403 protein-coding genes, 2 pseudogenes and 2 riboswitches (2 of these 407 cut by a window edge) are annotated in these 461373 nt (G+C 60.6%); of the genes and pseudogenes, 316 read left to right on the top strand and 89 right to left on the bottom strand.

Going from position 1 to position 461373, the window contains the following annotated elements; all coding sequences use genetic code 11:
• From hslU to GE073_RS14000, 91 genes are all read left to right on the top strand, one after another.
• Nucleotides 1-516, top strand: partial view of an ATP-dependent protease ATPase subunit HslU gene (hslU, locus tag GE073_RS14450; RefSeq protein WP_153784741.1) — the 3' end only. The gene continues 864 nt to the left of window position 1, outside the view; only the last 516 of its 1380 coding nucleotides appear in the window; the start codon falls outside the window, past its left edge; it ends in the stop codon at nt 514-516.
• A 33-nt stretch (nt 517-549) separates the two neighbouring features.
• Nucleotides 550-1320, top strand: a complete 771-nt coding sequence (gene codY / locus GE073_RS14445) for a GTP-sensing pleiotropic transcriptional regulator CodY (protein ID WP_028597440.1) — start codon at nt 550-552, stop codon at nt 1318-1320.
• A gap of 262 nt (nt 1321-1582) precedes the next feature.
• Nucleotides 1583-1951: a flagellar basal body rod protein FlgB gene (gene flgB / locus GE073_RS14440; RefSeq protein WP_323744217.1), complete on the top strand. Its 369-nt coding sequence runs from the start codon at nt 1583-1585 to the stop codon at nt 1949-1951.
• A gap of 3 nt (nt 1952-1954) precedes the next feature.
• Complete coding sequence (gene flgC / locus GE073_RS14435) at nt 1955-2401, top strand: flagellar basal body rod protein FlgC (RefSeq protein ID WP_028597439.1); 447 nt, start codon at nt 1955-1957, stop codon at nt 2399-2401.
• A 36-nt stretch (nt 2402-2437) separates the two neighbouring features.
• Entirely contained in the window at nt 2438-2749 is a 312-nt protein-coding gene (fliE, locus tag GE073_RS14430; RefSeq protein ID WP_228551531.1) for a flagellar hook-basal body complex protein FliE, read from the top strand.
• A gap of 39 nt (nt 2750-2788) precedes the next feature.
• Nucleotides 2789-4354 carry a flagellar basal-body MS-ring/collar protein FliF gene (gene fliF, locus GE073_RS14425; protein WP_153783729.1) on the top strand — a complete coding sequence of 522 codons (1566 nt, stop codon included), beginning with the start codon at nt 2789-2791 and terminating at the stop codon, nt 4352-4354.
• A gap of 13 nt (nt 4355-4367) precedes the next feature.
• Complete coding sequence (gene fliG, locus GE073_RS14420; RefSeq protein WP_028597436.1) at nt 4368-5381, top strand: flagellar motor switch protein FliG; 1014 nt, start codon at nt 4368-4370, stop codon at nt 5379-5381.
• The gene (locus GE073_RS14415) at nt 5374-6216 is read left to right on the top strand and encodes a FliH/SctL family protein (protein WP_028597435.1); all 843 of its coding nucleotides are present in this window, start codon (nt 5374-5376) and stop codon (nt 6214-6216) included. Before fliG ends, GE073_RS14415 begins: the two co-directional genes overlap by 8 nt.
• The gene (gene fliI / locus GE073_RS14410; RefSeq protein ID WP_028597434.1) at nt 6213-7529 is read left to right on the top strand and encodes a flagellar protein export ATPase FliI; all 1317 of its coding nucleotides are present in this window, start codon (nt 6213-6215) and stop codon (nt 7527-7529) included. The genes GE073_RS14415 and fliI overlap by 4 nt, the downstream gene beginning before the upstream one ends.
• Before the next feature lie 15 nt (nt 7530-7544).
• Nucleotides 7545-7994 (top strand): flagellar export protein FliJ, encoded by a 450-nt coding sequence (gene fliJ, locus GE073_RS14405; RefSeq protein ID WP_101809238.1) that lies wholly within the window; start codon nt 7545-7547, stop codon nt 7992-7994.
• A gap of 66 nt (nt 7995-8060) precedes the next feature.
• On the top strand, nt 8061-8954 hold the full coding sequence (locus GE073_RS14400) for a MotE family protein (protein ID WP_028597432.1): 894 nt from the start codon (nt 8061-8063) through the stop codon (nt 8952-8954).
• 17 nt (nt 8955-8971) lie between these two features.
• Nucleotides 8972-10441, top strand: a complete 1470-nt coding sequence (locus tag GE073_RS14395) for a flagellar hook-length control protein FliK (RefSeq protein ID WP_028597431.1) — start codon at nt 8972-8974, stop codon at nt 10439-10441.
• 21 nt (nt 10442-10462) lie between these two features.
• Nucleotides 10463-10942: a flagellar hook capping FlgD N-terminal domain-containing protein gene (locus tag GE073_RS14390; protein ID WP_052332924.1), complete on the top strand. Its 480-nt coding sequence runs from the start codon at nt 10463-10465 to the stop codon at nt 10940-10942.
• A gap of 75 nt (nt 10943-11017) precedes the next feature.
• Nucleotides 11018-11833: a flagellar hook-basal body complex protein gene (locus GE073_RS14385; protein WP_028597430.1), complete on the top strand. Its 816-nt coding sequence runs from the start codon at nt 11018-11020 to the stop codon at nt 11831-11833.
• Between the two features lie 93 nt (nt 11834-11926).
• Nucleotides 11927-12145, top strand: coding sequence for a flagellar FlbD family protein (locus GE073_RS14380; RefSeq protein ID WP_028597429.1), 219 nt, complete (start codon nt 11927-11929; stop codon nt 12143-12145).
• Nucleotides 12146-12150: 5 nt separating this feature from the next.
• A complete protein-coding gene (locus tag GE073_RS14375) occupies nt 12151-12624 on the top strand; it encodes a flagellar basal body-associated FliL family protein (RefSeq protein WP_028597428.1) in 474 nt (157 codons plus the stop codon).
• A 30-nt stretch (nt 12625-12654) separates the two neighbouring features.
• On the top strand, nt 12655-13656 hold the full coding sequence (gene fliM / locus GE073_RS14370; protein ID WP_028597427.1) for a flagellar motor switch protein FliM: 1002 nt from the start codon (nt 12655-12657) through the stop codon (nt 13654-13656).
• Nucleotides 13646-14872 carry a flagellar motor switch phosphatase FliY gene (gene fliY, locus GE073_RS14365; protein ID WP_028597426.1) on the top strand — a complete coding sequence of 409 codons (1227 nt, stop codon included), beginning with the start codon at nt 13646-13648 and terminating at the stop codon, nt 14870-14872. Before fliM ends, fliY begins: the two co-directional genes overlap by 11 nt.
• 24 nt (nt 14873-14896) lie before the next feature.
• Nucleotides 14897-15259 (top strand): response regulator, encoded by a 363-nt coding sequence (locus GE073_RS14360; RefSeq protein ID WP_028597425.1) that lies wholly within the window; start codon nt 14897-14899, stop codon nt 15257-15259.
• A gap of 2 nt (nt 15260-15261) precedes the next feature.
• On the top strand, nt 15262-15894 hold the full coding sequence (locus tag GE073_RS14355; RefSeq protein ID WP_052332923.1) for a flagellar biosynthetic protein FliO: 633 nt from the start codon (nt 15262-15264) through the stop codon (nt 15892-15894).
• Nucleotides 15891-16643, top strand: a complete 753-nt coding sequence (gene fliP / locus GE073_RS14350; protein WP_028597423.1) for a flagellar type III secretion system pore protein FliP — start codon at nt 15891-15893, stop codon at nt 16641-16643. The genes GE073_RS14355 and fliP overlap by 4 nt, the downstream gene beginning before the upstream one ends.
• A gap of 22 nt (nt 16644-16665) precedes the next feature.
• A complete protein-coding gene (fliQ, locus tag GE073_RS14345) occupies nt 16666-16935 on the top strand; it encodes a flagellar biosynthesis protein FliQ (protein ID WP_028597422.1) in 270 nt (89 codons plus the stop codon).
• A 7-nt stretch (nt 16936-16942) separates the two neighbouring features.
• Nucleotides 16943-17731 (top strand): flagellar biosynthetic protein FliR, encoded by a 789-nt coding sequence (gene fliR, locus GE073_RS14340; RefSeq protein ID WP_028597421.1) that lies wholly within the window; start codon nt 16943-16945, stop codon nt 17729-17731.
• Nucleotides 17732-17751: 20 nt separating this feature from the next.
• Nucleotides 17752-18852: a flagellar biosynthesis protein FlhB gene (gene flhB / locus GE073_RS14335; RefSeq protein ID WP_028597420.1), complete on the top strand. Its 1101-nt coding sequence runs from the start codon at nt 17752-17754 to the stop codon at nt 18850-18852.
• A gap of 25 nt (nt 18853-18877) precedes the next feature.
• Nucleotides 18878-20911, top strand: coding sequence for a flagellar biosynthesis protein FlhA (gene flhA, locus GE073_RS14330; protein WP_028597419.1), 2034 nt, complete (start codon nt 18878-18880; stop codon nt 20909-20911).
• Complete coding sequence (gene flhF, locus GE073_RS14325) at nt 20908-22212, top strand: flagellar biosynthesis GTPase FlhF (RefSeq protein ID WP_153783728.1); 1305 nt, start codon at nt 20908-20910, stop codon at nt 22210-22212. Before flhA ends, flhF begins: the two co-directional genes overlap by 4 nt.
• Nucleotides 22205-23086 carry a MinD/ParA family protein gene (locus GE073_RS14320; protein WP_153783727.1) on the top strand — a complete coding sequence of 294 codons (882 nt, stop codon included), beginning with the start codon at nt 22205-22207 and terminating at the stop codon, nt 23084-23086. The genes flhF and GE073_RS14320 overlap by 8 nt, the downstream gene beginning before the upstream one ends.
• 25 nt (nt 23087-23111) lie before the next feature.
• On the top strand, nt 23112-24431 hold the full coding sequence (gene cheB, locus GE073_RS14315; protein WP_028597416.1) for a protein-glutamate methylesterase/protein-glutamine glutaminase: 1320 nt from the start codon (nt 23112-23114) through the stop codon (nt 24429-24431).
• A 36-nt stretch (nt 24432-24467) separates the two neighbouring features.
• Nucleotides 24468-26510, top strand: coding sequence for a chemotaxis protein CheA (locus tag GE073_RS14310; RefSeq protein WP_028597415.1), 2043 nt, complete (start codon nt 24468-24470; stop codon nt 26508-26510).
• Nucleotides 26511-26529: 19 nt separating this feature from the next.
• Nucleotides 26530-26991: a chemotaxis protein CheW gene (locus GE073_RS14305; RefSeq protein ID WP_028597414.1), complete on the top strand. Its 462-nt coding sequence runs from the start codon at nt 26530-26532 to the stop codon at nt 26989-26991.
• A 5-nt stretch (nt 26992-26996) separates the two neighbouring features.
• Nucleotides 26997-27617 (top strand): chemotaxis protein CheC, encoded by a 621-nt coding sequence (locus GE073_RS14300; RefSeq protein ID WP_028597413.1) that lies wholly within the window; start codon nt 26997-26999, stop codon nt 27615-27617.
• Nucleotides 27614-28108 (top strand): chemotaxis protein CheD, encoded by a 495-nt coding sequence (locus tag GE073_RS14295; RefSeq protein ID WP_028597412.1) that lies wholly within the window; start codon nt 27614-27616, stop codon nt 28106-28108. The genes GE073_RS14300 and GE073_RS14295 overlap by 4 nt, the downstream gene beginning before the upstream one ends.
• 5 nt (nt 28109-28113) lie before the next feature.
• Complete coding sequence (locus GE073_RS14290; protein ID WP_028597411.1) at nt 28114-28572, top strand: hypothetical protein; 459 nt, start codon at nt 28114-28116, stop codon at nt 28570-28572.
• A gap of 93 nt (nt 28573-28665) precedes the next feature.
• Nucleotides 28666-29454, top strand: a complete 789-nt coding sequence (locus GE073_RS14285) for a FliA/WhiG family RNA polymerase sigma factor (protein ID WP_028597410.1) — start codon at nt 28666-28668, stop codon at nt 29452-29454.
• A 15-nt stretch (nt 29455-29469) separates the two neighbouring features.
• Complete coding sequence (locus GE073_RS14280) at nt 29470-30873, top strand: flagellar assembly protein A (RefSeq protein ID WP_028597409.1); 1404 nt, start codon at nt 29470-29472, stop codon at nt 30871-30873.
• 60 nt (nt 30874-30933) lie between these two features.
• Entirely contained in the window at nt 30934-31254 is a 321-nt protein-coding gene (locus tag GE073_RS14275; RefSeq protein WP_028597408.1) for a hypothetical protein, read from the top strand.
• A 43-nt stretch (nt 31255-31297) separates the two neighbouring features.
• Complete coding sequence (locus GE073_RS14270; RefSeq protein ID WP_028597407.1) at nt 31298-31906, top strand: hypothetical protein; 609 nt, start codon at nt 31298-31300, stop codon at nt 31904-31906.
• The gene (locus tag GE073_RS14265; RefSeq protein WP_052332922.1) at nt 31893-32543 is read left to right on the top strand and encodes a hypothetical protein; all 651 of its coding nucleotides are present in this window, start codon (nt 31893-31895) and stop codon (nt 32541-32543) included. Before GE073_RS14270 ends, GE073_RS14265 begins: the two co-directional genes overlap by 14 nt.
• A gap of 206 nt (nt 32544-32749) precedes the next feature.
• Entirely contained in the window at nt 32750-33448 is a 699-nt protein-coding gene (gene rpsB, locus GE073_RS14260) for a 30S ribosomal protein S2 (protein WP_028597406.1), read from the top strand.
• Nucleotides 33449-33603: 155 nt separating this feature from the next.
• Complete coding sequence (tsf, locus tag GE073_RS14255) at nt 33604-34254, top strand: translation elongation factor Ts (protein ID WP_028597405.1); 651 nt, start codon at nt 33604-33606, stop codon at nt 34252-34254.
• Between the two features lie 188 nt (nt 34255-34442).
• Complete coding sequence (pyrH, locus tag GE073_RS14250; RefSeq protein ID WP_028597404.1) at nt 34443-35171, top strand: UMP kinase; 729 nt, start codon at nt 34443-34445, stop codon at nt 35169-35171.
• Nucleotide 35172: 1 nt separating this feature from the next.
• Nucleotides 35173-35727 carry a ribosome recycling factor gene (frr, locus tag GE073_RS14245; protein WP_028597403.1) on the top strand — a complete coding sequence of 185 codons (555 nt, stop codon included), beginning with the start codon at nt 35173-35175 and terminating at the stop codon, nt 35725-35727.
• A 45-nt stretch (nt 35728-35772) separates the two neighbouring features.
• On the top strand, nt 35773-36540 hold the full coding sequence (locus GE073_RS14240) for an undecaprenyl pyrophosphate synthase (protein WP_028597402.1): 768 nt from the start codon (nt 35773-35775) through the stop codon (nt 36538-36540).
• Between the two features lie 26 nt (nt 36541-36566).
• Entirely contained in the window at nt 36567-37361 is a 795-nt protein-coding gene (locus GE073_RS14235) for a phosphatidate cytidylyltransferase (RefSeq protein ID WP_028597401.1), read from the top strand.
• Between the two features lie 52 nt (nt 37362-37413).
• Nucleotides 37414-38553 (top strand): 1-deoxy-D-xylulose-5-phosphate reductoisomerase, encoded by a 1140-nt coding sequence (locus GE073_RS14230; RefSeq protein ID WP_028597400.1) that lies wholly within the window; start codon nt 37414-37416, stop codon nt 38551-38553.
• Nucleotides 38554-38631: 78 nt separating this feature from the next.
• Nucleotides 38632-39906 (top strand): RIP metalloprotease RseP, encoded by a 1275-nt coding sequence (rseP, locus tag GE073_RS14225; RefSeq protein ID WP_028597399.1) that lies wholly within the window; start codon nt 38632-38634, stop codon nt 39904-39906.
• Between the two features lie 21 nt (nt 39907-39927).
• On the top strand, nt 39928-41376 hold the full coding sequence (gene proS / locus GE073_RS14220; protein ID WP_028597398.1) for a proline--tRNA ligase: 1449 nt from the start codon (nt 39928-39930) through the stop codon (nt 41374-41376).
• A gap of 167 nt (nt 41377-41543) precedes the next feature.
• The gene (locus GE073_RS14215; protein WP_153783726.1) at nt 41544-45848 is read left to right on the top strand and encodes a PolC-type DNA polymerase III; all 4305 of its coding nucleotides are present in this window, start codon (nt 41544-41546) and stop codon (nt 45846-45848) included.
• Nucleotides 45849-46026: 178 nt separating this feature from the next.
• Nucleotides 46027-46488, top strand: coding sequence for a ribosome maturation factor RimP (gene rimP, locus GE073_RS14210; protein ID WP_101809228.1), 462 nt, complete (start codon nt 46027-46029; stop codon nt 46486-46488).
• Nucleotides 46489-46514: 26 nt separating this feature from the next.
• Nucleotides 46515-47612: a transcription termination factor NusA gene (gene nusA / locus GE073_RS14205; protein WP_101809227.1), complete on the top strand. Its 1098-nt coding sequence runs from the start codon at nt 46515-46517 to the stop codon at nt 47610-47612.
• A gap of 22 nt (nt 47613-47634) precedes the next feature.
• Nucleotides 47635-47952 (top strand): RNase P modulator RnpM, encoded by a 318-nt coding sequence (gene rnpM, locus GE073_RS14200; protein ID WP_028597394.1) that lies wholly within the window; start codon nt 47635-47637, stop codon nt 47950-47952.
• Complete coding sequence (locus tag GE073_RS14195; protein ID WP_373864109.1) at nt 47942-48268, top strand: L7Ae/L30e/S12e/Gadd45 family ribosomal protein; 327 nt, start codon at nt 47942-47944, stop codon at nt 48266-48268. The genes rnpM and GE073_RS14195 overlap by 11 nt, the downstream gene beginning before the upstream one ends.
• Nucleotides 48261-51080 carry a translation initiation factor IF-2 gene (gene infB, locus GE073_RS14190; RefSeq protein WP_153783725.1) on the top strand — a complete coding sequence of 940 codons (2820 nt, stop codon included), beginning with the start codon at nt 48261-48263 and terminating at the stop codon, nt 51078-51080. The genes GE073_RS14195 and infB overlap by 8 nt, the downstream gene beginning before the upstream one ends.
• A 16-nt stretch (nt 51081-51096) precedes the next feature.
• A complete protein-coding gene (rbfA, locus tag GE073_RS14185) occupies nt 51097-51453 on the top strand; it encodes a 30S ribosome-binding factor RbfA (protein WP_028597391.1) in 357 nt (118 codons plus the stop codon).
• A complete protein-coding gene (locus GE073_RS14180) occupies nt 51450-52433 on the top strand; it encodes a DHH family phosphoesterase (protein WP_084136535.1) in 984 nt (327 codons plus the stop codon). Before rbfA ends, GE073_RS14180 begins: the two co-directional genes overlap by 4 nt.
• Nucleotides 52430-53347 (top strand): tRNA pseudouridine(55) synthase TruB, encoded by a 918-nt coding sequence (gene truB / locus GE073_RS14175; RefSeq protein WP_153783724.1) that lies wholly within the window; start codon nt 52430-52432, stop codon nt 53345-53347. The genes GE073_RS14180 and truB overlap by 4 nt, the downstream gene beginning before the upstream one ends.
• Nucleotides 53348-53377: 30 nt before the next feature.
• Nucleotides 53378-54328 (top strand): bifunctional riboflavin kinase/FAD synthetase, encoded by a 951-nt coding sequence (locus tag GE073_RS14170; RefSeq protein ID WP_153783723.1) that lies wholly within the window; start codon nt 53378-53380, stop codon nt 54326-54328.
• Between the two features lie 166 nt (nt 54329-54494).
• Nucleotides 54495-54764 carry a 30S ribosomal protein S15 gene (rpsO, locus tag GE073_RS14165; RefSeq protein ID WP_028597387.1) on the top strand — a complete coding sequence of 90 codons (270 nt, stop codon included), beginning with the start codon at nt 54495-54497 and terminating at the stop codon, nt 54762-54764.
• Between the two features lie 196 nt (nt 54765-54960).
• Nucleotides 54961-57060 carry a polyribonucleotide nucleotidyltransferase gene (pnp, locus tag GE073_RS14160; protein ID WP_028597386.1) on the top strand — a complete coding sequence of 700 codons (2100 nt, stop codon included), beginning with the start codon at nt 54961-54963 and terminating at the stop codon, nt 57058-57060.
• A 176-nt stretch (nt 57061-57236) separates the two neighbouring features.
• Entirely contained in the window at nt 57237-58220 is a 984-nt protein-coding gene (locus GE073_RS14155) for a polysaccharide deacetylase family protein (RefSeq protein ID WP_153783722.1), read from the top strand.
• Between the two features lie 10 nt (nt 58221-58230).
• Nucleotides 58231-59526: a M16 family metallopeptidase gene (locus tag GE073_RS14150; protein WP_052332938.1), complete on the top strand. Its 1296-nt coding sequence runs from the start codon at nt 58231-58233 to the stop codon at nt 59524-59526.
• Nucleotides 59507-59950 carry a dUTP diphosphatase gene (gene dut, locus GE073_RS14145; RefSeq protein WP_028597384.1) on the top strand — a complete coding sequence of 148 codons (444 nt, stop codon included), beginning with the start codon at nt 59507-59509 and terminating at the stop codon, nt 59948-59950. Before GE073_RS14150 ends, dut begins: the two co-directional genes overlap by 20 nt.
• Nucleotides 59951-60207: 257 nt before the next feature.
• Nucleotides 60208-61107 (top strand): dipicolinate synthase subunit DpsA, encoded by a 900-nt coding sequence (gene dpsA / locus GE073_RS14140; RefSeq protein ID WP_028597383.1) that lies wholly within the window; start codon nt 60208-60210, stop codon nt 61105-61107.
• On the top strand, nt 61104-61691 hold the full coding sequence (locus GE073_RS14135; protein WP_028597382.1) for a dipicolinate synthase subunit B: 588 nt from the start codon (nt 61104-61106) through the stop codon (nt 61689-61691). Before dpsA ends, GE073_RS14135 begins: the two co-directional genes overlap by 4 nt.
• Before the next feature lie 159 nt (nt 61692-61850).
• Nucleotides 61851-63068 (top strand): aspartate kinase, encoded by a 1218-nt coding sequence (gene dapG, locus GE073_RS14130; RefSeq protein ID WP_028597381.1) that lies wholly within the window; start codon nt 61851-61853, stop codon nt 63066-63068.
• An 87-nt stretch (nt 63069-63155) separates the two neighbouring features.
• Nucleotides 63156-64028, top strand: a complete 873-nt coding sequence (dapA, locus tag GE073_RS14125) for a 4-hydroxy-tetrahydrodipicolinate synthase (protein ID WP_028597380.1) — start codon at nt 63156-63158, stop codon at nt 64026-64028.
• A gap of 438 nt (nt 64029-64466) precedes the next feature.
• Nucleotides 64467-66146 (top strand): ribonuclease J, encoded by a 1680-nt coding sequence (locus tag GE073_RS14120; RefSeq protein ID WP_028597379.1) that lies wholly within the window; start codon nt 64467-64469, stop codon nt 66144-66146.
• A 156-nt stretch (nt 66147-66302) separates the two neighbouring features.
• On the top strand, nt 66303-67073 hold the full coding sequence (locus tag GE073_RS14115; protein ID WP_084136546.1) for a ClpP family protease: 771 nt from the start codon (nt 66303-66305) through the stop codon (nt 67071-67073).
• Nucleotides 67070-67282 carry a YlzJ-like family protein gene (locus GE073_RS14110; RefSeq protein WP_153783721.1) on the top strand — a complete coding sequence of 71 codons (213 nt, stop codon included), beginning with the start codon at nt 67070-67072 and terminating at the stop codon, nt 67280-67282. Before GE073_RS14115 ends, GE073_RS14110 begins: the two co-directional genes overlap by 4 nt.
• Nucleotides 67283-67329: 47 nt before the next feature.
• Nucleotides 67330-69990, top strand: coding sequence for an FtsK/SpoIIIE family DNA translocase (locus tag GE073_RS14105; RefSeq protein ID WP_153783720.1), 2661 nt, complete (start codon nt 67330-67332; stop codon nt 69988-69990).
• A gap of 63 nt (nt 69991-70053) precedes the next feature.
• The gene (sleB, locus tag GE073_RS14100) at nt 70054-70866 is read left to right on the top strand and encodes a spore cortex-lytic enzyme (RefSeq protein ID WP_028597376.1); all 813 of its coding nucleotides are present in this window, start codon (nt 70054-70056) and stop codon (nt 70864-70866) included.
• 157 nt (nt 70867-71023) lie between these two features.
• Entirely contained in the window at nt 71024-72295 is a 1272-nt protein-coding gene (gene yfmF / locus GE073_RS14095) for an EF-P 5-aminopentanol modification-associated protein YfmF (RefSeq protein ID WP_101809224.1), read from the top strand.
• A gap of 5 nt (nt 72296-72300) precedes the next feature.
• A complete protein-coding gene (yfmH, locus tag GE073_RS14090) occupies nt 72301-73605 on the top strand; it encodes an EF-P 5-aminopentanol modification-associated protein YfmH (RefSeq protein WP_101809223.1) in 1305 nt (434 codons plus the stop codon).
• A 14-nt stretch (nt 73606-73619) separates the two neighbouring features.
• Complete coding sequence (gene ymfI, locus GE073_RS14085; protein ID WP_052332921.1) at nt 73620-74351, top strand: elongation factor P 5-aminopentanone reductase; 732 nt, start codon at nt 73620-73622, stop codon at nt 74349-74351.
• A 111-nt stretch (nt 74352-74462) separates the two neighbouring features.
• Nucleotides 74463-74714: a DUF3243 domain-containing protein gene (locus tag GE073_RS14080; protein ID WP_028597372.1), complete on the top strand. Its 252-nt coding sequence runs from the start codon at nt 74463-74465 to the stop codon at nt 74712-74714.
• Nucleotides 74715-74869: 155 nt separating this feature from the next.
• The gene (locus tag GE073_RS14075; RefSeq protein WP_028597371.1) at nt 74870-75634 is read left to right on the top strand and encodes a DUF3388 domain-containing protein; all 765 of its coding nucleotides are present in this window, start codon (nt 74870-74872) and stop codon (nt 75632-75634) included.
• 23 nt (nt 75635-75657) lie between these two features.
• On the top strand, nt 75658-76545 hold the full coding sequence (locus GE073_RS14070; protein WP_164820109.1) for a helix-turn-helix domain-containing protein: 888 nt from the start codon (nt 75658-75660) through the stop codon (nt 76543-76545).
• A gap of 183 nt (nt 76546-76728) precedes the next feature.
• Nucleotides 76729-77220, top strand: a complete 492-nt coding sequence (locus tag GE073_RS14065) for a YajQ family cyclic di-GMP-binding protein (RefSeq protein WP_028597370.1) — start codon at nt 76729-76731, stop codon at nt 77218-77220.
• Nucleotides 77221-77301: 81 nt separating this feature from the next.
• A complete protein-coding gene (gene pgsA, locus GE073_RS14060) occupies nt 77302-77877 on the top strand; it encodes a CDP-diacylglycerol--glycerol-3-phosphate 3-phosphatidyltransferase (RefSeq protein ID WP_028597369.1) in 576 nt (191 codons plus the stop codon).
• 79 nt (nt 77878-77956) lie between these two features.
• A complete protein-coding gene (locus tag GE073_RS14055; protein ID WP_153783719.1) occupies nt 77957-79204 on the top strand; it encodes a competence/damage-inducible protein A in 1248 nt (415 codons plus the stop codon).
• A gap of 238 nt (nt 79205-79442) precedes the next feature.
• Nucleotides 79443-80507 carry a recombinase RecA gene (recA, locus tag GE073_RS14050; protein ID WP_101809220.1) on the top strand — a complete coding sequence of 355 codons (1065 nt, stop codon included), beginning with the start codon at nt 79443-79445 and terminating at the stop codon, nt 80505-80507.
• Between the two features lie 101 nt (nt 80508-80608).
• A complete protein-coding gene (locus tag GE073_RS14045; protein ID WP_153783718.1) occupies nt 80609-81292 on the top strand; it encodes a regulatory protein RecX in 684 nt (227 codons plus the stop codon).
• Nucleotides 81293-81474: 182 nt separating this feature from the next.
• On the top strand, nt 81475-83016 hold the full coding sequence (gene rny, locus GE073_RS14040; protein ID WP_101809218.1) for a ribonuclease Y: 1542 nt from the start codon (nt 81475-81477) through the stop codon (nt 83014-83016).
• Between the two features lie 58 nt (nt 83017-83074).
• Nucleotides 83075-83869, top strand: coding sequence for a TIGR00282 family metallophosphoesterase (locus GE073_RS14035; protein ID WP_101809217.1), 795 nt, complete (start codon nt 83075-83077; stop codon nt 83867-83869).
• A 127-nt stretch (nt 83870-83996) separates the two neighbouring features.
• Nucleotides 83997-84257, top strand: a complete 261-nt coding sequence (locus GE073_RS14030) for a stage V sporulation protein S (RefSeq protein WP_028597363.1) — start codon at nt 83997-83999, stop codon at nt 84255-84257.
• A gap of 132 nt (nt 84258-84389) precedes the next feature.
• On the top strand, nt 84390-85367 hold the full coding sequence (locus GE073_RS14025; RefSeq protein WP_153783717.1) for a dipeptidase: 978 nt from the start codon (nt 84390-84392) through the stop codon (nt 85365-85367).
• Between the two features lie 153 nt (nt 85368-85520).
• Nucleotides 85521-87269, top strand: coding sequence for a 2-oxoacid:acceptor oxidoreductase subunit alpha (locus GE073_RS14020; protein ID WP_101809215.1), 1749 nt, complete (start codon nt 85521-85523; stop codon nt 87267-87269).
• Nucleotides 87256-88128 (top strand): 2-oxoacid:ferredoxin oxidoreductase subunit beta, encoded by an 873-nt coding sequence (locus GE073_RS14015; protein WP_101809214.1) that lies wholly within the window; start codon nt 87256-87258, stop codon nt 88126-88128. The genes GE073_RS14020 and GE073_RS14015 overlap by 14 nt, the downstream gene beginning before the upstream one ends.
• Nucleotides 88129-88313: 185 nt before the next feature.
• A complete protein-coding gene (pduL, locus tag GE073_RS14010; RefSeq protein ID WP_043110849.1) occupies nt 88314-88892 on the top strand; it encodes a phosphate propanoyltransferase in 579 nt (192 codons plus the stop codon).
• Between the two features lie 183 nt (nt 88893-89075).
• Nucleotides 89076-89561, top strand: coding sequence for a YlbF/YmcA family competence regulator (locus tag GE073_RS14005; RefSeq protein WP_153783716.1), 486 nt, complete (start codon nt 89076-89078; stop codon nt 89559-89561).
• Between the two features lie 16 nt (nt 89562-89577).
• Nucleotides 89578-90741 carry an iron-containing alcohol dehydrogenase gene (locus GE073_RS14000; protein ID WP_153783715.1) on the top strand — a complete coding sequence of 388 codons (1164 nt, stop codon included), beginning with the start codon at nt 89578-89580 and terminating at the stop codon, nt 90739-90741.
• A 70-nt stretch (nt 90742-90811) separates the two neighbouring features.
• Here GE073_RS14000 and GE073_RS13995 read toward each other — a convergent pair whose 3' ends face one another.
• The gene (locus GE073_RS13995) at nt 90812-91426 is read right to left on the bottom strand and encodes a biotin transporter BioY (protein ID WP_194843369.1); all 615 of its coding nucleotides are present in this window, start codon (nt 91424-91426) and stop codon (nt 90812-90814) included.
• Between the two features lie 170 nt (nt 91427-91596).
• Here GE073_RS13995 and GE073_RS13990 point away from each other — a divergent pair, with 170 nt between their 5' ends.
• The 11 genes from GE073_RS13990 to GE073_RS13945 all read left to right on the top strand — a co-directional run bounded on the left by GE073_RS13990 (nt 91597) and on the right by GE073_RS13945 (nt 104234).
• Nucleotides 91597-94248, top strand: a complete 2652-nt coding sequence (locus GE073_RS13990) for an ATP-binding cassette domain-containing protein (protein WP_153783713.1) — start codon at nt 91597-91599, stop codon at nt 94246-94248.
• 141 nt (nt 94249-94389) lie between these two features.
• Nucleotides 94390-95532, top strand: coding sequence for an MFS transporter (locus tag GE073_RS13985; protein WP_228551529.1), 1143 nt, complete (start codon nt 94390-94392; stop codon nt 95530-95532).
• On the top strand, nt 95469-95642 hold the full coding sequence (locus GE073_RS25470) for a hypothetical protein (RefSeq protein WP_228551527.1): 174 nt from the start codon (nt 95469-95471) through the stop codon (nt 95640-95642). Before GE073_RS13985 ends, GE073_RS25470 begins: the two co-directional genes overlap by 64 nt.
• Nucleotides 95643-95895: 253 nt before the next feature.
• The gene (locus tag GE073_RS13980) at nt 95896-96897 is read left to right on the top strand and encodes a DUF4184 family protein (RefSeq protein ID WP_153783712.1); all 1002 of its coding nucleotides are present in this window, start codon (nt 95896-95898) and stop codon (nt 96895-96897) included.
• A gap of 342 nt (nt 96898-97239) precedes the next feature.
• Nucleotides 97240-98703, top strand: coding sequence for a sensor histidine kinase (locus GE073_RS13975; RefSeq protein ID WP_028597351.1), 1464 nt, complete (start codon nt 97240-97242; stop codon nt 98701-98703).
• Nucleotides 98700-99389, top strand: a complete 690-nt coding sequence (locus GE073_RS13970; protein WP_028597350.1) for a response regulator transcription factor — start codon at nt 98700-98702, stop codon at nt 99387-99389. The genes GE073_RS13975 and GE073_RS13970 overlap by 4 nt, the downstream gene beginning before the upstream one ends.
• Before the next feature lie 81 nt (nt 99390-99470).
• Nucleotides 99471-102677: an efflux RND transporter permease subunit gene (locus GE073_RS13965; RefSeq protein WP_153783711.1), complete on the top strand. Its 3207-nt coding sequence runs from the start codon at nt 99471-99473 to the stop codon at nt 102675-102677.
• Between the two features lie 130 nt (nt 102678-102807).
• Nucleotides 102808-103188: a DUF3889 domain-containing protein gene (locus GE073_RS13960; RefSeq protein ID WP_043110847.1), complete on the top strand. Its 381-nt coding sequence runs from the start codon at nt 102808-102810 to the stop codon at nt 103186-103188.
• Nucleotides 103189-103228: 40 nt separating this feature from the next.
• Entirely contained in the window at nt 103229-103540 is a 312-nt protein-coding gene (locus GE073_RS13955; RefSeq protein WP_028597348.1) for a YbjQ family protein, read from the top strand.
• Entirely contained in the window at nt 103540-103926 is a 387-nt protein-coding gene (locus GE073_RS13950) for a DnaJ family domain-containing protein (RefSeq protein WP_028597347.1), read from the top strand. Before GE073_RS13955 ends, GE073_RS13950 begins: the two co-directional genes overlap by 1 nt.
• On the top strand, nt 103923-104234 hold the full coding sequence (locus GE073_RS13945) for a rhodanese-like domain-containing protein (RefSeq protein WP_174817712.1): 312 nt from the start codon (nt 103923-103925) through the stop codon (nt 104232-104234). The genes GE073_RS13950 and GE073_RS13945 overlap by 4 nt, the downstream gene beginning before the upstream one ends.
• 97 nt (nt 104235-104331) lie before the next feature.
• On the opposite strand, the gene GE073_RS13940 is transcribed toward GE073_RS13945, so the two are convergent.
• Nucleotides 104332-105906, bottom strand: coding sequence for a sensor domain-containing diguanylate cyclase (locus tag GE073_RS13940; protein ID WP_153783710.1), 1575 nt, complete (start codon nt 105904-105906; stop codon nt 104332-104334).
• Between the two features lie 231 nt (nt 105907-106137).
• On the opposite strand from GE073_RS13940, the gene GE073_RS13935 reads away from it, so the two are divergent.
• Nucleotides 106138-108366 carry a heavy metal translocating P-type ATPase gene (locus GE073_RS13935; protein ID WP_153783709.1) on the top strand — a complete coding sequence of 743 codons (2229 nt, stop codon included), beginning with the start codon at nt 106138-106140 and terminating at the stop codon, nt 108364-108366.
• 143 nt (nt 108367-108509) lie between these two features.
• Nucleotides 108510-109415: a glycoside hydrolase family protein gene (locus tag GE073_RS13930; RefSeq protein ID WP_153784740.1), complete on the top strand. Its 906-nt coding sequence runs from the start codon at nt 108510-108512 to the stop codon at nt 109413-109415.
• Between the two features lie 334 nt (nt 109416-109749).
• Here the strand turns inward: GE073_RS13930 and gluQRS are convergent, their stop codons facing one another.
• A complete protein-coding gene (gene gluQRS, locus GE073_RS13925) occupies nt 109750-110715 on the bottom strand; it encodes a tRNA glutamyl-Q(34) synthetase GluQRS (protein ID WP_153783708.1) in 966 nt (321 codons plus the stop codon).
• A gap of 128 nt (nt 110716-110843) precedes the next feature.
• Here gluQRS and GE073_RS13920 point away from each other — a divergent pair, with 128 nt between their 5' ends.
• The 5 genes from GE073_RS13920 to GE073_RS13900 all read left to right on the top strand — a co-directional run bounded on the left by GE073_RS13920 (nt 110844) and on the right by GE073_RS13900 (nt 116783).
• Entirely contained in the window at nt 110844-111866 is a 1023-nt protein-coding gene (locus tag GE073_RS13920; protein WP_153783707.1) for a hypothetical protein, read from the top strand.
• A gap of 66 nt (nt 111867-111932) precedes the next feature.
• A complete protein-coding gene (gene corA / locus GE073_RS13915; protein ID WP_028597342.1) occupies nt 111933-112883 on the top strand; it encodes a magnesium/cobalt transporter CorA in 951 nt (316 codons plus the stop codon).
• A gap of 35 nt (nt 112884-112918) precedes the next feature.
• Nucleotides 112919-115585, top strand: a complete 2667-nt coding sequence (gene hrpB, locus GE073_RS13910; RefSeq protein ID WP_028597341.1) for an ATP-dependent helicase HrpB — start codon at nt 112919-112921, stop codon at nt 115583-115585.
• Nucleotides 115586-115615: 30 nt separating this feature from the next.
• A complete protein-coding gene (locus tag GE073_RS13905) occupies nt 115616-115897 on the top strand; it encodes a DUF1294 domain-containing protein (RefSeq protein WP_052332916.1) in 282 nt (93 codons plus the stop codon).
• Between the two features lie 628 nt (nt 115898-116525).
• Nucleotides 116526-116783, top strand: a complete 258-nt coding sequence (locus GE073_RS13900) for a hypothetical protein (RefSeq protein ID WP_028597339.1) — start codon at nt 116526-116528, stop codon at nt 116781-116783.
• A gap of 285 nt (nt 116784-117068) precedes the next feature.
• Here GE073_RS13900 and GE073_RS13895 read toward each other — a convergent pair whose 3' ends face one another.
• Together GE073_RS13895 and GE073_RS13890 are read right to left on the bottom strand one after the other, a co-directional pair.
• Nucleotides 117069-119126, bottom strand: coding sequence for a sensor histidine kinase (locus GE073_RS13895; protein ID WP_153783706.1), 2058 nt, complete (start codon nt 119124-119126; stop codon nt 117069-117071).
• Nucleotides 119123-119878: a response regulator transcription factor gene (locus GE073_RS13890; protein ID WP_228551525.1), complete on the bottom strand. Its 756-nt coding sequence runs from the start codon at nt 119876-119878 to the stop codon at nt 119123-119125. The genes GE073_RS13895 and GE073_RS13890 overlap by 4 nt, the downstream gene beginning before the upstream one ends.
• A 152-nt stretch (nt 119879-120030) precedes the next feature.
• On the opposite strand from GE073_RS13890, the gene GE073_RS13885 reads away from it, so the two are divergent.
• The 10 genes from GE073_RS13885 (at nt 120031) to GE073_RS13840 (ending at nt 130823) form a co-directional block, all read left to right on the top strand.
• Complete coding sequence (locus tag GE073_RS13885; protein WP_153783705.1) at nt 120031-122103, top strand: HelD family protein; 2073 nt, start codon at nt 120031-120033, stop codon at nt 122101-122103.
• Between the two features lie 161 nt (nt 122104-122264).
• On the top strand, nt 122265-123119 hold the full coding sequence (locus tag GE073_RS13880) for an EcsC family protein (RefSeq protein WP_052332915.1): 855 nt from the start codon (nt 122265-122267) through the stop codon (nt 123117-123119).
• 4 nt (nt 123120-123123) lie between these two features.
• A complete protein-coding gene (locus GE073_RS13875) occupies nt 123124-124383 on the top strand; it encodes a nitric oxide synthase oxygenase (RefSeq protein ID WP_084136532.1) in 1260 nt (419 codons plus the stop codon).
• 232 nt (nt 124384-124615) lie between these two features.
• Complete coding sequence (gene mbhE / locus GE073_RS13870) at nt 124616-127468, top strand: hydrogen gas-evolving membrane-bound hydrogenase subunit E (RefSeq protein WP_028597334.1); 2853 nt, start codon at nt 124616-124618, stop codon at nt 127466-127468.
• Complete coding sequence (locus GE073_RS13865) at nt 127469-127807, top strand: Na(+)/H(+) antiporter subunit C (RefSeq protein WP_028597333.1); 339 nt, start codon at nt 127469-127471, stop codon at nt 127805-127807. It begins immediately after the preceding gene.
• The gene (locus GE073_RS13860) at nt 127800-129290 is read left to right on the top strand and encodes a Na+/H+ antiporter subunit D (RefSeq protein WP_028597332.1); all 1491 of its coding nucleotides are present in this window, start codon (nt 127800-127802) and stop codon (nt 129288-129290) included. The genes GE073_RS13865 and GE073_RS13860 overlap by 8 nt, the downstream gene beginning before the upstream one ends.
• Nucleotides 129291-129296: 6 nt before the next feature.
• Nucleotides 129297-129773, top strand: a complete 477-nt coding sequence (locus tag GE073_RS13855) for a Na+/H+ antiporter subunit E (RefSeq protein WP_028597331.1) — start codon at nt 129297-129299, stop codon at nt 129771-129773.
• Nucleotides 129773-130048 carry a Na(+)/H(+) antiporter subunit F1 gene (locus GE073_RS13850; protein ID WP_028597330.1) on the top strand — a complete coding sequence of 92 codons (276 nt, stop codon included), beginning with the start codon at nt 129773-129775 and terminating at the stop codon, nt 130046-130048. The genes GE073_RS13855 and GE073_RS13850 overlap by 1 nt, the downstream gene beginning before the upstream one ends.
• Nucleotides 130041-130433 carry a monovalent cation/H(+) antiporter subunit G gene (gene mnhG / locus GE073_RS13845; protein WP_028597329.1) on the top strand — a complete coding sequence of 131 codons (393 nt, stop codon included), beginning with the start codon at nt 130041-130043 and terminating at the stop codon, nt 130431-130433. Before GE073_RS13850 ends, mnhG begins: the two co-directional genes overlap by 8 nt.
• A gap of 150 nt (nt 130434-130583) precedes the next feature.
• A complete protein-coding gene (locus GE073_RS13840) occupies nt 130584-130823 on the top strand; it encodes a hypothetical protein (RefSeq protein ID WP_028597328.1) in 240 nt (79 codons plus the stop codon).
• Between the two features lie 109 nt (nt 130824-130932).
• Here GE073_RS13840 and GE073_RS13835 read toward each other — a convergent pair whose 3' ends face one another.
• Nucleotides 130933-132432, bottom strand: coding sequence for a phytoene desaturase family protein (locus GE073_RS13835; protein ID WP_153783704.1), 1500 nt, complete (start codon nt 132430-132432; stop codon nt 130933-130935).
• Nucleotides 132433-132606: 174 nt separating this feature from the next.
• Here GE073_RS13835 and GE073_RS13830 point away from each other — a divergent pair, with 174 nt between their 5' ends.
• The 8 genes from GE073_RS13830 to GE073_RS13800 all read left to right on the top strand — a co-directional run bounded on the left by GE073_RS13830 (nt 132607) and on the right by GE073_RS13800 (nt 140422).
• Nucleotides 132607-133803, top strand: coding sequence for a glycosyltransferase family 2 protein (locus GE073_RS13830; RefSeq protein WP_153783703.1), 1197 nt, complete (start codon nt 132607-132609; stop codon nt 133801-133803).
• Nucleotides 133793-134284, top strand: a complete 492-nt coding sequence (locus tag GE073_RS13825; RefSeq protein ID WP_153783702.1) for a glycosyl-4,4'-diaponeurosporenoate acyltransferase CrtO family protein — start codon at nt 133793-133795, stop codon at nt 134282-134284. Before GE073_RS13830 ends, GE073_RS13825 begins: the two co-directional genes overlap by 11 nt.
• A 55-nt stretch (nt 134285-134339) precedes the next feature.
• Nucleotides 134340-135467, top strand: coding sequence for a DUF3900 domain-containing protein (locus GE073_RS13820; protein ID WP_153783701.1), 1128 nt, complete (start codon nt 134340-134342; stop codon nt 135465-135467).
• Between the two features lie 73 nt (nt 135468-135540).
• On the top strand, nt 135541-136332 hold the full coding sequence (locus GE073_RS13815) for an undecaprenyl-diphosphate phosphatase (RefSeq protein ID WP_043110844.1): 792 nt from the start codon (nt 135541-135543) through the stop codon (nt 136330-136332).
• 129 nt (nt 136333-136461) lie between these two features.
• Nucleotides 136462-136596 (top strand): hypothetical protein, encoded by a 135-nt coding sequence (locus GE073_RS25820; protein ID WP_255309697.1) that lies wholly within the window; start codon nt 136462-136464, stop codon nt 136594-136596.
• A gap of 50 nt (nt 136597-136646) precedes the next feature.
• Nucleotides 136647-138098 (top strand): spore germination protein, encoded by a 1452-nt coding sequence (locus GE073_RS13810; protein WP_228551523.1) that lies wholly within the window; start codon nt 136647-136649, stop codon nt 138096-138098.
• Between the two features lie 19 nt (nt 138099-138117).
• The gene (locus GE073_RS13805) at nt 138118-139212 is read left to right on the top strand and encodes a GerAB/ArcD/ProY family transporter (RefSeq protein ID WP_028597323.1); all 1095 of its coding nucleotides are present in this window, start codon (nt 138118-138120) and stop codon (nt 139210-139212) included.
• Nucleotides 139199-140422 carry a Ger(x)C family spore germination protein gene (locus GE073_RS13800; RefSeq protein WP_164820142.1) on the top strand — a complete coding sequence of 408 codons (1224 nt, stop codon included), beginning with the start codon at nt 139199-139201 and terminating at the stop codon, nt 140420-140422. Before GE073_RS13805 ends, GE073_RS13800 begins: the two co-directional genes overlap by 14 nt.
• A gap of 60 nt (nt 140423-140482) precedes the next feature.
• Here the strand turns inward: GE073_RS13800 and GE073_RS13795 are convergent, their stop codons facing one another.
• From GE073_RS13795 to helD, 3 genes are all read right to left on the bottom strand, one after another.
• Complete coding sequence (locus tag GE073_RS13795) at nt 140483-140659, bottom strand: hypothetical protein (protein WP_153783699.1); 177 nt, start codon at nt 140657-140659, stop codon at nt 140483-140485.
• A gap of 157 nt (nt 140660-140816) precedes the next feature.
• On the bottom strand, nt 140817-142256 hold the full coding sequence (locus GE073_RS13790) for a hypothetical protein (protein ID WP_028597321.1): 1440 nt from the start codon (nt 142254-142256) through the stop codon (nt 140817-140819).
• A 62-nt stretch (nt 142257-142318) separates the two neighbouring features.
• A complete protein-coding gene (helD, locus tag GE073_RS13785; RefSeq protein WP_028597320.1) occupies nt 142319-144667 on the bottom strand; it encodes an RNA polymerase recycling motor HelD in 2349 nt (782 codons plus the stop codon).
• A 359-nt stretch (nt 144668-145026) separates the two neighbouring features.
• On the opposite strand from helD, the gene GE073_RS13780 reads away from it, so the two are divergent.
• Together GE073_RS13780 and GE073_RS13775 are read left to right on the top strand one after the other, a co-directional pair.
• Nucleotides 145027-145479 carry a hypothetical protein gene (locus tag GE073_RS13780; RefSeq protein ID WP_028597319.1) on the top strand — a complete coding sequence of 151 codons (453 nt, stop codon included), beginning with the start codon at nt 145027-145029 and terminating at the stop codon, nt 145477-145479.
• Nucleotides 145480-145745: 266 nt separating this feature from the next.
• Entirely contained in the window at nt 145746-146018 is a 273-nt protein-coding gene (locus GE073_RS13775; RefSeq protein ID WP_028597318.1) for a hypothetical protein, read from the top strand.
• On the opposite strand, the gene GE073_RS13770 is transcribed toward GE073_RS13775, so the two are convergent.
• A complete protein-coding gene (locus tag GE073_RS13770; protein WP_323744203.1) occupies nt 146019-146465 on the bottom strand; it encodes a GNAT family N-acetyltransferase in 447 nt (148 codons plus the stop codon).
• A 140-nt stretch (nt 146466-146605) separates the two neighbouring features.
• On the opposite strand from GE073_RS13770, the gene GE073_RS13765 reads away from it, so the two are divergent.
• The 21 genes from GE073_RS13765 (at nt 146606) to GE073_RS13665 (ending at nt 163760) form a co-directional block, all read left to right on the top strand.
• A complete protein-coding gene (locus GE073_RS13765; RefSeq protein ID WP_228551521.1) occupies nt 146606-147340 on the top strand; it encodes a metallophosphoesterase family protein in 735 nt (244 codons plus the stop codon).
• A 161-nt stretch (nt 147341-147501) separates the two neighbouring features.
• Nucleotides 147502-148080 carry a TraR/DksA C4-type zinc finger protein gene (locus tag GE073_RS13760; protein ID WP_101809183.1) on the top strand — a complete coding sequence of 193 codons (579 nt, stop codon included), beginning with the start codon at nt 147502-147504 and terminating at the stop codon, nt 148078-148080.
• 186 nt (nt 148081-148266) lie between these two features.
• On the top strand, nt 148267-149184 hold the full coding sequence (locus GE073_RS13755; RefSeq protein WP_101809182.1) for a hypothetical protein: 918 nt from the start codon (nt 148267-148269) through the stop codon (nt 149182-149184).
• A 176-nt stretch (nt 149185-149360) separates the two neighbouring features.
• Entirely contained in the window at nt 149361-150341 is a 981-nt protein-coding gene (locus GE073_RS13750) for a serine hydrolase domain-containing protein (protein ID WP_180968507.1), read from the top strand.
• Nucleotides 150342-150421: 80 nt separating this feature from the next.
• Entirely contained in the window at nt 150422-150748 is a 327-nt protein-coding gene (locus GE073_RS13745) for a hypothetical protein (protein ID WP_101809180.1), read from the top strand.
• A gap of 140 nt (nt 150749-150888) precedes the next feature.
• The gene (locus tag GE073_RS13740; protein WP_028597314.1) at nt 150889-151278 is read left to right on the top strand and encodes a hypothetical protein; all 390 of its coding nucleotides are present in this window, start codon (nt 150889-150891) and stop codon (nt 151276-151278) included.
• A gap of 91 nt (nt 151279-151369) precedes the next feature.
• Entirely contained in the window at nt 151370-151801 is a 432-nt protein-coding gene (locus GE073_RS13735; protein ID WP_101809179.1) for an organic hydroperoxide resistance protein, read from the top strand.
• A gap of 137 nt (nt 151802-151938) precedes the next feature.
• Complete coding sequence (locus tag GE073_RS13730) at nt 151939-152718, top strand: GNAT family N-acetyltransferase (RefSeq protein ID WP_101809178.1); 780 nt, start codon at nt 151939-151941, stop codon at nt 152716-152718.
• Nucleotides 152719-152794: 76 nt separating this feature from the next.
• Nucleotides 152795-153013: a cold-inducible protein YdjO-related protein gene (locus GE073_RS13725; protein WP_028597311.1), complete on the top strand. Its 219-nt coding sequence runs from the start codon at nt 152795-152797 to the stop codon at nt 153011-153013.
• 160 nt (nt 153014-153173) lie between these two features.
• Complete coding sequence (locus GE073_RS13720; RefSeq protein ID WP_101809176.1) at nt 153174-153563, top strand: metal-sensitive transcriptional regulator; 390 nt, start codon at nt 153174-153176, stop codon at nt 153561-153563.
• Between the two features lie 85 nt (nt 153564-153648).
• Nucleotides 153649-154116 (top strand): SACOL1771 family peroxiredoxin, encoded by a 468-nt coding sequence (locus GE073_RS13715; protein ID WP_153783697.1) that lies wholly within the window; start codon nt 153649-153651, stop codon nt 154114-154116.
• Nucleotides 154113-156161 (top strand): peptidoglycan D,D-transpeptidase FtsI family protein, encoded by a 2049-nt coding sequence (locus GE073_RS13710; protein WP_228551519.1) that lies wholly within the window; start codon nt 154113-154115, stop codon nt 156159-156161. Before GE073_RS13715 ends, GE073_RS13710 begins: the two co-directional genes overlap by 4 nt.
• Nucleotides 156161-156466, top strand: a complete 306-nt coding sequence (locus tag GE073_RS13705) for an HNH endonuclease (RefSeq protein ID WP_101809175.1) — start codon at nt 156161-156163, stop codon at nt 156464-156466. Before GE073_RS13710 ends, GE073_RS13705 begins: the two co-directional genes overlap by 1 nt.
• Before the next feature lie 171 nt (nt 156467-156637).
• Nucleotides 156638-156859, top strand: coding sequence for a hypothetical protein (locus GE073_RS13700; RefSeq protein WP_028597308.1), 222 nt, complete (start codon nt 156638-156640; stop codon nt 156857-156859).
• Nucleotides 156860-156880: 21 nt separating this feature from the next.
• Nucleotides 156881-157519, top strand: a complete 639-nt coding sequence (locus GE073_RS13695; protein ID WP_101809174.1) for a hypothetical protein — start codon at nt 156881-156883, stop codon at nt 157517-157519.
• Complete coding sequence (locus tag GE073_RS13690; RefSeq protein ID WP_101809173.1) at nt 157516-158718, top strand: glutathionylspermidine synthase family protein; 1203 nt, start codon at nt 157516-157518, stop codon at nt 158716-158718. The genes GE073_RS13695 and GE073_RS13690 overlap by 4 nt, the downstream gene beginning before the upstream one ends.
• Nucleotides 158715-159407: a hypothetical protein gene (locus tag GE073_RS13685; protein ID WP_028597305.1), complete on the top strand. Its 693-nt coding sequence runs from the start codon at nt 158715-158717 to the stop codon at nt 159405-159407. The genes GE073_RS13690 and GE073_RS13685 overlap by 4 nt, the downstream gene beginning before the upstream one ends.
• Entirely contained in the window at nt 159401-159790 is a 390-nt protein-coding gene (locus GE073_RS13680) for a DUF350 domain-containing protein (RefSeq protein ID WP_153784738.1), read from the top strand. Before GE073_RS13685 ends, GE073_RS13680 begins: the two co-directional genes overlap by 7 nt.
• 114 nt (nt 159791-159904) lie before the next feature.
• Nucleotides 159905-161794: an LTA synthase family protein gene (locus GE073_RS13675; protein ID WP_153783696.1), complete on the top strand. Its 1890-nt coding sequence runs from the start codon at nt 159905-159907 to the stop codon at nt 161792-161794.
• Between the two features lie 22 nt (nt 161795-161816).
• Nucleotides 161817-162887, top strand: coding sequence for a lactonase family protein (locus GE073_RS13670; protein ID WP_228551517.1), 1071 nt, complete (start codon nt 161817-161819; stop codon nt 162885-162887).
• 81 nt (nt 162888-162968) lie between these two features.
• Nucleotides 162969-163760 (top strand): SDR family oxidoreductase, encoded by a 792-nt coding sequence (locus GE073_RS13665; protein WP_101809169.1) that lies wholly within the window; start codon nt 162969-162971, stop codon nt 163758-163760.
• Nucleotides 163761-163869: 109 nt separating this feature from the next.
• Here GE073_RS13665 and GE073_RS13660 read toward each other — a convergent pair whose 3' ends face one another.
• Both GE073_RS13660 and GE073_RS13655 read right to left on the bottom strand, forming a co-directional pair.
• Complete coding sequence (locus GE073_RS13660) at nt 163870-164340, bottom strand: GNAT family N-acetyltransferase (protein ID WP_180968506.1); 471 nt, start codon at nt 164338-164340, stop codon at nt 163870-163872.
• A gap of 22 nt (nt 164341-164362) precedes the next feature.
• Nucleotides 164363-164953, bottom strand: a complete 591-nt coding sequence (locus GE073_RS13655; protein WP_153783695.1) for a CGNR zinc finger domain-containing protein — start codon at nt 164951-164953, stop codon at nt 164363-164365.
• 170 nt (nt 164954-165123) lie between these two features.
• Here GE073_RS13655 and GE073_RS13650 point away from each other — a divergent pair, with 170 nt between their 5' ends.
• Nucleotides 165124-165639, top strand: a complete 516-nt coding sequence (locus GE073_RS13650; RefSeq protein ID WP_101809166.1) for a DinB family protein — start codon at nt 165124-165126, stop codon at nt 165637-165639.
• A gap of 106 nt (nt 165640-165745) precedes the next feature.
• Here GE073_RS13650 and GE073_RS13645 read toward each other — a convergent pair whose 3' ends face one another.
• The gene (locus tag GE073_RS13645; protein WP_180968505.1) at nt 165746-167002 is read right to left on the bottom strand and encodes a DNA glycosylase AlkZ-like family protein; all 1257 of its coding nucleotides are present in this window, start codon (nt 167000-167002) and stop codon (nt 165746-165748) included.
• Between the two features lie 317 nt (nt 167003-167319).
• On the opposite strand from GE073_RS13645, the gene GE073_RS13640 reads away from it, so the two are divergent.
• The 8 genes from GE073_RS13640 (at nt 167320) to GE073_RS13605 (ending at nt 176037) form a co-directional block, all read left to right on the top strand.
• Nucleotides 167320-168108 carry an ABC transporter ATP-binding protein gene (locus tag GE073_RS13640; RefSeq protein WP_180968504.1) on the top strand — a complete coding sequence of 263 codons (789 nt, stop codon included), beginning with the start codon at nt 167320-167322 and terminating at the stop codon, nt 168106-168108.
• Entirely contained in the window at nt 168105-168917 is an 813-nt protein-coding gene (locus GE073_RS13635) for an ABC transporter permease (protein WP_101809164.1), read from the top strand. Before GE073_RS13640 ends, GE073_RS13635 begins: the two co-directional genes overlap by 4 nt.
• Nucleotides 168914-169852: an ABC transporter permease gene (locus GE073_RS13630; protein WP_101809163.1), complete on the top strand. Its 939-nt coding sequence runs from the start codon at nt 168914-168916 to the stop codon at nt 169850-169852. The genes GE073_RS13635 and GE073_RS13630 overlap by 4 nt, the downstream gene beginning before the upstream one ends.
• A gap of 73 nt (nt 169853-169925) precedes the next feature.
• Complete coding sequence (locus GE073_RS13625) at nt 169926-170984, top strand: ABC transporter substrate-binding protein (protein WP_228551514.1); 1059 nt, start codon at nt 169926-169928, stop codon at nt 170982-170984.
• Between the two features lie 61 nt (nt 170985-171045).
• The gene (locus GE073_RS13620) at nt 171046-171927 is read left to right on the top strand and encodes a nitrilase-related carbon-nitrogen hydrolase (RefSeq protein ID WP_101809162.1); all 882 of its coding nucleotides are present in this window, start codon (nt 171046-171048) and stop codon (nt 171925-171927) included.
• Between the two features lie 54 nt (nt 171928-171981).
• Entirely contained in the window at nt 171982-173463 is a 1482-nt protein-coding gene (gene mmsA / locus GE073_RS13615) for a CoA-acylating methylmalonate-semialdehyde dehydrogenase (protein ID WP_228551512.1), read from the top strand.
• A gap of 31 nt (nt 173464-173494) precedes the next feature.
• Nucleotides 173495-175084: an aminotransferase gene (locus GE073_RS13610; protein ID WP_255309700.1), complete on the top strand. Its 1590-nt coding sequence runs from the start codon at nt 173495-173497 to the stop codon at nt 175082-175084.
• Between the two features lie 416 nt (nt 175085-175500).
• A complete protein-coding gene (locus GE073_RS13605) occupies nt 175501-176037 on the top strand; it encodes a hypothetical protein (protein ID WP_101809160.1) in 537 nt (178 codons plus the stop codon).
• A 93-nt stretch (nt 176038-176130) separates the two neighbouring features.
• Here the strand turns inward: GE073_RS13605 and GE073_RS13600 are convergent, their stop codons facing one another.
• Nucleotides 176131-177492, bottom strand: coding sequence for a PucR family transcriptional regulator (locus GE073_RS13600; RefSeq protein WP_028597289.1), 1362 nt, complete (start codon nt 177490-177492; stop codon nt 176131-176133).
• 209 nt (nt 177493-177701) lie between these two features.
• Between GE073_RS13600 and GE073_RS13595 the strand changes: the two genes are divergently transcribed.
• The 11 genes from GE073_RS13595 to GE073_RS13545 all read left to right on the top strand — a co-directional run bounded on the left by GE073_RS13595 (nt 177702) and on the right by GE073_RS13545 (nt 189630).
• The gene (locus GE073_RS13595) at nt 177702-178997 is read left to right on the top strand and encodes a M20 family metallo-hydrolase (RefSeq protein ID WP_028597288.1); all 1296 of its coding nucleotides are present in this window, start codon (nt 177702-177704) and stop codon (nt 178995-178997) included.
• On the top strand, nt 178976-180415 hold the full coding sequence (locus GE073_RS13590; RefSeq protein ID WP_052332909.1) for an NAD(P)-dependent oxidoreductase: 1440 nt from the start codon (nt 178976-178978) through the stop codon (nt 180413-180415). Before GE073_RS13595 ends, GE073_RS13590 begins: the two co-directional genes overlap by 22 nt.
• Before the next feature lie 21 nt (nt 180416-180436).
• On the top strand, nt 180437-181732 hold the full coding sequence (gene preA / locus GE073_RS13585; RefSeq protein WP_028597287.1) for an NAD-dependent dihydropyrimidine dehydrogenase subunit PreA: 1296 nt from the start codon (nt 180437-180439) through the stop codon (nt 181730-181732).
• Complete coding sequence (gene hydA, locus GE073_RS13580) at nt 181729-183165, top strand: dihydropyrimidinase (protein WP_052332908.1); 1437 nt, start codon at nt 181729-181731, stop codon at nt 183163-183165. Before preA ends, hydA begins: the two co-directional genes overlap by 4 nt.
• Entirely contained in the window at nt 183162-183419 is a 258-nt protein-coding gene (locus GE073_RS13575; protein ID WP_028597286.1) for a hypothetical protein, read from the top strand. Before hydA ends, GE073_RS13575 begins: the two co-directional genes overlap by 4 nt.
• 208 nt (nt 183420-183627) lie before the next feature.
• Entirely contained in the window at nt 183628-184302 is a 675-nt protein-coding gene (gene deoC, locus GE073_RS13570; RefSeq protein ID WP_153783694.1) for a deoxyribose-phosphate aldolase, read from the top strand.
• Between the two features lie 131 nt (nt 184303-184433).
• On the top strand, nt 184434-185606 hold the full coding sequence (gene deoB / locus GE073_RS13565; protein ID WP_028597284.1) for a phosphopentomutase: 1173 nt from the start codon (nt 184434-184436) through the stop codon (nt 185604-185606).
• 64 nt (nt 185607-185670) lie between these two features.
• Entirely contained in the window at nt 185671-186378 is a 708-nt protein-coding gene (gene deoD, locus GE073_RS13560; RefSeq protein WP_028597283.1) for a purine-nucleoside phosphorylase, read from the top strand.
• Nucleotides 186379-186580: 202 nt separating this feature from the next.
• Nucleotides 186581-187882 (top strand): pyrimidine-nucleoside phosphorylase, encoded by a 1302-nt coding sequence (locus GE073_RS13555; protein ID WP_153783693.1) that lies wholly within the window; start codon nt 186581-186583, stop codon nt 187880-187882.
• Nucleotides 187883-187913: 31 nt separating this feature from the next.
• A complete protein-coding gene (locus GE073_RS13550) occupies nt 187914-188963 on the top strand; it encodes a M42 family metallopeptidase (RefSeq protein ID WP_153783692.1) in 1050 nt (349 codons plus the stop codon).
• A 61-nt stretch (nt 188964-189024) separates the two neighbouring features.
• The gene (locus tag GE073_RS13545) at nt 189025-189630 is read left to right on the top strand and encodes a thymidine kinase (protein WP_028597280.1); all 606 of its coding nucleotides are present in this window, start codon (nt 189025-189027) and stop codon (nt 189628-189630) included.
• Nucleotides 189631-189778: 148 nt separating this feature from the next.
• Here the strand turns inward: GE073_RS13545 and GE073_RS13540 are convergent, their stop codons facing one another.
• Entirely contained in the window at nt 189779-189916 is a 138-nt protein-coding gene (locus GE073_RS13540; RefSeq protein ID WP_153783691.1) for a hypothetical protein, read from the bottom strand.
• Nucleotides 189917-190073: 157 nt separating this feature from the next.
• Between GE073_RS13540 and GE073_RS13535 the strand changes: the two genes are divergently transcribed.
• Complete coding sequence (locus tag GE073_RS13535) at nt 190074-190334, top strand: HPr family phosphocarrier protein (protein ID WP_028597279.1); 261 nt, start codon at nt 190074-190076, stop codon at nt 190332-190334.
• Between the two features lie 21 nt (nt 190335-190355).
• Here GE073_RS13535 and GE073_RS13530 read toward each other — a convergent pair whose 3' ends face one another.
• Entirely contained in the window at nt 190356-191375 is a 1020-nt protein-coding gene (locus tag GE073_RS13530; protein ID WP_228551509.1) for a DMT family transporter, read from the bottom strand.
• 116 nt (nt 191376-191491) lie between these two features.
• Here GE073_RS13530 and GE073_RS13525 point away from each other — a divergent pair, with 116 nt between their 5' ends.
• Both GE073_RS13525 and GE073_RS13520 read left to right on the top strand, forming a co-directional pair.
• Nucleotides 191492-191821: an antibiotic biosynthesis monooxygenase gene (locus tag GE073_RS13525; protein WP_028597278.1), complete on the top strand. Its 330-nt coding sequence runs from the start codon at nt 191492-191494 to the stop codon at nt 191819-191821.
• 84 nt (nt 191822-191905) lie between these two features.
• Complete coding sequence (locus GE073_RS13520; protein WP_153783690.1) at nt 191906-192121, top strand: hypothetical protein; 216 nt, start codon at nt 191906-191908, stop codon at nt 192119-192121.
• Between the two features lie 12 nt (nt 192122-192133).
• Here GE073_RS13520 and GE073_RS13515 read toward each other — a convergent pair whose 3' ends face one another.
• Nucleotides 192134-192847 carry an HAD family hydrolase gene (locus tag GE073_RS13515; protein ID WP_052332907.1) on the bottom strand — a complete coding sequence of 238 codons (714 nt, stop codon included), beginning with the start codon at nt 192845-192847 and terminating at the stop codon, nt 192134-192136.
• A gap of 175 nt (nt 192848-193022) precedes the next feature.
• Between GE073_RS13515 and GE073_RS13510 the strand changes: the two genes are divergently transcribed.
• Both GE073_RS13510 and GE073_RS13505 read left to right on the top strand, forming a co-directional pair.
• Nucleotides 193023-193700, top strand: a complete 678-nt coding sequence (locus tag GE073_RS13510; protein WP_228551508.1) for a Na-translocating system protein MpsC family protein — start codon at nt 193023-193025, stop codon at nt 193698-193700.
• A 119-nt stretch (nt 193701-193819) separates the two neighbouring features.
• Nucleotides 193820-194920 (top strand): ATP-binding protein, encoded by a 1101-nt coding sequence (locus GE073_RS13505; RefSeq protein ID WP_101809156.1) that lies wholly within the window; start codon nt 193820-193822, stop codon nt 194918-194920.
• Between the two features lie 26 nt (nt 194921-194946).
• Here the strand turns inward: GE073_RS13505 and glsA are convergent, their stop codons facing one another.
• Nucleotides 194947-195888 (bottom strand): glutaminase A, encoded by a 942-nt coding sequence (gene glsA / locus GE073_RS13500; RefSeq protein ID WP_028597274.1) that lies wholly within the window; start codon nt 195886-195888, stop codon nt 194947-194949.
• Between the two features lie 139 nt (nt 195889-196027).
• Between glsA and GE073_RS13495 the strand changes: the two genes are divergently transcribed.
• Complete coding sequence (locus GE073_RS13495) at nt 196028-197368, top strand: PDZ domain-containing protein (RefSeq protein WP_164820165.1); 1341 nt, start codon at nt 196028-196030, stop codon at nt 197366-197368.
• A 97-nt stretch (nt 197369-197465) separates the two neighbouring features.
• On the opposite strand, the gene GE073_RS13490 is transcribed toward GE073_RS13495, so the two are convergent.
• From GE073_RS13490 to GE073_RS13475, 4 genes are read right to left on the bottom strand one after another with little or no spacing between them, the layout of a single operon-like run.
• On the bottom strand, nt 197466-198347 hold the full coding sequence (locus tag GE073_RS13490) for an SDR family oxidoreductase (RefSeq protein ID WP_153784736.1): 882 nt from the start codon (nt 198345-198347) through the stop codon (nt 197466-197468).
• Nucleotides 198348-198391: 44 nt separating this feature from the next.
• A complete protein-coding gene (locus GE073_RS13485) occupies nt 198392-199357 on the bottom strand; it encodes an electron transfer flavoprotein subunit alpha/FixB family protein (protein WP_153783689.1) in 966 nt (321 codons plus the stop codon).
• A 17-nt stretch (nt 199358-199374) separates the two neighbouring features.
• The gene (locus GE073_RS13480) at nt 199375-200136 is read right to left on the bottom strand and encodes an electron transfer flavoprotein subunit beta/FixA family protein (protein ID WP_153783688.1); all 762 of its coding nucleotides are present in this window, start codon (nt 200134-200136) and stop codon (nt 199375-199377) included.
• Nucleotides 200137-200187: 51 nt separating this feature from the next.
• Nucleotides 200188-200769 (bottom strand): fatty acid metabolism transcriptional regulator FadR, encoded by a 582-nt coding sequence (locus GE073_RS13475; RefSeq protein ID WP_153783687.1) that lies wholly within the window; start codon nt 200767-200769, stop codon nt 200188-200190.
• A 186-nt stretch (nt 200770-200955) separates the two neighbouring features.
• Between GE073_RS13475 and GE073_RS13470 the strand changes: the two genes are divergently transcribed.
• From GE073_RS13470 to GE073_RS13445, 6 genes are all read left to right on the top strand, one after another.
• The gene (locus GE073_RS13470; protein ID WP_194843367.1) at nt 200956-203223 is read left to right on the top strand and encodes a (Fe-S)-binding protein; all 2268 of its coding nucleotides are present in this window, start codon (nt 200956-200958) and stop codon (nt 203221-203223) included.
• A gap of 171 nt (nt 203224-203394) precedes the next feature.
• Entirely contained in the window at nt 203395-205794 is a 2400-nt protein-coding gene (locus GE073_RS13465; protein WP_153783686.1) for a 3-hydroxyacyl-CoA dehydrogenase/enoyl-CoA hydratase family protein, read from the top strand.
• A gap of 40 nt (nt 205795-205834) precedes the next feature.
• Nucleotides 205835-207019 (top strand): acetyl-CoA C-acyltransferase, encoded by a 1185-nt coding sequence (locus GE073_RS13460; RefSeq protein ID WP_153783685.1) that lies wholly within the window; start codon nt 205835-205837, stop codon nt 207017-207019.
• A gap of 54 nt (nt 207020-207073) precedes the next feature.
• Nucleotides 207074-208855 (top strand): acyl-CoA dehydrogenase family protein, encoded by a 1782-nt coding sequence (locus GE073_RS13455; RefSeq protein WP_153783684.1) that lies wholly within the window; start codon nt 207074-207076, stop codon nt 208853-208855.
• A 21-nt stretch (nt 208856-208876) separates the two neighbouring features.
• Nucleotides 208877-210565, top strand: a complete 1689-nt coding sequence (locus GE073_RS13450; protein ID WP_194843366.1) for a long-chain-fatty-acid--CoA ligase — start codon at nt 208877-208879, stop codon at nt 210563-210565.
• Complete coding sequence (locus GE073_RS13445; protein ID WP_043110835.1) at nt 210562-210999, top strand: PaaI family thioesterase; 438 nt, start codon at nt 210562-210564, stop codon at nt 210997-210999. Before GE073_RS13450 ends, GE073_RS13445 begins: the two co-directional genes overlap by 4 nt.
• A gap of 1100 nt (nt 211000-212099) precedes the next feature.
• Here the strand turns inward: GE073_RS13445 and GE073_RS25065 are convergent.
• Nucleotides 212100-212258 (bottom strand): hypothetical protein, encoded by a 159-nt coding sequence (locus tag GE073_RS25065; protein WP_164820151.1) that lies wholly within the window; start codon nt 212256-212258, stop codon nt 212100-212102.
• 53 nt (nt 212259-212311) lie between these two features.
• Between GE073_RS25065 and GE073_RS25060 the strand changes: the two genes are divergently transcribed.
• From GE073_RS25060 to GE073_RS13425, 4 genes are all read left to right on the top strand, one after another.
• Nucleotides 212312-212992 (top strand): NAD-dependent epimerase/dehydratase family protein, encoded by a 681-nt coding sequence (locus tag GE073_RS25060; RefSeq protein WP_194843365.1) that lies wholly within the window; start codon nt 212312-212314, stop codon nt 212990-212992.
• A gap of 199 nt (nt 212993-213191) precedes the next feature.
• Nucleotides 213192-215135 carry an ATP-dependent DNA helicase gene (locus GE073_RS13435; protein WP_228551506.1) on the top strand — a complete coding sequence of 648 codons (1944 nt, stop codon included), beginning with the start codon at nt 213192-213194 and terminating at the stop codon, nt 215133-215135.
• A complete protein-coding gene (locus tag GE073_RS13430; protein WP_043110834.1) occupies nt 215135-215449 on the top strand; it encodes a DUF6509 family protein in 315 nt (104 codons plus the stop codon). The genes GE073_RS13435 and GE073_RS13430 overlap by 1 nt, the downstream gene beginning before the upstream one ends.
• 20 nt (nt 215450-215469) lie before the next feature.
• Complete coding sequence (locus tag GE073_RS13425; RefSeq protein WP_028597260.1) at nt 215470-215778, top strand: MGMT family protein; 309 nt, start codon at nt 215470-215472, stop codon at nt 215776-215778.
• 114 nt (nt 215779-215892) lie between these two features.
• On the opposite strand, the gene GE073_RS13420 is transcribed toward GE073_RS13425, so the two are convergent.
• Nucleotides 215893-216849, bottom strand: coding sequence for a DMT family transporter (locus tag GE073_RS13420; RefSeq protein WP_416362104.1), 957 nt, complete (start codon nt 216847-216849; stop codon nt 215893-215895).
• A gap of 152 nt (nt 216850-217001) precedes the next feature.
• Nucleotides 217002-217156, bottom strand: a riboswitch (FMN riboswitch).
• A 132-nt stretch (nt 217157-217288) separates the two neighbouring features.
• On the opposite strand from GE073_RS13420, the gene GE073_RS13415 reads away from it, so the two are divergent.
• From GE073_RS13415 to GE073_RS13390, 6 genes are all read left to right on the top strand, one after another.
• Complete coding sequence (locus GE073_RS13415; RefSeq protein WP_028597258.1) at nt 217289-217675, top strand: hypothetical protein; 387 nt, start codon at nt 217289-217291, stop codon at nt 217673-217675.
• A gap of 154 nt (nt 217676-217829) precedes the next feature.
• Complete coding sequence (locus GE073_RS13410; protein WP_028597257.1) at nt 217830-218564, top strand: response regulator transcription factor; 735 nt, start codon at nt 217830-217832, stop codon at nt 218562-218564.
• A complete protein-coding gene (locus tag GE073_RS13405) occupies nt 218561-219757 on the top strand; it encodes a sensor histidine kinase (protein ID WP_084136507.1) in 1197 nt (398 codons plus the stop codon). The genes GE073_RS13410 and GE073_RS13405 overlap by 4 nt, the downstream gene beginning before the upstream one ends.
• A gap of 166 nt (nt 219758-219923) precedes the next feature.
• Complete coding sequence (locus GE073_RS13400) at nt 219924-220610, top strand: ABC transporter ATP-binding protein (protein WP_153783680.1); 687 nt, start codon at nt 219924-219926, stop codon at nt 220608-220610.
• The gene (locus GE073_RS13395) at nt 220604-223378 is read left to right on the top strand and encodes an FtsX-like permease family protein (protein WP_153783679.1); all 2775 of its coding nucleotides are present in this window, start codon (nt 220604-220606) and stop codon (nt 223376-223378) included. Before GE073_RS13400 ends, GE073_RS13395 begins: the two co-directional genes overlap by 7 nt.
• A gap of 156 nt (nt 223379-223534) precedes the next feature.
• Nucleotides 223535-223768: a hypothetical protein gene (locus GE073_RS13390; protein WP_028597253.1), complete on the top strand. Its 234-nt coding sequence runs from the start codon at nt 223535-223537 to the stop codon at nt 223766-223768.
• A gap of 110 nt (nt 223769-223878) precedes the next feature.
• On the opposite strand, the gene GE073_RS13385 is transcribed toward GE073_RS13390, so the two are convergent.
• Nucleotides 223879-224790 (bottom strand): DMT family transporter, encoded by a 912-nt coding sequence (locus GE073_RS13385; RefSeq protein WP_194843364.1) that lies wholly within the window; start codon nt 224788-224790, stop codon nt 223879-223881.
• A 135-nt stretch (nt 224791-224925) separates the two neighbouring features.
• On the opposite strand from GE073_RS13385, the gene GE073_RS13380 reads away from it, so the two are divergent.
• Nucleotides 224926-225804: a LysR family transcriptional regulator gene (locus tag GE073_RS13380; protein WP_153783677.1), complete on the top strand. Its 879-nt coding sequence runs from the start codon at nt 224926-224928 to the stop codon at nt 225802-225804.
• A gap of 96 nt (nt 225805-225900) precedes the next feature.
• Here the strand turns inward: GE073_RS13380 and GE073_RS13375 are convergent, their stop codons facing one another.
• Together GE073_RS13375 and GE073_RS13370 are read right to left on the bottom strand one after the other, a co-directional pair.
• Nucleotides 225901-227178, bottom strand: a complete 1278-nt coding sequence (locus tag GE073_RS13375) for an N-acetylmuramoyl-L-alanine amidase (RefSeq protein ID WP_153783676.1) — start codon at nt 227176-227178, stop codon at nt 225901-225903.
• A 156-nt stretch (nt 227179-227334) separates the two neighbouring features.
• On the bottom strand, nt 227335-227643 hold the full coding sequence (locus GE073_RS13370) for a hypothetical protein (RefSeq protein WP_028597250.1): 309 nt from the start codon (nt 227641-227643) through the stop codon (nt 227335-227337).
• An 18-nt stretch (nt 227644-227661) separates the two neighbouring features.
• Here GE073_RS13370 and GE073_RS13365 point away from each other — a divergent pair, with 18 nt between their 5' ends.
• Both GE073_RS13365 and GE073_RS13360 read left to right on the top strand, forming a co-directional pair.
• Nucleotides 227662-227925: a hypothetical protein gene (locus GE073_RS13365; protein WP_127464492.1), complete on the top strand. Its 264-nt coding sequence runs from the start codon at nt 227662-227664 to the stop codon at nt 227923-227925.
• 37 nt (nt 227926-227962) lie between these two features.
• Nucleotides 227963-228259 carry a hypothetical protein gene (locus GE073_RS13360; protein WP_043110832.1) on the top strand — a complete coding sequence of 99 codons (297 nt, stop codon included), beginning with the start codon at nt 227963-227965 and terminating at the stop codon, nt 228257-228259.
• Between the two features lie 118 nt (nt 228260-228377).
• Here the strand turns inward: GE073_RS13360 and GE073_RS13355 are convergent, their stop codons facing one another.
• Complete coding sequence (locus GE073_RS13355) at nt 228378-228740, bottom strand: DUF423 domain-containing protein (protein WP_028597249.1); 363 nt, start codon at nt 228738-228740, stop codon at nt 228378-228380.
• A gap of 125 nt (nt 228741-228865) precedes the next feature.
• Between GE073_RS13355 and GE073_RS13350 the strand changes: the two genes are divergently transcribed.
• The 3 genes from GE073_RS13350 to GE073_RS25460 all read left to right on the top strand — a co-directional run bounded on the left by GE073_RS13350 (nt 228866) and on the right by GE073_RS25460 (nt 230771).
• Nucleotides 228866-229414 carry a cysteine hydrolase family protein gene (locus GE073_RS13350; protein ID WP_028597248.1) on the top strand — a complete coding sequence of 183 codons (549 nt, stop codon included), beginning with the start codon at nt 228866-228868 and terminating at the stop codon, nt 229412-229414.
• Between the two features lie 62 nt (nt 229415-229476).
• Nucleotides 229477-230247 carry an MFS transporter gene (locus tag GE073_RS25465; protein ID WP_228551502.1) on the top strand — a complete coding sequence of 257 codons (771 nt, stop codon included), beginning with the start codon at nt 229477-229479 and terminating at the stop codon, nt 230245-230247.
• The gene (locus GE073_RS25460) at nt 230235-230771 is read left to right on the top strand and encodes an MFS transporter (RefSeq protein WP_267238411.1); all 537 of its coding nucleotides are present in this window, start codon (nt 230235-230237) and stop codon (nt 230769-230771) included. Before GE073_RS25465 ends, GE073_RS25460 begins: the two co-directional genes overlap by 13 nt.
• A 117-nt stretch (nt 230772-230888) precedes the next feature.
• Here GE073_RS25460 and GE073_RS13340 read toward each other — a convergent pair whose 3' ends face one another.
• Genes GE073_RS13340 through GE073_RS25455 form a run of 3 tightly spaced genes read right to left on the bottom strand, consistent with a single transcriptional unit; the run spans nt 230889 to nt 234818 of the window.
• Nucleotides 230889-232064, bottom strand: a complete 1176-nt coding sequence (locus GE073_RS13340; RefSeq protein WP_153783675.1) for a Ger(x)C family spore germination protein — start codon at nt 232062-232064, stop codon at nt 230889-230891.
• Nucleotides 232061-233500 carry a spore germination protein gene (locus GE073_RS13335; protein ID WP_228551868.1) on the bottom strand — a complete coding sequence of 480 codons (1440 nt, stop codon included), beginning with the start codon at nt 233498-233500 and terminating at the stop codon, nt 232061-232063. The genes GE073_RS13340 and GE073_RS13335 overlap by 4 nt, the downstream gene beginning before the upstream one ends.
• A 19-nt stretch (nt 233501-233519) precedes the next feature.
• Nucleotides 233520-234818, bottom strand: a complete 1299-nt coding sequence (locus GE073_RS25455) for a GerAB/ArcD/ProY family transporter (protein ID WP_228551500.1) — start codon at nt 234816-234818, stop codon at nt 233520-233522.
• Between the two features lie 161 nt (nt 234819-234979).
• Between GE073_RS25455 and rlmD the strand changes: the two genes are divergently transcribed.
• The 15 genes from rlmD (at nt 234980) to GE073_RS13255 (ending at nt 256601) form a co-directional block, all read left to right on the top strand.
• The gene (gene rlmD, locus GE073_RS13325) at nt 234980-236491 is read left to right on the top strand and encodes a 23S rRNA (uracil(1939)-C(5))-methyltransferase RlmD (protein WP_153783673.1); all 1512 of its coding nucleotides are present in this window, start codon (nt 234980-234982) and stop codon (nt 236489-236491) included.
• 44 nt (nt 236492-236535) lie between these two features.
• On the top strand, nt 236536-237693 hold the full coding sequence (locus GE073_RS13320) for a C40 family peptidase (RefSeq protein WP_228551498.1): 1158 nt from the start codon (nt 236536-236538) through the stop codon (nt 237691-237693).
• Between the two features lie 551 nt (nt 237694-238244).
• On the top strand, nt 238245-239711 hold the full coding sequence (gene aldA, locus GE073_RS13315) for an aldehyde dehydrogenase (RefSeq protein ID WP_153783672.1): 1467 nt from the start codon (nt 238245-238247) through the stop codon (nt 239709-239711).
• Nucleotides 239712-239904: 193 nt separating this feature from the next.
• Nucleotides 239905-243096 carry an S-layer homology domain-containing protein gene (locus GE073_RS13310; protein ID WP_153783671.1) on the top strand — a complete coding sequence of 1064 codons (3192 nt, stop codon included), beginning with the start codon at nt 239905-239907 and terminating at the stop codon, nt 243094-243096.
• 114 nt (nt 243097-243210) lie between these two features.
• Nucleotides 243211-245028 (top strand): cache domain-containing sensor histidine kinase, encoded by a 1818-nt coding sequence (locus GE073_RS13305; RefSeq protein ID WP_153783670.1) that lies wholly within the window; start codon nt 243211-243213, stop codon nt 245026-245028.
• Between the two features lie 5 nt (nt 245029-245033).
• Nucleotides 245034-246656 (top strand): response regulator, encoded by a 1623-nt coding sequence (locus GE073_RS13300; RefSeq protein WP_194843363.1) that lies wholly within the window; start codon nt 245034-245036, stop codon nt 246654-246656.
• A 17-nt stretch (nt 246657-246673) separates the two neighbouring features.
• Nucleotides 246674-248035 (top strand): extracellular solute-binding protein, encoded by a 1362-nt coding sequence (locus GE073_RS13295; RefSeq protein WP_153783668.1) that lies wholly within the window; start codon nt 246674-246676, stop codon nt 248033-248035.
• A gap of 177 nt (nt 248036-248212) precedes the next feature.
• Entirely contained in the window at nt 248213-249604 is a 1392-nt protein-coding gene (locus tag GE073_RS13290; protein WP_228551496.1) for an extracellular solute-binding protein, read from the top strand.
• Between the two features lie 63 nt (nt 249605-249667).
• Nucleotides 249668-250537 (top strand): carbohydrate ABC transporter permease, encoded by an 870-nt coding sequence (locus tag GE073_RS13285; RefSeq protein ID WP_153783666.1) that lies wholly within the window; start codon nt 249668-249670, stop codon nt 250535-250537.
• Nucleotides 250538-250541: 4 nt separating this feature from the next.
• Nucleotides 250542-251855, top strand: a complete 1314-nt coding sequence (locus GE073_RS13280; protein WP_153783665.1) for a carbohydrate ABC transporter permease — start codon at nt 250542-250544, stop codon at nt 251853-251855.
• A gap of 32 nt (nt 251856-251887) precedes the next feature.
• The gene (locus tag GE073_RS13275) at nt 251888-252664 is read left to right on the top strand and encodes an SDR family NAD(P)-dependent oxidoreductase (RefSeq protein ID WP_153783664.1); all 777 of its coding nucleotides are present in this window, start codon (nt 251888-251890) and stop codon (nt 252662-252664) included.
• Between the two features lie 167 nt (nt 252665-252831).
• The gene (locus GE073_RS13270; RefSeq protein ID WP_267238410.1) at nt 252832-253950 is read left to right on the top strand and encodes a mandelate racemase/muconate lactonizing enzyme family protein; all 1119 of its coding nucleotides are present in this window, start codon (nt 252832-252834) and stop codon (nt 253948-253950) included.
• 43 nt (nt 253951-253993) lie between these two features.
• On the top strand, nt 253994-254983 hold the full coding sequence (locus GE073_RS13265) for a 2-dehydro-3-deoxygalactonokinase (RefSeq protein WP_194843362.1): 990 nt from the start codon (nt 253994-253996) through the stop codon (nt 254981-254983).
• Complete coding sequence (locus tag GE073_RS13260) at nt 254977-255606, top strand: bifunctional 4-hydroxy-2-oxoglutarate aldolase/2-dehydro-3-deoxy-phosphogluconate aldolase (protein ID WP_153783661.1); 630 nt, start codon at nt 254977-254979, stop codon at nt 255604-255606. Before GE073_RS13265 ends, GE073_RS13260 begins: the two co-directional genes overlap by 7 nt.
• Nucleotides 255607-255704: 98 nt before the next feature.
• Complete coding sequence (locus tag GE073_RS13255) at nt 255705-256601, top strand: AraC family transcriptional regulator (protein WP_194843361.1); 897 nt, start codon at nt 255705-255707, stop codon at nt 256599-256601.
• A gap of 50 nt (nt 256602-256651) precedes the next feature.
• On the opposite strand, the gene GE073_RS13250 is transcribed toward GE073_RS13255, so the two are convergent.
• A complete protein-coding gene (locus tag GE073_RS13250; RefSeq protein ID WP_153783659.1) occupies nt 256652-258565 on the bottom strand; it encodes a glycoside hydrolase family 127 protein in 1914 nt (637 codons plus the stop codon).
• A gap of 109 nt (nt 258566-258674) precedes the next feature.
• Nucleotides 258675-260252 carry a sulfatase family protein gene (locus GE073_RS13245; RefSeq protein WP_153783658.1) on the bottom strand — a complete coding sequence of 526 codons (1578 nt, stop codon included), beginning with the start codon at nt 260250-260252 and terminating at the stop codon, nt 258675-258677.
• Between the two features lie 196 nt (nt 260253-260448).
• Between GE073_RS13245 and GE073_RS13240 the strand changes: the two genes are divergently transcribed.
• The 9 genes from GE073_RS13240 (at nt 260449) to GE073_RS13200 (ending at nt 278485) form a co-directional block, all read left to right on the top strand.
• Nucleotides 260449-261879, top strand: coding sequence for an aldehyde dehydrogenase family protein (locus tag GE073_RS13240; protein WP_153783657.1), 1431 nt, complete (start codon nt 260449-260451; stop codon nt 261877-261879).
• 1 nt (nt 261880) lies between these two features.
• A complete protein-coding gene (locus GE073_RS13235; protein WP_153783656.1) occupies nt 261881-263281 on the top strand; it encodes a sulfatase family protein in 1401 nt (466 codons plus the stop codon).
• Between the two features lie 167 nt (nt 263282-263448).
• On the top strand, nt 263449-265704 hold the full coding sequence (locus GE073_RS13230; protein ID WP_194843359.1) for a helix-turn-helix domain-containing protein: 2256 nt from the start codon (nt 263449-263451) through the stop codon (nt 265702-265704).
• A gap of 173 nt (nt 265705-265877) precedes the next feature.
• Nucleotides 265878-266771 carry an ABC transporter permease gene (locus GE073_RS13225; RefSeq protein WP_228551494.1) on the top strand — a complete coding sequence of 298 codons (894 nt, stop codon included), beginning with the start codon at nt 265878-265880 and terminating at the stop codon, nt 266769-266771.
• Nucleotides 266772-266786: 15 nt separating this feature from the next.
• Entirely contained in the window at nt 266787-267677 is an 891-nt protein-coding gene (locus tag GE073_RS13220) for a carbohydrate ABC transporter permease (RefSeq protein WP_153783653.1), read from the top strand.
• 49 nt (nt 267678-267726) lie between these two features.
• Entirely contained in the window at nt 267727-269061 is a 1335-nt protein-coding gene (locus tag GE073_RS13215) for an extracellular solute-binding protein (RefSeq protein ID WP_153783652.1), read from the top strand.
• Nucleotides 269055-269363: a hypothetical protein gene (locus tag GE073_RS13210; protein ID WP_153783651.1), complete on the top strand. Its 309-nt coding sequence runs from the start codon at nt 269055-269057 to the stop codon at nt 269361-269363. The genes GE073_RS13215 and GE073_RS13210 overlap by 7 nt, the downstream gene beginning before the upstream one ends.
• A gap of 93 nt (nt 269364-269456) precedes the next feature.
• A complete protein-coding gene (locus GE073_RS13205; RefSeq protein WP_153783650.1) occupies nt 269457-272474 on the top strand; it encodes a glycoside hydrolase family 2 TIM barrel-domain containing protein in 3018 nt (1005 codons plus the stop codon).
• A 74-nt stretch (nt 272475-272548) separates the two neighbouring features.
• A complete protein-coding gene (locus GE073_RS13200; protein WP_153783649.1) occupies nt 272549-278485 on the top strand; it encodes an S-layer homology domain-containing protein in 5937 nt (1978 codons plus the stop codon).
• Nucleotides 278486-278551: 66 nt separating this feature from the next.
• On the opposite strand, the gene GE073_RS13195 is transcribed toward GE073_RS13200, so the two are convergent.
• Together GE073_RS13195 and GE073_RS13190 are read right to left on the bottom strand one after the other, a co-directional pair.
• Nucleotides 278552-279325, bottom strand: a complete 774-nt coding sequence (locus GE073_RS13195; protein ID WP_153783648.1) for an IclR family transcriptional regulator — start codon at nt 279323-279325, stop codon at nt 278552-278554.
• A 398-nt stretch (nt 279326-279723) separates the two neighbouring features.
• The gene (locus tag GE073_RS13190) at nt 279724-280506 is read right to left on the bottom strand and encodes an AraC family transcriptional regulator (RefSeq protein ID WP_194843358.1); all 783 of its coding nucleotides are present in this window, start codon (nt 280504-280506) and stop codon (nt 279724-279726) included.
• Nucleotides 280507-280615: 109 nt separating this feature from the next.
• On the opposite strand from GE073_RS13190, the pseudogene GE073_RS13185 reads away from it, so the two are divergent.
• Together GE073_RS13185 and GE073_RS13180 are read left to right on the top strand one after the other, a co-directional pair.
• A pseudogene (locus GE073_RS13185) lies at nt 280616-282862 on the top strand (FAD-dependent oxidoreductase).
• A 33-nt stretch (nt 282863-282895) separates the two neighbouring features.
• Nucleotides 282896-283957: a glycoside hydrolase family 117 protein gene (locus GE073_RS13180; protein ID WP_153783646.1), complete on the top strand. Its 1062-nt coding sequence runs from the start codon at nt 282896-282898 to the stop codon at nt 283955-283957.
• 9 nt (nt 283958-283966) lie between these two features.
• Here GE073_RS13180 and GE073_RS13175 read toward each other — a convergent pair whose 3' ends face one another.
• On the bottom strand, nt 283967-284854 hold the full coding sequence (locus GE073_RS13175; protein WP_153783645.1) for a helix-turn-helix transcriptional regulator: 888 nt from the start codon (nt 284852-284854) through the stop codon (nt 283967-283969).
• 131 nt (nt 284855-284985) lie between these two features.
• On the opposite strand from GE073_RS13175, the gene GE073_RS13170 reads away from it, so the two are divergent.
• The 3 genes from GE073_RS13170 to GE073_RS13160 all read left to right on the top strand — a co-directional run bounded on the left by GE073_RS13170 (nt 284986) and on the right by GE073_RS13160 (nt 290010).
• Complete coding sequence (locus GE073_RS13170; RefSeq protein WP_153783644.1) at nt 284986-285816, top strand: phytanoyl-CoA dioxygenase family protein; 831 nt, start codon at nt 284986-284988, stop codon at nt 285814-285816.
• Nucleotides 285817-286308: 492 nt separating this feature from the next.
• Nucleotides 286309-288663: a beta-galactosidase gene (locus GE073_RS13165; RefSeq protein WP_153783643.1), complete on the top strand. Its 2355-nt coding sequence runs from the start codon at nt 286309-286311 to the stop codon at nt 288661-288663.
• Between the two features lie 249 nt (nt 288664-288912).
• Nucleotides 288913-290010 (top strand): glycoside hydrolase family 117 protein, encoded by a 1098-nt coding sequence (locus GE073_RS13160; RefSeq protein WP_153783642.1) that lies wholly within the window; start codon nt 288913-288915, stop codon nt 290008-290010.
• A gap of 367 nt (nt 290011-290377) precedes the next feature.
• On the opposite strand, the gene GE073_RS13155 is transcribed toward GE073_RS13160, so the two are convergent.
• On the bottom strand, nt 290378-291166 hold the full coding sequence (locus GE073_RS13155; RefSeq protein WP_228551866.1) for an IclR family transcriptional regulator: 789 nt from the start codon (nt 291164-291166) through the stop codon (nt 290378-290380).
• A 190-nt stretch (nt 291167-291356) separates the two neighbouring features.
• Here GE073_RS13155 and GE073_RS13150 point away from each other — a divergent pair, with 190 nt between their 5' ends.
• From GE073_RS13150 to GE073_RS13020, 27 genes are all read left to right on the top strand, one after another.
• Nucleotides 291357-292460, top strand: coding sequence for a mandelate racemase/muconate lactonizing enzyme family protein (locus GE073_RS13150; RefSeq protein ID WP_153783640.1), 1104 nt, complete (start codon nt 291357-291359; stop codon nt 292458-292460).
• Between the two features lie 23 nt (nt 292461-292483).
• Nucleotides 292484-293500, top strand: coding sequence for a zinc-dependent alcohol dehydrogenase (locus GE073_RS13145; RefSeq protein WP_153783639.1), 1017 nt, complete (start codon nt 292484-292486; stop codon nt 293498-293500).
• A 15-nt stretch (nt 293501-293515) separates the two neighbouring features.
• Entirely contained in the window at nt 293516-294283 is a 768-nt protein-coding gene (locus tag GE073_RS13140) for an SDR family oxidoreductase (RefSeq protein ID WP_153783638.1), read from the top strand.
• 24 nt (nt 294284-294307) lie between these two features.
• The gene (locus GE073_RS13135) at nt 294308-295114 is read left to right on the top strand and encodes an SDR family oxidoreductase (RefSeq protein ID WP_153783637.1); all 807 of its coding nucleotides are present in this window, start codon (nt 294308-294310) and stop codon (nt 295112-295114) included.
• A 15-nt stretch (nt 295115-295129) separates the two neighbouring features.
• The gene (locus GE073_RS13130; RefSeq protein ID WP_153783636.1) at nt 295130-295948 is read left to right on the top strand and encodes a sugar phosphate isomerase/epimerase family protein; all 819 of its coding nucleotides are present in this window, start codon (nt 295130-295132) and stop codon (nt 295946-295948) included.
• A gap of 96 nt (nt 295949-296044) precedes the next feature.
• Nucleotides 296045-299122 carry a glycoside hydrolase family 2 TIM barrel-domain containing protein gene (locus GE073_RS13125; protein ID WP_323744202.1) on the top strand — a complete coding sequence of 1026 codons (3078 nt, stop codon included), beginning with the start codon at nt 296045-296047 and terminating at the stop codon, nt 299120-299122.
• A 136-nt stretch (nt 299123-299258) separates the two neighbouring features.
• Nucleotides 299259-301619 carry a glycoside hydrolase family 2 protein gene (locus GE073_RS13120; RefSeq protein WP_153783634.1) on the top strand — a complete coding sequence of 787 codons (2361 nt, stop codon included), beginning with the start codon at nt 299259-299261 and terminating at the stop codon, nt 301617-301619.
• Nucleotides 301620-301673: 54 nt separating this feature from the next.
• A complete protein-coding gene (locus GE073_RS13115; RefSeq protein WP_153783633.1) occupies nt 301674-302771 on the top strand; it encodes a CaiB/BaiF CoA transferase family protein in 1098 nt (365 codons plus the stop codon).
• 42 nt (nt 302772-302813) lie between these two features.
• On the top strand, nt 302814-303947 hold the full coding sequence (locus GE073_RS13110) for a CaiB/BaiF CoA transferase family protein (protein WP_153783632.1): 1134 nt from the start codon (nt 302814-302816) through the stop codon (nt 303945-303947).
• The gene (locus GE073_RS13105) at nt 303898-305133 is read left to right on the top strand and encodes an ABC transporter substrate-binding protein (protein ID WP_228551490.1); all 1236 of its coding nucleotides are present in this window, start codon (nt 303898-303900) and stop codon (nt 305131-305133) included. Before GE073_RS13110 ends, GE073_RS13105 begins: the two co-directional genes overlap by 50 nt.
• 5 nt (nt 305134-305138) lie before the next feature.
• Nucleotides 305139-306314: a CaiB/BaiF CoA transferase family protein gene (locus GE073_RS13100; protein ID WP_153783631.1), complete on the top strand. Its 1176-nt coding sequence runs from the start codon at nt 305139-305141 to the stop codon at nt 306312-306314.
• A 4-nt stretch (nt 306315-306318) separates the two neighbouring features.
• Nucleotides 306319-307092: an enoyl-CoA hydratase/isomerase family protein gene (locus tag GE073_RS13095; protein WP_153783630.1), complete on the top strand. Its 774-nt coding sequence runs from the start codon at nt 306319-306321 to the stop codon at nt 307090-307092.
• A gap of 26 nt (nt 307093-307118) precedes the next feature.
• A complete protein-coding gene (aldA, locus tag GE073_RS13090) occupies nt 307119-308585 on the top strand; it encodes an aldehyde dehydrogenase (protein WP_153783629.1) in 1467 nt (488 codons plus the stop codon).
• 89 nt (nt 308586-308674) lie between these two features.
• A complete protein-coding gene (locus tag GE073_RS13085; RefSeq protein ID WP_153783628.1) occupies nt 308675-309574 on the top strand; it encodes an MBL fold metallo-hydrolase in 900 nt (299 codons plus the stop codon).
• A gap of 4 nt (nt 309575-309578) precedes the next feature.
• A complete protein-coding gene (locus tag GE073_RS13080) occupies nt 309579-312044 on the top strand; it encodes a glycoside hydrolase family 2 TIM barrel-domain containing protein (RefSeq protein WP_153783627.1) in 2466 nt (821 codons plus the stop codon).
• A gap of 146 nt (nt 312045-312190) precedes the next feature.
• Nucleotides 312191-313021, top strand: a complete 831-nt coding sequence (locus tag GE073_RS13075; protein WP_153783626.1) for a fumarylacetoacetate hydrolase family protein — start codon at nt 312191-312193, stop codon at nt 313019-313021.
• Between the two features lie 3 nt (nt 313022-313024).
• Nucleotides 313025-314077, top strand: a complete 1053-nt coding sequence (locus GE073_RS13070) for a zinc-dependent alcohol dehydrogenase (protein ID WP_153783625.1) — start codon at nt 313025-313027, stop codon at nt 314075-314077.
• Nucleotides 314074-315072, top strand: coding sequence for an aminoglycoside phosphotransferase family protein (locus GE073_RS13065; RefSeq protein ID WP_153783624.1), 999 nt, complete (start codon nt 314074-314076; stop codon nt 315070-315072). Before GE073_RS13070 ends, GE073_RS13065 begins: the two co-directional genes overlap by 4 nt.
• Nucleotides 315059-316366 carry a phosphopyruvate hydratase gene (eno, locus tag GE073_RS13060; protein WP_153783623.1) on the top strand — a complete coding sequence of 436 codons (1308 nt, stop codon included), beginning with the start codon at nt 315059-315061 and terminating at the stop codon, nt 316364-316366. Before GE073_RS13065 ends, eno begins: the two co-directional genes overlap by 14 nt.
• Entirely contained in the window at nt 316363-317511 is a 1149-nt protein-coding gene (dgoD, locus tag GE073_RS13055) for a galactonate dehydratase (RefSeq protein ID WP_153783622.1), read from the top strand. The genes eno and dgoD overlap by 4 nt, the downstream gene beginning before the upstream one ends.
• Complete coding sequence (locus GE073_RS13050; protein WP_323744216.1) at nt 317420-318550, top strand: zinc-dependent alcohol dehydrogenase; 1131 nt, start codon at nt 317420-317422, stop codon at nt 318548-318550. Before dgoD ends, GE073_RS13050 begins: the two co-directional genes overlap by 92 nt.
• Nucleotides 318551-318568: 18 nt before the next feature.
• Nucleotides 318569-320077 (top strand): sulfatase family protein, encoded by a 1509-nt coding sequence (locus tag GE073_RS13045; RefSeq protein WP_153783621.1) that lies wholly within the window; start codon nt 318569-318571, stop codon nt 320075-320077.
• A gap of 293 nt (nt 320078-320370) precedes the next feature.
• Nucleotides 320371-321309: an ABC transporter permease gene (locus GE073_RS13040; protein WP_306812850.1), complete on the top strand. Its 939-nt coding sequence runs from the start codon at nt 320371-320373 to the stop codon at nt 321307-321309.
• An 18-nt stretch (nt 321310-321327) separates the two neighbouring features.
• Complete coding sequence (locus GE073_RS13035) at nt 321328-322206, top strand: carbohydrate ABC transporter permease (RefSeq protein WP_153783619.1); 879 nt, start codon at nt 321328-321330, stop codon at nt 322204-322206.
• 105 nt (nt 322207-322311) lie between these two features.
• Nucleotides 322312-323982: an extracellular solute-binding protein gene (locus tag GE073_RS13030; protein ID WP_228551486.1), complete on the top strand. Its 1671-nt coding sequence runs from the start codon at nt 322312-322314 to the stop codon at nt 323980-323982.
• A 92-nt stretch (nt 323983-324074) separates the two neighbouring features.
• Entirely contained in the window at nt 324075-329600 is a 5526-nt protein-coding gene (locus GE073_RS13025) for an S-layer homology domain-containing protein (RefSeq protein ID WP_153783617.1), read from the top strand.
• A gap of 112 nt (nt 329601-329712) precedes the next feature.
• Nucleotides 329713-330684, top strand: a complete 972-nt coding sequence (locus tag GE073_RS13020) for an aldose 1-epimerase (RefSeq protein ID WP_153783616.1) — start codon at nt 329713-329715, stop codon at nt 330682-330684.
• Here the strand turns inward: GE073_RS13020 and GE073_RS13015 are convergent.
• Nucleotides 330681-331691, bottom strand: coding sequence for a LacI family DNA-binding transcriptional regulator (locus GE073_RS13015; RefSeq protein ID WP_153783615.1), 1011 nt, complete (start codon nt 331689-331691; stop codon nt 330681-330683). The genes GE073_RS13020 and GE073_RS13015 overlap by 4 nt on opposite strands.
• A gap of 226 nt (nt 331692-331917) precedes the next feature.
• On the opposite strand from GE073_RS13015, the gene GE073_RS13010 reads away from it, so the two are divergent.
• The 21 genes from GE073_RS13010 (at nt 331918) to GE073_RS12915 (ending at nt 358258) form a co-directional block, all read left to right on the top strand.
• Nucleotides 331918-332400, top strand: coding sequence for a hypothetical protein (locus GE073_RS13010; protein WP_153783614.1), 483 nt, complete (start codon nt 331918-331920; stop codon nt 332398-332400).
• Nucleotides 332381-333427, top strand: a complete 1047-nt coding sequence (locus GE073_RS13005) for a CehA/McbA family metallohydrolase (protein WP_153783613.1) — start codon at nt 332381-332383, stop codon at nt 333425-333427. The genes GE073_RS13010 and GE073_RS13005 overlap by 20 nt, the downstream gene beginning before the upstream one ends.
• Entirely contained in the window at nt 333409-334083 is a 675-nt protein-coding gene (locus GE073_RS13000) for a glycerophosphodiester phosphodiesterase (RefSeq protein ID WP_153783612.1), read from the top strand. The genes GE073_RS13005 and GE073_RS13000 overlap by 19 nt, the downstream gene beginning before the upstream one ends.
• Before the next feature lie 102 nt (nt 334084-334185).
• The gene (locus GE073_RS12995; RefSeq protein ID WP_228551484.1) at nt 334186-335058 is read left to right on the top strand and encodes a carbohydrate ABC transporter permease; all 873 of its coding nucleotides are present in this window, start codon (nt 334186-334188) and stop codon (nt 335056-335058) included.
• Between the two features lie 17 nt (nt 335059-335075).
• The gene (locus tag GE073_RS12990; protein ID WP_153783610.1) at nt 335076-335921 is read left to right on the top strand and encodes a carbohydrate ABC transporter permease; all 846 of its coding nucleotides are present in this window, start codon (nt 335076-335078) and stop codon (nt 335919-335921) included.
• A gap of 134 nt (nt 335922-336055) precedes the next feature.
• Nucleotides 336056-337471: an extracellular solute-binding protein gene (locus tag GE073_RS12985; protein WP_153783609.1), complete on the top strand. Its 1416-nt coding sequence runs from the start codon at nt 336056-336058 to the stop codon at nt 337469-337471.
• Between the two features lie 29 nt (nt 337472-337500).
• Entirely contained in the window at nt 337501-338406 is a 906-nt protein-coding gene (locus GE073_RS12980) for a phosphatidylinositol-specific phospholipase C (RefSeq protein WP_153783608.1), read from the top strand.
• A 247-nt stretch (nt 338407-338653) separates the two neighbouring features.
• A complete protein-coding gene (locus tag GE073_RS12975) occupies nt 338654-339871 on the top strand; it encodes a family 16 glycosylhydrolase (RefSeq protein ID WP_228551483.1) in 1218 nt (405 codons plus the stop codon).
• A 129-nt stretch (nt 339872-340000) separates the two neighbouring features.
• The gene (locus GE073_RS12970; protein ID WP_228551481.1) at nt 340001-343030 is read left to right on the top strand and encodes a sugar-binding protein; all 3030 of its coding nucleotides are present in this window, start codon (nt 340001-340003) and stop codon (nt 343028-343030) included.
• 140 nt (nt 343031-343170) lie between these two features.
• Nucleotides 343171-343608: an RbsD/FucU family protein gene (locus tag GE073_RS12965; RefSeq protein ID WP_153783605.1), complete on the top strand. Its 438-nt coding sequence runs from the start codon at nt 343171-343173 to the stop codon at nt 343606-343608.
• Complete coding sequence (locus GE073_RS12960; protein ID WP_228551864.1) at nt 343601-345019, top strand: sulfatase family protein; 1419 nt, start codon at nt 343601-343603, stop codon at nt 345017-345019. The genes GE073_RS12965 and GE073_RS12960 overlap by 8 nt, the downstream gene beginning before the upstream one ends.
• Nucleotides 345016-346488, top strand: a complete 1473-nt coding sequence (locus tag GE073_RS12955) for an alpha-L-fucosidase (RefSeq protein WP_153783603.1) — start codon at nt 345016-345018, stop codon at nt 346486-346488. Before GE073_RS12960 ends, GE073_RS12955 begins: the two co-directional genes overlap by 4 nt.
• A 34-nt stretch (nt 346489-346522) precedes the next feature.
• The gene (locus GE073_RS12950; RefSeq protein ID WP_153783602.1) at nt 346523-347983 is read left to right on the top strand and encodes a sulfatase-like hydrolase/transferase; all 1461 of its coding nucleotides are present in this window, start codon (nt 346523-346525) and stop codon (nt 347981-347983) included.
• A 26-nt stretch (nt 347984-348009) separates the two neighbouring features.
• The gene (locus tag GE073_RS12945) at nt 348010-348966 is read left to right on the top strand and encodes a glycoside hydrolase family protein (protein ID WP_153783601.1); all 957 of its coding nucleotides are present in this window, start codon (nt 348010-348012) and stop codon (nt 348964-348966) included.
• Between the two features lie 101 nt (nt 348967-349067).
• The gene (locus GE073_RS12940) at nt 349068-351266 is read left to right on the top strand and encodes a helix-turn-helix domain-containing protein (protein WP_153783600.1); all 2199 of its coding nucleotides are present in this window, start codon (nt 349068-349070) and stop codon (nt 351264-351266) included.
• Nucleotides 351267-351477: 211 nt separating this feature from the next.
• Nucleotides 351478-352440: an ABC transporter permease gene (locus tag GE073_RS12935; protein WP_153783599.1), complete on the top strand. Its 963-nt coding sequence runs from the start codon at nt 351478-351480 to the stop codon at nt 352438-352440.
• A gap of 11 nt (nt 352441-352451) precedes the next feature.
• Nucleotides 352452-353363, top strand: coding sequence for a carbohydrate ABC transporter permease (locus tag GE073_RS12930; protein WP_416362091.1), 912 nt, complete (start codon nt 352452-352454; stop codon nt 353361-353363).
• Between the two features lie 135 nt (nt 353364-353498).
• Nucleotides 353499-354359: an extracellular solute-binding protein gene (locus tag GE073_RS25450; protein ID WP_228551479.1), complete on the top strand. Its 861-nt coding sequence runs from the start codon at nt 353499-353501 to the stop codon at nt 354357-354359.
• Nucleotides 354356-355159: a type 2 periplasmic-binding domain-containing protein gene (locus tag GE073_RS25445; protein ID WP_228551477.1), complete on the top strand. Its 804-nt coding sequence runs from the start codon at nt 354356-354358 to the stop codon at nt 355157-355159. The genes GE073_RS25450 and GE073_RS25445 overlap by 4 nt, the downstream gene beginning before the upstream one ends.
• A 124-nt stretch (nt 355160-355283) precedes the next feature.
• A complete protein-coding gene (locus tag GE073_RS12920) occupies nt 355284-355904 on the top strand; it encodes a hypothetical protein (RefSeq protein ID WP_153783598.1) in 621 nt (206 codons plus the stop codon).
• Nucleotides 355905-355909: 5 nt separating this feature from the next.
• Complete coding sequence (locus GE073_RS12915) at nt 355910-358258, top strand: OmpL47-type beta-barrel domain-containing protein (RefSeq protein WP_153783597.1); 2349 nt, start codon at nt 355910-355912, stop codon at nt 358256-358258.
• 63 nt (nt 358259-358321) lie between these two features.
• Here GE073_RS12915 and GE073_RS12910 read toward each other — a convergent pair whose 3' ends face one another.
• A complete protein-coding gene (locus GE073_RS12910; RefSeq protein WP_153783596.1) occupies nt 358322-359197 on the bottom strand; it encodes a helix-turn-helix transcriptional regulator in 876 nt (291 codons plus the stop codon).
• A gap of 184 nt (nt 359198-359381) precedes the next feature.
• On the opposite strand from GE073_RS12910, the gene galA reads away from it, so the two are divergent.
• Nucleotides 359382-361880 (top strand): beta-galactosidase GalA, encoded by a 2499-nt coding sequence (gene galA, locus GE073_RS12905; protein WP_153783595.1) that lies wholly within the window; start codon nt 359382-359384, stop codon nt 361878-361880.
• Nucleotides 361881-361948: 68 nt separating this feature from the next.
• Nucleotides 361949-363460 (top strand): sulfatase family protein, encoded by a 1512-nt coding sequence (locus GE073_RS12900; RefSeq protein ID WP_153783594.1) that lies wholly within the window; start codon nt 361949-361951, stop codon nt 363458-363460.
• Between the two features lie 81 nt (nt 363461-363541).
• On the opposite strand, the gene GE073_RS25815 is transcribed toward GE073_RS12900, so the two are convergent.
• Nucleotides 363542-364306, bottom strand: a complete 765-nt coding sequence (locus tag GE073_RS25815; RefSeq protein WP_267238409.1) for an MFS transporter — start codon at nt 364304-364306, stop codon at nt 363542-363544.
• Nucleotides 364261-364734 carry an MFS transporter gene (locus GE073_RS25810; protein WP_323744201.1) on the bottom strand — a complete coding sequence of 158 codons (474 nt, stop codon included), beginning with the start codon at nt 364732-364734 and terminating at the stop codon, nt 364261-364263. The genes GE073_RS25815 and GE073_RS25810 overlap by 46 nt, the downstream gene beginning before the upstream one ends.
• A gap of 189 nt (nt 364735-364923) precedes the next feature.
• Between GE073_RS25810 and GE073_RS12890 the strand changes: the two genes are divergently transcribed.
• The gene (locus GE073_RS12890; protein WP_153783593.1) at nt 364924-367599 is read left to right on the top strand and encodes a hypothetical protein; all 2676 of its coding nucleotides are present in this window, start codon (nt 364924-364926) and stop codon (nt 367597-367599) included.
• 350 nt (nt 367600-367949) lie between these two features.
• On the opposite strand, the gene GE073_RS12885 is transcribed toward GE073_RS12890, so the two are convergent.
• The 3 genes from GE073_RS12885 to GE073_RS12875 form a co-directional block, all read right to left on the bottom strand.
• A complete protein-coding gene (locus GE073_RS12885; protein ID WP_267238427.1) occupies nt 367950-368474 on the bottom strand; it encodes an IS630 family transposase in 525 nt (174 codons plus the stop codon).
• Nucleotides 368474-368932, bottom strand: coding sequence for a helix-turn-helix domain-containing protein (locus tag GE073_RS12880; protein WP_228551475.1), 459 nt, complete (start codon nt 368930-368932; stop codon nt 368474-368476). Before GE073_RS12880 ends, GE073_RS12885 begins: the two co-directional genes overlap by 1 nt.
• A gap of 823 nt (nt 368933-369755) precedes the next feature.
• Nucleotides 369756-370085, bottom strand: coding sequence for a hypothetical protein (locus tag GE073_RS12875; RefSeq protein ID WP_153783590.1), 330 nt, complete (start codon nt 370083-370085; stop codon nt 369756-369758).
• A 927-nt stretch (nt 370086-371012) separates the two neighbouring features.
• Here GE073_RS12875 and GE073_RS12870 point away from each other — a divergent pair.
• From GE073_RS12870 to GE073_RS12810, 13 genes are all read left to right on the top strand, one after another.
• Complete coding sequence (locus GE073_RS12870) at nt 371013-372755, top strand: recombinase family protein (protein ID WP_153783589.1); 1743 nt, start codon at nt 371013-371015, stop codon at nt 372753-372755.
• A 268-nt stretch (nt 372756-373023) separates the two neighbouring features.
• On the top strand, nt 373024-373620 hold the full coding sequence (locus GE073_RS12865; protein WP_153783588.1) for a TetR/AcrR family transcriptional regulator: 597 nt from the start codon (nt 373024-373026) through the stop codon (nt 373618-373620).
• Between the two features lie 113 nt (nt 373621-373733).
• Nucleotides 373734-374183, top strand: a complete 450-nt coding sequence (locus GE073_RS12860) for a DoxX family protein (protein ID WP_028597245.1) — start codon at nt 373734-373736, stop codon at nt 374181-374183.
• 777 nt (nt 374184-374960) lie between these two features.
• A complete protein-coding gene (locus GE073_RS12855) occupies nt 374961-376118 on the top strand; it encodes a cobalamin-independent methionine synthase II family protein (RefSeq protein ID WP_028597244.1) in 1158 nt (385 codons plus the stop codon).
• Nucleotides 376119-376361: 243 nt separating this feature from the next.
• Entirely contained in the window at nt 376362-377081 is a 720-nt protein-coding gene (locus tag GE073_RS12850; RefSeq protein WP_028597243.1) for a YebC/PmpR family DNA-binding transcriptional regulator, read from the top strand.
• A 72-nt stretch (nt 377082-377153) separates the two neighbouring features.
• Nucleotides 377154-378074: a LysR family transcriptional regulator gene (locus tag GE073_RS12845; protein WP_153783587.1), complete on the top strand. Its 921-nt coding sequence runs from the start codon at nt 377154-377156 to the stop codon at nt 378072-378074.
• 114 nt (nt 378075-378188) lie between these two features.
• On the top strand, nt 378189-378620 hold the full coding sequence (locus GE073_RS12840; protein WP_153783586.1) for a rhodanese-like domain-containing protein: 432 nt from the start codon (nt 378189-378191) through the stop codon (nt 378618-378620).
• A gap of 1016 nt (nt 378621-379636) precedes the next feature.
• A complete protein-coding gene (locus GE073_RS12835; protein ID WP_052332900.1) occupies nt 379637-381526 on the top strand; it encodes an ABC transporter ATP-binding protein in 1890 nt (629 codons plus the stop codon).
• Nucleotides 381523-383265 carry an ABC transporter ATP-binding protein gene (locus GE073_RS12830; RefSeq protein ID WP_153783585.1) on the top strand — a complete coding sequence of 581 codons (1743 nt, stop codon included), beginning with the start codon at nt 381523-381525 and terminating at the stop codon, nt 383263-383265. Before GE073_RS12835 ends, GE073_RS12830 begins: the two co-directional genes overlap by 4 nt.
• Nucleotides 383266-383291: 26 nt before the next feature.
• Nucleotides 383292-383735, top strand: a complete 444-nt coding sequence (locus tag GE073_RS25805; RefSeq protein ID WP_101809148.1) for a zinc ribbon domain-containing protein — start codon at nt 383292-383294, stop codon at nt 383733-383735.
• A gap of 65 nt (nt 383736-383800) precedes the next feature.
• Nucleotides 383801-384253, top strand: coding sequence for a DMT family transporter (locus GE073_RS12820; RefSeq protein WP_228551470.1), 453 nt, complete (start codon nt 383801-383803; stop codon nt 384251-384253).
• Nucleotides 384254-384282: 29 nt separating this feature from the next.
• Nucleotides 384283-384999: a Crp/Fnr family transcriptional regulator gene (locus tag GE073_RS12815; RefSeq protein WP_164820153.1), complete on the top strand. Its 717-nt coding sequence runs from the start codon at nt 384283-384285 to the stop codon at nt 384997-384999.
• The gene (locus GE073_RS12810; protein ID WP_043110829.1) at nt 384996-385487 is read left to right on the top strand and encodes a DMT family transporter; all 492 of its coding nucleotides are present in this window, start codon (nt 384996-384998) and stop codon (nt 385485-385487) included. Before GE073_RS12815 ends, GE073_RS12810 begins: the two co-directional genes overlap by 4 nt.
• A 173-nt stretch (nt 385488-385660) precedes the next feature.
• On the opposite strand, the gene GE073_RS12805 is transcribed toward GE073_RS12810, so the two are convergent.
• On the bottom strand, nt 385661-386827 hold the full coding sequence (locus tag GE073_RS12805; protein WP_028597236.1) for an MFS transporter: 1167 nt from the start codon (nt 386825-386827) through the stop codon (nt 385661-385663).
• A 156-nt stretch (nt 386828-386983) separates the two neighbouring features.
• On the opposite strand from GE073_RS12805, the gene GE073_RS12800 reads away from it, so the two are divergent.
• From GE073_RS12800 to ndk, 4 genes are all read left to right on the top strand, one after another.
• Nucleotides 386984-387349: a GIY-YIG nuclease family protein gene (locus tag GE073_RS12800; RefSeq protein WP_028597235.1), complete on the top strand. Its 366-nt coding sequence runs from the start codon at nt 386984-386986 to the stop codon at nt 387347-387349.
• 58 nt (nt 387350-387407) lie between these two features.
• Entirely contained in the window at nt 387408-387581 is a 174-nt protein-coding gene (locus GE073_RS12795) for a DUF3934 family protein (RefSeq protein ID WP_084136501.1), read from the top strand.
• Nucleotides 387582-387913: 332 nt separating this feature from the next.
• On the top strand, nt 387914-391366 hold the full coding sequence (locus tag GE073_RS12790; RefSeq protein ID WP_153783584.1) for a CARDB domain-containing protein: 3453 nt from the start codon (nt 387914-387916) through the stop codon (nt 391364-391366).
• A gap of 121 nt (nt 391367-391487) precedes the next feature.
• Nucleotides 391488-391892: a nucleoside-diphosphate kinase gene (gene ndk, locus GE073_RS12785; protein WP_028597233.1), complete on the top strand. Its 405-nt coding sequence runs from the start codon at nt 391488-391490 to the stop codon at nt 391890-391892.
• Between the two features lie 135 nt (nt 391893-392027).
• On the opposite strand, the gene GE073_RS12780 is transcribed toward ndk, so the two are convergent.
• Nucleotides 392028-393086 (bottom strand): hemolysin family protein, encoded by a 1059-nt coding sequence (locus tag GE073_RS12780; protein WP_028597232.1) that lies wholly within the window; start codon nt 393084-393086, stop codon nt 392028-392030.
• 52 nt (nt 393087-393138) lie between these two features.
• Nucleotides 393139-394455, bottom strand: a complete 1317-nt coding sequence (locus GE073_RS12775) for a hemolysin family protein (RefSeq protein ID WP_153783583.1) — start codon at nt 394453-394455, stop codon at nt 393139-393141.
• 338 nt (nt 394456-394793) lie between these two features.
• Between GE073_RS12775 and GE073_RS12770 the strand changes: the two genes are divergently transcribed.
• From GE073_RS12770 to GE073_RS12725, 11 genes and pseudogenes are all read left to right on the top strand, one after another.
• Nucleotides 394794-395780: a cation diffusion facilitator family transporter gene (locus tag GE073_RS12770; protein WP_028597750.1), complete on the top strand. Its 987-nt coding sequence runs from the start codon at nt 394794-394796 to the stop codon at nt 395778-395780.
• 156 nt (nt 395781-395936) lie between these two features.
• On the top strand, nt 395937-397424 hold the full coding sequence (locus tag GE073_RS12765; protein WP_052332995.1) for an FTR1 family iron permease: 1488 nt from the start codon (nt 395937-395939) through the stop codon (nt 397422-397424).
• A 38-nt stretch (nt 397425-397462) separates the two neighbouring features.
• Complete coding sequence (efeO, locus tag GE073_RS12760; protein ID WP_052332994.1) at nt 397463-398614, top strand: iron uptake system protein EfeO; 1152 nt, start codon at nt 397463-397465, stop codon at nt 398612-398614.
• Complete coding sequence (gene efeB, locus GE073_RS12755) at nt 398611-399840, top strand: iron uptake transporter deferrochelatase/peroxidase subunit (protein ID WP_028597748.1); 1230 nt, start codon at nt 398611-398613, stop codon at nt 399838-399840. Before efeO ends, efeB begins: the two co-directional genes overlap by 4 nt.
• 144 nt (nt 399841-399984) lie before the next feature.
• Nucleotides 399985-401178, top strand: a complete 1194-nt coding sequence (locus tag GE073_RS12750) for an MFS transporter (protein WP_028597747.1) — start codon at nt 399985-399987, stop codon at nt 401176-401178.
• A gap of 339 nt (nt 401179-401517) precedes the next feature.
• Nucleotides 401518-402222 (top strand): PadR family transcriptional regulator, encoded by a 705-nt coding sequence (locus GE073_RS12745; protein ID WP_052332993.1) that lies wholly within the window; start codon nt 401518-401520, stop codon nt 402220-402222.
• Between the two features lie 196 nt (nt 402223-402418).
• A complete protein-coding gene (locus tag GE073_RS12740) occupies nt 402419-404677 on the top strand; it encodes an ATP-binding cassette domain-containing protein (protein WP_153783582.1) in 2259 nt (752 codons plus the stop codon).
• Between the two features lie 23 nt (nt 404678-404700).
• Nucleotides 404701-405072 carry an iron chaperone gene (locus GE073_RS12735; RefSeq protein ID WP_028597745.1) on the top strand — a complete coding sequence of 124 codons (372 nt, stop codon included), beginning with the start codon at nt 404701-404703 and terminating at the stop codon, nt 405070-405072.
• 132 nt (nt 405073-405204) lie between these two features.
• Nucleotides 405205-405321 (top strand): annotated as a pseudogene (locus tag GE073_RS12730) (SRPBCC domain-containing protein); the annotation flags it as partial.
• Between the two features lie 26 nt (nt 405322-405347).
• Nucleotides 405348-405482, top strand: a complete 135-nt coding sequence (locus GE073_RS25800; protein WP_255309706.1) for a hypothetical protein — start codon at nt 405348-405350, stop codon at nt 405480-405482.
• A 115-nt stretch (nt 405483-405597) separates the two neighbouring features.
• Complete coding sequence (locus tag GE073_RS12725; protein ID WP_028597744.1) at nt 405598-406680, top strand: glycoside hydrolase family 11 protein; 1083 nt, start codon at nt 405598-405600, stop codon at nt 406678-406680.
• 203 nt (nt 406681-406883) lie between these two features.
• Here GE073_RS12725 and GE073_RS12720 read toward each other — a convergent pair whose 3' ends face one another.
• Nucleotides 406884-407573, bottom strand: a complete 690-nt coding sequence (locus GE073_RS12720) for a Crp/Fnr family transcriptional regulator (protein WP_028597743.1) — start codon at nt 407571-407573, stop codon at nt 406884-406886.
• Nucleotides 407574-407656: 83 nt separating this feature from the next.
• Between GE073_RS12720 and GE073_RS12715 the strand changes: the two genes are divergently transcribed.
• On the top strand, nt 407657-408433 hold the full coding sequence (locus tag GE073_RS12715) for an HAD-IIB family hydrolase (RefSeq protein ID WP_153783581.1): 777 nt from the start codon (nt 407657-407659) through the stop codon (nt 408431-408433).
• A 152-nt stretch (nt 408434-408585) separates the two neighbouring features.
• Here the strand turns inward: GE073_RS12715 and GE073_RS12710 are convergent, their stop codons facing one another.
• The gene (locus GE073_RS12710; protein WP_153783580.1) at nt 408586-409632 is read right to left on the bottom strand and encodes an aromatic ring-hydroxylating oxygenase subunit alpha; all 1047 of its coding nucleotides are present in this window, start codon (nt 409630-409632) and stop codon (nt 408586-408588) included.
• A gap of 105 nt (nt 409633-409737) precedes the next feature.
• Nucleotides 409738-409839, bottom strand: a riboswitch (purine riboswitch).
• A 246-nt stretch (nt 409840-410085) separates the two neighbouring features.
• Between GE073_RS12710 and GE073_RS12705 the strand changes: the two genes are divergently transcribed.
• Nucleotides 410086-410625, top strand: coding sequence for a hypothetical protein (locus tag GE073_RS12705; RefSeq protein WP_228551469.1), 540 nt, complete (start codon nt 410086-410088; stop codon nt 410623-410625).
• 282 nt (nt 410626-410907) lie between these two features.
• On the opposite strand, the gene GE073_RS12700 is transcribed toward GE073_RS12705, so the two are convergent.
• From GE073_RS12700 to GE073_RS12620, 17 genes are all read right to left on the bottom strand, one after another.
• Nucleotides 410908-411336: an SRPBCC family protein gene (locus tag GE073_RS12700; protein WP_153783579.1), complete on the bottom strand. Its 429-nt coding sequence runs from the start codon at nt 411334-411336 to the stop codon at nt 410908-410910.
• Nucleotides 411337-411426: 90 nt separating this feature from the next.
• On the bottom strand, nt 411427-412197 hold the full coding sequence (locus GE073_RS12695) for an ABC transporter permease (RefSeq protein WP_028597738.1): 771 nt from the start codon (nt 412195-412197) through the stop codon (nt 411427-411429).
• 1 nt (nt 412198) lies between these two features.
• On the bottom strand, nt 412199-412957 hold the full coding sequence (locus GE073_RS12690; RefSeq protein WP_153783578.1) for an ABC transporter ATP-binding protein: 759 nt from the start codon (nt 412955-412957) through the stop codon (nt 412199-412201).
• Between the two features lie 15 nt (nt 412958-412972).
• On the bottom strand, nt 412973-413293 hold the full coding sequence (locus GE073_RS12685) for a DUF1048 domain-containing protein (protein WP_028597736.1): 321 nt from the start codon (nt 413291-413293) through the stop codon (nt 412973-412975).
• Complete coding sequence (locus GE073_RS12680; RefSeq protein ID WP_153783577.1) at nt 413294-413653, bottom strand: DUF1048 domain-containing protein; 360 nt, start codon at nt 413651-413653, stop codon at nt 413294-413296. It lies immediately after the preceding gene.
• A complete protein-coding gene (locus GE073_RS12675) occupies nt 413650-413958 on the bottom strand; it encodes a PadR family transcriptional regulator (protein WP_276203375.1) in 309 nt (102 codons plus the stop codon). The genes GE073_RS12680 and GE073_RS12675 overlap by 4 nt, the downstream gene beginning before the upstream one ends.
• Nucleotides 413959-414225: 267 nt before the next feature.
• On the bottom strand, nt 414226-414969 hold the full coding sequence (gene fabG / locus GE073_RS12670) for a 3-oxoacyl-ACP reductase FabG (protein WP_153783576.1): 744 nt from the start codon (nt 414967-414969) through the stop codon (nt 414226-414228).
• Nucleotides 414966-415868: an intracellular short-chain-length polyhydroxyalkanoate depolymerase gene (locus tag GE073_RS12665; protein ID WP_153783575.1), complete on the bottom strand. Its 903-nt coding sequence runs from the start codon at nt 415866-415868 to the stop codon at nt 414966-414968. The genes fabG and GE073_RS12665 overlap by 4 nt, the downstream gene beginning before the upstream one ends.
• A complete protein-coding gene (locus GE073_RS12660; protein ID WP_153783574.1) occupies nt 415853-416911 on the bottom strand; it encodes a 3-oxoacyl-ACP synthase in 1059 nt (352 codons plus the stop codon). Before GE073_RS12660 ends, GE073_RS12665 begins: the two co-directional genes overlap by 16 nt.
• The gene (locus tag GE073_RS12655; RefSeq protein WP_153783573.1) at nt 416908-417084 is read right to left on the bottom strand and encodes a hypothetical protein; all 177 of its coding nucleotides are present in this window, start codon (nt 417082-417084) and stop codon (nt 416908-416910) included. Before GE073_RS12655 ends, GE073_RS12660 begins: the two co-directional genes overlap by 4 nt.
• Nucleotides 417081-418097, bottom strand: coding sequence for a branched-chain amino acid ABC transporter permease (locus tag GE073_RS12650; protein ID WP_043110958.1), 1017 nt, complete (start codon nt 418095-418097; stop codon nt 417081-417083). Before GE073_RS12650 ends, GE073_RS12655 begins: the two co-directional genes overlap by 4 nt.
• Before the next feature lie 62 nt (nt 418098-418159).
• Nucleotides 418160-419029, bottom strand: a complete 870-nt coding sequence (locus GE073_RS12645; RefSeq protein WP_153783572.1) for a branched-chain amino acid ABC transporter permease — start codon at nt 419027-419029, stop codon at nt 418160-418162.
• 21 nt (nt 419030-419050) lie between these two features.
• Nucleotides 419051-419755 (bottom strand): ABC transporter ATP-binding protein, encoded by a 705-nt coding sequence (locus tag GE073_RS12640; protein ID WP_153783571.1) that lies wholly within the window; start codon nt 419753-419755, stop codon nt 419051-419053.
• Nucleotides 419736-420536, bottom strand: coding sequence for an ABC transporter ATP-binding protein (locus GE073_RS12635; RefSeq protein ID WP_153783570.1), 801 nt, complete (start codon nt 420534-420536; stop codon nt 419736-419738). Before GE073_RS12635 ends, GE073_RS12640 begins: the two co-directional genes overlap by 20 nt.
• A gap of 84 nt (nt 420537-420620) precedes the next feature.
• A complete protein-coding gene (locus tag GE073_RS12630) occupies nt 420621-421871 on the bottom strand; it encodes a substrate-binding domain-containing protein (protein ID WP_153784729.1) in 1251 nt (416 codons plus the stop codon).
• 89 nt (nt 421872-421960) lie between these two features.
• Nucleotides 421961-425278: a winged helix-turn-helix domain-containing protein gene (locus tag GE073_RS12625; protein ID WP_153783569.1), complete on the bottom strand. Its 3318-nt coding sequence runs from the start codon at nt 425276-425278 to the stop codon at nt 421961-421963.
• 126 nt (nt 425279-425404) lie between these two features.
• Nucleotides 425405-427051 (bottom strand): class I adenylate-forming enzyme family protein, encoded by a 1647-nt coding sequence (locus GE073_RS12620; protein ID WP_153783568.1) that lies wholly within the window; start codon nt 427049-427051, stop codon nt 425405-425407.
• Nucleotides 427052-427242: 191 nt separating this feature from the next.
• On the opposite strand from GE073_RS12620, the gene GE073_RS12615 reads away from it, so the two are divergent.
• Entirely contained in the window at nt 427243-428058 is an 816-nt protein-coding gene (locus GE073_RS12615; RefSeq protein ID WP_153783567.1) for a LysM peptidoglycan-binding domain-containing protein, read from the top strand.
• Between the two features lie 106 nt (nt 428059-428164).
• Here GE073_RS12615 and GE073_RS12610 read toward each other — a convergent pair whose 3' ends face one another.
• The 10 genes from GE073_RS12610 to GE073_RS12565 all read right to left on the bottom strand — a co-directional run bounded on the left by GE073_RS12610 (nt 428165) and on the right by GE073_RS12565 (nt 438477).
• Entirely contained in the window at nt 428165-429304 is a 1140-nt protein-coding gene (locus GE073_RS12610) for a toxic anion resistance protein (RefSeq protein ID WP_153783566.1), read from the bottom strand.
• Nucleotides 429305-429346: 42 nt separating this feature from the next.
• Nucleotides 429347-431032 (bottom strand): VWA domain-containing protein, encoded by a 1686-nt coding sequence (locus GE073_RS12605; RefSeq protein ID WP_028597721.1) that lies wholly within the window; start codon nt 431030-431032, stop codon nt 429347-429349.
• A gap of 12 nt (nt 431033-431044) precedes the next feature.
• Complete coding sequence (locus GE073_RS12600) at nt 431045-431773, bottom strand: hypothetical protein (protein WP_153783565.1); 729 nt, start codon at nt 431771-431773, stop codon at nt 431045-431047.
• 230 nt (nt 431774-432003) lie between these two features.
• Entirely contained in the window at nt 432004-432204 is a 201-nt protein-coding gene (locus GE073_RS12595) for a hypothetical protein (protein ID WP_043110956.1), read from the bottom strand.
• 273 nt (nt 432205-432477) lie between these two features.
• On the bottom strand, nt 432478-432660 hold the full coding sequence (locus GE073_RS12590) for a hypothetical protein (protein WP_028597719.1): 183 nt from the start codon (nt 432658-432660) through the stop codon (nt 432478-432480).
• An 18-nt stretch (nt 432661-432678) separates the two neighbouring features.
• Nucleotides 432679-434286: a malate synthase A gene (aceB, locus tag GE073_RS12585; RefSeq protein WP_153783564.1), complete on the bottom strand. Its 1608-nt coding sequence runs from the start codon at nt 434284-434286 to the stop codon at nt 432679-432681.
• Complete coding sequence (gene aceA / locus GE073_RS12580) at nt 434283-435599, bottom strand: isocitrate lyase (RefSeq protein WP_043110955.1); 1317 nt, start codon at nt 435597-435599, stop codon at nt 434283-434285. Before aceA ends, aceB begins: the two co-directional genes overlap by 4 nt.
• Complete coding sequence (locus GE073_RS12575; RefSeq protein WP_153783563.1) at nt 435596-435817, bottom strand: hypothetical protein; 222 nt, start codon at nt 435815-435817, stop codon at nt 435596-435598. The genes aceA and GE073_RS12575 overlap by 4 nt, the downstream gene beginning before the upstream one ends.
• A gap of 419 nt (nt 435818-436236) precedes the next feature.
• The gene (locus GE073_RS12570) at nt 436237-437565 is read right to left on the bottom strand and encodes a DRTGG domain-containing protein (protein ID WP_028597715.1); all 1329 of its coding nucleotides are present in this window, start codon (nt 437563-437565) and stop codon (nt 436237-436239) included.
• Between the two features lie 30 nt (nt 437566-437595).
• Nucleotides 437596-438477, bottom strand: coding sequence for a helix-turn-helix transcriptional regulator (locus GE073_RS12565; protein WP_028597714.1), 882 nt, complete (start codon nt 438475-438477; stop codon nt 437596-437598).
• A 189-nt stretch (nt 438478-438666) separates the two neighbouring features.
• On the opposite strand from GE073_RS12565, the gene GE073_RS12560 reads away from it, so the two are divergent.
• Nucleotides 438667-439734, top strand: a complete 1068-nt coding sequence (locus GE073_RS12560) for a Gfo/Idh/MocA family protein (RefSeq protein ID WP_028597713.1) — start codon at nt 438667-438669, stop codon at nt 439732-439734.
• Between the two features lie 225 nt (nt 439735-439959).
• Here GE073_RS12560 and GE073_RS12555 read toward each other — a convergent pair whose 3' ends face one another.
• On the bottom strand, nt 439960-440898 hold the full coding sequence (locus tag GE073_RS12555; protein WP_228551860.1) for a tyrosine-type recombinase/integrase: 939 nt from the start codon (nt 440896-440898) through the stop codon (nt 439960-439962).
• Nucleotides 440899-441010: 112 nt separating this feature from the next.
• Complete coding sequence (locus tag GE073_RS12550) at nt 441011-441433, bottom strand: ArsR/SmtB family transcription factor (RefSeq protein ID WP_084136675.1); 423 nt, start codon at nt 441431-441433, stop codon at nt 441011-441013.
• 182 nt (nt 441434-441615) lie between these two features.
• On the opposite strand from GE073_RS12550, the gene GE073_RS12545 reads away from it, so the two are divergent.
• The gene (locus tag GE073_RS12545; RefSeq protein ID WP_228551465.1) at nt 441616-444048 is read left to right on the top strand and encodes a heavy metal translocating P-type ATPase; all 2433 of its coding nucleotides are present in this window, start codon (nt 441616-441618) and stop codon (nt 444046-444048) included.
• A 107-nt stretch (nt 444049-444155) separates the two neighbouring features.
• Here the strand turns inward: GE073_RS12545 and GE073_RS12540 are convergent, their stop codons facing one another.
• The gene (locus tag GE073_RS12540; protein ID WP_043110953.1) at nt 444156-444668 is read right to left on the bottom strand and encodes a hypothetical protein; all 513 of its coding nucleotides are present in this window, start codon (nt 444666-444668) and stop codon (nt 444156-444158) included.
• A gap of 194 nt (nt 444669-444862) precedes the next feature.
• Here GE073_RS12540 and GE073_RS12535 point away from each other — a divergent pair, with 194 nt between their 5' ends.
• Both GE073_RS12535 and xerS read left to right on the top strand, forming a co-directional pair.
• Nucleotides 444863-446002 carry a metallophosphoesterase gene (locus GE073_RS12535; RefSeq protein WP_153783562.1) on the top strand — a complete coding sequence of 380 codons (1140 nt, stop codon included), beginning with the start codon at nt 444863-444865 and terminating at the stop codon, nt 446000-446002.
• A gap of 165 nt (nt 446003-446167) precedes the next feature.
• A complete protein-coding gene (xerS, locus tag GE073_RS12530; protein WP_153783561.1) occupies nt 446168-447256 on the top strand; it encodes a tyrosine recombinase XerS in 1089 nt (362 codons plus the stop codon).
• 107 nt (nt 447257-447363) lie between these two features.
• Here the strand turns inward: xerS and GE073_RS12525 are convergent, their stop codons facing one another.
• Nucleotides 447364-447885, bottom strand: coding sequence for a hypothetical protein (locus GE073_RS12525; protein WP_028597707.1), 522 nt, complete (start codon nt 447883-447885; stop codon nt 447364-447366).
• A gap of 167 nt (nt 447886-448052) precedes the next feature.
• Between GE073_RS12525 and GE073_RS12520 the strand changes: the two genes are divergently transcribed.
• On the top strand, nt 448053-449030 hold the full coding sequence (locus GE073_RS12520) for a YpdA family putative bacillithiol disulfide reductase (protein ID WP_153783560.1): 978 nt from the start codon (nt 448053-448055) through the stop codon (nt 449028-449030).
• A 159-nt stretch (nt 449031-449189) separates the two neighbouring features.
• Here the strand turns inward: GE073_RS12520 and GE073_RS12515 are convergent, their stop codons facing one another.
• From GE073_RS12515 to GE073_RS12495, 5 genes are all read right to left on the bottom strand, one after another.
• Nucleotides 449190-449843, bottom strand: coding sequence for an MOSC domain-containing protein (locus GE073_RS12515; protein WP_228551463.1), 654 nt, complete (start codon nt 449841-449843; stop codon nt 449190-449192).
• Nucleotides 449844-450016: 173 nt separating this feature from the next.
• Complete coding sequence (locus tag GE073_RS12510; protein WP_153783558.1) at nt 450017-451636, bottom strand: amino acid permease; 1620 nt, start codon at nt 451634-451636, stop codon at nt 450017-450019.
• A 22-nt stretch (nt 451637-451658) separates the two neighbouring features.
• A complete protein-coding gene (locus GE073_RS12505; protein ID WP_153783557.1) occupies nt 451659-452270 on the bottom strand; it encodes a DUF3298 and DUF4163 domain-containing protein in 612 nt (203 codons plus the stop codon).
• Nucleotides 452271-452346: 76 nt separating this feature from the next.
• Nucleotides 452347-453069: a phosphonate ABC transporter ATP-binding protein gene (locus GE073_RS12500; protein ID WP_028597702.1), complete on the bottom strand. Its 723-nt coding sequence runs from the start codon at nt 453067-453069 to the stop codon at nt 452347-452349.
• 127 nt (nt 453070-453196) lie between these two features.
• Complete coding sequence (locus GE073_RS12495) at nt 453197-453529, bottom strand: hypothetical protein (RefSeq protein WP_153783556.1); 333 nt, start codon at nt 453527-453529, stop codon at nt 453197-453199.
• Between the two features lie 44 nt (nt 453530-453573).
• On the opposite strand from GE073_RS12495, the gene GE073_RS12490 reads away from it, so the two are divergent.
• On the top strand, nt 453574-454326 hold the full coding sequence (locus GE073_RS12490; protein ID WP_028597700.1) for an HAD family hydrolase: 753 nt from the start codon (nt 453574-453576) through the stop codon (nt 454324-454326).
• Nucleotides 454327-454423: 97 nt separating this feature from the next.
• Here the strand turns inward: GE073_RS12490 and GE073_RS12485 are convergent, their stop codons facing one another.
• Nucleotides 454424-454618: a hypothetical protein gene (locus tag GE073_RS12485; RefSeq protein ID WP_028597699.1), complete on the bottom strand. Its 195-nt coding sequence runs from the start codon at nt 454616-454618 to the stop codon at nt 454424-454426.
• A gap of 204 nt (nt 454619-454822) precedes the next feature.
• On the opposite strand from GE073_RS12485, the gene GE073_RS12480 reads away from it, so the two are divergent.
• Nucleotides 454823-456649, top strand: coding sequence for an ABC transporter substrate-binding protein (locus GE073_RS12480; protein ID WP_052332988.1), 1827 nt, complete (start codon nt 454823-454825; stop codon nt 456647-456649).
• Here the strand turns inward: GE073_RS12480 and GE073_RS12475 are convergent.
• The 3 genes from GE073_RS12475 to GE073_RS12465 all read right to left on the bottom strand — a co-directional run.
• On the bottom strand, nt 456610-459066 hold the full coding sequence (locus GE073_RS12475) for a type IA DNA topoisomerase (protein ID WP_153784727.1): 2457 nt from the start codon (nt 459064-459066) through the stop codon (nt 456610-456612). The genes GE073_RS12480 and GE073_RS12475 overlap by 40 nt on opposite strands.
• Before the next feature lie 64 nt (nt 459067-459130).
• Nucleotides 459131-460294 (bottom strand): glucosaminidase domain-containing protein, encoded by a 1164-nt coding sequence (locus tag GE073_RS12470; RefSeq protein WP_153783555.1) that lies wholly within the window; start codon nt 460292-460294, stop codon nt 459131-459133.
• Between the two features lie 235 nt (nt 460295-460529).
• Nucleotides 460530-461373, bottom strand: the 3' portion of a protein-coding gene (locus GE073_RS12465) for an alpha/beta hydrolase (protein ID WP_228551461.1). It continues 251 nt past the right edge of the window; 844 of the gene's 1095 nt are visible here — the last part of the coding sequence; its start codon lies off the right edge, out of view — the gene reads right to left on this strand; it ends in the stop codon at nt 460530-460532.

Genomic DNA, 461373 nt, shown 5'->3' with positions numbered 1-461373 from the left:
TCGAGAGAAGGCGTGCAGCGGGACATCCTGCCGATCGTCGAGGGCTCGACGATCATGACCAAGTACGGCGCCGTCAAGACGGACTATATGCTGTTCATCGCGGCAGGAGCGTTCCATGTGTCCAAGCCGGCGGATCTCATCCCGGAGCTCCAAGGCCGCTTTCCGATCCGCGTGGAGCTGACCTCGCTCAGCCTCGAGGACTTCATCCAGATTCTCAAGGAGCCGAAAAACGCGCTGACGAAGCAATATGCGGCGCTGCTGTCGACGGAGGGCATCGAGATCACGTTCTCCGACGAGGCGATCGCGGAGCTGGCGTCCATCGCCGCGGAAGTGAACCGCAACACGGAGAACATCGGAGCTCGCCGTCTCCATACGATTCTGGAGAAGCTGCTGGAGGATCTGAGCTTCGAAGCGCCTGATTTGACGCTCGAGAGCTTGAACATCACGCCGGAGTACGTTAGGGAGAAGCTCGGCTCGATCGCCCAGAACCGCGATCTGAGCCAATATATTCTGTAGAGAAGCAGAGGGGTTCGGGGGGCAACCATACCAATGACTTTATTGACCAAGACAAGGACGCTCAATCGCCTGCTGCAGCGAGCGGCAGGCAAGGCGTTGAATTTCAGGGAAATGGCCGAGGTGCTCAGCACGGTCATCCAGGCGAACGTATTCGTCGTCAGCCGCAGAGGCAAGATTCTCGGCTGCGCGGCGGTCGACCGATTCGATCATGAGCAGTTCCGCAGCATGGCCGCCGACGAGCCGCGCTTTCCGGCGGACAGCAACAGCCGGTTTCTGGTCATGAGCGAGCCGGCGACCAATGTCGAGCCTGATCCCGGCATCGCGGCCGTCTTTCCGTTCATGGGCACGCAGGAGATCATGAGCGTCGTTCCGGTAACGGGCGGCGGGGACCGGCTGGGCACCGTCGTCCTGTCCCGGCCGAGCGGCGCGTTCGATGACGATGACCTTATCCTTGCCGAATACGGCTCGACGATCGTCGGGATGGAGATTTTGCGCGAACGCGCGGAAGAGCTCGCCCTCGAGGCGAGGAGCCGCGCCGTCGTCGCCGTGGCGATGGGCTCGCTGTCGTTCAGCGAGCTGGAGGCGGTCGAGCATATCTTCGACGAGCTCGAGGCGAAGGAAGGGCTGCTCGTCGCGTCGAAGATCGCGGACCGGGTCGGAATTACTAGGTCCGTTATCGTAAACGCGCTACGCAAACTTGAAAGTGCGGGAGTTATCGAAACGCGATCCTTAGGGATGAAAGGGACCTATATCCGCATCCTGAATCATCAACTTCTGGAAGAATTGAGCAAAATGAAGAACTGAATATGAGACTAAAGTCCCGGAAAGGCCCTATCTTCATATAAAGATAGGGCTTATTTCTCATTGTAATAAATATGGAAATTTAGGAAGATAAGCGTGTCGGCAAATCTCGACATTGAATTCTCATTTTTTTAATTTTCGATGTCGAAGAAAGAAGGATTGTCGAAAGAAATGTGGAATATCATGTTATAGATAACGTCGGGAAAGTGGTGAAGAGGCGTTGAATGTCTTGGGAGGCGCGGATTTCGGAAGACTCGTCGGCGCGATGAGGGCTGCTGAATCCAGACAGCAGATTATTTCAGACAACATCTCCAATGCGGAAACTCCGTTTTTCAAACGCTCGGAGCTCGTGTTCGAAGAGTTGCTGGCGGAGCAGCTTGGGACGTCAGGTAGTAGGACATTGGAACTAATAAGAACCAATGAAAGACATCTTCCAATAGGTCCAGGGACCTCAGTTCCAGCGCCAAAACTCGTGACGGACGAGACTTCCGTCATGAACAACAACGGCAGCAATGTCGATGTGGAGCGGGAAATGGCGCTGCTGGCCAAAAACCAGCTGAAATACAATTCCTATGTTCAGCAGATCAACCATGAAATTACGATGCTGCGGACTGCGATCGACGGGAGAGGGTAACGGATGAAGCTGAGCAACGGTTTCGATATCAGCGCTTCGGCGCTGACGGCCCAACGGCTGAGGATGGACGTCGTCTCGTCCAATATCGCCAACGCGGAGACGACGCGCGGTTCGTTTGTCGATGGGCAGTTCCAGCCCTACAAGCGGAAGATGGTCGTGCTGGAGCCGATGAAGGCGGGAAGCTTCGACTCGATGCTGCGGAGCGAGATGGGAGAGGCGAGCAAGGGCGTGAAGGCGACCCGGATCGTGGAGGACCAGTCTCCGGAAAAGCTCGTCTACAATCCAAACCACCCGGATGCGGACGCTAGCGGTTATGTAAGGATGCCGAACGTCGATGTGGCCAAAGAGATGGTCGACATGATCTCGGCTTCGCGAGCCTATGAAGCGAACGTGACGGCGCTGAACGCGACGAAGGCCATGTTCGTCAAGGCGCTTGAAATCGGCAAATAAGCCGTAGATAAAATCAATGGAACGTGGAGGAGATGAATGATGATTCAGCCGATCGCCCTCTCGCAGCTGCAGCAGCCGGCTTCGATCGCTCAAAAGGCCGCGCCTGCGGCCGGGAGCCCGAGCGAGCTCAGCGAAAGCTTCGCCAACGTGCTGAAAAACGCGATTGACAGCGCAAGCGCGCAGGAACAAGCCGTACATAAAGTAAACAACGAGTATTTGATCGGCCAGGCGGACATCTCGCAGGTCATGATCGTCTCGCAGCAAGCGCAGCTGACCCTGCAGCTCGTGACGCAGGTCCGGAACAAAGCGGTCGAGGCTTATCAGGACATCATGCGCATGCAAATCTAGGATCTTGCCTGAGGGAACAGCAATCTGCGGGGTGAAAACGTGAATGAAACGATAGCCCGATATAGCGCGTCGGTGAAAAATTATTGGGGCGCGATGGGGAAAAGGCAGAAAATCTGGCTGGGAGCCACGCTGGGCGTGCTGCTGCTCACCATCATCCTGCTGACGTCGATCTTGAGCAAGACGCAGTATGAAACGGTATTCAACGAGCTGGATACGACCGACGCTCAGGCCATCATCAACTATCTGGACAGCAGCAAGGTCGCCTACAAGCTCGAAAACGGCGGCAGCTCGATCGCGGTGCCAAGCAGCGAGGCGGACCGGATCCGCGTAGGAGCGGGGTCCCAAGGCCTCGTGCAGAACGGCTCGATCGGCTTCGAGGCGTTCAGCGCGAGCTCGTCGCAGTTCGGCATGACGGACAATGAATTCAACGTCCGCTACAAAAACGCGCTGAATGGAGAAATCCAGCAGCTGCTCAACGCCATGCAAGGCGTAGCCTCGACGAAGGTCGTCGTCAATCTGCCGAAGGAGAGCGTATTCGCCCAGACGCAAGAAGAGTCCGGCGCGAGCGCGTCCGTTGTGATGAAGTTCAAGCCGGGCTTCCGTCCGAGCCAGGACGAGATCGACGGCTACTTCAATCTGGTGAAGACCTCGGTGCCGAATCTGAGAGTGGAGGACATCACCATCACGAGCCCGCAAGGCGAGCTCAATCCTTCCGAGAAGGCGGGCGGCGCGCCAGGCAGCACGGGCAGCGCGGATTCGCTCTTCCAGATCAAGAAGAAATACGAGGCGGAGCTGAAGCGGAACATCGAGCAGTTCCTCGGGCCGATGCTAGGGAGCGAGAATCTCGTCGTCAGCGTCACCAGCAGCCTGAATTTCGATCAGACGAACCGGGTCGAGGATCTCGTCAGGCCGCTGGACGACAATGGAAACAACGGCATCATCATCAGCCAGCAGGAGTCGACCGAAAGCACCGAGGGGTCCTCGGGAGATCCGGGCGGCGTTGCGGGCACGGGCGAGACGGACGTGCCGAACTACTCTTCCTCCGCGACGGGGTCCAGCACTTCCGAAAAAAGCGACCGTACGACCAACTACGACGTGAACCGGATCAAAAATACGGTCGTCGGGGGGCCGTACGCGGTGAAGGACCTCAGCATCAGCGTAGGACTTCCTATCAATCTATTAAACCAGGAAACGCAAGATCAAATCACCCAATATCTGACTTCCTTCGTCCGGTCGCAACTGATCGATTCCGGCCAGGATGTAACCAATGACGAGCTGATCGCCAAAAAAGTTTCGGTCATCGGGCAGAACTTCGCCCAGGCGGCTTCGGCATCCGGCACGGCAGGGCTGTCCGGCATCTGGTGGGCGGCGATCGGAGTCGCGGCTGCGGCGCTCGTGGCGGGCATCATCTTCGCCATCCGCAGAAGACGGCAGAATGCGGTCGAAGAGACGATCGAAGAGCTGTCTCCGCGGGTCGAATATCCTTCCATCAATCTCGACAGCGTCAGCAACGACAGCCAGGTACGCAAAAATCTCGAAACTCTCGCCAAGCGCAAGCCGGATGAGTTCGTCAATCTGCTCCGCACCTGGCTTGTAGAAGAATAGGAGGGCTCTCGCCATGTCCAAAGCGATGCAAGCCCTGACAGGGCGACAGAAGGCAGCGATTCTCCTCATTACGCTCGGCCCGGAAGTATCCGCCCAGATCTTCAAAAACCTGAGGGAGGAAGAGATCGAGCAGCTGACGCTCGAGATCGCGAACGTCCGCAAGGTCGACAGCTCGGAGCGGGACCTGATCATGAGCGAGTTCTATCAGATCTGCCTGGCGCAGGAATACATCTCGCAAGGCGGCATCGCCTACGCGAAGGACATCCTCGAAAAAGCGCTCGGCGCGCAGAAGGCCCAGGAAGTGCTGAGCCGCCTGACGGCGACGCTGCAGGTGCGGCCGTTCGACTTCGCCCGCAAGGCGGAGCCGACGCAGATCCTCAACTTCATCCAAAACGAGAATCCGCAGACGATCGCGCTCGTGCTGTCCTATCTGCAGCCGGAGCAAGCGTCCCATATCCTTTCCTCGCTGCCCCAGGAGAAGCAGGCGGATGTCGCGCGCAGGGTGGCCCTTATGGACAGCACCTCCCCGGATGTCATCTCGCAGGTCGAGCGCGTGCTCGAGCAGAAGCTCTCGGCGACCGTCACCCAGGATTATACGAATGCAGGCGGCATCGATTCGATCGTCCAGATTTTGAACGGCGTCGACCGCGGCACCGAGCGGACGATCCTCGACTCGCTCGAGATTCAGGATCCGGAGCTTGCCGAAGAGATCAAGAAGCGGATGTTCGTCTTCGAAGACATCGTCAGCATCGACAACCGCTCGATCCAGCGCATCATCCGCGACATCGAGAACGCGGACCTGCAGCTGGCGCTCAAGGTCGCGAGCGAGGAGGTCAGGGAAGCGATCTTCCGCAACATGTCCAAACGGATGGCCGAGACGTTCAAGGAAGAGATGGAATTCATGGGGCCGGTGCGGCTGCGTGACGTGGAGGAAGCTCAGACCCGCATCGTAGCGACGATCCGCAGGCTCGAGGAAGCGGGAGACATCATCATCGCCCGCGGCGGAGGAGATGACATCATTGTCTAATCTCATCAAATCTTCCTATGTACGGCCCAAGAGCGGCTCTCAGCCGCTCGAACGCTTTTATGCCCGGGCCGGAGGCGGCATGCAGGCGCCGATCACGACGGGTGACGGCGAGGCGCTGCCGCCGCAGCCGACTCTCGACGAAGCGACGGACCGGCTGCGGCGGCAAGTGCTCGATGACGCTCGGAGCGTCGCGGACGACATGCTCGCCGATGCGGCTCGAAGATCGGACGAGATGCTCGAGCAGGCGCAGCGCGAGATGGACGAGTGGTGGCATGCGCGGCGCGCCGATGACGACCGCCTCGTCGAGGAGGTCCGGTCTGCGGCCTATGAAGCCGGATTCCAGTCCGGCCGCGACGATGCGGAGGCACGGCTCCGGGAAGAGTGGGAGCAGCGTATCCAGGAAGCGTCGGGCATCCTGGCCTCGTCCTACGCGATGCGGGAGCAGATCATCCAAGAAGCGGAGCCGTTCCTTATCGAGCTGAGCTGCGCGATCGCAGAAAAGCTCGTCGGCAGGCAGCTGACGCTGGAGCCAGACTGGGCGGCCGAGCTGGTCAAAAAGGCGCTGTCCCGGCGCAAGGAGCATGGCGTCATCGTGCTTTGCGTCGCGCCGGCGCAGCTGGCTGCTGTCCAGGCGGCGCGGGACGAGCTTGAGCTGTCGATCGACTCGCAGGCCGAGCTGCAGATTTTGCCGGACGCCACCGTGAAGGATCACGGCTGCGTCATCCGGTCCGCCTTCGGCAGCATCGATGCCCGGATCGATACGCAGCTCGCCGAGATCAAGCGCGAGCTCGTGCAGCTCGCGCAGCAGCGGGAAGGCCAGGAGGCGGCTTCATGAAAGAGCTCTCGGCTGCACGCTACATCGAGCATCTGGGCGGAATCGACCCGGTGCGCGTAAACGGAAAGGTGACGCAAGTCATCGGGCTGACGATCGAGAGCGAAGGACCGGACGCGAGCATCGGAGACGTCTGCCAGATCTATCCCGGCAAAGGCGCTCCTCCGCTGCTGGCCGAGGTTGTCGGCTTCCGCGACAACCGCCTCGTGCTCATGCCGCTCGGCGAGCTGAACGCGATCGGCCCCGGCTGCGACGTCGTCGGGACGGGCAAGCCGCTCACCGTGCAAGTCGGCTCGGAGCTGCTCGGCAAGGTGCTCGACGGCTTGGGGCGGCCGCTGGACGGCAGCTTCATCCCGAGCCGGATGGTGCGTTACCCGACGACAGCTCCTCCGAGCAATCCTCTGTTCCGTCCGCGCGTCACCGAACCGCTCGGCATCGGCATCCGGGCGATCGACGGACTGCTCACCGTCGGACAAGGCCAGCGGGTCGGCATCTTCGCCGGCTCCGGTGTCGGCAAGAGCACGCTGCTCGGCATGATCGCCCGCAATACGGCCGCCGACGTGAATGTCATCGCCCTCATCGGCGAGCGCGGACGCGAGGTGCTCGAGTTCATCGAGAAGGATCTCGGTCCGGAAGGACTGGCCCGCTCGGTCGTGATCGTCGCGACGTCGGATCAGCCGGCGCTCATCCGGATCAAAGGAGCGGTCATCGCAACGACGATCGCCGAATATTTCCGGGACCGGGGCTTGAACGTCATGCTCATGATGGATTCCGTGACGCGCTATGCGATGGCGCAGCGGGAAGTCGGCCTGGCTATCGGCGAGCCGCCGGCGACGCGAGGCTACACGCCTTCCGTCTTTGCCGGCCTGCCGAAGCTGCTGGAGCGAGCCGGCACAGGACCGAGCGGGTCGATCACCGCCTTCTACACGGTGCTCGTCGACGGGGACGACATGAACGAGCCGGTCGCGGATGCGGTTCGAGGCATTTTGGACGGGCATATCGTGTTGAGCCGGGACCTTGCCCATAAGGGACATTTTCCGGCGATCGACGTGCTGAGCTCGGTGAGCCGCGTCATGAACGAGATCGCGGATGAGGACCATCGGCAGGCGGCCACGGCGCTCAAGCGCTTGCTCGCCGTTTATAGGGATTCGGAGGACCTCATCCATATCGGGGCGTATCAAAGCGGCTCCAACGCCGATATCGACGAGGCGGTCGCGCAGATGGACTTCATCCAGAGCTTCACCCGGCAGCGGACGAGCGAAAAGGACGAGTTCCACGAAACCGTCCGGCAGCTGACCGATCACTTCAATAAGTAGGAGCTGAACGAACCTATGGCGTCATTCCGGTATGCCTATCAAAGCATCGTCAACCTCAAGCAAAGCGAGACGACTCAAGCCGAATGGGGGCTCAGCGCCGCTCTCGGCCTGCTGAAGGCGGAAGAAATGTCGCTGGAGGAGCTGAGAAGCGAGCGCAGGCGCTGGGAAGAGAAGCTGATCCGGCAGGGCGAGCGAGGCAGCACGCTGGACGAGCTTCAGCAGATCCAGCATTTCATCCGGCATCTGGACAAGACGATCTGCCTCAAGGAAAAAAAGGTCCAGGAGGCGGAGCAGGAAGTGAGTCAGTCCCGCTCGATCCTGTCGGAGCGGAAGGTTCAGGAGAAGATCTGGATGAAGTCCAAGGAAAAGGCCTGGCAGAAGTTCAGAAGCGCCCTGCTGGCCGGAGAGCAGGCCGAGCTGGACGAGATCGCGGTCCAGCGGCATGCCCGCATGGCTCAGTCCTGACAATCGCCAGGGCGCGCTCGGGCGCAGGAAGACGGGGAAGCGCAGCGCCCCCGGGGGGGATGACAAGTGGCAAAAGAAGAAATGGAAAAGCAAGGCTACAGCGGAATCGAACGAATGCTGTTTTTCGTGACGCCGCTGCTGTTCACGGTAGTGCTTGTAATGGTGCTGTTCGTCGTCTTCAACCCGTCGCTGAGGGAAAGGCTGATCGATGCCGGTAGAGGCGTGCCGGTCGTCGGAGCGTTGCTGCCCGGCGACGCCTCCGAGCCGGAAGGCTCTGCCGTGCTGAAGGAGCAGGACGACAAGAGGCTGGCGAGCCTGCAGGCGGAGCTGTCCGCGGCCAAGGCTAAGCTCGAAGCGGCGGATTCCGAAAAATCCGGGCTGGAAGCTCAGGTGAAGTCGCTGCAGGAGCAGATCGACGGCTTGATCAAAACGAGCGATGCGGAAAAGCTGAGCGCCGAGCAGTATCAAGGCAAGATTGCCGAGCTCGCCGGCATGTTCGCCTCGATGACGGCGAGCAAGGCGGCTCCGATTCTGGAGAACATGACGCTGGAGGAATCGATTCTCGTGCTCGGCTCGATGGACAGCCGGGCTCAGGGAGCGATCCTGGCCAAAATGGATCCGAAGCGGGCGGCTCAGACGGCGGCCCGCATGAAGGACAGCGAGCCGGTCAAGGATCAGCAGATCGCCGCGCTGCAATCGCGGCTGCGGCTCGAGGCGACCTCGACGGAGACGGCTTCGGCCATCCTGAACCAGGAGCAGCTCACCAAGACGTTCGAGAGCATGAACGCCGCCCAGGCTGCGCCGCTGCTGCTCCAGATGGCCGATATGAGCGCCAGCAAGGTGCTGCGCATCCTCAGCTCGGTAAGCGACGCGACCCGCTCCTCGCTCGTGGCGGAGATGTCCAAGACAGACAAAAAAATGACCTCCCAGCTGGTCTCCAAGCTGATGGCCGGGAAATGATCGAGGAGGGATAACGGATGGAAATGGCGATAACGCAATCGACAGTTCCGACTGCCGGCTCATCGCCGGTAGGAACGGCGGCAGCGAAGATCAGCGCAAGCTCGTCCGCCGGAACGGCGTTCCAGCAGCTGATCGGCTCGATGAACGCCGCTGGAGGATCGACCTCCGCAGCGGGACAAGCAGGCGCAGCCGGCTCGGCGGCAGCTTCTCCGCAAGGGGAAGCGGCAACGCTGCTGCAGGCGGCGATCGCGCAGCTGGCGGGCCTCGCTCCCGGCACGCCGGCAAGCGCGGCGGATGCGGTCTCCGGCGCAGAGAAGGAAGACGGAGCCGAAGCGGCGGAGGCCGAAAAGGCGGGTGCATCCGGCGAATCGGCGGAAGGAACGCTGCTCGGCCAGCTGGACGAGCTGCTCGACCTGCTGACGGATCTGCAGGACGCGGACGCCGCGCTGTCCGACGAGGCGATGGACGCAGCCGCTTCCGAGCTCGGAGCGCTGCTGGCGCTGCTCGGACTGCCGGCTCCGCAAGCTCAACCGGCCGCCGTCGGCGCAGATCAGGCCGCTTCGCCGGACTCGCTGCAAGGAGCGGCGGCAGGCAAGCCGCTCGTGCTGGAATCGCTGCTCGTCCTGCATCAAGCGCTGCAGGACGGCAAGCCGCTCAAGCTTGGCGCGTCCGACGCCTCCGCGCTCGTGAGCCGGCAGCTCGCCAAGCTCGGCGAGCTGCTCGCCGGCACGGAGCGCTCCACCGCCGGAGGCCGCGCAGGCGGTGCCGCGGACGGGCAGGCGGCGATCGCCGTCAAAGCGGCTCCCGCCGCCTTCTTGGAGCGGCTGAACGCCGCGTCCGCCCAAGTGAGGGCGGCTCTCGAGGCGAAGCCGTCCGCGGCTCGAGCGGCGGAAGCGGCACCGGCCGCGGCAATCGACGCGGCGCCGGGAGCGCTGCCGGGCTCCGCTTCGTCGGAGGCGGCACCGCAGCTGTCGGCACCGGCCGCTCCGGCTCCGCAGCCGGGAGCTGCGCAGACGGCCGCGCTGCCGGTCGTGGCGATGCGGCGCTTCGCCGAGGAGATGGCGGGCATCATGCTGCAAAAGCTCGATATCACGGCAAGCGGACAGTCGAGCGAAGCGCGGATTTTGCTCAACCCCGAGCATTTGGGCCAAGTCGACATCAAGCTTCATCTGCACAACGGCCAGCTGACCGCTCTCTTCCTCGCCGACTCGCCGGCGGCTCGCGAGGCGATCGAGAACCAGCTCGCCCAGCTCCGCCAGTCGCTGCAGCTCCAAGGAATCCAGGTCGATCGGATGGAGGTCGGAAGCGGCGAGCTGCAGACGAGCCTCTCCTTCGGCCAGCAGCAAGGCGGCGGCGGACGGGGACAGAGCTTCACCGGCGGCGGGCGCGCGACGGAGGAAGCGGCGGCGCTGCGCGAAGCCGACGCGGCCACGCAGACGGCGATCCGCGAGCTCGGATTCGGGCGCTCGGTCAATGAGACGGCTTAAGCCGAACGAAGGAGGGACGGCATGGCTCAAGTAAACGCGATCTATCCCTATATCAGCCAAAAGAATGCTTCCGCCTCGGCGACGAGCATGGACAACTCGACGATGGGCAAGGACGCCTTCCTGCAGCTGCTCGTCGCGCAGCTGAAATATCAGGATCCGCTCAAGCCGGCGGACAATACGACCTACATCGCCCAGCTCGCCCAGTTCTCGTCGGTCGAGCAGCTGTCCAACATCTCCGGCCAGCTCAACCTGCAGGGACAGAACCTCGGCCTGACGTCGGATCTCATCGGACGAACGGTCCAATGGGATGTCTATGACGCGGCCGGCAGGCTGACGACGGAGAGCGGCATCGTGGAGTCGATCATCTTGAAGGACGGCATGCAATATGTCATCTCCGCCGGCCAGAGCATTCCGCTGGACGCCGTCAAGCAGGTCGACGGCGGGGCGGCCGAGCCGGACGAATCCGGAACGGCTCCGGAGGCCGATACGGCCGACGCTTGATCGGACAGTCCAAAGGGAACATGCGGAACGAATGCAACGAGGTCCAGAACATCACCTATTCAGGAGGTTATTCAAATGCTTAGATCCATGTACTCCGGCGTATCCGGCATGCGCGGCTTCCAGACGAAGCTTGATGTCATCGGCAACAATATCGCCAACGTCAATACGGTCGGGTTCAAAGCCGGGCGCGTCATGTTCCAGGACATCCTCAGCCAGACCGTATCCGGGGCCAGCCAAGCGGAAGACGGCGTGCGCGGGGGCAAGAACGCGCAGCAGATCGGTCTCGGCGTCACGGTCGCTTCGGTCGACACGCTCCATACGGCGGGCAGCGCGATGACGACGAACGTTCCGACCGACCTGCGCATCGACGGCGACGGATTTTTCGCCGTTCGTCCGGCCGGCATGGAAGACGGCTTCTATCTGACGCGCGCGGGCAACTTCTCCGTCGACGCGGCGGGACAGCTCGTGACGGCGGACGGCGGGCTCGTGCTCAGCTCCGACGGCGAGCCGATCTCCCTGGCGGGAGTGAACGCGTATTCGATCGGCAAGAACGGCACGATCGTCGGCATCAACGCCGACGGCACGACCGGCGACGAGATCGCGACGATCGGCGTCGTGCAGGTGCAGAACCCGAACGGACTCGAGAAGATGGGCGCCAACCTGTACCGCTCCAGCGTGAACTCCAACGTCGAGGAGCTGGCGATCGGCGTGCCCGGCGACGCCGAGACCGGCACCGGCACGATCGTGGCCGGGCAGCTGGAGATGTCCAACGTGGACCTGACGAGCGAGTTTACGGAAATGATCGTCGCTCAGCGCGGCTTCCAGTCGAACTCCCGCATCATTACGACTTCCGATGAGATTCTGCAGGAGCTGGTCAATCTCAAGCGCTAACCGATGACGCTCCGGGCCTTGCTCCCGCGGCGCCGGCCTCTCCGCCGGCGCCGCAGTCGATGCCGCGGGGCCGCTCGTCGAGAAGGGAGTCCCATGGTCCAAGTAACGAGGCTGAACGGCAGCCGCCTCATGATCAACGCGCTGCTGATCGAGCTGATCGAAGAAACGCCGGATACGCTCCTTACGCTGACCACCGGCAAAAAAATGGTCATTCAGGAATCGGCCGAAGTGCTGACAGGCCGGATCGTCGAGTATCAACGGTCCATCGGCTTGCTGGCCGCTTCCGTGAAGGGCGCAGTGACGGAGGAATAACCGCGATGAAAAAAATGCTTCCCTGGTTGATCACGACCTTGCTGGCCATATCTTTGATCGCCGTCGTGGCCGTGTTCCTCTGGAATTCGGTCCTCGGCGACCCGAAGACGGCTGAAGGCGAGGGCAAGCCTGCCGTCGCAGCGGCGGCGAAGCCGATGTCCGCGGAAGAGCGGCTCGGCGTCACGCTCGAACTGAAGGACATCAAGCGGAACCTGAAGGACGAGGACAAGCTCGTCATCATCAGCTTCGCTTTCCAGCTGGACAAAAAAGCGGCGAAAGAGGAGCTCGACCAGATCAAGGACATCGCGGTCAAGCCGATCATCAACCGCATCCTCGCGGACACGGCGGCAGCCGACCTGCAAGGCTCCGCCGGACAAGATGCGCTCGAAGCGAAGCTGCTCAACGAAGTAAACAAGATTTTGCCGGAGGGTAAGCTGGTCAAGGTTTCGATAACCGACTATCTTCTCACGGATATTTGAGGCCGGAGCATCAGGCAAGGAGGTGAGAGAGTGGTAGATGTTCTGTCCCAAAATGAAATTGACGCGCTGCTGGCGGCTCTTTCATCCGGCGAGATGGATGCGGAAGAGCTCAAGAAGGAAGAGAGCCAGCGCAAGATCCGCTCGTACGACTTCAAGCGCGCGGTGCGGTTTTCCAAGGACCACATCCGCAGCCTGACGCGAATCCATGAAAACTTCGCGCGTTTCCTGACGACGTACTTCTCCGCGCAGCTACGCACGTTCGTGCAGATCAACGTCGTGCAGGTCGAGCAGCTGCCGTACGACGAGTTCATCCGGTCGATCCCGAAAATGACGATCCTGAACATATTCGAAGCGGAGCCTCTCGAGGGCCGGATGGTGCTCGAGGTCCATCCGAACGTCGCGTTCGCGATGGTGGACCGGCTGCTGGGCGGGGCCGGGACCGCTCCGTCCAAAATCGGAGCGCTCACCGAAATCGAGACGATGATCATGGAGAAAATTTTCAGCCGCGCGTTCGAAAGCCTCCAGGAGGCGTGGAAAACGGTCATCGATATTTCGCCTCGCCTGGACTCGCTCGAGACGAATCCGCAGTTCATGCAGATCGTCTCGCCCAACGAGACGATCGCTCTCATCTCGCTCAGCACGAAAATCGGCGATACGACCGGCATGATCAACCTGTGCATCCCGCATGTCGTCATCGAGCCGATCATGCCGAGACTGTCCGTGCACCACTGGTTCGTCTCGCAGAAGAAATCCAGAGCTCCGGAAGAAGTCGAAATGCTGGAGCAGAGGGTACATAAAGCAAAGCTTCCGATCATCGCGGAGCTGGGCGAGTCCTCGATCACGGTCAGCGAGTTCATGAGCCTGGCTGTCGGAGACGTGATCTCCCTCAACAAAACGGCCGGCGAAGGGCTGCATATCAAAGTTGGAGAGAAGCTGAAGTTCATCGGCAGCCCGGGGTCGGTCCGCGACCGGCTCGCGGTCCAGGTCGAGGAGATCGTACGTGAAGGAGCGGAAGAAGATTATGACGAGTAAGGATTACCTGTCCCAGGAAGAAATCGACGCGCTGCTCCGGCAGAGCTCCGGCGAAGCCGAAGCGGCGCCGTCCAGCGGCAGCGACCGGATCGAGGATTACCTGAGCGGCATCGAGCAGGACGCGCTCGGCGAGATCGGCAACATCACCTTCGGAAGCGCCGCTACGGCGCTGTCTACGCTGCTCGGCCGCAAGGTCGACATTACGACTCCGCAAGTCGCGCTGATCCGCCGCTCGGAGCTCGGCGACGCGTTTCCTAAGCCGCATGTCGCCGTGTCGGTCAGCTATGTGGAAGGCTTCGAGGGCATCAACTCCCTCGTCATCAAGACGAAGGACGCCGGCGTCATCGCCGATCTGATGCTCGGAGGCGAAGGCATCGTCGGGCAGCAGGAGCTGAACGACATCCACATCAGCGCCGTGCAGGAAGCGATGAACCAGATGATGGGCTCGTCCGCGACCTCGATGTCGACGATCTTCAACCGCATGGTGAACATCTCGCCGCCAGGCATCGACATCCTGGACGTGGAGCAGGGCGGGGGAATGCAGCAGCTGCCTCCGGACGACGTGTTCATCAAGATCAGCTTCCGCCTCATGATCGGCGATCTCATCGACTCGACGATCATGCAGCTGCTGCCGGTCAATTTCGCCAAGCAGATGGTCGACTCGCTGATGGGCGGATCCAGCTCTCAGGAAGCGGCGCCAGCCGCAGCGCCGGCTCCTGCGCCGGCCCCGACGCCAGCGCCTTCGCCGGCCGCGGAGCCGCAGCAGCAGGCTGCGCCAGCCGCGCCGCCACAGGCGGCGGTCCCGCAGCAGGCGTACTCGGCTCCGTACCCCGATCCGATGATGCCGGCCGCAGCGGCAGCTCCGCAGACGCTCGGCACGCCAGCCGGACGGAACGTGAGCGTGCAGCCGGTCCAGTTCGGCGGCTTCCAGCCTGGAGGCTTCGCCAATCCGGACGAGACGAACCTCGGCCTGCTGCTCGACATCCCGCTCAAGGTGACGGTCGAGCTCGGACGCACCCAAAAGCAGATCAAGGACATCCTTGAGCTGTCCCAAGGCTCGATCATCGAGCTGGACAAGCTCGCCGGCGAGCCGGTCGACATCCTGGTCAACAACAAGCTGATCGCAAAAGGCGAAGTCGTTGTCATCGACGAGAATTTCGGCGTCCGCGTGACGGATATCGTCAGCCAGTGGGACCGCATCGCGAAAATACAGTAACTTACATCCTGGGAGGAAATGACAATGGCAAACCGTATTCTTATCGTGGATGATGCAGCCTTCATGCGAATGATGATTCGCGATATCCTGACCAAAAACGGCTACGAGGTCGTAGGAGAGGCGCAGGACGGCTCGCAGGCGATCGAAAAGTACAAGGAGCTCAAGCCGGATCTCATCACGATGGACATCACGATGCCCGAGATGGACGGCATTGCCGCGCTTAAGGAAATCAAAAAGATGGATGCCAACGTCAAGGTCATCATGTGCTCGGCGATGGGCCAGCAGGCGATGGTCATCGATGCGATCCAGGCCGGCGCCAAAGACTTCATCGTGAAGCCTTTCCAAGCCGATCGGGTCATCGAGGCGATCAAGAAAACGCTGGGCTGATCGTGAGCGTCGGAATCATCGCTTTCCTGCAAACCGCTCCTGCTGCCGCCGGGGCGGCAAGCGCTTCGCCCGACCCGGGAAGCCTGCTATTCCCTTCTCCCGCCGCCGAGCTCGACGGCGCGCCTCAGTTCACGGCCGGAAGCATGACGGGCAGTTTGATCTGGATGATCGTCGCGCTGGCGCTCGTCATCGGCCTGATCATGCTGCTCATCCGTTTCCTGTCCAGACGCAATCAGCTCTGGAACGGCGCTCGCACGCTGCAGTCGCTCGGCGGTCTGACGCTCGCCCCGAACAAGTCGATGCAGCTGGTCGAGGCCGGGGGCAAGATCTACGTGCTCGGCGTCGGGGACGACGTAGCGGTTCTGGATGTCATTGCCGATCCGGAGCAGGTGGCGGAGCTGAAAGGGAAGCTCGTCGAGCAAGGAATGGGAAAAAGTCCGATCGGGGATTGGCTGAAGGCCGTGCAGGAGCGCAAGGCCGTCCGGAAGGACGGGCAAATGCCGGATCGGGCCGACGAGGCAAAACGGTTTGAACGGATGCTTCAACAAAAGCTGGAGCAGCAGTCCAAGAAGCAGGAGCAAATGGAGCGGCTGCTGCAGGAAACCACGGACAGGGAACGGTTGAGAGAAGAATGAAAAGGAAATGGATGCTGGCGCTGCCCGCCATGCTTGCCCTATCGGCCTCTGCGGCGGCGGCCGCTTATGCGGAGCCTTTGCCGGGCATCGATATCAGCATCGGCGGAGGGGAATCGGGAGGATCGAGCGCGATCTCGCTGCTGCTGATGATCACGGTGCTGACGCTGGCCCCGTCGTTCCTGATTCTGATGACGAGCTTCACGCGCATCGTCATCGTGCTCGGGTTCGTGCGTACCTCGCTCGGAACGCAGCAGATGCCGCCCAACCAGGTGCTGATCGGACTGGCGTTGTTCCTGACGCTGTTCATCATGTCGCCGACGCTGTCACAGGTGAACGAAACGGCGCTGCAGCCCTACCTGAAAGGCGAGCTGACGCAGACCGAAGCGCTGCAAGAGGCGTCGGTCCCGATGAAGAAGTTCATGTTCCAGCATACGAGAGAAAAGGATCTGCTGCTGTTCCTGGACTACTCCCAAGCGGAGAAGCCGGAAACGTACGAGGACATCCCGATCACGGTGCTTGTGCCGGCCTACGCCATCAGCGAGCTGAAGACGGCGTTCCAGATGGGCTTCATGATCTTCATCCCGTTTCTGATCATCGATATGGTCGTCTCCAGCACGCTGATGGCGATGGGCATGATGATGCTGCCTCCCGTCATGATCTCGCTTCCGTTCAAGATCCTCTTGTTCGTGCTCGTCGACGGCTGGTATCTGATCGTGAAGTCGCTGCTGCTCAGTTTCGGGACTTCATGAGTCCAGCGGGAGGGGATCAGGCATGAATTCGGACTTTATCATCGGCTTGGCCGGACAAGCCGTGCTCGTCGTCTTGAAGGCCAGCGCGCCGATGCTCATCCTCGGCCTCGTCGTCGGCCTCGTCATCAGCATCTTCCAGGCGACGACGCAGATCCAGGAGCAGACGCTGGCCTTCGTGCCGAAGATCGTGGCGGTGTTCGCAGCGCTGCTGCTGTTCGGACCTTGGATTCTCAGCACGCTGGTCGACTTCACGTACAATCTGCTGAACAACTTGCACCATTACATCGGGTAGGCGAGAGATGGACGCATTCATCCAGGGGTTTCCCGTCTTTCTGTTGATTTTTTGTCGAATCACTTCTTTTTTTGTCGTCGCACCCGTCTTCGCCTCCCGCACCGTGCCGGCGAGAATCAAGATCGGGCTCGGCGGCTTTGTCTCCTACCTGGTCTACCTGACGTACGGCACGGGACAGCAAGCGGTGCCGAATGCCGTCTACGTGCTGACCGTCCTGCAGGAAATTCTCGTCGGACTTCTGCTCGGCTTCATCGTCTACCTATTCTTCACGCTCGTCCAGACAGCGGGAGCGTTCATCGACCTGCAGGTCGGATTCGCGATGGCGAACGTCGTCGATCCGCTGACGGGCATCTCGGCTCCGATTACCGGCAACTTCAAGTACATGGTGCTGCTGCTGCTGTTCCTGACGATGAACGGCCATCTGCATTTGCTGCAGGCGCTGATGAACAGCTATCGCTGGATGCCGCTCGACCTGCATCTGTACGCGTTCATCGCGGACGGGACGATCAGCGAGTTTCTTATTAAAGGATTCTCCCAATCGTTCCTGCTGGCGCTGCAGATCGCCGCTCCGATCATCGTCGCGATGTTCCTGACCGACGTCGGGCTCGGATTTCTGGCAAAGACGGCTCCTCAGTACAATGTGTTCGTCATCGGAGCGCCGCTCAAGATCCTGCTCGGCGTGCTGCTGCTCGTGCTGCTCATGCCTTCGCTCGGCGTGCTGTTCGGCCACATCTTCTCCATCGTCTTCGATTTTCTCGGCGAGCTGTTCGGAGACATCCAGGGCGGAACGCCATGATCGCCGGAAGGAGGGAGCTTATGGACCGCAGGCTGCGCTTCCGGGTCGATCTCCAGCTGTTCAACGGGGAGAAGACGGAAGACGCCACGCCGAAGAAAAAGCAGGAGGCTCGGAACAAAGGGCAGGTAGCCAAGACGCAGGAGCTTGGCGGAGCCTTCATCATCCTGTTCGTTTTCGGAAGCTTCTATATGCTGGGCGGCTTCTATAAAGAAAGGATCTACCGGCTGTTCGGCAGCCTGTTCAACGACTGGCTGCAGATGACGCTGTCCGACGGCAACACGATGTCGCTGTTCTATGACGTCATGGTCCAGATCCTTATCCTGATCGCGCCGATCCTGCTGCTCGTGTTCATCGCCGGCCTGATCGTCAACTACGCGCAGATCGGATTCCTGTTCACGGGCGAGCCGCTCAAGCCGGACTTCAAGAAGCTCGATCCGATCAAAGGGCTCAAGAACATCTTCTCAGCCCGATCGCTGGTCGAGTTTCTCAAGAGCATCCTCAAGCTTACGGTCGTCGGCTTCCTCGTCTTCTCGGCGATCTGGGGAGAATGGGACCGGATCCTGCTGCTCGCGCATGTGCCGGTGGAGCAGATCTTCCGTTTCACCGCGGGGCTCGTGCTCAAGCTGGGCCTGCAGTTCGGCGCGCTGCTCATCGTCATCGGGGTGCTCGATTATTTTTATCAGCGCTACGAGCATGAGAAGAGCTTGCGGATGTCCAAGCAGGACATCAAGGACGAATATGTCAAGACGGAAGGCAATCCGCTCATCAAAGGCAAGATCAAGGAACGCCAGCGCCGGATGGCGCTGCAGCGGATGATGCAGGAAGTGCCGAAAGCCGATGTCGTCATCACCAACCCGACGCACTTCGCGATCGCGATCAAGTACGAGGGCGGGAAGATGGAGGCTCCGGTCATTCTCGCGAAGGGAATGGATTACGTCGCTCTGAGGATCAAGGAAATCGCCAAGGAGAACGGGGTCATGACCATGGAGAACCGGCCGCTGGCGAGAGCGCTGTACGACCGGGCCGAGATCGGGGATACGATCCCCGCGGACCTGTTCCAAGCGGTCGCCGAAGTTCTGGCCTATGTATACAAGCTGAAGGGCCGCAGCAAATCATCTTAACTTGAGTGAACCGGAGGCATTCGTCATGAAACTGAGGGACCTGGCAGTTTTGGTGGGGGTTATCGGCATCGTCATGATGATGGTCATCCCTGTGCCTACTTTCCTGATGGACGTCCTGCTCGTAATCAACATATCGGTCGCGCTCATCATTCTCTTAATAGCGATGAACACGAAAGAGGCGCTGGACTTCTCGATCTTTCCGGCGCTGCTGCTGATTACGACGCTGTTCAGGCTTGCCCTGAACGTATCGACCACGCGCAACATTCTCGTGCATGCCCATGCGGGCGAAGTGGTCATGACCTTCGGGAACTGGGTCGCCGGCGGTCAGGTCGCCATCGGCTTCGTCGTCTTCCTCATCCTCGTCGTCGTCCAGTTCATCGTCATCACGAAAGGCTCCGAACGCGTCGCCGAGGTCGCCGCAAGGTTCACTCTCGACGCGATGCCCGGCAAGCAGATGAGCATCGACGCCGATCTGAACGCCGGCCTGATCAACGAGCAGCAAGCGCGCGCGCGGCGCTCCAAGATCGAGCGGGAAGCGGACTTCTATGGATCGATGGACGGCGCGAGCAAGTTCGTCAAGGGCGATGCGATTGCCTCGATCATCATCCTCATCATCAACCTGCTCGGCGGCTTCATCATCGGCATGACCGTCAAGGGCATGGGCTTCGGCGAAGCGCTTCAGACCTATTCGATCCTGACGATCGGCGACGGTCTCGTCAGCCAGATCCCGGCGCTGCTCATCTCCACGGCCGCAGGCCTGATCGTGACGAGAGCGGCATCCGAGGGCAACCTGGCCCACGATCTCAGCTTGCAGATGATGCGCTATCCGCATCTGCTGTACGTCGTCGCCGGCACGATCGCGCTGCTCGGACTGTTTACGCCGATCGGCGTCGTCCGCACGTTCCCGATCGCCATCCTGATCGCCTTCCTCGGCTGGAAGATGCAGGGGGCGCAGAGCAAGCAGCTGCAGGAGCAGGAGCAGCTCGTCGAGGAGCAGCAGATCGAGGAGGTGCGGAGTCCGGAAAGCGTCGTCAGCCTGCTGCAGGTCGATCCGATCGAATTCGAGTTCGGCTACGGGCTCATCCCGCTCGCCGACACGCAGCAAGGCGGCGACCTGCTGGACCGGATCATCATGATCCGCAGGCAATGCGCGCTTGAGCTCGGGCTCGTCGTGCCGGTCATCCGGATCCGCGACAACATCCAGCTGCGCCCGAACGAATACGTCATCAAGCTCAAGGGCAATCAGGTCGCTCGCGGCGATCTGCTGCTGAACCACTATCTGGCGATGAGCCCGGGCTTCGAGGACGAGTCGATCATCGGCATCGAGACGACGGAGCCGGCGTTCGGACTTCCAGCGCTGTGGATCGACGAAGCGACGAAGGAGCGGGCGGAGATGTCCGGCTATACGGTTGTCGATCCGCCGTCGGTCGTCGCCACGCATCTGACCGAGATCATCAAGCGGCATGCGCATGAGCTACTCGGCAGGCAGGAGGCCAAGGCGCTCGTCGACAATGTGCGCGAGGCGTATCCGGCGCTCGTCGACGAGCTCATCCCGTCGATCATGACGGTCGGAGACGTCCAGAAGGTGCTGGCCAAGCTGCTGAAGGAAAAGATCTCGATCCGCGATCTGGTGACGATCTTCGAGACGCTGGCCGATCACGGCCTGTACACCAAGGACCCCGACATCCTGACCGAATACGCGAGACAGGCGCTTTCGCGCCAGATCACGCAGCAGTTCAGCGCGGGCGGCGGTTCGATGAAGGTCATCACGGTCAGCCCGGCGCTCGAGAAGCGCATCGCCGAATCGGTGCAGCAGACGGAGCAGGGCAGCTATCTGGCGATGGATCCGGTCGCTTCCCAGCAGATCTGCAGCCGCATCAGCGAGCAGGTTTCCCGCCAGATCCAGTCCGGCCATCAGCCGGTCGTGCTGGCGTCGCCTACGATCCGCATGTATTTGCGGCAATTGATCGAGCGGGTGATGGGCGACGTGCCGGTGCTGTCCTACAGCGAGCTTGAGCCGTCGGTTGAAGTCCAGAGCGTAGGGACGGTGAGCTTGTGAAGGTAAAGCGATATGTCGTCGCATCCGTGCCGGAGGCGCTGCCGCTCATCCGCGGCGATCTCGGCAGCGATGCGGTCATTCTCAGCACCAAGGAAATCAAGACCGGAGGCGTGCTCGGCCTGTTCGGCAAGCGCCGCATGGAAGTCATCGCGGCAGCGGAGACGAAGCCCGTTCCGAAGCCTGCTCCGGCGCGCCAGCCGGCGGCGAGGCCGGCTGCAGCCCTTGCGGCTTCGCCGAGCGGGCTGGGGATGGCGGAAGAAGCCCAGGCAGAGCCCGCGACAACGCTTGGACGTCCGGCGGAGCCTCCTGCGGAGAGCTGGCGTCGTCCGGAGCCGCCGCCGAAACCTCTGCCGGAGGCGCCATCGCCTCCGCCTCGGCGGGATCGGATGCCGACGGACGGCCGTCCGTCGGCGGACGCGTTGCAGGACGAGCTGCTGCAGGAGGTTCGCGGCCTCAAGACGTGGATCCGCCAGCTCGGCCTCCAGCAGGAAGCGGACGGCCGCAGCGAGCCGCTGCGCCAGCTCATGGAGCGGCTGGAGCGGCAGGAGGTCGCTGCCGAATGGCGCGACAGGCTTCTCGAGGAGCTGCTGACGGAGCCGGACTTCGAGTCGTTGTCCCTGCAGCCCGAGGCGCTGCGGGAAGCGGCTCGAGCCATAATCGAGCGATGGCTGTCGCCGTTCGAAGCGGGGGGCGACATCCTCGACCAGGCGAGGACGATCCATTTCGTCGGACCGACCGGCGTCGGCAAAACGACGACGATCGCCAAGCTGGCCGCATGCGAGACGCTGCAGCGCCAGCGGTCGGTCGGCCTGATCACGGCCGACACGTACCGGATCGCGGCGGTCGACCAGCTGCGCACGTACGCCGACATCCTCGGCGTTCCGCTCGAGGTCGTCTTTTCGCCGGCCGAGGCGGCGCGGGCGTTCCAGCAGCTGGCGGACAAGGATATCGTGCTGATGGACACGGCGGGACGCAATTACCGCAGCGAGCTGCAGATCAACGAGGTGAGCAGCATGCTGCGGACGGGATCGGCGAGCGAGACTTGCCTCGTGCTCAGCCTCACGGCAAGGACAGCGGATATGGAATCGGTGGCGCTTCCGTTCATCGAGCACGGCGTAACGAAAGCGATCTTCACGAAGCTTGACGAGACGCGAGTGTACGGAGCTTTGCTGAACCTGTCGCTGTCGCATCGGCTCCAGCCGCTCTACATCGCCTCGGGCCAGACGGTGCCGGACGATCTGGAGCGCTTCAGCAGCCGCCGCTACGCCGCCTTGCTGATCGGAGACGGGGCGGATGTCTGATCAGGCGCAGGCGCTTCGCGATCTGATCCGACGGCAGCACGCCTCCTCGGCGGCAGAGCCGCCGAGGTCGACGCGCATCTTGACGGTAGCAAGCGGGAAGGGAGGCGTCGGCAAGTCGAACTTCAGCCTGAACTTCGCGCTGTCGCTGCAGAAGCTCGGCCAAAAGGTGCTCGTGTTCGACGCCGACATCGGCATGGCCAATCTCGACGTGCTGATGGGGGTGTCGGCTCCGTATTCGCTCTATCATCTCTTCCGGGGCGAGCGGCCGATTCGGGACATCATCCAGCTCGGTCCGGGAGGGATCCACTTCATCGCCGGCGGCTCCGGATTCCGCGAGCTGCTCCATCTCAGCGAGGAGCAGCTGCAGCAGGCGGATCGGGAGATCGAGCGGCTGCAGGGAGAGTACGACTTCATCCTGTTCGATACCGGGGCGGGACTCAGCAAGGAAGCGGAGCGCTTCATCGGCGCCTCCCACGAGAGCATCGTCGTCACGACGCCGGAGCCGACCTCGATCACCGACGCCTATGCGCTCGTCAAGATGGTGTCGCATAGCCGGCCGGACGCAAGCTTCCGGCTGCTCGTGAACCGGGCGGCGGACGAACGGGAAGGACGCCATACCGCCGAAAAGATGGATCTCGCGGCGCAGCGCTTCCTGGACATCCGCCTTCCATTCTTAGGCAGCGTCGCGGATGATCCGCATGTCGGCAAGGCGGTCCGGCGGCAGACGCCGTTCACGCTCGCGTACCCGGACTGCAAGGCGTCGCGCGACGTGCTGGCGGCGGCCAGAGGCTACCTGGATCTTCCTCGCGGAGATGCCTCCCGCACAGTCAAAGGCTTCTTTCATCAATGGTTCAATCGCAAACGCAACCTTTGACTTCATGACAAGGAGAGATCGGCGGATGTCCCCATATCGAGTGCTCGTCGTAGACGATTCGGCCTTCATGAGAGCCGTCATCAAGGATCTGATCGAGGAGGATCCGGCGTTCGAGGTGGCGGGCATGGCCCGCAACGGCGTCGAAGCGATCGAGGCGGCTTCCCGCCTCGACCCGGATGCTATGACGCTGGACTTGGAAATGCCGGAGATGAACGGAATCGACGCGCTGGAGGCGATCATGGCCTCGAATCCGCTGCCGGTCATCATGTTCTCCGGAATCAGCGAGGAGCACACCTCGCTGACGATCGCCGCGCTGCAGCAAGGCGCGTTTGACTTCATCCGCAAGCCGGCGGCAAGCTCTCCGCCGGGCGAGATCTCAACGATCGGCCGGCTGCTGAGGGAAAAGCTCCACACGGCCGTCCTCATCCGCGAGCGGATCAGGCGTCAGCACGAAGAGGCGGCGCTGGCCGCAGAGCGGGCGAAGACGGCGAAGCCTCGCCAGCCGGATCGCCGCTCTTCGGTTCCGGCGGCCGGTGCCGGCAAAGGCGGAACGGAGCTGCCGGCCGCTGCGGCCAAGCCGGCAGGCCGAACGGCTGGATCGCCTTCGGCGGCGCCGAAGCTGCCGACCGCCAAGCCTGAAAAGCCGGCCGGATTACCTTCGGCTCGGCCGCGGCCGGAAGCGGGGGCCGAGCCGAAGGCTGGACGCCCCGCCGCTTCCAAGCCGCTCCGTCCCGCCGCCACGGCCGGAGCGGCGGCAGGCAGCCGCAATTTCGAGCATCTGATCGCCGTGGGCACGTCGACAGGCGGACCGCGCGCGCTGCAGGAGCTGATCGCCGGATTGCCGGAGGACTTGCCGGCTCCGGTGCTGATCGTGCAGCATATGCCGCCGCGCTTCACCGCCTCGCTCGCAAAGCGGCTCGACGGAGCCGGGCCGCTGACCGTACATGAAGCCGTGGACGGCCAGCCGGTCATGACGGGCCATGTGTATCTGGCTCCCGGAGGCAATCATATGCGTCTCGACCGGGATGAGCGAGGGTATTTCATCCGGCTGTCGCAGGACGAGCCGGTAAGCGGGCATCGCCCCTCGGTCGACGTGCTGTACCGCTCGCTCGTGCCGCATGGCGGCCTCAAGCGGCACGGCGTCATCCTGACCGGCATGGGGAGCGACGGGGCCAAGGGCATGCTGGAGCTGAAGGAAAGCGGGGCCGCCAGCACGATCGCCGAATCCGAGGAAAGCTGCGTCGTCTACGGCATGCCTCGCAGCTGCGTCGAGAATGGAAGCTGCGTCACGGTGCTTCCGCTCTCGTCGATCGCCAAGGAGCTTTCCGTCCGCTGCCTCGGCTAACCGAACGGTCAACTTACAGGAGGTGTGGACTCGATTATGGATATGAACGCTTATCTTTCCATGTTTATCGATGAATCCCAGGATCATCTGCAAGCCCTCAACGAGAATTTGCTGAAGCTCGAAGGCGATCCGAACGATCTGAGCATCGTCCAGGTCATTTTCCGATCGGCGCATACGCTCAAGGGGATGTCCGCCACGATGGGATTCGAGGATCTCGCCTCGCTCACCCACGAGATGGAAAACGTGCTCGATCTGGTCCGCAATGGAAAGCTGGCGATGGACGCGTTCATCTTCGACGTGCTGTTCAAGGGACTGGACGCGCTGGAGAGCATGGTCGCCGACATTACGGCCGGAGGCCAGGGCAAGGCGGACGTCGGAAGCATCGTCGGCGCGCTGAAGTCGATCGTCGACGGCAGCTACTTGACCCGGACCGAGACGGCGGCGGCCGCGGTCGCAGCGCCGGCCGGTCCTTCGGCGGCGATCGACGAATTCCAGCTGTCCGTGCTGAAGCAGTCGATGGACAGCGGCCTCAAGGCTCTGCGCATCGACGTCTCGCTCGAAGAGAGCTGCGTGCTCAAGGCGGCGAGAGCCTACATGGTGTTCAACCTGCTGGAGGAAAAAGGAGAAGTCGTCAAGTCGATTCCTTCCGTCACCGAGCTCGAGCAGGAGCAGTTCGACCGTTCGTTCACCGTCATCTTCGTCACGGAGCATGACGCCAAGGGACTGGAGGAAGCCGTCGGCGGCATCTCCGAGGTCGCGGCCGCTCGCGCCGAGGAGCTGGATGCCGGCACGCTCGAGCGCTTGGCGCGCCCGGAGCCTGCCGCCAAGCCGGCTGCCGGCGCAGCGGCGCCGAGCGCGCCTGCCGCCAAGCCGGCCGAGCCGTCCGCAGCCGGGGAAGCTCGCAAGCCGGCTGGCGGAGCTCCCGCCGCTTCCCGCACGATTCGCGTCGACATCGAGCGGCTGGACGCGCTGATGAACCTGTTCAGCGAGCTGCTCATCGACCGCTCGCGGCTCGAGCAGCTGTCGTCGGAGATCGGACGGGGAGAGCTGACGGAGACGGTCGAGCATCTGTCCCGCATCAGCGGAGACCTGCAGAACATCGTCCTCAAGCTGAGGATGGTGCCGGTGGATACCGTGTTCAACCGCTTCCCGCGGATGATCCGCGACCTCGCCCGCTCGCTCGACAAGAAGGTCGAGCTGATCGTGACCGGAGCGGACACCGAGCTCGACCGCACCGTCATCGACGAGATCGGCGACCCGCTCGTGCATCTGCTCCGCAACTCTCTCGATCACGGCCTCGAGACGACGGAAGGCCGCCTGCAGGCCGGCAAGCCGGAGACGGGCACGATCTGGCTGCGCGCCTATCATAGCGGCAACCATGTGTTCATCGAGGTGGAGGAGGACGGCCGCGGCATCAACTCGGACAAGGTGAAGGCCAAAGCGGTGGAGAACGGAGTGCTCTCGCCCGAGGAGGCCGCCAGGCTGACCGTCGACGAGATGAACAACCTCATCTTCGCGCCGGGCTTCAGCACGGCCGACCAGATTTCGGACATTTCAGGCCGCGGCGTCGGGCTCGACGTCGTCCGCTCGAAGATCCTTTCGCTCGGAGGCAACGTCTCCGTCGAGAGCAAGGCGGGCGTCGGCTCCAAATTCAGCATCCAGCTGCCGCTCACGCTGTCGATCATTACGGCGATGCTCGTCAAGCTCGGCTCCGAGAAGTACGCCGTGCCGCTCACGTCGATCGTCGAGACCGGCATCGTGAAGCGGGAAGCGATCCTGACCGTTCACGGCAATCGGATGCTCTCCTACCGCAATGCAGTCATTCCGGTCGTTTCCCTCAGCCGCGTGCTGGGCGCTCCCGACTATCGCGAGGATGACGAGGAGGAGAGCGAGTACATCGTCATCCGCAAAGGCGACAAGTGGGCCGCCGTCATCGTCGACGACTTCATCGGGCAGAGCGACATTGTGCTCAAGTCGATGGGAGCTTACCTTGGACAGACGCCTGCGGTATCCGGCGCGACGATATTGGGAGACGGCCAGGTTGCCCTGATCATCGACCCGAACGCGCTTTTCAAATAAGCGAAGGAGGATGGGAATTATGGCTGAAGACATCAAGGTGATCGTGTTTTCGCTCGGAGAAGAGGAGTACGGCATCGAGGTCGACAAGGTGAAGACGGTCGAGCGGCTCATGCCGATTACGCGCGTGCCGAAAACGCCGGCGTTCGTCAAGGGCGTCGTCAATCTGCGCGGCGTCGTCGTGCCGGTCATCGACCTGCGCGGCCGATTCGGACTGGCGGAGACGGAGCAGACGGAAGCGACCCGGATCATCGTCGTGAGCTCCGGCGAGATGGAGGTCGGCTTCATCGTCGACCGAGCGAACGATGTGACGGATATCAGCAGCGACCAGATCGAGCTGCCGCCGGAAGTCGTCGGCGGCATCCAGGCCAAGTATTTGCGCGGAGTCGCCAAGACCGACGGCGGACGGCTGCTCGTCATGCTCAACCTGTCCGAGGTGCTCAATAAATCGGAGCTTGTGCAGCTGGAACAGATGGAGGCTTGATCGGCGTGAGGTCATACGGCAAGCTTGCCGAATTCGAGCTCGACGTGCTGAAGGAAGTCGGCAATATCGGCTCCGGCCATGCGGCGACCGCGCTGTCCACGCTGCTGAATCGTCCGGTCGACATGGCGGTGCCCAAGGTGAGCCTCGTGCCGTTCGAGGAAGTCGCCGAACGCGCGGGCGGAGCCGAACAGCTTGTCGTGGCCGTGTTCCTGAGGGTGGACGGCGATGCTCCGGGCAATCTGTTCTACATCATGAACCCGGTCGCCGCCAAGCGCTTGCTGCGAAGGCTGGCGGCGATGGAAGTCGAGGAGGATCTGGAGTACTCGGAAATGGAGCTGTCCGCCTTGAGCGAGATCGGCAACATCCTGGCCGGCTCCTACTTGTCCTCTCTCGCCGATCTGACGCGCCTCGCCTTATCGCCGAGCGTGCCAGCCGTGGCCCTCGACATGGCTGGCGCCGTGCTCGCTTACGGGCTCATGCAATACGGAGAGATGGGCGATGCGGCGCTGCTGGTCGAGACGCGCTTCCAGGGCGACGGGGAGGAGATCGAGGGCCAGTTTTTCCTGATTCCGGACCCCGATTCGTTCCCGACGCTGTTCCGTTCGCTCGGAGTGGACGTGCCATGATCCAGCAGCCGATCGTCAAGGTCGCCATGGCCGATCTGGGCGTCGCTGTGCGCGGGGAATGCATCCGGACGACCGGTCTCGGCTCCTGCGTCGGACTGACGCTGTACGATGCCGTACGGAAGATCGGTGGCATGGCCCATGTCATGCTGCCGGACTCCTCCATCGCCCGCGAGTTTCCGTTCAATCGCGCCAAGTATGCCGACACGGCTGTTCCTCTGCTGATCGAGGAGCTGGAAAAGGCGGGGGCGAGAGTGGAGCGGATGAACGCAAAGATGGCGGGCGGAGCCCAGATGTTCGCCTCTCTCGCGCAGAGCGACTCGCTGCGCATCGGCCCGAGAAACGTGGAAAGCTGCGCGCTGCTGCTCTCGCGCATCGGCATTCCGGTCGTGGCCGAGGATACCGGCGGAAATTACGGACGCACCATCGAGCTGGATTCGGAAACGGGCATCCTTACGATCCGTTCCGCCCAGAATGGCACAAAGGAGCTGTAGCGAAGATGGTAGGTTCATGGCGCATCAACGGCTGGATCGCCGCAGGAGGCGCGCTGCTGACGCTTCTGCTCAATGCCGGCCGCAATCCTTGGGAAGTTGGCGGGACGCGCGCTCTCGCCGCGGCGGCGGCATTCTGGCTGCTCGCTTACGCGCTGCGGTTCCTGCTCACGTTCACGCTGCCGGACCCGGCGTCCGCTGCGGCCGCGGAAGCGGGGACGCCAGCGGCCGGGTCGGCGTTGGACCTCGAGGCTGCGGGCAGCGAGGATTTGGAAGAGCTGCTGCGCGAGGGGTGGAGGGCGCCTGAGGGAGAGCGGGCCCGCGAGGATCGCGGAGCGCCCGCCCCAGCCCGGGACGCGGCGGCCTTCCAGCCGCTGTCCCCTCCCCAGCTGCGCGCGACGCGGGAGGAGCCGAGCGAGCAGGAGCTGCTGCAGGCGGTGCGGCAGTGGAATTCGGAAGACAAATGAAGCTCGGCTGCAACCCGGGCCGACGAAGCCAGGCAAGGTCCGGTCGGACCGACGAGGAACTGGATGGCGAAAGCTTAAGGAGGCTTGAGGACGATGACTGAGCCCAAGGCGCCTCATTTATCCAACATGCCAATGTGGGAAAAGTGGAAAGAGGAGCAGGATCTGGACGCGAAAAAGGCGCTGATCGAGCAATATTTGCCGCTTGTGGACTATGTCACGAACCGGATGGCGATCGGCCTTCCCAAAAACGTATCGAAGGATGATTTGGCGAGCAACGGAGTCATGGGTCTCATCGACGCGATCGATAAATTCGATTACAAGCGCGGCCTGCAGTTCGAGACCTACGCATCCTGGAGAATTCGCGGAGCGATCATCGACGGCCTGCGGCAGGGAGACTGGGTGCCGAGATCGGTGCGCGAGAAAGCGAAGCGGATCGAGGAAGCCTACCAGCACTTGGAGCAGCAATACCTGCGTTCGGTGAGCGACTTCGAGATCAGCTCTTATTTGCAGGTGTCGGAAAAGGAATTCACGGTCATGCTGCAGGAAATCGCCGTCACGACCGTCTGCTCGCTCGAGGATCCGATCCGAGAGGAAGAGAGCGAGACTCGCATGTCGCTGCTCGTCGACGAAAAGGCCAAAAATCCGGACCATAAGGTCCATGAGTTCTACTTGAAGGAATCGCTGGTGAAAGGCATCGAGAAGCTGACGGAGAAGGAGCGGATCGTCGTCTCCCTCTTCTATTACGAAGAATTGTCGCTGAGCGAGATCGCCGAGGTCATGTCGCTCTCGCCCTCCCGAATCTCGCAGCTGCACTCCAAGGCGATCCTTCGGCTGAGAGGCGCGTTGTCCAAGCAAAAGGAACAATTGATGCAGAACTCCTAGAAGGAGGTCGGAACGATGAAGGAACAGCTAGGCTTGCAGCAGCGGCTAAGCGTAAACGTGGCTCCCGATCAGATGACGGCGCTGCTGCAGTTCATCCGCTGCGACGACGATTTTGCCTGCACGGCCGCCGAGCTCGAGCAATTCCTGAGGGCTAGCGGCATTACATATGGAATTCAGTACGATCTGCTCCATGCGATCTCGAACGATCCGGCCTCCTATTCCTTGCAGCAGACTCCGATCGCCCATGGCCTCCCGCCAAAAACGGGCAAGGACGGGAGGATCGCTTACGTCGTCGAGATGAATGCCGACCAGCGGCCGGAGGAGTCGGAGGACGGCAAGGTCGACTTCAAGGAAACGTCAAAGATTCTGAACGTCCAGAAAGGCCAGCTTATCGCCCGCAAGCTGCCCGCGACGGAAGGCGAACCGGGAAAAACGGTGACCGGAATCGCGGTCCCGGGCCGCAAAGGCAAGGAAGCGCGCCTGAAAGCGGGCAAAAACGTCGTCTGCAATGCCGATCGGACGCTGGTCTATGCGGCGATAGACGGCTTGTTTACGATTACCGGCGGCGACTCGATCAATGTGTTCCCCGTTTATGAGGTCAACGGAGACGTGGACTATCATACCGGCCATATCGATTTCGTCGGGACCGTCGTCGTGCGCGGCAATGTGCTGACAGGCTTCCGCGTGAGGGCGGCCGGAGACATCCGCGTCGTCGGCGGCGTCGAGGGGGCCGAGCTGGAGACGGACGGATCGATCGAGATCACCGGCGGCATCATGGGCGGCGGCAAAGGCTCGGTGAAGGCGGGACACTCGGTCCGCTGCTCGTTCATCCAGGACGGCACGGTATTCGCCGGCGAGGATGTGCTCGTCAGCCAGAGCATCATGCATTCGCAGGTGCGCGCCGGCCGGAACGTCGTCTGCGGCGGCGCCAAGGGGCTGCTCGTCGGCGGCGTCGTGCAGGCCGGCGAGACGGTGCAGGTGCGCACCGCGGGCAATACGATGTCGACGGCCACGTCGATCGAGGTCGGCGTCAAGCCCGAGCTGCGCGAGGAGCTGAAGGAGCTGCGCATCGCCGTAAGGTCGAAAAGCGAAGCGCTCGACAAGACGGAAAAGGCGCTGGCCATTCTCGATCAGATGGCGGCGGCTGGCACGATCGCTTCCGACAAGCTGGCCCTTCGGATCAAGCTGGCGGCGACGAAAAAGCAGGCGGTGCAGGAGATCGAGGAGGCCCGGGACCGGATCCTGGACATCGAGCGCTCGCTCGAGGATTCGAGCACGGCCAAGGTCGAGGTGCGGGGCACCGTATTCGGGGGAACGAAAATCGTCATCGGACGCTATACCCGGTTCATCAAGGAGCCGACGTCCCGCGTGCAGTTCCGCTTCATCGAAGGCGAGATCCACATGGGCCAGATCGTCTAGCGGCGCTGCCGAGCAAGCCTTTTGCGGCATGCGGAAGGCAGCTGCAAGGAGGAGGATGCGATGCCTTATCGACCGGTCGATCTGCAGGTGTCCGTGCCGAAGACCCAGGAAACCGGAATGCAGCAAAGCCAGCTGCAAAGCCGATTGGCCGCAGAGGCGCGGCAGCAGGCGGAGCAGGCGGCCAAAAAAACGGAGCAGGATCGAAGCCGCAGCACCGAGCTGGAAAGCCGGGCCGACGCCAAGATCGGCTACCGGCAAGAAGAAAGCGGGAGCGGCGGCGCGAAAGCCGGCGACAGGCGAGGCAAGGCGGAAAGCGGAGAGCTCCCGGAAGAGCGGACGGCGCATCCGTATAAAGGCCGCCGGATCGACATCCGCTTGTAAGCCGCTTGGGATCGCAGAGATTACAGGAGAAGGAGGACGGACGATGAACATGCAGCCCTGGCACTATATTGTCCTCGTCGGAGCGGTGGTGCTCGTCTGGTCCAATCTGCTGGCGCGGGGACGCGGCGCGAACAAGACGAAGAGCGAAGGCTCTTCGGACGCCGGACTTCAGCAAATGGAGCTCGCGCTGGAACAGTTCATGGAAAACATGGAGCAGAGCCAGCGGGATCTGACCGGCCTTGTGCTGTCGTCAAAAGAACAAGAGAAGGAAGAGGCGAGGCGGCGCGAGGAACGGATCGCCGAGCTCGAGGAGCGCTGCACGCGGCTGCAGCGCGAGATGGAGCTGCAGGCCGCGTCGGTGGCGGCGGCTTCCGCTGCCGGCGGACCCGCCGGGCAACGTCCCGCCGCTCCGGCTGCCGCTGCCTCGCAGCCGGCCGAAGCGCCGCAGGAAGGGCTTGCCGAGTCCGCCGCCTCGGCGCAGGCGCCAGCGTCCAAGTCGGGCATCAGGCAGCGGTTCAAGATGCTTTTCGACCTGCATGAGCAAGGCCTCTCCGTGGAGCAGATCGCCAAGCGGCTCGGCATGAACAAAGGCGAGGTGCTGCTCATCCAGCAGCTGGCCAAGCAGGAGGGGGCTCGCCATGAAGCCTCCTAACCGCATGTTCTGGACCGGCCTCGGCGTCGGCATCATGGCCGGCGCCCTGCTGCTGCAGCTGCTGCTGGCCGGCCAGGGCGGAGCCGCGCTGCCGGATCCGCCGGACGAGGCGGCGGTCTATACGGCGGAAGAAGCGGAGCTGCTCGTCCAGGCGGCCGTCGAGCGGACGAGAGCGGAGATGGCCGAAGCCGAGGAGGCGGAGGCGGGCGGCGACCCGAGTCCTAGAGCGCAGCCTGCGCCTTCCATCGAGCCTGCTGCCAGTCCGCAGCCTTCGGGCTCTCCGGCCGCTTCGCCGTCGGCGCGTCCGTCTCCAGCGGCGGCTCCCAAAGGCGGAACGAAATCGGAATCCGCCAAGCCGTCCGGCAAGCCGGCGGAGAGCCTCCCGGTCGTCGTCATCCGGATCGAGCCGGGGAGCAGCCTGACGGAGACCGCCTCTTTATTGAAGGAACGCAATCTCATCGCGAGCGAGAAAGGCTTTCTCGATTACATGGAGAAGCAGCGGCCGGTCCCGCTTGTCCGAGCCGGCTATTTCAAGATCGAGGGCAAGCCCGGCCTCGAGAAGCTGAAGAAGATTCTAGCCAGCCAGCCGATGGACCCGGCAGAGGGCAAGGCGTGGCTGGACAAGCAAAACCGATGAGGGGCCGCCCGTTCCAAGCGGATGGCGTCTCGTTTTTTTCGCTTGAGGGGACAGTTGCGCTGACAAGCCCGGTATGCTATAGTAATTGACGGTGTTAAAAACACACGCCGGTTAATTCTGTCAAGGGTGCTTCCGCGAGCGGAAGTCTTGCCGGAAGATGACATCGGCGGAGGACACAAATAAAAACCAACTAGGAGGTGTTGAAGATGGCAGTGATTTCCATGAAACAGCTGCTCGAGGCTGGTGTTCACTTCGGTCACCAAACTCGCCGCTGGAACCCTAAAATGGATCGCTATATCTTCACCGAACGTAACGGCATTTACATCATCGACCTGCAAAAGACGGTCAAAAAAGTAGAAGAGGCGTACAACTTCGTCCGCTCCATCGCGGAAGACGGCGGCTCCATCCTCTTCGTCGGCACGAAAAAGCAAGCTCAAGACTCCGTGAAGGAAGAAGCGGAGCGCTGCGGCAACTTCTACATCAACCAACGCTGGCTCGGCGGTACGCTGACCAACTTCTCCACGATCCAAAAGCGCATCGATCGTCTGCGCCAGCTGGAAAAATGGGAAGGGGACGGCACGTTCGATGTCCTGCCTAAAAAAGAAGTCATCATCCTCCGCAAGGAGAAGGATCGCCTCGAGAAATTCCTCGGCGGCATCAAAGGCATGCGCAAGCTGCCTAGCGCCCTCTTCATCATCGACCCGCGCAAAGAGCGCATCGCGGTCGCCGAAGCTCGCAAGCTGGGCATCCCGATCGTCGGCATCGTCGATACGAACTGCGATCCGGACGAGATCGATTATGTCATCCCGGGCAACGACGACGCGATCCGCGCCGTGAAGCTGCTGACGGGCAAGATGGCTGACGCCATCGTCGAAGCCAACCAAGGCGAGCAAACGACCGCCTAAGCTGGATTCGCCAGGAAATTCCTACAGCTGTGAACGATAAGGGTGGTCAGAAGGTGAAAGCCTCCTCGCCGCCCTTTTTTTGAGGGTGCATAGAGGAAACAATCCGCTCGAAGCGGACAACTTGGCCTGAATGAAGGCATCGGGAGGAAAATCAGATGGCAGTCAATGCGAGTGCAGTCAAGGAATTGCGTGAAAAAACGGGAGCAGGCATGCTCGATTGCAAAAAAGCGCTGGAAGAAGCGAACGGCGATCTGACGAAAGCAGCCGAGCTGCTTCGCGAGAAAGGCCTTGCCGCTGCGGCGAACAAAGCCGGCCGTGTCGCGACGGAAGGCGTCGTAGAATCCTACATCCACGCTGGCGGACGCATCGGCGTGCTCGTGGAGATCAACTGCGAGACCGACTTCGTCGCCAAGACGGACCAGTTCCGCGAGTTCTGCAAGGACATCGCGATGCAGATCGCAGCCGTAGGTCCGAAATATGTCCGCCGCGAGGAAGTGGCAGCGGAAGAGCTGGAAAAAGAGCGCGAGATCCTGAAGGCGCAAGCGCTCAACGAAGGCAAGCCGGCCCATATCGTCGAAAAGATGGTCGAAGGCCGCCTGAGCAAGTACTATGAAGAGTTCTGCCTGCTGGAGCAGCCGTTCATCAAGGATCCGGACAAGACGATCTCGACGCTGCTGAACGAAAAGATCAGCACGATCGGCGAGAACATCTCCATCCGTCGCTTCGCTCGCTTCGAGCTTGGCGAAGGCCTGGAGAAAAAAGTCGACAACTTCGTCGAAGAAGTCATGTCGCAAGCGAAGCTGTAAGCCGCGTTCCATTGCCAGACGCTGCCGGCCATCCGGTCGGCCGGCGTCTTTCTAACCGATACCGAACGCGAGGACAGGCGGGGCGGGGCTTCCGCCCCGCCTGTTTTTTTTAGGAAGCTTTCGTTCGACGCCGCATTGTTGAAACTTTTTAAGCACCGAAATCTGTCTTGAACATGGGGGTATTGACGTTGGAGAATCCCGTCTACAAACGCATCGTACTGAAGGTGAGCGGAGAATCGCTGTCCGGCCAGGCTGGCTACGGCATCGAGGCTGAAATCATCTCGTCCATTGCGCAGCAAATCAAGGAGGTCGTGGAGCTGGGCGTCGAAGTGGCCATCGTCGTAGGCGGAGGCAACATCTGGCGCGGCATCGCCGGCACGGCGAAAGGCATCGACCGGGCCACGGCCGACTACATGGGCATGCTCGCAACGGTCATGAACTCGCTCGCCCTTCAGGACGCTCTGGAATCGATCGACGTTCCGACGCGCGTTCAGACCTCCATCGCCATGCAGCAGATCGCCGAGCCTTATATCCGCCGCCGCGCGATCCGCCATCTGGAAAAGGGGCGGGTCGTCATTTTCGCAGCCGGAACCGGCAATCCCTTCTTCTCGACGGATACGACAGCCGCGCTTCGCGCAGCCGAGATCGAAGCCGAGGTCATCCTCATGGCCAAGAACAAGGTGGACGGCGTCTACTCCGCCGATCCGTTCAAGGACTCCACGGCCGAGAAGTTCGAAACGCTGACTTATCTGGACGTGCTCAACCGCAATTTGGGCGTCATGGACTCCACGTCCACCTCGCTCTGCATGGACAACAACATTCCGCTCGTCGTATTCGCGATTACGATCCCAGGCAATATTAAGCGGGTCGTGCTCGGAGAGAAGATCGGAACCATCGTGAAAGGAAGTGCCAACTGACATGCCGCAAACCATCAAATCCGATGCTGCCGAGCGCATGGAAAAAGCGATCGGAGCGCTTAAGCGCGATCTCGCGACGCTTCGCGCCGGCCGCGCGACTCCGGCTCTGCTCGACCGCATCTCGGTCGACTATTACGGCGCGCTGACGCCGCTCAACCAGCTGGCGAACATCAATACGCCGGACTCCCGCACGCTGTTCATCCAGCCATGGGACAAATCGTCGCTCGCGGATATCGAGCGCGCCATCATGAAGTCGGATCTCGGCCTGACGCCTTCGAACGATGGCGCCTCGATCCGCATCCAGGTGCCGATGCTGACCGAGGAGCGCCGTTCGGAGCTCGTCAAGATGACGAAAAAATTCGGCGAAGAGGCGAAGGTAGCGATCCGCAACATCCGCCGCGACGCCAACGAGTCCATTAAAAAGCTCGAGAAGACGGACATCTCCGAGGATGAGTCCAAGCGCCACCAGGACGACATCCAAAAGACGACCGACAAGTTCGTCGCCGAGGTCGACAAGGTGCTGTCCGCCAAAGAGAAGGAAATCATGGAAGTCTGATTGGGACTGGACAACGGGATTCAACGCCTGCGGGGAGGAAGGAAGATGATCGACAGACTGTGGTCAAAACGGGGCAAGGCATCTCCGCAGGAAGCGGAGCTTCCGTCCGGGGAAAATGTGCCGCAGCATGTCGCCATTATAATGGACGGCAACGGGCGATGGGCCCAGAATCGCGGCCTGCCGCGAATCGCCGGCCATCATACCGGAATGAAGGCGGTCAAGAAGGTTACGATGGCTGCCGACAGAGCCGGCGTGAAATATTTGACCTTGTACGCTTTTTCCACCGAGAACTGGAAGCGCCCCAAGCCGGAAGTCGATTTTCTGATGCGTCTTCCGCAGGAGTTTCTCGCTCTGGAGCTGGAAGAGCTGATCGAGAACAACGTGCAGGTGCGGATGATGGGCTACCGGGAGCATCTTCCGTCCTTTACGATCGAAGCCCTCGAGGAAGCGATCGAAAAGACGAAGGAGAACACCGGCCTCGTGCTCAACTTCGCGCTCAACTACGGCAGCAGGGCGGAGATGGCGGACGCCGTCCGCTCCATCGCCCGCGAAGCGGCCGAAGGCAAGCTTGATCCGGAGTCGATCGACGAGGCGCTGTTCGAAAGCCGGCTGCTCAGCAGCGACCTGCCGGATCCCGATCTGCTGATCCGCACGAGCGGCGAGCTGAGGCTGAGCAACTTTATGCTCTGGCAGCTGGCCTACAGCGAGCTGTACTTTACCGATGTCTACTGGCCTTCGTTCACGGAGGAGCAGTTCCAGGAAGCCATCATCGAATATCAGCGGCGGGGCAGACGGTTCGGAGGATTGTCCTAGCCCGCTTCCAAGCGAGGAAAATAGCGATGAAACAACGGATCCTAACCGGCCTCGGGGCAGGCGCTCTCTTCTTGCTGCTGCTCGTCATCGGCGGGACGCCATACGAGCTGCTGCTGCTGCTGCTCGCCCTGATCGGCTTTTTTGAATTCGCGCGCCTGAACGGCATTTCTCCTTTCCACCCGGCTGGGCTGCTCGGCTTCGCCGGGGTGCTTTTTTTTATGCTCCCATGGGAAGAGATGGGCCTCGACGTTCCGTCGGACAGCGCAGCGATATGGCTGCTGCTGCTTCTGCTCTTGTCGGTGACGGTCGTCACCAAAAACCGGATCGCGGTCGATGGAGCCGCGCTGCTGCTGCTGGGGGCCGTTTATGTCGGCTTCGGCTTCGCCGCCATGGGCGATGTCAGAGGCATCGAGCCGCATGGCCTGTACCTGAGCTTCCTTAGCTTCGCCGCCATCTGGGCTTCGGATATCGGAGCCTACTTCATCGGCAAGGCGATCGGCAAGCGCAAGCTGTGGCCGGCGATCAGCCCGAACAAGACGATCGAAGGCTCGCTCGGCGGCATCGCCTGCGCGATCGCCGCTGCGATCGCCTTCCAGCTCGCAGCTCCGGAGACGATCGGCTTTGGCCGCGCGGTCGCGATCGGCGCCGTCGCGGCGGTCGCCGGACAGTTCGGCGATCTGATCCAGTCGGCGTACAAGCGCCATCGCGGCGTCAAGGACAGCGGCAAGCTGCTGCCCGGCCACGGCGGAGTGCTCGACCGCTGCGACAGCTGGATCGTCGTTTTTCCGCTGCTCGTGCTGACGGGACTGCTCCCGCTCTAGGAACGGTCCCGCTCCGGGCCGGTACATACTGCAAGACAAGGAGTCGATCGCAGTGAAAAAAATTACGGTGCTCGGATCGACCGGCTCGATCGGCACGCAGACGCTGGACATTGTCGCGCACCATCCGGAGCGCTATGCGCTCGACGGCCTGGCGGCGGGAGCCAACTCCGCGCTGCTGATCGAGCAGGCGCTCCGCTTCCGGCCGAAGCGGGTCTGCCTGGCGACCGAGGAGGCGGCTCGCGCCGCGCGCGCGGCGCTGCCGCAGGAGATCGAGGTGCTGCAGGGCGAGCAGGGGCTGGTCGAGCTTGCCGGCGGCGGCGACGCCGATACGGTCGTCACCGCGCTCGTCGGCAGCCGCGGCCTGCCGGCGACGCTGGCCGCGATCGAAGCGGGCCGCGACATCGCGCTCGCCAACAAGGAGACGCTCGTGACGGCCGGCCATCTCGTCATGGAGGCGGCTCGGCGCAGGGGCGTTTCGATTTTGCCGGTGGACAGCGAGCATTCGGCGATCTTCCAGTGCCTGAACGGCGAGCGGCGCGAGGATGTGCGGGGCATCACGCTGACGGCTTCGGGCGGATCGTTCCGCGACCGAACGCGCGACCAGCTGCGCGGCGTCACCGTGCAGGAGGCGCTCAGCCACCCGAACTGGTCGATGGGAGCCAAGATCACGATCGACTCCGCGACGATGGTCAACAAGGGACTGGAGGTCATCGAAGCCCGCTGGCTGTTCGGCCTCGGCTATGACGACATCGGCGTGCTCATCCATCCCGAGAGCATCATCCACTCCTATGTGGAGTTCAACGACCGCAGCGTCATCGCGCAGCTCGGACTGCCGGACATGCGCGTGCCGATCCAGTACGCGCTGTCGCATCCCGAGCGGCATCCGTCGCCGACGGAACGGCTGAGCCTAGCCGAGCTGGGCAAGCTTACGTTCCGGGAGATGGACTTCGACCGCTACCGCTGCCTCGCGCTCGCCTACGAGTGCGGCCGCATCGGAGGGACGGCGACGACCGTCTTCAACGCGGCCAACGAGGTCGCGGTCGAGCGCTTTCTGCGCGGAGAGATCGAATTCCTCGCGATCGAGGCCATCCTGCAGCAAGCGATGGAGAAGCATGTTCCTGCATCCGATCCCGATCTCGGAACGATCGCCGAGGCGGACCAGTGGGCCCGCCGGCTGGCCGCCTCCCTCTAAGTCGGTTCTCTTGTGCCAGGCTGGAGAATAATGATAATCTAAGGTACAGGCCTAAAGCGACAGGAGGCACCGACATCGATGGGTACATTGCAGGTCATCTTCATGACCGTTCTCGTGTTTTTCGTCATTGTCACCATTCACGAATGGGGACATTATTTTTTTGCGAAGCGCGCCGGCATCCTCGTCCGCGAGTTCGCCATCGGCTTCGGCCCGAAGCTGTTCTCGATCAAGCGGGGCGAGACCCGCTTCACGCTTCGGCTCGTGCCGGCAGGCGGATTCGTCCGCATGGCGGGAGAGGATCCGGAGCTCGTCGAGATCCAGGCGGGCCAGACGATCGCGATCCGCGTCAAGAACGGCCAGGCGACGCGCCTCTACCTCGACAAGCTGGATGAGCGCAGCGGCGTCGTCCGCGGCGAGGTCGAGGCGATCGACCTGGAGCGCCGGCTGTTCGTGCAGCTGCTCGTCGAGGGCGACTCCGAGCGCTACGAGGTGCATCCCGAAGCGCTCATGATCGCCAAGGGCAGGGAGACGCAGATCGCTCCGCTGGACCGGCAGTTCGGCAGCAAGACGGTCGGCCAGCGGGCGCTCGCGATCGCCGCCGGACCGTTCATGAACTTCATCCTCGCGATCGTGCTGTTCGCCGCGTACATCCAGATGGCCGGCGTCGCCGTCGACAACCCGCGGCATCTGGTCATCAACAGCATCGTCGGCGGCATGCCGGCGGAGCAGGCCGGCCTGCACAAAGGCGACGTCATCCAGACGGTCGCCGGCGAGGACATCCAAGCGGACTACGACCGCATGATCCAGGTGATCGGCGAGTCGGCCGGCAAGCCGCTCGACATCGTCGTCGAGCGGGGCGGCGAGACGATGACGTTCACGATGACGCCCAAGCTCGACGCCGACACCAAGATGGGCAAGGTCGGCATCACGGCCGGCTATCCGCGCCGGGCGGCCACGTTCAGCGAGACGATCACCGGCACGTTCACGCTCATGAAGGACATGACGGTAAGCATCTTCCAGGGCTTCGGCAAGCTGATCACCGGCGACTTCAAGCTGGACGACCTCGGCGGTCCGGTGCGCACGGCCGAGGTGACGGGCCAGATCGCCCGCCAGGGCCTGACGCAGCTGACGAGCTGGGCGGCGCTGCTCAGTCTGTATCTTGGCATCTTCAACCTGCTGCCGATCCCGGCGCTTGACGGCAGCCGCCTCGTGTTCATCGGCATCGAGGCGCTGCGCGGACGGCCGATCGATCCGGCGCGGGAGAGCATGGTCCACGTCATCGGCTTCATGATGCTCATGCTGCTGATGCTGGCCGTGACCTACAACGATATATTGCGACTTGTCAAAGGGTAGAGGGGAGCTGGCGGTTCAGCCATGTCGAAGGAAAAGCAGTTCGTAACGGAAATAACGCCTCAAGCGGAGGATTTCTCCCGCTGGTATATCGACGTCATCAAAAAAGCCGAGCTCATGGATTACTCGCCGGTGCGCGGCTGCATCGTGTTCCGTCCCGAGGGCTATGAGATCTGGGAGCATATTAAGGAAGAGCTGGACCGCCGCTTCAAGGCGACCGGCCACCGCAACGCCTACTTCCCGCTGTTCATCCCCGAGAGCTTCTTCCAAAAGGAGAAAGAGCATGTCGAGGGCTTCAACCCCGAGCTGCCGTGGGTGACCGAGGCCGGTGGCGAGCCGCTTGAGGAGCGGCTGGCGATCCGTCCGACGTCCGAGACGATGATCGGCCATATGTACAGCAAATGGATCCAGTCGTACCGCGACCTGCCGGTGCTCATCAACCAGTGGGCGAACGTCGTCCGCTGGGAGAAGCGCACGCTGCCGTTTCTGCGCACGAGCGAGTTCCTCTGGCAGGAGGGCCATACGGCGCATGAGACCGAGACGGAGGCGCGCGAGGAGACGATGCGCATGCTCGAGGTGTACCGCAGCTTCGTCGAGGACTATCTCGCGATTCCGGTCATCAGCGGCGAGAAGACGCCGTCCGAGCGCTTCGCCGGCGCCGTCGACACCTATTCGATCGAAGCGATGATGAAGGACGGGCGCGCCGTGCAGGCGGGGACCTCGCATTATCTCGGCAGCAAGTTCGCGGTCGCGTTCGACATCAAGTACCTCGATCGCGAGAACCAGCTGCAGTTCGCGCATACGACGTCCTGGGGCGTCAGCACGCGCTTGATCGGCTCGCTCATCATGGTGCACGGCGACGACCGCGGCCTCGTGCTGCCGCCGAAGATCGCCCCGACGCAGGTCATCATGATTCCGATCGGACCGCCGAAAACCCGCGACGCGGTGCTCGCGCGGGTGGACGAGCTGTTCGGCCAGCTCAAGCAGGCCGGCGTGCGCGTGCGCGTCGACGACCGCTCGGACGTCAGCCCGGGCTGGAAGTTCAACGAGTACGAGATGCGCGGCGTGCCGATCCGTCTCGAGCTCGGCCCTCGCGACATGGACAACGGCGTCTGCGTGCTCGTCTCCCGCGTCAGCGGCGAAAAGCGTATCGTCAACCAGAGCGACCTGCTCGCCGAGATCGAGAGCATGCTGGAGCAGGTGCATCGCGAGATGTACGAGAAGGCGGCCGCTTTCCGCACGGAGAACACGTTCGCGGTCGATACGCTGGACGAGATGAAGGCGCTGTTCGAGCAGAAGCGCGGCTTCGTTACGGCCGGCTGGTGCGGCTCCGAGGCGTGCGAGAAGCAGGTCAAGGAAGAGACGGGCGCGACGAGCCGGAACATTCCGTTCGAGCCTTCCGAACGCAAGGCGTCCTGCCTGTGCTGCGGCGAGAAAGCCGCCCATACGGTCGTATTCGCCCGGGCGTACTGATATCCAGGCTTGTTCAAGGCCAAGTCCCGCCAGGGGCTTGGCTTTGTTTTTTTGGAGAGCGGCAGCCGCGGCGAGGGCGGCAACTTTCTATGTCTTTCTCCATTTTTCGACGGTATAATAGAGTCTGATTGCTGGAATCGGACGGTCTTCAAGCAGGGAGGGAACATATGAGCGAGGCAAAGCGACAGCGCTTCGAGCTGTTGATGAAGCAGGCGGAGCTGGCGCCGGACCTGATCGGAGCCCATTTTCAGGATGGCCATATCGAGAAGGTGCTGGTCAGCCCGAGCAACCGCGAGTGGACGTTCTGCATCGCCAAAAGTCTGCTCGTGAAACGGGACTATTACAAGGTGTTCTGCCAGACGATCAAGCAGAAGTTCAGCCATCTGGCGGACGTCACCTTTTGCTTTACTTATGATGAATCGATCTCCACGGACGAGCTGGCTCTGGAATATTGGCCGCTGTTCGTCGAGTGGGCGCAGCGGGAAATGGCGTCGGTCAACGGCTGGCTGGCCAAGGCCGCGCCTTCTGCCAGCGGCGGCGTGCTGCAGATCATGCTGATGGATCGGGCCGGTCTCGAGCTGGCGAAGCGCAAGAAGATCGACGAGGCGATCGTAGCCTTCTACGAAGAGCGCTTCCGCCGCACGCTGCGGGTGAAGCTCGCCGCAGGCGAAAGCTCGCGCGAGCTGTACGAGCAGTTCGAGAAGCGCGTCGTCCAGGAAAACAGCGAGCAGGTGCAGCAGATCATGACGAGCGTCGCCTCTGAGGCGGTGCCGGAGCCGGAGGACGGCGACGTCAAGCTCGCTATCGGCTACGACATCCGCGACGAGCCGGTGCCGATGATGAACATCGTCGAGGAAGAAAAGAAGATCGCCGTGCAAGGCACGGTGTTCGGGCTCGACGTCAAGGAGCTGCGCAACGGCAGCACGCTGTTCACGTTCAACGTCACCGACTTCACCGACTCGATGGCGATGAAGATGTTCGCCAAGACGAAGGAAGACGTCAAGGTGCTGTCCAAGCTGTCCAACGGCAAGTGGATCAAGGCTCGCGGCCGCGTCGAATACGACCGGTTCATGCAGGAGCCGGAGCTGGTCATGATGCCGAACGACCTGCACGAGGTGCTGCCGCCCAAGGAGCGGACCGATACGGCGGAGGTCAAGCGGGTCGAGTTCCATCTGCACACGACGATGAGCACGATGGACGCCGTCACGCCGGTCGACGCGTATATCAAGACTGCCGCCAAATGGGGCCACGGCGCGATCGCCGTCACCGACCACGGCAACGTGCAATGTTTTCCCGACGCGTTCAAGCACGGCAAGAAGAACGGCGTGAAGGTGCTGTTCGGCGTCGAGGCGAACGTCGTCAACGACGCCGTGCCGATGGTGCTGAATCCGCGCGAGGAATCGCTCAAGGATGCGACGTATGTCGTGTTCGACATCGAGACGACGGGACTTTCGATCACGGCCTGCAAAATCATCGAGCTCGCCGGCGTCAAATACAAGGACGGGCATGAGATCGGCCGCTTCGCCACGTTCATCGATCCGCACGAAAAGATTCCGTACCACATCCAGCAGCTGACGAACATTACGGACGACATGGTGCGCGGCGCGCCGGAGCTCGCTCCAAAGCTCAAGGAATTCGCCGAGTTCGTAGGCGACAGCGTGCTCGTCGCGCACAACGCCCGCTTCGACATGGGCTTCATCCAGGCGGCCTGCAAGGAGATCGGCATCCCGGAGCTGTCCAATCCGGTGCTCGATACGCTGGAGCTGGCGCGCTTCCTTCACCCGACGATGAAGAACCACCGGCTGAACACGCTGTCGGACAAATACAAGGTCTCGCTCGAAAGCCATCACCGCGCCGTCGACGACTCGGTGGCGCTCGCCGGCGTGCTGTACGGCCTGATCGGCGACGCGGCCGAGCGCAGCATTACGGGGCTGCATCAGCTCAACGATTATGTCGGCATGGACCTGTCCAACTCGCGGCCGTTCCACTGCAACATCTACGCGCTGAACGCGGTCGGCAAGAAGAACCTGTTCAAGCTGATCTCGCTCTCGCATACGAAGCATTTCAAGCGGGTCGCCTGCATTCCCAAGAGCAAGCTCAAGGAGATGCGGGAAGGGCTGCTCGTCATCTCCGGCTGCGAGAAGGGCGAGTTTTTCGAGGCTGTGCTCAACAAGACGGTCGAAGAAGCGGAAGATGTCGCCGAATTCTACGACGTGCTGGAAATCCAGCCGGTCGACTTCTACATGCATCTCGTCGACAAGGGACTCGTCGGCAGCCGCGCCGAGATCGAGGAGGCGATGCGCAAGATCTGCCGCATCGGCGACAAGCTCGGCAAGCCGGTCATCGCCACCGGCAACGTGCATTACCTGCATCCGCGCGACAAGATGTACCGCGAGATCACGATCATGGGCATTACCGGCTTCAGCCCGCTCAAGGACCAGCGCAAGCCGGACGCGCATTTCCGCACGACGGACGAGATGCTCCAGGAATTCCGCTTCCTCGGCGAAGAGCTCGCCTATCGCGTCGTCGTGACGAATACGGTGGAACTCGCCGAGCGCTTCGAGACGTACGAGATGTTCCCGGACAAGCTGTATACGCCGATCATCGAGGGGGCCGACGACGAGATCCGCGACACCTGCTACGCGACGGCTCGGCGCATGTACGGCGAGGAGCTGCCGCAGGTCGTCATCGACCGGCTGGAGAAGGAGCTCGTGCCGATCATCAAGTACGGCTTCTCGGCGAACTATCTCATCTCGGAGCGTCTCGTCAAGAAATCCAACGAGGACGGCTACCTGGTCGGATCCCGCGGCTCGGTCGGCAGCTCCGTCGTGGCGACCTTCCTCGGCATTTCCGAGGTCAATCCGCTGCCGCCGCACTATTTGTGCAAGACGGACGGCTGCTGCCACAGCGACTGGATTCTCGACGGCAGCGTCTCCTCGGGCTTCAACCTGCCGGACAAGGCCTGTCCCAAGTGCGGAGCGATGATGCGCGGCGAAGGCCAGGACATCCCGTTCGAGACGTTCCTCGGCTTCAAGGGCGACAAGGTTCCCGATATCGACCTCAACTTCTCGGGCGAATACCAGCCGATCGCCCATAACTATACGAAGGTGCTGTTCGGCGAGAAGGCGGTGTTCCGCGCGGGCACGATCGGCACGGTGGCGGAAAAGACGGCGTTCGGCTTCGCCAAGAAATATGAAGAAGAGAAGGGCCGCAAATGGCGGGGAGCGGAGCTCAGCCGCCTCGCATCGGGCTGCACCGGCGTCAAGCGGAGCACGGGCCAGCATCCCGGCGGCATCGTCGTCGTGCCCGACTACATCGAGGTCGAGGACATCACGCCGGTGCAGTATCCGGCCGACGATACGAGCGCGGAGTGGATGACGACCCACTTCGACTACCACGCCTTCGACGCCAACCTGCTCAAGCTCGACATTCTCGGCCACGACGATCCGACGATGATGCGCATGCTCCAGGATCTGACCGGCATCGACCCGACGACGATCCCGATGAACGATCCGAAGGTGATGAGCCTGTTCAACTCGACGACGGCGCTCGGCGTGACGCCGCAGCAGATCCGCTCGAGCGTCGCGACGTACGGCGTGCCGGAGATGGGCACGAAGTTCGTCCGCCAGATGCTCGAAGAGACGCAGCCGAGCTCGTTCGCCGACCTGCTGCAAATATCGGGGCTGTCGCACGGAACGGGCGTCTGGCTCGGCAACGCGCAGGAGCTCATCAAAAAAGGCACCTGCACGATCAAGACCGTCATCGGCTGCCGCGACGAGATCATGCTTTATCTGATCTACAAGGCCGGCATGGACGCGGGCCTCGCGTTCAAGATCACCGAGAGCGTGCGGAAGGGCAAGGGACTGACGCCGGAATGGATCGAGGAGATGAAGCGCTGCAAGGTTCCTCAGTGGTACATCGACTCCTGCCTCCGCATCGAGTACATGTTCCCGAAAGCCCATGCCGCCGCCTACGTCATCTCGGCCGTGCGCACCGCGTTCTTCAAGCTCTACCATCCGATCGCCTACTATGCGACCTACTTCACCGTGCGGGCGGAGGACTTCGACCTGGAGCTGCTCTGCCAAGGCTACGACGCGATTTTGAAGCGGCTCGTGGAAATCGAGCAGAAGGCCTTCGCCGCCTCGCCGAAGGAAAAGGCGTCGATCTCCATCCTGGAGATGGCGCTCGAAATGACGGCGCGCGGCTTCTCGTTCAAGCCGATCGACCTGTACCGCTCGGAGGCGACGCGCTGGACGATCGACGGCGACAGCCTCATTCCGCCGTTCGCGGCGATCGCCGGCATCGGCGAAAATGCCGCGCGCAACATCGCCGCCTCTCGCGACGGCGGAGAGTTCCTCTCGGTAGAAGACTTCCAACAGCGCTCCAAGGCGACCAAGACGATCGTCGAGGTGCTGGGCGGAATGGGCTGCTTCCGCGGCCTTCCGGAGTCCAACCAGCTGTCTCTCTTCTAGGGCTGGCGGCGGCTGCTCCAATCGCTTTAGAGGAAAACAATTCTTGTCAGTCATCAGGGGTTATGGTATAATTTTTTTGGTAATCATGAGGATAGATGTACTTTCTGAAGAGTGGGGAAACCCACTCTTCACGTTTTGTCCACTACTTTTTACGTTTGGATCAGGGGGTCTATCGGAGTTGAGCACATCCCGAATCAAGGCGGTCGTCGAAGAGATGATCACGCCCTTTCTTACCGAAAACGGCTTCGAGCTTGTCGACATTGACTATGTCAAGGAAGGCAGCCATTGGTTCCTCCGCGTATTCGTCGACAAGGACGGCGGAATCGACATCGACGAGTGCGGCCGAATCAGCGAATACCTGAGCGAGCGCCTGGACGAGAACGATCCCGTCACAGACGCTTATTTTCTGGAGGTCTCTTCTCCGGGAGCGGAGCGTCCGCTCAAGAAGCCTGAGGATGTCAGCAAGGCGGTCGGCAAGCAGGTGTGCGTCACGACGTACGAGCCGGTCGACGGATTGAAAGAATTCGAGGGTCCGCTGCTCGCCTTCGACGGAGAGACCGTCTCCGTCCAGGTCGGACGCAAGAGCTACTCGATTCCATATGCCAAGGTGGCCAGCGCCCGGCTGGCTATCGTTTTCTAATTCGCGAAAGGGGGATTGACAGTTTCATGAGTATGGATTTTATTGAAGCGCTGAACGAGATAGAGCGCGAGAAGGGAATCGCCAAGGACGTGCTTCTGGAAGCGATCGAAGCGGCGCTCATCTCCAGCTACAAGCGCAACTTCAACACCGCTCAGAACGTGCGCGTGGACATCAACCGCCATACCGGCGTGATCAAGGTCTATGCGCGCAAGAACGTCGTGGAAGAAGTGCTCGATCCGCGCCTGGAAATCAGCGTCGAGGCTTCGCGCGAGATCAATCCGCATTATCAGCTAGACGACGTGGCCGAGATCGAGGTTACGCCCCGCGACTTCGGACGGATCGCCGCCCAGACGGCCAAGCAGGTCGTCACGCAGCGCATCCGGGAAGCTGAGCGCGGCCTGATTTATAACGCTTATATCGATAAAGAAGAAGATATCGTCAACGGCATCGTGCAGCGCCAGGATACGCGCAACCTGTTCGTCGACCTCGGCAAGGTGGAGGCGGTGCTGCCGCTGACCGAGCTGATGCCGACCGACAAGTTCAAGCACGGCGATCGCGTCAAGTCGTTCATCACCAAGGTGGAGAATACGACGAAAGGGCCGCAGATCATCCTCTCGCGCACGCATCCGGGGCTGCTGAAGCGCCTGTTCGAGCTCGAGGTGCCGGAGATCTACGACGGCGTCGTCGAGATCCGCTCGGTCGCGCGCGAGGCCGGCTTCCGCTCCAAGATCGCGGTCCACTCCCGCAACGACGAGGTCGATCCCGTCGGCTCTTGCGTCGGCCAGAAGGGCATGCGCGTGCAGACGATCGTCTCCGAGCTCAAAGGGGAGAAGATCGACATCGTGCGCTGGTCGGACAGCGTCGAGGAGTACGTCGCCAACGCGCTCAGTCCATCAAAGGTGCTGGAGGTCATCGTCTTCGAGCAGGAGAAGATGGCCCGCGTCATCGTGCCGGACTACCAGCTGTCGCTGGCGATCGGCATCAAAGGCCAGAACGCGCGCCTCGCGGCGAAGCTGACCGGCTGGAAGATCGACATCAAGAGCGAGACGCAGGCGGAGCAGGAGTTCGGCCGCGAGCGGACCCAAGGCGCCGCGATGCACCAGGACTCCGTCACGATCGACTGAGCGGGAAGGAGGGAATTCGCCGATGAGACCGAGAAAGATCCCTCTGCGCCGATGCGTCGCAAGCCAGGAGATGCTTCCGAAAAAAGAGCTGATTCGGGTCGTCCGCACGCCGGATGGCCAGATCAGCATCGACCTGACCGGCAAGAAATCCGGCCGCGGCGCCTATTTGAAGGGCACGGCGGAGAACTTCCGCCTCGCCAAGAAGAGCAAGGCGCTCGACCGCGCGCTCAAGCAGGCGGTGCCGCCGGAAATCTATGACCAGCTGGAGCGCGAGTTCATCTCCGTCGAGGAGCAGTTCCTCGCCGCCAAGGCGCAGGAGGATGACGAGGATGGCGAATAAGGCTCTCTCCAGCCTGGGCATGGCGATGCGCGCCGGCAAAGTCGTGACCGGCGACGATACGGTGCTGCGGACCGTGCGCCAGGGAAAGGCGGCGCTCGTGCTTGTGGCTGCCGACGCTTCGGGCAACACCCGCAAGAAATACCGTGACAAATGCTCGTCCTACGGCGTATTTATGGCCGAAGCTTTTTCCCGCGAGACGCTCGGGCATGCCCTCGGCAAGGAAGAGAGGGTGGTCGTCGCCATAACGGATCGGGGATTTGCCGACATGATTCGGGGTCATTTGAGCCAGAATACGGAGGTGGAGAATATTGACTAAACCACAAGACGGTAAAGAAGGCAAAGAGAAGCTTCGCGTGTATGAATACGCGAAGTCCCTTAACATGAGCAGCAAGGAAATCATCACGATTCTTAAGCGGCTGGATACGCCGGTCAACAACCACATGAGCGTCATGGAGAGCGGCATGGTCAGCAAGGTGGAAGGATTCTTCCGCGACATCAAAGCGAACGCCGCGGCGAAGCGGGCGCAGGGCGGCCAGCAGGCCGGCACGTCCTCCGCCCGTCAGACCGAAAAGCGGCCGGAGCAACAAGGAGTGCATACTATTCCACGTCAAGAGCAAACCCAACAACCAAACCAACGGGATCGACAGGTGACTATGAATACGACATCGAACAACTCAAGCAGCAACGGCACTCAGCGTACTTCCCAAGGCGGAAGCCGCGGCGGACAAGGCGGCGGCCAAGGCCGTCCGGCAGGTCAAGGCGGCGGCCAAGGCCGTCCGCAAGGCCAAGGCGGCGGCCAAGGTCGTCCGGCAGGCCAAGGCGGCGGCCAAGGCCGTCCGGCAGGACAGGGCGGCGGTCAAGGACGCCCGGCAGGCCAAGGCGGCGGTCAAGGCCGTCCGGCAGGCCAAGGCGGCGGCTACGGCGGCAATCGTCCAGGCGGCCAAGGCGGCGGCCAAGGACGCCCGGCAGGTCAAGGCGGCGGCTACGGCGGCAATCGTCCAGGCGGCCAGGGCGGCGGCCCAGGCCGTCCGGCAGGTCAAGGCGGCGGCTACGGCGGCAGCCGGCCAGCCGGCCAAGCCGCAGGCGCAGGCACGGCTTCCCGCGGCGAGAGCCGCAGCACGGCTCCGGCTCCGCGTACGTTCGGCGACAACAAGCCGGCGGGCGGCGGCCAGCGCGACTTCAGCCGCAGCGGTACGGGCGGCGGCGCGGGACGCAGCGGCGGACCGGGCGGCCAAGGCGGCAACCGCCGCGGCGGCGGCAAGCCGGGCGGCCAAGGCGGCCGCTTCGACGATCGCGGCGGAAACTTCCGCAGCCGCGGCAAAAACGGCCGCGGCGGCAAGAGCAGCCAGCCGCAGCGGGACAAGATCGACAACACGCCGAAAAAGATCATCGTCCGCGGCAGCATGACCGTCGGCGAGCTCGCGAAGCTGCTCCACAAGGACGCTTCCGAGGTCATCAAGAAGCTGATCTTCCTCGGCGTCATGGCGACGATCAACCAGGAGCTCGACATCGAGACGATCCAGCTGGTCGCCTCCGAGTTCAAGGTCGAGGAAGTCGAAGTCAAGATTCCGGTCGAAGAGGACGATTTCGAGACGGTCGAGGAGAAGGACGAAGAGGAGAGCCTCGTGTCCCGCGCTCCGGTCGTCACGATCATGGGCCACGTCGACCACGGCAAGACGACGCTGCTTGACGCCATCCGCTCCACCAACGTGACGAGCGGCGAGGCCGGCGGCATCACCCAGCATATCGGCGCGTACCAGGTCGAGATCAACCAGAAGAAGATCACGTTCCTCGATACCCCGGGCCACGAAGCGTTCACGATGATGCGCGCGCGCGGCGCCGAGGTGACGGACATCACGATCATCGTGGTGGCGGCCGACGACGGCGTCATGCCGCAGACGGTCGAAGCGATCAACCACGCCAAGGCGGCCAAGGTGCCGATCATCGTGGCGGTCAACAAGATCGACAAGCCGGATGCCAACCCGGATACGATCAAGCAAGAGCTGACCAAATATGAGCTCGTGCCGGAAGAGTGGGGCGGCGATACGATCTTCGTGAACGTCTCCGCCAAGCAGCGCACCAACCTCGAGGAGCTGCTCGAAATGATCCTGCTCGTGGCCGAGGTCAACGACTATAAAGCGAATCCGAACAAGCGCGCTCGCGGCACCGTGCTCGAGGCCGAGCTCGACAAGGGCAAAGGTCCGGTCGCCCGCGTGCTCGTGCAGCACGGCACGCTCAAGATCGGCGATGCGTTCGTCGCCGGCAATACGTTCGGCCGCGTACGCGCGATGATCAACGACAAGGGACGCCGTCTCAAGGAAGCCGATCCGTCGACTCCAGTCGAGATCACAGGCTTGACGGAAGTGCCTCAAGCCGGCGATCCGTTCATGGTGTTCGAGGACGAGCGCAAAGCCCGCGCGATCTCCGAGCGCCGCTCGATCAAGCAGCGCCAGTCCGAGATGGGCGCGAACTCCCGCGTCACGCTGGACGATCTCTACAAGCACATCAAGGAAGGCGAGATCAAGGACCTCAACGTCATCATCAAGGCCGACGTGCAGGGCTCTCTCGAAGCGCTGCGCGGCTCCCTCGAGAAGATCGAGGTCGAAGGCGTGCGCGTCAAGTCGATCCACAACGGCGTAGGCGCCATCACCGAATCCGACATCGCGCTTGCTTCGGCTTCCAACGCGATCGTCATCGGCTTCAACGTCCGTCCGGAATCCCAGGCGGCGGTAGCGGCCGAGCAGGAGAAGGTCGACGTACGCCTGCACAACATCATCTACAACGTCATCGAGGAGATCGAGCAGGCGATGAAGGGCATGCTCGACCCGATCTTCAAGGAAGTCGTCACCGGCCATGCCGAAGTGCGCAACCTGTTCAAGGTCAGCAAGGTCGGCACGATCGCCGGCTGCATGATCACGGACGGCAAGATCTCGCGCTCGGCCGAAGCCCGCGTCATTCGCGGCGGCATCGTCGTGCATCAAGGCAAGATCGATACGCTCAAGCGCTTCAAGGATGACGTCAAGGAAGTGTCGCAAGGCTACGAGTGCGGCATCACGCTGGAGAAGTTCAACGACATCCAGGAAGGCGACATCATCGAAGGCTTCGTCCAGGAAAAGGTAGAACGCTAAGAAGAGGTGGTCCATCATGGCTAAAATCCGTGTCGGCCGCGTCGGGGAGCAGATCAAGAAGGAGCTCAGCCAGATCATCCAGACCGAGCTCAAAGATCCCCGCATCGGCTTCATTACGGTAACCGGAGTGGACGTCACGAACGATATGTCCCAGGCGCGCGTCTACTTGAGCGTGCTCGGGAACGACGATCAGAAGGAAGAGACGCTCAAGGCTCTGGCGCGGGGAACCGGCTTCATCCGCTCCGAGCTCGGCAAGCGGATCCGCCTTCGCCATACGCCGGAGCTGCTGTTCAAGTTCGACGGCAGCATCGAGTACGGCAGCCGGATCGAATCGCTTCTGACGAAGATCAACCGGGAGAACGGCGGCGAATGAGCGGCGGCATGCACCGCGACTTCGAAGCCGCAATGAGTTTTCTGAACGAGGGAGACGACTATTTAGTCGTCTCCCATGTTCAGCCTGACGGGGATGCGATCAGCTCGACGCTCGCCGCCGCCTGGCTGCTAGACCGGCTCGGCAAGCGCGTCGTGCTGGCGAACCAGGATCCGGTGCCGGATCGCCTTCGCTTTTTGAGCGGCAGCGAGCGGATCCTGAGCCTGGACTCGCTCGCTCCCGACCTCCGCTTCAAGCGGATCGTAGCGGTCGACTGCGCCGATTTCAAGCGGATCGGCCAGCTGTCCGAGCGGTTCGCGGAAGGCGCCGAGCTGCTCAATATCGACCATCATCCGACGAACGACGCCTACGGCGTCTGCAATCTGATCGTGCCGGAGGCGGCGGCGACGGCGCAGATCCTGTTCGAGCTGATCGCGGCATCCGGCCATGCGCTCGATGCGGCCGCGGCGGAGCTGCTGTACACGGGCTTGCTGACCGACACGGGCGGCTTCCGTTATTCCAACACCGATACCCGCGTCATGCAGACCGCTGCGCGGCTGCTTGAGGCGGGCGCGGACGGCTACCGCATCGCGGATCGGCTGCTGGAGACGATGACGCTGCCGCAGCTCAAGCTGCTGCGTCTGGGCCTCAACCGGATGGAGTTCCGGTTCGACGACCGGGTCTGCTCGATGCTCATCACGCCGGAGGACATGGCGGAGATCGGCGCCGCGCCCGAGGATCTCGAAGGGCTCGTGAACTACGCCCGCAACGTCGAAGGCGTGGAGGCAGGCGTCCTGTTGAAGGGCTTGCGCGACGGCAGCGTCAAGGCGAGCCTCCGCTCCGGCGGAACGCTCGACGTCGCCGCGATCGCCTCGGCGTTCGGCGGCGGCGGCCATATCCGCGCGGCCGGCTGCCGTCTCGAGGACGATGTCCAGATCGAGGCGCTTCTGTCCGCCATCGGGGAGGCGCTGGAGCCGAGATGAATGGAATCCTCCCGATCTGGAAGCCGGCCGGCTGGACGTCCCATGACGTCGTAGCCAAATGCCGCCGGCTGCTTCGCACGAAGCGAATCGGCCATGCCGGCACCCTCGATCCGATGGTGACCGGCGTGCTGCCGCTTTGCATCGGACCGGCGACGCGCTTCGTCGAGTACTTGCAGGAGCTGCCCAAGGAATACGAGGCGGTGCTGCAATTCGGCGTGGCGACCGATACGCAGGATCTGACCGGCGAGACGATCGCGCAGGTCGATTCGGTCGAAATCGGAGAGGAGCGTCTCCAGGAGACGCTCCTCTCGTTCGTCGGGGACATCTGGCAGCTGCCGCCCATGTACTCCGCCGTCAAGGTCGACGGCAAGCGGCTGTACGAGCTGGCCCGCGAGGGCAAGACGGTTGAGCGCAAGCCTCGCCAGGCGACGATCCACGAGCTGGAGCTGCTTGAGGCGGACCTGAGCCTCGACCATCCCCGCATCCGGTTCCGCGTGCTCTGCTCCAAAGGCACCTATATCCGCACGCTCTGCGTCGACATCGGCGAGAAGCTGGGCGTGCCCGCGGCGATGGCGGAGCTGACGCGGACCGAGTCCGCGGGCTTCCGCCGCGAGGACTGCGTCACGCTGGAGCAGCTGGAGGCGCTGCAGCGGGATGGAGCGGAAGGCAGTCCGCTGCTGGCGGCCGACCGCACGCTCTCGCATATCCCCGCCCTCACGGCGGCCACTCCCGCCGTGCGCCAGGCGCTGCAGGGCCGGCGGATTCCGCTCGACTGGCTGGACGGGACGGCTCCAGCCGGCGGCATGATCCGGCTCTACAGCCATAGCGGCCTGTTCGCCGGCCTGTTCGAAGCGGAGCCGGAGGACGGCATGCTGAAGGCGGTCAAGGTGTTCGCCCGTCCGGAAGAGGTCTGAACCTAAAGAGAAATGCAGGTGGGAGAGCAAATGGAGATCCATGTTGTAAGCTATCCGCTGGAGGGCTCGGTCCATGAGCCTTGCGCGCTGGCGATCGGCCATTTCGACGGCGTGCATCTCGGCCATCTCTCGGTCATCGAGCGGGCCGTAGCCCATGCTTCCGCCGCCGGCATCCGAGCGGCCGTCATGACGTTCGATCCCCATCCTCGCGAGGTGCTCGGGCGAGGCAGCGGCTATGCCGCCAGCCTGACGCCGCTGGAGGACAAGCTCGAGCTGTTCCGGCAGGCCGGCGTCGATGCGGCATACGTCATGCGCTTCGAGCCCGCCTTCGCCGAAATCAGTCCGCGCGTATTCGTCGACGAGGTGCTGCTGCGTCTCGGCGTCCGCCATGCGGTCGTCGGCTTCGACTTCCGCTTCGGCCATTTCGGCGAAGGCAGCGCGACCAGCCTCGGCGAGCTCGGAGCGGGCCGCTTCGGAGTCGAGATCATGCCGGCCTACAGCCGCGACGGGCAAAAGGTGAGCAGCACCTACGTGCGCGAAGCGCTGGAAAACGGGCAGGTCGAGCTGGCCGCCGAGCTGCTCGGCCGCCCGTACGCCGTGAGCGGCGTCGTCGTCCACGGAGACGCGAGGGGGCGCACGATCGGCTTTCCGACCGCGAATGTCCTGCAGGACGCCGCTTATGTCGTGCCGCGCCTCGGCGTCTACGCGGTCCGCGTCCATCTGCCGGAGCGGGACGGCCATCCGGCGGAAACGCTGCCCGCCGTGCTGAACCACGGCATGAAGCCGACCTTCAACAAGGAGAGCATCGTGCCTGTCCTCGAAGCCCATCTGCTGGACTTCGAGGGGGATCTGTACGGCCTGCGCGTGCGCATCGAGTTCCTTCATTTCCTGCGGCCCGAGCGCAAGTTCTCCTGCGTGGCGGAGCTCGTGGAGCAGCTGGGCAAGGACCGGGACCGGTCCGCCGAGCTGCTTCGGGGCTGACGGAGCATTCCGGTTTACTTTAGGCTCCGTTGATGCTATACTGTGTCATGTTGTCCAAGAGGCTTCCTCTGGATACGCTGGCCCCGGCTTGGCCGGCCGCTCTCACCGGCGGCGGCGAGGCTGACGGCGACTTAGGCAACGATAACGAATTTGGAGGTGAACATGGATGGCACTTACGCAAGAACGCAAGCAAGAGCTCATCGAAGAGCACAAGACGCATGCAACTGACACGGGTTCCCCCGAGGTTCAGGTCGCTATCCTGACTCAGAACATCGTCAACCTGACAGACCACCTGCGGACGCACAAGAAGGATCACCACTCGCGCCGCGGTCTTCTGAAAATGGTCGGTCAGCGCCGCAAGCTGCTGGCTTACCTGAAAAACAACGATGTACGCCGTTACAGCGCTCTGATCGAGAAGCTTGGCCTTCGCCGCTAGGAATGCCGCTGTAAAAGAAGCAACCTGGTTTGCAAGCTGTCCGGGATTCCGGACGAGGCGCAGCCGGGTTGCTTTTTATCATGAAGGAAACCTTACCTGCACCCATACATAATTCGTTCCCTGCCGCTCGCGCAGCTGGAGGGCAGAGGATTCGGAAGCTGCCTGTCGAATGGATTCAACAAATAGGAGGGATATTATGCACCAGGTTCAAATGACACTCGGCGGCCGCGAGCTCGTACTCGAGACCGGACGCCTGGCGAAGCAGGCCAACGCGGCGGTTACGGTGCGCTACGGCGATACCGTCATTCTCTGCACGGTGACCGCGTCCTCGGGTCCGAAGGATCTGGACTTCTTCCCGCTGACGGTCAACTACGAAGAGCGTCTTTATGCCGTCGGCAAAATCCCGGGCGGCTTCATCAAGCGCGAGGGACGCCCGAGCGAAAAGGCGATCCTGTCGAGCCGCCTGACGGACCGTCCGATCCGCCCGCTGTTCCCGGAAGGCTTCCGCAATGACGTGCAGGTGCTCAACCTCGTCATGAGCGTCGATCAGGACTGCCCGCCGGAAATCGCGGCGATGATCGGCACGGGCGCCGCGCTGAGCGTGTCCGACGTTCCGTTCAACGGCCCGATCGGCGGCGTCATCGTCGGCCGCGTGGACGGCGAGTTCGTCATCAACCCGACCGTCGAGCAGGAAGAGAAGAGCGACATCCATGTCGTCGTATCCGGAACCCGCGACGCGATCATGATGGTCGAGGCCGAGGCGAACGAGGTGTCCGAGGAAGTCATGCTCGAAGCGATCATGTTCGGCCATGACGAAATCAAGAAGATCTGCGCGACGATCGACGAGCTGACCGCTCTGAGCGGCAAGCCGAAGATGGACGTCGTGCTCCATGCCGTCGACGCCGAGACGAGCGCCGAGGTGCGCGGCTTCGCGTCCGCTCGCCTCGTGGAAGCGATCCGGATCGAGGAGAAGCATGCTCGCCAGGAAGCGATCGACGCCATCAACCGCGAGACGGTGGCGCATTTCGAGGAGCTGTACGCCGACCAGCCGGAGCGCATGGGCGACGTGAAGGAAACGCTGTACGACATCGTCAAGGAAGAAGTGCGCCGCCTGATCACGCATGACAAGATCCGTCCGGACGGACGCGGACTGGACGAGATCCGTCCGATCGAATGCGATGTCAACCTGCTGCCTCGCACGCACGGCACGGGCCTGTTCACGCGCGGCCAGACGCAAGCGCTCAGCATCTGCACCCTCGGCGCTCTCGGCGATGTGCAGATTCTCGACGGAATCAGCCCGGAAACGACCAAGCGGTTCATGCACCATTACAATTTCCCTCCGTTCAGCGTCGGCGAAGCCCGTCCGCTGCGCGCTCCGGGCCGCCGCGAGATCGGCCACGGCGCTCTAGGAGAGCGCGCGCTCTCCAAGGTGCTGCCGTCCGAAGCGGACTTCCCGTACACGATCCGCCTCGTCTCCGAGGTGCTGGAGTCCAACGGCTCCACGTCCCAGGCAAGCATCTGCGCCAGCTCGCTGGCGATGATGGATGCCGGCGTGCCGATCAAGGCTCCGGTAGCCGGCGTGGCGATGGGCCTCATCAAGGACGGAGACCATTTCTCCATCCTGTCGGACATCCAGGGGATGGAAGACCATCTCGGCGACATGGACTTTAAAGTAGCCGGCACGGCGGAAGGCGTCACCGCGATCCAGATGGACATCAAGATCGACGGCATCGACCGCAGCATCCTGACGCAGGCGCTCGAGCAGGCGCGCGTCGGCCGGATGCATATCCTCGGCAAGATGAACGAGGTCATGGACAAGCCGCGCGCGAGCCTGTCGCAGTACGCGCCGAAGATCATGACGCTCCGCATCAACCCGGACAAGATCCGCGACGTCATCGGCGCCGGCGGCAAGATCATCAACAAGATCATCGAAGAGACCGGCGTCAAGATCGACATCGAGCAGGACGGCATGGTGTACATCGCTTCGTCCAACGAAGAGATGAACAAGCGCGCGCGCTCGATCATCGAGGGCATCGTCAAGGAAGTCGTCGTCGGCGAGATCTACACCGGCACGGTCAAGCGCATCGAGAAGTTCGGCGCGTTCGTCGAGATCCTGCCGAACAAGGACGGCCTCGTCCACATCTCGCAGCTGTCGACCGAGCGCGTTGCGAAGACCGAGGACGCGGTCAGCATCGGCGACGTCATTACCGTCAAGGTGACCGAGATCGATGGGCAGGGACGCATCAATCTGTCCCGCAAAGCGGTCCTCACCGCTGAGACGCCAGCCGGCTCCTAGAGCCGCCGAGCAGCACGAACCAAGAATCAGAGCGTCGCCTCTGATTCTTTTTTATTGCCTTGGCGCCGCCGCGTCCCGCCGCCGAATCAGGACCTGTCCCGGAGAAATGGGCCAAGCCGCATAATCGACTTGATCTCCTCATACATTGGGGGGAGAACAGGTGGAGGGTGAGGCAGATGAATCTCCGTGCATGGTGCGCGTCGGCCGCATGCGGGGCCGTGCTGGTGCTCGCGGCTGCGGCCTGGAGCCCGGCCGGAACGTATGTCCGCTCGCTGGGAGACGGCGAGCTGCGCGCGGCGATGGCGGCGAAGGACGCGGACCGCTCGCTGCTGGATCAGATCCGGGAGGAGGCGGCGAGCCGCTACGTGCCGCCGGTCGACGCGTCGGTCGACCGCTGGTTCCGCGCCATTCCAGGCTACGAGGGCCGGGAGGTCGACGTGGAGGCTTCCTACCGGGCGACGCTGCAGCGGCCGGAGGATGGATTGACGTTCCGCTACAAGCCGGTCGCGCCGGCCAAAAGGCTGGCGGACTTTCCGCTGGAGCCGGTCTACAAGGGCAATCCGGCCAAGCCTGCCGCCTCGCTCATGATCAATGTGGCCTGGGGCAATGAATATTTGGAGCCGATGCTCGAGACGCTGCGGCGCAACGAGGTGAAGGCGACGTTTTTCCTGGACGGCAGCTGGCTGAAGCGATACCCGGAGCTGGCGCTCAAGATCAAGGAGGGCGGCCATGAGATCGGCAACCATGCCTACACCCATCCCGACATGAGCCGGCTCGGCCCGGCGCAGCAGCGCAGCCAGATCGAGCGCACGAGCTCGCTGATCGAGCAGACGCTCGGCGTGAAAAGCCTTTATTTCGCGCCTCCGTCAGGCAGCTTCAACGCGCTCACGGTGAAGGCTGCGCGGGAGCAGGGCATGACGACGGTGCTGTGGACGCTCGACACGGTCGATTGGATGAAGCCGCAGCCGCATGCGGTGCTCGCCAAAATATCCCGCGGCCTGAAGCCGGGCTCGCTGGTGCTGATGCATCCGACCTATGCGTCGAGCCGCGCGCTTCAGGGCATCATCGATTCGGCCAAGCAAAAAGGGCTGAGCCTCGTCCCGGTGAGCGAGACGCTTTCCGAGGAGCGGCTGGACGGCGCGGTTGAGAGCGGCCGCTGATTTTGATATGATGATAGTTAAACTTCGAGGAGGAGAACCGGTGAATCTATATCGACTAAGCAACGGGCTTCGCGTCGTCGCGGAACCGATCCCGACCTGCCGCTCCGTTTCCTTCGGGATTTGGGTGAAGACGGGCTCGCGCAGCGAAACCCCGGCCAACAACGGCATCTCCCATTTCATCGAGCACATGCTGTTCAAAGGCACCGATACGCGCAGCGCCAAGGACATCGCGGATCTGTTCGACGGCATCGGGGGCAACGTGAACGCATTCACAGCCAAAGAATATACATGCTACTTCGCGAAGGTGCTTGACCTGCATCTGCCGCTCGCGATCGATGCGCTGGCGGACATGTTCTTCAACTCCCGCTTCGACGAGGAGGAGCTGGCCAAGGAGAAAAACGTCATCCTCGAGGAAATCTCGATGTACGAGGATACGCCGGACGACAAGGTCCATGACGAGGCTTCGCGCGCGTCGTACGGGGACCATCCGCTCGCCTATTCGATCCTCGGCCTGGAGGAGCGGCTGGAGGCGATGGGACCGGACGACCTGCGCCGCTATATGCAGGATCAATATACGATCGAGAATACCGTCATCAGCGTGGCGGGCAACATTGAGGAGAAGGCGCTGCTCGCGCTGCTGGAGGAGAAATTCTCGGGCATGAGCGCGCGCGGCGCCGGCCGCAGCCTGACGCCTGCGGCGTTCAACGGGCAGTATCTGTTCCATCCGAAGCAGACGGAGCAGAACCATATCTGCCTCACGTTCCCCGGCTGCTCGATCGACGACGACAAGCTGTATGCGATGGTGCTCCTCAACAACGCCCTCGGCGGCGGGATGAGCTCGCGCCTGTTCCAGGAGATCCGCGAGAAGCGCGGCCTGGCCTACTCCGTCTACTCCTACCATACCTCCTATGCGGACTCCGGCCTGTTCACCGTCTATGCGGGCACGGCGCCCAAGCAGACGGCCGACGTGCTGGACCTGACGATGGAGCTGCTCGCCGACGTCTCCGCATCGGGCCTGAGCGAGGCGGAGCTGCGCCGGGGCAAGGAGCAGCTCAAGGGGAGCCTCATCCTCAGCCTGGAGAGCACGAGCAGCCGCATGAACCGCAACGGCAAAAACGAGCTCATGCTCGGCCGCCACTTCACGATGGACGAGATCATCGAGCGCATCGAGGCCGTGACGATGGGGGACATCCGTACCGTCACCGCGCGCATGCTGGAGAAGCCTTTCGCCGTCGCGATGGTCGGAACGGAAGAAGGGCCGGCCGCGGCTCTGAGGAGGGACCGCTTTGCATCAAGTCCAATTTAAGCGGCTTCCGGGCAACGAGGACGTGCCGCTTCCGGCGCGCATGTCCGCCGCTGCGGCGGGCTTCGACCTGCACGCCGCCGTCGCGGAGCCGGTCGTGCTCCAGCCGGGAGCGCGCATCCTCGTCCCGACGGGCTTCGCGATGGCGATGCCGCCGGAGCTCGAGGCGCAGATCCGCCCCCGCAGCGGGCTCGCCTACAAGCACGGCGTCACCTGCCTCAATTCGCCCGGCACGATCGACGCCGACTATCGCGGCGAGGTCAAGGTGCTGCTGATCAACCACGGCGAGGAGCCGTTCCTCATCGCGCGGGGCGAGCGGATCGCCCAGATGGTGTTCCAGTCCGTGCCTCCCGTGGCGATCGAGGAGGCGGACGAGCTTCCCGATACGGCTCGCGGAGCCGGAGGCTTCGGCCATACGGGCAAGTGAGCCGAGCGACGCCTCTTCCATAGCCTATAGCTTAGCCGCAGCCGCGGCCGTCCTTTTACGGGATGGCCGCGGCTGCGGCTTTTTCGGGCTCGGCTGCGGCGTGATCCGCGGCGGCCCGACAGTAACCCCCGCCCGCCCTGCGGCATAAACTGCCCTATACCAGGCAAAACGGCTGCAGGCTTCGGCGGGCGGTCGTTTGCGATGGAATCGTAAGGAAGCCGTACGACGCGATTATGGGGAGAGGATGTGACGCCAGCATGCTGACCGGCGTTCAGGTGCTGCTGATCGGCGGCGATGCAAGACAGCTTGAGGTCATCCGCAGGCTGTCCGAGCTGGATGCTTCGCTTACGGTGTCCGGATTCGACGGGCTTCGTACCCTTCCCGGAGACAGCTCGGACTCCGAGCTGCGGGAAGAGCTGTTTGACAAGACGGATGCGGTGATCCTGCCGGCAGTAGGCACCGACGACGCCGGCCTCATTCCGGCGGCCTTCAGCGACAGCGAGCTGCGGCTCACGGGCGCGATGCTCGCCCGGCTGCCGAAGCACGCCACGATCTATGCGGGCATGGCCAGACCGTATCTGAAGGAGCTGTGCCGCGAGCACGGCCTCGGCCTCGTCGAGCTGTTCGAGCGGGACGACGTCGCCATCCTGAATTCGATTCCGACGGCCGAAGGAGCCGTCAAGATGGCGATCGAGCATACGGACATCACGATCCACGGATCGACCTGCATGGTTCTCGGCCTCGGCCGCACCGGACTGACGCTCGTGCGCACGCTGCAGGGGCTGGGGGCGACCGTGCTGGCCGGCGTGAACCGTCCCGAGCCGTTCGCGAGGGCGGCGGAGATGGGCGCGAAGCCTTTCTACACGCGGGATCTGCAGGATCATGCGGGCAACATCGACTTGCTTTTTAACACAATTCCCACTATGATAGTCACAGCGCAAATGATAGCCAGAATGCCTTCCCGCGCGGTCATCATCGACCTGGCCTCCAAGCCGGGCGGCACTGATTTCCGCTTCGCGGAGAAGCGCGGCCTCAAGGCCATTCTGGCACCGGGACTGCCCGGCATCGTCGCCCCCGTGACCGCTGGTCGCATCATAGCGGATTGTGTCACTCAGCTGATTTTGGAAGAGATCAGCGCGCGGGGGAATGCACAATGAACTGGAACGGACTTACGGTCGGCTACGCGCTTTCGGGCTCCCACTGCACCTTCGCCGAAGTGATGCCGCAGATTCAGCGGTTCGTCGACGCAGGCGCGGACGTGGTGCCGATCGTCACGCAGAGCCTGATGACGACGGATACCCGGTTCGGCACGGCGGCGGAGTGGAGGCGGCAGCTGACGGAGATCACCGGCAACGAGATCATCTCGACCGTCGTGCAGGCGGAGCCGCTCGGCCCGTCCAAGCGGCTGGACGTCATGCTCATCGCGCCGTGCACCGGCAATACGACGAGCAAGCTCGCCAACGCGCTGACCGACGGAGCGGTGCTCATGGCGGCCAAGGCCCAGATGCGCAACGGCCGTCCGGTCGTGCTGGCCATCTCCACCAACGACGGGCTCGGCCTCAACATGGCCAACATCGCCAAGCTCATGGTCGCGAAGAACATCTACTTCGTGCCGTTCGGCCAGGACGATCCGGTGAACAAGCCGAACTCGCTCGTCGCCCGCATGGACCTGGTGATGGAGGCTTGCGAGCATGCCCTGCAGGGCAGGCAGATGCAGCCGGTCCTCGTCGAGAGGGCGTGAGCGGAGCGGCCTGACCGGCCGGATCCGCTGCAAGCACCAACGATAGACAGCCGGCAGCGAGCTTTACGCTGGCGGCTTTTTTTACAGGCGGGGGCCGCGGTCCTCGCCTTCAAGCGGGTTTGTTCTGCTTGCATCAAGGGCAGAGAAGGGATGACATCAATGGGGGTACGGGTATTGAAGTTCGGCGGGACGTCGGTGGCGACCCGCCAGACGAGGGAGCTTGTCGTGAACCATATCGAGCGGGAGCGCGCCGCCGGGCATAAGCTCGTCGTCGTCGTCTCGGCGATGGGGCGCACCGGCGATCCCTATGCGACGGATACGCTGCTGTCGCTCGCCAAGGAAGAGGGGGGCGAGCTCGGCGCGCGGGAGCGCGACCTGCTGATGGGCTGCGGCGAGATCATTTCGGCCGTCGTCCTTTGCAGCGCGCTGGCGGCCCGCTCGATTCCCGCCGTGGCGCTCACGGGCGGATGCGCCGGCATCCTGACCGGCAGCCAGTTCGGGGAAGCTCGCATCGAGGAGATCCGCACGGAGCGGATGCAGCGGCATATGGAGCAGGGCGAGGTCGTCGTCGTCACCGGCTTCCAGGGCCAGGACGCGCAGGGCGACCTGACGACGCTCGGACGGGGCGGCAGCGATACGTCCGCGACCGCGCTCGGCGCGGCGCTGCAGGCGGAGATGGTCGACATCTATACGGATGTCAACGGCATCCTGACAGCCGATCCGCGCATCGTCAAGGATGCGAAGCCGCTCACGGTCGTCGGCTACGCCGAAATCTGCAACATGGCCCGTCTCGGCGCCAAGGTGATCCATCCGCGCGCGGTCGAGATCGCCCAGCAGGCGCGCATTCCGCTGCGCGTCCGCTCGACCTTCTCCGAGGACGAGGGCACGCTGGTCACCGACCTGCCGACCGCGCTCAGCCTCGCGTCGCCGCTCAAGGACCGCCATGTGACGGGCATCGCCCATGTGCAGGGCGTGACGCAGATTTCCGTCCGCACCGTCGACGGCATCGCCGACACGCAGCTGCAGGTGTTCCAGTCGATGGCGAGGCATCATATCAGCGTCGACTTCATCAACGTCACGCCGGCCGGAGCGCTGTATACGGTCATGGACGACGACGCGCCCAAAGCGACGCGCGTGCTGCAGGAGCTCGGCTTCGAGCCGGAGACGGTGAGCGGCTGCGCCAAGGTGTCGGTCATCGGCGGCGGCATGCACCGCGTGCCCGGCGTCATGGCGAAGATCGTGGAGGCGCTTGCGGAGCAAAGCATACCGATTCTGCAGTCCGCCGACTCCAACACGACGATCTGGGTGCTCGTCCGCGAGGAGCATATGGGCAACGCCTTGCGGGCGCTGCACGCCAAGTTCGAGCTGCATCTTTGACAGCAATCATCGCCATCAGGCATACTTATCATTCATTGGGGCTGGGTGCGGGAGCGGGAAGCCGCCTATGCCGAGGAGGGTACCTTCATGGATTATGGCAGACTGATTACAGCAATGGCGACTCCGTTCACTCCGGAGGGCGCGGTCGATTGGGAGACGGCCGGCAAGCTCATCGACGAGCTGATCGACGTCCAAAAGAGCGACAGCATCGTCATCAGCGGCACGACGGGCGAATCGCCGACGCTGACCGACGAGGAGAAGCTCGAGCTGTTCCGCTTCGCCGTCGCCCGCAGCGCCGGGCGCGCGCGCATCATCGCAGGCACGGGCAGCAACGACACCGCCCATAGCATCCATCTTACGGCGGCGGCCGAACAGGCCGGCGTCGACGGAGCGCTGCTGGTCGTCCCTTATTACAACAAGCCGAGCCAGGAAGGCCTCTACCGCCACTTCAAGGCGATCGCCGAATCGACCTCGCTCCCGGTCATGCTGTACAACGTTCCCGGACGCACGATCGTCAGCATGAGTCCGGAGACGACGATCCGGCTCGCGCGCGACGTCGCCAACATCATCGCGACCAAGGAATGCCATTCGCTGGAGTATGTGGCCGCGATCATCAGCGGCGTCTCGGACAGCTTCCGCGTCTACACGGGCGACGACAGCGCGGCGTTGCCGGCGCTGGCGGTCGGCGCTCACGGCGTCGTGAGCGTAGCCTCGCATATCGCGGGCAGCCGGATGAAAGCGATGATCGACGCGTTCCTCGCCGGCCGCACGGCCGAAGCGGCCGAGCTGCACCGGAGCCTGCTTCCGCTGTATCAGGGCTTGTTCGCGGCTCCGAGCCCGACGCTGGTCAAAAAGGCGCTGGAGCTCAAAGGGCTGCCCGTCGGAGGCGTGCGCCTGCCATTGATTGAAGCGGACGAGGCCGAGACCGAGACGCTGAAGCGGCTGCTGGAGCGGTACTGAGCCCTTCGCTTTGCCAGCGGCACTGAATTTATTCCGGACTTATCCATCGCCAGCCCCGCCGGGGCTGGCTTTTTTGCGCGTTTCCGGACGGAATTCCGGCGCTTGGACGGAAGGGGTTGAGCTTCGGCTTGTGTTCCATCTTTTGCATCATGTATAATATTCCTAAATGACTGGTGCGGCAAAGTGAATATGGCTTCGACCCCATTCGCGCGGCGGATGGGTGGATCCGTGCATAACGTTGCATGTATTTGGTCGTACCCCGCATGGAAGCGGTTTTCCGGCCGCGGTTCGGCGCTTTGGGATCGACAGGAGCGGCACGAGCTCCGGCTTCCGTCTTCTTTGCGGAGACCGTCCTCGAGGGACGGCGAGCCGTTTCGCGGCTTACACGATTCGTTCGATCGTTAACTATTTCACATATATTAGGAGGTAAGATTTCCCTTGTCCAAAAAGAATCCCCAAGACAAGCTGCTCGTCTTCGCCCTAGGCGGCGTAGGCGAGATCGGCAAAAACATGTATGTCATCCAATACGGCAATGACATCGTCGTCGTCGACTCCGGCCTGAAGTTTCCCGAGGAGGACATGCTCGGCATCGACATCGTCATTCCTGACATCACGTACCTGACCGACAATCGCGACAAAGTGCGCGGCATCATCATCACCCACGGCCATGAGGACCATATCGGCGGCTTGCCGTACGTGCTGCGCCACCTGAACGTGCCGGTCTACGCGACCAAGCTGACGCTCGGCCTCATCGAGGGCAAGCTCAAGGAAGCCGGCCTGCTCGGCGAGACGAAGCGCATCCTCATCAACGCCGACTCCGTGCTAGAACTCGGCTCGATCACGGCGAGCTTTTTCAAGACGAACCACAGCATTCCGGACTCCGTCGGCGTCTGCCTCGACACGCCGGAGGGCACGATCGTCCATACCGGCGACTTCAAGTTCGACTTCACGCCGGTCAACGACCAGTACGCCGACCTGCAGCGCATCGCCGAGATCGGCAAGCGCGGCGTGCTGGCGCTGCTGTCGGACAGCACCAACGCGGAGCGTCCGGGCATGACTCCTTCGGAAAGCAACGTCGGCGTCGAGCTGACGGAGATCTTCCGCAAGTCGCAGCAGCGCGTCGTCGTCGCGACGTTCGCGTCCAACGTCCACCGCATCCAGCAGGTGTTCAACGCGGCGATGGCGACCAAGCGCAAAGTCGCGATCGTCGGCCGCAGCATGGTCAACGTCGTGACGATCGCCGGCGAGCTCGGCTATCTCAACATTCCTGAAGGCATGATCATCGAGCCGGAGGAAGTGAACAAGATGGCGGCCGACCGCGTCGTCGTCCTCTGCACGGGCAGCCAAGGCGAGCCGATGTCGGCGCTGACGCGCATGGCCCGCTCGACGCACCGCAAGATCGACATCCTGCCGGGCGACACCGTCATCATTGCGGCGACGCCGATCCCGGGCAACGAGCGCGACGTAGGCCGCACGGTGGACGAGCTGTTCCGCCTCGGCGCCAACGTCATCTACGGTCCGGGCTCCGTCTCCGGCGTCCACGTATCCGGCCACGGCAGCCAGGAAGAGCTCAAGCTGATGCTCAACCTCATCAAGCCGGAGTACTTCATGCCGATCCACGGCGAGTACCGCATGCTCCGCCAGCACGCCAAGCTGGGCGAGGCGGTCGGCGTCGATCCAGACAAGATCTTCATCTGCGACATCGGCGATACGGTCGAGTTCCAAGGCGGCGTCGGCCGCAAAGGCTCCAAGGTGCCTTCCGGCAACGTGCTCATCGACGGCCTCGGCGTCGGCGACGTCGGCAACATCGTCCTGCGCGACCGCAAGCTGCTGTCCCAGGACGGCATCCTCGTCGTCGTCGTCACGCTCAGCAAGCAGGACGGCACGATCAAGTCCGGTCCGGACATCATCTCCCGCGGCTTCGTGTACGTCCGCGAGTCGGAGGGCCTGCTCGACGAGGCCAACCGCATCGTCACGACGACGCTGCACAAGCTCATGAACGACAAGGTCAACGAGTGGGCTTCGCTCAAGACCAACGTCAAGGATGCGCTCGGCCGCTTCCTTTATGAGCAGACCCGCCGCCGCCCGATGATCCTGCCGATCATCATGGAAGTATAATTGAAATGCGATCCGCCTGCCTCCATTCCGGAGGCAGGCTTTTTCGTGCTCCCAAGGCCGCGTATGGGGCGATGCCTCCCGCCTCATACTAGACAGGCAATCCAAGGGAGAAAAAGGAGGAGATGACGCTTGAACGAGCAATCCACCGGCGCGCGCATGGAAGCGGAGCCTGCGGCGGCGATCGACAAGGCGAAGCTCGACGCGATCCAGCAGCTGGGGCAGATGGCGGTGCCGGCCGCGGACCCGTCCAATGTGTTCTGCATGTCGATCATTGGCCAGATCGAGGGCCATATGGTGCTGCCGCCGCAAAACAAAACGACGAAGTACGAGCATCTGATCCCGCAGCTCGTGGCGGCGGAGCAAAGCAGCAAGATCGAGGGCATCCTGATCGTGCTCAACACGGTCGGCGGCGACGTCGAGGCGGGCCTCGCGATCGCCGAGATGATCAGCTCGCTGAGCAAGCCTGCCGTTACGCTCGTGCTCGGCGGCGGCCATTCGATCGGCGTGCCGATCGCGGTGGCGGGCGACCGTTCGTTCATCGCCGAGTCGGCGACGATGACGATCCATCCGATCCGGATGAACGGCCTCGTCATCGGCGTGCCGCAAACGTTCGAATACTTGGAAAAAATGCAGGAGCGGGTCGTGCGCTTCGTCACGTCGCATTCGCGGGTGCAGGAGAAGACGTTCAAGGAGCTCATGTTCAAGATGGGCGAGCTGACGCGGGACATCGGCACGACCGTCATCGGCGAGGATGCCGTGCGGCATGGGCTGATCGACGAGGTCGGCGGACTCGGCAAGGCGCTCGCGGCGCTCAACGGGCTCATCCAGGAGCGCAGGCCGAAGGCAAGCGCGGCTGCGGCGCCGTTCGCGCCTGCCGCGCCGCTGACGGCTGCGGCGCCGGCAGCGGAAGGCGGACTGCCTCAATGACCCTCTACACGATCATGCCGCTGGAGCTCGTCCTGAACGGAGCGGATGCCGAGCGGGAGCCCTGGCTCGAGGCGCGCCTGGACGGCGTGCTGCTGCAGCTCGAGCCGCTCGAGCCGGGCTGGGGAAAGGTCGTCCGCATCGTCGACGGCCCGCTGGAATGCTACCTGGAGCCGAGGTTCCAGCCGGGCTCGGTGCTGCCCGTCCGATAGGAACATTCCACCACCTATGGTATAATACTGAACCAGAGGTGAGAGGATTGGCCAAGAAAAGGCGGCGCAAAAGACGCACGTTCGGAGAAAACTTAAAATACGAGGTTTACGGAATCTTGCTCATAACGGTGTCGGTAATCGCCTTGTCAGGCGAGGCTACGGTCGGCAGGTCGCTGACGAAGCTGTTCGCGCTCGTTTTGGGCAAGTTTCATTTTGCGCTTGCGCTCGTCGGCATCGCGGCCGGCCTATATGTCATGGTGACGAGGATGTGGCCGAAAGGGTGGACGTACCGCAGGACCGGCTTCCTGCTGCTGCTCATGGCGCTGACGCTCATGAGCTCGATCGGGGAGATCGACCGCAAGCTCGCGCCTGCGGACCTGGTCAGCGGCTCGGCCATCTTTGCCCAGCTTGGACAAGACATCCGCGACGGCCTGCTCACGGACGGCACCGAGGCCGATCCGGGAGGACCGATCGGAGCCTCGGTCAGCGGCGGCTATCTCGGAGCGCTCCAATACTCGCTGCTCTACACGCTGTTCGGCTACTTCGGCTCCAAGCTGCTGCTGATCGTCATGTTCGCCATCTCGGCGATGCTCATCACGGGCCGCTCGTACGTCGAGCTTGGACGGGTCGTGCGGGACCGGCTGGGCCGGCTGGCCAAGCTGCTGCAGGCCAAGGCCGCCGGCCGGCCGCGCAAGCCGAAGGCTCCGAAAAAGGCCGCCGGAACCGGCGCCGGGGCGGCAGCCGCGGCCTCCGCCGGGCCGGATCATCTGGGCTACGGGCTCAACGCCGACGGAGAGGACGACGACTTCGGCAGCACGGTCGCCGCGCCGGCGGCCAAGAGCCGCTCGCTCTTCTTTTCCTGGGGCAGCCGCAAGGACGAGGGCGAGCAGGAAGGTTCTGCCGGCGAAGCGGACAAGGAGTGGCTGATGGAGGAGTCCGCGCTGAGCCAGGCCAAGGCAGCCGTCAAGCCGTCCATCTCCTTGCGCGGGCGGCAAGCGGAGCCGCCTCGCGACGCCGCTCCATGGGAAGACGACGATGGAGACGACTGGGAGGACGCGCAGCCGTTTCCGGCCGCGCTGCCGCCTGCCGTCTCCGCCGTCCGTCCCGAATCGGAACCGCTGCCGGAGCCGGCAGCTGCCGATCGGTCGGCGGGCTTGCTGGACGATGCGGCCGACTTTCCGATTCCGCTGCCGGCGGTCCATCCGGCGGAGCAGTCGGAAGCGCTCGCCGGCCCGGAGGGCGACGGCGAGGGCGCTCCGGCCCAGGCGCGGACGGCCAAGCCATACCGCCTGCCGCCGCTGTCGCTGCTCGCCAAGCCCGCCTCGACCGGGCGGGCGGGGGACATGACCGACATCAACAACGACTCCCGCCGCAAGCTCGAGGCGACGCTCGAGAGCTTCGGCGTCCGCGCGAAGGTGCTTGATGTCGTGCCTGGACCGGCCGTGACCCGTTATGAGGTGCAGCCCGCGACCGGCGTCAAGGTCAGCCGCATCGTCGGCCTGACCGACGACATCGCGCTCGCGCTCGCGGCCAAGGATATCCGCATGGAGGCTCCGATCCCGGGCAAGTCGGCGATCGGCATCGAGGTGCCGAACGCCGAGGTGGCGGTCGTGACGATGCGCGAGGTGATGGAGACGCCGACCTTCGCCAGCGCCTCGTCCAAGCTGTCGATCGCGTTCGGGCGCGACATCGCCGGCCAGTCGATCGTCGGCAATCTCGCCAAGATGCCCCATCTGCTCGTCGCCGGAGCGACCGGCTCCGGCAAGTCGGTGTGCATCAACGGCATCATCACGAGCATTTTGTACAAGGCGGCTCCGGACGAGGTCAAGTTCATGATGATCGACCCGAAGATGGTCGAGCTCAACATGTACAACGGCATCCCGCATCTGCTCGCGCCGGTCGTCACCGATCCGCGGCGGGCGTCGCTCGCGCTCAAGAAGATCGTCGTCGAGATGGAAAAGCGCTACGAGCTGTTCTCCAAGTCCGGCACGCGCAACATCGAGGGCTACAACAGCCTGATGCAGGACAATCCGAACGCCGTGCTGCCGTACATCGTCGTCATCGTCGACGAGCTCGCCGATCTGATGATGGTCGCCGCCAAGGACGTCGAGGACAGCATCACGCGGCTCGCGCAGATGGCGCGGGCGGCCGGCATCCACCTGATCATCGCCACGCAGCGGCCTTCCGTCGACGTCATTACGGGCGTCATCAAGGCCAACATTCCGTCGCGGATCGCGTTCGGCGTCTCGTCCCAGGTCGATTCGCGGACGATCCTCGACATGGTCGGAGCGGAAAAGCTGCTCGGCCGCGGCGACATGCTGTTCCTGCCGGTCGGCATGTCCAAGCCGATCCGCGTCCAGGGAGCGTTCCTGTCGGACGGCGAGGTGGAGGCCGTCGTCGAGTACGCCCGCTTGCAGGCTGAAGCGGAGTACAAGGAGGACCTCGTGCCGGAGCTGGACGAGGCGGGGGAGAGCGGGGACGGCGAAGATCTGGACGAGCTGTTCGACCAGGCGATGCAAATCGTCGTCGAGGCGCAGCAGGCGTCCGTCTCGCTGCTGCAGCGCCGGATGCGCGTCGGCTATACGCGCGCGGCCCGGCTGATCGACCAGCTGGAGGCCAAGGGCATCGTCGGCGCTTACGAAGGCAGCAAGCCGCGCGAGGTCATGATGACGCTCGACCAGTTCCAGGCGAACCAGAAACATGCATAGAAGGGACTTGCCTTTCTCATACTAGGGACGGTTAAACATCCCGTAGCAGAAAGGCAGATCCCCATGAAAAAAATGCGTTTGATCGTCATGACGGTCGCAGCCACGCTGCTTTTGCTCAGCCTGTATACGCTTAAGGAAGGCTGGCCTCCGCGCGCGGCCGAGACATTCAGCAACGCGACGTTCCAGATGGGCGCGTCCGGCAAGGACGTCGTAGAGCTGCAGGGACGCCTGCGCTTCCTCGGCTACTACGAAGGCAAGATCGACGGGCAGTTCGGACCGAAGACGAAAAACTCGGTGACCTGGTTCCAATGGAAGTTCGGCATGAAGTCCGACGGCGTCGTCGGGCCGAAAACGAAGCTGAAGCTGTGGGAAGCGACCAAGAGCTGGAAGCCGACTGCAGCGGACCTTCCCGGCGGCGAAAGCGGCTCGAGCGGCGGCGGCAGCGGCGCCTCCGGAGGCGGCTCCGCCGGATCGGCCGGCGCTTCCAACAGCTCGATGGACAAGTCCAACAAGCTCGGGCTGTCCGCCAACGACATCAAGATCATGGCCAACGCCGTCTACGGCGAGGCGCGCGGCGAGCCGTACGAAGGCCAGGTCGCGGTCGCGGCGGTCATCCTGAACCGGCTGCGGTCGCCGGAGTTCCCGAACTCGATCACCGGCGTCATTTTCCAGAACCTCGCCTTCACCGCGGTCGCGGACGGCCAGATCTGGCTGACCCCGAACGAACGGGCGAAGCAGGCCGTTCAGGACGCGATCAACGGCTGGGATCCTTCGGACGGCTGCCTGTACTACTTCAATCCGGTCACGGCCACCTCCAAATGGATCTGGAGCCGTCCGCAGGTGAAGACGATCGGCAAGCATATTTTCTGCATGTAGCATCAGCCGGCTGCGCCGGCTCACGGGCAGCCGGGAGGGCATTCCTTCCGGTTGCCTTCTCTGTTTGCGGGCCAAGGCCGCCTTGGGATAGAATGGAAGGACAGCAAGCGGAAGTGCAAGTTCGACCAATAAGCGATGGCGGGAGGCGTTTCCATCCATGTCTTTTCAGCAAGCGACAACCGGCCGGATCCGGCTGCATGTGCTGCCGACGAAGCGGTTCAAGACTTTTGCAATCTCCCTGTTCGCAGGCATTCCTCTGCAGGAGGATACCGTCACCAAGACGGCGCTGACGCCCTTCGTGCTTCGCCGCGGCACGCAGAGCGCTCCGGAGACGATCGCGTTCCGCGAGCAGCTCGACGAGATGTACGGAGCCGGATTCGGCTTCGACGTCTACAAGCGCGGCAGCTCGCAGATCGTGCAATTCCGCATGGACGTCATCAACGATCGGTTCGTCCGCTCGGACAGCTCCCTGCTGGCGCGCTCGATGAAATTTCTCGGCGAGGCCGTGACCTCGCCGGCGCTGGAGGACGGAGCGTTCCGATCCAAATATGTCGACAGCGAGAAGCGCACCCTCGCGCGCAAGCTGGAGAGCATCATCAACGACAAGATCCGGTATGCGGGCGAGCGCTGCCTGGAAATCATGTGCGAAGGCGATCCGTACCGGCTGCACTCGCTCGGCCGGCTGCAGGATCTGCCCGGCATCGATCCGGCGAGCCTGCATGAGGCGTATGCCGCCTGGCTGGCCGGGGCGGTGCTCGACCTGTACGTCGTCGGCGATACGACGCTGGACGAGGTGCGCGAGCTGGCGGAGGCTTCGTTCCGCCTGCCGTCGACGGGTCCGTCGGAGTACGGGCCGCCGGACATCCGCCGGCGCAGCGGCGAGGTCAAGACGGTCGTCGAGAAGCTCGACGTCGCCCAGGGCAAGCTGAACCTCGGCCTCAGGACCGGCATCGCCTACGGCGACGACGCCTACGCGGCGGCGCTTCTGTACAACGGCATTCTCGGCGGATTCCCGCACTCCAAGCTGTTCATGAACGTGCGCGAGAAGGAGAGCCTCGCATACTATGCCTCCTCGCGCATGGACGGACACAAGGGGCTGCTGACGATCCAGTCCGGCATCGAGATCGCCAATTACGAAAAAGCGGTCGCCATCATCAAGGAGCAGCTTGAGAGCATGCGCCAAGGGCAGCTGTCGGAGCTGGAGCTCGGCCAGACCAAGGCGATGCTCGTCAACTCCTTGCGCGAGCTGCAGGATTCGGCTTACGAGATGATCGCCTTCGACTTCAACAGCGTCCTGTCCGGACGCCGGCGCACGGCGCAGGAGCTGCTCGATGCGGTGCAGGCGGTGACGCCGGAGCAGATCGTATCCGTAGCCGAGGGCGTCGAGCTGGATACGGTGTACTTTTTGCGCGACCGAAAGGAGGGCTAGCCGACATGCAGAAGCTACATTACCCCGGCGTCGAGGAGACGCTGTACTACGAGCAGCTGCCGAACGGGCTGAGCGTCTATCTGCTTCCGAAGGAAGGCTTCCAAAAGACGTACGCGACGTTCTCGACCCGCTACGGCTCCGTCGACAACCATTTCCGCAGCGGCAGCCAGCCGCTGACGCGCGTGCCGGACGGCATCGCCCATTTCCTGGAGCACAAGATGTTCGAGGAGCCGCAGGGCGACATCTTCGCCACCTTCGCTTCGCAGGGGGCTTCGGCCAACGCGTTCACGAGCTTCGACCGCACCGTCTACCTGTTCTCGGCGACGGAGCAGATCGAGGCCAACCTGACGACCCTCATCGACTTCGTACAGCATCCGTACTTCACGGATCAGAACGTCGACAAGGAAAAGGGCATCATCGCGCAGGAAATCAACATGTACAGCGACAATCCGGACTGGCGCGTGTACTACGGCCTGATCGAGGCGATGTACCAGAAGCATCCGGTGCACATCGACATCGCCGGCACCGTGGAGTCGATCTACCAGATCGACAAGGAGCTGCTTTACCTGTGCTATAACACGTTTTACCATCCGTCCAACATGCTGCTGTTTGTCGTCGGCGGCATTGATGCCGAGCGGATCATGGAGCTGATCCGGAGCAACCAGGCGGCCAAGTCCTTCGAGGACATCGGCGAGATCGAGCGCTTCTTCGATCCGGAGCCGCAGGGCGTGCGCGAGCCGCTGAAGTCGCTCTCGCTGCAGGTGTCGCTGCCCAAGTGCCTGTTCGGCTTCAAAGAAAAGACGAACGGCCTCGGCAGCGCCGAGCTGCTGCGCCGCGACGTGACGACGAAGCTGATGCTCGAGACGCTGCTCGGCTCGAGCTCGCCGCTGTACCAGAGCCTGTACGACGACAATCTCATCTCCGACTCGTTCGGTTATGAGTACAACTGCAGCACGGACTACGGCTTCAGCATCATCGGCGGCGATACGAACGATCCGGATCGGCTCGTCGAGCGGATCAAGGAGGCGATCGGCGAGGCGCTGCAGTCCGGGCTCGACGCCGCCGCGTTCGAGCGCACGAAGAAAAAGCGGATCGGCAGCTACCTGCGCATGCTCAATTCGCCGGAATCGATCGCCGGGGAATTCACCCGCTATAAATTCCGCGGCCAGGATCTGTTCGAGCTGCTGCCGGCTTACGAGAGCCTGACGCTCGAGCAGGCGAACGCGCGGCTGCGCGAGCATTTCGACTTCGGACAGCTCGCCGTCTCGCTCGTGCTGCCGACAGCCGAGCAGGAGGCGGAGCCGAGCTGAAGCCCTTGCATGAAATGAACGTGCTCGTCACCGGAGGCAGCCGCGGCATCGGCGCCGCGATCGCGCGGCGCTTCGCCCGCGAGGGCATGAATGTCGCGCTTCATTACCTTCACTCGCATGAGCAGGCCAACGAGACGGCGCGCGAATGCCTCGCGCTCGGAAGCGGACGCGTCATGACGGCTTCGGCCGACCTGCGTTCGCGGGAGAGCCTGGAGCGGATGCGCGAGAAGCTGGCCGGAGCGGATCTGCTGCCGGACATCCTCGTCAACAACGCCGGCATTTCCCATTACGGGCTGCTTTCCGATCTGACCGACGCCGAATGGGACGACGTCACCGCGGTCAATCTGCGGGGCGTCTTCCTCTGCACCCAGCTGTTCATGCCCGAGATGATCCGCGCCCGCTGGGGACGCATCATCAACATCTCGTCCGTATGGGGCGTCGCGGGAGCCTCGTGCGAGGTGCTTTATTCCGCCACCAAGGGCGGCGTCAACGCCTTCACCAAAGCGCTCGCCAAAGAGCTCGCCCCCTCGGGCGTGACGGTGAACGCCGTCGCTCCCGGCGCGATCGACACGGAAATGCTCGGCGGCTTCGATTCCCAGGAGCTGAAGCAGCTCGAGCAGGACATTCCCGCGGGGCGGCTCGGCCAGCCCGACGAGATCGCCTCGCTCGTCTATTTCCTGTCGCTGCCGGAGTCGTCCTACATCACCGGACAGGTGATCAGCCCGAACGGCGGCTGGATCACCTGAAGATTGAAACCTTTTGCCAGCCCTGATCGTCGTATAGCTGACCCGGCCGCCGCGCACACTAATGCCGTTGATGGTGCTATTCCTCAACGACTTTAAGGAGGCGAACCGAGCATGTCTACCGTACTTTCGAACTTCGATTCCTGGAAGGAATTTCTTGCAGAGCGACTGGAACAAGGCAAGAAGCTCGGCTTGAGCGAAGAGGCGATCGGCAACCTCGCTTACGAAATCGGCTCTTTCCTCGACGAGAAGGTCGACCCGAAAAACGAAGAGCAGCGCATGCTGAAGGAAATCTGGGATGTCGGCGACGAAAATGAGCGCAAGACGATCGCCCGGCTGATGGTGAAGCTGGTCGGACATCGCTAGTCATCGGCGTCACGGCAGAGAGCTCCCGGTCTAACGGGAGCTTTTCTGTCATGTAGAACGAGCGTGCTCATTGCGGAAACGTGGCGAATCCTGTAGAATGTAGGCTTATAATGAGGGCGGTTCGAAGCGCCTGCAACCTTGGGACGGTGTGATTGATGGAATCGAAACAGTGGTATATGGAATACAAAATACATAAGAATCGGCCAGGCCTGCTCGGCGACATCGCCTCGCTGCTGGGCATGCTCAACGTCAACATCATTACGATCAACGGGGTGGAGGACCGCACCCGCGGCATGCTGCTGCAGACCAACGACGACGAGAAGATTGAGATTCTCGGCAAGATGCTGCAGAAGGTCGAGAACATCACCGTCAACAAGCTCCGTCCGCCAAGCCTGGTCGACCGCCTGGCCGTGCGCCACGGACGCTATATCGAGCGCGACTCCGACGACCGCAAGACGTTCCGCTTCACGCGCGACGAGCTCGGCCTGCTCGTCGATTTTCTCGGCGAGATCTTCAAGCGCGACGGCAACCAGGTCATCGGGCTGCGCGGCATGCCGCGGGTCGGCAAGACGGAGTCGATCATCGCGGGCAGCGTCTGCTCGAACAAGCGCTGGACGTTCGTCAGCTCCACGCTGCTCCGGCAAACCGTGCGCAGCCAGCTTTCGAGCGAGGAGATGAACCCCGACAACATCTTCATCATCGACGGCATCGTCAGCACGATCCGCTCCAACGAGCGGCATCATTCGCTGCTGCAGGAAATCATGGAGATGCCGTCGACCAAAGTCATCGAGCATCCGGACATCTTCATCCGCGAATCCAATTTCGATTACAGCACTTTTACGACGATCATCGAGCTTCGCAACACCCCGGACGAGGAGATCTCCTACGACTCCTTCACGGTCAACTACAATGACTTCTAATCGGAAAGGAGGCTATGCCAGCCATGTCTGAACTGGGCCAAACCCTGCGGACCGCAAGGGAAGAATCCGGCTTGTCCCTCGACGAGCTGCAGGAGATGACCAAGATCCGCAAGCATTATTTGATCGCGATCGAGGAAGGCAACTACAGCGCGCTGCCCGGCAGCTTCTACGCCCGCGCGTTCGTCAAAAACTATGCCGAGGCGGTAGGGCTGAACGCGGAGGAAGTGCTCAGCTACTACAAGAACGAGCTGCCCTCCGCTCCGCAGACTTCCGCCGCCGAGCCGTCGGCTTCTCCTCAGCCGCCGCGCAAGGCGTCGACGTCGCGGACGATGTCGGAGCGCTTCGGCAAGCTCGGCTTTTCCGTGCTGATGTGGGCGTTCCTCGGGCTGATCGTGTTCCTGCTCTGGATGTTCGTCATTCGGGACGACGGCGCCAAGAGCGCCGACTCCACGGACCGGACGCCGATGACGACGGCGACTCCGGGACCGAACGACAGCCGGCCGACGGCGTCCCCGGGCAGCGGCGAGCTCGCATCCCCGAGCCCGACGGCTACGCCGACTCCGACGCCTCCGGCAGGCGCGGTCACGTTCGACCGCAAGTCGGGCGGAGTGGACTATTATCAAGTCACCGGCCAGCCGATGCTTCAGCTCAAGTTTTCCGGCGGAGCCTGGCTGGAGGTCCGCAAAGGCGGAAAATCCGGCGAGCGCCTCTACAACCAGAACGTTACGGCTGAAGACACGATCGAAATTCCGCTTGATGCGGTCATCTACGTGAACACGGGACGCGCGGACAACACCGAATTCTACATCGACGGCACGCTTCTCGAGGACGGCGACCGTCCCGGTCCGAAGCGCTTCCAGTTCGATCCGTCCTCGGGCGATGCGGCATCGCAGGACGAGGCGGGCGAGTAATTCGGCGCTTGAAGCGCGGCCGCCCGCTTGCCGCGAGGGTCGGCAGGCACGGGCGATAGAAGGTTGAAGGGCGCTTTCTTCCTGCGGGAAGAAGCGCCTTTCTGCGCCGCGGCGGCGCGTTATACTTTCGCTTTCGGATGATTTATAATAGAGGACGATGAAAACGCAAGGAGGACTGGACCCATGAGTTCGGAAAGTTCGTTCGATATCGTATCGAAGGTAGACCTGCAGGAGCTGAACAACGCCATCGTCCAGGCGGAAAAGGAAATCGAGAACCGCTTCGACTTCAAGGGGAGCAAGAGCAGCATCAAGCTGGAGAAGGAGGAGCTGGTCGTCGCTTCCGACGACGAGTACAAGCTGAAAAGCGTCATCGACATCCTCCAGACGAAAATGATCAAGCGCGGAGTGCCGATCAAGAACATGGACTTCGGCAAGATCGAGGCGGCCACGCTCGGCACGGTGCGCCAGCGGATCAAGCTCAAGCAAGGCATCGGCCAGGACGACGCCAAGAAGATCAACGTGCTCATCCGCGATTCCAAGCTGAAGGTGAAAAGCCAGATTCAAGGCGATCAATTGCGCGTGACGGGCAAGAGCCGGGACGATCTGCAAGCGGTCATCTCGCTGCTGCGCGGCGCCAACCTCGAGCTCGAGCTGCAGTTCACCAACTATCGCTGACGGCCGTCGATCCTCGTTTTGACAGGCCGCTTCCGCTTCGATTATACTTGTGAAGTTTGAAACGTCAGGGAGGGGAAGGGCTTGAACCTGGCCAACAAGATCACGCTCGCGCGCATCTTCTTAGTGCCTGTCATCCTGTTTTTTCTATTGATCCGGTTCGATCTGGGAACGGTCCGGTTCGAAGATTTCGAGCTTACATACACGCAAATCATCGCCGCCCTGATCTTCATCATCGCGGCGAGCACCGACGGGCTCGACGGCTATCTGGCCCGCAAGAACAAGATGGTCACCAATCTCGGCAAGCTGCTTGATCCGCTGGCGGACAAGCTGCTCGTCGCGGCCGTCCTCATCTCGCTCGTGCAGATGGACAAGCTTTCCGCGTTCATCGCCATCGTCATCATCAGCCGCGAGTTCGCCGTGACGGGCCTGCGCCAGGTCGCCCTGCTGGAGGGCGCCGTGCTTGCGGCAAGCACCTGGGGCAAGTGGAAGACCGGCATCCAGATCGCGATGATCATCGCGCTGCTGCTCAACAACTTCCCGTTCGCGCTGGTGGACATCCGCATGGATATCATCCTCAGCTGGGCGGCTGCGCTGATCACGATCTGGTCCGGCATCGACTACTTCGTCAAGAACCGCAACCTGATTCCCGTCGAGTAGCTTACAAGGTCTCTTTCCTTTTCGGGAAAGGGACCTTGTCCGTTACCGACAGCCCAATCCACGACAGGAGTGAAGCGCTGTGAAAGCCGAAATCATCGCTGTTGGAACGGAACTGCTGCTTGGACAGATCGTCAATACGAACGCACGCTATCTTTCCCAAGGACTCGCCGCCCTCGGCATCGACGTCTTTTTCCAGACGGTCGTCGGCGACAACGCCGCCCGCATCCGTCAGGCGATCGATACGGCACGCTCCCGCGCCGACCTGCTGCTGTTCACCGGCGGTCTCGGGCCGACGATGGACGACCTCACCAAGGACGTGCTCGGCGACTATCTCGGGCGCCGGCTCGTCGTCCATGAGCCGACGATGGAGGCGATGGAGCGGTTTTTCGCTTCCCGCGGAAGCCATATGGTCGAGAGCAACCGCCGGCAGGCCAACTGGATCGAGGGCAGCGTAGCGCTCGAGAACGACGCGGGGCTTGCCGTCGGCAACGCGCTGGAGCAGGACGGAACCCGCTATATCCTGCTGCCGGGTCCGCCCAAGGAAATGATGCCGATGTTCGAGGGGCCGGCGACGCGCTGGCTGCTGGCCGAGCTCGGAGCGGGGGCTCCGCTGCATTCGCGCATCCTGCGCTTCGCCGGCATCGGCGAGTCGCGGCTCGAGCATGAGCTGATCGACCTGATCGAGAGCCAGAGCGATCCGACGATCGCTCCGTATGCCAAGGAAGGCGAGGTGGCGATCCGCCTCTCCAGCAAGTCCGCGGACGAGGCGCAGGCGCTGGACCGCATCGAGCGGATGGCGCAGCAGATCCGCGAGCGCCTCGGCGCCCATATCTATGCCGAAGAGGACATCTCGCTCGAAGAGGCCGTGCTGCGGCGGCTGCGCACGAGGCGGATGCGGGTCAGCGTGGCCGAGAGCTGCACGGGCGGCCTGCTGGCCGAGCTCATCACCGGCATCCCCGGCAGCAGCGGCGAGTTCCTCGGCGGCATCGTCACCTATACGAATACGATGAAGCACAAGCTGCTCGGCATTCCGCTCGCCCAGCTGGAGGGGGCGGACGCGCCTGGCGCGGTGAGCGCCTCCACCGCGGCGCTAATGGCGCAGCGGGTGGCGGAGACGACCGGCAGCGACTGGGGCGTCTCGATTACCGGCGTCGCCGGGCCGGGCTCCTCCGAGGGCAAGCCGATCGGCCTCGTCTACATCGGCATCGCCCGCAAAGGCGGGGAGGCCGAGACGCATGAGCTGAACGCCGGCGGCAATCGCGACATGGTGCGCATCCGCGCCGCCAAGCACGCGCTGTACCGGCTCTGGCTGGCGCTCCAGGAATAGCCGCGGCGCGCTTGCGCTGGCCGGCTCGGATCGCGTACAATAAAGGCAGTTGACGGAAGAACCGCAGCGAGTCGGACCAGCTGCGGTTCTTTGTCTTTTTTCGGGGCTGCGGCGGGACTCGGGGAGGGACGGAGCGCGCTTCAAAAAAAGCGAATGTATGTTCGAAAAAAGTCTTGGCAAACGGCTTCAAGTAGACTAGAATAGAACTATAAATCGACGAACGAAGGATGTGGATCTCTTGTCAGATCGCCGCGCAGCTTTAGATATGGCGCTTCGCCAGATTGAGAAACAATTCGGAAAAGGCTCCATCATGAAATTAGGCGAGTCCGCCCAGCTGGCCGTTGAAACGGTCTCCAGCGGCGCCCTCGCATTGGATATCGCGCTCGGCATCGGGGGCTTCCCTCGCGGCCGCATCATCGAAGTCTACGGACCGGAGTCGTCCGGCAAGACGACCGTCGCCCTGCACGCGATCGCCGAAGTGCAGCGCACGGGCGGACAAGCCGCCTTCATCGACGCGGAGCATGCGCTGGATCCGCTCTACGCCAGCAAGCTCGGCGTCAACATCGACGAGCTGCTGCTGTCCCAGCCGGATACGGGCGAGCAGGCGCTGGAGATCGCCGAGGCGCTCGTGCGCAGCGGCGCCGTCGACATCATCGTCATCGACTCCGTCGCGGCGCTCGTGCCGAAGGCCGAGATCGAGGGCGAGATGGGCGACTCCCACGTCGGCCTCCAGGCGCGCCTCATGTCGCAGGCGCTGCGCAAGCTGTCCGGAGCGATCAGCAAGTCCAAGACGATCGCCATCTTCATCAACCAGCTCCGCGAGAAGGTCGGCGTCATGTTCGGCAACCCGGAGACGACTCCGGGGGGACGCGCCCTGAAGTTCTACAGCAGCGTGCGGCTGGACGTGCGCCGCATCGAGAGCATCAAGCAAGGCACCGACGTCGTGGGCAACCGGACCCGCATCAAGGTCGTCAAGAACAAGGTGGCGCCTCCGTTCCGCCAGGCCGAGCTGGACATCATGTACGGCGAAGGCATCTCGCGCGTCGGCAGCATCATCGACATCGGCGTGGAGATGGACATCGTGCAGAAGAGCGGCGCTTGGTTCAGCTTCAACGGCGACCGCCTCGGCCAAGGACGGGAGAACGCCAAGCAGTTCCTCAAGGACAACGAGCCGATCGCAAGCGTGATCGAAGGCAAGATCCGCGAGGCGCATAACCTCAATGCGGCTGCGGAGCGCGCCGCCGGCGCCGAAGTTTCGAAGGACGAGGCGGACGAGTTCGAGGAGCTGGAGCTCGACGTCTGATTGTTTACCGCTCTGCGAAGTAGCGGCATGACCAAGCATCCCTGATGGAGTCGGGGGTGCTTTTTTCTTCATTAGAATCGACGAGGAAGGGAGCGGCGAAGATGGAGGAGCAGGAAAAACGGATCACGCGCGTAGAGCAGGACGACAAGAAGCCGTCTCTCTACTGGATTTATCTCGAAGGCAGCGAGGAGCCGGAGCTGTCGGTGCATGAGGACATTCTCGTCAAGTACCGGCTGCTCAAAGACACGCTCATCGAGCCGAAGCTGATGGCGCGGATCGCGGAGGAGAACGCTCGCTACCGGGCGTATGCGGCGGCCGTCTTCTACGCCGGCTTCAAGATGCGGACGTCGAAGGAGATGTCCGCCTATCTCAAGCGCAAGGAATTCGAAGAAGAGGATATCCGCTATGCGATCGAGCGGCTGCAGCAGGAGCGGGTCGTCGACGACCGCGACTATGCCCGCATGTTCGCCTCCCAGCGTCTGCGGAGCAGCCAGAAGGGCAGCCGTCTCATCCGCATGGAGCTCGAGCAGCGCGGCATTCCAAAGGAGACGGCGGGACATGCGGTCGAAGCTCTCGACGACGAGGAAGAACGGCGCGCCGCGCTCAAGGCCGGAGAGAAGAAATGGCGGAGCCTAAAGGGAGAAGAGCGCGACAAACGGATGAAGCTGACCGGATTCCTGCTGCGGCGCGGATTCCCGAGCGATCTCGTGCGGGAGACGGTCCGGCAGATTCAGGACTCGGCCGAGGGCGAGGACGACGCCGACGGGGGCTGGCTTGACAATTGATTTTGCGGAAAGCTACAATAATAAAGCATCCATCTGGCATGGGATGCCTTTCCTTCCGTAAATGGGTTCAGGTTTTTTGTCTCCATTTCTACAGTCGTAAAGCACGGTATGGAACCGAATGGCAACAATTGAATATCATTCCCGGCTGATGCCTTGGTGAATGCAACGAGGAGGTGAACAAGATGAACCCCATTTGGTGGATCTTGATCGTTCTCGTTGTTGGCGCGATTACCTTTGGGATTGGTTACTTCGTCCGAAAGTCGTTTGCCGAGGCTAAGATTTCCAGCGCTGAGCAGGCCGCGCTCCAGATCGTCGAACAGGCGAAGAAGGAAGCGGATGCGTTGAAAAAGGAAACGGTGCTGGAAGCGAAAGACGAAATCCATAAACTCCGTTCGGAAGCGGACAAGGACATTCGGGAGAGACGCAATGAGAATCAGCGTCTTGAAAGGCGCTTGCTGCAAAAAGAGGAGTCTTTGGATAAGAAAATTGAGGCACTCGAACGCAAAGAAGAATTGGTAGCCAACAAGGAGAAACGAATCGAGGAAACGCAAGAGCAGATTGATTCCATCTACCGGCAGCAGCAGAGCGAGCTGGAGCGGATCTCCGGCTTGACTACGGAGGACGCGAAGACGATCATCTTCAACAACGTGGAGCAGGAAGTCCGCCACGAGACGGCGCAGATGATCAAGGAGCTGGAGCAGCAGGCGAAGGAAGAGGCGGACAAAAAAGCCCGCGACATCATTTCCCTGGCGATCCAGCGCTGCGCGGCCGATCATGTCGCGGAGACGACGGTATCCGTCGTGACGCTGCCGAACGAAGAGATGAAGGGCCGGATCATCGGCCGCGAGGGCCGCAACATCCGCGCGCTTGAGACGCTCACCGGCATCGATCTGATCATCGACGATACGCCGGAAGCGGTCATCTTGTCCGGATTCGATCCGATACGCCGGGAGATTGCCCGTACAGCGCTCGAGAAGCTCGTCGCCGACGGCAGGATCCATCCCGCCCGAATCGAGGAGATGGTCGAGAAATCCCGCCGCGAGGTGGACGAGCGGATTCGCGAGTATGGCGAGCAGGCGACTTTCGAGGTCGGCGTGCATGCGATCCATCCGGATCTGATCAAGATTCTCGGCCGCCTGAAGTATCGGACGAGCTATGGCCAGAACGTGCTGAAGCATTCGATGGAGGTCGCTTATCTGACCGGCCTGATGGCGGCCGAGCTGGGCGAGGACATCACCTTGGCCAAGCGCGCCGGATTGCTGCATGACATCGGCAAAGCGCTCGACCACGAGGTCGAAGGCTCCCATGTCGAGATCGGCGTCGAGCTGGCCCGCAAGTACAAGGAGCACCCGGTCGTCATCAACAGCATCGCGTCCCATCACGGCGATTGCGAGGCGACTTCGGTCATCGCGATGCTCGTCGGAGCCGCGGACGCGCTGTCGGCCGCCCGTCCGGGAGCCCGCCGCGAGACGCTCGAGACGTATATCAAGCGTCTGGAGAAGCTCGAGGCGATCTCCGAATCGTTCGACGGCGTCGAGAAATCGTACGCCATCCAGGCCGGACGCGAAGTTCGCGTCATGGTCCAGCCGGAGAAGATCGACGATACGGAAGCGTTCCGTCTGGCACGCGACATTACCAAAAAGATCGAGGGAGAACTGGATTATCCGGGCCATATCAAGGTCACGGTCATCCGCGAAACCCGTGCGGTCGAATACGCCAAGTAGGCGAACCAGACATCCCGCTCCTGCCGGAGCGGGATTTTGTCATGATAGGAGGCCATCCATGAAAGTTCTTTTTATCGGCGACATCGTCGGCAACGTCGGCCGTGCCGCGCTGCGCAAGGCGCTGCCGGCGCTCAGGGCGAAGCATAATCCGGATATCATCATCGTCAACGGCGAGAACGCCGCCGCCGGCCGCGGCATCACCGCCGCGATCGCCAAGGAGTTTTTCGACTGGGGCGTGAACGGCATCACGATGGGCAACCATACGTGGGACAACAAGGATCTGTTCGACTGGATCGACGACGAGCCGCGGCTCGTCCGTCCGGCGAATTTTTCGAGCGAATCGCCAGGCATCGGCTCCACGGTCATCAAGGCCGGCAGCAAAAAGCTCGGCATCCTCAATGTCCAAGGGCGCACGTTCCTGCCGCCGAACGACTGCCCGTTCAAGACGGCGGATGCGCATCTGGAGCGGCTGAAGCGCGAGACGAGCTGCGTGCTGGTCGACTTCCACGCCGAAGCGACATCGGAGAAAATCGCGATGGGCTGGTATTTGGACGGCCGGGCCTCGGTCGTGCTCGGCACCCACACGCATGTGCAGACGAACGATGACCGGATCCTTCCGCAAGGAACGGCGTTCTTGACCGATGTCGGCATGACCGGTCCGATGGACGGAATTCTCGGCATGGATCGCGACGCCGTGCTGCACAGGTTTCTGACCGGCCTGCCGTCGCGCTTTGTCGTAGCGGAAGGGGACTGGCATCTGCACGGGGTGCTGGCGGTGTTGGACGAAGCGACGGGACGGGCGCAGCGGCTCGAGAAGATCCGCCTTACGGAAACGTCGCTCGCGATGTTCTAGAGCTTGCCGCTTGACCTGACAACGCCTGGCAGCATGGATGCCGTTGCGGAAGAAGGAATTTTTTGTCCTCTCTCGAATAGGTTTAGGGATATAGGGATACGCCACTATTCCTGAGGAGGTACTTGACATGGACGTCTTAAAAGTATCCGCTAAGTCCAATCCAAATTCCGTAGCAGGGGCGCTGGCAGGAGTTCTCAGGGAGCGTGGTGCGGCCGAGCTGCAAGCAATCGGAGCCGGCGCCTTGAATCAAGCGGTCAAAGCCGTCGCGATCGCAAGGGGGTTCGTCGCTCCGAGCGGCGTAGACCTGATCTGCATCCCGGCCTTTACCGACATCGTCATCGACGGCGAGGACCGCACCGCGATCAAGCTGATCGTAGAGCCGCGCTGAGCCGAAGAGAAAAACATGCAACGGCCTGTTTACGGAGTAAGCAGGTTTTTTTGCGTTTTCCGGAGACGGAAGTGCATATCGTAGGAGAAGAGGCCGGCATCGGGCGGCCGCGAACGACAGGAGGCGGGGCAGATGAACGACAGATATCCAGGCGAGGAGCCTCGGATCGCGGATTTCCATTGCGACGTGCTGAGCAAGCTGCTGGCGGATCCGCGCCTTGATCCGATCGATTCCGCGAACAATCGCGGGCCGGTGACGCTCGACGCGACGCTCGACCGGCAGCGTGCGGGCGGCTATATGCTCCAGGCCTATGCGATCTATTTGACCGAGTCGAAGCCGAAAACGATGGATGCGGTGCTTCGTTCGGCCGATCTGTTCGAGCAGAAGATCGCCGCTCATCCCGGATATGCCAAGGTGCGCGTAAGGCGCGATCTGGAGCGGGCGCTGCAGGAGGGCAAAATCGCCGCCCTGCTGACGCTGGAGGGGGCGGATGCGCTGCAGGGAGACTGGGCGCTGCTGCGAACGGCATTCGCGCTCGGCGTGCGCGTGCTCGGCTTGACGTGGAATTACGCGAACTGGGCGGCGGACGGCGTGCTGGAGCCGAGGCAAGGCGGGCTGACCGCCAAAGGCCGGGAGCTGGTCGATGCGGCGCGCGATCTCGGGCTGCTGCTCGACGTCTCTCATCTGACCGATGCCGGCTTCTGGGAGCTGGTCGAGCGGACCGAGCGGCCGCTGATAGCTTCCCACTCCAACTCGCGCCGCATTTGCCCGCATCCGCGCAATCTGACCGACGACCAGCTGCGCGCGCTGATCGCCATGGACGGGCGGATCGGCTTGACGTACGTGCCCTACTTCATCACCGATCGCGGACAGGCCGCAGCGAGCGACCTGCTGCCGCATATCGAACATATCTGCTCCCTCGGAGGGGAAGACCAATTGATGCTGGGCTCGGACTTCGACGGCATCGAGCAGCATCCGGCCGGCCTGCGCCATGCCGGCGAGGCCGGCCAGCTGCGGCAGGAAGTCGAGCGGGCCTACGGCGCGGCGTTCGCGGAGAAGCTGCTTGGAGGAAACGCGATCCGCTTTTTGCGCCAAAACCTCCCGGAATAAAGGGATTATGGGCTTTATCAGGTTTCTTTATAGCTTTCATCGGAATGCTGAATGCGGCAAGTTCGGAGATTTCCTTGCAATTTTCAATAGCGAGGCATAAAATTTAGGAGGATTGAAAGCAGTTCTCACAGCAGATGAGGAGTTGGACTTATCGTGATTAGTCAGCTGTCTTGGAAGATCGGGGGCCAGCAGGGAGAAGGCGTCGAAAGCACGGACCGGATCTTCTCCACCGCCCTCAACCGTCTCGGGTACTATCTGTACGGATACCGCCATTTCTCTTCGAGGATCAAGGGCGGCCATACCAATAACAAGATTCGCATCAGCACGCAACCGATCCGAGCGATCTCGGACGATCTCGATATTCTTGTCGCATTCGATCAGGAGAGCATCGACCTGAACGCGCCGGAGCTTCGTCCCGGCGGAGTCGTCGTCGCCGACGCCAAGTTCAAGCCGCAGCTGCCGGAAGGCATCGACGCCCGCCTGTTCGCGGTGCCGATCACGGCGATCGCCGAGGAGCTCGGCACGTCCCTCATGAAGAACATGGTCGCTTCCGGCGCTTCCTGGGCGCTGCTCGGCCTGCCGCTCGAGGTGTTCAACCAGGCGGTCGAGGAGGAGTTCGGACGCAAAGGCCCGGCCATCGTCGAGAAAAACGTCGAGGCGGTCAAGCGCGGCGCCGAGTTCGTTCTCGAGCAGGCGGGAGGACCGCTGGAGGCATTCGCGCTGGAGCCTGCCGACGGCAAGCAGAAGCTGTTCATGATCGGCAACGAGGCGATCGGCCTCGGCACGGTCGCCGCAGGCTGCCGCCTCATGAGCGCGTATCCGATCACGCCGGCCTCCGAGATCATGGAGTACCTGATCAAGAAGCTGCCGAAGTTCGGCGGCACGGTCGTGCAGACCGAGGATGAGATCGCGGCCGTCACGATGGCGATCGGCGCGAACTACGCCGGCGTGCGGACGATGACCGCATCTGCCGGTCCCGGCCTGTCCCTCATGATGGAGGCGATCGGCCTCGCCGGCATGACCGAGCAGCCGCTCGTCATCGTCGACACGCAGCGCGGCGGTCCTTCGACCGGCTTGCCGACCAAGCAGGAGCAGTCCGATCTCAATGCGATGGTCTACGGCACGCACGGCGAGATTCCCAAGGTCGTCATCGCGCCGGCCAGCATCGAGGACTGCTTCTACGATACGGTCGAGGCGTTCAACATCGCCGAGGAGTATCAGGTGCCGGTCATCATCATGACCGACCTGCAGCTGTCGCTCGGCAAGCAGAGCTGCGAGCCGCTCGACTACGACCGCATTGAGATTCGCCGCGGCAAGCTGCAGCGCGAGCTGCCCGAGCTCGAGCCGAATGTGCTGTTCAAGCGCTACGAGCTGACCGAGGATGGCGTATCGCCGCGCTCGCTGCCGGGCGACAAGGGCGGCCTGCATCATGTGACGGGCGTCGAGCATGACGAGACCGGACGTCCGTCCGAGAATGCGCTCAACCGCAAGCGGATGATGGATAAGCGGCTCGGCAAGCTCGACCGCCTGCTCATTCCAGAAGCGATCCGCGTCGACGTGCCGCATGAGCGCCCGGACATCCTGATCATCGGCATGGGCTCCACCGGAGGCACGATCGAGGAAGCCCGCAGCCGCCTTGAGCAGGACGGAGCGGCGACCGGCCAGATTCAGGTCCGGCAGATCCATCCGTTCCCGGCCGAGCAGCTGACTCCTTATCTGGAGGCGGCAAGCACCGTCATCGTCCTGGAGAACAACGCGACCGCCCAGCTGGCGGCGCAGATCAAGCTGCATTGCGGACATGCGGACAAGATCCGCAGCCTGCTCAAATACGACGGCAATCCGTTCCTGCCGTCCGAGGTTTACCAAGCGTCGAAGGAGATGAGCCACGTTGGCCACATTTAAGGAATTCCGCAACAACGTCAAGCCGAACTGGTGCCCGGGCTGCGGAGACTTCTCCATCCAGGCCGCCATCCAGCGCGCCGCGGCGAACGTCGGCCTCGAGCCGGAGCAGCTCGCGGTCATCTCGGGCATCGGCTGCTCGGGCCGGATCTCCGGCTACATCAACGCCTACGGCCTGCACGGCATCCATGGCCGCGCGCTGCCGATCGCCCAAGGCGTCAAGCTGGCGAACCGCGAGCTGACCGTCATCGCCTCCGGCGGCGACGGCGACGGCTTCGCGATTGGCATGGGCCATACGGTGCATGCGATCCGCCGCAACGTCAACCTGACCTACATCGTCATGGACAACCAGATCTACGGCCTGACCAAAGGACAGACTTCCCCGCGCAGCGCGGAAGGCTTCAAGACGAAGTCGACGCCCGAGGGCTCGATCGAGTCGGTGCTCTCGCCGCTGGAGATCGCCTTGTCGGCGGGCGCGACGTTCGTGGCGCAGTCGTTCTCGAGCGACCTCAAGCAGCTGACCGCGCTGATCGAGGCCGGCATCAAGCATGAAGGCTTCTCGCTCATCAACGTCTTCAGCCCTTGCGTCACGTTCAACAAGGTCAACACGTACGACTGGTTCAAGGAAAACATCGTCAACCTCGACGGCGAGGCCGGCGAAGGCTACGATCCGTCGAACCGCCTGGCCGCGATGACGAAGATCATGGAGACGAACGGCCTCGTCACCGGCCTGATCTACCAGGACACGAAGCGCCGCTCTTACGAGAACCTCATCACCGGGTTCAAGCAAGAGGGACTCGCGAACCAGGACATCAAGATTTCCCGCGAGGACTTCGCGAAGTTGGCTGCGGACTTCGTGTAGAATAGGCGGAAGCTCTTATCGTTTTTCCATTAATCCAACAAAAAGCAACCCGTGCGAGGCGGGCTGCTTTTTGTTCGTTTGAGTTCAAGAATCGACGACGGCGCCGTTCGACACGGGCTGTCCCGAAAGTCTATAATGGAGCATGAGAGAGAAAGACGAGTGGAGAAAGGAAGAACATCATGACCATGACTGAAACCAAAACGGTACCTGTAGGCGTCTCCGCGCGCCATATCCATTTATCGCAAGCCCATGTCGAAGCGCTGTTCGGAGCGGGTTATGAGCTGACCGAGTTCAAGCCGCTGTCGCAGCCGGGGCAGTTCGCCGCCAACGAGACGGTCGCCGTCAAAGGGCCCAAAGGCGCTTTCCCGAAAGTGCGCATCCTCGGCCCGGCGCGCAAGGCGACCCAGCTCGAAATTTCCCGCACGGACGCGTTCGCGATCGGTGTGCCCGCGCCGGTGCGCGAATCCGGCAATATCGCCGGCTCGGCCGGCATCACGATCACCGGACCGGCCGGAGAGGTCACGATCGAGGAAGGCGTCATCGTAGCTGCGCGCCATATCCATTTCCATACGGATGACGCGGCGGCCTGGGGCATCGCGGACCAGCAGCTGCTGAAGGTGCGCGTCGGCGGCGAGCGCGGCCTCGTCTTCGAGAACGTCATCGCCCGCGTGTCGGACAGCTTCGCGCTGGACATGCACATCGATACCGACGAGGCCAACGCGGCCGGCGTCAAGAACGGCGACACGGCCGAGATCGTCGGCTGAGGAAGCGGCGCCTTCCACGCGGGAAGCCGGAGCCGCGCGCCATCTCCGGCCGATGCGACTGCCCGGACCGGGCAGTCGTTTTTATGTCCGCGGAGTGGTATAATGTGGACTTGGACAACCAGATCTAGCGGCCCAGGCGCCGCATGGCTCTACATACACGTCAGCAGACAGGAGCGATAGACAATGGCAGAACAGCATACATCGGCGCTCAAGCCGGGACAAGTGCATGACCACGGACCGAACTGCCCCGTCGAAGTGTACGATACGCGGGACCTTCTCGTGCGCGAGGACATCATGCAAAAGGCGCGCGAGCTCGCAGGACTGATCTTCTCCTCCGACGAGGTGCAGCAGTTCCGCAAGGCCGAGGATCAGATCAAGGGCAACGAGCGGGTGCAGAGCCTGATGGCCGGACTGAAAAAGAAGCAGAAGGAGCTTGTCGCCTTCGAGCAGACGTTCAAAAATCCGACGATGGTGCAGAAGATCGAGGGCGAGATGGACGCCCTCCAGAACGAGCTCGACGGCATCCCGATCGTCAGCCAGTTCCAGCAGAGCCAGGCGGACATCAACTACCTGCTGCAGATGGTCGTCTCAATCATTCAGGATACGGTGGCGGAGAAGATCACGCTCGACGGCGCCCGTCCGGAAGATCCCGAAAGCTGCGACGAATAAAAGGAGGCGGGAGCGCATGAGACCATTCGTATTCCACAACCCGACGAAGCTCATCTTCGGCGAAGGCCAGCTGCAGCAGCTGACCAAAGAAGCGGACAAGCTCGGGCGCAAGGTGCTGCTCGTCTACGGCGGCGGCAGCATCAAGCGCAGCGGCTTGTACGACCAGGTGCTTGGCGTGCTGGCTGATGCCGGCTGCAGCGTCGTCGAGCTCGCCGGCGTCGAGCCGAATCCGCGCCTGTCCACCGTCCACCGCGGAGCGGAGCTGTGCCGCGAGCACGGCGTCGACTGGGTGCTTGCCGTCGGCGGCGGCAGCACGCTCGACTGCGGCAAGGCGATCGCCGCGGCGGCGCGCTACGAGGGCAGCTTCTGGGACATCGTCAGCCGCAAGGCAGCCGTGCAGGAGGCGCTGCCGCTCGGCACGATCCTGACGCTGGCCGCGACCGGCAGCGAGATGAACAGCGGCTCGGTCATCACCAACGAGGAGACGCAGGAGAAGCACGGCTGGGGCAGCCCGCATGTGTTTCCGCGCTTCTCGATCCTCGACCCGGCGTTCACCGCGACCGCGCCCAAGGACCATACGGTGTACGGCATCGTCGACATGATGTCCCATGTGTTCGAGCAATACTTCCATCATGACGCGCTGACGCCGGTGCAGGACGGATTTTGCGAGTCGGTGCTGCGCGCCGTCGTCGACACCGCGCCGAAGCTGGTCGACGATCTCGCGAACCTGGAGCATCGCGGCACGATCCTCTACGCCGGCACGATGGCGCTGAACGGCGTGCTGGCGATGGGCACGCTCGGCGACTGGGCCAACCATGACATGGAGCATGCGCTGTCCGCCGTCTACGACATCCCGCATGGCGGCGGCCTGGCGATCCTGTTCCCGAACTGGATGACGTACGTGCTGGACGACAACGTCGGTCGCTTCAAGCAGTTCGCGGTCAACGTCTTCGACGTGGACACGGACGGACGCAGCGACCGCGAGATCGCGGAGGAAGGCATCCGCCGCCTGCGCGCGTTCTGGAGCTCGCTCGGAGCGCCGTCGCGGCTCGCCGACTACGGCATCGACGAGAGCCGGCTTGAAGAGATGGCCGGCAAGGCGGCCCCGGGCCGCAAGATCGGCAACTTCCGCAAGCTGGATGAGCAGGACGTTCGGAACATCTACCGCATGTCCCTTTGAGAGCATCGGCGGAAGCCAAAAACAGCCGCGCAGTCTGCGCGGCTGTTTTTTGTGCTGCGGCAGCAGGCGCTTAAGCGGCTGCAGTCGGGCGGTCGGGACGATCGGCTGCACGGAGCAGCCGCAGCGACGGCAGATAGGCGCTCAGCGCGACGGCGGCTCCGGCGGCAACGACGTTTTTGAGTAGGTCGGGCAGCAGGAACGGGTAGCAGCCGGCGGCCATCGCTTCGGCAAACGAGAGGCCGGTCGCCTGCATCAGCCAAGGGATGCCGACAACGTAGGCGAGCAGGGAGCCGAGCAGCTCGAGGACGGCGAACACGGCGAGGAACGTCAGCACGGGGCTGCGGCCGGAGAGGCGGACCAGCAGGCGCGGCACGATCAGGCCGATCAGCAGCGCGCATAGCGGAAACACCCACAGGAAGCCCGCCGTCGGTCCGACAAACAGCGAGAGCCCGCCTTGAAAACGGATGAGCGGCAAGCCGGTCGCGGCAAGTCCGTACACGAGCGCGATGCTGAGGAAGCTGTCTCTGGCGCCGAGGAACGAGCCGGCGATCGCGACGGCCATCGTCTGCAGCGTGAACGGAACCGGGGAGATGCCGATTTGGATCTGGACGGCGCTGAAGACGACGAAGAGCGCGGCGAACAGGGCGATGAATACGATGCGGCGAAGCGGAGATACAGTTGGCATTCGGAAATTCGCTCCTTTGAGGATATAACATTCGGATTGATAGGTTAACTTGAATCTGGTAGATTTGGTTAACAGAACGGATTGTAGCATAGCCGTTCCGGTTTGAGAAGCCGGTTCAGACGTTTTTTTGCGGATCGGGCGAAATAGGGGCAGAAGGAAGGTGCGGCTCGATGCGGAGCGCAAGCGAAAAAGGGGAACGGCTCGTCTGTTGGAACGGGCATGCCGTGCAGGCGGCCGCCGGGGGACAGCTGCGGACGATTATCGGATCGGCCAGCCTGGAGCTGCGGCAGGGAGACTGGCTTGCTCTATGCGGGAGCAACGGATCGGGAAAATCCACGCTGCTCCGCGAGCTGGCCGGCCTCGGGGCGCCGCCTGACGGAATCCGGCATCAGCGGACGGCTGCCTTTCCTTATGACGTTCGTCCGTTCGCCGTCGTGCTACAGCAGCCCGACGCGGCGCTTGTCGGCTCGACGGCGAGGGAGGATCTCATCCTCACGCTCGAATACGCCGGCATGGAGGGGAGCCGGATTCTCGACGCGGCCGAGGAGGCGCTGGAGCGCTTCGGCCTGACGGCGCTGGCGGATACGCCCGCAGAGAAGCTATCCGGCGGCCAGAAGCAGCTCGTCGCGATCGCCGGCGCGGTCGCGGCCGGCTCGCCGGCGCTGCTGTTCGACGAGGCGACGTCGATGCTGGACGCGGAATCGGCGCGGCTCGTCCTTCGTCAGGTGCGGCAGCTCCATCGGGCCGGGGCGACGGTCGTCTGGTGCACCCAGCGGCTGGAGGAGCTGGAGAGCGAGGATCGGGTGCTGGCGATGGCGGATGGCAGCATCGAATATTCCGGGTCTGCCGAGGCGTTTTTCAAACGGACGGGCGGAGAGGCTTCGGCCTGCGAACGAGTCGGATTGGCCGCTCCTTATCCCGTGCGCGCGGCATGGGCGCTGCAGGAGCGGGGCGTGCGCCTCGACCGGCTGCCGCTGCGGCTGGAGGAGCTGGCGCCGGCGTTCGAGGCGTCCGCGGATAGCCGCGCGGAAGCGGCGGCCGGCAGTCGGGGGAATGCCGCAGCGGAGGCGCTGCCCGCATCCGCCGGGATGCAGCGGCATGAGGCGGACGGCGCAGAGCGGGAAGGAGCTGACCCTTTGCGCTTCGCCGCAGAAGAGCTGATTGTGGAGGGGTTCCGTCCCGACGCGGCCGCTCCCGGAAAAGGGGAGCCGACGGAGCTGCGGCTGCCGCCGGGACGCATCCTGCTGCTCGCCGGCAGCAACGGCTCCGGCAAGTCGACGCTGCTGGAGTCGCTGGCCGGCTTGCGCGAGCCTTCGTCAGGGTCGATCCGGTACGGTTCCGAGCCGCTCTGGCTCGGCAAGAGGCCGAACCGGGCGGCGCTGCTCCAGCTCGGAGCGACGCTGCAGCAGTCGGAGACGCAATGGTTCGCGCGGACGGTTCGCGAGGAGCTGGACTACTCCGCGCGGCCGTTCCGTCTGCCGCCGTCACGGCGCGCCGCCGCCATCGCGGACTCGCTGCGGCGGGCCGGCTTGCCGGAACGTCTGCTGGAGCAGGATCCGCTGACGCTGAGCGGCGGGCAGCAGCGCCGTCTCGCTCTAGCCTGCGCGCTCGTCGGCGGGCCGGAATGGCTGCTGCTCGACGAGCCGGCGGCCGGACTTGACGCCGAAGGACTCGAACGGCTGACGGAGCTGCTGCAGCGGCACCGGGCGAGCGGAGGCTCGGCGATCGTGTCGGCGCATAGCCTCGCCGCGCTGCTGCCGATAGCCGACAGCGTCGCCGTCATGGAAGACGGCAGGCTCAAGGAGCTGCTGCCCGCGCCGGAATATGCTCGCCGGCTGGCGGAGCGCGGGGACCGCGCCGCTCCGCCGCCGCTGCTTGCGGCGGAGCGCTTCGGCGCGGCGGCGGACGGCAGGCTCTGGCTCGAGCCGGAGGAGCTGGCGGAGCGGCTGGCGGCGGACGGCCCGGTCCGGACGGAGCTTGCCGCCGCGCCCGGCATCGCCGCCGCGAGGACGACGGACGGCGTCCCGGCCGGACAACCGTCCGCGCCGCGCCGGTCCGGGCCTGCGCCTGTCGCCGCCTCCGCGGAGACGCTCCTGCCGGACAGCGGCCTGCCCGATCCTCGCGCGCTGATCGCGTCGTATCTGCTGGTCGGCGCCGGCATCATGGCGCAAGACCGCTGGCCCGGCCTGCTGCTCGCGCTGGCTGGGGCGGCGCTGCTGGCGATCCTCCAGCGCGAGCGCATCGGCCTTTATTTGCCGCTGGCGCGCGGTTATGCCGTCTTTGCGCTGACGCTGGCGGCCGTCGCGGGCATCCAGCTGTCGCCGCCAGCCTTCGAGGCCGCGGCCGCGGCGCAGACGCTGTTCAAGCTGTCTCGTCTGTTCGCCGTCCTGCTGCTCGGCCTGCCGCTGCTCTCGCTGCTGCCGCCTTTCCGGCTGCAGCGGGCGGCGGACCAGCTGCTGCGGCCGCTCGTCCGGTTCGGCGTGCCGGTATCGAGGCTGACGCTGTCCATCTCGCTGCTGTTCCGCTTCCTGCCGCTGCTCGCCGGCGAGTGGCGCCGCTACAGCCGCATCGCCGCCGCCCGAGGCAAGCTCGCCGCTCGTCCAGGCAAGGTCCCGGCGGCGATGCTTTCCCGCATCGTGCTGCCATTTCTGCTGTCGCTCATCCGGCTCGGCGACGCGGTGGCCGACGCGCTCGAGGCGCGAGGCTTCGGGCATGGCGCCGCAGTCAAGACGTCGGCGTTCCGGCTGCGGCTCAAGCGCCTGGACGCAGGGCTGCTGCTCGCCGCCTCGGCGGCCTGGTTGCTGCTGCTGGCGCTGCGCTAGCGGCGGAACGCGGCCAACGTCGCCAAATCACGGCGGCGCAGCAAAAAAAGATGTACACGCCGGTTCCGTTGGAAGATAATGTGGATGCGGCCGGGCGAGGCGACGTGAGCCAGTCCGGCGAGATCAACCGAAGAAGCGAAGGTGCATCAAGTGCAAGCAGAAGGACGGCCAGGAAGGGCCCGTCTGCTGAAATTCGGCATGGTCATGAGCCCGCGAGTCTGGCTCAACGCGAGGATCGACCTTGCGGCGACCTGCCTGTTCAGCTTGTTCAACGTCGTCATGAACCAGTTTTTCATCACCTTCGCGCTCAAGCAAGGGGCGAGCAACGCGGAGGCGGGCCTGCTCGCCGCCGCGCCGGCTGTCGGACTCATCTTCTCCCCGCTGTGGGCGGCGCTGATCGAGCGCAGCGGCAAGCCGAAGCCCTATGTCGTCCTGCCCAATCTGGTCGGACGGCTGCTCATCCTGCTCCCGGCCCTGTTTCCGGATCCGCAGGTGTACGTGGCGACGGCGTTCGCCTTCCAGCTGCTGATGGGTATCCAGGCGCCGGCCTACGCGGCCTTCCTGCCCAAGGTCTATCCGCCCGACCTGCGCGGACGCCTGATGGGCTACGTGCGGATGGCCTCCGGCGTGCTCATGATTCCGATGTCCTATCTGGTCGGCGTCTGGGCGGAGGCATCCGGCCCGTCGGGCCCGCTCGCGGCGGCATCGCTCATGGGCGTCGCCTCGATCCTGCTGTTCCAGAAGATGAAGCTGCGCAAGGAGCCGCCGCGGCGGACGGCGCCGCCGCGCTTCAGCCCCCGCTCCCAGTGGGAGCTCGTCAAAAGCAACCGTCCGCTTGCCGCGTTTCTCGGAGCGACGATGTTCGCCGGCTTCGGCAACATGCTCGCGTATCCGCTCTACCAGATTTTCCAGGTGTCCTACCTCGGCCTGTCCAACACCGAGATCGGCCTGACGCGCGTCGCCTACTTCACGGCGCTGCTGCTTACGTATCTGGTGGCGGGGCGCATGCTGGACCGCTTCGACATCCGCTATACGCTGCTCGCCGGCATCGGCGCCTATGCGGTCGTGCCGATGCTGTACGGCCTTTGGGGCACCTACGAGGCGGTCATGCTCGGCAACTTCATCCAGGGCATGGGCGAGGCGATTTGGGACATCGGCATCCTGGCGTTCATTTTCCGCCTCGCGCCTGGGCGCGAGGAGCCGTCTTCTCGATCCACCTCATGCTGTTCGGCATCCGAGGCACGGTCGGGCCGCTGCTCAGCACCGGCCTTTCCGGCCATCTGACGCTGAGCTGGATGCTGCTCTTCGCCTCGGCTTGCGGCTGGATCGGCACGCTGCTGTTCGCCGGAGGCATGCTGCGCCGTGGACGAGGCGAGCCGGAGAGCGCCGGCTGAATCCGTGATGAAAGCGGCCGGAGTCCGGGCATCGACGCCCAAGCTCCGGCCGCCGCTTTTTCATCCGGCAGCAGGCTGTCTGCCGCTTGCCCGGAGCGCATCCGGCGAAGCGGCGCGACGCGCCGGCCTCCCGCCGGTCTCCCATTCGGAAGAAGCTTTTTCCAGCCGCCGCTCGTCGTAGCAGAAAAGAGGCCGCCGGCATCCCGAGACAGCGAGGAGGGCGGCGCTCGATCCAGGGGGAAAGGAGGCCGCCATGCCGTTCACATTCTCGCATCCGCTGTTCGCCGTGCCGCTGCGCCGGCTCGCGCCGAGCCTCAGCCTGTCCGGCCTGCTGCTCGGCAGCATGACGCCGGACATGGAGTATTTCGTCGCCATGGAGCCGTTCCGCTCGATCGGCCACTCGTGGCAAGGCTTCCTGCTGCTCGGCGTGCCGCTCAGCATCGCCGCCGCTGCCGCCTGGCGCTTCGTGCTCGCGCCGCTGCTGCCGAGGCTGCTGCCGGCCGCGCTGCGGCTCGACCGCTACGCGGCCGACCGGCTCGCCGAACGGCGCGATCCGCTGCTGACGCCGCGCGCGGCCGGCTGGTTCCTGCTGTCGCTTTATATCGGCTTCCTCAGCCATCTGCTCGTCGACGGGATGACGCATACGCATGGCTGGTTCGTGCTGTGGCAGTCCGACCTGATGCACGCGCGTCATGCCGGGCTGCCGCTGTATCGCTGGCTCCAGTACCTGTTCTCGCTGCTCGGCCTGCTCGCCGGAGCGTGCTGGCTCGCGGCGGACTACGCGCGCTGGCGACGCGCCTCCCGCTCGGCGCGCCCGGCGCGTCCGGCTGTCCGGCCGCTCGCCAAGCTCGGCGGCTGGACGCTCGCCGGAACGTGCGGCTTGCTGCTGTTCGCGCCCAAGCTGCTGCTCGCCCCGTCGCCGGACAATCCCGTGCTCTGGCTGGTCGCCGCCTGCAGCTCGCTGCTGTTCGGACTGTTCGCCGCCGGGCTGCTGCTCCGTCCGGGCCGCATCCTGCGCAAGCTGGCCGGTGCCGCGCTCGTGCCGCTGCTCGCGGCGGGCTACAAGGCGGCGGCGATGGCGCGGGACATCGGCGGGCCGATGGCCGCATCCGACCTGCCGCTCTGGATCGGCTACGTGTGGCTGCTCTCGATCGCCTTCGTCGCGCTTTCCGCGGTGCCGTCCGGGCGCGCTGCCGCCGCCGGCGCGGGCGGTGCCCGTAGACGCTCGGAGAGCCGGTCCGGCCCCGCCGTTTGAAGGACCCTCCGAGGGTCCTTTTTTAGCGAAAAGGGACTTCTTCGGGGCGTCCCTCGGCGGCCGGGCGCGGGGCTCCCTAGCGCCAAATTCACCCGTGAGGGAGCCTTTTCGCGTCTGAGGGGCTCCCTAGCGCCAATCGTTATCGGCAGTTGGATCGGGACCGCGCGGTCAGGTCAGGGATGTTTTTGGCTCCGCAGCCGTCCAAGCCTGTTCCTCCGGCATCCATGATGAAACGGATGGAAATGGTTTATACTTTTGTAAGAATTGCGTCCGCAATCGTTTAGATCTGTCGGTTACACTGGATATGGCGCAGCAGGACCGAAAGCTTCAGGGGGTGATCCGTTGTCGATCCGCATCAGGCTGCTGCTGTCCTACATCGCGATGGCGGCCATTCCGGTCGTGCTGCTCGGCATTTTGATGATGTTCGTCATCTATCTGCTCGGCTACGAGGACATGCGCGACTTCTTCGAGAAGAACCGCGACAAGACGTACCGCCAGTCGGTGCAGCTCGGCGAGATGTGGTACGTGCTGAACCACGATGCGGACAAGCTGCTCGACGCGTCCTACGTCGCCGACATCGACGAGCGGCTCGAGACGGTCGGCAGCGGCTTCGTGCTGACGATTCCGGGCCGCGGACTGTACGTCTCGGGACTGGCGGAGGCGAGCAAGGATCCGCAAGCCTGGTTTTCGGACCGCAAGGGCCATTCCGTCGACATGACGGTCGGCGGCTTCTCGTTCAGCGTGTTCACAACCGATTTCCGCTTCGGCGACGGAACCGCCTCCGAGGCGGCGCTCATTTTCCGCAAGGACGACATCCCGGTCATCTGGCGGCCGGTGAGCGGCCTCGGCCTGCTGCTGCTCGTCGGGCTCGTCAGCGTGTTCATGACGGTCGTCGTCTCTCGCAGCATCGTGCGGCCGCTGTCGACGCTGCGGGACGCCGCGCTGTCGCTCAAGGAGGGCAACCTCGAGCCGGTGCCGCTGCCCCGCTCGCGCAACGAGCTCGGCGAGGTCGGGACGGCGTTCGAGGAGATGCGGCAGCGCCTCAAGGATACGATCCAGCAGATGCAGCAGTACGAGGAGAACCGCAAGATGCTGCTGTCGCACATCTCGCATGACCTCAAGACGCCGATCACCGCGATCAAAGGCTACATCGAGGGCATCATGGACGGCGTCGCCAACACCCCGGAGAAGCAGGAGAAGTACATCCGCACCGTCTACGCCAAGGCGGACGGGATGGACCGGCTGATCGACGAGCTGTTCCTCTATTCCAAGCTCGACCTGCACAAGGAAGAGTTCCACTTCGCGCGGATGGACCTGCGGGCATTCGTAGTCCACTATATGGAGGACCAGCACTTCGAGATGGAGAAGCGGGGCATCGCGCTGGCCGTGAAGGCCGGCGAGTCGCCGCTGCCTGTGCGGGCGGATGCGGAAAAGCTCAGCCGAGCGCTCGGCAACATGCTCGACAACAGCGCGAAGTACATGTCGATGCGAGGGCCGGATCGGAGCGATCCGCCTGCCGTATCGGCGACGCTGGAGGCGCGCGGCAGCTTCGCCCGCCTGACGGTCGAGGACAACGGGCCGGGCATCGAGGCTGCCGCGCTGCCGCATCTGTTCGACCGCTTCTATCGGGCCGAGCTGTCCCGCAGCTCGGAAACCGGCGGCAGCGGCCTCGGCCTCGCGATCGTCCGCCAGATTGTGGAGGAGCACGGCGGCAAGATCGAGGCGGCCAATCGTCCGCATGGCGGAGCGGCGTTCGTCATCGAGCTGCCGCTCGCCGCGGACCGGGAAAAGGAGGCTCAGCCGTGAAGAAGATCCTCATCATCGAAGACGAGAGCTCCATCGCGGAGCTTCAGCGCGATTATCTCGAAAGCTACGGGTTCGCCGTCAGCATCGAGCATCGGGGCGACAGCGGGCTGGAGCGGGCGCTCAACGAGCGGTTCGACCTCATCGTGCTGGATGTCATGCTGCCGATGCTCGACGGCTTCGAGATCTGCCGGCGGATCCGTCAGGACAAGGAGGTCCCGATCCTGATGATCACCGCCCGCAAGGAGGATATCGACAAGATCCGGGGCCTCGGGCTCGGCGCGGACGACTACATGACCAAGCCGTTCAGTCCGGGGGAGATGGTCGCGCGCGTGAAGGCGCACTTGAGCCGCTACGACCGTCTGACCGGACAGTCCGGCACCGTCCAGGAGCAGATCCGCGTGCGCGGGCTGCTCATCGACAAGGCGTCGCATCGCGTATTCGTCAACGGCGAGGAGAAGGGCCTCACGAACAAGGAGTTCGAGCTGATTCAGCTGCTCGCCTCCCATCCGGGCAAGGTATACAGCAAAGAGGAGCTGTTCGAGCGCATCTGGGGCTACGACTCGCTCGGCGACATCGCGACGGTGACGGTGCACATCCGCCGCCTGCGCGAGAAGCTGGAGGAGTCGCCGTCCGAGCCGAAGTATGTCGAGACCGTCTGGGGAGTCGGCTATCGGCTGCGCGGGTAGGGGGAGCATCGCGGCTGCGGCCGCGTTGACCATAGAGCAACGATATTTTTCGCTTGATAGAGAAAAGGAGTGGATGTCGGCTTGAAGAGCATCATCAATTTTTCCTTGAACAACAAGTTCGCGCTATGGATCATGACGATCATCGTCCTGTTCGGAGGCGTCTACGCCGGCACGAACATGAAGATGGAGACGCTGCCGGACATTACGGTGCCGATCGTCAGCGTGACGACCGTCTATCCGGGGGCTTCGCCCGAGGAGATCATGAACGAGGTCACCTTGCCGATCGAGCAGGCGACCCGCAATCTGGACGGCGTCAAGGACGTCATGTCCACCTCGATGGAAAACGCCTCGTCGATCATCATCGAGTACGACTACAGCAAGGATATGGACAAAGCCCAGGACGAGGTGCGCAAGGCGCTGGACGGGCTCGACTTCAAGGAGGGCATCCAGGATCCGGGCGTGTCGCGGATCAGCCTGAACGCCTTCCCGGTGCTGTCGCTCAGCATCTCCAGCGACTCGCAGGATCTGGTCGCGCTGACCAAGACGGTCGAGGACGAGATCCTGCCGGAGCTGAAGTCCGTGGAGGGCGTCGCGTCCGTGCAGATTTCCGGCCAGAACGTGACCGAGGCGGAGCTCAGCTATAAGGCCGAGGAGCTGGCCAAGTACGGCCTGACCCCGGAATCGGTGCAAAATGCGATCAAGGCGGCCGCCGTCAGCGTGCCGCTCGGCATCTTCCCGTTCGGCGACGCCGAGAAATCGGTCGTCGTCGACGGCCGCGTGCTGACCGAGCAGGATCTGCTGAACGTCGAGATCCCGCTGCTGCCGTCCGCCGCAGGCGGAGCCGGAGCTGCCGGCGCGGGTGCCGGCGCGGGCCAAGGCGGCGCAGCGCCAGGCGGTGCCGGCGCAGAGGCTGGCGCAGGCCAAGGCGGCGCAGCCGGAGCCGCTGGCGGAGCGGCGGCAGGCGGCGTCAAGCTGCCGACCGTCAAGCTGAGCCAGGTCGCCGACGTGACCGTGCTCGACAAGGCGGAATCCATTTCCCGCACGAACGGCAAGGACGCGATCGGCGTCTCGATCGTCAAGGCGGCCGACGCCAACACGGTCGACGTCTCCGACGCCGTATCGGAGCGCATGGCCGAGCTGGCCGGCAGCCATGAGGGGCTCAGCTCCACGGTGACGCTCGACCAGGGCAAGCCGATCAAGGAGTCCGTCGAGACGATGCTGTCCAAGGCGGTGCTCGGCGCGGCGTTCGCGGTGCTCATCATCCTCATCTTCCTGCGCGACCTGCGCTCGACGATCATCGCGGTCGTCTCGATCCCGCTGTCGCTGCTGATCGCGGTGCTCGTCCTGCAGGAGATGGACATCACGCTCAACATCATGACGCTCGGCGCGATGACCGTCGCGATCGGGCGGGTCGTCGACGACTCGATCGTCGTCATCGAGAACATCTACCGGCGCATGGCGATGTCCGGCGAGAAGCTGACGGGCAAATCGCTCATCCTCGAGTCGACGCGCGAGATGTTCGTGCCGATCCTCGCCTCGACCATCGTGACGATCGCGGTGTTCCTGCCGCTCGGCCTCGTCACAGGCCCGATCGGCGAGATCTTCCTGCCGTTCGCGCTGACGATCGTCTTCGCGCTGCTCGCCTCGCTGCTCGTCGCGATCACGATCGTGCCGATGCTCGCCCACATGATGTTCCGCAAGGGACTCAAGGGCACGAAGCACGAGGACAAGCCGAGCCGCTTGGCGAACAGCTACAAGCGCCTGCTCAACTGGACGCTCGACCACAAGGGCATCAGCTTCGGAGCGGCGACGCTGCTGCTCGTCGGTAGCCTGTTCCTGTTCCCGCTCATCGGCGTCAGCTTCATCCCGAATACGGGCGACAACTCCATGATCGTCACGTACAACCCGGCGCCGGGCGAGAAGCTGGAGGACGTGGAGAAATACGCGCTGGACGCGGAGAAAAAGCTGCTGGAGCGCGAAGGCGTGGAGATCGTGCAATACTCCATCGGCGGCGGCAACCCGCTGAATCCGGGCGCTTCCAAGCAGGCGCTGTTCAACCTCCGGTACAGCTCCGACTACAAGGAGTTCGACGCCGAGAAGGAGCGCGTCGTCGAGCTGCTGCAGGAAAGCGGCAGCAAGGGCGAATGGAAGCAGCAGGACTTCACTGGCGGCGGCCTCGGCGGCAGCAGCCTGACCGTCACCGCCTTCGGGCCGGACATGGCGGCGCTGGAGCCGGTCGTATCCGACCTCAAGCAGAAGCTGGACGGCATCGAGCATCTGACCAACCTCGATACGAGCCTGTCGGAGACATATGAGCAGTACCGCATCGTCGCCGATAAGAAAAAGCTCAGCGAGAACGCGCTCAGCGCCGGCCAGCTGGCGATGGCGCTCAGCCCGGTCCGCGAGCGTCCGCTCGTGACGACGATCGAGAAAGACGGCAGCAATCTGAACGTCTACCTCAAGACCGAGGAGCGGACGTACGCGGACAAGGCCGCGCTGGAGAACACGCCGATCGTCACGCCGCTCGGCGCGACGGTCAAGCTGTCCGACGTCGCGACGATCGAGGAAGGCACGTCGCCGAACACGATCACCCGCAAAGGCGACCGCGTCTACGCCGACGTGACGGCCGACGTGACGTCGAGCGACATCAGCAAGGCGTCGCGCGACGTGCAGGCGGTCATCGACGGCCTGCAGCTGCCGGCGAGCGTCGACGTCGAGATGGGCGGCGTGACCGAGGACATCAACGAATCGTTCCGCCAGCTCGGCCTGGCGATCCTCGTCGCGGTCGCGGTCGTCTACCTCGTGCTTGTCATCACGTTCGGCGGCGCGCTGACGCCGCTGACGATCCTGTTCTCGCTGCCGTTCACCGTCATCGGCGCGCTGGTCGGCCTGCTGATCGCCGGCGAGACGGTCAGCGTCACCGCGCTCATCGGCATGCTCATGCTGATCGGCATCGTCGTCACGAACGCGATCGTGCTCATCGACCGCGTCATCCACATGGAGCGTGACGGGCTGAGCGTGCGCGAGGCGCTGCTCGAGGCGGCAGGCACGCGCCTGCGTCCGATCCTGATGACCGCGCTCGCCACGGTCGGCGCGCTGCTGCCGCTGGCGTTCGGCTTCGAGTCGGGAGCGCTCATCTCCAAAGGACTCGGCGTGACCGTCATCGGCGGCCTCATCAGCTCGACGCTGCTGACGCTCATCATCGTGCCGGTCGTGTACGAGTTCCTGAACCGCCGCCGCGCCAAGCGGCAGCGCAATGGCGTCGCCGCCTCTCCGGCTGCGGAATGACGGCTCCCGCATCCCGCCCTCTTGGGCAGGATGCGCGGATCCGCCGCGACAGCGAGCATCCTGCCCTCATCGGGCAGGATGCTTTTTCTTTTCACGGGAAAAGCTAGGGAAAACGAAAGGAGGCGGGCGCATGAAAGCGATCCTGACAGGACTGGCGGTCGGAACGGGGCTGCTGGCCGCCGTTGCGGGCAGCGCCTGCGCGGCGGGGGCGTCAGCGGAGGGGCCGGCAGGGGGAGCGGTCCCGGCGCTTGTCGCAGCGGCGCCTTCGCATGCGGCTCCTGCCTACGCGAGATGGGGCAGGCTCGCGGTCGAGCAGACGATGAAGAAGTATGGAGCCGGCATCCGGGACTACCGCTACGAAGGAGCCTTTCCAGGCCAAAGCGGCTCGGTGGAGCATCGCTTCAAGCTCGTGCTCGAGCCGAAGTCCGGCGTGCCGGCGGCGGTCGTCTGCCGCGTGCGGGTTGAAGAGGGCCGGCTGCTGGAGGTAGAATGGACGGAGAGCGCTCCGTGAGGAGCGCCGGGTAGCCGATATCCAATGAGGAGGAAGCGATATGCTGATTACGACGACGCCGTCCGTAGAGGGCCGGCCGATCCGCGAGTATGTGGGCATCGTGAACGGAGAGGCGATCATGGGAGCGAACGTGGTGAGGGACTTCCTCGCTTCGATCACGGATGTGGTAGGCGGCCGCTCCGGCGCTTACGAGGGCAAGCTGAAGCAGGCGCGCGACATCGCCATCGAGGAGATGCGCCAGCAGGCGTCGAGCCTCGGCGCCAACGCGATCGTCGGCGTCGATCTCGACTACGAGGTCGTGCGCGACGGCATGCTGATGGTCACCTGCAGCGGCACGGCGGTCCGCCTCTGATGGACTTCCTCTACCGGATCGCCGAAGAGAAGATTCGCGAGGCGATGGAGAGAGGGGAATTCGAAGGGCTGGCAGGCAAAGGCAGGCCGCTCGAGCTCGACGATCTGGCGCATGTGCCTGAGGAGCTGCGAGCCGGCTACCGCATGCTCAAAAATGCGGGCATGGTGCCCGAGGAGGTGCAGCTCTCGCGCGACATCGCCAGCCTGAACGGCTTGCTGGCGCTATGCCGCGACGAGGAGGAGCGCCGCAGCCTCGGCCAGCAGCTGTCGCTCAAGCGGATGCGGCTGCAGGCGCTGTCCGGCTCCCGCGGCTGGGACCACTTGGCCGCGCATGCGGAGTATGGAGCTAAAATCAGGGAGAAGCTGGAAGGGGAATCGGAGCAGTGAGCAAGGTGCAGACGACAGAGGAGCTGCTGAAGCGGCTCGAGCAAGGCGAAGCGATCAATCTCGTGGACGTGCGCGAGGACGAGGAATGGGAGGACGGGCATATCGCCGAGGCGCGCCATGTCGCGCTTTCGCGCCTGCAGGAGAGCATGGACGAGCTCCGTCCCGAGGACGGCACGATCTGGCTCATCTGCCGCAGCGGCGCGCGCAGCGGACGCGCCTGCGACTATCTGAACGCGATCGGCTACGACGCGGTCAACGTCGAGGGCGGCATGCTGTCCTGGCCGGGGGAGATCGTGACCGGGCGCTAGGATGGGGATCGTTGAATTGAAAAAGGGACGCAGGCGGAATTTTCCGCCTGCGTCCCTTTACGTTTTTATGCCGCGCTGCGCGGCGGCTTCCATGGCTTCAAGCGAAGGAGGAACTTCCCGTGCCTTCGTCCAGCGTGACCCGGTTGCGTCCGGCATCCTTGGAGCGGTAAAGCGCCCGGTCGGCGCGCCCGATCAGCTCGGCGGCCTCGGCCGTCGCCCCGGAGCCTTCGCCGGAATCCGGCGATGCCGCTCCCGCAGCCGAGTCCCGGGCGGCGCCGGACTTGCCTGCGGCAGCGGCTCCGGCGGCGGACGCGGCGGCGGCTGGCCGCGTCTCTTCCCGAGGCTGGCCCGTCTCGATCGACGCGACGCCGATGCTGAGCGTCACGCTGGGGGCGACTCGCGACTGCTCATGGAGCATCGCGGCCTCCTCGATGGCCCGCCGGATCGCTTCGGCGGCCTGCACCGCGTCATGGCTGCCGGAGCCGGGCAGCAGCACGGCGAATTCCTCGCCGCCGTAACGGGCCGCGGAAGCCGGGCCCGGGGCGATCCGATCCTCGATGAGCCGCGCGGTCTGCTTGAGGATGCGGTCCCCTTGCTGATGGCCGTAATGGTCGTTGTACGCCTTGAAAAAGTCGATGTCCAGCAGCAGCAGGCTGAACGGGGCGCCGGTGCGGCGCGACTCGGTCAGGTGGCGGGCGAGCAGCTCGTCGAAGCGGCGGCGGTTGGCGATGCCGGTCAGGCCGTCGAGCTGCGACAGCCGGCTCAGCTCGTCGTTGAGCGCATGCAGCTCCTCCTGCGTCTGCAGCAGATCCTCCTGATGCCGGGCAAGCCGGACGTAGAGCCGGTTCACCTCATAGATGATCGCGCAGATGATGGCGAAGGCGGAGACGAGCGAGTTGACCCGCGCGAGATACCAGCCGAGCGAGTAGCGGGCGCCGGCGAATACCGTGAGCGTGATGTCGAGCATGAAGGCGAGCATCGCGACGGTCAGCCACAGGTTCAGCACGGTGCGGCCGCGCTGCAGCGTCCAGAGCAGGACGAGCGCGATGGCGCTGAACAGCCAGATGACCGGTCCGATCCCTTGGCTGAGCAGCGGCGTGAACCTGCTCTCGTCGAGCAGGATCGGCAGATGGTCATGGGCGAGCAGCGCGACGAGCGTCAGCGCCGTCACGAGCGCGATCGATGCCGCTCCTGCCAGCAGGGCGAGGGGCATGCTGCCCCTGCCTGGCGGGCGGCCGCGCTCGAAGCGGGCGACGGCCAGATAGGCGATGAGGCCGATCGGGAATCCGGCATGCCAGAGCGTCCAGAGCCAGACGGAAGTTTGCGGCCCGGCTCCGAACAGGCCATTCTCGCTGAAGACGCCGGGAAACGTCAGGATATGCGGCACGATGATGAGGCCGCTGTACAGATACGTCGCGGCGAGGACGAGCGTCGCCCGGCTGCCGGCGGCGCGGTACTGGCTGAACAGCAGATGCGCCGTCAGCAGGTCGGCGAAGATGAACCAGGCGATGAACGCCGGCAGGAAAGGCTGGATCGTGCCGATCGGATGCTGCCCGAAGGGCAGCGCGGCGATGGAGATGGCGGCGAGCAGCGCGGCAGAGACGGCTGCGGCTGTCCGCTGCTTGGCGCTGGAGGGGAGCTGCAGCAGCTGGGTCGTCATTCGGTCGGTCATGTAGAGGAAAGCTCCTTCTTGTTGTCCTAGTGGCGCTTGGCTGCGCCTTCTCCCCTATATCGGCAGGAAGGACGAAATGTTGCTCCTTCGGGAGAGGCCGCGGGCAACTTTTGCGCTGCATCCGCATAATTCGGCCCGATGGCGCCATAGAGTAGGGTAAGCGATTCTATGAATCTAGGGAAGGCTGCGAGAGTCTGAGGCCAGGCCGTGCGGCGAAGGGAGAGGCTGGAGATGGAAGGAAACAAGGGAACGGCTCTCGATCTGGGCATCCAGGGGATGAGCTGCTCGGCATGCGCGGTCCGCATCGAGAAATCGCTCGGCAAGCTCGGCGGCGTGCAGGAGGCTGCGGTCAGCTATGCCTCCCGCCGGGCCTGGATCCGCTATGCTCCGGACGAGCTCGAGGCGGAGGCGATCAAGGAGCGGATCCGCCGGCTCGGCTTCGGCGTCTCGGATCCGGGCGACCGGAGCGCCGAGTACGCCGCGATGCGGACGCTGCGCTTGCGGCTGCTCGTCTCGGCGCTGCTGACGCTGCCGCTGCTGTGGGCGATGGCCGGGCATTACGCGGCCCTTTCCTTCCTCCCGCTGCCGGATTTCATCCGCAGCGGCTGGGTGCAGCTCGGGCTGGCGACGGCGATCCAGTTCGGCGTCGGCCTGCCTTTCTACCAGAATGCCTGGAGCGCGCTGCGGGCCGGCAGCGCCAACATGGACGTGCTCGTCGCGCTCGGGACGTCCGCCGCCTATCTGTACAGCCACTATGTCGTGTTCGCCCATGCCTCCTCCTCGGGCGCGCATCCGGACGGCATGCTCCCGCTGTACTTCGATACCGGAGCGGTCGTCATCACGGCCGTGCTGCTCGGCAAGTACATGGAATCCCGCTCGGCGGCGCGGGCGCTGCGGGAGAGCGACGGCTACGCCAAGCTCAAGGCGGAGGAGATCACCGTGCTGCGGGCCGAGGAGGCGCGGCGGGTGCCGGCATCGAGCGTCCGCGACGGAGATATCGTGCTCGTCGCGCCGGGCGGCCTCGTGCCGGTGGACGGGCTGGTGACGGGAGGGCAGTCGGAGGTCGACGAATCGCTGCTGACGGGCGAAAGCCGCGCCGTCTCCAAGCGTCCCGGCAGCCGCGTCTGGGCGGGCACGACGAACCGCGGCGATACGCTGCGCATCCGCACCGAGACGACCGGCGAAGGCACGCTGCTGAGCCGGATCGACGCGCTGCTGCGCCAGGCGCAGGCGTCCAAGACCGGCATCCAGCGCAAGGTGGACCGCATATCCGCTCGGTTCGTGCCGCTCATGCTGCTCGCATCCGCCTTGACCTACGCCGCCTGGGCGCTCTGGCTCGCTCCGGGAGACGGCTCGCAGGCGGCGCTGAGCGCGCTGGCGGTGCTGCTCGTCGCCTGTCCGTGCGCGCTCGGGCTGGCGACGCCGATCTCGCTCGTCATCGCCTCCGGCAAGCTGGCGCGCCGCGGCGTCATCGTCAAGGAGGCTTCGGCGCTGGAAAGCTTGGCCAAGGTGGAGGTCGTGCTGCTGGACAAGACGGGCACGCTGACCGAAGGCAGGCCTTGCGTCGCCGGCATGCAGCCCGCGCCGGGCTGGAGCGCTGCCGCCGTGCTGAAGCTGGCCGCCGCCGCCGAAGCGGAGTCGCCGCATCCGTATGCGGCGGCCGTCCGCGAGGAGGCGAGGCGCCGCGGGCTCGTGCCGCCTGCCGCCGACAACCGGATCGAGTGGACGGGCTACGGCGTAGCCGCGGACTGCGTGGAGGGGCGGGTCGCCGTCGGCGGCAGGCAGCTGGCCCAGCAGGAGCGCTGGAGCGGCATGAAGCGGGCGGAGGACTTCGCGGCGATCCGCGAGGCGCAGGGCGAGACGGTGCTGTTCGTCGCGCTCGGCCGCGACTGCATCGGCGCGCTCGCGCTCGGCGACCGGCTCAAGCGGGAGTCGCCGGAGGCGGTGCAGGCGCTGCGGATGGCCGGGCTGGACGTCTGGCTGGCGACCGGCGACAGCGCCGGACCGGCAGCCGCCGCGGCGCGGGAGGCGGGCATCGTCCGCTGGAAGGCCGGCATGCTGCCGGAAGACAAGCTGCAGCAGATCCGCGCGCTGCAGCGCCAAGGGCGCGTCGTCGCGATGGCCGGCGACGGCTGGAACGACGCGCCGGCGCTCGCGGCGGCCGATGCCGGCTTCGCGATGGCCGGCGGCACCGACGCCGCGCTGGATGCCGGCCATGTCGCGCTGCTGCGGCCGAGCCTGACGGGCATCCACGGCGCGATCGCGGCGAGCCGGCTGACGATGCGCAACATCAAGCAGAATCTCGGCTTTGCTTTCCTCTACAATGTCGTCATGGTGCCCGTCGCCGCCTGCGGCCTGCTGGAGCCGTGGATGGCCGGAGCGGCGATGGCGCTCAGCTCGGTCACTGTCGTGGGCAACGCGCTGCGGCTGTCCGGACGCCTAGCGCGCGAGCTCCGCTAGGACGCGGGCCGCGCGCCAGGCTGCGGCAGAGGCTGCGGCAGGCAGGAATCCGCTTTCAACGTGCAGAAGGAGATAGCGGAGCAGCCGGCAAGCGGGCGAGGGCAAGCCCGCTTGCCGCAGCGAAGAGGAGGCGTTCGGAAGTGATGATGTTCACGGACCTGGACCGGGGCAGGCCTTTCGCCAAGGATCCTGCGGTCGTCAAGCATGGCGGAAGATATCTTCTCTACTACTCGATCGGGCCGCAAGCCGGCACGGACGATGCCGGAGCGTGGGGAATCGGCATCGCGGCCAGCGAGGATCGGGTCAGCTGGAGCAAGCTCGGCGAAGTGCCGCTGGAGCAGCAGTGCGAGCGGAACGGAATCTGCGCGCCCGGGGCGGTCGTGCTGGACGGGAGGATCCATCTGTTCTATCAGACGTACGGCAACGGGCCGCTCGACGCGATCTGCCACGCGGTGTCGGAGGACGGCATCCGCTTCGAGAAGAACGGCTCGAACCCGGTGTTCCGCCCGACAGGGCAGTGGAACAACGGCAGGGCGATCGACGCGGAGGCGATTCCGTTTCGGGGCAAGCTGCTGCTGTACTTCGCCACCCGCGATCCGCAAGGCAGGATCCAGCTGCAAGGAGTCGCCGCCGCGGAGCTGGATTCCGGATTCGGCCGGGAAGCCTGGACGCAGGCCTGCGACGCTCCGATCCTCCGGCCGGAGCTTCCCTGGGAGGAGGAATGCATCGAGGCGGCTGCGGTCTGCGAGCGCGACGGCAGGCTGTACATGTTCTACGGCGGCGCCTACAACAACCGCCCGCAGCAGATCGGCTGCGCGGTCAGCGACGACGGCATCTGCTGGACGCGGCTTTTCGACGAGCCGTTCCTGCCGAACGGGGAGCCCGGCAGCTGGAACTCGAGCGAGTCCGGACATCCGTTCCTGTTCACGGACGAAGACGGGCGGACGTACTTGTATGATCAGGGGAATGGCGACATGGGGCGCTCCTGGTGCTTGTCGATGACCGAGATCGGCTGGCGGGACGGACTGCCTTTCCTGATCTCGGGCTAGACGTGGCTCGGCTTGTACGGCGCGACTGCGGGCAGGTCGAGCGCGGCCAGAGGGGCCTAGATGGCGAAAACAGGCGTTTTGCGGGCGGCCGAGAGGGCCGCCGCCGCAAAACGCCTGTTAGGCTTGTCTAGGGTGTGGTTGCAAACCCGCCAAGGGGCATTATCACCGCCTTTTTGCCCCCTGCTTTGCCACGCAGGAACCAAAAATTCGGCCCTATCGGCTTCTTTCGGAGTAGTCAAACACGCTCTAGGCCAGCATCGAGAGAGGCGGCTGGTCCGCCTCAAGCGCTTCATGCGGCTCATACGCTTCATGCGCCCCAAGCTCCGCATGCGCCTCATTCGCCGAGCATGCCGCGCAGCTCCTCCTCGCGCACGACGACCGGCTCGAGCGGCAGAGGCCGCTCCCGCGCCGCCTCGATCAGCTCGCTCGGCATGACCGGCTCGGCCCGCTCGAGCAGGCCGCTCCAGCGGGCGAGCAGGCCGACGACGCGCTCGGGCCGCACGCCGGCCTCGCGCAGCGCCTGCAGCGAGATGCCGCCGTGGCGCTTGGCAAGCCGTTTGCCGTCCGGCCCCATGAGCAGCGGCACATGCGCGTAGCGCGGCGCCGCATGGCCGAGCGCCTCGAGCAGCAGCAGCTGGCGCGGCGTCGAGTCGAGCAGGTCGCTGCCGCGCAGCACATGGGTGACGCCCATGGCGGCATCGTCGACGGCGACCGCGAGCTGGTAGCTGAAGATGCCGTCCGCCCGCCGCACGACGAAGTCGCCTCCGGCTCCGGGCGCCGTCTCTTGCGGCCCGGCGCATTCGTCATCGAAGCGGACGATCCGCTCCGGCGGCACGGCGAACCGCAGCGACGGCTGCTTGCGCCGCGCGCGCACCTGCCGCTCCTCCTCGCTCAGGCAGCGGCAGGTGCCGGGATAGGCCGGCCCTTCCGAGGCCAGGCCATGGGGCGCGCTCGCGACGGCGGCCAGCTCGGCGCGGCTGCAATAGCACGGGTACAGCAGCCCCTGCGCGCGCAGCCGCTCCAGCGCTTCTTCGTAAAGAGGGAGCCGCTCGCTCTGCGTGTACGGTCCGCGCGGGCCGCCGCTGTCTGGCCCCTCGTCCCAGTCGAGTCCGAGCCAGCGCAGGTCGCGCAGCGCCGCCTCGGCGTAGTCGGGCCGCGAGCGCGGGCCGTCGATGTCCTCCATGCGGAGCAGGAACGCGCCGCCGAGGCGGCGGATCTGGAGCCAGGCGAGCAAGGCGGTGCGGGCGTTGCCGAGATGCATGAGCCCCGACGGAGTCGGAGCGAAGCGGCCGGCGGTCATCGGTTGTCCCTCCTCGCGGCGGAAGCCTGCGGCTCCCGCGAATTCAACTTCGGGCTTGGGCGCGCCCGGTCTGACTGGTATGATAGCATGAGAGATTGCGGGCTGCAATTCGAGAGGAGAGGACGACGATGGACGACAGGACGACAGATCGCGGCCATGGAGCCGCCGGGCCGGACGGGCCGGACGCGTCGGACGCGACGGTCGCGGAGCGCGTCCGCGAGCTTGGACGGCGGCTGGACGAGGCGCTGGAGGCGGAATCGGAGCAGCGCGTGCTGGAGCGCAGCCGCGAGCGGCTCGATCGCGAGATCTGGCAGCTGGAGCGGCGGCAGGCGGAGCGTCTGGTGCGGCACGGCAAGGAAGCGGCGGACGTCGAGCGCCTGTCGCAGCGCAGCTGGAGCTCGATCTGGCTGCGGCTCAGCGGAGGCTTGGAGGAGCAGCTGGAGCTGGAGCAGCTGGAAGCCGAGCGGGCGGCCGCCGAGGTCAAGGAGGGCGAGGCGGAGCTGCAGGAGCTGCGCGAGATGCTGGCGCGGACGAGCGTCCGGCTCGGAGAGCTCGCTCCTGCGGCGGGCGGCAGCGAGGCGATCCGCAGCGAGCGGGAGCGGCTCGTCTTGAGCGCGTTCCCCGCCGTCGCCGCCGGCGTGCGGGAAGTCGACGGCCAGCTCCGCGCCAGGCAGGCGCTGCTCGCGGAGCTGCGCGAGGCGATTCATGCGGCGGGCGCGCTCGTCTCGCAGCTGGAGCGCGCGGTGGACCGGCTGGAGTCGGCGGCCGCCTGGGGCACGTACGACATGCTCGGCGGCGGCGTGATCGCGACAGCGGCCAAGCATGGCCGGCTCGACGAGGCGCAGGAGGCGCTGGTCGGCGCGCGCTCGGCGGCGCGGCGGCTGCACAAGGAGCTGGCCGATGTCGGCGAGGCCGCCTCGTTCGACATCGCGATCAGCGACGGAGCCCGGCTCGGCGATTATTTGCTGGACGGGCTGTTCATGGACTGGCATGTCCAGGGCAAGATCAACGGCGCGAGGGATAGCAACGAACGCCTGCTGGGCGAGGCTCGCCAGCTTCGGCGGCGGCTGGAGACGGAAGCGGGCAAGGCCGAGCGGGAGCTGGCGGCGCTGCGCGCCCGCCGCGCGTCCCTGCTGGATTCGGCGGGATGACGGACCGGAGGCCGTCCTCCCCAAGCGATGATTTAGGAAGCGAATCAATAGAATGGAGCTGCGAGCATGCTGCGCATCATGGCGATGGATTCAACCGGCCGACTCCGCAAGGATGTCGGGCTGGACGAGCTTAAAACGATGGACCCGGTCTGGTACTGGGCCGATATCGGACAGCCGGAAGAGGCCGAGATCCGGCTGCTGGACGAGTATTTCCATTTTCACCCGCTGGCCATCGAGGACTGCCTGCATCTGCTGCAGCGGCCGAAGGTCGACCATTACGAGGACGTCCATTTCTTCGTCCTGCATGCGCTGGAGGCGGAGACGCTTCAGGTGCAGGAAGTGAACCTGTTCCTCGGCCCGAACTTCGCGGTGACGTTCCGCTTCGCCGCCTGCGCCGAGATCGACGCGGCCTGGCAGGCGGCGGCCGTGCATCCCAAGCATCCCCGCAGCGGCCATCTGGCCGTCGCGCACGCGGTCATGGACCGGCTCGTGGACCGGTATTTCCCGTCGATCTACGAGCTGGAGGACCAGCTGCTCGACGCCGATCCCGGCAGCCGCGGCTATTCCGACCGGACCGGCATCGACGGGGTGTTCGCGATCCGCAGCAAGCTGCTGCGCCTGCGCAAGACGATCGTGCCGATGCGCGACCTGCTGTACCGGATGACGACGATCGAGGCGATTCCCGGGCTGAAGGAGTTCCGGGCCTTTTTCCACGACATCTACGACCATCTGCTCAAGCAGGCGGAGACGCTGGAGGCGTGCCGGGACATGACCGCGGACATGCGGGACAGCTACATGAGCTACAGCTCCAACCGGATGAACGGCATCATGAAGACGCTCACCGTCATCACGACGATCTTCATGCCGCTGACGTTCCTCGCGGGCATCTACGGCATGAACTTCATCCATATGCCCGAGCTCGAGTGGCGCTACGGCTACTTCGGCGTGCTGGCGGGCATGGGGCTGATCGCGTCGGGCATGTTCGCCTGGTTCAAGCGCAAGGGGTGGTTCGACTGAGCGGAGCGGGCAAGCCTACGGAAAGAGGTGGGACGATGGAAGGATCAGGCAGGCTGCCGGTCGACGAGATCCTGCCGGGACTGCTGGACGCGCTGGAAACGCAGGGCCGTGCCGTGCTCGTCGCGCAGCCCGGCGCGGGCAAGACGACGCGCGTGCCGCTCGCGCTGCTCGGCGCGGGCTGGCTCGGCGGGCGCAAGGTGCTCATGCTCGAGCCGCGGCGGCTCGCCGCGCGCTCGGCGGCGGCGTACATGGCCCGGCAGCTCGGCGAGGAGCCGGGCGGCACGGTCGGCTACCGCGTGCGGCTCGACACCAAGGTCGGACCGCGCACGCGCGTCGAGGTCGTCACGGAGGGCATCCTGACGCGGCTGCTTCAGGAGGACCCGGCGCTGGAGGCGTACGGAGCGGTGCTGTTCGACGAATTCCACGAGCGGCATCTGCACAGCGACCTCGGCCTGGCGCTTTGCCTGCAGTCCGCGGCGCTGCTGCGCGAGGACCTGCGGCTCGTCGTCATGTCGGCGACGCTGGACGCCGGCCGCGTGGCGGAGCTGCTCGGCGGAGCGCCGGTGCTGGCGAGCGAGGGGCGCCAATATCCGGTGGAGACGCGCCATCGGCCTCGGCCCGCGGGCTCGCGGCTGGAGCAGGCGGCGGCCGCGGCGGCGCTCGAGGCTCTGCGCGAGCAGGAAGGCGACGTGCTCGTGTTTTTGCCGGGCATCGCGGATATCCGGCGGACGGAGTCCGAGCTGCGGCGGGTCGGACTGCCGGCTGGCGTCGACGCGCGCCAGCTGCACGGCGGCATGCCGCTGCAGGCGCAGGACGAGGCGGTCGCCGCCTGCGCGCCCGGCAGGCGCAAAATCGTGCTCGCGACGTCGATCGCGGAGTCGAGCCTGACGGTCGCCGGAGTGCGGGCCGTCGTTGACGCCGGGCTGATGCGGGTGCCGCGCTTCTCGCCGCGCACTGGCATGACGCGGCTCGAGACGGTGCCGGTGTCGCAGGCGTCCGCCGACCAGCGGCGCGGACGCGCGGGGCGCACCGCGCCGGGCCGCTGCTGGCGGCTGTGGAGCGAGGAGGCGCATCGGCTGCTGCCGGCCTACGGCACGCCGGAGCTGCTGGAGGCCGACCTCGCGCCACTTGCGCTGGAGCTGGCGGCTTGGGGCACGGCCGATCCGGCGGAGCTGGACTGGCTGGACGCGCCGCCGTCCGGCGCGTACGAGCAGGCCTGCTCGCTGCTGGAGCGGCTCGGCGCGCTCACGGCGGAGCGGCGCATTACGCCGCACGGCCGGCGCATGGCCGCGCTCGGCGGGCATCCGCGGCTCGCGCATATGGCGCTGGAGGCGGAGCGGCTCGGCTGGAGCGAGGCCGCCTGCGAGCTGGCGGCGCTGCTCGGCGAGCGCGATCTGCTGCGCGGCGAGCGCAGCGCCGACCTGCGGCTGCGCGTCGAAGCGCTGCGCGCCGCCGGCCGCGCCGGCGGGAGCGGCGGCGATCCGGCGCTGGCCGCCGCCGCTGCGCGCACCGCGGCGGAAGCGCGCCAGTGGCGCCGCTCGCTGGAGGCGATGCGCCGGGACGGCTCGGCGGCGGCGGAGCGGCGAGCGGCTGCTTCGGCGCCGGGCGCGGACAGGCGAAGGGCCGCTCCGGCGGCCGGAACGGAGCGGACGCCGGGCGGCGAAGCCGGGCGGACGGCAGGCGAGGCTTCGCCGCGCGGCAGCTCCGTGCCGTCTGCCGCGCGCGGGGCGGAGCAGCCGGACATCGGACTGCTGCTCGCGCTCGCCTATCCCGACCGGATCGCGCAGCGGCGCCCGGACGGACGCTATGTGCTGGCGATCGGCCGCGGAGCGGCGCTGGCGAATGTCCAGCCGATCTCCTCGTCCGCCTATCTCGTCGCCGCCGATCTCGACGATGCCGGAACGGAAAGCCGGATCGATCTGGCCGCTCCGGTCGAGCTCGCGGCGCTGGAGGCGCTGCTGCCGGAGCTGTTCGAGCCGGAGCAGACTGTCGAATGGGATGCCGCCGCGCAAGCGGTGCGCAGCCGCAGACGGACCCGGCTCGGCGCGATTGTCGTGCGCGAGGCGCAGCTGGACCGTCCGGATCCGGAGCGGGTGACGGCGGCGCTGCTTCAGGGCATCCGCAGCGAAGGCTTGCGGCTGCTGCCGTGGACGCGCCAGACGCGCCAGCTGCAAGCCCGCATGCAGCTCATGCATGCGGTGCGGCCCGACTGGCCGGACGCGTCCGACGAAGGGCTGCTCGCGACGCTGGAGGACTGGCTGGCGCCGCATGCGGCCGGCATCCGCAGCGCCTCCGGCTTGCAAAAGCTGCCGCTGGCCGAGGCGCTCGACTCGCGGCTCGGCTGGGAGCGGCGCAGGCAGCTCGACTCGTATGCGCCGACGCATTTGACGGTGCCGAGCGGCTCGCGCGTTCCGGTCGATTACAGCGATCCGCAGGCGCCTTTCCTCGCGGTGCGGCTGCAGGAGATGTTCGGGATGAAGGAGACGCCGCGCGTCGGCGGCGGCCGGCTCCCGGTCGTGCTGCATCTGCTGTCGCCGGCGCAGCGCCCGGTGCAGGTGACGCGCGACCTCGAGAGCTTCTGGAGCACGACGTACTTCGAGGTGCGCAAGGAGCTCAAGGTGCGCTATCCGAAGCATTACTGGCCGGAGAATCCGCTGGAAGCCCAGGCGACGAGCCGCGTGCGGCCGAGGAGCCCGGGCTGAGCGAGGGGCAGGAGAGAGGGGGATGGTCGGATGAATGGATGGCAAGGCGCGGTCCTGCTTTATGCGGCGGCCATGAGCGTCTACGCGTTCGCGCTGTTCGGCATCGACAAAAAGGCGGCGCGGAAGTCCCGGCGGCGCATACCGGAAAAAAGGCTGTTTGCCGCAGGCTTCCTCGGGGGCGGCATCGGGGCTTGGATCGGCATGTCCGCATGGCGGCACAAGACGAAGCATGCCTCCTTCCGCATCGGCGTGCCGCTGCTCGCCGTCTGGAGCGTTGCAGCGCTTGGCGCGCTGGCCTGGCTCGTCCGCTGATTGACGGTGCAGGAGCAAGAATGGCCTGTCTCGTTCGCAGCTTGACGGTGCAGGAGCAAGGTTGGACCGTTTCGTCCGCTCATTGACGATGCAGGAACAAGGTTGGCCTGTCTCATCCGCTGATTGACGATACAGGAACAAAAAAAGGCGAGCTGCCCCGTCGGGACGGCTCGCTTTTGTCGTTGCTAGAGATCATGCCTTTTTAGGCTTGCATTCTAGTCCGCTGCGTGAGGGCTGGCAAGGTCGACTCTCTGGTTGAGCCGATGCGCCGGAGCTGCGTTGCGCGGAAAAACCGAGTAACTGGAGTGCGGAGGAGGCAGACCGAGGGGAGTTGCGCGGAAAAACCGAGTAACTGGCGCACGGGGAAGGCAGATCGAGTGGAGCTGCGCGGAAAAACCGAGTAACTCGCGTTCGGAGGAGGCAGACCGAGGGGAGTTGCGCGACTAATCGGCTCCGCATTGCCTGTTGCCGGAAGTGGAAGGCAGCGGGAGCTTACGACCCAACCAGCCATGACGGTATATCCGGCAAGCGATGACCGGGTCATGAAGGAAATAGGCTCCCCGCCGCTGGGACGGCGCATGACGCTGTGAGATGCTGGAGAGGAACATGACCGCTAGGAGGTTCCTCCATGAATCAATGCGACAATCGGCGGCTGGCGCTCGACATTGCCTACGGCTTGGCCTGCGAAGGACGGGCGCTGCCGAACGGCTTGCCGAAGCGGCTGCTGGACCGGGCAGTCTGGCATGCCCGGGCAGCGAGCCATCCCGCCGGCAGGCTGCCGAAAGGCAAGCGGCTGCCTTGGCGCATGCTGTATTGGATCGCGCGGCTGGCCGGCACGGAACGCCGGCTGCGGCGCGCTTATTCCCGACCGGGTTTGCCAGACTAGACGTCCGCTGCGTCCCTAGCGCCGTGACCGCCCGTTTTGCGGAAACGGCCGATTGAGCTGCCTTGACCGCCTCATAGTCGGCTTATCAGGGGGCGCGGATTCGTCGCCTGCTTCGGCGGCGACGGCCGATTGAGCTGCCTTGACCGCCTCATAGTCGGCTTATTAGGCGGCGCGGATTCATCGCCTGCTTCGGCGGAAACGGCCGACTGAGCTGCCTTGACCGCCTCATAGTCGGCGTCTCAGGCATCGGTCTCCTTTGCCTGATGCTGCGGCGACGGCCGCCCCTCATCCCGCCTCGTCGGCGCCGCTGCCTGCTGCCGCTCCGCAGTCGAGCGGCAGGCGGAGCGACAGCGCCGCTTCGCCCGGCTGCGCCTCCAGCCGCAGCCGCCCGCCGAGGCGCTCCGCTTCTTCCCGCAGCCTCCGCAGTCCGAAGCCCTCCGCCGCTTCGGGCCGCGGAGGCTGTCCGTCGTTGCGCAGCTCGAACGAGAGCGTGCCGCCCTCCGCCGCGACGCGGCAGCGGAAGCGGCTCGCGGCGCCATGGCGCAGGCCGTTCGTCAGCCCCTCCCGAGCCGCTCGGACGAGCAGCGAGATCAGCTCCCGCGGCAGCGGGGGCAGCGGTCGCAGCTCCAGGCTGACGACGATGCCGGCATTCGCCTCGGCGTCGGCGAACAGCCGCTCGAGCGCCGGCGCGAGCCGCAGCTCCTCGTCCTCCTCGCGCATCGCGCGCACCGACGCGCGGATTTCGTCCAAGCCTTTGCGCACGAGCGATTGGGCAAGGCGGGCTTTGTCCAGCCCTTCGTTGCGCTGCCGCTCCAGCAGCAGGATGGACGCCTCAAGCTGGACGATAGAGGCGGTCAGCGTATGCCCGACATGATCATGCAGCTCCTGGGAGATGCGGGAGCGCTCTGCCAGGATGCCGTCCTTGATGCGGTCGCGCTCCAGCAGCTCCTCGTTCTGCTGCTCCAGCACCCGCTGATACTCGAGCCTCAGCCGCTTCTCGCGCAGCAGCAGGACGAGCCCGATGCAGCAGATGAGCACAAAGACGGCGATCAGCACGAGCTGGCGCAGCACGATCAGCGCGATATCGGAGAGGGAGTTCTCCAGCCAGACCGAGACCGACGGCATCGCGACCGCGAGCCGGTCGGCGGCGACGCTGAGCAGCAGTCCGACGAGCCCCGTCCGCAGCCAGGCGAGCTCGCCGCTCCTGAGGCCGAATTCCCGGCGCAGCGCATGCAGATACCACGGCGTGGACAGCAGGATGAAGGCGAACGTGGCCTCGGTCAGCGTCCGGTACAGGGCCGGACTCGTCAGCGACAGGACGGCGCTTGCGATCGCAAGCGCTCCGAACAGCATCGTCAGCTTGCGGAACCGGCTCCGTCCGGCTCCGGCCAGGTGGCCGAGCAAGCCTGCGATCGCGCAAGCCATGAGCGGATTGCTGATGCCGTTGAAGTACGAGAAGCGGCTCGTGGCGGCGAGCACATAGAAGAGCGACGAGCCGAAAAAGGCGGAATAGCCGGAGACGAACGTGATGGCGCCGAAATACAGGTAAAGCGGACTGCGGGAGACGAGCAGCCAGGCGATGCCGGAAAAGACGGCAAGCATCGCGTAGCAAGCCGCCATCGCGAAGCGGACGGAGTCCGCGCGCAGCGCGTAGTCGAGCAGCCGCTCCGCCGGCGCGGCGGCGATGCCGCCGAGGGCGAGCGAGCCGGGAGAGGCGGGCTCGATCTCGAGCTGGAGCAGCCGTCCTTGGGGGCGGAGCGGCAGCTCCGCCGCCCGCCAGCGGTCGGCGAGCGGCGCCTGCTCCGGCAGCGGGCCGTAGTCCGCCAGCGGCTGCCCGTCCAGCGTAACGCGGAACGCGCCCGGCTGGCGGAAAAAGAGGCGGTAGCTCCGCGGCTGGTCCAGCGCGTCCGGCAGCGTCCTCCGCACGATGAACCGCTCCGCCGCCTCGCCGGGCAGGCGCATGTCCGAGCCGCCGGAGGCGGCGTGGAGCTGCCCGGCGCCATCTCTGTCCGCCCCGCCGCTGCGGTCCTCGGCTCTTGTCGTTGTCGCCTCGCCTCGTGCCGCACCATCGCGATCACTCTCGCCGTCCGCCAAGCCCCGTGCCGCCAAGCCCCCTGCCGCCTGGATCTCGCCCTCGGCCAGCAGGCGCTCGGCCCGATCCAGCCGAATCCAGCGGCCGTCTGCGGCGAGCAGCTCCCAGCGCTCCGGCAAGCTGAGCGTGAACATCTCCGCCGGCCGCGCGACGCCCGGCTGCAGCGGCACCAAATAGAGCACGGCCGTAGCGGCCATCGCCGTCAGCAGCAGCGCCGAGGCGAGCCGCCTTGCCAGCCGGGACGCCTTCATTCGCGGCTCTCCGCGAGCCATTCGCCGAGCGCGATCGCGGCGACGGTGCGGTCGCGCGTGCCGAGCTTGGCGTACAGGCCGCTGACGTAATTTTTGACCGTGCCCTCGCTCATGAACAGGCGGGCGGCGATGTCCTTGTTGGCGCAGCCTGCGGCGAGCAGCGCGGCGACCTCGCGCTCCTTGGCCCCGAGCTGCAGCCGTCCGGCGCGGGCGCGGCTCGCGCCGATCAGCCCCTGGGCGGCCGCTCCGGCCGATTTCAGCCGGGCAGCCAGCCGTCCGGCGACGGAGGAGGGCAGCATGTAGGAGCCGTCCGCCGCTTGCCGGATCGCCTCGGCGAGCCGCTCGCCGGGGATGTCCTTGAGCAGGAAGCCGGCCGCTCCGGCGGCGAGCGCCTCGATGATGTAGTCGTCCTCCTCGAACGTCGTCAGCATGAGCACGACCGTGCCGGGCAGCGCTTGCTTGATGCGGCGCGCGGACTCGATGCCGTCCATGACCGGCATGCGGATGTCCATCAGCACGACCTGCGGCTTCAGCCGCACGGCCAGCTCCAGCGCCTCGGCGCCGTCCGCCGCCGCGCCCGTCACCGTCATGTCGTCCCGCAGCCCCAGAATCGTGCTCAGCCCGTCCCTCATCAGCTTCTGGTCGTCCGCCAGCAGCACCTCGATCATCGCTTCCGCCACCCCTTCGTCGCCTTCGTCGGCTTTTCCAGCCTCATCCATTCGAGTATACGAGCCGCGTTTCCGACCGGGCAAGCCTCCCCCTCCAAAAAGAGGACGCAGGAACCAGCCCGCCGTGACCAAGTCATGCCGCCGGATTCCCTTCATGCCGCTATTGCAGGCGCAAGCGGCGCTATGGTATAGTGTTCTTTCGCTTTTCATTGGAATCCCTTAGGAGGTAACTGACCATGAGCGCTCAAAGTGCCTATCAAGCGGAAGAAACGCGGCTCGCGGAAGCCGTGGAGGACATCAAGGGCCAGCTCGGAGGCATCGGCCCGCGCTATACCGGAGACGACTTCACCGAGCAGATGCTCGACCTGCAGCGCGAGGAGCGCCGCCAGCGGCTCGAGATCGCCCGCAAGGAAGCTTATTTCGGCCGGATCGACTTTCAAGAGGAAGGCAAGCCGGCGCCGCTGCCGCTGTACATCGGCAAGGCCGGCGTCGCCCGCGCAGGCTCGGACGAGCTGCTCGTCATCGATTGGCGGGCGCCCGTCGCGAGCCTGTTCTATTCCTTCAGCGGGGGCGAGGCTCCGGTAACCTACGACTCGCCGGACGGCGAGATCGGCGGCACGGTACATCTCAAGCGCAACCTGATGGTCCGGCAAAAGGAGCTGCTGCGGCTCGTCGACAGCTTCGTGCGCGGGCAGGAGGAGGACGCCGTCACCGACGAGTTCCTGCTGTACCGGCTCGGAGAGAGCAAGGACAACAAGCTGCGCGACATCGTCTCGACGATCCAGCAGGAGCAGGACAAGATCATCCGCGCGGACAAGAACCTGGCGCTGTTCATCCAGGGCGTGGCCGGCTCGGGAAAAACGACGGTCGCGCTGCACCGGCTCGCGTTCCTGCTCTACCAGTACGCCGGCCGCATCCGTTCGGAACGGATGATCATCTTCGCGCCGAACCGCATGTTCCTCGACTATATCAGCGGCGTGCTGCCGGAGCTCGGCGTCGGGGACATCGTGCAGACGACGTTCGCCGACTGGGCGATCGAGCTGCTGGAGCGCGAGGTGATGCTGCGCTCGCCGGTAGAGACGCTCGCCTATTGGTTCGAGCAGCCTCATGCGGAGGAGGAATACGCCGCCGCCTCCGGCCGGCTCAAGGGCAGCGCGGCGTTCAAGGAAGCGCTCGACGGCCGGCTCGCGGAGCTGGAGGCTTCGCTGCTGCCGGCCGAGCCGTTCGAGCCGCTGCCGGGCTTCAAGCTGACCGTCGCCAAGATGAAGGAATGGCATGAAACGGATTACGGCGAGGAGTCGATCATGCGCCGCAGGGAGCGGCTCGTCAGCCGCGTCAAGCGCTGGCTCGAGTCGGAGCTCAAGCAGCGGGGCGTCGCCGACAAAAAGCTGCGCTCGAAGGCGATGGCCAAGCTGAACGCCTTTTCCAAACGGATCCCCGCCTACAGCGCTCCGCAGCTGTACCGCAAGCTGCTGGAGGGCAAGAGCGGGGCGCAGCTGCTGCCCGCGCCGCTCGCCAAGGCGACGGCGGCCCGCCTCAAGCAAGGAGAAGCGGAGGCGGAGGACCTCGCTCCGCTCGTCTACCTGCATATCCGCCTGCACGGCCTCGGCCGGCCGTTCTACGACCATATCGTCATCGACGAGGCGCAGGACTACTCGCCGTTCCAGCTCGAGGCGCTCCGCCTCTGCCAGCAGCAGCCGTCGATGACGGTGCTCGGCGACCTGCAGCAGGGCATCCATGCCTATGCCGGCATCTCCGACTGGAGCGAGCTGAGCGGACGGTTCGACGAGGGCAGCGCCGGTTATTTCGAGCTGGACCGCAGCTACCGCTCGACGACGGAGATCATCGACTTCGCCAATCTGGTCCTCGCGGGCATGGGCAGCGCGGTCAAGCCGGCCGTGCCGGTGTTCCGCAGCGGCGATCCCGTCGTGCTGGAGCGCGTCTCCGCCGACGGCTGGGCGCCCAGGCTGGCCGCGGTTGTCGCGGACTGGCAGCGCGAAGGCCGCTTCCAGACGATCGCCGTCATCGGCCGCACCGAGCGCGAGTGCGCGGACATCCATGCGGCGCTGGAGTCGGCGGGCATCGAGGCGGCGCTCGTCCATGCTCGCCAGCCCGCTTACGGCGGCGGCCTGACGGTCGTGCCGGCCTATCTGTCCAAAGGGCTGGAATTCGACGCCGTGCTCGTCGCCGACGCGAGCGCCGAGGCTTACGGAGCGGCGGACGCCAAGCTGCTGTACGTCGCCTGCACGAGGGCGCTGCATCGGCTCGGACTGCTCCATCGCGGAGAGCCGGCCGTCCTGCTCGGCTGAAAAAGGGACAGAATCGGGCATACAGGGTAATACGCGGTAAAGCCGGCTCGTCCGGAACCGCGCCCGATGCGGCTGCGTATTGCACGGCAGCGCACGGACCGCGCGGCCATGGCGGAACAGCCGGGCCGGCGGCAGGCGATCCCGAAGGAGGAAGACGACGCATGGAGACAGATCGAGACACGAGCGAAGTACAGGAGGAGCGGCCGGCGGGCCGGATGGAGTCGCGAGAGCAGCTGCAGGCGGCGCTGGCGGAAATCGAGCGATGGGAAAAGGATCAGAAGAACCTGATGATCTGGGACCGGATGGCGCGGCTGCCGTTCAAGCTGCTCGACCGGCTGACGCCGAAAATCGTGCACGAGAAGCTCGGCCTGGCGCTCGACGAGCTGGGCGGCTACATCCAGAACGGCGGCAAGTATCTCGTCGCCGGACGGAAGGTCGGGGAGCTGCTGCGGTCCGCGGACCGCAGCCAGGGCGGAAGCGGCGACGGACCTTACCCGCTGGCCGCGATGAATGCGGCAGCGGCCCAGCTCGCCGAGGAACGCACGCGATTCGCGACCGCGCAGGGCGCGACGACCGGCTTCGGCGGCCTCTTCACGCTGGCGATCGACGTGCCTGCGGTGCTCGGCCTGTCGCTCAAGGCGATTCAGGAAATCGCGCTCAGCTACGGCTACGACCCGACGCTCAAGGAGGAGCGCGTCTTCACGGTCAAGGTCATGCAGTTCGCATCCTCGGATATTGTCGGGAAACGTGCTATTCTGGAAGAGATGATGCAGAGCGCCGCGGATGGAGGCAAGGCGGCCGGCGAGGCCGTCTCCCGCATCCAGGGCTGGCGCGAGGTGATCGCCGTCTACCGGGACAACTGGGGCTGGAAGAAGCTGCTCCAGGCCGTGCCGGTCGCCGGACTCGTGTTCGGGGCGTTCATCAATCGCGGCATGCTCCAGAACGTGACGGAATCCGCGATCATGCTCTATCGCAAGCGGCGCATTACCGAAAGGCTGGCAGAAAGCGGGGAATGACAGCATGAACGGCGGCAGCAGCCGAAGGGAGGAGCAGGCGGAAGCCTGGCTCCGCCAGTTCGGCATGGAGAACGGATGGGAAGAGGAGCGCCTGGCGGCGCGGATAGAAGCAGTCCGGGCGGCGATCGGCCGCGGAGAAGCATACGAGCCCTCGGCGGAAGAGCTCGTCTGGGGAGCGCGCGTCGCCTGGCGCAACAACAGCCGCTGCATCGGGCGCCTGTTCTGGCAGACGCTCGACGTGATCGACGCGCGCGGCGTACGGACCGAGGAAGAAGCGGCGGGGGCGCTGCTGCGGCATCTGGAGACGGCCGCGAACGGCGGGCGCATCCGCTCGGTCATGACGGTGTTCCCAAGCGCGGATTCCGGCGCGGACATCCGCGTCTGGAACCACCAGCTGCTTCGCTACGCCGGCTATCCCGCCGCCGGGCCGGGAGAGCAGCGCCGCGGCGATCCGGCATCGGATGCGTTCACGGCGCTTTGCCTGGAGCTCGGCTGGCGGGGGACGGGCGGCGACTTCGACCTGCTGCCGCTCGTCGTCAGCGCGGGCGGAGGCGAGCCGCGCTGGTTCCCGATCCCGGCGCATCTGACGCCGGAGGTGGCGATCGAGCATCCCGAGCATGAGGGCATCGGGCGGCTCGGCCTGCGCTGGTACGCCGTGCCGATCATTTCCGACATGGCGCTGGAGATCGGAGGGACCGTTTATCCGGCCGCTCCGTTCAACGGCTGGTACATGGAGACGGAGATCGGCGCGCGCAACTTCGGGGATCCGGGCCGCTATGACCGGATCGCCGCCGTCGCCGACGCGCTCGGACTCGACCGCAGCAGCAACACGACGCTCTGGAAGGACCGCGCGATCGTAGAGCTCAACATTGCCGTGCTGCATTCGTTCCGCAAGGCAGGCGTCAGCATCGTCGACCATCATACGGCTGCCGACCAGTTCGTCCGCTTCCAGCGGCAGGAGGCGGAGCGCGGCCGCGAGACGAGCGCCCGCTGGTCCTGGCTGATCCCGCCGCTGTCGCCTTCGCTGACGCCGGTCTGGCATGATGCCGGGATGCGCGAGCTGGAGCTGTCGCCGCGCCTGCTGCCGCAGGACAAGCCGGCCCGGCTGGAGCGGCTGGAGCGGCAATGCCGGAGCGGCTTCGGAGCCGCGGCCGCCTCCGGAGCGGCGGGCTGCCCGGCTGGAGCGGCGCATGCCGGCGCTTCCGCGGGAGCGGGCGCGGGCGTCTCCGGGGCCGCCCGCTGTCCGTTCGGGGCGAGCAGCTGAGCGGCCTCGCTCAAAAACGGTTGACACGCTGCGCTGGAATTCGATACAATATTCCTACTGCCTAACTTGTTTATACCGGAAAATACGATACGTTCTATCGGAGGAGCCTGCCACCAGCGGGCTCTTTTTGTCATTTTCCGGGTAAAGGGGGCTATCGGCCTGTTTTTTCGGGCGCATCAGGAAATACTGGAAGGAATGCCAAGCGTCATTCCGAACGTAAGGAGGCTCTATCTTGCCATTGCTTCATGTCCTTTTGCTTCTCCCTTTCCTGCTGGCGGCCGCGCTTCCTTGGCTGAGCCGGCTCGCGCCTAGGCTGCACGCGGGCTGGATCGCCCTCGCCGGCCCGCTTCTGCTGCTCGCGGGCTTCCTTCGGCTGCGGACCGCCGGGGATGGCGCGCCGCTTTCCGCCTCCATGCCGTGGATGCCGAGCCTCGGCGTCAATCTCGAGCTTCGGCTCGACGGCCTGGCGATGCTGTTCGCCTTGCTCATCAGCGGCATCGGAGCGCTTGTCGTGCTCTATTCGATCTTTTACCTGGACCGCCGCCGCGAGGCGGTCGGCCGCTTCTACGCCTGCCTGCTGCTGTTCATGGGAGCGATGCTCGGCGTCGTGCTGTCGGATCATCTGATCGTCCTCTACGGGTTCTGGGAGCTGACGAGCGTCAGCTCGTTCCTGCTCATCGCCTTCTGGCATCGACGGCAGGCTTCGCTGGACGGCGCGCTCAAATCGCTGCTCGTGACCGGCATGGGCGGACTCGCGATGCTGGCCGGCTTCCTGCTGCTCGGCATCGCCGGGGACAGCCTGCGCGTCTCGGAGCTGATCGGCTCGGCGGAGGCGCTCGCCGCCAGCCCGCTGCTCTTGCCGGCGATGGGGCTCATCCTGCTCGGCGTATTCACCAAGTCGGCCCAGTTCCCGTTCCACATCTGGCTGCCGGACGCGATGGAAGCGCCGACGCCGGTCAGCGCCTACCTGCACTCCGCGACGATGGTCAAGGCCGGCCTCTACCTGGCCGCGCGGCTGACGCCGCTGTTCGCCGGCCAGCAGCTCTGGTACGGCTCGCTCACGGCAGTCGGCCTCGCCACGCTCGTCTACGGCAGCTTCCGCGCGATCAAGCAGACCGACCTGAAGGCGCTGCTCGCCTATTCGACGATCAGCCAGCTCGGCCTCGTGACGGCGCTGATCGGGCTCGGCTCGGTCTATCCGGCCGGCTCGGCCTCGCCTTACGCCGCTTACGGAGCGGCCGCAGCCGCGGCCGGGCTGCTGCATCTGCTCAACCATGCGGCGTTCAAGGGCGCGCTGTTCATGACGGCGGGCATCGTCGACCACGAGACCGGCACGCGCGACCTGCGGCGGCTCGGCGGCTTGATCCGGTTCATGCCCGTCACGTTCGCGGTCTCGCTCGCGGCGTCGCTGTCGATGGCCGGCGTGCCGCCGCTGGGCGGCTTCCTCAGCAAGGAGCTGTTTTTCGGCTCGGCGCTGAACGCCTATCGGGCGGGCGAGGGGAGCCTGGCCGCGCTGCTCGTGCCGGCCGTCGCCTGGACGGCCAGCGCGTTCACCTTCGTCTACAGCGGCATCTTCGCCTGGCGCACGTTCGGCGGACCGGCGCGCGAGACGCGGGAGGCCGCCGTCCATGAGCCGTCCTGGGGCTTGCTGGCGCCGCCGCTCGTGCTCGCCGCCGCGGCGCTGCTGCTCGGCCTGGCTCCGGCGCTGGTGGCGCCGGGGCTGCTGCAGCCGGCGCTGCTGTCGATGCATCCCGCAGCGCCGGACGCTTACGGCGAGCTTGCCCTATGGCATGGCGTCACGCCGGAGCTGCTGCTGACGGCCGCCGTATTCGCCGTCGGCGGCCTGCTGCTGTACGCCGCGCCGCGCTGGGCGCCGCTGCACCGGACCATCCGGCTGCCCCTGAGCTGGAACGGCATGTACGAGCGCCTGCTGCGCGGACTCGACGCCGGCTCGGAAAAGCTGACAGCCGCATACATGGACGGAGGGATGCGCCGCAGCGCCGGCTACATCTTCGTCGTGCTGGCCGCGTTCCTGGCCATCGCGGCCGCCTTGGCCGGAGACATTTCGGTCGTCCTGTCCGGCATGGCGCCGGTGACGCTGTTCGAGGGCATCGCCGTGCTCGCGCTGATCGCGGCCACGCTCGCCGTTCCGTTCGCGCAGTCGCGGATGATGGCGATCATCCTGACCGGCACGGTCGGCTATATGGTCGTGCTGTTCTTCGTCCTGTTCCGCGCGCCGGACCTGGCGCTGACGCAGATGATCGTCGAGACGGTATCCGTCACGCTGTTCCTGCTCTGCTTCTATCATCTGCCGGCGCTCAAGCGGGAGCGCGTCGCCCGCCGGACGAAGCTGGCCAGCGGCCTGATCGCCGGCGCGGCCGGCCTCGCCATGACGCTGGTCGCGCTCGGCGCGCTCTCGGACCGGAAGTTCGGCTCGATCTCCGACTTTTATCTCCGCAACAGCTATGAGCTGGCCGGAGGCAAAAATGTCGTGAACGTCATTTTGGTCGACTTCCGCGGCTTCGATACGATGCTCGAAATCGTCGTGCTCGGCATCGCCTCCTACGCGATCTATGCGATCATCCGGCTCAAATGGCCGGGCGAGGCGGAGGAGGAGGGCAGCGGCTTGCGGGAAAGCGAGTTCCGCCTCGTCTACGAGGACGCGCGCAGCAACGACGTCATCCTGCAGACGCTGGCCAAGGTCATCCTGTTCCTCATCCTGACGTTCTCGCTCTACCTGCTGTTCGCCGGACACCATCAGCCGGGCGGCGGCTTCATCGGAGCGCTCATGACCGCCTCGGCGCTCGTGCTCATGAGCATCGCGTTCGGCGTGCGCACGATCCGCAAGGCGCTGCCGGTCGACTTCCGCATCGTCAGCGCCTGCGGCATCTCGCTCGCGCTGCTGACCGGCATCGGCTCGTTCGCCTTCGGCAAGCCGTTCCTGAGCCATGCGTTCGGCTACGCGCAGCTGCCGTTTTTCGGCCAGAACGAGCTGGCGACCGCCGTGCTGTTCGATCTGGGCGTCTACTTCACCGTCGTCGGCATCACGATGACGATCATTCTGGCGATCGGGAGGGACAAATAAATGGAGCTGCTGCTCGCGCTCGCCGTCGGCGCCCTGTTCGGCGTCGGCGTCTACATGATCCTGGCCCGCAGCCTGCTGCGCGTCATCCTCGGCCTGTCGCTGCTGACGCATAGCGTCCATCTGCTGCTGCTGACGATGTCCGGCCTCAAGCGCGGAGCGGCGCCGCTGCTCGGCGAGCATGCCGAGCGCTACGTCGACCCGCTGCCGCAGGCGCTCATCCTGACGTCGATCGTCATCAGCTTCGGCGTCACGTCGCTCTACTTCGTCCTCGCCTACAAGGCGTACAAATCCATCGGCACCGACGATACCGAGCAGCTCAGGAGGGAAGCGAATGACTAATCTTGTCGTGCTGCCGCTGCTGCTGCCGCTGTGCACGGCCGTGCTGCTGCTCTTCTTCAAGGAAAAGGTGATCCTGCAGCGCCTGATCAGCGCCGCCGGCATCGCCGTGACAGCGGCGGCCAGCGCGCTCTTGCTCGCGAGGGCGGGCTCGGACGGCATGCAGACGCTGGCGATGGGCGGCTGGGCCGCGCCGTTCGGCATCGTCTTCGCCGCCGATTTTTTTGCCGCGCTGCTCGTGACCGCCGCCAGCGTCACGACCGGCTTTTGCCTCGCCTATGCGATGGGGACGGTCGGACCGGAGCGGGAAAAGTTCTATTTCTACCCGTTCCTGAATTTCCTGCTCGCCGGGGTGAACGGCTCGTTCCTGACCGGCGACCTGTTCAACCTGTTCGTCTGCTTCGAGGTGATGCTCATCTCCTCGTACGCGCTGCTCGTGCTGGGCGGCACGAAGCGGCAGCTGAAGGCGACGCTCGGCTACATGCTCGTCAATATCGTCTCCTCGACGCTGTTCGTGGCCGGCGTCGCCTACCTGTACGGGATGATCGGCACGCTCAACATGGCGCAGCTGTCGGCCCGCATCGCCGAGGCCGGCTCCGGCGGCATGCTGGACGTCCTGTCGGTGTTCTTCCTGATCGTGTTCTCGCTCAAAGCCGGCCTGTTCCTGTTCTTCTGGCTGCCGGAGGCGTACGAGGCGCCGCCGGCGGCCGTTTCCGCGCTGTTCGCCGCGCTGCTCACCAAGGTCGGGCTGTACGCGCTCATCCGCACGTTCACGCTCATCTTCCCCGCCGGGCACGGATTCGCCGCGCAGGAGTGGATCGCCTGGATGGCCGGAGCGACGATGCTGCTCGGAGCGGCCGGAGCGCTCGCGAGCAAGGACGTCATGCGCATCCTGAACTACAACATCGTCATCAGCGTCGGCTTCCTCGCCTTCGGGCTGGCGGTCTCCGGCGAAAAATCGCTGCAGGGCGCCGTCTTTTACCTGATCCACGACATGGCCGTCAAGGCGCTGCTGTTCCTGCTCGCCGGGATGATGATCCGCGCGGCCGGCAGCGGCCGCCTGGACGAGATGGGGGGACTGATCGGGCGGCTGCCGCTCGTCGGCTGGATGTTCCTCGTCGCCTCGCTCGCTGCGGCCGGCATTCCGCCGCTCAGCGGCTTCGGCGGCAAGCTGCTGCTCGTGCAAGGCGGCTTGGAGGCCGGCTCGCATCTGCTCGCCGGCATCTCGCTGGCGACGAGCCTCGTCGTCCTGTATGCGCTCGTGCGGCTGTTCATGCGTGCTTTCTGGGGAGAAGCGCCGGCGTCGTTGCCGATTCCGGCGGAGGAGGCCCGCGTTTCGAGGGCTCATACCGCTTGCGCCGCGGCGCTCTGCCTGCTCGTCGTGCTCATGGGCCTTGGCTCGGAGTGGATGGTCCAGGCATCCGCGGAGGCGGCGCGCACGCTCGTCTCGCCGTCCGACTATATCGACGCCGTGTGGAAGGAGTGAGCCCGAATGGCTTCCCAGTTTCTCATCAACCTGCTGATCGCGTTCCTCTGGATGTTTCTCTATGACGATCTCAGCTTTACCCGCTTCGCGGCCGGCTTCGGGCTCGGGCTCTTGTTCATCGGCCTGCTCAACCGCTTCCTCAAGCGGGACTTCTACCTGCGCAAGGTGAAGGCCGTGCTCGTCCTGCTCCTCATCTTCATCCGCGAGCTGTTCCTGTCCAGCTTCACGGTCATCTATCAGATCCTGAAGCCGAAGCTGACGATCCGGCCCGGCATCGTGGCGATGGAGACGCGGCTCAAGAGCGACGGGGAGCTGACGCTGCTCGCCTGCCTCATCTGCCTCACGCCCGGCACGCTGACGCTCGACGTGGCGGACGACCATCGGACGCTGTACATCCACGCGATGGATATCGGCGACGCCGAGCAGCTGCGTCAGCAGATCCGCTCGACGTTCGAGCGGGCGATCATGGAGGTGACGCGCTGATGGTCGATCTGCTGCTGCAAGCGTCGCTTGTCCTGCTCATGCTTTCGATCGCGGGCTGCATGTACCGGCTGCTCAAAGGCCCTTCCGTATCCGACCGGATCGCCGCGCTCGATACGATCGGCATCCTGCTGCTGTCGATGATCGCCGTATTTGGCATGCTGCAGGGAACGACCGTCTACTTCGACATCATCCTCGTCATCGGCATCGTCAGCTTCATCGGCACGACCGCCTTCGCGCGCTATATCGAGAGAGGGGCGGTGATGGAGGATGAATGAGGCGCTCGCGATCGGCTCGGCCGTCATCGTCCTGTTCGGCTCCGTGCTCAGCCTGTTCAGCGCCTTCGGCCTGATCCGGCTGCCGGACGTCTACCTGCGCTCCCATGCGGCGACCAAAAGCGCTACGCTCGGCGTGCTGTTCATCCTGACCGGCGCTTTCCTTTATTACACGTTCGTCCACGACGTCGTCAGCGTCAAGCTGCTGCTCGGCATCGTCTTCGTCTTCCTGACCGGCCCGGTGGCCGGGCATCTCAATGCCCGCGCCGCTTACCGGACCGGCGTCCGCCTGTGGGAGCGGAGCACGCGCGACGATCTCAAGGAGGCGCTGCAGCAGGAACGGGCGCAGGCCAAGAAGCAAGCGGAAATACGGGATAAGCTGCGCTGAGCCGCTGCCCGCCGATCCGGAATTTCTCCTGGAAAATGGAAAAAAGAGAAGAAACCACTGTCCTTTCCAGAATATTGTGGTAAAATATGCCTATTCATGCAGAAAGCCTGAAGGTCTTATTTCTTTTCGGAATGGAGAAGCTGAATCGGCATGCTGGCCTTGTGCGGACGCGTTGGAATCTTATTGCTGCTGTATGTGCTGTTTTTTCTAGGGCCGTTCGGAATTTATTCGCTCGGCATGGCTCTATTCCTCGGCTTCGCCCGGCTGTCGCTGTCGCTGCTCGAAGAGCGGCCGCGATGGACGCTTCCGTATCGCCGCCGCAAAAGCCGGCGGAAGTCCGAGGCCGGCCGTCGCGAGACGGGCAAGCCGACTTCTTCGTTCAGGCGCTGAGTGGACGGACGTCAAAAAAAGGGCTTTCGCCGCGACCGTGGATCGGTCCGGCGAAAGCCCTTTTTCAAGCGGAATCGGTCACCCTCGGCACGCTCTAGCGTCGGCTGGACTACATCGCCTCGGAGGCGGACAGATCCTCGCGGATCAGGTCCGCCGTCAGCTGGCCGCTCAGCGTCACCATCGGCACGCCGCCGCCGGGATGCGTGGAGCCGCCGACGAAGTAGAGGCCGCCGAGCAGCGGGCTGCGGCTCGGAATCTTGAAGCCGCCGTTCAGCTTGCGGTCGGTGACGACGCCGTAGATGGAGCCGCCGTTCGCTCCGTACAGCTGCTGCAGATCGTCCGGAATGAACTGCTCCTCGTACTCGATATGCCCGCGGAGCCCGTCGGCGCCCATCCGCTCGAGCTTGTCCAGCACGAGCTCGCGGTAGCGGGAGCGATGGGCTTCCCAGCTCTCGCCCTCGCGCAGCGGCGGCACATGCGTCAGCACGAACCAGTTCTCGCAGCCTTCCGGCGCCTGCGACGGGTCGGTCTTGGACGAGATGCCGACGTAGACGGTCGGGTCGTCGGTCGGAATCTTGCCGACGAACATGTCGTGGAACTCGCGCTCCGGATCGCGGGAGAAGAAGAAGTTGTGATGCTTGAACGCCTCGTAGCTGCGGTTCACGCCGAGCAGCAGCACATGCCCGGATACGGCCGGCTCATACTTGGCGAGCTTCTCCGCCTGGCGATCGGCGCCCGGCACGTCCCGCAGCAGCGAGCGATGGGCCGGGATCGCCTCCAGGTTGCAGACGACGGCATCGGCGCGCAGCTCCTCGCCGCTCGCCAGACGCACGCCGACGGCCCGGCCGCCGGCTTCGAGGATGTCCGCCGCCTCGGCTCCCGTGCGCACCTGGGCGCCCAGCTCCTCGAGCAGCCGCAGCTCGGCGCGGGCGATCTCGTACATCCCGCCTTCGACGAAGTAGATGCCGAGCCCCATCTGCACGTACGTCAGCTGCGAGAGGACGGCCGGCGCGGCGTACGGGGAGGAGCCGACATACATCGTGAAGAAATTGAAGATCTGGCGCAGCTGCGGATGCTTCAGATGCTGGGCGGTCAGCTGCGCGGTCGTCTTCATCGGATCCATCGCGAGCAGCTCCTTGAGCGTATGCTGCTGGCGCAGGTCCGGCAGGCCGGACAGCGAGCGGCTGTAAAAGCTTTTCAGGCTCAGATCGTACTGCTTGCGGCTGTAGTCCAAATAGCCGAGGAAGCGCTCGCGGTCGTCCGGCGACAGCTCTCCGATCGCCTCCAGCATCTGCGGCAGGTCGCCGACGAGATCGAGCGTCGCGCCGTCCTCGTACAGGCCGCGCCACTGCGGCTCGACGCGCTTCAGCTTGACATAGTCATGCAGGTCGCGGCCGGCGGAGCGGAACAGCTGCTCCAGCGTCCAGGGCATCGTCAGAATCGACGGACCGGTGTCGAACCGGTAGCCTTTGCCGGAACGGATGTTCAGCTTGCCTCCGGCGCGCTCGTTCTTTTCGAGCACGGTGACCTGGTGGCCGTCCGCGCTCAGGCGGATCGCAGCCGACAGGCCGGCCAGGCCGCCTCCGACGACGATGATCGTTTTGCTCAACTCTAGTTCCTCCTCTAGTCCATGCGGTTTTGACGGGCGATGGATCGTCCATACTAGCTTAGGACCGGGCAAATCTCCCGATTTCCTCTTTTACCCATTGTGGGCGCTTTTCGCTCCGCGAATACGCGGCGGGGGCAAAAAATCAAGCATCGTACGAAACGGGGAGGGACTGGCATGGATGCAGGATGGTGGCTGACCTTGGGGCTGCTGGCGCTGGGCAGGCTGCTGCTGGCCGAGCGGCGGCTGACGGCGGCAAAGCTCGGGAGCGAGCTCGAGCCGGCGGCAGCGAATGAATCTTTCCGCGAGGCTGGCTCGTCTGCGGACAAGGAGGCAGCGCAGGCCGGGCGCTGGAGCGTCGTCATTCCGGCGCGCGACGAGGCTCGCAATCTCGAGGCGCTGCTGCCGCTGCTGCTCGGCCAGACGGTTCAAGCGGACATCGTCGTCGTCGACGACGGATCGACGGACGAAACCGCCGCCGCCGCGGCCAAGCATGCGGGCGTGCGCGTCGTTCCGGCCGGCAGCCTGCCTGCAGGCTGGCGGGGCAAAAACTGGGCGTGCAGCCGGGGCGCAGCCGCCTCCGCAAGCGGCCGGATCGTCTTTTTGGACGCGGACGCCCGTCCGGGGCCGGACTTTCTCGAGGCGCTGTCCGCCGCCTGCCCGGCCGGCACCGTCGTCACCGTGCAGCCCTGGCATCGCGCGGACAGCCTCCGCGAGCAGCTGTCGGCGATGCTGAATGCCGCTGTCATCGCCGGCTCGGGACGGTTCGCCGCCTGGCGGCGCGTCGGCGGCTCCCGGCCGGGCTCGTTCGGGCCTTGCCTCGCCTGCTGGCGCGACGATTACGAGGCGGCAGGCGGCCACGAGGCGGTCAAGGGGGAGATTCTCGACCACGACCGCCTGGCCGCCCGCTTCGCCGCCTGCAGCAGGCGGAGCTTGGCGCTGCTGGGCGGAGAGCGGCTGGCCTTCCGCATGTATGCGGGCGGCTGGAGCGAGATGACGGCGGGCTGGAGCAAAAGCATCGCGCTCGGAGCCGGCGGCACGCCGGCGGCGGCGCTGCTGCTCATGATCGGCTGGGTCAGCGGGCTGTCCGGCGCCGCCGCGGCATGGCTCGAGCAGCTGACCGCGGCAGCGGCGGCGCTCGCGCAGGGCGGCCTTCCAGCCGCCGGGGCGCTGTCCGCCGCCGCGCTGCTCTACGCGCTCGCCGTCCTCAGCGCGCGGCGGGCCTGGAAGCACGCGGGCTCTTTCGGCTGGCTGGCCGCTCTGCTGTACCCGCTGCCGCTGCTCTATTTTTTCGCCGTGTTCGCGCTGTCCTTCTATCGCGCCTTCGTTCGCCGCCGCGTGAGCTGGAAAGGGAGGGATCTCGATGTCGCATGAGCTCGGTCCGGCGGCCGTCATCCTGCTTGATGCCGCCGTCTGGCTGCTCCTGCATGGAGCCGCCGTCGCCGCCGCGATCCGCATTCCCTGGGAGCGCTTCGCCGCCGACGGGCCGGTGACCCGCCTGCGCGGCTTCGAGGCCGGCGGCCGCTGGTACGAGCGGCGGCTGCTCGTCCAGCGCTGGAAGGACCGGCTGCCGGATGGAGGCGGGTGGGTGAAGGCGGGCTTTCCGAAGCGGCGCCTGCGCTCGGGCAGCCGCGAGTATCTCGAGCGCTTCGCGGCGGAGACGCGTCGGGGAGAGCTGACCCACTGGGCGATGCTGCTGCCGCTGCCGCTTTTTGCGTTGTGGAATAACGCGATCGGCATGATTATCATGACGATATATGCGCTTATCGCGAACATTCCCTGCATTCTCGTCCAGCGCTACAATCGCGCGCCTGCTGAAAGTCATGTCGCGGCCAAGCCGAGTATGCTATTCTAGGAAAGTGATATCCGGCCATCTGGAAGAATAGGGTAGAGGGAGCTGTCTTGCGGGAATGGAATTTGACGTGCAGTACATAAGCTTTTTTGTCATCCAGACGGATGGGGAAGGAACGGATTCCGGCAAGCGGTTCCGTCACTTCCAGACGATGGACGGCGAGGACTACGAGGACAGCCCGCTCAAGGATTTCCTGAGCGGCGAGTTCGCGCGCATCGTGAAGCGCAAGGCGGAGCGGCATCCGCCCTCCGAGTCCGTCCCGACCAAGATCGGACGGTTCCGGGTCGAGCCCGGCTATGAGCTGGACAGCAATCCCGATTACAACCTGCTGCAGCGGCTTCGCACGGCCGATACGGCGGAGCGGTTCCACGGCATCGCGGACGAGCTGGTGCGGATCTACATGGACACCTCGGCGGTGCGGGGCGGAGCGCTCATCGCCGTGCAGGCGACGCTGAGCAAGCTGTTCGACACGCCGTTCCTGTTCGTGCTCAAGTGCGACTTCGAGTCCAAGATCGCCCGCATCGCCGACGAGCGCAGCCTCGTCGCGAACGTCGAGATGGCGATCAGCGCGCGCACGATCAAGTCGATCCAGTACCCGCACATGCCGGAGGAGGGCATGCTCGAGCCGTGGGAGGTCAAGATCCACCAGGCGTCGCATGCCCGCTACTTCGAGGACTTCCTCAAGTTCGTCAGCTACGAGCGTCCGCTGCCGGAGGTGATGGGCGAGCGGGTGCTGGACATGGTGCAGCAGTACATGGAGGACAAGTGGCGCGACGACGCGAGCCCGCTGCGCAAGGAAGAGGAGGAGGCCGTCGAGATCTGGGCCGCCTCCGAGAAGCGGGAGCTGCTCGAGCGCTGGACGCCGGAGCAGGTGTACGAGGCTTCCGCCCTGCTCGTCGAGCAGAAGGAGGATCTCGGGCTCAGCTTCAAGCTCGGCGGCGTGCAGGTCAAAGGCCTGCTCACCGACTTCGGCCGCTCGCTTCATTTCGCTTGCCACAACGGCAAATACGTCGCTGTCATCGAGGGCGACGCGTTCCAGTTCGAGCGGGGACTGTCGCCGGTCGAGCTGCTGCATCCGCCGGAGCTCGCGCAGGTGATGGAGGTCATCGGGACGTCCGAGCCGGAGGCCGAGGCGGCCGCCGCTTCGGATCTCGCGCCGGAGGATGATGGGGACGTGCCGTGGTAAGGCGTCCTTCCGACGTCTATTTCTCATGAACCGATAAAGTCGAAATCAGCATGCAGGGACAGGAGTGGAGCGAGTGGATTACATCAAGGCGGTCGTCCTCGGCATCATCGAGGGCTTGACGGAATTTTTGCCGGTCTCGTCGACCGGCCATATGATTTTGGCAGGCGATCTGATGAACTTTACGGGCGACAAGGCCGGCACGTTCGAGGTCGTCGTGCAGCTTGGCGCCGTGCTGGCCGTATTTGTCCTTTATTTCAAGCGGTTCATCAGCTTCCTGAAGTTCGACTTCTCCAAAGGCTCGGGCCTCAACGCGCTGCATATCGTGCTCGGCATGATTCCGGCCGGCGTCCTGGGCGTCGTGCTGCACGGCTTCATCAAGGAGCATCTGTTCGGACCGACGACGGTGCTGCTCGCGCTGATCGCGGGCGGCCTGCTCATGATCGCCGCCGAGCAGTATCAGAAGCGGCATGTGCCGTCGGCGGAGACGGTCGACGACATCACCTACAAGCAGGCGTTCGGCATCGGCGTCTTCCAGATCCTCGCGCTCTGGTCCGGCTTCTCGCGCTCGGGCTCGACGATTTCCGGCGGCATCTTCATGGGCACGAGCCAAAAGGCGGCGGCCGACTTCACGTTCATCCTGTCGGTGCCGATGATGTTCGGCGCGACAGGAGTCGACCTGTACAAGAGCCGCGACCTGCTCGTCCGGGAAGATTACGGCCTGCTGCTCGTCGGCCTCGTCGTATCGTTCATCGTCGGGCTGATCGCCGTCGTCACCTTCATCAACCTGATCAAAAAGCTCAAGCTCAGCTGGTTCGCGTACTACCGCTTCGTCTTGGCGGCCTTATTCTTCCTTTTTGTGATGTAGACTCAACATCCAGCGCTTACGGGTACAAGCCGGCGTCCATGCGGACGCCGGCTTTTTCATGTCTTGGGATAAGCTGGATGGAGCCCGCGCACATTAAGGCAGAGCAAACCGTCAAAGGAGAGTGTGCGAATGGAGGAGCTGTTGAAGCGGCTGCTGACCCCCTCGATGTGGGGATTCGCCGTCACGGCCGCCGTCGTGCCCTGGGCGCTGTCCGCGCTCGCCCGGAAGCTGGAGCCGGCGAGGAAGAAGGATTGGAAGCGGTGAGCGGGAGCGGCGTGGGGCGGGCGGAGAAAGCTTGGGATGGGGACGGCATCGTGGGCGAGCTCCGAGAGGAGCTGCTCGATCGGCTGGAGACCCGCGCCGACATGGCGCGGCGCGAGATCAGCTTCGGGCGGACGGCTCACGCGCTGATGCTTTATATACCGGGCATGGTCCAGGAGAGCAAGCTGGAGGCGATCCGGACGGAGATGGCCGCGTTCCCTGCGCCGGAACATCCGGAGGACGGAGAAGCGGCTGCGGAGCGGCTCAAGCTGCGACTGCAGGCCTCGGGAGCCGAGCGCTGGACGGGAGGGCTGGAGGAGCTGCTGAAGGAGGTCCAAGAAGGGAGCACGGCGCTGCTCGCGGAAGGATTGCCCGACGCGCTGCTGGTCGATACCCGGCATATCGAGGCGCGGAGCTTGGAAGAGCCGATCTCCGAGGCGGTGCTGCGCGGACCGCGGATCGGCTTTTGCGAGTCGCTCGAGAAAAATGCCGCGCTGCTCCGTTCGTACGGCTCCGTGCCCGATCTGGCGATGGAGCGCCTCGAAGTCGGCAGCGCCGTGCGCAAGCCGCTGCTCATCGTCTACATGCGGGACGTAGTCCAGGCCGGCCTGATCGAAGAGATGAAGCTGCGGATCCGCGGCTTGGAGGGGGACGACTTTCCGGAGTCCGGGTATATCGAGCAGATGATCGAGGACAACTCCTACAGCCCGTTCCAGCAACTGCAAAATACCGAGCGGCCGGACCGGGTGATGTCGGGCCTGCTGGAGGGGAGGGCGGCGATCCTGCTGGAGGGGACGCCGTTCGCCCTGATCGCGCCGTTCACGCTGCCGATGATCATCCAGTCGCCGGAGGATTATTACGAGCGCTGGCTGCCCGGCTCGCTGATCCGCATGCTGCGCTTCTTCTCCGCCCTGATCGCGATGTTCACCCCCGCTCTTTATATCGCCTTCACCTCGTTCCATCCGGGACTCATCCCGACCAAGCTGGCCCTGACCGTGGTCGGAGCCCGGCAGGGCGTGCCGTTCCCTTCGCTGATCGAAGCGCTGATCATGGAGGTGTCGCTGGAAATTCTGCGCGAGGCGGGGCTGCGACTGCCCAAGCCGATCGGACCGGCGATGGGCATCGTCGGGGGCCTCATCATCGGGGAGGCCGCCGTTCAAGCGGGCATCATCAGTCCGATCCTGGTCATCGTCGTGGCGATTACGGCCATCTCGTCGTTCGTGATTCCCGTCTACAGCGCCGGCATCTCCATCCGGATGCTGCGCTTCGGAGCGATGTTCAGCGCCGCCGTTTACGGCTTGTACGGAGTCGTGCTGTTTTTCCTGCTGCTGCTGTCCCATCTGTCCCGCCTCAAGAGCTTCGGCACGCCGTTCCTGCGTCCGCTCGGATCGTACCGCGCCCACGACTTCAAGGACATGCTCGTCCGCTTCCCGCTGCCTGCCATGCTGGAGCGGCGGCGGTTCCTGGCGGCGGACCGGCGCGACCCGGCCAAGCCGTCGGAATAAAAAAGAGAGGAGACGGCCTATGAACGCCGACAAGCTGACGAACACGCAGATCTCCATCCTCATCGTCAATTACATGCTGGCTACGGCCATACTCGTGCTCCCCCGCATGCTGGTGGACAAGGCGGGCACGCCGGACGTATGGCTCAGCCTTATGCTCGCGGGCGTCATTTCCGCCGCCGGGGGCTGGCTCGCCAGCCGGCTCAGCCTGAGCTTTCCCGGAGAGACCATTTTCCAATACGGTCGCAAGCTGATCGGCAAAGGGCTCGGAGCCGCTTTCGGAACGAGCCTCGTGCTTTATTTCCTCGTCATCTGCGGTCTGGAGGCGAGATCGCTGGAGGAAATCACGACGAAATACTTGCTGGAAGGAACGCCTTCCTGGGCCGTCACGCTGCCTTTCCTCTGGCTGGGGGCTTATCTCGTCCTCGGAGGCATCCAAGCGATCGTCCAGGCGAGCGACCTCATCTTTCCGCTGACCGGATTCATCCTGCTCGTCGTGCTGCTGCTCAGCCTGCGCGTCGTCGAGTTCAGCCATCTGCTCCCCGTGCTCGGCCAGGGCCTGCCGCCGGTGCTGCGGTCGATGAAGACAGCCGCATTCGCCTACAGCGGTCCGGAGCTCATGCTGCTGCTCGTCGCCTACATGAAGCGGCCCCGCTCGGCCGGCAAGGCGTATGCCGCGGCCATCGCCATCTGCATGGCGTTCTACGTCGTCACGACGGTCATCGTCATCGGAGCGTTCTCCATCGACGGAGTTACGCTGCGGACATGGCCGACGATCGATCTGATCCGCAGCTTCGAAATTCCGGGCCTGATCTTCGAGCGGTACGAATCGCTCATTCTGGCGATTTGGATCATGAAGTTCTTCTCGACCTTCGTGCTCGCGCTGTTCGCCTCGTCCCTCGGCATCTCGCAGCTGTTCCGCGTTCCGTTCCGCACGGCTGTTTTCGCGCAGCTTCCGTTCATCTATATCGTCCAGGAGCTCCCGAAGACGATCGAGGATGTCTTCCGCGTCTGGGACTATCTTTCGATGGCCGGAGCCGCGCTGTCCGTCGGCGTTCCGGCTCTGCTGCTCGTTCTGCAGCGATGGAAGAAGGGAGCCGCCCATGGCCGCGTCTAGCTTTCCACGGCGCATGCTGGCGGCGAGCCAGATCGCGCTGCTGCTGCTGACGGGCGGCTGCTGGAGCAACAAGGAGATCGAGACGCAGAGCCTGGAGATCGCCGTGGCGGTGGACGTGCCCGAGCCGGCGGCAAGCGAGAGGGAGCTCCAGCGCAAAAGCCCCGGCGTCGACCGCACGGACCGCATCACGTCGACGTACCAGCTCATCCTCCCGAGCTTGATCGGCGATATCGGCGGATCGACCAGCGACGAGACATCGTCCAGCCCGTTCAAAAACATGACGCAGACGGGCGACTCGCTGCTGGAGAACGTCAGGCAGCTGTCGCTGCGCACGAATGCGGCCCCGCTGGGCCATCATCTCAAGGTGATCGTCATCGGAGACCGCCTGGCAAGAAAGCATGACCTGATGACCTTCCTCGACTTCTTCTTCCGCGACAACGACATTCGGCTCAGTCCGCTCGTCCTAATCTGCAAAGGCAAGGCTTCCGATACGCTGGAGCCTTTGTACAAAGGCGATATTCCCGGATTCCAGATTCCCGAGACGGTGCGCAACCAATACCGCAACAACAAAATCCTCGAGCCGATCCGCATGTACAATCTGATGAGCCGGCTCCATGCCAAGACGAGCTTTCTGCTCCAAAATGTCGTCAAGACGAAGGAGGAGCTGGTCTACTCGGGCGCGGCGGTCATCCAGGGGACGAGCGGCAGGCTGATCGGCTTCCTTACGGAAAAGGACATGGAAACGGTGTTCTGGATCAAAGGCGGCGGACGCAAGGGAGGCTTGCTCAAGCTGGACGATCCGGAGCTGGGCGCTCCGCTGGATATGGAGATCAATTCTGTCCGCAGCCGGATCGTGCCTTCGATGGCCGACGGGCGATTCGCCTTCCGGATCGAGCTGGAGGCGGAAGGCGATCTGATGGAATCGTGGAGCTACAAGGATGCGGGCAGAGGCGGCGTGTCGGAAGCGTTTTATGCGGAGGTCGAAAAGAAGCTGGAACGGAAGCTGAAGGGCAATGCCGATCTTCTCATCCAAAAGCTGCAGAAGACGTACGGCGCCGATGCGATCGGACTGTACGAGTCGGTGCGGGTGCGGATGCCGAAGACGTGGAGCCGCATCCATGCCGACTGGGACCGCCATTTCGCGGAGGCGGACATCACCGTATCGGTCAGTATCGCCTTGAAAGGCCATGGCGCGACCGAGCTCACTTGAGGCAAAAAAAGCATCCGTTCCCGAAGGAACGGATGCTTTTTGACGTCCGTTGCCGGTGCTTCAGATCTTGGACGATCCGCTGCGGTCAGCCGGCTGCGCGGCCGGGCGCTGCACGGAGCCTTGGCGGCTCGAGGCGAAGTTCCGAACCGTCGAGATCAGCTTGTCCCGCGCGCTTTTGTTGCGCATGAGATACGTCACGCCTGCGCCGATCACCGTTCCGAGCACTTTTTTGTTCATCGTCGGGTCCTCCCTTGTCGTGTTCGTTCTGATTCCTTCTTACCCGTTTGGCCGCCGGAGAAACTTTAGCGGTGAACCGATTCCGCTCGCCAAAAAGACGAAGCAGCCGGGCGGCCGCTTCGTCTTTTTGGCTTTCGTATGGGGCTTTTGCATCGGCTCAAAGCAGAAATACGGCTACGACCGTCGTCACGACGAGTCCGATCGCGACCGGCTTCAGGTTGCGCCGGGCCAGCTCGAACGGGCTGACGCCGCAGATCGCCGCCGCCGGAATGAGCGCCCACGGGATGAGCGTGCCTCCGCCGACCCAGATGGCCGCGATCTGGCCGAGCGCCGTCAGCACGTCGGTGCCGTGGCCGAGCGCCGTGCCGAACAGGCTGGCGACCGAGCCGGCGAGCGAGATGCCGGAGAACCCGGAGCCGTCGAGTCCGGTGATGGCTCCGACGGCAGTGAGCGTGCCCGCCGCGAAGGCGCCGCTGACGGGCACCGAATGGGCCAGCAGCGCGCCCAGATCGTTGACGATGCCGTGCGAGCCGGCCGGAAGGGCGGACTCGCCGAACAAGGCCGGCAGCGCCGAGTCGCCGAGGTAGAAGAAGGCGGCGATCGGGATGACGGGGCCGAACACTTTGAAGCCGAACGTGAAGCCGTCCACCAGATAGGTCGTCGACTTCTCGAGGCCGCGTCCGCGATGGGCGAGCAGCGACAGGACGGCGACGATGAGGGCGGCAGTCCCGCCGATTAGCGCGGTGGCGTCTCCGCCTTGCAGGTTGAGCCGGAACAGGAGATAGACGTCGAGCGCGAACAGCAGCGGGATCGCGACCGCGGCCGCGCGCTTCGCGCCGAGCGGGAGCGGCATCGCCCTGTCGCCGTCGCCGCCGGAGCGGCCGCTCGCGCCGTCCTCCGCCGCTCCGAACAGCGTGCCGGACGACGGCTGCACGAGGCCGTCGCGCCAGGCGCCGGTCTTCATGTCGCGCCGCATGAACCAAAAGGCGGCGACCGTCGTCGTGAGGCCCATGACGATGACGAGCGGCACGCTCGCCGCCATCACTTGGGCGACGCCGATGCCGGCCGCGTCTGCGGTCAGCTTGGGGGCGCCCTGGATCACATAATCGCCGGAGAGGGCGATGCCGTGGCCGAACAGGTTCATCGCCATCGCCGCGCCGAGCGCCGGCAGGCCGACGCGGATCGCCACCGGCAGCAGCACGGCGCCGATCAGGGCGACGGCCGGAGACGGCCAGAAAAAGAAGCTGACCGTCATCATGATCAGGCCGATGCCCCAATACGCCATCGCCGGCGACCGCAGCAGGCGCGCGAACGGGGAGACCATGATTTCGTTGATGCCGGTGGCGACGAGCAGCCGGCTCATCGCCACGATGATCGAGATGATGAGGATCGTGCCCGACAGCTCCTTGATCGCGTAGATCAAGCTGTTGAACAGGCCGCCGACGGCGCCGCTCGCCGAGCCGGAGGCGAGCCAGCCGATCGCGCCGATGCCGAGCAGGCAGGCGATCGTCGTATCGCGGCGGAGGCTGAGCAGGACGATGATGGCGCCGACAAAAGCGAGGTAAAGCCAGTGGATGGAACCGGCGGTGACGTCCATAGGATCGGTCCTTTCACGGATAGGCTACAGCATCCTATGCCGGACCGGGACGTGACGTTCGCTTAGGAACGGGCGGGATTCGCCTCGCGATAAGAGCCGGGAGCGGCGTCGGCGAAAAACGGCGACGGCTCGCCCGGAGCATACATGCGCAGCACATGCATGGCGCGCGTGCAGGCGGTGTAGAACAGCTTGCGCAGGCGCTCCTCGCCATAGGCGTCCGCGCTGGCGTCGTAGAGCAGCACGGCGTCGAACTCGACGCCTTTGGCGAGATAGGCGGGGATGACGAGCAGGCCGGTCTCGAACTTGACCGTATCCTTCGTCACGAGCTTCAGCTTCTCGAGGCCGGGCATCCGCCGCAAGCGCTCCCAAGCGGTCCGCGATTCCGCTTCGGTCCGGCAGATGACCGCCGCCGTCGCCGCGGACGCCTCCAGCTCCAGCAGATCGGCGCCGAGCAGCCGGTCGCGCTCCTCGGGGCCGCCGGCGCGGACGAGCACGGGCAGCTCGCCCGGCCGGTCGAACGGCTCGATGCCGCTGCCGTCCGGCAGCAGCGAGCGGGTGAACTCGACGATCGGCCGGGTCGAGCGGTAGCTGCGGCGCAGCACGATCGTCTTCGTCTGCTCGGGGCCGTACAGCCGCTGCAGCCACGCGCTTGCCGCCAGCTCCGTGGAGTGGGCGAAGATCGCCTGGTTGAAGTCGCCGAGCGCCGTAATTTTCGCCATCGGGAACAGCCGCTTGAGGAAGTGGAACTGGAACGCCGAAAAATCCTGCGCCTCGTCGACGATGACGTAGCGGATCGCCGTGTTCATGCGGAAGCCCTGCACCAGCTCCGTCAAATACAGGAGCGGGGCGGCGTCCTCGTGCAGCAGGCGGCCTTCCTCCAGCGCCGAGAGCGTGCGGGAGCCGATCTCGCTCCAGCGCTCCTCCTCCGCGTCTGCGGCATGCTCGCCGCGGAACAGATCCTTATACAGGCCGGCGGCATCGACCCAGGCGAGGCTTTCCGCGAGGCGGCGCAGCGGACGGAACGTCCGGCGAGCGACCTCGGCCCGCAGCAGCCGCTCCTCGAGCACGCTCTCGTCCTCGTCCGCTCCGGCCCGCCGCTGGCGGCTCAGCGACTTGTGGATCTTTCGATACTGCTCGTTGTCGAGATACTCGATCTCTTCCCGCACCCAGTCGGCGTCGCGCTCCTCCGTCTCCAGCCGCTCCAGCTCCTCGAGCAGCCATTCCTTGAGCAGCTCGATCCGGTTGGGCAGGCGGATCGAGGCGTCCATGCCATAGAAGCGCTCCTCCAGCTGGCCGCGGGCGATGACGACCCGTCCGCGCAGGCGGAAGCCCTTGAAGCGCATGCCGGAGCGGAGCAGGCCGCTCGCGAACGCTTCGATCCGCTCCAGGAAGCGCACGGAGCTCTTGCTGCGGATGGCCGCGGCGCGCAGCCGGATCTCCTCGTCCGCCTCCGGCCCGGCCAGCACCGCTTCGAGCTGCTCGGCGGCGTCCTCCAGCCGCCAGCGCTTGCCGAGGCGCAGCTCGAGGTAGTCCTGGAACGTCGTCTGCTTGATGTTCTCCTCGCCGAGCTCCGGCAGGACGGACGAGATGTAGCTGCTGAACATCGGGTTGGGGGAAAAGAGCACCATCTGCTCGGCGGAGATGCGGGAGCGATGCTTGTAGAGCAGGTAGGCGACGCGCTGCAGCGCCGCCGACGTCTTGCCGCTGCCTGCCGCTCCCTGCACGATCAGAAGCCGCTCGCGGTCGTTGCGGATGATCGCGTTCTGATCCTGCTGGATCGTGCCGACGATCGCCTGCATCTGCGAGCTGGACGTGCGGCTCAGCACGTCCTGCAGCAGCTCGTCGCCGATCGTCATGCCCGTGTCGAACATCGAGCGGATGCGGCCCTCGCGGATGGAGAACTGGCGCTTGAGCGTCATCTCCCCGGTGATCTCTCCGCCCGGCGTCTCGTAACGGACCGCGCCGGGTCCGTAATCGTAGTAGAGGCTCGCGATCGGCGTCCTCCAGTCATAGACGAGGAACGTCTCTCCGTCATCCGCAAGGAAGGAAGCGACGCCGACGTAGACCGGCTCCGGCGTTCCGTCCGTCCCGTCCTCGACGAGGTCGATGCGGCCGAAATACGGCGCGGGGAGCAGACGGCGCATCTTTTGCAGCCCGCTGCGCAGCGCGCGATGGCTGCGCTCCCGCTCGGACAGCACCTCCGCTTGCTGCTTCATGCTGACCGCCGTCTCGATCCGGTCGTCGCTCTCGGCGAGGTTGACGGTGACATCGTCCCAGAACTCCGAGCGGATGCCGACGACTTGCGACTTCAGCTCCGAGACGAGCGGCTCGTCCCTTGCGATCCGCGCCTTCAGCTGGCTGCGGACGTCGTCGACCCGAGCCTGTTCCTTGTTCCATTGCTCTGCATCCATCGAGAGACACATCCTTTCCTTGGAATCGGCACGCCTCCGTTCTGAAAAGCAAGCTTGACAGGGAGGGTGGTTTCGATGTAATATAAGATAGAAATCTAATGTCAATTTTTATGTGGATGTTTTTGCGTGACTTAATTACTATACTACGGGAAGCGATCCCGTTTCAATCCTGCCCGCTCTGCGGTCAGGATTTTTTTGGCTGGCCTCCTAACAAAGCTTGTTCCCTGTCCGCCGCGGATTTCCTTCCTCGGAAACGGCGGCTCCGCAGGAATAATTCCGGTGTCGGCCCGATAGGATGGATCATCTTGCGCGCCTCTTCTTTAGCTGCGGCTGCGCCGGCGCGGGATGGAGGGAGCGCGATGATCCGATTCAACGCCGTCTGGGTCGCCGGACCGGGCATGCTCGACCGTTACATCCGCGAATGCACGCTGTCCGAGCGGCAGCGCGATCCGCTGTTTCCGCGCATGCGGCTGCTGCTGCGCAAGGTGCCGATTCCGTTCGAGGCGTTCGGCCAGCTGACGTTGAGCGAAAAGGAGCTTGAGTTCGAGGCGCTGCGCCCGACGTTCTCGAGCGTGGCGGTGTTCCAGTTCTACGGGCTCAATCGCTCGCTGACGTTCCGCTTCCGCTACTCGGAGCTGTACGTGTCGCCGCTGCCGCCGCTGCGGGATCAGCCGCTGCCGACCTGGGGGGACTGGGTCCGGCTGACGAGCCGCAGCTCCAGCGTCGAATACGTGCTCGCGGCTTCCAGCACGGGAGCGCGCCTCTATCCTTGGCTGGCCAGCCGGATCGCGCCCTTGCCGGGATCGCGCTGACGCGATTCAGTCGCTGCCTGCTCGTCCAGGCAGCGGATAACGTACCCTAAGCGGGCTTCGCCGTTGGCGAAAAGATTCCCTAGTCGGGCTTCGCCGCTGGCGAAAAGGCCCCCTAGTCGGGCTTCGCCGTTGGCGAAAAGGCCCCCTAGTCGGGCTTCGCCATTGGCGAAAAGGCCCCCCTAAGCGGGCTTCGCCATTGGCGAAGCTTTTTCCTTTGCCCGGAATCGAGTATGATAGGTCTATTCGAGCTTGGGAGGAAAATAGGCATGGAATGGAAGCTGATTCACGCGGAAATGACCCGCACGGACGAAGACGGATTCGTCGGCAAGGTGCAGTTCGAGGTGCCGGGCCACAAAAAGCCGTATGAGATCGCTCTGCAGAGCAAGAAGGGCAAGGACTGGGCGTACGGCCTGTTCTTCCTGAACGAGGCCGGTCCCGAGGAAGAGATCGAGCAAGTGGAGGAGGAGCTGGAGGAGGACGACGAGCTGTATGAAGCGCTCATCGAGGCCGCCCGCTCCACCTATGCCGCCGAGGGCTGATCAGCTCCAGCGGCGAGACATGCGCACATGGGGAATGCCCGCATCGAGGAAAATGTCCGGCGAGACCGGCTCGTAGCCGAGCTTGGCGTAAAAGCCCTCCGCCTGGCACTGCGCGTCGAGCACCGCTCCGGCATAACCTCGCTCGCGAGCGGCATCCTCCATCGCCCGCACGAGCGCGGCTCCCGTGCCGCGGCCGCGCCGGCCGGCGAGCACGGCGATGCGCTGCAGCTTGGCCATGCCGTCGTCGAATGGCTTGACTCTTCCGGTGCCGACCGCGGCTCCTTCCTCGTCGAGGAGCAGCAGATGCAGGCAGCTGTCCGGCGAGGCGTCGTAGAGGTCCCACTCTTCTTCGGGAGAGACGCCTTGCTCGACGACGAATACTTCCTTGCGGATGACGAGGCACTGGGCCAGCTGATCCGGCGTGTTCACTACGATGGCTTGCAGCAAGATCGATCCTTCCTTTCTGATAAGACGCTGGTGTAAGAAGCTGGTGGACTGGCATCGACTCGTATTCTAGCAATGATCGCAGGCGTTCGCAATGGAAACGGCTCTATCGAGAGATCGAGAGCGAAAAAGGAGAGAGGGCGATGGGCATGAAAAGGACGATCGCGATCAGCGATATCCACGGCTGTCCGGATGCGCTTCGCCGGCTGCTCGACAAGGTCGGCTACGTCCCTGCGGCCGATCGGCTGCTGCTCCTCGGCGATTATGTCGGGCGCGGACCCGACAGCAAGGGGGCGCTGGACGCCCTGATCCGGCTGAAGGCCGAGGGCGGGGCGAGCGTCGTGCTGCTCAAGGGCAACCACGACCATCGGTTTCTGGAGCTGATGAAGACCGGCCACCCGGGACTGGCGCGGAGCTTCCTCGAGCATGGAGGCAAGGCGGCTCTGTCGAGCTACGGGGGCTGGCCGGAGGATCGGAGCTGGCCGCAGGGCGAGCTGGAGGAAGCGCTGCGCCTCATCCGGCGCCGCCATCCCGAGCATGTGCGGCTGCTGCAGGGCATGGAGCTGTTCGCCGAGGACGAGCGGTTCATTTACGCGCATGCGGGCCTCGATCCCGTCTGGGGCAAGCGGTGGAAAAAGCAGCCCGCGCCGATGTTCTACACGATCCGCGAGCCGTTTCTGCGCCATCCGGTGGCCGCCGGCAAGACGGTCGTGTTCGGCCACACGCAGACGCGCAAGCTGCAGGACGGCTCCGGCGTCTGGAACGCCGGCGACAAGATCGGCATCGACGGCGGCTGCGCCTACGGGCATCAGCTGAACGCGCTGCTGATCGATCCGAGCGGAAGCTGGGAGGAAGCCAGCGTGCCGGCGAAGCCTTGATGCGATCCGCCCCGTCTTTGCCGCCTCGCGGCCAGGACGGGGCTTTTTTCGTGGCTGCCCAGCCCGCTCTCGGCTTCGAACCGGCGGCCAGGCTGCTTCATCGGCTCGCTTCCGAGGGTATAGGTATTCAATCCCGCATGAACGCAGAGGAGGAAGCCGATATGAACCATTTGAAGCCATCGCAGATCGAACAGCTGAAAGCCGCTCTCTTGGAGGAGAAAGCCGAGCTGGAAGCGCATTTTGAGCTGAACGCGGCCCATACGGAGGACGGCGGGCCGGCGACGATGCAGGAAGCCGACGGAGAGCTGTCGAGCTACGACAACCATCCCGCCGATGCGGCGACGACGACGTTCGAGCGCGAGCGCGACATGGCGCTGGACGAGAAGCTGGGCAAGAAGCTCGCTCAGGTGAACCGCGCGCTCAGCCAGATGGAGGACGGCACGTACGGCCTCGACGCCGAGTCCGGAGAGCCGATCCCGTTCGAGCGGCTTGAAGCGATTCCGTCGACTCGGCATACGGTGCAGAACGTGCCGGATCGCGACCCGGCGCCGGAGCGGCCGGTCGAGGAGCAGGTTATGACGCTGCCTCCGAAGGGCGCCGGCGAAGGCCGGCAGTCCCATGCCGGCCGGTTCGACGACGCGGGAGCGTGGCAGGCGGTCGAGGATTACGGCAACGCCTCCCGGACGGTCGATCCGCAGGCCGAGGCCGAGGCGGCGAACGAAATGGAGAAGCTGCGCTGAACGGCGAGGGAGGCAGAACCGGAAGCTCCGGTTCTGCCTCCTTTTTGCATCGGGTCGAATCGCCTTCGCCGCGCGGGACGGCGGCTATTCGATGAGAATCCTTAGAGCCGGATGAGAGAAGCTTAACGCTGCTCCCGGCTCGTTTCCGCTACACTGGGACGACGACTGGACAGGAGGAATGACATCATGATCACCAAACGCTGCCTCTTCTGCGACTCGCCCGTGCCCGTGAAGGCCGGCGCCGGGACGCTGGAGCGCTTCATCGGCTGCGACTGCGCGCCGGCGGCGGACTACGGCATCGCGGCGGAGCACTACGAGGCGCTCGGAGCGCTTTCCTATCCGCGCCAGCGCGAGCTGTTCCCGCTGGCTTCCGCTTACATTCGCGAGATGACCGGCCTCGGCCGGGACATCGTCGTCACGGCCGAGGAAGTGGAGGCGCTGCCGGCCTCGCCTCATGTGCCGCTGACGGTGGAGGCCAAGAGCGCCAAGCTGCTTGCCTATCTGCGCCGCCAGTGCGCCGGGCCGGGCGAGCCCGTCATCGTGCACCGGCTCGCGCGCAGCTACAACCTTACGTATTCGCAAAACCTGCAGGAGATGGTGTATGTCATCGAGAAGCTGCGCGACGAAGAGCTGCTCGAGCGGACCGGCTCGGTCTTCTCGCTGACGGCCAAAGGCTGGGAGCAGGCCGGGCTGGCGGCCGACGGCGGCATGCAGAAAATTTGCGTCGTCGCCGGCAGCGGCGATCCCGAGGCCGACGCCGAATGGACGGGCCATGTGCTGCCGCTGCTGCAGCAATGCGGCTATACGCCGCGGATGCTCGGCCGCGAAGGCGATGCCGAGGCCGAGCGGCCGCTCGAGCTGCTGGGGCGGGCCGATCTTGTCCTCGCCGAGCTGTCCGGCGACGCGGCATCGGCCAGCCTCGCCGGCGGCTACGCGCTTGGTGCGGGCATCCCGCTGCTCTGGACGTCCCGCCAAGGGGCCGCTGCGCCTCCGGCATGGGCCGGCGCGGCGCCGCTCCGCTGGCAGGACCCCGAGGAGCTGAGCGCGCTGCTGCTGCAGCGGCTGCGCTCCGAGGCGGCGCTGGCGGCCGCTGCGGGAGCTTGACGTCAGGCCGCTGCGCACGGCGCCGCTCCTTCGCTTGCCGTCGCGTCCGCTAGGGGCCGCGCCGATTTTTCCGCGGGACAAGCGCTTCGTTTCGGGGTAAGGTGGAGCAAGGATAAGGCCGCCAGCGGAGCGGCATGCTATCCGGACGATCCGCCAACTTCGGGAGGGAATGCGGCATGCAGACGACGGCAGGGACGAAGGAGGAGCTGCGGCTCGGGAAAGACGCGCTGGGGATGCTGGAGAAATGGAGCATCCAGGGCGTGCATGTGGAGCAGGCCGGGCGCGAGCGGCTGCACTGGAGCGCGACGGGCGACGATCGTCCGTCCGCCGTGCTGTCGTGCACGAAAAGCGTGCTGTCCGCGCTGATCGGCATCGCGATCGGACAAGGGCTGATCGGCGGCGCAGACGATCCGATCTGCGCTTATTTGGACGAATCGGATCCGCGACTGGCCGATGCGCTCCGGGACGATCCGCGCAAGCGCGGCATTACGATCGCGCAGCTGCTCACGATGACGAGCGGCCTCGACTGGCCGGATTTCGACAAGCCCTATCGGGAGCTGAAGCGCTCGGACGCTCCCGCCGCCTTCGTGCTCGGCCGGCCGCTCGCGCATGAGCCGGGAGCCGTCTTCGCCTACAATACGGGCGGCTCGCAGCTGCTCGCGATCGCGCTGGAGCGGGCGAGCGGCATGAGCGCGGCCAAGTTCGCGAGGAAGCATCTGTTCGGACCGCTCGGCATCGGGCCGGTCCGCTGGAGCCGCCTCGCCGGCGGGCAGGAAGGCGGCGCCGGGCTGTCGATCTCGATGCGGGACCTTGCGAAGCTCGGCAGGCTGTACGTGCAGGGCGGCCGCTGGGAGAGGACGCAGGTCGTGCCGGCGGAATGGGTGGAGGCATCGGCGAAGCCGCGCCACAAAGCCTTGCTTCATTACGAGCCGCAGGTGTACGGCTGCTACGGGTATCACTGGTGGGTGTCGCCGCAGGACAAGCAGCCGGGACCGGATTATTTCTTCGCGTTCGGCTATGGCGGGCAATACCTGTTTGTCGTGCCGCAGCTCGAGGCCGTCGCGGTCGTCCGCAAGAGCCTGGAAGGCCGCAACGAGGCGATCCGCTCGCGCCGTCTGTTCGAGACGCAGCTGCTGCCCGCGCTGCGGCAGGGATAGAGGGCGGCGGAATGGGGAATTGCTAACGGCAAGCCTGTCCGGCAGGGCAGGAAAGACCAAGGGCAGGAGGCTGGAACCCCATGAACCCGAACGAACAGCAGCCGCAAGGCGATACGAGCTTGAACTTGACGTACGAGCAGTTCCAGGAGCAGCAGCGGCAGCGCCGCGAGCAGGAAATGATCGAGGGCCGGATGGCGCTGCAGCGGGCCGGAGCGGACAGCAGCTCCGAAAAGGTGCGCGGCCTCGTCAATACGATGCAGGAGCTCGTGCAGGAGCTGAGCATGACCGAAAATCAAATCCAGGTGCAGGCGGACGCCCAGCTCCGTCAGCTGCGCAAGCTCAAGGAGCGCGCAAGCTCGATCGAGGCGGAGGTCCGCGCCTCGCTTGGCGGCTCGGCGCCTCACTGACTCGTTTATCCGAAGCCCCGTTGTCTCGAAGCCGCCGTGCCGGCTCCGGACAGCGGGGCTTTTGCATTTCGCAGGGCGGGATGGAGCGGCCGAACGCTTCTGTGCTATGCTGGATGGAACCGAAAGGAGGCCTGGCTTTCATGAATGCCGATTTCTTGCCGGTGCGCGACCTCGAGGGCCATCTGCTCTTGTCCGTCAAAAAGCCGGATTTCGGGCTTACCGTGTCGACCCGCGAGCTTGTCTACCACAAGCCGCATGTCAATTATTATCTCAAGCTGGACGATATGGTCAGCCTCATGCCGTTCGAGCTTCGCCAGACCAAGGAGATGAAAGCGGGACACAGCCGCGGCGGCACCGCCGAATACGCGGTCAGCGGAGCGGGCGCGTCGGCGTACCGCATCCATGTCAGCGCGGCCGTCATGCATAACCGCAGCGGCCGCTTCCAGATGGGAGCGATGCAGTTCATCCTGCCGATACCGCCGCGCATGCTGCAGCTGATCGGCGTCCACAGCGGGATGAGCCGGCTGTAGCGGCGGGATTCCTCCGGACGGTCGCGGTTGGACTTGCCCGCATTCGGGTAAGAGAGACAGACGACAGCAACCCGAAAGCGAGGAGATTCAAATGGAAGCATTGTACACGACGGAAGTACGCGCAAAAGGCGGCCGCGGAGGCAAGGTGAGCTCGACCGACGGCGTGCTGGAGCTGCCGCTCGCGATTCCGAAAGGTCTCGGCGGTCCCGGCGGAGAGGCGACGAATCCGGAGCAGCTGTTCGCCGCCGGTTATGCGGCTTGCTTCGAGGGCGCGCTGCAGCTCGCTGCCCGCCAGGGAGGCATCGACGCCAAGGAAGCGATCGTGACGGCTCAGGTGTCGATCTTCAAGGACGAGCCGAGCTTCAAGCTCGGCGCCAAGCTGCAGATCTACGTGCCGGATGCCGATCCCGCCCGAGTCCGCGAGCTGGCGGAGCAGGCGCATCGGTTCTGCCCTTACTCCAAGGCGACGCGCGGCAACATCGACGTGGAGCTGGAAGTGCTGCAAGCCGCGCCGTCCCTTTGAGCCGCAGCCTGCCCATCGAACGGTCAAGAGCCTTCCGCCTTCGGGCGGAGGGTTCTTTTTGGCCTTGTATTGAATAAAAATAAATTAAATAGTATATTTATGCTTATTGAAGCCAAGGCGACCGGGAGGAAAACGAAGTGAGAGCATATTACGAAATCGAGGAAGCGGCGCTGAACAGCTGGCCGGCGCTGCAGACGAGCAGCTGCGGAGGCTGGCTCGTCAAATCGAACCGAGGCTATACGAAGCGTTCGAACTCCGTCCAGCCGCTTGCCCATCTCGCAGGCGGCCAGGAGCTGCTGGACGCGAAGATCCGCCGCTGCGAGGCCATCTACCGGCAGACCGGCCAGCCGGCGATATTCAAGATCACGCCGTTCGCCGAGCCAGCGGAGCTCGACGCGGAGCTGGCGCGGCGCGGCTACCGCATCGCCGATCCGTCGATCGTCATGACGGCGGACATCGGCGAGCTGGAGCCGGAGTCGGCCGGCGCGGACGCGCTCGTCTCCGGCCATCCGACGGCCGCCTGGCTGCGGCTCATGCAGGAGTGGGGAGGCTGCGGGGAGGAGGCGCTGCGGCTGACGGAAATGATGTTCGAGGCGTCGACGCTGCCTTGCCAGTTCGCGCTACTGCATGCCGAGGGACGTCCCGTATCGCTCGGACTGGCCGTCCTCGACGGCCGGCTGCTCGGCTTCTACGACATTATGACGGCGCCGGAGTGCCGGGGCAGAGGCTACGGCCGGAGGCTGCTCCGCCATCTGCTGCATTGGGGCCGGGAGCAAGGCGCCGAGCAGGCGTACCTGCAGGTCGTCAGCGGCAACAAAGCCGCCGAAAGGCTGTACGCCGGACTCGGCTTCCGCGAGGCGTACCCCTATTGGTACCGAGTGCAGCAAGGCGAGCCTGTCAAGTCTTTACTTGGCTGAATCGAGGGTGATATAGTAGTCAGGCTGTCTTTTTCGCGGACAGGACTGAACCGACATCAGAAAGGACTGCTTCCCCTTGAGTACAACCGAAGAAACGAAGCCCGAGCTTATCCCGACGAAGATCTGGAAATGCCGCAACGCCGACTGCAAGGCGTGGGTGCGCGACGAGTTCGCCGCCGAATCCCAGCTCTGCCCGATGTGCAAAGGACCGATGCTGCGCAGCATCCGGCATCTGCCCGCCGTCGTGAACAAGATCAAGCGCCAGCCGAAGCCGAAAAACGAATACGGCCTCTGACCGATCGCGGGTCCCGTCCGGGACTCGCCTAGGCCGCTACCGCCGCTCCGCCGCCGCAGGCCGGAGCGGTTTTTGCTGCTTGCGGCGGCATGCCTTCGGCCTGGCGGTATGCTACAATAGAAGGCAGACCATAATCCGTTTCGACAAGGAGGGCGCTGGAGTGGACACCCGACCGAAGAGCACGCAGGAGCAGGCGCCCGAGCAGGCGCCAGAGCGGCATCCGGAGCATCCGGACCAGCCGGAGCATGGAGCCGGCTGCGGCTGCCCGGACCATCGCAAGAGCCATCATTCCGAAAAGACGAAAACCAGCCTCGTCAGCCGGCTGAACCGCATCGAGGGACAAGTGCGCGGCATCAAGGGCATGATCGAGAAGGATACGTACTGCGACGACGTGCTCAATCAGCTCAGCTCGATCCAATCGGCGCTGAACGGCGTCGGCAAGCTGCTGCTGGAGCATCACATGAAGTCCTGCGTCGCGGAGCGGCTGCAGGAGGGCGACAGCGCGGTCATCGACGAGCTGATGGTGACGATGAACAAGCTGATCCGCTGAACGTCCGGCTGGCTGGAGCGAACTTTTTCCGGCCTTCGCTCGTCTACAGCAGCAGGAAGGCATATCCAATAAAAGGAGCACGGAAATGGAACACAAGTTTGAGCTGGAGGCGGCATGGGCGGGCGGCCGAGACGGGTCGGGCACGATCGCGAGCGGCGCGCTGCAGACGGCGGTCTCCATCCCGGCCGGCATGGACGGGCCCGGCGTCGGCACGAATCCCGACGAGCTGCTGCTCGGCGCGGCGGCGTCCTGCTACGTCATCTCGCTGGCGGCGATGCTCGAGCGGTCCGGCATCGCAGCGGCGCGGCTGTCGCTGCGCTCGACGGCCTTCGTCGATACCGATGACGCCGGCCAGCCGACGTACCGCTCGATCGAGCATCGGCCGCTCATCGAGCTGGAGGCGGGAGCGGACGAGGCGGCGGCGGATCGCGCCCGCCGCATCGCCCTCAAGGCGGAGCTGTCGTGCATGATCACGCGCGCACTCGCCGGCAACGTGCGTGTGGAGGCGCGGCCTGAGGTGCGGCTGCTTGCGGACGGAGGTGGCGGCGCGTGAAAAAGCCGGGCACGCATCCGAAGGGCAACGGCAAGCCGCCGGAAATCATCGGCCGCGACGAGGAGAAGGATTATGTGGTGCGGCGGCAGTTCATGTTCCGCCTCAACCTGTTCTTTTTCGCGGCGTTCGTCATGTTCGGCATCCTCATCGTGCGGCTGGCGGTGCTGCAGTTCATCGACGGGCCGGAGCTGAAGCTGCTGCGCGAGGATCAAGGCACGCGCGACGTCTCGATTCCGCCGTTCCGCGGCAACATCCTCGACTCCGACAAGAAGCCGATCGCCTACTCGACGTCGACGCAGACGCTCACCTACACGCTGCAGGCGGAGAGGAACAAGCAGATCGCGATCGACATGAGCGTCAAGCTGTCCGAGGTGTTCAAGAAGTACAACGACGACCCCGACGCGCAGATGACGCCGGAGGAGATCCAGAAGAACATGGACCTGGACTTCCGTACGAACACGATCTCCGTGCCGCGGCGCATCCGCTCCGACCTGTCCAACCGCGAGATCGCCTACATCACGGAGAACAAGGAGCAGTTCGTCGGCGTCGACATCGTCGAGGAGAGCGTCCGCAACTACAGCGAGGACCGCGTCGCCGCCCAGCTGGTCGGCTACCTCAAGAAATACAAGTCGGCCGGCGACCTGACGAAGTACAAGGAGATCAAGGAGAAGAACGATCCCGCCAACAAGTACCTGCAGGAGGAGACGGTCGGCTTCGACGGCCTCGAGTACATGTACCAGGAGCAGCTGCGCGGCATCAACGGGCTCAAGACGTATCCCGTCGACCGCACGAACAAGGTGACGGGAGCTCCCGTCGTGCAGCCGCCGCAGCGCGGCAACGACCTCGTCCTCAGCATCAACCGCAAGGTGCAGCTGACGGCGCAGCAGGCGATCACCGACCAGCTCGACGTGCTGAAGCATGCGACGAGCAAGCCGCTCAACGCCGGCAACAACGCGCGCATGGGCTTCGCCGTGGCGATGGAGGTCGACACCGGCAAGGTCGTGGCGATGGCGAGCATGCCCGACTACGATACGAACATCTGGAAAGGCGGATCGGCTCCGCCGGACAAGTATGAGCCGATCAAGAACTTCATTACGAACGGCACGATCCGCACCGTTTTCCCGAACTACCAGGATCCCAAGGAGCAGGCGAAACATACGCCGTCGCTCGTGTATCTCGGCTCCACGCAAAAGCCGCTGTCGATCCTGATCGGGCTCAACGAGAAGCTGTTCACGGCACGCGAGAGCTACCATGATGTCGGTCGTTATGTTTTCGGCAGCAAAGGGAATGAAGTGACGATCAACAACGCCAGCAGCAAGCCGAATGGATACATCAACGCTAGTGAAGCCATCGCTAAATCTTCCAACGCCTTCATGTCCGCCATGGTCGGCGAGCGGCTGCTCAACAAGTACGGAGGCCGCAAGGCGGTCGAGGTATGGGACGACTATATGAAGCAGTTCGGTCTCGGCGTGCTGACCGGCAGCGGCCTGCCGTACGAGCAGCCCGGCGTCGAGGACTACTTCCACGAGGCGGAGACGGCGAGCAACCAGTCCGCGCTCGTCCGCGCCTCGTTCGGCCAGATGGGCAAGTACACGACGCTGCAGCTCGCGCAGTACGCCTCGATGCTGGCCAACAAGGGCAAGCGGATGAAGCCGCTGTTCGTCAGCGAAATCCTCGATCCGAAGGGCGAGGTCATCGAGAAGGTGCAGCCGGAGGTGTTGAACAAGGTCAGCTTCCCGGACGCCTACTGGAACACGATCTACTCCGGCATGAGCAAGGTTTCCGTCCAGGGCTTCGAGGGCGTCTCCTACTCGTTCCTGCGGAAGACGGGCACGTCGCAGCAGCAGGTCGCGCGTGGCAAGCAAGTCGAGAACTCCGTGTTCATCGCCTTCGCGCCGGCCGACAAGCCGAAGCTGGCGATCGCCATCGTCATCCCCGAGGGCGGCTACGGCGGCTACGGAGCCGCTCCGGTCGCGCGCAAGATCTTCGACGCGTATGACGAGGCGGTCGGACTGTACGGCACGCCCAAGGGCAGCAAGGACTGATGGAGCAGCGCCGCTCCGAGCTGCGCTGCGAGCTGTGCGGCCGCGTCGTGCCGGCATTGACCGAGCATCATCTGACGCCGCGCGAGCAGGGCGGAGCGCTGCTGGACAAGGCGCGGCTCTGCCCGGCCTGCCATCGCCAGATCCACGCCCTGTATACGAATCGCGACCTCGTGCAGCTCGGCCTCACGAGCGTCGCGGCGCTGCGGGCCGATCCGGCGATCTCCGCTTATGTCCGCTACATCCGCAAGCAGCCGCCCGGCGCGCTGCCGGCGCTGCGCAAGTCCGCGCGGGTCCGGCGCCGCTGAGACGGACGCGCCGGGACCTCCCTGGCGCTCACGGCTCTGCCCGTCCGACGGGCAGAGCCTTTTTTGCTTGCGGCAATTTTTTTCTTTAAAAGTAAACCTTTTTGCTTTAACCTGCGTATATACGTGGTGGCTTGGCTGGAATGCATATGAAATGGAAAAGGTGATGGGAAATTGGAAGGGTCGATGAAGGTCGTGCTGTACCAGAAGCTGCCCGGCGGCAGTCTTCGCAAGATCGACGAGCGCAGCTGGTCGGCCGAAATGCTCGCCGCGCTGCATCATATCAACTATTTGACCGTCGGCGGAGAAGAGTTCGAGACGGTCGAAGGCAGGCTCAACGTCGATGAAGGCGTGATGGAGCTGCTGCTGATCTCGATCCCGAGCGGCTCCCGCTAGAGCCGGAGAAAGGAGACATCCATGAGCGAATCTACAAAACGCAACGACCCCTCGTCCGCGCCGAGGCAGCCGAAGGTGATGGCGACGACGCTCGGCCTCGTCCTGCTCGCCGGAAGCGCGGGCACGGCCGTCTCGGCCGCGGCTCCGACGGCCAGTCCGGCTGCGGGCGGCGGCTCGCCGAAGCTCGTCGAGTGGTCGAGCGACGAAGTGAAGGCCTATTACGATCCCGCGCAGGATTGGAACCTGCCGGAGCTGCAGCCGGAGGAAGAAGACGCTTCGGGCGAGGCAGGCAGCGGCGCAGGCGGCTCGTCCGGCGGCGGAGGCGGCACGACGGTCATCCATACCGGAGGCGGCTTCGGCTGGGACGACATGCTGCTGTACCATCTGATCTTCAACCGCGGAGGCGGCTACTCCTCGAGCGGCTGGGGCGCTTCGCGTCCGGCGTATCATCCTTCGACCGGCCAGCTGTACAAGCGGCCGACGTATGACAGCACGCGATTCCAGAACAAGCCGACGGTCGGCTCGTCCGTCCGCCCGAAGACTTCGTCGGGCAGCGGCACGATTACGCGCCGCTCGACCTCCTCGTCGAAAGGGAGCATCGGCGGCAACTCAAGCGGGTATTCCTCCAGCTCAAGCAAGTCAAGCGGATTTTCCGGATGACGGCGCCTGCGCTGGAAGCGGTCCGCCGCGAGCGGCTCGACCGAGCCGAAGCCACGGCGCGCTTGGCGGAGCTCGGCTTCGGCTGGGCCGATCTCGAAGAGGAGGAATATTGGCTCGATGAAGTCGTCGCCATGGATGCGGACGTCTACGAGCGGCTGGAACGGGCGGCCTCGTCGCTGTGGGCGATTTTCGACCGCACGGTCCGCTATATGCACGGACGCCGCGAGCTGTACGCGCTGACCGGCATTCCGCCGATCCTCTGGAACATGCTGGACGGCCTGGAGCTGCCTCCGCCAGGACAGATCAGCCGGTACGCGCGCTTCGACTTCGCCGTGAGCCTGGACGGCGGCATCAAGCTGCTGGAGCTCAACGCGGATACGCCGACCGGATACGCCGAAGCGGCAGCCGCTACTCCATGGCTCTGCCGGCAGGCCGGCCTGCGCTCGCCCAACGAGGCGATGGCGGAGCGGCTGGCGGCGGCCTGGGGCGCGGAGCGCCCGGACGCCGTCGCCTGCGCCGCCTACGGCTCCCATGCGGAGGATACCGGCACGGTCGATCTGCTCGCCCGGCATAGCGGGCTCGAGCTGCGCAAGCTCGATCTGCTCGACCTGTCGGTCGACGACGGCGTCGTGCTGGACGGGGACGGAGCGCCGATCCGGCGCCTGTTCGCCCTTTACCCGAAGGAGTGGATGGCGCTCGACGACGGAGGAGAAGCGCTCGCTTATGCGATCGAGACCGGCCGGCTGACGCTGTTCAATGCCCCTCATGCGATCCTGCTGCAATCCAAAGGACTGCAGGCGCTCGTCTGGGGACTGTATGAGCTCGGCATGCTGTACACCGATCCGGAACGCGAGGCGATCGAGAGCTATTTGCTGCCGACGTACACGAAGCCGCTGTTCGACGGCAGCTACGTCTCGAAGTCGATGTTCGGCCGCGAGGGCGGCTCGGTCAAGCTGTACGGCGAAGGCGGCGGGCTGGAGCTCGAGGACAAGGACGGCTTCGATACGAGCGTCTTTTTCCCGACTGTGTACCAGCGCCGCGCCGATCTGCCGGAGCTTGAGCTTGGCGGCTCCAGCTACCGCGTGCTGACGGGGCTGTTCATGCTCGGAGGCGAGCCGTGCGGCCTGCTTGGACGCGCCGGCGGCCTGATCACCGGCAATACGAGCCATTTTGTACCGATAGGAGTGAAAGCGAAATGAACGTTCCCCATAACCGGGCGGGAGCCGTCCGGCGCGCGCGCGGCCGCATCGCCGGCGCGCTCGGCGCGGCGCTGCTCGCGCTGGCGCTGGCGGGCTGCTCGACCGGCTCGAGCAGCGTCTTCGACACGAGCGGAGGCAGCTCCTCCGGGGCGTCTGCAGCCGGCCAAAGCGCCGCCGCCGACACATCGGTCGTCCCTTGGGACTACCGGGTGGCGGAAGCCGAGGTCGGCGATCTGATCGGCGGAGACATGACGATCCTGCCGGATAATCAGCTGATGGCCAACGACAGCCAGTACGCGACCGGAGACAAGATCTTCACGCTGCAGTACATGACGGCCAACCTCAAGGAGAACAGCGAAGGCAAGGCGTCCGTCAGCCTGTCGGCATGGACGCCGATCAAGTCCTACCGCGCGAAGGCCGAAGCGGACGCCGATCTGGAGCGGCTCAAGCTGCGGCTCAAGACGAAGGTCGATCTGGTCGGCGTGTACAAGACCGAGCTGGACGGCAAGAGCCGGCAGTTCGCGGTGCTCGAGCTGCCTTCCGGCCAGGTCGTCAAGCAGCCGATCGACGAGGACCGCTACGCGTCGCTGAAGTCCGCCAAGCAGGCGGACGTCATTCTGGAAGAAATCCACGACTTCAGCGAGTATGATCTCGCATACAGCAAATTCAGGGGGTGGGCCGCATCATAGTCGTCAATCTGCTCGTCAGCATCGTCGTCATCATCGTTCTTCAGCTCGTCGGAATGCTCATCTTCAGCTGGATCACGCCCTACAAGGACCTCGAGGAGCTGAAGCGGGGGAACGTCGCCGCCGGACTCGCGATGGGCGGCAAGTTCCTCGGCACGGCGATCCTGCTCGGCGTCGCTTCCTACACGAACCATTCGATCTGGTACTTGATGCTCTGGTTCGCGGTCGGCTACGTCTGCCTCGTGCTCGCCTATCTCGTCTTCGAGCTGGCGACGCCGAGCTTCAAGGTGTCGGAGGAGCTCCAGAAAGGCAACGTGGCGGTCGGCATCCTGCTCGCCGCCGTTTATATCGGAACCGGCTTCGCGGTCAGCAGCCTCATCATCTGACGCGCTCCTTCCGTCAAGGGCCCGGCCCGCATTCCTCGCGAATGCGGGCTTCTTGCGCGTTGTGCTATACTGATTAAGATTTTGCAAAGCCGCTAGAGAAAGAAGGAATTCACGATGAAACGTCCCTTGTCCTTCGGGCAAAGGCAGGAAGGCAGGAGCCTGTTCGGCGGGCTGTACCTGCTGCTGCTGCTGAAGCTGCAATGGATGCGCATGGAGCTGTTCGGCGGCATCGAGCCGCTCGCGCTCGCGGCGGACGCGCTGTCGCTGCTGGCGCTGCTCGGCCTGCTCGAGCTGGCGACGCCGAGAAGGGGCAAAGGTCCGGCCTATTGGGCATTCAATCTGGTCTTCTCCGGGCTGCTGTTCGCGGTGACGCTTTATTTCAAAAACTTCGGCACGGTCGCGACGTACACGGCGCTCGGCAATCTGGGCCAGGTGCTGGGCGTGCGGGAGAGCGTAGAGGGCACGATCCGGCCGCTGGACTATGTCTACTTCGCCGATCTGGCCGTCATCGCGGCCGTATGGGCGCTGCGCCGCAGGAGAGGCAGCGCACCGCGAGGCAGGCGCAGCCTGTTCAAGCCGCTGGCGGCGGCGCTGTGCCTTGCCGGAGCGGCAGGCTCGCTGTGGTTCGTCCGCGAGGCGGAGGCGACCAAGAGCGAGCTGGCCCAGGCGGAGAGCGTCGGGCTGTTCAACTATCAGATCGTGAGCGCGCTCAAGTCCTACGAGGAGGAGAAGGAGATCGCCTCCGGCAACATCGCCGAGACGATCGAAGCGGCCAAGGCGCTGCAGGCCTCCTACCCGTATGGAGGCGCCGGCGGCAACGCCGGGGCAACGCCGCAAGCCTTCGGCGCGATGCGGGACATGAACCTGATCGTCGTCCAGCTGGAGGCGCTGCAGAACTTTCCGATCCGGCTGAAGCTCGGGGAGCAGGAAGTGACGCCGGTGCTGAACCGGCTGGCGGACGAGGGGTGGTACGCTCCGCATTTCTTCCAGCAGATCGGCCAGGGCAATACGTCCGACGCCGAATTCATCGCCAATACGTCGATCTATCCGACCGGCACGATCGCGATGAGCACGGGCTACGGCAACCGGAAGCTGCCGAGCCTGCCGAGGCTGCTGCAGGAGCGGGGCTACCGCGCGTATACGTTCCACATCAACAACGTCGGCTTTTGGGACCGCAATAAGCTGTATCCGGCGCTCGGCTTCGACAAGTATTACGACAAGCCCTATTTCCATAACGATCATTTCAACAGCTTCGGCGCTTCCGACGAGGAGCTGTACCGGACGGCGGTCGACGAGCTGGCGAAGACGGCGGCGCAAGGCGGCAAGTTCTACGCGCATCTGATCACGACGTCCAACCATTCTCCGTTCCGCATTCCGGAGGACAAGCAGACGCTGACGCTGCCGGACGGGCTGCGGGGGACGGTCGTCGGCGACTACCTGCAGTCGGTGCATTATACGGACTGGGCGGTCGGCCGCCTGATCGACGGGCTGAAGGAGAAGGGGCTGTGGGACCGGACGGCGCTCGTGCTGTACGGGGATCATTTCGGCCTGCAGCCGCAGGACGCGGACCCGGAGCTGATTCGCAAGCAGCTTGGCATCGACTACGACAAGCGGGTCAGCCGCCTCAACATTCCGCTCGTCATCCGCTATCCGGGCCAGCAGCCGCGGACGATCGAACGCACCGGCGGCCAGATGGACCTGCTGCCGACGATCGCCAATCTGCTCGGCATCCGTCCGGAGGATGGAGGCGTGCTGCCGTTCGGCCGCGATCTGCTCAATACGGAGCGGAACGTGATCGGCATGAGGTACTATTTGCCGACGGGCTCGTTCCTGAATGACGACATCCTGTTCGTGCCGGGCAAAGGCTTCGAGGACGGAGAAGCGATCCGGCTCGATACGCTGCAGCCGGTGGCGGACTTCTCCGCGTACCGGGACGACTACGAGTACATGCTCAAGCTGATGGCGCTGTCCGACCAATACGTGAAGCTGCTGCCGAAACGATGACCGATAAGGAGAGATGAAGCTCATGAACGAAAAAAAGACGTATCTGTTCGTCGGCTCGTACGCCAAGCCGGAAGGGCCTGGCGTCTATCTGTATCGCTGGAACGAGGAGGAGCTGGCGCTGGAGCCGCTCGCGGAGGCGGACGGCCTCCGCAATCCGACGTTCCTGAACGTCGACCCGGAAGGCGGCAAGCTGTACGCCATATCCGAGGGCGTGAACGAGGCGGGAGGCAAGAGCGGCACCGCCGTCTCCTACCGGTTCGACGCGGGAGAGGGGACGCTTGAGCGCATCGGCGAAGCGCCGACGACCGACGGGCCGACCTGCCATATCGAGCGCAGCTCCGACGGCCGGCGGCTGGTCGTCGTCAGCTATCACGGCGGCATGGCGGGCCTGATGGAGCTGGAGGAGGACGGAACGATCGGACGCCGCCTCGATCAGCCGCAGCATGAGGGCAGCAGCGTCGACCCGGAGCGCCAGGACCGCCCGCATCCGCACTCGACCCGCTTCAGCCCGGACGGCCGCTGGGCGTTCGTGCAGGATCTCGGCCTTGATCTCATCCGCACGTACCGGCTCGAGGACGATCGGATGGTTCCGGTCCGGGACAACCGGATCCATCCCGGAGCCGGTCCGCGCCATCTGGCCTTCCATCCGGAGGGCCGCTTCGCTTATGTCATCAACGAAGTCGATTCGACCGTCAGCGTGCTCGGCTACGAGCCGGAGACCGGCGAGCTCGCGGAGCTCGGCCATGTGCCGACGCTTCCGGACGGCTGGCAAGGGGACAATACCTGCGCCGAAGTCGCCGTCTCCGCGGACGGGCGGTTCGTCTACGGCTCCAACCGCGGCCATGACAGCCTTGTCGTGTTTGCCGCCCGCAACGGCGGCCGCATGCTGGAGCCGATCCAGCATATTTCCGTCGAGGGCCGGCATCCGCGCCATTTCGCGCTGCTCCCGGGCGGACGGTGGCTGCTGGCGGCCAACAAGGATACGGACGGCATCTCGATCTTCTCCGTCGATGCCGAGAGCGGCAAGCTGGCCTATACCGGCAAGAAGCATGCCGTTTCGCAGCCGGTCTGCATTCAGCCGTTTCAAGCTTGACGCCGCGCGATTAAGTATCCTTTATAAGCATCGGGGCCATGCTGGTTCCGGTGGGGATACTTTTTCGAAAGGGTGATTGCCATGCATGCAGACAAGCTTCTCGAAGGAAAGGTCGCCATCGTCACCGGCGGCGGCTCCGGCATCGGCCGGGCGTCCGCGCTGGATATGGCGCGCCGCGGCGCGAAGGTCGGCTTCCTCGACCGGACGCCGGAGGAGGCGGAGAAGGTCAAGGCGGAAATCGAGCGCGAGGGCGGGGAAGCCTGGGTCGCGGCGACGGATGTCAGCGACGCCAAGGCGGTCGAGCAGGGCATCAACGAGATCGTCGAGCGCTTCGGCCGGCTCGATATCGTCTTCGCCAATGCCGGCATCAACGGCGTCTGGACGACGCTGGAGGACATGGAGGTCGAGGACTGGGACCAGACGCTCGGCATCAACCTGCGCGGCACCTTTCTCACGCTCAAATATGCCGTTCCGCATCTCAAGAAGCAGGCCGGCGGCAGCATCATCATCACGAGCTCGATCAACGGCAACCGGATCTTCAACAACACGGGCGCGACCGCGTACAGCGCGTCCAAGGCCGGCCAAGTCGCGCTCATGAAGATGGCCGCGCTGGAGCTGGCTCCGCATCGGATCCGCGTCAACGCCGTCTGTCCGGGCGCGATCGAGACGAACATCGACGACAACACGGAACGGACGGAGGAAGCCGAGCAGGCCAAGATACCGGTCGAATATCCGGAGGGCTCGCATCCGCTGGCGGGCAAGCCCGGCAAGGCGGCCCAAGTCGCCGATCTCGTCACCTACCTAGCCTCCGATCTGGCCTCGCATGTGACGGGCACCGACATCTACATCGACGGAGCGGAATCGCTGCTGTAGCCGCTGCGCGCATCGACAACAAGCCGCCCCGCCATTCCACGGAATGGCGGGGCGGCTTGTTTGGCTAGGCGGTACTCGCGGGGGGATTCGTCGTCAGCCGCTGCAGCGTTCAGCCGGCGTCCGGCTCGCGGCGGAAACGGGCGATCCAGAGGCCGGGGGCCGGCTCGAAGCGTCCGTCGGGCCGGAAGCCGGAGGACAGATAAAGAGCGACGGCCGGGACGTTGGCCTCGCCCGTCGAGACGTGGATCGTCGCTCCGGCGTGCCGCGCGAGCGCCTCCTGCAGCAGGAAGCGGCCGATGCCGCGCCGGAAAAAGTCCGGATGCACGACGAGGCGCGATATCGTCCGGCTGCCGTCCTGCTCGGTCTCGACGGCGATGGCGCCGGCCAATCGGCCGTCGAGCGCGCAGCCGTAAAATTCGGCCGGACATTCGAGCAGCTCCTCATGGCTCTCGTCGATGCCGGGGATGGCGTCGAAGCCGATCCGTTTGGCTTCCTCCCGATACGCCTTGGTCTGCAGCTCTCGCAGCTCCTGCGAGGCGGCCGGATCGGTCACGTCGATCACATGCAGGGACAAATTCATGTTCATTCGATCTCCCATATTGTCAATTTTTCGGCTGCTGGCGCGCCCGCTCGCGAAAGCGGCGCACCTTGAGCAGATTGCCGCAGGCTTTGTCGTCGCAGTAGCGCTTCGAGCGGTTTTTCGTCTCGTCGTAATAGATCCACTTGCAGTCCGGATTGTCGCATACGCGCAGCCTCTCCGCTCCGCCGGCCGCGAGCATGTCGGCGTATGCCGCCGCCACGCGGCAGCGGACCGCCTGCCAGTCCGAAGCGAGCGGGCGGCGCTCCAGGCGGAAGCCGACCTCCCCGAGCGGCCGCTCGCTCGCTTCGAGCTCCAGCTCCAAGTGGAAAGGAGCTGCGCGCAGCGCCGCCTGGAGCGGCTCCAGCGCGGACGCTGCCAGCGGCAGCGACTCCCGACGGGCGTCTACGATCGCGAGGGTCAGGCGGCGCAGCTCGTCCCGCAGCCGCCGCAGCTCGGACAGCTCGGCCGGGGAAGGCTCGGGCGCCTGCGCATCGTCCGAACCGTGCTTAGCCCAGAATCGTTGCCTCCAAGCAGCGTGCTCGAGACGGTCCTCGCTGGCTCCGCTGCCTCTCCAGTCATGCCATAGGCTGTTCAAAAAATCTTCCCAGATCATGCGACTTCCTTTCCTGCTGCCAGTGGTAACGATCTAAAATGAAAAAGAAGGTTACAAATAGGTCGATCCCGGGTATAGTAAGAGCAGCAAAAGGTAACGAGTCAACTTCCATTTCATCGTTACCGTCTTCTTCGCCATTATAGCGTCGCCAAGGAAGGGAGACAAGAACCATGAGCTCGAACCGGGAAAAGACGAATCTGTTGGAAAAAGCCTGGGAGTTTGCTTACAGCAAGGAGGACTGGTCGCCGCCGCTGCAGACGGCGCTCGAAGGCGTGACGGAGGAGCAGGCGGATTGGCGTCCGCAAGGAGCCGCGGCCAACACGATCCGCGAGACGGTCCATCACCTGATTTTCTATAAGAAGGCTTTCCTGCGGGCTTGGCGCGGAGAGAGCGACACGGCCGCGGACGGCGTGACCAACACGGACACGTTCCATGCGGCGGGGATTGGCGCGGAGGAGGCGTCATGGGAGGAAACGCGGCGCAGGCTGGGGCAGGCGCATGCGGCCATCGGGGCGATCGTCCGCGAGTGGGAGGATGACAGCCTGTACGAGAAGCGGATCGGCAAGGGCTCGGAGGCAGGGACCTGGGTGAACAGCCTGGCGGTCCACGATGCCTACCATGCGGGACAGATCATCCTCGTGCGCAAGCTGCAGGGCTCATGGGCGCCGACGCGTTCGTTCAGTTAGGGAGAAGATACGCAAAAAAGAGCACGAAAAGAGGCAAGGCCGGAGTTTCCGGCTTCGCCTCTTTTGGCATGGGACGAGGAAGCGCGCGACAAGAGGGGGGATCGGCTTAAGCCCGGGCGCGGCGCGGCCGCGAGTTGGCGAGCCGCTCCAGGCGCGGCTCGGCGGAGGCGGCCTGCTCGGAAACGGCGAGCCGATCGCAGCCCAGGTAGGCGCGGAAGTCCGAGAAGGCGAGCGCCAGGCTGCGCTGGCTGTCGCGCGTCAGCCGCATGCCGGGCTCCGGCCACCATCCGAGCACAGCCCGTTCGCCGCCCGGCAGGCGGCCCGGCTCCATGCGGGCGACGAACGCCTCGCCCTGGAGCACCGGGAGCGTGTAATAGCCGAACTGGCGGATCGCGGCCGGCTTGTACACCTCCCAAATATAGGCGAAGTCGAACAGCTCGCGGATGAGGCGGCGGTCCCAAAGCACGTTGTCCAGAGGCGCGAGGAAGGAGGTGCGCGCCGGCTGCGAGGACCAGCGCTCGGCGGAGCCTGAATCGAGCCAGCGCTCCAGATCGTCCGTCCGCGCATAGTGGGGAGCGCTCAGTCCTTCCGTCTCCACCTCCACGAGCCGGCCTTGCTCCGCCAGCTCGCGGAAGAAACGCGTACGCTCGGCGGCCTTGAGAAAGTAGGTGCCGACCCAGGCGTCCGACATGCGCGGCGAGAGCAGGCCGACGCCTCCGACCCGCCTCAGCACCCGCCAGCGCGCGTAATCCTCGTCGGCGGGATGCGGGTCCGGGGCGTCCAGCAGCTCCTCGGGAAGAAGCTTCTCGGCCAGCTGGTAGACGCGCTGGTTGCGCTGCTTGCGGTCGATGACGAGCTCTCCCCATAAATACATGCTCTCCATCGTCGCCTTGGCCTGGCGGGCCGGAGACCAGGCCCAGTCGAGCTTGACGCCGCTCTCCAGCTCGCGCGAGAGCAGCGGTCCGCGAGCCTCCAGCGCCTCGCGCACGACGGGCACGAAAGCCGCGACCTCGGGAATGGAGCCGTAGCGGCTGCGGGCCCGCTCGCGCGTTCTCCGGAACGCCGGCCAGTCGGCTGTCGGATAGATGCTCATCACCTTGTCCATGCCGTCGACCAGCAGCCGGTCCGCGTACAGCAGCTCGTCGAGCTGCGACGGCTCGAAGCGCTCCACGCGGGCTTGCAGCACGAGCTCGGCATTGCGGCCGGCCGGATCGAGCGGATCGAACTGGATGCAGCCTGCCTGCCGGATGTAGTCCATGATGCCGGCCTTGCCGGCGTAGCGCCGCTCCGGTCCGAGGCCATGATAATCGAGCAGGAAGCGGCGGGCCTCCGTACGGGACAGCTTGAGCTTGCGATGGGCCATGCGGTCGACTCCTCCTCGAACGAATGTTCTATTCGTCCAGTATAGCGGATCCAGCGGGGCAAGGGAAGGGAGACGGCTCGGCGGCGAGCCGGAGCGCGCCGAATCCGGCAAGGCGAGCGAGCGCTCGACACGGAGCCTTCGCACGGCGCTTCCGTCGCGGCCAGGCTGCCGGCCCCGCGGAACGTTTCCTTCCATCCGTTGTCGACCGTTCAGACACTGTGTCAAAAGCGAATCGGCCGTTCTGTCTAATGAAAAGCGGACCGCCCCCGCTTACGATGGAACCATTCCGGCGAAAGCTTCACGGAAACGGAAGGGGGATGGGAGCTTTGGCGCAAAATGCTGCCCAGCAAGAAATCGTCGTCGACCGGGTCGGCATGGATTACGGCGGAGGCTCCGAGCCGGCGATCCGCGAGATCAGCCTCGGCATCCGCAAAGGCGAGTTCGTGAGCCTGCTCGGACCGTCCGGCTGCGGCAAGACGACGCTGCTGCGGATGATGGCGGACCTGCTGGAGCCGACGAGCGGCGGCGTCGGCATCGCCGGCGGCACGCCGCGGCAGGCGCGGCTGACCCGCAAGTTCGGCATCGTCTTCCAGACGCCGGCGCTGTACGAGTGGAGGACGGTGAGAGGGAATGTCGAGCTGCCGCTGGAGCTGGCCGGCATGCCGCGGGCGCGCCGCCGCGAGCGTGCCGAGGAGCTGCTGGAGCTGGTCGGGCTGGGAGCGTTCGCGGGCAAGCGTCCGCGCCAGCTGAGCGGCGGCATGCAGCAGCGCGTCTCGATCGCCCGGGCGCTGGCCGCGGATCCGCAAATTCTGCTCATGGACGAACCGTTCTCGGCGCTTGACGAGTTCACGCGCGAGCGGCTCGGCGAGGAGCTGCTCGGCCTGTGGAGCCGCACCGGCTGCACGGTCGTGTTCGTCACGCACAGCATCGCCGAGGCGGCGTTCCTGAGCGACCGGGTGTTCGTGCTGTCGGCGCGGCCGGGCCGTCTGTCCGCCGAGGTGGAGGTCGGCTTGCCGCGCCCGCGCGTCGGCTCGCTGCGCGCCGAGCCGGAGTTCCACCGGCTCACGTCGTCGATCCGCCAGCTGTTCGAGGAGGCGGAGCCGTGAGGGCGGGAGCGGCCGGAGGATGGAAGGACCTCGCGTTATGGGGAGCGGCGGCGCTGCTGCTGTGGGAGCTCGGCTCGTGGCTGCTGCTGGAGCGGCTGCAGGTGCCGCTCGCCCAGTCCAAGCTGCCCTATCCGCATCGGATCGCGGAGGCGCTGGCGAGAGACGGCGGCAAGCTGCTCGCCGAAGCGGCGGCGACGCTGGGCAGCGCCGCGAAAGGCTTTCTGGCGGGGGCGCTGGCCGGAGCGGCGCTCGCCCTGCTCATGGGAGCGTCGCGCACGGCCGAGCGGATCGCCGCTCCTTATGCGGTAGCGTCGCAGATGATCCCGATCCTCGGGCTGGCGCCGATCGTGTACGGCATCTTTCGGGATGAGGGCACGGCCCGGCTGCTGATCGCCGCCTACATCGCCTTTTTCCCGGTCGCGCTGCAAATGCTGCGCGGGCTGAAGTCGATCCGTCCCGAGGACCGCGAGCTGCAGCGCGTGCTGGCGGCCGGGCGCTGGTTCGCCTTTCGGACGCTGCTGCTGCCCGCCTCGCTGCCGGGGCTGTTCACGGGGCTGAAGACGGCGGCGCCGCTCGCCGTGACCGGCGCGATCCTCGTCGAGCTGATGGGCGCGCGGCATGGAATCGGCGTGCTCATGCTGCGGTATCTGTATTACGGTCCGTCGCATGCGTATCTGTTCTGGTGCACGGTGCTGCTCTCGGCCGCGCTCGGCCTGCTCGCCTACGGAGCGGTCGCGCTGCTGGAGCGGCTGCTGCTTCCGTGGCAGCGCAGCGGCCCGGCCGCCGCCGGAAAGGGGGCGGGCGCATGACGCCTGGAGCGGATATCGAGCCGAAGAGCGCGACCCGCAGCGGAGCGAGCGTGTCCGCGGCTGCGGCGGCGCTGGAGGCCGCGATCCCGGAGGCGCCGACGCCGTCCCGCCAGGCCCGGCCGCGAGCGAAAAGGCGGCTCGGCAGCCGGAGCGCCGCTTCCCGCCTGCCGGAGCTGCTGCTGCCGCTGGCGGCCGGGCTGGCCGTCCTCGCGCTGTGGCAGGCCGAGCTGTTCCACGCGCTGCTCGGCCTGCGCACGTACCAGCTGCCGCTGCCGTCGGCGATCGCGGCGGCGGCAGCCGCGAACGCGGAGCTGCTGCTCCGCTCCGCCGGCGTCACGCTGGCGGAAGCCTGGCTCGGGCTCGCCGCAGGCTCGCTGCTCGGCTGGCTGGCCGCAGCGGCGGCCGTCCTGCGGCCCGCGCTCGGCCGCGGCGCGCTGCTGCTCGCCGCCGCGCTCAGCGCGGTGCCGATCGTCGCGCTCGCGCCGCTGTTCAGCCTGTGGCTCGGCGACGGCATCGCCTCGCGGGCCGGCGTCGCCGCGGTCGCGAGCCTGGCGCCGATGGCGCTCGGCAGCTGGCGCGGGCTGACGTCGCCGAGCCCGGCGGAGCTTGACCTGATGCGCTCGCTCGGCGCTTCCAAGGCGGCGGAATTCCGCAAGCTGCGGCTGCCGTCGAGCCTGCCCTACACGCTGACCGCGCTCAAGATCAACGCGGCGGCGAGCTTGATCGCCGCGATCGTGAGCGAGTTCTTTTTCGCCTCACGGGGACTCGGCTACCTGCTGTCCAACTCGGTCAAGATCGCGCGCATGCCGCTCGGCTGGGCGTGCATCGCCGTCGCGGCGGCGGCCGGCATCGCCTCGTACGGGCTGCTGCAGCTGGCGGAGCGGCGGCTGCTGCACGGGCGGCCGGACGGCGCCGATTCCAAGCAAGCGCGCTAGCGACAGAGAGAACGGCCGTCCGCAGCCGGCAGCGGGCGGCACGCGCAGACCAATTCGGGGGGAGCGGATGAAGATGGGCATGACGAGGAGAGGCCGGCGCGGCGCGCTGGCCAAGGCGGGAGCGGCGCTGGCGATGGCTGCCGCGCTGGCGGCATGCGGCAACGGCCAGGAGACGCCGGCGGCGGGCGGAGCGGCGGACGGGGCGGCGGCCGTGAAGATCGGCCTGCAGCTGAAGTGGGTGCCGCAGGCGCAGTTTGCCGGTTACTACATGGCGCTCGAGAAGGGCTATTACAAGGAGGAAGGGCTGGACGTGGACATCCTGCCGGGCGGGCCGGACATCGTGCCGGAGCAGCAGGTGGCGAGCGGAGCGGCCGACATCGGCGTCGACTGGGTGGCGAGCCTGCTCGCCCATCAGGAGCAGGGACTGCCGCTCGTCGAGATCGCGCAGATCTATCAAAAAAGCGGGCTCGTGCTCGTGTCCAAAAAGAGCGCCGGCATCGCCGCCGCAGCCGACCTGAAGGGTAAGAAGGTCGGCAACTGGATGGGCGGCAACGAGTTCGAGCTGCTGGCGCTGTTCGACAAGCTCGGGCTCGATCCGGCCAAGGACGTGCAGTTCGCCAAGCAGGGCTTCACGATGGACCAGTTCCTCGCCGGCGAGCTCGATGCCGCCTCGGCGATGACGTACAACGAATATCAGGTCGTGCTGGAGCAGGGCATCCCCGAGTCGGAGCTGAACGTCATCGACATGAACGAAGAAGGCGTCGCCATGCTGGAGGACAATCTGTTCGCCAACGCCGATTGGCTGGCGGACAACAAGGAGGCGGCCGCCAAGTTCGTGCGCGCCTCGATCAAGGGCTGGCAGGAAGCGATCCAGCAGCCGGAGGCGGCCGTCGACGCCGTCATGAAGGCGGCCGAGGCGGACAGCACCTCGCGCGATCATCAGCTCAAGATGATGCAGGAGGTCGCCAAGCTGGTCGCTCCGGACGGCTTCGATCCGGCCGGCATCGGCAAGATCGACGAGGCGGCGTTCAAGCAGACGGCGGACATCGCGCTGCAGTTCGGCGTCATTTCCAAAGCGGCCGATCTCGGGGCGGCGTATACGACGGAGATTTACGACATGGCCGTGAAATGACGCCGGAGCGGGCCGGCCGCGAGCGGAGGACAGGCGGTAGATCAGAAAGGGGGAATGTGCAGTGGATACGGTAAGCATCGGACTTATCCAGGCAAGCCATGACCTGGACGGCGGCGAGGACGTCGCGGCGCACAAGCGGCACGGCCTCGAGAAGCAGGAGCGGCTCATCCGCGAGGCGGCATCGCGCGGAGCGAAGGTCATCGGGCTGCAGGAGCTGTTCGCCGGTCCTTATTTCTGCGCGGAGCAGTCGTCCCGGTGGTACGGGTTCGCCGAAGAAGTGCCGGATGGCCCGACCGTCTCGGCGATGCGGGAGCTGGCGCGGGAGCTGGAGGTCGTGCTGATCGTCCCGGTCTACGAGCGCGAAGGCGTCGCCTCGTACTACAACACGGCGGCGGTCATCGACGCGGACGGCGCCTATCTCGGCAAGTACCGCAAGCATCATATTCCGCATGTCGGCGCCGGCGGGGGAGCGCATGGCTTCTGGGAAAAGTTCTACTTCAAGCCGGGCAATCTCGGCTATCCGACATTCGATACCGCCTACGCCAAGGTCGGCGTGTACATCTGCTACGACCGCCACTTCCCGGAAGGGGCGCGCGCGCTCGGACTCGCCGGAGCGGAGATCGTGTTCAATCCGTCGGCGACGGTCGCGGGCACGTCGGAATATTTGTGGAAGCTGGAGCAGCCGGCGCATGCGGTCGCCAACGGCTATTACGTCGCCGCGATCAACCGCGTCGGCGTCGAGTCGCCGTGGCGGATGGGCGAGTTTTACGGCCAGTCCTACCTGGTCGATCCGCGCGGAGCGATCGTCGCCGAGGGCAGCCGCGACCGGGACGAGGCGATCGTCGGCGTGCTCGACCGGCGCGTCATCCGCGAGGCGCGCGAGGCGTGGCAGTTCTACCGCGACCGGAGGCCGGAGACGTACGGCGAGCTGTCGCGGCTCTAGCCCGGCGCCTGGCGGCGGGAGAGCTAGAGCGAGATGGGAGAAGGGAGTAGACGCATGGAGGATACGCTGGAAATGAAAGAAGCGCCCGCGCCGCGCCGGCTGGCGAACTGGATCGGCGGCCGCTGGGAGGAAGCGCCCGAGGGAGCTGCGCTCGCGCCGGTCGCCGATCCGGCGACGGGCGAGGTGCTGGCGCTCGTCCCGCTCGGCGGCGCGGCCGAGGTCGGGCGGGCCGTCGCGGCGGCGCAGGAGGCGTTCCGCGGCTGGAGCCGCACGCCCGTTCCGGCGCGGGCGAGGCTGCTGTTCCGCTATCAGGCGCTACTGTCAGAGCGGAGGGAGGAGCTGGCGGAGCTGCTGGCCGCCGAAAACGGCAAAAGCCGCGAGGAGGCGCTCGGCGAAGTGCAGCGCGGCATCGAATGCGTCGAGTTCGCGGCCGGAGCGCCGACGCTGCTCATGGGCAGCCAGCTGCCGGACATCGCCTCGGGCCTGGAGTCGGGGATGTACCGCTATCCGCTCGGCGTCGTCTGCGGCATTACGCCGTTCAACTTTCCGATGATGGTGCCGTGCTGGATGTTCCCGCTCGCGGTCGCCTGCGGCAACGCGTTCGTGCTCAAGCCGTCGGAGCGGACGCCGCTGCTCGCCTGCCGGCTCGCCGAGCTGTTCGCGGAGGCGGGCTTCCCGCCCGGGGTGCTCAGCATCGTGCACGGCGCGCGCGAGGCGGTCGACGCGCTGCTGGCGCACCCCGGCATCGCCGCCGTCAGCTTCGTCGGCTCGCAGCCGGCGGCCGCGGCCGTCTATCGGCGCGGCGCGGCGGAGGGCAAGCGGGTGCAGGCGCTGGCCGGCGCCAAAAACTTCAGCCTCGTGCTGGCGGACGCCGATCTGCCCGCCGCCGCCCGCCAGGTCGCCGCGGCCGCGTTCGGCTCCGCCGGCCAGCGCTGCATGGCCTGCGCCGTCGTCTGCGTCGAGCGCGGCGCGGCGCCGGAGTTTCTGCGGCTGCTGCTGGAGCAGGCGGATGCGATGCGTCCCGCAGAGGGAGGCGGCCCGGCCGGCATCGCCACGCCGATGATCCGCTGCGAGAGCCGCGACCGCGTGCTGGCGCTGCTGGAGCAGGCGCTGCGAGGCGGCGCGGAGCTGCTGCGCGACGGCCGGCTCGACCCGGCGCCGCCGGGCAGCGGCTCGTTCCTCGGCCCGACGATCGTCGTCAAGGTGCAGGAGGAGATGGCCGTCTGGCAGGAGGAGCTGTTCGCCCCCGTGCTGTGCGTGGCGGAGATCGGCGGGCTGGAGGAGGGCATCGAGCTCGCCAACCGCTCGCTGTTCGCCAACGGCGCTTGCCTCTATACGGACAGCGCCCGCGCCGTGCGCCGCTTTCGCGAGGAGATCGACGCGGGCATGCTCGGCATCAACATCGGCGTTCCGGCGCCGATGGCGTTTTTCCCGTTCAGCGGCTGGAAAGGCTCGTTCTACGGCGACCTGCATGCGAACGGGCGGGACGGAGTCGAGTTCTACACGCGAAAAAAGATGGTCACCGCCCGCTACTGACGGCGTGTGGCCGACAAGGAGCTGAAACGGCATGGTCCAGCAAGGCATCGGCTCATCGGATGCGGAGGGCGTTCCCGTCTCGGCCGGAACGGCCGGATTGGCAGGGGCGGCAGAAGGGCTGGCAGGAGATGCAGACGGGCTGGCAGGAGATGCAGACGGGCTGGCAGGAGCGGCAGACGGGGCGGCAGGAGCTGCAGACGGGCTGGCAGGAGCGGCAGCTGCTGCGGAGGCATTGGCAGAAACGGCAGAGGCTCCTGCAGAAGCAGCCCCAGCCCAAGCGGGGGCGCCGGCCGTGCAGCGGCGCGGACAGTTGTGGCATGGCATGCGCCCGTACCGGGCGGCCGACCGGCCGCTCGTCATCGTGGAAGGGCAGGGCTCCTGGGTGACCGCCGAGGACGGCCGACGCTACCTCGACGGCATGTCCGGCCTCTGGTGCGTCAACGCCGGTTATGGACGCAAGGAGCTCGCGGACGCGGCGGCGCGGCAGCTGGAGCGGCTTCCCTATTATCCGCTGACCCAGTCCCATCTGCCCGCGATCGAGCTGGCCGAGCAGCTCGGCGAGTGGCTGGAGGGCGATTACGTCGTCTTTTTCTCCAACAGCGGCTCCGAGGCGAACGAGGTCGCGTTCAAGATCGCCCGCCAATACCATCTGCAAAGCGGCAACCCGTTGCGGACGAAATTCGTCGCGCGCTACCGGGGCTATCACGGCAACTCGCTCGGCGCGCTTGCCGCGACCGGCCAGGCGATGCGCAAGCTCGGCTACGAGCCGCTCGCTCCGGGCTTCCTGCATGTGCGGCCGCCGGACAGCTACCGCAGGCCGGAGGGGATGACGGCCGAGGCGTTCCAGCTGCTGTGCGCGCGGGAGATCGAGGAGCGCATCGTCTGGGAAGGCGAGGAGACGGTCGCGGGCGTCATTCTCGAGCCCGTAATTACGGGCGGGGGGGTCATCGTGCCCGACCCGCTTTATATGCAGGAGGTGCGGCGCATCTGCACGGAGCGCGGCGTCCTGCTCATCGTCGACGAGGTGATCTGCGGCTTCGGCCGCTCCGGCCGCAAGTTCGGCCATCACAACTACGGCGTCTCGCCCGACATCGTGACGATGGCCAAAGGACTGACGAGCGGCTACCTGCCGCTCGCCGCGACGGCGGTGAAGCGCGAGCTGCACGAGGCGTTCCGGCGCACCGGCGCGCTGGCGCATCTGCGCCACATCAATACGTTCGGCGGCAATCCCGCCGCGTGCGCGCTGGCGCTCGCCAATCTGAAGCTGCTGGAGCGCGAGCGGCTGCCGCAGCGGGCGGCGGAGCTCGGCGCGAAGCTGCTCGGCGACTTGCGCGCGGAGCTCGCCTCGCATCCGCAGGTCGGCGACATCCGCGGCTTCGGGCTGATGGCCGGCATCGAGCTGGTGGCGGACCGGTCCAGCCGCGAGCCGCTCGGCGCGGCAGTGGTGCAGGCCGTGCTCGACCGCTGCCGGGAAGCGGGGCTCATCATCGGCAAAAACGGCGACACCGTCGCCGGCATGGCCAATGTGCTCACGATTGCGCCGCCGCTGTCGTCCACAGACGAGGACATGGCGTTTCTGCAGACGGCGCTGCTGGAGTCGCTGCTGCCGCTCGCTCGATAGGAGGAGGATTCGAGCCGGTGCGCCGGGTTTCCGCGAACCAAGGAACTCTCGATTCTCTGGTCGAGCTGATGCGCCGGGTTTCCGCGTGCGAAGGAACTCTCGACTCCCTGGTGGAGCCGATGCGCCGGGTTTCCGCGTGCGAAGGAACTCTCGACTCCCTGGTTGAGCTGATGCGCCGGGTTTCCGTGAACCAAGGAACTCTCGACTCCCTGGTGGAGCCGATGCGACGGGTTTCCGTAAACTAGGGAACTTTCGACTCCCTGGTGGGGCCGTCGGGCCGGGTTTCTGCGAACCAAGGAACTCTCGACTCCCTGGTCGAGCCGATGCGACGGGTTTCCGTAAACTAGGGAACTTTCGACTCCCTGGTGGGGCCGTCGGGCCGGGTTTCTGCGAACCAAGGAACTCTCGACTCCCTGGTGAAGCTGATTCGCCGTGTTTCCGCGAACCAAGGAACTCTCGACTCCCTGGTGGAGCCGATGCGCCGGGTTTCCGCGAACCAAGGAACTCTCGACTCCCTGGTAGAGCTGATGCGTCGGGTTTCCGTAAACCAGGGAACTTTCGACTCCCTGGTGGGGCCGTCGGGCCGGGTTTCTGCGAACCAAGGAACTCTCGACTCCCTGGTCGAGCTGATGCGCCGGGTTTCCGTGAACCAAGGAACTCTCGACTCCCTGGTGGAGCCAATGCAGCGTGTTTACGCGTGCGAAGGAACTATTGAATCCCTGGTGGAGCCGATGCGCCGGATTTACGCGGGCGAAGGAACTCTCGACTCCCTGGTGGGGCCGTCGGGCCGGGTTTCTGCGAACCAAGGAACTCTCGACTCCCTGGTGGAGCCGGTACGCCGGGTTTCCGCGAACCAAGGAACTATCGACTCCCTGGTGGAGCCGATGCGCCGGGTTTACGCGGGCGAAGGAACTCTCGACTCCCTGGTGGTGCCAGTCCGGACGAACCGATGACGCATCAAGCCATTTTCGACGGCTGCCCGCATCCGATCTGGCAGCGCCATCATAGCAAATCCGCATCCGCATCCGATGCGGCAGTCGCTCGCGCTAGCGGGCCGCGTCTCCGGCAAGCCCGCCGGGATGCAGCAGCCGGTAGGCGCGCAGGGCAAGCTCGGCGGCGAGCCGGCGCTCGGGATCGAGCCAGACGGGACCGATCAGCTCCTCGATCCGCTCGAGCCGATAGTACAGCGACTGGCGGGCGACATAGAGCCGCCTGGCCGCCTCCTGCTTGGAGCCGTCGGCGTCGAGGAACACCTGGAGCGTTCGCAGCAGCTCGCCACCGCGCAGCCGGTCCGCCTCGAGAAGAGGACCGAGATGCCGGGCGACGTACGCCTGCAGCCGCCTCCCGTCGTCGAGCGCGGGCAGCAGCTGCAGCACGCCGAGCTGCTCGTAGCAGAGCAGCTCTCCTGCGTCTTCGCACGCATACGGGCCAGCAGCTCCGCCCGCCGCTTCGCCCGCCGTCGCCCGACCGCCAGCAGCTCCGCCCGTCGCCGGACCGCCGCCTCCGGCGGAACGCGCCGCGGCTGGCTGCGGCTGCCGGAGCAGGCACAGCCGCAGCGCCTCCTCGGCCTCGCGGCGCGCTTCCTCCGCGCCGACCGCCCCGGCGAAGCGCGAGCTGGCGCCGGCGCAGCCGCCGGGCACGGCCGACAGCGCGGCGCGCAGCGTCCGCTCCAGCCGTTCGCCCGCGGCGGAGCGCGCCGACTGGCCGGCGACGGCGAGCAGCCGCGGGCCGCGCGCTTCCGCGAGGCAAACGAAGCCCGCGGCGCGCAGCCTGCGGCGCAGCTCATCGGCGGCTGCGGCGGCGGCCGGAGCGGAGTCCCATTCGGCCGCCGCCGCCCGCCACACCAGCCCTTCGAGCGGATGGGCGAGTCCGTCCGCGGAGCCGGCTTCCGGGCCGCGCAGGGCGCGTCGCAGCAGCGCCGCCTCGGGGTCGGCGCGGGCGGCGGGAGAGAGGGCCTGCCGGCGCTGGAGGATGAGCGAATGGAGCTCCTGGGTGATGTCGACATACCTTACGGTCCGCGGAAAGACGATGAGAGGCGTCGCCGCCTCCTCGGCGAGCTGCCGCCAGCCGCGCGGAAGCTCGCGCAGGCGGGAGCCGAGCTCGAGGCAGACGCAGCTGACGCCGCGCTCGAGCAGGCGGGTGAGGAACTGCGTCTGCCGCAGCTCGTCGGAGCCGAAGCCGAGACCGGTCGTCAGCACCATCTCGCCTCCATGCAGCAGCTCCGCCGCCTCCGCGGCCTCCAGCACATGCACCCAGCGGATGCGCCGTCCGAGTCCCGCGCGTCCGGCTTCAAGCCGCGCTCCGTCGAACGGCCGCGTCGACAGCGTCTCCCGGACGGTCACGCCCCGCTCGGGCTCGGCGCCGGCTTGCTCCTCGATCGACAGGCGAGTTGCTTCGCCATCCCTCATGGACTTATCCTCCCGTTCTTCGATGCCGGCCGCAGCCGCGATCAGGCGCGGCGATCCGCATCGTTCGTGTCTGTTAAGCTTACATCAAAAGAGCCGTTTCGAAAATAATGATTCAAAAAATTCAGAAAATTAAGTATGATACGTCATGTATCCTAACACGAGACCTCTCGCAAATCCCAGTTCAGTGAGTTCAAAAAAGGAGGAGAGCGATGATACGATCCTGCACGACATCGAACGAACGGGTCATGCGGCGGCTCGGCCAGCTGGCCGAGCTCGGACGCATCAGCGAGACCGGCGTCAGCCGGCTGGCGATGACGCCGCTCGACCGTCAGGCGGCCGACATGGCGAGAGGCTGGATGGAGGAAGCCGGCTTGAGCGTGCGAATGGACGCGGCGGGCAACCTGATCGGCCGGCTGGAGGCCGCGGACGGAGCGGCCGGGCCTGTGCTCATGCTCGGCTCCCATCTCGACACGCAGCCGTATGCGGGGACGTACGACGGCATCGTCGGCGTGCTTGGCGCGATCGAGGCGGCGCATGCGCTCGCCGCCCAAGGCTTCGCTCCCGCGCTCCCGATCGAGGTGGTCGCTTTTTCTGACGAGGAAGGCTGCCGGTTCGACAAAGGCATCTTCGGCTCGCGGGCCATGTCCGGCCGGCTGGAGCCGGGCGAGCTGGAGCGCGCCGACCTGGACGGCGTGACGCGCCGCGAGGCGCTGGCCGCCTTTGGCGGCGATCCGTCCCGGCTCGACGAGGCCCGTTATCCGGACGGCGCGATCGCCGCCTATCTGGAGCTGCATATCGAGCAGGGACCCGTGCTCGAGGCGGCGGGAGCGGCCGTCGGCCTCGTGACCGCGATCAGCGGTCCGCTCTGGCTGACGGTCGAGCTCGAAGGCTTCGCCGGCCATGCCGGCTCGGTGCCGATGGCGATGCGCCGCGACGCGCTCGCCGGCGCCGCGTCGATCATCAGCGGCTTCCAGCGGCTCGTGCGCGCCGAGGCGGGCACGCCCGCGGTCGGCACGGTCGGCACGCTGCAGCTGTTTCCCGCCTCGCGCAACATCATCCCCGAACGCGTCCGCTTCACCGTCGACCTGCGGGACATCGACATGGAGCGGCGCGGCCGGCTGGAGGCGGAGCTGCGCCGGCTGATCGCCGAGACGGCGGCCGACAACGGCCTCGCCTATGCGGTCAAGGTCGATACCGACAGTCCGCCGCGGGCATGCAGCCCCGAGCTGATGGCGGCGGTCCGCGCGGAGGCGTCCGACATGGGGCTGGAGCTGCCCGAGCTGATGAGCGGGCCGTTCCACGACGCGCTGGCGCTGTCCTACGTCTGCCCGTACGCCATGATCTTCGTCCGCTCGCGGGACGGCATCAGCCATAATCCGCGGGAATTCTCCTCCGCCGAGGATATCGGCCTGGGCGTGGAGCTGCTGTACCGTACGCTGAAAAGGCTGGCCTCGCCGAGCGGGTCGGAAAGGAGCGATGGATCATGGTCGATGACATCCGCCTGAGCGCGGCGTTCGGCGATCCGGCCGTGCCGGAGCCGTTCCGCGAGCTGGTGCCGCCGCTGACGCGAGCGGCCGCCGCCGAGGAGTCGAACCGCTGCCTCTACTGTTATGACGCGCCCTGCATCAAGGCCTGCCCGACGTCGATCGACATCCCGTCGTTCATCAAGCGGATCGCCACCGGCAATCCCGAAGGCGCGGCGCATGCGATCATGGACGCGAATCCGGTCGGCGCGAGCTGCGCGCGCGTCTGTCCGACGGAGCTGCTCTGCGAGGGCGCATGCGTGCTGAACGGCTCGTCCGCGCCGATCGCGATCGGCAGGCTGCAGCGCCATGCGACCGACTATGCGGCGAGCGCCGGGCTGCGGCTGTTCGCGCCCGGCGAGCCGGCCGGCGTGAGCGCGGGCGTCATCGGCAGCGGACCGGCCGGCCTTTCGGCGGCGCGGGAGCTGGCCCGCTTCGGCTTCGACGTCGACGTCTACGAGGCCCGCCAGGTGGCGGGCGGACTCGACAGCAGCGGCATCGTCAGCTTCCGCCTGCCGACGCATGTGCCCGACTGGGAGGTGCGGCAGGTCGAGGAGCTCGGCGTCCGCTTCCATACCGGCGTGCGAGTCGGCAGCTCGCTGAGCGTCGAGGAGCTGCGCGGCCGCCATGACGTGCTCGTGCTGGCGGCGGGCATGGGCTACGTGCCGCCGCTCGGGCTCGAGGGCGAGCGGCTGGAGGGCGTCTACGACGCGATCCGGCTCGTCGAGGCGACGAAGGCCGGACGCATGCCGTCCGCGCTCGCCGGCGCGCGGGTCGCGGTCATCGGCGCCGGAAATACGGCGATCGACGCGGCGACCTGCGCCGTGCGGCTCGGCGCGGCGGAGGTGAAGATCGTCTACCGCCGCACGGCGGCGGAAATGACCGCCTACCCGTTCGAATACGAGTTTGCCAAGCAGGAGGGCGTCGGCTTCGTCTGGCTGACCCAGCCGCTGCGCATCGTCGCCGGGCCGGACGGCAAGGCCGCCGGGCTCGAATGCATGCGGCTGCAGCCTGACGGACGCGTCGGGTCCGACGGCCGCCGGCTGACATCGCCCGTGCCGGATTCCGCCTTTTTGCTGGAGGCGGACGCCGTCGTGCTGGCGACGGGGCAGGAGCGCCTCGCGACGCTGGCCGAACAGCTCGGCATCGCGCATCGAGCAGGCGTGCCGGAGGCCGATCCGCGCACCGGCCTGACGTCCGATCCGCGCATTTATGCGGCCGGCGACATCCTGCACGGCACCGGAGCGGGCGAGGCGACGGTCGTCTCGGCGGCGGAGCAGGGCAAGCGGGCCGCCGCCGCGATCGCGGCCGCCTGGCTCGGGCCGGACTTCGCCTCGCGCCGCCGCGCTCCGGCTGTCGCCGTCCCTTCGCGCCATGCCGGGTCCGCCGGCCGAATCTAACCGAAAAGGAGGTCGACTACGATGGCCGATCTGTCCATCTCGCTGGCGGGCATACGCTCGCCCAATCCGTTCTGGCTCGCCTCCGCGCCGCCGACGAACACCGGCTACCAGGTGCAGCGGGCGTTCGAGGCCGGCTGGGGCGGAGCCGTCTGGAAGACGCTCGGCGAGCCGATCATCAATACGTCGTCGCGCTTCGCGGCCGTCCATTTCGGCGGCAAGCGCGTCGCCGGCTTCAACAACATCGAGCTCATCTCCGACCGGCCGCTGGAGGTGAACCTGCGGGAGATCCGCGAGACGAAGCGGCTGTTTCCCGACCGGGCGCTCGTCGCCTCGCTCATGGTCGAGCCGAAGCGGGAGAAGTGGCATGAGATCGTGAAGCGCGTCGAGGACGCCGGCGTCGACGGGCTGGAGCTGAACTTCGGCTGCCCGCACGGCATGGCCGAGCGCGGCATGGGCGCGGCTTCCGGCCAGCAGCCGGATCTCGTCGAGAAGCAGACGATGTGGGCCAAGGAGGCGGCGCGCACGCCGGTCATCGTCAAGCTGACGCCGAACATCACCGACATCACCGTCACCGCCCGCCACGCCGTGCTCGGAGGCGCGGACGCGGTCAGCCTCATCAATACGATCAACAGCCTCGCCGGCGTCGATCTGGAGACGTGGAACACGGTCCCCCATGTCGGCGGCAAAGGCGCGCACGGCGGCTACTGCGGTCCGGCGGTCAAGCCGATCGCCCTCAGCATGGTCGCCGAATGCGCGCGCGATCCGCTCGTAGGCGTGCCGATCTCGGGCATCGGCGGCATCTCGTCGTGGCAGGACGCGGCGGAGTTCCTGCTCATGGGCGCGGCGGGCGTGCAGGTGTGCACGGCGGCGATGCATCACGGCTTCCGCATCGTCGGCGAGATGGTCGACGGGCTGAGCCGCTATCTCGACCGCAAAGGACTGGCCTCCGTCGCCGAGCTGACCGGGCAGAGCGTGGCCCGCTACACGAACTGGGGCGACCTCGACCTGAACTACCGCGTCGTCGCGCGCATCCGCCAGGATACCTGCATCAACTGCAACAAATGCCATATCGCCTGCGAGGACACGTCGCATCAATGCATCGACATGCTGAACGGCGCCGGCGGCAAGCCGTACCTGCAGGTGCGCGAGGACGACTGCGTCGGCTGCAATCTGTGCTCGATCGTCTGCCCGGTGGACGGCGCGATCGAGATGGTCGAGCTGCCGCCGGCAGCGCCGTCATTGACGTGGAACGAGCGTCAGCGGGCGCTGGCGCGGCTGGACCGCGAATCCATACGAGCGGAGGCGGTGGAAGGATGAAAAAAGCACGGATCATACAAGGCGGCACGGTCGTGACGGCCGGCTCCGTCAGCGTCGCGGACATCCGCATCGAGGACGGCGTCATCGCGGCGATCGGCCGCTCGCTCGACGCGACGGGCGCCGAGACGGTCGACGCCGCCGGGCTGTACGTCTTTCCCGGCGGCATCGACCCGCATACGCATCTCGACATGCCGTTCGGCGGCACGGTGACGGCGGATGATTTCGAGAGCGGCACGATCGCCGCGGCGTTCGGCGGCACGACGACGATCCTCGACTTCTGCCTGACCGAGCGCGGACGGCCGCTCGGCGATGCGGTCGCCGCCTGGCATGCCAAGGCCGAGGGCAAGGCGGTCATCGACTACGGCTTCCATCTGATGGTCGCGGATGCCGGCGAGCAGGCTCTGGCAGAGCTGCCGGAGCTGATCGAGCGCGAGGGCATTACGTCGCTCAAGGTGTTCATGGCGTACAAAAACGTGTTCCAGGCGGACGACGGCACGCTGTACCGGACGCTGCAGCTCGCCCGCGAAGAAGGCGCGCTCGTCATGGTGCATGCCGAGAACGGCGACGTCATCGAGCGGCTCGTCAGCGAGGCGCTGGAGCGGGGCGACACCGAGCCGATCTGGCATGCGCTCACGCGTCCGCCGCAGCTCGAGGGCGAGGCGACCGGGCGGGCCGCCGAGCTCGCCGGCCTGGCCGGAGCGCCGCTTTATGTCGTGCATGTCACCTGCGCCGAAGCGGTCGAGCGCATCGCCGCCGCGCGGGCGCGCGGACTGCGCGTCTATGGCGAGACCTGCCCGCAGTACTTGACGCTCGACATCTCCGCGCTCGAGCGTCCGGATTTCGAGGGCGCCAAATACGTCTGGTCGCCGCCGCTGCGCGAGGCCTGGCATCAGACGGCGCTTTGGAACGCGTTGTCGTCCGGCACGCTGCAGGCGCTCGGCTCGGATCAGTGCTCCTTTCATTTCAAGGGGCAAAAGGAGCTCGGCCGCGGCGACTTCTCCAAAATTCCGAACGGCGGCCCGACGATCGAGGACCGCTTCAGCCTGCTGTTCTCCGAAGGCGTGGCCAAAGGCCGGATCGACCTGCAGCGGTTCGTCGAGCTGTCGGCGACGAACGCCGCCAAGCTGTTCGGGCTGTTCCCGCGCAAAGGCACGATCGCGGTCGGCAGCGACGCCGACCTCGTGCTGTTCGACCCGTCGGCGACGCGGACGCTGTCGGCGCGCGACCATCATCTGCGCGTCGACTACAGCGCGTTCGAGGGCATGGAGGTGCAGGGCGAGCCGGTGTCCGTGCTCGTGCGCGGCGAGTTCGTCGTGCGCGACAAGCAGTTCGTCGGGCAGGCGGGCAGCGGCCGTTACTTGAAGAGAAGCCGCTTCGGGCTCGGCGGGAGCCTGGCGCTGCCGGCGGTTCCGATCGGAGGAAGCCCGTCATGAGCGCGTATGAAGCCTATGCGGAGGAGAAGCAGCGGCTTGACGCGCTGGTCGAGGAGGGCCGGCTCATCGAGGAGATCCGGGAGGATCTGGACGGGGCGGTCATCCGCTTTTCGGCTGCGCCGGGAGCGGCGAGGGGGACGGGGGAGGACGCTGCGCTCGGGCTGCGCATCGGCACGGCCGACGCGCGCAAGCATGCGGCCGTGCTGCTGATCCGCCAGCTGGCGGTGGGAGAAGCGGGCGGCGAGGCGGATTGAGGATGGCGGGCGGTCGACCGGGCAACCGGACGGCCGCCCGTTTTTTTACGCAGCGGCAGCAGCGGGTCTGATTTCCCGGCGATTTGGGCAGGGATAGACGGAGAGCCCGTCGTGTCCCGACGGACTGAACATATGATTGAAGCGGCTTGTACATTTGTTCAGACCGATGCTATGATGGAGGCAGTTCAAGAATGGGGTGGATATGGACATGCAACAGGGACAACTCGCTGCAATGATCGACCATACGCTGCTGCGCGCGGATGCGACCGCGCCGGAGATCGGCAAGCTGATCGAGGAAGCTCGCCAATACGGCTTCGCCTCCGTCTGCGTCAATCCGACCTGGGTGCGGACGGCCGCCGAGGCGCTCGCGGGCACCGAAGTGAAGGTATGCACCGTCATCGGCTTCCCGCTCGGCGCGACGACGAGCGCCGTCAAGGCGTTCGAGGCGGCGGACGCGATCGCTTCCGGCGCCGGCGAGATCGATATGGTCATCAACATCGGCGCGCTCAAGGACGGCCGCGATGCCGACGTCGAGGCGGACATCCGCGCCGTCGTGGAGGCGGCCGCGGGCAAGGCGATCGTCAAGGTGATCATCGAGACCTGCCTGCTCAGCGACGAGGAGAAGGTGCGCGCTTGCGAATGCTCCGTGCGGGCTGGAGCCGACTTCGTCAAGACGTCGACCGGCTTCTCGACCGGCGGCGCGACGGCCGAGGACATCGCGCTCATGCGCCGTACGGTCGGCCCCGACATCGGGGTCAAGGCTTCGGGCGGCGTGCGCAGCCTGGAGGACATGGAGCGCATGGTGGCGGCCGGCGCGACGCGGATCGGCGCCAGCTCCGGCGTCAAGATCATGGAAGGCGGCCGTTCGGAAAGCACCTACTGACCGCTGGCCTTTGCAGCAGCCGGAAAACCTCGGTTTTTCGGCTGTTTGTCTTGGCATGGGCAAAGTTGCCCGCGCGGCGGCGGTTCCGCTATGATAGAGCAGCAGGAAGGACCAGGAAAGGACTTGATGTCATGTTCAAACGCATCCATATCATCGTGATGGATTCCGTCGGCATCGGCGAGGCGCATGACGCGGCCTCGTTCGGCGATGTCGGCGCCGATACGCTCGGCCATATCGCCGAGGCGCAGGGAGGACTGCGGATGCCCGTCATGGGCAGCCTCGGCCTCGCCAATATCCGCCCGTTCGCGGGCATCGAGCCGGCGGACGAGCCGCTCGCCTTTTATGGAAGGATGCAGGAGGCGTCGAGCGGCAAAGATACGATGACGGGCCACTGGGAAATGATGGGCCTGCGCATCGACACGCCGTTCCGCGTCTTCGAGCACGGGTTCCCGCAGGAGCTGATCGACCGCATCGAGGCCCATACGGGGCGCAAGGTGATCGGCAACAAGGCGGCCAGCGGCACCGAGATCATCGACGAGCTCGGCGAGGAGCATATGCGCACCGGAGCGCTGATCGTCTATACCTCCGCCGACTCCGTGCTGCAGATCGCCGCGCATGAGGAGATCGTGCCGCTGCCGGAGCTGTACGCGATCTGCGAGTTCTGCCGCGAGATCACGCTCGACGATCCGTACATGCTCGGACGGATCATCGCCCGCCCGTTCGTCGGCGGGCCGGGCACGTTCAAGCGGACGGCCGGACGCCATGACTACGCGCTCAAGCCGTTCCAGCCGACCGTCATGAACACGCTCCAGGAGGCCGGACGGGAAGTCGTGGCGATCGGCAAGATCTCCGACATTTTCGACGGCGAGGGCGTCACGCGCAGCATCCGCACCGCTTCCAACGACGAAGGCATGGAGCGGCTGACGGAAGTGTGCGCGGAGGATTTCTCCGGCATCAGCTTCCTCAATCTGGTCGACTTCGACGCGCTGTACGGCCATCGCCGCGACCCGGCGGGCTACGCGCAGGCGCTGGAGGCGTTCGACGCCCAGCTGCCGGCGGTGCTGGAGCGGCTGACCGCCGACGATCTGCTCATCGTGACGGCGGACCACGGCAACGATCCGACCTACACCGGCACCGACCATACGCGCGAGTACGTGCCGCTGCTCGTCTATTCGCCTCGCTTCGAGGCTGGACGCGAGCTTCCGCTGCGCCTCACGTTCGCCGATGTCGGCGCGACCGTGGCGGACAATTTCGGCGTCGCCGCGCCGGAGCACGGCACGAGCTTCCTCGGCGAGCTGCGCTGATCTCGGTCCGAATCCGACCCGTTCCTATTCACCTACATTCCCTCTACGAACAGGAGATGACTTCATGAGCGTCCATATCGGAGCCAAAGAAGGACAAGTCGCCGAGACGGTGCTGCTGCCGGGCGATCCGCTGCGCGCCAAATATATCGCCGAGACCTATCTCAGCGAGATCGAGCTGTACAATGAAGTGCGCGGCATGCTCGGCTATACGGGAACCTACAAAGGCAAGCGGATTTCCGTGCAGGGCTCGGGCATGGGCTTGCCGTCGATCAGCATCTACGCGAACGAGCTCATCCGCAGCTACGGCGTGCGCAACCTGATCCGCGTCGGCACCTGCGGCGCGATGCAGCGGGACGTGCGGGTGCGCGACGTCATCCTTGCCCAGGCGAGCTGCACCGATTCCAGCATGAACCGCAACCAGTTCCTCGGCTACGACTTCGCGCCGATCGCCAGCTTCGGCCTGCTGAAGTCCGCCTACGAGCATGCGACCGCGGCCGGCATGAACGTGCATGTCGGCAACGTCTACAGCACCGACGTGTTCTACAAGGAGGATACGACGGCCGTGCAGCGGCTCATGGACCACGGCGTGCTCGGCGTGGAGATGGAGACGACGGCGCTGTATACGATCGCGGCCCGCCACGGCGCGCAGGCGCTTACGGTGCTGACGGTGAGCGATCATCTGCTGACCGGCGAGGAGACGACCGCCGAGGAGCGCCAGTCGACGTTCAACGACATGATGGTGGCGGCGCTGGAGACGGCGGCGGGGCTCTAGAGCGCTTCTCGGCCCGGCAGGCGATTCGTTCTTTAATGACATGAATCGACAGCGGGGCTTGGCCGTTTTGTTTTATGGCATTAATGAAGACGGGCCTCCGCTTCAATCGTTGTGCAGACAAGGATTTCTGACTGAATCTCAGCTTATGATACGATATTTTACGGCATGAAATAGACATGAGGTTAAAGAAGGGGGAACGCCCATGAGAATGGTCGAGCTGATCGAGAAGAAAAGAGACGGCGGGGAGCTGACGACGGAGGAGATCCGCTTCATCGTCGAAGGCTATACGGACGGCCGCATTCCGGACTACCAGGTGAGCGCGTGGGCGATGGCGGTCTTTTTCCGCGACATGACCGACCGCGAGCGGGCCGATCTGACGATGGCGATGGTGGAGTCGGGCGAGACGATCGACCTGTCGGACATCGAAGGCGTCAAGGTGGACAAGCATTCGACCGGCGGAGTTGGCGATACGACGACGCTCGTGCTCGCTCCGCTCGTCGCCGCGGCGGGCGTGCCCGTAGCTAAAATGTCCGGACGCGGCCTCGGCCATACCGGCGGCACGATCGACAAGCTGGAGGCCATCCCCGGCTTCCATGTGGAGCTGACGCGCGAGGAGTTCGCCCGCCGCGTCAACGAGTCGTCGATCGCCGTCATCGGCCAGAGCGGCAACCTGACCCCCGCCGACAAAAAGCTGTACGCGCTGCGGGACGTCACCGCCACCGTCGAGTCGATCCCGCTCATCGCCAGCTCGATCATGAGCAAGAAGATCGCCGCCGGCGCCGACGCGATCGTGCTGGACGTGAAGACCGGCGCCGGCGCGTTCATGAAGGACGAGCAGGACGCCCGCCGCCTGGCCGCGGCGATGGTCGCCATCGGCAACCAGGTCGGCCGCAAGACGATGGCCGTCATCTCGGACATGAGCCAGCCGCTCGGGCTTGCGATCGGCAACGCGCTCGAGGTGAGGGAGGCGATCGACACGCTGCGCGGCGAAGGGCCGGACGACCTGCGGGAGCTCTGCCTCGCGCTCGGCAGCCAGATGGTCTATCTCGGCGGAGCCGCCCGCTCCATCGAGGAGGCGGAGGCGCTGCTCAAGGAGCTGCTCGCGAGCGGCAAGGCGCTGGACAAGTTCAAGGAATTCATCGCCAACCAGGGCGGAGACCCCGCCGTCGTCGACGATCCGGACCTGCTGCCGGCAGCGCCGTACCGGATCGAGCTGCCGGCTCGCGAGAGCGGCTTCGTCTCGGGCATGACGGCGGATGCGATCGGCACGGCGGCGATGATCCTCGGCGCCGGACGGGCGACCAAGGAGTCGGAGATCGACTTGTCGGTCGGCATCGTGCTGCGCAAGAAGGTCGGCGACGCCGTGCAGGCCGGCGAGTCGCTTGCCACGATCCATGCGGCGACGGAGCAGGTCGGCGACGTGCTGGAGCGCCTCTACGCGGCGATCGAGATCGCGCCGTCGGCGCAGGCGCCGGAGCTCGTCCGCGGCATCGTGACGGAATGATCGAATCGAGCACAGGGAGGAGCGGGCCGCGATGACAAGAACAATATGGAAGGACCGGCTGGACCGGGACTATATGCTGGGCCAGCTGAAGCTGCTGCTGGAGACGCCGAGCCCGAGCGGGTTCTGCGCCGCCATCATGGACAAGATCGAGGCCGAGGCGGGCCGTCTCGGATTCCCGTTCGAGCGCACGCCCAAGGGCAACGGCCTGATCGACCTCGGCGGCGAGGGCGGCGAGCCGCTGCTGCTGACGGCGCATGTCGACACGCTCGGGGCGATGGTGCGCTCGGTCAAGGGCGACGGCAAGCTGCGCATGACGCCGATCGGCGGCTACGACATGTCGACGGTGGAGGGCGAATACTGCCTCGTCCATACGCGCGACGGGCGCATCTATGAGGGCACCGTGCTGTCGACGATGCCTTCGGTCCACGTCTATCCGGATGCGCGCTCGCAAAAGCGGGACGAGGCGAGCATGGAGGTGCGGCTCGACGCCGACAGCGCGAGCCGCGCCGAGACGCTGGCGCTCGGCATCGCGCCGGGAGATTTCGTCTCCTGGGATCCGCGCGTACGGATGCTCGACAGCGGCTGGATCAAGTCGCGCCATCTCGACGACAAGGCGAGCGTCGCCGCGCTGCTGGCGCTCATGGAGGCGGTCCGCCGCGGCGGGCTGCAGCTGAAGCGTCCGGTCAAGCTGCTCGTCTCGACCTATGAAGAGGTCGGCCACGGCAGCTCCTGGGTGCCGGCCGACACGGTCGAGATGATCGCGGTCGACATGGGGGCGATGGGCGACGATCTGAGCGCGACCGAGAAGGATGTGTCGATTTGCGCCAAGGACTCGTCCGGCCCGTACGACTACGGGATGACGTCGCGGCTGATCGCCCTCGCCGGCGACCAGTCGATCCCGCATGCCGTCGACATCTATCCATTCTACGGCTCGGATGCGAGCGCTGCTCTGCGCGGAGGCGCGAACATCCGCGCCGCGCTCATCGGACCGGGCGTGCATGCCTCCCACGGCATGGAGCGCACCCATGCCGAAGCGGTGCTCGGAACGGCTGCGCTGCTGCTGGCATACATCATGGACTAGAGGAAGCGCCGTCCGCGCAGGCGGACGGCAGCTTTCGAAGCGGGAGCAGGAGGGAGCCGGATTGGCGCAGCTTTATTTCAAGTACGGCACGATGAACAGCGGGAAGTCGTTCGAGATCATCAAGGTCGCCCACAACTACGAGGAGCAGGGCAAGGCGGTGCTCATTTTCTCGCCGGCGATCGACACCCGCAGCGGCAAGGACGAGGTCGGCTCGCGGGTCGGCTTCAAGCGCAAGGCGATTCCCGTCGGCGCGGCTACGGATCTGTACGAGCAGGTCGCGGCGCATCAGCCGCCGGGAGCCGAGAAGCGGATCTACTGCGTGCTCGTGGACGAGGCGCAGTTTTTGAGCCGGACGCATATCGACCAGCTGACGCGCGTCGTCGACGAGCTGAACGTGCCCGTCATGGCGTTCGGCCTCAAAAACGATTTTCGCAACGAGCTGTTCGAGGGCAGCTATTATCTGCTCGCCCAGGCGGACAAGATCGAGGAGATCAAGACGATCTGCTGGTTCTGCGACCGCAAGGCGACGATGGTCATCCGCTATGTGGACGGCCGTCCGGCGAACGAAGGCGCGCAGATCCACATCGGCGGCAACGAGGACTACAAGCCGGTCTGCCGCAAATGCTACAAGGCCGCCTTCGCGCAGGAGGAAAAAGGCGGAGCCTGATCGTCCGCTCCCGCCGTATCGACGGCGACGCCGCTCCGGCCGGGATGCCGGCCGCCGTCGATGCGGCATGTCTTCGATCGGCATGAAAAAGCCTCCGCAAGCTGCCCTTAAGGGCGGTTTGCGGAGGCTTTTTCGCGCGTTCCGGATATCAGCGGCCCCGGTTTTTGCCGCGCTTGGCCTTGCGGCTCAGCCACAGCACCCAGATGCCGACGCCGGCGACGACGGCCGCAGCCAGCACATAGAACAGAATGGCGTACAGCCTGTCCTCGAATGGGGTCATCATCATGTCGCATCGCCTCCGTTCTTCTCTCTCATCTTTACCCGATGCGCGCCGCTTTAAGCCTCCATTCCGATCCGCATGGAGGAACCTTTGGCGGCAAGCCGAATATCAATACCAAGAAGAGGGAAGCAAGCCCATTATCGTCAAGGGAAGGTCAGAGAACATGAGAGTGCATGAATTCACCATCCAGGCCGATTTTGGCCGCGAGGACCTGACGCGCCTGTCGGCGGAGGCGGCGAGGTTCCAGTCCGACATCAAGCTGGAATTCGCGAACGGCGACAACATCAATATCGTCGATGTCAAAAGCCTGCTCGGCATGCTGCTGCTGCCGATCCGCAGCGGGACCGAGGTGCTGCTGCGCGTGCGCGGGAAGGACGAGGAAGAAGCGTTCGCCTTCATGCTGGACGCGCTCGAGAAGGAGTAGCCCGGCGCTGCCCGGGAGCCGTCAGGGCGCGGCCGAAGCGGCCGCCGAAGCAGCCGGAGCGGCTGGGGCCGCCGGAGACGCCGGGGCTGCCGCAGAGTCGTCTGCGTGCGGCTCCGTGCCGGCGGCTTCCTTGGGAGCGGCGGCCGGCAGCGGGCCGGAGCTCTCTCCGCGCAGGTAGATGACGAAGCCGGCCATCATGACGGCGCCTCCGATCAGCTGGCCGGCGGAGAGCGTCTCGCCGAACAGCAGCAGGGCGAGCAGGCTGGCGCCGATCGGCTCGGCGAGCACCGTCATCGAGACGGTCGTTGCCCGCAGATGCTGCAGCAGCCAGTTGAACAGCAGATGGCCGAATACGGTCGGGATGACCGCGAGCAGCAGGAACAGGACCCATTCGCGAGGCGGATAGGCGGTCATCGAGTAGCCCATGGCGCCGTTGTAGCCGGCGAACAGGACAGTCGTCACGCCGAACACGATCAGGCTGTAGACGAACGACGGCATCCGCTCGAGCAGCCGCTTGGCGAGGATCATATTGAAGGCGATCGCGACGGTCGACAGCAGCGACAGCGCGTCGCCGAAAAAGGCTTCGCGCGACAGGCCGAAGTCGCCGGAGCTGACGAGGACGGCGCCGCCGATCGAGACGGCCATGCCGGCGACGGCGAGCTTGCCGAGCCGGTCGCGAAGGAAGAAGAACGCGAGCGCAGCGACAAAAGCGGGCTCCAGCGTCAGCATGATCGTCGAGCTGGCGATCGACGTATAGGACAGGGACGCCATCCAGAGCAGGAAGTGCAGCGCCAGGAAAAAGCCGGCTCCGGCGAGCAGCGCCCAGTCCCGGACCGTCAGCCTGCGGATCGCGGGGAGCTGCTTCCAGGCGAAGGGAAGCATGAGCAGAAACGTAAGCAGCATGCGGTATTGGCCTTGCACGGATACCGGCGCTTCGGAAAAGCGCACGAGAATCGGCGCGAAGGAAATCGCGGCCATGCCGACGAGCAACGGGACGACAAGCGGGATTCGGATTCTAGTTGTAGGTGACATAAGCTTCATTGTACGGCGCGCCCCTTCCATGATCAAGATGCTGGACGCTCGTTTGACAGTGATAATGATTATCAATTAGACTGGAATCGAGCCGGAATTCATGGAATGGGAAAGAAGGAATGCAGATGCTGGTCATCCAACGCAGGATCAAGGTGAAGGAAGGACATGCCGCTCAGGTGGTCGAGCGGTTCAGCAAGCCGGGGCCGGTGCAGGAGTTCGACGGCTTCGTCGACATCCAGATTTTGCAGAAGGTCGTGCGCCGCGGCGAGGAGGAGGTCATCGTCCAGATCCGCTGGGAATCGGAGCAGGCGTGGAAAAACTGGGAGAAGAGCGACGTCCATATCCAGGGCCATCGCAACAGCCGCGGGCAGGAGAAGCCCGACTACGTGCTGGAGACCGAGGTTTCCCGCTACGAGCTCGCAGCGGTCAAGGAGCCGATCCGCAAGGGTACGTGATTTGTCACATTTATAGCCCGAAAGAGCCATCGCCGACCCTCCCCGATCCGTTACACTAGGAGCAGGAAGGAGTGGCTTTGAACGATGCACGCAGAATCCTCGACTCCGGTAGACTGGTTTTATTTGAGCTTATTCGCCGTCCTTATGATCGGCATGCTTGTTTTGTTCTGGTTCGGCTTCAAGAAGCTGGACGATTCCGACGACGAAGAGGAAGAGTTCGGCGATGGCCGGCATGCCGCGCCGTCGCCGTCGCCAGGCGAGAGCGGCGCTTCGCTGTTCGATGACAAAGACCGCTCCTAGGAGCGGTCTTTGTCATCGGGGCGGCAACGACTCGTCCGGGGCGGGCCGCCAGGAGGCGAGCCAGCCCTCGAGCTCGCCGATGACGTCGATGACGCCGTCGGGAAGGCTGATCCGGGACGGGCTGTACTGCCGCAGCGCCAGCCCTTGGCGGACCCAGACGGCCCTCATGCCGAGATGCTTGGCCGGCACGATATCGTTGTCGATGCGGTCTCCGACCATGAGCGAGCGCTCGGGCGGACAGCCGGTCGCCTGCAGCGCGTACTCGTAGAGCTTCGGGTCGGGCTTGGCCAGGCCCAGCTCGGCGGAGGCGAACACCTCGTCGATATGCTCCAGCAGGCCGTAGCTGCGCAGCCGGTCCGCCGTGCCGGCGCTCTGGTTGGCGATGATGCCGATTCGATAGTCGCGGCGCAGCCGCTTCAGGATGCCGAGCGCGTCCGGAAACGGCCGGTCGAGCTCCTTGCGGTACTTCATCTCGGACCAGATCGCGCGGCGCAGCTCGCCATCCGGGAACAGCTCCTGCAGGATGTCGGCCATCGGGAACGGCGAGAAGCGCCGATGCGCTTCCATCCACAGCTCGCGCACCTGCTCGCGCCGGACGGCGATGCCGCGGCGTCCAGCGGCGGCGATGAGCTGGCGGGTGATGTCCTCGATCGGCTCGGATTCGTCGACGAGCGTTTCGCCGACGTCGAAAAAGATCCATTTCAACGGATGGGTAGTGTTGTCCATAATTCGTATCCTATCATGCTCTGCCGATTGCGAACAAGCAGAAGCAAACAGATGACGGAAACATTTCGCGTATGCTATAATACGATTCGTTCCCGAATGATTCGGAACTTATTTTTGTGGTTAATAGGAGAGTCGGGGAAGAAGGATGAGTTCAGTCTTGGAGAACCGCATGGCTATGACTCAGCTTACGAGCCAGATGGGGAAGCTGCTCCGGGACCGCTTCGGCAAAGGGCCGGAGTCGATTTACGTTTCCGCCAACGAGGTATGTGTAAGCATGCATTTCCGCCAGTTCGTCAGCGTCGTGGAGAAAATAATGCTCCAGCAGAACAAGGACGAGGCCGTCAGGGATACGCGGCAGCTGGTGATGGACCTGATCGTGCCGGAGTTCAAGGCTTTGATCCTCCGTACGTTAGGTCTCGAGCTTCAGCACATTTATTACGACTGGAACCTGGACAACCACTCCGGCATCATGATCGGCCTCGTCGACAGCTCGCTGTTCGACCGCTATCAGGAATCGTACCGCGGCAAGGAGTACATCCACCGCCAAGTCGAGCGCATCTCGGCCGAAGCCGAGAAGATGCCCGATGCCATGCATTCGTTCTGGACCAACGCGCGCACGCTCGTCATCGTCCGCTCCGGCATCCTGATCAAGCTTGAGAAGGAGCTGCTGAGAGCCGGCTACGAGCCCGCCCTGAGGGTCGCCAAGCGAGCGCTTGAAAAATCGCTGCTGGTGACCGAGGTCGATATGATCGAGGCGCTCGGACGCACGTCCGACGGGATTTATCTGGATTGGAAGTTCGATCAGGACCAGAGCATCATCGTATTCACCTTTCCGTCCGAAACATCGACTTAATGAACAGATGGCCGTTGCCACGCTGAACATGAGCCGAGGAAACAGCCGTCCACCGTGACGGCTTGCTCCGAGGCTCTATTTGTTTTTTGGGAAAAGGAAAGGAGAGAAAGTAGGAGAGAATGATGGAGAGAAAAGGCCATATCGACGAAGCGAGCCTGCCTCGGGCAGAGGTCCGGCAGGCGCAGGACGAGCTGAATCTCGTGCTGCAGGAGCTGAGCGCAGCCGTGCAGGCGGACGCTTATTACATAGCCGACGAGACGGGAGAGGGCGACTGCGTCGTCGCGCTTCATCATGCCGGAGAGCCGGTGCTGCATCTGGGCATGGTGCTCCCCCTCGCGGAGGCGCCGGAGGAGGAGGATGTCGTGCTCCGCTTCCATCGCATTCAGGTCCGGATCGCCGAGGAGGCGGCAGACGTCAAGAAGCTCGGCATGCTGCGGAAGGAGCGTTCGTTCAGCGGAGAGGAGAAAGACCGCCTGCTCCGCGCCGCCGATTCGCGGGCGGTCCTCGCACCGGCCGCGGGCCGGCCGGTCGAGAGCGGTTCGTCTGGATTGCCGGACGGCGGCGCAGCCGCAGCAGGTCCGGCTTTGATCACGAAGGGGGAGCGGCTGCGCCAGCTCGCCTTTGACATGATGAACGGGCTGACCAACATCGACGGCATGGCGCAGCTGCTGGCGGATACGACGCTCGACCAGAGCCAGCTCGACATGCTCGACGAGCTGCGGATGAACGCGGAGCATCTCGCCTCGCTCGCCCAGACGCTGTTGAAGCATGCCGATCAGGAGGACAGCTGGGTGGGCTTCGACGAGCATCCGTTCTCGATCCTCGATCTATCCAAGGAGCTGACGGACAAGCACGGCGAGTCGGAATCTCCGAGCCGCCTGACCTGCTGGGTGTCGGCGGAGGTGCCCCATCAGGTGCATGGGCGCAAGGAGCAGCTGGCCGAGCTGCTCGATCTGCTGCTGCAGATCGCCCGGGAGGAGCCCGAGGTCGGAAGCACCCGGCTCAACATCCATGTCAACTCGGTCAATTCGCAGGACGGCCAGCTCGATCTGTTGATTCAGCTGCTGCTCGACCGGCAGGGAGGGAGCGGACCGGGCTCCGCCGCCTGGCGGAGCGAGGCGAAGCGGATCGTCGAGCTTAACGGCGGAGAGCTGTGGGAGCAAGAAGGCGACGCGGGCTGGGGCTTGCATATGACCTTCCAGGTGCGGCGCGCCGGCTAGCGCCGCGCCGAGACGAGCTTCGATAGTCAAAACAAGCTCCAGTCGAATTCCTTGGACAGCGTCTCGAGCAGATGCACGCCGGCGATGCTGTTGCCGTGCCGGTTCAGCGAAGGGCCGACGACGCCGATGCCCGCGCGGCCCGGCAGCAGGGCGAGGATGCCGCCGGATACGCCGGATTTGGCCGGCAGGCCGACGTCGATCGCGAACTCGCCCGAGCCGTTGTACATGCCGCAGGTGACCATGAACGTCTTGGCAATCTGCACGAAGCGGCGCGGAATGAGCCGCTCGCCGCTGACCGGATCGAGCCCGTCCAGCGACAGCACGAGCGCCATGCGGGCGAGCTGGCCGCAGTCGACGAGCAGCGAGCAATGCTTGAAGTACACCTCGAGCACATCCTCGACGGCGCTCTCGAGCACGCCGTTGTCCGTCAGGAAATACGCCATCGAGCGGTTGAGATGGCCGGAGCTGGATTCGGAGCGGTACGTCGCCTCGTCCAGCTCGAGCGGCCCGCCGCCGGCGAGTCGGCCGAGGAAAGCGGCGATCCGCTCCGACTTCTCCTCGTTTGACGAGCCGGCTATGAGCGAGCTGATGACGATCGCGCCGGCATTGATGAGCGGATTGAACGGGATGCCCGGCTGCACGAGCTCGAGCTTCAGCATGCTGTTGAAGCTGTCCCCGGTCGGCTCCATGCCGACCTTGCTGAAGACGCGCTCCTCGCCGTTGTCCATCAGCGCGAGCATGAGCGTGAACACCTTGGAGATGCTCTGCATCGTGAACCGCTGGCCGCAGTCACCTGCGGACAGCGACTTGCCGTCCGCGGCCAGGATGTGGAATCCGAGCGCCTCCGGATCGGCTTTGGACAGCTCGGGAATATAGGAGGCGACTTTGCCGAGCGGCGCGATGCCGCGGGCCTCTTCCATCCAGCGGGGAAGTCCGGCGTTGATGGCGTTCCAATTCAGTTCGTTCATGGCGGGCTCAACCTTTCTGTCGCAGCGCTTTGCTTCATTGTACCATGCGTCCCCCCGCAGTTTGAAATCGGCTCGGCGTCTCCTGTATGCTTAGGAAAGGAAAGAACAGGGAATGACGCGGAAACGGGGCGTGGTGGGCTTGAACAATCGTTGGTATGTCGCATCGTTCGCGGCGGCGCTGGCCGTCGCGGCATGCGGTCCGCTCGTCTGGCTGGCCGACCCGGTGCGCGCAGGCGGGCTGTACTGGATCGATCTGCTGGAGGCGCTGGCCCGCGCCTGCGCGCTGATCCCGCTCTGCTGGACGGTCGGAGCTTACCGGGCGTGGAGCCGGACCGGCCGCAGGCGGCTCGGCTGGCTGCGGCTGCCGATCGCGGCCGGCGGGCTGCTCGCCGCGTGCCTGCTGCTGGCGGCGCCGGAGCGGCTCGGCTTTCTCGCCTGGACCTGCGGCTTGACGGCCGCGCTCGTGCTGCTCGATGCGGCGCTCGAGGAGCGGAGCCGGCGCAGCGTTCCGTACGGCACGCTCGGCTTTGCCGCCGCCGTCCTGCTGCTCGGAGCGGCGCTGCTTTATCCGATGCCGTATTCGGCGATTACGCCGGGCTTCACCCTCAGCATGAGCCGTTACGCCCAGGTGGAGGGCGGGCATGCGGCAGGCTCGCTCGAAGGCGTGCTCGTCATCGAGCGGCCCGCGTTTCCGATCGACTGGCTCGCGGCCGCGCTGCTGCCGCAGATGAGGCTGGAGAAGCGCGATACGAGCATCCCGATCTCGGAAATCCAGCGCCAGGTCCATATCCAGCGGGCCGGCGCCAATGAGGTCGGCACCGCCGTCGCGCTCCAGAAGCTGGGCCTCGGCCAAGGCGTCCTGCCGCAGGGCGTGCAGGTGCTCGCCGTGCAGGAGGGCGGTCCGGCGGAGGGCTTGCTGCAGCCAGGAGACCTGCTGCTGTCGGTAGACGGCCGGCAGGCGCGCACGACCGGCGAGCTGGCGGAGCGGATGGCGGACGTCGCGCCGGGCGAGCCGGTCAAGATCGGCTATGAGCGCGGGAGCGCCAAAGCCGTCGCCGTCATCCGCTCCAAGGCGTTGGACGAAGACCCGCAGCGCGCCGTGCTCGGCATTCAGGTGCAGGACCGGACCAAGGCCGATCTGACGCGGCGGATGGATTACCGGAGTTATCTGCTCTATCAGGGCGGTCCCTCGCACGGGGCGATGCTCGCGCTGTCCGTCATCGACCAGCTGACGCCGGGAGGCGTCGCCGGAGGCAACCGCGTCGCCGGCACCGGCACGATCGACGCGGCGGGCCGGATCGGCCGCATCGGAGGCATCGAGCAGAAAGCCTATGCGGTGCAGCGCGCCGGCGCGGACGTGTTTTTCGTGCCGGCCGGTCAGGAGGAGGACGCCCGCAAAGGGGCGGATCGCCTCAACATCGTGCCGGTCGCCACGCTCGACGACATGCTGGCTTGGCTGAAGGCGCATCCGAAGCGTTGATTTCATGAGCGTTCAAAACAGAAAAAACGGGAAGAAGCGGAGCGATGATCGCTCCGCTTCTTCCCGTTTTCGATTCGATTGACGGCGAGGCCGCGCTCTATTTGCCGCCCTTGCGGCTCAGCTCCGCAAGCTGGTCCCACTGCGGCTCGGTGACGGCCAGCAGGCCGTTGAACTGCCCGGCTCCCTGCAGCCACTCGCCGCCGTCGATCGTCACGCACTCGCCGTTCAGATAGCCGGCATAGTCGGAGACGAGATAGGAGGCCAGATCGGCCAGCTCCTCCTTGCTGCCGACGCGCTTCAGCGGGATGCGGTCGATCATGCCCTGGGCTAGCTCCGGCGTCGGCAGCAGCCGCGACCAGGCGCCCTCGGTCGGAAAAGGGCCTGGCGCGATCGCCACATGGCGGATGCCGTAGCGCGCCCACTCGACGGCGAGCGAGCGCGTCATCGCCAGCACGCCGGCCTTGGCGGCGGCCGAGGGCACGACGTAGGCGGAGCCGGTCTCGGCATACGTCGTCACGATGTTCAGCACCGTCCCTGGCCGTCCGGCGGCGATCCAGCGCTTGCCGAACTCCAGCGTCGCGTAGAACGTTCCGTGCAGCACGATGTTCAGCACGGCGTCGACGGCGCGATGCGAGAGCCGCTCGGTCGGGCTGATGAAATTGCCGGCGGCGTTGTTGACGAGGACGTCGATGCCGCCGAAGCGGGCGTCCAGCGCGTCTGCGAGCCGGGCGACCGCCTCGGGATCGCGGACGTCGCAGGCGTGGACGAAGACGTCGCAGCCGGCCTGCGCGAGCGCCGCCTCGGCCTCGCGCAGCTTCTCCTCCCGCCGCCCGGCCAGCGCGACGCGCGCGCCGAGCCGGCCGAAGCCTTCGGCCATCGCCCGACCGAGGCCGGTCGCGCCGCCGGTGACGAGAATCGTCTTGCCCGTCAGCAGGTCGGCCCGGAACGGGCCGGGCGCCGCCGCCGCCGGGCTCGGCATGGACGGAGCGGCGGCGTCCGCTCCGAGGCGCGGATCCGCCTCCATCAGGCGAGCACCTTGCGGAATTCCTCCGTCAGCAGCGGCACGACGTCGAACAGGTCGCCGACGATGCCGTAATCGGCGACCTTGAAGATCGGCGCCTCGGGGTCCTTGTTGATCGCGATGATGACGCGCGACTGGCTCATGCCGGCCAGATGCTGGATCGCGCCGCTGATGCCGCAGGCGATGTACACCTCGGGCGTCACGACCTTGCCGGTCTGGCCGATCTGCAGCGCGTAGTCGCAGTAGCCGGCGTCGCAGGCGCCGCGGGAGGCGCCGACGGCGGCGCCGAGCACGTCGGCGAGCTCCTCGAGCGGCTTGAAGCCGTCCGCGCTTTTCACGCCGCGTCCGCCGGAGATGACGATTTTCGCTTCGGCGAGGTCGACCTTGCCGCCGGCCTTGCGCACGACGTCGCGGACGATCGAGCGCAGGTCGGCCGGAGCCGCGTAGTCGCGGTCGACGACTTCGCCCGGCGCGGCGGCCGGCTCGGCCGGCGGAATGTTGTTCGGCCGCACGGTGACGACGCCCGAGCCGGAGAGGAAGCGCTTCTCCTCGAACGCCTTGCCGGCGTAGACCGGGCGCTTGTAGAGCTCGCCCTCGCCGATCGAGATGACGTCGGAAATCTGCCCGGCGCCGAGCAGCGCGGCGAGCTGCGGCGCGAGATCGCGGCCTTCGGCGGTATGGCCGAGATAGACGCGCGCCGGCTGCAGCTCCTCGAGCAGCCCTTTGACCGCCTGGAGATAGGCCGGAGCGTTGTAGCTGGCCAGCTCGGGATGGTCGACCGCATGCACCTTGCCGCCGACATAGCCGGCGAGCTCGGCGGCGAGCGCGGTGATGCCGCTGCCGATGATGACGGCCTGGACGTCGGCTCCTTCCCCGCGAGCGATGCGCGCGGCTTGAAGCGCTTCCAGCGAGACTTGGCGGAGCTTGCCTCCGCGGACTTCGGCGATGACGAGTACAGGTTGGCTCATCGTAATTCCTCCTCGGGTCAGATGGCTTTCGCTTCGGTGCGGAGCAGCTCGACCAGGCGCGCGGCCTGCTCGGCCGGCGATCCCGGAATCAGCTGGCCGGCGCCGCGCTCCGGCGGCAGGGAAAGGGAGACGCGCTCGGTAAGCGCTTCCACGGCGCTCAGGCCGAGATCGTCGAGCGACAACGTCTGGAACGGCTTCTTTTTCGCCTTCATGATGTTCGGCAGGGAAGGGTAGCGCGGCTCGTTGAGCCCTTGCTGCGCGGTGAAGAGGGCGGGCAGCGTCACTTCGAGCGTCTCCGTGTCGCCCTCGGCGTCGCGCCTCGCGGTCGCCGTGGAGCCGTCGATCCGCAGCGAGGTGATGGAGGAGACATGGGGCAGGCCGAGCCGGCTCGCCAGCCGCACCGCGACCTGGCCGCCGCCGCTGTCGACGGAGAAGTTGCCGCCGAGCACGAGATCGACGGATTGGCCGGACAGATACTTCTCCAGCGCGGCCGCGGCCGCGCCTTCGTCGGCGCCGATGCGCCCGTCGGTCAGCAGCACGGCCTCGTCGGCGCCCATGGCGAGCGCCTGCCGCAGCGCCTCCGCCGCCCGCTCCGGACCGACGGAGACGACGGTCACCTTGCCGCCGTGCTGGTCGCGCTGCTGCAGCGCTTCCTCGACGGCGTACTCGTCGTACGGATTGATGACGAACTTGACGCCGTCGTCCGACACGCGGCCGTCCTCGATGACGATCTTCTCCTCGGTATCGAACGTTTGCTTCAGCAGGACATAGATATTCATGCGCTCAGCTCCTCCTTGGTAGGTCGCGAATGGAATGGATCATTGCGGCGGCTATTTGAGCCCGCGCAGGAAAAACTCGACGGTCTTGCCGACCTGGGCGGTCAGCGAGTATTTCATGCCCGAAATGAGCCAGGACGTGACGACCTCGTCCATCGCCCCGAACAGCAGCAGGCGGGTCAGCTTCAGGTCCAGGTCCGGACGGAATTCTCCCTCTCTCACCCCTTTATCCAGAATATGCTCGATCAGCTCGATATACGGCTTGACGGCCAGCCCGATCGCCTTGCGCAGCTCCAGCGAGCTTTGGCGCAGCTCGATCTGCGTGACGTACGCGAGGTTCACGTTGCTCTCGAGCTCGGAATAGTGGATCTCGCATACGGCGCGCAGCGCCTCCTCGGCCGACGACGTTTCCCGCACGCGGGCGTTGAACCGTTCGACAAGGCTTCCGAGCTTCTCCTGGAACAAAGAAATGAGGATATCCTCTTTCTTTTTGAAATAAAGATAAATCGTACCGTCGGCGACGCCGGCTTCCTTGGCGATCTTCGACACCTGGGAGCCGTGGTAGCCGTTCTCCGCGATCACTTTGAGCGCGGCTTCCAGGATCAATTCATATTTTTCCTGCTTCCTACTTGTCATGGGCTGCACCTCGGTGGTAGTATTTACGTATGGTGAATGAATACTCATTCATTTTCTTCATCTTAGGGGATATGACACGGATTGTCAACGAAACGCTCCGGGTTCCGCTAAGATTTTTTCGTCTCCTATATGTAAGCGCTTCATATGGGGATGCCTGGAAGCCGCCAAGAAGAAAGGATGACCACCATGATCGGAGCATGGATTCAATTCGCGCTGTTCCTCGCCGTCACCGGCTACGGCGTCTACCTGTTCTACCGGGCCGTATACCATCGCTATCTTTATTTGAAGCTCGGACGTCCGGCCAAGCTGCCGGAGCAGGCGCCGGGGAGGATGAAGGAGTTCCTCGCGCAGGTATTCGGCCAGACCAAGCTGCTCAAGGACGTGAAGAGCGGCATCATGCATATCGTCATCTTCTACGGGTTCGTCATCCTGCAGCTCGGGGCGCTGGACCTCATCGTCAAAGGGCTGACCGGAGGCGGCCATCTGCCGATCCCGGGCTACGACCTGTTCAGCCTCGTGCAGGAGATCACCGTCGCGCTCATCCTGATCGCGATGGGCTACGCGGCCTACCGCCGCTACGGGGAGAAGCTGGCCCGCCTGAAGCGGGGGCTCAAGCCAAGCATCGTCGTCTTCTTCATCTTCGGCCTCATGCTGTCGGTCGTCCTCTCGCTCGCCTTCGAGCGGATCTGGCTCGGCATGGAGCCGTCGGGCTACGCGCCGATCTCCTCGCTGCTCGCGGCGGCAATGGGAGGACTGTCCGAGACCGCGGCCCATGTCCTGTTCCTCGTCTCCTGGTGGGCGCATCTGGTCATCCTGCTGTCTTTCCTCGTCTATGTCCCGCAGTCGAAGCATTTCCACATCATCACCGCGCCGATCAACATCTACCTGCGCCGCCAGGAGCCGGCGGGGCGGCTCGCCAAGCTCGACCTCGAGGACGAGGAGGCGGAGTCGTTCGGCGTCGGCCGGATCGAGGACTTCACACAGAAGCAGATGCTCGACTTCTACGCCTGCGTCGAATGCGGCCGCTGCACGAACGTCTGCCCGGCGGCGAGCACCGGCAAGGCGCTCTCGCCGATGCATCTGATCGTCAAGCTGCGCGACCATCTGATCGACAAAGGCGCGGCCGTCACCGGACGCTCGCCGTGGGTGCCGGCATTCGCCTTCGGCGCGCCGGATCCGGGCAAAGCCCATCTGTTCGAGCCGCGCAGCCTCGACCACGGACCGTCGCTGCTCGACCTCGCCGGCGGCGCGGGCAAGCAGGAAGTGGCGGCGGCCGCGGAGGCGGCCGGTTCCGCAGGCGTGCCATGGGCCGATCCCGGCCGCTCGATCACCGACATCCGCCCGACGCTCGCCTGGCAGAAGGCCGGCTGGACGGTGCAGGAGCGCAGGCCCGAGGAGGTCCAGCTGATCGGCGACGTCATGACCGAGGACGAGATCTGGGCGTGCACGACCTGCCGCAACTGCGAGGACCAGTGTCCGGTCGGCAACGAGCATGTCGACAAGATTATCGACCTGCGCCGCCATCTCGTGCTCATGGAGGGCAGCATGCCGCATGAAGGGCAGCGAGCGATGCAGAACATCGAGCGCCAGGGCAACCCGTGGGGCATCAGCCGCAGCGACCGCGTCAAATGGACCGGCGACGTCGAGGGCGTATCCGTCCCGACGGTCAAGGAGAACCCCGACTTCGAGCTGCTGTTCTTCGTCGGCTCGATGGGCTCGTACGACCTGCGCAGCCGCAAGATCTCGCGCGCCGTCGCGAGGCTGCTCCGCGAGTCAGGCGTCAGCTTCGCCATCCTCGGCAACGAGGAGCGCAATTCCGGCGACACGCCGCGCCGCCTCGGCAACGAGATGCTGTTCCAGCAGCTGTGCCAGGAGAACATCGAGACATTCCGGCGCTACGGCGTCAAGCGGATCGTCACCGCCTGCCCGCATACGTTCAATACGCTCAAGAACGAATACCCGGACTTCGGCCTCGAAGGCGTCGAGGTGCTGCATCACACGCAACTGTTCGCCGAGCTGCTGAAGGACGGCCGGCTGACCCCCGTCCACGAGGTGCGGGAGCGCATCACCTACCATGATTCCTGCTATCTCGGCCGCTACAACAACGTGTACGACGAGCCGCGCGAGGTGCTGCGCGCGATTCCCGGCGTCGAGCTCGTCGAGATGGCGCGCAGCCGCGAGAACGGCATGTGCTGCGGCGCGGGCGGCGGCCTGATGTGGATGGAGGAGACGAGCGGCAAGCGCGTCAACCTCGCCCGCACGGAGCAGGCGCTCGAGGTCAATCCGACGCTCATCAGCAGCGCCTGCCCGTACTGCCTGACGATGCTGGAGGACGGCACCAAGCTCAAGGAGGTCGACGAGCAAGTCAAGGCGCGCGATATCGCCGAGATTCTCGAGTTGGCCGTCTTCGGACCGGCCGCCTCCGCCGGCCGCCCGGAAGGAGCGGCCAGCTGACATGAGCGTCCCTTCCCGAGCGGTCCGGATGGCCCGGGCGCCTTAGGGCGCGGCTGCGTCCGCGCCCTGAGCCCCGGTCCGAGGCAGCGGCATTTCCGACCGATCCGCCGAACCGCCGTCACTGATGCAGATCCAACCGTGTCCAACCATGTCCAAGGAGGCAACATTACGATGAGCATAACGATCCGCAAGGCAGCCGTCATCGGCTCCGGCATCATGGGCTCCGGCATCGCCGCCCATCTGGCCAACGTCGGCATCCCGACGCTGCTGCTCGACATCGTGCCGAAGCAGCTGACCGCAGAGGAAGAGAAGAAGGGCTGGACGCTGGACCATCCCGCCGTGCGCAATCGCCTGGCCGCAGGCGCCGTCGCCAAGCTCGCCAAGACGAACCCGGCTCCGCTCTACGACCCCGCATTCGCGGAGCGCATCACGCCCGGCAACCTGGAGGACCATCTGGACGGCCTCGCGGACGTCGACTGGATCATCGAAGTCATCGTCGAGAACCTCGACGCCAAGCGCAGCCTGCTGGAGCGCGTCGAGTCGGTCTGGAAGCCCGGCACGATCGTCAGCTCCAACACGTCGGGCATCTCCATCAACGCGATGGCCGAAGGCCGCAGCGAGGCGTTCCGCCGCAGCTTCATGGGCACGCATTTCTTCAATCCGCCGCGCTACATGAAGCTGCTCGAGATCATCCCGGCGGCCGGCACCGATCCGCAGCTCGTGCAGCAGATGAAGCAGTTCGGCGAGACGGTGCTCGGCAAAGGCGTCGTCATCGCCAAGGATACGCCGAACTTCATTGCAAATAGGATCGGCACGTACGGGCTGCTCGTCACGCTTCAGGAGATGGAGCGGGGCGGCTATACGGTCGAGGAGGTGGACGCCTCGACCGGCCCGGCGCTCGGACGGCCGAAGAGCGCGACGTTCCGCACGCTCGACCTCGTCGGCCTCGACACGTTCCTCCACGTCGCGGACAACGTCCGGCTGAACGTGGACAGCGAGAGCGAGCGCCAGGCGTTCACGCCGCCGGCGTCGCTTACGGGACTCGTCGAGCGCGGCTGGCTCGGCGAGAAGAGCGGCCAAGGCTTTTACAAGAAGGTCAAAGGCGCGGGCGGCAAAAGCGAGATCCTCTCGCTCGACCTGAGGACGATGGAGCATGGCCCGCAGAAAAAAGCGGCGTCCGGCTCGCTCGAGGCGGCGAAGCTCGCCAAGGGCGCGCGCGAGAAGACAAAAGCGCTGCTCGGCGCCGGCGACCGCTACTCCGAGCTTGCCTGGAACGTGCTCAAGCAGGTGCTCGTCTACGCCGCCGAAAAGGTCGGCGAGATCGCGGACTCGATCCAGGAGATCGACGAGGCGATGAAATGGGGCTTCAACTGGGAGCTCGGCCCGTTCGAGACGTGGGACGCGATCGGCCTCGCGCGCTCGGTGGAGCGTATGGAGAAGGAAGGCACGTCGGTGCCGGACTGGGTCAAGGAATGGATCGCCGCCGGCAACACGAGCTTCTACCGCAAGCAGGACGGCAAGCGCTTCTATGCGAGCCGCGGCGAGTTCCGCCAAGCGGAGCAGGCTCCGGAGCTCATCGACCTGCGCGCCCTCAAGGAGCAGGGCAAGGTGGTCCAGGGCAACAGCGGAGCCAGCCTGATCGACCTCGGCGACGGCGTCGCCTGCCTCGAGTTCCACTCTCCGAACAACGCGATCGGCGGGGACATCCTGACGATGATCCAGCAGAGCGTGCAGGAGGTGCGGCAGAACTGGACCGGGCTCGTCGTCGCCAATCAGGGCCGCAACTTCTGCGTCGGCGCGAACCTGATGCTGCTGCTGATGGAGGCGCAGGACGAGGAGTGGGATGAGGTCGACGACATCATCCATCTGTTCCAGCAGAGCATGCTCAAGCTCAAGCGCCTCGACAAGCCGGTCGTGGCGGCGCCGCATCGGATGACGCTCGGCGGCGGCGTCGAGGCGTGCATGCCGGCCGACCAGGTCGTGGCGGCCGCGGAGACGTATTACGGCCTCGTCGAGGTCGGCGTCGGCCTCATCCCGGCAGGCGGCGGCTGCAAGGAATTCGCGCTGCGCGTCAGCCAGCAGGCCGGCCATCCGGAGGCGGATCTGCTGCCGCAGCTCGGACGCGTGTTCGAGACGGTCGGGCAGGCCAAGGTGTCGTCGAGCGGCCATGACGCCAAGCGTCTGGGCTACCTGCGCGGCGTCGACCGGATCGTGCCGAACCAGGACCATCTGATCTACGAGGCCAAGCAGGCCGTGCTGCAGCTGGCGGCGGACGGCTACCGGCTGCCGGCCGAGGAGCGGATCCGCATCGCCGGCTCCGAGGGCAAGGCGGCGCTGCAGCTGGCGGCGATCGGCATGCACGAGGGCGGCTACATCAGCGACCACGACCTGCTCATCGCCAAGAAGCTCGCCCATGTGCTGGCGGGCGGCGATCTGCCGGCCGGCACGCTCGTGACCGAGCAATACATGCTCGACCTGGAGCGCGAGGCGTTCCTGAGCCTGACCGGCGAGCCGAAGACGCAGGCGCGCATGCAGCACATGCTGTCCAAGGGCCGTCCGCTGCGCAATTAGAGCAATCGAGGTTCCAAGCGAAGAGGAGCGTGAGCATACAATGAGAGAAGCGGTAATCGTATCGATGGCTAGAACGGCGGTCGGCAGGGGCAAGAAGGGCAGCCTGCGGCAGACGCGCGCCGACGATCTCGGACGCGTCGTGCTGGACGAGGTCGTCCGCCGGGCGCCGGGGCTGAAGAAGGAGGACGTCGAGGACATCATCATCGGCTGCGCGATGCCCGAGGGCGAGCAGGGGCTGAACTTCGCCCGCATCATGTCGCTGTACGCCGGCTTCCCGGTGACGGTGCCGGCGCTGACGATCAACCGGTTCTGCTCGTCGGGGCTGCAGTCGATCGCCTTCGCCGCGGAGCGCATCATGACCGGCGGCGCGGACGTGCTGATCGCCGGCGGCGTCGAAAGCATGAGCCATGTGCCGATGACGGGCTTCAAAATCTCGCCGAACCCGCGCATCGTCGACGAGATGCCGGAGGTGTACATCGGCATGGGCCATACGGCCGAGCGCGTCGCCGAGCGGTTCGGCGTCTCCCGCGAGGACCAGGACCGGTTCGCCACCCGCTCGCATGCCAAGGCGGCGGCCGCGATCGCGGCCGGCAAGTTCGACGGCGAGATCGTGCCGGTCGAAGCGGAGCTCAAGGAGCTCGGCGAGAGCGGCAAGGTGAAGACGGAACGCTTCACGTTCCGCACCGACGAGGGCGTGCGCGCGGAGACGACGGCCGAGACGCTGGCGAAGCTGCGCCCGGCGTTCAAGCTCGGCGGCTCGGTGACGGCGGGCAACTCGTCGCAGGTGAGCGACGGCGCGGCGGCGGTCGTCATTATGAGCCGCGAGAAGGCCGACGAGCTCGGACTGAAGCCGCTGGCGACGTTCCGCTCGTTCGCGCTGGCGGGCGTTGAGCCGGAGATCATGGGCGTCGGCCCGGTCGAGGCGATCCCCAAGGCACTGCGGCGCGCCGGCATCCGGCAGGAGCAGGTCGAGCTGTACGAGATCAACGAGGCGTTCGCCTCCCAATGCCTGCACATCATCCGCGAGCTCGGCCTCGACGAGGAAAAGGTCAACGTCAACGGCGGCGCGATCGCGCTCGGCCATCCGCTCGGCTGCACCGGCACGAAGCTCAGCGTCTCGCTGATCAGCGAGCTCCAGCGCCGAGGCGGCGGCTACGGCGTCGTCAGCATGTGCATCGGCGGCGGCATGGGAGCCGCCGGCGTGTTCGAGGTCCATCCAGCCTGAGCGCAGGAGGACGTCCGGTCCATTTGAACCTACCATCCAAAGGAGAGACGAACCATGACGACCAAAAGCAAGGTGCTCGGAGGCAGCTTCATCATCGACGATCTCGATTTCAACGCCATTGTCATTCCGGAGGAGCTGACCGAGGAGCAGCGCATGATCGCCGAGACGACCGAGGACTTCGTCACCGGCGAGATCGAGCCGGTCGACGAGAAGATCGAGAAGCTGAGCTATGAGCTGACGGTCGAGAAGCTGCGCAAGGCCGGCGAGCTCGGCCTGCTCGGCGCCGACGTGCCGGAGGCTTACGGCGGCCTCGGACTCGACAAGGTGAGCAGCACGCTCATCAGCGAGAAGATGACGAAGGCGAGCGCGTTCGCCTTGTCGGCCGGCGCGCATGTCGGCATCGGCACGCTGCCGATCGTCTATTTCGGCAACGAGGCGCAGAAGCAAAAGTACCTGCCGAAGCTGGCGAGCGCCGAGCTGATCGCGGCGTACTGCCTGACCGAGCCGTCCTCCGGCTCCGACGCGCTCGGCGCGAAGGCGACGGCGGTGCTGAGCGAGGACGGCAGCCACTACGTGCTGAACGGCACGAAGCAGTTCATCACGAACGCCGGCTTCGCCGACGTGTTCATCGTCTACGCCAAGGTGAACGGCACCGACTTCAGCACGTTCATCGTCGAGCGTACGATGGAGGGCGTGAGCATCGGGCCGGAGGAGAAGAAGATGGGCATCAAGGGCTCGTCCACCTGCCCGCTTATCCTCGAGGACGTCAAGGTGCCGGTCGAGAACCTGCTTTGGGAAGTCGGCAAAGGCCATCTGATCGCCTTCAACATCCTCAACATCGGCCGCTACAAGCTCGCCGTCGGCTGCGTCGGCTCGGCCAAGGACGCGATCGAGTATTCCGCCAAGTACGCCAATGAGCGCACGCAGTTCGGCCGTCCGATCAGCAGCTTCCCGCTCGTCGGCAAGAAGCTGGCCGAGATGAACATCCGCACCTACGTCATGGAAAGCATGGTGTACCGCACCGCCGGCCTGTTCGACGTCGGCCTCGCCGACGTGGACTACGCGGCGGCGGATGTCGGCTACCAGTCCGCCAAGGCGATCGCCGAGTACCAGCTCGAGTGCTCGATCAACAAGGTGTTCGCCTCCGAGGGGCTCGACTTCGTCGCCGACGAAGGCGTGCAGATCCACGGCGGCTACGGCTTCACGCAGGAGTACCGCATCGAGCGCATCTACCGCGACTCGCGCATCAACCGCATTTTCGAAGGCACGAACGAGATCAACCGCCTGCTCATCCCCGGCACGCTGATCAAGCGCGCGATGAAGGGCGAGCTGCCTCTGCTGCAAAAGGCGATGAAGCTGCAGAACGAGCTGATGGAGCTGCGCGCCTCGAGCCTGCAGTTCGAGCAGCCGCTGGAGCTGGAGGCGCATCTGCTCGCCAGCGCCAAGAAGATCTTCCTCATGGCCGGCGCGTCGGCCGTGCAGAAGTACCAGACGAAGCTCGAGCAGGAGCAGGAGGTGCTGAGCAACCTCGCGGACATCATGATCGGCGTGTTCGCGATGGAAAGCGCGCTGCTGCGGACGCAGAAGCGGATCTCGCTGCAGGGCGGGGCGAAGGCGCAGCTCGGCGTCGACATGACGAGCGTGTTCGTGCAGGAGGAGTTCAGCCGCATCGCCGAGCTGGCCAAGGAGACGCTGGCGGCGATGGAGACGGGCGACATGCTCAAGACGCAGCTGTCCGTGCTGAAGAAGCTGACGAAAAACGGCGCCCTCGATACGGTGAAGCTGAAGCGCCGCATCGCTTCCCGGGTCATCGAGGCCGAACGGTACGTGCCATAGGCACAGATGGGGGTGGACGGCATGGCGAACAGACCTTGGCTCAGTCACTACCCGCATGAAGTCCCGCCGACGTACGATTATCCCGACCAGAACCTGGCCGAGTTCCTCGTGCGCACGGCGGAGAGAAGTCCGAACCAGACAGCCCTCGAATTCATGGGCGCCCGCATGTCCTACGGCACGCTGCTCGACTCGTCGTACCGCTACGCCAACGCGATGATCAGCCTCGGCCTCCGCAAAGGAGACCGGGTCGCGGTCATGCTGCCCAACTGCCCGCAGGCGGTCATCGCCTATTACGGCACGCTGCTGGCCGGCGGCATCGTCGTCATGACGAACCCGCTCTACATGCCGCGCGAGCTGGAGCATCAGCTGCTCGACGCGGGAGCCCGCTTCATCGTCGCGCTCGACCTGCTCGTCGGGCGGGTGCGGCAGGCGACCCGCGAGCAGCCGCTGGAGCGGATCATCGTCGCTTCCGTCGCCGATTACTTGCCCTTTCCGAAAAACCTGCTCTACCCGATCAAGGCGAAAAAGGACGGCACGCCGCTGCCGAAGCTCGACTACGGCGACCGCCAGCTGCTGAATTTCGTCCAGCTGCTGCGCGAGTCGCTCTCCGATCCATGCCGCGTCCCGGTGGAGTCGCGGCATGATCTGGCGCTCATCCAGTACACCGGCGGCACGACCGGCTTCGCCAAAGGCGTCATGCTGACGCATCGCAACCTGATCGCCAACACGATCCAGAGCGAGCTGTGGAATTATCGCAACGAAGGGAGCAAGGAGCGGTATTTCGCCGCTCTGCCCTTTTTCCACGTCTTCGGCATGACGGTGCTGCTCAACCAGGGCATCCGGCTCGGCGCTACGCTGCATCTGATGCCGCGCTTCGAGATCAATGCCGTGCTCAAGGCGATCCACAAGCACAAGCCGACGGTATTCCCCGGCGCGCCGACGATGTATATCGCGATCATCAACCATCCCGACGTCGCCAAGTACGACCTCAGCTCGATCAACGTCTGCATCAGCGGCGCCGCCGCGCTGCCGCTCGAGGTGCAGGAGCGCTTCGAGCGGCTGACGGGCGGCAAGCTGATCGAGGGCTACGGCCTCACGGAGGCGTCGCCGGTGACGCATGCGAACAACATCTGGGAGCTGCGCAAGAGCGGCTCGATCGGCATCCCGCTTCCCGACACGGAGGCGCGCATCGTGCATCCGGAGACGGGCGAGGACGTGCGGCCGGGCGAGATCGGCGAGCTGATCGTGCGCGGGCCGCAGGTGATGTCCGGCTACTGGAAGCGGCCGGAGGAGACGGCGCAGACGCTCAAGGACGGCTGGCTGTACACCGGCGACCTCGGGCGCATGGACGACGACGGCTTTTTCTACATCCTCGACCGGCGCAAGGACCTCATCATCGCGGGCGGGTACAACATCTATCCGCGCGAGGTGGAGGAGGTGCTGTTCGAGCATCCGGACGTCGAGGAGGCGATCGTCGCCGGCGTCAACGATCCGTACCGGGGCGAGACGGTGAAGGCGTTCGTCGTGCTGCGCAGCGGCGCCGAGCCGGATGCGGCGGAGCTCAAGGCTTGGTGCAAGGAGCGGCTCGCCGCCTACAAGGTGCCCAAGGCGTACGAGTTCCGCGACAGCCTGCCCAAGACGCTCGTCGGCAAGGTGCTGCGCCGCAAGCTGCTGGACGAGGAGCTGCAGAAGCAGGAGGAGACGAAATGAACCTGAACTTGGAAGCGGATTCATCCGAAGAAGGCAAAAAGCTGCTGGAGCAGTGGTCCGCCGCCGCCGAACAGTCGTTCTGGGGCTTCCTCGGAGCGGAGATGAAGGTCATCCGCGAAGGCTACGCGGAGGTGTACCTCGACATCAAGCCGCATCATATGAACCTGATCGGCATCCTGCACGGCGGCGTGTACGCGACGCTGATCGACTCCGCGATGGGGCTCGTGGCGATGGCCGCCCATCCGGACCGGGCCGTCGTGACGACGAACCTGAACCTGAACTACGTCTCTCCGATCAAGGAGGGACGGCTCATCGTCAGCGCCGAGATCGTGCATCAGTCGCGCAAGATGGTGAGCACGCAATCCTACGCCCGCACCGAGTCGGGCGAGCTGTGCGCCTTCGGCACGGGCACTTTCCGCGTGCTCGGCTCGTAGGGGAGCAAGGGCGCAGCATCTGCATGCGGACGTCGCGGGTTCCCGCTATGTTCCGGATGCGCAGCTCTTGCGCGCTTCAAGCCGTTTCCCGGCAGGCTTTCGGGCTGCTTGGGAGACGGCTTTATTTTGTCTCCGGAACGATCCGGAAAAGCGAGCTGTGTCCGACAAGGAATTCGCTGCGCGAGCCGAGTCTTTCTCGGCGGTAAGCCGGATAAGCAGGCCATGTGCGACAAGGAACACGCTGCGCGAGCCGATCCTTTCTCGGCAGGAAGCTGGCAAGTCCGATGGGACAAGAAGGCCGCTGCGCAAGCCGAGCCTTTCTCCGATTCCACTGGAAGCCGGATGGCTTGATCCCCTGACCTCCTATTCGGAGGCCATCCGTCTTCCAAGAGGACCGCTGCCGCTTCTCCGAAAGGCATCGGCTCGCTCCGCGAGCAGCTCGGGTAGACAGGAGGCGAAACGGAGGGAGTTGCGCGGAAAAACCGAGTAACTCGGATAGGCAGGAGGCGAAACGGAGGGAGTTACGCGGAAAAACCGAGTAACTCCGGTATGTAGGAGTCGGAACGGAGGGAGTTACGCGGAAAAACCGAGTAACTCGGATAGGCAGGAGTCGGAACGGAGGGAGTTGCGCGGAAAAACCGAGTAACTCCGGTATGTAGGTGGCGGAACGGAGGGAGTTACGCGGAAAAACCGAGCAGCTCGGGTAGACAGGAGTCGGAACGGAGGGAGTTGCGCGTAAAAACCGAGCAGCTCGGATCTAAAAGGAAAGTAGGAGCTTGGTGTGGAGCTGCGTACCGTATGCGGGGCATGAGTAGAGCTTGGGGACCGGAGCGAAGCGGGGCGGGGAACTCGTGGAGAAGCGGCAGCGGTTCCCTTGGAGGCCGGATTCCACCCCTGCTGGGGAATGGGATCAAAGGAATCTGGGCTCCAGGGAGATCGGAACGAGTCCCCGCTCCGCGAAGCGGATACCGGTCACGATGCCCGCTCCGCGAAGCGGATACCGGTCACGATGCCCGCTCCGCGAAGCGGATACCGGTCACATTGCCCGCTCCGCGAAGCGGATACCGGTCACATTGCCCGCTCCGCGAAGCGGATGCCGGTCACGACGCTCGCTCCGCGAAGCGCGTGCCGGTCACGACGCCGGCTCCGCGAAGCGGATACCGGTCACGATGCTCCGCGAAGCGGATGCCGGTCACGACGCTCGCTCCGCGAAGCGATTTCCGGTTTCCGCTCCGCCGTCCGATCGGCCGTTTTGCCATGTTCTCTCCGGCATGGAATAATGAGGACAGATCGAAGAAGGAGGGGGATGCGGATGGCACGAACGGCCGTCATTGCCGGCGCGACCGGACTCGTAGGAGGAGAGCTGCTGCGGCTGCTGCTGGAGAGCGAAGCCTACACCGAAGTGATCGCGGCCGGCCGCCGAAGCACGGGGACAACGCATGCGAAGCTGCAGGGGGTCGTTTGGGAGCAGGATCGGCCGGAGGCGGCGCTGGAGGGCCGCCTGAAGGGAGCGGATCTGTTCATCGCAACCGGCACGACGATCCGCAAGGCCGGCAGCCAGGCGGCATTCCGGGAGGTCGACTACGAGCTGCCGCTGCGGCTCGCCCGCTCGACTGCCGCCGAAGGCGCCGCCTCGCTCGTCATCGTCTCGTCGATCGGCGCCTCCGCGTCGTCCCGCGCCTTTTACTTGCGGGTCAAAGGCGAGCTCGAGCAGGAGCTCGGCAAGCTCGGCCTGCGCAAGCTCGTGCTGCTGCGGCCGTCCCAAATCTTGGGCGCCCGCGCCGAGAAGCGCACGCTCGAAGCGGCGGCTGGAGCGGTCGGCAAGGCGTTCGGTCCGCTGATGAAAGGGCCGCTCGCCCGCTATCGGCCGGTCGAGGCCCGCGTCATCGCGGCCGCGATGCTGGCCGCCGCCCAGCATGCGCCGGAGGGCAAGACGGTGCTGGAGTCGGAGGCGCTCCCGGCCGAAGCGCGCAAGCTGCAGCAGCGGAGCTAGGTAGCGCACTCGAGAAAATGTGCTGCCGACGGGCAGCGGATCGGCGGCGGGTGGAGGCAAGCCCCTTTACACAGACTACCCGGCGGATTATGATGAAGGTTCGACATGGGCAGCGGAGCGCTGCGAGGCAGGGCAACCGAAACCGCCCGCAGCCGTCCGCTCTCCTGATCTTCAACCTGCAAGGGGAGGCTATGCCCGCTTGACCCAGACCCGCTATCCGTTCGTCTACGATCCTTCGCTGCCGTTCATCGGCCAGGCGAGCGACTGGATCGCCGACGTTTTCTACGACATTCTTCCCGAGGCCGGCTTCGAGGTGCGGGACGAGCAGATCTTCATGGCGTTCCAGCTCGAGCGCGCCTACCAGGAGCGCAAGACGCTGTTCGCGGAGGCCGGCGTCGGCACCGGCAAGACGCTCGTCTACCTGCTGTACGCCGCCGCCTACGCCCGCTATACGCAAAAGCCCGCCGTCATCGCCTGCGCCGACGAGTCGCTGATCGAGCAGCTGACGAAGCCGGAGGGCGACCTGGCCAAGATCGCCCGCCATCTCGGACTTGCCGTCGACGCCCGCGTGGCGAAGTCGCAAGGCCAATACCTGTGCCTGAACAAGCTTGACGCGGCCCGCGGCGGCGAAGGGGGCGAGCGGTTCGACGAGCTCCACCGCTCGCTGCCGGAGTTCGTGCATCGTCCCGCGACGATGCAGGCGTTCCACCCGTACGGCAGCCGCAAGGACTACCCCGAGCTCGACGACGCCGACTGGTCGCGCATCGGCTGGGACGTGTTCCAGGACTGCCTCATCTGCCCGCAGCGCCATCGCTGCGGCATGACGCTCTCGCGCGACCACTACCGCAAGGCGCCGGACGTGCTCATCTGCTCGCATGACTTCTATATGGAGCATGTGTGGACGGCAGAGGCGCGCAAGCGCGAAGGGCAGCTGCCGCTGCTTCCGGAGCATAGCTCGGTCGTCTTCGACGAGGGCCATCTGCTCGAGGCGGCCGCGCAGAACGCGCTCACCTACAAGCTGCAGCATGCGATGTTCGAGTCGATCGTCAGCCGGCTGCTGCAGAACGACATCCGCGAGTCGCTCGCCTACGGCATCGAGGACGCGATCGCGCGCAGCGAGTCGCTGTTCCGCCTGCTGCGGCGCGAGGCCAGGCCGGTGGCCGGCTCGGACCGGCTCGAGTTCCGCTGGACGCCGGAGCTGACGCGCGAGGTCCGCGCCTTCCGCTCGCAGCTGGAGGAGATCGAGGAGCAACTCGTGTTCGAAAGCGGACTGTTCACCCTTGACGCTTATCATCTGACGATCGTCGAGGAGCATCTGGACATGATCGGCACCGCGCTCGCGCTGTTCGACCGTCCGGACGGGCTGATCGCCTGGCTCGCCGACGAGGCGGACGGACTGTCGCTCGTGCTCATGCCGCGGCTCGTCAAGGAGGTGCTGGCGGAGCGCGTGTTCGCGCGTCCGATGCCGATCATCTTCTCGTCGGCGACGCTCTCGGCGGGCGGCTCGTTCCATTATGTGGCCGATTCGCTCGGCATCCGGGACTACCTGCAGTTCAGCACGCCGAGTCCGTATGACTACGCCGAGCAGATGCAGGTGCGGACGGTCCGCACGGACGGACCGGAGGCCAAGCGCGCTGCTGCTCTGAAGGCGCTTCGGCGCAGCGGCGGCCGCGCGCTGCTGCTGTTCCCGGACCGTCGGCAGCTGGCGGAGTTCCGCGACTGGGCGGCGTCGAGCGGGGAGCTGGACGGCTACCGGATGCTGTACGAGGGCGACGCGGAGATCAGCCATCTGATCGGCCGGTTCCAAAACGACGAGGAAAGCGTGCTTGCCGCCGCGACGCTTTGGGAAGGATTGGACATACCGGGTCCTTCGCTGTCGCTCGTCGTCGTCTGGGAGCTGCCGTGGCCGCCCGCCGATCCGGTCTACAACGCCCGGCGGTCGGAAGCGCAGGATGCTTTCGCCGAGGTGGAGAAGCCGTTCATGCAGCTGCGGCTGCGTCAAGGATTCGGGCGGCTCATCCGGACGCGCGAGGATCGCGGCGAGATCGTCGTGCTGTCGGACCGGCTGGACGAGCCGGCGGTGCGGCAGGCGGTGCTGGAGCTCGTGCCGGAGGGCACGCTTCAAGATGAGGAGGGAAGCTGATGGAGCTGGAGCTATTGGAAATTAGCGAATATACGGTCGAGAAGCTGAAGGATCCGTTCGGCATTCTGAGCGGCGACCGCTACGAGTTCACGCTGCTGATCGAGGTCGACGAGGAGGACGAGCTGTACCGCCCGGCGGGCCTGTACGTGCGCGTCGTCTACGCGCTCGCGTCTGGCGGGGAAGGCCGCGTCGTCTCGCATGAGATCCGCGAGCGCGGCACCGACCAGCTGCTGGACTTCGGGCTGGAGGAGGACGAGCTGGCGGAAGCGGCGGCGTTCTGCGCCGCCCATGCGGGCGAAGCCGACAACGTCTGAGCAAAGGGGAGGCGGATGACATGCAGCCATTCACGGCAAGCGTCGTCCAAGTCGTGAAAGCCATTCCCGAAGGACGGCTCATGACGTACGGCGCGGTGGCGGCGGCAGCCGGCCAGCCGCGCGCGGCGCGCCAAGTCGTGCGCGTGCTGCACAGCATGGGCGAGTCCCAAGGCTTGCCTTGGCATCGGGTCATGAACGCGGCGCGGCGCATCAGCCTGCCCGGCGACGGAGGCGAGCTGCAGCTGGCGCTGCTGGCGGCGGAGGGCACGGAGCCCGGACTGGACGGCTGCTTCGACGAAGCGCGGTTCATGCGTGCGGACGAAGCCTGAGCATCGACAGGATAGGACGTAAAAAGGGCGGCAGCCCGGATCCGCCTCAGAGGGGAGGATTCGGGCTGCCGCCCTTTTTGATCTGGCAGCGTTGCCGGGGGCTGAAGGCTGAAGTCAGCCCGCAGGAGCGGCGGGCTGAGCGGAGCGCGAGGCGCTGCGGCTCAGCAGCACGAGCACGGTCCAGATGACCACGAAGCCGGCGACTTGGCCGGCGGTGAGCGCCTGGTCGAAGACGAGCCAGTTGATGAGCACGCCGACGGCAGGGAACGCCAGCTCCGCGAGCGTGGCGAGCGAGGCTTTGGTGCCGGACAGCCCTTTGTAATAGAGCAGCATGCTCAGCAAGCCCGGGATGAACGCCTGGAACAGCAGGTTCACGAGCAGCAGCGCCGCCGCACCCCCTGCGCCGAGCGTCTGCCAGCCGTCGCCGGCGACGAGGACGAGCAGGCCGAGCAGCGGGATGGCGAGCAGGAAGCGCAGCGCCGTCACGAAGTGGAAGCCCATGCCCTTGGTGAGCAGGTACTTGCCCATGACGGTGGATCCGCCCCACAGCGCCGCCGCCCCGATGGAGAGCAGGCAGCCGAGGGTAGCGAGGTCATGCAGGCCGAGCGCCGGGGAGCCGAAGCCGAACGTCAGCAGGTAGGTGCCGGCCAGCGCCAGCAGCAGGAACCAGCCGAAGCGGCGCGGCAGCGCTTCGCGCAGCACGATCCGCGCGAGCAGGATCGCGAACAGCGGCTGCAGCTTCTGCAGCAGCAGGACGGCGTTGAAGTTGCCGTAGCTGAACGCCGCGGTGAACATGACGGTGGCGATTGCCGAGCCTCCCCAGGAGATGAACAGCATCGCGCCGACGATGCCGAGCGTGAGCTTGCCGGAGAGCTGATGACGGTAATGGATCAGGACCGGAACGGAATAGACGGCCAGCAGCAGATGCTCGAGAAAGACGATCTGCGCGGACGTGAAATGCTGGAGCAGCAGGATGCGGAACAGCGGATCGACTCCCCAGAGCGTCGCTCCGAGCGCGACATACCAGATGCCGCGCCCGCGGGAGAGCAGTCCGCCGCGGTCCGCCTGCAGCGGACTCGATGCGGCAGCGGTCGTACCCAATTCAAAAACCCCCATGAAACGGAATTTGAATTGAACCTCGTTAGAAGCAGCATGCCCCCGCCTGAAGGATCAGGACGGGGGCATGAAGAACCCGCCTGCCGCCAAAATGGCGCCAAGCAGGGTTTCACCTTCTCTCATCCGGACTATACCGTCGGCCTTGGACTCGCACCAAGTCAGTCCCGCCGCCCCATGAAGCGGCAGCGGGAGTCGCGGGCTTCGGCGCCAAGCTGGCGCCGTCACCGCCGGTAGGGAATTTCACCCTGCCCCGAAGGTTCAGATTCAGTTAGACCGAATTGTAGCACAATCCGGCAACGCTCGACAAGAAAAGTTCATGGTTCGCCGAAGCCAAAGAGCGGACGAGCGGGTATAATGGGAAAGGATAGGGAACATGCCAAGGAGGCTAATGACGTTGAAGAAATTCGGACTGATCCTATTGGCCGCGCTGCTGCTCGTCGCGGCGGGCTGCTCCTCGCGCAGCGGCGGCGTGGATGAATCCGCCGTGGAGACGCATATCGCGAGCGAGCCGGCGGCTGTCGCCGGCTCGCCGCTCCAGCTGACGGCGGAGATCGAGGGCATCGAGTCCCTCCTGCAGGAGGACGATCTCAAGATCGACTTCGACATCCGCGAGGAGACGGAGCAGGAGCTCCCGGTGCTGCTCACCTCGACGAAGAAGTCGGACAAGGAATATGAGGTGGAGCATACGTTTCCGGAGCCGGGCAAGTATGTGATCTACATCCACATCTATGCCGGAGACGACATCCACATCATCAAGCGCAACGAGTTCCAGGTCGGCTGACCGGCCGCTCGGAGCGCCGCCTGCGCGCTGCAGGCATGAAAAGCGATACGGGACGAAGCGGAGCAGTTCTCCGTTTCGTCCCGTATTTGCTTTGCAGCGGATGCAGGGATGGATATAATAGGAAACCGAGAGATCAAGCTGGAGCGGACGGGGGATGGACATGAAGGTCGTATGGATCGAGGATGAGCGGGAGCTGCTGGAGGAAGGAGCCCGCTTCCTGCGGCAGGAAGGCTGGGAGGTCGAGGGAGCGGCCTCGGCGGAGGAAGCGGAAGCGCTCATCGAGCGCGGCAGGCCGGACCTGCTGCTCGTCGATTGGATGCTCGAAGGCGGGCGGACGGGACTGGATCTGTGCCGGCTCAACGACCGCAGCTGGCAGCTGCCGCTGCTCATGGTGACGGCCAGAGGCGATGAGTTCGACCGCGTGCTTGCGCTGGAGCTCGGAGCGGACGATTTCATTCAGAAGCCGTTCAGCCTGCGCGAGCTGCATGCTCGCATGAAGGCGGTGCTGAGGCGCGCAGGCCGAACGGCGACGGCGTCCGGCGCGGACGTCCAGGAGCCAGGCGGCGAAGGAGAGGTGCTGGAGCGCGGCGAGCTGACGATTCGGCCGCTGTCGCATGAGGCGGAGCTCGAAGGCCGGGCGCTTGAGCTGACCCGGACCGAGTTCGCGCTGCTGCTGCGGCTCGCCTCGCGGCCGGGCCGGGTATTCACGAGGACGCATCTGCTGGAGGAGGCGCTCGGCGACGCGTTCGCCGGTTATGAGCGCACGATCGACAGCCATATCCGCAACCTGCGGCGCAAGCTCGGCGACGATCCGGCCGATCCGCGCTTCGTGCTGACCGTGTACGGGGTCGGCTACAAGTTCAATCCCGATGCGGGAGCCGGCCGATGATGGACGCGCAGCGGATTCAGCGGATCGCCGCCGCCGCGGCCTTGCCGATCGGCGGCGGGGCGGCCGCCGCGCTGCTCGCGGCGCTGCTGCCGGCCGGTCCCGTGGCGGGAGACTCGTCCTGGGCGGCGCTGGGGCGCTGCCTGCCGCCGGCTGCGCTTACGGCGCTGCTGATCGCCGCAGCCATGCGGCTGGAGCGTCGCCGCTGGCGGCGGCGCCTGGCGGCATGGAGCCGGGTCGCCGAGCGCTTGGCGGATGAGCCGGATCGGGATGGAGGCGACGCGGCGGCAGACAGAGGGCGAGCGCCAGCCGCGCGGACGGATGCTGAGACTGAGGCTGGGCAGGCGGCTGCGGCGCGCCTCCATGTCCCCCGCGAGGGCGCGGCGACCGAGGCTGCGCTGCCATCGGACGAGACAGGCGGGTCCGGCGAGCGGGCGGGGTCCGCGCGCGCGGACGCGGCCGAGGAGCGGCAGCTGGAGCAGGCGCTGGGGCGGGCCGACGCGCTCATCCGGCAGCTGCGCACGACGCGCCGGCTCATGGTCGCGGAGGTCGCGCATGAGCTGCGCACGCCGCTCTCCGTCATCCGCGCCTCGCTCGACAACGCCTTGTACGAGCAGCGCCCGCTGCCGCCCGAGCGGCTGGCTGCTCTGTCGGAGCAAGCCGCCGCGATGAGCCGGCTCGTGCAGGATCTGCAGGATCTGAGCCTGGCCGAGAGCGGCCGCCTGCAGCTGGAGAAGAATTGGTTCGAGCCGGCCGCCGTCGCGGCGGCGGCGATGGAGCTGCTGCAGCCGGATGCCGACGATCGGGGCATCGGGCTCGTCGCCGAGCTGGACGGCAAGCTGCTGCTGTACGGGGACGGGAAGCGGTTCTCGCAGCTGCTGCTCAACCTGCTCGGCAACGCGATCCGCCATGCCCGCAGCCGCGTGACGGTGAGCGCTTCGGCGAGCGGAGCGGAGCTTGTGCTGCGCGTGCGCGACGACGGCTGGGGCTTCGAGCCCGAAGAGGCGGGGCAGCTGTTCCACCGGTATTACCGCAAGCCGACCTATGCGGACGGAAGTCCGGCGCCGCGCGGCATCGGCCTCGGGCTGGCTGTCGTCAAGGGCATCGCCGAGGCGCATGACGGCTCGGTGCAGGTGGAGAGCCGCGTCGGCGGCGGCGCCGAATTCACGGTGCGCTTGCCGCTGTTCCGCGAATGAGCGTCGGATCGTTCGCGCCCGTCGTTCGCGCCCGCATTTCCGCGAATAGGCCGACAGTCCGTCCGCTCTGCACAGGTTCTGCACATCGTTTCGGCGAGGACTGCATCCCGGCCTGGTACGGTAGAGGCATCCCCGAAGCGCGGGGAGGAAAAGGAGATTGCAGCCGATGCTGAGAGCGACAGAACTGAATAAGACGTATGGAACGGGAGTCGAGGCGACAAAAGCGCTCCGCGAGGTCGGCCTGACGCTGGACAAGGGGGAGATGGCGGCGGTGACCGGGCCGTCCGGCTGCGGCAAGTCGACGCTGCTGCATGTGCTTGCCGGCCTGGAGCCGGTCGACGGCGGGGAGATCTGGATCGGAGACGAGGCGGTCCACCGGCGGCGCGAAAGCGAGCTGGCGGCGCTGCGGCTGAAGCGCATGGGCTTCGTGTTCCAAGCGTATCATCTCGTGCCGGTGCTGAGCGCGGAGGAGAACGTGCAGCTGCCGCTGCTCGCCGCCGGCATGTCGCGCCGCGAGGCGGAGCGGCAGGCGCTTGAGGCGCTCGACCTGGTCGGCCTCGCCGCCAAGCGCCGCGCTCGGCCGTCGGCTCTGTCCGGCGGCCAGAGCCAGCGCGTGGCGATCGCCCGCGCCGTCGCCGGGCGGCCGGACATCCTGTTCGCCGACGAGCCGACCGGCGCGCTCGATTCCGATGCCGCCGATCAGGTGATCGGTCTGCTGGAGCTGATGAACCGCCAGTACGGCATGACGCTGCTGCTCGTCACGCATGACGACCGGCTGGCGCAGCGGCTGCCGCGGCAGATCCGCATGTTCAACGGGCGGATCGTCGAGGACCGCGGAGGCTCGTCATGCTGACCCGCGGCATTTCGTGGGCGATGGGCTCGCGCTATTTGCGCCGGCAGGGGCGGCAGACGGCGCTCGCCGTGCTGGCCGGAGCGATCGGCGCGATGCTGCTGGCGATGTCGTTGTTTCATTACGGCTCTGTCCGCGAAAGCGGCGACCGCTGGCTGAGCCGCCACTTCGGGCCGATCGACTGGGAGCTCGTCCCTGCCGGCCAGGAGGCCGGCTTCACGGCGGAGAGGGCTCGGGAGGTCGCGGCGGAGGGCAACGGCGAAGGGCCGTTTCCGTACCGCTATCTTCCCGCCGCGTCGGCGACGGTGATGCTGTACGCTTCGCCGGAGCCCGACGCGGAGGCGGCCATGCTGCAGCAGGCGCTCGCGATCGGCTTCGAGGCGCCGGCGGCCGCTGCGTTCGAGCCGGGCTCGCGGCTGTGGGACGAGCCGCTGCGGCCGGGCGAGGCGCTGCTCGACGCGGATGCGGCGGAGACGCTCGGACTGCAGGCCGGCGACATCGTTTATGCCGGCGCTCCGGACGGCGCCCGCGTCGGCTTCAAGCTGCGCGATGCGCCGCCTCCGTCCGGCTTGTCCGGCTACCGGGGCGACGGGGCGCGGCATAACGCGACGCTCGCGCTCCATCCGGACGACGCGCGGCGGCTGGCCGCGCTGCCGGAGGGCAGCTGGTCGGCGATTCTCGCTTCGCGGATGAATCCGGCCGATTCGGTGCTCGGCATGAGCTTTTCGTCGAAGCAGGAGGGCTGGTACGAGACTCGCTTCGTCAAGCGGAAAGCGGAGGACATGACGCGCAGCAATCTCGTCATCCTGATCGGCGTCATCAGCCTGACGGCGATCTTCTCCAGCGCGTTCCTGCTGCGGCAGATCGTGCTCATGCTCGCCGACTCGCGGGCGGAGCTGTACGGCGTGCTGCGGGCGATCGGCCTCAGCCGCAAGCAGGCGCGCAGCCTGTTCCGGGCGGAGGCGCTGCTGCTCGGGCTGCTGTCCGGCCTGGCCGGCATCGCGGCGGGACTGGCCGGCGGCTGGGGGCTTGTGAAGGCGATCTACGGCTCGGAGCTCGGCCGCTCGGCCGAAGCGTCGGGCATCCCGATCGAGCCGCATCTGTCGCTGCCGGTGCTGCTGGCGGGAGGGGCGGCCGTGCTGCTGTATCAGCTGCTGCTCGTGCTGGCGGCGAGCCGGCTGGCCGGCACGGGCTCGATCGTCGGCGCGATGCGGGGCGAATCAAGGGAGGGCGCGTCTGCGAGCGGCAAGCGTCGCCGCTCCATCCGCTTGGCCGTCGCCGCCGCAGCGGCCTGCGCCGTCGCCGGGCTGCAGGCTTACCACACCTGGGGCTGGTCGCCGCAGGTTGCGGACGGCTCGGTCATGCTGCGGCTGGCGCTCGTCTGGCTCGCCTCCGCCGCCGCGCTGACGCTGCTGCTGCAACTGCTGCTGCAGGCGGCAGGCTCGCGGCTCGGAGCGCGCGCCGGAGCGGACGTGCTGCTCGCTCTGCGCTATGCGGCGCAGCGTCCGGGACGCACGTTCACCGTCATGCTGCTGTTCGCCGTCACGATGATGACGATCACCTTCACCTCGGGCATATCCAGCCTCATCCTCCCGAACTCGGATCCGGCGCGCGGTCCGCAGGCGCTGCTCGGCTACGGCGGCTTCGTCGCGTACGAGAGCGACAGCGAGAAGCAGGACATGCTGGAGCTGCTGAAGAGCGACGAGACGCTGCGTCAAGCGGTAGAGAGCTACGCGCATGTCCAGCCGACGATGGCTTCCATCTCGCTGTCGGACAGCTCCAGCAGGGGCGGGCAATCGTTCGTGCCGGTCACCCCCGAGCTCGTCCGGGGAGGCGGCTGGAAGCTGCTGGAGCGGTCCTCGGCCTTTGCGACCGATCAGGAAGCCTGGGACAAGGTGATGGAGGACAAGAGGTACATCGTCCTGCCGCGAAGCTACAAGGACTTCGGCGTCGAGCCGTCCGCGACCTTCTGGTCTCCGGAAAAGCTCTACCGCGTCGGCGACACGATCGAGCTCGGCTTTTTCAAGGCAGAAGTCAGGGCCGCCGGACAGCCGCCCGACCTGAAGCAGACGTTCACGATCGCCGGCTTCGCCGAGCCGAATTCCGCTTCCGGTGTCCATACGGAGTACGTCTACGATACGACCTACGTCCATCCCGATGTCTGGAAGCAGCTGCACGAGGGCTACCATCGCCCATGGGACAATCAGAAGTTCAAAGGGCTGATCCTGCTGCAGCTCGACGCGACCGATCTCAAGCAGGACGAGGAGGTCGTCTCCCGGCTCCTGTCCGCCGGCGCCTCGACGGCCGCCATTCCCTATCTGGACACGTGGAAGGAGCATGCTTCCTCGAAGCGGCTCGTGACCGGCTTCCTGGCCTTCACCGCGCTCTCGGCGGCGATCGGGCTGCTCGGCCTGGCCGTCCTGCAGCGGCGCTCGATGCTCGACCGCGAGCGCGAGCTCGCGATGCTCCGCTGCGCCGGCGTGCCGGCGCCGACGCTCCGGCGGGCGTTCATGCTGGAGGGGAGCCTGCTCGGCCTGCTTGGGCTCGCGGCGGGCTGGGCGGCCGGATGGAGCGGCGCGAGCGCGTTCGCCCGCGTCATCCAGACGGATTTGCGCCCGTGGGAGGAGCCGCTGCGGGTCGACTTCGACGGCTGGCTGCTCGGCGGCATCCTGCTGACGCTGTCCGCGCTTGCCGTGCTGCTGCAGGCCGGTTCCGTCCGCACGGCGCTGCGGAGCACGCCGGTCGAATCGCTGCGCAAGGCCGACGCGTAAGCGCGGCCTCGGTTTAAGAAAAACTTCAGAAAATGCTATGTTTTTGTTGCTTTCTGTCAGGTCAAAGCCCGTTATACTTAAAGTCGGACCTATTCCGGATACATTTCGCAGGTATAATCCGTCTTAGATAGAGAACGAGGCAAGGGAGAGAGCGGCATGAGGAAGCGATCCGAGGAGAGAATTCTGAGGCTGCGGCAGTCGGAGCAGGAATGCTATTCCGTCTGCTATTACCTGCTCGGCGACGAGCGGCTCGCCGTGCAGGCGGCCCAGCAGGCGCTGTGCGAGCTGTTCCGCAGCGAGGACGCCGCCTACGGACCGGAGCGGGTGCGCGCTGCCGCGATGCGTCAAGCGGTCAAGCTGGCGGCGCGGCGCTCGCCTGTGCTGCTATAGACAAAGAAGAAGACGAAAAAGAGCGGAACGGCAATCGTTCCGCTCTTTCCTATGCATCCGATGCGCTCGAGCCGGCGGCGCGAGGCAGGAAGCGGCCCAAGCTCCTCCGCTCAGGGCAGCATGCCGGGCCCAGGCTGCGGCTGCGCCTGCGGGCGGCTGCGGCGGCGCAGCGCTTGCAGCCAGCGGGCTCCGTACTCCGAGACGAGCACGCCGGTGAGGACGAGCGCCGCGCCCGCATAGCCTTGCGCAGAGAGCATTTCTCCCACGACGAGGAAGCCGAACATCGCCGCGAACACCGGCTCCATCGAGAAGATGAGTCCCGCTCGCGAGGCGGTCGTGAATTTCTGCGCGGCCGGCTGGGCGATGTAGCAGAAGGCGCTGCAGACGACCGCGAGCGCGAGGATCGCTCCCCAGCCTCCGCCGGTCGACGGAAGCGACAGCTGGCCCATGAAGCCGGCGAAGATCAGTCCGAACAGGCCGGCGAAGCCGAGCTGCAGGACGCCGAGATTGATCGTGTCGACTTCTTTAGCCGCTCGGGACGTCAGCAGCACGTACGTCGCGTTGATGAGGGCGGCGAGCATGCAGAGCAGGTCGCCGGGCTGCATCGACAGCGGCATTTTCAGCGTCATCAGGCCGATGCCGGCGATGGCGAAGCCGATGCCCGCCGTCAGCTGCGGCGTCAGCTTCTGGCGCAGGAACGTCGCGGACAGGAGCGGCACGAAGATGACCGTCAGGCTGAGCAGGAAGCTGGCGTTCGCCGTCGACGTCGACTTGAGCGCGAACGTGACCGTCACGGAAATGAGGAACAGCAGCGCGCCTTGCATCGCGGCGAGCGCGACGGTTCGGCGCGTCGCCTTCCTCAGCCGGGGATACAGGATCGCGCCGGCGATCAGGAAGCCGATCATGAAGCGCAGCCCGATCAGCATGAGCGGCTCGACCGCCTCCATCGCCGCCTTCAACAGCAAGTAAGCGGACCCCCAGCATAACGTGACGACAAGCAGCAGCCATTCCGATTTTTTCATCTTCGTTCCATTCTCCATTCTTTCTTGAAGCTTTCATCCGAGGTCAAGTATACTCAGGAAGGAAGCATAAGGGAATTGAATGTTTGTCATGGAGAATATGAGAAAAAGGAATGAATCCGGCGGGAGAGATCGAGCATGAGTTTGTTCAAATACGAGGTGCTGAGCGCGGTCGTCGAGCTCGGCAGCCTGACGCGCGCCGGCGAGACGCTCGGCCTCACGCAGTCGGGCGTCAGCCATGCGATCAGCAGCCTCGAAAAGGAATTCGGATTGGCGCTGCTGACGCGCAGCCGCTCCGGCATCCGGCTGACCGAGAGCGGCGAGCGGCTGCTCCGCCCGATGCGCGAGCTGCTGGCCGCCCAGGAGCAGCTGAAGCAGGAGATTGCCCTGATCAAAGGGCTGCAGGCCGGAACCGTCCGTCTCGGCACGTTCACGAGCGTGTCCGTGCACTGGCTGCCGGCGATGATCAAGGCGTTCGACCGCGACTATCCCGGCATCGAGCTCAAGCTGATCGAGGGCGACTATCGCGACATCGAGGAAGGCATCGCGGGCGGCAGCATGGATCTGGGCTTCCTGTCCCTGCCGTCGAGGGAGGGGCTCGACACGCTTCCGCTCAAGAAGGACCGGATGCTCTGCGTGCTTCCGCCCGACCACCCGCTCTGCGGAGAGCGGCGATTGTCCCTCAGCCAGCTGGAGGACGAGGTGTTCATCATTCCGAAGGAAGGCTCGGACTATGATGTCCGGCGCATCCTCGAGGAGTCGATCCGCCGTCCGCGCATCAAATACGAGACGCATGACGACTACGCCATCATCGCGATGGTCGAGCATGGGCTCGGCATCAGCATCTTGCCCGAGCTTGTCCTGCGCGGTCGCGACCACCGGGCGAGCATGGTCGAGCTTGAGGACGGGCGCTACCGCACGCTCGGCATCGCCGCCGCCTCGTTCAAGCTGCTGTCCCCTGCGGCCAAGCGGTTCATGGACTACATCCGCGAGTACGTCGGCAGTCTCGACGAGTAGAATGCGGAGCAACGAAAAAGGCAGCCCGCGAGCCGGCGCGATGGCCGGGAGGGCTGCCTTTTGCGGCTTGGAACGGTTCCTCCTCCGAAAGGAGGGTCATCCTTGAAGCTGCGCGTACATCCGCTGCAGGATGAGCGCTTCCGCCCACAGGGGCAGAGGGGTATCGGGCTGCTGCTTCCATACCGAATCGGTCAAGTATCCTTGCGTGTACAGCCATTCGATCGCCTGGATCTTGTAGTCCGGCGTGCTGGCCGGATAGTTCGGGGTCAATGCCATCGCTTTCGCCACTCCTTCCGCGATTGCCGCCGCCAGATTCTGGCGCACGGCCGAGTCCTTCAGCAAGCCTGCGTCGAGCGCGTTGTCGACGAACAGGTTCTCCAGCAGCACCGCCGGCATCGTCGTCTGCCGCAGCACGGCGAAGTTCGCCTCCTTCTTGCCGCGGTCCGCGACGCCGAGCGGAGCGAGCGCCTTCATGATCGCCGCATGGACCGCATCCTGGCGCACGCCCGACGGGCCGGAGCGCGTGCCGGGGTAGACATACGACTCGAAGCCTTCGCCGCCGGCCGCATTATGATGCAGGGAGACGAAATAATCCGCCTTCCAGCCGTTGGCTATCGTCGCCCGCTCTCCAAGCGGCACGAAAACGTCCGTGCTGCGCGTGAGCCGCACGTCGACGGCATAGCCGGCGCGCAGCAGCGCGGCGACCCGCAGCGTCAGGTCGAGCGCGCTGTCCTTCTCGACGATGCCGAAGCCTTGGGCGCCGGGATCGGTGCCGCCGTGGCCGGCGTCAAGCGCCACAATCGGCAGCGGCGCTTGCGGCGCTGCCGCGGCTGCGGCCGCCGTCATCGTGCCGTACAGCCGCATGATTTTCTGGCCGTACGTGTCGCCGGCCTCGAGCGCGGCCTGCAGCGAGGCGTACTTCGTCCGATCGTAGCCGGGCACGGCCCATTTTCCGGCGAGATCCTCCCAGTTGGGCGCGCTGCCGCGAGCGACGAGCGAGAAGCGCGGATCGACGACCCTCTCGCCGGCAGGCAGCGGCGCGGTCGAGGCGTAGGCGTACAGATGCTGGATCTGCGCCGTCACGCCCTCCGCGATCGTCGCGAAGCTGGCGCCGGCATTGCCGCCGCCGGTCGCGCCGATGCCGGCGAAGTTGTTCTGCTCGGGCCTTACGTCCCCGCCGAAGCGGAACCAGTTCGTCTCGTGGATCGACTGGCAGAGCGCGATGTCGCCGCGGATGCCGAGCCGGCTGCCGACGAGCCGGAACTGGCGGGCGATCTCCGCATTGAACGACGGATTGACCGTCCGCACGTAGGCGGCCATCGCGTCCGCGGATACGGCCGGCTGGCCGAGGATCGGGGTTTTTGCAATCGCCATCTATCTATCACTCCTTTGCGGAACAAGATAGAATAGACTATTCATCCAGTGGACAAGAGGGGTGGGCCGTCGAAGCGGAAGGGCGGATGCGCCGCGCGGGCGGAGGCGTAAAAAAACGCCCCTCGGAGCGAGGGGCGCAAGGCGTCGGAGCGGAGCCTATTCGATGCGGTCGTAGAACTTTTTCCATTCCTTGTCGCCGCGATGGACCAGATCGGCTACCGTGCGATCGATGACCGTATGGACGGCATTGCGGAAAAATTCCGTCTCGGCCCGGATCGCCGACTCGACCTCTCCTTTGGACTTCTCGCCGTTCGTGCTGCGGGCGCCGATTTCCAGGCGGTGCTTTTCCTCATGCTCATCCAGCAGGTCGAGCAGATGGTCGAAGGCGATCAGGACCGCCTCGCGCCCCTGAAGCTTGCCTTGCTCGCTCAGCTGCTGCTTGAACCGCTCCATCTCCTTGCGCATGGGAGGTCACTCCTCTTTTTGGAAAATGTTCTTGCTGGCCTTATCATCGCATATCCTTCCCGCGGTTCGCAAGGCTGGGCTCCGGCACGGCTGGCCGGAGAACGGAGCGGGCAAGAAGCTATTGAAGCCGTCGGTCCGGAAGGAGCCTTGCATGCCATGACAACCTCTGAAAAATCCGGCTCCGCCGGCGCTCGTCCCGTCATCGCGCTGACCGGCGCGAGCGGATCCATCGGCCGCCATCTGCGGGCACTTGCGCAAAACGGGGAAAAAGAGGCAGAATAAGGATGACAAGCTATGCTGCAAGGAAGGAGAGAGGCTCATGCTCGTGCCGGTGCTGATCATCGCAGCTGCCGCGGCCGTCTGCGCGCTCGTCGTTTGGCTGAACCGCCGCCAAGCCAGCTCGCGCCGCCACTCCAACGTCATCGCGCTGGATGCAGCGCGCAGGCGCAAGAGCAAACCCAATCCCGCCGCCGCCCGCGGCAAGGGACAGCCCTGCTCGCTCTGCCGGCAGCCGTCCGCGCGGCTCGCCTTTTACTCCGATGAGAACGGACAGGTCATCGGCGTCTGCAAAGCCTGCGAGCCGAAGCTGAAGTCTCGCCAGCTCGACCGCCTGTAGCGCCAGCTTCCGCCGGATCCGAGACGCATCCTGCGGATGAAAAGAAAAAGGGCTGTCCCTGCCGGCCGACGAATGTCGGCCGGGGACAGCCCTTTTTCTTGCGATCGGACTCGCTCCGCTATCCGATGTAGGCGATCGCCACGAGCGCCCAGCCGGCGAGAAAGGCCAGGCCGCCGAGCGGCGTGATCGCGCCGAGCTTCTTCACTCCGCTCAGGCTGAGCGCGTACAGGCTGCCGGAAAACAGCACGATGCCGGCGGCGAACAGCCACACCGCGGCATGCACCAGCGACGAGGAGGCCGCCTCAGGCGATGCGCCGACAGCGACGATGCCGACGCCGTGCAGCAGATGGTAGAGCACGCCGGTCTGATAGTTCTTGCCGGCATCGCCGGCCAGGCGGGCCTTCAGCGCATGCGCGCCGAACGCTCCGATCGCGACGCCGAGAAACAAAAATGCCGCTCCGAGCACAAAAGCGGTTGGCATGGGGACACGCTCCTTCCACTTTCGTATGCTAGCGGGCGAAGCCGCTTCCGTCAATCCCTCGGCCGATTTGCAGCGGCAGCCGCGATTCGGTAGGATGGGGAAAACGACAAGCGGAGGGATGGACGATGGCAAGAGCGCTCATCAACATCGACTACACGAACGATTTCATCGCGGAGGACGGAGCTTTGACCTGCGGCGAGCCGGGCCGGGCGATCGAGGACGAGGTCGTGCGGCTGACGCGGGAGTTCGCCGAGGCCGGGGAGTGGGTCGTTTTCGCCGTCGACGTGCATGAACCGGGGGATGCCTGGCATCCGGAAACGAAGCTGTTCCCGCCGCATAATCTGCGGGGGACGAAGGGAAGGGAGCTGTACGGCAAGCTGGGCGAGCTGTACGAGGAGATCCGCGGGCTGCCGAACGTGCTGTACCGGGACAAGACCCGCTACTCGGCGTTCGCCGGCACGGACCTGGACCTGCGACTGCGGGAGAGAGGCGTGCGGGAGCTGCATCTCGTCGGCGACTGCACGGACATCTGCATCCTGCACACGGCCGTCGACGCCTACAATCTCGGCTACCGGCTCGTCATCCACGAGCGGGCGGTCGCCAGCTTCAACGCGGTCGGCCACGAATGGGCGCTTCAGCATTTTCGCGGATGCCTGGGCGCGGACATCCGCTGAGCGGCCGATTCCTCCCGCTGTTCCCGTTGTAGGAAACCGCCTTTTGCGGTACGATGGAGGACATGTCTACCTTCATCCAAGAGTGGCGCGAGCAGCTGGGCGGCTACAGCCGCAACATCCGGCTGTTTTTCGTCTTCAACCTATTGTGGAACATCGGTCTCGGCATGTACAGCCTCATCTACAATCTCTATGTCAAAGCTCTCGGACATGCGCCGACGATGGTGGGAGACATCGTCGGGGCGACGGCTCTGGCCGCCGCGCTCATCCTCATCCCCGCCGGCCTCGCCAACGACCGGTTCGGCGCGAAGCGGATGATCGGCATCGGAGCGGCGGCCGTCATCGCGGTGCTCGCGGCCCGCGCCTTCGCGGCCGGCAGCGGCCAGCTGACCGCGCTTGCCTTCGCGGCCGGCATGGCGCAAGCGATCGTATCGGCCACGATCCTGCCGTTCATGGCCGACAACTCCTCGCCGCGGGAGCGCGTCCACTTGTTCAGCTTCAACATGGCGCTCGTCATGGCGGCGAATGTCGCCGGCAATCTCGGAGGCGGGCTGATCAGCGACGCGCTGCGAGCGATCGGAGGCTGGAGCGAGCTCGCCAGCCTGCGGGCGACGCTGCTGGTCGGCGTCGCGATCGCGGCGGCCGGGCTCGTCCCGATCCTGAAGTTCGGCGCCCCGGCCGGCGCGGCCGGGCGGCTGCCGCCGCCGCGAGCTCGCCGAAGCCAAGCTTCCGCGAGCGCTTCCGGCTGCATCGCTCGTCGTATGCGGCGATCGCGGCCTTTACGCTGCTCAGCCTGCTGTCCGCGATGGCGGGCGGCATGGTCGTGCCCTATTTGAATGTCTATTTCGAGGATAGGTTCCACGCTTCGCACTCGAGCATCGGCCTCGTCGTGGCGCTCGGCCAGGGAGCGACGGCGATCGCGTTCCTGCTCGGTCCGGCGATCGCCCGGAGGATGGGGGAGGTGAAGGCGGTCGTATGGCTGCAGCTCAGCTCGATTCCGTTCCTCGTGCTGACCGCCTACACGCATCAATTCTGGCTTGCGAGCTTCGGCTATCTGTTCCGGCAGGCGCTCATGAACGCGGCGAATCCGTTCTACAGCACGATCAAGATGAGGTACGTGCATCGGTCGCTGCGAGGATTGGCGGCGAGCTCGGGGGAGGCGATGTTCAATCTCGGCTGGTTCATCGCCGCGCCGATCAGCACCGGCCTCGTCGCGAGATACGGAGCGTACCATGGTTATGCGCGAGCGTTCACGGTGACCGCGATCATCTACACGCTGATCGCGCTGCTGTTCGGCTACTTTTTCGCCAAGCAGCGGTTCAAGCCGGTCGAGGAGGAAGAGCAGGCCCATCGCGGCTAGCAAGTGCCTGGCGCAGCAAGGCTGCGTCGGGTCGTTTTTCGCCCCATTAAATTGTACGAATAATTATGTAAACCTGATTCGTCGATTATAAACCAAAAACGGCAAAAAAGGGGCCCCTCAGGACCCGTCTTCATCGCCGTCTTGCTTGTCCGAATATACGCTGCCCTTGAACTTGCCGGTCGTCCGGATGTACACGTCCGCCTCGACCGAGGCGAGGGAGTCGCTTTCCAGGAAAAACGGACCTTGACGCATCAGCTGCCGGAATAGCTCCGGATGCTTGCGGTACAGCTCGAGCTGCAGCCGAAAGCAGTCCGTCTTTTCCGCCGTGGCGATCGCGAACGTATTCTGCACTTCCTTGCGGATCGCTAGTGCCGCTTCGTTCTGCAGCTCTTGGATCGTAGCCTTTTGGACCTGCTCCGAAATATAGCCGGTCGTCTTGATCTTGACGTCGTAGCGCGGCTTGCCTTGCTCGACTCGGATCTTGATCGAGAACCGGGGATGGCCGAGCATGAGCACGGCGGATGGCCGGCCATTTTTAAGCAGCTTGAGCGGAGTGAGGTCCAGCTTCTCGTCCCGCCAGCGTATGCCCTTGAGCGGCTCCATCGCCATATGGTTCTTGTACTTGTAGCCTTCGAAGAAAAACGCCCCTTTGATGATGAACATCGGCTTCTTCTTGTAGTCCTCGTGCCAGGTGTGGCGATAGATGCCGATCTCAGGCAGCATGCCGGCGCCGCCGGGCTCGTTCAGATACGCGAACGCTTTGTTCGCGTTCACGGGCAGGATGTACGCCTTCTGCGTATTCATCTGCACGGCGGTGAACATCATCGTATCCAGCGGCGAAAGGTTGAAGATCGACTTCTGCGTCAAAATGTCCTCCATTTTTTCCTTCGTTCCGTAGAACAGCACGGTATATCGGGCTTGCCTGTCCCTCAGCAGCGAGGAGGTGAGCCCGGACAGCCCGCGCTTCATGAAATTTTCCGTCACGATGACCGCCTTCACATGGCCCCAGAACAGCCGCGACTGGGAGGTGGCGTTCGTCTCGGCGATCGCTCCCGAGATCGTCTCTCCGTCGCCGCGCCCGATCCAGATCGGCACTTCTTTGCCGAGCGTGACCGTTTCGCTGCGCGCGATGTTGCTGAAGTTCAGCACCTGGACGTACGCGATATACTTGCCGTTTTTATAGTCCAGCCCGAGCGCGGTTGCATACGCCATCGACTGGATGTCCTTCGAGTTGCCGCAGCCCTGCACGGACAGCAGCAGCGCTGCCAAAATACCGAGAAGGAGCTTCCTCACGTCATGTCGCCTCCTTGATGGTCATCGTCCTGGCCAGCCTTGGCGATGCTGTCCGGCCGCTTGGTAATATAGGCGAACGGGAGCCGCAGGTACGACATGAGGGCATCCTTCGGCAGCAGCGGCGACAGCGGAGCGAGATAGCTCACGCCGAACGACTGCAGCCTCGCCATGTAGGCGACCATGAGCACGATGCCGAGGATGACCCCGTACATGCCGAAAAAGGAAGCGAGGAAAAAGAAGAACATCCGGAAGATGCTCACGACCGTGCTGAGCACCTGGTTGACCAGCGTCACGCCCGCTACGGCCGTAATCGCCCCGACGACGACGACCGACGGCGACACGAGGCCGGCCCGGATGGCGGCGTCGCCGATGATGAGGCCGCCGATCGAGGTGAGCGTCTGCCCGATCGCGCTCGGGAGCCGGACGCCCGCTTCCTTGAAGATTTCGAGCAGCAGCAGGAGCAGCAGCATCTCCATCTGCGCGGACAGCGGCAGCCCGAGCCGAGCGACCGAGATCGTGGCCATCAGGCGGAAAGGAATCTGATCCTGATGGAACGCCATGAGCGCGATCCAGATTCCGGGCAGGAAGATCGAAAGGAACATGCTCAAAATCCGGATGATTCTGGAGAACGATACATAAGAGAAGTTGAAGTGCACGTCTTCCGGCGACTTCAGGATGAACGACAGCGTCGCCGGGGCGATCAGCACCATCGGATTGCCGTCGACGATAATCGTGAAGCGCCCGTTGAGCAGGCTCGTGACGACAAAGTCGGGCCGGCCGGTGAAGTCGATCAGCGGCAGGATCTTGAACCGATTGTGCAGCAGCAGATCCTCCAGCTGATTGATCGAGTACAGGCCGTCGATGTCGATTTCCCGGAGCCGCTTGCGCACCTCCTCGAGCGGTTTTGGATCCGCGATATTGTGGATGTACAGCAGCGATATGCGCGTGCGGGTCCGCCTGCCGATCGTGAAGCCCTCCACATGCAGCGAGCTGGAGCGGATCCGCTTGCGGATCAGCGCGACGTTCGTGTCCAGATCCTCGATGAAGCAATCGCGCGGACCTTTGATCGAGATCTCGGTGCTGGATTCGTCCGGCGTCCTTCTCGGCGCGTTGCACAGATCGACGGACGCCAGCAAGCCTTCCCGGACGAACAGAAGCAGCAGCGCTCCGGAATAGACGGCCTCCTCGAGCTCGGTCCGTATCGGCGTCTTGACGAAGCCTTCGATCGTGAGAGCGTCCGACAGCCGGAGCAGCGGACGGGTCAGCGATTCGTCGCGGTCATAATGCGCGCTCAGCGATGGCAGGACATGCCGGTTGATCATCATCGTGTCGCAGAGGCCGACCGAAAAGACGAGCACGACTTCCTTGGCGTTGTCCCGTCCAAAAAAAGAGCTCTTGACGATCACGTCGGCCGAATGCTCGAAAACGCGCTTCAGCTCCTCTTTCGTCCAGCCTTTAGCCGGCGCCTCCTGCGCTTCCGCTTCCTCGCGCCGCTTTTGCCCTTGAGGCTTGCGGCTGTCCGGACGCTCGTCCGGATTCGGTTGCTTCGTGCCCGGAGGTCCGCTCTTCCGTTCCGGCGCCGACTGCTCCTTTGGCTTGCTCTCGTCCTTGTCCGCTTCCTTCTTCTTCCGGTTGTCCGTCTGATCCGTCTTGCGGTTGTCCTCCATCGGAATCCCTCCTTCGGTCCGGCTTGATGCACAGGGCGACGATGAACCAGACTAGCGATGCCGGCAGCAGCACGAGCGTGACTCCCGGCATGAAATAGGTGTACATGAACAGGTACATATCATACTCGTCCAATGGAACGAACGTGGCGGCGCCGTAAAATAGAAACACAGCCAGGATGAAGATGCGGCGGGCCTTCTCGTTTCTGCTGGCGAACGTCTCTGAGAGCACGAGCACCGGCAGCGCGATGCGAATCGACGCGCCGGACAGCCATTGGAAAATGGAAAAGAAGTCCAGATGCTCGATATACTGGCCGATGCGCAGCAGCCTCCACTGCTCGTAAGGGGAGGTGAGCTGGTTGGCCGCTTCCTCGGGACCGAACTCGGTGATCGCGCCGATGATCGGGCCGACCATGATGACGACGATGACGCAGGAGTAGATCAGCATATGCCACGCCTTCATTCGTCCGCGGATCCGGTGCTGGAGCAGCAGGATGTACATGAGCTCCGAATAAGCGGCGCCGGCGTAGGTCATGCCCCGAAAGACGGGATTCCAGCCATGCTCCAGAATGGGGAGCAGCAGCGACATGTCCTTGATCTCGCTGTTGCCGGAGGCGACGAGGAGGCCGAGTCCGACGACAATCGGCAGCAGGATGCCCGAGGCGACGGCTACGACGCGAAAGCCCCACCAGCAGAGCATGACGCAGATGAAGATGAGCAGCATCCCGAGCTGCAGCGGATTGCTGGCGGGCAAATAGTTCGTGATATGCCAGCTGACGGTCTGCATGACGCACTCCATCGCCTGCAGGAACATTACCAGCAGCACCGGAACGACGAGAATCCAGGAGAAGACCGGATGCATATGCTCGCCCAGCCATTCCCGCCAATGCTGCTGGCCGCTTTTTTTCATGATGTAGACGATCATCAGGCTCCAGGGCACGAAGAACACGCCCGCGGCGATCGCGGTGATCCAGGCATCGCGACCGGATGCATCCAGCAGCATCGGATTGATGATGACGTGGCAAGCCAGGCCGTCGGACAGCATGAGGACGAGAAAAACCTGGAAGACGTTCATCACTCTACCCTTCACGATCACACCCGCTTTCTTCCTGAATTTCGGGTATAGTATGGACGCCTCCAATTTTTTCTATTCGGCCGTCGGCAGGATGCCGCGCGGGGCGGGAGCGTCGGTCCGGCGGATGTATGCTATAATGCGGGAAGGAGAAAGAAGGCAGGAGCGAGGGAATCAGCATGAGAAATGAAACCGGCCGGCGCAGCGCCGGCAAGCCGAACCGAGAAGGCGGGCCAAGCCGCAAACCGGAATGGAGCAAAGGGGGCCGGCCTTCGGCGCCGCGCCCCGCGCACCCGGCCACGGCCGAGGACGTGCGCGCCGGAGACGGCATCGTCGTCACCGTCAAGCGGATCGGCATCAACGGCGAAGGCGTCGGATACTACAAGCGCAAAGCCGTCTTCATCGAGGGCGCGCTGCCGGGCGAGGTCGTCAAAGCGAAGGTGGCGAAGGTCGAGCCGGGCTATTTGCAGGCCGATCTCGTCGAGATCGAGAAGAAGTCGCCCGACAGGCAGGTTCCGCCATGCGCGGTCTACGACAGCTGCGGCGGCTGCCAGCTGCAGCATATGACCTATGAAGCGCAGCTGCGGGCCAAGGAGGAGCTCGTGCGGGAGTCGTTCCAGCGTTATGCCGGCATCGACCGCTTGCCGCTCCGTCCGATCCTCGGCATGGACGATCCCTGGGCGTACCGCAACAAGGCGCAGCTGCAGGCCGGACGCGGCGAGAGCGGGCTCGTCGCCGGGCTGTACTCGCTCGGCACGAGGCAGCTCGTCGACATCAGCGGCTGCGCCGTCCACGATCCGCGCCTGAACGAAGCGGTCGAGAAGACGAAGCGGATTCTCGAAGAGCTGGACATCCCCGTTTACGAGGAGAAGAAGCGCCAAGGCATCGTCAAGACGATTGCCGTGCGCGTCAGCCGCCGCACAGGCAAGCTGCAGCTGACGCTCGTCACCGCCGGCGACCGCTTCCCGGACAGCCGACGCTTCGTGCAGGCGGCGAGGCGCGAGCTGCCGCAGGTCGGCTCGATCTCGCACAACATCCACAAAGGCGGCAGTCCGCTCGTATTCGGAGAGAAGACGATCCATCTGTGGGGAGAGGACAAGCTGGAGGAAACGCTTGGCGAGCTGCGGTTCTCGCTTTCTCCGCGCGCATTTTTCCAGCTCAATCCGCAGCAGACGGTCAAGCTGTACGGAGCCGTCCAGGAAGCCGCCGCGCTCAGCGGCAGCGAGCTCGTCGTCGACGCATACTGCGGCACCGGCACGATCGGCCTCTGGCTCGCGGCCGGAGCGAGAGAGGTTCGCGGCATCGAGCTGCTGCCGGAGGCGGTGCTGGACGCGCGCGACAACGCGCGGACGAGCGGCATCGACAACGCCCGCTTTTATGAAGGCCGGGCGGAGGAGCTGCTGCCGGAGTGGGTGCGCCAAGGCGTGCGCCCGGACGTCGTCGTCGTCGATCCTCCGCGCACCGGCTGCGGCCGCGAGCTGCTGGACGCCGTGCTGGCCGCGCGGCCGACGCGGCTCGTCTATGTGAGCTGCAATCCGGCCACGCTCGCCAAGGACGCCAAGGTGCTGCTCGCCGGAGGCTACCGGCTGGAGTGGGCGCAGCCGGTGGACATGTTCCCGCAGACGAGCCAGGTCATGCTCGTAAGGAAGCAAAGCATGATGTTCAGCAGAAGCGAATGCTACAGACTGTAACCCAGGCTCGGCATTCGATTCATGCGGCACGAGCAGTCGCTCACATGAATCTTCGTTTGATGAAAATACTCGTTCGAGCCATAGCACTATTGGTGAAGGGAATGGCTGCTCTAATGGGAGTCAGCAGTAGCGTTATTATCCTGCTATGCATCATTATGATCATCGCGGCGCTTCTCTCCTCCCCGTTTGCCATATTCGTGGCAGATGAAAATACAGAACCCGGTACACAGAAGCTATCGTTGATTGTAGAGGAGTTGGATGAACAATTTAAGACTCGATTGGTGCAGGAACGTCAGGCGGCTGGAAATGTAGATCGCGTAGAAATGCATTACGTTGGCAGCGCGGACAACAGCCGTATCGACAACTGGCCGGAGGTATTGGCCGTTTTTTCGGTCAAAACGTCCATGTCCACGGTGGGCATCGACGTGGCAACGATGGATCGCAAGCGGGTAGAACTGTTGCAAACGGTTTATTGGGATATGAATCAGCTCGATTCGCATGTGGAGACGCTGGAGCTTACGGAAATGGTAGTCATTGAGCAGGAGGATGGAAGTACAGAGGAACAACAGGTGACACAATATGAACGTGTCTTGCGTCTATCGATTACAGCCCGAACGGCAGAGCAGCAAGCGGCTTTCTATGATTTTAATTCTGAGCAGACCGATATGATAAACGAATTGTTGTCAGCCGAATTTCGTCCCATGATGCTTGCGCTACTTGGCAAGGACGAGCATGTAGGCTTGTCATCCGGGGAGCTTGAGGCGGTCCGAACAGACTTACCAGCGGGGGTGCTTGGAAGCCAGGCTGTTGATATGGCGTTGACTCGGCTGGGTGATCCTTACAGTCAGCTAAAGGCAGGACAGGGCAACTTTACAGATTGCAGCTATCTCGTTCAGTGGGTGTATCAGCAATTGGAAGTCGGTTTGCCAAGAACGGCGGCAGAGCAGGCGCGTTTTATCGTAGAAATCGGACTGACACTAACTGCTGATGAACTAATGGCTGGCGACCTAATTTTCTGGAGCTACGAGCAAAATGGGCGATTTATGGATATAACGCATGTCGGCATTTATGCCGGTAACGGCATGGTCATTGACGCATCCTCCAGTCGCTTGCAGGTTGTATATCGGAAAGTATTCGACGCCGAACTTCAAGTGATGTATGGCAGGCCATATTTTCAGGGGGAGAAAACCGGAATTTATTAAACGAGGTTTTGTGAAGTGGCCTGTAAACGTATCACAGCCCTGCAGCCCTTCGGTCATTTTACAGATGATCTGTACGGTTTTCTCATAAAAAACATAATTTTTCGAACCGTTTTTTGACTCGTTTAATATGCCAGAATCCCATGTACCATAATGCTCCGAAAATGCAGGATTACGTGAGGCCACAAGTGGCAATCGGTAGAAACTATACAATAACTACAAAAGCACCATGCACAATCATTATGCGCATTCTAGAGTGATAAATCTCTACGATCGCTTGGCCGAATCAATTGGAGCAGGACCCGACTTACCTGGTGCCAAGTCCTCATTTATCGGATGAGTTTCCCTGGCTATCGACCCTCTCAGGTATCTCATCCACCAAACGCGAGACATCGATCGTGATCACATAATAAGGGTATATTCAGGCTGTATTGAGCGGAATAATGAAGCTTAAAAAAGCTAATATATTTATAGAGCCTCATTAATATATTCGTACTGCTTAAAAGAGGGAAGAGTTTAAAATGATGAAATCCTACAATTAAGAGGTGAAGGTTATGATGACGGGGACAAAAGGGAATACGACCTATTATCGACTTTATATAGACGGACAATGGATGGATTCGGCTTCCGGGCGCTTGACTGAGGTGCTGAATCCTGCCAATGAAGAAGTGATTGGACATGTAAGCGATGCGGATCCGGAGGATGTGCAGAAAGCGCTGCACTCCTCGGAGAAAGCTCAGCGCTCGTGGAAGCTTCTGCCCGCTGTTGAGCGGGCACGGTATTTGGTCAAGCTGGTGGACCGCATCCAAGAGGAGCGGGAGCATTTCGCCCGGCTGCTTGTGCTTGAGCAAGGCAAGACCTATCGCGAGGCGCTTGGCGAAGTCGACGATACGATGGCTTATTTCATGTACGCGGCGGAATCGGCTACCCGCTTGAAGGGCGATGTGCTGCCGGCTAACCGTCAGGGCGAGATGCTTATGATTCAGAAGGTGCCGTACGGCGTCACTGTAGGGCTGTGCGCCTGGAACTATCCCCTCGCGCTCATTGGCCGCAAGCTGGGCCCGGCGCTGGTGACAGGGAACACGATGATCATTAAGCCGCATGAGCTCACGCCGATTGCGTCTGCCGAGCTGTTCCGTCTCATTGATGAGGTTGGCTTCCCGCCTGGAGTGGCCAATCTCGTTACGGGCACAGGCGTGGAGGTCGGAGGGGCGCTGGTCAGCAGTCCCATTACGAAGCTGGTCACTGTTACGGGCAGCGTTAGAGCGGGACAGGCGATCTACAAGGCGGCGTCGGACAACATTACGGCGTTATCTCTGGAGCTGGGCGGCAAAGCGCCGTTTGTTGTGCTGGAGGACGCTGATGTGGATCAAGCGGTAGAAGCGGCTGTTGGCGCGCGCTTCGCGAACTGCGGGCAGGTGTGCATCTGCAATGAGATGGTGCTTGTGCATGAGAGCATTGCCGATGCATTTACGGAGAAGCTGCTGGAGCGAGTGAAGTCCATTAAGCTAGGCGATCCCTTCGACGAGTCGGTGACGATGGGGCCGAAGGCGAACGGGCGGGATCTGGAGAAGATTGATGCTATCGTGCAGGAGACGGTCCGACAAGGCGCTACTCTGGCTGCCGGCGGCAAACGTCCAACAGGAGACGGGTTCCAGAAGGGCTACTGGTACGAGCCGACGGTACTCACGAATGTTACGCCTGATATGGCTGCAGCACGAGAAGAGATCTTTGGACCGGTCCTGCCGATTGTTCGGATCGGAAGCTTCGAGGAAGCGGTGAGCATCATTAATGCCAGCGAGCTTGGCTTATCGGCTTATCTGTACACCAATGATTATCGCAAGCTGATGCAGGCAATCCAGGTGCTGGAGGTGGGAACGGTATTCCTGAACCAAGGCATGTCAGGCTGCATGCAGGGCCATCACAGCGGCCATAAGCTGAGCGGCATCGGCGGCGAGGATGGCGAATACGGTATTGAGGGCTATCTCCAAAAGCGTACTGTTTACTTGAATTATGCCTAATAGAGGTTAAGAAGCCATATAGGAGCAGCGGGGCTGAAAGGTTAAGCCCTCGCTGCTCTTTCTTGTACAGGCTGGGAGAACGCTTACGATTTTTATAGGATTGCCATGCAAATGCTTAAGATATTTATGCGATTGGCCCAGCATAGTTCGATAGAATGAAGGGGCAGATGAATCGGAAAGGGGTTAACAAGGAATGAAGCGACACAGTTTGATGATTCTGGTCTTCCTCCTCATGATGGGAGCGTTCTCATCGCAGGCGTATGGCATGTCCTCCAAGCACTGGGCGGATGGCACAATACAGGCTTGGGTGCAGGCGGGATATGTTGAGGCGGCATCAGAAGAGGTAAAAAATCCGAATCGCGCGCTCTCTCGCGAGGATGCGGCGAAGCTGATTGGGAGCTCCATCGGCTGGGAAGCCATGGATGCTTCGAGACAGTCGAATGCGGGAGCAGCGGCTTGGGCTGTTCAAGCGTCCCAAGGTAAGTCTATTGATCAGGCCAATAAAGGAGTTACTCGAGAGGAAGCTGTCATTGTCGCTTCTGCATTCATAAGCGATGATGCTGCAGGAAGCGTTGAGCTGGACCGGATTTTCCGGGATATTGCCGGTATGAGCGCTGAAGGGAAGGCGGCGCTTAAGACCGTATATGGTGCTGGAGTGTTCGTAGGCAACGGGAGCAAGCTGCGCCCTCAAGCGAAAATTACGTTCGCAGAGCTGGTGACAGCGCTTGACCGTGTCATCTCGCATCGATATGGATTCCCTTCTCTTGATTTCGAGAATGGTGCAATTCCAGACTTTGTAACGACAGGAGATTCCACGATTGAGGTTGTCCACAACGAGGCAACGGACTCCAAGGCGCTAAAGGTCGTGTACGCCGCTGCGGACTTCCCGACTGTCAAATTCACGGCGACTACGCCTTGGCAATTCGGCAGCGGCAAAGCATTGTCCTTCGAGGTCACGAATCCGACGGACAAGGACATTACCTTCTATCTGCGTATGGATGATGACAAAAGCGCGGACGGCGTGGCGCATTCCACTGTAAGCGCTGCCGTTGCGAAAGCAAACAGTACACAAAAATATTTTCTCAGCATGGGCTCGGAAGCGCTGGATCTCGGGATGCGGTTTCTGCCGCCCAATCCTGCCGGCAGCCAGCTTGGCTACGGCTGGGGAGAGAAGGGGCTGGACAGCAGCCATATCGTGGAATTCCAGCTGTGGCAAATGTATACGAAGCAGGAATCCACTCTCCTATTCGATAACATTGCCGTAATCGGCGATCCCAATACGGATCTCAGCTACATGGACGACCTGGTGGATGGCTATGGCCAATACAGGGGCTTGGACTGGGAGGGCAAGGTACATACCGATGGGGATTTCCTTGCTGACAAGAAGGAAGAGGCTGCTGCGCTCGCCAGCGCCAAGCCGTTGGAAACAAGCAAATATGGCGGTTGGCTGAACGGACCGAAGCTTGAAGCTACCGGGCACTTCCGTGTGGCGAAGCATGAAGGCAAGTGGACGCTGGTGGATCCCGAGGGCTACTTGTTCTTCTCCAATGGTCTTGATATCGTTCGACTGGATGATATGAATACCTGGATCTCAGGCCGGGAAAATATGTTCACGGAGCTCCCCTCCAAGGATGGAGAGCTGGGCGAGCATTACACTTATACATCCATAGTAGGGGCTCCTCCACTGGGGCAAACAGAGGGCTGGCTGTTCAACCATTACCAGGCCAATCTGGAGCGCAAATACGGACAGGACTACGTGAAGGCATGGAAGGACATCTCTGTGGATCGCTTCAAGAGCTGGGGCTTCAGCTCGCTCGGTAACTGGTCGGACCCGGCATTATTCTTCGGGAAGGGCGATGAGCATGGTATCGCTTATGTTGCCAATGGCTGGACGCATTGGGGACAGCATGCCACCATTCCAAGCGGAGGCGGCTGGGCGCCGGTAGCAGATCCATTCGATCCGGCGTTCAAGACAAGCGTGGACGACATGCTGGACGAACAAATATTGGCGTATGGCGTTGAAGATGACAAGTATATGATTGGGGTGTACATCGACAACGAGATCGCTTGGGGCAATCCCGCCAATACGGGAAGCAAGTACGCGCTGATCAGCAACATTATGGCCATGGACAGCTCAGCCAAGAGCAGCTATGCCAAACGCACAATGATTGCCCACCTGAAGTCTGTTTATCAAAACAAAATTGAAAGTCTGAACAGCCAATGGGGCACCAGCTTCGCCTCCTTTGACGCTCTTGGCAAGCCTTATCAGCCGGCAGAGCTGTCCGAGGGCATGCTGCCTGACTATTCGACCATGCTGAGTCTTCTGGCGGATGAGTACTTCCGCATTGTGGATAAAGCGGTGAGCGCGAAGCTTCCCGATACCCTTTATCTGGGCTCGAGATTTGCGGAGTGGGGCACAAGCGAAGAGGTGCAGAAGGCAGCGGCGAAGTATGTGGACGTCATCAGCTTCAATGTGTATAAAGAGGATGTGGAAGGCGAAAACTGGATGCATCTTGAGGAGCTCGATATGCCGGCGATTATCGGTGAATTTGCTTTCGCTTCGGATGACAGAGGCATGTTCGGAACGGGACCAAACGCGGATACGTCGGCTGTGGATCAAGAGAATCGCGGCGAGAAGTATGTTCATTATATGGAGACTGTACTGAACAATCCTTATTTTGTCGGTGCGCATTGGTTCCAATATGTGGATCAGCCGCTGCTTGGACGCGCATGGGACGGGGAAAATTACAACCTAGGTTTTGTGGATGTAGCCGATGTGCCTTACGAGGAAATGGTTAGCGCTGCAAAGGATGTGCATGCGAGAGCATATGACATCCGGTTTCTTGGCAAGGGCACGGGTACAGGAGGCGGCCAGCCAGGCAAGGAGTGGCTGATGTCCTTTGAGTCGAACGAGGATTTGTCCATCGTTACAGCCTACAAAACAGCTGTTGTTCAGTATGGAGCCGCTGGCGCAACGGATGGCAAACGGGCGATGAAGGTTAGCGTAGGTACGCTAGACGCGGATTACTCCGGAGTGGACATTAAGCCGGCAGCCCCATGGCAGCTGGGGAGCAAGCCGCTCGTGGTCGCCGATGTGACCAATCCCAATGCGCTGCCGATCCAGCTTCGCGCGAATGTAACGGATAAGAAGGGCGCGCTTCGTACGTATTATTTTGCCATTGGGGCCAAGGAATCCCGCACGATTTCGATAGCCCAGTTCAAGGCCTCCGACCCTGTATGGGGGGAGCAAGAGGGCTTCTGGGGAGCGGAAGCGACGGGGCTCGACGCTTCGGGAATCGCCTCCATTCAGCTGTATCTGTGGGAGGATGCGCCGGAGAGCGGAGATTCGTTTATGATCGATAACCTTCGCTTTTCACAGAAGTAGGCTGTCCCGCTGGTTTGAGCACTTTGTTTCCAATTGGAAACGGGTGCTCTTTTCCACTTTGTATCTCATCCCTTACAATAAGAGGACGTGATACCGGGAAGGAGAGGTGGAGCATTGCGGATCTTGTATGCTATAAGCCGATACATCGACAAGTCCCTGTATCGCAAAATATTATTGTCTTATTTGATTATTATCGCTTTAATCGTATTCGTGCTCCTGTTCGACTTCTATTTCCGAACGGCTAATGACTTGCGGGCACAGGCAGTAGATAGTCATCTTCGCCTGACGCAGCAATCCGCTTCCACGCTGAACGCAAATATGACGAACGTCAAAAGCTTTGCCTGGAACTACTTTGGAGACTTCGACTTTCATCAGTTTGTGCGCGGTATGGGCACGGATCCGGAGGGACAAAGCTCTTACCGCGGCAAAATATCCAATTTTGTATACAATCATCCCATTGTATCGAATGTGGTGATCTCGCAGCTTGACGGCTTTTCTATGCGGGTAGGCGGTCTGGTATCCACCCTGATTGCCCCCAGTGAAATGCAGCGCTTGACGGATGTCGCGATTGGAGCCAATGGCAAAGGCTTGTGGCTGCCTACGGACATGTACAATCCCAGCGCGTCAGGACAGCAGGTCGGTTACACGCTGTCGTACGTCCAAGCGATTCGACAAATTACCTTGACATCGCCCGGTCCCATTATTGGTGTGATGCATTTTACGCTGTCATCGGAATCGCTGGAGCAGTGGCTGGCGGAAAGCGAGGGGAGCCGAGAGGGCAGAACCTATCTGGTGGATAAGGAGCATGGCACCATCGTGTATTCCAGGCATGCCGCTGAGCGGGGCAAGCGCATCTTGACCGCTGAGGAGCTGCTGATGGTGGGCAGCCAGAGCAAAGGCCACTATTACCGTTCCAGCTTAGGAGAAAACCAATTGATCGCTTATGACAGTCTGGGTCATACGGGCTGGCTTGTCGTTACGGAGGTGCCTACTCGGGTGCTGACGGAGTCTGCCGACAATTTCACGAAGCGGACGATCTGGATTGGCGTGTTCACCCTGCTGTTCTCCATGCTGCTGGCGGGATTTATATCGTCCCGCACCATTACGCCGCTTAAGCTGCTCAGCAAAGGCATGAAAGCGATTGAGAAGGGCAATTATTCCGTCGTGCTTCCCGTGCGTACCGAGGATGAGATCGGGTATCTGAGCAAATCCTTCAATCGTATGACCAGGGAGATCAACCGTCTGATCAGCAAGGTATATGAATCGGAAATAGTGAAAAAAAATGCGGAAATCAAATCGCTGCAATCGCAGATTAATCCCCATTTCCTGTACAACACCTTAGGCATTATCGATAGTATCTCGTCGCTGCACGGGGACGAACGAGTATCTCTGATCAGCCGCTCGCTGGCCAAAATGTTCCGTTATAATATAAGCGGCAATGATGTGTCTAAGCTGGATGCGGAATTTCAGCAAATCAGGCTGTATTTGTCCATTCAAAAAATCCGGTTCGACAGCAGGCTGGACTATACCATTTATTTGGAGCCGGGTCTGGAGCGGGTGCCCATCCCGAAGCTTCTGTTCCAGCCGCTAGTGGAGAACAGCGTCAATCATGGGATCAGCCACAGCATCGATGGCGGGATCGTTCGTATTGAAGCGATTTCTCTGGGCCAGGACGAGCTGCAGGTGAAAATATGGAATAATGGATTGGTCATTGATGAGGAGCGTCAGCAGTGGCTGCGGGAGCTGCTGCAGCTGGAGGATGCTCCTGCAGGGCTTGAACAACAACAAGCTTCTATTGGCCTTCACAATGTGCAATCTCGCATCCGCATGTTATATGGTCCGGAATGCGGCATTACGTTCAGCAGCGACGAGCAATATGGGACAACCTTTTCCATTACGATCAAAACCTATTTGCCCGACCAGGAGGCTTAAACGATATGAGAATTATGGTGTTGGATGACGAGCCCATTATTCGACAAGGCATCATCCATAAGATTCGTCTGACCGCTTTGCCTGTAGAGGTCGTAGCGGAAGCGGGGGACGGGCTCAAGGGGCTGGAGCTGATGAAGACAGCCAAGCCGGACCTGATTGTAACGGATATTCATATGCCTGGCATGAACGGACTGACATTTATCCGACACGCGTTGGAGCTGGATGCCCGGGTTAAGCTGATCATTGTCACCGGCTATGATCAATTTGATTACGCCAGGCAAGCGATCAAATACGGAGTCAGCAATTATCTGGTGAAGCCGCTGGAGGACGATGAGCTGTATGCTACGTTGATGGAGCTGTTGGAGCGCAGAGAGGCGGAGCAGCAGACGGATCAGATGATTCAGGAGCTGAAGAGCGTGGCCGAAACAAGCCAGGAGGCTTCCCGTCAGCAGGCGCTAACCCAATTCCTGCAGGAAGAGGACTTTGCGGAGGCCAGCAGCGAGCTGGATGAGCTTGCGAAGCATGGAGCTGCCTTTACGGCCGTTGTCCTCCAATTGGAGCCGTTCAAGGTGCCTCATGGCTCCTTTGGTCCAGGTGAGGAGGAGCTGCTCTGGTTCGCAATCAAAAATATTGTAACGGAGCGCTTCCTGTCCAATGCTATCAGGGGCATCCTTGTGCATCATTCGCTGAGGCGCTTCGAGCTGGTGTACGTGCTTGGACTTCAGAAGGGGCAGGACAGCGCGGGAGTGACCTATACGCTGGAAGCGATTTCGTTCGGCATTCGGAAGTATCTGAAGCTGGGAGTCACGATAGGCGTAGGGCCTTATCAGCCACAAATGGCGAAGGTGCAGGAGAGCTACCGGGAAGCAAAGCAGATCGCCAGGAACGCGATCCTTCATGGAGGGAATCGGATCTATCAGGCCCAGGGCGCAGCGAATGGGGGCCAAGAGGCGCAACGGAAGTCCTTTATCGGCCAAGAGGATGTCAAGCTTCTGGAGGATTGGCTGGGCAAGTGGGAGAAGGACAAGGTTCACAAGTGGATCGAGCGGCGACTTGGCGCCATTGTGCAGGAGCCCGCCTCCAGCTATGTGATGGTGGAATGGTTCTGCGTGGATTTGTATCTATTCCTCAATAAATATTGGATCAACCATGCCACGGATTCGCAGTGGGCGATCGGCGAGCTGACAGATTTGCAGCGAGAGCTGCAGCAAGCAACAGCATGGCATGAGATCGTCGAGCAGATGAAGCGGCTCGTTACGAATATGATTGGCTTATTGTCCAAATCCAATAATATTGAAGGAAAAGAAATTATGGAGGCGGTTAGGCTCTACTTGGAGCGCCATTACGCAGAGCCTATCCAGTTGGCGATGATTGCGGAACGGTTCTTTATTCATCCCAATTACTTCTCCAAGCGCTTTAAGGAGAAATACGGGGAATCCTTTGTCGATTTCTTGAATGGGCTTCGGATGAAGGAGGCGGCTCGGCTGCTGGTGGAGACCGATATGAAGATACGCGATATCAGCGAGAGGGTCGGCTTCGACGATGCGGCTTATTTCGGAGGCGTATTTCGCAAGCGCTTTGGCGCAACGCCAGGCCAATATAGGGATAAGGGCGCTCCGCATGCGTAGAAAGGAGGGGGATAAAGATGGTTGCAGGTATTGTGACAAGAGCGACATTAGCGGCGGTCGCTGTCCTATGGTTCATACTGTCTCTGACCGCGTGCTCCGGGAATAACCATCTGAAGCTGGAAGACGGCTTGACGGACCCTGTTGTCGAAATTGTTGTCTGGGACAAGCCATTCGCGGGCTCGGCGGAGAAGCCATATTACGATCGGATGTTTCAGGAATTCGAGCAGACCTATCCCCATATCCGGGTCATTCATATGGAGGCGGCCTTCCAGAAGGAGCGCGAGCAGTTTATGACAGCAGTCGCGGGGGGCGAGCAGCCGGATTTGTATAATGCCGCGTTTCCCGATATGGAGTCGTACATCGATCAGGGCATACCTGCCGATATTACAGAGATGTGGGCACAATATCCGGACAACGCACACTATTCCTCCATTGCTATGGCAACAACGGAGAAGGATGGACGAATCTATGGCATTCCTAACTTCATGTATGTGACAGCCTTGGCGTATAACAAACGGATTTTTGAGGAGAATGGCATCAATCCGGAGGAAGCGTTCCTGAATTGGGACTCCTTCGCAGCGGCGGCGGAGCAAGTGACCGACCGCTCCAGCAACCAATATGGCTATACCATTCTGGGCACCGAGTGGGCGGATTGGTTCTATGAATATTATGTGTGGCAAGCCGGAGGCGATCTCACCAGCAAGAATCCTGATGGAACCGTGCAGCTGACCTTTAATTCCAATGCCGCGGTTCAGGCGCTGAGCTATTATCAAGATTTGAAGTTCCGCTATGGCGTGACGCAGCCCAACACGCTGCAAAGTCTAGATGACAACAAAAAAGACTTCTACTCTGGACGCGCCGCGACGATGATTGCGACCTCCAACTGGTTCGGGGAAATGCTGGAATCTGGGGTTGATATGGATGATATCGGAGTGACGACGTTTCCGAAGGGTCCCGCTGGCGTGTCACTTGCGCAGGTGGGCGGAGGTATCTGGATCTTGAACCCGAACGCGTCGGAAGAGAAGCAGCAGGCAGCCTTCACCTACGCGACCTTCATGACCTCCAAATACGCGTTGGAGGAGATGCTTCGATTCCAGAAGGAGCACGGTATGCTGCCCAATCTATTGTCAGTGCGGGAGGATGTTGATCCTATCTCTTACGCCGAAGGGATGCCGGAGGAGCTTTTCCGCAGTATTCAGCGGGCAGCCGAGGGGAGTCGGCTTGAATATTTCCTGAAGTCCCGTCTAAGCCCTTATGTCTCTGCTGCGGTTCAGGAGGTTCTGCTGAATGAAAACACAAAGCCATATGATGCCCTCACCCGAGCGCAGGAGAAAGCTCAGCGCGAGGTCATTGACGCTTATAATATGGAGTTCGACTAATCCAGGCGAGCGGACAGCCTTCCAAGGCTTCCGCTCGTTTCTGTATGTATGGTTAAGATTTTCGTATGAACCGCTTAATATATTCTTACAGCTCACGCCCCCATTCCTTCTACAATAAGAAGTGTAAAGCAAAGCAAAGCAAAGTTTAAGCACATCACTCGAATGGGGGAACTATCAGTGAAAAAGAAAGCAAAGCTAATGGCTGTTCTGGCCCTGACTCTTGTTGTATCGCTGTTCATGGCAGCATGCTCCGGCAACAACGGCGGCGGCAATAATGGAAGCGGCAACGGAGACGATGCCGCGTCAGCACCGCCTGCTACGGATGAACTGGTTGAGATTGTATCATGGGACATGCCGCAGGACGGCGACCCGGCTAAGCCATATTGGGAGCAGGTGTTCAAGGATTTCGCCGAGAAGTATCCCAATATCAAGGTTGAACACGTCATGCAGACGCTGACCAAAGAAAGAGAGCAGTTCATGACAGCCGTTGTAGGCGGCGAGCAGCCGGATCTGTACGCAAATGCGTTCCCGGATATGGAATCCTACATCGACCAAGGCATTGCGGCTGATATTACGGAGCTGTGGAACAACTACTCGGAGAAGGATATGTTCCTGCCATCCGCTACACAGGCAGCTACAAGAGACGGCAAAATTTACGGCATTCCGAACTTCATGTATGTAACGGGACTGGCTTACAACAAACAAATGTTTGCTGACGCGGGCCTGGATGAAAAAGAAGCCTTGAAGGACTGGGAGTCCTTTGGAGAAGCGGCGCAGAAGCTGACGGACGCCTCCAAAAATCAATATGGCTACGCTCTGCTGGGTATGGATTGGGCGGACTGGTTCTTCGAATATTATGTATGGCAAGCCGGCGGCGACCTGACCGAGCAGCAGGAAGATGGAAGCGCTAAGCTGACCTTCACATCTGAGCCTGCCGTAAAGGCGCTTCAATACTACCAAGATCTGAAATTCAAGTATAAAGCGACACAAAAAAATGTGGTACAAAGCCTGGATGAGAATACCAATGACTTCTATCAAGGACGCGCAGCTTCGATGATTGCGGCATCCAACTGGTTCGGCGGTATGGTATCCTCGGGCATGGATATTGAAAATATTGGCTTCTCCGCACTGCCTCCGGGCCCAGGCGGAACATCCCCAGCACAGGTAGGCGGCGCGGTGTGGATCTTTAATCCGAAGGCAACGCCAGAGAAGCAGCAAGCGGCGTTCACATACGCAACGTACCTGATGTCAAAGGAAGTACAGGATGGCCTGCTGCAATATCAAATGGATAACGGAATCTTCCCGAATCTACTGAATGTAAGATCTGATGTTGACGCATCCCAATTCGTAGAAGGTATGCCCCAAGAGCTGATTGAGAACGTGCAAGCGGCTGCCGGCGAAGGGCGTCTGGAATACTTCCTGAAAGCGCGTCTGAGCCCTTATGTGGTCAAAGCTGTTCAAGAGGTGCTCCTGGATGAGAAGGCGGATCCAATGGCGGTTATGCAGAAGGCGCAAGATCTGGCACAGCGTGAAGTCGTAGACAAATACAATCAAGAAGTTAAAAAATAATAGCCATTGGGATTCCCCCGGCCGGGGGAATCCCGATAGCCGTTCCTGGGGTGAGGGAGACATATGTTGCGTAAATTAAACATTCGCTGGGTGCCGGTTTTGTTTTTGTTGCCTTCTGTAATTTGTTATGTGATGTTTAAGTATTATCCATTAATGAATATGGCCTATATTAGTTTTTTTGACTATAGCATCGTTAATCCGCCTGGTAAATTCATCGGCTTCGCCAATTATACGGAATTTTTGAAATCAACTACGTTCTGGCAAGCGATTTCGAATACGTTTATATTCTTTGGTCTATATTTGGTCCTTACATTCTGGATTCCCATTGTTCAAGCTTTGTTCCTGTATGATATTCGACGGGGCAATGCTTTCTTCCGTTTCATGTATCAATTGCCAACCATCATGCCTCTTGTAGGCGGGGTGCTCGTATGGAAATGGATGTATAACCCGGATTTTGGCTTGCTGAACTACTGGCTTGGTTTTATAGGATTAGGTCCATACCTGTGGCTCAATGACGCCACGATGACGAAGCTTGCAATCGTTCTGCCTGCCGTATTCGCCGGCAACGGAATAGCACTGCTGTTGTATTATTCCGCACTGAAGTCCATACCAACGGAAATATTGGAGGCGGCGAAGATGGATGGAGCAGGTCCATGGAGAAGGATGTGGACGATGCTTCTGCCCAATATCAAATTTATTATTGTCATTCAATTTGTGGCTTTCATGTCAAGCGTCCTGCTTGCTTATGACCATATTTACATTATGACGCAAGGCGGACCAGCAGGCAGCACAACGGTCGTGTCCATGCTTGTTGTCAACTCAGCCTTCCAGCAATCTCGATTCGGCATATCCGGTGCGGTATCCGTATTTATGTTTATCGTCATTGCGTTACTGACCATCATTCAGAATAAAATTTCCGCAGAAAAGGATTGATCATATGGAACGCACTCGCATAAGGGAAAAAGGGGGAAGATCGCTAAAGATTACGGCCTATGTGGTGACAATATCGTTCGTAATCTTTGCGTTAATCCCTATTCTGTGGATGTTCGCCTCCTCGCTCAAGACGGAGAAGGATATTAACTCCTATCCACCCAAGTGGCTGCCGACGATTCCCCAATCCATTCAAGTGACAATTGATTACACAGGAATGGATGAGACTGATCCGGCATTCTACGAGAAGGACGCCATGAGAGCGATGTGGTATCCGTGGATGAAAAATATCCGCGAGAGCATTGGCGATGTGACTATCACAGGCGTGAAGGACGGTCGTAAGCTCTATACAGCAGAGACCGTCTCCTCTATGTTCTTTGTCGGACAGCCTAAGGTTGTGCCAACCACGATCTTCAATGACAAGATGATGGATAAGAAGCTGCCTATCATCCAGGAGAACAAGCTGTCCAAGTTCGAATGGGAGGGTGACAGCGGGAAGAGTATAGCGGTAACGCCGTCTATTGCGGAGTCCGATCTGTCCAGCCGCTTCTCTGCCTTCTATCAATCCAATGAATTAATAAAGGGTCAAGTTGTTGCCATTAGCGAACAATCCAACTGGGTTCGTGTATTCAGCAGCTATATGGCGCTCAACAAAATCGCGGAGGATACGGCCGGGGCGCTGGGCTTCGCCCAATATTTCTTGAACAGTGCTATTATTACAGTGGCGAGCGTCCTTGTGCAGATGGTGCTTGGCGGACTTGCGGGATATACGCTGGCGCATCTCATCGAGAGTAAGAAATGGAAGTTTTTCTGGATCATGTTTTTCCTGGCTACAATCATGATTCCTGATATTTCCTTATTGCTGCCGATGTATCTGCTCATGAAGGACTTGGGTCTCGTTAATTCCTTACTCGCCGTAATTTTGCCGCATACCGCCTGGGGGATTATCATCTTCCTATTCAAGGGCTTCTTCGACCAAGTGTCCAAGGAGCTGCTGCAGGCGGCCAGGGTTGATGGCGCTACCGAGCTTAGAACGTTCCTGCAGATCGTGACGCCGCTCTCTATTCCAATCTTTACTACTGTTGGCGTCATGACCTTCATTCCGGTATGGAATGAGTTTCTATGGCCGCTTGTCGTCAACAGCTCGCCGAAATATTGGACGTTTACCGTTGCGCTCAATGACCTGCAGAATCAGCCAAGCGTGCTGCAGAATATGCTGATGGCCAGCGCATTTGTATCCATGATCCCGCTGCTGCTGATCTTCCTCTTCTCACAGAAGTATATCGAGAAGGGTGTGGCATTCTCAGGTGTGAAGGGTTAAGCAGCTTCAGAACAAGGAGGCGAATTGCCGATATGATTGGGAAGGTTGCGATTGTGACGGGCGCAGCAGGAGGTATTGGCAGAGGCATCGTCGAAGTGCTGCTTCGCGAGGGCTGCCGCGTCGCTATGCTGGACTGGAACGAGGATGCCGGCCAAGCGGCCATGTCGGAGCTGACTGCCGCCGGCGGTGAAGCGCTGTTCATACGTACAGATGTAGCCAAGGAGGAGGAGCTGCAGGGGGCTGTGGAGCAGGCCGTCTCCCGATTCGGAGATGTGCACCTACTGGTTAATAATGTAGGGACTCATTATTACAGGCCGGTGGAGCAGATGCCATCGGAGGAATTGGACCGTGTGCTGCGTACGGACTTGAAGGGGCAGTTCCTCCTGATTCAACAGGTGCTGCCCCATATGAAGCGGAATCAGTCCGGCGCTATTATTAATATTGCCTCCGTACATGCCCATGTTACGCTTCCGGGCTTCAGCTCCTATGCAGCGATCAAGGGCGGAGTTACGGCGATGTCGAGAAGTCTTGCGCTGGAGCTGGCGCCCTTCGGCATCCGGATCAACTGTGTGCTGCCTGGTTTAACGCGGAACATAGGCATGGACCGCTACCTGAGCAGCATTGCCTCTGATGAACGCAAGACGAGAGAAGCCGAGCTGACCCGCAATATCCCATTGGGGAGAATGGCGGAGCCTGTCGAGATCGGCGAGCTGGTCGCTTTTCTTGCAAGCGACAAGGCAGCCTATATGACGGGCTCCTCGCTGGTGATCGACGGCGGGGTTTCGGTCCGGCTGCATAATGATTATTGACCGCGTGAACAAGACGCTTCAGCGCTGAAAGCTGGAGTGTCTTATTTTTCCATTCAAAGTTTATATATAAAATTATGTTTGACATAAAAAAAGAAGGGGGTATAATTGAAGTAATCGAACGCAAAGGGGAATGCGGGATGCGGATAACAAACATTCAAGTGCACGTCATGAAATCGCTGCTGGAGGAACCTTTTTATTTCTCTCAAGGCTGGGTGAAGCAGCGTTCTTCGGTGCTGGTGGAGATCGAGACGGATGCCGGTATTACAGGATGGGGAGAGTGCCTGTGCCATGGGCTCCAGCCGCCGGAGATTGCCGCCGCCTTTATTAGACACGCGTTTGCGCCACTTCTAATAGGAAGAGATCCTCATGACACGGATGTGCTCTGGGAGGAAATGTACAATCTGTCGCGTCCTTACGGCCAAGGCGGCGCGGCGGTGAATGCTATAAGCGGCATTGATATCGCATTGTGGGACATTAAGGGCAAAAGCTGCGGCCTTCCCGTCAGCAAGCTGCTCGGCGGCACGTTCCGCACGCAGGTTATGCCGTATGCGACCGGCTTTTACCGGACGGCGAAGGGCAGCTACCCCGCGGATGGCGTAGCAGAGGCGTTGCAGCATAAGGCGAATGGTCTTCGCGCCATGAAGCTTAAGATCGGCTTCGGCATAGACGAGGATCTGGCCTTGATCACCTCCGTCCGGGAAGCGGTGGGACCGGAAATGCGGCTCATGGCGGATGCCAATGGCGCCTATAACACGGGACTGGCAAGAAGGCTGCTGCTGGAGTCGGAGTCGTCTAAGCTGTATTTTATGGAAGAACTGCTGGCTCCTGAGGATATTGACGGCTACAAAGCGATCCGCCATCTTACAGGAACATTGATTGCCTCCGGTGAGAATCTGTTCGGCAAGATGGGCTACCGTCACTGGATTGCGCAAGGCGCGCTTGACATTGTGCAGCCGGACCTCTGCTCCTCGGGAGGCTTCACGGAATGCAAGAAGATTGCGACGCTCGCGCAAGCCTGGAATACGATGATGGTTCCGCATGTATGGGGCTCTGGAGTTGGCCTTGCCGCCTCCCTCCAATTCATTGCTTCATTGGCGCCGACCCCGCTGGGCCTCTTCCCTGAGGAGCCTATGCTGGAATACGACCAATCGTCCCATCCATTCCGCGCGGATCTGATTGGTCATGCCATTACGATGAAGGATGGTATGGTGGCGATTCCGGATGGACCTGGTATTGGTGTGGAGATTAATCGGGACATTATTGACAAATTTGCGGTGACTGCTTGAAGCGTGCTGCGAATGTATGCGGTTTACAGAGGGGGATCCTGGGATGAAAGTAATTGTTATTGACTGCGGTACAACCAATTGCAGGATGAGATTGCTTGATGACGACAGGCTCCTGGCAAGCGTCACAAAGCAAACAGGGGCGGGCGACGCAGCGCAATCTGGAAGCAACTCCGGATTAAAAAGGGCATTGAGGGACAGCTACGAAGAGCTTGCTGCCGCGGAACCAGATGCGATGAAGGAGGTCCGCGACATTGTCGCTTCCGGCATGATAACCTCCAGCGCGGGGTTGATGGAGATTGAACATCTTATGGGTCCGATCAATCTATCGGAACTGATCGGCTCGATCAGGCGGTATCCTATCCCGGAGTTATTCCCTCAGCCTGTTCTGTTTGTACCCGGAGTGAAATTCTTAGGAGCTGAGTCGGCGAATCACGATATGATACGAGGCGAGGAGACCGAGCTGTTTGGTTTTTTGGAGGTACTAACATCAGGGAATGAGGTTAATAAAGAACGATTGTTCATGCATTATGGCTCTCACCACAAATGGATCAGAACCAGAGAGCGCTCCATCATAAGCAGCAGCACGTCGATCTCAGGCGAACTGATGATGGCTGTCATGAACCATACGCTGCTAAGAGACAATACACTCCATCTAGAAGATGTGGTTCCGGATCCGGATTGGGTACGGAAAGGGGTAGAGGCGGTAAAGCAATATGGAGCGGGCCGCGCCCTTTTCCAAGTTCGAACGCTTAATGTGTTGGACAAGCAAGATAAACAAGCGTCAACAAGCTTTTTCCTCGGAGTCATTGCTGGCCAGGACTTAGCTATGCTGACGGAAGAGATGCTGTACGATGTCGAGGAAATCGTATTATATGGACGAAACTTGTTTCCTTCCATCGTTGTTCCTATTCTGAAGGACGTTTACCCGAGTATTGCCATTCGGGTTGTTCCGGAGGAAGAGTCTGGCTGGTTAAGCGTCTACGGAGCGGCGAGCCTATACAGACAATATAAAGAGGAGATGAAGGGATGTTAACCGTACAGCAGCAGATAGAGACAAGCAAGGTTGTGGCCATTCTGCGCAATGTCCCGCTGGTCAGATTGCCCAATGTGATGGAGGCGCTCTATGAGGGCGGAATTCGGGCAGCGGAAATTACGTTGAACTCGGAGGGGGCTCTGGAGGGGATTCGCTCTATGAGGGGCCAATACGAGGGGAAAATGTCGATTGGCGCCGGGACAGTTATTACCGCTCTGGACGTGGAACGCGCGACGGATGCAGGGGCCGAATTTCTAATCTCGCCCCACACGGATGAAAGAGTGATTGAGGCGGCGTTATCCCGCTCCAGCGTCCCAATCCCCGGAGCGCTTACGCCGACGGAGGTTGTGCGTGCTGTAACGGCGGGAGCGCCGTACGTGAAGCTGTTCCCTTGCACGACCTTTGGCCCGAGCTATGTGAAGGAGCTGTTAGCGCCCTTGAATCATGTCAAATTCATGGCGGTCGGCGGCATAACAGCCAAGCTGGCGGCGGCTTATATACAGGCTGGTGCGATTGCGGTCGGAGCCGGAAGCGGTCTGGTCTCCCATGCCGATGTTATGGCGCATAACTATGCCGCGATAACGTCCAATGCGCGTGAGCTTGTAAGGCATATTGAAGGCTGACCTGTATCAATGGTAGGATGAATAGATAAGCTTATGGAGGAATCGTTCCGGCGATTCCTCTTTTGGTTGGAATGGAACAAGAGGAGGCGTTGCTGATTATGCAGCATACCGTCAAATTCCGAACGGATCGTGTGCCCGCCGTGGACAATATTGGCTTGTTCAGGACAACCGCATTGTGGGCCCATATGGACCGCGTTCTGCCTCATGACGTGTTGATTGTTGTCAGGGAAGGACTTGTCCATATTATTGAAGATGGCACGGAATATCATATTTCGCCCGGCGAGGTTTTCCTGATGAAGCGGGGCGTGCGCCACTATGGCTTGCCGCAAACGCTGCCAGGCTCCGAATGGTATTGGATTACGTTCGGCGCTCCGGAGACGGAGGAGCATGATCACCAGATGGCAGAGACGGAGACAGAAGCAGAGGCAGAGATTGCGGATGCTAAGGGAATGAGCCTGCTGAGGGGCCAATTGCCCCAAACCATTGAGCTGAAACGTCTCAAGGTGAGCGACTTTCAGGGCATCTGCGTCAGAATGAATAAGCTCTTGCATCACTATGCGATGGGAACGGCTTACGACCGGCTGAAGCTTAATGTGGGTACTCTTGACTTGCTGCTGGATTTGCACCGGGATGTGACGGACTCCAGCGGGAAACGCCATAAGCTGTATGATGATGTGAAAGCCTTCGTTCAGCGGCATCTGCACGAGGATATTCGGTCGGAGCAGCTGGCAGAGTCCCTGCAGCTGAACTATTCCTATATGAGCAGAGTGTTCTCCAGAGAAGCGGGCATGTCGATCCGGCGCTTCATTATGGAGGCGAAGGTGAAGGAGGCGATCCGGCTGTTCAGTGAAAGCCGGCTTAATATTTCGCAGATCAGCGAGAAGCTGGGCTACAACAATCCGTATTATTTTACCCGAATATTCAAGCAGGTGACCGGCTACAGCCCTACGGATTATCTCAAGAAGGGGTATTATGACAAGGGCAGCTTTCAATAAATCGGGCCTTGAACGAGAGGACTCGCCCAAGGCCGGCAGGATCAAGCGTATTAGATCAGCGGCAGCCAGACGGACATATCGGTCTGACCACGATTGTTCCATGCGTAATAAGGCACAAGCCTTACATCGATTTCTGCCATGTCTAATGCTTCAAATGGCTTATAGAGGGTGTCGGAATGGTCCTCCTGCGGGATCTTCAGCGCCGTGCCATGCAAGGTTGTGACGCCGCCCAGCAGCTCATGATCGTAACGGGCCTCGAACCGCGTAGAGAGCGGAATTCGAATCTGATCAATGGCCATGCCTTCAGGGAGATCAATGCTCTCCAGACAGTAGACGAACGGACCGTACATGAAGGCAACCTGGCCGCGAGCCTCTTCGACCATTGGGTTGGCCGCAATACGTTTCACGCGCATAGGCAGCACCAGCTCGATCTGATCGTTGGCTTGCCATTTGCGCTTCAGCTCGAAGTAAGTGCCTGCCGCTGGTTGAGCCTGTTCTTCCCCGTTGATTCTGACCGTTGCGCCGTCAGCCCATTGCGGGATCCGAAGATGAATGGAGGTCTCCGCATTCAGCGAGCTGTTGATTGTCATCAATACCGTCTCTTCAGCAGGGAAGCTGGATTTCATCGTCAGGCTGAGCGTCTCGCCTGAGGACAGCACGGTATTCAATTCATTGCCGCTGTACAGATGAATATACAGGCCGTCACTGGATTGACCGTATGCCCATTGATTTAATCTTGCCAGAGTGCGAAGCACCTGAGGCGGGCAGCAGTAGCATGTATGCGTGAACCATCTCTCGGTTCTGAAATGCTGCGTTTGCGCCGAGTGGTGGTTGAAGAGCTTGCCGTTTCTGGTCTCCAGCGGATTGGTATAACAGAAGTGGTGGCCGTCCAGGGTCATGGAGCCCAGCAGGCTGTTGTACACAACCTTCTCGAACACGTCCATATACTTGGGATCCTGAGTCAGGCTGAACATGCGCATCGACCACATCGCATTGCCGATATTGGCGCAGGTCTCCGTGTAAGCGGAGCGGTTAGGCAGATGGTAGTCGGTGCCGAACGCTTCCCAGATCTTGTCGCCATTCGGGGACAAGCCGTTGTAGATGGAGCCGATGCCGCCCGTCAGGTACATTTTTTTGGTATACATATTGTCCCAAATTTTCTCCAGCGCATGCATCACAGTCTCTTCGCCCGTGTGGGAGTAGACGTCTGCAGCGCCAGCATACAGGTATACAGCCGTTACAGCATGTCCCGTTGCTTCCGTCTCTTCACGCAGCGGTGTACGGTCCTGGTTCTGATCCTCGCCTCCGTAGCCGGCGCCTCTCATCGTCATGAAGATATCGGCCAGCTTCAGGTAGGTCTCGTTGCCTGTGATGCGATGCAGATCAACAAGGCCCATAATATTGGAAGGGTTCCAGCCGTAATGGATGAGATGCTTCGGACAAGGATTGAAGGTTTCGTTCAGGTAATCGGCTGCTTTGATCGCAACCTCCAGGAAGTTGGTTTTGCCGGTTGCGGTGTGATGCACGCATGCCGCGGTTAACAGATGTCCGAAGTTATAGTCCTCATGATAGATGCGCTGACCCCAGCGCTTCTTGTGGCTAAGCTGAATGTTGGTGCTGATGTAGCCGTCTGGATCCTGCGCCTTGGCGATAAAGCCAATGTACTTGTCCATCTTCTGGTCAAGCGCAGCGTCCTTGTTGATGGCATACACATGCGCGCAAGCCTCCAGAAATTTATAGCAATCGCCGTCGGACCAGTCCTCTCCGTAATGGCGGTCCGTCTTGAGTCCAGCAGCTACCTCGAAGTTGGGCATATAGGTGCCGTTTTCTTTGACATGAATGGCCTTCTCCATAGAATCAATCATTTCTTCATGGCAGAGGTGGAAGCGATCCGCCCAGAAGCCTGTTGTCCACTTGGCGTCGGTCATATTTAATGGCTTTACTTTTCTCATATCCTGTTCCACGGTATACCCTCCAGTTAAGTCTGAATTGTCCTGCTGCCTTTATTTTAACGAGTTCCGGATATGGACAGCCATGCACTATACCATACAAAAGTAGTACCTTTTTTACCACTTACTGCTCCACATTAACCGGCTGCTGCCTCTTGCACTGGGTAAGCCCCTTCTGTCCTTGAATGGCATGGGCGACCTTCGTCCAATTATTGGTTTGGTCCAATATAAACTTATACACCGTGTTCATATTCGCCTGCTCCAGTCCCCGATAATCCGCGAGCGGCCCCAGGCCTTCCTTCCAGCTCCGCAGCTTGCTCAGCAGACCTTCCTTGATCTCAAGGTATGCGGGATCGTCGAACAGATTGTTCTGCTCATAGGGGTCCCGCTGCAGATCATACAACTCCCCTTCAACCAGCGGCTGGTCGAAGAAGGCGGAATACTTCAAATAATGATCGCCGTACAGCTTGTCGTGAATATTCTCCTGCTCGGGGTAATGCGTCAGCTTCCACCTCGCATCGCGTATCATAAGGGCAGGCTCGGTATGAATAGACCCGCAATAATAGAGGCTGTGCGCTTCCGTGCGATGAACCGCCTTCTCGCCCCGGCATACCGGCAGCAGGCTCATGCCTTGCACGCCTTCGGGAATTGGAATGTGTGCCGCATCCAGCACCGTTGGCATAACATCGATAATTTCGGCGAAGCTCTGATGGCGCATGCCGCCGTTGCGGCCGCCAGGCAGCTTCACCAGAAGCGGAATCCGGACCACCGGCTCATACATATGTCCCCATTTCTCAATAAAGCCATGCTCTCCCATCATGGCGCCATGATCCGAGGTAAAGATAATAAGCGAGTTGTCGTAAAGCTCCAGCTCCTTCAGCTTGGCAATCACCTTGCCGATCCGATCGTCGACATGAGTGACGAGGCCATAATAGCTGGACATGCTTTTGCGGTAATCCTCCGCATCCAGCTTGTCGAAGCCGCGAACCTTGTGGAAGTAGCGTTGGGTAATCGGTTTGTCCGCCAGCGTTCGGCCGGCATTGTCGGGCAGCGGCAGCTCCGCCGGATCGTACATATCCGCGTAAGGCTGAGTTGGCATATATGGCGTATGGGGATCCAGAAGAGATAAATAATGAAAGATAGGATGATCCGAATGAGGCACGTCCTGAATTCGATCGATGTAAGCCTCCGTTAGCCGGGAACAGGAGGTTTGATCGGGAGGAGTAGGGCTTTTCCCATGAATAACCAGAGGGATGTCGCCTTCATTTTTTTTGAAGGAGGACTTGCGGCGCATCTCGGGCTCCTTGATTCCAAGGAAGCTGGTATAGGGATCGGGGGAGCCGTTCATAAATTCATCGAAGCCGCATTGCTCCGGTGTCCGGTGTACATGCAGCTTGCCATACATCGTTGTTGTATAGCCGTGCTCGCGAAGCAGCTCGGGCAGCGGCTGCTCGTCTTCAACCATACGCATGGCATTGTCTAGGATGCCATGGCTAAGCGGATTGCGTCCGGTCATGAGACTGGCTCTGGCGGGCACGCACATCGGGCAGTTTGTATAGGCTTGCTCGAAGATGACGGAATCCTGCGCAAGCTCATCCAGGTGAGGGGTTCTCACGATTGAATTGCCCATAAATCCCAGGCTGTCAGCTCTAAGCTCGTCGCACATCAGAAAAAACACATGGGGACGATTGGCGGATGCCATTAGATATCACTCCTTGTAAGGTATTACTTGAAATATACTATATAATTTATATTTAATCAATTTGAATAAATATAAAATGAGCTCGTGAATTCGGCAATCCAATACCGTTCAAAAAACACATTGACATCTCCACGTGGCGTCGATATCATTTAAATATATATTATTATTTTATAAATGAAATGGAGCTGGAGATGACATGTACAAACATTATATAGACGGCAGCTTGGTTCAAGGTCTCGGGCTGACATTAGCTGTACACAATCCGGCAACTGAGCAAGAAGCGGGCAGGCTGATGAAAGCGACGGAGGAGCAGGCGCAAACGGCGCTGGAAGCGGCGCAGAAGGCTTTCCCTATATGGTCCGGCTATTCGCTGAAGCAGCGTGGAGAATGGATGGAGCGTCTGGCCCAAGCGATTGAAGCGCGGCGTGAGCAGATTCTGGAGGTGCTCATGAGCGAGACAGGCAAGCCGCTTCCTCAAGCTACTGAGGATATGGAAATGCTGCCCAGATGCCTGAGATATTATTATGAGGAAGCCAAGCGGCTGCATGGCCGTATAATCGAGGATGAGGACCAAGGCATCATGAGCCTGATGAAGAGGCAGCCTGTTGGCGTTGTGGTCGGGTATCTGGCCTGGAATTTCCCGCTGTTGAATCTGGGCTATAAGCTTGGACCGGTGCTTGCCTCGGGCTGTACCTGCGTTATCAAGCCGTCGCCATTGACGCCGCTGACCACGCTGCTGATCGGCGAGATCGCGGAGGAAATCGGATTCCCGGCGGGCGTCATTAACCTGATTACAGGCGATACGATCGAGCTGGCGTCGGTTATGAACACGAGCACCATTCCGCGTATGCTGACCTTGATCGGATCCACTTCCGCAGGCAAAGCGATAGTAGGCCAATCTGCGACCTCGATCAAACGCTTCTCCCTGGAGCTTGGCGGCAATGCCCCTGCCATTGTGCTGCCTGACGCCGATGTGGAGGCGGCTTGCGAGCAGTTGGTGAATCTGAAGTTCGGCAATGCAGGCCAGATCTGTGTATCGCCGAACCGCGTGTTCGTACACGAATCGTTATATGAGACCTTTGTAGCCAAGGCTGTCGAGAAGGCGAACCGGGTTACACTGGGCTGGGGCCGCGAGCCCCAGGCGGGGATGGGCCCCATGATCTCGGCGGGGCATCGCTCCAGAGTGCAGGAGCTCATCGCGAGCGCAGTTGCAGAAGGCGCGACAGTTGCGGCAGGCGGAGGCATTCCGAGCGGCATCGACAAGGGCTACTACCTGGAGCCGACCATCATAACGAATGTGACGCCGTCCATGCGGATTTGCAAGGAAGAAATATTTGGGCCAGTTATGCCTATTATGCCCTATTCGGACCGGGAGCAGGTTATTCAAGAGGCGAATAATACTGAATTTGGTCTTGCCTCTTATGTGTTCGGCACCGATATTAACGATATCCTTCATATTGCCGAATCGCTTGAGGTGGGCACGGTATGTGTCAATGGTCCCCATTATTCCGTGGAGCTTCCGCATGGCGGCGTGAAGGAAAGCGGCATTGGCAAGGACTGCTCCGTCTACAGTCTGGAAGAATATTATACGGTGAAGCGGATCACGATACGGAAGGGGAAGTCGTAAGATGGCCCATAAGAGCAAGCCAAACATTTTGTTTCTGATGACGGATCAGCAGAGGAACGATACGTTCTCCTGCATCAATCCGGAGGTGCTGACGCCTTACCTGGATGAGCTGATTGGAGACAGCGTCTTCTTTAGCAATGCCCGCTGCGCCAATCCATCCTGCGTGCCGTCCCGGGCTGCGATTATGACGGGCAAATTCCCGTCGGAGTGTGAATGCCCGACCTTTATTACGCAGCTTCCCGCTCATGAGACTACCTTTATGACTCGTCTGCAGGAAGCGGGCTACCATACGGCTGTTATTGGCAAGCAGCACTTTGCCGGCTCCTCCATCAAGCGGGGCTATGACGAAGAGATGATTATTGACGGCCATAGCGCCTTCTATCCGGATGATACGATTCAGCCCTACCTGGATTATCTGGCGGAGCATGGCGTCGATAGAAAAGCGGTTATGAGCAAGACGCTAATCAGCGGCGGCACATGGAATGTAGAGTCCCAATATCATCTGGATGATTATTTAGGCGAGCTTGGCAAAGCATGGATGGATAAGAAGGGACGTGCCGCCCAAGCGGACGATAAGCCGTGGTTCCTCACCCTGTCATTCTCCGGACCGCATCATCCCTATGACTGCGAAGGAACGGAATATGCGGAGCTGTATGATCACGATAAGCTGTCCGCTCCGGAGTCCACTTACGCCGATCTGGACGAGAAGCCTCCACATTTCAAGAAGATGGGCTCCTACGCCGATATTTATCTCAAAAATTTCTCGGAAGAAACGTTCAAGAAGACAAAACGCTCTTATTATGCTAATGTCAGCCTCATTGATCGGAAGATCGGCGACCTGATCCGAATCATGAAGGAGCACAATCTGTATGATAACACGCTAATCATCTACACCTCCGATCATGGCGACTTTATGGGCGACTTCGGCATGGTGGAGAAGATGCAATGTCTATCGGACAGCCTGATGCGCGTGCCTCTCTTTGTTAAGCCGCCCATTCAAGGCTTCCAAGGCTTCGAGGTGAAGGATGACGTGCTCAATATCGACATAGCGGCAACCTGTCTGGAGGCGGCCGGAGGGGAGGTCCCGAGCTCCCTGTCGAGTTATTCCTACACGGGATATTGGGATGAGGCAAGAGAGAAGAAGGTCCGCGAAGCCGTCTATATGGAGGCTGGCACGATCAAGGGCTGTATTCATCAGGGATTGAAGACGGTACATTACATGGACCGAAGCTACGGAGAGCTGTACGATCTGAACAATGACCCGCTGGAGCGGCGCAACCTGTGGAATGATCCCCGTTATATGGCGCAGAAGCTGGAAGGCTATCGTTTCATCGTCGATCATATGTACAGGGCGATTCCGAAGTCCGATGTGCCATGGAATGTGGGAACGCCGGACATTTAAAACCATGAACTTCATGAGCGTATTTACCGTATCCAGTGTGAGGATTCCCCGCACTGGATATCCTTATTTCTGAGGCCTGCTGTACGGATGCGATTTGTTTGTGTTAAGTTAATAGGATCGCGCTTTTTTCCATGATTCCATTCTCGAAGTAAAGGAGCAGCATGAGCATGAGAATGAAGCTGGGCAAGATGTCCTTGTTCTACAAATACCTGATTTCCTATGCGCTCTTGCTTATACTTCCGGTGCTGGTTACCGGCTTTTTTGTTTATCAATATTTTGTAGGAATGCTTCAGACGCAAGTGCTTCAGTCGAATCACGGAATGCTGGAGCAGGTTAGAGATACGATGGACACCCAGCTGTCCGAGATGAGGAATATCGCGATTCAGCTGTCGGCTAAACGGGAATTCGATCCGGAGCAGCTTGGCGAAGCTTATGCCGTCTACGAGGCGAAGGAGAAGATCAGTCTCTACGCGGAAGCCAATACGTTTTTCTCGGAGGTTGTATACAAAGCCCATGGGGTGCCGCTGCTGATTTCGTCGAAGAGCACGTATCTGCCCTCCGTGTTTCATCAGATGTATCTCAAGGAACAGATGGATTATGAGCAATTTGAAAAGCTGCTGGCGTTAGACGAGGTTCATGTCCAGGCGGCCGCCTCGCTGAAGAGTGAGCAGGACAGCTCCTGGGATCCTTATATCTCCTATTCCGTTCCCGTGCCGGAAATTGGCTCTCCCATTGATACGAAGGGAATGCTGATCTATCTCATCAAGGAAAATGAAATGAAACGCATGCTTCAGTCCTTTCTTCCTTATGTGCAAAGCAATGTCTATATCGTGGATCAGCAGGGAGAGCTGATTACGTCGTTGTCCGATAAGCTGAAGCTTCCGAAGGAGCTGCTGTATTCAGAAACAGAGCTTAGCGGAATCAGGCAGCTGGGCGGCGAGACTTATTATGTGTCCAGAATCACCTCCGCATCCAGCGACTGGACGTATATTACCGTGGTGTCGGAGACCCAGCTAATGAAGCCGGTTGATGAGCTGAAATATAAAGCAACCATTGTACTGGCTCTCATTCTTATTATTGGCTCCAGCATCATCTACATCAATATGCATGTGCATTATAATCCGCTGCGGAGGCTTATTCGCATTGTGGATGAGAAGCTGCAGCAGTCAGACGGCGGCTCACGGCAAGGACTGGACAAGCTGCAATCGGCATTCGATTATATGAGCACTCGGAGCATGACGCTGGAGAACCAGGTCGAGCTTAGCCGACCGGCGCGCAGACAGCAATTGCTTACCCAGCTGCTGCAAGGCGGGACGGGTGATGAGGAAGCGTTCCGCCAAGCCTGCGAGGAGCTGGGCATCAGGCTTCGCGGTCAATACAGGGTCGTATGTATGCAAGCGCATCCAAATGAAAGGCTCGATTCCGCTGACTCCGCGCCGGCGACTTCATGTCCATGGAGGCTGATGATTCCCGATGAGATTGACATGTATCAGGTGGAGACGATACAGCCGCATCGCTGGATCTGGATACAGGAGTGGCAGGAAGGGGAAGCTTGGTCCACATGGCATAAGGAGCTGGACGCGGCAACTGGCATACCATGGACGATCGGCGTGGGCGACAAATGCAATGAGCTCAGCGAGCTGCCCAAGTCCTATATCGGCGCGTTAACAGCGCTACAATTCCATCTTATAGCGGGAAGCGATCGCGTCATTCTGCCGGATCAGCTCTCTTCCGGTGACGACAAGTTTTTGGCTTATCCAGCGCGAGAGCTGGACATGCTCAGCTTCCATTTGAAGGAAGGCGATCTGGCGCAAACGAGACGGTATATGGAGAATACGCTGGAGCAGATACGGGCGAGGAGCCAGTCGCTGCTGACGGCCAAATACATTTATTTCGACATTGTCCATACGATTCTCAAAGCTGTGTCCAATGAAGCGCTTCATCGCGGCATTGCGATCTCTTATCCCGATATTATTGAGCTGACGCAGTGCACCTCCTATTCCCAGATGGATGCCATCGTGTGGAAGACGCTGGACGAAATTGCGCCGCTGCTGGAGAAGCAAGAGCAGCCAGGGGAGGATATGCTGCTTCAGCAAATTATCGAGCTGCTGCACGCCAAATATGCGGATTCGCAATTCAGCATTCAAGGCATGGCGGGCCACTTCTCGCAATCGCCCTCCTATCTCTCCCGATATTTTAAGGAGCAGACGGGTCGAACGGTGTCGGATTATTTGAATGGCATTCGTATTGATGAAGCAAAGCGCCTGCTCATCGAGACGGATCTAACGGTTACGGACATTGTTCAGCGAATTGGCTACAGTGATCCGTCGAGCTTTATTCGGAAGTTCAAATCCGAGCTTCAGCTCACTCCCGGCGAGTATAGAAAACGTATGCAGAAACCGCACGAAAGACCGCCGCAATAGGTGGAAAATGCTCAAAACCCTTGATGTATCAATGGTTTTGTGCGTTTTTTATTTTTCGCATATAGGTGAAAATCTCGCTGATTGTACTCTTCTGCCCTGCTTGTTACGATGAATGGGCACCTTGGTGAAAGCGCTTTACAACATCGGCATTTTTCGAAATTGGAGGGAATCATGTGTTGAACCGCTGGAAACGACATTACGAGTTATACTTGTTATTGCTTCCAACACTGCTTTATTTCGCCGTATTCGAATACGGACCAATCTACGGCTTGCAAATCGCCTTCAAGAACTTTGCTCCCTTCAAAGGAATTAGTGGAAGCCCATGGGTCGGATTCGACAACTTCCTTCGTTTCTTTGACAGCTATAAGTTCTGGGACGTGCTTGTGAATACGCTGACGATTAGCGTGTACGAGCTGCTGCTGTTCCCGATACCAGTCATACTGGCACTGCTTATTAATCAGCTGACAAGCAAGCGCTTCAAAAAGCTGGTTCAGACGGTAACGTATGCGCCTCATTTCATCTCAACCGTCGTTATCGTAGGTATGCTGAACCTGTTCCTGTCTCCGAGAAACGGAATCATTAACCAGCTTTTGGAGACGCTAGGGCTGGAGACGATCTTCTTCATGGCCAAGCCGGACTGGTTCGCTTCGATCTTCGTATGGTCGGGTGTGTGGCAGAATGCGGGCTGGGGAACGATTATTTATTTGGCCGCGCTTACCTCCATCAATCCGGAGCTGCATGAATCCGCGGTTGTGGATGGAGCCAGCAAAATCAAGCGAATCCTATACATTGATCTGCCAAGCATTATGCCTACGGTCATCGTGCTGCTCATTCTCAGTGTCGGCAACTTTATGTCCGTTGGCTTCGAGAAGGTGTATCTCATGCAGAATCCGCTTAACGTATCCTCGGCAGAGGTCATTCAGACATATGTGTACAAAACAGGATTAATAGGCGCGCAATACAGCTATTCCGCTGCAATCGGCATGTTTAACTCCATCGTTAACTGTCTATTGCTCCTGATGGTTAATTTCCTGGCGAAGCGCTTCGGCCAGAACAGCTTGTGGTAGAGAGGAGTCAACACGATGGAAACTTGGAGTCGCAGCAGAGGAGATAAGCTATTCGATTGGACGAACATTATGTTCTTCCTTCTTATTCTCGGGATCGTCATTTATCCGCTGTATTTCATTATTATCGCTTCGTTCAGCGATCCGGATCTGGTGAACGCAGGCAAGGTGCTGCTTATTCCCCAGGATATTTCGTGGATCGGCTATGAAAGAATTTTTGGAGACGCAGAAATTTGGAATGGCTATAAGAATTCCATTATGTATACGGTGCTCGGCACCATCTTTCGAGTGTCCCTAATTATTACAGGGGGATATGCCTTGTCCAGAAAGGATCTTCCTATGGCAGGCACGCTGATGCTGCTGATCCTGTTCACGATGTTTTTCCATGGCGGTCTCATTCCAACCTACCTCCTGGTGAAGGAGCTTGGAATGGTGGATACCATGTGGGCCATGATTGTACCCGGTGCGGTCAGCGTCTATCAGCTCATTATCGTAAGAAGCTTCTTCCAGTCCAACATTCCTCAGGAAATGCTGGAGGCGGCTATGATGGACGGCTGCGGCAACTTCAAGTTTTTCCTGCGTATGGTGCTGCCGCTGTCTCTGCCGATTATCGCGGTTATGGTGCTGTTTAATGCGGTAGCGATGTGGAACTCGTACTTCCAGGCGCTCATCTATCTGAATGACGCAAGCCTTCACCCGCTCCAAATCGTGCTTCGCAAAATATTGATTATTAGCGAGGCGCAGCTGGATCTCATCGATGCTTCAGGGGATGCAGCCGAGGAGCAGAAGGCATCCGAGCTTATCAAATATGGTATGGTGGTTGTCTCCAGTCTTCCCGTTCTTGTGCTGTATCCATTCCTGCAGCGCTATTTCGTCAAAGGTGTCATGATCGGCTCGGTGAAAGGCTAACTGAGCTTCATGAATAGATGCTTTACTACCATATAGGAGGTCAAAAAAAATGAGAAAAAAATGGTTCGTAACAGGTACGGCAATGCTCGTTACGATGACTATGCTTGCTGCAGGCTGCTCCAATGGCGGCAACAACGTAAATAATGGCGGCAATGAAGGGGCAAAGCCTCAGGAGAGCACTGCGCCAGTAGAGGAGAGCATCAAGTTCCCTCTTGAGAAGCCGATTGAGCTGAGCATCTTCGCAGCAACCGATCCACAGGTGAAGAAGGATTACAACGAAATGCAGATGTTCAAGCAGCTTCAAGAGCAGACGAATGTTAACGTGAAGTGGACTATGGTGAGCACAGAGCAGCTTGTGGAGAAAAAGAATATTACGATTGCGAGCGGCCAGCTTCCGGATGCGTTCTTCGGCAGAGGTGTGCTGAGGGATGAAGAGGTAATCAAGCTGAGCAGCCAAGGCGCGTTAATTCCGCTGGAGGAGCTGATCGAGGAGCATGCTCCAAATCTGAAGAAGGTATTCGAGCAGCGTCCGGAATTCAAGAAGCAGATTACTGCGCCGGACGGTCACATCTACTCCTTGCCTACAACGGTAGAGCGTGATTTCAATGGTATTCCTTCCGCCTTGTTCATTAACAAGAAATGGCTGGATGATCTGGGATTGGCTATCCCAACAACAGTTGACGAGTTCTACAATGCGCTGAAAGCGTTTAAGGAAAACGATCCGAATGGCAACAAGAAGGCCGATGAAATTCCATTCTCCTTCGTATTCGGCAATAACTCGCAGAATGGTCCTAACGCATTGGCAGGTGCCTTCGGCATCCCGAATGACGACAACCGCGATCATCTGTACATCGACAACGGTACGGTGAAATATGCACCAGAGCAGCCTGAATACGAGAACTACGTGCAATTCATGAGCAAGCTGTACAAGGAAGGCTTGATGGATCAAGAGGTGTTCACGCAAAACCTGAACGCTTACCAGACGAAGATTCGCAGTGAAGTGCCGCAGGTTGGCGCATTCTTCACCTATTCCCTTGGCTCCGTATTTGGTAATGTTCAAAATGATTATGTAGCGGTACCGCCTCTCAAAGGCGCTAATGGCGAGCAAGGGTGGCTGCGTATGCCTGTAGGCTTCAGCATCGGCTCCTTCGCGATTACAAACAGCAACAAAAACCCTGAAATTACAATGAAATGGATCGACAGCATCTATGAAGAGAAGCAAAGCTTCCAGTTCGAATCCGGTCCGTTCGGTCTGACCTCCAAGGAAAATGCTGACGGCACAATCGAGAAGCTGACACCTCCAGAGGGCGTGGCATTCGGAGCGTTCAAGCATTCCGAAGCACCTGGCAACGGCGCTGTGACGATTGTTCTTAAGATATGGTAGATCGTTATATCGATGCTCAAGCGGATGAGAAGCGCACTTATTACAATATGTACGATCCTTTTGCTCCAAAAGAAATTTTGCCATCCATGCTGATGACAACGGAGGACATCGAGACGCTGGCTCCGATCCAGCTTGACCTGGGTGGACCAAACGGCTTCTATTCTTCAAACTTCGCACAATTTGTAATGAACGGCTTCACGCATGCGGATTGGGAAAACTACGTGGCGCAGCTGAAGAAGATGAACATTGATACGTATGTGTCCATTTACCAAAAGTATTACGACGCTTACAAAGCGAAGTAAATAACGGTCAGTCAGCCATATGAACCTGGAGCTTGCTCTCCAGGTTCCCTTTATATCCTAAGTAAGCAAGTTTCATTTGAGGTGAAAAAAGCGATGCTGCACTTAACAAAATATTGGGACGATCTCCATGTCCTCCATGTCAACCGAGAGGAACCGCGCGCGCACTATATCCCCTATGCGGATGAACGGTCGGCGCAGTCAGCCAAGCGAGGCCAGTCGCCACTGTACCAAACGTTAAACGGGCAGTGGAAGTTCCGGTACTATAACAGCGTGCATGAAGTGAAGGATGCCTTCTATGAGGACGGGGTCGATGTCAGCGGCTGGGATGATCTGCTTGTGCCTTCCTGCTGGCAGTCTAACGGCTATGATCAGATGCACTATTCCAACGTCAATTATCCCTTCCCTTGTGATCCTCCATTCGTTCCCGATCGCAATCCGGCGGGCTTGTATATTCGGGACTTCCAGGTTCGGGAGGAATGGGTCGGCAAGCAGAAGCACGTTGTATTCGAGGGCGTCAATTCCTGCTTCTATCTGTGGGTGAATGGCTCTTTCGTCGGGTATAGCCAAGGAAGCCGCATGCCGGCAGAGTTCGACCTGACGCCTTATCTTCGGGACGGCAGCAATCGAATGTCCGTTATGGTGCTGAAGTGGTCGGATGGTTCGTACCTGGAGGATCAGGATGCCTGGCGGTATTCCGGCATATTCCGGGATGTCTACTTGCTGGCTCGCAGCGAAAGCAGAGTGCGTGATGTCTTCTATCGGGCGGACCTGTCGGAGGGGCTGGATCAGTCTGTTGTGCAATGCACAATCGACACGGTTGGCTCCGTAGACGTAACTATACAGCTCGTAGACGCCTCCGGGGTGAAGCAGGGGGAAGCATCGGGAACCATCGATGGCTCCGCCACGTTCAGCCTGACTGTGGAGCAGCCGGAGCTATGGCATGCGGAACGGCCCTATCTCTACAGCCTGTTCGTCACCGGCGGCGGCGAGGTGCTTCATTTCAAAGTGGGGATGAGGAAGGTTGAGGTTCGGGATGGCGTGTTCCTGATTAACGGGCAAGCGGTGAAGCTGAAGGGCGTTAACCGGCATGATTCGCATCCGGAGCTTGGCCAGACGATTCCACTTAAGCATATGATTCAGGATCTGCATCTCATGAAGCGACACAATGTGAACACAGTCAGAACCTCTCATTATCCCAATGACTCTCGCTTCCTGGATTTATGCGATGAGCTGGGCTTCTATGTAATCGACGAGGCGGATCTGGAGTGCCACGGCGTATTGCACGCGGGTGATTATCATATGCTGACGAAGGACCCGGCATGGGAGGCTGCTTTCATAGAGCGCGCCATTCGGATGGTGGAGCGTGACAAAAACCATGCATGTATCGTCATGTGGTCCATGGGCAATGAGTCCGGTTATGGCGTCAATCATATTGCCATGGCGAGATGGACCAAGGAGCGGGACTCGTCCAGAGTCATTCATTACGAAGGGGCTGCGCTTAAATATAACGGCCATCCCGATACCGATTGCCTGGATGTCAACAGCCGTATGTATGCGACGGTTCAGGAGCTGCTGGATTACGCGACGAATGAGAGTCTGAACAAGCCGCTGCTGCAGTGTGAATACAGCCATGCCATGGGCAATAGCTGCGGCGACCTGCAGGATTACTGGGATGTCATCTACAAGTATCCCAAGCTAATGGGCGGCTGCGTGTGGGAATGGTGCGATCACGGCATTAAAGCTGTATCGCCGGAGGGCGAAGCTTACTTCGCTTATGGCGGCGATTTCGGTGATAAGCCGAGTGACGGGAACTTCTGTATCGATGGACTGGTCAGCCCAGACCGAATTCCGCATACGAACCTGCTGGAGTTGAAGAAGGTTAATGCGCCAGTGCTGCTGGAGGCGGAGGAGCTGTCGAAGGGTCTGGTCCGTGTCACCAATCGCTACGATTTTATCGATTTATCGGATTGCGTAATGGCTTGGAAGGTAGAACGGGATGGCGAGACGATGGAGCAAGGCTTACTGCCTGTTCTCCATACCGCGCCGAAGCAGTCCGAGGTTATCGAGGTGCCTTATACAATACCGGCTGAAGGAGGACGCTGGTTCCTGCAAATAACGGTCATGCAGAGCCGCGATACGCGCTGGGCGGCTGCGGGGCATGAGCTGACCAGTGAGCAGTTCGAGCTGCCAGCTCCTCATTCCTCTATTGATCAAGAAACGACGATTGCCTGGAAGCCATCCTTGAAGGTGCGGACAGAAGGCTCGGAAGTAACGATCGAGGGCTTTGATTTCCTGCATGTATTCGATCTGCAGGCCGGCACCTTCACAAGGGTGACCAAGCATGGAGTACCGCTGCTGCAGGGTATGCCGAAATTCCACATCTGGCGGGCACCGGCAGATAATGACCGCAAGATTAAGGTGTTCTGGAGGCAGGAGGGCTACGATCGAATCGAAACGAAGGTGTACCGCTCTGAGATGACGCTGTCTGCCGCTGACAAAGTCAGGTTCGAGGTCGAATTCTCGCTGGGCGGCTACATTAAGCTGCCGATCCTGAGGGGCACATCGATATGGGAGATTGATGGCGAAGGCGTCATTACCGTTGCGGCCGAAATGAAGGTTCGTGAGGAGCTGCCGTATTTGCCGCGAATCGGTCTGCAGTGGATGATGCCGGGGGGCAATGAAGAGGTGGAGTACTTCGGCTATGGTCCTCATGAAAGCTATGTCGACAAGAGGAGAAGCGTACGCAAAGGGAAATATGCGCTGACTGTCGATGAGATGTATCAATCCTATGTCGTGCCGCAGGAGAACGGCTCTCGTTATGGAACAGAGTGGGCGACGGTAAGCAACGCGCTTGGCATGGGACTGAAGTTTACAAGCCCGGGAAGTTCATATTCCTTCCAGGCGCTGCATTATACACCGGAGGATCTGACCGAGGCGATGCATACGTATGAGCTGAAGCGTCGGAAGGAGACCATTGTTCACCTCGATCATCGGATGAACGGTATCGGCTCCAGCTCCTGCGGAACGGATCTGCTGGAGGCTTATCAGCTGAGCGACAAGGAATTTGCCTTCAAGCTGGAGATTGCTCCCGTTATGAAGGAAGACGAATAAGAGATAGAAGCGATGGCAGCCTGAGATCGCGCAAGCGTCGATATCGGCTGCCCATCGATTCAAGGAGGTCTATAATGAAGAAGACAATTGCTTTATGGTTATGTATCGTGATGATCAGCGCATTGGCAGTACCGCCAATTGCCGCTGCTTCGCCGCAGCTATCTACCGCACAGGAGCTGGCGGACTATTTGAAAACAAAGGGCGGAGATGCGTCAAAAATTATATTGGCAGACTCCAACACAACGGTTCAAGTCAGCACTCCCGTCACACTGAATGAGTCCTTTGCCATTCCGAGCGGCATCAAGCTGCAAGGCTTTGTTCAGATGAATATTCAAAGCGATATTCAGGTTTATGGCAAGCTTCAGGACAGTCGCGGGCTTGATTTCCGCAAAAACGGCATAGTGGGAACGGGTGCCGGCTCCTTCGTTCTGCATGCGGGAAGCAGCTATTACCAGCAAGGCGTAGAGGTGGTTGGCGCAAATGGACACTTTATGCTGGGTGCAAACGCCAGTGTGACGTTATCCGCCAGCAATCATTTTGAGATTACCTCCGGGACCGTAACGGTTGCGGCAGGCAAGACAGTAACGGCAGATATGGCCAAAACAATTATTGTCGCGGATGGCGCGACGCTGGTGGTCAACGGGACCATTGCGGATGGCATTCTGCAGATGACGCCTCCACCGGGCCAGGCCGACACGACGGCATTAGTCCAAGCCATCCATGAAGCCAATACGAACCGGGCATCCGTATCCATCAGCGTGGATGGAACCGATGTAACAGCGCCCGGCATATGGGTAAGCTCCACTGTAATGAGTCAATATGAAAGCGCTATTCTAGCTGCGGCCGCAGTAAGGGATCAATCTGGCGCGACCCAGCTGGAGGTAGATAACGCCGTTGCCCAGCTGGCAGCAGCTACAAGCAGCTTTAATGCCGCCAAGGCGCAGGGAACAGGCAATGGGGTCATTCGTATTGCGTCGGCATCTGAACTAGTGGCATTCCTGCAAACGCTAACAATTGACGATACCAAAGTAAAGCTGAATGGCAACACGGCCGAGCTGTATGAGCCAGTTGTGCTGGATAAGGCAATGTCCATTGCAAGCGGGGTGAAGCTTCAGCTTTTCACACATCCAACCGTCAGCACCACTCTGGACATCTATGGCATCGTGCAGGACAGCCGAGCTCCGGAATTACGTACAGGCGGTTTAATTGGAGCCGGCACAGGCAAAGTGAACTTCCACACAGGAAGCAGCTATTACCAGCAAGGAACAGAGGTAATTGGCGTTAACGGTATCTTCCGCTTGGGAGCCGACACGAGAGTGGCCGTTCGAGCGGATCAGCATCTGGATCTTGCAGCAGGCATGGTCACCTTGGCCAAGCCGGTGACAAGCCAGGTATTTAGCAAAATTACAGTATCGGACGAAGCAACCTTCAACTTCTCCATTGCCAATATCGGAGAGGGAGTCGCCTATTTCCCGGCGGGGCTTAACAAGGTGCAGCTGACAGAGGCGCTGGCCATCGCAGAGGCCCATCGCGACTTCACAAGCTCCAGCGTGGACGGGCAAGATGTGGGGTCCGACACCCAGTGGGTAACACCCGCTGTTAAGGACAGCTTTGTGGCTGCCATTCAAAGTGCAGCTGCCGTTCGTATGGATCCGGATGCTACGGAATCGGATTACGGCCAAGCTCGGGCGGAGCTGGAGGCTGCGACCACATCGTTTGTTGCGGCTAAGCAGCCAGGAGCGCTTTCTGTTGCGGAGATCACAACAGCGGGGCAGCTGCTCTCAGCCATCCAAGCCTTTCAGACCGGTGGGGAGGAGGTTGTCAGAGCGCTTAATAACGAGGTTGTGAACGGTGTCACCTACCAGGTCATCGAAGTGTTCAAGCCGGTGACCATCCCTAGCAATGTGACGGTGCCAGCGAACGTTCGTTTGAAGTATACAGCTCAGATGACGGTGCACGGTGTCATAACGGTGAAGGGACAACTGCAGGATTTCCGTGATGAAGGCTTTATTATCGGCAATGGCGCGGTAGGCGCCGGGGGTATTGGAGCCGTACAATTCATGCCGGGCAGCGCGTTATATATGAAAGGCAAAGGAGAGACGGTTGGTCCTACAGGGCTGCTGGCGCTGGATGCCGGATCGGTGCTGTCGCTGTATGCGAAGAACAGATTGGAGCTGTCCAAGGGCTCGGCCAAGGTGCTGAAGCCGCTTGTTGTCGCCCTGACCAATGATGCAGTTATTGCCGAGGGAACGACGCTTACCGTTATCGCTTCCATTCCAAAGGAAATTAACGTCGTGTCCTATGGCAAAATAATTGACGCCAGCATTCAGAATACGGAAGCCAAGCTGGGTATGATAGCTGTGGAAGCGGCTTCCTCTAACGAAGCTGTTGTGACGGCGGAATTGGTGGAGGGACGTGTCTATCTGACGCCAGGAGCCGCAGGCTCAGGACAGGCGAGAGTGACATTAACCTCGGAAGACGGCAAGGCAGCGTACATTGATGTCATCGCGGCAAGCGGAGCCATTATCGATAAGACGGTTATGAAGTATGGCGCGTTATCCCCGAGCGAGCTCAAGGCTCTTATTCGAGTTAGAACGAATGAGCTCGAAGAGCTGATTACGCTGGCAGAATCCAGAAGCCTGGATGCGGAGCGGGAGAAGGGAGCGCTATGGTTCGCGGGTGAATTCGACAAGTACGCGGATTGGGATGAGCAGAACATAGCTGTTAACAAAAAAATGTTCGCTGTCATTCCGACTTATAGCCCGGGAGGACGTTCTCCCGAGGAATTGGCCGTGGAGCTGCCTGAATTCGAAAGAGTCGAAATTATCGCTATGCTGGAGGCTGCCATTGCGGAATTAAACGCCGTACTGGACGGAACGGTAACCAGAAGACCGGTTCGCCTTGTAGACTGGGATGGCATAACGCTGCAGGGCAGCAACTTCTACAGCAACGGCAAGCCTGTGTTCCTGCATGATTATTTCTCCAAGCCGCTGGATGTTCCGAAGGACAATGCGACGCTCTATAATCATTATCTAGGCAGCATTGATCTGCCGCGCTCCATTAATCCAAGCTTTGTGACCGACAATTCAGGTACGCCGGCACCGGATAAATACGGAGATCTGCAGAATCGCCCAACAAGCAACATGGGCTACACCATTCTATGGCATGATCCAGCTCCGGCATGGGCAGTCAGTCAGAATGGGGATACGATGCGTGATGGCATAACAACCTTCACCAAATATGATATTAATCATCCCGCTATTCGTTCGATATGGGAGGATGTGCTGAGCCAGACCGGACCTATTACATCCGGCAAGCCCTATACGGAGCTTGGCTATCTCTTGGCGAATGAGCCGCATTGGTTCCTGGAGAAGGGTCACTGGGCTGTCGCGAAGAAGGCGAACGGACAGGAGGGCATATCAGATATTGCGCTTCAGCAGTTCGCCGAGTGGCTGCAGGATCGCCATGGATCGGTTGACGCGATGAACGCGCTGTGGAGCACCAGCTTCGCCAGCTTCGATGCAGCAGCAAGAGGCGTCATTCCAATGGACAAATCGTACAAGGGAACGCCGGTAGGGTATGATGTATCCCTCTTCAATATGGAGAGAGGCACGGAGTGGCTGACCTTCCTGCATGATCAGGTGAAAGCGAATGACCCTGATGCCAATACGCATATGAAGCTGATGCCCGACCTGTTTGCCGAAGGCAATCGCACGCATGGCATCAACTTCGAGGACTTGACGGAGATGGCGGAGATCATCGGCGACGATGCGAAGACGCGGAAGGTGAACTTCAAGGCAACCGGCTCCTCTGAGGATTGGACGGAGCATTATGCGTACTACTGGAAGGAGCTGGGGATGTCCTATGACTTCATGCATTCCGTCAGCCCGGAGAAGGCACATGTCAATTCCGAGGTGCATTTCCTCTCCACAGTAGCGTACAGAGACCTATACATGAAGCCTGAATATGTCCGCTCCACCTACTGGCTCGCAACTGTATTGGGCATGGATGCTGGCTTCACCTGGTTCTGGGGTCGAAATCCGGACGGCTCCATCGAGAACCGACTGATGAATACTACGGTGCAGGGCTTGCTGGAATCTTATCCGGGAACGGTTGCCCAGCAGCCGCGTGTTGCCAATGAGCTGAGCAAAACCATGATGGATCTGAATGCGTTCTCCGAGGAGATTGTACAATTCCAGACGCAAGAGAAGCCGATACGCATCTATTACTCCGAGACATCCGCGATTAATGACGAGCATTATGTGGATGATCAATTCGAGCTGTATGAGGCGTTGAACTTTGACGGCGTTCCGATTGGCTTTGCGACGGAAAGCATCATCAAGAAGCAGCCGCATTCCACTTGGGACGTCATTGTGGTACGAGAGACGCCGAGTGTGACAGACGACGAGTTTGATGCACTGCAGGATTATCTGACTGCGGGCGGTACAGTCATTATCGATGAAGAAAGCTTGGCATTCAATGAGTATAAGCAGCCGCGGACGGCTTCTCTCATGCCTGACAATGGCACATTGATCTCCATGCCTGGCGATCCGACGGCAATGGCCAGCGAGGCGCTGGACATTCTAGATGAGGCCAACAAGCTCTTTCCAGTGGAGCTGAAGGAATCCAACGGCCTTGCTCAGAAGGGCGCATTATGGCGCGTTGTCCCGGCATCCGACGATCGGTATGTTATGACCATTATTAATGTAGGGAAAAATACCGCCGATCTGGAGATCGCGATGGCGGATCAATCTTCCGTGACCATTACCGATATGATGACAGGGAAGGAGCTGGCCACAGCCTTCACTCTTCCATCGGAAGGCGTTCTGTTATTGGAGATTCAAGTGCATGAGAACGAGCAGCCAACTCCACCTGTTATTCCTGTGACTACAGCTCCACCCCTGTCGACACAAGACCCAAGGGCTGAAGTCATAAGCAATCCACGCGCAGATCATGGCGTGATCAAATGGAACGTGCCGGCGAACAAAAGCAAGGTGCTTCTGCCAGCTCAATCATTCGGCGTGCAAGGTCAGAACAAGCTGCAATTGCTCTCCGATCAGCTTGCGATTGACATTCCTGCTTCCGTATTGAAGGAGCTGACCTCAAGCCTGGGGCAAGCCTCTCTGGAAGGAGCTGTTGTATCAGTAGCCTTCGATACGCTGACTGAACCACAGTCGCAGTCCTTGGTGGCTGCGGCGATGCAGGCGGGCAAGGTTCAGCTCAAGGCGGCGACGTCTATGATCGACTTCACGTTAAGTGTTGTGGATCAGAGCGGCAAGGAGATGAAGCTGTCCAGCTTCAAGGAGCCTATCACGATTTCCTTGAAACTGAACGAAGGGGCGGAGCTCTCCCGGCTCGGCATGTACTTCATCAGGGAAGACGGCCAACTTGAGTATGTGGGAGGAGAAGTTCGCGACGGGATGCTGGTTGCTGAGGTACAGCATTTCAGCACTTATGCCGGTCTGCAATATAAGAAAACCTTCAAGGATGTGCCTGCGTCCTATTGGGCTGCGCCTGCCATTGAGATGCTGGCTGCCAGAGGGATTGTAACGGGTGTGACCGCTGATGAATTTAAGCCGAAGCAAAGCGTAACACGCGCCGAATTTGCTGCATTGCTTGTGCGAGCTCTGAGGCTAAGCGCCAGCGCCTCCGCTCCATTCTTGGACGTAGCGGAATCCGATTGGTATGCAGAGGCTGTAGCGGCTGCTTATGAGGCAGGGCTTGTTCAAGGTGCAGCAGCCAATCGGTTCTTGCCGCATGCTTCGATTACACGGCAAGAGATGGCGGTTATGCTCTATCGCGCCAAGGCCTATATCGACCGGATTCCGGCCCATGGGCAGGCCAAAACGGCGTCAGATCTGGACGAAGCAGCAGGATGGGCGCAAGAAGCGATTGCCGATATGCTGAAGCTTGGCTGGATGCAAGGACGCGGTGAAGACGTATTTGCTCCGCTGGGGATTACGAGACGGGAAGAGGCAGCACAGGTGCTTGCCGCCATTCTCGCGCCTTAGCGGCAGATGGATAAGAAGAAAGAAGGAAGCCCGGACGTCGATGTCCGGGCCTCCTTATATTCGATGTTATGGTTTCCTGTAGCCCAGCTGCTCGGAGATAGCTTGGGATTGCTCCAGAGCGAGCCCGATATAGCGGTCCATTGTCTTCTTCGACATACGGAAGATGGGACCAGAGACGCCAATGGCTCCTTCGATCTGCCTGGCCGCATTCATGATCGGCACGCCGATGCACCGAAGTCCCTCACAGGATTCCTCCATGTCGAGCGCGTAGCCTTGTGCGCGAATCTTCTCCGCTTCTTCTCTAAGCTTCACCGGATCGGCAATAGAGCCTGGAGTTGCAGGTTCGAGCTCATGATGGGCCAGATACAGCTCCAGCAGGTCCGGACTGTAGGCCAGCATCGCCTTGCCCATGGCGGAGGTATGGGAGGGATACTCCAGACCGACAGTCGAGAGGAACTTGATTGGCTCCAGACTCTCCAGCTGATCGACAACGAGCGTCCTGCCAAGTGAGCCCGGCTTCGTCAGCAAGGTCGTTTCCCTCGTGCCGTCCCTGAGGGCGTGCATGGAGGGCTCAGCGACCTCCTTCAGCGTAATGCGGTTGGCAATGGAGCTGCCAAGGTAATACAGCTTGCCGGTCAGCTGATAGGTGCTGTCGCTTTCTTTCTTCTGAATATACTTCTTCTCCTCAAGTTCCTTCAATATCCGGAAGACAGAGTTTGTCGTAATGGATAATGTATTGCTGATCTCGGTAACCGAGAACGGCTTGTTCTCTTTGGCCATAAGCTCCAGAATATCCAGCACCTTCTCGGCTGCTGGAGCTTTATATTTCTTGTTCGTCATGAGTGCGGATTGCCTCCATCATTAACCGATTCATACATAACTACATAGTATGTCACTTCATTTGAAGGTTCAAGGGGAAAATTGCTGAAGGGCTGGTTAATCGAAGCGAACAAACAGCAACAAGGCATCCAATTCATGATAAGGAATATAAGAACAAACTCCAATCGAACAGGAGCTGTGGATATGTCGGATATAACAAATGAGTTGGTGCAGATTCCTAAACGGTCCATTGAGCATAGTCATACCTGTGCAAGCATGACATGTCAAGCGACATGTCCGTTGGCTGAGCGTTGTCAAGGTCATCAATTGAAAAAGAGAGAGGAACCCCTCTTTATAGCATCCAGCCGGAAAGGCCTTCAATCATAAAGCGGCCAAGGTTCCATTCAAAAATCTGAATCTTATAATCGATGAGCTCTTCGGTATTCCGAGGGGCTCATCCCTATATGCAGGGAAAAAACTCGGCTGAAGTAGAAGCCATTGTCATACCCGCATTCCTGTGCGATATGATCCACGGTAAGGGGGCTCTCAATTAAAAGTCGCTTCCCGTGGTCAAGGCGAAGCTGGCGTACATATTCCGAGGCTGAGCAGCCGAATGCAGCCTTGAAGCGACGGGTAAACTGGACGGGACTTAGCCCTGATTCATCTGCAAGCTCTTTCATCGATACATTCTGGAAGGCCAACTCTTGAAGCTTGCGTCGCGCGCTGAGCATAAGTGAATCTCCTGCTCCCCAATAATCGGCCATTGGAAGCAACTGCTGCAGAACGTAACCGTCCCAAAGCTCTTGTATGAATCGATTGCGCCACAACATGGCCTGTTCGGGAGGAAGAGCGTAAAGCTGCTGCATGTATCGATAAGCAGAGGCAAGGCGTTCTTGGTCGGCGAAGGTCAGCTTGCCCAGCGGCAGGTTGGATGGAGGTGTTGACCATTCAAAGCCCAGATAAAAAAAGCTGAGCGGCTGCAAAACTTCACGCCGAAAAGGCGTTCCAGGCGGACAGACCACCCAATCACCGTCAACGGCTTCTCCCTCTTCCAAACTGCCTAATTCGTATCGAAAGCGGCCCTCTTGCACTGCAAAAGCGACCCAATGGAGGTAGATGTCTTCTTTGTACTGAAAGCTTTGTTTCTTATGCCAATAGTAATAGTGGTAGAGCTTGATTACACCATTCTGAAGCTCAGACATTAGATTCACACCTTTTGAAATAAAGTATATATTTATTGTTAATTTACTGCATTTATTAAGAGAAGTGAATAAGGTAAGATGAAATAAAAGTATATATGATGTGATTATGGTGAGATTGGAAACGGTGAAAACAGATATTACGGTCATCGGCGGCGGCTTGGCTGGTGTATGTGCCGCGGTTGCGGCAGCAAGACTTGGCCATACGGTTGCTCTGGTCAATAATCGCCCGGTCCTGGGCGGTAACTCCAGCAGTGAGGTCAGAGTATGGGTGTGCGGCGCAACCGGCCATGGGACCCATCGCTTTGCGAGAGAGACCGGCATTATGGGAGAGATGTTTGTTGAGAATCAATATATGAATCCGGAGGGCAATCCCTATTATTGGGACATGGTTGTGCATGAGACGGTGAAGAGGGAAGCCAATATTGGGCTGAATCTGAACACGGATGTCCATTAGGTGGAGGCTTTCGGAGATGCCGATAACCGTGTTATCCGCTCCGTTACGGGCTGGATGATGGGCTCGGAGAGGCGAATCCGCTTCGAAAGCAAGACGTATGTGGATTGTACGGGAGACGGTCTGGTCGGTTTTCTGGCTGGGGCCAAGTATAGGCTGGGCCGTGAAGCGCGAGCTGAATTTAATGAAGACTGGGCACCGGACACTCCGGATGATATTACACTGGGCAGCACGCTTCTATTCTACACAAAGGATGTCGGCAAGCCTGTCAAATACGTGAAGCCCAGCTTTGCGATCGATATCACGGAGACCTCTATTCCCATCCGCCGAGTCATCCGCAGCGGCGATAATGGATGCGCTTACTGGTGGATTGAATGGGGCGGCGAATTGGATACGGTTCATGACAATGAACGTATTCGCGATGAGCTGTGGGCTGTTATTTATGGTATCTGGGATTATATCAAAAACTCAGGAAGCTTCGACGCCGAAAGCATGACGCTGGAGTGGGTCGGCGCAGTTCCTGGCAAACGGGAATATCGGCGGTTTGTTGGTGATTATATATTGAATCAAAACGATATTTTGGCGCAGGAGCCGTTCGAGGATCGGGTGGCCTATGGAGGCTGGTCGATTGATCTGCATCCGCCGCAAGGCGTGTATTCGCAAGAGAGCGGCTCCAAGCATCTGCATGCAGACGGCAACTATCATATTCCGTTCCGCTCTCTCTATTCCATCAATGTAAGCAACATGCTGATGGCGGGACGGGACATTAGCGCCACGCATGTTGCGTTCGGAACAACTAGAGTGATGGCCACCTGTGCCGTTATTGGTGAAGCTGCCGGCACCGGCGCTGCGCTTTCTGTTCAATATGGCATCTCACCAAGGGAAGTGCATCAGCACCATCTGGAGGAGCTCCAGCAAACCCTGCTTCGTCAAGACGCCTCTGTCCTTGGCATTCGCAACGCCGACAGCAACGATCTGGCGAGAGTGGCTCATGTATCGGCATCCAGCTCGACAGCACGCCTTGCAGTTGAACATGCTTACAGGACGGAAGCGGCCGATACCGATTTGGGCATCTTGTTTCCTGTGGAGCCTTCCCTGAACGGACTGGAGCTGCTGCTCGATATCGAGAGCCCTGCGTCGGTTACGGTAGAGCTGTATGCAACCGGCAAGCCGCAAAATTATGTGCCTCAAGAGCTTATTGATTCCTGTACCGTTGAGACAGCTCCTGGGAAAAATCAATGGGTTCGGTTCCATCTGGAGTGGCAGCCTGATACGGCTCAAAATGCGTTTGTTGTTATCAAGGCAGCCAAGGGTGTGCTCCTGCATCGGTCCAGTCTGCCGCACACCGGTGTGCTTGGGTTCCGCAAGGGCAATCAGCCCATTGTTGATCCTAGGCTTGAGGATCAGCCGGATCAGCCCGTGCTGCAATGGAGAACGGAGAAGCTGGATCGCCATCCATTCTGCTTCCGTATGCACACGGCAACCGATGCGTACTCAGCATCTAAGGTGTTGAATGGGCTGGTAAGGCCTTATGGCGGTCCCAATCTATGGCGTTCGGAGCCGCTGGAGGGACGGGAGGCTTGGCTGGAGCTTAGCTGGGAGAGCGCCGTAGAAGTGGGAGAAGTGCACCTGACCTGGAATGATGATGTCAACGAGGACTTAATTAATCTGCATCATCATCGTACTCCGTTTGACGTGATTCCGGAGCTTGTGAAGGACTATCGTATTGAACTGCTGGGGGCTGACGGAGCTTGGAAGCTTGTGCATATGGAAAAGGGTAATCGCAAGCGCAAGAGGGTTCACCGCTTGCAGGCCGGCATGGCTGCAAAACGTATGCGAATTATAATGGAGTCTACAAACGGCTCCGCCTGTGCGGAATTGTTCGAGATTCGCGTGTACGAATAAAAATTCATTAAGCAGACAAGGAGTGTTAAGCACATGAGACAAGAAAGCTTGGCTATGCGCAGAGCAAGAGAACGCGAGTATGGGAAGGACAGCACCTGGTATTGCCAGTTCAAATATGCTTCTGTAACGGGGCTGGGCTATGAGGAAGGCATTCACCGGCGCGATCCCAGTAGTGTAATCAAGATCGGAGAGGTCTATTATGTCTGGTATACCAAATCCTCGGGTTCAAGCGTCGGCTATGATACTGGCGATTTGGATGCCAAGGTATGGCCATGGGATTGGTCCGAGATCTGGTATGCAACATCCAACGACGGGGTGAACTGGCATGAACAGGGTCTCGCAGTAGGTCGAGGAGAGCCCGGCGCTTATGATGATCGAAGCGTATTTACACCTGAGGTGCTGGCTCATAACGGCAAGTATTACCTTGTCTATCAGGTCGTGAAGCATCCCTATTTGAGACGTTCCAAGGAGTATATCGGATTTGCTCAATCGAGCTCTCCTGACGGTCCATGGATGAAGGCTGATGAGCCGATCCTGTCGCCTGCAAGCAATGGGGAGTGGTTCGGAGAGGTGGACAACCGCCACCTAGTCAAGCATAGAGGCGACTTCGACAGCCATAAGACCAATGATCCATGTCTCTTCTTCTATAAGGATCAATTCTGGCTTTATTATAAAGGTTATCCTATGGGTGAGCAGCTCACCTGCGCGGGCAGGGAAACCAAATGGGGAGTCGCTGTAGCTGACCGACCGGAGGGACCTTATACCAAATCGGTGTACAATCCGATAACGAACAGCGGGCATGAGACGTTGCTCTGGCCATACAAGGGGGGCATGGCGGCCTTGCTGACGACAGATGGACCGGAACGCAACACAATTCAATTCGCTCAGGACGGGCTGCAGTTCGAAATTCAAGCCTTTATTGAGCACCCTCCGGAAGCGGGAGGCCCGTTCCGTACGGAGCATTCTGATATTCATCCACTGGAAGGGCTGCGCTGGGGACTCAGTCATGAAATTAACAGCCCGTGGCATTATATTCAGAGGTTCGAGGTGGATGAAAGGACAAAACATTTGTGCAATAACAAATGTAATCACTAGATATTTACGCTACAGGAGCCTGCAAAACTTGCGATATTCGCCTGGCGGCATGCCCTCCCATTTGTGGAAAATTCGAACGAAATAATGAACATCCGTGTAGCCAATGGTATGGCCGATCCATTCGATCGTGTCGTTGGTGTCGCGGAGCAGTCGCTTCGCCTGGGCGTGACGGATCCCCTGGACAAATTTGTTAGGGCTGGTGCCCATGATTTTTTTGAACAGACGACCCATATAATCCACATTAATATTCAGCATGTCCGCCATTCTTTCATTGGACCAGAGCTCTCCAACGTTCTGCTCAATAGCAGCCGCCAGTTCAGCAATCGCCAGCTGCATACCGGCGCTGGCGCCTGCCCGTTGACGCTGATGAATAGCTCTCGACAAATGAGCGAACAGCTGCAGCAGCAGGCCCTGACAGCACATCATATAGCCTGCCGGTCGATGGGTGAATTCATGAATAACGGCTTCCAGCAGGCTGTACACCTCAGAGGTCGCATGCAGGCTGCCGGCGTTCATCCATTCCAGAAATTCCGGCGTCTGAGGCATGCTGCCAAAGTGATCACCGCCCTCGTGATGGTCGAGAGAGACAATAATGTCTTCGTCCTTCGCGATAAGGAGCTCATTGTAGAAGTCAAAGTGAACGCCCAGGAACAGCGCGTCTGGCTCCGACAGCACCTCAACACGATGCTTAAGCTTCGCGGGCAGCAGGAAAAATTGGCCAGGCTGAACGCGGAAGGGCGCCTCCGATTCAATCTGAACCTCCACCTCGCCATGCTCCAGCAGCAGAATTTCGAAATCTCGAATGCGCCGCTCAATTACCCGTTCCTTGGCCTGCCGATGCTGCTGCGCCCAATGGACAACCGGGTTCAATCGTCTGCTCTCCATTGTTGCTTGCACGTTGAATTCCTCCCTGTTTCATAAGTCGGTAAAGTCCAACTATTGACCTCAATCGTTCAAATACAAACAAGTATACCCATGATAACATAAGGGATATCAAGAGTCGAACAACAATATGAGGAGTGATTGGAATGTCGGATTTGAATAAGCTGCCAGAACTAACAAGCGATTATGAGCTCACCAAGGAGCAAATTCAAGAGTTCCAGGAAAAGGGGCATATTAAGCTGAATCAAGTCGCGTCCAGCGAAGAGGTGGGTGTATACCGTTCCATCATCGGCGAGAAAGTGAAAGAGCTGAATTATCATAATAAGCCGATTGAAGAGCGGGACACGTACGGCAAAGCCTTCATCCAGGTTTCGAACATTTGGGAGAAATCGGCGGAAATCCAACGCTTCGTATTTGCGCGTCGATTCGCCAAAATCGCTGCTGAGCTGCTGGGAGTAGACGGCGTTCGCATCTACCACGATCAAGCGCTGTTCAAGGAGCCGGGCGGCGGAATTACGCCATGGCATCAGGACCAAATCTACTGGCCTGTAGATACGGACAACTTCATCACGATGTGGATGCCGCTTGTTCCTGTTTCGGAGGAAGTAGGCTCGATGAACTTTGCGAACGGCTCCCACAAGTATGGCTATATTAGCAAGCTGGCAATCTCCGACGAATCCCAGAAAACGCTGAGCCAATATATTGAGGCCAAGGGCCTTGAGGTTGAAAACTACGGCGCGCTGGAAGCGGGCGACGCAACCTGGCATTATGGGTGGACGCTGCATAGCGCGCCGGGCAATCCGACAAACACGATGCGCGAGGTCATGACCGTTATCTATTACGCGGATGACGCGAAGGTTATTGAGCCCGACACGAACGCTCGCAAGACAGATCTGCAGAAATGGCTGCCTGGCCTGGCGCCTGGCGATCTTGCGGCAAGCAAGCTGAATCCGATTATTTATAAGAAAGAAATGTAAACACATGGCGCAATTTGTCGTCAACGATTCTATAACAACACTCGTATTTTGTCACTTACGGCGGAATGCGGGTGTTTTTTTCTATGATGAAGCGTAACAGCTGTTTCTCTGATCTTGCATGGTAGCCTCCGATGCAAATACGAAGGACAATGAAGCAAACTCAGCCTGAAGCCTCTGAGGACCGCCGCGCTCGGATTGAACACTTTTTTTGTTGACTTATGGAGTGAAAATGGATATGTTTATCTTATATAAAATACAATTTTAAATTTAAAAAAGGAGGGTTAGAATATGCAGTGGCTGCTAGTTATCGATGAGTGATCCTAATTTGTCACCTTCATGTATTTAGTGTGGCCATGAGTTTTTTACCCGACATCTGTAAGCGCTAACACATGTTTGGGCGAAGAGGGCAGCAATGTTTGGTTACCGCGATGAAATGTAAGCGTTCACAATTCAATGACTACAAGCATTTCATATTAAATTGGAGGTGTATTTATGGGAATGAAACAGAGGCTGGGCAGCTTGGTCCTATGTATCGCACTAGCGCTGAGCTTGGCAGCGGCAGACGGCTCTACGATTGTATCTGGTGCGGAGACTCCGAAGCAGGAAGCGACAAGAAAGCTAAGTGAGCTGAATGCGTTGATTACGCAAGCGAAAAGAAGCGGGCATGACACCACAAGAGAGGAAAGTGCGGCCTGGATGGCTCGCGAATTCCTCAAGTATGCAGACTGGGATGCGGCGAATGTAGCCAAAAACAAGGTGCAATTCGAGAGAGTCAGCATGTTCCAGGGCAATGCGCAACAGCTGGCGAACAATCTGCCCGACTTCGAGCGGAATGAAGTGATTAAGATGTTGGATAAGGCAAAGGCCGAGCTGACGCAAGTCATGAGCGGAGCCGTTACGCGACGTGCGGTTCCGAAGGTGAATTGGTCCAACATTACGGTTCAGAACGATCAGTTCATGTCCAATGGGAAGCCTGTCTTCCTGTACGATTATTTCTCTAAGCCGCTTCATATTTCAACATCTGATCCAACCCTGTACAATGATTATCTCGGCAAGCTGGATCACCCTAAGGCAATCAGCCCGATCTTCGCGCTGGACGAGGCGGGAACGATAGGCCAGACGAAGATGGTCGACCTGCAGAATCGTCCGACGAATACGGCAGGCTATACGATGCTGTGGCACGATCCGTTGCCGCAATGGGCGGTGACGAAGTACGGTCCTGAGATTCTGAAGGGTCAGAGCTTCTTCACCAAATACGATATTGATCACCCCCAAGTAAGAGAGATATGGAAGGACGTTTTCAAGGGGACGATTCCGACAACAGCTGGCCAGAATTATACAAGGCTCGGCTACATTCTTGCGAATGAGCCGCATTGGTTCACGGCCAAAGGGCACTGGGCTGCAATTGCGAACGTATCCACATACACGATGAGCAAGTTCAGAACGTGGCTCGAGACGAAGCACGGCACGATTGCCAAGCTGAATTCGCTTTGGGGAACCAGCTATACAAACTTCAGCCTAGTGAATCTGGCGATTCCGCTGGATTTGTCCTACAAGAACACGCCAATCTGGTACGACTGGTCGCGCTTCAATATGGATCGCGGAACCGAATGGCTGACCTTCCTTCATGACGAGGTTAAGAAATACGATCCGGCGGCGAGGACACAGCTCAAGCTTATGCCGGATCTGTTCGTGGAAGGTAACCGCGATCACGGCATTGACTTCGAAGCATTAACCGAGCTGACGGAGATGATTGGAGACGATGCGAAGATTCGCAAGCGGAATATGAACAGTGCCGGTCCAGAGAGCTGGGAGTCTAAGTATGCGTACTACTGGGAAGAGATGGCCATGTCGTATGATTTTATGGATTCCGTCAGTCCGAATAAGCCGCATTTTAACTCCGAGGTGCATTTGCTCTCCACCACTCAATACCGGGACCTGTATATGAAGCCGGAGTATGTTCGTTCGACGTACTGGCAGACGACGGTACATGGACTTAACGGTGGATTGACTTGGTTCTGGGGCCGCAATCCGGACGGATCGATCGAGGAGAGGCTTCAGAATGCATCCGGAGGTCTGGGAGAATCGTACGCTGCGTCAGTTGCCCAGCAGCCTCAAGTGGCTCAGGAGCTGACGAAGACGATGATGGATCTGAACGCCTTTTCGAACGAGATTGTCAAGTTTCAGAGAGAGCGTAAGCCGGTTCGATTGTTCTACTCTGAGGCGGCTGCTATTAACGATTCGAACTATATGAGTGATCTATTCGATATGTATGAATCCATGTACTTCAGCGGAGTTCCTCTAGGCTTCGCCACGAAGAACATTATTTTCAAACAGCCGAACTCGGATTGGGATGTCATTGTCGTCCGCAAGACAGAGGAAGTGACAGAGGCCGAATTTAACGCGCTGCAAATATATCTCAATAATGGCGGTATCGTCATCATCGATGACGTCAGCCTCAAGTTCAATGAGTACAAACAGCCTCGTGCCAAGACGCTCACCAAAGGGACGGGCAAGCTGATTAAGCTGATGGATAATTCGGTAACGAATATGTCCGCCACGGTGACGACCGAGCTGAAGGCTCGTAACCAAACGCCGCCAGTTAGCCTGTCTGAAAACAACGGGCTGCCATCCAAGGGCGCTTTCTGGCGCGTCGTGCCTAACGGCAACAATACGTACCTGATGACGATTGTAAATGTAGGAAAAACGAGCTCAAACATTAGTCTGAAGATGGCGAACAACCAAAGTGTGACGGTTAAAAATATGATGACCGGCCAGAGTATGGGCTCCAGCTTTAGCTTAGGCTCGGAGGGTGTTCTCCTGCTGGAGGTTAAGCCTAAGCCTTAGGACTGTATGGCTGAATTGCTTTAACCAACGATCACACAATAGTGAGATCGTTGGTTTTGCTGTTTAAAAAGCGGGATTGGATGTTTACCGGCTATTTGCTCTGTATTCCCAACTAGCTTGTTGACCAAAATACAAGAGAGGGTTATAATTCAAGTATCAATAAAAATGAAATGAATTCCGAATTTAAATGTAATTTATTAATTAAACGGTTTGTTGTCTTATATCATCCAGGAGGGAGAAGGTTTAAACATGAAAAAAGAAAGCGCTGCAACGATTCGAGGCAAACAATATACCAAAAATGCCGACTGGTTCTGTGAGTTTACGTATGAGCCGGTTGAAGGTCTGGGCTATGAAGAGGGCGTTCATCGCCGTGATCCCAGCAGTGTAATCAAGGTGGGAGAGCTATACTATGTATGGTATACGAAGTCCGTTGGCGAAGCGGTAGGGTTCAACACAGGCGACCCCGAAGCCAAGGTGTTCCCATGGGATCAATCCGAGGTGTGGTATGCCACCTCTCCGGATGCCAAGACCTGGACGGAGCAAGGGCTTGCTGTGGGCCGGGGCCCCAAGGGCTCTTACGATGACCGAAGCGTGTTCACCCCTGAGATTCTGCATCATGACGGCAAGTTTTATTTGGTGTATCAAGTGATTGAAGGCCAGTACCTGCTCCGAAAATATGAAAATATTGCCATGGCAATCGCTGAGTCGCCAGAGGGACCTTGGCGCAAGGTAGATGCGCCGATTCTTCGTCCTGCGATGAACGGCGAATGGTTCGGCGATGACGATAATCGCTTAACTGTGAAGCATAAGGGCGACTTCGACAGCCTGAAGGTTCATGATCCTGTTCTCTTCCATTATAATAACCAATTCTGGCTCTATTATAAGGGAGAACAGAAGGGCGAAGAGATGACCTTCGGCGGACGGACGACAAAGTGGGGCGTTGCGATCTCCGATCATCCGGAGGGTCCTTACGTGAAGTCGGAATACAATCCGGTGACCAACAGCGGTCACGAGACGCTGCTCTGGCACTATCGCGGCGGTATGGCCGGGCTTCTCTCGACAGACGGTCCGGAGAAGAACACGATTCAATATGCACATGACGGCATTAACTTCGAGATCGAGGCCGTTATTAAAAATCCGCCGGAGGCTGCTGGTCCATTCCGGACCGAGGATCCAGAGCGCAGCCCGCTAGAGGGTATTCGCTGGGGCTTGTGCCATAACGTCCATGCCAAGTGGAACCACATTCTGAAATTCAGAACAGTGGAGGATTACAAGCATCACTATGTCAATAAGGTGAATCCTGAGGTGCTCTGGTTAGGCAAAAAAGCGAATCAAAAGAAAGATTAAGAGGTATAAGCCGAGCTGTCTGCTATGGACGCTCGGCTTCTTGCCATTCATCTAGCCGTTCCTATTAACTGAGATCGATTCCATAGTGACGTACTGACGTACGCAGCAGGAAGGGCTGAGGAAGCTAGAACCACGCATTCGGATCTGCCAACTGGTTGAGAGGGAACGTTAGCTGCGAAACGTACAGTTATTTTTGACCAAACATGCCCAGACTAGGAGATTACCTGCAAAACCTACACTTAAAAGCTGTCCAAATGGGGAAATTCCTCAAAATCCTTGAAATTAAATGTAGGTTCTGCAGTTCGTAACCAGAAACATAGGGACGCTGCCCGCGGGCAGCGTCCCTTCATGACGATGTGAATGGAGCTTAGGAGAGGTAGACGGAGCGCATGGACGGTACGAAGCCCAAGCGCTTGGAGATGAGCGAGGATTTCTCCTTCACATGCGCCTCCAGCTCATCCTGCTTATCGAAGATGCGAGCGGTCGGTCCCGCTACGCTGATGGCTGCGATGACCTTGCCGGTGTAATTGAAGACAGGGCCGGCGATGGAGCTTAAGCCATCATCGTATTCCTCGCGATTGACGGCGATGCCTGTCTGTCTAATCTTGCTCAGCTCCTGCAGGAACTGCTGGTGGTCCGTAATCGTTGTTGGCGTATATTGCTGCAGCCCCTTCTCGCTCACGATCTTGTCGACAGCTTCAAGCGAGAAGTAAGCCATGATGGCTTTACCCAGACCGGTGCAGTGTACAGGGTTTCTGGAGCCGAGAATCGCATTCATGATAACGGAAGCGCTCCCGTCCACCTTATAGATGTAGATAACTTCCCCTTCATTATAAACCGCGAGGAAGGCCGTTTGGCCAGTCTGCGCTGCCAGATCCTGCAGATGGGGAATGGCGGCTTCCACCAGATCGATGTTATGGAGGCCCGCCATCCCAATCTCAATGGCCTTCAATCCTACAAAATATTTCTCCGTTGAGGGCTCCTGCATCACAAAGCCCGCCTTCATCAATGTTTCCAAAATGCGGTGTGTTGTGCTCTTGGGCAGCTGAGTCGCTTCCGACAATTCGCCAATCCCGGTCCCGCCCTTGTTCAAGGCGAGCTGCTCAAGCAGGAACAGTGCGCGCTCTAATGTGGAATTCGTTTTGTTCATTTCCATGCTCAAAGGAAGCACCTTCTTTCATTTCATCTCTATTCCGTTATTTTAAATAATGTTTTGATACGAGTCAATCTCAATTATAAATTGATATATTGTTCCGATTTTGTATTGACGAATCTACTTAAGTGTAATAACATTTCATTAATTGGAACGGTTGGGTTCCGATCACTGATAATAGAGGGTGAACATAATGGCAAATGGAAAACGAATTACTCATATTCAAACCGATTATTTTCTTGTGCCGCTCGCGGAGCAATTGGGAGATGCACGGCACGGCATTCATTCGCATTTCGAATTAATTACCGTCACGATTGGCCTGGAGAACGGCAGTGAAGGTGTCGGCTATACCTACACGGGCGGCGTAGGCGGAAGAGCGGTCTGTCAGATGATCGAGCATGATCTGAAGCCGTTCCTGCTGGGCAAGGACGCCAGTTGCATCGAGAAGCATTGGGAAGAGATGAATTGGAAGATTCATTATGTCGGGCGCGGCGGCATTGCGTCGTTCGCCATCTCGGCCATTGATATCGCCCTGTGGGATCTGCGCGGGAAGAGCTGTGACGAGCCGCTGTGGAAGCTGCTTGGCGGCCATGCCTCTTCAACGAAGGCTTACGCCGGAGCGATTGATCTCAATTTCACCAAGGAGAAGCTGTTAGCTAATATTCAAGGGTATATGGATAAAGGCTTCCAGGCCGTGAAGATCAAGCTGGGACAAGAGCGTCTGGCAGAGGACATCGAGCGTGTAGCAGCCGTTAGAGAGCTGATTGGACCGGACCGCACCTTTATGGTGGATGCCAATATGAAATGGTCGGTCGAGACCTCCATCAAGGCAGCAAAGCTGCTAGCCTCACATGATATCTTCTGGCTGGAGGAGCCGACCATTCCAGACGATTATGACGGCTACCGCCGGATTGGCGCAGAAGGCGGCTTGCCTATCGCGGCAGGCGAGAACTTCCATACCGTCTATGAATTCGTGAATATGATTACTCGCGGCAAGATTGATTTCCCGCAGCCGGACGCGTCCAATATTGGCGGCGTAACGGGCTGGCTGAAGATTGCGAATCTTGCTTACGCTTATAATCTGCCTGTGTGTACACATGGCATGCAGGAACTGCACGTCAGCTTGATGTCGGCGATGCCGAATGCGTCGTATCTGGAGGTGCACAGCTTCCCGATCGATCAATATACGAAGCGGCCACTTGTGATTCAGGATGGAAGAGCCGTCGCGCCGGATGTGCCAGGCACAGGTGTAGAGTTCCGGTGGGAGCTACTTCAGCCTTATAAGCAATTTTTCTAATCATCTAACAGGGAGTGGATAGCATGAAAGCGGCATTCTATGAGGGGAACAAAACCATTGTTGTAGGCACAGGCACTCGCAGAGAGCCAGGGCCTGCCGAGGTAGAGATCAAGGTCGCTTATGCAGGCATATGCGGAACGGACCTGCATATTTATCACGGCCATATGGACCATCGTGTGAAGCTGCCTCAAGTGATGGGGCACGAGATGTCGGGCGTCATCGAACGTGTTGGCGGCGAGGTTGCGGATTATAAGCCGGGCGATAAGGTTACGGTGAAGCCGCTGGGACCATGCGGGGAATGTCCGGCATGTCAGGATGGCTGCAGCCATATCTGCCATCGCTTGCAGTTCATGGGCATTGAGACGGACGGCGCGTTCCAAGCCTATTGGACCGTTCCTGCGAGCACGCTGCATAGGCTGCCAGATGAGCTCAGCCTGCAGCATGGTGCGATGATTGAGCCGCTGGCCGTAGCTTGTCATGACGTTCGACTGGGTCAAGTAGCGCCGGGCGAATATGCCGTTGTAATCGGCGGAGGACCCATCGGTACGTTGATAGCGCTTGTTGCCCGTGCTGCTGGAGCAAGGGTTGTTGTGGCGGAGATTAATCCCTATCGTCTCCAGCTGCTGGAGGAGCTTGGCTTCGAAACATGCAACTCCAAGGAGCGGGATTTGGCGGAGTATGTGCAGGAAGCAACTGGCGGCAAAGGCGCCGATGTCGTGTTCGAGGTGACCTCCTCCCTGGCTGGCGCTGAGGTCATGACCAAGCTGCCGAAGGTTAGAGGACGTATTGTCATTGTTGGCATATTCAGCAAGCCTGTCCCGGTAGATCTGCATCGCTTCTTCTGGAGAGAGCTTCAGTTGTTTGGCGCGCGCGTGTATGAGCATGAGGACTTCGAGCAAGCGATCCAGCTTGCAGCAAGCGGCGAGCTTGGGCTTGATCGTCTGATCAGCGAGGTCTATCCCATCGAGCAGATACAAGCGGGCTTCGAGCAGATGGAATCCGGCAGCGGCGTGATGAAGGTTCTTATTCAGTGCAATTAAGCGGGAGGTAGCGGGATGAATATCTTGGATTTATTTTCACTGCGGGGCAAAAAAGCATTGGTGACGGGCTGCAAGCGGGGCATCGGCAAATCTATGGCGATTGCGCTGGCGCAGGCTGGTGCGGATATTGTCGGCGTAAGCGCAACGCTGGAGCCAGGGAGCGAGGTAGAGCAGGAGGTGCGCCAGGCAGGGCGAAGCTTCACCGGTTATGCTTGCGACTTCAGCGACCGCAGCGCGTTGTACGCGTTCATCACCAAGCTGAAGGAAGAGCATGCTGATATTGATATCATGGTGAACAATGCCGGCACCATCATGCGCAAGCCGGCGGCGGAGCATCCCGATGATTATTGGGATCATGTCATGGAAGTGAATCTGAACTCCCAATTCATATTGGCGAGGGAGATCGGACAAGGCATGCTGGAGCGTGGAGCGGGCAAAATTATTTTTACCGCGTCACTGCTTACGTATCAGGGCGGCATTAACGTGCCTGGTTATGCGGCGAGCAAAGGCGGCATTGGACAGCTGACCAAGGCGCTGGCGAATGAATGGTCCTCGCGCGGCGTTCAGGTGAATGCGATTGCTCCCGGCTACATCGAGACGGATAATACGGAGCAGCTGAGAGGGGACCCTGTCCGTTATGAGGCCATACTGGGCCGGATACCTGCTGCTCGCTGGGGAAGACCGGAGGACCTGAACGGAGCTGTTATCTATCTGGCTTCCTCCGCATCCGATTATGTAACCGGCACGATTGTTACGGTGGACGGCGGATGGATGGGCAGATAGCTGTCTTATGAAAGTAGGGGACGAATGATGCGTGAGCTTAGGACCGTTGTCATTACGGGAGCTACTAGCGGCATAGGCCGCAACATGGCGCTTTATTTTGCTGATAAAGGGTATAAGGTAATTGGCACGGGCAGGGATACGGAGCGAATCACTGCCCTTCAGGAGGAGCTAGATGGCTTTCCTGCTCCCGGGAGGGTTTTCCAGGTGGATGTTCGCAGATATGAGGAGATGAAGGAGCTTGTTAGCCATCTGGAGTCTGAGCTTGGGACGATACATGTCTGGATTAATAACGCAGGTGTCAATCGTGCGATAGGTCCTACGTGGGAGGCTGACCCAGTCACCTGGGCGGACGATGTTGACATTAATCTTCTAGGAACCTTCTATGGCGTTCATGCTATTGTCCCTATGATGCTCAGACAGGGCTTCGGCCGGATCATCAACTTAATCGGCGGCGGAACCACTCATGCGATGAAGCACAGCAACGCCTATGGAACGGCCAAGACGGCGGTCGCCAGATTTACCGAGAATTTGGCTGAGGAGTTGGATGAGACTGGAGCCCCTATCAAGGTGTTCGCATTGAATCCAGGACTTAATGATTCAGAGATGACTAGAGCTCTTCGAGCAACGCCGGAAGGAAAACGATATTTTCCGGATATGGAAGAATGGATCCGCAGCGGCGCAGCGAATCCCCAGGAGGCTCCTGCTTGCGCTTACAAGCTGGCGGAGGGGCTGGCAGACCAATACCACGGCCGCATGGTTACGATATATGATTCTATAACGGAAGCGAGTTCCCTCGAGCCTGATCAATACAAGCTGCGAATGCAGCGCTGAGAAAAGGGGAAATCCATGAAACTACATCTATACAAAGCGCTCTGGGGGATGGAAGGCACTTATAGCGAGCAATTCAAGCGAGCAGCAGATGCGGGGTATACCGGCATTGAAGCGCCAATGCCTCTGCCCGAGCAGGAGGCGGCATTCCGTGAAGCGCTTCAGACCTATTCGCTTGCCTATATCGCCCAGATTTTCACTGGCGGTGAGGATCATATTGAATCTTTCAAGGAGCAGGTGGAGAGAGCGGCCGGCTTCGAGCCCCGGCTCATTGTGTCGCACAGCGCCCGGGATCGTATGAGTCATGATGAGCAGGATCGCTTCTTCGAGGCGGCGCTCCGAATAGAGGCGGACAACGGTATAACCGTTGCACACGAGACACATAGGCATCGTGCCATGTTCTCGCCGTGGACAACGGCAAGACTGCTGCATAAGTTCCCGGAATTGCGTATTACGGCGGACTTCAGCCATTGGACGAATGTATGTGAATCTCTTCTTCATGACATGGAGGAGGAGATTGAGCTTGCCATCGCACACACCTATCATATCCATGGCAGAATCGGCTTCTCCCAGGGCCCTCAGGTTCCGCATCCTGCAGCTCCGGAATGGAGCATGGAGCGGGAGCGCTTCGAGGGCTGGTGGAAGCGGATGTTCAGCCGCCGCCAGTCGCAGGGGGAAACTGTAAGCACGATGACACCGGAATTTGGACCAGTTCCCTATATGCCGACGCTTGCCTTTACGAAGCAGCCTGTTGCAGATCTATGGGATGTGAATGAATGGATCGCCAATCGGGTGAGATCCAGCTATCCAGACTGGATTGCTGCTAATAGCAATTGATGCCTTGCCCGGCTGAATAACACATAGAGCACTCGGGTTCCTTCGGAAACGGGTGCTCTTCGTCTCCCTTAAGGGAACAGCCTAACTATTATAGGAGTGATACCTTTGCTGGAAATCGATAAATATTGGGAAGATCCCCGTACGCTGCACATAAACCGCGAGAAGCCAAGAGCTTATTATATTCCGCATGCGGATGCCGAGGGAGCTGTCTCCCGCAAGAGAGGACGCTCTCCTTATTATCAGACCTTAAATGGTGCTTGGAAATTCCAATATCACGCCAGCGTGGAGGAGGTTCGCGACAGCTTCTATGAAGCGGATTATGATGCAGGAAGCTGGTCCTCCCTATTAGTACCCTCCTGCTGGCAGAATAACGGCTACGACGGCATGCATTATTCCAATCTGAACTACACCATTCCATGTGATCCTCCCTTTGTACCGGACGACAATCCCGCAGGGCTGTATATTCGGGAGTTCAACCTCTCGCCGGATTGGACGGAGAAGGACAAATATGTGGTGTTCGAGGGTGTGAATGCGTGCTTCTATCTATGGGTGAACGGAAGCTTCGTCGGCTATAGCCAAGGAAGCCGGGTGCCTGCCGAGTTCAATATCAGCAAGCACCTTGTCTCTGGCGTTAACCGGATGGCGGTTATGGTGCTGAAATTTTGTGACGGCACTTACCTTGAGGATCAGGATTTGTGGCGATATACGGGCATATTCCGGGATGTCTATATGCTGGCGAGGGATAAGGCGCATATTCGCGACGTGTTCGTGCGTACAACGCTGCTGAACAGCGACCGGGAGGCTCAGCTGAATATCGAGCTGGAGATGGCCGGCGGTGCCGTTGTACAAGCTGTTCTGCGAGATCCAAGCGGTATTGAAATAGCTGCGGCGCAAGGTGAAATAGGGCAAACGGGACAGCTTCTTATGGAGGTGCTGGACCCGCAGCTCTGGAGTGCGGAGCAGCCGGTGCTGTATGAGCTGCTGTTGTCCTCGGGTGAAGAGGTGCTGCGCTTCAGCGTTGGCTTCCGCCGTGTGGAGATTCAAGAGGGCGTGTTCCAGATCAATGGCGTTCCCGTGAAGCTGAAAGGCGTCAATCGTCACGATTCCCATCCAAGCCTTGGCCAGACCATTCCTCTGCAGCATATGATTCAGGATCTTCAGGTGATGAAGCGCCACAATATTAATACCATTCGGGCATCTCATTATCCCAATGATCCCCGATTTCTGGAGCTCTGCAATGAATACGGCTTCTATGTGGTGGACGAAGCGGACCTGGAGTGCCATGGGCTGGCTATCGCCGATAACTGGGACAATATGGCCAAAGGGCTTGGCATGCAATCCTATACGGACTTCCATGAGCTGTCCAACAATCCTGATTGGGAAGAGGCCTTCGTCGATCGGGCGGTTCGTATGGTGGAGCGCGATAAAAACAACCCTTGCGTGGTGATCTGGTCGATGGGCAACGAGTCCGGATACGGTCCTAATCATATTGCCATGGCGAAGTGGACGCGGGAGAGGGACAGCGCAAGGCCTGTTCATTATGAAGGAGCAGCCTCCCTGTACCTGGGTCATCCCGATACAAGCGCGTTGGACATGGAAAGCCGCATGTATGCATCTGTCCCGGAGATTGAGGCCTATGCCAAGGATGAGTCGAAGCTGAAGCCGCTGTTCCTGTGCGAATACAGCCACGCCATGGGCAATGGCCCCGGCGATCTGCTGGACTACTGGAATGTCATCTACGCCGAGCCGAAGCTGATGGGCGGCTGTGTGTGGGAATGGTGCGACCACGGCATTGAGAGGAAAACCGAGCATGGCGACACGTATTATGCGTACGGCGGCGACTTCGGCGAGAAGCCGCATGACGGCAATTTCTGCATTGATGGCCTGGTAGCTCCCGATCGTACGCCGCATACTGGCCTGCTGGAGCTGAAGCAGGTCATAGCGCCTGTTCGGATGGAGGCCGTTGAGCTGGAGAAGGGCCGGCTGCAGATTCACAATCTGTATGACTTCGTGGACCTCTCCCATCTGGTCTTCTATTGGAAGGTGGAGCGTGAGGGCGTACTCCTTCAGCAAGGCGAGCTTCGAGGCTTGCGAACGGCTCCGCACACCGGAGAGGTGGTGGAGCTGCCGCTGCAACCGAAGCTGTTCTCTCTGGGTACGGTTAGCTTGACCATATCCTGTTGCCTGGAGGAGGAGAACGTGTGGGCGGAGCGTGGGCATGAAATCATGTTCCACCAATTTGAGCTGACGACAAGTGATGGCAGCGGTGCTTCCAAGCGATTTGAAAACAAGGCCTCTCATACCTCCATCCAAGTGCTGAAGAAGGACCGTAAGCTCATTATTACTGGCTTTGACTTCAGCCATTCCTTCGATTTGCGGAAGGGTATGCCGGATCAGCTGACAAGGCACGGGGTGGCGCTGCTGGAGCAGCCTCTATCCTTCAATATGTGGCGAGCGCCTCTAGATAACGACAGACCGTTGGTCGCGAGATGGCAATATGAAGGTCTGGAGCATGCCGGCATGAAGGTGTATCGCTGTGATTGGGAGCAGCGCGCCGAGGGCGAGGTTGTCGTGACCGTTGAGTTTTCCTTGGGTCTCTACACGCGTAAGCCTATTGTGCGAGGGTCAGCCCAGTGGCTGTTCGATGCCCAAGGCGCGGTAACGGTGAAGGCAAGCGCAGAGGTGAAGAAGGAGATAGACTTCCTGCCTCGCTTCGGTTTACAGCTAAGAATGCCGGCAGCCATGAATACGGTGGAGTATGTCGGTTATGGACCGCATGAGAGCTATGTGGACAAGCGTCAGAGCGTACGCAAGGGCAGATATGTACAGCGCGTTGAGGAAACGGGCGAGTCTTATATTATGCCGCAGGAGAACGGCTCCAGATGGGGCACGGAATGGGCTGTCGTATCCAATGAGCTGGGCATGGGGCTGCTGCTGGACGGTACAGAACCCTTCTCGTTGAACGCTTCCCGTTATTTGCCTCAGGATCTGACGGCAGCCAAGCATACGTATGAGCTTCAGCAGAGGAAGGAGACAATCGTTCAGCTCGATTACAAGATGAGCGGGGTAGGCTCGCACTCCTGTGGTCCCAAGCTGATGGATAAGTACCAGCTGAAGGAGAAGCAATTCGAATTCCAATTCACCTTAAGACCTGTGTTTAAGGAAGATGAGTAAAAACGTATTGACGCCTAGCCTATCCAACTGTATAATCAACTCAAAACGGAACTATGTTCCGAAAATAATTAAATAATTAAAATTTTCGGTTTGTTGTTCTGTAATAAAAAGTGGACCTATAATGGGAGGTTATGGCATGTCACGTGTAGTGAAGGATTTAAGCGGCAAGCTCTGGCAGATGGAGAAGATGAGAGTAGGTGAAGGGGAACGGGAAGGGTTCCATATCCTTCCCGCAGAGCGGCAAGGTGTTATCTTCAGCTGGAATTATGCTTCTGTGCCAGGGGATGTATACACGGATTTGCAGCGCGCCGGTGAATTGGAGGATCCTTACTTCGGCCGCAATATGCATAAGGCCAAGTGGGTGCAGGAATATGAGTGGTGGTACATTCGCAGGTTCAACGTCTCGCAGGATATGAAGGGCAAGAAGGTGCATCTGGAATTTGAAGGCGTTGACTACAGCTGCACCGTATGGCTGAACGGCCAATTGCTGGGCAGTCATGAGGGCATGTTCTCTCCTTTCTCCTTCGAGGTCAGCCAGTACCTCAACTTTGATGAATGGGCTGGCGGCTCCAATCAGCTGGCGGTCAAGCTGGACCCGCCGCCGAAGAACTTCCGCAATGTCGGCGGCAAGAAGGTGAACTTCTCCGGCGATTATTTCACCGGCCTGGTGCCATTCGGCATCTGGCGTCCCGTACGACTCGTGGCTACAGATGATGTGCGTATTGTGAATTATCGCACCGAGTCCGAGCTTAAGGATGGGGGCGCTGCCGTTCATGTGGAGGTTGAGCTCGACAATATGGCTGCAGAGTCGGCAACCGTCGAGCTCCAGATCGCGTTGAAGGGCCATAATTTCGAATCCGAGACGATCACTCGTACGGTGGAGGCAGAGGTTCAAGCCGGCAGCCATACTGTGAAGGCAAGTGTAGACGTTGCGGACGCGAAGCTGTGGTGGCCTTGGGATATGGGCACTCCGAATTTGTACGATATGGCAATTACAGTCCGGAAGAACGGTTCGGAGCAGGATCGTGTTGAGGACAGGATAGGCATCCGTACGATTCAGATGGAGAAGAATCCAGGGTTCACCGAAGCGGAGTCGGAATATCCGTGGACCTTCGTTATTAACGGCAAGCGCCAATTCCTGCGCTCGGCATGCTGGGGCGGCCAGCCGTCCTTCCTGTATGGACGGAACAGCACGAAGAAATATGAACATCTGCTTCGTCTGGTGAAGGAGAGCAATATCAACAATCTGCGGATCTTCGGCTGGCATCCGCCGGAAATTCCGACCTTCTATAAGCTGTGCGATGAGCTGGGCATTACGGTGTGGACGAACTTCACGTTCTCAACACAAGCCTTCTCCAATGAGCCTGCATTTGTAGATTCGGTTGCGAAGGAATGTATTGAAATTGTGAAGCTTCGCCGCAATCACCCCTCCAATATTTATTGGATGGGCGGAGAAGAAGTGTTTTTTACAGATGCACATATTGAGAGCGGCAACAAGGAGCTCATGGAAGCGATTGGCGTTGCCATTGGGGCATACACCTCCGTTCCTTACGGGCTGGCATCGCCGCTTAGCAATGAGTTCGGCCAGAGCATGGGCTTCAAGCCCAAGGAGTCCCAGCACGCCAATGAACATTATTACGGCGGCGGCCGGAGCTTCATGGAGGAATATTACCCGGCTCTGGATTGCTCCATCATTCCGGAATTGACGGCGGCGTCGGCGCCATCTATCGAAAGCCTGAGGAAGTTCATTCCGGAGAACGAGCTTTGGCCGATTGGACCAAGCTGGGGCTACCACTGGGCCGATATCCACATTCTCCAAGGACTGAACATAGAGGTATTCGGCGATAAGAGAATGGATTCGCTGGAGCAATTCGTGGAATCGACTCAAATCGCCCACGGCACGATTCTGCAGTTTGCCCTTGAATTGTACCGCAGACGGAAGCCGCGTATGAGTGGTGTGTCACTCTGTCACTTCATTACGCACTGGCCTGACATCAAGTGGGGGCTAGTCGATTATTATGGTCAGAAAAAAATCAGCTTCGACTATGTCAAGAGGAGCTATCAGCCGCTTCTGCCAAGCTTGGCATTCGCGAAGAGAAGATGGAACCCGGGCGAGACGTTCCAAGGCGAGCTGTGGATTGTGAATGACTACCATGAGGCCTACGGGGACACCGAGCTGGAATGGACGCTGAGCAATCATAAAGGCGAGGTTGTACAAAGCGGCACGGTAGAGGCGCAGGTGGCTTCCAACAGCTCCTCCAAATTCAGCGACATCGTATGGAAGGTGGATGCTGACGCGGCAGGCGAGTTCTCGGTTGCACTGACGTTGAAGCAAGGCGGCAGCGTGCTGGCCAGCAATGCATACAAGCTGCTTATTGGCGATCAGGCCGAGGCGAAGCGCATATGTATCGAGCATCTGGACGAAAGCAACAAGCTGCGCGATGAATATGGCCACAGCTATTACCGCTACAACCCTGAGCTCTGGGAGCTGGAGTAGTATCGGCAAGCGGATGTTTCTTGGGAAGATTGTAACGGTTCAGGAGGGGAGGGCTTGCTTCCATTAGAGGGTTTGCTCGTTGTGGAATACAGCACGCAGCTTGCCGGTCCCTTCGCGGGGTTAAGACTGGCTGATCTTGGGGCGCGTGTCATCCGAATCGAGGGGACGGAGGATGAGCCGCTTCCGCTTGTCAGCTTGTACCGCAACAAGGAGAGATTACAGGTCTGCGCAGCCACTGAAGGGGAGCATGGGAAGCTTAGCAAGCTGATTGCGGAAGCTGATGTTCTCATCGAAGGTCCGCCTGCTAGCGGGTTGCAGACAACGCTGCTCCCTTATGAGACAACGCAAGCGCTGAATGCCAAGCTGATCCATGCCAGCATAACGGGTTATGGCCGGGAAGGAGCCTGGAGTGCGAAGCCCTATGACGACTTGTTCGTCCAGTCACTCACGGGCATGCCTTGGCTGAATGGGAATGCGGATGATCCCCCAATCCCATTCCCGCTGTCCACGGTGGAGATGTTCGCAAGCGCCAATCTCGTGCAAGGCATTCTGGCTGCTCTTGTGCACCGTTCCAAGTTGGGTGAGGGGATGCTTGTTGAGGTTAGTCTGCTGGAGGCGGCGATTGATTATCAATTCGAGGTGCTGACGACTCATCTTCATGATGGAGGACAGCTGCCGCAGCGAAGCTCGTTAAATAATGCCCATGCTTATCTGGCGGCTCCATATGGAATCTATGAGACGGCTAATGGGTATTTGGCTCTGGCTATGGGCTCTGTGCTGGAGCTGGGCGCGCTGCTGCAATGCGAAGCTTTGGCCCGCTATGAGGATCCTGCCAGCTGGTTCTTGAGGCGGGATGAAATTAAAGGGCTGCTCGCCGATCATCTCAGAACCAAAGCGGCTGCGGACTGGGCGGAGGACCTGGAAGCGGGCGGCTACTGGTGCGCCGTGGTTCAGACGGTTGACGAGCTGCTTCAGCACGAAGGCTTCCTAGCCTTGCGCAATATACAGCAGGTTCAAACGGAGGAGCTGGGCTTATTCCTTACGCCTTATTGTCCCATTCGGTTCGACAACAGCTATATGGGAAGTCGCCGTGGAGTTGGGCGGGCGGGCATGGACAACGCCAGGCTTGAGGCGGAATTTCAGCTGCTATAGCCGCAGCGGCTGCATATTAAGTTGAAGCGAGAGTGATCCATCATGATGCCGAGACCGCTGGAGGGCTTGCTTGTGCTTGACTTCAGTCAATTCCTGTCTGGTCCTTATGCAGGCTTGCGATTAGCGGATTTGGGCGCGCGAGTCATAAAGATTGAGCGGCTGGACGGCGGGGATTTGTGCAGAAGGCTGTATATTTCGAATTTGGAGCTGGATGGGGACAGCACGCTGTTTCACTCCATCAATCGGAATAAGGAAAGCTATGCTGTCGACTTGAAGTCCGAGACAGATCGCTGCAAGGTGCGGAAGCTGCTGAGCCATGCGGATATGATGGTTCAGAATTTTCGGCCGGGTGTCATCGAGAAGCTTGGTTTCGGCTATGAAGAGGTGAAAGCCATTAATCCGCGTCTCATCTACGGCTCTATTAGCGGTTATGGAGGGAACAGTCCACTCCGTGACAGACCTGGTCAGGATCTGCTAATCCAGGCGCTCACGGGTCTGCCCTGGCTGCACCGAGATAAGTCCAGACGGGGGCCTATCCCATTTGGTCTTGCTATTGCAGATATGATAACCGGAGCCCACCTTGTGCAAGGCATGCTGGCGGCTCTTGTGCGGCGCTCCATCCAGGGCGACGGCGCACTTGTAGAGGTCAATATGCTGGCATCCATCTTGGATGTCATGCAGGAGATCTGGGAGGAGAAATGGATGCCGGATCAAGGCTCCAGCTTACCTGCCGAAGGAGCAGAAGGATCGGCGTCCATTCGCTGGCTGAAGGGGCTGTATCCAACAGCTGGGGGCTATATTGCGCTAGGCGATATGCCTCTGCACACATTGGCCCAGGCGCTTGCCCCACACATCACCTTGGATGCCCTCGGCGAAGCTGAGGCTGCCCGCATGGAGGAGCTGCTGACAACACGTCCTGCTCATTATTGGAGCGAAGAACTGCAAAAGGCCGGCATCCCTTGCGAGGAGCTGCTGGACTGGAAGCAGCTTCTGCAGGAGGAAGCGTTCAGCGAGCTGTGTATGACGCAGGACATCTATCGAAGCAACGGGGCCCGCATGACGGCAATCTCCTGTCCCATCAGGCTGAACGGCCATCGGCTGCAGTCCTCTAGAGGAGCGCCGCGTATTGGAGAGCATAACGCCGTTGTTGAATCGGAATGGAACATTACACGTTGAAGAGATGGTGATGAAGTTGAAATTAAAAGGAATGACATGGTCTCATGAGCGTGGCTTGAACCCATTGGCAGCGGCCTCAGAGGCGTTCCGCAGGCTGGAGCCTAACGTCGAGATTGAATGGGACGCGCGTTCCCTGTCTGATTTCGAGCTGTACCCGCTGGAGCTGCTTGCAGATGCCTACGATCTCATTATGATTGATCACCCCCATATAGGAACAGCGGTTGCGAAGGGACTGCTGCTGCCCTTGAATGATCGGGTGGAGGAGGCTTTTCTGAAGGATCAGGAGCTTCATTCGACAGGATTAAGCTACGCCAGCTATACGTATGAAGGCAAGCAGTGGGCGCTGCCTGTGGATGCGGCGGCTCAAGTCAGCGCCTACAGACAGGATTTGCTGGATCAGGCTGGTCTATCGCCTGCCCGAAGCTGGAGCGACGTGCTCGCCATCGCCAAGAAGCTGCCCAAAGGGCAGTCAATCGGCCTCCCGCTTGTGCCAGTGCATGCGTATTCAACCTTCTTCACGTTATGCGCGCAGCTGGCGAACCGGGCCTATTGGAGTGAAGAACTTGATCTTCCTATGGAGGTAGGCGAGCAGGCGCTTGCGCTTATGGAAAGCCTGATGCCGTATGTACATTCGGAATCGGTGCATCAGGATCCCATCCATATGCTGAATCTTATGGGTGCCAGCAATGAAATAGCGTACATTCCGCTTATCTACGGGTATTCCAATTATGCGAGAGTCGGCTTTCGGCCGTACCTGGCTAGCTTCGGCAACATTCCGTCCGACAGCGGCGTGCCAAGCGGCAGCATGATTGGCGGTGTAGGGCTTGCGATTTCGTCGCAATGCCGGCATGCTGACATCGCTGCTCGGTTTGCCGTTATGGTCGCTTCACCAGAGTTCCAGCGCACCTCGTTTTTCCTGAATGACGGTCAGCCGGGCCATCGGGAGGCTTGGCTGGACCCCGAGGTGAATCGTCTCTCCGGCGGCTTCTTCAAGAACACGCTGGACACATTGACACATGGCTCCATGAGACCGCGTTTCCATGGCTATATCAGCTTCCAGGAGCAGGCTGGCAATCTGATTCGGTACCGCCTGATGAATCAGGCGCCGGAGCGGAGAACGGTTATTCAAACCTTAAACGAAATGCATATGCAGGTTAGACGAGAGCATCAGGAAACGGGGATGTGAGCAGAATGAAGCTGCTGGAGGATATTGTTGTACTGGATTTCAGCCAATATCTGGCAGGTCCTGTGTCCGCGCTTCGATTAGCCGATTTGGGGGCGCGAGTCATAAAGATCGAAAGGCCGAATGCAGGTGATGGAAGCCGCCAGCTGACATTGTCGAATCTAAGGGTAGATGGAGAGAGCACCGTATTCCAGTCTATGAATCGGAACAAGGAAAGCTACGCTGCCAACCTGAAGGACCCCTCTGATCTCGCAAAAGTAAAGCGATTGATTCAGCAGGCGGATGTCATCATAGAAAATTTTCGCCCCGGCGCTATGGAGAAGCTCGGTCTTGATTATGAATCCGTCAAGGCGCTGAATCCTGGCATGATATACGGCAGCATTACTGGCTATGGCGTGGAAGGCCCCTGGAAGAACAAGCCGGGTCAGGATTTGCTGGTCCAATCCATGTCCGGCTTAGCCTGGCTGAACGGCGACGGCGAGCAGCCGCCTGTTCCCTTCGGTCTGGCAACGATTGATCTGCATACCAGCTCCGTATTTGTTCAGGCCTTGCTGGGCTTGCTGTACAAGCGAGAGAAGACCGGTCAGGGCGGACTAGTGGAGATCAGCCTGATGGAGGCGGCTCTGGACTTCCAATTTGAAGTGCTGAGCGCTTATATGAACAAAGAGCCGAGAGAGCTGCCCAAGCGAAGCAGGTTCCGGAATGCGCATGCTTACCTTGGCGCGCCATATGGCATCTATGAAACAAAGGATGGCTATATCGCGCTGGCCATGGGCTCCATTCTGGCATTGGGCGGTCTTCTGCAGTGCGAGGAGCTGCTTGTCTATACGGAGCAGTCGGCTTGGTTCGATGAGCGGGACACCATTAAGGGAATATTGAATCGTCACCTGAAGACGAGGCCGACAAAGGAGTGGCTCGATCTTCTGGAGCCGGCCGACTATTGGTGCGCTGAGGTGTTCGATTGGGAGCAGTCTCTTCAGCATGAAGGCATCAAGGTGCTGGATATGTTCCAGGAGGTCGTAAGGCCAAGCGGCGCGGTGTTCAAGACGACGCGTTACCCGGCAAGGGTGAACGGACAGCTGCTCAAGCATGAGAAGGGAGCACCTCCAGTCGGTGAGCACACGATACGAATTAATAGGGACTTCGGTCTTGACGGTTCGGTGGACAACGATGGAGGGAGGTAAGGCGATGGACAACAACGATATTCGGTACGAGGTTGACAACTATATAGGGACGATCACGCTTGCCAGACCGGGCAAGCTGAATACCGTCACACGTGCGATGGGCGAGCGGCTCAGCGAGCTCTGTCAGGAGATCAACAGGGACAAGGGCGTTCGAGTCGTCGTCCTCACCGGCGAAGGCGAGAAGAGCTTCTCTGCCGGCAGCGACATTGAAGTGCTGGATGATTACGGAAGTCCATGGGATCTGCGTAATCGAGATGATTACTGTATGGCGATTCGCAGCATTCGCAAGCCAGTCATCGCTATGGTGAATGGGTATGCCATTGGCGGAGGATTGGAGCTTGCGCTGCAGGCCGATATTCGTATGGCGTCATCCAACGCCAGGTTCGGCGCAGCAGAAATTAAGCTGGGCTGGATCGGAGGCAGCGGAAGCACGCAGCTGCTTCCGAGAATGGTAGGAGCAGGCAAGGCTGCGGAGATGGTGTTGACGGGGAGGCTGCTGTCAGCGGAGGAGGCTTTGCGTTGCGGATTGGTTGAGCAGGTCGTGGAGCCTGGTGAGCTGAAGAAGCTGGTCTACGAGACGGCAAGCGCCATTGCGGCATATAGTCCAATCGCTGTCGAAAACGCGAAGCTTGCACTTCGAGCGGCCATGAATATGCCGCTTGACGCAGGCCTGCAATATGAGAACAGCCTGTTCTCCTTCTGCTTCACGACAGAGGACGCGCAGGAGGGCAAGGCAGCCTTCAAGGAGAAGAGAGCCCCGCAATTCAAGGGACAATAATAGAAGCGAAAGGGAGATGGATCACAATGATGAAGGGCAACCGCAATGGACAAGACTATTATCGGTTATATATAGACGGCCAATGGATGGAGGCATCTTCGGATCGGCTGATTGAGGTGCAGAACCCGGCGAATGAAGAGGTAATTGGACGGGTAAGCGATGCCTCTGCCGAGGATGTGCAGAAGGCGCTGGAATCGTCCGAGCGGGCGCAGCAGGCGTGGCAGGCGCTGCCTGCCGTGAAGCGCGCGTCTTATTTGGTCAAATTGGTGGAGAAGGTGAAGGAGAAGCGCGAGTTCCTAGCCAAGCTGCTGGTGATGGAGCAGGGCAAAACGTATCGTGAGGCGCTCGGAGAAGTGGAAGATACGATGGCTTATATGATGTTTGCCGTGGAATCCGCCAACAAAATTAAAGGCGATATTCTTCCTTCCAATAAGGAAGGCGAGATGCTGCAGATTCGCAAGGTGCCATATGGCGTCACTATTGGCTTATGCGCATGGAACTATCCGCTGGCCTTGATCGGCAGGAAGCTGGGACCGGCGCTTGTGACGGGCAATACGATGATCATTAAGCCGCATGAGCTTACGCCAATCGCTTCGGCCGAGTTTTTCAACCTGATTCATGAGGTTGGCTTCCCTCCTGGCGTTGCGAACTTCGTGACAGGCACAGGCGCGGAGGTGGGACAGCTTCTGGTGAGCAGCCCCATTACGAAGATGGTAACGGTAACCGGCAGCGTACGCGCGGGTCAGCAGATCTACAAGGCGGCTTCCGACAACATTATCGCATTGTCTCTGGAGCTGGGCGGCAAAGCCCCGTTCATCGTATTGGAGGATGCGGATATTGACCAAGCGGCGGCAGCGGCTGTCACAGCCCGATTCGCGAACTGCGGGCAGGTATGTGTGTGCAATGAGCTGGTGCTTGTTCACGAGAAGGTGGCGGAGGCCTTCACAGCGAAGCTTCTGGAGCATATGAAGGCTATTAAGGTGGGCGATCCTTTCGACAGCACTGTAACGATGGGGCCTAAGGCGAATGGCAATGATCTGCAAAAAATTGACGACATTGTTCAAGAAACGGTAGCCCAAGGCGCCAAGGTAGCCTTTGGAGGCAAGCGTCCTAGCGGCGGCATCTTCGATAAGGGCTATTGGTATGAGCCGACTGTCCTTGTTGATGTGAAGCCGGACATGGCCGCAGCGCAGAAGGAGATATTTGGTCCCGTGCTTCCGATTGTAACCATCAGCAGCTTTGAGGAGGCCATTAACATCGTCAATTCCAGTGAGCTGGGCTTGTCGGCTTACCTGTTCACCAGTGACATGAAGAAAATGATGCATGGTACAGATGTGCTTCAGGTGGGAACAGTCTTCGTCAATCAAGGTATGTCAGGCTGTATGCAGGGCTACCACAGCGGCCATAAGCTGAGCGGACTGGGCGGCGAGGATGGCGAATACGGACTGGAAGGCTATATGCAGAAGCGTGTAGTGTACTTGAATTATAAGTAAGGAGAGGGGCCTGCGGTTTACCGACCGCAGGCTGCTTCCCTATTTTGAGAGGTAGAATTTTTATTTTAAGAACAGGTGGTGGGGGATAAATGCAGCAAGGCTCGCAGGGCTCGCGCATACGAGCTAATGAGAGGCTGATTGACGAAATGAATGCAACAACTCCGCCTTATGGCACCCTTGCGATCTGGCTGCTGGGCCAGGAGAGCATTGTGGTGAAGGGGGATGGCATCCTTCTCTACTTCGATCCCTTCGTATCCGATGATGTGAGGAGCAAGCTGGGGCTCCAGCGATTGTATGAGCCGCCGCTTGTTCCAGCCGATATTACGAATGCTGCTGTCAGTCTCATTACGCATGATCATGAGGATCATCTGGATGCCGGCACGATGAAGGTTATCTGCCATAGCAGCCCGGACAGCCTTGTTGTCGCTCCCAAATATTGCGCCAGCACGATTATGGGGCTTGGCTTTGCGCCTCATCGTGTCTTCCATGCCCATACAGAGGAGCCCCTGTCGCTGCTAGGCGATCGGCTTCAAGTATGGTCGATACCGGCCATGCATGAGCAGTTTGAGGTTGACGCTGACGGGGAGCATCGGTATGTCGGCTACGTCATCCGACTGAATGGCGTGACCCTGTATCATGCGGGAGATACGCTGGTCTATGACGGATTGGCCGCACGGCTGCGGAGTGCGTGCATAGATGTAGCCTGTCTGCCTATTAATGGACGCGACTATTATCGCGCCAGCCGGAATATTGCCGGCAATATGAATTATCGGGAGGCAGCGGAGCTGTCTTGGGAGATTGGCGCGGATACCGTCATCCCTCTTCATTATGATACGTTCGATTGGAATACAGAGAAGCCGGGCTCGTTCGTGCAATATGTATACGAGCAGTATCCGGAGCAGAAGTGTCATCTGCTGGCGCGCGGGGAACGCTTCCTCTATGTGTCGAGCTCCGCATTCAAGAATGAGAATGAACCAAGGGAGAGATAGAGAGATGAGAGGAATTCCTTTTATACAGGACTGGAAGTTTATACTGGGCGAGCCGGAGTCTCCCCATTTGCTGGCAACGGATGATACCTCATGGCGCACACTGGATCTGCCCCATGATTGGAGCGTGGAGTTCCCGTTTGATCAGGAGAAGGGGGAAGCCTGCACCGGCTATCTGCCTGGCGGAATTGGCTGGTATCGCAAGCGCTTCACGTCCACGCCCGAGATGACCGGAAGCAAGGTCATCATCAACTTCGACGGCATTTATAATCGTGCAAGCATCTATTGCAACGGGCAGCTTGTACGGTTTCATCCCTACGGCTATTCGCCATGCCTGGTGGATATAACGGATTGCCTGCATGCTGAGGGCGAGGACAATCTCATTGCGGTGAAGGTTGATCATTCCCGCTACGCGGACAGCAGATGGTATACGGGCTCCGGCATTTATCGGAAGGCAGCCCTTCATATTATGCCTAAGCTTCATATCCCCGTGTGGGGCACCTATTACACGACGCCGGACGTCGATGATGCTTCTGCTGTTGTACGTGGGGTCATCACCTTGCGGAATGATGAAGCGGGCCCGCAGCAAGCGGAACTGATCTGCAGCCTTTTCGGACCGGATGGCCAGCTTGCAGCCAAGGAGAGAGTGAGCTGCTCTCTGGCAGGTAATCAATCAGAGGAGCTTCAGATGGAATGGAAGATTCCGAATCCGGAGCGATGGGAAATTCATGATGGCAAGCTGTACCGCGCAATTATTGAGGTAGTGGACGACGGACGGACCATCCAGACGGTAGAGGATCGTATAGGCATACGAGAGTTCCGATTCGATGTCGACAAGGGCTTCTATTTTAATGGAAGGATCACGTTAATTAAAGGGGTCAATCTGCACCATGATGGCGGGCTTGTTGGAGCGGCGGTGCCTCTGGATGTATGGAGACGCAGGCTGGAGACGCTGAAGGCATGCGGATGCAATGCCATCCGGACAGCCCATAACCCAGCCTCGGAGGACTTCCTGGATCTATGCGACGAGATGGGCTTCCTGGTGCAGGAGGAGTTCTTCGATGAATGGGATAATCCGAAGGACAAGCGCAGCAACGGCGGGGAGCAACGGGTGGATGATATAACCCGGGGGCATGCTGAATATTTCCGGGAGTATGCCAAGCAGGATCTGCAGGACACGGTGCTGCGGGACCGGAACCATCCTTGTATTTTCCAGTGGAGTATAGGCAATGAAATTGAATGGACGTATCCCAAATATAATGAGGCAACCGGCTACTTCGGCATGAATGCCTCCGGCAATTATTTCTGGACGCTGCCGCCGAACAGCAAGGATAAAATTCGCGAGATCATTCAGGGGCTGCCAAGAGACGCCTATGACATTGATAAGACAGCCCGGCTCTTGTCACGCTGGACCAAGGAGCTGGATACAACGAGACCCGTTACAGCCAATTGCATCCTGCCCAGCGCCAGCTACGAATCGGGCTATATCGACGAGCTGGATATTGCAGGGTACAGCTACCGCAGGGTGATTTATGATTACGGCCATCAGCATTATCCCGACAAGCCGATACTGGGAACGGAGAATGTAGCCCAGTGGCATGAATGGAAGGCCGTGCTGGAGAGAGAGCATATTCCTGGCATCTTCCTCTGGACTGGCATCGATCATATGGGTGAAGCCATACAGAAGCCATGGCCGCGGAAGGGCTCCAATCTGGGTCTGCTGGATTTCGCCGGGTTCCAGAAGCCTTCCTACCATATGTTCAAAAGCTTATGGAATGAAGAGGCGCATGTCCATCTCGTCACGCAGACTGTGGAGGAATCCTTGTATCGCCTGAATGAGGCCGGCGAGCTGGTGGAGAAGGTGCCTGGCGGCTGGCAGGAGAGAGTGTGGTTCTGGCATGATGTGAACTCTCATTGGAATTATAGGGATGGAGAGCTGGTTGTGGTCGAGGTATATTCCAATTGCGAAGAGGTTTCCTTATATTTGAACAACACCTTGGTTGCCGCCAAACGCCTGGAGCAGTTCGAGGACCATATCTACAAATGGGCAGTGCCTTATGCCGCAGGAGAGCTGAGGGCTGTCGGCAAGCGAGCCGGTGAATCAACCTCTGCCAGTATCCATACGGTAGGCCCCATTCATTCCATTCAGCTGCTTGGGGACAAGGACATCCTCCAGATTCATCCCGATCATGTCGTTCATGTTACTGTTCAGCTATTGGATGCGCAGGGGCATGCCATTACGAACCAAAATGTGGAGCTTGCCTTCGAGGTGGAGGGGGAATGCCGCATTCTTGGAGTAGACAATGGCAGCCCTGACAATGTGCAGCCTTACCAGAGCACAAGCCTTGTGACAGAGCTGGGCAGAGGACTGCTCCTTGTACAGGGCACCAAGCCAGGAGAGCTTGCGATTAAGGCGAAATGCGCTGCTATCCATGCCATATCCAATATATGTAAGGTGAAAGTCGTCGAATAGGCCCCTAATGGAATGAATAGAAACTTGTTTCAATAGAGATCGGAAAAGTCCAATAACATGACGAATTGGTTCATTTTATTGTGGAGTAAGCCGTGATACGATTCTAATATCAAGTGAAGTCGATATCCCATGAGGAGGCAACAAGGATGAAGCTGGTACACATTCAATTCGAGGGTAAGTTAACCTGCGCGATTGCAGGAGAGCAAGGGATTCTGCCGATTGAAGCGAGCCTGGAGGACGTGATTGCCGGAAGGGCTGATGCGGCGGAGCTTGCTGCAGCAAGCCGCGGTAAGTGGCTGTCGGAGCAGGAAGTAGTGTTCGCACCTTCCATACCGGCTGGCAAAAAAATCATTTGTGTTGGTCTTAATTACAAGAAGCATGCGGAGGAGGCGGGACTCCCCGTACCTGAGGTGCCTATTCTGTTCAACAAGTTTTCCAATGGACCTGTTGGACATGGGGCGGAAGTGGGCCTTCCCGCCCAAGCGTTCAAATATGATTACGAGGCTGAGCTCGGCATCGTAATCGGCAAGAATGCCAGAAACATCAAACAGGAAGAGGCGCTGGATGTCGTATTCGGCTATTGCAACGTCAATGACCTGTCTGCGCGTGATCTCCAGATGCGTACAAGCCAGTGGATGCTTGGCAAAATATTAGATGGCTTCTGTCCGGCTGGCCCTTATCTCGTCACGGCGGATGAAGTGGGCGATCCCAACGAGCTGGATATTAAGCTGTATCTGAACGGAGAGCTTCGCCAGAGCTCCAATACAAGAGACATGATTTTCACTGTTCCGGAAATCATTCAATACATTACGAAATATATGACGCTGGAGCCTGGCGACCTTATTCTGACCGGGACGCCTGAGGGCGTGGTGGCCGGTTATCCGGAGGATCAACAGGTATGGTTGAAGGACGGAGACGTCGTTACCGTTGAAATTCAGAAGCTTGGAGCTTTGACCAATGTCATGAAGGGATGCTGACCGATGAAAGCCTTGGTTATCCGCAGCCCGCATCATATGCAGCTGGAGGAGATGGAGGCCCAGCCGTTAGGGCCTCATGATGTTCGAGTTCGGTCCAAGGCTGTCGGCATCTGCGGGACGGATCTCGAAATCTATGAAGGACAGATTTCCTCCGATTTCGTGAAGTATCCCGTTGTGCCTGGACATGAATGGAGCGGAATGGTCGTAGAATGCGGCTCCGAGGTGACAAGCGTAAGACCGGGGGACAGAGTCATTGCCGAAGGCTTATTGTCATGCGGCAGCTGCGCCTACTGCAGAGAAGGCCGGACGAATCTCTGCCATCAATATGATCAGCTTGGCTTCACCCGCCCTGGCGGCGGGGCGGAGCTGGTCATTGTACCTGCAAGGGCCGTCCATCGCATTCCGAATGAGGTCTCCTATGAAGCAGCGGTCTTAATCGAACCGGCTGCGACGGTGCTTCGCGGCATTATGAAGACGCCGCTTCAACCAGGTGTGAAAGCGGTTATTATTGGTCCCGGTACGCTTGGCTTGTTGACTGTACAGCTGTTGAAGGCGTTCGGAGTGGATGCCATCTGTCTGATTGGACGGAGAAATGAGCAGCTGGAGCTGGGGAGAGCGATCGGCGCTTCCCATTTCGTCAATAGCCGCATCATGGACGTGCACGCCGCTATTCAAGTATGGACAGAAGGACAAGGCGCTGACCTCATTGTCGAGACATCTGGCAGTGAAGAGGCGGTCAGGCTCAGTATGGAGCTGGCGCGCAGCGGAGGCCATATTGTGCTGACTGGCATCGCTGGAACAGGCAAGAAGCTGGTCGTGGAGAGCGATTATATGATGCTGAGAGATTTGACTGTGCATGGCATATTCTCTTATACGACCAAGTCCTGGCATCAAGCGCTGAGACTGCTGGAAGCCCGCAAGCTGGAGCTGGAGGCGCTTATTACGCATCGCTTCTCTATCGACCAATACGAGGAGGCCTTTGAAGCGCTGCGGAACAAGACGAAGCCAACAGTCAAAATCGTCATGCTTCATGATGGAGAGGAGCTGTCACCATGATTCTGGGTACTGCAGACGAGGTGAGAGCTTACCTCTTGCATGCAGAGTGGCTGGCCGATGGCGAGCCGTGTGCCATTACCGAGCTGAGCGGAGGCGTAAGCTGCCAGGTATGGAAGATTGTAACGAGCAAAGGACGCTGGGTGTTAAAGCAAGCGCTTCCGCAGCTGAAGGTGAAGTCGGAATGGTTCTCCGATGTAGCTAGAATCGAGCGGGAGCAGGTGGCGATGCTTGCCCTATACCCGCTGCTGGATGCCGGACAAGTCCCGGCTATCGTCTATCAGGATGAGAATGCGTATTTATATATGATGGCCTGCGCGCCTGAAGGAGCGGTAACCTGGAAGTCACAGCTGCAGGAGGGACAATTCCACACCGCGACAGCGGAGGCTGTCGGAGGGATGCTGCGGAGACTGCATGTAGCCAGCCGAGCCCTTCCGGGCGAGAGTGTGGATTCACTCCGCGACCTGAAGTACTTCCAGGAGCTGCGCGTCGATCCGTTCCATAATGAATTGGCCAGGAAGTATCCTGAGCTGATTCTCCCTATTGAGGACTTGAAGCGAGAGGTGACGGAGGTCGGCCATTGCTTCGTGCACGGCGACTTCTCACCCAAAAACATTCTAGTTGCGGGCCATCATGAGGTCATTTTGCTGGATTATGAGGTCGGGCATTGGGGCAATTCGGTGTTCGATCTGGCCTTCTGCATCGGCCATCTCGTGCTGAAGGGAATAGCCTATGGACGCGAGGAGGCCGCGCAGCGCTGTATTGAAGCGTTCCTTAGAGGTTACGGCGCTGTCCCTCCAGGACTCATGAAGCATCTGGGCCTTATGCTGCTGGCTAGGATAGATGGCAAATCGCCAGTGGAATACATTACGGATGCCGCAATGAAGGAGCGTGTACGTCGGTTGGGCAAGCAATGGTTGTTAGGCGCGTGCAAGGAGCAGGCAAGAGAGGCAATTGCGGAAGGATTGGGAGTGAGGGGCGGCCATGGCCAAAATTAAACACGTAATTGGGAGAGAAATACTGGATTCACGGGGATACCCTACCGTAGAGGTGGATGTTGTCCTGGAGAGCGGACATCGCGGGCGTATGATGGTCCCGTCGGGCGCATCGACAGGCAAATTCGAAGCATGGGAGCTGCGGGACGGCGAGCCTACACGCTTCCAGGGCAAGGGTGTGCGGAAGGCCGTTGACCATATCAATCATGAGCTGTCTAAGGCTGTTGCAGGTGTCGAGGCGGGAGAACATCATACCCTGGATCAGCTTCTGATTGAGTTTGACGGCACGCCTAACAAGTCGAGAGTGGGGGCCAATGCGATTCTTGGCGTATCCTTTGCGGCGGCTCATGCCCAAGCGGCGGCGGAAGGCTTGCCCTTGTATCGCTATTTCGCCAATCGGTTTCTCGCTGAGGGAGATACGCCCGTTCTGCCGCTGCCTATGGTCAATATAATTAGCGGTGGTCTGCATGCCGGAGGCCATATAGATATTCAGGATTTCCTCATTATGCCGGTAGGCGCTGCCTCCTATCCGGAGGCGCTGGAGATGATTTCGTTGGTGTACTTCCGGACGCAGCGCTTATTGGCCGCCAAGGGCTATCAATCCCGTCTGCTCGCGGATGAGGGGGGCTTCGGTCCTGCTCTGGGCAGCCATGAAGAGGCGCTGGATATTTTGTGCGAGGCGATTGAGGCATGCGGCTACAAGCTTCGGGATGATATGGCGATCGCATTAGATGTCGCAGCCTCCCATTTCTACGATGAGGATAAGGGCATATATCGACTGGGCGCGGATCATCGGATGCTGCAGTCCGACGAAATGGCAGCCCTTCTGGAGACATGGGTAGACAGATACCCCATCGTCTCGATTGAGGATGGATTAGCCGAAGAGGACTGGAGCGGCTGGGTGAAGCTTACGGAACGTCTGGGTCATAAGGTCCAACTGGTGGGCGATGATCTGTTCACCACCAACCGGGAGCGCATTCAGAGAGGGCTTCTGGAGAAGGCGGGCAACGCTGTGCTTATCAAAATGAACCAAATCGGAACGTTAACGGAGACGGTAGAGGCGATCAGGCTGGCCAAGTCAGCGGGCATGTTGACCGTTATATCCGCCCGATCCGGCGAGACCGAGGATTATACGCTCGCGGATCTTGCAGTAGGCCTGAACGGCGGCCAGATTAAGATCGGCTCAGTAGCCGGCTCCTCTAGGCTCGCCAAATATAATCAACTGCTTCGTATACATGAGGATATCGGCAGTCATTATGCGGGAAGGGCCGCATTCCAAGGGAGGTTCGCACGATGAAGATAACGGATATAGAGCTGTTCCAGATTGAGCCCAGATGGCTGTTTGTGAAGATCAGCACGGATACAGGCTTTGAGGGCTGGGGGGAGCCTATTCTGGAGGGAAGGGCCTCCACCACCAAAGCGGCGGTGGAGGAGCTGAAGGATTATCTGATAGGGAAGGATCCGCTGAAGATCGAGGATCACTTCCAGGTGATGTACCGCGGCGGCTTCTACCGAGGCGGTCCCATCCTTATGAGCGCGATCTCCGGTATCGAGCAGGCTCTGTGGGATATCAAGGGCAAATACTACAACGCGCCGATCTACGATCTTCTTGGCGGCTCGGTACGCGACAAGATTAAGGTATACGCCTGGATTGGCGGAGACCGGCCAAGCGATGTGAGCAATCATGCCCTGATGCAGGTTGCTCTGGGCTTCAAGGCGCTGAAGATGAACGCCACGGAAGAGCTTCATTATATAGACGATTACCGGAAGATTGATCAGGCTGTAGAACGGATGCAAGCTGTGCGGTCTGCGGTCGGTCCGGATGTTGGCATTGCGGTTGACTTCCACGGCAGAGTGCATAAGACGATGGCCAAGATTCTTGTGAAAGAGCTGGAGCCGTTCAGACCGATGTTCATTGAGGAGCCTGTGCTGCCGGAGCATAACGAAGCGCTGAGAGACATTGCCAGAATGACGAATACGCCGATTGCGACGGGCGAGCGCATGTATACGCGCTGGGGCTTCAAGCAGCTGCTGCAGGAGGGTTATGTGGATATTATCCAGCCGGATCTCTCTCATGCCGGCGGTATTCTGGAGACAAAGAAGATCGCGGCTATGGCGGAAGCATACGATGTCAGTCTTGCGCCCCATTGCCCGCTTGGACCGATTGCTCTGGCCTCCTGCTTCCAGGTCGACAATTGCACGCCGAACTTCGTTATTCAGGAGCAAGGGTTAGGCATTCATTATAATCAAGGCAGCGATGTGCTCGGCTACCTGAAGGATCCCGATGTATTCCAATATGAAGCGGGTTATGTGCGTATGTCCGGCAAGCCGGGTCTCGGCATTGAAATCAATGAAGCAGCTGTCAGAGAAGCGGCCAAGAAGGGGCATAATTGGCATTCCCCTATCTGGCGCAATGAAGATGGCTCCTACGCGGAATGGTAGACAACAAGGACTGGAGGGGGAAACTATGGGGGGAACAATGCGTGCATTAGTGTACGAAGGTCCTCGTCAGCTGGAGCTTCGTACCATGGAGATTCCCCGGCCCGGGGAACAGGAGGTGCTTGTGCGTGTTCACTGGGCGGGCATATGCGGCTCAGAGCTAAGCGGCTATCTGGGACATAACTCGCTCCGCAAGCCTCCGCTTGTGATGGGGCATGAGTTTGCGGGAGTGATCCACCAGGTTGGCAGCCGAGTGGAGGGGCTTCAGTCCGGTGATCGGGTGACAGCCAATCCTCTGATCTCCTGCGGGAGCTGTATGGAGTGCCGCAGCGGGCGGGCGAACCTATGTCCGCAGCGCAGCCTTGTAGGAGCAGGCAGGCCTGGGGCGTTCGCGGAATATGCCGTTGTACCTGCCGGGAATATCCACCTGCTACCTGAAGCCGTGTCATTAGACGCTGCCGCGCTTGCGGAGCCGCTTGCCTGTGCGGTTCGTATTGCCCGCCTGGCCGCGCTTGAGCCATCGGACAGTCTGTTCATTGCCGGCGCTGGTCCTATTGGCCTGCTTGTGCTCCGGGCTGCGCAGAGGTATGGGGTGAAGCATACCGTGGTTATGGATGTGAATGCGGAGAGGCTTGGCATAGTCAGGGCAATGGGAGGACTTGCTGTCTCCTGTGAGGAGGAGCTGGCCCGAGTGACACCGGCGCGCGGCTTCGACAAGTGTGTGGATGCTGTCGGCATCGATGCCACCAGGCAGCAATGTATGGGTATTGCCAGACCGGGCGGCAGAGTGGTGTTCTCCGGCCTTCATGCGGCAGACAGCGCTCTGCCCGTCAATACCGCTATTCGCAACGAGCTCACGATGCTGGGCTCCTTCGGCTACAATCCAATCGACTTTCAAATTGCGCTCAAGTGGATTGAAGAGAGCGGCACAGGGCTGGAGACATGGACCGTGCATGAGCCGCTGGAGAACGGGAAAGCATGCTTCGACAAGCTGCTGAGCGGTCCAGGCGCCGTAGCCAAAATATTGTTAGAGCTAGGCTAACGGAAGGTGGGTCAATAGATGAAACCTAATTTTGTTGTATTTGTTGTGGATCAGATGCAAGCTCGCACGATGTCTCTGCATGGCCATCAGGACGTGCGGACGCCGAATTTAGATCAGCTGGGTCTAGAAGGGGTGTCCTTCACCAGAGCCTACTGCAACAATCCCGTATGTATGCCTTCGCGCGCGACCCTGTTGACGGGACTTACTCCCCGCCAGCATGGCTGCTTGACTAATGGCAACGCTGTCCCTGAAGGGCTGCCTACACTGCCGAGGGTGCTCGCCGAGGCCGGATATCGGACACATGCCGTAGGCAAGCTTCATCATCAGCCAATCGGCTCTGTCAGCATGGGCGAGGAGATGGCTTTCTCATGGGAGAGCAGAGCGCGTTGGGAGGCTGGAGAGATTACAGCACTGCCAAGCGATTATTACGGCTACCAGACGACGGAGCATGTTGGCGGGCATGTCGATTGCTTTGGCGATTATTTGACATGGCTGGAGCAGGAGCTGCCGGGAGGAAGGGAGCGATTGCTGCGGGCGGGAGCCTATGAGAAAAATAGCCTGTACGAGCAGCATTGGAAGATCGATCTGCCTGAAGAGCTGCATTACAACCGGTGGATCGCTCGCCGCTCAGCGGCTTTCCTGGAAGGGCTTGGGCAAGAGGAACCCTTCTATCTCTGGTGCTCCTTCCCAGATCCGCATCATCCCTTCGCAGCCTGCCGTCCTTATAGCGAGATGTATGATCCGCAGTCGCTGACGCTGCCGGAGGGGTGGAATGATGAAGCGGATTCTATAGATTGGCTGAAGGGTCTAAGAGCCGTTCATCCCGGGCACTCGCAGTTTGATGAAGCCACTCTGCGTGACATATTAGCGCAAACCTATGGCATGATCACACATGTGGACAGCTGTATAGGGGACGTGGTGGACAAGCTGAAGGAATGTGGACTCTATGAGAACACCATTCTTGTCTTCATGGCGGATCATGGAGAATATTTGGGCTCCCATCGGCTGCTGACCAAGGCAGAGTGGCCTTGGGAGGAGCTCCTGAATGTTCCCTATATCTGGAGAGCTCCCCGCGCTGCCGCGCAGGGCGTCTATCGTGAGCGCGTCGTCAGCCTGCTGGACTTCGTGCCGACGATTCTGGACTTTGCCGGTATAGATCAGGCTGTCATGGATACGCGCGGCATCTACAGCGCGCCGCCGCTAGGCTTGCCGGGCCGCAGTCTGCGCGCTGCCGTTGAAGAGGGCAAGGAGCTGCCTCCCCGTCCGGCGCTTGTGGAATACGATGAGGATTGGTATGCGCCCGAGACGACTCGAATGCGCACGCTTGTCGCGGAGCAATATAAGTTAACGGTGTTTATCAATTCCGATGAGGGGCTGCTGTTTGATCTGGCCGCAGATCCTCGCGAGCATAACAATTTATGGAATGATCATGCATATGCTCAGGTTCGTTACAAGCTGACAGAGCAGCTTCTGCGGGAGCTGATTCGAACCGATCGCTTCGATACGCTTCGGATAACGGGAGCGTAAGGAGCTGTCTTGGGCTGTCTGGAAGAGTGGTGTCTCCACTTTTTCTGGACAGCCTCTTTTTTGTTCCACTTTAAATAAGGTATTGACGGGAATTGCTGGCAGATCTATAATAAAAACGAAACGAGTTTCGATTAGTGGTTATTTATAAGTAATTTTGAATGATTGTTTCGAAAACTCTATTTTCTATATCGGTGTTGTAAACGTTTGCAAGAGAAGGGTGGGTATGGACTTATCGCAGGATAAATACAGAAAAAGGAGTGCTTGTTGTGGAAAATGTGAATGAAGTCCGGCAGCTGGACGTACCCGACATCAAGCGCGGGACGCCATTGAAGCAAAGGGCCTCAAGGCTGCTGAAGAGCTACCAGCTATATTTGTTTGTGCTTCCCGCTGTTTTGTATTACGTGCTCTTTCATTACGTGCCGTTATACGGCATTCAAATCGCCTTCAAGAACTTCCTGGCCTTCAAGGGCATTGCGGGCAGTCCATGGGTGGGTCTGGAGCATTTTGAACGTTTTTTCCGGTCCTTCGAATTTACCAAAATTATTCTGAACACGATCAAGCTTAGCGTCCTGCAGCTCGTTGTAGGCTTTCCGGCTCCGATCATACTCGCGCTGATGCTGAATCAGCTCATGCACAAGAGGTTCAAGAAGTTTGTGCAGACCGTCATTTATGCGCCTCACTTTATTTCAACGGTCGTAATTGCGGGCATGCTGTTTTTATTCCTGTCGCCGGATACGGGCATGGTCAATAAGCTCATCGGATTGTTTGGCGGCGAGCCGGTATTTTTTATGGGGGATCCCGACTGGTTCAGACCCGTATATGTGCTGTCGGAGATTTGGCAGAACACAGGTTGGGGCACCATCATATATTTGGCAGCGCTTACGACGATTAGTCCCGAGCTGCATGAATCGGCGGTTGTGGATGGCGCAAACAAATTTCAGCGGATTCTGCATATCGATATCCCCGGCATTATGCCAACGGCCGTTATTCTGCTTATTCTGAGCACGGGCAATATTATGAGTCTCGGCTTCGAGAAGGTCTACCTGCTGCAAACGCCGCTTAACCTGCCCTCATCGGAGATTATTTCCACCTATGTGTACAAGACGGGCTTGGTTGGCGCACAATACAGCTTCTCAACCGCTGTAGGATTGTTTAACTCTATTATCAATTTCATCATTCTCATCACAGTTAACCAAATTGCCAAAAAAGCTTCCAATACATCGTTATGGTAAGAAGCGGGGAGGTTCGATATGTTTAAACGCAGTCTAGCAGACATCTGGTTCGATCGCGTAAATATGCTGTTGATAGTGACCGGACTGGCCATCATTGTCTATCCCCTCTACTTCGTGGTGCTGGCCTCTGTGACAGACCCTGGGGCTGTTCAGACGACCCTGTTCTGGCCGGAGAAGTTCAGTCTGGAGGGTTACAAGAAGATACTGGACAGCGACAACCTGTGGGTGGGCTACAAAAACTCTTTTGTATACGCAATCTTAGGAACCATTATCAATTTATGTCTAACCCTTCCTGCAGCCTACGCCCTGTCGCGGAAGGATATGAAGGGCCGCAGTACGGTTATGCTCTTTATTACGTTCACGATGTTCTTCAGCGGTGGACTTATACCTACTTACTTGACGGTCAAGGAGCTTGGCCTGCTTGACTCGGTCTGGGCGATGGTCATACCCAATGCGGTTGGCGCATGGAATCTCATCATTGCTCGAACGTTCTTCCAGTCCACGATTCCGGATGAGCTACTGGAGGCGGCGAAGATAGACGGCTGCTCGGATGCCAAGTTTTTTTGGAAAATGGTGCTTCCCCTGTCTCAGGCGCTTATTGCGATGATGGTATTGTTCTACGGCGTTGCGCATTGGAATTCCTATTTCAACGCTTTGATCTACCTGCGGGACCAGGAGCTGTTCCCCCTGCAGCTCGTGCTTCGATCCATTCTGATAGAGAATCAGATTAGCAACGACATGATGACGGACCTGTCCTCCATGGGGGACCAGCTCCGAGCGGCGGAGCTGATCAAATACGGCATGATTATTATTGCGGCGCTCCCGCTGCTCATTCTGTATCCTTTCTTGCAGAACTATTTTGTCAAAGGCGTCATGATCGGAAGCATCAAGGGGTAATGGATGCGGCCGTCATTACGGAAGGGTGGTGCATGCCGGGCATCCTTGTTGATTTGCTGCAGCTCATGTAAGCGCATACGAATACAAAATTAGGAGGTCATCGATTTGAACAATCGGAGAAAAAAACTGTTGGTATCCTTTCTTTCAGTCATTATGAGCTTTTCCGTTCTAAGCGCTTGCGCAGGCAACAACTCTGGCAATGAGGAGCCGTCCAAGGAGCCGAATCCAACGGAGGCGTCGCAGACGCCTGAAGCAACGGATGGAGGAGCCGAGCAAGGTGTATTCCCGTTAGCGGAGAAGGTGACGCTCAAGATGGTAACCTGTAAGCATCCGAACAACGGACCCTTCGAGGAAATGGATTTCTTCAAGCAATATGAAGAGAAAACCAATGTGCAGATTGAATGGACAGATATTGAATTTGCGCAATGCGAGGAGCAGCGTAATCTGATTCTGGCCAGCGGCGAGCTGCCGGATGCCTTCTATGGCACACTTGCGCTTACAGGCAATGACGTCATTAACTATGGCGGCCAAGGCATGCTTGTCCCCCTGGAGCAATACATCACGAAGGAAACGATGCCGAATCTGACGGCGTTGATTGAACAGAATCCGAAGTACAAGGCAATGCTGACAGCGCCGGATGGCCATATCTATTCGCTGCCAAGCATCCGCGAGCTGATGCTGTGGCTCTCTCCCGACATGATGTACCTGAACAAGGAATGGCTGGACAAGCTGGGACTTGCTGTTCCAACTACAACGGATGAGCTGCGGACCGTTCTGGAAGCTTTTAAGACGAAGGATCCTAACGGCAATGGCAAAAATGACGAAATTCCGTTCTCCTTCCTGTGGGACTTCGCGAACTATAACGTAATGGGCATCGGCTCATTGTTCGGCACCTTCGGAAGAGCGGATTCCGCCAACCATATTTTCGTTGAGGACGGCAAGGTGGTATTCTCCGCCAAGGAGCCGGAGTATAAGGAAGCGATTCAATATTACCACTCCTACTTCAAGGATGGGCTGTTCGATAAGGAAAGTCTGGCGCAGGACCGGAATCAGCTGGTAGGCAAGGGCAGTGGTACAGAGCAGCGTCTGGGCGGCTTCTTCTCCTGGAACGCCTTCTCGGTTGTTGGCGTAGACAATGATCCGAAGTATGTGGTGGTTCCAGCTCTGAAAGGACCAAACGGCGATCAAGTGTGGAGAAAGTCTTTGAATAATAATCAAGGCGTGAATCCTTTTGCATTCTCGATGACAGCCGCTAACAAGCATCCAGAGCTTACGATGCAGTGGATTGACTTGTCCTACGCAACGGATACGTCGATCGAAGCAGGCTGGGGACCAATTGGAACAACATTGGAAGACAAAGGCGGAACCTTGACGCTCAAGGAAGCGCCGGCTGGCATGACAACGGACGAATATGTATTCAAGACGGCGCCAGTTGAAGCTCCTTATGCTATTTTAGAAAATACGTATGGAACTCGTCTTGCGATGGCTGACAAGGATAAAGTGAAGACAGATGGCATTAAAGAAAACTATTTGCCTTACATGACCTCGGAGACGTTCCCTGGCGTGATGTTCACGGCTGAGGAATCCCAGAAGATCAAGACGCTGGATACCGATATTAACAGCTACGTGAACCAGACTAGCGCCAAGTGGCTGCTTCAAGGCGGCGTAGAAGGCGAATGGGACAAATACCTGGCTGACCTGCAGAAGATGAAGGTTGACGAGTTGATCAACATTTATCAAACGGCGTACGACCGCTTTAAGAGTGCCCAACAATAATCGCAAACAACTGAGAGCTTTCCCTGGTATCCTTGGTCCCGGGGGAAGCTCTCCACTTTCACCACACGAATAGAAGGGATGGTGCATCAATTTTGAAAACGTATTCAAAAATTAAACAATGGTTGACCGTCTTTTTGAGTGCGGCCGTACTGACCGTATCTTGTCTCACAGGTGCAGGGGGGGTTAGTTATGCAGATGAGGCAAGCGACGAGCTTCCTGTAAATATTCGAACGGACAAGGCAGATTTCGATACGATACCAGCCGTTGCCGAGCATTACAAAAATAAGTTCGGCAATAATGCGGTGGCGTATTTCAACAGCATTAACGGCGAGAGCCGCGTTCAGCGCATTAACTTTCTGCAATATCCTGATGGACAGTATTTGCAGGTTAATGGTGAAGTAACGCTTGATATTCCTGCTATGAACGCAAAAATATGGCGTCTGTTCGGCGATGTGCGTTTCGAGGGCTCCGTTGCGCAGACGATGAAGCTTTATGTCATTGATCCTGAAGGCGTCGAAACGGAATGGACCGTATTCCAGAACGGTGGCTGGAATGACCGTATAACCGGGCTGTATACGAACTATACGAAGATGGGCTTCCAGGAATCCAATCCTACGGAGGGGATCACCCATCCTTGGCTGATTAAGGATACGAACGGCGATATTATCTACGAAGGCTACAAGATGAAAATCGTCGGTAATGGCACGCTTCGCAGCGTCTATCACTGGGAAGAAGAAGGCGTTCCATTGGAGTTTGATACTTCCGCATGGACCGTTCTTGGAGGAGACAAGGCTATACTGGACGTCTCCGTCGATGTAGATGCGCTGACCAATCTAAGCATGGACGGCGTGAACAAGCTGCCCGAGGAAGTGTTCAAGCGTTATCATGTGAACAGCGGTCCCATCGGCTTAGAGCAAGCCGGGGGCGAATTTACGGTGCTGGACGAGGCGTATCACAGAACGACTCATGATTACGGCTTTACTCCCGGTCGCGGCGCTTTTCATTACACACTGATGACCAGTTGGGCGGGTCTCAAGGAGGATTCGACGCGCCCTGGATATGCCGACTTTACCGCGACGAACCAGGTTTATGCCAAGAGTCAGCCTGCCATAGATAAGTTCGAAGGTCTGTATCCCTCTATTGGCAAGGATTATATGCTGACGCTGGATGGCTGGCCGAGGTGGATGTGGGAGGACCCTGATTCCGGGCAATCGGAGCACTTTGGCACACCGTCCCGCGCCAACTTCGATGCGGCGGCTGATGCGTCAGCCAAGCTGATCAAGAGCATCGATACCAGATTTGACGGGCTGGGTCCCAAATATGTGGAGGTTAAAAACGAGTCAACGATTCCGCAGGAATGGTGGTTCTTCCAATCGGAGCCGGAGCAAGCGTGGAATTACTTGTCGGAGTTCCACAACAAGGTGGCTGAAGAGGTAAAGGCTTTGAATCCGGATGTGCTGGTCGGCGGACCGTCAAGCGCGTTCATGTATCTGGAGAAAAATGATTTCAATGAAGCGCGAGCGCAGCTGAAATTTATGGATGACACAAAGGATTCACTGGATTGGTATTCGCATCACTTCTATGAAAATGCCAATCTGTTCATTCATGACAGAGAAAACAATTCGGATGGCTTCCTGAGTGGACGAATGGAAGCCGTGCTTGACCTGCTCAATGCACATATGGTGAATACAGATAATGTGAAGCCGATCTATATTACAGAAGAAGGCACTTATAATACGGCGGGAAGCGACGCGGACTACTTCCAGAAGCTGGTCGCATATAACGGCTATATGCTCCGTTTTATGAATTACGCCGATACGATTGGTATGCTGGTACCTTATTTGTACCCTATTATTAACTGGCGTCCCAACTCCAATGATACGTTCTACAAATATAATGAGGCACAGAATGGATTATTGGAAGAAATGACGCCAATGGAAGCTTATCTGGATATGTGGAAGGATTACCGCGGCGCGTTCCTTCCGGCTGAAGCGGATCAAGAGCGTGTCTTCACAAATGCGGTTCGCTACAATGACAAGGTATATGTCGCTGTTCACAATCTGAACTCGCAGCGTGTTAACCTGGATCTGAATGTGTTCGCGGGCGACGCCGATATTGCAGGCGTAACGCGCAAACATTTTTTCCTGGAGAAGGGCAAGCTGACCTATGAGGAAGAGAATGTCACGGATCTGGACAATGTGTACATGCGCGTTCAGGAAATGAGCGTATTCGAGATTACGCTGGATTCCAATCCGGCGTTCACCAAAACGTGGGAGAGACAATTTGCATATGCGCCTCAGGAGCTTGTGCCGACGAGCGTAAACGCGCCGGCCTCATTTACGGTTCAAGCAAGGCCTGCGAATCTCGCGAAAGCGACTCTCCGTATTGGCTTCGGCAAGACGGGAAGCGGGTTTGCAGAGGATATGCAAGTGGTTGTCAATTCGGGTGATACGGCCAATATGCAGAGCTTCAGCAAGGATCTGGCCTACACGAACAAGCCTGGCAATCTGCTGACCTTTGCGGAATTTGAGCTGGATGCCAGCAAGCTTCTGGCGAGCAATACCATTGAAATATTGCTCCCGGATGAAGATGGATATATCACAAGCGTACAAATCATCGAGTACCACGAGCAGTCGGCTCCGACAGGCGTCGCTACAAGTGCGCTTGCTGGTCCTATTGCGGACGCTAAGTCGAAGCTTGCGTCGACTATCATTTCGTCCACAGGCAATGAGGTTGAGCCAGGCAAGAGCTGGGTGAAAAAGCAGTACCTAGACACGCTCAATATTGAAGTAACCAAAGCGGAGATTGTTGCACAGGATGCCTTGGCGACAAATGCTGAAGTGACAGAAGCTTTGGCAGACCTAGCCAAGGCGGCTGGTATATTTGATCAATATACAAAAACAAAATCGTCGCCTACCGGCAGTCGAGGGGCCCAATTCTCCTTCGAGGACGGAGAAGCGGCAGCCTATACCCACAATGTAGACGCTGTGACGGTATCGACAGGCGCGCAAGGCGCAACGGACGGCAGCAAGGCGCTTCAAGCGGAGTTTACGACCTTCACTTCTTACGCGTGGGATACGACGGGAACCTACTCAGGCAGCCTTGATTTTACGGCGCCGGAGGAGGGCTGGAGCCTGGGAGCTGCTCCATTCACCTTCGATGTCACGAATCTAAGGGGCTACGCGACACAGCTGCGAGTAGAAATTACGGATACCTCTGATGTGAGAGGCACCTATTATTATACACTTGGGGCAGATGCTTCCCGAAGCATCAGCATTGCCGATTTTGGCGTTGCCGGAGGCACCTGGCTCGGCGACGGCAATTTCCCGAGAAGCGCAGCAATTGATACGGAGAATATTAAAAATATTCGATTGTATGTCTTTTCTCCAACGGCTGCTCCTGTTACGAATGCAGCGCTGGCCTTTGATAATATAGTTATTGGCAGTGCACCGGATCCCGGGCCAGGTCCTGTTAATCCAAACGGTGTGTTCCTATCCTTCGAGGATCAAGAAGAAGTTGTCTACGCGGCTAGCGGCCAAGGGATTACCGCTTCCCGATCGGAACAAGGCGTGACACATGGCAGCAAAGCATTAAATACGGAGTTTACAACCTTCACCGCATACAGCTGGGATACGAGCGGCAAATATTCAGGCAGCATAGACTTCACTGCGCCGGAGGGGGGCTGGAGCCTGGACAACAAGCCGCTTCAATTGGATGTCACGAATCTCGTGAACACAGGAGCACAGCTTCGCGTTGAGGTTACCGACGTTCAGGATCATAGAGGCATTTATTATTTTGCCATTGCGCCCAATCAAGCTCGAACGCTTACGATATCCGAATTTGGGGTCTCTGCGGCTAGCTGGCTGGCAGACGGCTATTTTGCAAGAACGGCGGCAATTGACACAACCAAGCTGAAAGCTATTCGTTTGTATGTATTTGAGCCTACAGCTGTAACCGTGGGCCATGCGAAGCTTGCTTTCGATAACATGATGATAGGCAGCGGGCCGATCCAGCCAACAGATGAGCAGCTGGCAGCCGAAGCGGCCAATACGTTATCGGCAGCCTCGTTAACATTCGCAGAGGGAGACACAGCGCAAGCCGTAACAGGAGCTATTTCATTGCCGTCTGCTGGCCTGCATGGAGCAAGCGTGGCATGGGCTTCCAGCCATCCATCGACAGTGGCGGCTAACGGGACGGTTGTTCGACCTCAGCATGGAAGCGGGAATCAGATTGTGACACTGACGGCTACCGTCACTATTGGAGAGGCAAGCGCAACCAAGGCCATTACAGTAACTGTGCTGGAGCAGGCTGCGACTCCTCCTCCGCCAATCATTCATGTACCCGTGCCAACAGCTCCACCAGCAGCCAGCGCTGAGGTTCTCGTGGATGGCAAGAAGCTGGACAAAATAGCAAGCGCGGTTACCGCGACCGAGGCGGGGCGCAAGGTGACAACGATTACGGTCGACCAGCAGCTGCTTAAGAATAGTCTGAGCACTATAGCGAATAACGCTGTTCTTACCATTCCTGACGCGAGCGGCTCCCCTGTTGTGAATGGCAAGCTTAATGGCGCGATCGTTAAGGATCTGCAGCAGAAAAATGTGGCGCTTGAGCTTCGAACAGCTGCTGCCTCCTATAAGCTCCCTCTTGAGGAGTTTCAAATGGATGATATTATTAAGGAGCTGGGCTCTGATGTGTTGCTGGAGGATCTAATCATCAATATAAAGATTAGTCAAGCCGATGAAGAAACCCGGCAGGTGCTGGAGCAGTCGGCTGAGCAAGACGGATTTACGGTAGTGGCCGCTCCTGTAGAGTTCCATATTACCTACACTTACAAGGATCAGACAAAAGAAATTAGCACATTCAACTCCTTCGTGGAAAGAACGATCCTTATTCCGGAAGGCGTGGATACCAATGAGATCACCACGGGGGTAGTAGTGGAAGAGGATGGAACTGTTAGAGGGATTCCAACTAAAGTGGTGGGACAGAATGGCAGCTATTATGCTGTGATGAATAGCTTGACGAACAGCACCTACGCGGTGATCTGGAATCCTGTGGTTTTCCAGGATGTATCCGGTCATTGGGCGGAGCAGGCTGTGAATGACTTAGGCTCCAGATTGATCATAGCTGGGGTTGACGGCAATCGCTTTGAGCCGGATCGTTCCATCACCCGCGCCGAGTTTGCCGCAGTTCTGGTAAGAGCTCTGGGACTTCAGGCAGAGGCAGGAGAGTCGGCGTATTCCGATGTTGCCCAAGGCAGCTGGTATGAAGCCTATCTCCATACGGCGACAGCGTATGGCTTGATTAACGGCTATGACAATGGTGAATTCAAACCTCATGATCTTATCACGCGCGAACAGGTGATGAGCATCATGGAACGAGCTATGGCGCTAACGGGGCTTGATTCTGCAGCCGAGATGATAGAAGCGGATGAGCTGCTGTCCAGCTTCAAGGATGGCGACGAGGCGGCAGCCTACGCCAAGAGCGGTATTGCAGCCAGCATTAAGGCAGGTCTCGTGCTGGGCAGAAGCGAGCAAATGCTTGCTCCGAAAGCAGCTATCACCAGAGCAGAAGTCGCGGAGGTTGTTAGTAGACTTCTGGAGCAATCTAACTTAATCTAATCAGTATAGAACTTTTTGAACTTAGATTATTAGAGAGTTATTTTTTGGAGAGACCTCTTTATAGAGGTCTCTTGCATGTTAGGAAGAGATTGGGAAGAGAGGGCGAGGAAGTATGAATCCATATGAAGTTATTTGTAAAGTCCAGGATGGATATTCGGTTGTCGAACTGAGGGATATTGAGCGTGGAGATTTTGCTCAGCTTGTGCCGGAGGTTGGCGGGAATCTGATTCGGTTTCATTCGTCTGGAAGAGAGCTGTTAGCTGCGCCGGGCTCTATTCATGATTTGAGAGCAGGTGAAACGATGTATGGCACGCCGATTCTATTCCCTCCTAATCGAGTGCAAGGCGGAAGCTTTACATTCAAGGGACGATCCTATCAGCTGCCTATCAATGAGCAGCCGGATCGCCATCTGCATGGCGAGCTGGCGCGCAGAAGCTGGGAGGTCGTGGAATGGGGAGGAACGGAAGCACAAGGCGCTTATGTTGTTCTTCGGTTTCGTTATGCGGATCATGAGGATATGCTGGCTTACTTCCCGCATCCTCTCATATTCAACGTGACCATATCCCTGCTGGGTGGACGTCTCCGACTGGACGGCGCCATCGTCAATGAGGGCGAGGACGAGGCACCGTTCGCCTTCGGCCTTCATCCTTACTTCAATCTGCCAGGCGAACAAGCCCTGTTGCAAGCTCCGGCGGCCAAGGAATGGCCAATCTCAAGCTTCACCTTCATTGAGGGTGCCCCAGCCGATACCGAACGTGCGGGAGAGCTGCGCGGAGGGCTTCCGCTGAATCGTATTGCTCCTCTTGGCTCAGCTATGGTGGAGCTTCAGGAGGGTGAGGAGCGTATCTGCCGGCTGCGGATGATAGAAGAAGGCTATACGATCGCCTATTCCATCGGCAACACCTTCCCCTATTTGCTTATTTTCCGTCCCAATTGGTCGGAGTCGATCTGTCTGGAGCCATACTCCTGTCTGACTGACGCCTTCAATCTGCCTTATCCCCCGGAGATGACGGGAGCAAGAGGCCTCGCTCCTGGCGAGCGTGTGACGTTCGAGACTTGTATGTGGGTGGAGGAGTCATCTTAAGCTCTTGGCTTGAAGCTCTCGCGTTCCACTAGCCAATGCTGCAGGATAATGTCCTCTTGAATGATCAAATCTGGATGGACAATCAGCTGGTGAATATACTCAACTGATTTCCTGCCGAGCTCGTCCATTGGCTGCTGCATGGAGGTTATGGATGGACGAACAATCTCAGCAACCGCACTGCCGTCGAAGCCGATAATGGAGATGTCATCAGGAACGCGCAGTCCGTGATCCAGAGCGCCATTAAGCGCACCAACCGCCATATCATCCGTAGCGGCAAAAATAACAGTCGGCAGCTCCTCCTGGCGCAGGAGCTCTTCCATAAGCCTGCGTCCGGAGGAAAGCTTGTAATCACCCAATTTAATGAAGCTTTCATTGCGCTTAATACCATGCTCCTGCAATGCACCCAGATAGCCGCTGTAACGATTACGGCCGGCAGCTATATCCTGCAAGTCCCCGCTAAAATAAGCAATTTTGGTATGCCCCATCCGAATGAGATACTCCGTTGCGTCGAAAGCGGCTCTATAATCGTCAATTCGAACGGACAGGTGGGCATTAGATGGTGCGTTAATACTCGAGAACAGAATGGGCATGTTGGCATTATTGAAGAACGTAATGATTTCGTCATTAAATTTCTGATGCATAATAATGATGCCGTCTATTCGCATCTCCTTAAAAATTTGCAAATATTTCATTTCCTTCTCCAGATTTTCTGCAATATTGCCAACGAGCAGAGTATAACCCAGGGCGCTGGCCGTTTCTTCAATACTCCGTAGAATGGTTGAGAAGAAGTGATTGGTTATATCCGGCACAATAATGCCAATGGTGTTCGTTCTATGTGTCTTCAAGCTGCGGGCAATATGGCTTGGCGAATAATCCAGCTCCTCGATTGCGCGATTCACCTTCTCAAGCAAAGCCTCGCTAATATATTTCTCACCGTTTAATACCCGCGATACGCTCGTCACCGATACTCCCGCCCGTTGCGCGACATCCTTAATGCTTGCTCTCATACTATTCCTCCTTCACTCGATGCTGTTCCCTTTAAAATAGGACAGTATCCCGCAGCCTGTCAACTAAAGGCTATTGTTTTCAATATACAAACCTAAACAAATGCAATTATTTACAATTAATAAAGAAAAAACGTCAATAGAATTAACAAAAGTCCAATAGAATGATCATGTCGCCCGTATGGTAACGATACCATAAATCAATTTGCAGTAAAAGGAGATTGTTAGAATGAATGAGCTGTTAGTTGCAGGGGGTACTTTAACGCCTCTCAGCTCCAAGACACATATCACTTATCAACTTCCAATCATCGGCCAGCTTGCTTCTCTGGAGCTAGAGTTCAGGTATAGTCCCAAGGTGTTGGTGGATCAGGAGGCCGCACAATCTCTGATTATCGAGGCTATCGAGAGATACAATGAACCATCTCATGCAGAGCTGCAGAAGCAGCAATGGGAACGTTATACACCTCTGCAAAACTTATTAACCTTATCCGTAGATGATCCGAACGGATTCCGAGGTTCAGCGCATCGACATTCACCTGAGCAGAAGTATAAAATTGCCGGCTTGGCATCTTCTCCGGGCTTCATCAATGGAGAGCTTCCAGAAGGGCTATGGAGAATTACAATCAGTGTGCATTGTGTAATCACCCCGGACTGCTCTTATCAACTAACTGTAAGGGGAGGATCGCAGCTGTATGAAATGGATACCGTTTGAGCTGCATACCCATACGCCCCACAGCGATGGGAAGCATACACTGCTGGAGATGTGTCGTGAAGCGAAGAGATTAGGTATTCGGGGCATTGCACTCACGGATCACAACACGATGTCGGGCATGTCGGAAGCAAGAGCAGTCCAGGAGGAAACGGATGTGGTGATCCTGCCTGGAATGGAATGGACAACCTTCTACGGACACATGCTGACGATAGGAGCCCCTTATTGCGACTGGCGTGACCTTGGGCCCAAGGATATACATAAAGGTATTAACAGGGTGCATCAGGCAGGAGGCATAGTAGGGATTGCTCATCCGTATAGAATGGGCAGTCCGATCTGTACGGGCTGTCACTGGGAATATGAAGTCAAGGATTGGAACGATGTGGATTACATGGAGGTATGGCATGAGCTGACCCCTTCCCTGAAGCGCCACAATAGTCAAGCGTTGCAGCAATGGACAACGTTGCTGGATGAGGGCTACCGGATTACAGCTACAGCTGGTCGTGATTGGCATCATTCTGCTACTCATAACGAATGGCCCGCCGTCACCTACATTGAATTGCCGGAGGAATGGGAGGACAGTGCTGCAGAGTCGGTGGTTCACGCCATTGCCCAAGGTCGATGCATGCCCAGCATGGGACCGCTGCTCCTAATGGAAGCTGTTATGGGAGAAAGCAGATACAGCGTGGGTGATGAGATTCCTATAAATGAAGATTCGGAGCAGACCGTTACACTTCAAATTCGTATTGTCATGTCTGAATCGTTCGTTCCATACGGGAATGAGCTGTTGGTGACAAGAGTAGTTGTCGAATCCAATAACGGTGTTCTGCTGGATCAACTATGGAACGAGGAGCAGACGCAGATTGCGCAACAAGTCGAGTTGGGGAGTATACGCTGGCTGCGAGCAAAAGCGATGGGGGTCATGCAAGAGGTATATACAACTCTTGTTTTTACTAACCCCATATACGTGAGAATGATGCAGAGTGAAGCTGCAGAAGAGGAGATGTATGGATGCAGAACTATCGAATAATTGCTCATACGGGCTGCGAGGGTACTCCTTACAACTCAATAGCCTCTTGCGAGGCAGGCTATAAAGCCGGAGCTGAGATACTGGAAGTGGATGTTCGTTCAACGAAGGACGGCGTCGCGGCGCTTTATCATGATGATGAGCCGGATGTTGGCGCCTATACTTATGACGAATGGATTGCTGCAGGGAATGGTACAGCTGTCAAGCTGGAGGAAGTGCTCATGCTGTTCCAGGCAAGAGAGGCTGCGTTCAATCTGGACTTGAAGACAAAGGATGCCTATCGGGCGGCAGTCCCGGTTGTGAATAAGCTGAATGCGTGGCATCAGGTATACTTCACCGGCGTTACGGACCATCTTGCCGGAAGCGAGCATGCCAAGCATGTCGTCTGGAACCTCCCCCATCTGTCTATGGAAATGGCAGATGACAAGTATGAAGCGGAAGTAAGTCGATATTGCGAGGAAGCAGTGAAAAGTGGCTTTACCGGCATTAATGCCCATTACGTCTCCTGTCGCGCATCCCTGATTCGTCAAGCGAGACAACATCGGCTTATGGTCTGGATCTATACATTGCCGGACGATACAGAGTTAATAGCAGGCTATCTAGACATGGGTGTTGATGCGGTATCACTCCTTAACCCCTCGGTCTGGAGCAAACGTTAATATGGATAATCATTTCTTGGTAGAAAAGGAGGGAGGACGGGGCTGCCCCGTCCATCCAATATGTCTCTAGTGAATGTAAGCAATGCAAGAACAAGGGTCCCAGTGAAGCGGCTTATAGCTGCAAGACGAGAATCATATGCCGTATGGTACGTGTTTTTGCTCCCGACACTGCTCGGCATACTGTTCTTCACCGTATACCCGCTGCTTGAATCACTTCGTCTCAGCTTTACCAGAGGTGTCGAGGAGCGTTTCGTTGGGACGGACAATTATACCGATGTGCTTACCTCAGATACGTTCTGGTATGCGGTCTACAATACCTTATACATTACAATCTTTCAGTTAATATTTGCTATTCCTTTGGGGTTTGTACTTGCTTGCCTCATTAATAGCCTGCGTCGTTCAAGCCATTTCTTCAAGGTGCTGTTCTATATTCCCAATACCACCTCGATGGTGGCGGCGGCAACCGTCTTTGTTGCGATTCTTCATCCCGACGGTCCTCTGAATTATGCCCTGGAGCTGCTTGGCATGGAGAAGGTGGTGTGGCTCTCCCAGCCCGTTTCCGCCAAGTGGGGCGCTATCATTCTATCCGTATGGCATTGGTTAGGCTTCGTTATTATTATATGTCTTGCGAATTTACAGGCAATCCCAATTGAATATTACGAGGCCTCATCTATTGACGGTGCTACACGATTGCAGCAGTGGTGGCTCATTACGATACCAAACATGCTGGGCAGTCTGGCTCTACTTTGCATACTGGGCTGGATCGGCGGCCTTCAACGTTTTGCAGACGTCTTCATGCTGGGTGGCTTGCAGGGCAGCCCTGCGCGCTCGCTCCACACAGTGGTCGGCTTTATATTTGAGAGGGGCTTTGGCGGCAATGAATACGGTATAGCTTCGGCAGCCGCCTATATATTGTTCCTCGTTATTCTCGTATTCACCTATTTCAACATAAAGCTCCTCCGAATGAAAATATAGAAGGCAGGTCATATTCTATGCTTAGCTTTAACAAAAGAGATGCAGCGACCAAAGCCGTGATTACGATTCTGCTGTCGGCTATTGGATGTATAATGATTTACCCGTTTCTCTGGATGATCAGCGTCAGTCTGGAGAGAACGGCCAACGTAGCGCTGCCCTTCCCGCCGCGCTTCATACCGGAGTTGTTCTCATGGTTCAACTATGGTCTGGTGTTCGAGAATAATGCTCTGTTCCTGGCATATGGAAATTCAGCTTTTCTTGCCTGTGTTCATGTTGCGATGAGTGTCGCCTCGGCTTTGCTGGGGGGCTACGCGTTCTCGCGAGGCAGCTTTAAGGGCAAGCGAATCCTTTATATCGCTGTGCTTGCCACAATGATGATTCCATTCGAGACGAGACTCATTCCAATGTTCACCATGTTTAATGACCTAGGTCTTATTAATACGAAGTATCCTCTTATTTTACCGTCCATAATTGATGCCTTAGGACTTGTGCTGGCCAAGCAGTATTTCGATCAGCTGCCTGAAGGTCTGAGAGAATCTGCCAAGATGGATGGGGCAGGCGAATTCAAGACGTATTTCTTTATCTTTGTGCCCTTAACGGGTCCCATTACGGCCACACTTGCCATTCTTGCCTTTCAGGAGAGCTGGAATTCGTTTATATGGCCGCTCGTCGTCATTAACGATCAACACCTCAAGACAGTTCCTTTGTTTTTATCCAGCTTCTCGGCAGAGAACGGGGACAGACTTGCGGGTGTTACGATGGCCCTGACTGCCATGAGTATTATGCCGATTCTTCTAGTGTTTATCTTTTTCCAGAAATATATTATTCGGAGCGTGGCATTAAGCGGTCTGAAGGGAGAGTGATAGGATAGGGAGAGAAACAGAATAGAGAGAGAGACAGAATAGAGAGAAGCCAGATTAAGAGAACAGCTGTAGTGCCATATTGTTGCGAGAGTTAAATGGAGAGTATAAAAAGAAAAATGGAGGCTAAACCAGCTATGCTTAAAGCAAATCCGAAAATGTTCGTTTGTACTTTATTTCTACTTTTTTCCTTAGCACTAAGCGCATGCAGCGGGAACGGAGGGGCTAATGCGCCCGGCTCTACAAACCAAGTTGACGGAGGTCATGCAGACCGTTCGCCGACTGATGATGCCGGCACATCGAATACCCAGCTTACAGGCACGCTTAAAGTGCAGATGATCGGAGACTTCTCCGTGGAAGACAAGACTGATGCCATTACAGGCCAGAAGTCCAAGGGCATTAAAGTATTAAAGGATGAGTTCGAGAAGCGTTACCCCGGCACGACTGTCGAATTCGTATTAATGGGCTGGGATAACTACAATGAGAAGACCCAGACCATGCTGCAGTCGAATGCTGCAGATGTCTACCAGGTACCGGGTATCGCCAAGTTTGCGGAGCAAGGCTTATTGGAGCCGCTGAAGCCTTTTATAGAAAGAGACAGCTTCGACTTAAGCATTTACCTCAATGGTCAGGTAGATGGATGGCGAGCAATGGGACCTAATGATCAAGAACCCGAAATTTATAGCCTTCCTTATATCGGCGATGCTCGGCTAATCGTGTATGATACGAAGCTATTCGACGATTGGGGAGTGCCGTATCTGTCTGAATCGCCAACGATTGACGAAATATTGGAAAAAGCAAAGTTAATGACGGGGACGAATCCTAAGACGGGCGAACAAAACTATGGCTTAACCTTTAATGGCAAGGATGCGGCAGACACAATCATGAACGTAAATGAAGCCAAGGGCGGCCAGTGGGGAAGCGGCTTCTTGTGGAAAGAAATGACGTTGGAGTTCGATACACCATCGATGGTGGAATCGGCAGAATGGTTGAGGGAAGCGATGCAATACGCACCGGAAGGCGTGCTTGTTAACCAAGGCGCAGAAAATTTCTTGAATGTGAACAACAACATTGCCATTAATCTGCGTGCTGCACCAGGCTTTGTTAATACAATTGAAGCATTTGGCACAAAGGACCGTTACCAGGCCTCGCTCTTGTTCAAGCATCCAGAGAATGGCATGGGCGGTATGTTCGCTGGAAGTCCTTTTGCAATCGGAACAACAAGCTCGAACAAGGAGCTTGCTTGGGAATGGTTGAAATTCAGCGGCTCTGAATTTTTCCAGGAATATATGTGGACGGAGCAACGCTCCCAGAGTATGCCTGTTATTAAGTCAGCAGCTAACTGGGATTCGGTAAAAGAAATTCCTCAGATGGATATTATTCTGAAGCAGATGAGCCAGCTATGGGCCCCGCGCTATCCATACCGTTCAGGACAGCCAAGGTATATTCTGTCTGAGCATGTTGAACGTATTCTCTTGGGTGAGGTGCCAGCTGCTGAAGGCTTGAAGAAAGCGCAAGAAGAGTCGAGCAAATGGGTTAAGGATCAGATATAAACTAGTGATATAGGAAGGCGGAGTGTTCCATGGTAAAGAAAGCTTCTATGCTGCTTGTGCTGCTCGCTATGCTCGTAACGTCCTTTGCAAGCCCATCCTTCGCATACACGAGCAACAACTGGATGGGATCGATTGGGAATACGACCTCATTGGCCTCGCTGTCGATTCCAGGCACCCATGATTCGGGAGCCTTGTATGAGCCGATTTATGGCACGGCCAAAAATCAGGATCTTACTATTGCTCAGCAGCTGTCTATCGGAGTGCGGTATCTGGACATTCGTACAAGACATTTCCAGAATGGCTTCACCATTCATCATGGATCCGTGTATCAGAATCAGAACTTCGACGACGTGTTGAATGCGGTCTTAGCCTTCCTGAACAATAACCCTACAGAAACGGTGATCATGAGCGTAAAGGAAGAGCACACGGCAGCAGAAAATACACGCTCCTTCGAAGAAACCTTCAATGCGTACGTTAGCAAAAATCCAAGCAAGTGGGTCATGACGGACCATGTTCCGACTCTTGGAGAAGCCAGAGGGAAGATCGTGCTGTTGAGAAGATTTCCTGCCGCACAGCTCCCTAAAGGCATAGATGCTACGGCTTGGCAAGAGAACACAACCTTCACGATTAAGAAGAGTGCCAATCTGAAAATCCAAGACTATTATAAGGTAACGGATAAGAGCAAAAAGTGGAATGATATTCAGAGTATGTATAATGAAGCGAAAACAAGTAATCCGACCTGGCTCTATATTAACTATACCAGCGGGTACAAGCCAGGCTTGTTCGGTATTCCGAATATTCGTGAAATCAAGGATGATATCAATCCTAAAGTAACCAGCTTTTTCACGACTAATACCAAAGGCCGCTTCGGCATTTCGGCAATGGACTTTATTACGAGCGACCATGCTTCTAAAATTATAGCAACCAATTTTTAGCGCTTGATGCGTGGATTTGCGAGAGGCCTCTATGTGGAGGCCTCTTTCACATTCATTTCTGTAATAAATATGCTTCACTAACTTGATTCAACTCCGTTGTCCATGAGTAGTAGTTATCCTGCTATTACTAGTCGAAATGTTAATTATGGAGGCGTGTTGATTCCTTTACAATAGATTACATAAACATAGAAACGAGGTGATTGAATTAAAGTAAGCGCTTACCATAAAAATGAATGGAGTGATGACGATGACAAAAATGTTGAAGGGAAAGATTGTTTTCTGGCTTTTAATTTTGGTGATATGCACTGCTCCCGCCAGCTTCGGCATTCAATCCTCTCAAGCTGCGGTAGCGTGGCCGGCTTCCGATCCCGGCAATACGGGAGGTTGGATTGTAAACGAGACGTTTAGCGATGAATTCAACGGTTCGTCACTAAACACAACGAAATGGTTCAATGAACATACGTATTGGAGTGGGCGCAATCCCTCCCAGTTCGATCCATCGAATGTCTGGATAAGCAATGGAACGGCAAAGCTTCACACAAAAAATGAAAACTTAATTAAGAATGGAAGCTTTGAAACCGGTAATCTGTCCAATTGGTCTGCTTGGGGTTCAGGGACGAAATCAGCATCTGTCTCAGCCCAATATCGCGACCTATATGGCGTGGTCATTAATGGTCAAGGCGCTGTCCAGCAAATCATTACAGGTCTGCAGCCCAATACGACCTACAAGCTTTCGGCATGGTTAAAAAAGGGATCGGGCAGCAAAGTGAATGTAGGCGTTAAAAATTATGGGGGCATTGAAAAGTTGAAAGAAGTAACCAGTTCAAGCTGGACGCTGGGTACTGTGGAGTTCACGACGGGCTCAACAAATACCAGCGCTGAGGTATACGTATACAACGTCGGAGGAAGCGGTGTGGTCTACGGAGATGAAGTATCTGTTGTCCGAAAGGTAAACACAGCATCTGGAAAAACGATGCTAAGTGATAATTATATTACATCAGCGGTCATTCAATCCAAGACAAAAGCGCCTTACGGCTATTATGAGGTCAGGATGAAAGCGGCAGACGCTTCGCATACAAGCTCTTTCTGGCTGCAGGGTAATTATTCGGAGATTGATGTTGTTGAAGCGGTAGGTAACGCAACGAGGAACGTCCATAAGGATACGATCATGCCAACTAACACTCATGATTTTCGTAATGGCTGGGCTAGTGATATTGCAGATCCTTTCGACTATCAAACGAACGTCAGGCTAGCAGGAAATTACCATACGTATGGTGTGGAGTGGAACCAAACTCAAATTAAATGGTATTTTGACGGCCAATTAATTCGTACAAAGTCGAATTCATTTATTTACGAGAATCAATACATTTTTTTGGATACCGAAATATTTGAATGGGACGGCCTTCCGGGAGATAGCTTGAATTCCATCTTCGAGGTGGATTATATCCGTGCCTGGCACAAATAACAATGAAAAGGTGAACAATATATGACAAACCGGGGTAATGCAGCGATTCATTCCGTAATAGCTATTGTATTATTTCTTAGTCTATTGTGGATGCCTGCTTCACAGGCTGAAGCGGAGGAGACGAGCAGGGTGAATGCGTTTGAGAATGGGAGCTTTGAATCGGGCCAGCTGCCTGTCCGATATTCCAAATGGGGAAGTGGTTCGGCAACTGTTATGACGGAGTATGCCTATACCGGAACCTACGCGCTTGTGTATTCTGGTCAAGGCGCGATTGAATTTCCGGTGTCTGGTCTACAATCCAATACTGAATACAAGGTAGCTGTGTATGCCAAGCTGGGGACTAGCGCTGGAGCCACTCTTGGGGTTAAGGAGCACAACGGTGCTGAGGAGAGCTATATCCCTATTCAAGGGACAACATACGGCTTATACGAAGTGAGCTTCCAGACAGGCGCTGTAGAAACTTCCGCAAAGGTCTATCTGTATAACGAAAGCGGTTCCGGTACAGTCTACGCCGATGACTTTGAGCTGCTGGTTGAAGTACTGCCGCCTCCGGTCATTAACGAGAATATAGTTGATAATTCCATCTATCCGTTATCCGATTCGGACAATGTCCGAAGCTGGAAGTACAGCCTGGATTATTCCGATGAATTCGGGGGCGCAGCTCTAGACACGAATAAATGGAACGATCATCATACGTACTGGTTAGGCAGGCAGCCCTCGATCTTCTCGCCGCGCAACATCAGGCAAGAGAACGGTCAATTAATATTGACAGCCAAATATGAAACGATACCTGAGATGGCGGAAGCCAATGCGAAGCTTGGCCCCAATAGCCCGCAGTATGAGAAATACACGACTGCTGCTGTCCAGTCCAAAACAAAAACGGGCTATGGATACTATGAAATTAAAGCAAAAGCCGCACCTGTCTCGATTACGAGCTCCTTCTGGTTGCAGGGCAACGAGACGGAAATAGATGTGTATGAAACGGTAGGACGATCAACCGTCAATCCAGACAGCGGATATGAAATGCCTATGAATACACATTATTACGCTGGAGGGGACTGGACCAAGGATATCTCTAACCCTGGCGTCTACCATTCAAAGGATGATCTGACGGCAGATTTCCATGTGTACGGGCTAGATTGGAATGCCAAGTGGATCCGTTTCTATTATGATGGCGTATTGGTTCGTGAAATTCGGAATGATGTTTTCCACGAGAATCAATATATATTTATGGATATGGAAACGTTTACGTGGGCGGGACTCCCGTCGGAAGCGTCCATGGCGAGTCCAAACGGAGAATATGTCATCGAATATGTGAGGGTCTGGCGGTCTAACGAGCCCGTGTCGGATGAGCCGGAGATGGAGCTGCCGCCGGTTAAGGAAGCGGAAGCGCTTCGCGGCACACCTGCGCTGAACGCTTCAAGTCCAGATCCGTTGTGGAGCCAAGCGAAGGAAATCGGTTCTTTGCGTGTGAAAGGCGGGAGCACCTCGATCACAGCAATCGCGAAGACACTGTGGGATGATCGCTTTCTGTATATACGAACGGAAGTGAAGGACGCCGATCTTACGGGAACCGAACCCAACGAGACGTACAAGAACGATTCCGTTGAAGTGTATGTGGATGGCGGCAATGAGAAAGCCAAGCCCTATGACGGGAACGATATCAAGTGGAATGTGGATTACATGGGCCGCAGCTCCGGCATCAACGTACCTGAAGGCGCTCAACAATCTGTTCATCGGACCAATGATGGTTACGTTGTAGAGATGGCTGTCCCGTGGATGTCCATCGTTAGGCCAGCGGGCTCAACGATCGGTTTTGATATACAAGTGAATGATGCGAGACAGCCCTCCGGGGTGAGACAAGGATATTTGGGCTGGAACGATCCGCTTGATCAAGTATGGCAGAACATGGGGATGACGGGTGATTTGAAGCTAAGCTCAGTCGCGGCAAATGTGCCGCCGGTATATACCTATGTGCCGTCTCCCGTTCCAGATCTAGTCAAGTTGACCATGAACGGACAGTTGATCTCAGGTGGAACGGTTGTGAAATCCCTGATTGAAGGTCAATCGGCAGCAACAGTCTATCCCGACCGAAAGGGATTATTGAAGGTCTTGAATTCACTTGATGAAAAGGCGGTTGTATCAATCGAGGTCAACGAAAGCGCAGATATTGTGATTGGGCAATTTGATGGTTCATTGTTAACCGCTTTGGCCGACAAGCAAGCGATCCTTGCTTTCGAAACAAATATGGCAAGCTATAGGCTGCCTGTTCGGCAAGTCATCGCATCAGAGAGCTGGAAATCCATCCTTGAGCAGTCGGACTCGGGAGATATAGACCTGGCTGAGGTTCAGGTGCAGCTGCGGATTGGGAAGCCGACAGAGGAAGAGAAACGAAGGGTCGTAATTGCAACGGATGCTCAGTCTTTAAAGTCGATCGGTGAGCCCATCTCATTTGTCATTCAAGTGATGTATGGCACCCAAGTCATTGAGCTTACATCCTTCGACGCCTATGTAGAGCGAATCATGCCATTGCCGAGTGGGCTTGATCCGGCGCAAGTAGCTACTGCCGTCGTTGTGGAGCCGGATGGCAGCGTCCGTCATGTGCCCACGAGCATGGTATCCCTGGAAGGGAAGTGGCATGCTAGCATCAGAAGCTTGACCAACAGTATGTATACACTTGTCGGGCATGAAGTACGACTGCTCGATATCAAGCAATCCGGGGCTGAAGAAATCATTCGCAGGCTTGCCGCTCGAACGATTGTAAGAGGGCTGCCGGATGGAACGTTCCGACCGGAAGGGCAGATTACCCGCGCTGAATTTACCGCTATGCTGGTGCGGGCGCTTGGACTGAGACTGGAGTCGAACCAACAGCCGTTCAAGGATGTCAGTGCATCCAGCTGGTATGGCGCTTACGTCAGTACGGCTCATGAGCATCAATTGATTCGAGGCTATGGGGATCATACGTTCAGACCGATGCAAGTCTTGACCATAGAAGAAGGACTTGAAATGCTGGACAATGCCATCAAGCTGACGGGCGTGGCTGCCCCTAAGACCCAGCCGCCTCTCCAAGATGACGCTCCCGTCTACTTAACCCGAGAAGAGAGCGCGCTCTGGATCCATTGTCTTCTGTCTAAGTATGTGTTAGAAGTCGATATTTGAACATTGCAAGTCGAGATTGCATCTTCTCTCTACAGCGTTGAAGGACTATGCTGATTACAGAAGTAATGTCATAGTCCTTCAACCCATGCGAGCTTTAAAAAATCGTCTCGCAAAAGAGGACAGCATGAGGGGGAACACAGATGCTGATCGGAATTCCCGGATTATTACCGCCGGAATTGTTGAAATGGATGAGAGAGATGGGACATGGTGATGAGCTGGTGCTGGGGGATGCCAACTTTCCAGCTGCAAGCCATGCGCAACGACTTGTCCGATGCGATGGAATTGGCATTGTTGAATTGCTGGAAGCGATCGTCAAGGTGCTTCCACTGGACGATTATGTGGAGAAACCTGCAGCGGTTATGGCCGTTGTTCCGGGCGATCCTGTAGAGACAACGATTTGGGACTCCTATGAAGCGATTCTGAATAGAAAGACAGGATTGTCATCCTCATTGGAATCGCTGGAGAGATTCAGCTTTTATGAGCGTAGCAGTTCAGCGTATGTTATTGTTGCAACTGGTGAACGGGCACAATACGGCAACCTGATTCTGAAGAAGGGGGTCGTTCGTGAGCATGATTGACCAGAGGCCCAATATTGTATTCCTGTTCGCAGACGATCAAAGATTTGATACCCTGCGTGCTTTGGGCAATACCGACATTCAAACGCCGCATCTGGATAACCTGCTGGAGCACGGTACCGTCTTCCGGCAGGCTCATATTCCAGGCGGCACGGTAGGTGCAGTCTGTATGCCCAGCCGCGCGATGCTGCATACAGGAAGAACATTGTTCCATATTCATGACGACGGAAGAAGCATTCCTGAGGAGCATGTATTAATGGGGGAAACGTTCCGGCAAGCGGGTTACGCCACCTTCGGCATTGGCAAATGGCATAACGGCGCCGCCTCCTTTAACCGGAGCTTCAGCGACGGAGAGAATATCTTTTTTGGAGGGATGGAGGATCATTGGAATGTCCCCGCTTACCATTATCACGCGGATGGAAACTACTCGGGTTCAATTCCTGTAATTAGAGACCGTATGTTGTCAAATGAAGTAGAATATCGACCTGCAGACAAGGTCCAGGCTGGTGTTCATTCCACGGACCTGTTCTCGGATACCGCCGTAAACTGGATTCGTCAGCATAAGGAGGAGGAGCCGTTTTTCCTCTATGTGTCCTACATGGCTCCCCATGATCCTCGAAGCATGCCGAAGAAGTATATGGACCTGTATGATCCAGAGCAATTGAAGCTGCCTGACAATGCCGCCAGCGAGCATGCTTTCGATTATGGCATACGCGGTATAAGAGATGAGCAACTGGCAGCATATCCGCGCACTGAGGAAGAAATTCGAAGGCATCTGGCAGAATATTATGCCATGATTACACATCTGGACGATCGAATCGGCGATATTATCCATGCGTTGAAGGAAACGGACCTGTTCGATCATACGATTATCATATTCACAGGAGACAACGGACTGGCGGTAGGCCAGCATGGACTAATGGGCAAGCAAAGCTGCTATGAGCATAGCGTAAGGGTTCCGCTCATTTTCTCTGGGCCGGGGATACCGAAAGGCCAGCAAAGAGATGAATTTGTATATTTATCCGACATCTACCCTACCTTATGCGAATTAACGCAAGTTCCGATTCCATCGTCAGTCGAAGGAGCATGTCTAGCCCCTTTGTTCTCTCGCGTCGGAGCAATCCCGGATCGGGATAGGCTGTATTTCGCCTATGCCGACCTTGTCCGAGCCGTGAAGAGCAGAGAGTACAAGCTCATCGTCTATCACCATAACTCCCAATTGTTCCGTTTAAGCGAGGACCCCCTGGAGCGATACAATCTAATTGGAGATCCGGCTTTCTCCCATATGGAGCAAGTATTAATGAAAGAATTGTTAGAGCACAGCTATCGTTCAGGAGACCGCGAGCATCCGGCAGGACAACAGTTCTGGTCGCATATCGACAGACACACGCAAGGAGCAGATGAACAATTATGATAAATATAGATCAAATAAATGAAGTGATTGGGAATGGACCGTTTCAGGATAACTGGCAATCGTTAAGCAGCTATACCGTGCCGAATTGGTACAAGAAGGCCAAGTTCGGCATCTTCATTCATTGGGGAGTCTACTCGGTCCCTGCTTATGGGAATGAGTGGTATCCTCGTGAAATGTACTTGAAGGATAGCGCCAGACGGGATCGGCAGGATGTCAGCATGTTTGATTACCATATTCAAACCTATGGTCCGCAGCATGAGTTCGGATATAAGGATTTTATTCCGATGTTCAAGGCAGAAAAGTTTGATCCTGCGGCTTGGGCAAGCTTATTCAGAAGAGCGGGTGCGAGGTATGTAATGCCCGTCGCTGAGCATCATGATGGCTTCCAAATGTACGACAGCCAATTGTCGCAATGGAATGCCGCGAAGATGGGGCCGCAGCGGGACATCATCAGAGCGCTGAAGGAAGCTGTGCAGGAGAAGGGGATGAAATTCGCGGTGTCTTCCCATCGGGCGGAGAACTGGTGGTTCTACGACGGTGGAATGACCTTTCATTCCGATGTCCAGGACGACAGCTTCCGCGGCTTATATGGTCCGGCTCAGCCAAGGGATCCGGAATGGACGATTCACGGGGAAGGACCGGACGAAGCGTTCTTGACCGATTGGCTGCTTAGAACTTGCGAGCTTGTTGACCTATACCAGCCATCGATCGTCTGGTTCGATTGGTGGATCATGAATATCCGCTTCAAGCCATATCTCAAGAAATTCGCAGCCTATTATTATAATCGGGCAGCGGAGTGGGGGACGGAGGTCGCGATCAATTACAAGCTGGACGCTTATATGCATGGCACAGCAGTGTTCGATATTGAACGCGGTCAATTGAATGGCATTCGTCCCGAGCTGTGGCAGACCGACACTTCTGTTGCTCGCAACTCTTGGTCTCACAGTGTCAATAATCAATATAAAGACCCGGCGGACTTGATTTGCGATCTGATCGATATAGTGAGCAAGAACGGTTGTTTGTTGTTGAACATTGGACCGAAGGCGGACGGAACGATTCCGCAGGAAGATGAGTCAATCCTTCTTGCGATAGGTGATTGGCTTGCCGTGAACGGGGAAGGTATCTACGATACGACACATTGGAAGATATATGGTGAAGGACCGACCCAATCGGGAGAAGAGATGCACACGGAAGGCAAGCGGGGTGCCTATACAGAGGAAGATATCCGATTCACCTTCAAGGACGGGACGTTATATGCTTTCGTCATGAAGCTGCCCGCTAGCGGAACCGTTATGATCCGCTCCCTGTCCACGAATTCACGTCATTTCCGCAGTGTCGTTTCAAGTGTAGACACTCTTGATGGCAACCTGCCGCTTGAATGGACAGTTTCAAATGAGGGGTTGGAGATCGATATTTCTTCTCTGGCTGAAACTCCGTATCCTACAGGCTTCAAAATTGGGATGGAGTAGTTGCTGCCAAACAAGAAAAATAGGAGCGATCATAATGCATAAAAGTAGAACGAAGCCCAATATTGTATCTATTCTAGCTGATGATATGGGAGCCTGGGCGTTAGGCTGTGCTGGCAATTCGGAAATAAAAACCCCGCATTTGGATAAGCTGGCGGAGGGGGGAGCGCGGTTTGATCAGTTTTATTGTGTATCACCCGTATGCTCCCCGGCCAGAGCTTCCATTCTAACGGGTACGATCCCCTCAAGGCATGGCGTACATGATTGGATTCGTTCAGGGAATGTGAACAAATCAGAGCTTCCGAACTCAATGAGCAGCATGTCAGTCTTCGACGAGGAGCATGAGGCAGAGTCTTATTTGGCAGGTCAGCTCACTTATACCGACTTACTTTCTCAAGCGGGGTATCGTTGCGCGTTAAGCGGCAAATGGCATTTGGGCAACAGCTCTAAACCCCAGCATGGATTTCATCATTGGTATACCATTGTGCGAGGGGGCTGCTCCTACATGAAGCCAGACGTTGTGGAGCAAGATGAATTCCGTATAGAGGATGGCTACGTGACTGATCTCATTACAGATCATGCCATTCATTTTATTGAGGAATTGACGACCACGGCTGATCCATTTCCATTTTATCTAAGCGTACATTATACGGCACCACATTCCCCATGGGAGCATTCGGAGCATCCTGAACGGTACTTGCAAATGTATGACGATTGTGAGTTCAACTCTGTTCCAGAGCTTCCAGCGCACCCCAATCAAATTCCAACCTGTCCACGAGGAGAAGGGGACAGACGACGGGAGCTGCTGCAGGGCTATTATGCAGCTATAACGGCCATGGACCATGGTATCGGACAAATCGTTGCAAAGCTGGATGAGAAGGGGATTAGAGACAATACTCTGATTGTCTTTATGAGCGATAACGGAATGAATATGGGACACCATGGTATATGGGGCAAAGGAAACGGAACGTTTCCACTTAATATGTTCGATACTTCAGTGAAGATTCCAGCCATATTCCATCATCGGGGCATGATTCCAGCGGGACAAGTGCTTCGGGAGCTTGTAAGCCAATATGATGTGTTTCCGACATTGCTGGAGTATGCAGGCATTGAGCTTCATCATCACGAGATAGGCCCAGGCCGAAGCTTTGCGAAGCTAATGCTAGGGACAGAGGGAAATCATAATGAACATATCGTTGTATATGATGAATATGGTCCCGTTCGTATGATTCGAACGAAGGAATGGAAGTATGTGCACAGATATCCGTATGGACCGCATGAGCTGTACCAGCTTAGCAGAGATCCGGAAGAGAATGTTAATCGCATTCAAGATACGAGCTGCGCGCTAACCATTGAGGACATGCAATTACGTCTGGGCAACTGGTTTAGCCAATACGTCTTGCCGGAATCGGACGGTGTATATGCGCCGGTTACAGGCCTCGGTCAGATGAAATCTATTCGTCGGGGCCGAATAGAGGCAGGCACATTCAAGTCATGAAGATTCATTCGCTTAGGAGGAGACATATGAGAGGTTTTGGTGTGGAATCAGCAGAAGCTTCACTATTCAGCCACAGACTCGAACCAATAGGACGTATCCTGGAGGACCTTCATTATCATGTTTGGTGTTGTTCACCCATCTACGACGAGGAAGGTAAGGTGCATGTGTTCTTCTCCAGATGGCCGCTAGATGCAGGACATGAAGGATGGTTGAAGGTAAGTGAAATTGCTCATGCTGTAGCCGACGCGCCAGGAGGCCCATATAAGGTGTTGGGTACAGTGATGACTGGTAGGAAGGGGAAAGCCTGGGACGCAGCGACCATTCATAATCCAACGGTGCAAAAAATCGGTTCAAAGTATGCGATGTTCTACCTGGGCAATTCCGATGGAACTGTGCATACCCAACGTATTGGGCTGGCTATAGCAGATTCATTGTATGGTCCCTGGAGCCGAGTAGGCAATGAACCCATATTAGATGTAAGTGAAGACAAAGGGATGTGGGACAGCTACATTACAGTAAATCCGGCTTTGCTGCAGCATCAAGACGGACAATTCTGGCTTTATTACAAAGCATGGGATCGGTACAACGACAATATGCGTAAAATGGGGGTGGCCATTGCGAAGCATATTGAAGGCCCTTATATCAAGCATCCCGCTAATCCGCTGGTTGACTTCTCCTGCATCCCGGCTGAAGCAGAGGACGCCTATGTCTTTGAAGAAAATGGGAAATACCATATGCTTATGCGAGATATGGGGGTGTTCAGCGAACGAGGTGGAATCTATCTGGAGTCGGAAGACGGCTTGCAATGGTCCCAGCCAACGATTGGTTATTACCCAAGTCATTATTATTTTGATGAACCAGAGTACCGCTTTGAGAGGCCGCAAGTGCTCATGAGGAATGGAACCCCTGCTTATCTGTTCTTGGCGCTTATGGGCTGGAATGGTCAACGATCAAGTGGAGCAGTATTAAAAATCCAGAAATAAGAAGCAAGGGGGTGCTTCCAGAGCGCTAAATGGTTATGATAAAATAAAATGATAACGCTTTCAATACAACTGTACATGGAACGAGTCAAGGGGGGGAGAACATGTCCAATCGTCGCGGGAGACCGGTGTTCAAATTTCTTATACCTTATTTGAGCATGCTGCTGCTTGCCAGCTTGGTATCTGTCATTATGTATCAGCAGACGAGCCGTGTGGTGAAGGAAGAGGTGTCGAGCCGCAACCAGGCCGTCCTACAGCTGGCTAAGCAGCAATTGGATCGACAGATTGTAGAGACCAATCAGCTTGCCATTAGCCTGAGCCAGGATCCGAGGGTGCTCGCTATGCAGCAAATTGAGAACCCATATGAGCGAAGCAGCATTACACGTCTGATGGAATTGCAGAAGCAACTTGGCAGCTATTCGGCTATTACACCATCCATTGAAAATTACTACATTCATTATATAAAAAGCCAATTTGTAATATCACCTGATAAACATAGCTTATTATCCCGAGCTTCCAGCGCGGAAGCGCAGTCGGATTCCGTCCACACGTTTATTAAGGGTCTTGAGGATCGGTACTATTATCAGGAGATGATGCCGGAGCTGAAGCTCCGCAGCGCTAATGGTGAACGCCGGCTAATTCCTTACATTCATTCCATTGGTTATCCAAGCTATTATTTGTCACATATTGTGATGTTCATCGACAGCTCTTCTATAAGGAATGCGTTGCGTTCGATTGATCTCTCGGAGGGCGGTTATGCCTATCTTGCCAACCAGGAGGGTGACATTATTGCCGGTGTTGCCGGCAGCGGCGAATTCCTTCCTCGAACCAGCCATAATGAACATGAGCAGCCTTCCGGTCAATTCGTCACCTCCATTGGGCTCGACAACGGCAGCTGGAGTCTCGTTGCCGTACAGCCGGAGCATATCGTGCTGCGAAAGGTGTACTATGTCAAAAAAATATCTGCGGTTATTATCTTCGGCATGCTGGCAATTGGAGGCGTGGCTTCTGTGCTGTTTGCTTATCGCAACAGCAGACCATTAAAAGCACTCATTCAAACTGTATTCCAATTAGAGTCGCATAATGAGCGGCTGCATCGAAGCATGGAAGAGCAAAAGCCGTTGCTGCAGGCGGCATTCCTGCAACGGCTGCTGGATGGCGCGTATCCCGGACAGAAAGAAATGGAGTCTGTGATGCAGTATTTGGATATTCCCTTACAGGGCGAACGATATTCCGTTATCATTATTCAATTACCCTATATCTTGGAGTCGATTGATATGGGAGCATTGGAGAAGCTGGATCTGGAAAAAGCAGGGCTGAGGGAATGTATCGCGGAGCTGGAAGGAAATCACACTTGTATGCTGGATATTGGCGAGAGCCGGCTGGCCATGATTTATTCCTCTGATACAGTCATTGAGGATGCTTGGAAGGAAGAGCTGACCATGAAGCTAAGTGCCATTCAGGAGTTGTTTCTCGGACGCTTCCAGCATGCCTTGCAGTTCGGCATAGGGCGACCTTATTCCTCATTAATGGATGTGTCGGCATCCTTCGAAGAGGCCTCCATTGCCTTGTCCTTCGGTATGCCTTCCTCTAGTCCCATGCCGTATTACGATGAGTTGCCCAGACATCCGCAATCGTATTATTATCCGTTCGATGTGGAGCAGAAGCTTCTTAACTATTTGCGAAGCGGGAACATGGAAGAGCTTGACAACACCTTTGGCAACTTGTTCGTCGAAAATTTTGTTGAGCGCTCTTTAATCGAACCTGTCCTACGGCTCTTGTTGTCCGAATTGGTCAGTACGGCTCTCAAGTTTATTGATCAGTCGGGCACGCAGATGTTCGAGGATGAAAGTATAGATATGATGTCTTTTCTGCAATTGCCTCATGGAGCAGGTGAAGCGGAGGCCTGCTTTCATCGAATCACAAGGCTGTACCAACACATTGCGAGCAAGACCATTGACCAGAAGCGTATTCGGAATGAAGAGCTGATGCGCGAAATTGTCAGTTATCTGGACCTCCACTATTCAAACCCTTCCTTATGTCTGCCCATGCTGTCGGATCAATTCCAAATATCAGAGACTTACCTTTCGTTGCTGGTAAAAGAACATACAGGCTGCTCTTTCACGGAATATGTGAATACTAAGCGTATGAACGCTGCCAAAGAGCTATTGTCGGAGTCCAGGCTCAATATTGAACAAATTGCCGATCATGTGGGATATTCGTCGCTGAATTCATTCAGCCGAGCGTTCAAGCGTATGCATGGCGTAACGCCTACGCATTATCGAGCATTATCCGGGCAGTGATTCAAAGAATTGAATATCCTTCCTTGTATGCCGCTTGCAGCGGCTGTTTTTTTTGTATATTTTGAAAATGCATAATGAAAAATCAAATGGATGAAAGCGTTTTTAATCATTTGTATAAAGAAAGGGCAAATGCAGATAGCGTAAATATGCTTTCCTAGCTAAGATCAAATTGTCGACGAGGCTCAACAATAGAAAAGGGGGACAACAAACAATGAGAACGGTTTCATCCATACAAACCAATCCAAAAGTCAGAATGCGCCTGCCGGCAGAACATCTGAAGCAGGCAAAACGCAGCTGGCAGCTGCTTGTTTTGTTTTCATTGCCGCTTGCATATTTAATCATTTTTCAATATTGGCCGATGTATGGAGCTCAAATCGCATTTAAAGATTTTATTCCCGTGAAAGGCGTTATGGGAAGCGAATGGGTCGGCATGAAGCACATGACGAGGTTTTTTGGTTCCTACGATTTCTGGAGAGTGCTGAAAAATACGATTGGCCTGGCCTTCTATCATTTAATCGTCGGATTTCCGGTGCCGATTATCCTGGCGCTAGGACTGAACTATGTCAGGCAGGCCAGATTCAAGAAGTCTGTGCAAATGATTACGTATGCGCCGCACTTTATATCCACTGTTGTTATGGTCGGTATGATGCTTCAGTTTCTGGATCTGCGAACAGGAATTGTAAATCAGTTTCTAAAGCTAATAGGTGCAGACCCCGTTCATTTTATGGCGAAGCCTGAGCTGTTTCAAACCATCTACGTTCTGTCTGATATTTGGCAGAATGCTGGATGGGGGTGCATCATTTATTTGGCTGCGCTGGCAGGCGTAAGCCCGACGCTGCATGAGGCTGCAGTCGTTGACGGCGCAAGCAAGTGGCGTCGCATCTGGCATATTGACCTTCCGGGCATTATGCCGGTCATGATCATTCTGTTGATCTTGTCGATGGGCAATTTGATGCAAACAGGGTTTGAGAAGGTCTATCTCATGCAGAACCCCGTCAATATTACAACCTCTGAAGTTATTGATACTTATGTCTACAAGGTCGGGCTGATCTCGGATGGATTAAATTTCTCCTATGCTTCGGCTATCGGTTTGTTCAAGTCTATCGTAAATTTAATATTGCTCGTAACCGTCAATCAGATTGCGCGTGTGGTTGGCAAAGAAAGTCTTTGGTAGGAGGGCCGCATATGAGCCACATGGGAAGTCCAAGGCAGAGAATCAAAGAATCAAAAGGGGATGCGGCGTTCACCTGGATCAATTATAGTATCCTGCTTACGATGGTTATTATTACACTGTATCCTCTCATCTATATTGTAAGCGCATCCTTTAGCGACAGTCAGGCTGTCGTCTCCGGGAAGGTATGGCTGTGGCCGGTTCAACCGACACTGGATGGCTACGAAGCGATATTCAAGCACAAGCTGATTGTATCCTCTGTCATGAATTCCTTCTATTACATGATTGTAGGCACTCTATTTAATGTTGTTCTTACGCTGCTGGCCGCTTATCCGTTGTCGCGAAGAGACTTTTATGGCGCCAAGCTGTTTATGGTCCTGCTTGTATTCACGATGATGTTCGATGGAGGATTAATTCCGCGTTATTTGCTTGTCAAAGATCTCGGTATGCTGGATACGCGGTGGGCGCTTATTATTCCCGCTGCGCTTAGCGTGTGGAATGTCATTATTACACGAACCTACTTCCGCGTAACCATTTCCAGCGAGCTGCTGGAGGCGGCACAGATGGACGGCTGCAACGATTTCCGGTTCCTGTGGAGGATTGTGCTCCCGCTGTCCGCCCCGATTATCGCCGTCATTAGTTTGTTTTATGCCGTCGGTCATTGGAATCAATATTTCAACGCGCTTATTTATTTGAAGGATCAATCGCTTTACCCCCTGCAAATTGTATTAAAGGATATTCTGGTACAAAACAAGGTGGATATGAGCATGGTGGCCGATGCCGTTGAAATGGCGGAGAAGGATGCCCTGCGACAGCTGCTCAAATATTCCTTGATTGTAGTCGCCGCAGGACCGGTATTGGTCTTGTATCCGTTCGTGCAGAAGCATTTTGTAAAGGGTGTTATGATCGGCTCGTTAAAGGAGTAGCGAATCTTCAAGAAAAGACAGCTTATGGAGAGGGGTGATGCGTATTTGCTAATATTCCTGGCACCAGGTGTCAGAGGCCCTGCATAGCAGTCATCCATTTGAATCGGGTTAACTTAAAAAAGGGAGGAAAACAGAGTGAAACAAAAATGGACTCTTGCGTTTGTAATGATGTGTTTACTGTTAGCCGCTTGCTCTAATGGAAGCGGGTCCAATGCGAAGCCGGACAATAAGGAGGGAGACAAAGCGGGGAATACGAGCGCTGTTTCTGCGCCGGGTACCTTTCCAATTGTAGAAGAGAAGGTTACTTTAAAGGTGCTTGCGGCACTACGGCCGGATGTAGAGGACTATCGTACAAACGAATTTACGAAGTGGCTGGAAGAGCGGACCAATGTGCATCTGGAGTGGGAGACGGTTCCGGAATCCAACATGAAAGAGAAGCTGAATCTGACGCTGGCGAGCGGTGATTATCCTGACATCTTTATGAATATGGGTATTACAGATGCGCAGCTCGAGATTTACGGCAACCAGGGGGTATTCCTGCCTCTTGAGGATTTGATTGAACAGCATGCGGTGAATACGAAAAATATATTCGCAGAGCAGGAGCACTTAAAACCGGCGATTACCTCCAATGACGGTCATATCTACACCATGCCGGATATTAATGAATGCTACCATTGCTATTACTCCGGCAAGCTATGGATTTACAAGCCTTGGCTGGATAAGCTGGGACTCGAGATGCCAACAACAACGGATGAATTCTATGAAGTACTGAAGGCATTCAAGACACAGGATCCGAACGGTAATGGCATCGCCGATGAAATTCCGCTGTCTGGATCACCCAAAGGGTGGAACAGCTCTGTCGAAGGCTTTTTGATGAACGCATTCGTCTATTACGATTTCATAAACGGTGATACAACACGGCGATTGTATATGAATAACGGAGCCATAGATGCGGCGTTTATGTCGGAGCAATACCGCGAAGGCTGCGGTATATGAAGAAGCTGTTCGACGAAGGATTAATTAATGCAGAGGCTTTCGTACAGGATGGCGATCAGTTGAAGCAGCTGGGAGCTAATGGGGATGTTGTGATTCTGGGCGCTGCTCCCAATGGAAGTCCAATCCCGATATCCGACAATGAAAGATGGAAGGATTATGTTGTTGTTCCGCCGCTCAAAGGCCCATCCGGCACGCAATATGTGAATGCACAGAATAGAAGAGGCAATGTCAACGGCCGATTTGTAGTGAGTGCGACAAGCAAGCATCCCGAAGTCGCTATACGTCTGGCTGATGCTTTCTACGATCCAGAGGTGCAGATGTTTTCGTTATTCGGCATTGAAGGAGAGGACTGGAGAAAAGCTGAGGGTGGCGAACAAGGCCTCGAGGGCAATCCAGCGACGTTCGTACGCTTGAAGAAAACGAGTGAAGTCGCGAATCACAGCTGGAATCAGGCCAACCCGACGAATCGGACTGTTGCTTTCCGAATTGGCGAAGCTATCAATGATCCGGTGAACAATGTAGAGTACATTCTGCATGCCTCGACCAAAAGCTATGAGCCGTTCCGTAACGAGACGGTTATGGTTCCGCCGCTCATCTTCAACGAAGCGCAGTCGTCAGAGCTGCTGGGCTTGCAGAAGACCATCAATGATTACGTCGACAACATGCTTGTCCAGTTCGTCATGGGCGATGCCAATCTGGAAGCCGGCTGGGACGGTTACCTGAACGAGCTGAGTAATATGAATATTAAGCGCTACCTGGAAATTATGCAGGAGGCGTACGATATTCGCTACAAGAAGTAAGGAATGATGAACAACCCCGACAACCATCTAGAGATCTGCTGCCATGAACAAGGATGAGTGTGTCGGGGTTATTTGATTCCGTGCAGGCCGAGCAATCTACTTATATTGGAGAGGGGATTCGATAATGAAGTTGATGAAATATCTGATCATGTTGATGATGTGCTGCTTATTGGTCTTACCGCAAACAGGCGGCGTTGCAATGGCATACGAGCTGCCTGCCGATGTGCAACTGCAGAAGGATAACTATGATTCTATTGCGGGTCTGGCTGATACTTATCCAATTGAATATATCACACAAGTGAATAACGGTGAGAAACGGGTTAAGCTCATTACGATTGCAAGTCAGATCGGAATGATTGAGGGTGAGAAAGTTATCGAACTCCCTCCTGAAATTATGCGAGTCGCTGGTTTCTTTCGAGAGCTAAATATTAATGGGAGCCAGATTAAAAACCTGGAAGTGTACTGGGAAGGTCCGACAGGCAAGGAGAAGTTAAGCGAATATTTCCGCTCGGAGACGGTCATTATGGGACGCCCCTTTCATATAAAGGTTCAGCCGGGTCAATATGACGGTTTTAAGCTCAGATTGAAAGGAACGGGTACTGTAACGAATCTTGTCTTGCATGAGCCGAACGGTCTATCGGCCACTTATGATGTAAGAGCGTGGGGGTATTGGGAGAGGACAAACCGATATTACCTGTACAGGTCCATGTGGACGCAACCACGCGACGCAGCATTGATGGAATAACCCGCATGGAAGAAGAAAAGTTTCGCAGAGTGTATGCCAATCCGTTAGGAGAACCGGTCACCTATGAAATAGCACCTTATTTGTCCGAGAGAGGGTTCCTTCCGGGAAGGCAAATGTTCAAATTCCGGGACGCGCTGGAGATCGGTCATAAGCCTAGCGATCCTTTATTAACGGAGGACCCTCTTCGGGACGGATATGCCGATGAATCGTTTTTCGATCAACATTATGAGAAGGACTCACAATTAATTGAACAATATGACAAGCTGTATGCGCCGGACATGAAATATATCATCGCTTACGACAATTGGCCGACTTGGAATTGGCCTGCCAATACGCCCAATAATCCAAGGGGGACGCCGGCAGTTGACAAATTCAAAGCTGCAGCCGAGCTTGCTTCCCTCTATACGGAAGCCTATAATCGCAAGCTGGATGGCAGAGGACCTGTCTATATAGAAGTGAAAAACAAATCAACCATTCGTTCGGAGTGGATCTACCATAATGATGCCACCTATGATTCCTGGGGGCTTCTCGCTGACTTTCACAATATAACAGCTGATAAAATCAAGGAACGCAGTCCCGAGGTTCTGGTAGGGGGACCGACTAGCGCGAATATGACGCTGGATACTAGCGCTTTCGCGAGCGCCAGGGAGCAAATGAGATTTATGGATTTAACGAAGGGGCATCTTGACTTTTATTCCCATCATTTCTACGAAGGCAAGGACTTGATTTTAAATGAAACTGACGCCAACTATGGCGGGTATTTGACAGGCCGCCTGGAGGCTGTGCTTGATTTGCTCCGAAATCATATGACGTTAACCAACAACATCAAGCCTATGGTGATCTCGGAAACTGGAACCTTGCATTCGGGAGCGACGGATATTGATTATTGGATTCAGTTGAAGAACTTTAATGCCTATATGATTCGATACATGAATCGGGCGAATGAATTTGACATGATCGTGCCGTTTTTGTTGCCGATCAAATGGTGGGATAAGGGCTCGCCGGATATGCTCTTCCGATATGAAGAAGACGGCAGTCTGGGAGTACCTACTCCGCTGAAACATTACTTGGATTTCTGGAAGGATTACCAGGGGGATCTGCTTCCGGTAGAGGCCAATGACGACAAGGTTTATGTGCATGCCACGCAAACGGATAATGTCATTTATGTTGCTGTCAACAACAAGAACCCGCAGCGTCTCAGCCTGGAATTGAATCTTGAACTCGGCGGCGCCAAAATTTATGATATTGAGCAGAGAAGGCTCTATCTGGAGCACGGCAAGCTGCATTATGAGACGAAGAAACAGGCTGATCTGGAGAGTTTGCCTATGGCAGTGGAGGAAACCTCCATCATTAAAATTACATTGGACAAATCACCTGTTGTGAAAGACATTTTACTGGAAAAAACGTATTACGCGGATGAGATGCTGAAGGCCACGGGTCAACCGGCTGCTTTCCAGATCGCTGCTCCTGTCGAGCAATTGCAATCGGCTGTCTTGCGGGTATCATTTGGCCGTGAGAATGGCTTTAACGTTCCGATGAGCGTCACTTTGAACGGCAAAAACTATCAACGTGATATCAGTTACACGAATAAACCGGGGCGTTTCTTCGGGTATGTCGATTTCGACATTCCTGCAGGGGAGATCAAGGAGATGAACCAGGTCGTCGTTTCGCTTCCTCAACAAGGGGGTACGGTCAGTACGGTAGCGTTCATTAACTATTATGCGATGGAGGGTTCAGCAGATTCGAGTCCGCCGGAAACCGTCGCGAATATTGAAGGAGCTCATGAGAATGGATGGTACCGATCGGACGTAACCGTACAATTGGAAGCTGTCGATCATTCAGGTGTTGCGGGCATTTATTATCGGTTGAATGACGGTGAATGGAACAGGTATGAGCACGAACTCGAGATTCAGGCCGAAGGCACCCACACGTTAGCCTTCTACAGCAAGGATAAAGCTGGTAATGCCGAGCCTGTTCAAAGCAGGACGATTGCAGTGGATAAAACGGCTCCTGATGTGACCATCCAGCCAGATCGTATCGATTTGGGCGCGTCGAACAAGAAGCTGGTCGATATAAAGGTCAAGTTGCATGCATTGGACGAAACGTCCGGGATAAGGGATATTCAATTAACCTCCATAACTAGCAGCGAATTGGACAGCGGATTATTCGGTGGGGACAGCCCTGGTGATATTCAGGGCGCGGAGTTCGGTGCCCATGATTTGGAATTCAAGCTTCGGGCAGAGCTTTCTCCAAAGGCGAAAAAGCGGGTGTACACGGTTGTCTACACGGTAACGGATCATGCGGGGAACCACAAAACAGCAGAAGCGGATATCGTAGTTACAAAAGGGAAGTAGCCATAAATCATACAGTGAGCAATGAGAATCGCCATGCGCTAGTCCAAGGACCGTGCATGGCGATTAGTTCGTTCCAGGAACAAAGCGGTCTCTATAGGCTCCCGGCGTGATTCCTTCCTTGTTGCGGAAGGTGCGGATAAAATAGCTGCTATGTTCGTATCCCAGTTCGTATGCGATTTCCTGGACGCTGGTCATCGTATGGGCAAGCATTTGTTTGGCTCGTTCCAATCGAATATGGTGCTGATATTGCAAAGGGGTCATGCCGGTATGCTTCTTCAGGCATCTGCTCAAATAATCGATGTGGAAGTGAAACTCGTCTTCCAGCTTCTTCGAGCTATAGGGTTCCCGCATATGCGACTCCAGGTATCGCGCCATTCGGGTGCACAGCTCCAGTGATCGGGACATTGGTTTTGTCTGATGGATGACCTGCTGCAGCTCCAGCAATAGCTGAGAGGTCAGGCTATGAAGCTCCAGAGCATTCCGTATAAAGATATGATTGCGAATCTCTACCATCCGATCCAGAATCTGAAGTAGAGGGGGCAAGCCAACCTCAGCATGCTTGGGAAGGTACATCGTATGCGCTCGTGGATTGGCATCGTCATCCGTTGGTGGCTGCAGGGCTTGCGACCACTCGAAGCCGCCGCTGTTCAACTCGCGAGGAGGAACAGGATGGCTGAAGTGTACGTAATAGGTTTCCGTATTCTGTTCGCAGGGACGATGGCCAAAGTGGGTGCGACCCGATTCCAGCAGCAGCATGCTGCCGGCTGAAATCGTATAGGGCTGGTCGTCTTCCGTTATATACAGCGTGCCGTTGGTGACGATAATGAGATCGTAAATGTCCCAGTTGCGTCGGAAATGTGCTTTCCCTTGCTTCCACCAGGAATGACCGACAGTTATAAACTGGGGCAAAGGCGGGATGATGAACTCCAGCATCTTCATGGCGGTTCCTCCTGCATTAGCTTTCTATCTCTTAACGATAGGGTACGATTCACCATTCTGTCAATGAACATTTACTTATCTGCATTAGTCGGTATCGTATTATAATAAGTCGAGTATAACGCTTACAACTCGAATATCAAGTCGGTATGATAGGAGAAAATAAGGAGTTCAGGGGAGGACAAGAATGCGACAAGTATGGAGCTTAAACGCGGATTGGAAGTTTTATTACGGGGACCTTGTTAATACCAATTACGACGCTGTACACAAGGAAAGATATTCAAATCCGCATTGGATCAAGTCCGGCAATCATGGAATTGCCAAATGGGGGTATGACGATTCAGCTTGGAGTGACGTTCGGGTTCCACACGACTTCGTGCTGGAGAGCAACGATTATGACCCGCAGGTGCCTGCGTCACACGGCTCACTGAAGAAGGGTGTTGGCTGGTACCGAAGAGCATTTATGCTGACCGAGGATATCGCGTCGAAACGCTTAACTATTGAATTTGACGGGGTGTTCCGGAACTGCTCCATATGGGTGAACGGCCATTATGTAGGAGGTCATTTAAGCGGGTATACCAGCTTTGCTTATGATATTACAGAGGTGGTGCATGCCGAAGAGCCGAATGTAGTAGCGGTCCGGGTGGATGCAAGTGAATTCGAAGGCTGGTGGTATGAAGGCGGCGGCATATATCGCGATGTTAGACTGGTAATGACGGATTCGCTGAGAATATCGCATTGGGGAACGTTCGTAAAGGCTGAGCTCGATTCAATTGAGAACAAAGCGCTAGTTGTCATCGAGACGGAGGTAGACAGCCATTACGAGAAGGACGTAGCATTTAAGCTGCAATCTGTCATCATGGGGCCAGATGGAGAGCTGGCTGGCGAAGCCGTTACATCTGCTGATATCTCCGCGGATAATAGTTTAACGCTCAAGCAGTCCGTTACTCTGGAGGCTCCTTGTCTCTGGTCCACGGATTCACCCAATTTATATACGCTCAAGAGTATGTTATTCATTGGAGACGAAGTTGTTGATAGATACGAAACGGTCTTCGGAGTGCGGACGATTGCCTTTGATGCCGAGCGAGGATTTCTGCTGAATGGTCAGCCGCTGAAGCTTAAGGGTGTATGCTGCCACGAGGATCATGCCGGCGTCGGCATGGCGGTGCCTGCAGCCGTTAATGAATTCCGTATTCAGCGATTAAAGGAGATGGGCTGCAATGCGTACCGAACGTCGCATAATCCGCCCGCTCCTTCCGTCCTTGAGGCTTGTGATCGGCTAGGCATGCTCGTCATTGATGAGGTGCGTCAAACGGATGCAACAAGTGAAGGGCTGAGCCAATTGAGAAGTCTCATCCGAAGGGACCGGAACCATCCATCCATTATCTTATGGTCGTTAGGCAATGAGGAAATGAATATTCAAGGGAAGGACGCAGGTGTGCGTATATTGCACGCCATGCAAAAACTTGCGCATAAACTTGATCCAACCCGCAAGTGCACGTACGGTATGAATGCCGACTGGCTGCCGCTTACGCAGTATCATGAAGAGAACGGCTTCCATATCGACGTTCATGGCTTTAACTATATGATGAGAAGGAATTGGGATGCGTACGATCAGTTTCACAAGGCATATCCGGACAAACCGTTTATCGGTACCGAGAATGCTTCGACGCTGTCCACCCGCGGTGTCTACAGGAAGTCATTCGCCGATCGCTCGTTAAACATCTCCGAGCATGGCAAAGCAACAGTCATCTGGTCGAATCCGGAGCGTAAAGGCCTTATTAGTGCTTATGGTGAAACGTATCCATTGTGGGGAGCTCAGCCGGAGGAAGCCTGGAAGGCGGCGGCGGAGCATGACTTTGTAGGGGGATTGTTTGTATGGACGGGGTTCGACTACCGAGGAGAAACATTCCCTTATGAATGGCCTAGCGTCATCTCTCGATACGGGATTATGGATTTGTGCGGCTTCCCGAAGGATATTTATTATTACTATCAAGCTAGATGGACGAGTCAGCCCGTGCTGCACCTACTCCCGCATTGGAATTGGCAGGGAAGCGAAGGGGAATTGATCGATGTATGGGCATTCTCGAACATGGATGAGGTGGAATTATTTTTGAACGGGAACAGTGCAGGGAGGCGACTTGTTCTTGAGCATGGCCATGCCGAATGGCAGGTTGTCTACGAAGCGGGTGAATTAATGGCGTGTGGGTACCGCAATGGCGAGCTAGTGCTGACGGAGGTTGTTGCGACAACAGGCGAGCCGGACCAGATCCTCCTGAGCTCCGAGAGGACCGCTCTTATAGCCGATAATGAAGATGTATGTATCGTGCAAGCAGCGATTGCCGATGCAGCCGGTCGAATCGTTCCGAATGCAGACGCGCTCTTGACGTTTTCTGTAGAAGGACCTGGTCAGTTAATTGGTACAGGCAATGGCAACCCGGAAAGCCATGAGGATGACAAGTCGCCCTGCCGAAGAGCTTTCAAAGGACTGTGCCAGGTGCTGGTACGGGCCAACGGAGCAGGCGGTGACATTCGTCTGATTGCTGAAGCGGAAGGCGTAAAGCGTGGAGAATTAACTATTCACATTGAGCCTTCGGATAAAACATCGCTTGCGTCCGCGTTGAGATCTGCCGAGCTGATTCCAACGGGCACGGGTCGGAGAGATGCAGCCGACGGCGGTGTCTGATCGGCAATGATAGGGAGCTGCACGATTCTCTTGTCTAGCATTCCAATACGTACCGGAGGACAACAGATATGACACAATCTCATGATCGACCCAACCTATTATTTATTATGTCAGATGACCATGCAGCCAATGCCATTAGTGCTTATAGCTCCAGGCTGGCTGAGGTATGCGCGACTCCCCACATCGACAGGCTGGCCAAGGAAGGGGCGCTCTTCCGCAATTTCTTCTGCACAAACGCCATATGCACACCTAGTCGCGCGACGATTCTGACCGGTTTGTATTCCCACCATAATGGTGTGAAGACGTTAAGCGACAGCTTGAGCACGGAGCTGGAGACGTATCCTCGAAGGATGCGGGAAGCGGGCTACGAGACGGCCGTTATCGGCAAGTGGCATCTGCACAGCGAGCCGCAGGGATTTGACCATTACGATGTGCTGTCCGGGCAGGGCACGTATTGGAATCCCAGCTTTATAAGGTCAGGCTTTGACTGGTCATCCATATCCGATGTTCATGATGTGAGCACCGGGACGAGACTTGCTGGGTATGTTACGGACATTATTACGGACAAATGTCTGGAGTGGCTGGAAGCACGAGATCCATCCAAGCCCTTTATGCTCCATTGTCACCATAAGGCGCCGCATGACGATTTCGAATATCATCCCCGTTATGAGCACCTGTTCGACGGGATTGAAATTCCGGAGCCGGAAAGTTTGTGGGAGAATCGGGAGCATCGTTCGGAAGGCTCTCGAGACTACGGTACGTCCGTGTCGGAGCGTAATCCGAAGCGGAATGCCGTCCTGCGACAGAGCGATCCGTCTTACCCGACCGGTCCTCTTGAGCTTGCGGGTCTGGATGCGGAAGGGAGAACCAAAGCGGCGTATCAGAAATATTTGAAGGATTATCTTCGAGTTGTCAAGGGTATAGACGACAATGTAGGTCGATTGCTTGACTACCTGGAGCAAAGCGGTCAATTGGAGCATACGATTGTCATCTATACATCTGATCAAGGGATGTTTCTCGGTGAGCATGACTATATCGATAAGCGTTGGATTTATGAAGAAGCGCTGCAAATGCCGTTCCTCATTCGGTATCCAAAGGAGATCGAGCCGGGCACCGTGATGGAGTCGCTCGTGAGCAATATTGATATCGGACCGACATTGCTGGATTATGCCGATACCGACTATACTTGCCAAGTGGACGGGAGCAGCTTCAGAGGGCTGTTGAACGGGTCACAGATGGAATGGAAGGACGCCATCTATTATCGTTATTGGATGCATCTAACGCATCATGATAACCCGGCGCACTTCGGCTTGCGGACGAGAGAATACAAGCTGATCTTCTTCTATGGCTTGCCGCTGGACGCTTCAGGCGCGCTGGATGAAGTAACCCCCGCGTCATGGGAATTTTACGATTTGCGTCAGGATCCTTATGAGATGAACAATGTGTATGATCGTCCCGAATACAAGGAGCTTATTGAAGAAGCGAGACAAAAGCTGTTTGCGATAAAGCAGGGTGTGGGCGATGATGATTCAGCTTATCCAGAGCTCCTGGAGCGAATAGCGCTATCACAGCATAGCTAGTTTAAATTCATACAACTGCAGTTCAGCGAAGCGGAGGCCCCTATGGAGCCTCCGCTTTCTTGAAATTAAAAAAGCTTTCTTTCATAATGCCTCCTCCACATTAGGCCTCTTGCTTGGCTTAACAACCCATGTTCCTCCGACAAGGAATACCCCGCTAAGTATAAATACGGATAGAAGTCCTGCTGAGGAACCGATCAAGCCGAAGAAGAGAGGAGCCACGATCTGGGAGGCTCTGTTGACGGTTAATCTAAGACCAAGCACCTCTCCCGTGCGGGACTTCGGAGACGCATTATAAGTCGTCGTCATGGATAGAGGCTGACTGCAGCCGAGCCCGGTTCCCATACAAGCGCTCAGCACCGCGAGTACCAGAATATGATCCCAGATCGGCAGGAGCAGGAAGCAGATGCCGGCGACGAAGATAGAGGCCATAAACACATAATCACGTCCGAAGGCGTTCGTCAGTTTGGTTAGAAAGAAGCGCACGACTACCATCATCAACCCTTGAAGGGTTAATATCCAGCCAATAGATGAAGCCGAGATATCCATTCCTTGGGCATACAAGGGGAAATAAGCGACAAAGATATCGCGGCTGTATAGTGCTAGCACGCTCGAAATCATCGCCTTGCGCAGCTGCGGAATCTTCAGAAGTCCCAGGGAGGATATTAAAGTGGCTTCAGCCGGAGCTGTTGTTTTGCCAGAAGCTTGGAGACGCCAGGCCAATATGAACGCAATGATACACAATACTAGAGAAGCTGCAAAGACGGACGGATAGGAGATATGCTCCGCCATATAGCCGCCAGCTACAGGCCCAGCCACCGCTCCCACCGAAACGGCGGTTGAGAACATGCTGAATAGTAATCCCGCTTATGCGGGGGAGCAGCATTCCCCAGAAGATTTTGCAAGGAAATTACAATGAGAACATGAGAGATCCCCACAATAATCTGCGAAAGATAAAGCGCCCAAAGCGAATCAATCAGCGCGGGTATGGCCATACCTGTCCCAACTCCGATAAAGCCGCTTAATACCGGAAGCCGGTCCCCGACCTTGTCCGCAATTCTTCCTGCATAGATGGAGAGGAATAATGGAATCAATGCGTATGCTGCGGTTAAGTATCCAATTTCAAGAGTAGAAGCGCCGAGCTCGGCTCCGTACAAGGTCACGATGGGGCGGGTCATATTCAAGATCATCTGAAAGCAAAAAATAGCGATCATTATAATTCGAAAGCTCATCGCGGCGCGCAAGAATGATCCCCTCCTAATACGTACGGGATACATTATATCATGATTGCTTTTGACGAACTGTACATGGTTTTTCCATATAAAAAAGCTAAAATTTTCATATTGGATTGGAATGCCAATCCTTTACAATGAAAGCGCATCCAAGAATTGCGAGTAAAGGGGAGAGGAGGACAGCTTAACAATAACGGGCAAACCATATCACATGAATTTGGGAGGTAATAAAATTTGAAGCGACTATTTGCAGGCCTGCTTACCTTGGCTATGATTGCCGGGCTGGCGGGACAGCCTGGCACAGCCAACGCAGCAACCCCGTTCCCTACTTTGAACTTCGATAATGGCGTAATCCCTTCTTATGTAACAGGCTCGAACGCTACACTTCAGATTGTAACGAATACGACAGGGTCTAAGGCGCTCAAGGTCAACTACGCCGTTGCGGACTTCCCCTCCGTGAAGTTTGCGCCCGCTACGCCATGGAGTGTAGGCTCCGGCAATGCGATTGCCTTCGAGCTGACGAATGCAAGTAATAAGGATATTACATTCTACCTGCGTGTGGATGACAGCGCCCAAGCCGACGGCGTGAAGGACTCTATCGTTAGTCAGGCGGTAGCGAAGGCCGGGACGACTAACCAATATTTTCTGAGTCTCAACTCCGCGGTGCTGGATTTGGGCATGCGCTTCCTGCCGCCTAATCCTGCCGGCTTACAGATGGGATATGCATGGGGAGATAAGTCCATTGATCCCGCCAATGTTGTGTCCTTGCAATTTTTTCAGATGTATCCCAGCACTGCTACAGCCCTGGTGATTGACAATTTGAGAGTGATCCAGGACCCCAATTCCAATCTAAGCTACTTGAACGGCATTGTCGATAAGTATGGTCAGTATTCAGGGGCAAGCTGGAGCGAGAAGATCAACAGTGACCAGGATCTCTTGAACGATAAAGCAGAGGAGGCGCTTGCGCTTAACGGTTCACAGCCCATTGCTACAAGCCAATACGGAGGGTGGAAGAACGGTCCCAAGCTGCAAGCGACAGGTCGATTCAGGGTTGCTCAATATGGGGGCAAGTGGACATTGGTTGATCCTGAAGGGTACTTATTCTTCTCGACTGGTGTGGACGTCGTCCGCTTAGATGATATGCACACCTGGATCTCGGGACGGGATGCGATGTTCAAGGACCTTCCGACCAAAAACAGCTCACTCGGCGAGCACTTCCGTTATACAACGACAGTAGGCAGCCCGCCGCTGGGACAAACCGAGGGCTGGCTGTTCAATCACTATTCCGCGAACCTGGAACGCAAATACGGAACCGATTATTTCAATAAGTGGAAGGATGTATCCGTGGCCCGCTTCAAAAATTGGGGCTTCAACTCGCTTGGCAATTGGTCGGAGCCAACGCTGTTCTTCGGCAAGGGCTCCCAGCACAAGCTGGCGTATGTGGCCAATGGCTGGACGAGCTGGGGAACCCACACTACCATTCCAAGCGGGGAGTGGGGAGGGGTTGCCGACCCGTACGATCCGCAGTTCACGGTCAGTGTCAACGATATGGTGCAGAATCAGATTGTTGCGTATGGCGTCGCGCAGGACCCGTGGCTCATCGGCATTTATGTAGATAATGAAATCCCTTGGGGCAGTCCTGCTACTACACAGAGCAAATATTTGCTTATCAGCAACCTATTAGCCATGAATGCTGCTGACAGCAAAAGCTATGCCAAACGTGCCATGATCGCTCATCTGAAGACCAAATACAGCAACAACATTGCAGCATTAAACGCCCAGTGGGGCACTTCATTCGCTTCCTTCTCAGCAATGGACGCGCCGTTCAAGCCGGCGCAAATCTCAAACGGCATGCTTCCCGACTATTCAGCGATGCTGAAGCTTCTGGCAAAAAAATATTTCAACATCGTAGATGCCGCCTTGACACAAGCGCTGCCCAATATCCTGTATCTGGGCTCCCGGTTTGCGGAATGGGGCATTAGCAGTGAGGTTCAAGAGGCCGCGGCTGAATATGTGGATGTGGTGAGCTACAACGTTTACAAAGAGTCTGTTAACGGCCATAGCTGGATGGATATCGCTGCGCTGAACAAGCCTGCTATTGTAGGAGAGTTTGCCTTCGGATCCAATGATAGAGGTATGTTCGGAACGGGTCCGAACTCGGAATCCGCCGCGTCAAGCCAGCAGGATCGAGCGTCCAAATTTACGAATTATATGAATGCCGCCTTGCAGAATCCTTATTTTGTCGGCGCGCATTGGTTCCAATATGTGGATGAGCCGCTGCTTGGCCGTCATTGGGACGGCGAAAATTACAATCTGGGCTTTGTAGATGTAGCCGACGTTCCGTATGCTCCTCTTGTCAATGCCGCGAAAACGGTTCACGCTCAAGCCTATGCCACAAGATTCGGCAGCACAGGGAATACGAAAATATCCTTCGAAGCCTCGGAGAATCTATCCCTGATCAGCGCTTATAATCAAGCGACTATTCAATATGTGTCACAGGGCGCAACCGATGGCGTTCGCGCCATGAAGGTCAATGTAGGCACTCTCGATACGGTGTATGCGGGAGTAGAGTTCAAGCCTGCTTCGCCATGGAATCTGGGAGCTGCGCCATCCATCACGGCAGATGTGACCAACCCAACCGCATTGCCGATACAGCTCCGATGCAACGTGCTGGATAATAATGGACAGCTGAGAACGTTTTATTTTACCGTAAATGCCAATGCTTCTCGCACCATTACGCTCGGCAGCTTCGGCGCCTCGCCTGCCCAAACGTCTGGGGCTGACGGCTATTGGGGAGCGACAAACGGATTGTCGACGGCCCAAATCAAGTCCATCAGCTTCTACTTGTGGGAGGATGCTCCAAAAAGCGGGAATTCGTTTATAATGGATCATTTGCTAATATCAAAGTAATCTTGGGAATCCCGTGAAGAATGACCAAACCTACCTTTATGGTCTTTTCGATGTGTGTCGTCACTTTTGTTATTGAGAGTGGCTACATTAATTATGCTGTATTCAACCGATAACATGAAAGGGATATTTCTTCGTCACCTGACTCAAGACCAAGAACAACGCTTGCGTGGAGCCGATTGAATTACAAGTAGAAGAAGGTCACGATTCATATAATAATATTTATGAACGGTCATCAGCTAGTCAAGCATCGCAAGTACGATGACTGAAAAAAGCTTTTCACCTTCAAAATTTGTGCGGTTTCCCCTTAAGTCGTTGAGTATGTTAGACTCAACGACTTAAGTAGTGCCCCATCAGACAACCTTGATCTTGTTTTGTTCTCGTAGTATGGTGGCATGACGCTTGTTTTTGTTTCGCCAGCGAAGGTAAGCCTGGATCGCTGAAGCCAAGTCTTTGTGCTGCCGAAAGTCACTGCCTTCTAACACAAACTTACGAAGCGGCCCGAAATGGCACTCGATTCGGTTCAGCCAGGAAGCATAGGTCGGTGTGAAGACCAGTTCCACGTTATTTTCATTCGCCCATGCTTTGACCTTGTGGTGCTGGTGGGGAGAGAAGTTGTCCAGGATGATATACAGCCGCTCGGAACGATGATACCGGCGGCGGAGCACATTGAAGAAACGCAAGATGTCGGCATGTTTCTTGCTCTTGGAAGAATGGCCGTACAACTGATTCGTCTTTACATCGAGCGCGGCGAGCAGATGCTTCACGCCATGCGGCCGTGTGTAGGTTGCACGAAGCCGCTTAGGCCGGCGCTGCTGAAACCAGCCTTTGCCGCGGTAAGGCTGCAGGGATAACGGGCCGAACTCGTCGACGCAGATTACCCGCCCGTCTTCCGGAAGGCAGTCGTATAGAGCTTCGATTCGTTTTTTTTATTCTCGAATTCCGGATCGGTCGATTCCTTCCACGTCTTGGTGTTCTGGTATGTGATCTTGGCTTCGTCCAGAATGACGCGAATGGTTTCAATGGAGATCGAAGACACGATGTTCTTCTTCTCCGCTGCCTCCTTCAGCTTGGCCAGCGACCAGTGTGTGAAAGGGAACCCCAGCACTTTAGGGGGAGTCTGAGCAAGCTCGATGATGTCGGCTCGCTGCTCCTCGGTAAAGGTGGGCGGTCGGCCGCCGCCGTAATTCGGTTTGAGCGAGGCCATCCCTTCCGTGTTGAACCGGTGGATTGTTTTTCGAATATGTTCACCCGAAATATGGTACATCCGGCTAATCTCTGGCACTTTCATCTTTTGAGCAGACGCCAGGATTAAAAGAGCTCGGCGGACTTCCACTGGATTTGCACCTTTCCGTGCGATTCGCAGAAGGCGGTTGCCTTCCTCCTTACTCAGATCTCGTACAAAAATAGTCATGAACCTCACCCCGAGAGTAGTTGTTATCGGTATTTACCCGGTTTTACCAACTACGATCTCAGATGGGGCAGTAGCTTAAAGAATAGACCAGAACACCGTCTTATATCGTATGCATCTCGGTGAAGAGTACAGACTTATAATATATTCAAGATGCTGCTTTTCTTGTATACCTGGTGCCATTTGCATTCAGTGCTTTAGCGTAGACTGTCTGCGATATTCTCCTGGTGACAGACTGGTTGCCTTCTTGAATCATCGATTAAATGATGTTGCACAATAGTAGTCGATTTTCTCATCGATAACACCTATAGGTAGTGACGAATCCCTCAGCATCTCCTTGGCCTTCCGAATTCGCACCTCCATAATATGCTCACTGAAGGTTACACCGGTCTTTTGTTTGATATAGTTGGACAATTAACCCGAAGATAAGTTGATTTTGCTCGCAACAGAGTCCAGCGATAAATCTTCATTGTAATGATGCTCCACATAATGAAGCAAAAATCAATGATATCGTTTTTTGCCAGCTTTCGCTCCTCGATTTTGACGCAAATATCATAAATGACACCTCTGAGATAAGCGGATAGCTCCTCGGCAGAGAGACATCCATTAATTTCGTCTCGATCCATGAGGCGGTCTGATTGATACTGACCTTGGATAAGGAACGCCAACTCGTCACGTTTAATAACGATTCGTTCCGCCAGCTGTCTATATTGTAAGGCAGGAGCTTTCTTCCTCCTTAGCTGTTCAATCAGCGGTCTGTCAGCTCAATGACGGCGGAGGCATTCCCTTGCTCAAGATGATTGAACAGAATCTCTAGATCGCTTTCCCGATATAACGGAAAGTCGATATGAGTGGCAAGCTCCGAGATGATTTGTGTCTCTTGAATCATCATTCGTTGCCGCAGCAGTTGCTGCACCTGCCGGTACGCCTCTTCAAATTGCTGTGTGCGCTGGTATTCTCCGCTTATGCACGCGGTGATCAGATAATGGTCGACATCCTGATCATATATCTGCTTCATTCGTGCAGCTGCTTCGGTCAGGAGCTGTCGCTCCTCTACATCGAAGACAACCGTCAGCACCTCATTGACATCCATTTGGAAGGTACGAGACTTGGAGAATCGATCAGACATGAACAGGTCGATAAATTCTCTTTATGAAATAAACCAGTACAGTAGCCGCAGGTACCTTGCTTACTCTGGGCTTAAGTGGCTCACTTGACGAAGCTGAGGCTAAAGTAAAGAGTAGTCGCAACATCATTGATATTAAACCATCGCAAAGGGAATCTTTGCATATTTATTTCCCGATAAATAAGCAAGAAAGGGAAGCACTTATTAAACCACTCATCGGAGTGGTTTTTTAGTTGACTATATTTATTCTTGGTGCAAATGTCGATCATTATTTTGAAACGTCCTTGCGTTTGCCTGGACTATTCTTTTTAAGGTTGTTCAGATCCCCAACCCTGGCTAGAAATCCAGCTACGTTAATCAATACAGCTCCGGTACGGTCAGCATTTGATTCCGTCCAGAGATGTTATCACGATAAGCAGAGCAATTCAGCCCTAAAAAATTAACAATAAATGGTTAATCTACGCGGAGCTTTCAAAATTTGAAATCTATCTTTGAATGGAAGTGCCCGATTTGAACCTCAAGATGAAATGGTTATTAGAAGGCCTTAATTCTGCTGGCCATATTGCTACCTTAAGTCATGTTGAGGGGATGGTATCTTGAAAGCAGATTTGTTGAGGTATAGTATGCAAATTGCAATGCTAGCGCAGCTACTGAGATTATCCTTAATAAGTGTACAAGAATTCAATTTGATTAAAAAAAGAACCATGAGTGACTACGGAATCTGTTCAGACCTTACTTCCGGATAAGCCATGCACTGCACAAGAAGATTAACTTGATGTTGCCCTGTAGTGGGCTTTAAAACCAAATTCGCACATTTGTTGAATTCACCTGAATCCATTACGCTAAAAACGTAGATAAAACTCAGGGGAGGAATAGGCGATGTCATTTTCTATAGAAATTATTAAAGCAAATCGAAAGTTGTCTGATCGTACTGGAGGGAAACAAGAAGCCTTGAGGGTTGCCCCGTATGCGCGGGTAAGCACAGATACAGAAGAGCAATTAAATAGCTACAAATCCCAAGTCTCCTACTACAAAGAGATGATTGGCCAGCGTAGCGATTGGGTGCTTGCTGATATTTATGCGGATGAAGCCATTACTGGGACTCAGGTGAAAAAACGTGATGATTTTCAGAGACTAATTAACGATTGCCTGGATGGGAAGATCGATATGGTTATCACTAAGTCCATTTCAAGATTTGCCCGGAATACGGTAGACACTTTAAAATATGTTCGCATGCTCAAGGAAAAAAATGTGGCTGTGTTTTTTGAGAAAGAGAACATTAATACCTTAACTATGGACGGTGAATTGTTGCTAACCATTTTAAGCTCAGTAGCTCAGCAAGAAGTTGAGAATATCTCATCTATTGTAAAAATGGGCTTGAAGATGAAAATGCAACGTGGTGAGCTTGTTGGTTTCCAAAGCTGTCTTGGCTACGACTATGATCTCAAAACTAAACGAATTTCAGTAAATGAAGAGGAAGCTGAGGTTGTTCGATATATCTTTGAACGTTACATTTCTGGGATAGGAGCCTCAGTGATCGCCAAGGAGTTAACCAAACTCCCACATAAAACGAAGCGTGGGAATTTGGAGTGGGGAGATACTGCGGTACTCGGTATTATTAAGAACGAGAAATATAAGGGGGACCTTCTTCAAGGGAAAACCTTTACTCTAGATCCTATATCTAAGCGCAGATTAGATAATCGTGGCGAAGAGGATCAATATTACATAAAGAATCATCATGAGCCAATCATAAGTAATGAAATTTTTGAGAAAGCTCAGGATATTTTGTACAGACGGGGAAAGCCGCGGGGGAAACTTGAAAACGGAGGTAAACGAGAGAAATACAGTCGGAAGTTCACGTTCAGTTGTAAGCTTGAGTGCGGATTCTGTGGGAAAAGCTACTCTCGGAGAAGCTGGAATAGCAGAACCACCTACGCAAAAGTCATATGGCAATGTGTCTCTTTCTCGAAAAAAGGAAAGAAATATTGTCCTCATAGCAAAGGGGTTGAGGAAAAAATAATTGAGGGCGCATTTGTCGAAACGTACAATCGGGTCTGCGGCAATCATAAGGATGTGCTGGATGAGCTTCTGTTAAGGATGGAGTCAGTGCTTGGTGAGCAGCAGCATCACAAGCAGTTAAGCAAAGTTAAGCACGAAATCCAGGCACTTGAACAAAAGCGTTCAAATCTGATTGATCTCCATCTGGATGAAAAAGTTGATCGCTCCACTTACGAACGCAAATATGATGAACTGGAGTCCACGTTAACAAAATTAATTGAAGTGAGAGAACAACTGGAGGCATCGGCTCAAGAAGAAATCGACGTTGAAAAAAGATTGCAGCAATTTCGTAACGTGCTTCAAAGCAATACCGTTCTTTCTGAATTCGATCGAAGTGTTTTCGAAAGTGTCATTGAAAAGGTTGTAATGGGTGAAGAACAGGATGACGGTAGCGTAGAGCCGTATCAATTAACCTTTGTATTTAAAACCGGCGTTAAAAGCAGTATTAAAGGCAAGGGCGGAATACAAAGCCAAAAAAAGCTGGCAGTAGCAGAGAGGAATGATGCATGTCCCCATTCACCAGACAACACATGTGGAATGCCTCATATTGATGGTACGAAATGAGATGTGAAAGTAACCGCTCAGAAGCATGGATCACAATGGGCTGCTGCGATCGCGGCAGCCTCGTTGTGCGATTGGCGGCGCAACGACTAACGGGTGAAAGTCACGACCATACCGCAGGTGGTGGAAGTGCATAAAGTTTACTGGAGACAATATGAATCAGAAGGATGAATTGTTTTTTTTCTCTATTCAGCCATATTCTATTTACAAACCGACGGTCTGTTTATATAATTCAAACAGGTGTTAGTTTACTGTTCGTGGAGGAATGAACTTGAAAAATGAGGACCGCAGGAAACAAACGACTCAGAAATTACTTCATTCAACGAAAGAATTGTTGCAGGAAAAAAGCTGCCACGCTATCACCATGCAGGATATCATGAAAAGATCGGAATTATCTAAGGGGGCGATCTTCCATTACGTGAAGAGCAAAGACGAAATCTTTGCTTGGGTGCTGCAGGAACGGCTCGAAGAGACCAACAAGCATTTCATGAACGAAGTGGAATTAAGCGGCAAGACTTTCGACAGGCCGATGCAAATCCTTTCGAACAGCCTTCTGGCATTCGAAGATAAACATGATGTGACAAACACGGTGTTGATGTATTTGCTCGGCAGGGAAGAAGAGCCTGCTGTCGCGGATGTGCTCCAAAATTTTTATACGCGGGCAGTAGACTTATCCAAACAATGGATTTCGATTGGCCAGCAGCACGGTGTTATTCAAGAATCGGTTGATTCGGATAAAATGGCTGAAATGTTCGTTCTGATCTCGCTCGGCCTGCGTGTCCGTTCCTCATTACCGGCGATTACGGCGTCTTTTACAGCCCAAGATTTATCGGCATTCATGATAAGTAGTTTAAAATATAAGAAGTAAAAGAAGAGTGGATCAAGAAATGATGGCTGGTCTTCCATATCGTCGGCTTCGTGTTTTGCTTGCTATTCTCAAACATGATCATGAAAATTTTTAATTTCAAAGGAGGGATCAAGGTGGCGCCTTTTATTGTACTTATCGCCTCTTTTTTATTGTTTCGAGTTGCTGGATTTTTCGGTTGGGCTTATTTTGACGGCTGGCATCCATCACTGCAAGGAGCAGTTGCTGTCATGTTGCTGCTTACCGCTACCGCTCACTGGGGGAAAAGGCGTTCTGATCTGATCCGGATGGTTCCTCCGTCATTCCCAAGAAGAGATTTGATCGTGACGGCAACCGGGTGGCTCGAAATCGCAGCAGCGATCGGTATCATGATTCCAGCCACCTCCGAAGCCGCTTCCGTTTGTTTAACGGTTCTGCTGATTGCTATGTTTCCTGCAAATGTGCGTGCTGCACGAGAAAAACTGACGATTGGCGGCAAGCCGGTGCCAGGATTGTTTGTCCGTACTTTGCTACAGCTCATATTTATCACAGCAGTGATATTGGCTTCACCGATTTTTGGGCAGTGAATCCGACTACGGCGCTTGAGAGCATCACTGGCAATAATGAGGTCAGGAATGCGATTTCCCTAGGCTCGCTTCGCTTAACAAAAAAATCGTTTAAATCGGCAATATCGCGCACACAAGCCATGTGGAGGCGGTAGCAGGAATGCAACGAAAATGATACGTAGAAATCCTTTTTCCACCCAGAATAAAAAAACAGTTAAACGGAAGGTTAGATAAATCCATATTCAAAACTCGACGACAGCTGCAGGCTGTCTTTCTTTTTGCTCAAATTCCGAAAATAATGTTGAAAACAGAGAGAGGGGGCCGTTTCATCAAATCATGCCCTCTATTTGTTGGACATTAAGGACAATCAAAACCAAAAAATATTTCAAACCGAGAATAATCAAGATTTGCGCGATCTAAAGCTAATTAATGGGAAATCCATTTCGTTTGATTTGGTGACTTATAATCAAGAAGGTACAGACCATGGTTCAGAAATCAAGACGTTGGATATAACGAATTTCATTTCAAAGAAATAAACCAGGCGTAGGCTGGCACCCGAAGTTGACCGCGCTGAATGGGCTGTACCTGCTGGTACTCCTTTTTCGTCTTATACACGGGAAGGAGTGCCTCTGGATCGCGGCCAGTCTTCCAGGTTCATAAGACGAGATCTAAGATTCAGTCTCTATAGCGATTAGCTATAGCCAGCTATGGTTTATTGGGCTTTCCGATAGCGACAAGCGGCTTGGTATACTGGTTGTACGCATAAGCAGCAGTTGCAGAATGAGGAGGCCATCCCAAATGACAGACAAGTTTCAGATCGTAGGCAGCTTGCTTCGCCCGAAAGAGCTGCTCGGCTACAAGACGCAGATCGAACATCGCGACGACATTCAATATCCTTTTTACGACCATTTCGAAGGGTATGAGCAGTGCGAGGCCGATGCGATCCGGCAAGTGGTGAAAAAAGAGATCGAGCATGGGCTGTCGATCGTGACTGACGGGGAATTTTCCAAATCGATGTGGCATCTGGATTTTGTCTGGGGATTCAGCGGAGTGAAGCGCTACATTGCCGACCACGGCTATTTCTTCCGCGACATAGATGGCACTTCCAAATATGAGACGCGCAAGGACATCGGCCTCCGCATCACCGGCGAGCTGAGCGGGAAAAACCACCCTTTCCTCAAGACGTTCCGGCAGCTGCAGGAAACGGCCGGCGAGCAGCCGACGAAGCTCTGCGTGCCGTCTCCGTCGCATATTTTCGGGGAGCTGTCCTGGTCCGGCAATATCGGAGGCGCGGCCGCCGTCTATCAGACGACCCAGGAGCTCAAAGAAGGCCTGGTGAAGGCCTACAAGGAGTTTGTCGAGGACTTCGCCGCTGTCGGCGGCAAGATCCTGCAGTTCGACGACTGCCTGTGGGAGCTGTTCGCGGATGACAATCCGAACTCGCCGTATACCGGCGAGCAGATCAATCAATCGGAAGTCCAGGCGCTCGCCGCGGAATTCATCGACATCAACAATACGCTGATCGACTACGGCCATAGCCTCGGATTGAGCATGTGGACCCACAACTGCCGCGGCAACTACGATTCCCGCAACATGGGCGGAGGATCGTACGTCAAGATCGCCAACTTGTTCCTGAAGCAGCTGAACTACGATCGGTTCTTCCTGGAATGGGACGACGACCGCGCCGGCTCCCTGGAGGCGCTTGAAGTATTCAAGGACAAGCCGGAGACGGAAATCGTGCTTGGCCTGCTGTCCTCGAAGACGAATACGCTGGACGATGAAGCCCGCGTCGTGCGCCTGCTTGACGAAGCGTCCAAGATCATCGACAAGGATCGCCTGCTGCTGTCCCATCAATGCGGCTTCGCTTCCTGCGATGGCGGCAACGAGCTGAGCGAAGACGAGCAATGGGCCAAGATCGATCAAGGCCAGAAGATCGCGAAGCAATACTGGGGCTAGGGATGAGAGCGAGCGGATTCATAAGCTGATAAAAAAAAGGCTGCGTGAAAGGTCGGTGGTCCAGACCTGTTCATGCGGCCTCTTTATGCTGTTCGACTTCGCGACCGGCGTGACAATCTCATCCCGACTCCGACTTGTCCAGCGCGGCCCGCGGTAAGTATAATAGGGAGAGAGCTCAAGGCGCCCTCCTTCACCGGAAAAGGATGCAAGGCGAGGGTAATTCAAGCGGAAAGTTGGTTCAGCATGGGTCGCAAATGGAACAATATCAAGGAAAAGAAGGCGTCCAAGGACGCCAATACAAGCCGTATCTACGCCAAGTTCGGCCTGGAGATCTACGTCGCCGCCCGCAAGGGCGAGCCGGATCCGGAATCGAACCGAGCTCTGAGGGTCGTGCTCGAGCGCGCCAAGACGTACAACGTGCCGAAGGCGATCATCGACCGCGCGATCGAAAAAGCGAAGGGCAGCTCCGACGAGATCTATGAGGAGCTCCGCTACGAAGGCTTCGGGCCGAACGGCTCGATGGTCATCGTCGACGCCCTGACGAACAACGTCAACCGCACCGCCTCCGCCGTGCGCGCCGCCTTCAGCAAAAACGGCGGCAACATGGGCGTGAACGGCTCGGTCGCCTATATGTTCGACGCCACGGCCGTCATCGGCGTATCCGGCAAGTCGCTGGACGAGATCATGGAGCTGATGCTCGAGGCGGACGTCGACGTGCGCGACATCGTGGAAGAGGACGAGGACGTGCTCGTCTACGCGGAGCCGGATCAGTTCCATGCCGTGCAGGAGGCGCTTCGAGCATCGGGCATCGAGGAGTTCAGCGTCGCCGAGCTGACGATGCTCGCGCAGAACTTCGTCGAGCTGCCGGAAGACGCCCAGAAGCAGTTCGACAAGATCATCGACACGCTGGAGGATCTCGAGGATGTCCAGCAGGTGTATCACAACGTCGACTACGCCGAATGACCGCCTCCGCCGGACTCGCGCTTACGCGCGGGTCTGTTTTTTTACCCCATCCCTGAACGAGGAGGAAGGCCGATGGACCTGATCTGCCTGCGAAGCTTCCGCGAGGTCGCCGCCTGCGGCAGCATCACGAAGGCCGCCGAACGGCTCGGCTACGCCCAATCGAGCGTGACGGCGCAGCTGCAGAAGCTGGAGGAGCTGTATGGAACCGAGCTGCTGGAGCGCAGGGGCAGAAGGATGGAGCTGACGGCGGCGGGCGAAAAGCTGCTCGGCTATGCGAAGGAGATGCTGCGCCTGCATGCCGAGTCGCTGGAAGCGGTCGGAGCGGCGCTAGAGGTCAGCCTGACGATCGGCTCGATCGAGACGCTCGCCTCGTATTTCCTGCCGCCGCATCTGCAGGCTTTTCGGCAGAGGCAGCCGAACGTCTCGCTGTCGCTGCTGCCCGGCAATGAGCCGGAGCTGATCCGCGGCGTCAAGTCGGGCACGCTCGATGCGGCTCTCATCCTGGATCCGCCGCTGCGGGAGCCGGAGCTGGACGTGCATCTGCTGCGGCCGGAGCCGCTGCTGCTCGTCTGCGCGCCGGATCATCGGCTGGCCGGGCGGACGGAGGCTGCTGCAGCGGAGCTGGACGGGGAGCCACTCGTGCTGACCGAGGACGGCTGCACGTACCGGGCGGCGCTGCTACGGCGGCTCCAGGAGATCGGCGCGGAGGCGCGGATCTCCTGCGAGCTCGGCAGCATCGAGGCGATCAAGCGCTGCGTCGCCCAAGGACTGGGCGTTGCGCTGCTGCCGTCGATCGCCGTGCGCCAGGAGGTCGAGGAGGGCAAGCTCTGCGCCGCCGCGTTCACGGAGCCGCTGGCCGCCGAGTTCCACATCCAGCTCGTCCATTTGCCGAAGCGGCGTTCGTCGCCGGCGTTTGTCCAGTTTCTGGCCAGCGTCGGCGCCGACGTACCGCTCGGACGGACAGAGGGAGCCGAGCCGCCTCGAAGAGCGTGATCCATCGGCGCGGGCGATGGCTGCCATCGAAACCGTTGGATAACGGATGCGGGCCGGCTCGTGGTAGGATCATTTCCAAGGTTGAACAAACCTAAGCCAAGGAGATGATGACCGATGAAAAGCCCGATTTCGCTCGTCCATGAAACGCCTGCCGCATCGCCGGAAGAAGCGCGCCGCCACTTCCTCGGGAAGCTGTCCGTCGAGACGGATCCGTCCGATGTGCGCCACGATCAGCTGGCCGGCCTCGACTCGTTCCTGCTGGTCGACGTTCGCGCCGCCTCCGCCTATGCGGAACGCCATGCGGCCGGGGCGGTCAGCCTGCCGTACGGCGATATCAGCCCCGATTCGACGGCCGGCTGGCCCAAGGACCGGCTGCTCGTCCTGTACTGCTGGAGCCCGGCCTGCAACGGCGCGGCCAAAGCAGGCTTGCGTTTCTCCGAGCTCGGCTTCCGGGTCAAGGAGATGCTCGGCGGCATCGAGTACTGGCAGCGGGATGGATTCCCGGTCGAAGGGAGCCGAGCCGGCAGCGCGCCGGTCGTCGGCTGAGGCAGACTGAGGCAGGTTGAAGCAAGCTGATGCAAGTTGAGGTTGACTGGGGCAGGTTGATGCAAGCTGATGCAAATTGAGGCTGATGCAAGAGCGCCACGGGCATGATGCCCGTGGCGTTTTCAGCATTGACTATGGCTCGTATCCGGAGCCAGCCGGCCTATGGGACAAGAATTGCGAAGCGATTCGCCGTGTCACAAGCCGGGGAGACAGTAGACAGAATCCCTCGATGCGTAAGTATCGGAGAGAGTTGCGCGGAAAAACCGAGTAACTCCGGTAGGCAGGAGGCGGAATGGAGGGAGTTACGCGGAAAAACCGAGTAATTCTGGTAGGTAGGTGGCGGAAAGGAAGGAGTTGCGCGGAAAAACCGAGTAACTCCGGTAGGCAGGAGGCGAAACGGAGGGAGTTGAGCGGAAAAACCGAGTAACTCGGGTTGGCAGATGGCGGAACGGAGGGAGTTGCGCGGAAAAACCGAGCAGCTCGGATCTAAAAGCAAAGTGAGAGCTTGGTGTGGAGCTGTGCTCCGTATGCGGGACATGAGTAGAGCTTGGGGACCGGAGCGAAGCGAGGCGGGGAACTCGTGGAGAAGCGGCAGCGGTTCCCTTGGAGGCAGGATTCCACCCCTGCTGGGGAATGGGATCAAAGGAATCTGGGCTCCAGGGAGATCGGAACGAGTCCCCGCTCTGCGAAGCGGATGCCGGTCACGAGTCTCCGCTCCGCAAAGGGGTTGCCGGTCAGGGGTCTGCTCCGCGAAGCGGATGCCGGTTTTCAATGCCCGCAACGGGAAGGAGGCGCCGTTTCGGCTCTGGCAACCATGGCATAGCCACCAAAGCCGAAGCGAGACGCTGCGATGGATCGGACGAGGCAGCATCGCCGTCCGAAACGATGATTCTCACCTCGCCGCGCCGGCCATGCGCGGCGTTTTCAGCATTGACGATGAAGACGGTCCGCCTTAAAATGGAACTTAAATCAATACGATATATCGTAAAGTGCGAAACGGAAAGTTGGGATGTCTGATGAACAAAACGACCGGCTCGCCGCCGCAAGCGGCTCGAATTCGGCTGCGCAGCTATATGCGGCCTCATCTCGCGGTCGCCGTCGCGGCTCCGCTGCTCATGCTGCTGGAGGTCGCGATGGACCTGCTGCAGCCGAGGCTGATGGCCCGCATTCTCGACGAGGGCATCATCGGCGGGGATACCTCCTCGATCTGGACGGTCGGCGGCTGGATGCTGCTGGCCGCGCTGGTCGGCCTGGCGGGAGGCATCGGCTGCACGGTCTTTTCCACGCTCGCTTCCCAGCGGTTCGGCGCCGATCTGAGGGAAGGCCTCTACCGGCGGACGATGCGTCTGTCGCCGGAGCTGCTGGGCCGCTTCGGCACCGGCAGCCTCGTCACGCGCCTCACCGGCGACGTCTCGCAGCTCCAGCAGACGACGCTCGTCGCGCTGCGGATGCTGGCTCGCAGCCTGTTCATCGCGCTCGGCAGCCTCGTCATGTGCATCGCGCTCAGCCCGCGGCTGTCGCTCGTGCTCATCGTCACCGTGCCTGCGCTTGCCGTGCTGCTCGTCTGGCTGAAGCGGACGACGGTGCCGCTGTTCGCCTCGGTGCAGCAGGCGCTCGACGAGGTCAATACGCGGCTGCAGGAAAGCCTCGCGAACATGCGCGTCGTCAAGGCGTTCGTGCGCGCGCCGCATGAGGAAGCGCGATTCGGCGCCGCGAACGACGGCTACCGCGCGAGCAGCCTTGCCGCCGCGCGCATCGGCGCGCTCAGCCAGCCGCTGCTGTCGCTGCTGCTCGGCTTCACGACGGCGGCGGCGCTCTGGTACGGCGGAGCGCTGGCCGGCTCCGACTCGATCCAGCCGGGGCAGCTGGCCGCCTACCTCACTTATCTGAGCCAGCTGCTGCTGTCGCTGAACGGCCTCGGCAACCATCTGCTGACGCTGTCCCGGGCGACGGCGTCCGCGACCCGCATCCGCGAGGTGCTGGGGGCGAAGGACGAAGCGGGTTCCGGCAGCCATGCAGATGCGGAGCGAAAGCGCAAAGAAGCGCCAGAAGTCGATCCAAATGCGGCGCGTGACGCAGCGGCAGACGCCGCCCTGCAGCAAGGCGATGCGCCGCTGGACGATCCATCAGGTATGCCGGAGAGCGCTCGAGCCGCTGCGCGGGAAGCGCCGTATCTGGAATGGAGCGCGGTCGCCTACCGCTACCCCGGCTCGGACGAATACGCGCTGCGCGGCTTCAGCCTGAGCATCCGGCGAGGCGAGAGCATCGGCATCGTCGGCATGAACGGATCCGGCAAGTCGACGCTCGCGCTGCTGACGGCCGGCCTGCTCCAGCCGACCGAAGGATCGATCCGCCTTCAAGGCAAGCCGCTCGGCGAATGGGACCCGGAGGAGCTTCGCTCCAAGGTCGGACTCGTGCTTCAGCAGGCGCATCTGTTCAGCGGCTCGATCGCGGACAACATCCGCTACGGCCGCCCGGACGCCCCGGAGTCCGACATGCTCGAAGCGGCCGGCAGCGCCTTTGCGGCCGGCTTCGTCGGCGCGCTGCCGGAGGGCTACGGCACCCGGCTCGGGCAAAAAGGCGTCAACCTGTCCGGCGGCCAGCGGCAGCGGCTGTCGATCGCGCGCACGCTCCTGCTGAAGCCGGAGCTGCTTCTGCTCGACGACAGCACGAGCGCCGTCGACGCCGCCACGGAGACGGCGATCACCGAGTCGATCGAGCGGATGGGCGAGAGCTGCACGCTGCTGCTCGTCTCGCAGAAGCTGGCCTCGCTGCGCCGCTGCGACCGGATCGTCGTGCTGGACGAAGGGCGGCTGGCCGCTGTCGGCACGCAGGAGCAGCTGCTGGCGTCGAGCCCCCTTTACCGAGAGCTGGATGAATCCCAGAAAGGGGCGGAGCCCGCATGAAAACCTCCACGGCGCTGCGCCGCCTCGGCGCCTATCTGCTGCAAAGCCGCCGCCTGCTGCTCGCCATCGGCGTCTCGACGCTAGGCGCTTCGGGCTGCGCGCTTGCAGCTCCGTATTTGACCGGGCAAGCGCTCGACGCGCTGATCGGCGGCAGCGGAGGGTTCGCCGCGATCTGCCTGACGCTGGCCGCCGTCTATCTGCTCGGCAGCCTGGCGGGCTGGCTGCAGGCGCGGCTGCTCGCCGCCGTCACCCAGCGCACGGTCTGGCAGCTGCGCGGCGAGCTGTTCGCCCGCATGCAGCGGCTGCCCGTCGGCTTTTACGAGCAGCGCTCGCACGGCGAGCTGATGAGCCGCACGACCAACGACCTCGACAACGTCTCGAACAGCCTGAACCAGAGCCTCGTCCAGCTCATCTCCAGCGTCATCTCGATCGTCGGCAGCCTGGCGCTCATGCTGTGGCTGCAGCCGCTGCTGACGCTCGTCGCCGTCTCGACGGTGCCGCTGCTATACGGCGTGGCGCGGCTCGTCGCCCGCACGACGCGCAGCCAGTTCAAGCTGCAGCAGGTCGAGCTCGCCGAGGCGAACAGCCGCATCGAGGAGACGGTGACCGGCCGCCACGTCGTCACGCTGTTTCACCAAGAGGAGCGCGCCGCAGCCGAGTTCTCCGCTGTCAACAAGCGGCTGCGGTCGGCCGGCACGCGAGCGCAGATCTACTCCGGCCTGATGGGGCCGTCCATGAACCTGCTCGGCCACTTGAACTACCTGCTGATCGCGGCGGCCGGCGGCTGGCTCGCCTCGCGCGAGCTCGCCTCGGTCGGCCTCGTCGTCAGCTTCCTCGGGTATTCCCGCCAGTTCAGCGGACCGGTCAACGAGCTGGCCAACCAGTACAACCTGATCCAAGCCGGCGTCGCCGGCGCCGAGCGCATCTTCGAGACGCTGGACACGGAGCCGGAGCGCTCCGCCGCGGAGCGTGCCGAGACGCCGCTCCTTCTGCAAGGCGACGTCGTGTTCCGCGAGGTCGGCTTCGGGTATGGCGCAGGCGCAGCGGTGCTGCGGGATGTCTCCTTCGCCGTCCCGGCCGGCACGATGACCGCTCTCGTCGGCCCGACGGGCGCCGGCAAATCGACGATCGTCTCGCTGCTCGCGCGCTTCCACGATCCGACCTCCGGCACGATCTCCATCGGCGGCGTCGACCTCGCCTCGCTGCATCGCGACGACGTGCGCAGCCGGATCGGCATCGTGCTGCAAGAGACGCAATTGTTCAGCGGCACCGTCCGCGAGAACATCCGGTACGGTCGGCTCGATGCGAGCGACGCGGAGGTGGAGGCGGCGGCGCGCGCGGCGCAGGCGCATCGCTTCATCCAGAAGCTGCCGGACCGCTACGACACCCGCCTTGCTCCGGAGGGCGGCAACCTGAGCCAGGGCCAGCGCCAGCTCATCTCGATCGCGCGCACGCTGCTGGCCGACCCGGATGTGCTGCTGCTCGACGAGGCGACAAGCAGCGTCGACACGCTCGCGGAGCTGGAGATCCAAAAGGCGATGGCCAGCCTCATGAAAGGCCGGACATCGATCGTCGTCGCCCACCGGCTTGGCACGATCCGCCGCGCGGATCAGATTCTCGTGCTGCACGAAGGGCGCATCGAGCAGAGGGGCACCCATGATGAGCTGATGCGCGCCGGCGGACGCTATCGCGAGCTGCACCGCCATCAGTTCGAGGAGCGGCAGGTTTCCCAGCATTGACTTTAACGAGGCGAGGAGAGGATCCGATGAACGACCATCCGATCGAATGTCCATGGTGCGGCCGAACGGTCGTGCTGCAAGGAAGCATCTGTCCCGAGTGCCGGCACGAGGTGCTGCCGGAGCATCTCGATACCGGCCTCGAGCCGAGCGGCGACGAGGCGGATGAAGCCGCCGTCCGGCAGGCCGATGCCAGCGAGGACAGCGGCGATTGGGACCGCGAAGGCGGCGAGTCCCTCGAGGACTTCGTCTGCCGTCGGTTCCGGTGCAGGGACTGCGGAGGCAACGAGGCGGAGGCGACCGAGGTCGCGATGACCGGGACGGGCCTCAGCAAGCTGATCGACCTGCAGCATCATCATTATCTGTTCGTCAGCTGCCAGGGCTGCGGCCTGGTGAAGGTGTACGATCCCGACGTGCTTCGCGGAAAGAAAAGCGGCGAAGGAAGCACGATCGCCGATCTCTTCTTCGGCTGAGGACATATGTCCTTTTCCTTTCCGATCCGAACGGTTAAAGTACGATTCGTAGGGAAAACCATCGGATGAGGAATGGAGTGGGCATCATCATGAAAGGCATCCTCGCCGCGATCGCGGCCGGCGGGTTCATCACGCTGCAGGGCGCCGCCAACAGCGTCATCGGCGAAGCGATCGGCACCTGGCAGGCGGCGGCGCTGACGCAGCTGACCGGCTTCGTCGGGGCGCTCGCGCTCGCGCTGCTGCTGCGCGGCCTGCAGCCGCGGACGCTGCTGGCGGTCAAGCCGGTCTACGCGACCGGAGGCGCGCTCGGCGCGCTCATCATTTTCGGCAATGTGACGGCCATCCATCAGATCGGCATCACGCTGACGACGTCGCTCGTCCTGCTCGGCCAGCTCGCCCTCACGTTCCTGATCGAGTGGAGAGGCTGGCTCGGCTCGAAGCGAATCAGCGTCGGCCCGGCGCAGGCGGCCGGCTTCGCGCTCATGGCCGGCGGCGTGCTGCTGCTGGCGATCGGATGACCGGGCAGCGCCAGAGAGGAGGCATGAGGATGGAAAGCGAAGCGGAGACGATCCGGCGGCATCTGCTTGAGCTGGGCCTCGGCGAGGCGATTCCGCCGGAGCTGGCGCGGCGGGCGTCGCTCGTCACGGCCGAGCCGGGCGAGGCGATCGTCCGCCAGGGCGGACGATCGGACAGCCTGCTGCTGCTCGCCGCGGGCAAGATCAAGGTGTACACGACGACGCCGGACGGCAAGTCGCTCATCCTCTCGTTCCTCGGACCGCCAGAGATGCTCGGCGACATCGAGTACGTGCAGCGCGGGCTGGAGCTGATGAATACGGTCGAGGCGGTCACGCCGGCGACGCTCATCCGCATCCCGTACCGCGAGGCGGACCGGCTGGCCGCCGATCATGCGCCGTTCCTGCGCTTCCTGCTCGGGGTCATCACGCGCAAGTTCCAGATGAAGAACAACTCGCTCAGCTTCAACCTGCTCTATCCGGTCGAGGTGCGGCTCGCCAGCTATCTGCTCAGCGTCTGCGGAGCGGAGGACGGCCGCGAGTCCGCCCGGCTGGAAGCCGGCGCGCTGCGAGACGCGGCGAACCTGATCGGCACGAGCTACCGGCATCTGAACCGGGTGCTGCTGCAGTTCGCGCGCGACGGGCTCATCGAGCGGGCGCGCTCGAGCATCGCGGTCCGCGACCGGGACGCGCTTGCGGCGCTCGCGCAGGAAAACATCTACGAACCGAAATCGGGAGGACGATCGGAATGACGGGCATCATCTGGGCTGTGGCATCGGGACTGCTGCTGAGCCTGCAAAATCTGTTCAACGCGAACGTCGACCGCAAAGCCGGCATGTGGACAACGACGACGCTCGTGCTCGGCATGGGCTTCGCGGCGGCGCTGCTGCTCGGGCTGGCGGCGGAAGGAGCGGCGCTGTTCCAGCTGGCCGGCATGGAGCCGTGGTTCGCCTTCAGCGGCCTGATCGGCATCGGCGTCGTCACCTGCATGGTGCAGGGCGTGAAGCGGCTCGGTCCGACGTTCGCCGTCAGCCTCGCGCTCTGCTCGCAGCTGGCGTTCGCCATGCTGTGGGACTCGATGGGCTGGCTCGGCCTGGAGCGGGTGCCGCTGGAGCCGACGCGGCTCGCCGGCGTGCTGCTGCTGGCTGCGGGCATCGTCGTGTTCAAGCTCGGCGGCCGCGGCCGTAGCAAGGAGCGGGTCCTGCCCGCCGCTGCGGAAGCGGGGCAGGACATCGCGTGAGGGGAGCCTGCGGGCGGAGCCGCCCTTGACTAGGATCTGATCTGCAAAAAAAGCGGGACGAAACCGGCAGCATGCCGGGCTCGTCCCGCTTTTTTGTCCTATGGAATCAAGCGGTCCGCATGACGGCCGAACGTCCGTCCGGCTGCCGTCTGCGCCGTGCGCCTATCCGCTCGTCAGCCCGCGCGCGACGCTCCCGGCAGCCCGCGCTTCTCCAGCAGGCGGATCGCGAGCGCGAACAGCGCGAGCGCCGCGAGCAGCAGCAGGCCGGCGTAGCGGAACACGTCCTGCAGGCTCGACGCCTCGACCGCGTAGCCGCCGGCATAGGTGCCGATGATGCGCGCCGCGCCCGCGTTCAGCAGCGCGTTCAGCGTCTGCCCGCTCGCCCGCAGCTCCGGCGCGACCTCTTTGTTGATGTACACCGACATCGTGACGGCGACGACGATGAACGTCAGCCCGTGCAGCGCCTGCACCGCGAGCGCGCCGTAGATCGAGCCGATCTCCGCGTACAGGAGCCAGCGCAGCGCCGACACGCCGCCTGCCGCCAGCAGGATCGCCGAGACGGAGAACCGTTTCAGGATGAGGGCGCTGAGCAGCAGGAACGGCAGCTCTCCGAGCGCGGAGACGACCATCGACCAGCCGAGCAGGTCTTTGCCGGCTCCGATCTCCGTGAAGTAGAGCGGGAAGAACGCGTAGTAGTAGCCGAGCGTCATATGGATGGCGAAGCAGAGGCCCATATAGAGCATGAGCCGGCGGTTGCGGAGCAGATGCAAGAAATTGAGCTTGCGGCCGCCGAACTGATGGCCCCGCACGCGCGGGTAGAGCAGGAGCAGCAGCAGCGTCGCGCCCATGACGGCCGCGTAGGCCGTGAACATGCCTTCGAGCCGGACCTTTTCCGCATAGATGCCGAAGCCGACGCTCATCGCCGCGAAGCCGAGCGTGCCCCCGATCCGGATGCGGCCGAAGCGGGACGCTTCGCGGCCTAGCGCCTCCAGCGTGATCGCGTCGGTGATCGCGCCGGTGGAGCTTTGGAACAGGGTGAACAGTCCGACTGCGACGATCAGCCACGGCAGCGCGGACGACAGCGGGAACAGCAGCATCGACAGGCCGCTGCCCGCCAGCAGCGCCGCGAGCACGGCGTTTTTGGAGCGGGCCTTGTCCGCGAGGGAGCCCCATGCCGGCTGGGCCAGCACGGCGATGAACGGGCCGATGCTGAGCAGCAGGCCGATATCGGAGCTGCCGTATCCGAGCTGGCGGAAATAGACCGGTGCAAACGTCCCGTAAATGGCATTGGCCGAATAAAGCACGAAATAGAACCAAAAGTACAGCTTCAGCGAATTCATCTTGATCTTCCTTTCCAACCCCATCCATCTTACCTCTGACGGGCCGATCCGCCAAGCGAAGCCGAAAAAACAAGCCGCCGACGGTTGACAGGCCGAGGAGTGGACGTTAGAATTTACTAAATTACTGATTTAGTGAATGAGAAAGCGAGGCGTCCGATGGACAAGAACCGACGCAAGGAGCTGCAGGAGCAGTACAAGGAAATGAAGACCTATCTCGGCGTCATCCGCCTCACGAACCGGACGAACGGCAAGATCTTTCTCGCCGCCTACCCGAACCTGAAAAACAAGTGGACGACGCTGCAAGCGCAGCTGCGCATGGGCAGGTTCGCCAATCTCGACGTGCAGCGCGACTGGAACGAGCACGGGGAGGAGGCGTTCGAGTACGCGGAGCTGGAACGCAAGGAATTCGATCCGGTCAAGATGACCGACATCAAGTGGGAGCTCAAGCTGCTGCTGAAGCCTTGGCTGGAGAAGCTGCAGCCGTATGGAGACGCCGGCTACAACCGTCTTTCGCGCGATTAGATTTGCCCCCGGCTCTCCGATCGGGTACGATGGGGAGACGAATGGAGCTGAGACGAACATGAGCAAGTCCAAAGGCGGCGGCACAGGCCGCGGCACGGGCAAAAAGGGCTGGAACCGCTGGCAGGCCGCCGAGCGGCGGGCCAAGAGCAAGCCCAAGCCCTATGTGAGCAAGGGGCTGCAGAAAAAGGCCGAGGAAGCGAAGGCGGCGCGCCAGAGCGAGCCTTCCAGCTGAGCGCTTCCCTGAACGGAACTCTTCGCTGAAGCCCGTTCAGGCGGGGCGAGCGCGCCTCGCCTGAGCGGGTCCGATATCACCTGAACCTCGGCAGCTTCAGCCGAAGGGCATAGCGGTTCCCCCGGCAGACGCTGCCGGGGGTTTTTGCCGTCCCCTCCCGATGCGGTCCCGACCGGCGCTTGCATGGAATCGCACCTGATTGTCGTAGGATCGCCCCTCAGCGCGCGGCCGAGCCTGACTTATAATGGGGGTATCTTTCCGGGGAAAGGAGGCTTCCGCAAGCGAAAGGAAGGTTTGCAAACGCTGTCATTAAAGGGAGGAAGAAAACGTACATGAACTTCAAGTCCATCTCGTTCGCCGGACTGCTGCTGTTCACGACGGTGCTGGCGGCCGTAGGGCCGTCGCGCCCGGCGGAAGCGGCAGGCGGTCCCAATCTCGCTCTCGGCAAGGCGGTCTCCTCGAGCGGCTACACGCAGACGTACGCTCCGGAAAACGTCCGCGACGGCAATGCGGGCACATACTGGGAAAGCACGAACAACGCCTTCCCGCAGTGGGTCCAGGTCGATCTGGGCGCCAGCGTCTCCATCGATCAGGTCGTCATGAAGCTGCCCGCTTCCTGGGAGAAGCGGACCCAGACGCTGACGATCCAGGGCAGCGCGAACGGAAGCAGCTTCTCGACGCTGGCCGCCTCGGCGAGCTATGTGTTCGACCCAGCCGCGGGCGGCAACGCGGCGACGGCGAGCTTTTCGGCCGCCAGCGCTCGCTACGTCCGCCTGAGCTTCTCGGCGAACACCGCCTGGCCGGCCGCGCAGCTGTCCGAGCTGGAAATCTACGGCGCTTCGGCTCCATCTCCGACCCCGACCGCGACGCCTACGGCAACCCCAACGCCGACTCCGACACCTACGCCTACGGCAACGCCGACTCCGACACCTACGCCTACGGCAACCCCGACGGCGACGCCGACCCCGGCTCCGGGCTCCAATGTCGCCATCGGCAAGCCGATCAGCGCGTCGAGCAGCACGCAGACGTATGTCGCGGCCAACGCCAACGACAATTCGACCTCGACCTACTGGGAGGGCGGCGGCAACCCGAGCAGCCTGACGCTGGATCTCGGGGCGAACCATCAGATCACGTCGATCGTGCTCAAGCTGAATCCGGCGACGGAATGGGCAACGCGCAACCAGACGATCCAGGTGCTCGGCCATGACCAGACGACGACCAGCTTCACGAGCCTGAAGGCCGCGCAGTCCTACACGTTCAATCCGGCGACGGGCAACACCGTGACGATCCCGCTCAGCGCGACCGTCAAGCGGCTGCAGCTGGCCATCTCCGTCAACAGCGGCGCTCCGGCCGGACAGATCGCCGAGTTCCAGGTGTTCGGCACGCCGGCGGCCAATCCGGATCTGACGATCCAGACGATGAGCTGGACGCCGTCCGCTCCGGCCGAGGACAGCGCGATCACGCTGACGGCGACCGTCCGCAACAGCGGCAGCGCAGCCGCCGCGGCATCCTCGGTCGGCTTTTATGTGAATGGCGAGCTGGCCGGAACCGCAGCCGCTCCCGCGCTGGCAGCCGGCGCGTCGGCGAACGTATCGCTGGCGATCGGCGCCAAGGCGGCCGACTCCTACGCGATCGGCGCCAAGGCCGATGAGGGCAATGCCGTCATCGAGCAGAACGAGAGCAACAACAGCTATGCGCATCCGACCAATCTGACCGTCTCGCCGCTGTCCAGCTCCGACCTCGTCGGCACCGTCTCCTGGACGCCGTCCGCTCCGTCGGCCGGCAGCAGCGTGAGCTTCACCGTACAGCTGAAAAACCAGGGCACGATCGCCACCGCAGGCGGCGCGCATCCGGTCAGCGTGACGCTCAAGACGTCCGCGGGCGCGACCGTGCAGACGTTCAGCGGCTCGTACACGGGCAGCCTCGCGCCAGGCGCGACGGCGAACGTCGCGCTCTCCGGCAGCTGGACGGCCGCCAGCGGCTCGTACACGGCCGCCCTCTCCGTGACCGCCGACGGCAACGAGCTGCCGGCCAAGCAAGGCAACAACGCCAGCCAGACGCCGCTTACGGTCTACTCCGCCCGCGGCGCAAGCGTGCCGTACACGCGCTACGACACGGAAGACGCGACGCGCGGCGGCGGAGCGGCGCTCATGACCGCGCCGACGTTCAACCAGGCGCTGACCGCCTCGGAAGCGTCCGGCCAAGCCTACATCTCGCTGCCGTCGAGCGGCTCCTACGCGCAGTGGACCGTCCGTCCGAACGAAGGCGGAGCGGGCGTCACGATGCGCTACACGATGCCCGACTCGGCCGACGGCATGGGCCTGAGCGGCTCGCTCGACCTGTACGTCAACGGGACCAAGGTGAAAAACGTGCCGGTCTCGTCCTACTACAACTGGCAGTACTTCTCCGGCGACATGCCGGCTGACGCTCCGGGCGGCGGCAGGCCGCTGTTCCGCTTCGACGAGGTGCACTGGAAGCTCGACACGCCGCTGCAGCCGGGCGACGTCGTGCGCGTCCAGAAGCCGGCCGGAGACAGCATCGAGTACGGCGTCGACTTCCTCGAGATCGAGAACGTTCCGGCCGCGATCGCGCAGCCGGCGAACTCCGTCTCCGTGACGCAGTACGGCGCCGTCGCGAACGACGGCCAGGACGATCTGGCCGCCTTCAAGGCCGCCGTGACCGCAGCCGTGTCGGGCGGCAAGACGCTGTACATCCCGACCGGCACGTTCCATTTGAACGGCATGTGGGAAATCGGCTCGGCCAGCAGCATGATCCAGAACCTGACGATCACCGGCGCGGGCATGTGGCATACGAACATCCAGTTCACCAACCCGAACGCGGCATCCGGCGGCATCTCGCTGCGTATCTCGGGCAAGCTGGACTTCAGCAACGTCTATCTGAACTCCAAGCTGCGCTCGCGCTACGGCCAGAACGCCATCTACAAAGGCTTCATGGACAACTTCGGCACGAACTCGTCCATCCGCAATGTCTGGGTCGAGCACTTCGAATGCGGCTTCTGGGTCGGCGACTACGCCCATACGCCGGCGATCACGGCGACCGGCCTCGTCATCGAGAACAGCCGCATCCGCAACAATCTGGCCGACGGCGTCAACTTCGCCCAAGGCACGAGCGGCTCGACCGTCCGCAACAGCAGCGTCCGGGGCAACGGCGACGACGGCCTCGCCGTCTGGACGAGCGACGTGAACGGCGCTCCGGCCGGCGTCAACAACACGTTCTCGTCCAATACGATCGAGAACAACTGGCGCGCGGCGGGCATCGCCTTCTTCGGCGGCAGCGGCCACAAGGCCGAGCGCAACGTCATCGTCGACTGCGTCGGCGGCTCCGGCCTGCGCATGAACACGGTGTTCCCGGGCTACCATTTCGCGAACAATACCGGCATCACGTTCTCCGATACGACGATCCTGCGCTGCGGCACGAGCCAGGATCTGTACAACGGCGAGCGCGGCGCGATCGACCTGGAAGCGTCCAATGACGCGATCCGAAACGTGACGTTCACGAACATCGACATCGTCGACGCCCAGCGCGACGGCATCCAGTTCGGCTACGGCGGCGGCTTCTCCAACATCGTGTTCAACTCCGTCACGATCAACGGCACCGGCCGCGACGGCATCACGACCTCGCGCTTCTCCGGACCGCATCTGGGGGCGGCGATCTTCACCTATACCGGCAACGGCGCCGCCACGTTCAACAATCTGCAGACGAGCAACATCGCCTATGCCGGCACGAACTACGTGCAGAGCGGCTTCAATCTGACGTTCAATTAGGGAGGAGCTCGGGCGGTCTTTGTCGAACTGTTTCCTGTGGGTGCGAACATGTGACATCGCTCACGCCGGACATGGCCTCATGTCGGGTACGATGAAGCAGGAAGCAGAAGGAGGAAGGCAGATGAGCGAAAGAGCATTCGTCATGATCAAGCCCGACGGGGTACGCAGGGGACTGATCGGAGAGATCGTCTCCCGCTTCGAGAAGAAGGGCCTGTCCGTCGTCAAGGCGGAGCTGATCCAGGTCAGCGAGGCGACCGCCAAGGAGCATTACGGCCATCTGGAAGCAAAGCCGTTCTTCCGCGAGCTGGTCGACTACATCACGTCCGGCCCTTCGTTCGCGATGATCGTGGAAGGCACGGCAGCGGTGAAGAACTCCCGCTATCTAATCGGCGCGACCAACCCGGCGGATGCCGCGCCCGGCACGATCCGCGGCGACTACGGCCTCGACGTGTCGGAAAACGTCATCCACGGCTCCGACTCCATCGACAACGCCCGCATCGAGATCGAGCGCTTCTTCATCCGCTGAGCGTCAGCTCGGCCGATGGGAGAGCCGCACAAGAAAGAAGCCTCGCGCACTTGGCGCGAGGCTTCTTCATGTCGACGCGAGCACCCGATCTGACCTGGCCCGGCGGTCCAGCCCGTCCGGCCCGCGCACGCTGCGCTAGAAGGCGGACAGCGGCTGGCCGGCAGCTTCGTCGCGGATGTCGCCGACGATCTCCTCCAGGATGTCCTCCAGCGTCACGAGGCCGGCCGGGGCTCCGGCTTCGGTCATGACGAGCGCCATATGGGCGCGGCTCTGCTGCATCTTGATCATGACGTCGCGGATCGAGGCGCTCTCCTTGAAGCGGGGGAGCGGATGCGTGAGCGTGTCGAGTCCGGCTTTGCGGCCGGCGGCCATGCCCGTCAGCATCTCCTTGGCGTTGATGTAGCCGAGGTAGCCGCCGCCGCTCGGCGCGGCGACCGGATAGCGGGTGTAGCCATGCCGGTCCATCTGCTCGAGCAGCGCCTCCGGAGGCAGGCCGCCGGGCACCGAGACGATCGAAACCTGCGGAATCATGATCTCGCCGACCTTGCGGCCGTCGAAGTCGAACAGATTGTTCAGGTAGTCGAGCTCGGTGCGGTTGATCTCGCCGCTCTCGTAGCTCTGGGCGACGATCAGCCGCAGCTCCTCCTCGGAGTGCACCGAATCATGTCCGGCCGGCTTGACGCCGAACAGGCGGAGCAAGGCGCGGGCGGAGTTGTTGAGCGCGACGATGATCGGGTACATGATTTTGCCGAACGTATAGAGAGGTCCGGCGAGCAGCAGCGTCATCTTCTCGGCATACTGGATGGCGAGCGTCTTGGGAGCGAGCTCGCCGATGACGACGTGCAGAAACGTGATGATCGACAGAGCGATCGCATACGACAGCACGGTCGAGACGGCCGCCGGCACGTCGAAACGCTCGAACAGCGGGTGAAGCATGCGCTCGACCGTCGGCTCGCCGAGCGCGCCGAGCACGAGCGCGGTGATCGTGATGCCGAGCTGGCAGGCGGACAGGTAGTAGTCGAGATCCGCCGCCACCTTGCGCGCTTTGACCGCTTTTTTGCTGCCTTCGGCGACGAGCTGGTCGAGCCGGGACATCCGGACCTTGAGGATCGCGAACTCGGCTCCGACAAAAAAGGCGGTGAGGCCGATGAATACCGCCACCAAAAAGAGATTCAAGCCAATGATTCCATCCAAGCGGATTCCCTCCATGAGGAGGGATTCACCTCCATCTTATCGATTGAAAGACTTAGTCGGCTTCGGTGCGGGCAGGCAGCTGCAGCTTGACGCGCGTGATGCGGAACGGATCGGTCTCGGCGACCGTCCAGACGGCGCCGGCCTTTTCGATCCGGTCGCCGACGGCCGGAGCTTCTCCGGCATGCAGCCGGATCCAGCCGCCGATCGTATCGACGTCTTCCTGCTCCTCGAAACGCAGGCCGAACTCCTGCTCGAGCTCGTCGAGCAGCACGAGTCCGCTCACTTCGTATTCCGCGTCCCCAAGGGAGCGGATGTCGGCGATCTCGTCGGCGTCGAACTCGTCGCGGATCTCGCCGACGAGCTCCTCGAGGATGTCCTCCATCGTCAGGATGCCGGAGGTGCCGCCGTACTCGTCGATGACGACGGCCATATGGATGCGCTCCTGCTGCATTCGTTTCATCGCCTCCTGCAGAGGCGTCACTTCAAGCACGGACGGGACGTCCCGCAGGAAAGCCTGCAGCTCGAGCGGGCGTCCGGCGACGATATGCGGCAGCATGCGCTTCACGTTCACGACGCCGAGGATGCGGTCGCGGTTGCCTCCCTCGACGACGGGATAGCGGGTATAGTTCGATTCGTCGAGCAGGCGGATGATCGCTTCGGCCTCCATGCTACTGTCGATCGCGACGATCGACGTGCGGGGCACCATGACGTCCTTGGCGGTGCGCTCGTCGAACGAGAACACATTGTCCAGGTAATCGAGCTGCTCGGCGCGGATCTCGCCGCCTTCCGAGCTTTGGGCGAGGACGAGTCGGAGCTCCTCCTCCGTATAAGCCTGCTCATGTCCCGCGGGCCGGATGCCCACGCTGCGCAGCAGCAGGCGGGAGGTGCCGTTCAAGGCCCAGATGAGCGGGTACATCAGCTTGCCGAACCAATAAAGTGGGCCGGCGAGCAGCAGCGTCATTTTTTCGGAAAATTGGATCGCGAGCGTCTTCGGCGCCATTTCGCCGACGACGACGTGCAGGAACGTCACGAGCATGAACGCGATCGCATACGAAGCGGCGGACGCGGCGGATGCCGACAGGTCCAGCCAGTTGAACACCGGCATAAGCAGACTCTCGACGGCGGGCTTGCCGATCGCGCCGAGTCCGAGCGCGGTGACGGTGATGCCGAGCTGGCAGGCGGACAGATAGTAGTCCAGATCGGTTGCCACTTTTTTGGCGATCGGCGCCTTCGGATGGCCTTCCGCGATCAGCTGGTCGAGGCGGGACATCCGGATTTTGACGACGGCGAATTCCGAGCCGACAAAAAAGGCGGTAGCAACGATCAATAGGGCCAGAATCAATAGGTTGACGGCGGTCACAGCATCCACGTTCTTTCCCTCATGGGCGAGGGATTCACCTCCCATTCAAATGAAAAGCAGCGGCATGCGGCTCGGACAGGCCCGCGCCTGTCGGCTGCAGCCAAGACGTTCTACGAACGAGGGCCGCCTTCTGTTCCCATCTTTTCGAAGCGTTCACATTCTGTTCAAACATTCGGCAGGATGCGCCTACTATGTCCATGTTCGGGATGGTTTAACCGCTGGTGAAGCCAGGATGTTCCAAACCGGCCGATCCGGGTTAAAATCATCTGTGACGATTTTATGAACCCGATCGGGCCAAGCCGGCGTATAATCGCTCAGTCTGAAAATTTTGGGAGGTAAAGGAAACGATGAGCAGCTCTGCGGAACAGTCAGGCTTCTGGCAGCTAGTCAAGAAAGGAAATACCTCGTCGGGCACGGCGGCGGTCGGCAATACCGGCCTGGCGATCGTAAAAGGAATCGCGGCCGCGACGACGGGAAGCGGAGCGATGTTCGCCTCGATGATGCACTCGATCGCCGATGCGATCAACCAGGCGTTCGTCTTCGGAGGCAGCGTGCTCGCGGAGAAAAGCCCGACCAAGCGGTTCCCGACCGGCTTCGGACGGGTGATCAATATTTTCTGCATGATCGCCGTGCTCGTCGTGACGATCATGGCGTACGAGACGATCCACGAGGGCTTTCATTTATTGAAGCATCCGTCGGAGTCGAGCGGCTTCTGGCTCAATGTCGGCGTGCTGCTGCTCTCGCTCGCGGTCGATCTGTTTGTGCTGATCAAGGCGATGAAGGAAATTACGCATGAAGCGAGGGTAGAGGCGAAAGGAATGGGCGTCGTGTCGGCGGCGTTCCGCAACGTCGGCCGCGCCGCGCCGCCGACGCGCCTCGTGTTCTACGAGGACCTCGTCGCCACGACGGGCGCGCTGCTCGCGCTCATCGCGGTCGTCGTCACCTCGCTGACGAGCTTCGCCCTGCTCGACGGCATCTCCTCGATCCTGATCGGCTTCCTCATGGTCGGCGTCGCCTTCCGCGTCGGCTACGACAACATGGTCGGCCTGATCGGCGTCGCCGCGCCGAAGGACGTGGAGGAGCGGGTCGCCGCGATCATCGTCGCCGATCCGCAGGTGACGGACATCTTCCAGCTGCGGATCATTCAGGAAGGCCGCTATTATCATGTCGACGGCACGATCGAGCTCGTCTCCGGCCTGTCGCTCGCGGACGCGGACGACATCAAGTACCGGGTGCGCGACAGCCTGCTGGCCGATGCCAACATCGTCGACGTCAATCTCGGCATCGTCGAGGACGACGGCGTGAAGCGCTGGCAGCCGGCGACGGAAAACTGATGCAGTGATGCGGCACGAACCGGCTTCCCCTATCGGGAGGCCGGTTTTTTCGTTCTCGAAAACCGGACTTGATATTTCTAATTGACAATCAACTATTCACAACTATAAGATTTAACTGTCAAATGATAATGGTTATCAATGAAAGAGGGGGACGCAATGGACCGAAGCGATGAAGCAAGCCGTCCGCGTCGCTTCTCCATGCTTCTGGCGCTGACTCTTGTGCTAGGCCTGTGCGCCATCTTGACTGCGGCAAGCGCTGCGGCTGCGGCGACAAGCACGCAAGCAGGAGCCGCGGCCATCGCGGATCGGCTGTACGACAAGCTGCAGCTGCAAGATGAAGCGGGGGCGCAGAGTGCGGCGAAGGAGCTCAAAAAATGGTGGTCCGGCCATAAGGCAGGCGTGAAGTCGGAGTCCCTCGATCTGGCGCTCGAGATCGACCGGCAGATCGCGGCCTTGTCGCTGGCGCTGCTCGGCAACGAAGCGGAGAAGGCGGCCGACGCCGCGTCCTCGCTGCGCTTCTCCCTGCATGCCTACGAAGATGGCGCTTATGCGCAAGGCAGCTCCGGCATGACGCTCTCGCGCTATTCCACGCAGCTGCTGGAGGCGAAGGCGCTGGCGGATCGTCAGCAATGGGCCGAGGCTTCGCGGCTCGTCAAGCGTCTGCAGCAGGAGTGGCTGTCGGTGGAAGGCGATGTCGTCGGCAAGTCCGCAGCCGTCTATCATGACGCCGAGCGGGATCTCGTGCTGGCGGACGCCTATCTGACGAACGAGAAGCAACGACCGCTCGCCTCGGAGGTGCTCGGCCGGATGGCGCAGTCGCTCGCTCCGCTCGCCGATGCCGGCTTCACATGGCTCGACGCGGCGCTCATTCCGTTTCGGGAGGGGATGGAGGCGGTGCTCGTCATCGGAGCGCTCGGCATCGCGGCCGACCGCTCCTCCGCTAGACGCCCCAAGCGATGGATCGCTGCCGGCACTGCGGTCGGACTGCTCGTCAGCATCGGAGCCGCCGCAGCCATCGCCATCTGGCTGACGAGCGCCGTCGCCGGCACGAGCAGCATGCTGCTGAACGGCTGGACCGGCCTGCTGTCAAGCGTCATGCTCCTGTATGTCAGCTACTGGCTCCATCGGCAAGCCGACATCCGGCGGCGCGGCGCGCGGCTGCGGACGCGAGCCGACCGGACAAGCTCGGCGGGCAGCGGGATCGGCTTCGCGGCGCTCGCCTTCCTGGCGGTCGCCAGAGAGGGCGTCGAGACGGCGATCTTCCTCATCGGGCTCGCCGGCAAGCTTTCGCTGCCGATGCTGCTGGCAGGCCTCGCAGCAGGCTTGGCGATGCTCGCGGCGGTCGCCGGAGCGATCAAGCTGGCAGGGACGAGACTGCCGCTGCGGCCTCTATTTTTGGTTTCTAGCGCGGTCGTGTTCTACCTATGCTTCAAATTCCTCGGCTCCGGCATCCACAGCCTCCAGATGGCAGGCATGTTGCCGCTTGCCTCAGACAGCCGGCTTCCGGAGCTGGCTTCGATCAGCCTGTATCCGTCCTGGACCAGCACCTGGCCGCAGCTTGCGCTTGTCATTGCGGCGCTCGTCGCGCTTGCGCTTCGGCCTCTCCGGCGCGCGCGATCGACGGCCAAGCAGATGTTGTCCTAATCGCCAACGAACAATACGACTCAAAGGAGAATTGCTGCATGTCTACTCATTCCCGTACTTGGGCCGCTCTCTGCTTGGGCGGCCTGCTGCTGATGTCCGCCTGCTCCGGCAATGGGGGCAAGAACGAAGCCGGCGGAGCGGTCGAACCGCTCGACTCGATTAAGAGCAGCACCGCCAAGCTGAAGATCGAGACCGAAAAGCTGCAAAAGGCGATCGACGACCGAAATGCGGACGAAACGAAGCGGCTCGGCAAGGAAATCAACGATCAGTGGCTTTCCTACGAAAATGCGGTTCGCCAGACGTTCCCGCTGGAGTACACGGAGGTGGAGAAATATGAAATGCCGGTCTTCTCGGCCTCCGCCTACGACAAGATCGACTTCGGCGAGCTCGGCCAGTCGGCGCGCAGCCTGATGCAGGCGCTGGACCGCCTGGAACGGGCGGAGCCGTCGAAAGCGTCCTCCTCGGAGCTGCTCGATCAGGCGGTTGCCGGCTACGAGACGTTCGTCAAGGAGCAGGCGGATGCTCTAGCCGCAGCGACCGCCATTTTCGCGGAGGCAGTCAAGTCCGGCGACATGGAGCGGGCCAAGGCGGAGTACGTCAAGGCGCGCGTCTATTTCGAGACGATCGAGCCGGTCGCGGAAAGCTTCGGCGATCTCGATCCGCGCATCGACGCCAGGCTGGCCGATGTCGAGGACGAGAGCGAATGGACCGGCTACCACCGGATCGAGAAAGCGCTCTGGGCCGACGGCTCGCTAGACGGCATGAGCGTCTACGCCGATCAGCTCGTCGCCGATACGAAGGAGCTCGCAGAAAAAGTGAAGGCCATCAAGCTGGACGCCAAGACGATGGTCGCCGGCTCCATCGAGCTGATCAACGAAGCCGCCACCTCGAAAATAACCGGCGAGGAGGAGATCTACTCGAAGACCGATCTCGTCGATCTGGCCGCGAACGTGAACGGATCGAAGACGGTCTATCTGGCGATCATCCCTGCGCTCAACGAGCATGATCCGGAGCTGGCCTCGAGGCTCGACGCTCAGTTCCAGGACATGGAAGCTCTGCTCCTCTCGCATCGGGAAGGCGACGGCTACATCGCCTACGACAAGCTGACGACCGAGCAGATCCGTGCGATCAGCGACAAGCTGAGCGGCTTGTCCGACTCCATGACGCAGACGGCGGGCCTGCTCGGATGACCGGCGACCGACAGCCGCTGTCGCGCCGCGACTTCCTCAAGCTGTCGGCCGTCGCGGGTGCGGCGCTGGCGATCGGCGGCGGGGGAGCGGGCGCGGTTTTGGGAGCGATCGGCAGGGGCGCGGCTTCCGGCACCGCCGGAGCGGACGAGCCGCTTCCTTTCTATGGCGAGCATCAGTCCGGCATCGTCACGCCCCAGCAAAGCTTTCTCGTGCTGGCTGCGTTTCGCGTCGTCGCCAGCCGAAGGGAGGAGCTGTCGCGGATGCTGCGGGAGTGGACGAAGTTCGCCTCGCAGCGGACGGCAGGACGATGGCGTCAGGACAGCGGCAACGATCAGCTGCCTCCCGTAGATACCGGGGAAGCTTTCGATCTGGATCTGGCCCGGCTGACGCTGACGTTCGGCTTCGGACCGACTTTGTTCCTTCAAGGCGGAAAGGACCGCTTCGGCCTCGACTCCCGCAGGCCCGCCGAGCTAGAACCGATCCCGTCCATGCCCGGCGATCACCTCGATCCGGCATTCGAGGCCGGCGACATTGTCGTCCAGGCTTGCGCCGACGACCCGCAGGTCGCTTTCCATGCTGTACGCAATCTCATCCGCCTCGCTTCCGGCACGGCCACGCTCGTCTGGATCGAGGAGGGCTTCCTGCGCTCTCCGTCCGGAGGCGGCACGCCGCGCAACCTGTTCGGCTTCAAGGACGGCACGGCGAACCGGCTGCATGACAGCGAGGAAGGGCGGCGCCAGGTCGTGTGGGCCGGAGCGGGGGAGCCGGCATGGATGCAGGGAGGGACGTACTTGGCTTACCGCAAAATCCGCATGCTGCTGGAGGTATGGGATCGCAGCTCGCTGCAGGCGCAGCAGGATACGTTCGGCCGCTTCAAGGCGTCCGGCGCCGCCTATGGAAGCACGGACGAATTCGATCCACCGCAGTCCGACCGGCTGCCTCCCGACTCCCATGTCGCGCTTGCGAAGCAGTCCGGGCAGCTCATCCATCGACGCGCATTCTCCTACGCCGGAGCAGTCGATCCTCGAACCGGGCAGCTTGACGCCGGGCTGCTCTTTCTCAGCTACCAGCAAAGCCCGCGCCGGCAGTTCGTGCCGATGCTGCGCCTCATGCAGTCGCGGGACCGCTTGAACGAGTACACGCAGCATACCGCATCGGCGCTGTTCGCAATTCCAGGCGGCATCCGGGAGGGGCGGTATATCGGACAGGCGCTGCTGGAGGGCTGATGTACGCGTCCGGTGCAGCCGTTTCCGCACGAGCGGAAACGGCTTTTTTGCGCGCATCGGCAAAAAACGCTTGATCAAACCGGGCGGGAAGGTCCAAACTGAAAAAAGCTTCACGATCCTATGCCGACAGGAGAACAACGCATCATGGCTACCTTTTTTCTACTCATCATCTATCTCGCGTTCATCAGCCTCGGCCTGCCGGACTCGCTGCTCGGCGCCGCCTGGCCGGCGATGCACGGTCCGCTCGGGGCGCCGCTCGGAGCGGCGGGCCTGCTGTCCATGACGATTACGGTCGGCACGATCCTCTCGAGCCTGGCGACGGGCCGGCTCATCGGCCGCTTCGGCACAGGCGCTGTCACGCTGGTCAGCGTCGCGATGACGGCGCTCGCGCTGCTCGGCTTCGCCTTTTCGCCCGGCTGGGGCTGGCTGGCGCTGTTCGCAATACCGCTCGGACTCGGGGCAGGCGCGGTCGACGCCGGCCTGAACCACTATGTCGCCGCCAACTACGCCGCGCGCCATATGAGCTGGCTGCACAGCTTCTGGGGCGTCGGCGCCACGCTTGGCCCGGTCATCATGGCGCAGGCGATCCAGGGCGGCGATTGGCGCGACGGATACGCCCATGTCGCGTACCTGCAGCTTGGTCTCGTCGCCGTGCTGCTCGCCTCGCTGCCGCTTTGGAAAAAAGTCGCCCGTTCCCGACAGGGGGAAGGCGCCGACGAAGCCAGCGACTTGACCGTATCGTCCGGAGCGGCCGTGAAGCCGATCCGCCTGCCCGGCGTCAAGCTCGCGCTCGGCTCGTTCCTGTTCTACTGCGGGGTGGAGGCGACGCTCGGCCTATGGGGCAGCAGCTATCTCGTCGGCACGAAAGGCTTCGCCTCGGACGAGGCGGCCAAATGGATTTCCTTCTATTATGGGGGCATTACCGTCGGCCGCTTCCTGACCGGCTTCCTGACGGTGCGGATCAGCAACCGCTCGCTCATCCGCGGCGGCCAGGCGCTCGCCCTCGTCGGCACGCTGCTGCTGCTCGCGCCGCTGCCGCCGGTCTTTTCGCTCGCCGGCTTCATCGTCATCGGCCTCGGCCTCGCGCCGATCTTCCCGTGCATGCTGCACGAGACGCCGGCTCGCTTCGGCTCGGGACCGGCGCAGACGATCATCGGCTACCAGATGGCCGTCGCCTACACGGGCAGCACGCTGCTGCCGCCGCTGTTCGGCCTGATCGCCGGCACGTTCGCAGTCAGCCTGCTGCCGGCCTACCTGCTGCTCTCCGCGGCGGCGATGTGGCTCTGCTCGGAGCGGCTGAACGCTCGGCTCGCGATGAAGGCTGCCGGACGGACCTGATTAAAATCAAACTCTACCTTGCCTCATGGAAAAGTTTCAGGCCACAATGGTCATCCCGGATGTATTCGGTCCCAGAGCCGAAGGGAATACGGTATTGAGGAAAATTCTTCATCGGTAAAAGCCCAGGTCACTCAAAAGCAATAGAATCTCATTGGATATGCGAAAAAGCTCGGCCGCCTCGGCAAGGTCATCAAGTTAAGCTTGACTCGATGACCTTGCCGCCCTGGCCGGGCTTTTTCGTATCGGCGGGACAGAAGGCTGACCGCGATCGCTTGACACAATGCGATATATCGTATTAAACTGAGGTTGTTACGATATATCGTATTGGAGGCGATTTGGATGCGACATGAGCATGGCAGGCATGGCTGGCATCGTGGCCGCTTCGGCGGCAAGGATCACGGCGGGCGGGCCTGGCATCACCGCGGCCATCCGTTCCATCCGCATGGAGGCGGCTTCGGCGGCGGACGGGGCGAGGGCAAGCGGCGCTTCTTCGAGCGGGGCGAGTTCAAGTTTGCGTTGCTGGAGCTGCTGAAGACCGGGCCGAAGCACGGCTACCAGCTGATCAAGGAGATGGAGGAGCGCACCGGCGGGCTGTACAGCCCAAGCGCCGGCTCGATCTATCCGAACCTGCAGCTGCTCGAGGACATGCAGCTGGCAGGCTATACCGATGCGGACGGCAAGAAGCTGTACCACATCACGGAGCAGGGCGAGGCCGCGCTTCGCGAGAGAAGCGGCGGCGAGGAATCGCGCGAGGGCGAAGGCTGGAGCTACCGTGGACGCGGCGGCCGGGAATTCGAGCATCGGGAGCGGCATGAACCGAGGCGCGGCAAGCTGGCGCTGAGGGAGCTCATGGGCGAGCATCCGGCGGTCATCCAGAAGCTGGCGGCGTTGAACCAAAGCGCCCGCCTGCAGCCGGAATCGGCCTCGACCGCCGAATTCCGGGCGCTCATGGAGCGGCTCGAGCGGGAGCTGGACGGCTTGCTGGAGCCGGCATCGAAGCCGGCGCCGAAGGCCGGCGACGGCTCGGACGCCGATCCTGCCTGAAGGCCGGCTGCCTGCGGGCCAGCCAAGCTCAAGAAGACCAGATCCGGCGAAGCCCTCGGCTCCGCCGGATTTTTTATGCGGATGCAAGCCGGCGCTTGCGCTCGGTTCGATTCGTACGGCTTCCCTCGATGCCGCTGCGATGGTAGGATAAGGGGTGATGCCTCAGCTACCATTCCCGATTGAAAGGCGGTCATGCATGAACAGTCCGAGCCAGGAGCATATCCTCATCTCAGGCGCGCGCGAAAACAACCTCAAGAACGTCACGCTCAGCATTCCCAAACGAAAGATCACCATTTTCACCGGGGTATCCGGCTCCGGCAAGTCCTCGATCGTTTTCGATACGATCGCCTCCGAGTCCCAGCGCTTGCTGAACGAGAACTTCAGCATGTTCGTGCGCAACTTCCTTCCGAAGTACCCTCAACCCGACGCCGATGATATTCAAAATCTAAGCATGGCGGTCATCGTCGACCAGAAGCGGCTCGGCGGCGGCTCCCACTCCACGCTGGGCACGATCACCGACATCTCGCCGATCGTCCGGCTGCTGTTCTCGCGGATCGGACAGCCTCATGTCGGACCGGTCAACCGGTTCTCGTTCAACGATCCGCAAGGCATGTGTCCCGAATGCAGCGGTCTCGGCCGCAAGCTCGGCGTCGATATGGACAAGGCGGTCGACATGTCGAAATCGCTGAAGGAAGGCGCCATCCAACTGCCCGACTACGCCGTCGACAGCTGGGAGTGGTCGATGCTGCTGCAATACGGCTCGTTCGACCCCGACAAAAAGCTGGACGACTACGAGCCGGAGGAGCTGGACCAGCTGCTGTACGGCAAGGCCAAGAAGGTCGAGGTGCAGTTCGGCGGCAAGACGATGAATTTGACCGTGGAAGGCTTCATCGAGAAATTCACCAACAAGTACATCAAGCGCGACATCAAGACAATGTCCGAGCGCACGCAGCGCGCGGTGACTCCGTATATCGCGGAAGGTCCCTGCTCCGGCTGCCGCGGCGCCAGGCTGAATGCGGCTGCGCTCGCCTGCCGGATCAACGGGCTGAACATCGCCGAGATGTCCGCGATGGAAGCGAGCCGGCTCATCCGCGTCGTGCGGGAGATCGACGACCCTGCCGCCGCGCCCGTCGTGCGAGCGCTGGCGGAGCGCCTGCAGCATCTGACGGACATCGGACTCGGCTACTTGACGCTCGACCGCGAGACGGACACGCTGTCCGGCGGCGAGTCGCAGCGCGTCAAGATGGTGAAGCATCTGAGCGGCAGCCTGGTGGATGTGACGTATATATTCGACGAGCCGAGCGTCGGCCTGCATCCGCGCGACGTGCATCGGCTGAACGAGCTGCTGCGCAAGCTGCGCGACAAAGGCAATACCGTCCTCGTCGTCGAGCATGATCCCGACGTGATCCGGATCGCCGACCATATCGTCGATGTCGGCCCTCACGCGGGCAGCCGAGGCGGCAGCATCGTCTACGAGGGCAGCTATGACGGCCTCCTGGAATCGGGCACGCTCACCGGCCGGTTCATGAAGCGGCCGCTCCGGCTGAAGCAGGACGTCCGCAAGCCGTCGGGCGCGCTGCCTGTGCGCCAGGCGTCGCTTCATAATTTGAAAAACGTGAGCGTCGACATTCCCGCCGGCGTGCTGACGGTCGTCACAGGCGTCGCCGGCTCCGGCAAGAGCACGCTCATCCATGACGTCTTTCTCCGGCAGCATGAGGATGCGATCGTCATCGACCAGTCGGCGGTCGGCGTGTCCACCCGCTCGAATCCGGCGACGTATACGGGCATCATGGACGATGTCCGCAAGGCGTTCGCTTCCGCGAACAAGGTCAGCCCGGGCTTGTTCAGCTTCAACTCCAAAGGCGCCTGCGAGAACTGTCAGGGCCTCGGCGTCGTGTATGCGGATCTCGCCTACCTCGACAGCGTGAAGCTGCCTTGCGAGGCATGCGGCGGCAAGCGGTTCAAGGAAGAAGTGCTCGGCTACAAGCTTGACGGCAAGTCGATCGCCGACGTGCTGGAGATGACCGTGGAGCAGGCGCTGGCGTTTTTCCAGCTGAAGGAGGTCGTGCGGAAGCTGCGGGCCATGAGCGACGTCGGGCTTGGCTACATCACGCTCGGTCAGCCGCTCAGCACGCTCTCCGGCGGCGAATGCCAGCGGATCAAGCTGGCGAGCGAGCTGCATAAGAAAGGCAGCATCTATGTGATGGACGAGCCGACGACGGGACTGCACATGTCCGATATCGGGCATCTGCTGGACATCATGAATCGGCTTGTCGATGCCGGCAATACGGTCATCGTCATCGAGCACAACCTCGACGTGATCAGCCAGGCGGACTGGATCGTCGACATGGGGCCGGACGGAGGCAGCATGGGCGGGGAGGTCGTATTCGAAGGACCGCCTGCCGCGATGGTTCGGGAGGAACGGTCGATCACCGGGAAGTATTTGCAAGGATGAAGGAGCGGAGGGAGGAGAACGGATTGGAAGCATTCGAGGCCTATATCGCGGGGATCGACCGGCCGGACCATCGGGAGCAGATGGAGGAGGCGCTGGCCTGGGTGGCGGCAACGTTCCCGCAGCTGCAGCCGAAGATCGCCTGGAACCAGCCGATGTTCACCGATCATGAGACGTTCATCATCGGGTTCAGCGCATCCAAGCAGCATCTGGCTGTCGCTCCCGAGGAGGCGGCCATGAATCGCTTCCTGGAGGAGATCGTCGAGTCCAAGCATGATCATACGAAGGGCTTGATCCGCTTCAAGTGGGGCCGCCCGGTCGATTATCCGCTGCTGGAACGGATCATCGCCTTCAACATCGAGGACAAGGCCGACTGCACGACGTTCTGGCGCAAATAAAGCGCAGGCGGCCCTTCTGCCGCTCCATGAAAATCCCTTGAAAAAGGGATTTTTTTAATTGACTGGACTCCAAACGGTGCCCCACACTCAAACCGGCACCTAAAGGTGTCTAATTGAGGGGGCGGATTGGGAATGAGCCTGTCGTTATCCATGCATTTCTCCTTTAAGACCACGATGGAAAAGCTGTGGTCCGCTGTCACCGATTCGAGCAAGCTCGCCCGCTGGATTTCGGAAAACGACTTTCATCCAAGCCCTGCGGCAGAGGAAGTCGGCCCATGAGCTATTTCAAGGATTTCCTTTCCGTCTTCCGCAAGAGCGATTCGTCGAACGGATTTTTCTGGAAAAAGACTAAACTTTTTGGGGTAAAAGCTAAACTTAATCGGGTGCCGGGCGAAAGAAGGCTCTGCTAAAATCATTTATGCAACCGCTTACAATAAATCGAACGGAAAGGGCGTGATCGAATTTTCGCTGTGGACGGACAGCGAACCGGACGGAGGCACCCCAATTTCAAAGGAGGAAGATCGAATGAAACGCGGAAAGACCAAGGTATTCCTGACGCTGCTGCTCTCCCTGGCGCTCGCGCTGCCCGCAAGCATCGCCCATGCGGCGACGACCATCACGTCCAACCAGACCGGAACGCAGGACGGCTACGACTACGAGCTGTGGAAGGACTCCGGCACGACGAGCATGACGCTGAACAGCGGCGGCACGTTCAGCGCCCAGTGGAGCGGCATCAACAACGCCTTGTTCCGCAAAGGCAAAAAGTTCGACTCGACCAAGACGCACGGCCAGCTCGGCAACATCTCCATCAACTACAACGCGACGTTCAATCCCGGCGGCAACTCCTATCTGTGCGTCTACGGCTGGACGAAGGATCCGCTCGTCGAGTACTACATTGTCGACAACTGGGGGACTTACCGCCCGACGGGCACGTTCAAGGGAACGATCTCGGTCGACGGCGGGACCTACGACATCTATGAGACGACGCGCGTGAACCAGCCGTCGATCATCGGCACGGCGACGTTCAAGCAGTACTGGAGCGTACGCCAGTCGAAGCGCTCAGGAGGCACGATCTCGGTCAGCGAGCATTTCAAGAAATGGGAAAGCCTCGGCATGACGATGGGCAAGATGTACGAAGTCGCGCTGACCGTCGAAGGCTACCAGAGCAGCGGCAGCGCCAACGTGACAAGCCATACGCTGACGATCGGCGGCAGCGGCGGAGGCGGGGGCGGAGGCACGCCGGGAACCGCCACGAAGGTGGAGGCCGAGGCGATGACCAAGGGCGGCCAGTACGCGTCGAACATCAGCTCGCCGTTCAACGGCGTCGCGCTGTATGCCAACAACGATCTGGTGAAGTATACGCAGAACTTTACGACCGGCACGCACAGCTTCTCGCTGAGAGGCGCTTCGAGCAACTCGACGATGGCGCGGGTCGACCTGAAGATCGGCGGCGTCACGAAGGGCACGTTCTACTTCGGCGACAGCAATCCCGCGGTCTACACGATCTCGAACGTCAGCCACGGCACGGGCAATCAGGAGATCCAGCTCGTGTGCACGTCGGATAACGGAACCTGGGACGTCTACCTCGATTATCTGGAGATCCAGTAGGAAGGGAGCTCGCGACCAGCGACGGTTGAAGCGGAGCTGAATGCACAGCCCGCTGCCGAGCCTGGTCGTCATGCCGAACGGATGCGAAACATAAAGGAGCCCAAGCCGGTTGCGGCTTGGGCTCTTTTATGCGGCGGATGCTTTTTTGAAGAGTCAGCTCGCGCTAGGATTCCAAAGGTGTTCATGATCGTCGACATCGCCGATTAGTGATAACGCAATCCCCCCGTTATTTCATCTAATTTATCCCAGTCGTTTACAAGAAATCCGTTCCGCTTTTTGATCAGGACCCCGGAGTCGGACAGCTTTTGAATGGTACGGTTTAAATGCCGAGTCGTAGTGCCTATAACAGAAGAGATTTCCGCAATATTCTCCGTTTGAATTTCTTTGCCAAATTCGTTTGGATCTCGCGTGGTCAATAGATAAATGGCCAAACGTTCTTCAACGGAAGAGAGCAGGTTTATTCTGGAGGCGGATGTGCAAGTCTGGAGTTTATAAGTCAGGTGCTTCAACAATTCGTTTAAAAATCGATAATCCTGCAACAGCTTATTCTCCACGGTAGCCTTATCAATAAATAGGAAACGAGAGTCCTCTACCGCTAAGACCTGAGACTGGATATCTACTTTTTGGATAAGCTCAATGTCGCCGAAGACGGAAACAGGATGACAAAAGCGAAGCAAGAGCGATTTTCCGTTCTCGACGCTTGTCGTCACCTTAGCCTGACCCTCCAGCAGCAGGTAAAGGCCCTCCAGTTCATCTCCTTCATGCAGGACAACTTCATTTTGCCTATAGGAGCGAAGCTGAAGAGGGATTGAATTCAGTTCTGAAAACATGGTGTCTAACTCGAAGCGAGCGATAAACTCAAGTATTTCGTTAAGCTCATAGGAGACTTTCATTCGTATCCTCCAATTCAGACATCGGTCCTTTTCATTTTAAACCATTTTGTTACGATTAGAAAAACCGAGGGAGGATATTTTAGATGAAATTCGTATTTGACTTGGATGGAACAATTTGCTTTAAAGGAAATCCGTTAAGCGACCCGATCATCAAGGCCTTGGATCGGATAGCGATGGAAGGCCATGAGGTCATTTTTGCTTCCGCCAGACCTATCCGCGATCTGTTGCCTATACTGCCCGTTCACTTGCATCATGCTCCGATGATAGGAGGGAATGGCGGCTTCGTATATAAAGGCGGCAAGCCTGTCTCTTCAATTCAATTAGAGGCGTCCATAGGCAAACGAATCATCGATTTACTTATGGAGTATGAAGCAGCCTATTTAATGGACAGCTTATGGGATTATTCCTATACCGGAGATCCCGAACATCCCATACGCAAAAATTTGGATCCGGAAATTCGTGCAAAAAACGTCCGATTCGATGAATTAAAAGAGATCGTCAAAGTTGTTGTCTTAAGCAGTAAAGATTCAGTCAGCCTAATAAATGAACTAGAGAAGCTGCCGATCAGAATGTATACCCACGGAACGGAAGATATCATAGACATAAGTCCTGACGGCATTGACAAGTGGGGTGGACTTCAGGCGCTAGGGCTTAAACCAGGCGAATACATCGCATTTGGGAACGACATCAATGATATTCCCATGTTCCAACACGCTCATCATTCGATTTGTGTAGGAGATCACGCGGCGCTTAGGGAAATAGCCAGCGAGAGTATAAGGGGAGAAGAAACGGCGGTCGTTAGAAAAATAGATGAGATCGCTGTTGATTTACGGAGTGGAAATAATCGTTTCAAGCGTTGAACAGCAAAGAGGCACCTATGGAGTGCCTCTTTGCTTAATGTGATCGGAATTTCAGCTTGCTTGTTCCAGCATTTCTCGATTATGGCTTCACGTCCGCAATAGAGATGGGACTCTTTATGGTGCATTGGATTTTTGCAGTGGTAATGACTCCTTTAGGAGGTATAGCTGCGTCCTAATCCAAGATCTGTAAGCAGTTGTCGGTAGGCAATCGACGTCCGATCGGCGGGGATATGAGCTTCTGCCAATAGATCTAGAGGAAGGTCCTCCGGAGTCTGCAGCTCGACCATGTCGGCATCCTCTTGGAACACCTGCAAGTTAAACTTGATGGTATCCTCCGCCGGCACGCTCTTGTCGAAGTTTCTCGAGATCGGGCTGAAGAGTCTCGTGTACCTTGCCGAGACGGGGGAGGCGCAATTCAAAATCATCAGCTTGCCGTCGAAGGGGAAGTGAACCGTCAGCGAAGCGGCAAACGGAGCGAACACCCGGAACGCGCGCAGCCACATGAATCCCTCGGGAGCTGGATTCTCTTGACCCTTGCCATAGTTGCTGACGGTGCTCCAATAATCCGCAAGGAGAGTATGGCCGTCTCTCGTCACTTTGTATTGCGGCACCTCCGTATTATTTCGATCCCCGAACGTCTCCGTATGAACAAAGGCGAAGTGGGAGACGTCCAGAAAGCCTTCCATTTGACGTCCCGCGGAGCCGGCAATATCGAAGCTAGGAGGCAGTACATTAATGTAGTCAGGATCCTCCCAGCCAGGGAAGTCGGGAATATTCACTTCCGTCCCGGCAATAGACGTCCAGATCAGGCCGTATTTTTCGATAGAAGGATACGTAATAAGCTTGAGCTTGGGCGATATTTTCCCATCGGGATGGGCGGGGACAGAGGTGCACACGCCTTCGCAGTTGTAACGGAAGCCATGATAAGGGCATACGATCTCCTCATTCTCAACCCATCCTTTGCTAAGCGGGGCACCGCGATGAAAGCACATGTCGCGTGCGACGACTACTTGACCATGGCTGCGATAGCACACCAGTTTGACGTCAAGCAGCTTGACCGCGACGGGCTTATCTTTGATTTCTTCCGCGATCGCGACGGGATACCAATACTTGGCCAGCACCTGCCAATCGGTGGGGGAGAACGTGCAATCGCGAGGAAGTTGGACTTGCGTGTCGTCTAAGCCGTTGGAAAGGGTCATTTTGAACACTCCTTACTGGAATTGGAATTAACGCAATAAAGCCCCAAGCTTAAGAGGCGCGAGATAAAGGATCCCGTCGCGTCCCGATAATGGAACGGAGATGGACTCTATCTTGCGGCCTCTTGTAGCCTGGGGCAATTACGGTTGCCTGGTCGAGACGCTCACTCCGATTAATGAGCTTATACAAGAGATTGTGTAATGTATTATGACATGAGTTATTTGATTCCGATTATAAACCGTCGATTTTCAATCGTCAACGTCATTTATGATAACGTGTGGAGTCAGAATTCAACTTACACACATATGTACAAAATACTATACAATTAACGGAGACTGCCGGCGAACGATTGGCAGTTTTTTGTGTTAATGATCAGAATAGCTATACTTAATTTTTCTGCCAAAATTAGGGACTGTATTTGATATAATCATATAGAACAACAAGGAGGTTTTCTAATGGTTGATGTTTTTGCCGTAGCTGACATTATTGTAAAACATATTAAGACCCATTTCCCTCAAGATGTTGCTATTGTCGGATACTACGGATCATATTTACAGGGTCGAGCGACTGAACGATCGGATTTGGATTTCTTTTTCATTCCGGCCACGGCCAAAGGAAGAGAAGTGGAGTGTCAGTTTATTATCGACGGTATAAGTTTTGATTTCTGGCCAATCGCATGGGATCGTGCTGAAAGAATGGCAAGATCTGAGGAGTGGAGCACGACGATTATTGCAGACTGTGAGCTGTTATATGTTCGATCAGAAGATGATCTTGCGAGGTTCATGGGGCTCCGTGAGATAATATCCAACATGGGCAGTGAGTCCAAAGCAGCTGACTTAATCAGCAAAGCCGAATCCGTATTAAAGGATTGCCTCATCAACTTGGCTAAAATGCGGCTTACCCAAGCCTCCAAGGACTTGGTCTATTGTCGAACTCAGGCTCAAGAGATCGCGGCAAACATTTTTAAGTCGCTTGGCTTCTTGAACCAAAGTTAGAGAATCACCTCAAAGCAGAAGGTGTATAATTAAACCAGTTTGACTCTGTTGCTGAATTCGAGACTTATTACGAAAGTAAAGTCTAGACAAGAAGTCTTGATGCACAGAGCTTTGAGTCTTCATACTGACATCTGTACAAAATACGAGTTTTGTGAAGATATACAGAAAGAAAAACGGCTCTCATAGTTCGAGCCGCCGTTTTTGAATCCGTATCATCCATCCCGTATCAGGACGTCTTTCATCTAACGTTATGAGCATCGTCACGATTTATCGCTCTCGAGCTTAGAACTTCCGTTTATGATACGGAAGCCCTTCGCCTTCTTCGCAGTACTGCTTGAGGCTGTACAAAAAGATGGCCCAGTTATAATTGCAGGAGCGATAAAATGCGGTGACTTCCTTCCAGTCCATCTGACGAAGGACAACGGAAGTTCGCCCGTTTTTTTCCGACAGCTCAAAAGATATCGTCGTCCCGATCCATTCCGGATCCGAATCCACGCAATGCCACAAAATCTTCTTATCGGCGACAAGCTCGTCGATCCGCATCTTCGTCAGGCCTTCGCCGCCGAATCGGAACTCATGGATGAGGCCGACCTGATCGTGGACGACGAGTTCATTCGTCCATATTTCAGAAAGTCCTTTTGCAGTCGTCAAAGCTTCATAAACCGTCGATGCTGGAACATTCACCGTCTGCAAGTGCTCGATATTGGCCATAGCGCTCCATCCCCTTCGCAATCAAGATTTCAGGTGCCTATGAATAGTCTACTATGTTGCGGCTGGATGGATTTCTTCTCGATTGCTCCTTTAAGCGACAATCCGATTATAAGCGCGCACCGCAAAGAAATAAGCGACGAGCATGATCCCCAGGCACCATGCCAAAGCGACCCAAATCTCCGTGCCGACCGGCTGATTCGACAGCAGCGATCGGATCGTTTCCACGATCGAGGTCACCGGCTGGTTTTCGGCAAAGACCCGCACGATAAGCGGCATCGAATCCGTCGGCACAAAGGCGGAGCTGATGAACGGGAGGAAAATCAAGGGGTACGAAAACGCGCTTGCTCCTTCCATCGTTTTGCCCGTCAGTCCGGCGATCGCCGCGATCCACGTCAAGGCCAAGGTGAACAAGACGAGGATGCCGGCTACGGCGAGCCAAGACAGGACTCCTGCTGACGAGCGGAAGCCCATCAGAAGCGCGACGAGAATGATGACGACGATTGAGATGACGTTGGAGACCACCGACGTCAGGACATGACCCCATAGGACGGTGGAACGAGCGATCGGCATCGAGTGAAACCGCTCCATGATGCCCCTCTGCTTGTCGATGAACAAGCGGTAAGCGACGTAAGCGACTCCGCTGGCGATGGCCATGAGCAGAATGCCCGGCAGCAGATAGTTCACATAATTGCCCGTGCCCGTTTCGATCGCGCCGCCGAATACATAGACAAACAACAGCATCATCGCGATCGGCGTAATGCAAACCGTCAACATAGTATCCATGCTGCGGAAAATATGGCGCATGGACCGCCCCAGCATGACGCTCATGTCGCGGAAGAAATACGTTTTGGCCTCTCCCATGTTACACGACCTCCTTCTTGCCGATGATGGCAAGGAATATTTCCTCTAAAGTCGGCTGCTTCTCTACATACTCCACCTTGGCTTGCGGGAAAAGGCTTTTCAGCTCCGCCAGCGTGCCATTGGCGATGATGCGGCCCTCATGCAAAATGGCGATCCGGTCGGCCAGCTGCTCGGCTTCCTCCAAATACTGCGTCGTCAGGAATACCGTCGCGCCGCTGCCGGCGAGCTCCTTGACGATTTTCCATACCTCGATGCGCGCTTCCGGATCAAGCCCGGTCGTCGGCTCGTCGAGAAAAATGACCTGCGGCTGCCCGACCAGGCTCAAGGCGATGTCGAGCCTGCGCCGCATGCCGCCCGAATACGTCGATGGCTTGCGGTCGGCCGCGTCCGTTAAGCCGAAGCGCTTCAGCAAGCCGTCCGCGACTTGACGCGGTTGATCCAGATGCCGCAGCTTCGCCATCAGGATCAGATTTTCCCGCCCGGTCAAAATCTCATCCACAGCGGTAAACTGGCCGGTCAGGCTGATCGCATGCCGGACCTTCCCGGGCTGCGTCGCGACATCAAATCCGCCGACCTCAGCGGCTCCTCCGTCCGGCTTGAGCAGCGTGGCGAGAATTCGAACAATCGTCGTCTTGCCCGCGCCGTTGGAGCCGAGCAAAGCGAAAATCTCGCCTGGCCGCACTTCGAAATGGACGCCCTTGAGCACTTCCGTGTTCTTGAACGACTTTTGCAGCCCGGTTACCTTTATGGCGTTCTTCATTTCCACCGTCTCCCTTTACTTTTTTTTGCTTTGGCGTACCGATTCCTGAACGAGATCCGCGTAGGTTTTGGAATCGCGGATCAGATCGTCGCAAAAAGCCGCGACGTCGCTGCCTGTCACCTCGAGCACGCCTCTTCCCGATGCCGCGCCTTCTTCAAAAAGATCGACGATTCCCGAGAGCACGCCGTTCCCCTCGGTCAGCTCGACCGGCCCGACCTTGAACAAATACCTCTGCATCTCGTTGTACACGATCTGATAATCCTGCGGAAGCGCTTTGACGCGGGCCACATGCGCGCGCCACTCCTTTTTGCCTTCGATGATGTCGCGGATGTTCATTTATTTCCCCTCCTGCTTCTTCAGTTTTCTGGCGACCGCATCATTCAGCTGCTCGCGCCACTTGTCGCGGAAGGATTTGGCGCCCTCTTCGCCCGCCAGCGCGGAGCAGAAGCCTTTGATGTCATCGCCCAAGACATCCTGGACGCTCTGGCCTTCTGCGGCCGCTTCTTCCAGCAGGCCGACGACGCCGTCCAGGATCGGGATGAGATTGCGGCCGCTGAAGTCGGAATACGGCCAAAGATTCGCCTGAATGGCGGCCCATGCCGCTTGATGATCCGCCGGCAGCTTCTTCACCCTCGATTCAAATGCCCGGATTTCCTTGTTCATGTCGCTGCCCGTGACCTTTTCCCAAAAGTTCATGACATTTCCTCCTTCAGTTCCTGCAGCTTAGATGAGACGAACTGCCATTTTTCCCAGAACCGCCGCAGCTCCGCGCGACCCGCATCGTTGATCGCATAGAATTTCCGCGGCGGTCCAACGTCGGACGGCTTCTTGAACGTTTCCACCAGCTTGTTTTTTTCCAGCCGGATCAGGATCGTATACACCGTCCCCTCTACGACATCCTTGAAGCCGAGCGCGTTCAGCCTCCGCGTAATTTCATACCCATAGGTTTCTTCGCGGCTGATGATTTCCAGGATGCAGCCCTCCAATACGCCTTTGAGCATTTCCGTCAAGTTTTCCAGCACGACCACTCCTTGCTATTCAGTAAGACAGGTATCCTGTGACACTTACTACCACTACAAAGTAACACGAAGTACCAGGCAAGTCAACCGCATTTGCCTATTTCATCCATCGACTCCGCGCCGCCCGCCGGCATGGAGCTTTCCGGGAAAGCAAAAAAGCCGCATGGAATGCGGCTTTTTCATCCCTTAATGAAGTTAACCCTGAATGGCATTAACGTCGATTCCGATGCCATTCTCTATCGACGGAGGCTAGATGCTCAGTCCGCCATTGACCTCCAGCACGGTGCCGTTCACATAATCGGCGGCATCCGACGCGAGGTACAGATACGCCTGAGCGACATCCTCCGGCTGTCCGAGCCTGCGCAGCGGAACCCGCTCGCTCATCGCGGCGATGGCCTGCTCCGGCATGGACGCGACCATGTCCGTCGCGATGAAGCCGGGAGCGACCGCATTGACGCAGATGCCCTTGTAGCCGAGCTCCTTCGCCCAGGTGCGGGTCATGCCGATGACGCCTGCCTTGGCGGCCGCATAGTTGGTCTGGCCGAGATTGCCCTGCACGCCTACGATCGAGCTGGTGTTGATGATCTTGCCCTTGCCTCTGGCAGCCATGTGCGGGGAAACATGCTTCGTGCAGTAGTACACGCCGCTCAGATTCACGTCCAGCACCTGCTTCCACTGCTCGGTCGTCATCCGCGACAGCATCGCGTCCCTCGTGATGCCGGCATTGTTGACGAGGATGTCGATCGCTCCCAGCCAGGCGAGCGCAGAGTGCGCCATCGCCTCGACCTGCTCCTCGCTCGAGACGTCGACGGCGATGAAGCGGGCTTGCCCCTGCAGCTTCGGATCGAGCGACGCGATCCGCTGCATCCCTGCGGCTTCGTTGTAGTCGGCGACGACGACCCGCGCTCCCTGCTCGAGAAAGAGCGTGGCCGCAGCCCAGCCGATGCCGCCCGCTCCGCCGGTGATGATCGCGGTCTTTCCATCCAATCTCATGCTCGCGCTCCCTCCTGCAAAAACGTTTGTACGACCTCCAGCAGCCGCTCGGGATCGTCGATGAGCGGCGAATGGCCGCAGCCCGGCAGCAGCGCTTCGGCCGCTCTGCCTCGGAAATCCTCCATCAGCTCGCGATGCATCGCCTCGCTGATCACCTTGTCCTCCGTCCCGCGGACCGCCAGGACCGGAGCCTCGATCAGGTCGACGGCTCCGGTGCCGGCTCCGGCGGGATGATCGAAGCGGCTGATGTTGAACGCATTGAGCGCCTCATAGATGTCCATCAGATTACGCTGGGTCAGGATATCCTCCAGATAAGCCTCGTACCGCTGCGGCTCCGGCTGCCGGCGCTCGTAGATGACGGCGTCGAACAAGGCTTTCATGAACGGCTTGTCGCGCTCCTCGTTCGCCTGCAGGATCCGCCGGTTGCGGCGGTCCGCTCGGATTCCGTCCGCGCTCGTCAGCCTGCTCGAGAGATCCGGCCTGCCGTCCGGTCCGTTTTCATGCTGCGGGTATCCGCGCGTCGAGACCGAGGCGAGCAGCACCAGCCTGTCGACCCGCTCCGGATGTCGAGCCGCCAGCTCCATCGCGACTCCGCCGCCGGTCGACCAGCCCCAGACGATGGCGCGAGGCAGCCCGATCTTCTCCATGAATGCCGCCACATCGTCCGCATAGTCCGAAAGCCGGACCGCCGGAGCAAGGTAAGTCGACGTGCCGAAGCCCCGCAGGTCGACGGCATAGACGGCATACCGGGCTTCCATCCGCTCCAGGACGACGTCCCAGTGGACCGAGGAGTTCATGTTGCCATGAAGGAGCAGCACGGCCTCCTCGCCGCCGGAGCGCTGCCGATAACCGATCGTCTCTCCGCTGTCGAGGCGGACCGATTTCAGCTCCACGGACATGGCTCATCCCCCCAGCTCAGCGTCGTCGCTCCCCAAGCGTAGCCGATGCCCGCTGCGGCGAGAGTCGCCGCGTCTCCCGGCTTCATGCGGCCGTCCCGGGCGATCAGCTCGAGATGAAGGATCGGATCGAACTGTCCCATATGGCCGTAGTCCTCCAGGTAGATCGCCCGCTCTTCCGCAACGCCGAGCGCGCGGAGCACATGATGATGCGCGGAGCGCTTCATATGCAGCAGGCCGAGATAGGCCAGGCCGGCCGGGTCATCGCAGCCGCTGTCCGCGGCCGAGCGGCGGATGACCTCCTCGAACCGCTTCATCGACAGCCGGTCGAGCCGCTCCTTCATCGCCTCGGCATCCTGCACGCGGAAGCGCGGCTCGCCGGCCGCCAGCAGCTCGGGGGTGAGCGGCCGACGGGTGCCGCCGGCGCCGACGACGACATCCTCGCTGAACGAGCCGTCCGTCAGCAGCGCGGTATCCAGCAGACGGGGGTACTCAGCTCCCGCGTCCCTGCGTAGGATCAGCGCTCCGCCGCCGGCAGACAGGTTCAGCATGAACCGCGTGGCGGGATCGGCCATATCGATCAGGTCGCCGTTGCGGTAGCCGCCTGCGAGCAGCACGGTGCGGAGCGACGGATCGCCGCTCATCATCGTCTTGGCGATCTTGAGCCCGGCGATCGCGGTGCAGCAGCGCAAGGCGATGTCCCAGCCGATCGCCCGCCGAGCGCCGATCTCCTCCTGCAGCTTGAGCGCGGCCGTCCATACCGGGTGCTCCTTATGCTCCTCGCCGATGTAGATGACGGCGTCGATGTCCATCGGATCGACGCCGCTGCGCGCCAGCGCCTGCCTGGCGGCGCGGATGCCCATCTCGCAGGTGCCGTCCTCCGGGCCGGGCACCGGCTTGCTGCGCAAGCCGAGCTTGGACTCGACGACGGGCTGCGGCACGCCGGACGCCTCGGCGATCTCGGCGCTGGTCATCCGGGCATCGGGGATGTAGAGGTCGACGGCGATCAGCGAGACGGCTTGTTCGGCATGAGCTTGAAGAGTCATGATGGGAGCTGCCTCCTTTCCAGCCTGCTTTTCATATAGTCGGCGGCTTCGTCCAGGGTGGCCATCGTCAGCTCGACCTGCTCCTGCACATGCGTCACCTTGATCCTCCACCCGCTCGGACTGTCGCATGGGGTGCAGCGAACGACAAACGAACACAGCGCGGACTCGCTCATGGCCTCTCCTCCTCTGGATCTTCCGGCTGCCGCCTGCGCCGCATGGAGCTCAGCCAGGAGGCGCAGGTGCCGGCGATGCCGGACGGAAATACAAGCACGACGACGATGTAGAGCAGGCCGAAGAAAATGATCCAGCGCTCGAAGATGGGATGAACGCCGGCGAGATCGGTGAGCAGCTGATGCGCCCACTCGATGACCGCGGCGCCGATGACGGCTCCGTACAGCGTGCCGACGCCGCCGATGATCGTCATGAGCAGGGCGTTCAGCGTCATGTCCATCGAGAACACCGTCGTATTGACAAAACGCAGCGTCAGCACGTAGAGCGACCCGCTGATGCTGGCGGCCGCGCCGGCGACGACGGACGCCGCGATCTTGTACGGGACGATCCGGTAGCCGAGCGACTCGGTCCGCTGCTCGTTCTCCCGGATCGCCTGCAGCACTGAGCCGAGCGGAGAACGGGTAAAGCGGCGAAGCGCCACGTACACCGCGGCCAGCGTGCACAGGCAGACCAGATACAGCGTCGCGCGGTCCTTGAGCGGCTCGGGGATGGCGAAGGTGAAGCCGTCGCTTCCTTTGGTGAGCGAGCGCCATTTTTCGGCGGCGACGAGCAGCAGGCCGGCGAAGGCAAGCGTGAGCATCGCGTAGAAATGGCTCTTGAGCCGCAGCGAGAGCACGCCGACGAGGTAGCTCAGCGCGGCGGCCAGCGCCATGCCCGCGATTACGGACAGCAAGAGCATCGGCAGCGTAGCCTCGAACCTGCTCAGAAACAGGCCGGTCGAGTAGGCGCCGAGGCCGAAGAACATCGCGTGGCCGAACGACACGATGCCGGTGAAGCCGAGCAGCAGGTCGTAGCTCATGGCAAACACGGCGAGAATGAACACCTGCGTCAGCAGGATGAACAGGCTGCGCGAATCGCTGACCGCCGGCAGCGCAGCCAGCAGGACGAACAGCAGCAGGACGACGACGTTATGCGTGCGGCTGGACCTTCCCTGCAGCGCGGACAGCCTGCCCATGACGCTGCGGGCTCTTTTTGGCGGCGCGGCCGGCTCGGATCGGGGCTGAAGAGGCGTGCGGCTCATGCTCCGCCTCCCTTCGCTCCGAACAGGCCGGACGGGCGGACGAGCAGCACGAGCACCATCAGCAGCATGTTGGCCGCCAGCGACAGATCCGGCACATAGTAGGCCATGAGCGCGCCGGACAGGCCGACCAGCAGCGAGGCGAGCGCCGAGCCCTGGATGCTGCCCATGCCGCCGATGACGACGACGATGAAGGCGAGGATCGCGAACTGCATGCCCATTTCCGAGAAGACGACGCCGGAGTAGGGAGCGAGCAGCGCCCCGCCGAAGGCGGCCAGCCCGGCGCCGAACATGAAGACGAGCGTGAAGACGAGCCGGATGTTGATGCCGAGCGCCTGCACCATGTCGGGATTGGCGACGCCGGCGCGCACGATGAGGCCGATCCGGGTGCGGCGCAGCAGCAGCGTCAGTCCGATATAGACGAGCGCGCCGACCAGAATGATGAACAGCCGGTATTTGATGAGGATGACGCCGCCGGCATCCCAGCTGCCGCTCAGCCATGCAGGCGTCTCCGCCTTGAGCGGATTCGGGGTGAAGACGACCTTGAGCAGCTCGCTCAGCACGAGCATCGCGCCCAGCGTCACGAGGATCTGCTGGACATGGTTGCCGTATACCGGGCGGATGACGACGCGCTCCATCACCCAGCCGAGCAGCATCCCGATGACGACCGCGCCGGCCAGCGCCGCCGCGAACGACTCGGTAAGCCCGTACAGCCAGACGCCTCCATAGGCGCCCCAGGCGAACAGACCGCCGTGAGCGAAGTTAAGCACGCTCATGAGGCCGAAGATCAGCGTCAGGCCCGCCGCCAGCAGAAACACCAGCATGCCGGTCGCCAGGCCGTTGACGATGAGGTTCAATAAGGAATTCACGAATGCCCGCCTCCTCTCCCATCATGCGATTCCCAGATATTTGCGGCGCAGCTCGTGATCCTCGTTCAAGGCCGCCATCGAGCCGCCGCTGACGATCCGGCCCTCGTCCATCAAATAGAAGGCGTCGCCGATCGCTTGCGCCATCATGAAGTTCTGCTCGACCAGCAGCACCGTCGTGCGCTCGCGCATGAGGCGCAGCGCTTCGACCAGCTTTCGCACCATGATCGGCGCGAGCCCTTTGCTCGGCTCGTCGATCAGCAGCAGCTCGCTGTTGCCGACATAGGCGCGGGCGATGGCGAGCATCTGCTTCTGCCCGCCGCTCAGCAGGCCGCTCTTGCGCTCCCGGAACGTCGCGAGATCGGGGAACAGCTCCAGCATCCACGAAAGCCGCTCCCGGGCGGCGGGATCTCCGCGCTTCATGGCGATGCGCAGCGTCTCGTCGACGGTCAGGTCGGCAAAAATGCCTTGATCCTCCGGCACGTAGCCGATGCCGCGCCGCGCGATCTGATAGGCGGGCAGCTTCTCCACCGGCTCGCCCTTGAACAGGATCTGTCCGCCGCTGGCGGCATTCAGCCCCATGATCGTGCGCAGGGTCGTCGTCTTGCCGGCGCCGTTGCGCCCGAGCAGCACCGTCACCTCCCCCGCCTGGATGTCCATCGTGACGCCCTGGAGAATATGGTATTGGCTGATGTGGGTCTCGACGGATTCAAGCTTCAGCAGCGTCATCGTACCATCCTCCCAAATAAGCGGATTGGACCGTCTCGTTGCCCATGATCGCGGCCGGCGTGTCGTGAGCGAGCAGCTCGCCCTGGTACAGCACGGCGATCTCGTCGGACAGGTCGAGCACCATCTCCATCTTGTGCTCGATCAGCACGATCGTGCGGCTGCCCTGACGCTTCACGTCGCGGATCACCTCGAGAATCGCCGGCACCTCCTCCAGCGAGATCCCGGCGGTCGGCTCGTCCAGCAGCAGCAGGTCGGATTCGAGCGCGAGCAGCATCGCGATCTCCAGCTTCCGCTTTTCGCCGTGGGCGAGCTGGATCGCCGGGGAATTCCGCTTGCCGGTGAGCCGCATGAGCTCCAGCAGGCTTTCCGCCTCGGCCTCGAACTTGCGGTGGCGACGCAGGGAGGAGAAGAAGTCATAGCGCACGCCGGCGCGGGATTGGACCGCGAGGCGGATATTTTCCAGCACGCTCAGCCGCGGAAAGACATGGGTGAGCTGGAAGGAGCGGCCGATGCCCCGTCGAGTCCGTTCATAGGAAGGCAGGCCGGTGATGTCCATGCCTTTGTAGGTAATCCGCCCCGAAGTCGGCTTCAGCTGGCCGCTCAGCAGGTTGAACAGCGTCGTCTTGCCGGCGCCGTTCGGCCCGATGATGGACAGGAACGAACGGTCGGTGACGGCGAGGCTGACCTCACGGACGGCCGCATGGCCTCCGAACGCGACCGTCAGCCGGTCGGTTTCCAGGATCGGCGGCGCAGCGGATCTTGCCGCCTTGGCGCTATTCATAGCGTTTCAGCTCCTTTCGTCTCTCGCGAAGCTTGCTCTGGATGGAAATCGGCAGGGCACCGGGGCGCCCTGCCGATGGCAGCATTACCGCTGGTTGCGGATCGCCGGCGCCGTCTCGTCCGGAGCCAGCTCGCGCATGAGGACCGGCACGGGATAATCGACGCCGTCCTGCTTCTCCAGCTTGATCGCGTAGAGCGTCTGAAGCGCCTGATGGTCTTCCTTGCGGAACGTCATCTTGCCCTTCGGCGTCTCGAAGGACATGCCCTCCATCGCGGCCGACACCTGGTCGCCGTCGCCGACGTCGCCGCCGAGCTTCTTGATCGCCTCGACGATCGAGATGGCCGCCGACATGCCGCCCGGCGTGAACAGATCCGGCACCTCGCCGCCGAACCGCTTCTTATGCTCGTCGACCAGCCACTTGTTGACGTCGTTGTCCGGCAGCGTGTGGTAGTACACCGAGAAGCCTTCCATGCCGACGAGATCGTTCATCGTCTTGAGCGCGGCGATGTCGGGCGCTCCGGTCGAGATCTTGATGCCCTGGTCCTGCACCTTCATGTCCTGCAGCTGCTTCCACGGCGAGTTGGCGCCGGCCCAGACGATGAACAGATAGTCGGGCTTCGCCTGCACGATCTTCTGGATGCTCGCGGTAAAATCGGTCGCCGCGGCATCCGCGTACTGCTCCTCGACGATCTCGGCCCCCAGCTTCACGGCCGCTTCCTTGAACGCGGCGATGCCGTCCCTGCCGAATGCGCTGTCCGGAGCGAACGTAGCGATCTTGATGCCCTTGCCCGCGATCGCGGCGGCCCCGGCGATCGCGTCCTGCGAGGAGCTGCGCGCCGTGCGGAACACGTATTTGTTCCACTGATCGCCGGTGATGCTGTCCGCGACGGCCGGTTCCACGACCATCACCTTCTTGGCCTCCTCGACGAGCGGCAGCACGGCGAGCGTGTCGCCGGAGCTCGAGGAGCCGACCAGGAAATCGACCTTGTCGGTTTCCAGCAGCTTGGTCGCCTTCTTTACGGCCACGTCGGGCTTCGTCTCCGTATCCTCGAAAATGAACTCGATCTTGCGGCCGCCCGCTTCCCTCGTACCGTCCGTCGCGTAGTCGATGCCGAGCTCGAAGCCACGGGTCGTCTGCTTGCCGTAGCTTTCCAGCGCGCCGGTCAGCGACGCCAGCACGCCGATCTTGATGACGCCGCCCGCAGCGCCGCCGGCACCGTCTTGTCCTTCGGCCTGCGAGCCGCCGTCGGAGCAGGCCGCCGACAGCAGCAGCATCGCCGCCATGACGGCCGCGCCGCTGATTTTGGCCAATCGCGAGCCTTTCTTCTTCCTCATCGTCATCGTGCATTCCCCCTTGAACGGCTTCCTTCCCGTTCAGCATACGGGCGACGGGTTGCAATCCGGTTGCAGCGCTGGAGCCGCTCTCACGCGCTCTCTTCGCTGCAGCGCTCCATCAGCTCGCGCAGGGCGGCCGTAGGCGCGACGCCGAGCTCCTCCTCCAGCGCCTCCTCGGCGCGGCGGTACCATTTGGCCGCCTGCTGGCGGCTGCCGAGCAGCAGATGGCATTCCATCAGCATCCGATAGGCCTCTTCCCAGCAGCGGTCCTTGGCCAGCATCGCCTCCGCCCACCCGATCGCCTTGTCGTAGGCTCCGCGCGCCGCGCAGATTCGGCTGAGCCGCTGAGCGCCGCGCAGGAAGAGCACCTGCAGCCGCTCGCGCTCCTCGATGCACCAGTCGTCATAGCGCCGCTCGGGAAGATAATCGCCTTGGTACAGCTGAAGCGCCTGCTCCAGCCATTGCTCCGCCTCGTCCCGGCGCTCCGCCTCGAGCCCTTTGCGCACGCCCTCCTCGAATTGAGCCGCGTCGAGCGTCCAGCTCGCTTGGGGATGAAGCCGGTACAGCGGACCTTCGCGAATGACGAAATACGGATCGCCCCGCAGCCGGCGCTGCGGCTCCAACGCCGCATGCAAGGCGTTCAGCGCGACCTTGAAGTCGCGGTTGGCCGCTTTTTCGTCCGCATGGGGAAAAAGCTGCAGCAGCAGCTCCTCCTTGCTCGTCGCCGAGCGGCGCTTCGTCACGAGCAGCTGGAACAGCTCCTTGGCTTTGCCGCGCTGCCAGTCCTTGTCCTGCAGGTACGTGCTGCCCAGCCGCAGCCTGAACGTGCCGAGCGTCTCGATATGCAGCGTGTAGCCGGGATGATAGGTCAGCTTGTCCATGCCGAGCTCCGCCAGCAGCGCCGCCGCATGGGCGCCGCCGATGCCCAGCCGCTCCGCCTCGAGCAGCAGCGGCACGAGCTGCTGCGGATCGGCCGGCCCGAGCAGCGTGCGCGCGGTGAACAGGAAGCTGTAGCCGCCTTGCGCGACGCGGTGCAGGAAGCGCTCCATCGCGGCGGCGAAGCGGCCGTCCTGCTGCTGCCGATAGGCGGCAAAGGCGAGCCACATCTCGCCGAGAGCGAGGCCGAACTCGTCCCCGCAGGCTTCGAAGCGGGCCTTCGCCTCCTCGAACCGCTCCTCCGCTTCCGGCCAGCTGCCGTTTTCATAGAGGACGATCGCCATGCTGAGCCGGATGAGCGAGGCCAGCCAGCCGTCGTCGGCCCGCTCCGTATCCTGCAGCGCGGCTTCTCCGTAGCGCATGGCGGCGCCGACGGCGCGGCCGCGGCCGTGCAGCAGGCATAGGCCCATGTTCGGCTCCGCCGTCCCGCGCGGCATGTCGAGGCGGGTCATGATGTCGAGCGCCGCATGGTAGCACTCCGCCGGCACCTTGGCCTCGTAAGCGCCGGAGAGCTGCGCCGCATGCCCCATGCGGATCCATCCGCATGCCTCGACAAAAGGCGCCTTCAGCCGGATGCCACGCATCATGCCGGACTCCGCCGCCGACTTGGCCGCCGCCGCTTCGCCGCAGAGGCTGTGGATCAGCGACTGGAGCAGCTCGATCTCCCGATGCGAGCGGGACAGCGTGCGGCCGACCTGCCGCATGCCGCGGTACGGCGCGCCCGTCTGGGATTCTTGGAGCTGCGCGCTTTCCAGCAGCAGCGCCGCCTCCTTGAGCCTGCCCGTGCGCAGCGCCAGCCTCGCCTCCAGCAGCAGGTCGCGCCGCTCGGGATCGAGCTGCAGCGAGCGCGCGGCCCAATCGCGCGCCTCCTTGCCGTGGCCGCGGTTGAGCTTGTTCTCCGCCATGAGCCCGTACAGCCGGGCCAGATGCTTGCGGCCGAAGCCCGGCTCGCGGGCGCCTGCCGGCTCCTCGCCGGCTGAGGCGGCCGGCTCCGCGGACGCCGATCCCGCCTCGGCAAGCGCGATCGCCCGCAGCAGCGGCGGCTCGGCGAGTCCCGGCTGGATCGTATCCAGATAGAACATCGCCTGCCCTTCGAGCGCAAGGCTATGGACGAGCGCATCGCCCCGCTCCCGCGCATGCCGCTCCGCCAGGCTGTAGCTGGCCATCGCCTCCTCGTAGGCGCAGCGGTAGCGGAGGACGTCGCCCTGCAGCACATAGAGATGAGGCGTCGAAGCTTTCCATAGCTCCGGCAGCGGCTGCAGGCTGCCCAGCACGGCCTCCAGATGCCCGCCGGCGACGAGCTGCGCTCCGCCTGCTGCGAGCAGGGCGGCCATCGTCTCGGGATCGTCCAGCTCCGACGCATGCTGCAGCGCCAGCTCCATCCGCCCCTTGGCCGCCGTCTCCTGCACGGCCCGTCGCAGCAGCAGCTCCCTGCGTCCGCCCTGGAGCCGCAGCCGCTCCTGCAGGAACTGGCGGAACAGCGCATGATAGCGGAACTGATGCTCGTCGATCGGCGTGAGAAAGCCGCTTTGCGACAACGCCGCGAGCTGCGCGCGCGAGCCCTCGCGTCCGCATACGGCGTCGCACCACTCGCCGGTCAGCTCGTCGAACAGGCTCGTCTCGAGCATGAACGCCTGCATCGCCGGCGGCTGCTTCTCGAACAGCTCCGCCGCCAGGAAGGCGAAAAGCTCCTCCAGCGACTGGCGCGGCTGCAGCAGCAGGCTCTCCATCGACTCGCCGGTAGCGGCAAGCCGCTGCCAGACGAGCTGGATCGCGATGATCCAGCCCTCCGTGAAGGCGAGCAGCCGCTCGGCCTGCTCGCGACCAAGCGGCTGCCGGTAATAATCCGAGAACAGCACCTCGATGTCCTCCGCCGAAAAGGCCAGGTCGTCCCGGGACAGCTCGAGCACTTCGCCGCGCACTCTCATGGACGTGAGCCCTTCCCACTCGGGCTTGACGCGGGAAGAGACGACGAGGCGCAGGCTCGGACAATCGGGCAGGTACGAGACGACATATTGCATCCATGCGTCGATCCACTCGTTCTGCCCGACGGACTGGTAGTCGTCCAGGCAGAGGAGCAGCGGCTCGGACAGCAGCAGGCATTCGTTCAGGAAAAGGTCGGCCAGCAGCTGCACGTCGTCCGGCGAAGCCGGCTGCAGCCGCTCCAGCTCCGCCAGCAGCGATTCGCCGAAGCCGGGCGCGGCCATGCGGATCGAGGCGATGATATGATGCAGAAAAGGAAGAAGGTCATGATCCTGCGCGGAAATGCCGTACCAGGCATGGCGGCAGCCGCATTGCCGGACATAGGCGGCGAGGGCGGTCGTCTTGCCGAAGCCGGGGCCGGAGGCGAGGAGCGTGAGCGGAGTGCGGGGAATGGAGCGGAGCCGCTTCATCAGCTTCGGGCGCTGCAGCCAGTGGCTTTTGGCAGGAGGCGCCATGAGCTTCATTTTCAGGATGCGGAACGTTTTCATGCGCAACCTCTCTTTTCCTTGATTTCCAGCTCATTGTATCATAGCGCCCGACCGCCTGACAGCGTTTACATAAAGCGGCGCCTCCGCCACCCCACGGCAGCTCCGACGTCGCCCCTCGTGAGCCGGTCAGCCCGCCTCAGGCGGCCCGAACAGAGGGACGAGCGTCTTTTTGTCCAGCTTGCCGACCGCCGTCTTCGGCAGCTCCTCCAGCAGCAGGATCCGCTTCGGGACCTTGTAGCCGGCGATGGAATCGGCGCAGAACAGCTGCAGGCTCCGCTCGCTCGGGCGGCAGCCCGGCTTCGGCACGACCGCCGCCGCCACGGCCTCGCCCCATTTCGGATGGGGAATGCCGACCACGGCCGCGGAGCCGACCTCGGGATGGCGCTCCAGCAGCTGCTCCACCTCCAGCGGGTAGACGTTCTCGCCGCCGGTGATGATCATGTCCTTTTTGCGTCCGACGATGTAACAATAGCCGTCGCGGTCGGCCCTTGCCAGATCGCCGGTATGGAACCAGCCGTCCTGCAGCGCCTCCGCCGTCGCGCTCTCGTTGCCCCAATAGGAGTGGAAAAGATGCCGGCCCCGCAGCAGCAGCTCTCCGACCTCGCCGGCAGCCGCGTCACGGCCGTCCGCAGCGGCGAGGCGCATGTCGGTGAACAGCATCGGCAGCCCGACCGAGCCCGGCTTGCGCCTCGCTTCGGCTGCCGAGATGAAGAAATTGTTGGGTCCGGACTCCGTCGCGCCGTAGCCCTCCTTGAACGGCAAGCCTCTGGAGGCGAACGCCTCGTAGATGCGGAGCGGGCATGGCGCTCCGCCGGACAGGAAGGCGCTCATGCGGCTGAAGTCCGCCGAAGCGAATCGCGGACACTCGACGAGCAGATGGTACATCGTCGGCACCATGAGCACGATCGTGCAGCCTTCCCGCTCCAGCAGGTCGATCATGCGCTCCGGGTGAAACGCCTCGACGCAGATGACCTTGCCGCCGGCCATCAGCACCGGCAGCGTCAGCGCATTGAGGCCGCCCGTATGGAACATCGGCAGCACCGTCGGCGTAATGTCGCGTTCGGTCAGCTGCCAGCTGGCGACCGTATTGAGCGCGTTCCAGTAAAGGGAGCGGGCGGTGAGCACGACGCCCTTCGGCTGGCCGGTCGTGCCTCCGGTGTAGATGATCAGCCACGGACGGTCGCTGTCGTCCTGGCGCTCTCCCCGGCTCGCGGCGGCGGCCGCCTCTACGGCATCGTCGCCGCTGCCGGCAGGAGAAGCGGCCGCCGGAGAGGGGGCTGGCGAGCCGTATGATTGCGGCGATGTCTCCGCTGCAGCGTCCTCCTCCGCCTCGTCGAGCCTCGACAGCGGCAGCCAGCAAGGACCGGCGCCGTCGCAGCCGTCGGCCCTTGCGGCGCTGCCGATGCTTCCGACGTTTCCAGCGCTGCCGCTCCACGGGCCGCTTCCTCCCTCCTGATGCCAGATCAGCTTTGGCGCGCAGTCGCCGACGATCTGCCTCAGCTCCCGCTCATGCAGCCGCCGATTGAGCGGCACGAGCACCGCTCCCGTCAGCCGGCAAGCGAACAGCAGGATCAGCATCCGGACGTCGTTCGGGCACAGGATGGCGATCCGGTCGCCGCTGGCGATGCCGAGCCGGACGAGCAGCGCCGCCGCAGCCTTCGACCTCGCTTCCAGCTCGCCGTACGTCAGCCGGCAGCCTCCGCTTTCATCCATGACGGCGATCCTTTCCGCCGAGATTCGGCATCTGCGCTCGAACCATCCCTCTGAAATCATCGTTCTCTCCCCCTCAATCTCGATGAACCGCTCCTTTCAGTTAACCCGAGCGAGGTTGCAGAGGGGTTGCAGGCCAGCCGATCTGTCGGATCTAGTCCGAAGGACCTGATTTTCGCCAATCTTCTCTACGAAGCTTCCAATCTGGGGTAAACTGGTTCTATCTGATCGCAATCGTCTGCAAGGAGGTCCCTATGCCATCCGACATGCCTGAACCCGGCTTCCGCTCCCGCTCGGAGCGCAAAAAAAAGAAAAACACGACCGTCATCAACGGCGTGCTGGCGGCCGCCGGGCTAGCCATCGTGCTGACCGCCCTCTTTTTCGTCATGTATCCGTTCGACAAAGACAACAAGGAGCTCGCCTCGGGCGTTCCCTCCGCCTCCCCGTCGCCGTCGCCGGCCAGCTCGGCAGAGCCGGCCTCGCCTTCGCCGGAAGCATCGGCTTCGCCGCTGCCGTCTCCTGCTCCAAGCGAGGAGCCCAGCGCTTCAGCCGGGCCGTCCGACCCGTCTCCTTCCTCGTCGCCGGATGCGGAGCCAACGGACAAGCCCGAGGCGTCTGCCGCTCCGGCGAAGCCGAAGCCGAAGCCGAAGCCGAAGCCTTCCTCCTCCGGCACCTACACCGTCAAGGAAGGCGATACGCTGACGTCGATCTCGGTCGCGCACTACGGCTCCAAGGACTACGTCTCGCTGATCGCGGAGAAGAACGGCATCGTCTTCGTCAACGACATGAAGCCGGGGGACAAGCTGACGCTGCCTCCGGCGTCGTCCAAGCCTGCTGCCGGCGGCAAGAAAGGCTCCGCGCCGAGCGGAACGAAGGAAATCGACTACTCCAAGGTCAAGCTCCCCGCGACGTACCTCGTCCTTCCCGGCGATACGTTCTACCGCATCTCGGTCCGCTTCTACGGCACCGGCAAGCATGCCGAGCTCATCGCCAAGAAAAACGGCCTGGACGCCGAAGCCGGCCTGAAGGCGGGAGACTCGATCGTCGTCCCGGCCAAACCTGCCGACTAGGCGCTCCTGACGAAGCGTCTCGTCTCATCCGCAGCCCAAAAAGGAACCATGCCGCTGGCGGCGTGGTTCCTTTTTGTCGTTCATGTCGACCTAAGCTTGCGCCGGCCTATAGTCCCAGCTGATGGCCGCGCTCGAGGCGGCTGATCTGCTGCTCGCCCGTATCGGCCAGCTCGCGGAACTCCTCGATCGTGCCGCGCAGCTTCGGCAGCGCGTCCTGCTTGTAGGCGCTGATAGAGTCGAGCGCCGACAGCACGTCCGCGAACGCCTGCTTGAGCGTCTCCACCGAGACGCTCGATTCCAGCGCCTGCTTGTGGATCTCCGCTCCCTGCGTGTTCAGCAGACGGGACGTGCCGGCGATCAGATTGTTCGTCGTCTGGTTGAGCACCTCGATCTTTTTGAGCACGATCTTCTGATGGTACAGCGCGCCGGCGACCATGACCGCGATCTTCAGCGCGGAGACGGTGACGTTCTGCGCCCGATCGACGCCGCGCATCAGCTCCTTGTTGTTGCGCCGGACGACCTCGATCGCCATGATGCCCTGCTGGTTGACGACGAGCATCTGCTGCAGGTCCATCACCCGCTGCCGCATCGGGAAGAGCACCTCCTCCGAGATGAAGCGGATTTTGTCCGGGTCCTCGTTGCGGGCTTTCGCCGCCTCGATCTGCTTCTCGATCGATTCGTCCATGAGTAGGCCGAGCTGGATCTCCTTCTGCAGCCGCTTCGTCAGGTCGCGCAGCGCCGCCTGCTCGATCTCGAGCGTCGTATTGTCGTTCTTGAGCGTCGTCTTGCCCTTGCTCAGCGACTCCACGATATCGGCGATGACCGCATCGGCTTTCTCGAAGCGGAGGAAGTACGCGCGCAGCGGATTGAACAGCTTGCCGAGCAGGCCGGTCTTGGCGAAGTCGACCGCGCTCGGATCAAGATCCTTGAGCTGCGTGTGCAGCTCCGCCAGCCCTTTCGCCACCGGCCCGCCCTCGTCGCCGGCTTTGGAGAGGCTGCCGACCGTCACCTGCAGCAGCGCGTTTTTGCCCGACGACGTCTTCATCGTCGCCATGCCGAACTGCTCGATCGTCTGCAGGATCTCCTTGCGCTTCTCGAACGAGTCCAGATCCAGCTCCATGATCGCCGAGACGTTCGCCTCGGCCTGCGCCTGCAGCTGCTTCACTTCCTCCGGCACCGGCTTCACTTCCTGCTCGATGGCCGTCTTGATCGCTTCGGGACTCGGGACTTCCAGGGAAAATGCCATTCGTTCATCCTCCTCCAGGGGTATCGGCGCCGCGCGCCGCGATTACATCTGCACGTTGAACAGGTTTCCGATCTTGTACACGACATCGTCGGTATCGGCGTTGATGCTCGCCGCCTCGTTGATGCCGGAAATGCTCTCGAGCGCCTTGATGTTGGCGTTGTAGCCGATCGTATAGATCGGAATCTGGTACGCTTCGATCAGATCGCGGATGTCCTTGAGCGAGCTGCCCTTGTTCGTCTCGCCGTCGCTCAGCACGAAGATGAGCGGCCGCGCGTTCGGATCGGTCTGCTTGTAGTCCTCCAGCAGCTTGATCGCCGCCAGGATGCCGTCAAACGTCGCCGTTCCGCCGCTTGCCTGCAGGCTGTCGACCGCGCCGACGAACATCGACTGCTGGTTCGTATCGTACTTGGCGATCGGCAGCCGGATGCTGACGCGGTCGGAATACGAGACGAGCCCGATGCTGTTGTCCTTGCCGAGATACTTCTGGCCTTTGACCAGCGACTCCTTCAGCCGGTTGAGCGGCTCGCCCGCCATGCTGCCGGAGACGTCGGTGACGAACACGGCCGCGATCGGCTTCGCTTCGTTCTTCTTCTCCTTCCACAGCTTCTGCGCGGAGGCCAGCAGCGCGCCGTCGACGGCGGGCAGCTCCGGCTGGTAGCTGTCCAGCCCGTTGAAGCCTTTGTCGGACGCCGCCTTCTGCTGCTGGGCGCCGAGGGCGAACTCGGCGAACTTGCGGGCGATCTCCAGCTTCTCCGGGCCGATGTCGCCGAGCGCGTAGAGCGGGCTGTCGTGGCGGACGCCGAACGGCGTGAACACGTAGCCGCTTTTGAAGTCGTCCGCATTGACGAACGTCTGGTATTCCAGCACGAACGCGTCCAGCCGGCCCGACTTGGCCGCCTCCCGCATCTGGATCGTCGTCGAGGCAGTGAACGGCACGTTCGCCTGGAACTTCTGGAACCCTTGGACGGCCGTCTCGCTGAGCAGGTCGGAGCTGTCGAACGTATAGAGCGCGGTCAGCAGGAAGTTCAAGCCCGTCGAGCTGGCGAAAGGATCGGTATAGCCCATCGACAGCTTGTTCTCGGCGATCGCGTCGGTGACCGTCTTGACGTTGACCGCGCCGTAGTCGCCGACGATCTCGTCGTACTTGGCCTTGGCCATGACGATGCCGGGCACGTTGCCCGCCAGCCGCTTGGCGACCAGCTCCGTCTTGACGCCGCTGGCCTTGACCATCTCGCCCCACAGCTCGTTGGACGGCGTGAAGGCGTCCGGCACATGCTTGCCGCTGCGGATATAGTCGGCCGCCGTGCCGGAGGCGATGTTGCGGATCTGCACCGACGCCGGCTTGCCGCCGGCCTGGATGCCGGCCTTGTTGAACGCCTCGCCGACCTCCGTCAGCCAGCCGTCGACGCCGCTGCCCGATTTCTCGGTGGAGGAAAAGATCTCCAGGAACGTATCGGTCGTCGGCTCCACGGCGATCGGGAACTTCGAGATGTCCGGCAGCGAGGCCGCGACATCGACCGGATCGAGATCGATCTGGCCTTTGACCGGCGGCTCGGTCGTCACGCCGAGCTTGCCGTACAGCTTGGCAAGCTTCGAGGCGGCGCCCTCGGCGCTCACCTGCTGATCGGTCTTGCCGAGATTGGAGGTGAACTGGATGCCATAGTAGACAAGCGCGAAGACGGCGAGGATGAGGACGATGGATACGAATGCAAAACGGCCTTTTCTCATGGCGGACGCCCCCTATGCGTAGTATTTGGTCGAGCGGATCAAGGCGTCCAGCTCCTGCATGCCCGGCAGCTCGTCGATCGTGCCGGGGTGCTGCTGGTCGAGACGGGTCAGCTCGAGAAGCAGCTGGTTCAGCTTGAGCAGAATTTCTTCGTTGTGGCCAAGCGTCGCTTTCAGAAACTCATGCTGCTCGCGGATCAGCTCGAGCCGGCGCTGCTGCAGGTCGCGGGAGAGCGAGCGGCTGCCGGACTTCAGCTCCGCCTCCGTCTGCTCGTAGACGGCGAGCCGGCTGAGCACCGCGCGCAGGTTGCGGCGGAACAGCTCCTCCACTTCCAGGATGACGCCGCTGAACTTGCGGTAGCTCAGCTCTTCGGGCTCGAACCGCTGCGCGAGCAGCCGATGAAGCGACTGCTTGCGCTTCTCCATCCGGTCCAGCTGCTCCAGCGCCAGCTCCAGCTCGGCCGCGACCGTGCGGACGCGGCGGAACGCGCCAAGCGCGGCGGCGTAATGCTCGGCCGTCTCGAGCTTGGCGGGAGCGGCAGGCGCAGGCGGACGTTGAAGCAAGGCATAGGCGCCGTATAGAAGCGCGAGTCCGCTGGCGGCCAGAACGGCCGCTCCGAGGGCGGAGGAGAAGGCGGAGCCTCCGAAGCGGACGTTCATCAAGCCGGGAGAAAAGACCGCGACGTTGGCGGCGGCCACGCCGAGGGTGAGGGCGAATGCCCGGGCGAGCTTGGTTGCGGCCAATGGTTCGACCTCCTGCCTGCAAGGAATTAGGATCGTTTACTACTAAGCGATAAGGTTTCTTTTCCTACGGCGCATCCAGCGGAATGGTTGCAAAGGAATCGAATCCCTGTACAAGCTCCGACTCCCAAAACGGATGCTTGGCGCCAATTCATGAAAATTATACCATAGCTCCGTCTGCGTGGATGCAGAAAGTCCCGTCCGCATAGGGCGGACGGGACTTGCGGACGAGCTCAATCGGCGATCACGATGATCAGGGCGGCCACGCTGGCGACGGCAGTGACGATATAAAGCAAGGAGAGCCGCGCCCAGCGGCCGCCGTGCTTGCGGTCGTAGTCCGGATCGGCCTGCCGGTTCTCGCGGGAGAAGCCGACGGCAAGCGTAGCGCCGATCGCGGTCAGGATGACCAGAGCGACTAGAATGTAAGGCAGCATGGAATTCCCCCTCGTGGAAGCGTTTCTATGCCCTCAGTATAGCAGATCGAGACGCCGGAAAGACCCCCTGGCTGTGAAGGCTTCGCGAACAAAGCCGCTTGCCGGCAGGCCGGTCCGACCGGCTGCAAAAACCGGCTTCGGTTGGCCGGCTCGACCGGCCGCAAAAGCCGGTTTTCTTCAGGCCGGCGCGGGCGGCCGCCAAGACCGGCTTCGGGTGGCCGGCGCGACCGGCCGCAAGCCGAAAAAAAGCCGCCCGTAGGGGCGGCTGCGGCTTCAGCGGCTGTAGTAATACTGCTTGATGTAATAGTGGGAGTCGCTCAGCCCCGTCTGCTTGCGGCAGTCGGGACAGATGAGCTCGCCGCGGGCGGGAGCGTTGCTCTCGCAGGAGAAGCACAGCTCCGGCGCCTCCGCAGAGGAAGCGCCTGGGTCGGCTTGGCGGATCGGGTCGGTCGTCATCGTGGATCGTCTCCTTGGTCAGTCGGATTGGTCCTGCAGATGCGGGTAGGCTCTCGTCGTCAAAAATTCCGGCAGCGCCTGCTCCAGCGTCATCTCGCGGAACAGGTCGGCCGCCAGCCGCAGCGACTCGAGCCGTCGCGGCGGCTCAAGCCCGGCCTCGAGCGGCTCCAGCTCCTCGGCCAGCCACCGCTCCAGCAGCTCCGGGGCGAGCCGCCTGCCGTCCGCCAGCTTCGCCTCCGGCAGATGAAGCCATTGCCACAGCTGAGCGCGGGAAATTTCGGCCGTCGCGGCATCCTCCATCAGGCCGCGGATCGGCACCGCTCCGATCCCGTCCAGCCAGGCGGCGACATACTGGACGCCGACCGACAGGTTGGCGCGCACGCCCTCCTCCGTGATCGGGCCTGCCGGAGCCTGCAGCAGCTCGGCCGCCGTCACGTCGCCGCCACCCGGCATCGCGCCGAGCTGGTTCGGCCCCGGCATAAACGCGTCGAATACGTCCCGCGCCACCGTCACGAGCGCCGGATGCGCCACCCAGGTGCCGTCGTGTCCGAGCCGCGCCTCGCGCTGCTTGTCGCGGCGGACCCGCTCCAGCGCCAGCTCGTTGGCCTTTGCGTCGTGCTTGACGGGGATGAACGCCGACATCCCCCCGATGCAGTGCGCGCCGCGCTTATGGCAGGTGCGGATCGCCAGCCGCGCGTAGGCGTCCATGAACGGCGACTCCATCGTCACCAGGCTGCGGTCCGGCAGGATCGCGTCCGGGTGGCGGCGCAGCTTTTTGATATACGAGAAGATATAGTCCCAGCGGCCGCAGTTGAGGCCGTCGACATGCTCTCTCAGCGCATGCAGGATCTCCTCCATCTCGAACGCCGCCGGCAGCGTCTCGATCAGCACCGTCGCCCGGAAGAAGCCGCGCGGCAGGCCGAGCCGCTCCTCCGCGTGGACGAAGGCATGCGCCCAAAGCGCCGCTTCCTCCATGCTTTCCAGCTTGGGCAGGTACAGGTAGGCGCCTTCTCCTCTCTGCCGCAGCGCAGGCGCGTTATGCCAGGCGAACAGGCCGAAGTCGAACAGGCTCGCCGAGATCGGCCGGCCGCCGAGCCGCGCATGCTTCTCCTCCATATGCCAGCCGCGCGGCCGCATTTTCAGCACGGCCGGCCGCTCCGCCAGCTCCAGCCGCCTGCCGTCCGGCGTCTCGTGGCACAGCGTGCGCGCCAGCGCGTCCCGGATGTTGCGCTGGCCGCCGACGACGTTGCGCCAGGTCGGGGCGTTCGCGTCCTCCAGGTCGCACATGAACACGCTCGCGCCGGAGTTGAGCGCATAGAGGACCATCTTGCGGTCGCCCGCTGGGCCGGCGATCTCTACGCGCCGGTCCTGCAGCGCCGGAGGCGTCGGAGAGATCCTCCACGAGCCGGAGCGGATCGGCGCCGTATCGGCGCGAAAATCCGGCTTCGCCCCGCGGTCGAACGCCTCCTGCTTGCGCGCTCGCTCCTCGAGCAGCGCGCGGCGCCGGTCTCCGAACCGCTGCTCCAGCTCGCCGACAAAAGCAAGCGCTTCGGCCGTCAGCATCGCCTGCAGCTCCGGCTTCAGCGGCGGGGCGGCCAGCTGCAGCCGGTTGTCGATCTCCCTCATGCTCCCGCCTCCTCGCTGGCTGCCGCCGCGAACTGCGCCGCCTCGGTCGATCCGGCGAGGGCGGCGGTGCTCGCCGTCCCGCCGCTCACGACGCCCATCACCTCGTCGAAATAGCCGGTGCCGACCTCCCGCTGATGGCGCGTCGCCTCGTAGCCCGCCGGCTCGGCGGCGAATTCGGCCTGCTGCAGCTCGGAGTAGGCGGCCATGCCGCGCTCCCGGTAGTCTCTCGCCAGCGTGAACATGCTGTAATTGAGCGCATGGAAGCCCGCGAGCGTGACGAACTGGAACTTGTAGCCGAGCCGTCCGAGCTCCTGCTGGAAGCGCGCGATCTCCTCGTCGCTCAGCTTCTTCTTCCAGTTGAAGGACGGCGAGCAGTTGTAGGCGAGCGGCTTGCCGGGATGCATCTCGTGGATCGCTTCCGCAAAGCGGCGCGCCTCCTCCAGATCCGGCTCCGATGTCTCGCACCAGACGAGGTCGGCATACGGCGCGTAGGCGAGGCCGCGCGCGATCGCCTGCTCGATGCCCGGCCGCACTTCATGGAATCCTTCCGGCGTGCGGACGCCGGTGCGGAACGGATCATCGGCCGGATCCGCGTCGCTCGTCAAGAGCCGGGCGGCGTGGGCGTCGGTGCGGGCGATCAGCACCGTATCGACGCCGAGCACGTCGGCCGCCAGCCGGGCGGAGACGAGATGGCGCACCGCCTGCTGCGTCGGCAGCAGCACCTTGCCGCCGAGATGGCCGCATTTCTTTTCCGAGGAGAGCTGGTCCTCCAGATGCACGCCCGACGCGCCGGCCTCGATCATCGCCTTCATCAGCTCGAACACGTTCAGCGCGCCGCCGAAGCCGGCCTCGGCGTCGGCGACGATCGGCAGCAGGAAGTCGATGTCGTCGCGGCCTTCGGCATGCTGGATCTGATCCGCCCGCTGCAGCGCTTGATTGATCCGCTTCACGACGCTCGGCACGCTGTTGGACGGGTACAGGCTCTGATCGGGGTACATCTGTCCGGACAGATTGGCGTCGGCGGCGACCTGCCAGCCGCTCAGGTAGATCGCCTTGAGCCCCGCCTTCGCCTGCTGCACCGCCTGGTTGCCGGTCAAGGCGCCGAGCGCCGGCACATACGGCTCGCTCTGCAGCAGCTCCCACAGCCGAGCGGCGCCGCGCGCGGCCAGCGTATGCTCGACGAGCACAGAGCCGCGCAGCTTCAGCACGTCGTCGGGGCCGTACGGCCGCTGCACTCCCCGATAGCGGGGCGAGCTCCAGCGCTCCAGCAGCCGCTCCCTCTCCTGCTCGATCGTTCGGCTCGGTCCGCTCATGTCCACGCGCCTCCTTCCTCCAGCTCCAGCACGCCGGAGCCCTCGCAGCGCGGGCAGCGCTCGTACGCGCCTTCGGCTGCCGCCTCCGGGCGTCGCCACGCAGATCCTCGCGCCTCAGGACTTCGCAGCCGAGGACCTCGCGCCGCGGAGGCGTCCCAGCCTCCTTCGAGCAGCTGGAATTCCAGCTCTCCATGACCTTCGCAATGCGGACAATCCATCCGAGCCATCTCCAATCTGTATGAGTTTGTTTCGAGTTCTTGTGGCTATTATATAACAGAAATCAAGAAATGTTCAACACTGTTTCAGACTTTTTTTGTTGTTATAGTACAGATTGAAGAGTGCGTCTTCGCGGCTGTTCTTGCTGCCCAGACTTAGCGTCTGCGCGGCACGAGAGAGGGTCGCTGCGAAACGCCCCTGCTCGTTGAATAGGGCTGTCTGAGGCTCATGGAAGGGGAGGACGCCAGCTGCCGCAGGGACGTTTAAAAAGAAAAAACGAGACGAATTCGCTGCATCGCAGCTTCGTCTCGTTTTCCTAATTGGCGATTCAAGTTGGAATCGTACAAGCTATGGTCCGCAGCGGCGCGGCTCTCTGACGGCATGACGGGATGCCGCGATGCCTCTGCCGCGTCAAGCCGCCTCAAGGCTCCATCAGCCTCGCCGTCAGCATCGACTGGGCGACCTTGCGCCCGTCGGCATATACCTGGATCTCGATCTTGCAGAACTTGCGGCTCAGCTCGATCAGCTCCGGGTACAGGCGGAGCGTCTGGTCGATCTCCACCGGCGCGAGGTAGTAGACCGACTGGCTGTCGGCGATCAGGTTGCCGCGCCGATGATCGCGCAGCGCCCGCGCCGCGGCATGATGGACGAGCCCGGCGAGCACGCCTTCCGACAAGTGCCCCATCGGGCTGCTGAACAGCGCTTCGGCCGGCCCTTCGTAATAAAGGCGTCCGTCCGCCTCCTGCCCGGAGACGAAGCGGCGGCGGATCTGGTCCTCCAGCGTCTCGCCGTTCTGCGGCTGATGCTGGATCTGCTGCATCGCCTGCAGCACGTCCTTGCGGCTGATGACGCCGCTCAGCCTCCCTTCCGCATCGACGACCGGCAGCAGCTCGATCGACTCTGCGACCATGCGGTGCCCCGCCGTCGCGACCGACGTCTGCGGCGTGCATGTCTTCGGCTGAGGCGTCATCCGCTCGGCGATCGGCTCGGCGGGCGAAGCGCCGATGAGATCCTTCGTCGTCACCATGCCAACCGGGCGCCGCTCGCGGTCGACGACCGGGAAGCGGTTGTGGTTCGTCTGCTCGATGACGGCCATCGCGTCGGCGACGGTCGCTTCTTCCGGCAGCGACGCGACGGGCTCGTCCGCATTCATGATGTCCGCGACGAGCACGATCTGCTTTTTGATCAGCCGGTCGTAGATCGCGCGGTTGATGAGCGCGGCGACCGTGAACGTATCGTACGCGCTGCTCAGGATCGGCAGCTCCAGCCGGTCGGCGAGCGCGACGGCTTCCGGCGTCGCGCCGAAGCCGCCCGTCACGAGCACCCCGGCTCCGAGCGAGAGTGCGCTCAAATGCGCCTTTTCGCGATTGCCGACGATGAGCAGGTTGTCCGGCTCGATATAGCCCATCATCGCCTCGAGCTGCATCGCGCCGATGACGAACTTGCTGAGCGGCTTGCCGAGGCCCGCCTCGCCGCCGAGCACCTGGCCGTCGACGATCGCGACGATCTCTCCGAACGTCAGCCGGTCGATCTTCTCGCGCTTGCTGCTGTCGACGCGCACCGTGCCGGTCCGCAGCTTCGTGCTGACGATGCCGCGCGCCTCGGCGTCCTTGATCGCCCGATAGGCGGTGCCCTCGCTGACGTCCATCGCCTGGGCGATCTTCCGCACCGAGACGCGCGCGCCGACCTCCAGCTTTTCCATATAGGCGATCAGCTGCTCATGCTTGGTGGAAAAATCCGCTTCTGCCATGCCCGCTTCCCTCCGCATCGTTGGTGCTGCTCACGGCTGCCCGCCGCCGGGTCCGAGCTTTTTCGCTTCCGACGGCGTCATGCCGTTGTACCGCTTGAACAGCTTGGTGAAATAGTTCGCGTTGCCGCAGCCGACGCGCTCCGCCGCCTCGGCGACGCTGCAGTCCTCCTGGCGAAGCAGCCGCATCGCCTCCTGCATGCGCACCTGGTTCACATAGTCGATGTACGTGCTGCCCGTCAGCTTCTTGAACACTTTGCAAAAATGGAACGGATCCATCCGCACGCGCGCCGCCGCGTCCTCGATCGTATGCTTGTCCGCGCAGCTCGCCTCCACATGGCGGAGCAGCTGCTTGAAGCGCTCCTGCCGCAGCTGCGCCTCTCGCGGCCTCGCCGGCGCGGGAGCGGGCTGCGCGGCCGCCGCGCGCGCCAGCAGCAGCAGCAGGCCGGTCCGCGCTAGCAGCCGCCCGCCCGCCGTGCCGGCGGCGATGTCGGCGATGACGCGCTCCGCGAGCTCCGTCTCCCCGCTCGCGCCGAGCGGGTGAAGCCGCCCTTGGCCGTCCAGATAAGGCTGGAGCAGCTCCGCATAGCCGGGATCGCCGCTCCAGTCGCGCAGCAGCGCGCCGCTGAACACGACCGATACGTATTCGGCCGCTCCGCCGAAGCGGCTGTAGCCGGCATGCAGGTCGCCCGCCTGCACGAGCAGCACGGTTCCCGGCTCCGCCTCGAACGGCTCGCTGTTCAGATGGAAGACCGCCTTGCCCCGCCGCATGGCGATCAGCTCGAAATGCTCATGCCAATGCAGGAACAAAATATTCTGTCCCGGAGCCGTATCCTCGGCACGGTTGACGTAGACCTTGGCCGGAAACAGCGGATCGAGCGGATTGCGCTCCCGCAGCCGGATTCCATCCTTCATGCGATGCACCGCCAAGATAAGAGTGGTATTCCCCAAGATCGGCTAGAGCCGCGCCGATTGACAGCGCTTATACTAAGCCTGATTGAGTTCATCATAAACCAACATCGGCACGGTCAGCAAGGCAGATCGTTCTCGGTCCGCTGCTGCCCTGGCCGACAACCGGATTCCCTAGAGGAGGCTCTCATCCCCATGAACCGAACCTTATCTTCCCCGCGCCGCCGGATCGTCGTCGCCGGCTGCGGCGGCATGGCCCATACCTGGGTCGAGTATGCTTTGACCCGCGACGACGCCGACATCGTCGGCCTTGTCGACGTCCGCCTCGAGGCGGCAGAGGGCATGCGGGACAAGCACGGCCTGAGCTGCGGCGTCTACACGGACCTGGAGCAGGCGATTGCGGAAAGCGGCGCCGATCTCGTCTTCGACGTGACCATTCCGGCGAGCCATCATGTCATCAGCCAGACGGCGATGCGGCTCGGCTGCGACGTCTTCACCGAAAAGCCGCTGGCCGAAAGCTGGGAAGCCTGCCTCGACGTCGTCCGGACCGCCTCCGAGACGGGCCGCATGCATGCCGTCATGCAGAACCGGCGCTTCGACCCGCGCATCCGCGCCTTCCGCAAGCTGATCGCCGGCGGCGCGATCGGCACGCCGGGCTTCGCCGGAGCGGACTTTTTCATCGGCGCCCACTTCGGCGGCTTCCGCGACCTGATGGACAGCCCGCTCATCCTCGACATGGCGATCCATACGTTCGACCAGGCGCGGCTGCTGCTCGGCGCCGATCCCGTGTCCGTCTACTGCCAGGAGTTCAACCCGCCCGGCTCCTGGTACAAGGGCGCGGCTTCGGCGCTGTGCATCTTCGAGATGTCGGACGGCAGCGTATTCAGCTACCGGGGCTCCTGGTGCTCGGAAGGAGCTCCGACCTCCTGGGAAGCCCAGTGGCGCGTCATCGGCTCGACCGGAACGGCGCTCTGGGACGGCGAAGGCTCGCCTTACGCGGAAGTCGTCGATCCCGCCGGCCAGGAGCAGGCGTTCATCCGCAGCTCGCAGCGCATCGACACGTCTCCTGACGAGGCGGGCGAGCCGTGGCATCACCGCTGCATCGCCGAGATGTTCGACGCGCTGCATGGCGGCCGTCCCTCGGAGACGGACTGCCGCGACAACCTGCTCAGCATGGCGATGGTGTTCGGCGCGATCCGCAGCTCCGCCGAAGGCCGCAAGGTGGCCATCTCCGAGCTGCTGCCGAGCGGATCGCTCGGTTGACAAGCGCTTCAACGACAGACAGGTCCGGCCTCAGCCGAACCTGTCTTTTTAATTCGCCTCATCTACTTTCCCGTTCCTGTCTCTTCGCACTCTTCCTTTGAACACGAAAACGTCCTCCTCGACAGAGCGGAAACCGCTATAACCGAAGTCTCCCCCCGGCACGCCCATTACGCCTTTCCGGTTTTTCGCTGTCATGCCCCGTCCATCCGGCAAGCCTTGGCCCGCTCAGCGAGGACGGCCCTCCCGCAGCTCCGGCAGCTTGGCGGACATGCGCTCCATCGCCGTCTTCATCTGCGCGTTGTCGATATGCGTGTAGATCTGCGTCGTCTCGATGCTCGCATGGCCGAGCAGCTCCTGCAGCGTGCGGATGTCCGTGCCGCTGCGGATCTGCATCGTCGCGAAGCTGTGGCGCAGCTTGTGGCTCGACAGCTTCTTCATCGCCAGCTCCGGCCGCTCGCCCTGCAGCCGCTCCAGCGTGCGGTCCGCGATCGTCTGGATCATGCGGACCGACAGGCGGCGTCCGAGCTGGCTGACGAACATCGGCTGCTCCTTGCCTTGCCGCATCCGGCCGCGGCTGTCGTCCTCCAGGCGCCGCAGCAGCCGGGCGAGACTGTCCGGCAGCGGCAGATAGCGCCATTTCCGTCCTTTGCCGAGCACCGACAGCGTCCCGTCCGGCTTGAGATCGAACGAGTTGAGCCGATGGATCTCCCCGACCCGCAGTCCGGCGTACGCCATGAGCAGCAGGATCGACAGATTCCGTTCCTGGTGCTTGCCTCCGACATGCCCGAACAGCTCCTGCAGCTGCTCCTCGTCCAAATAGACCGGCATGCGGTTTTTCTGCTGGCGCGACTTGGGCGTGAGCGCGGCCGGATTGGCCTGCAGCCGGTCCATCTCGTTGAGCGCCCGATAGAACGCCCGCAGGGAGCTCAGCTTGCGGTTGCGCGCCTCGTCTCCCGCTCCCCGCTCGCGGCTCGCGGACAGATAGCGCATGATGTCCAGCTTGCCGCTGCGCTCGAGCGCTTCGGGATACAAGGACGCGAGATAGAGACGCACGTCGGCGACATACGCCCGTTCCGTCGACAGCGTCATGCCCTGGTTCTTCATCCAGATGCGGAACAGCTCCAGCTCCTCGCCATAGGCCTCTTGCAGCTCATGCACCGTCACGGACAACCTTCCCCACTCCTTCTCGTTCCTGCTAAAAGTCTCTTAAAATCGAAGTTGCGTAAAATATGTATTTCACGCAACTTTTGAGCCGGGAAAAACGGCATTCCTGAGCTCAGGAATGCCGGACATGCTCGAGCGTCTGTCGGAACACTTGTTCGACGTGATCGTCGTCGAGCGAATAGTACACCGTCTTGCCTTCCTTGCGGCGCTTCACGATCCGCATGTTGCGCAAATAGCGCAGCTGATGGGAGACGGCGGATTGGTTCATTCCGAGCAGCACGGTCAGATCATGCACGCACAGCTCGCTGTGCATGAGCGCGTCGACGAGCTTGACCCTTGTCGGATCGCTCAGCGCCTTGAGCCAGTCGGCCAGCTGCAGCGCGGAGCGGTCGTCGAGCATCGCCGCCTTGACCGCGCTTAGATCGCGGGGCTGCTCGGGCGCCGCGTGCTCGCCCTCCAGCTCGGACGGCTCGTCCTCGCGCCAAGCGGCCTCCTCCACCTCGGCCCCTGCCTGGCTTTTCGCATCCGTATTCATCCGCCTCTGCCTCCGATCCGTATCCATTGACCTTCATTATACCAATCGCCGGCATTAAACGGAAGTTTTACGGACATCATTAATTTTTAGGGATAATTGTCCCAATCGGTTGACCATTCCAGCAAACAATCATATCATATGAGCAAGTATTCATGCGTATGGTCAAGGAAGGAAGATGCCCCTTGCTGGAATATCGGGTGAAAGGACTCAGCTGCGGCAACTGCGCCGCCGATCTGGAGCGGCAGATCCGCAAGCTTCCTCATGGCGATACGGCCGCGCTTCATTTTTCATCCGCGCGCCTCGTCATGGATGAACGCGTGCCTATGGACAAGGTGCGCAAAATACTGAAGACCGACGGCGCTTCGATCCTCGCGGAACGATCGGCTTCGGCCGTTCCAGAAGAAGCCCCCGCCTCCTGCTGCGGGGCGGGACACTCTCATGAGCATGGCCATGCACACGCTCGAAGCCATGCGCATGACCATGCTCACGGGCATGGCCACGATGCAGATGCCCACGATGGGGTCCATGATGATGACAGCAATGATGCACATGGCCACGCTCACGGGCACGGTCACGCTGGAGTCCATCATGATGTTGACAGCAGGCACGAACATAGCCACGGCCAAGCGGACCTTCGCAAGCATGTCGCCCAAGCGCAGGAGCAAGACCAGGCAAGCGCTCCTGGACACGCGCACGGTCATGATCATGACCACGATCACGACCATGCCTCCGGTCGCGGCATCTACGCGCAGCTCGGCATCAGCCTCGCGCTGCTGCTGGCCGCCGTCCTGCTCGGCGACCGCGTGCCGTCCGCCGTCTCCATCCCGCTCTATCTCGGCGCGATCGCGCTCAGCGGCTGGCGGACGTTCTGGAAAGGGCTGCGCAATCTGGCGAGCCTCCGCTTCACGATCGACACGCTCATGACCGTCGCGCTCATCGGCGCCGTCGCCATCGAGGAGTGGAAGGAAGCAGCGCTCGTCGCGATCCTGTTCGGCGTCAACGAGCTGCTCGAAGGGCTCGGCATGAACCGCGCCCGCGAGTCGATGGACCGCCTGCTCGAAGCGGCGCCGAAGGAAGCGATGCTGCTGGAGGACGGCGCGACGCGGCGTATTCCCGTGTCCCGCCTGTCCGCCGGCCAGACGGTGCTGGTCGCCGCAGGCTCGCAAATCCCTTCCGACGGCGTCATCGTCACCGGCAGCAGCTCCGTCAACGAAGCCGCCATCACCGGCGAGCCGATCCCGGTCGACAAGAAGCCCGGCGACGCCGTATTCGGCGGCAGCCTCAACCAGGAGGGCAGCCTGACGGTCCGGATCGAAAAATCGTACTCGGAGTCCTCCCTGGCGAAAATTCTCCAGCTCGTCCAGGAGGCGCAGGAGTCCAAGACGCCGACCGAGCTGTTCATCAACCGCTTTTCCCGCTACTATACGCCGGCGATCATGATCATCGCCGTGCTGGTCATGCTCGTCCCGCCGCTGCTGCTCGGCGGCGAGTGGCGCCACTGGCTGTACGAAGGACTCGCCGTGCTCATCGTCGGCTGCCCGTGTGCGCTCATCCTCTCCTCGCCGGTCGCGATCCTCGCCGGCATTACGCGCCTCGCGCGGGAAGGCATCCTGGTCAAAGGCGGCGCCCATCTCGAGCAGCTCGGCCGCATCCGCATCATCGCCTTTGACAAGACCGGCACGCTGACGAAGGGACATCCGCATGTGGCCGAGGCGGCGAGTTGGGACGACCGCTTCCTCCCGGTCGCGGCCGCGATGGAAAGCGGCTCCGCCCATCCGCTCGCCAAGGCGGTGCTCGCCTACATCGAGGAGCGCGGCATCGCCTACGAGACGGCGGAAACGACGGCCGTACCCGGCAAAGGGCTCGCTGCCGCGCTCGGCGGCACGAAGTACTCGCTCGGCAGCCCCGCTGCGCTGGAGGAGCTCGGCATCCTCCCGCATGCGGAGGCGGCCGAGGCGCTCCGAGCGTACCGCGAGCAGGGCTTGACGCTCGTCGCGCTGGCGGACGAGAGCCGGCTGCTCGGCCTGTTCGGCATCTCCGACGAGCTGCGGCCGGAGACGCCCGGCGTCGTCCGCGAGCTGCGCCGCGCCGGCATCGCCCGCACCGTCATGCTGACCGGCGACCATGAAGCCGCCGCCCGCCGCATGGCCGCGGCAGCCGGCGTCGACGAGACGGCAGCCGGACTGCTGCCCGCGGACAAGGTCGAGCGCGTCAACCGGCTCAAAGCCGCAGGCAAGGTCGCGATGATCGGCGACGGCATCAACGACGCGCCGGCGCTCGCCGCCTCCGATCTCGGCATCGCCATGGGCAAAGGCACGGACAGCGCGATCGAGACGGCCGATCTCGTGCTCATGCAGGATCATCTCGGCAAGCTGCCCGAGGCGATCCGCACCGCCAAGCGCACGAACCGGATCATCCGCTTCAATCTTGCGGTCGCGCTCGGCCTCAAGCTCGTCGCTCTGCTGCTGACGATCCCGGGCTGGCTCACGCTCTGGATCGCCATCCTGTCGGATATGGGCGCGACGATCTTCGTCTCGCTCGTCAGCCTGCTGCTGCTCGTCCCTTCCCGCCGCTCGGCGGAAGAGCCGGCGTCTGCACCAGCCGTCGCGGAATGAGGATGGAATGAGCGCAGAAAATAAAAATCCTTCGGCCGCTTGAGGGCCGAAGGATTTTTTGATTAAACTGGTCGAGCGATGCATCAGCCGATGCTCCATGGGGTGCATCAAGGAATAAACTGCTGCACGATCTTCGTCACGACGCCGTCCTTGACCGTCAGATGATACGGGAAGTCGGCGAGGTCGAGCACGTCGTTCTTGGCATACAGCTTGGCGAACTCGTCGAGAGCGACCGGCTCGTTCCACTGCGTCTCCAGCTCGGCCGGGTCTCCTGTGCGGTCATACAGCTGCATGAGCACGGCTGCATCCGGCGAGATCTCGTACGTAGTCGCCGTCGTATCGTCATTGACGATATAATAGCCGTCCGGAGCGCCGTCCAGGCCGCTGTCCGGCTCATGCTTCAGGAACTGCTCGTCGGCTTCCTTGCCTTCGTACCATTCGATCGGATCGACCGTTATGTACCATTTGCCTTCTTTATGGGTGATGGATTCGATATAGTCGGTTTGGGTGTCGGCCGTCTTTTGCACCGGCTGATAGTCTCCGCCTACGGCATTGGCCGTGGAGATGAAATAGAACAGGATCGAGGCGGTGGCGAGAATGCTGATGAGACTTTTTTTCATGTGGCTCGTCTCCCTTTCGCAAAGCTAGGACTTGTGACAAGAGCTTGACGTTCATTACCCTTGCTCGCAAGGGGTGAATCAGCTGTTGGTACCATTATAAACGGGCCGGCTGCGAGATAAGTTGCAACAAAGTTACAAAACCAGTTACGCTAGTCTACGAAGCCCGATTGACAGCCAAAAAGGAGAATGCCCGCATGAGCCGCAGATGGCTTGCCCTCGTATCCGTCATCGTGATCTACGCCGCCCTGATCTATTATATCGGGTGGAATCTCTCGCTATTCCTCGCCAGCCAAGGCTTGTCGCCGGGAATCGGCATGTGGACGGCCGTCGTGCTCGCGTCCGTCTCGTACTTCCTCGCGATGGCGCTCGTCCGCTTCTGGGGAGCGCTGCCGGCGCGCTTGTTCAAAGCCGCCGCCTCCTACTCCATCGCCGCGCTGGAATACCTCATCCTGCTGCTGCCGCTCGCCGATCTCGGCTGGCTCGCCGCCCGCGCTACAGGCGTCTCGTTCGACGCTTATGCCGGCGCCGCCGGCTGGACCGTGCTGCTGCTCCTGCTCGTCCTGCTCGCCTGGGGCACGCGCAACGCGTTCAGCCCGATCGTGCGGCGCCACAGCGTGCAGGTGGACAAGCCGATGGCGGATCGGGACAGCGTGACGCTGCTCGTCGCGTCCGACATCCATCTCGGCGACATCGTCGGCAAGCGCCATCTGAGAAAGCTTGTCCGCATCAGCCAGGAGCTGCGGCCGGACTTGATCCTGCTGCCGGGCGACGTGCTCGACGACAGCGTCAAGCCTTTCCTCCATCTGCGCATGGCGGAGGTCATCTCGCAGCTGAAGGCGCCGCTCGGCACGTACGCGGTGCTCGGCAACCACGAATATTATGGCGGAGACATCCCCGCCTACGTCGGGGCGATGAAGCAGGCGGGCATTCCGGTGCTGCAGGACGAATGGATCGATGCGGGAGGCATCGTCATCGCCGGCCGCAAGGACCGCACCGCCGAGTCGCTGCCCGGCGCAGGCCGGCTGCCGACAGCCGAGCTGCTGCGCGATATCGACTCCTCGGCGCCGATCGTGCTGCTGGACCATCAGCCGTACGGCTTCGCCGAAGCGGCCGCGGCCGGCGCGGACGTCCTGCTGTGCGGCCATACGCATCGCGGCCAGTTCGCCCCCAACCATCTCGTCACGCGCCGCCTGTTCGAGCTCGATTGGGGCTACATGCGCAAGTCGCTCACGCATGTGTTCGTCTCCTCCGGCTTCGGCAGCTGGGGACCGCCGGTCCGGCTGTTCAGCCGCAGCGAGGCGCTGCTCATTACGTTGACGTTCCGTTCATCCTGATCGATCATCTTGGTTTGGTCTGACCGCCCGGTTTTACCGAGCGGTTTTTTAAATGCCGTTAAAGGTTTACATAACTATCCTTAGAAAGTAAGCATGCCGCACGGAAGCTTGTCGGGGGAAACGGCAGTTGCTACAATACGGAGGAAAAGATTGGAGGAGCCGCTCATGAACATCTTGAAGGTGAAGGACCGCATGGAGCTGGATCGGCGCGTTCCCTCCATGCCGTGGTATATCGAGAAATTCATCAACTACAAGCTGCCCGACCTCTCTCCCTCCTCGCTGCTCGAATACGTGCGGGACTATGAGGCCTTCCTCGGCTGGCTGATCGCCGAAGGCTTGGCGGCAGGCCCCGCCCTGTCCGATGTGAAGCTCGAGGAGCTCGAGAAGCTGCACATGGACAGCATCGACGGCTACCGCATGTTCCTGGCGTCCAAGCCGCTGCACGCCAACAGCCGCACGACCGTCTCGCGCAAGCTCAGCTCCCTCCGCTCGCTCTTTCATTATTTGAGCCAGATCGCCGAGGACGAGGACTTCTATCCGCTGCTCAAGCGCAACGTGATGGCCAAGGTCGCGATCAAGCGCACGCATAAGCCCAAGGATACGGCCGCCAAGCTCGAGGGCAAGCTGCTGCAGGAGGAGGAGCTCGACGAATTCCTCCGCTTCGTCAAGTCGGAGTACGGCCAGGATCCCGCGCTCAGCAAGCAGGCGCTGCACGCCTTCGAGAAAAATTCGACGCGCGACTGCTGCATCGTCAGCCTCATTCTCCACTCCGGCCTGCGCGTCTCCGAGGTCGTCAACCTGAACGTCGACGATCTTGATCTCAAAAAAAAGCTCGTCTATGCGTACCGCAAGGGCAGCAACGATGATACGTTCAAGACGCCGGTCTATTTCCGCCAGCAGGCGGTGGAGGACCTGCAGGCCTACCTGCAGCTGCGGGACATCCGCTACGCCGCTCCCCGCAAGGAGAAGGCGCTGTTCCTCGCCGTCGCCAACGGCAAGAAGGAAGGCTCGCGCATGACAAAAAGGGCCATCCAGGAGATGGTCCTCAAGTACGCCAAGCGGTTCGGCAAGCCGTATCTGTCCGTGCACAAGCTGCGGCATTCGTTCGCGACGGATTATTATTTGCGCAACGACCTGTACAAGACGCAGGAGCAGCTCGGCCACGCCTCGCCGGACACGACCCAGATCTATGCCCATCTGACGGACAAGACGATGCAGGAAGCGATCGACCGCGAACGGGACCGGGAAGGCTAGCCTCCCGGTCCCGCCGGATTCCCGGCGAAGCCGCAGCCTAGCGGTCGAACAGCTCCGCTAAAGCCGCGTCTCCTAGCGGTCGAGCGGCTGCGCCAAAGCCTCAGCTCTTAGTGGTCGAACAGCTGAGGCTGCGCGCCTTCTTCGACCGCGTAGTCGAAGTCCTCGATGTCGAATACCTGCACCGGCACCTCCGCCTCGATCAGCCGATCCTGGAACTCGTATTGATCCGACAGGATCGGAATATCGAACTTGGAGGCCGTCAGCAGCAGCTCCGTCTCCACCGGATCGAAATATTCTCCATAATGCGCATTGTCCACCGCGTTCACGACCGTAAACTGGATGCGGTCGTTCAGGATGAGCGGAGAGCTCTCCCTCCACGGCACCGTCAAAGCGCGCTCGATCTTCTTGCGGTTGAGCGAATCCTCGAAAAATAGGATCAGCTCGCCGATCTTGCCCCGCACGAAAGCGTCCTCGGTCGGATCGTCCATGACGGGCTCCGGGCTGTCCTTCATCTCGTATAGCTCCAGAACCGTGGAGTAAGGCAGCACGAAGTCAACCGGCAGGCTCGGAACGAGCAGCTGTCCATAAGTCGCCACCATGACCGCTTCAATCACAAATCTCCGCTGCATTCCAGATCCCCCTCTATAAGCCACATAACCGTGTTAGTGAATCCATTATACATGAAATCCCCTCTGCGCCATAGAGAAAGCCTGCGGTTGCCTCCAAAATCAGGCGAAGGTACAATAGCTAGTACATCAGGCGCCGGCAAGGCGTCCGAACGGAGGTTGAAGGTACGTTGCAGCAGGAACAAGTCATCATCATCGGCGCCGGACCATGCGGCCTGGCCGCGGCTCTCGAGCTGCGCGCCCGCGGCATCGACGCGCTCATCATCGAAAAAGAGAATCTCGTCCACTCCATTTCCCAGTACCCGACCTACCTGAGCTTCTTCAGCTCCCCGGAGCTGCTGGAGATCGGCGGCGTGCCGTTCACGACCGCGCAGGAGAAGCCGACGCGGCTGGAGGCGCTCAACTACTACCGCACCGTCGCGCTGCGCGGCGGCATCCGCGTCCACGCCTACGAGAAGGTCGAGTCCGTCGTGCCGCAGCCGGACGGCTTCGCGCTGAGCACGCGGACGAGGCATGGCGAGGAGCGGGCCTACCGCTGCGCGGCGGTCGTTGTCGCCACCGGCTACTTCGATCATCCGAACCGGATCGGCATTCCCGGCGAGGACTTGCCCAAGGTCAGCCACTTTTTCCGCGAAGCCCATCCGTATACCGGCATGGACGTCGCGATCATCGGCGGCAGCAACTCGGCCATCGACGCCGCGCTGGAGCTTGAGCGGGCCGGGGCCAAGGTGACGGTCGTCTACCGCAAGCCGGCTTATTCCCCATCGATCAAGCCGTGGGTGCTGCCCGTGTTCGAGAGCCTCGTCCGCAAAGAGCGAATCCGCATGCTGTTCCACTCCCGCGTCGTCGAGATCGCGCCCGCGAGCATCGTCGTGCAGAGCGAGGACGGCGAGCAGGCCGAGCTGCCGAACGATTTCGTGCTCGCGCTGACCGGCTTCCATCCGGATCGCGACTTCCTCCGCTCCATCGGCGTGGCGATCGAGCCGGAGGGCTATCCATACTTCGACTCCGACACGATGCAGACGAACGTGCCGGGCGTCTACCTGGCCGGCGTCGTCGCCTCGCGGCATGAAGCGAACGAGATCTTCATCGAGACGGGACGCTTCCACGGCGTCAAGATCGCCGATCATCTGCTCGCAAGAGCATGATCGAAGCCAATTCTGGACCGGTCCGCGCTCGCGGCCGGTCTTTTTCGGTTCCGGCCGTCTTTTAGTTAAGAGGATTAATGGTTTACATAATTCGGCTTACAAAAGTAACGCCTCCGTAAAATGGCCCTTATCCAAAAGGGCCATCTGAACCCGGCTTCGTCAAAGCGATTCGAGCCGAGCGGACAAGACCGTCCGCCAGCTGTCGGCCAGCTCCGGCACGGCCAGCAGCTCGCGGATCGCCTGCGCGTCCTTCTTGGCCGTGTAGTAGATGCGGTTCGCCTCGGCGACGGTCATGCCGTGCGCGGGGCGATGCTCCAGCGACAGCTCCATGCCGGCTGCGGCCTCTCCTTCTTCGACGACGCGGAAATAATAGCCGGTCCGCCCGCTCTGCTGGACCCATAGCGTCAGCTGCGGCTCCTCATGCCTCAGCCCGAGCTTGAAGCAAGGCTGACGAGGCTGGCTGACCTCCAGCAGCGCCTGTCCGCAGCGATAGCGGTCGCCGATGACGACCGCTTCCTCGTCCATCCCGCTCAGCGTCAGGTTCTCGCCGAAAGCTCCCCAGCCGAGCTGCCGCTCCAGCCGCTGCTCCCACTCCGGGTAATGATGTCCGGAATAGGCGCAGACTGCCTTGTCCGGCCCGCCGTGATGCTTGAGGTCGGCTTGTCCGTCCCCATCCGGCCCGGTCCTTCCGAGACGTACCGCGTCTTCGCTCGGATATTTAAAGATGCCGGTCATGACCGTCTGGCTGCCGTGGCGGACAGCCGCCGGCAAGCCGACATTGACCGAAACGATCCTGCGATCCTTATGCTCCACCTGCTTCCGCCTCCCTTTCCGGCCCATTATAAAAGAAGCGGGCGCCCTCCGGCAACCCGCCCCCTCTTCTCGACACCGAAAGCCGTCTTTGCGACAGGGCGTGTCGAAACTTTTTTAATCGTGTTGCATTCTGCGCTTCCCCGGGAAATAGTCAGGCCCAACATTTCCCGAGCCTATTGGGGATGGGAGCGCTCCAGCTGCAGCAGCTCCTGGCGGCTCGGCAGGCTGCGGCTGTCCGCCGCTCCTGCGGCGGCAAGCGGCCGTGAAGCGAGCAGCGCCGCCGCGAGCCAGACCAGCGCCGCGGCCAGGGCGGCCGGGCTGATGGCGGCCGCGGCCGCCGCGACAACGGCCAGGACGGCGGCCGCTGTCCAGCGCAGCAGCCCGCGCGCTGGCCCGGGCGACCAGAGCGGAGCCAGCGCCGGATGCTCCTGCCCCCGACGCAGCCGCAGCAGGCCGGAGAGCGGAAGCAGCAGCGCTCCATGATGCAGCATGACGCCGAGCGCGAGCAGGAAGGCCGTCTGCGCGCCGCCGGAAGCCGGCAGCAGCGCCGAGCCTGCGGCAAGCGCCGCTGCCGCCAGGACGGCCAGCATGGCGGCTCCGTCGTAGGTGCGCCGCTTGACGGCAACCCGCGCGAGCCGGGCCAGGGCGGGATGGCTGCTGTCGCGGGCGAGCGCGCCGGCAAGCCTCGTCGAGGCGAACAGCAGCGAGAGCGAGCCGCCCAGCAGGCTGACCGCGACCAGCGCGTCAAGCGCCAGCACCGCGCCCGGCGAGCTCGCGATGGCCGAGCTGACGGGGTGGAGCCACGCGCCGGCTGCGCCGCCGAGCGGCCGGGACGCGGCGTACATGGCGGCCAGCGCCAGCAGCACGTAGCCGCCCGTGTATAGATAAGCCGCCGACTGGAACTGTCCCCAGGGCAGACGCATCCGCGGCTCCACCGTCTCCTCGGCCGCGGCTTCCGCCGCTCCGCCGGACAGGAACAGCCTCCACAGCAGCAGCGCGCCGAGCGCCCAGTCGGCGTTCAGCGGAACGGCGCCCGTCCCCGCGCCTTGACCGAGCGGCGGCAAGATCGACGGCAGCGAGTAGTTCGGCCACAGCGCCCCGGCGAGCAGCGCCAGCAGCAGCAGGCAGCAGCCGATCTGGACGGCGGCGACCGCCCGCTGCACGAAGCCGAAGCAGCCGTTGCCGGCCAGGCAAACGAGTCCTTGCAGCGCCAGCGCGACCGCCAGCGCGACTGCCGCGACCGCGGCGGCTGATCCGCCGAGCCAGCCCTGCCAGGACTGGCCGAGCCAGCGGGCCGCCTCCAGGCTCATCCAGGCCGCGAGCGCCCACTGGCCGCCGAGCCGCAGCAAGCCGCTCGCTCTGCCGGCCGCCTTCCCGGCCAGCCATTCGGCCGCGTGGGACGTTCCTTTGGCCGTCGGGACGGCAGACATCAGCTCCGCCGACACCGCATGCACGGCCAGCGCTCCCAGGCCGAGCAGCGGCCAGGCCCACAGGATAAGCCCGCCGGCCGCCTCCGGTCCGGCGACATGCAGGAACAGCGCTCCGCCGCCGAGCAGCGCCATCGCGTTGAACGGCAGCGCGAACGCGGCGAACGGCCCGAACGCCCTTTTCAGCCGCTGCGCATATCCGTATCGGTTCAGCTCGCTCTTGTCCTGCATGAACTGGATGTAGGCCGCGTACTTCGTCAGCGACTGGTATCCGCCGAGCTGGCGCCGCCGCTCCGCCGCCGCGAACACGGCAAGCCATGCCAGCGCCGCCGCCCCGTACATGCCGAATCCGATCCAGATCCACATGCCCTCGTCCCCCTTCGCTCCCTTAATCGTTGACGTCCATGACGCCGAGCGGACCGTCCTCGCGGATCAGGTCGGTCAGGTCGTAGACGGAAATCGGAAAATAAGGAAAACCGAACACGTAAGGGGTGATCTCGTACACGCTGAACCAGATGACGAGCGCGCGGTCGGCGATGTAGTAATCCTGGTCGGGCCGGATGCCCTCGAACGGCTGCAGCGTCTGGATGTCCCGCTGCTTGATCTGGAGCGCCACCAGCTCCGACAGCCGCTTGCGGTAGTCGGAGCCCGGCTTGAACAGCCCGGACAGCGGAATCGGCTTGCCTTCGTCGTTCAGGAAGGTGAGCGAGCGCTGCAGCGTCAGGCCGTGCGCTCCGCCGGTATAGGCGTAGTTGAAGAGCGAGAGGCTGAGCACGCCCTTCTGGTTGTTCTTGAGCTCGTAAAAGCCGAGCATCTCGGAGCGGGGATCGTCCAGCGAGCCCTGCTCCTCCATCAGCATCCGCGCCGCCGAGCGGATCGAGCCGTTGATCGCGGCTGTCGCCTCCTCCTCGCCTGCGATCGAGACGACCGGCAGCAGCAGCTCGGTCTTGGGCCTGACGACGCGGCTCGTGTGTACGGAAGCCGGTTGCACGAACGGCATGATTCTCCACCTGCCATATCCATAGAATCGATCATTCCGATTGTATGAAGGGAGGGCGGAAAATCATGCCGCTTGGTCAAAGCAAGTTCTTTTCGCGCTCGGTCAGCCTGCGGCCGTTCACCTGCAGCGCGACTTTGCCGCTGTTCAGCCCGATGATGCGGTCGGCGTAGCGCTCGGCCCAGTCGCCCTGATGGAGCACGGCGATCACGATCAGCCCCTGCTCCTTGCACAGCCGCTTGAGATCGCCGAGCACCTTCTCCGCCGCGTGAGGGTCGAGTCCGGACACCGGCTCGTCCGCGAGCAGCACCTTGGCGCCGTGGACGAGCGCTCGGGCGATGGCGACGCGCTGCCGCTCGCCGCCGCTCAGCTTGTCCGCCTTGCTGTGGGCTTTGTCGAGCAGGCCGAGCTTCTCGATCGTGTCCATCGCGCCCATGTAGTCGTCGCTGCGGACCATGCCGGTCAGCCGCCGGAAGACGGATGCCTGCGCCGCCGAGCCGACGAGCACGTTCTTGAGCGCGGTGCGGCCGGGATGAAGCGACGGCTTCTCCTCGATCAGCGCGACCTGGCGGCGGATCCGATAGCGGCCCGACCAGGTCGTCGGCACTTCCTTGCCGTCCAGCTTGTACGTTCCGGAGGTCCAGCTTTCGTGAAGCGCGAGGCATTTGAGCAGCATCGACTTCCCGCTGCCGCTCGCTCCCTTGATGGCGATGAATTCCCCGTCGTCCGCCCGGAAGCTGATGTCGTCGAGCACGGTCGGGCCGGCGGGCAACTGTTTCTTGAGATGGGCGATATGGATCATGGCGCTGCTGCACTCCTTCTGGCGGTCCGGCATGAATTCGCTGCCGGCCTGCAATCGTTGTCATCCTTATTCCACCAGTGTACGGGATTGAAAAAACACTTTCCACGCGAACAAATGTTTGCTATAATCAAAACAGGAACAAACGTTCCTCCATTCCTTGATCTGGAGCGTGATCGAGATGAATTGCAACCACCTTCGATTTGTCGAACGCCACCGCCCCTTCCGCGATCTGACCTTCAAATTCTACGATGACGGCCGGCTGACGATTATCGACAACGGCTCCCGTTCCTCCGTGACTCCTTCGGAGCTCAAGGGCGAGAGCCGCGATTTCTATGTCCGGCAGCGCATCGCCTTCATCAAGAAGAATCTCGCCGCCAAGACGCAGCGATACGCATAGATCGGCTGCGGCGCCGACGCGACCGTTTGACGGATGTTCCCCGGTGCAGTAGATTGGAGTCAAAAGCTTGACTGCTCCAGTCAGACCAGAAGGGACAACGACCGCTTATGGCCAAGCCTACGCCGCAGACCATCCTGTTCGATCTGGATGACACGCTCATCCACTGCAACAAATATTTCAATCTGGTCATCGACCAGTTCGTCGACGCCATGCTGACCTGGTTTCACGCCTATCCCGAGCTGACGGAGGCTGTCATCCGCCGCAAGCAGCAGGAGATCGACATCGCCGGCGTCCATGCGATCGGCTTCAAGAGCGACCATTTCCCGCAATCCTTCCTGGACACCTACATCGACTTGTCCCGACTTACCGGACGCGAGGAAGGCTCCGATGAGATCGACCTGCTGTGGAGCATGGGACAGAGCGTCTACGAGCAAGAGGCGGAGCCCTACCCCGATATGGAGAGCACGCTCGAGGAGCTGGCCGAGGCCGGCCATCGGCTGCATCTGTATACGGGCGGCGAGCCGCTGATCCAGCAGCGCAAGGTCGATCGGCTCGGCCTGCAGCGGTATTTCGGAGATCGGATCTATATCCGCCAGCACAAAAATACCGCCGCGCTGGAGGACATCCTCCGCTCGGGCGGATTCGACCGCTCCCAGACGTGGATGGTCGGCAATTCCATCCGCACCGACGTCGTGCCGGCGCTTTCGACCGGCATCCATGCGATCCACGTGGAGCCGTTCACCGAGTGGGAGTACAATATCGTGACGATCGATGTCGAGCCCCAAGGGGCGTTCCTGCAGCTGAAGCATCTGCGGGATGTTCCGCAGGGCATCGCCTCGTACCGCGGCCGAATTTCCTAACGGCCTGAACCAAAAAGCGAAGGGCATGAGAGGTTCCGGATTTCCGGTCCTTCTCATGCCCTTCGCTTTTGTCCTTTTTTGACTGCGGCGCCGCGGCTCATTTGCGCAAGCCCGTGAAGACGATCATCGCGTGCAGCGGCTTCCAGATCTGACGGCTCATACGGCCTCTATAATCGGAATTGTTCGCTTTCGGCGTCAGCTCGTTCACGGCGTTAAACAGCCTTCTGTGGGTGGCGGAGCTTCGATGATGGCGCTGGATCTCCATCTCATGTCGGTAAATCGTTTCGTACATCGGTTCATTTCTCCTCGCGGGCTGGATTGGATTCGTTCTTTGTTCTTCTTTTTGCCCTGAACCAAGTATCTCATGACATAACAGGAACAAAAAGTGTACAATTAAATCCGAATGCTTCCTCTTTTTCAGGAAAGAAAACGCTGCCCTTGGCCCGCATCGCTTGTCCCGGATGCGATGAGCCAAAAAAAGGAGAAAGGAACTGTCATGCTTAGCGCCGAGAGGTATTTGCTGCTGCTCGACCATTACCGCGTCATGGACCCCGATACGATCGTCGAGGTGTCGCTCGAGGAGCTGGCCGAGCTGTTCCACTGCACCGAGCGCAACGTCAAGCTGATCATCCGCAAGCTGGAGGAGGAGAACTGGCTGCGCTGGCATGCCGGCCGCGGCCGCGGCGTCCGCTCGCGCATCGAGTTCCTCATGAGCCGCGAGCAGTTCCTGCTCGATACGGCCAAGCAGATGGCCGGCAACGGCGATTATCAGAAGGCGTTCAGACTGATGAAGCATCATGGCGACCGGACCGCGGCCCGAGACCGCTTCGTCGACTTCCTGAACGGCCACTTCGGCTCCGACCGGATCGCCGAGGGCCTCTTGGACCAGCGGGACATCTTCCGGCTGCCGGTCTATCGGCCCCCCGTGTCGCTCGATCCCGCCCGGATGTTCTTTTCGTTCGACTCCCATCTGATCCATCAGATTTTCGACCGCCTGCTCAACTTCGACGCGCGCGAGGGCAAGCTGCTCCCCTCCCTCGCCCATCACTGGGAATGCAGCGACGATGCGCGCGTCTGGGTGTTCCATCTGCGCAAAGGGATCCGTTTCCACCACGGCACGGAGATGACCTCCGAGGATGTATGCTTCACGCTCAACCGGCTGGCGGACGGCCAGCCGAACCGGTTCCTGCTGGAGACGATGATCGCCGCCGTGCCGCTCGACAACCGGACGGTCCGGCTGTCGCTGCGCCAGCCGAACCGGCTGCTGCCGCGGCTGCTCTGCTCCGCGGTCGCCTCCATTCTGCCGGCCGATCTCGTGCGGGAGGATCCGGAGCGCTTCTGGCAGCTGCCTTCCGGCACCGGGCCGTTCCGGCTTGCCCGCTGGACGCCGGAGCGGATCGACCTGTCGGTGCATGAGCATTATTTCCAAGGACGCGCTTATCTCGACGAAGTGCAGATCGCCGTCATGCCGGAGGACATCCCGACCGAGACGCGGCAAAAATGGGGCCAGATCATGGCGAGCGACAGCCGCCTGACCGTCCGGCCCGAGCAGAAATGGGGCCAGATCCGCACGCTCAACAAAGGGTGCAGCCTGATCTCGTGGAACCGGAGGAAGTCCGGTCCGCAGCGCTCCGTCGTCTTCCGGCAGGCGGTCGAGCTGGCCGTCGACCGCTGGGGACTCAGCCGCGCGGTCGGGGACGCCTGCCGGCCAGCCCACAGCTACATGCCGGCGATGCCCGATTTTCCGATCCTGGAACGATACGAGCCGGAGACGGCGAGACGCCTCCTGGAGGAGCATGGCTACGACGGGAGCCCGATCGTCCTGCTCACCAGCCCCGCCTACCGGAGCGAAGCGTACTGGCTGCAGGAGCGCCTGGCCGAAATCGGCATTCCGCTCGAGCTGCGCTTCGAGTCCCATTCGTCGATCTACCCTCCCGAGCTCGTCATGGAGGCCGATTGCATCCTGCAAAATCTCGTTATCGCCGAGGACGAGGTGTGCGAGCTGGAAAACTACCTGCAGGACTCCAGCTACATGCGCCAGCATATGGATGAATCGCTGCTGCACTGGGTCAGGCGCAACCTCGATCATCTGTTCTCCGCCGAGCTGCCGGAACAGCGAAAAGCGCTGCTTCGGCAAATCGAGCAGCGCTTGCTGAACGAGCATCAGATCCTGCCCCTCATCCACCGGGCGATGAACACGTACGTGCATCCTTCCGTCCGCGGCATCGACATCAACAAGCTTGGATGGATGGATTTCAAGGATGTGTGGCTCGTGTCGGAAGCTCAGGAGCGCTCCAGGGAAAGCCTCGTCTCTCCGGTGTAGGGAGGCGCCAGCTCGAGACGGCCCTTGCGGCTTTGTCCGTCCTCGCCGTTGAACGCCAGCACGCCCGTTTTGCCTTTGGCGAGCAGCGCGCCTAGCATCGTCACGCTCAGCTTCTTGCCGTGCTGCTCCTTCCAGACGACGAAGCGGCAGCCTTCGCGGAAGCGCGAGCAGCCGTAGCCGCGGCTGCCTTCGATGACGGCTCCGCCGCAAAGAGGGCAGGCGCCAAACGCCTGTCGCTCCCGCACGCCCGACAAGACATCGGAGGCGGAAGGCTGTCCGGCGCTCGCCGGCGAGGCGCGCAGGGCGCTCGTCCCCGGCCGCTGCTGCCCGCCCGGCCGCTGCTTGCCCGCCGCTGCGGCAGCGGGACCGGCGCCGGCGCTCGCCCCCGATCGCTTGGCCGGAGCGGCGCCGGCTCTCGTCCCCTCCCGCTTGGCTGGGGCGGCCGGCGAGCTTGAGCCGGCTCCGGACCTGCGGCCGGACGGACCTGCCGCCGCCGAAGCCGGCTGCGAGCGGCCGCCGGCCGCTCGGGCAGCGCCTTTGCGTCCGCCTTTGCGCTCGGGCTCTTGGAAGGTGCCCGCCGGGGCGGGCGGCTGCTGCCGCACCTTGTCGACGATGGAGCGGGCGAACAGCTTGACTTTGTCCATGAACGCCTCGTCCGAGGCTTCTCCGCGCGCGATCTGCACGAGCCTCCGCTCCCACTGTCCGGTCATGACCGGCGAGGCGAGCAGCTCGACTCCCGCTCCGCGGATGAGCTCGATCGCGGAGGCGCCCTTCGGCTCGATCTCCAGCTTCTTGCCTGCCGTCCGGATGTAGCCGACCTGCTTGAGCCGCTCGATCGTAGCGGCGCGCGTCGCCGGCGTGCCGAGGCCGCTGTCCTTCATCGTCTCCCGCAGCTCCTCGTCCTCCATCGCCTTGCCGGCGCTCTCCATCGCCTTGAGCAGCGTGCCCTCCGTGTAGGGCTTGGGCGGCTGCGTCGCCTTCTCCTCCGCCTTGGCGGACTTGCAGCGCGATGGCGCCTCGGGATCGACGGCGAACTCGCCGTCCGTGAGCGTCTCCTCGTCCGCTTCGTCCTCGGCCGCTCCTTTGGAGCGGCTTTTTTTCTTGTCGCCCGGCTCCGCCTCGGCTTGGGTCACCTTCCAGCCCGGGTCGAGCAGCTGCTTGACCCGCGTCCGGAACGTCTCCTCCTCCACGACGGTCATGACCGTATGGTTGCGGTAGACGGCAGGTCCGTAATAATGGGACAAGAACCGGCGCACGATAAGATCGTAAATCTTCTTCTCGTCCGCGCTCAGCGAGCCGGGACGCTTGGGCGTCGGCAGGATGGCATGATGATCCTCGACCTTGGCCGGGTTGCAGACGGCCTTGTTCCCTTTATGTACCTTCCCGCGGTCCGCTCCGGCGGCAAGCTCGCCGTATTCGGTTCCTCGCAGCATGTCGAGCGCCTTGGCCATGACGGGGATCGTCTCTTCCGTCAAATAGTTGGAACTCGTCCGCGGATAGGTGATGACTTTATGCTTCTCGTACAGCGCCTGCGCCACGTCGAGCGTCTTTTTGGCGGGGAAGCCGTAGCGGCCGTTCGCCTCCCGCTGCAGCAGCGTCAGGTCATGCAGGCGGAACGGATACTCCTTGGACTCCGCCTTCTCGTAGCTGGCGATCGTTCCGGTCTTGCCCTTGACCTTGTCCGCGATCGCGGCGGCCTTGGCTCCGTCCGTCAGGCGATCCCCCTGCCAGATTCCTTTGTACTTGGCCCCCGGCTGCTCGAACGACGCCTCGATCCGGTAGTACGTCTCCGGACGGAACGCCTCGATCTCCCGGTGGCGGTCATACAGCAGCGCGAGCACGGGCGTCTGCACCCGGCCTACGGTCAGCAGCGCGCGATGGCGGATCGTGAACGCGCGCGAGGCGTTCATCCCGATCAGCCAGTCCGCCTCGCTGCGCGCCTGGGCGGCCCGCGTCAGCGGCGCATATTTGTCGTCGCTCGCGAGCTGCTCGAAGCCGCGGCGGATCGTCTCCGGCGTCAGATCGGAGATCCAGAGCCGGTCGACCGGTTGCGTCAGCTTGAGATGGCGGCGGATGAAATGGAAGATCAGCTGGCCTTCCCGCCCGGCATCGCAAGCATTGACGATCCGGCCGCATTTGCGCGCGAGCTCGCCGATCACCTTGAGCTGGTCCTTCGTCCGCGGGTTCGGGGACAGCTTGAACACGTCCGGAATGATCGGCAGGTCGCTATCCTTCCATTTTTTGTAGCGCGGGTCGTAGTCGTCGGGCTCGGCGAGACCGACGAGATGACCGATAGCCCAAGTGACGACGAACCGCTCGCCCTCGAGATGAGTGCGGCGGTTCTGCGCCTTGGGCTCCATGACGGCCGCGATGTTGCGGCCCATATCGGGTTTTTCGGCGATGATCAGCGTCTTCAGCTGCACCGGCTCCTCTCCGTCGGCGAAAGAGGCTCCATGCGCCAGCCCGGCCGCGGGCCATCCGTCAGGCCGCGATCTCCTCCAGCATGTCCAGGATGCTCTGGACGCCCTTGGACCAGTTTTTGTCCTCCGCATACTTGCGGTTGATCCAGACGATCGCGTCGCGGTCCTCGGGACGGTTTTTGCTGAGGTTGACGACCGTTTTGGCTGCGATCATGGACGATTCCTCGATCGTCGTATTGAAGTTCTGCCAGCTGTAATGCACATTGAACGGATTGTTGGCCATCTGCTTGGCCCGCTTATGGTCGTCGGGCACGAAGCTCTGTTCCTGTCCCGTTATGGCGAACAGCAGCAAGGGATGAATATTGTAATGGCGCGCCGCGTCGAGAATCGCGTCCATGTAGCGCGATCCGGCCAGCATCGAGGAGCGGCTCTCCAAAAAGCGCTGCAGCGCGGCCTCGTCGATATCGGCATATTGCAGCGATTGCGGAAGATCGTTGTCCATCCTCGGGCTCGGCTCGGCTGCCGGCGCCGCGGCGGGCTCGGCCGCCGCATGCTTCGGCTGCGCCGCCTGGGAAGCCGCCTCCGGCTGCTCCAGTGCAGCCGCCGAAACGACCGCCATGCCCGCCGTTTCGGAACGGTCATGGAGCAGCGACACGACGTACACGAGCATGCCTCCCATGATCATGACGCATCCAATGGCAGCCGTCAAGATGCGCATGCTCGGCATTCCGGCGAGCCAGGACGACCCGGCCCGCTGCTCCTCCATCGGTTCGGACGCACCCGGCGAGGAGGCGTCCAGCTCCTTGGCGATGCGGCCCAGCAGCGCCTCGCTCCCGCGCTCCGAGCGCGCAGGCTTGACCAGACGCAGCACGCGCTGCAGCTCCCGGTCCTCGACCGTGACGTCCAGCTTGCGCTCGATCCATTCGCGCAGCGGCCGGACGATTCGCTGGTCGCGGATGTCGAGCTCCAGACAGGCTTCGACGACATCGTCGCGGCGGACGAAGCCTTTCTGGATGAGCTTGCGGCGCACGAGCCGAGAAGCCAGCTCTTTTTTGATGCCCTCTGCGAAGTCGGGCAGCTGATGGAAGATGACGCGGCGGATCGCTTCCGCGACCAGCTCGCTTTTTTCGTTCTGGGGCTTCCCCGGATATTTATCGTCGATAAAGGTTCTGATATGGCGGATATCCGAAGGAGTAACAATCGCGGCGCCTTCTGGCATGTTCACGTGACATCTCTCCTTAATATGAATGAGGTTCAAAAGACAATAGGCCGATTGTACCATAATTCATAGAAAGAGAGCCGAAAAAGGTTTTGGACATACCGCCGCTTCTCTCCTGCATGCCCAGCATTTTCCACCGGCCGTTCGGATATGCCGCGACACCGGATCGCCGCTGCGTACGCGAGCGGACGGCAAAAAAAGCAGCGTCGCTCTCCGTAGAAAGCGGCGCTGCTCGGAAGCTTCAATTTCCGGTCGAGCCGGATGTTCCAAAAGCGGCGAGCAGAAACCGGTACGCCGCATACGTCCAGACGCCGAAGTCATGCTTGCCGCCCGGCACGATCTCGCGCAGCAGCGAGCCTAGCCGCTCGCCCGCCGCTTCCTTCAGCCCGTCGAGCGCCTCCTCGAAGCTCGACTGGACGAGCAGGTCCTCGTCGCCGCATACGAGCATAAGCTGGCGGACCGCGAACCCTGCGGCGCGGATGCTCGCCCCGAGCCTCTGCCCGCCGCTTGACGTAGGCGCATTGGAAAACGCGCCGACAGCCGAGAACAGGTCGGTCATGCCCGGAGCCGGCACGGTCGGCACGAGTCCGTTGCCGTAGCGGCTCGCGCCGCCTGCGAATACGGCCGAATCGTGGCGGAAGCCGCCGAGCCCGAGATTGAGCGCCTGCATCCCGCCCATGGACAGGCCGGCCAGCGCGCGATGGCTCCGTCCGCCCTGCCCGTCACCGCCCGGCACGCCGCTTGCCGCCGCGGCTTTGGTCCGGTAGCGGGCGTCGATGAAGGGGATCAGGTCATGCCGAAGCTCATAGTCGAAATAATAAAAGCCGAGCATGTTGGTCCCCTCCGTGTTGAAGGAGCGGTCCGTCCAATCGACCGCGCTGCGTCCGTTCGGAAAGACGACAATCGTCGGCGGGATGTCTCCTGCCGCGATCAGACGGTCGAGAATCGCGGCGAGCAGCGGACGCCCGCCTGCTTGGCCGCTGCCGTCCAGCCACTCGCGGTGGTCGCCGCCTACGCCATGCAGCAAATAGAGGACGTCGCAGCGGGCGTCCGCAGGCGCTGCTTCATAACCCGCGGGCAAATAG

The sequence above is a fragment of the Paenibacillus sp. B01 genome (assembly GCF_009649995.1).
GTDB lineage: Bacteria > Bacillota > Bacilli > Paenibacillales > Paenibacillaceae > Paenibacillus_O > Paenibacillus_O pasadenensis.
This window is presented reverse-complemented; position numbering and strand designations above follow the sequence as displayed.

What these genes read in the sequence shown, in the direction of transcription:
- GE073_RS13035 (WP_153783619.1), top strand. Translation starts at nt 321,328, where the DNA reads ATGTTTAAACGCAGTCTAGCAGACATCTGGTTCGATCGCGTAAATATG.
- GE073_RS13400 (WP_153783680.1), top strand. Translation starts at nt 219,924, where the DNA reads ATGCTGAGAGCGACAGAACTGAATAAGACGTATGGAACGGGAGTCGAG.
- dgoD (WP_153783622.1), top strand. Translation starts at nt 316,363, where the DNA reads ATGAAGATAACGGATATAGAGCTGTTCCAGATTGAGCCCAGATGGCTG.
- GE073_RS13595 (WP_028597288.1), top strand. Translation starts at nt 177,702, where the DNA reads ATGATACGATCCTGCACGACATCGAACGAACGGGTCATGCGGCGGCTC.
- GE073_RS12695 (WP_028597738.1), bottom strand. Translation starts at nt 412,197, where the DNA reads ATGGGAGAGGCCAAAACGTATTTCTTCCGCGACATGAGCGTCATGCTG.
- eno (WP_153783623.1), top strand. Translation starts at nt 315,059, where the DNA reads ATGGCCAAAATTAAACACGTAATTGGGAGAGAAATACTGGATTCACGG.
- aldA (WP_153783672.1), top strand. Translation starts at nt 238,245, where the DNA reads ATGATGACGGGGACAAAAGGGAATACGACCTATTATCGACTTTATATA.
- GE073_RS13195 (WP_153783648.1), bottom strand. Translation starts at nt 279,325, where the DNA reads ATGACGAACAAGAAATATAAAGCTCCAGCAGCCGAGAAGGTGCTGGAT.
- GE073_RS12910 (WP_153783596.1), bottom strand. Translation starts at nt 359,197, where the DNA reads ATGAAGATGCTGGAGTTCATCATCCCGCCTTTGCCCCAGTTTATAACT.
- GE073_RS13150 (WP_153783640.1), top strand. Translation starts at nt 291,357, where the DNA reads ATGGCAAATGGAAAACGAATTACTCATATTCAAACCGATTATTTTCTT.
- GE073_RS13980 (WP_153783712.1), top strand. Translation starts at nt 95,896, where the DNA reads ATGCCGTTCACATTCTCGCATCCGCTGTTCGCCGTGCCGCTGCGCCGG.
- deoD (WP_028597283.1), top strand. Translation starts at nt 185,671, where the DNA reads ATGAGCGTCCATATCGGAGCCAAAGAAGGACAAGTCGCCGAGACGGTG.
- GE073_RS13850 (WP_028597330.1), top strand. Translation starts at nt 129,773, where the DNA reads ATGGTCGATCTGCTGCTGCAAGCGTCGCTTGTCCTGCTCATGCTTTCG.
- flgB (WP_323744217.1), top strand. Translation starts at nt 1,583, where the DNA reads ATGAGGGCTGCTGAATCCAGACAGCAGATTATTTCAGACAACATCTCC.
- GE073_RS14030 (WP_028597363.1), top strand. Translation starts at nt 83,997, where the DNA reads ATGGACGTCTTAAAAGTATCCGCTAAGTCCAATCCAAATTCCGTAGCA.
- GE073_RS12620 (WP_153783568.1), bottom strand. Translation starts at nt 427,051, where the DNA reads ATGATTTCAGAGGGATGGTTCGAGCGCAGATGCCGAATCTCGGCGGAA.
- GE073_RS13475 (WP_153783687.1), bottom strand. Translation starts at nt 200,769, where the DNA reads ATGACAAGTAGGAAGCAGGAAAAATATGAATTGATCCTGGAAGCCGCG.
- pduL (WP_043110849.1), top strand. Translation starts at nt 88,314, where the DNA reads ATGACTGAAACCAAAACGGTACCTGTAGGCGTCTCCGCGCGCCATATC.
- GE073_RS12490 (WP_028597700.1), top strand. Translation starts at nt 453,574, where the DNA reads ATGGCCAAGCCTACGCCGCAGACCATCCTGTTCGATCTGGATGACACG.
- GE073_RS13215 (WP_153783652.1), top strand. Translation starts at nt 267,727, where the DNA reads ATGAGAAAAAAATGGTTCGTAACAGGTACGGCAATGCTCGTTACGATG.
- GE073_RS13825 (WP_153783702.1), top strand. Translation starts at nt 133,793, where the DNA reads ATGTCGCATGAGCTCGGTCCGGCGGCCGTCATCCTGCTTGATGCCGCC.
- GE073_RS13230 (WP_194843359.1), top strand. Translation starts at nt 263,449, where the DNA reads ATGAGAATGAAGCTGGGCAAGATGTCCTTGTTCTACAAATACCTGATT.
- GE073_RS13380 (WP_153783677.1), top strand. Translation starts at nt 224,926, where the DNA reads ATGAGTTTGTTCAAATACGAGGTGCTGAGCGCGGTCGTCGAGCTCGGC.
- GE073_RS14065 (WP_028597370.1), top strand. Translation starts at nt 76,729, where the DNA reads ATGAGTTCGGAAAGTTCGTTCGATATCGTATCGAAGGTAGACCTGCAG.
- GE073_RS12505 (WP_153783557.1), bottom strand. Translation starts at nt 452,270, where the DNA reads ATGCCGTTCGTGCAACCGGCTTCCGTACACACGAGCCGCGTCGTCAGG.
- GE073_RS13555 (WP_153783693.1), top strand. Translation starts at nt 186,581, where the DNA reads ATGAGAATGGTCGAGCTGATCGAGAAGAAAAGAGACGGCGGGGAGCTG.
- GE073_RS13020 (WP_153783616.1), top strand. Translation starts at nt 329,713, where the DNA reads ATGAATCCATATGAAGTTATTTGTAAAGTCCAGGATGGATATTCGGTT.
- GE073_RS13075 (WP_153783626.1), top strand. Translation starts at nt 312,191, where the DNA reads ATGAAGCTGGTACACATTCAATTCGAGGGTAAGTTAACCTGCGCGATT.
- fliY (WP_028597426.1), top strand. Translation starts at nt 13,646, where the DNA reads ATGACGAGTAAGGATTACCTGTCCCAGGAAGAAATCGACGCGCTGCTC.
- flhB (WP_028597420.1), top strand. Translation starts at nt 17,752, where the DNA reads ATGGACCGCAGGCTGCGCTTCCGGGTCGATCTCCAGCTGTTCAACGGG.
- GE073_RS14385 (WP_028597430.1), top strand. Translation starts at nt 11,018, where the DNA reads ATGCTTAGATCCATGTACTCCGGCGTATCCGGCATGCGCGGCTTCCAG.
- rpsB (WP_028597406.1), top strand. Translation starts at nt 32,750, where the DNA reads ATGGCAGTGATTTCCATGAAACAGCTGCTCGAGGCTGGTGTTCACTTC.
- GE073_RS13140 (WP_153783638.1), top strand. Translation starts at nt 293,516, where the DNA reads ATGAATATCTTGGATTTATTTTCACTGCGGGGCAAAAAAGCATTGGTG.
- deoB (WP_028597284.1), top strand. Translation starts at nt 184,434, where the DNA reads ATGTTCAAACGCATCCATATCATCGTGATGGATTCCGTCGGCATCGGC.
- GE073_RS13950 (WP_028597347.1), top strand. Translation starts at nt 103,540, where the DNA reads ATGGACTTCCTCTACCGGATCGCCGAAGAGAAGATTCGCGAGGCGATG.
- GE073_RS25800 (WP_255309706.1), top strand. Translation starts at nt 405,348, where the DNA reads ATGAGCTATTTCAAGGATTTCCTTTCCGTCTTCCGCAAGAGCGATTCG.
- GE073_RS13860 (WP_028597332.1), top strand. Translation starts at nt 127,800, where the DNA reads ATGACTAATCTTGTCGTGCTGCCGCTGCTGCTGCCGCTGTGCACGGCC.
- GE073_RS13410 (WP_028597257.1), top strand. Translation starts at nt 217,830, where the DNA reads ATGGACATGAAGGTCGTATGGATCGAGGATGAGCGGGAGCTGCTGGAG.
- GE073_RS12690 (WP_153783578.1), bottom strand. Translation starts at nt 412,957, where the DNA reads ATGAAGAACGCCATAAAGGTAACCGGGCTGCAAAAGTCGTTCAAGAAC.
- GE073_RS12655 (WP_153783573.1), bottom strand. Translation starts at nt 417,084, where the DNA reads ATGAGCGAGTCCGCGCTGTGTTCGTTTGTCGTTCGCTGCACCCCATGC.
- GE073_RS12835 (WP_052332900.1), top strand. Translation starts at nt 379,637, where the DNA reads ATGAACAAAACGACCGGCTCGCCGCCGCAAGCGGCTCGAATTCGGCTG.
- GE073_RS12720 (WP_028597743.1), bottom strand. Translation starts at nt 407,573, where the DNA reads ATGAAAGTCTCCTATGAGCTTAACGAAATACTTGAGTTTATCGCTCGC.
- GE073_RS13005 (WP_153783613.1), top strand. Translation starts at nt 332,381, where the DNA reads ATGAAATGGATACCGTTTGAGCTGCATACCCATACGCCCCACAGCGAT.
- GE073_RS13765 (WP_228551521.1), top strand. Translation starts at nt 146,606, where the DNA reads ATGGGCATGAAAAGGACGATCGCGATCAGCGATATCCACGGCTGTCCG.
- GE073_RS12510 (WP_153783558.1), bottom strand. Translation starts at nt 451,636, where the DNA reads ATGTGGATCTGGATCGGATTCGGCATGTACGGGGCGGCGGCGCTGGCA.
- GE073_RS14305 (WP_028597414.1), top strand. Translation starts at nt 26,530, where the DNA reads ATGGCTGAAGACATCAAGGTGATCGTGTTTTCGCTCGGAGAAGAGGAG.
- dapA (WP_028597380.1), top strand. Translation starts at nt 63,156, where the DNA reads ATGGATTATGGCAGACTGATTACAGCAATGGCGACTCCGTTCACTCCG.
- GE073_RS12610 (WP_153783566.1), bottom strand. Translation starts at nt 429,304, where the DNA reads ATGGCATTTTCCCTGGAAGTCCCGAGTCCCGAAGCGATCAAGACGGCC.
- sleB (WP_028597376.1), top strand. Translation starts at nt 70,054, where the DNA reads ATGAAAAAAATGCGTTTGATCGTCATGACGGTCGCAGCCACGCTGCTT.
- ndk (WP_028597233.1), top strand. Translation starts at nt 391,488, where the DNA reads ATGAGCGAAAGAGCATTCGTCATGATCAAGCCCGACGGGGTACGCAGG.
- dapG (WP_028597381.1), top strand. Translation starts at nt 61,851, where the DNA reads ATGGGGGTACGGGTATTGAAGTTCGGCGGGACGTCGGTGGCGACCCGC.
- GE073_RS13830 (WP_153783703.1), top strand. Translation starts at nt 132,607, where the DNA reads ATGGATGCAGGATGGTGGCTGACCTTGGGGCTGCTGGCGCTGGGCAGG.
- truB (WP_153783724.1), top strand. Translation starts at nt 52,430, where the DNA reads ATGAATGGAATCCTCCCGATCTGGAAGCCGGCCGGCTGGACGTCCCAT.
- GE073_RS13670 (WP_228551517.1), top strand. Translation starts at nt 161,817, where the DNA reads ATGAACGAAAAAAAGACGTATCTGTTCGTCGGCTCGTACGCCAAGCCG.
- GE073_RS12680 (WP_153783577.1), bottom strand. Translation starts at nt 413,653, where the DNA reads ATGAACTTTTGGGAAAAGGTCACGGGCAGCGACATGAACAAGGAAATC.
- GE073_RS13070 (WP_153783625.1), top strand. Translation starts at nt 313,025, where the DNA reads ATGAAAGCCTTGGTTATCCGCAGCCCGCATCATATGCAGCTGGAGGAG.
- GE073_RS12950 (WP_153783602.1), top strand. Translation starts at nt 346,523, where the DNA reads ATGCATAAAAGTAGAACGAAGCCCAATATTGTATCTATTCTAGCTGAT.
- GE073_RS12500 (WP_028597702.1), bottom strand. Translation starts at nt 453,069, where the DNA reads ATGATCCATATCGCCCATCTCAAGAAACAGTTGCCCGCCGGCCCGACC.
- GE073_RS13705 (WP_101809175.1), top strand. Translation starts at nt 156,161, where the DNA reads ATGGAGCAGCGCCGCTCCGAGCTGCGCTGCGAGCTGTGCGGCCGCGTC.
- GE073_RS13745 (WP_101809180.1), top strand. Translation starts at nt 150,422, where the DNA reads ATGAACCCGAACGAACAGCAGCCGCAAGGCGATACGAGCTTGAACTTG.
- GE073_RS13190 (WP_194843358.1), bottom strand. Translation starts at nt 280,506, where the DNA reads ATGTCTGAGCTTCAGAATGGTGTAATCAAGCTCTACCACTATTACTAT.
- GE073_RS12630 (WP_153784729.1), bottom strand. Translation starts at nt 421,871, where the DNA reads ATGAGGAAGAAGAAAGGCTCGCGATTGGCCAAAATCAGCGGCGCGGCC.
- GE073_RS12800 (WP_028597235.1), top strand. Translation starts at nt 386,984, where the DNA reads ATGGACAAGAACCGACGCAAGGAGCTGCAGGAGCAGTACAAGGAAATG.
- GE073_RS14215 (WP_153783726.1), top strand. Translation starts at nt 41,544, where the DNA reads ATGAGCGAGGCAAAGCGACAGCGCTTCGAGCTGTTGATGAAGCAGGCG.
- GE073_RS14310 (WP_028597415.1), top strand. Translation starts at nt 24,468, where the DNA reads ATGGATATGAACGCTTATCTTTCCATGTTTATCGATGAATCCCAGGAT.
- GE073_RS13370 (WP_028597250.1), bottom strand. Translation starts at nt 227,643, where the DNA reads ATGCGCAAGGAGATGGAGCGGTTCAAGCAGCAGCTGAGCGAGCAAGGC.
- GE073_RS12480 (WP_052332988.1), top strand. Translation starts at nt 454,823, where the DNA reads ATGCTTAGCGCCGAGAGGTATTTGCTGCTGCTCGACCATTACCGCGTC.
- GE073_RS14075 (WP_028597371.1), top strand. Translation starts at nt 74,870, where the DNA reads ATGGAATCGAAACAGTGGTATATGGAATACAAAATACATAAGAATCGG.
- GE073_RS13940 (WP_153783710.1), bottom strand. Translation starts at nt 105,906, where the DNA reads ATGACCGACCGAATGACGACCCAGCTGCTGCAGCTCCCCTCCAGCGCC.
- GE073_RS12485 (WP_028597699.1), bottom strand. Translation starts at nt 454,618, where the DNA reads ATGTACGAAACGATTTACCGACATGAGATGGAGATCCAGCGCCATCAT.
- GE073_RS13610 (WP_255309700.1), top strand. Translation starts at nt 173,495, where the DNA reads ATGGTCCAGCAAGGCATCGGCTCATCGGATGCGGAGGGCGTTCCCGTC.
- GE073_RS14270 (WP_028597407.1), top strand. Translation starts at nt 31,298, where the DNA reads ATGAACATGCAGCCCTGGCACTATATTGTCCTCGTCGGAGCGGTGGTG.
- GE073_RS13110 (WP_153783632.1), top strand. Translation starts at nt 302,814, where the DNA reads ATGATGCCGAGACCGCTGGAGGGCTTGCTTGTGCTTGACTTCAGTCAA.
- GE073_RS14240 (WP_028597402.1), top strand. Translation starts at nt 35,773, where the DNA reads ATGATCGACAGACTGTGGTCAAAACGGGGCAAGGCATCTCCGCAGGAA.
- GE073_RS14295 (WP_028597412.1), top strand. Translation starts at nt 27,614, where the DNA reads ATGATCCAGCAGCCGATCGTCAAGGTCGCCATGGCCGATCTGGGCGTC.
- GE073_RS12660 (WP_153783574.1), bottom strand. Translation starts at nt 416,911, where the DNA reads ATGACTCTTCAAGCTCATGCCGAACAAGCCGTCTCGCTGATCGCCGTC.
- GE073_RS13145 (WP_153783639.1), top strand. Translation starts at nt 292,484, where the DNA reads ATGAAAGCGGCATTCTATGAGGGGAACAAAACCATTGTTGTAGGCACA.
- GE073_RS12790 (WP_153783584.1), top strand. Translation starts at nt 387,914, where the DNA reads ATGAACTTCAAGTCCATCTCGTTCGCCGGACTGCTGCTGTTCACGACG.
- GE073_RS14170 (WP_153783723.1), top strand. Translation starts at nt 53,378, where the DNA reads ATGGAGATCCATGTTGTAAGCTATCCGCTGGAGGGCTCGGTCCATGAG.
- mnhG (WP_028597329.1), top strand. Translation starts at nt 130,041, where the DNA reads ATGAATGAGGCGCTCGCGATCGGCTCGGCCGTCATCGTCCTGTTCGGC.
- dpsA (WP_028597383.1), top strand. Translation starts at nt 60,208, where the DNA reads ATGCTGACCGGCGTTCAGGTGCTGCTGATCGGCGGCGATGCAAGACAG.
- GE073_RS13510 (WP_228551508.1), top strand. Translation starts at nt 193,023, where the DNA reads ATGACTCAGCTTACGAGCCAGATGGGGAAGCTGCTCCGGGACCGCTTC.
- GE073_RS13760 (WP_101809183.1), top strand. Translation starts at nt 147,502, where the DNA reads ATGAACCATTTGAAGCCATCGCAGATCGAACAGCTGAAAGCCGCTCTC.
- fliP (WP_028597423.1), top strand. Translation starts at nt 15,891, where the DNA reads ATGAAAAGGAAATGGATGCTGGCGCTGCCCGCCATGCTTGCCCTATCG.
- GE073_RS13350 (WP_028597248.1), top strand. Translation starts at nt 228,866, where the DNA reads ATGGCAAGAGCGCTCATCAACATCGACTACACGAACGATTTCATCGCG.
- GE073_RS12525 (WP_028597707.1), bottom strand. Translation starts at nt 447,885, where the DNA reads ATGCAGCGGAGATTTGTGATTGAAGCGGTCATGGTGGCGACTTATGGA.
- rnpM (WP_028597394.1), top strand. Translation starts at nt 47,635, where the DNA reads ATGAGACCGAGAAAGATCCCTCTGCGCCGATGCGTCGCAAGCCAGGAG.
- GE073_RS13935 (WP_153783709.1), top strand. Translation starts at nt 106,138, where the DNA reads ATGGAAGGAAACAAGGGAACGGCTCTCGATCTGGGCATCCAGGGGATG.
- GE073_RS13645 (WP_180968505.1), bottom strand. Translation starts at nt 167,002, where the DNA reads ATGGCCCATCGCAAGCTCAAGCTGTCCCGTACGGAGGCCCGCCGCTTC.
- GE073_RS13120 (WP_153783634.1), top strand. Translation starts at nt 299,259, where the DNA reads ATGTCACGTGTAGTGAAGGATTTAAGCGGCAAGCTCTGGCAGATGGAG.
- GE073_RS13200 (WP_153783649.1), top strand. Translation starts at nt 272,549, where the DNA reads ATGAAGAAGACAATTGCTTTATGGTTATGTATCGTGATGATCAGCGCA.
- GE073_RS12665 (WP_153783575.1), bottom strand. Translation starts at nt 415,868, where the DNA reads ATGTCCGTGGAGCTGAAATCGGTCCGCCTCGACAGCGGAGAGACGATC.
- GE073_RS14360 (WP_028597425.1), top strand. Translation starts at nt 14,897, where the DNA reads ATGGCAAACCGTATTCTTATCGTGGATGATGCAGCCTTCATGCGAATG.
- GE073_RS12565 (WP_028597714.1), bottom strand. Translation starts at nt 438,477, where the DNA reads ATGAAGGATGGAATCCGGCTGCGGGAGCGCAATCCGCTCGATCCGCTG.
- GE073_RS13590 (WP_052332909.1), top strand. Translation starts at nt 178,976, where the DNA reads ATGGTCGATGACATCCGCCTGAGCGCGGCGTTCGGCGATCCGGCCGTG.
- GE073_RS12560 (WP_028597713.1), top strand. Translation starts at nt 438,667, where the DNA reads ATGAACCGAACCTTATCTTCCCCGCGCCGCCGGATCGTCGTCGCCGGC.
- GE073_RS25820 (WP_255309697.1), top strand. Translation starts at nt 136,462, where the DNA reads ATGGAGGAGCTGTTGAAGCGGCTGCTGACCCCCTCGATGTGGGGATTC.
- GE073_RS13445 (WP_043110835.1), top strand. Translation starts at nt 210,562, where the DNA reads ATGAACCTGAACTTGGAAGCGGATTCATCCGAAGAAGGCAAAAAGCTG.
- GE073_RS13995 (WP_194843369.1), bottom strand. Translation starts at nt 91,426, where the DNA reads ATGCCAACTGTATCTCCGCTTCGCCGCATCGTATTCATCGCCCTGTTC.
- GE073_RS13515 (WP_052332907.1), bottom strand. Translation starts at nt 192,847, where the DNA reads ATGGACAACACTACCCATCCGTTGAAATGGATCTTTTTCGACGTCGGC.
- GE073_RS12930 (WP_416362091.1), top strand. Translation starts at nt 352,452, where the DNA reads ATGAGCCACATGGGAAGTCCAAGGCAGAGAATCAAAGAATCAAAAGGG.
- GE073_RS13790 (WP_028597321.1), bottom strand. Translation starts at nt 142,256, where the DNA reads ATGGACGTCACCGCCGGTTCCATCCACTGGCTTTACCTCGCTTTTGTC.
- GE073_RS12935 (WP_153783599.1), top strand. Translation starts at nt 351,478, where the DNA reads ATGAGAACGGTTTCATCCATACAAACCAATCCAAAAGTCAGAATGCGC.
- GE073_RS13855 (WP_028597331.1), top strand. Translation starts at nt 129,297, where the DNA reads ATGGCTTCCCAGTTTCTCATCAACCTGCTGATCGCGTTCCTCTGGATG.
- GE073_RS13665 (WP_101809169.1), top strand. Translation starts at nt 162,969, where the DNA reads ATGCATGCAGACAAGCTTCTCGAAGGAAAGGTCGCCATCGTCACCGGC.
- GE073_RS12575 (WP_153783563.1), bottom strand. Translation starts at nt 435,817, where the DNA reads ATGGATTGTCCGCATTGCGAAGGTCATGGAGAGCTGGAATTCCAGCTG.
- fliJ (WP_101809238.1), top strand. Translation starts at nt 7,545, where the DNA reads ATGGCGTCATTCCGGTATGCCTATCAAAGCATCGTCAACCTCAAGCAA.
- GE073_RS12855 (WP_028597244.1), top strand. Translation starts at nt 374,961, where the DNA reads ATGACAGACAAGTTTCAGATCGTAGGCAGCTTGCTTCGCCCGAAAGAG.
- GE073_RS14275 (WP_028597408.1), top strand. Translation starts at nt 30,934, where the DNA reads ATGCCTTATCGACCGGTCGATCTGCAGGTGTCCGTGCCGAAGACCCAG.
- GE073_RS12745 (WP_052332993.1), top strand. Translation starts at nt 401,518, where the DNA reads ATGCGACATGAGCATGGCAGGCATGGCTGGCATCGTGGCCGCTTCGGC.
- GE073_RS12650 (WP_043110958.1), bottom strand. Translation starts at nt 418,097, where the DNA reads ATGGGCAGGCTGTCCGCGCTGCAGGGAAGGTCCAGCCGCACGCATAAC.
- GE073_RS12635 (WP_153783570.1), bottom strand. Translation starts at nt 420,536, where the DNA reads ATGAATAGCGCCAAGGCGGCAAGATCCGCTGCGCCGCCGATCCTGGAA.
- GE073_RS14285 (WP_028597410.1), top strand. Translation starts at nt 28,666, where the DNA reads ATGACTGAGCCCAAGGCGCCTCATTTATCCAACATGCCAATGTGGGAA.
- GE073_RS12700 (WP_153783579.1), bottom strand. Translation starts at nt 411,336, where the DNA reads ATGGCCAATATCGAGCACTTGCAGACGGTGAATGTTCCAGCATCGACG.
- GE073_RS14180 (WP_084136535.1), top strand. Translation starts at nt 51,450, where the DNA reads ATGAGCGGCGGCATGCACCGCGACTTCGAAGCCGCAATGAGTTTTCTG.
- tsf (WP_028597405.1), top strand. Translation starts at nt 33,604, where the DNA reads ATGGCAGTCAATGCGAGTGCAGTCAAGGAATTGCGTGAAAAAACGGGA.
- GE073_RS13675 (WP_153783696.1), top strand. Translation starts at nt 159,905, where the DNA reads ATGAAACGTCCCTTGTCCTTCGGGCAAAGGCAGGAAGGCAGGAGCCTG.
- GE073_RS13775 (WP_028597318.1), top strand. Translation starts at nt 145,746, where the DNA reads ATGGAATGGAAGCTGATTCACGCGGAAATGACCCGCACGGACGAAGAC.
- GE073_RS12960 (WP_228551864.1), top strand. Translation starts at nt 343,601, where the DNA reads ATGATTGACCAGAGGCCCAATATTGTATTCCTGTTCGCAGACGATCAA.
- GE073_RS13270 (WP_267238410.1), top strand. Translation starts at nt 252,832, where the DNA reads ATGAAATCGCTGCTGGAGGAACCTTTTTATTTCTCTCAAGGCTGGGTG.
- GE073_RS13310 (WP_153783671.1), top strand. Translation starts at nt 239,905, where the DNA reads ATGAAGCGACACAGTTTGATGATTCTGGTCTTCCTCCTCATGATGGGA.
- GE073_RS13880 (WP_052332915.1), top strand. Translation starts at nt 122,265, where the DNA reads ATGGAGACAGATCGAGACACGAGCGAAGTACAGGAGGAGCGGCCGGCG.
- GE073_RS13655 (WP_153783695.1), bottom strand. Translation starts at nt 164,953, where the DNA reads ATGATCTGGGAAGATTTTTTGAACAGCCTATGGCATGACTGGAGAGGC.
- GE073_RS13100 (WP_153783631.1), top strand. Translation starts at nt 305,139, where the DNA reads ATGAAGCTGCTGGAGGATATTGTTGTACTGGATTTCAGCCAATATCTG.
- fliQ (WP_028597422.1), top strand. Translation starts at nt 16,666, where the DNA reads ATGAATTCGGACTTTATCATCGGCTTGGCCGGACAAGCCGTGCTCGTC.
- GE073_RS14025 (WP_153783717.1), top strand. Translation starts at nt 84,390, where the DNA reads ATGAACGACAGATATCCAGGCGAGGAGCCTCGGATCGCGGATTTCCAT.
- GE073_RS14320 (WP_153783727.1), top strand. Translation starts at nt 22,205, where the DNA reads ATGTCTGATCAGGCGCAGGCGCTTCGCGATCTGATCCGACGGCAGCAC.
- GE073_RS25805 (WP_101809148.1), top strand. Translation starts at nt 383,292, where the DNA reads ATGAACGACCATCCGATCGAATGTCCATGGTGCGGCCGAACGGTCGTG.
- gluQRS (WP_153783708.1), bottom strand. Translation starts at nt 110,715, where the DNA reads ATGACCGCCGGCCGCTTCGCTCCGACTCCGTCGGGGCTCATGCATCTC.
- GE073_RS12615 (WP_153783567.1), top strand. Translation starts at nt 427,243, where the DNA reads ATGCCATCCGACATGCCTGAACCCGGCTTCCGCTCCCGCTCGGAGCGC.
- GE073_RS12980 (WP_153783608.1), top strand. Translation starts at nt 337,501, where the DNA reads ATGGTAAAGAAAGCTTCTATGCTGCTTGTGCTGCTCGCTATGCTCGTA.
- GE073_RS13740 (WP_028597314.1), top strand. Translation starts at nt 150,889, where the DNA reads ATGAATGCCGATTTCTTGCCGGTGCGCGACCTCGAGGGCCATCTGCTC.
- GE073_RS13010 (WP_153783614.1), top strand. Translation starts at nt 331,918, where the DNA reads ATGAATGAGCTGTTAGTTGCAGGGGGTACTTTAACGCCTCTCAGCTCC.
- GE073_RS13285 (WP_153783666.1), top strand. Translation starts at nt 249,668, where the DNA reads ATGTTGCGTAAATTAAACATTCGCTGGGTGCCGGTTTTGTTTTTGTTG.
- helD (WP_028597320.1), bottom strand. Translation starts at nt 144,667, where the DNA reads ATGGATGCAGAGCAATGGAACAAGGAACAGGCTCGGGTCGACGACGTC.
- GE073_RS13800 (WP_164820142.1), top strand. Translation starts at nt 139,199, where the DNA reads ATGGCCGCGTCTAGCTTTCCACGGCGCATGCTGGCGGCGAGCCAGATC.
- GE073_RS13750 (WP_180968507.1), top strand. Translation starts at nt 149,361, where the DNA reads ATGCAGACGACGGCAGGGACGAAGGAGGAGCTGCGGCTCGGGAAAGAC.
- GE073_RS13300 (WP_194843363.1), top strand. Translation starts at nt 245,034, where the DNA reads ATGAGAATTATGGTGTTGGATGACGAGCCCATTATTCGACAAGGCATC.
- GE073_RS14115 (WP_084136546.1), top strand. Translation starts at nt 66,303, where the DNA reads ATGGAAGCGGAGCCTGCGGCGGCGATCGACAAGGCGAAGCTCGACGCG.
- GE073_RS13045 (WP_153783621.1), top strand. Translation starts at nt 318,569, where the DNA reads ATGAAACCTAATTTTGTTGTATTTGTTGTGGATCAGATGCAAGCTCGC.
- GE073_RS13465 (WP_153783686.1), top strand. Translation starts at nt 203,395, where the DNA reads ATGAGCATAACGATCCGCAAGGCAGCCGTCATCGGCTCCGGCATCATG.
- GE073_RS14110 (WP_153783721.1), top strand. Translation starts at nt 67,070, where the DNA reads ATGACCCTCTACACGATCATGCCGCTGGAGCTCGTCCTGAACGGAGCG.
- GE073_RS13575 (WP_028597286.1), top strand. Translation starts at nt 183,162, where the DNA reads ATGAGCGCGTATGAAGCCTATGCGGAGGAGAAGCAGCGGCTTGACGCG.
- GE073_RS13015 (WP_153783615.1), bottom strand. Translation starts at nt 331,691, where the DNA reads ATGAGAGCAAGCATTAAGGATGTCGCGCAACGGGCGGGAGTATCGGTG.
- codY (WP_028597440.1), top strand. Translation starts at nt 550, where the DNA reads ATGACTTTATTGACCAAGACAAGGACGCTCAATCGCCTGCTGCAGCGA.
- rbfA (WP_028597391.1), top strand. Translation starts at nt 51,097, where the DNA reads ATGGCTAAAATCCGTGTCGGCCGCGTCGGGGAGCAGATCAAGAAGGAG.
- GE073_RS12850 (WP_028597243.1), top strand. Translation starts at nt 376,362, where the DNA reads ATGGGTCGCAAATGGAACAATATCAAGGAAAAGAAGGCGTCCAAGGAC.
- GE073_RS12955 (WP_153783603.1), top strand. Translation starts at nt 345,016, where the DNA reads ATGATAAATATAGATCAAATAAATGAAGTGATTGGGAATGGACCGTTT.
- GE073_RS12810 (WP_043110829.1), top strand. Translation starts at nt 384,996, where the DNA reads ATGACGGGCATCATCTGGGCTGTGGCATCGGGACTGCTGCTGAGCCTG.
- GE073_RS14265 (WP_052332922.1), top strand. Translation starts at nt 31,893, where the DNA reads ATGAAGCCTCCTAACCGCATGTTCTGGACCGGCCTCGGCGTCGGCATC.
- GE073_RS12795 (WP_084136501.1), top strand. Translation starts at nt 387,408, where the DNA reads ATGAGCAAGTCCAAAGGCGGCGGCACAGGCCGCGGCACGGGCAAAAAG.
- aldA (WP_153783629.1), top strand. Translation starts at nt 307,119, where the DNA reads ATGATGAAGGGCAACCGCAATGGACAAGACTATTATCGGTTATATATA.
- GE073_RS12740 (WP_153783582.1), top strand. Translation starts at nt 402,419, where the DNA reads ATGAACAGTCCGAGCCAGGAGCATATCCTCATCTCAGGCGCGCGCGAA.
- rseP (WP_028597399.1), top strand. Translation starts at nt 38,632, where the DNA reads ATGGGTACATTGCAGGTCATCTTCATGACCGTTCTCGTGTTTTTCGTC.
- GE073_RS13525 (WP_028597278.1), top strand. Translation starts at nt 191,492, where the DNA reads ATGCTGGTCATCCAACGCAGGATCAAGGTGAAGGAAGGACATGCCGCT.
- GE073_RS14000 (WP_153783715.1), top strand. Translation starts at nt 89,578, where the DNA reads ATGAGACCATTCGTATTCCACAACCCGACGAAGCTCATCTTCGGCGAA.
- galA (WP_153783595.1), top strand. Translation starts at nt 359,382, where the DNA reads ATGCGACAAGTATGGAGCTTAAACGCGGATTGGAAGTTTTATTACGGG.
- GE073_RS13160 (WP_153783642.1), top strand. Translation starts at nt 288,913, where the DNA reads ATGAAAAAAGAAAGCGCTGCAACGATTCGAGGCAAACAATATACCAAA.
- GE073_RS12840 (WP_153783586.1), top strand. Translation starts at nt 378,189, where the DNA reads ATGAAAAGCCCGATTTCGCTCGTCCATGAAACGCCTGCCGCATCGCCG.
- GE073_RS13170 (WP_153783644.1), top strand. Translation starts at nt 284,986, where the DNA reads ATGTCGGATTTGAATAAGCTGCCAGAACTAACAAGCGATTATGAGCTC.
- GE073_RS12920 (WP_153783598.1), top strand. Translation starts at nt 355,284, where the DNA reads ATGAAGTTGATGAAATATCTGATCATGTTGATGATGTGCTGCTTATTG.
- GE073_RS12675 (WP_276203375.1), bottom strand. Translation starts at nt 413,958, where the DNA reads ATGCTCAAAGGCGTATTGGAGGGCTGCATCCTGGAAATCATCAGCCGC.
- GE073_RS12830 (WP_153783585.1), top strand. Translation starts at nt 381,523, where the DNA reads ATGAAAACCTCCACGGCGCTGCGCCGCCTCGGCGCCTATCTGCTGCAA.
- GE073_RS12595 (WP_043110956.1), bottom strand. Translation starts at nt 432,204, where the DNA reads ATGCTGCCTTACATTCTAGTCGCTCTGGTCATCCTGACCGCGATCGGC.
- GE073_RS13235 (WP_153783656.1), top strand. Translation starts at nt 261,881, where the DNA reads ATGGCCCATAAGAGCAAGCCAAACATTTTGTTTCTGATGACGGATCAG.
- GE073_RS13085 (WP_153783628.1), top strand. Translation starts at nt 308,675, where the DNA reads ATGCAGCAAGGCTCGCAGGGCTCGCGCATACGAGCTAATGAGAGGCTG.
- GE073_RS14080 (WP_028597372.1), top strand. Translation starts at nt 74,463, where the DNA reads ATGTCTACCGTACTTTCGAACTTCGATTCCTGGAAGGAATTTCTTGCA.
- fliR (WP_028597421.1), top strand. Translation starts at nt 16,943, where the DNA reads ATGGACGCATTCATCCAGGGGTTTCCCGTCTTTCTGTTGATTTTTTGT.
- flhA (WP_028597419.1), top strand. Translation starts at nt 18,878, where the DNA reads ATGAAACTGAGGGACCTGGCAGTTTTGGTGGGGGTTATCGGCATCGTC.
- GE073_RS13820 (WP_153783701.1), top strand. Translation starts at nt 134,340, where the DNA reads ATGGAATTTGACGTGCAGTACATAAGCTTTTTTGTCATCCAGACGGAT.
- GE073_RS13600 (WP_028597289.1), bottom strand. Translation starts at nt 177,492, where the DNA reads ATGAGGGATGGCGAAGCAACTCGCCTGTCGATCGAGGAGCAAGCCGGC.
- GE073_RS13320 (WP_228551498.1), top strand. Translation starts at nt 236,536, where the DNA reads ATGAATCTTCGTTTGATGAAAATACTCGTTCGAGCCATAGCACTATTG.
- GE073_RS14150 (WP_052332938.1), top strand. Translation starts at nt 58,231, where the DNA reads ATGATAGTTAAACTTCGAGGAGGAGAACCGGTGAATCTATATCGACTA.
- GE073_RS13735 (WP_101809179.1), top strand. Translation starts at nt 151,370, where the DNA reads ATGGAAGCATTGTACACGACGGAAGTACGCGCAAAAGGCGGCCGCGGA.
- GE073_RS12640 (WP_153783571.1), bottom strand. Translation starts at nt 419,755, where the DNA reads ATGACGCTGCTGAAGCTTGAATCCGTCGAGACCCACATCAGCCAATAC.
- GE073_RS25065 (WP_164820151.1), bottom strand. Translation starts at nt 212,258, where the DNA reads ATGGCAAAACGGCCGATCGGACGGCGGAGCGGAAACCGGAAATCGCTT.
- yfmF (WP_101809224.1), top strand. Translation starts at nt 71,024, where the DNA reads ATGTCTTTTCAGCAAGCGACAACCGGCCGGATCCGGCTGCATGTGCTG.
- GE073_RS13130 (WP_153783636.1), top strand. Translation starts at nt 295,130, where the DNA reads ATGAAACTACATCTATACAAAGCGCTCTGGGGGATGGAAGGCACTTAT.
- GE073_RS13865 (WP_028597333.1), top strand. Translation starts at nt 127,469, where the DNA reads ATGGAGCTGCTGCTCGCGCTCGCCGTCGGCGCCCTGTTCGGCGTCGGC.
- GE073_RS12945 (WP_153783601.1), top strand. Translation starts at nt 348,010, where the DNA reads ATGAGAGGTTTTGGTGTGGAATCAGCAGAAGCTTCACTATTCAGCCAC.
- GE073_RS12915 (WP_153783597.1), top strand. Translation starts at nt 355,910, where the DNA reads ATGGAAGAAGAAAAGTTTCGCAGAGTGTATGCCAATCCGTTAGGAGAA.
- GE073_RS13695 (WP_101809174.1), top strand. Translation starts at nt 156,881, where the DNA reads ATGAGCGAATCTACAAAACGCAACGACCCCTCGTCCGCGCCGAGGCAG.
- GE073_RS13280 (WP_153783665.1), top strand. Translation starts at nt 250,542, where the DNA reads ATGGAACGCACTCGCATAAGGGAAAAAGGGGGAAGATCGCTAAAGATT.
- corA (WP_028597342.1), top strand. Translation starts at nt 111,933, where the DNA reads ATGCTGCGCATCATGGCGATGGATTCAACCGGCCGACTCCGCAAGGAT.
- GE073_RS14235 (WP_028597401.1), top strand. Translation starts at nt 36,567, where the DNA reads ATGAAACAACGGATCCTAACCGGCCTCGGGGCAGGCGCTCTCTTCTTG.
- aceA (WP_043110955.1), bottom strand. Translation starts at nt 435,599, where the DNA reads ATGAGCGGACCGAGCCGAACGATCGAGCAGGAGAGGGAGCGGCTGCTG.
- GE073_RS13390 (WP_028597253.1), top strand. Translation starts at nt 223,535, where the DNA reads ATGAGGAAGCGATCCGAGGAGAGAATTCTGAGGCTGCGGCAGTCGGAG.
- GE073_RS13210 (WP_153783651.1), top strand. Translation starts at nt 269,055, where the DNA reads ATGGTAGATCGTTATATCGATGCTCAAGCGGATGAGAAGCGCACTTAT.
- GE073_RS13630 (WP_101809163.1), top strand. Translation starts at nt 168,914, where the DNA reads ATGACGCCTGGAGCGGATATCGAGCCGAAGAGCGCGACCCGCAGCGGA.
- GE073_RS13905 (WP_052332916.1), top strand. Translation starts at nt 115,616, where the DNA reads ATGAATGGATGGCAAGGCGCGGTCCTGCTTTATGCGGCGGCCATGAGC.
- GE073_RS12805 (WP_028597236.1), bottom strand. Translation starts at nt 386,827, where the DNA reads ATGAATTCGCTGAAGCTGTACTTTTGGTTCTATTTCGTGCTTTATTCG.
- GE073_RS13840 (WP_028597328.1), top strand. Translation starts at nt 130,584, where the DNA reads ATGCTGGCCTTGTGCGGACGCGTTGGAATCTTATTGCTGCTGTATGTG.
- cheB (WP_028597416.1), top strand. Translation starts at nt 23,112, where the DNA reads ATGTCCCCATATCGAGTGCTCGTCGTAGACGATTCGGCCTTCATGAGA.
- GE073_RS14290 (WP_028597411.1), top strand. Translation starts at nt 28,114, where the DNA reads ATGGTAGGTTCATGGCGCATCAACGGCTGGATCGCCGCAGGAGGCGCG.
- ymfI (WP_052332921.1), top strand. Translation starts at nt 73,620, where the DNA reads ATGAACGTGCTCGTCACCGGAGGCAGCCGCGGCATCGGCGCCGCGATC.
- GE073_RS13715 (WP_153783697.1), top strand. Translation starts at nt 153,649, where the DNA reads ATGGAACACAAGTTTGAGCTGGAGGCGGCATGGGCGGGCGGCCGAGAC.
- proS (WP_028597398.1), top strand. Translation starts at nt 39,928, where the DNA reads ATGTCGAAGGAAAAGCAGTTCGTAACGGAAATAACGCCTCAAGCGGAG.
- GE073_RS14280 (WP_028597409.1), top strand. Translation starts at nt 29,470, where the DNA reads ATGAAGGAACAGCTAGGCTTGCAGCAGCGGCTAAGCGTAAACGTGGCT.
- GE073_RS13530 (WP_228551509.1), bottom strand. Translation starts at nt 191,375, where the DNA reads ATGAAGCTTATGTCACCTACAACTAGAATCCGAATCCCGCTTGTCGTC.
- GE073_RS25060 (WP_194843365.1), top strand. Translation starts at nt 212,312, where the DNA reads ATGGCACGAACGGCCGTCATTGCCGGCGCGACCGGACTCGTAGGAGGA.
- GE073_RS13795 (WP_153783699.1), bottom strand. Translation starts at nt 140,659, where the DNA reads ATGAACAAAAAAGTGCTCGGAACGGTGATCGGCGCAGGCGTGACGTAT.
- GE073_RS12900 (WP_153783594.1), top strand. Translation starts at nt 361,949, where the DNA reads ATGACACAATCTCATGATCGACCCAACCTATTATTTATTATGTCAGAT.
- GE073_RS13505 (WP_101809156.1), top strand. Translation starts at nt 193,820, where the DNA reads ATGATGGAGAGAAAAGGCCATATCGACGAAGCGAGCCTGCCTCGGGCA.
- hydA (WP_052332908.1), top strand. Translation starts at nt 181,729, where the DNA reads ATGAAAAAAGCACGGATCATACAAGGCGGCACGGTCGTGACGGCCGGC.
- rpsO (WP_028597387.1), top strand. Translation starts at nt 54,495, where the DNA reads ATGGCACTTACGCAAGAACGCAAGCAAGAGCTCATCGAAGAGCACAAG.
- GE073_RS13960 (WP_043110847.1), top strand. Translation starts at nt 102,808, where the DNA reads ATGAAAGCGATCCTGACAGGACTGGCGGTCGGAACGGGGCTGCTGGCC.
- GE073_RS13875 (WP_084136532.1), top strand. Translation starts at nt 123,124, where the DNA reads ATGAACGGCGGCAGCAGCCGAAGGGAGGAGCAGGCGGAAGCCTGGCTC.
- GE073_RS12965 (WP_153783605.1), top strand. Translation starts at nt 343,171, where the DNA reads ATGCTGATCGGAATTCCCGGATTATTACCGCCGGAATTGTTGAAATGG.
- GE073_RS25810 (WP_323744201.1), bottom strand. Translation starts at nt 364,734, where the DNA reads ATGTATCCCGTACGTATTAGGAGGGGATCATTCTTGCGCGCCGCGATG.
- rny (WP_101809218.1), top strand. Translation starts at nt 81,475, where the DNA reads ATGAACCCCATTTGGTGGATCTTGATCGTTCTCGTTGTTGGCGCGATT.
- GE073_RS13990 (WP_153783713.1), top strand. Translation starts at nt 91,597, where the DNA reads ATGCGGAGCGCAAGCGAAAAAGGGGAACGGCTCGTCTGTTGGAACGGG.
- GE073_RS13255 (WP_194843361.1), top strand. Translation starts at nt 255,705, where the DNA reads ATGCAGCATACCGTCAAATTCCGAACGGATCGTGTGCCCGCCGTGGAC.
- GE073_RS14070 (WP_164820109.1), top strand. Translation starts at nt 75,658, where the DNA reads ATGTCTGAACTGGGCCAAACCCTGCGGACCGCAAGGGAAGAATCCGGC.
- GE073_RS12590 (WP_028597719.1), bottom strand. Translation starts at nt 432,660, where the DNA reads ATGACGACCGACCCGATCCGCCAAGCCGACCCAGGCGCTTCCTCTGCG.
- GE073_RS13205 (WP_153783650.1), top strand. Translation starts at nt 269,457, where the DNA reads ATGCTGCACTTAACAAAATATTGGGACGATCTCCATGTCCTCCATGTC.
- GE073_RS13885 (WP_153783705.1), top strand. Translation starts at nt 120,031, where the DNA reads ATGAGCGCTCAAAGTGCCTATCAAGCGGAAGAAACGCGGCTCGCGGAA.
- GE073_RS13375 (WP_153783676.1), bottom strand. Translation starts at nt 227,178, where the DNA reads ATGGCGATTGCAAAAACCCCGATCCTCGGCCAGCCGGCCGTATCCGCG.
- GE073_RS13355 (WP_028597249.1), bottom strand. Translation starts at nt 228,740, where the DNA reads ATGCCAACCGCTTTTGTGCTCGGAGCGGCATTTTTGTTTCTCGGCGTC.
- GE073_RS13220 (WP_153783653.1), top strand. Translation starts at nt 266,787, where the DNA reads ATGGAAACTTGGAGTCGCAGCAGAGGAGATAAGCTATTCGATTGGACG.
- GE073_RS13385 (WP_194843364.1), bottom strand. Translation starts at nt 224,790, where the DNA reads ATGAAAAAATCGGAATGGCTGCTGCTTGTCGTCACGTTATGCTGGGGG.
- GE073_RS12570 (WP_028597715.1), bottom strand. Translation starts at nt 437,565, where the DNA reads ATGGCAGAAGCGGATTTTTCCACCAAGCATGAGCAGCTGATCGCCTAT.
- GE073_RS13180 (WP_153783646.1), top strand. Translation starts at nt 282,896, where the DNA reads ATGAGACAAGAAAGCTTGGCTATGCGCAGAGCAAGAGAACGCGAGTAT.
- GE073_RS13550 (WP_153783692.1), top strand. Translation starts at nt 187,914, where the DNA reads ATGACAAGAACAATATGGAAGGACCGGCTGGACCGGGACTATATGCTG.
- GE073_RS13165 (WP_153783643.1), top strand. Translation starts at nt 286,309, where the DNA reads ATGGGAATGAAACAGAGGCTGGGCAGCTTGGTCCTATGTATCGCACTA.
- GE073_RS12685 (WP_028597736.1), bottom strand. Translation starts at nt 413,293, where the DNA reads ATGAACATCCGCGACATCATCGAAGGCAAAAAGGAGTGGCGCGCGCAT.
- glsA (WP_028597274.1), bottom strand. Translation starts at nt 195,888, where the DNA reads ATGAACGAACTGAATTGGAACGCCATCAACGCCGGACTTCCCCGCTGG.
- GE073_RS13460 (WP_153783685.1), top strand. Translation starts at nt 205,835, where the DNA reads ATGAGAGAAGCGGTAATCGTATCGATGGCTAGAACGGCGGTCGGCAGG.
- nusA (WP_101809227.1), top strand. Translation starts at nt 46,515, where the DNA reads ATGAGTATGGATTTTATTGAAGCGCTGAACGAGATAGAGCGCGAGAAG.
- rlmD (WP_153783673.1), top strand. Translation starts at nt 234,980, where the DNA reads ATGAGAAATGAAACCGGCCGGCGCAGCGCCGGCAAGCCGAACCGAGAA.
- GE073_RS13900 (WP_028597339.1), top strand. Translation starts at nt 116,526, where the DNA reads ATGAATCAATGCGACAATCGGCGGCTGGCGCTCGACATTGCCTACGGC.
- GE073_RS12550 (WP_084136675.1), bottom strand. Translation starts at nt 441,433, where the DNA reads ATGAATACGGATGCGAAAAGCCAGGCAGGGGCCGAGGTGGAGGAGGCC.
- GE073_RS12715 (WP_153783581.1), top strand. Translation starts at nt 407,657, where the DNA reads ATGAAATTCGTATTTGACTTGGATGGAACAATTTGCTTTAAAGGAAAT.
- GE073_RS12990 (WP_153783610.1), top strand. Translation starts at nt 335,076, where the DNA reads ATGCTTAGCTTTAACAAAAGAGATGCAGCGACCAAAGCCGTGATTACG.
- GE073_RS13685 (WP_028597305.1), top strand. Translation starts at nt 158,715, where the DNA reads ATGAACGTTCCCCATAACCGGGCGGGAGCCGTCCGGCGCGCGCGCGGC.
- GE073_RS13265 (WP_194843362.1), top strand. Translation starts at nt 253,994, where the DNA reads ATGAAAGTAATTGTTATTGACTGCGGTACAACCAATTGCAGGATGAGA.
- GE073_RS13425 (WP_028597260.1), top strand. Translation starts at nt 215,470, where the DNA reads ATGCAGCCATTCACGGCAAGCGTCGTCCAAGTCGTGAAAGCCATTCCC.
- GE073_RS12750 (WP_028597747.1), top strand. Translation starts at nt 399,985, where the DNA reads ATGGCTACCTTTTTTCTACTCATCATCTATCTCGCGTTCATCAGCCTC.
- GE073_RS14005 (WP_153783716.1), top strand. Translation starts at nt 89,076, where the DNA reads ATGGCAGAACAGCATACATCGGCGCTCAAGCCGGGACAAGTGCATGAC.
- fliI (WP_028597434.1), top strand. Translation starts at nt 6,213, where the DNA reads ATGAAAGAGCTCTCGGCTGCACGCTACATCGAGCATCTGGGCGGAATC.
- mmsA (WP_228551512.1), top strand. Translation starts at nt 171,982, where the DNA reads ATGGAGGATACGCTGGAAATGAAAGAAGCGCCCGCGCCGCGCCGGCTG.
- GE073_RS25445 (WP_228551477.1), top strand. Translation starts at nt 354,356, where the DNA reads ATGAAGAAGCTGTTCGACGAAGGATTAATTAATGCAGAGGCTTTCGTA.
- GE073_RS12975 (WP_228551483.1), top strand. Translation starts at nt 338,654, where the DNA reads ATGACAAAAATGTTGAAGGGAAAGATTGTTTTCTGGCTTTTAATTTTG.
- GE073_RS25465 (WP_228551502.1), top strand. Translation starts at nt 229,477, where the DNA reads ATGTCTACCTTCATCCAAGAGTGGCGCGAGCAGCTGGGCGGCTACAGC.
- GE073_RS13405 (WP_084136507.1), top strand. Translation starts at nt 218,561, where the DNA reads ATGATGGACGCGCAGCGGATTCAGCGGATCGCCGCCGCCGCGGCCTTG.
- fliG (WP_028597436.1), top strand. Translation starts at nt 4,368, where the DNA reads ATGTCCAAAGCGATGCAAGCCCTGACAGGGCGACAGAAGGCAGCGATT.
- GE073_RS12535 (WP_153783562.1), top strand. Translation starts at nt 444,863, where the DNA reads ATGAGCCGCAGATGGCTTGCCCTCGTATCCGTCATCGTGATCTACGCC.
- GE073_RS13245 (WP_153783658.1), bottom strand. Translation starts at nt 260,252, where the DNA reads ATGGCATCCGCCAATCGTCCCCATGTGTTTTTTCTGATGTGCGACGAG.
- GE073_RS13805 (WP_028597323.1), top strand. Translation starts at nt 138,118, where the DNA reads ATGAACGCCGACAAGCTGACGAACACGCAGATCTCCATCCTCATCGTC.
- GE073_RS12725 (WP_028597744.1), top strand. Translation starts at nt 405,598, where the DNA reads ATGAAACGCGGAAAGACCAAGGTATTCCTGACGCTGCTGCTCTCCCTG.
- GE073_RS13895 (WP_153783706.1), bottom strand. Translation starts at nt 119,126, where the DNA reads ATGAAGGCGTCCCGGCTGGCAAGGCGGCTCGCCTCGGCGCTGCTGCTG.
- GE073_RS13640 (WP_180968504.1), top strand. Translation starts at nt 167,320, where the DNA reads ATGGGAGCTTTGGCGCAAAATGCTGCCCAGCAAGAAATCGTCGTCGAC.
- GE073_RS12940 (WP_153783600.1), top strand. Translation starts at nt 349,068, where the DNA reads ATGTCCAATCGTCGCGGGAGACCGGTGTTCAAATTTCTTATACCTTAT.
- GE073_RS14155 (WP_153783722.1), top strand. Translation starts at nt 57,237, where the DNA reads ATGAATCTCCGTGCATGGTGCGCGTCGGCCGCATGCGGGGCCGTGCTG.
- GE073_RS12625 (WP_153783569.1), bottom strand. Translation starts at nt 425,278, where the DNA reads ATGAAAACGTTCCGCATCCTGAAAATGAAGCTCATGGCGCCTCCTGCC.
- GE073_RS13535 (WP_028597279.1), top strand. Translation starts at nt 190,074, where the DNA reads ATGAGAGTGCATGAATTCACCATCCAGGCCGATTTTGGCCGCGAGGAC.
- GE073_RS13135 (WP_153783637.1), top strand. Translation starts at nt 294,308, where the DNA reads ATGATGCGTGAGCTTAGGACCGTTGTCATTACGGGAGCTACTAGCGGC.
- GE073_RS13660 (WP_180968506.1), bottom strand. Translation starts at nt 164,340, where the DNA reads ATGAATTTGTCCCTGCATGTGATCGACGTGACCGATCCGGCCGCCTCG.
- GE073_RS13930 (WP_153784740.1), top strand. Translation starts at nt 108,510, where the DNA reads ATGATGTTCACGGACCTGGACCGGGGCAGGCCTTTCGCCAAGGATCCT.
- GE073_RS13480 (WP_153783688.1), bottom strand. Translation starts at nt 200,136, where the DNA reads ATGAATATCTATGTCCTGCTGAAGCAAACGTTCGATACCGAGGAGAAG.
- fabG (WP_153783576.1), bottom strand. Translation starts at nt 414,969, where the DNA reads ATGAGATTGGATGGAAAGACCGCGATCATCACCGGCGGAGCGGGCGGC.
- GE073_RS13360 (WP_043110832.1), top strand. Translation starts at nt 227,963, where the DNA reads ATGCTCGTGCCGGTGCTGATCATCGCAGCTGCCGCGGCCGTCTGCGCG.
- efeO (WP_052332994.1), top strand. Translation starts at nt 397,463, where the DNA reads ATGTCTACTCATTCCCGTACTTGGGCCGCTCTCTGCTTGGGCGGCCTG.
- GE073_RS12820 (WP_228551470.1), top strand. Translation starts at nt 383,801, where the DNA reads ATGAGGAATGGAGTGGGCATCATCATGAAAGGCATCCTCGCCGCGATC.
- GE073_RS13080 (WP_153783627.1), top strand. Translation starts at nt 309,579, where the DNA reads ATGAGAGGAATTCCTTTTATACAGGACTGGAAGTTTATACTGGGCGAG.
- yfmH (WP_101809223.1), top strand. Translation starts at nt 72,301, where the DNA reads ATGCAGAAGCTACATTACCCCGGCGTCGAGGAGACGCTGTACTACGAG.
- GE073_RS13430 (WP_043110834.1), top strand. Translation starts at nt 215,135, where the DNA reads ATGGAGCTGGAGCTATTGGAAATTAGCGAATATACGGTCGAGAAGCTG.
- GE073_RS14195 (WP_373864109.1), top strand. Translation starts at nt 47,942, where the DNA reads ATGGCGAATAAGGCTCTCTCCAGCCTGGGCATGGCGATGCGCGCCGGC.
- GE073_RS13275 (WP_153783664.1), top strand. Translation starts at nt 251,888, where the DNA reads ATGATTGGGAAGGTTGCGATTGTGACGGGCGCAGCAGGAGGTATTGGC.
- GE073_RS12845 (WP_153783587.1), top strand. Translation starts at nt 377,154, where the DNA reads ATGGACCTGATCTGCCTGCGAAGCTTCCGCGAGGTCGCCGCCTGCGGC.
- GE073_RS13455 (WP_153783684.1), top strand. Translation starts at nt 207,074, where the DNA reads ATGACGACCAAAAGCAAGGTGCTCGGAGGCAGCTTCATCATCGACGAT.
- GE073_RS13155 (WP_228551866.1), bottom strand. Translation starts at nt 291,166, where the DNA reads ATGGAAATGAACAAAACGAATTCCACATTAGAGCGCGCACTGTTCCTG.
- GE073_RS12765 (WP_052332995.1), top strand. Translation starts at nt 395,937, where the DNA reads ATGGACCGAAGCGATGAAGCAAGCCGTCCGCGTCGCTTCTCCATGCTT.
- GE073_RS12870 (WP_153783589.1), top strand. Translation starts at nt 371,013, where the DNA reads ATGTCATTTTCTATAGAAATTATTAAAGCAAATCGAAAGTTGTCTGAT.
- GE073_RS14390 (WP_052332924.1), top strand. Translation starts at nt 10,463, where the DNA reads ATGGCTCAAGTAAACGCGATCTATCCCTATATCAGCCAAAAGAATGCT.
- GE073_RS13470 (WP_194843367.1), top strand. Translation starts at nt 200,956, where the DNA reads ATGATCGGAGCATGGATTCAATTCGCGCTGTTCCTCGCCGTCACCGGC.
- GE073_RS13050 (WP_323744216.1), top strand. Translation starts at nt 317,420, where the DNA reads ATGAAGCAGCTGTCAGAGAAGCGGCCAAGAAGGGGCATAATTGGCATT.
- GE073_RS14375 (WP_028597428.1), top strand. Translation starts at nt 12,151, where the DNA reads ATGAAAAAAATGCTTCCCTGGTTGATCACGACCTTGCTGGCCATATCT.
- frr (WP_028597403.1), top strand. Translation starts at nt 35,173, where the DNA reads ATGCCGCAAACCATCAAATCCGATGCTGCCGAGCGCATGGAAAAAGCG.
- GE073_RS13780 (WP_028597319.1), top strand. Translation starts at nt 145,027, where the DNA reads ATGATCCGATTCAACGCCGTCTGGGTCGCCGGACCGGGCATGCTCGAC.
- GE073_RS13520 (WP_153783690.1), top strand. Translation starts at nt 191,906, where the DNA reads ATGCACGCAGAATCCTCGACTCCGGTAGACTGGTTTTATTTGAGCTTA.
- GE073_RS13650 (WP_101809166.1), top strand. Translation starts at nt 165,124, where the DNA reads ATGAGCTCGAACCGGGAAAAGACGAATCTGTTGGAAAAAGCCTGGGAG.
- GE073_RS25815 (WP_267238409.1), bottom strand. Translation starts at nt 364,306, where the DNA reads ATGTTCTCAACCGCCGTTTCGGTGGGAGCGGTGGCTGGGCCTGTAGCT.
- GE073_RS25470 (WP_228551527.1), top strand. Translation starts at nt 95,469, where the DNA reads ATGCTGTTCGGCATCCGAGGCACGGTCGGGCCGCTGCTCAGCACCGGC.
- fliE (WP_228551531.1), top strand. Translation starts at nt 2,438, where the DNA reads ATGATGATTCAGCCGATCGCCCTCTCGCAGCTGCAGCAGCCGGCTTCG.
- GE073_RS13240 (WP_153783657.1), top strand. Translation starts at nt 260,449, where the DNA reads ATGTACAAACATTATATAGACGGCAGCTTGGTTCAAGGTCTCGGGCTG.
- GE073_RS13450 (WP_194843366.1), top strand. Translation starts at nt 208,877, where the DNA reads ATGGCGAACAGACCTTGGCTCAGTCACTACCCGCATGAAGTCCCGCCG.
- GE073_RS13065 (WP_153783624.1), top strand. Translation starts at nt 314,074, where the DNA reads ATGATTCTGGGTACTGCAGACGAGGTGAGAGCTTACCTCTTGCATGCA.
- GE073_RS14135 (WP_028597382.1), top strand. Translation starts at nt 61,104, where the DNA reads ATGAACTGGAACGGACTTACGGTCGGCTACGCGCTTTCGGGCTCCCAC.
- preA (WP_028597287.1), top strand. Translation starts at nt 180,437, where the DNA reads ATGGCCGATCTGTCCATCTCGCTGGCGGGCATACGCTCGCCCAATCCG.
- aceB (WP_153783564.1), bottom strand. Translation starts at nt 434,286, where the DNA reads ATGAGGGAGATCGACAACCGGCTGCAGCTGGCCGCCCCGCCGCTGAAG.
- GE073_RS13920 (WP_153783707.1), top strand. Translation starts at nt 110,844, where the DNA reads ATGGACGACAGGACGACAGATCGCGGCCATGGAGCCGCCGGGCCGGAC.
- GE073_RS13485 (WP_153783689.1), bottom strand. Translation starts at nt 199,357, where the DNA reads ATGAGCCAACCTGTACTCGTCATCGCCGAAGTCCGCGGAGGCAAGCTC.
- GE073_RS13955 (WP_028597348.1), top strand. Translation starts at nt 103,229, where the DNA reads ATGCTGATTACGACGACGCCGTCCGTAGAGGGCCGGCCGATCCGCGAG.
- GE073_RS13490 (WP_153784736.1), bottom strand. Translation starts at nt 198,347, where the DNA reads ATGCCGAGCCCGGCGGCGGCGGCGCCCGGCCCGTTCCGGGCCGACCTG.
- GE073_RS13260 (WP_153783661.1), top strand. Translation starts at nt 254,977, where the DNA reads ATGTTAACCGTACAGCAGCAGATAGAGACAAGCAAGGTTGTGGCCATT.
- GE073_RS12705 (WP_228551469.1), top strand. Translation starts at nt 410,086, where the DNA reads ATGGTTGATGTTTTTGCCGTAGCTGACATTATTGTAAAACATATTAAG.
- GE073_RS12985 (WP_153783609.1), top strand. Translation starts at nt 336,056, where the DNA reads ATGCTTAAAGCAAATCCGAAAATGTTCGTTTGTACTTTATTTCTACTT.
- xerS (WP_153783561.1), top strand. Translation starts at nt 446,168, where the DNA reads ATGAACATCTTGAAGGTGAAGGACCGCATGGAGCTGGATCGGCGCGTT.
- GE073_RS14045 (WP_153783718.1), top strand. Translation starts at nt 80,609, where the DNA reads ATGGAGGAGCAGGAAAAACGGATCACGCGCGTAGAGCAGGACGACAAG.
- GE073_RS12605 (WP_028597721.1), bottom strand. Translation starts at nt 431,032, where the DNA reads ATGAGAAAAGGCCGTTTTGCATTCGTATCCATCGTCCTCATCCTCGCC.
- pnp (WP_028597386.1), top strand. Translation starts at nt 54,961, where the DNA reads ATGCACCAGGTTCAAATGACACTCGGCGGCCGCGAGCTCGTACTCGAG.
- deoC (WP_153783694.1), top strand. Translation starts at nt 183,628, where the DNA reads ATGCAACAGGGACAACTCGCTGCAATGATCGACCATACGCTGCTGCGC.
- GE073_RS13000 (WP_153783612.1), top strand. Translation starts at nt 333,409, where the DNA reads ATGCAGAACTATCGAATAATTGCTCATACGGGCTGCGAGGGTACTCCT.
- GE073_RS14395 (WP_028597431.1), top strand. Translation starts at nt 8,972, where the DNA reads ATGGAAATGGCGATAACGCAATCGACAGTTCCGACTGCCGGCTCATCG.
- GE073_RS14380 (WP_028597429.1), top strand. Translation starts at nt 11,927, where the DNA reads ATGGTCCAAGTAACGAGGCTGAACGGCAGCCGCCTCATGATCAACGCG.
- GE073_RS13095 (WP_153783630.1), top strand. Translation starts at nt 306,319, where the DNA reads ATGGACAACAACGATATTCGGTACGAGGTTGACAACTATATAGGGACG.
- GE073_RS13540 (WP_153783691.1), bottom strand. Translation starts at nt 189,916, where the DNA reads ATGATGATGACCCCATTCGAGGACAGGCTGTACGCCATTCTGTTCTAT.
- GE073_RS13625 (WP_228551514.1), top strand. Translation starts at nt 169,926, where the DNA reads ATGGGCATGACGAGGAGAGGCCGGCGCGGCGCGCTGGCCAAGGCGGGA.
- GE073_RS12540 (WP_043110953.1), bottom strand. Translation starts at nt 444,668, where the DNA reads ATGAAAAAAAGTCTCATCAGCATTCTCGCCACCGCCTCGATCCTGTTC.
- GE073_RS13395 (WP_153783679.1), top strand. Translation starts at nt 220,604, where the DNA reads ATGCTGACCCGCGGCATTTCGTGGGCGATGGGCTCGCGCTATTTGCGC.
- hrpB (WP_028597341.1), top strand. Translation starts at nt 112,919, where the DNA reads ATGGAAGGATCAGGCAGGCTGCCGGTCGACGAGATCCTGCCGGGACTG.
- GE073_RS12710 (WP_153783580.1), bottom strand. Translation starts at nt 409,632, where the DNA reads ATGACCCTTTCCAACGGCTTAGACGACACGCAAGTCCAACTTCCTCGC.
- GE073_RS13755 (WP_101809182.1), top strand. Translation starts at nt 148,267, where the DNA reads ATGATCACCAAACGCTGCCTCTTCTGCGACTCGCCCGTGCCCGTGAAG.
- GE073_RS13690 (WP_101809173.1), top strand. Translation starts at nt 157,516, where the DNA reads ATGACGGCGCCTGCGCTGGAAGCGGTCCGCCGCGAGCGGCTCGACCGA.
- GE073_RS14035 (WP_101809217.1), top strand. Translation starts at nt 83,075, where the DNA reads ATGAAAGTTCTTTTTATCGGCGACATCGTCGGCAACGTCGGCCGTGCC.
- GE073_RS13295 (WP_153783668.1), top strand. Translation starts at nt 246,674, where the DNA reads ATGGTTGCAGGTATTGTGACAAGAGCGACATTAGCGGCGGTCGCTGTC.
- GE073_RS12770 (WP_028597750.1), top strand. Translation starts at nt 394,794, where the DNA reads ATGAGCAGCTCTGCGGAACAGTCAGGCTTCTGGCAGCTAGTCAAGAAA.
- flgC (WP_028597439.1), top strand. Translation starts at nt 1,955, where the DNA reads ATGAAGCTGAGCAACGGTTTCGATATCAGCGCTTCGGCGCTGACGGCC.
- efeB (WP_028597748.1), top strand. Translation starts at nt 398,611, where the DNA reads ATGACCGGCGACCGACAGCCGCTGTCGCGCCGCGACTTCCTCAAGCTG.
- GE073_RS12815 (WP_164820153.1), top strand. Translation starts at nt 384,283, where the DNA reads ATGGAAAGCGAAGCGGAGACGATCCGGCGGCATCTGCTTGAGCTGGGC.